This window comes from Bradyrhizobium sp. USDA 4541, assembly GCF_024171085.1.
In the GTDB taxonomy this organism is placed as follows: domain Bacteria; phylum Pseudomonadota; class Alphaproteobacteria; order Rhizobiales; family Xanthobacteraceae; genus Bradyrhizobium; species Bradyrhizobium australafricanum.
The window spans coordinates 5,495,328-5,946,454 of record NZ_JALJZF010000001.1 but is presented as its reverse complement, the minus strand read 5'-3'; the positions used below and the strand labels follow the sequence as shown (position 1 = coordinate 5,946,454).

Below are 451,127 nucleotides of genomic sequence, written 5' to 3'. Positions count from 1 at the left end.
TGATGTTCGCGCTGGTCAACCTCGCCCGTCACGTCGACGCCGATCCGGAAGCGGCGCTGCGTGCGACCAACGCCAAGTTCGAGCGGCGCTTTGCCTATATCGAGAAGGCGCTGGCGGCGAAGGGGCGTTCGCTCGATGGTGCGTCGCTGGAGGAGATGGACGCGTTGTGGAATGAAGCCAAAACCGCCGTCGTCCCGGCGAACGCCGGGACCCATACCGCGTGATCTAACGGATAGTCGACGGTATCAATCCCACGCATCGCCAGAGATTCAGCGAGGCGAGCAAGATGCAGAACTTCCGCTGCACTCAACAACGATGGCCGGTGGTCATGGGTCCCTGCTTTCGCAGGGACGACACCGAGGTTGAGGGCGCAGGCTCAGCCTACAACAGCGTCCCGCGCAGGATCACCGCGGCGACGCCGAAATAGATCACGAGACCGGTGACGTCGACCAGTGTCGCGACGAACGGCGCGGAGGCGCTGGCCGGGTCGAAGCCGATGCGCTTGAGGATGAAGGGCAGCATCGAGCCGCACAGCGATCCGAACGTGACGATGCCGATCAGCGCGGTGCCGACGGTCGCAGCGACGAGCACCCAGTGCGGGCCGTAGTCGAACAGGCCGAGCGTCTGCCACAGCGTGATCCTGATGACGCCGATCAGGCCGAGAATGGCGCCGAGCACGATGCCGGTCGGCACCTCGCGCACGGCGACACGCCACCAGTCGCGCAGCCGCACCTCGTGCAGCGCCAGCGAGCGGATCAACAGCGAGGTTGCCTGCGAGCCGGAATTGCCGCCCGAGCTCATGATCAACGGGATGAAGAGCGTCAGGACGATCGCCCTCTCGAGCTCGCTCTGGTACGACTGCATTGCGGTCGCGGTCAGCATTTCCGACAGGAACAGTGCGCACAGCCAGCCGGCGCGTTTCTTGATCATCTCGCCGAAACTGATCCGCAAATACGGCTCGTCGATCGCTTCCATGCCGCCGAACTTCTGGGCGTCCTCGGTCGATTCCTCGACGATGGCGTCGATGACGTCGTCGACCGTGACGATGCCGAGGATATGGCCGGGGCCGTCGACGACGGCGACGGCGAGCAGGTCGTAGCGCGAGATCAGCCGCGCCGCCTCCATGCGGTCGGCCTCCGGCGAGATCATCAGCGGCTTCCGCGCCGGCGCCGCGGTCAGCACATTGGCGTGCGGATCGCCCGAGATCAGGCGGCGCAGCGGCACGGCCTGGATCAGCGTCTTCTTGACCGGGTCGATCACGAAGATCGAGTAGACGGTCTCGCGGGTGCGCTCGACCATCCGGATGTGATGCAGGACCTCGGCGATGGTCCAGCTCGAGGGCACGCTGACGAACTCGGTCGTCATGATGCTGCCGGCGCTGCGCTCGGGATAGGCCAACAGCCCCGAGATGACGTTGCGGGTCTCCGGATTGAGCCCGTTCAGCAGCGTGGTGCGCAGCGGCTCGACCAGCTCCTTGAAGATATCGGCGGCACGGTCGTCGGAGACGCCCGACAGCAGCGAGACCGCGGTATCTTTCGGCAGCTCGGCCAGGATCTCGCAGGTGTTGTCGAGTCCGGGCAGGTCAAGCACCTCGATCGCCTTCTCGGCCGGCAGCGATCGCAGCAGCTTCGCGGCATCCGCGGGCTCCCGGGCATTGAGCGCCTCGACGATTTCGGGCGCCCGCTCCTGGGCAAGATCACCGCTCTGGCCGGCGAGCGTCTCTTTCGTGATGGTTTCGCTGGTGTCCTGCATCGATCCGCCTCGGCTTCGCGTTCTGCAGCGCAATGAACCAAGGCGGCGCGGATTTCAAACAGAAAGTGCGACGCCGCGTCGCAGGCGCATCGGCGCCCTGCAACGTCACGGCATCGTCATATTTCGGAAGATTGCAGGGCCCGTATTCGAGGGCTTACGCCTCGTAGGGGACAGCGGCGAACCGGCTCATCACGATGTCGCGCTTGGTCTCGTCGACGCGCACCGTCATGTCGAAGCGCTCGCCATGCAGCTCCTTGTTCAGAACCTCGGCATTGCGGTGCAGCCAGCTGATGCCGGCGCCATCGGAGGCGTCGATCGAAAGATTGAGCGTCGAGCGCTTGGCCGCGAGGCGATCCTCGATCGCGGCGAGCAGCGCATCGATCCCCTCGCCTGTTGCGGCCGAAACCAGGAAGCATGGCCGCTCCGGCGGACGGCGCGCGGCGATATTGCGCAAATTGTCCCGCTCCTCGGGATCGAAGCGGTCGATCTTGTTCCAGACCTCGATGATGCGCTGGCCACCGTCGGCATCGGGATCGATGCCGAGCTGGCGCAACACCGCCTCGACGTCGCGCTCCTGCGCCTCCGCGTCCTCATGGGAGATGTCGCGGACATGCAGGATGATGTCGGCTTCCAGCACCTCTTCCAGCGTGGCGCGGAACGCGGCCACCAGCTGGGTCGGCAAATTGGAGATGAAGCCGACCGTGTCCGACAGCATCGCCTTGCCGCCATGCGGCAGGTTGAGCGCGCGCAGGGTCGGGTCGAGCGTCGCAAACAGCATGTCCGCGGCCTGCACATCGGCGCGGGTCAGGCGGTTGAACAGCGTCGATTTGCCGGCATTGGTGTAGCCGACCAGCGCCACCACGCGATACGGCACGCGCTGGCGGCCGGCCCGATGCAGCCGCCGCGTCGCCTGCACCTTCTTCAACTCGCCTTCGAGCTTGGTGATGCGCTCGCTGATCAGGCGGCGGTCGGCCTCGATCTGGGTTTCGCCGGGGCCGCCCATGAAGCCGAAGCCGCCACGCTGGCGCTCGAGATGGGTCCAGGACCGCACCAGACGGCTGCGCTGATAGTTGAGATGGGCGAGCTCGACCTGCAGCGCGCCTTCCTTGGTCTTGGCGCGGCGGCCGAAGATTTCCAGGATCAGGCCGGTGCGGTCGAGCACCTTGGTGCTCCAGGCCTTCTCGAGATTGCGCTGCTGGATCGGCGACAGCGCGCAATCCATCACCACGAGCTCGACCTGGTTGCTGGCGACGAGGCCGTTGATCTCCTCGACCTTGCCCTTGCCGAGGTAGGTTGCGGGCCGGATCTGGCTGATCGGCGCGATCACGGAGTCCACCACCGTGAGGTCGATCGCACCAGCGAGGCCGGCGGCTTCCTCGATCCGCGCTTCATAGTCGCGGACAGACGAATCTGTTTGCGCATCGCCGTCGCCACGGCGCGTGCGCAGGTACGGGCCGATGACGATCACCCGCCCGGTGCTGCCGTCCCCCGCCGACCGGGCACGGTCGGCGCCCCCTTCACGATTGAAGGGTTCCAATCAGTTCACTCTCAAGCCGGTGCGTCCTCACCACCTTCGAACAACTGAATCGGAGCTCCGGGCATGATGGTCGAGATCGCGTGCTTGTAGACCAGCTGCGAGTGACCATCGCGCCGCAGCAGCAAGCAGAAATTGTCGAACCATGTGACAATGCCCTGCAGCTTTACTCCGTTGACCAGAAATATCGTCAGTGGCGTCTTGGTTTTACGAACGTGATTAAGGAAGGTGTCTTGTAGATTTTGTGCGCGGTCTGCCGCCATTGTTTTTGTCCCGCAAGCTTGTGCTTCTTTTTATTGAACCGGTTGTTGCTCTCTGACGGAGCCTCCTCCGGCTGCCCACCTGCCACGAGATCCCCCTCCGGCAGGCATAGCGGTAGGATTAGAGGCTACGCGCGGTTTTTAGGCAAGCCAGTTCGCGGTGCAGTCGGTAGGAACACGGTGGCAATTCTAAGAAAGTGCGGGGAAAGAGACGAATATTCTCGTGGAGCGTGGATAAATCCCCGGTTGTACCGGCCCCGCCCTCGCCCCGCCGATCGATCCAAACCGCCCCGAGAGCCGCCTGTCGGCTCCCCGGCGGGTGACCGCCGGGGCTTCGCTTCGAGCCGCCAGCGGACTGCCGGCCTGCCGCGCCGGGGTCAGCCGACCCCGAGCGCCTTCAGCTTGCGATGCAGCGCCGAGCGCTCCATGCCGACGAACTCCGCGGTGCGCGAGATATTGCCGGAGAAGCGGCTGATCTGGGCGATCAGATAGTCGCGCTCGAACACCTCGCGCGCCTCGCGCAACGGCAGGCCCATGATGTGCTCGCCATTGTTGGAGGTCGGCATCGCCGGCACCATCGAGCCGACGTCCTGCGGCAGCATGTCGGCGGTGATGATCGCCTCCGGACCGCCGCCGGCCAGGATCATCACGCGCTCGACATTGTTGCGGAGCTGGCGGACGTTGCCCGGCCAGACGTGCGACTGCAGGACCGCCATCGCGTCCTGCCCGATCTGCCGCTTCGGCAGGCCGGTGGCGGCCGAGATCTGGTCCATGAAATAGTCGATCAGCTCGGGGATGTCCTCGCGTCGCTCCGACAGCGGCGGCACCCGGATCGGCACCACCGAGAGGCGATGATAGAGGTCCTCGCGGAAGCGGCCTGCGGCGATCTCCTCCTCGAGATTGCGCGCGGTCGAGGAGATGATGCGGACGTCGACATGGACTTTGCCGGTGCCGCCCTGGCGCTGGAAGGTCTGATCGACCAGTACACGCAGAATCTTGTTCTGGGTCTCGCGCGGCATGTCCGCGATCTCGTCGATGAACAGCGTGCCGCCATGCGCCTCCTCGAGCGCGCCGGCCTTGCGCTGCTGCTCGCCGTTCGATCCCTCGATGCCGAACAGCTCGATCTCCATGCGCTCCGGCGTGATCGCGGCCGCATTGATCACCACGAACGGCCCCTCGGCGCGCCCGGAGGCATGGTGCAGCGTGCGCGCGGCAAGCTCCTTGCCGGCGCCGGAAGGACCGACGATCAGGATGCGGCTGTTGGCCTTGGCGGCGCGGTCGATGGTCTGGCGCAGCTGGTTCATGCAGGCCGAACGGCCGGTCAGGACGCTCGCCGCCGGAGCCAGCTGCTTGAGCTCCTTCACCTCGCGCTTGAGCCGCGAGGTTTCCAGCGCCCGGGTCGCGACCAGGATCAGCCGGTCCGACTTGAACGGCTTCTCGATGAAGTCGTAGGCACCGCGCTTGATCGCGGCGACCGCGGTCTCGATGTTGCCGTGGCCCGAGATCATCACGACGGGCAGATCGGCATTGTCCTTCTTGATCTGCTCGAGCAGCTGCAGGCCGTCGAGCTTGGAGCCCTGCAGCCAGATGTCGAGGAAGACCAGATTGGGCCGGCGATTGGCGATCTCGGCGAGCGCCGAGTCGCTGTCGCGCGCGGTGCGCGTGGAAAAGCCCTCATCGTCCAGAATACCCGCAACGAGGTCGCGAATGTCAGCTTCGTCGTCGACAATCAGAATGTCACTTGCCATGGGTTACACCTGCCTTGTCAGTCGCTCGTCGCGGCTTTGAATTTTGGCTTTTGCGCATTTGGCTCTTGATTGTTTGGCCCCTGATCAGCGGGATCTCGGATAGGTTCTTGGATTGGTTCTTGGGTCGGTTCTTGGATTTTTGGTTCATTGTTGGTCGCTTGCGCCGGGCCGTTGGTCGGCTCCTCCGGCGGATTTTTTTCACTTTCCGGTTCGGCCTTGTCCGGTTTGACGTCCGGTTTTTGGTCCTTGCTTTCGGGCTTGTTCTCCGGCTTGGCCGCGTGTCCCGTGACGGCAAAGCGCAGCCGCATCCAGGCACCGCGCTGGCCGTCGCGGAAATCGGAGGCATCCTTGAGCTCGATGCGGCCGCCATGGTCCTCCAGAACGCGGCCGACGATCGCCAGGCCGAGGCCGGTGCCCTTCGCCCGGGTCGTGACATAGGGCTCGAGCAGGCGCGCGCGGGCGACCTTGGGCAGGCCGATGCCGTTGTCGACCACGTCGATCAGGATGTCGTCGTTCTCGCGCTGCGCCACGACGTCGATGCGGCCCTTGCCGAGTTCCTCGCGCGGCACCTGCTCGATCGCCTCGGTGGCGTTCTTGATGATGTTGGTCAGCGCCTGCGAGATCAGCCGGCGGTCGAACTGCGCGGGCAGCGGCGACTGCTTGATGTCGGCCTCGATGTCGAGATCGGGATGCGCGACCTTCATCAGGAACACCGCCTGGCGCACCACGTCGGCGACGTCCTCCCCTTCCATCACCGGCTTCGGCATCCGCGCAAAGCGCGAGAACTCGTCGACCATCCGCCTGATGTCGTCGACCTGGCGCACGATGGTATCGGTGCACTGCTCGAAGATCGACTTGTCCTTCTCCTCGGTGATGGTCTTGCCGAACTTGCGGCGGATGCGCTCGGCGGAGAGCTGGATCGGGGTCAGCGGGTTCTTGATCTCGTGGGCGATGCGGCGGGCGACGTCGCCCCAGGCCGAGGTGCGCTGCGCCGACACCAGCTCGGTGATGTCGTCGAGTGTGATGATGTAGCTGTCGCGCGACTGGCTGGTCTGCTCGGCCGAGACGCGGACCGACAGATTGCGCTCATGGCCGTCGCGCAGGATCGTGACCTGCCCCTGCACCAGGCGCTGCGTTCCCTCGCGCGCGGTTTTCATCATCTCGTCGAGCTCGGGCAGCACGTCCGAGAGCGGATGGCCGAGCGTCTCCGATTCGGCGTGCCCGATCAGCTTCTCCGCCGAGCGGTTGAGGACGCCGATGGTGCCTGAGGCGTCGACCCCGATGATGCCGGCAGAGGCCGACGACAGCACCGCTTCGATGAAGCGGCGGCGGCTGTCGATGGTCTCGCTGGCGTCGACCAGCTCGTTGCGCTGGGTGCGCAGCTCCTGGGTCATCTTGTTGAAGATTTCGCCGAGCAGCGCGAGGTCGCTTTCCGACTTGTTGACCGGCACCTGGACATTGAGATTGCCGGTCGAGACCTCGCTCGCCGCGCCCATCAGCTGGCGGATCGGCGACACCAGCCCGTTGGCGAAGTTCAGCCCGATCAGCACCGAGGCCATCAGGATGGTCAGCGCGATCACCGCGAACATCAGCGCGAACGCGACCTGGATGCCGAGCCTGCGGGTCTCGAGCTGGGCATATTCGGCCGCGCTGGTCTGGGTCTGCTTGAGCTGGGCAACCACCGCCGGATCGAGCAGCCGCGCCACATACAGGAACATGTCGTCATAGGCCCGCAGGCGGACCACGGAGGCGACGTAGTTTTCCGGAAAGACCGAGATCTTCGGCTCGGTCTCGTTGATGTCCTTCAGGATGTCGGGCGGCGGCGCCTCGTAGTTCAGGCGAACGCCGGTCTCGGCGCTGGCGACGATCTTGCCGTCCTTGTCCATCAGCACCGCGACCGGAAGATTGCGCGACTCGGCGCCGGCCGTCATCAGCTGCAGGAACGTCATGCGATCCTGGTCGTAGAGCGGCCGGGCATGGGCGAGGTCATTGGCCATCGCCAGCGTGTCGCCGTTGATGAGCTGGGCGTGCTCCTGCATGTAGGCACTGGCGATGGTCAGCGAATTCTGGATCACCTGCTTGGTGGGACCCGAGAACAGCCGGTCGAGGCCGCGCTCGATGGTGACGTTGGCGACGATCGACACCAGCACGGCGGGCAGCACCGCGATCACCGAGAACAGGCCGACAATCTGCACATGCAGCCGCGCCGCGGCCCGGCCGCGCCGCCTCGCCTGCACCATCTGCCAGACTTCCCGGACGATGATGCCGACCAGCAGCAGGATGGTGCCGGCATTGATCATCAGGAAGGAGCGGACCACCTCGGACGTGGGCTCGATCGGGGTCAGCCCGGTCAGCACCACGAAGGTCAGGAAGGCGGACAGCAGCGCGATGGCCACGGCAAACGGCGCCAGCCAGCGCCGCAGCGGGAAGCCCCGCGCCTCTGCATTGGGCTCGGCCGACGGGGCGCGTAATGTTGAAGCGGTGGTCTCTGCGCTGGTCATACCGGCAATTGAGCTGAGAGCGATCGCCCGCGGGAATTGCGAACTGATGCAATCATATCACAATGTTGCCGAATTGCGACATTTCCGCGGCGCAAACCCCTGGTGCGGCGCCGTGTCCCCAAAACCATTTGTGACTACTCAATAACGGTAGCGAGCTTGAAGCGAGGCTCGCGCCCCGCCCTGGCAGCCCTAGCCGCCACTCCGGTAGACCTGGATGTCGAGGTCGCGGATCTTCTTGCGCAGCGTATTGCGGTTCAACCCGAGCAGGTCGGCGGCCCGGATCTGGTTGCCGCGAGTCGCCGCCAGCGCGGCGGTCAGCAGCGGGATCTCGATCTCCTTGAGGATACGGTGGTAGAGGCCCGGCGGCGGCACGCCGTTCGGGAAGCCGGAGAAGTGCGAGGACAGATAGGCCTCGACCGCGCCGCCGAGATTGTCGACGCCGACGGTCGCCGTGCTGCCCGAGGTGACCGCCGGCGGCGCCAGCTCGCCGTCGATGACGGAAGACGTGATGACGTCCTGCGGATAGAGGGCGGCGAGCCGCCGCGCGAGGTTTTCCAGCTCGCGGACGTTGCCCGGCCAGCGGTGCTGCTTGAGCCGCTCGAGCGCCTGGGCGTCGAGCTTCTTCGGCGGCAGGCCGTCCTTCTCGGCGAGCGAGAAGAAGTGTCTGATCAGGTCGGGCAGATCCTCGATGCGCTCGCGCAGCGGCGGCAGCCGCAGCGGCACCACGTTGAGGCGGAAGAACAGGTCCTCGCGGAACAGGCCCTGCTGGATCAGGATGCGCAGGTCCTTGTTGGAGGCGGCGACGATGCGGACGTCGGTCTTGATCGGGGTGCGGCCGCCGACCGTGGTGTACTCGCCCTGCTGCAGCACGCGGAGCAGCCGGGTCTGCGCCTCCATCGGCATGTCGCCGATCTCGTCGAGGAACAGCGTGCCGCCCTCGGCCTGCTCGAAGCGGCCGGAGGCGCGGGTGTTGGCGCCGGTGAAGGCGCCGCGCTCATGGCCGAACAGCTCCGATTCGATCAGGTCGCGCGGGATCGCCGCCATGTTGACCGCGACGAACGGGCCGTTGCGGCGCCGTCCGTAGTCGTGCAGCGCGCGCGCGACCAGCTCCTTGCCGGTGCCCGATTCGCCCGAGATCATCACGGTAAGGTCGGTCTGCATCAGCCGCGCCAGCACGCGGTAGATTTCCTGCATCGCCGGCGAACGGCCGACCAGCGGGATCGAGTCGAACTCGCCGTCATCGGCGGGACTGGAGACCCGCTCCTTCGGCTCGGCCAGCGCGCGGCCGACGATGGTGATCAGCTCCTTCAGGTCGAACGGCTTCGGCAGATATTCGTAGGCGCCGCGCTCGGAGGCCCGGATCGCGGTCATGAAGGTGTTCTGCGCGCTCATCACGATGACCGGCAAATTCGGCCGCATCTTCTTGATCCGCGGCAAGAGATCGAATGCGTTCTCGTCGGGCATCACCACGTCGGTGATGACAAGATCGCCCTCGCCTTGGCTGACCCAGCGCCACAGAGTGGCGGCGTTGCCGGTCAGGCGCACCTCATAGCCGGCGCGCGACAGCGCCTGGTTCAGGACGGTCCGGATGGCGGTGTCGTCGTCAGCGACAAGTATGCTACCTGCAGGCATTGGTGTTCCTCATCGTGCATCCTGAGAGGCAGGCGAGGACGTACCCGGAACGTCATCGCGGTTGCTTTGGTCGAGTTGCTTGGCGGCGCTGTACATCGGCATCAGCACGCGGAAAGTGGTTTTGCGCGGCTGCGACTCGCATTCGATGATGCCGCCGTGATCGCCGACGATCTTGGCGACCAGCGCGAGGCCGAGCCCGCTGCCGGTCTGCTTGGTGGTGACGAAGGGATCGAACAGGTTCGGCAGCAGGTCTTCCGGCACGCCAGAGCCGTTGTCCTTGACGCAGAATTCCAGCGGCAGCGAGACCCGCGATTTCTTGCCGGGCACCGACAGCCGCACGCCTGGCCGGAACGCAGTGGTGAGTTGGATCTCGGCATCGGTGCCGAGATCGGCCACCGCTTCGGCCGCGTTCTTCACGAGGTTGAGGAACACCTGGATCAGCTGGTCCTGGTTGGCCAGCACCGGCGGCAACGACGGATCGTAGTCCTCGATGAAGCGGACATTGCGGGCAAAGCCGGACTGCGCCAGGCGCTTCACATGATCGAGCACGGAATGGATGTTGACCGGACCGCGCGCCACCGGGCGGTCGTCGCCGAACACCTCCATGCGGTCGACCAGCGTCACGATGCGGTCCGCCTCGTCGCAGATCAGTCGTGTCAGCAGCCGGTCCTCGGAGGACGCCTGCTGCTCCAAAAGCTGCGCCGCGCCGCGGATGCCCGACAGCGGGTTCTTGATCTCGTGGGCGAGCATCGCCGCCAGCGCGATCACCGAGCGCGCCGCGCTGCGATGGGTGAGCTGGCGATCCATCTTGTCGGCGATGGTACGCTCCTGCAGCATCACCACGATATGCCCGGGCCGCTCGGTCAGCGGCGCGACGTGCAGATCGACCTGGCGATCGCCGCCGATCCGCGGCGTGCCGAGATCGACCTTGTATTCGTTGACCGGCGAGCCGCTCGTCCGCACCTGCTCGATCAGCGCCAGCAGCGGGCTGCCGAACGGCACCAGTTCCTTCAGCGACTGCCGGCGCAGGAACTGGGTCGATATCTCGAAGAATGATTCGGCTGCGATATTGGCGTCGACGATCCGCCCGTCGGGTGCGACCAGCAGCACCGGATTGGGCAGCGCATTGAGGATGGCCTCCCCGTCAGTCGGCACCGGCCGGCGGAATTCCATGGCTGACGTCATGCGGCAGCACTCCAGGCAAAATCGTCGTAGGCGTCGGCGAGCGAGCGATGCACGCTGGACGGCTCTTCCGCGGTCAGGATCGCCTGCCGCCAGGTCTTCAAGGTCGCGGCCGGCGCGCAGCTATAGGCCGCAGCAGCCTCCAGCGCCCAGCCCAGATGCTTGCGTGCATGCTTGAGCCCGATGCGCAGGCCATAGTGGCTGCAAACCTCGTCATAGAGCGCGCGAACGTGCTTGAGCTGCTCGGCGAGCGACGGCGCGGCCTCGGCGATCCCGGTCTCGAGGCGACGGCCGATCTGTCCCGGCAGCCAGGGCTGCCCCTGCGCGCCGCGGCCGATCATGACGGCGTCGGCGCCCGACATCTCGAGCGCACTGACAGCCTTGTCGAACGAGGTGATATCGCCGTTGACCACGACCGGGACGGTGACGGCGTCCTTGACCGCGCGCACCGCGTTCCAGTTCGCCTCGCCCTTGTAGAACTGGCAGCGGGTCCGGCCATGCACGGTGATCATCTGCACGCCGGCGGCCTCGGCGCGGCGCGCCAGTTCCGGTGCATTGAGCGAGCGGTCATCCCAGCCGAGCCGCATCTTCAGCGTGACCGGCACCCTGACCGCCGACAGCGTCGCCTCGATCAGCGTGACCGCGTGGTCGAGGTCGCGCATCAGGGCCGAGCCGGACTGGCCCCCGGTCACGTGGCGTGCCGGACAGCCCATGTTGATGTCGATGACGTCGGCGCCGGCGCCTTCGGCGATCCGTGCGCCCTCCGCCATCCAGTGGGTCTCGCAGCCCGCGAGCTGGACCACATGCGGTCCGACCCCGGCTGCCTCGCAACGCAGCTTCGACATCGGCTTGCCGTTCACCAGATCGTTGCTGGCGGTCATCTCGGAGACCACCAGGCCGGCGCCCAAAGTGGCAGCGAGTCGCCGGAAGGGCGCATCGGTAATGCCGGACATGGGCGCGAGGAGAACCCGGTTGGCGACAGCAATATCGCCGATCTTCAATGGGTTACGAGGAGTACTTTGCACGCCGGTCACAGCCGTCTCGTCGTTCTGTCAGCCACGCCATTGCAGCTGACGTCGCCTATTCTGCGCACAATTCTTGTGCAGTCAAGGCTCATGCCTACGGTTTAGACATTCCTATCATCAGTGCAGGTGCACTGCAACAAAATCTGCTTTTCCCACAGTCATCGGCAAACGCTCTGTTTTTGCGCAGCGGTCATGCTAAGGGCTGTGCGCGGCGATCCTCGTCGTCCCCCTCATCCCCGATTCGTCTGTCACTGGTTCAAAATGCCGAAGCCTGAGCGTACCGCAGCCATCCTTGTCGCAGCCGGCCGTGGACTGCGCGCCGGCGCAGGCGGGCCGAAGCAATACCGGACGATCGGCGGACAGACGGTGATCTACCGCGCCATGGAGGCGTTCTCCGGACATCCGGACGTGTTTGCGGTGCAGCCTGTGGTCAATCCTGACGACACCGCGCTGTTCGATGAAGCAGTCGCAGGCCTCCGCCATCGGCCGCCGACGCCGGGCGGCGCGACCCGGCAGGCCTCGGTCCATGCCGGGCTCGAGGCGCTCGCAAGCGAAAAGCCGGATATCGTGCTGATCCACGATGCCGCGCGCCCCTTCGTCACTGCAGCCGTGATCTCGCGCGCGATCGCCGCAGCCGGCCGGACCGGCGCTGCGATCCCCGTGATTCCCGTCACCGACACCATCAAGCTCACCGGCGATGCCGGCGACGTCGAGGCGACGCCGGAGCGCGCGCGCCTGCGGATCGCGCAGACGCCACAGGCTTTTCGTTTCGACGTAATATTGGAGGCGCATCGTCGCGCAGCGCGCGATGGCCGCTCCGATTTCACCGACGATGCGGCGCTTGCCGAGTGGGCGGGATTGACGGTTGCGACGTTTGAAGGTGATGCTGCCAACATGAAACTCACCACACCCGAGGACTTCGTGCGCGAGGAAGCGCGGCTCGCAAGCCAGCTCGGCGACATCAGAACCGGCACCGGCTACGACGTGCATGCCTTTGGCGACGGTGACCATGTCATGATCTGCGGCGTGCGCGTGCCGCACACGAAGGGATTCCTGGCCCATTCCGACGGCGATGTCGGGCTGCATGCGCTGGTCGACGCGATCCTCGGCGCGCTGGCCGACGGCGATATCGGCTCGCATTTCCCGCCGAGCGAGGCCAAGTGGAAAGGCGCCTCCTCCGACCAGTTCCTGAAATACGCGGTCGAGCGCGTCACCGCGCGTGGCGGACGGATTGCCAATCTCGAGGTGACGCTGATCTGCGAGCGGCCGAAGATCGGGCCGTTGCGCGACACCATGCGGGCGAAGATCGCGGAGATCTCCGGCGTCCACGTCTCGCGCGTGGCGGTCAAGGCCACCACCAGCGAGCGGCTCGGCTTCACCGGCCGCGAGGAAGGCATCGCGGCAACCGCGAGCGCCACGGTCCGTCTCCCTTGGGACGATAAAGGCTGGGACGATAAAGGCCGGAGTGCCTGACATGGGCGGCAGCGACGCTCGTGCCCTCTCCCGCTCGCTGCTCGACCTGTGCCGGATGCGCAAGCTGACCATCGCGACCGCCGAATCCTGCACCGGCGGCCTGGTCGCGGGTGCGCTCACCGACATCCCCGGCTCTTCCGACGTGATCGACCGCGGCTTCGTGACCTATTCGAACGAGGCCAAGCGGGTCATGCTCGGCGTCAAGGCGGCCACGCTCGAAACGTTCGGCGCGGTGAGCAAGGAAACCGCGACTGCGATGGCGATCGGCGCGCTGGAAAAGGCCGGCGTCGACCTTGCGGTCTCGATCACCGGCATCGCGGGCCCGGGCGGTGCGACACCGGGCAAGCCGGTCGGCCTAGTGCATTTCGCCGTCGCCGCGCGCGACGGCCGCATCATTCATCGTGAGCAGCGATTTGGCGCGATCGGCCGCAGCACGGTGCGGCAGCGCTCCGTGGTCGAAGCATTGCGCATGCTGATGGAGCTTGCGCGCCCGCCGCAGGCCGCCAAGCCGCGTCGCGAGGCGGCCAGCCGGTTGCGGCCAAGGGTGGCCCGGTCGCCGCGGAGCCACGCTGCGAAACGCCGCCGGCCGCCGCGCGGATAGGCCCAACGCAAAGTCAAGTCGCGCCACGGCCCACCTTACACGGGCTTGTGTCAACTGCGGCCCGGTGACGCTTACCTGAAATGGAACTTTGACGCGGCTTCGCCGCTTTATGTTGTTCCAACTCTGCTGTTTCGATTGTTCGTCCAACAGCAAAATCCCACAACAAGGAGAAAATGATGAAGTTGGGAACTTTTGTCGTGGCCGCCATCAGCGCTGGCGCCATGACGCTGTCGACTGTTGTGCCTTCGTCCGCCGCACCACTCGCTCCCGCGCAATTGCAGGATCAGCCTACCTCCGTCGAGCATGTGCAGTATCGTCACTGGCACGGTGGTCCGCGTTACGGCTATCGCGGCGGATACGGCTACCGCGGTGGTTACTATCGCGATGGCGGCAGTAACGGCGCGGCGATCATCGGCGGGCTGGCGGCCGGCGCGATCATCGGCGGCGCGATCGCGGCGAGCCAGGCCAAGGCCAACAACGACGCCTATTGCTCCCAGCGTTTCCGTACCTACGACCCCGCTTCGGGCACCTACATCGCATCCGGCGGCGTGCGGCGATCCTGCCCGTAAGTCGGCGAACGCTCTCCCGCACCATCCGTCGTGCCCGGCCTCGTGCCGGGCATTTGCGTTCCAGAGATGTAGACGAGACGGCTTCGCTACGTCGACAGCTGCGGCTTGCCGTAGACCTGATCCGCGCGCTTCTCGAACGCCGCGGCAAAGCGTGAGAATGCGGCGTCGAACATCGAGCCCATCAGCATCGCCAGCATCCGGCTCTTGAATTCGTAGTTCAGGAAGAAGCCGACATCGCATTCGGTTTCCGACTTCGGCTCAAAACTCCAGCGGTTCTCCAGATTGCTGAACGGGCCGCGCAGATATTCGACCAGGATATTCAGATTGGCCCGGTCGAGCGTCACCTTGCTGGTGAAGGTTTCCCGCACCAGCTTGAAGGACACCGTCATGTCCGCCACCACGACCTCGGTGCCGTCGTCCTTGGGCGTGCGCTGGCGGATCTTGAGCGACTGGCATAGCGGCACGAATTCGGGATAGCGCTCGACGTCGGCGACCAGATCGAACATTTGAGGTGCGGTGTGCCGGACCCGCCGCTTGCTTGAGAATCGTGGCATCAGTGGATACTCGCACGGTTTTGCCCGAGTGCGAGGCGCTTCAGATAATCATCCGCCTGCGCCCGATCGGTGAAACAGACCAGCGATTGATCGGGCCGCAAGCCGGCAAAATACTCGATCAGCTTCGGCCGCTGCTGCCGGCGATAGATCCAGACGTAGCGGAAGAATTCGAGATCGATCTTCTCAGGGCAGCCTTCCGCCATCTCCGGGCGGACCTCGCCATAGCTCCCGGCTATCCGCCTGAAGATACCGAGCATACAGGTCGACCGCGGCAGGTCGAACCAGATGATCGTGTCGGAGAGCTCCCGGCGCAATTCCCCTGCACCATGCCTCATGTAGTTCCCATCCATGATCCAGCGCGGCTCCTGGGCTGCTTCGGTCACGCGGCGCTCGAATTCGTCCCTGCCCGACTCGACCCAGCCCGGCTTCCAGAACAGCGCATCGATCGACACGGTCGGAATCCCTGTCATGGCGGACAGCCGCCGCGCAAAGGTCGACTTGCCGGATCCCGACGATCCCATCACCAGAACGCGCTGCATTGGTCCAGTCCAAGATTCGGCCAAGGTTCGGTCAAGGCCCGATCAAGCAACGGCGCGTGACGGCGCCGGCCTACCGCCGTTTGCAAAAATCTAGCGGCCGCGGGCCGTGCGCGCCGCCTGCAGTTTGGCGAAATCCTCGCCGGCGTGATGCGACGAGCGCGTCAACGGGCTCGCCGACACCATCAAAAAGCCCTTGGTATAGGCGACGCGCTCGTAGCCTGCGAACTCGTCCGGCGTCACGTAGCGCATCACGGCGTGATGCTTGCGGGTCGGCTGCAAATACTGGCCGATGGTCAGGAAATCGACGTCGGCCGAGCGCAGATCGTCCATCACCTGCAGCACCTCGTGCCGCTCCTCGCCGAGTCCGACCATGATGCCTGATTTGGTGAAGATGGTCGGATCCATCTCCTTGACCCGCTGCAGCAGCCGGATGGAATGGAAATAACGGGCGCCGGGACGGACCGTCAGATAGCGCGACGGCACGGTTTCCAGATTGTGGTTGAAGACGTCGGGCTTGGCCACGACCACGCGCTCCAGCGCGCCGTCCTTGCGCAGGAAGTCCGGTGTCAGGATCTCGATCGTGGTGCTCGGGCAGCGCGCGCGGATGGCGCGGATGGTCTCGGCAAAATGCTCGGCACCGCCGTCGGCGAGATCGTCGCGGTCGACCGAGGTGACCACGACATGACTGAGCCCGAGCTTGGCGGTGGCCTCCGCGACGTATTCCGGCTCGCTCGCCTCGAGCGCGCCGGGCATGCCGGTCTTGACGTTGCAGAACGCGCAGGCGCGCGTGCAGGTGTCGCCCATGATCATGAAGGTGGCGTGCTTCTTGTCCCAGCACTCACCGATATTGGGGCAGCCCGCCTCCTCGCACACCGTGACGAGGCCATTCTCCTTCACGATCCGGCGCGTATCTGCATAGCCGCGCGTATTCGGCGCACGAACCCGGATCCAGTCCGGCTTCGGCGGCGACACGGCATCCGGCCGGTTCACCTTTTCGGGGTGCCGTGGGCGGAGCTGAGTGGTGGAGATGGTGTCGACGATGGTGACCATGGATGCCTGCAAGTCGCGGGAGCATGATCCAAGCAGATCATGCTCCGAACCAAGGGCTTAGCTAATCGGTGTTGACGCGGCTCGCAACCCGCCCCGCGACCCTAGCAGACCTGCCCATATATTGGCAGTCTTGCGGTCCGTTCCATGCCGATTCCCACCTCAAAATGGCTCAAAAACCCCGATCCATCCGCGCGACCGCGCCGCGCCTCGGCAAGGCGCTGAAACGCTCCTTCTTCGATCGCAGCGTCCACGAGGTCGCCCCCGACCTGATCGGCGCGACCTTCCTGGTCGGCGGCGCCGGCGGCATCATCACCGAGGTCGAGGCCTATCATCACACCGACCCGGCGGCGCATTCCTACCGCGGGCCGACCCCGCGCAACCAGGTGATGTTCGGCCCGCCGGGCTTCTCCTACGTCTACCGCTCCTACGGCATCCATTGGTGCGTCAACTTCGTCTGCGAGGAAGCGGGCTCGGCCAGCGCCGTGCTGATCCGCGCGATCGAGCCGACCCATGGGCTCGCGGCGATGCGCAGGCGGCGCGGGCTGGAAGACGAGCGCGCGCTGTGCTCGGGGCCCGGCAAGCTCTGCGAGGCGCTCGGCATCACCATCGCGCACAGCGAATTGCCGCTCGACCGCGCCCCGATCGCGCTCCATGCGCGGATCGAAGCACCCGAAATCATCACCGGGGTGCGGATCGGCATCACCAAGGCCGTCGACCTGCCCTGGCGCTACGGGCTGAAGGGATCAAAATTCCTCAGCAAGCGGTTTTGATCGCCACGGCGTTATCAGCTATGACGCCTTCTTCAACCGCTCGATCGCCTCGAGAATCTTGGCGCGGCGCTCCGCTGCTGCCGCGCGCTTTTCCTTCTCTTCCTCGACGAGCTCTTCCGGCGCGTTGGCGACGAACTTGTCGTTGGCGAGCTTGGCATCGACCCGCTTGATGTCGGCGTCGGCCTTGCCGAGCTCCTTCTCCAGCCGCGTGCGTTCAGCCGCGAGATCGATCACGCCCTTCAGCGGCAGCGCGACCGCCTCGCCGCGGACAAGGAGCTGTACCGCGCCTTCCGGCGGGTGATCGGCAAACGAGATATCCGACAATCGTGCGAGCCGCTTGATGGTGTCGTTCCAGCGCCGCGCGCGGTCCCGCGTCTCGTCGGAGGCGCCCGCGATCACCAGCGGCGTCAGTGTCGACGGCGGGATGTTCATTTCCGCCTTCACCGACCGCATCGCAGTGACGAGATCGACCACCCAGCCGATCTCGGCCTCGGCCGCGGGATCGCTGAACTCGTCGGCGTCGAGCGCGGCAATCACCGGCGGAATGATCGGATCGACCACCGGACCGGCGGTCGCGATCGCGGCCAGCTGCTCGCCGGTCACGCCCGACTTGCGCGGCCAGGACGCCAGCACCAACAGGCCGTCGCGCTTTGCGGTCACCGCCCACAGCTCCTCGGTGATGAAGGGCATGAACGGATGCAGCAGCTTGAGGATCTCGTCGCGGGTCCAGGCGACCATGGCGCGGGTCTCGGCCTTGGCCGCGCCCTCCTCGCCCATCAGCACGGGTTTCGCGAGCTCAAGATACCAGTCGCAGAACACGTTCCAGACGAAGCGGTAGATCGCGCCCGCGGCATCGTTGAAGCGATGATCCTCGATCGTCTCGGTGACCTCGCGGGTGACGCGCGAGGTTTCGTGCGCGATCCAGCGGTTCAACGTCTCCTTTGCGCCCTTCGGATCGAAACCGTCCGGCTTGACGCACTCGTTCATCTCGGCGAACCGGCAGGCGTTCCAGAACTTGGTCGCGAAATTGCGGTTGGTCTCGACCAGATGCGGCGACAGGCGGATGTCATGGCCTTGCGCCGCCTCGCGGGTCAGCGCGAAGCGCAGCGCGTCGGCGCCGTATTCGTCGATCACGCCGAGCGGGTCGATGACGTTGCCCTTCGACTTCGACATCTTGGCGCCCTTCTCGTCGCGGACGAGGCGGTGGATGTAGACGGTCGAGAACGGCGCCTCCTTCATGAAATGGAGGCCCATCATCATCATGCGGGCGACCCAGAAGAAGATGATGTCGAAGCCGGTAACCAGCGTATTGGTCGGGTAGTAGCGCGCGACCTCCGGCGTGTCGTCCGGCCAGCCCAGCGTCGAGAACGGCCACAGGGCCGACGAGAACCAGGTGTCGAGCACGTCCTCGTCACGCGTGATGAAGCCCTCGCGCTTGGCGGGGTCGACCGCCATGTCGTGGCCCTGCTCCGGCGTGATGACTTCCTGCTCGACGTAATAGCCGAGCGCGTGGCCGACCGCCTCTTCCTCGGTCTCGGCGACGAACACCTTGCCGTCGGGTCCGTACCACGCCGGGATCTGATGGCCCCACCAGAGCTGGCGCGAGATGCACCAGGGCTGGATGTTCTCCATCCACTCGAAATAGGTCTTTTCCCAGTTCTTCGGCACGAACGTGGTTTCGCCGGAGCGCACCGCCGCGATCGCCGGCTGCGCCAGCGTCTTGGCGTCGACATACCACTGGTCGGTCAGATACGGCTCGATCACGACACCGGAGCGGTCGCCATGCGGCACCATGTGGGTGTTGGGCTCGATCCGCTCGAGGAAGCCGAACTCCTCCAGCCTTGCGACGATCTTCTTGCGCGCCGCGAAGCGCTCGATCTTGTCAAACTCGGCGGCGAACTCGTCGGCGCCCATCGGCAGGCCGCGCAGATAATCCTCGTTGCCCACCAGGCTGAGGCTGCCTTCCTGGTCGAGCACGCTGATCTGCGGCAGGCCGTGACGCTTGCCGATCTCGAAGTCGTTGAAGTCGTGCGCAGGCGTCACCTTGACAGCGCCCGAGCCCTTCTCCGGATCGGAATAGTCGTCGGCGACGATCGGAATCCTGCGGCCGACCAGCGGCAGGATGACGTGCTGGCCGACCAGATCGGCGTAGCGCTCGTCGTCCGGATGCACCGCGACCGCGGTGTCGCCGAGCATCGTCTCGGGGCGCGTCGTCGCGACCACGATGAACGATTTCGGATCCTCGGGGCTGAAGCTGCGGCCCTCGATCGGGTAGCGCAGGTACCAGAGATGGCCCCTGACCTCGACCTGCTGCACTTCGAGATCGGAGATCGCGGTGAGCAGCTTCGGGTCCCAATTGACCAGGCGCTTGTCCTTGTAGATCAGGCCATCGCGGTGCAGCTCGACGAACACCTTGACGACGGCGCGCGACAGGCCCTCGTCCATGGTGAAGCGCTCGCGCGACCAGTCGCAGGAGGCGCCGAGACGCTTGAGCTGGTTGACGATGGTGCCGCCGCTCTCGGCCTTCCACTGCCAGACTCGCTCGAGGAACTTGGCGCGGCCCATGTCGCGCCGGCCCGGCTCCTGCCGTTCCATCAGCTGACGCTCGACCACCATCTGGGTGGCGATGCCGGCGTGATCAGTGCCGGGCTGCCACAGCACGTCGCGGCCGCGCATCCGCTCGAAGCGGCACAGGATGTCCTGCAGCGTATTGTTGAGCGCGTGGCCCATGTGCAGCGAGCCGGTCACGTTCGGCGGCGGGATCACAATGGTGAAAGGCGCGGCGTCCTTGCGTTCAGGCCGGCCGGCCTTGAACGCACCGCTCTCCTCCCAGATCCGGGCCATCCGGTGCTCGATATCGGCGGGCTGGTAGTTTTTCTCGATCATGACAATGCGCTGTGGACCATGGAAAGCGTTAGAAAGCCGCCGGAGCGCACCAAGTCAACCGGACCGGTACGTCAAATCGACGTTTAGGGCATTTGGGGAGCTGATTGAGGGCCGCCAGGCCCAACGGCGGGAGCCAGCCTCGCGCCAGCTGCGCTGCTAACGCCGCGCGCAGCTAGCGCCCGCGGGATACCCGCTCGATCTCGGCCTTGACGATCCGCTCGACCAGCCCGGGCAGATTGTCGTCCAGCCAGGACTTCAGCATCGGCCGCAGCATCTCCTTGACCAGATCCTCGAGCGTCCGCGCATTGTTGCTCAGCACGGTGTTGGCCAAAGAGTTGAAGGCCGACTCGACGGCCCGCATCGTGGTTCCCGAGATGATCTGCTGCATGGGCGCGGTCTCGATCGCCGGCGGCTCCCGGGCCGGTTCCGGCGCCCGGCTCCGCGCTTCCGTGAACTCGAGGTCGTCCTGCGGCTCGACCTTGCGGAACGACGGCGCGGCGGCCGGGTCCGGCAGCGCCATCTCGTCGGTGAGTTCGAACACGTCGGCTTCGGGCTGGGCCGCGGGCTGCGGCGACGGCCTGATCTCGGCTGCGGGCGTCGCCTCATCGAGGCTGGCGAGCAGCGAGTCGATATCGTCCTGACTGTTGCTGGCCGCCGGTGCCGGCGCCGCAGGCGGCGGTGATTTCGGCGCCGGCGCGGCGGCCTTCGCGGCGGGTGGCGCTGCGGACGGCGGGCTCTTCATCGCGGGCTTGGCTGCTGGTGCTGGCTCGACCTTCGGCGCCGGGGCTGCAGCGGCGGCCGCAGGCTTCTCAGCCGCGGCCGGCTTCGCCTCGTCGTCGGCAATGATGCGACGGATCGACGCCAGGATCTCCTCCATCGAGGGCTCTTGGACCTTCGCAGGTTGCGTCATCTCCGACTCCACATCGAAACGATTTTACATCAAGCCCGAGAGGATTCGCCGGTTCCGATGATGCGGGCGGAGATTTTGACTGCTCCCGCCCGACTTGTCCCCAGATCAAGCCCGCCCGAGGCTTTGTGCAAGCTTCGTGTCGCCCAATGCAGCGTGATCACAGGTGGCGTCGCACCTGTCATCACGCTACGCCGGCGCGCCGCGAATCGCCTTGCTGCCCGACAAAACGGTATGTCAGGCCAATTATCGAATGCAAGCAAACGCGCCTGTTTGTGGTCCTGATTAACTCAGAACCACAAACATGACGCGACAAGCGATGATGATGCGAAGGTGTTTAGCGGCCGTCGGGCGTGCGTACGCCGGCCCAGTTGTCACGAACCTGCTGGTAATGCACGCTCGGATCGTAGACGTTGGTCGAAAGGCCGAGCACCTGCGGCGACAAGCGGCCAACCGCGCTCAGCACGTTATAGGACGCGACGACGCGGTCGTGCTGCGCGGTGACCAGCGCGTTGCGCGCGTTGACGAGCGCCTGCTGCGCGTTGAGCACGTCAAGCGTGGTGCGTTGACCGGCCTTGGCCTCTTCGCGCACGCCGTTCAGGGCGATCTCCGACGCGGTCACCTGCGCCTGTGCCGATGCCACCTGCGACTTGCCGGCGACCAGCTGGCCCCACGCGGTGACGACGTTGGCGCGCGCCTGATCGCGGGTCTGTTCGAGCACGAGGCGCTGCTGCGCCAGCGATTCCTTGGACTGGCGGATCAGCGAGTATTCCGCACCACCCTGGTAGAGCGGCACCGACAGCTGCACCGCCGTTCCCGCGCTGAATGTGCGCTGGCTGATCAGGGTCTGTTCGTATTGCTGCTGCACCGACGTTTGCAGGTTGACCGACGGGAACAGCGCACCCTCGCTGACCTTGACCTGCAGGAAGTTGACGTCGACGCCGTACATCGCCGAGGTGACGTTCGGATTCTGGGTCAGGCTGAGATCGACGGCGGCCGCAAGTGTCGTCGGCAGGAAGCGGTCGACCGGCGAGCCCGGCGCGAGATTCTGCGGCTCGTTGCCGATGATGCGGCGGAAATTCGATCGCGTCGTCGTCAGGTTCGATTCGGCGGTGAGCTGCTGGGTTTTACCTGCCGCGAGCTGCGCTTCGGATTGCGCGACGTCGGTCCGCGTCACTTCGCCGACATTGAAGCGGTCCTGGGTCTGCTTCAGCGTCTGTTCCAGCACGCGCGTGTTGCTGCGCTGAACTTCGACGATGGCGGAGTCGCGGAGATAGTCCATGTAGATCGTGGCCGCGCTCAGGATCACGGTTTGCTCGAGCACACGCAGGCCCTCGCGCGCCGCCGAGACCTGGCTTTCGGCCGCGCGCACCCTGGGCGCGGTCTGCGCGTTGAACAGCGATTGGTTGACCGTGAGGCCTGCGCTGCGCGGCGCGTTGGCGCCATGGATTTGGGTGCGGACAAGATTGTTCGCGTCGCCGCCCTGTGTCGTCAGCGTATCGGTGTATTGGTACCCCGCGCTTGCCGTCAGTGCGACTTTCGGGCGGTAGCCCGACAGTGCCTGCGGAACGTTCTCGTCAGTTGACCGCACCTGCGCGCGTTGCGCGTTCAGCTGGGGATTGTTTTGGTAGGACCGCACCAGCGCGGCCTCGATTGTATCGGCGAGTGCGGGCACAGGGCCCATCTCCGCCAACAGAAGGACGGCAGTCGCAGCCGCGGTGACAACCTTCACCCCACGCATCCCCGGAAATCCAATCATTGTAGTCGCCGTCTCCCACACGCAAATCAGTCCGGCGGTCGCTTCAGTCGAAGTGAGTCCCGCCTCACCTTAGTCCGCAGCTAGGGCCAACGGAACTACCCCGCAACGGAACACGGTCGAAACTCTTCACATGGGGCAAACGGGCCACACTTCTGATTCGGAACGGGATTTTATCAGCCCGTGCGCCGCAGGAGAGGGTCAGAAGACGAAGGCGGGAACTCGCTCGAATCCGGGTAAAACGGGGGCCGAGGCGTCGAACAGCTCGCGATGGCCGAAATCCCCGTGGGAGTGCGTCACCAGGGTGGCGCGCGGCGGCGGCAACAGGCCGAACACCCCGACCAGCCGGCCCCCCTCCTTGAGTTGGCCGAACAGCCCGGTCGGGACGATTTCCGTCGCACCATTGAGGATAATGACGTCAAACGGGGCGCCCGCGGCATCGCCATCGGCGGCCGCGGCCGCTTTGACCGTGATATTCTGGATCCCGAGTTCGGCGAACGCCGTGGTCGCCTTTGCGGCAAGGGCCGGATCGCTTTCGGTCGCGCTGACCTCTGCGGCAAAGCGCGCCACGACGGCGGCGGCGTAGCCGGTCGCGCAGCCGACCACGAGGACGCGGTCGGTGGCCTTGATCTCGGCGGCTTGGAGCATCCGGGCGAGCAGCGCCGGCGTGATCAGGCAGCGCCTCGTCGCACCGCCCTCGGCGACATCGAGGTCGAGGTCGAGATAGGCCAGCGCCTGCTTGCTGGCCGGCACGAAGACCTCGCGCGGCACGGTCAGCATGGCATCGAGAATGCGATCATCGGTCACGTCGCTCGGACGCACCTGACCATCGACCATATACTGGCGCGCGGTCGAAAAACCGGTCATTGGCGGAGACCCTGCAAGTCGCGGCATTGCCGCTGGAGAAGCTAGAACAGGGCCATCTTTTGGAACAAGCTCCGCCAAAACGCAACACGCCGCTGGCGGGCAAAACGCGCTCCCAAAACGCGCTCCAAGGCGCAGTCTATTCGATCGTGACGGCGAGCCGGCCGATCAGGCGGGCCACTTCATCGAGATGCTCGGAATCATGCTCCTCGACGGCCCTCGCGAGCCGGCGGACGCACTCGTCGTCACTGATGTCGGGGGCATCGCTCGGAACGAGCGTCGGCTGCGGCATCGACAGGTCGATCAGGTTAATGGCCATCAAAATCACCTCTCAAGACCCGGCGAGAACAAGTGTCGACGGCTATTGAGTCGATTTGACGACGTTTTCGGCCTGTCCGCTGCGGACCACGGGCTTGTGATTGGCGATTTGGGGGATCGATGGGGCCAGACCAAACTGGCTCCCCGGGCTGGATTCGAACCAGCGACCATTCGATTAACAGTCGAATGCTCTACCGCTGAGCTACCGAGGAATAGGCGAACAGCTGTTCGCGAGCGGGCAGCGTATAACAAAGCCTTTCGGCCTTGCAAAGAACCAAATCGCCCCTCCGGCGAAACTTTAGCGCGCACGGTAAGCCTCTGCGATACAAGGGCTTACCTATCGCCCGGTGTGCGACATGCCCAGCCCGCCGGCCCGGCCGCGCTCCCGCGGGCGCCTGGAAACACCGCCAGCGCGGCGGTCGCACCGCGCCCGTGATTCTGTCAGGGGCGCGACGGCCCAGCTCCTCGCGCAAACGGGGTTGGCTACCGCCCGGCGATGGCAACGATGAACAGCGCGGTCGCGGCCAGCGAGGCGATGGTCCGCACGTGGTTCCAGAAGGTCCAGTCGGTCAGATAGCGCGCCCAGACCGATGCCGCCGACCTGCCCGCAGGACCAGAGGCCGCAAGCTGATCGTTCAGCGGCACACTGAAGACGACGGTCACGACGAACATGCCGACCACGTAGAGGCCGCCGCCGCAAATCATCGCAATCGCGCCCGGCTCCTGCCATCTGAGCCCGCCGAGCAAGACGAGCACGGCGCAGGACAGCGTGGTGCCGAGGAACACCGGCATGAACGGCGAACGGACAATATCGACATTGATCGCGTTCATCGCCGAGATGCCGGCGGCCTGATCGATGCGGCCGAGCGCGGTCATGACAAAAGCCGAGAACGCAAAATAGAGCCCGGCGAGCAGGCCGCAGCCGAGCGCGGAAAACCACAGCAAGGCCGAGGTTAGGATCTGGCGCATCGTTCCGCCTCCAAATGCGAGATATACTCGTATTTGTGAAATGCGATAAACTCTCGTATTAGAGCCGTCAACCCCGATCGCAGGGAAGCGAAAGATGTCGAGACGAAAGGCCGCATCCGTGGAAGTCCCCCTGCCCGGGCTGGCGCGGCTTGCCCCGACCCAGCAGCGCAGCCGCGAGCGCTTCGAGCGCATCCTCGCATGTGCGACCGAGATCATGGCGGAAAAGGGCAGCGAGGCTTTCCGCATGAGCGACGTCGTCGCGCGCAGCGGCGTCGCATTCGGCTCGCTCTATCAATATTTCCCGGACAAGGCCGCGATCATCGGCACCCTGGCCGAACGCCATAACGCGGTCGGGCGCGATTGCGTCAGGCGCGATCTGGCCGCGGTGACGACCGCGCGCGACCTGCACCCGGCGCTGTGCAGGATCGTCGACAGCTACTACGAGATGTTCATGCGCGAGCCTGTCATGCGCGACATCTGGCAGGCGACGCAAGCCGACCGCGCCCTGCAGAAGCTCGATGCGGACGACATGGCCGTGCTCTCCGGCCTGTTGTCCGACGCGGTCAGGCGGATTGCGCCCGACATGCCGACTGCCGCCCTCGCCACCTTTTCCGCCCTGACCATGACACTGATCGCAGCCGCCGTGCGTCACGCGATCACGCTGCCACCGAGGAAGGCGCGGCAAGCGCTGACGCAGTTCAAGACCATGCTGCCGCACGACCTCACCGGGCTGGCATGACGGCTCCGGCACGAGCGTTGGGAATATTCCCTGTACAAAAACGATAGATACAGGCGCATACGGCTTACGCCGTTCGCGTCAGCAGGAGCCGAGGATCGTGCGGCATGCGACTGGTCCCCACCGTGCGATACTTGCCTCCATTGTCACGTCTCCCTAAAATTCCTGCGATATTTGACGGCTATGAATACCGCCGGGAATCCCGGGAAGAGTTTTTAGAAAGTTGTGATTTGTTTCACACGAGGTGCGGCCATGCCGACCTAGGTTCCCGAAGGGATCACCAACGATTCATTAACCAAAGCGGGCGCCATCGTTCTTTTCATAAAATTCGAACGAATCGCTCAATCCGGACCGAAGACTGTTTTGCGACCATGGCGCTCTCGAACCTCGGAGAGCGTGATGAGCGAAGTCGAATTTGATCTGCTGCTGGACGCCGTGCGAACGGCGATCGCGCCCATTGCTCAGGAGGATTTCGTGGCTCAGCCCTCGCCCCGCATTCAGCCGCCACCGCGCGCGGCCAATGACAACCAGGCGCCGTGGCCGCTGATTCCGTTTCCTGAAGGTTGGTACGCCGCGAGCTAATGCGGCTTCTCATTGACTGGCTGCAAGCCATTGATGAGATGAGTGGAGGCCACGACCAGAATTGAACTGGTGTACACGGTTTTGCAGACCGTTGCGTAACCACTCCGCCACGTGGCCCCTTGCGGCGCACTTCATATACGCCCTCTCCGAGATAGGCAACCAAGCCGGACGGCTAACGCCGACGTCTGCGAAAGTCCCGCTTCTTCGGTTTTGGCGCCAATTCCGGCATTTTGGCCTGCACTTCGCGGAATCTCGCCAGCATCCGCTCGAAACTATTAGTTAACGTTGCGGCAATGTCCGGCCGCTTCTCCAGCCCCGCCAGCAGGATCGCGGCCGCCTCAATGGTGGACAGGCCGTCGCGGCGCGGTTCCCGCCGCAGTCTGCCGTAGAGCGAGGGCCGTTTCGGCCCGAGAATCACCCGCTGACACTTCAGCATCCAGGCATTGCGCCACCACAGCGCCTTGGCCTGGCTCCAGGTGCCGTCGAGCAGCACGATGCCCTCGATGTCGGAGAGGATGGCGCGCTGATGCGGCTCGAGCTCGCCCTTGCGGTTGATCGCAACGATCTCGGCGTCGGTCTCGAGGTCTTCGACCTTGGCGGAGCCGAGATAGAGCGCCGCCCAGCGTGACGGATCGGGTACCGGCCGGCCGAGCGCCTTGGCCAGGCTCGGCCAGGACAGCCCGATCCGCACCACGGCGTTTTCGAAATGCTGTGCCAACAGCCGCGCGGTGCCGAGCGCCCTGTCCTGCTCCTGCGGATGAATCAGGATCAGGAGCTGGATGCGGCTCTCGATCGGCGTGACGCTGTCGCAGATGCACAGCGGCAACGGCTTGCCGCAATGCGCGCACTCCTCGATCTCGGCGACAATATCGGTTTTTGCTTCGGTCGGTTCGGACATCGCTCCGCTATACGCTTGCAATCGTGCAATTCAAACTATTCCGCGGGTGCGTGCACGCCTGACGGCTCGCGGCGCTGGCGCAGCCGGTCGATCAAGAGATAGATCACCGGTGTCGTGTAGAGCGTCAGGATCTGCGACACGAACAGGCCGCCGATGATGGTGATGCCGAGCGGCCGGCGCAGCTCGGTGCCCGGGCCGGTCGCAATGACCAGCGGAATGCCGGCGAACAGCGCGGCCATCGTCGTCATCAGGATGGGACGGAAGCGCGCGCGGCAGGCCTCGAAGATCGCGTCCCGCGACGACAGGCCCTGATGCCGCTCGGCCTCGAGCGCGAAATCGACCATCATGATGCCGTTCTTCTTGACGATGCCGATCAACAGGATGATGCCGACGAAGGCGATCACCGTCAGCGGCGTGTTCGTCACCTGCAATGCGAGCAAGGCGCCGAGGCCGGCCGACGGCAGCGTCGAGATGATCGTGATCGGATGCGCCAGGCTCTCATAGAGCACGCCGAGCACGATATACATCGCGACCAGCGCGCCGAGGATCAGGAGCGGCTGCCGCCCGCTGGTCTTGTTGAAGTCGCCGGCATTGCCGTCGAAGCTGCCGCGAATGCCCTCGGGCATGTGCAGCTCGTCGACCGCCTGCTGGATGTTCGTCGTCGCGACCTCCAGCGGCACGTCCGGCAGCAGGTTGAACGACACCGTGGTCGAGGGGAAGCCGCCGGAGTGATAGACCGCGAGCGCCGACAATCCACGCTGGTAGTGCACCAGCGCCGACAGCGGCACCTGCACGTCGTTGGCGCCGGCAACGTAGATGCGCTCGAGGTTCGACGGATCGCTCTGGAATTTCGGATCGATCTCGAGCACTACCATGTACTGGTTGCGCTGGGTGTAGATGTACGAGATCTGCCGCTGCGAGAAGGCGTTGTTGAGCGCGTTGTCGATGTCCTGCACGCGGACGCCGAGGCTGGAGGCGGTCTTGCGGTTGATCACGAGGTTGAGCTGTAGCCCGCCGGGATCGCGGTCGGAGGAGACGTCCGTGATGCCCTCCACCGTTTCCATGCGCTTGGCGATGATCGGCGCCCATTTCTGCAGCAGCTCGAGATCGGTCGAGGCGAGCGTGTACTGGTAGTCTGAATCGCTCTGCCGGCCGCCGGTGCGAATGTCCTGTGCGGCGAACATGAACAGGCGGATGCCCGGCACCATGAACAGGTTGCGGCGCAGCCGGTCGATCACCTGCGCGGTCGACAGGCCTCCCCGCTCCTCCGGCGGCTTCAGACTGATATACATGATGCCGCGGTTGGAGGTGGCGCCGCCCGGGCCGCCGCCGGAACCGACTGACGAGCCGATGCCGGCGACAGCGGGGTCGGCCATCACGATGTCGGCGAGCCGCTGCTGCAGCTGAAGCATCGCCTGGAACGAGATATCCGCCGACGCCCGCGTCGAGCCGATCACGAAGCCGCTGTCGTCGGTCGGAAAATAGCCCTTCGGCGTCTTGATGTAGAGCGTCACCGTCAGCGCGACGGTGGCGAAGAACACCACCAGGGTCAGGAAGGGATAGCCGAGCACGATTCGCAGCGTCGCTGCGTAGAACGCCACGACACGGGACAGCGTGCCCTCGATGACGCGATCGTACCAGGTGGCATGATCGGAGGTCGCCTCCCTGATGTAATGCGCGCAGATCATCGGTGTGATGGTCAGCGACACCACGGTCGAAACCGCGATCGCGAACACCAGCGTCAGCGAGAATTCGCGCAGCAGGCGCCCGACGATGCCATCCATGAAGATCAGCGGCGTGAAGGCCGCGATCAGCGACAGCGAGATCGACAGCACCGTGAAGCCGATCTGCTTGGCGCCTTCGACCGCGGCCGGATACGGCGCCATGCGCTGCTCGAGATTGCGGTACATGTTCTCGATCATCACGATGGCGTCGTCGACCACGAAGCCGACGGAGATCGCCAGCGCCATCAGCGACAGATTGTCGATCGAGAAGCCGGCGAGCCACATCCCGGCGCAGGTGCCCGCCAGCGCCAGCGGCACCGACACGCCGGCGGCGATCGTCGGCACCACCCGGCGCAGGAACACGAACACCACAATCATCACAAGCACGGCGGTCGCCAGCAGCGTGAACTGCATGTCCTCGACGCTGGCGCGGATCGTTCCGGTACGATCGACCAGGGTGGAGATCTCGACGCCCGCCGGAATCCATTTCCTCAATTCCGGCAGCATCCTGCGAACGCCGTCGACGGTGTCGATGACGTTGGCGTCGCCCTGCTTGGTGATCTGGATCAGCACCGCCGGCTGCTTGTTGAACCAGGCGATCGAGCGCGAGTTGCGCACGGAATCCTCGACCTCGGCGACGTCGGCGAGGCGGACGTAATTGCCGTTCGAGCTTTTGATGACAATGTCGCGGAATTCGGCGGCGGTGCGCATCTGCTTGTTGATTGAGAGCGTCTCGCTCAGCCGGCCGCCATTGAAGATGCCGACCGGCCCCAGCGGGTTGGCATTGATGATCGCGAGCCGGACGTCGTCGGTCGCGATCCCGGCGTTCGCCAGGGACACCGGGTTGAGCGCGATGCGCACCGCTGGCTGGTCGGCCCCGCTGACGGTCACTTCGCCCACTCCCGGCACCTGCGAGATGCGCTGCGCCAGCACCGTGTCGGCGACGTCGTACATCGCGCTAGTCGAGATCGTCTTCGAGGTCAGCGCCAGCGCGAATACCGGCGACGCGGCCGGGTTGGCCTTGCGGAACCTGGGCAGCGACGGCAGGTCGCTCGGCAGATCGGCGAGCGAGGCGTTGATCGCGGCCTGCACGTCGCGCGCGGCGCGGTCGATATTGCGGCCGATCGAGAACTGCACCTGGATGCTGGTGGTGCCGAGTGAGCTCGTCGAGGTGATCTGGTCGACGCCCGAAATGGTGCCGAGCTTGCGCTCCAACGGTGCGGCGACGGTCGCGGCCATTACGGAGGGATCGGCCCCTGGCCTGGACGCCGACACCCGAATGGTCGGGAAATCGACATTCGGAACCGACGACACCGGCAGGAACTGGTAGGCGACGATCCCGACCAGGAACAGCCCGATCGCAAGCAGTGTGGTGCCCACCGGCCTACGGATGAAGGGCTCCGAGATCGAGATCACTGCATGCCCTCGGTGGCGCCCGCTATCGGCGGGCCGCTGGGACCCGGCTCAGGCACGGCCCGCTCGATCCGGTGGTTGAGGCGGTCGAGCGCCAGATAGATCACCGGCGTGGTGTAGAGCGTCAGCAGCTGGCTCAACAGCAGGCCGCCGATGATCGAGATACCGAGCGGGAAGCGCAGTTCCGCGCCGGTGCCGCTTTCGATCGCGAGCGGCAGCGCGCCGAACAGCGCCGCCAGCGTCGTCATCATGATCGGGCGGAAGCGCAGCAGGCAGGCCTGCACGATGGCGTCATAGGACGACATGCCCTGGTGACGCTCGGCCTCCAGCGCGAAGTCGATCATCATGATCGCGTTCTTCTTGACGATGCCCATCAACAGGATGATGCCGATCAGGCCGATCACCGAGAGATCCTGCCCGCACAGCATCAAGGCGAGGATGGCGCCGACGCCGGCCGAGGGCAGCGTCGAGAGGATGGTGATCGGATGGATATAGCTCTCATAGAGCACGCCGAGCACGATGTAGATCGTGATGATCGCCGCCAGGATCAGCCAGGGCTGGCCGGCGAGCGAGCGCGAGAATTCGGCGGCGTCGCCGGAATAGATCCCGACGATGCTGCCGGGCATTCCGATCCTGCTCTCGATCGCCTTCACGGCCGCGACCGCGTCGCCCAGCGCCTCGCCCGGCGCCAGGTTGAAGCTGAGCGAGACTGACGGGAATTGCGCCTGGTGCGAGATCGCGAGCGGCGCCGTTGTCCGGACCAGCGTCGCCACCGCCGACAGCGGCACCTGCGCGCCGTTGGCTCCGGGCAGATAGAGCTTGTCGAGGATCGACGGGTCGCGCTGATACATCGGCAGCGCTTCGAGCACGACGCGGTACTGGTTGGCCTGGCCGTAGATCGTCGAGATCTGCCGCTGTGCGAAGGCGTCGTTCAGCGTATCGGTGACGCCCTGCAGACTGACACCGAGCTGGCCGGCACGCTGGCGGTTGACGTCGAGCGCCGCGCGCAGGCCCCCCTCCTGCGCCTCAGAGGAGACATCGCGGAAGATCGGGTCGCGCCGCATCTCGGCGACGAGCTTTTGCGCCCATTGCGAGACCTCGGCGGCGTCGGTCGCGGTCAGCGTGTACTGGTATTGCGAGCGGCTCGACTGGGTCGAGATCTGCACGTCCTGCACCGGCTGGAAGTACACCGTCATGCCGGGCACCGTCGCGATCTTCTCCTTCAGCCGCTCGATCACCTTGACGACGCCCTCGCGCCGCTGGTCGAGCGGCTTCAGCGTCATCACCAGCCGGCCGACATTGGTGGTCGGATTGACCGAACCCGAACCGATCACCGAGACAACGCCAACCACATCAGGATCGGCCTTGATGATGTTTGAGACCGCGCTCTGCCGCCGCTGCATCTCGGCGAACGAGACGTCGGGCCCGGCCTCGGTCACCGCCGTGATCGATGAGGTGTCCTGCAGCGGCAGAAAACCCTTCGGCGCCAGCACGTACATGATCAGCGTCAGCGCGATGGTCGCGAACGTCACCAGCAGCGTCGCGCGCTGGCGCCGCAGCACCCAGAGCAGCGTCCGATGGTAGAACTCCACCATGCGGTCGATGAAACGGCTGACCGCGGCGAGGCCCGGGACCGCCATCTCCTCATGGATGTTCTTGAGCAGCCGCGAGCACATCATCGGCGTCAATGTCAGCGAGACGATCGCCGAGGTTACGACCGCGATCGTCAAGGTGAGCGCGAATTCGCGGAACATGCGGCCAACCAGGCCGGACATGAACAGCAGCGGGATGAACACCGCGATCAGCGACACCGTCAGCGAGATCACGGTGAAGCCGATCTCGCTGGCCCCCTTCAGCGAGGCCTCCATCACCGTTTCGCCGTCTTCCATGTGGCGGACGATGTTCTCGATCATGACGATGGCGTCGTCGACCACAAACCCGGTTCCGATGGTCAGCGCCATCAGCGACAGATTGTCGAGGCTGAAGCCCGCGAAATACATGATGCCGAAGCTCGTGATCAGCGACAGCGGCAGCGCGACGCCGGCGATCAGGGTCGCGCGCAGCGACCGCAGGAACAGGAGCACCACCAGCGTCACCAGCACGACGCTCAGGATCAGCGTGAACTGAACGTCGCGCACCGAGGCGCGGATCGTCACGGTACGGTCGGAGACGATGGTCAGCTTGACGCCGGCCGGGACCGCCCGCTGCAGCCGCGGGATTTCGGCGCGGATCTGCTTGACGACGTCGATGACATTGGCGCCCGGCTGGCGCTGGATGTCGATGATGACGGCCGGCGTGCCCTGGTACCAGCCGCCGGTGCGGTCGTTCTCCAGGCCATCGACGATCTGGGCGACGTCGCCGATCGTGACCGGCGAGCCGTTGCGATAGGCGATGATGATCGGCCGGTAGGCGTCGGCGGCGGCGATCTGATCGTTGGCGGCGATGGTGTAGGACTGCTGGGCACCGTCGAGCGATCCCTTCGGCCCCGACACGTTGGCACCGGCGATCGCGTTGCGGAGATCCTCCATCGCGATGCCGTAGGCCGCGAGCCGGGCCAGATCGGCCTGCACGCGCACCGCCGGCTTCAATCCACCGAGGATCGAGACCCGGCCGACGCCGGAAATCTGACTCAGCCGTTGACCCAGGATGGTGTCGGCGAGATCGCTCATCGCCCGCAGCGAGATCGTCTCCGAGGTCAGCGCCAGCGTCATCACCGGCGCGTCGGCCGGGTTCACCTTGGCGTAGACAGGCGGATACGGCAGCGTCTTCGGCAAAATGCCGGCGGCAGCGTTGATCGCGGCCTGCACATCCTGCGTGGCGCCGTCGATGTCGCGGTTGAGGTCGAACTGCAACGAGATCTGGCTGACGCCGAACGAGCTCGTCGAGTTCATCGACGACAGCGACGGGATCTGCCCGAGCTGCCGCTCCAGCGGCGCCGTGATCAGCGAGGCCACCACGTCGGGGCTGGCGCCGGGCAGTTGCGTCGTCACCTGCACGGTCGGGAAGTCGACCTGCGGCAGCGCCGAGACCGGCAGCGCCCAATAGCCGAGCGCACCGCCGATCATCAGGGCGATGCCGAGCAGCGAGGTGGCGATCGGCCGGCGGATGAACGGTTCGGAGACGCTCATGGCTGCGTGCTCGCTGTAAGATCGGCCATTACGAAGTCAGGATGCCGGTCATGGCTGCGCCTTCGGCGCGCCGCCCGACTGTTCGCCCCCTGCTGCCGGCGCGGGCGCCGGTCCGGTCTGCCCCTTCTGATCGCCTTCGCTATGCTCGTGCCGGCCGCGATGCTCGCCGTCCTTGCCCTGCCAGTCTTTCTTGCCGTCCTTGCCTTGACCTTCGCCTTGCGCCCCGCGCTTGCCGTCAGGGTTGCGGCTGCGCTTGCGCGGCGCGAGATCGGCGGCCGGCGGCCCGTCGTCCTTGCCGACCACGACCTTCGCGCCATCGGCGAGATTGGCAAAGCCGGTCGTCACGACGCGGTCCGACGTGGTCAGGCCGCTGGCGATGACGGCCTCATGCTCGTTCTGCTGCGTGACCGTGACCGGCTTGGCGGTGACGATATCGCCCTCACCGATCACGTAGCTGAAGGTGCCGGCCGGACCGCGCTGCACCGCGGAGGTCGGCACCACGATCGCCTGCGGCAGCGTCTCGACCTTAAGCCGCACATTGACGAACTGGCCGGGCCAGAGCTGGTAGCTGGCATTGGGGAATTCCGCCTTCAGCTTCAGCGTGCCGGTGGTCGGATCGACCTGGTTGTCGATGCCGGTCAGCTTGCCGGTATCGATCACGGTGACGCCGTCATTGCCGAACACGTCGACCGCGAGTTGGCCCTTCGCGGCCGCGGCGTTGACCCGCATGATCTGCTGCTGCGGCAGGCTGAACCATACTGCGATCGGCTGCAGCTGGGTCAGGATGACGAGCCCCGTGGTATCGGCGGCGTGGATGATGTTGCCCTGGTCGACCTGGCGAAGGCCGGCGCGCCCCGCGATCGGCGCGACGATCTTGGTATAGCCGAGCGTGGCGCGCGCATTGTCGATCTGGGCCTGGTCGGCCTTGATGATGGCCTGCTGCTGCGCGACCAGCGCTCGCTGCGTATCGGCCTGCTGCTTCGAGCCCGCGTTGGTGGCAGCGAGCTGCTCATAGCGGGCAAGATCGATCTTCTGATTGGCGAGCAGCGCTTCGTCCTTGGCCTTCGTGGCCACCGCCTGGTCGTATTGCGCCTGATAGATCGCCGGATCGATCTCGCCCAGAACGTCGTCCTTCTTGACGTCCTGGCCCTCGACGAAATTCACCTTGAGCAGCTTGCCGTCGACCTGCGAGCGCACGGTCACGGTATTCAGCGCCCTCACCGAACCGACGCCGTCGAGATAGACCGGCACGTCATGCACCTGCGGTGTGGCCGCCAGCACCGGCACCGGCAGGTCAGGCCGCCCGCCCGCGCCGCGCCCGCCGCCGCCATTTTGCTTGGGCTGGAAGGCGAGCCAGCCGAGATAGCCGAGCCCGCCGAGGATCACGAGCGTGATGAGCAAGGACACCATGCGCCCCAGCACGCGCGAGAGAGGGCTCCGCTTGCGCGGCGCCGTGCGTTTCTCGTCGTCCGTCGAGTCGGGCTTAAAGAGCATCGACCGGTCTTTCCATCTTCGGTTCCCAGCCGCCCCCTAATGCTTGATATAGGCTCACGATCGCCAATAGCCGGGCCAGTTGGGCCTGCGAATAGGCATCTTCCGCCTGGAACAGGGTCAGCTGCGTGTTTAGCACAGTTACGATATCGGCGGTGCCGGCCTTGAGCTGCTGCTCGGCGAGGTCGAAGGCCCGCCGCGACGACGACAGCACGTCGCGCTGCAGCTGCAGCCGGCGCGTGGTCTCGCGGATCGCGACCAGCGCATTGTCGACGTCGGTGAACGACTGCACCACCGTCTTGCGGTAGGTCTGCAGCAACTCGTCCTGCTTGGCCTTGGTGTATTCGAAATTGCCGAGGATCCGGCCGCCGTCGAAGATCGGCTGGGTCATGCTGCCGACCAGGTTGAAGAAGGCGGCATGCGGCTGGAACAGCGAGACCAGCGCCTGGCTCTGGTAGCCGCCCGTACCGGTCAGCTGGATGCTCGGGAAGAACTGCGCCCGCGCGCTGCCGACATTGGCGGTGGCGGATGCAAGCTGCGCCTCCTGCCGGCGGATGTCGGGACGCTGGGTCAGCAATTCGGACGGCAGGCCCGGCCTGACGCGCGGGATCGCAACGGCGTTGAGCGAGCCGCCGGAGACGCGCACGCTTTCCGGCGGCCGCGACACCAGCACCGCGAGCGCGTTGATACTCTGGTCGAGCGTCTGCCGCAGCGGCGGCACCAGCGCGCGCTGGTTGGCGAGCACGGTCTCCTGCTGCGCGACGTCGAGATCGGAGCCGGTGCCGGCCTTGAAGCGCTCCTTGATCGCATTGAGGATGCGCTCGGCGCTGGCGATGTTGCGCTGCGCGGTGCGCAGCCGGTCCTGCGTCGCGAGCACGCTGAAATAAGCATTGGCGACGCTCGCCAGCGTGGTCAGCGCCACCACCTCGCGGTCGAACCGGTTGGCAACGGCGGTCTCCTCCGCCGCCTGCGCGGCGTCGCGGTTCTGGCCCCAGAAGTCGAGCTGATAGCTGGCGCTCAGCGAGGCGTTGTAGTTCACCACCTCGCGCCCGCCATTGGTGAGGCCGCTGGCGCTGGAGCCGGAGGTGCGCGAGTAGGTTTCCGATCCGTTGAGATTGAGGGTCGGCAGCAGCGCCGCGCCGGCCTGCCGCGCCAGCGCGTCGGCCTGGCGGAAGCGCGCAACCGCAGCTGCGATGTCGAGGTTGACGGTCTGCGCCTCTTCCATCAGCTGCGTCAGCTCCCTGGAGCGGAAGCCCCGCCACCAATCGAGCGTCGGAAGCGCGTCGCCCGGGCGGCCGAGACGCGCGGCCTTGTAGCCCTGCGGCACGTCGAGCGCAGGATCCGGGATGTCCTGGGTCAGAATGCAGCCGGCGCAGCCGGCGGCCAGGCCGAGCGCAACAAGCGAGCGTGCCGCGAGCCGGCGCGCGCGGACGGCGAGGCCGAACCGGCCTCCAGGCACCATCACGGACACGGGCTGGGTCACACCCGTTCTCCGCCGAAGCCAAACTTCGCCCGTGGCGCACGAATGACGCGTTCAGCGATGGTCTGGGTGACGTTCACGGGGTATTGCTTCAAATGGAACCTGCCTGTCCCATCCTACCCTTGGGACCATGGGGCGGACAGCCCCGTCACAATTGCGCGGCGTCGCATCGCAAGCGATTCGTGGCTACCTTGAATGCCGACTTTTCCCTATTTTTTACGGCATTTCCGCGCTTTTCGGCCCGGTGCCGGAAGTCACGATTCTTACAAAGATTTCATGGGGATTTCTCGGCTCCTGTTGCATTGAATCCGCAAGATGTGCCGGCGCGGCGCCAGACTCGCGCCACTGCGCACCGCGCCGTCAGGTCTTGATTGGCCGAGAGCGCGCAACTCATGCAAAACCGCGGACCACAGGATGATTCTGCTGGCCGACCCGACCGCCGCAAAACGGCGTTCTCCCCAAGCTCGAGACATCCGCGCGTGCGAGGTCAAGCGTGTTGAACCCGTCTTTTGCCGCAGTGCAAAAGCCCTTCCCTTTTTCGATCAGCACACTAGGTTCGCCAAGCAAGACCCAGACCGGCAAGAAATTCCCCGACATGATATTCAACAAAGACGTCATCGAAGCGATCGGCAACACCCCCCTCATCAAGCTGAAACGCGCGTCCGAACTGACCGGCTGCACCATTCTCGGCAAGGCCGAATTCATGAACCCGGGCCAGTCGGTGAAGGATCGTGCCGGCAAATGGATGATCCTGGAGGCCGAGAGGCGCGGCACGCTGAAGCCCGGCGGACTCGTGGTCGAGTCGACCGCGGGCAATACCGGGATCGGGCTTGCTGTCGTGGCGAGTGCGCGCGGCTACCGCACCCTGATCGTCATTCCGGAGACGCAGAGCCAGGAAAAGAAGGACATGCTGCGGCTGTGCGGTGCCGAACTGGTCGAGGCGCCGGCGCTGCCCTTCGCCAATCCGAACAACTATCAGCATCTCGGCAGGCGTCTCGCGGAGCAGCTGCGCAAGACCGAACCGAACGGCGTGCTGTTTGCCGACCAGTGGAACAACCTCGACAATCCCAAGGCGCATTACGACTCGACCGGACCGGAAATCTGGCAGCAGACCGACGGCAAGGTCGACGGCTTCATCTGCTCGGTCGGCACCGGCGGCACGCTCGCCGGCATCAGCCGCTACCTGAAGGAAAAGAACCCGGCCATCGTCACCGCCTGCGCCGATCCGCACGGCTTCGGGATGTACGAACTGTTCAAGAATGGGCAGGTCAAATCGACGCCGGGCGATTCGATCACAGAAGGCATCGGGCTCGGACGCGTCACGCCTGTGGTCGAGACGGCGAAGGTCGACACTGCGTTCCTGATCTCCGACGAGGAAGCCGTGACCATCATCTATGAGCTTTTGGAGCACGAAGGCCTGTGCCTCGGCGGCTCGACCGGCGTCAACATCGCGGGCGCGATCCAGCTCGCCAAGCAGCTCGGCCCCGGCAAGACCATCGTCACCATCCTCTGCGACTCCGGCAACCGCTATCAGTCCAAGCTGTTCAACCCGGCCTTCATGCGCTCGAAGAACCTGCCGGTCCCGGAATGGCTGGAAAAGCGCAGCAAGATCGAGCTGCCGCTGGTCTAGGGAGCGAATGCGTCCCCGCAGACGTCATTGCGAGGAGCTATTGCGACGAAGCAATCCATGCTTCCGATGCGGAGGATTGGATTGCTTCGCGGAGCCTGTCATCCGGCGGCGCTTTGCGCCGACCGGGTGGCTCGCAATGACGGCAGAAATCACCGCAGAATCTGGCTCAGGAACAGCTTCGACCGCGCATGCTGCGGGTTGGCGAAGAATTCCTGCGGCGTGTTCGATTCGATGATCTGGCCCGCGTCCATGAAGACGACGCGGTTGGCGACCTCGCGGGCAAAGCCCATTTCGTGGGTCACGACCAGCATGGTCATGCCCTCCTTGGCAAGATCGACCATGGTGTCGAGCACTTCCTTGACCATCTCCGGGTCGAGCGCCGAGGTCGGCTCGTCGAACAGCATCACCTTCGGGTTCATGGTCAGCGCGCGGGCGATCGCAACGCGCTGCTGCTGACCGCCCGACATCTGGCCGGGAAACTTGTTGGCCTGATGCGGGATCTTGACCCGCTCGAGGAACTTCATCGCGGTGGCCTCGGCATCCTTCTTCGGGATGTTGCGCACCCAGATCGGCGCCAGCGTGCAATTGTCGAGCACGGTGAGATGCGGGAACAGGTTGAAGCTCTGGAAAACCATGCCGACCTCGCGGCGGACTTCGTCGACACGGCGAAGGTTCGGGCCGAGGTCGATGCCGTCGACCACGATCTCGCCCTCCTGGAATTCCTCCAGCGCGTTGATGCAGCGGATCAGGGTCGACTTGCCCGAACCGGATGGGCCGCAGATCACGATGCGCTCGCCCTTGCCGACCTCCAGGTTGATGTCGCGCAGCACGTGGAAGTCGCCGTACCATTTGTTGAGAGCGGAAATGTTGACGATCGGGGTTGTGGACATGATGACCTTGTTCAGTGGCGGCGGTGAGCGTTGAGCCGGTTTTCGACGAACAGCGAGTAGCGCGACATTCCAAAGCAGAACACGAAGTAGATCATTCCAGCGAAGGCGAAGCCGGTAAAGGCCGTGGTCGGCGTCGACCAGGTCGGATCGGAGAACGTCGCGTGCAACGATCCCAAGAGGTCGAACAGTGCGACGATCGAAACCAGCGAGGTGTCCTTGAACAGGGCGATGAAGCTGTTGACGAGACCCGGAATGACGTGGCGCAGCGCCTGCGGCATCACGATCAGCGACGTGGTCTTCCACCAGGACAGGCCGAGCGCGCTCGCCGCCTCGCCCTGCCCGCGCGGGATTGCGGCAAGGCCGCCGCGCACCACCTCGGCCTGATAGGCGCCGGCAAACAGCGCAATGCCGATCAGCGCGCGGACCAGCCCGTCGACGTTGAAGTTGCCCGGCAGGAACAGCGGCAGCATGTAGGTTGCGAAGAACAGCACGGTGATCAGCGGCACGCCGCGCCAGAACTCGATGAAGGCGATCGAGAAGATCCGGATCAGCGGAATGGTCGAGCGGCGACCCAGCGCCAGCGCGATCCCGATCGGCATCGAGGTGACGATGCCGGTGACCGACACCACCAGCGTCACCAGGAGGCCGCCCCACAGCCTGGTGTCGACGATGGGCAGTCCGCCGCGGTCGAGCCCCATCAGCTTGATCACGATCGCGATGCCGGCGAAGCTCGCCAGGCTCCCGAGCAGCGCCCGTTGTCCGGTTCGCATGCCGCCGCCGAGGAAAAACAGGATCAGCGAGACGATCGCCGTGGTCAGCAGGAAGTCGAACCACAGCGGCTGGCTCGACATCTGGAGCTGCTCGCGCAGCCAGGTCAACGGAAAGATCAGCCAGCCGATCAGGCTACCGGCGAGCACGATGATGTTGCCGACGGCCCACAGCAGCGGCCCGATCGCCGAACTCCGGCCGAGATTGACCAGCGCCTGACCGGCATTGACGATGCTGTCGTCGAACAGCTGCAAGAGGCTCGCGACCCAGCTGACGCCGAAACCAGATAGTCCGCCGCCGCGCAGCAGGAAGAAGGCGACCGCCGGGAACGCGAAGAAGAACAGACCCGCATTCAGGCCCTTCGCCGGCAGGCGCGGAATAAGGAGTGGCAGCAACAGGACGGCCGCGAGGACGAAGGTCAGGTTGACGCGCCAGCGTTCGGCTTCCGGATAGAAGCCATAGATCAGCTGGGTGAGCTTGGCCTGGATGTAGGGCCAGCAGGCGCCGACCTGACGGCCGGCGGTCTCGGCGAGACACGCATTGCGGTCCTTGCCGCTCCAGACCGCATCGACCAGCAGGAACTTGAACGCGGGAACGATCGTGTACCAGAGCAGCCCCAGCGCCAGGATCGTCAGCAGGATGTTGGTCGGCGAATTCAACAGCCGCGTGCGGATGAAACCGACGAGGCCGGTGGTCTTCACCGGCGCCCGGCGTTCAGGCACCAGGTCCTGCCGGACGAAGGATGACGCGGTGGCGTCGGTCATGCCCCAAGGCTCCGGTTGATGCGCCAGCCATAGACGCTCATGATCGCGCTGGTGACCAGCGAGATCAGGAGGTACACGCCCATGGTGATGGCGATGATCTCGATCGCCTGGCCGGTCTGGCTCAGCGTCGTTCCGGCAAATACCGAGACCAGGTCGGGATAGCCGATCGCGACCGCCAGCGACGAATTCTTGGTCAGGTTGAGGTACTGGTTGGTCAGCGGCGGAACGATGACGCGCATCGCCTGCGGCACGACGATCAGCCGCAAGGTGGTGCCGCGCGACAGGCCGAGCGACGAGCCGGCTTCCATCTGTCCCCTATGGACCGACAGAATACCGGCGCGAACGATCTCGGCGATGAACGCCGCCGTATAGGTCGACAGCGCAACCGCCAGCGCAACCAGCTCCGGAATCACCCGCGCGCCGCCGGCGAAGTTGAAGCCCTTGAGTTGCGGCAGCTCGAAGGTCACCGGCAGCCCGAACACCAGCATCGTCACCAGTGGCAAGCCAGCCAGCAGGCCGAGTACATAGGGCCAGATCCGGATCGCCTGCCCGCGTTGAAACAGCGCCCGCCTCGCATAGCCGCGCAGCGCCAGCGCGCCTGCGACGCCAATCGCGAGCGCGATCAGAAGCGGATCGAGCCCGGGCTCGCCGATCGGCCGCGGGATCACCAGCCCGCGATTGGAGAGGAAGAAGGCGTTGAACAGCGAGATGCTCTGGCGCGGCCCCGGCAGCGCCGCCAGCACCGCGAGGTACCAGAATAACAGCTGGAACAGCAGTGGCAGATTGCGGACGATCTCGACATAGATCTCGCCGAGCCGCGCCAACAGCCAGTTCGGCGACAGCCGGCACAGCGCAATGATGAAGCCGATGATGGTGGCGAAGACGATGCCAATGCCCGCAACCAGCAGCGTGTTGAGCAGGCCGACGAAGAACACCCGCGTATAGGTGTCCGACCCCGAATACGGGATCAGGTTCAGGCTGACATCAAAGCCCGCATTGTTTTTGAGAAACCCGAACCCGGAGGCAATGCGCTGCGTCTCCAGGTTGGCGCGGGCATTGGCCACGATCTCATAGGCGACCCAGGCCAACACCGCCGCGAACACGATCTGCACGGCAAGGCCAGTCCAGCCGGACTGGCCGCCGAGCACGCGCTTCAGGCGGAAGATGAACTGAGGCGGTGGTTTTCGGGGCTCGGTCGTCATCGCCGCAGCCGCCTCGTCGCCGATCAGCGGATCGGAGGCGCGTACTGGATGCCGCCCTTGTTCCAGAGATTGTTGAGCCCGCGTGCGATCTGCAGCTTCGATCCGACGCCGACGTTGCGATCGTACATCTCGCCGTAATTGCCGACGGCCTTGATGATGCGGGAGAACCAGTCCTTGGTCAGGCCGAGCTGCTCACCGAGATTGCCGTCGGTGCCGAAGGCGCGCTTGAGGTCGGGCTTGTCCGACTTGGCCATCTCGTCGACGTTCTTCTGGGTGACACCGAGTTCCTCGGCATTGATCTGGGCGAACAGCGCCCACTTCACGATGTCGAACCACTGGTCGTCGCCATGGCGAACCATCGGGCCGAGCGGCTCCTTGGAGATGATCTCGGGAAGCACGACGTGGTCGGCCGGGTTGGCGAGCTTCAGTCGCTGCGCATAGAGCTGGGACACGTCGGAGGTGAACACGTCGCAGCGGCCGGTCTCGTAGGCCTTCACGGTCTCGTCGGCACCGGCGAACGCGATCACCTCGTACTTCATGTTGTTGCCCTTGAAGTAGTCGGCGAGGTTCTGCTCGGTCGTGGTGCCGGTCTGCACGCAGACCGACGCGCTGTTCAGCTCCAGCGCCGAGTTCACCTTCAGCGACTTCTTCACCAGAAAGCCCTGCCCGTCATAATAGGTCACGCCGGTGAAGTTGGCGCCGAGCGAGGTATCGCGCGACAGCGTCCAGGTGGTGTTGCGCGACAGCACGTCGATCTCGCCCGACTGCAGCGCGGTGAAGCGGTCCTTGGCCGACAGCGGCACGAACTTGACCTTGGACGGATCGTCGAAGATCGCCGCCGCGATGCCACGGCAGATGTCGACGTCGATGCCGGTCCAGTTCCCCTTGTCGTCCGGCGACGAGAAGCCCGGCAGGCCGCCGCTGACGCCGCAGGACAGCTGGCCTCGGTCCTTGACCGTCTTGAGGGTTTGCGCCGAGGCGGCCTGGACCGACAGGGCGGCGGCAGCGGAGAGGGTGACAGCCAGGGATACGCGTTTCATGGGCGGGGCCTTTCAGGGTCGTCCGGTGGACGTTTGCATTGTGATCGCCTCGCGTTCACGGGCCATCCCAATGATCCCTTGCAGCAAAAATGCCGATTTGACCGGCAGTTTGACCTGCAAACCGGTCAGGCAACGGATCGTAGGTCGCGGCAGGCCCCTCAACGTGCGGCGACTGGTAGTTGCGCCGCATCACATAGCGACTGACGAGCCGGGTCAAGGGGTTGACGCATGTCTTCTACCTCTTGTTAGTAACACCTCCCGGCCCGGCCCCGTCTTCCCGACGCGGTACGGCTGCGGCAAAAAGTCTAAAGTCTAACGGCAGCGCTCCATGACCTCTTCCGACGGCTCCACGCCCTCCCACCCGCAACAGGCCGCCACCCGCCTGGTCACGGCCGGCCGCGACACCAAGGCCCAGAAGGGCTTTGTCAATCCGCCGGTGTTTCACGGCTCGACCGTGCTCTATCCGACCGCGGAGGACCTCCACGCCCATCGCGCCGAATTTACCTACGGCCGCCACGGCAGCCCGACCACGCGGGCGCTGCAGGACGTGCTGATGGCGCTGGAAGGCCCGCAATGCGCCGGCGTCGGCCTTGCCCCGTCGGGACTGGCGGCGATCAGCACCACGCTGCTCGCCGTACTCAAAACCGGCGATCATCTCCTGGTGTGCGACAATGCCTATCGGCCGACCCGCAATTTCTGCGACAACATGCTCAAGCGCTACGGCATCGAGACCAGCTATTTCGATCCGCTGATCGGCGCCGGCATCGAGACGCTGTTCAAGCCGAACACCCGCGCGGTGCTGATCGAATCGCCCGGCTCGCAGACGTTCGAGATGCCGGACGTGCGGGCGATATCGGCCGTGGCGCACGCCCGCGGCGCGCTCATGATCGACGACAACACCTGGGCGACGCCGCTCTATCACCGCTCGCTCGAACAGGGCGTCGACATCAGCATGCAGGCCGGCACCAAATATATCGGCGGCCACTCCGACATCATGTTCGGCACCATCGCAGCCAATGCGAAAGCCTGGCCGCTGATCCAGGAGGCGATCCGCCTGCTCGGCGTCTGCGCCGGCCCCGACGACGTCTATCTCGCGCTGCGCGGGGTTCGCACGCTATCGGTGCGGCTTGCGCAGCACCACCGCTCCGGACTCGAGATCGCGCGCTGGCTCGGCGCGCGGCCCGAGGTCGATCGCGTGCTGCACCCTGCCCTCGACACCGATCCCGGGCACGCGATCTGGAAACGCGACTTCACCGGCGCCTCCGGGCTGTTCAGCATCGTGCTGAAGCCGGTGCCACAGACCGCGGTCGATGCAATGCTGAACGCGCTCACTTTGTTCGGCATGGGCTTTTCCTGGGGCGGCTTCGAAAGCCTCGCCATCCCGTTCGACTGCAGCGACTATCGCACCGCGACCAAATGGTCGCCGGGCGGGCCGACGCTGCGGCTGCATATCGGGCTCGAGAATCTCGACGACCTCAAGGCCGATCTCGACCGTGGATTTGCGGCGTTGAAGGCCGCGCTCTGATCCTCGCGCCCTGCCACGTTAGACGACATTAACCACGCTCCACCGGCGCTGACGCCGCGTTGCGACCAACGTCGTACGCCTTAACCACGCGCGATCTCCGGGATTCTGCGGAGATGCAACAGCGCCGATAACTCGCCGTTCACCATCCCCACCAATCCCTTAATTGTCCGGACCTTCCATCAAGTTCCCTTATACTTTTGCGGCCGTAGTGATGCCTCGGGAAGGGCTGTCAGTGCCGCAAGGACGCGATTGCCCTGTGTGAAGGGCATTCAGACAATCGCATGAAAACGGCACGCATCGTGGTCCTCGGCATCGCCGGCGTCGCAGGCCTCGCGGCCATGTATCTCGCGAGCGTTGGCGATCGCAAACCGGCGCCGGTCGCGCCGCCCGTCGCGCAACTGCCGACCGTCGAAGTGCTGGTCGCTAAGTCCGACATCGGGCTCGGTCAATCGGTCAAGGCCGAAGACATCCAGTGGCAGCGCTGGCCGGCTGAAACTGCAAGCAGCGCGTTCATCCGTCACGACGCCAACGCCAATGCCATGAACGACATCATCGGTTCGATCGCACGCGCGCCCTTCATCGTCGGCGAACCGATCCGCGAGCAAAAGCTGGTCAAGGCCAACGGAAGCGGCTTCATGGCCGCGATCCTGCCCTCCGGCATGCGCGCGATTTCCACCGAAATCTCGCCGGAGACGGGCGCCGGCGGCTTCATTCTGCCGAACGACCGCGTCGATGTGATCCTGTCGCGTCGCGACAAGAATCCCGATCAGCAAGGCGGCCGCGATATCGTCACCACTGAAATCCTGCTGTCCAACGTCCGCGTGCTGGCGATCGACCAGGCGCCGAAGGAGAAGGACGGCAACAACTCCCTCGTCGGCAAGACCGTGACCCTCGAGCTCAAGCCCGAACAGGCCGAGACGCTGGCGCGCGCCCGGCAGAGCGGAACGCTGGCGCTGGCGCTGCGCAGCATCGCCGACGTCAACGAGCAGACCGACGAGACCAGAGACCATGCCCCGAAGCGGGGCGAGAGCATCAAGGTGGTGCGCTTCGGCATCCCGAGCTCTCTGACGACACAGAAGTGATGGGGGCTTCGATATGACGACGGGTGCGAAACAAATGGCGACGTCGACCACGCTGGTCCGCGCGCTGTCATTGTCGGCGATCACTGCGCTGATGCTGATCCCTGCCCTTGCCAGCGCGACCGATCCCGACAAGAACGCGGATGTCGCGGTGACGAGCAGCATCGCCGCCAAGACGCGCTCCGTCTCGCTCGGCGTTGGCAAGTCGGTCGTGGTCGATCTGCCGCGCGAGGCCAAGGACGTTCTGGTCGCCGATCCCAAGATCGCCAACGCCGTGATCCGCTCGGCGCAGCGCGCCTATATCATCGGCGCGGCAGTCGGCCAGACCAACGTGGTGTTCTTCGATGCCGACGGCAACCAGGTCGCCTCCTACGACATCGCGATCAAGCGCGACCTTAACGGAATGCGCGCCGCGCTGAAGCAGATGCTGCCCGGCGTCCAGATCGAGGGCGTCGGCGACAGCGTCGTCCTGACCGGCACGGTGGCAAGCCCGGTCGAGGCCCAGCAGGCCGGCGACATCGCCGCCAAACTGGTCGGCAGCGCCGACAAGGTCGTCAATTCCATCGTGGTCCGCGGCCGCGACCAGGTGATGCTGAAAGTCACCGTCGCCGAAGTCCGCCGGGACGTCGTCAAGCAGCTCGGCGTCGACCTCAGCGCCAACATGAACTACGGCACCGCCGCGGTGGTCTTCAACAACGCCAACGCCTTCACCGCCAATAACGGTGCGCTCGCCCCCAACAACGGGCTGACGGGCGCAGCCCTGAACAAGCTCGGCGTGCCGACCGTCACGGCGACGCTGCGCGCCATGGAGAGCGCGGGCGTGGTCAAGACGCTGGCCGAGCCCAACCTCACCGCGATCTCCGGCGAGTCGGCGACCTTCATCTCGGGCGGCGAGTTTCCGATTCCGACCGGCGTCACCTGCCAGACGACGACGTCGGGCACGATCGGCAATTGCGTGCAGACCGTCAGCTTCAAGAAGTTCGGCATCTCGCTCAACTTCACGCCGGTGGTGCTGACCGAGGGACGGATCAGCCTGAAGGTGATGACCGAGGTCTCCGAAGTCTCGATGGAGAACGCCCTGACCGGCGGCCAGAACGGCACGACCATTCCCTCGATCAAGACCCGCCGCGCCGACACCACGCTGGAGGTGCCCTCCGGCGGCTCGATCGCGATGGCCGGTTTGATCCAGGAGCAGACCAAGCAGGCCATCAACGGCATGCCCGGCGTCGATCAGATCCCGATCCTCGGCCAGCTCTTCCGGAGCCAGGACTTCGTCAACAACGAGACCGAGCTCATGGTCATCGTGACGCCCTACGTGGTGCGCGCCGTTGCGCAGAAGGAGCTGTCCCGTCCCGACGACGGATTTGCCCCGGCTTCCGACGCGCAGTCGGCACTGCTGGCGCGCGTCAATCGCATCTACGGCGTCGCCGCCCGCAGCGAGCCGATCGGCGCCACGCCGGTCAATTTCGGCTTCATCATCGACTGAGGCGCGGACCTGAAGGGGTTGGGGGATCCTATGATGACACGCAACACACAAGCCGGTCGTGCCAGGACGCTGTCGCTGTTGGGCGCCCTCGTCGTCAGCGCGATCGCGCTCGGCGGCTGCAATCTGACGGGCGACAATCTTGCCACCGGCACCGTGGGCGACGACTACCGGCAGCGGCATCCGATCGCGGTGACCGAGGGCGAACAGTCGATCGTCGTCTTCGTCGGCCGCGCCCGCGGCAACCTCACCGAAGCGCAGCGCGACGACGTCATGGGGCTGGCGCGCACCTGGCGCCGCGAAGGCACCGGCGCGATTGCGATCGACGTGCCGGCCGACAGCTCGAACTCGCGCTCGGCACAGGCGGTGTATCAGGAGATCCGCGGCCTGCTGGCGTCGATGGGCGTACCCGCCCATGCCATCACCAAGCGCTCCTACCATCTCGATGATCCGCGCGCGCTTCCGACCATTCGGCTGAGCTATCCGAAGATGGCCGCCGTCGCCGGTCCCTGCGGAGTGTGGCCGAGCGACCTCGGTCCCTCGATCTACAATCCGAACTACAACCAGAACAAGCAGTACGACAATTTCGGCTGCGCCACGCAGCGTAACCTTGCCGCGATGGTCGCCAATCCGTCCGACCTCGAACAGCCGCGAACCGAGACCGCAGCCTATACGCCGCGCCGTACGATCGCGTTCGATAAATACCGCAAGGGTGAGTCGACCGCGACCGCCTACCCCGAAGCCGAGAAAGCCAAGCTGAGCGACGCCGCGAAATGACCGAACAACAAGACGAGCCGCAGCACGCCAACGATTACATCGCGCCGGCGCCGCGGATTTCCGTGCAGGCGTTCTGCGCCAGCGTCGCGACCGCCGCGAACGCACGCGCGGCTGCCGACGACCGCCGGCTAGCCAAGGCTCATCTCTCGGTCCATATGGGCGGCATCGCCGCGGCGATCGACGCCTACCACAAGGCGCCGACGCCCAACGTCATCATGCTCGAGACCGAGCCGGATCATGATTTCCTCGCCGGTCTCGACGAGCTCGCCACGGTCTGCGATCCCGGCACCCGCGTCGTGGTGCTCGGCACGGCCGGCGAGACTGCGCCGTATCGCGAACTGGTCCGGCGCGGCGTCAACGACTACGTCATCGGGCCGGTCAAGGTGCTCGACATCGTGCGCTCGATCTGCAGCCTGTTCTCGGCCTCCGAAGCGGTCTCGGTCGGCCGCCTGATCGCGGTCGCGGGCGCCAAGGGCGGCGTCGGCGCCTCGACCATTGCCCACAATGTCGCCTGGACCATCGCACGCGACCTCGGGCTGGATTCGGTCGTCGTCGATCTCGACCTCGCCTTCGGTACCGCCGGGCTGGACTACAATCAGGACCCGGTGCAGGGCATCGCCAACGCCGTGTTCTCGCCCGAGCGTCCGGACTCTGCCTTCATGGAACGCCTGCTCGCAAAGTGCGGCGATCATCTCAGCCTGCTGGCGGCGCCGGCCACCCTCGACCAGGTCTACGATTTCGGCGCCGAGGCGTTCGATGCCATCTTCGATACGATGCGCATGACGACGTCCTGCATCGTGCTCGACGTGCCGCATCAATGGACCGCCTGGACCAAACGCGTGCTGGTCGGTGCCGACGATATCCTGATCGTGGCCGAGCCCGACCTCGCCAACATGCGCAACACCAAGAACATGATGAACCTGTTGAGGACCGCGCGTCCGAACGACCGTCCGCCGCTCTACTGCCTGAACCAGGTCGGCATGTCGAAGCGCCCCGAGATCGAGGTCAAGGATTTCGCCAAGACCATCGAGAGCCAGCCGATCGCGGCGATCCCGTTCGACTGCAGGCTGTTCGGTGAAGCCGCCAACAACGGCCAGATGATCGCGGAAGTCTCCGCGCGTCACCGCACCACAAGGACTTTCCTGCAGATTGCGCAACGCCTCACCGGCCGTCCCGATCTCGCCGAAGCCCGCGAGTCGTTCCTGTCGCCCATCCTCAGGAAGCTGCAGTCGCGCCGAAATGACGGGCGCCGGGCCGCCGGCTAGCGTCCCGCTAGCGCTCTAGTCGCGGCGACTGGCTGCGACCGGGATCTTCTCGGCGTCGGCGCGGCTCGCATCCCTGCGCGCCAACAGTCGCTTCAGCGCGGCGACGTTGGCTGAGCCCTGCTCCGCCGGCAAATCGGCCTTCATGATGGTTTCCGCCTCGGACTGGCGGCCCTGCAAGCCAACCACGACGGCGAGATTGGTTCGCACCCGCATGTCGCCGGGGGCGCGCTCCCGCGCGCGGCGCAGCGTCTCCTCGGCCTTCGGCAGGTCCTTCGACAGCAGATAGGACAGCCCGATATTGGAGAGCACTGACGGATCGTCAGGCACGATCTTCAGCGCACTCGCATAATACTGCCGCGCCTCGTCGTGGCGATCGAGTTGGTCGAGCACGGCGCCCTGCGCCGACAGGATGCGCCAGTCCGGATCTTCCGGGGTATGCGCGCGCCCGAGCACGTCGAATGCCTGCTGGAAATTGCCGTTGTCGGCGAGCGCCCGTCCGTAACCCGCGAGCAGCGCCTTGTTGCTGGGCTGCGCCAGCACCGCCTGCTCCATGACGGCGACCGCCTGGGCCCGCTGGCCGGTGGCGCGCAGCGCCCGGGCGTATTTCAGCGCGGCGTCGGTGTCTTTCGGGTTGGCGCGGACGCGCTCGTGGTAGGTCGCGATGTCGCGCCGCGGATCGGCCGGGGCCGGCGTGGCCTCCGCCGTGTCGCCCAATGAGCCGGTGATGTCAGACGGGCCGGAGGTTTGACAGGCAGACAACCCGATCAGCAGGATCGCGGCAGATACCGTGCCCGCGAGACGGCGCACGCGGCCTGAGGGTCGGGGGAATTTCTCAAACATAAAGCGAGACTCGGAACGGCGAAGGTTCCGGGATGCTCACAGCTTAACCCTAAGGTCCGGTTAAGGATGCCATCATGTCGCCGTCATCCGGCCCAGATGCGGTGCCGGACGCCTGGCGAGACAGCAGCCAAATGGCAGCTTCAGTCGACTTCAGTCGACGAACTGGGCGCCGAACTCGTGCCCGATTTGCCAGGCCAGCCGGCACTGACGCGGACTGCCGCTCGACAGGATGATGGTGAATTCCGGCGGGATCTCCAGATATTCGGCGATCACCTTGACGCCGCCGGCCGAAATATCGGTGATCATGCAGTCGCGTGGCAGCGACCCTGTGCCCAGCTGAATTTTGGCGACGCTCCGGCACGGGCGGCGTTCGCTCTTGCGGCGATTCATAAACATTCTGATCCCCAAGCCTTTCTGGGCAACTTCCTGGCCTATCGTCATAGCGGGGAAAGATTGGAAACTGCCTAGCGGAACCCATCGCAATTGAGCGGTCGCGTTCGAGATTCGTTTACCGGGGGGCGCCCTCGCCGGGAGACACGAGCTTTGATCAATCAAAGATTGAATAGTTGAATGATATGTGCTGCAGGTCGAATGACGTCTACCCGATAGGCCGCCTCACTCGATAGCGTGCGTCGCTCCCGCCGTGGTCGCATGAGAACAAAAAGGGGTTGATCGCCAGTCGATAGACGATACCTATGTTCATTCGACTCGAATTCGCCGGGATGCCAGGAAGCATGGGAAGCATTGTTCTGCTCGATCTGATGGGGGGCGTGGCGCTCCTGCTGTGGGGCCTGCACATGGTCCATAGCGGGATTCTGCGCGCCTTCGGACCGGATTTGCGGCTGCTGCTCGCCCGGGCGCTACGCAATCGCTTTACCGCCCTTGGCGCCGGCCTCGGCCTGACCGCCCTGCTCCAGAGTTCGACCGCGACTGCCCTGATCACCAGTTCCTTCGCCGCCGAAGAGATCGTCAGCCTGGTGCCGGCGCTCGCGATCATGCTCGGCGCCAATATCGGCACCACGCTGATCGTGCAGGTGCTGTCGTTCAACGTCGCCGCCATCGCGCCGGTCCTGTTCATCGTCGGCCTCGTTGCGTTCCGCAGCGGGCCGCGCTCCCGGATCAAGGATCTCGGCCGCGTCTCGATCGGCCTCGGCCTGATGCTTCTGGCGCTGCACATCCTGCTCGATACGATGGCGCCCGCCGAGAATGCTCCGGGCGTGCGCGTGTTCCTGGGCGCGATCACCGGCGATCCCGTGCTCTGCATCCTGATCGGCGCCGTCGTCACCTGGCTGGTCCATTCCAGTGTCGCCAGCGTGCTGCTGGTGATGTCGCTGGCCTTTTCCCAGTTCATCTCGCCCTATGCCGCATTTGCGCTGGTGCTCGGCGCCAACCTCGGCAGTGCCATCAATCCGCTACTGGAGGGCGCGCGGCGCGACAATCCGGCGAGCTACCGGCTGCCGGTCGGCAATCTCGTCAACCGCGTCGTCGGCATCCTGCTGGTGGCGCCGTTCCTGCGCCCGATCACCGAGATCATCTACGCCTGGCAACCCGATCTCGCCAAGGCGACTGCGCTGTTCCACATCGCCTTCAACGTTGCGACCGCGCTGCTGTTCATCGGCGTGCTCGACCACATGGCGCGGCTGCTCGAGCGTCTGCTGCCGAAGCGAGCGCAGGAGACCGATCCATCACGGCCGCGCTATCTCGACGAGAGTGCGCTGGAGACGCCTTCACTGGCGCTGGCCGATGCGGCGCGCGAGGTGCTGCATATGGGCGATCACACCGAGGCCATGCTGCGCAAGGTGATGGCGGCGATGCTGACCAACGATCGCGCCCTGGTTGACCAGGTGTCGAAGATGGACAACACCGTCGACCGGCTGAACGAGGCGATCAAGCTTTACGTCACGAAACTCACCCGCGGCAGCCTGGACGAGCGCGAGGGCCAGCGCGCGATGGAGATCGTCGCGTTCGCGATCAATCTCGAGCATATCGGCGACATCATCGACAAGAACCTGAGCGAGCTCGCGACCAAGAAGATCAAGCATCGCCTGCAATTCTCCACCGAAGGCGCGGAGGAATTGTCGGCGTTCCACAAGCGCACGATCGACTCGCTGCGGATCGCGTTCGGCGTGTTCATGTCGGGCGATGCCAACGAGGCGCGCAAGCTGCTCACCGAGAAGGCGGCGCTGCGCGCGGCCGAATTGGCCGCCGTCGAGCGCCATCTGGAGCGCCTGCGCGAAGGCCGGCCCGAAACCATCGAGACCACTTCGCTGCATCTCGACGTGCTGCGCGACCTTCGCCGCATCCATTCGCACATCTGCTCGGTCGCCTATCCCGTGCTCGACGCCGCCGGCGAGACCGCCGCCGATCGCGAGAGCACCACCATGGAAGCGACCGACGTTGCGGCGCCCGTGCCTTCGAGCTCTCCGGGCTCCTGACCCCGGCAAGGCCCGCCGCGCCGGCATGGCGTGATGCGATCTGCGCTCGCTATGTCGGCGGCCGATGTTTAGAGCCGAAACGCCGCGGCGGAAGCGCGGAGATGGCAGCGAGTTGGTCGATGCTGTCACGCTGGCGATCGAAAGCCCCGAGCAGATCGCCTTGCAGCAGCCGGCCGCCCGACAGCTTCATCCGAAGCGGATCGACGTTGCGGCCGTTGATCCGTACCTCGTAATAGAGGTGCGGTCCGGTCGAGAGCCCGGTCGATCCGACAAAGGCGATCGTCTCGCCCTGACGAACGCGGTCTCCGATCTTCAGCCCGGGCGGGAAGCTTGCGACGTGGGCATAGGTCGTCTCATAACCGCGGTCGTGCCGCACGCGGATATATTTCCCGTACCCGCGTTCGTACCCTTCGGTCTCGACGACGCCGGCGCCCGCGGCCGCGATGGGCGACCCATAGGGCGCCGCATAATCGACGCCCTCATGGAAACGGCGGTCGCCAAGGATCGGATGAATCCGCCAACCAAAGCCGTCGCCAAGGCGGCCGGTCACGACCGGCTTGCGCAACAGGAATTTGGTGATGGACTGGCCGGTCTCATCATAGAAATCGGAGCTGCCATCGTCCGGCGCCGTGAAGCGATAGTACCGGCGGGACTGTCCGCCCGCCGTCAAATCGATGAAGACCAACTCCGGCTGACCGATGTCGTTCGGCGCGTAGATGATCTCGGCCACATCGGCGTCGCCGAGCGGCTCGTCGAGATCGAAATCGCGGCCACAGAGCCGCATCAGTTCAGCAACGATCCCCTGGTCGACGTGGTTGGAGCGCGCAAGCGCGTCAAGGCCGTCACGCAGTGTTTCGCCCGGAATGGAATGCGTATCGATCGACTCACGCAGCGGGCTCTCGCTGCGCGCGGCGATGTCGGGCTGTTCGGGCGCGATCGGCTGGTATTGGCCGCCATCGGTGCGACCGACGGCGGACACATCGGAGCCGGCGCGTTCGATCGACACCTTCGCGACATGGCCGCGCGGCGAACCGGCGTCTTCGCCTTGTTCGATGACCGTGATTTTCTCGCCACCGGACAGCGTCTCCAGAGCGCCAGGCGACGGGAAAGCGGCCAGGATCGCCGGCGCGTCCTCCGCGGCCGCCGCCAGCGCCCGCAGAATGGCGGCCAGCGTGTCGCCGCTTCTCGCGATAATGACATGTCGGCGGTGACGCGACGACGTAGGCGACTTCGGAAGGTTGGTGACGTTGACAGCCTCGCCGATCGGAGCCGGCGGACGCGGCACGTCTTCACCGTCAGCATAGGCGCTGGTGCCGCCCGGCAGTGGGCGCCGCGCTGGACCTGTCCGTATGATGGCTGGCAGCTCCGACAGCAGGTCGCGTTGCGAGCCCGCTCGCGCGTCGTCCTTTTCGTCTCCCCGCGCTTCCTGGTGTGGCTCGAGATCGATCTCCGCGAGCCGCGCTGACACGCGGGTAAATCGACGGACCGCGCCGGCATCGCTCAGCTGCTCAATCTTGAGCGCAGCGGAATTGCCCTGCGGGCCGAGCCTCCGGTCGAGACGATCGCCGCGTCGCGCCTCGTCAACTACCTGCCCTGCGAAGCGCGGAAGTGACACGACCGGCGCGGCTGCGAATCGCGCGTGATCGCCAAACGCCCCGCGAAGCGCGCCGGCAAGAAGAGCGACGGCGGCGGATCCGATCAGAATCGTCCCCGCCATCCAGCGGAGGCTGACGGCGCGCCGGTCAGGCAATTTGCGCTCGCCGGTCAGCGGGGGCTCGTCAAGCGACGGAATATCGCGGACGCTCGATAGATAACCACCCGCTTTCGTCGCTTCGTCACGGCTGGTCATCAACGCCCCTCATCCCCTGGGGCACGGTCTCGAGATGCCGCCACGCCCACGGCAAGCCGTAGATGCCATGCGGCTTGGGGCGAATGTTTGACCTTGGTTCAGATTCGGTCGCAATTGATGCCGGGCTGAGCCCGATGCTGGAATCTATCGAGATTCCCGAACAAGGCCTACCGCTCGCCGCTCCGACGATGACGGCAATCAGCTATCGAGCGTCTTCGACCCGCGGCCGCGGTTCTTCACGATCAGCATGATGTTGCGGATGTAGATCAGCGTGGCCAGCCCCTGCCCGATGATGATGACGGGCTCACGCTTGGCAAGCCCGTAGATCAGCGTCATCAGGCCGCCGCCCATCGAAAAGAACCAGAACGCCATCGGTACCACGCTCTGGCCGGCGCGCTCGCTGGAAATCCACTGCACGAGGAAGCGCGCGGTGAAGAACAGTTGCGCGATCAGTCCGAACGCCAGCCAGAAGTCGAACTTGGCGATGAACACGTCGTAGAGATAGGCGCTCAGCGCCTGACCGTACTGAATCAGCATCACTTCACCTCGGTCACGCCCGGCACACCAGTGACACCGGGCACTTCAGCGACCACTTCAGTGACGACCGGCGTCGGCTTCTTGCGGCGGATCAGCCACCACACGCCGGCGAGATCCATGATCCCGATCCATAGCCGGTCGAAAAATCCATAGTTCGACACGCCGGAATGGCGCGGCCGATCGACGACGTCGACATAGGCAATCGCCAGCCCCTCGCGGCGGACCAGTGCCGGGAGAAAACGATGCAGCCCGTCGAAGTAAGGCATCGCCAGAAACACCTCGCGCGGAAACGCCTTCAGGCCGCATCCGGTGTCGCGGGTGCCGTCGCGCAGGATGATGCCGCGCACCGTGTTGGCGATGCGCGATTGCAGCTTCTTGAAGCCGGTGTCCTTGCGCCCGACGCGCTGGCCCGCGGCGAGGCCGACGCGGCCGTTGCCGCTTTCGACCGCCGCGATCAGGTCCGGCAGGAAGGCGGGATTGTTCTGCCCGTCACCGTCGAGCGTCGCCACGATCGCGCCGCGCGCGGCGCGCACGCCGCTGCGCACGGCCGCCGACTGGCCCGACGAGACCGCGTGGCGGAGCTGCCGGAGATTGCGCCGCCCGGCCATGACCGCGCTCAGCCGCTCGCCGGTGACATCGGTCGAGCCGTCATTGACGTAGACGATCTCGTAGGCCCAGCGTCCGTCGAGCGCGGCCGCGATCTCGGCGATCAACGGCGCGATATTGTCCGCCTCGTTGCGCACGGGCACGACGATGGAAACGGCGACCGGCATCTGGTCGGGAGCAGGCAAATCGGCACTCGTGGTTGGTGTTGTCGGCGATGGAACCAGCCCGATCCGGCCGTCGGGCGACCGCTTTTATGGGGCGAAGGCGCTCCTCGCAACCCTTTTGAGACGCCCGTCCGACGGTCCTGACAGCGCCACCACGGTGCCGTCGCGATGAATGGCAAAACCAAGGCGGCGGGCGGCGAACCAGTAGCGCACGACCATTGCGCCGATCACCCCGACCAGCGCGCCGGCCACCACGTCGCTCGGATGATGCGCCAGCAGCACGAGCCGGGTCGCGGCGATGACCAGCGCGTAGACCAGCATCGCGAACCGCGCGCCCGGCCACACCGCGGACACCGCAAAGGCAAGCGCGAACGCCGTGATCGAATGTCCCGACGGAAAGCTCGAATAGGCCTCGGTACCGGCGAAATGCTGGAAGTTGAAGGCATTGGCCTTGCCGCCGACAAAGGGCCGCCCGCGGCCGACGATCCACTTGATCAATTCGCCGACAGCGACCGAGAGCACGACCGACAGAAACAGGTATTGCAGCCTTGTCCCGAAGCCAAGCAAGGTGGCGCGCGGCACGCCGCGCAGCGCAGGCGCCGCCAGCGCGACCACGATCAGCAGCAGGCCAAGCGCGCACAGCACATACTCGTCCTTGCCGAAATCGGTGAGCGTCTTCACCCACCACAGACCCGGCGTGCCGCGTGGCGGCATCAGACTGATCTCGGTGACATCGAACGCATACATCAGCGTGATGATCACGGCGCCGACGATGACGACGAGCAAAAGTCCGTGGCGCGCGGAGCGGCGCGCCGCCTCGGCGCGGCGCGAATGCGACGGCGCCCGCACGAGCTGGGCAAGGGACAGCCAAACCAGCGTCAGCAATCGTCCGAAATAATTGGCAGAATCCGGGATGGCTGGCGGCGCCGGCATGTCATTCCGTCCCTTCGGAACGGAAGATCGCGATCGAGACCGCCTTGCCCTGCGAGATGTTGTAGCCCTCGACGCGCACCGGCGCGTTGTAGCGCAGGCCAATCGCCTCGGCGCGCTGCACGAAGGCGCGCTCCGAGCGCTGTTCGACCAGCGCGAAGCGGCAGGAGCCCTGCCCGAGGAAATCCGCGGCGCCCGATCCGTCGGTGAGCAGCGTCGAGGTATCGGTCATGAACACGAGGCTCGGCTCGTGGAAGCCGGCGGCTGCCGCCTTCGGGCCGACGCAGGTCACGTTGCGCAAGGCGCGTGCGACCTCCTGGCTCGGAAATACGGTGGTAAGCCGCGGCAGCACCACACCATAGGTGCCGGCTGCCATCAGCGCCGCGGCAATCACCGCATTGAGCAGCGAGCGCTCGGCGCGGCTGTCCTCGAACAACCACCACGCGATCAGGCCGAACACCATCGCGACGGCGAACAACGGCCAGGCCGGAAACACCGGTTGATGGATCGCCTTGATGGCGCCGACGATCACCAGCACCGCGCCGAAGGCGGGGATCGCGAACCACCAGGCGGCGCCCCGCAAGAGCCACGGCGAGCGCGACAGCACGCGCCGCTCCAGCGCGCCGACGGTCAGGATCGCGATCGCCGGATAGAGCGGCAGCACGTAATGCGGCAGCTTGGTCAGCACGGCCTCGAACACGATCCAGGACGGGATCAGCCAGGCCAGCAGGAACTGCGCACCGGGCTCGCGCCGCGCCCGCCAAACCGCAGGCGCCGCCATGCCGGCGAGCGGCGCACCGGGCCAGAACGTGATCCAGAACAGCAGCAGATAGAGTCCAGGCGGCGCGCCATGGGATTCCTGCGCACCGAGCTTGCTCAGCATGTCGCCGCCGACCGAGTCGGCAAAGAAGGTCTCGCCGGCGCGCAGGAAGATCAGCACGAACCACGGCAGCACCAGCACGAGGGTCCACATCAGCCCCCAGACCGGGCGCATGCGCCAGAACCAGGCCGCCGATCGATCGAGAATCGCAAGCCCCGCCATCGCAAGGCCGACGAACATCAGGATCAGCGGCCCCTTGAGCAGGATGCCGACCGCCAGTGCCGTCCAGAAGACCGCGGGCGGACCCCATGAAGGGTGTGCGGGATCCTCGCCGCGCTGCCACGACAGATAGACTCGCGCCATCGCGCCCATCGCCGCGGTGACGGTCAGCAGCAGCATCGCGTCGGTCTTGGCGAGCCGCGCTTCGACCCCGAGCAGCACGCAGCTTGCCATCATCAGGGCGGCCAGCAACGCCCCCTGCCGCGTCACGAAGGCCAGCGCCGTCCAATAGGTCAGCAAAACGGCGCCGATGGCGCCGATCAGGGACGGCAGGCGGTACACCCAGATGCGGACCTGGGCGCGCGGCACCCCGAGCGCGGAGACGGTCTTCAGCGCAGCCGCCTGCATCCAGTAGATGCCAACCGGTTTCTTGTAACGGACGTCGTCCTGGAAGCGGATGTCGACGAAATCGCCACTCTCGACCATCTGCTTGGTCGCCTGGGCAAAGCGGACCTCGTCACGGTCGATCGGCGGGATGGTGAAGAAGCCCGGCAGGAACAGCACGAGGCAGGTCAGCGTCAGGAACAGGATCGAACGCCATTGGCTGGCCGTTGCGAACTCGAACGCCATGAACAGCCTGCGGCTCGAATGCGCAGGTTTTACAAACTGTTGCCCTGCTCCGAAGCGCCGGGGTTGGAGGCCATCCACCATGGGTTTCGCATACGATGAAACCGCAGCGCAAACAACCGTGCTGTTCCGCTTTCCGGCCGTGCCGCTCCGCTTTCCCGTGCGATCATTGCACGCGGATCACAACGGTATCCGCGGCCCCCGTGGCGTCGATCACGGTGAGCCGCGCAAAGCCCGGCCCGGGCGGCTCGATCAGGCGCTGGCGCCGGCTGTCGATGTCCCCGGCTGAGACACCATTCACGAGGACCGTCAGCGGCAGCACCCCGCCGGCAACCTTGACCGGCAGCGCGGCATTGCGGCCGCCCTCGGATTGATCGACATCGATGCGCGAGCCGTTCAGCGGAAACTGGATGTGCGGAGCCTGGTCGTTGCCGCTACGGACCAGTTCGCCGAGCGGCCGGAAGCGGCGCAGCGGCGGCGGCAGTTTCGCGTTGGATGCGACCAGCACGCCGCGTGGCGGCTTCGGCAATGCCGCCGGGATTTTGCCGGTGCGTGCAAAGGCGTCGAACAGGATCGGCGCCGCGGCGGTGCGGCCCACCAGACCCGGCACCGGCGCGCCGTCGGGACGGCCGACCCAGACGCCGATCGTGACGCGGCCGTCGAAGCCGACCGACCAGGCATCGCGATAGCCATAGCTAGTGCCGGTCTTGAACGCGATCCGGTTGTGCACGCCGTTCTCCGGCGGCGGCGTGCCGAGCAGGACGTTGCCGACCTGCCAGGCCGCAGCCTGATCCATCAGCCGCATCGTGTCGCGGCTGTCATTCTCCTGCATGATCTCGCGCAACGGTTTAGTCGCGCCGAGCCGTGCCAGGCCGGAATAGAGCTGAGCGAGATCCTGCAACGTGATGCCGACACCGCCAAGACCCATCGCAAGGCCCGGCGCCTCGTCCTTCGGCAGCACGAGACTGGTGCCGGCCTGCTTCAGCCGCGACGACAGCCGGCTGGCACCGACCCGGTCGAGCAGCGCGATCGCCGGCACGTTGAGCGACAATTGCAGCGCCTTGCGGATCGGCACCGTGCCCTGGAACGTCATGTCGAAATTTTCCGGCGCGTAGGTGCCGAAGCGGATCGGCCGGTCCTCGATCAGGCTGTCGGGATGGACAAAGCCATCCTCGAAGGCAAGGCCATAGATGAACGGCTTCAAGGTCGAGCCCGGCGAGCGCACCGCGCGCGTCATGTCGACCTGCCCGGCCCGCCGCTCATCGAAATAATCCGCCGAGCCGACGCGCGCGAGCACGTCGCCCGTCTCATTGTCGACCACGACGATCGCAACCGAGACGTCAGGCCCCTGCGCGATGGCGCGGTCGCGCGCCAGCGCCTCCAGGTTCCGTTGTAGCGCGGCGTCGAGCGTCAGCTTGATGACGGGCGCATCCTTCATCGTCGCGATCGCCTGATCGGACGAATGCGGCGCCAGGATCGGAATCTGCTTGCGCATCTTCGGCACCGCCGTCGCCGTGGCCTGCGCGGCATCGTCCTTCGACACCACGCCATCCTCGACCATGCGCTCAAGCACGCGGTCGCGGGCGGCGTGGGCGGCGTCCGGGTAACGATCGAGCCGCCGCCGCTCCGGCGATTGCGGCAGCGCCACCAGCAGCGCGGCTTCGGCGAGCGACAGCCGCTTCGGCTCCTTGCCGAAATAGGCGATCGAGGCGGCACGGATGCCCTCGAGATTGCCGCCGAACGGCGCCAGCGCAAGATAGAGATCGAGGATCTGGTCCTTCGAGAGCTGCCGCTCCAGTTCGACCGCCCGCACCATCTGCCGCAGCTTTGCGTAGACCGAGCGCTGGTGGCGCGGCTCGATCAGCCGCGCCAGCTGCATCGTGATCGTCGAACCGCCCGAGACGATATGACCGCTGGTGAGAAGCTGGAATGCGGCGCGCGACAGCGCCAGCGGATCGATGCCGTGATGCTCATAGAAGCGCTTGTCCTCATAGGCGAACAAGAGCTTCAGATAGGTGGGATCGACTGACGTCTTCGCATCGACCGGCAGCCGCCAGCGCCCGTCCGTCATCGCATAGGCGCGGAGCAGCTTGCCGTTGCGATCGATCACCGTGGTCGAGACCTGCTGCGCCTTGTCGAGCGGCAACGGCCCGAGCGAAACGATCCAGGCGGCGAAGGCGCCGGTGATCGCAATAAGGACGACGGCCATTGCGGCCGCGACGCGGAGCGCCAGCCGCCCGCTGCTATGCCCGGGCTTGACCCGGGCATCCACATCCTTCGTTCGCATGGACGCGCCTATGAATGGCCGGGTCAAGCCCGGCCATGACGAGAAGAGTTTGCGCCGCGCGTCCTTGTTCATTTCGCCGGCTTCACCTCAACCGCACCGGTTCCGCTGCGGCCATAGCGCGAGGGATTGTACATGTCCTCGACATAGGCCTGCGGCAGCACATATTTGCCCGGCGACACCGCGCGCACGACATAGGCGACCGTAAACACCGCTTTGTCGTTGGCGCCCCGATCGATCGCCGCCGTGAAGCGGTCATCGCGGAACTCGGTGTTCTTCGGCTCGACGCCGTCCTCGATCCACGCGAGCGTGCCGGAATCCCCCGATGACACCAAGTTCGGGTTGTCGATCTCGAGCCCGGCCGGCAGATAGTCGGCCACCATGATGTGACCGAACTCCGGTTTGGCTTCCGTCACCTTCAGGACAACCGCGAAGCGGTCATTCTGTTTCGCCTTGGTGACATCGGCCGGCTTGCCGTCGAGCGTGAAATAGCTGCGCTCGATCTTGAAGCCGTTGGAGGCCGCCGGCTCCGGCGTGACCGGCGAGCCCGACACCGAGATCACCGCCTGCACCGGCGCATCGCCGGTATTGGTGATCCTGAGCGGCTGGCCGGTCATCTCCTCGGCCTTGTAGCTGCGATAGACCGCGGTCTTGACCGGCTGGCCGTTGATGTCGAGCGCCAGCGTCTCCTTGGCGAGCGCCCGCGCCGCCAGCACCATCCACGCATTTTCCTGCGTCGAGGTGTAGGGCGACAGTCCCCGCGCCGCCTCGACCCGCAGCACGGCTTGGGTCAGCGTGGTGCGCGGTGCATTGCCTTCGCCAGCGAGCGAGACCAGCGCAGCAGCATCGCGCAGCGCCGAGCCGTAGTCGACCCGGCCGAACTCGATCACGGGTTTCGGGTTCAGCGCATCGAGCGCGGCACCATAGACCCGCTCGGCCCTCGCCTTGTCGCCGACCAGCGCCAGCGCCGCCGCAAGCTGGGCCTTGGAGATCGGGGTCGCCAGATTGTTCAGCTTGGTGTCGGCGAGATAGCGCAGATCACCGATCGGCGCCGCGCCGTTGCGCGCGAGCACATAGAGGCCGTAGGCCAGATCGCGGCCGCCGTCCTTCTCCGGCTCGTTGGCATTGACCACCGAGTTCCTGACGCGGTCGAGCGCGTTCTTGAACAGCACGTCCGGCACCGCAAAGCCCTTTTCGCGGGCCCGGGTCAGGAAGTCTGTGACGTAGGCATCGAGCCAGGCGTCGTCGCCGCCCGCCGACCACAGGCCAAACGAGCCGTTGGACCCCTGTCGAGCGAGGAGCCGCTCGATCGCGTCGCGGATGCGCTGGTCGACCGCGGTGTCCATCGCAAGATGGGCACCGGCGGCGAGATCATTGACATAGAGCAACGGCAACGCGCGGCTCGTGATCTGCTCGGAGCAGCCATACGGGTAGCGGTCGAGCGCCTTCAGAATGCTCGCGGCATCGAGCGCGGTCGACAGGCTCGCCGAGACCGAAACGCTGCCGGTACCCGGCACAAGATCGGAGAACATGTCCGAGGTCAGCGTCAGGCTTTCGCCCTTCGCCAGCGTGCGGATCGAACGGCGCGCCAGAACCTGGGTCGCCGGCTTGACGTCGAGCGCATAATGCCGCGCCAGCGTCAGCCCGTTCGGCCCGGAGATGTCGACGTCGAACTCGGCACGTCCGGCGCCGCCGGCCTCGAGGCCCAGCGACAGCGAGGAGCGCTGCTTGGCGGCGAGCTTCACCGTCGTGGTCGAATTGCCGGAAGCCTTGATCGGGCCGCTCGCCTTGACGCTGATGGCATAGTTGCCGGCGGCACCTTCGACATTGTCGATATCCATGCTGATGGTGCCCTTGTCACCGGTCAGCAGGAAGCGCGGCAAGGTCGCGGTCACCACCACGGGATCGCGCACGATCACGTCGACATTGGCGCGGCCGACCTTGGTTGCGCTCCACGCCACCGCCATCACCCGCGCGGTGCCGGCAAATTCCGGGATATCAAAGCTCACCTCGGCCGTCCCGTCAGGCCCGACCGTGAGGATGCCGGAATAGAGCGCGAGCGGCTTCTGCGTTGGCGGCGAGCCCTGCAGCTCGGCGCCGGCAGAGTCGCCGCCGCTGCGGATCTGGCCGCGGGTACCTTGCATGCCGTCGATCAGCTGGCCGTAGAGGTCGCGGATCTCGGCGGTCAGGCGGCGCTGGCCAAGGTAGTAGTCGTCCGGCGCCGGCGGCTTGTAATTGGTCAAATTGAGAATGCCGACATCGACCGCGGCGAGCACCACCTTGGCATCCTCGCCGGGATTGAGCCCGCCGAGCTTGACCGGGATCTTCAGTGTCGAGCCCGGCCGCACCAACGCGGGCGGCGACAGTTCGACGGCAAGCGTGCGCGCTTTCTTGTCGATGCCGAACCATTTCAGTCCGATCGCGCGGCCGGGCATGCGCCCGGCGGCGGCATCGAGCGGACGGCGCAACGTCGTCATGACATACGCGCCGGTGCCCCAGTCCTTGCCGACGGGGATCTTGACCTGCCGGGTGCCCTCCGTGACGTCGACGCTTTGGGTGGTCAGCAGGCGGTCGCCAAGCACATAGACCGTCAGCTTGCCTGACGTGCGCGCATTGACCGACACGGTCATCGTGTCGCCCGAGGCATATTCCGGCTTGTCGATCGAGGTTTCCAATAGATCGGGCGTGTCGGCGCTGCCGTCGGAATACCAGCCGACGTCGAACTGCACCGAGGTGACGGGGCCGTCGGCGTCGGTCGATTTCACGTCGAGCCGGTAGCGGCCGGGCTGCGGCTGGAAGGCCAGGCGCATCGGCTTGTCGGCCGCGAGGTTGACGTCGCCATCGGCGACGCGGCGGGTCGACTTGACCGGCTCATACTGCCAGGACGAATTCTGCCGGTACCACTGGTAACGCGACTCCAGCTTCAACAGCTCGTAGCGCAGCCCGTTGCGCGGCAGCTGCTTGCCGTCGGGCGCGACGAACACGACGTCGAACTCGGCCTTGTCGCCCTCGGTAACGCTCTTGTCGCCGAACAGCGGCTTGACGCCGATCAGCGAGGCGCTAGGCGCCACCGGCAGCACGATCTTGCGTTCCACCGAGCGGCCGCCGGTCTCCGCCATGCGGATGTAGATCTGGGCCTCCTGTGGCCGCGTCGAGGTCGGCACCTTCTCGAGCTTCACCGGAAAGGTCGCCGCGCCGTTGGCATCGGCCTCCGGCAGGTCCTCGATCGGGGTCCGCTCGTTGCTCGCGGTCTGCTCGTCGTCGACGCCGAACTGATAGCCGGCATAACCGGGCCGGCCGTTCGCCGCGGGCGCTACCAGCATGTCGCCCTCGAGCTGCAGGCCCGAGGCCGGCGCGCCGTAGAGGAAATGGCCGGAGACCTGAAGCTCCACTGGAACTTCAGCTTTGATCACCTTCTCCTTGCTGGTCAGATCGAATTCGACCCGTTCGGGAATGTAATCCTCGACCATGAAGGTGGTCTCGCCGACCGACGAGCCCTTCGGGTCGGTAAAGACACGGGCGCGCCAGGTGCCGGTCGACACCGCCGAATTGAGCGCCACCGCCAGCATCCGGCCGCCGGCGCCCTGGTCGGGCAGCACGGCGCGGCGGAATTCGACGCCGTCGGGGCGCTCGATCACCATGGTCAGCGGCGTCCCGGTCAGGGCGTTGCCCTGCCCGTCGCGCAGCAGGGCGGTCAGATAGACGGTCTCGTTGGAGCGGTAGACACCACGCTCGGCGTAGACGAAGGCGTCCGCGCCGGCCGGGATCGCCCGGCCCGCGACGCCGCGGTCGGTGAGGTCGAACGCATTGGTTTTCAGGCTCAGGAAGGCGTAGTCGGCCTTCTCGCCCATGACAGTCAGCAGCGCCGGCGACAACCCGCCCTCGCCGCGGGCCAGGCCTTGCTCGAACAGCACGTGGCCTGCGGCATCGGTCTTGCGCGTGGCCAGGATCTCATTGTTGCGGGCGACCAGCTTCACGTCGGCGTTGGCGACCGGTTCGGTCGAAGCCAGCGAGTTGACGAAGACGTGGATACCGTCATTGCCGGAAAAGGCCGACAGGCCCATGTCCGAGACGATGAACCATTGCGTCGCCAGCGTGCCGTCGTCGTCGGTGCCCGGCCCCTTGGCGGCGGCGGTCATGACATAGACACCGGGTTGCAGGTCGCCGAGCGCCTGGTCGACCGGAAACGCCGTGACGACGTCCTGGTTCAGCGTGGTCGCTGTCGCAAGCTCGCCGGACCACACCTTGACGCCGCGCTGGTCGCCGAGATCGGAGAGCTGATAGCGGCTCAGCGTGCTCTGGAAGTCGCTGTCGATCACCGTGTTGATCAGGTTGCGGTCGCCGATCCGGAAGACGTCGACCTTGACCGCCGGCGTGTTGACGCTGACCACCGGGATACCGCGCTGTCCGGTCCGCGGCAGCACATAGGCCCGCCCGGTGAACCGCACGAACGGCTTGCGGTCGCGGACATAGATGTTGAACTCGGCCGATTTCGGCAGGGTCTCCTTGACAGTCGACGGCAGGCCGGCGCGCAGATTGATGTTGTAGCGCTCGCCATGCTTGAGCCCGTCGACGCAGAGCTGCTGGCCCTCCGCCGACAAGGCCGGCTTGTCGGTGCCGGCGAGCGCGAGATACGGCGCGAAGTCGACGCGCTTGGCGAGTTCCTCCGAGAACTGGAAGCAGGCCCGCGGCGAGGCGGCGTCGGAATCGACGGTATAATCGAGCAGCCGGAAACCGTGCTCGTCGCGCATCTTCTCGTACTGGCCGCGGACATCGGCGACCTCGCGCATGTCGAGCGACAGCCGCAAGCTGTCCAGCGCGGGGCGCCACAGCTTGCGTTCGGCAAGCGCTTTGCCGAGCACGGCCAGCGCGTCAGCCTCCTCGCCCGCATTGCCGGCGCGCTGATAGGCGATGTAGGCGGCAGTGGAAGCGCGCTCCATCAGGAACGTCTGTTCGCTTGAGCTCGCCGACCGGATCTGGAAGATCGTCCTGGCGAGGCGCAGCCAGTTGGCGCCGTCCTCTGGCGTGGTCGCCGCGATCTGGCCGAGGATCTGCAGCCCGCCGCGGAAATCATTGCGCTTGAAGGCGGCGTCGGCGTCGGTGCGCAGAGTCGCGGCCGACTTGTTGACCGCGCCGGCCTCGTTCTTGATCTGGGCTTCCAACTTGATCGCGGAATCGGCGAGATCGTCGCGCTTGAAGGCCTTGTCCGCGGCCTGGGCGCCCACCAGGGCGAGCAGCAGCGTGGCGCATATCGTGGCGGCACGAACCAATCCGATCATGATGGAGCTCCTGAACGCCCCGCGGTCGAACGCCGCGTTGGGGCCAAAAGTGCGCGAAAAGGTGACGGAGTGAAGGCGCGGACATGAACGGACGAAAACGTCGCAGATCGCATTGCCGACATTCCTTTGACCACCCCGGCGGCAGCGTCGTGCGGCTCGGCAGGCTGGACAGGCCAACGCAGGGCGGGCGCCCTGCTCGCCTTTGTCGTTCGACCACAAAAATCGGTTCGGACGGACTTGGCGGAAAGGCGGATTTTTCATATTGGCGGTGCTACAAGGCCGCCACGGTCCCGTAGCTCAACTGGATAGAGTAGCGGATTTCTACTCCGCGGGTTGCAGGTTCGAATCCTGCCGGGATCGCCACCCTACTCCCCCTCAATGAAACCATTTTTCGCAAGCCGCGAAGCCGGCCGGAAACAAACCCGGCGTAGTGTCCCTGGGATTGGACCAAGGGGCTTCGGTCATGTGGGATTTCATCAACGAATTGTATCGGGATTTCTGCCTGGCTCGCCTGCAGGAGATGCGCAAGCTCGAGCATCATATCTGACCGGGCGGAGCATCGGTGGCGATCAGCCGTTCTCGCGCCGCGGCTTGGATCACCCCAGACAATCGGACCTTTGCCAGCGCACAAGCAGCCAACACCAATCCATCGCGGGACGCCCAGTCCCCGTATGATTACGGGGGCGCTCGAACCTTGGCGCCGGTTTTGCAGACACAAACATGACTGGGATTGCGGGCCCAGATTGGAACAGGCGCCGCCGGGACAATGCATTTCGAGCCCGGCGGCGTAATTTTTCGGGACGGGCTCACCGCCATGATCCGAACGGTCCGGCGTCAGTGCCGGGACCATTCCCTTGCTTCGCCCGCGGCCTCTCCTGCCTGGAAATCAAGCACGCTCGTTCGACGTCGATAGCTCCACCATCGAGGTGTCAGCCGGCACGGCGATGAAAAGGATCGCCGCTGGTTGATCGTCGTCCTCCTGGCCGGTCGCTCGCGAACGTCGACCGTCGGCAGCAATCAAACCAATCTCTAAGGCTCTCTTAACCACAAGCGAAGGCCGCACGCGGGGTCATGGGCCGATTGCGCGCCGATCCGCGTTGTCCAGCACCATGCGTGTGACAAGCCGTCCGATCGCCTCTGCTCTGTGTGGTGCGGCGGTTCTCGCTGCGCCGCTCGCAGCCGCCAATGCGCAGCAGGTGCAGGCCGGAACGCTTGAGTGTCGTGGCGGACCCGATACCGGGTTCGTGGTGGGTCCGGTGACCAACCTCAATTGCGTGCTGCACGTCGATAGCACGCCGGACAGGCGTTATGTCGCGGCCATCCGCAACCTCGGCGTTTTGATCGGAGATCAAGAAGTCGCCATGACCTGGAAGGTGATGGCGCCCGTGCCGTGGCTTGGAAGCGACGATCTCGCCGGCGGCTACGCCCATGCCGACGGCGCCGGCGTCAACGTTCTCGCCGGCGGCACGAATACGCCGATCACGCTGCATCCGTTGAACGAGCGGAACGTCCCCTCAACGCCGCCCCTGAAAATCGAGAACCTCGAGATTCGGCCGGTGGACCGCTGACCCTGAGCGCAGCTAGGCGATGGCCGGCGCGGCCGCCGGAATGCACAACGCCGTCCGCTTGAAATAGATGCGGACGGCGCTGGCCCTAGCCCCAGGAAGGTGATGCAAAATCCTGACAGCTCCAAGTCTGCACACTTTGTGCCAGCGGCGCATGTCCCAAATTGGCTATCACGCGGCATGGCCCAAATGGGCCATTTGGAAACACAGAAACAAAGATAGGTTAGGCATCGAGGCGCCGGCGACGGTGCCTCACGACCAAAGTGTCTACTTGGCCTCAGCGTGGCCCACGCGCTGAGGCCTTTCTTTTTCGATGTTCGCCGTGTGCCGTGAAATCACTCGCGTCTTTATCATTCAGCGCACGAAACGATTCCGTAGTTCTCCGTGCGTGAACAAAGTTCCGGCGGCGATTGAGGGACTGATCGCTTTCCGTTCGTGCGATTGCAGGTTCCACTTGCCGTGAGCTCCGGCAGCGCGCTTCGCAATTTCTTAATCCAAGAATGTTTCTCTAGAGGATTGTGAGTGCGCGCATCGGTCGTCGATATTTTTCAGGACCGCGATGGACGATTCCCAGATCGTCCTTTTTGTTCGATGAGGATTCGCACGACCAAAACATCACGCGAGCGATGCGAACGCACAGCGCGCTCGGTCACGCCGCGAGAGTCTCACTTTGGTTTGCTCGGCCGATGCGCCATTCCCATATACACCCCACCGGCCTTCAATTCCGCCAGCATCTGGTCGATCCGCTTGCGCTGTGTTGCAGTTCGCACGCTGCGGCCGATCAAGTGCAGATAGTCGTTGCGCTGATACGGCGGGCGCGCCTTGAACGCCTGCATCGGTCCAGTCGCATCGAGCTCGCGGCGAATGCTCGCCGGCATCGCCGCGCGCGGTCGCTTCAACGTCACGCCGCCCTCCGATCGCCGGATCAGGACCGCCGCTTGGCTTCGACGTAACGTTTGAAGTTATCCAGGATCGCCTGCCAACCGCCGCGTTGCTGCTCGACCGAATGAGTATCCTCGCTGTCGAAGCTGACCTGCACCTTGACGCCGCCGGTCTCCGGCGTGAATGCGACCTGCGCGCTGCGATCGCCGAACGAATATTCGAGCAGCCGGGGCTCCTCGACCCTGGTGTAGGTGCCGGCGAAATCGAACCCCATGCTGCCGTCCTTTGCTTCCATTCGCGACGAGAAGGCGCCGCCGGTGCGCAGGTCGACGGTCGCGGCGGTCGTGTGCCAATCGTCGGAAGCCGCGTTCCACTGCTTGATGTCGTCAGGCGTCGTATAGGCGCGCCAGACATCCGCGATCGGCGCGGCAACGGTCGTTTCGACGGCAATCCTCATATCAATTCCCTCGTTGCGATGGGGTGAAGCCGACGCGCCTCCCGGGCGGCGCCGGACCGCGGCCATTCTATTAGGGCCATTGATGCCTTCGTCAAATGGCAATGCCCGGGCCACCGGGAACATGAGGAGATCCGAGATGCCATTCGACCAACCAGATGGTGCGTGGTCGCCACAAGAATTTCGTCAGGAATGACCGTGTATGGAAGACGGGTCCAATGCCCGGAGAGCGCGTCATGCGGAACCTGAACACCGTCCTGAGCAAGCTGAACGACCGCCTGCTGCGGCTGGAGGGCGAACTGTTCGTGCTGCGATCGATCGCGCGCGCCGCCCTCACCGCGGGCGACGAGTCCGCCGTCCGCACCCGCAAGCTGCTCGAAGGCGCAAGGCTCGCGCTGTCAGACGAAGCCGAACGGCCGCTGGACGCCGCGACCGGGAAATACGTCGCGGCCGCGATCGCCATGGTCGAAGAGCTGCTTGAGAATCCCCGCGAGGCGGCCCCGCTGTTCAGGGTGATCGACGGCGGCAGGCGGGACGATTAGCGCGCTTGCGCCGAGCCTAGCCGGTACCCTGCACGGCCTTGTCATAGGCCTCGATCGTCAGCCTTGCCCTGACCGCAATATCCGCGGCCGTCATGCCCGGCTTGTAAAGGCTGCTGCCGAGACCGAAGGCGCGAATGCCTGCCTTCACATACTCGGCGAAATTCTGGTCCGAGACGCCGCCGACCGCGGCGATCATCACGTCCGGCGGCAGCACGGCGCGGATCGCGGTGATGCCGGCGGCGCCGAGCACGCTGGCCGGAAAGAATTTCAGGCTCGATGCCCCCGCGCGCGCGGCGAGCAGCGCTTCCGTCGGCGAGAACACGCCGGGCATCGTGATCATCGCGTGGTCTCTTGCACGCGCCAGCACCTCGACATCGACATTCGGCGACACCATGAGGCGGCCGCCGACGTCGTGCAGGCGATCGACGTCGGCTGCAGTCAGCACCGTGCCGGCGCCGATCAGAACATCGGCCGGCGCGCGCTTCGCCGCGATCTCGATCGAGCGGAACGGCTCGGGCGAGTTCAGCGGAATCTCGATCGCGGTCATGCCGGCGTCGAGCAGCGCGCTGACGATGCCCAGCACCTCGTCCGGCTTGACGCCGCGCAGGATCGCGACCAGCGGCCGCTTCATCGGCGGAAACGGAATACTCATGCGTTGATCCCTCACTTCTTCCAGATCGCCGCCGCTGCGCCGGCGAGGCCACGGCGAACCGCCTCCTCCGCATCCATGACATTGAGCGGAATCGAAAGGGCTTCGAGCGCCATCTGATAGAGCCGCTGCAACCGGCCCGAGGCAATCAGCGTAACCGGCGCTCCCTGCTCCCGCTCCGCAAGGCCCGCTGCGAGTTCGACGCCGATCAACGTGCCCGAGATCGTCTCGCGCGCGGCCTGTGCGTTGCCGCCGAACAGCAGCTGCCGCGATCGCACGCGAAACAGCAGATTGGCCGCTAGCGCCGGCGCCGCGAATGCCGCCGCGACCGCCGCGCGGAACGCATCGCCGTCAACCGCTTCCTCGGCGCCGGCGACGGCGTGCGACAGGATGGTGTCGCGCGCGACCGCGCTGAACAGCTCTCCGGTCATGAAGGTCGCAAAGCGTTCGACCGTTCCGCCGCGGCCCCTCACCCATTTGGAATGCGTTCCCGGCATACAGACGAGCGCCTCGCCCGGTGCATTCAAGCCGAGCGCCCCCAGCAGCTGGGTCTCCTCGCCGCGCATGACGTCCGGCGCGGCGGCATCACGCTGCGCAATTCCAGGCAGGATACGGATCTCGCGCGTCTGCCCGCTGACCACGACAGCGCCCTTGAGGATGTCCGACAGATGCGCCGGCGTATCGATATAGCCGGCCTCGACCCAGCCCTGCCGCGCGCCCGCCATGCCGCAGATCACGACCGGCAGGTCGGCCGGCACACCCAGCGCATCGAGATGCGATTGCAGCACGGCCGCAAAGCCGGTCCTGGCTGCCGCGGTCATGCCTTCATCGCTGCGGCGCTCACCGAGCACCTTGCCACCGGCGCCCGTCAGCCAGAGCCGGAAGCTGCTGGTGCCCCAGTCGACCGCGACATAGGAAAGCCCGCTCATCGCGCCCTGTTCCACGCTCTCAGTGTCCCGCGCGCCGACGGCGCCGCTGCCAGACGCGATAAAGGCGATCATCGCGCCACGCAAGGCGGCTCGGTGGCGTGACGCCACGAGGCCCGCTGGCATCGGACGCGCGGATCGATTACCGCGCGCCCTTCAGCGTGCAGGAGGTCGTGCAGGTCGTAACGTTGCCGCGGTCACATTTGATGCAGGCGTTGACGCACTGATCCATGACCTTGGGATTGTACTGACTGTAAAGATTAGCCGCACAGCTGTTGGTCGATCCCGTAACCTCCGGGTCGGACCAGCAACCGGACAGTAAAAATGCTGCGGCACTCAAAATGGCGACCTTGCGCATAAGGCCTCCTGCCACGCCGTATCCGAGTAATGTTGCAAGTAACCTTGATGGGTTAGGTTAAATTCCGGTTTCAATTGCGGCCTTATTCGGAAGCAGTATTGCTTATCCACCGGACATTTCCCCAAGGTCCGGGCCCACACCGGCAAGGCCGTCAGGCGACCCCGCCTGGCGGCTTTGTTGCCCAGCAATGCACAAGGAAACCAACAAGATGGCCCGAAAGCCGCGGTGGTCGTTCAAGGAGGACCGACGACTGATGGAACTGGCACGCTCCTCGAAGTCGCTGGAGGAGGTCGTGAAGGCGACCGGCCGCTCGCCGGAGCGGATCAAGAAGATGGCGATGCGCCTCGGCCTGTCGATCAAGCCGCGCAGTACCACCAAGAAATGACTTGAAATACGGCCGCTAGAGTTCTGGCGGACAATCGTCCTTCGCCCGCACCGGGATCGCCTTGACCTCGCCTTCCGGCTTGGCCTCAGCCTCGCGTTCCGCCTCGGTCCCCCTGGTGCAGGTGGTCAGCACGAAAGCAACCCGGCTGCATTGCCATTCCGGCCCGAGCGCCGCATTGGACACCGGCTCGGGCGACGCCAGTGTCAGGGATAGATACGCCACCAAAACGGCACCCGCCGCGCCTGCGGCAGCCAGCGCCGCGCCCTTTCCGGACCACAGCTTGGACATCATGGCCTTGGTTCCCGCCGATCTCCAGGAGACGAGGCAGCCCGCCTGTCCGCGTGTGATCGGAATCACAACCGGGATCAAACAGTTCAGCCCGAGTCTTTGGGTTTGATGTGGGATCGATATTGCACTGCCGCAAGACGGGGTTAGCGCGCCGGCTCGATCACATTACAGTTGGTCCGGCCCGACATCAGGCAGTCCTGCATCTTGCTCGCCGCCGTCAGGTCATGCGCGAGCCAGAGGCCGACCGCGAGCATGACCGCTGCGACCAGCAGTCCGATCAGCGCGCCCCTTCTGCTGCCTCCGTCGTCGGATTCGCTCATGCCCGCTTCGGTTCCCGGTTGCCACGATCCGCATCATGACCCTTTGCACGGTTGCGTGCGATCAATTCTGCAACAGTCGCACAACGAAATGCACGGCCGCGGCCGTTGGCACCGCAATTCCGTTGCGCGCCAGGGGCGACTCGCGAAAGACTACTCGCTGAAGTGGAGCGCGTGTGCGGGGCGTGCCGATGAGCGAACAAGAAGCAACGACGTACGACTATCAGCGTTACAGGCAGTTGCTCTCGGAGGCTGTCGACGATCAGGAGGCTGATCAGCCGCTGCCTGCTGCCGCGACAGGCTGGAAGCCCAGCGCGCCTCGGACCGGAGCGCGATGACCGCCGAGACGGTCGCCAAAGTCCTGGGTAACGGACGACGCGAGCACCTCCAGCGCGGCTGAACTTTTCAACAGCCCTTGTTCAACAGCCCTTGGTGACCAGCCACTCACCACGCGCCCGCGGGGCGAACGATGGCTGCTTGACGCTGGCTCATATCTCCCTTGCTCCACAGCCCTCCGTTCACCACTGGCAATTTCGTCGCCATTCACTTATTGAAACGCCGAACCAACCCCATCCATCACCCGAACAGAAAGCAGCAAGGCTTCCTCTATGAGTGGCTTCAAGGAACCGGGTTTTGCCGACCGCCAGAAAGCGGCCCTGCAGGCGCGGCAAAACCTCCTCAACAAGTTTCGCGCCCAGCCGGGAGCTGACGATCCCGCTGTGAAGGCACGTGCCGAGGAGCGCGCGGCGATCGCCGAACGCCGCACCAAGGCCAAGGAAGCCCGCGAGGCCGAAAAGGCCGAGCAGAAGCGCCGCGAGGAAGAGGCCGCCGCCGCCGAGGCCGCCCGCATTGCGCGCGAGAAGGAAGAGGAAGCCGCCCGCGAGGAGGCGCTGCTCGCCGAGCAGAAGGCCAAGCGCGATGCCCGCTACGCGGCACGCAAGGAGCGCGGCAAGAAGAAGCGCTAAGGCGCAACCAGGCCCGCCAGCGGCGGGCCTGCGGACAGCGGGCGATGACGGCAGTCAGTTCTTCTTCATGCCGTCGTCTTTCTTCATCATCGCGCCGCCGTCCTTCTTCATGGCGTCGTCCTTCTTCATCATGCCACCGTCCTTCTTCATGGCATCCTTGGACATCGAGTCTTCCTTTTTCATCGCGTCATCCTTGCCCATCTTGTCCTGAGCGAAGGCGGCGGGCGCCAGCGCCAGGCTGAACGAGAGCAGCGCGGCGGAAAGGCCGAGGCGGGTCTTGGTGGTCATGGTGATGATCCCTTGTGTGGTCGAATGTGAGCGCGACGACTTGCCGCTCTCTACTCGACGCACTTGCGCCGGCCGTCGTTACCTCCAATAACGAATTCTTGAAGCAGCACGGCTGCGGTCGCCCGGCGGCTGGTCGCGCGACGGTTGCGTGACGACGCGGCGTCACCGCGCATCAGTGTGCATCGCAACAACGGCAAGGCTTGAACGTCAGGACTTGAATGTCAGGACTTGAACGTCAGGACTTGCAGCCCCGTATCGGCTCGCACTATCAGGGCGCCTCGAACTATCAGACTAGAGAATATTCACGCGAAGACCGGCTAAGCTAAAGCTCCGCGCCGGCCTAACAGCCACTCAAGAAGCTCTCAGGGGAGAACAATGCTTACACGCCGCCACGTCCTCGCTTCCGCCCTCGCCGCACCCGCCGTCCTGCGGATGGGCATCGGGACCGCGCATGCCGCGACCACGCTGAAGATCTCGCACCAGTTCCCCGGCGGCACCATCGACAAGGGCGACTTCCGCGACCGGCTGTGCAGGATGTTCGCGGCCGAGGTCGCCAAGCGCTCGGGCGGTGAGCTGACCGCCGAGGTCTATCCGAACTCGTCGCTGATCAAGACCAACGCGCAGTTCTCGGCGATGCGCAAGGGCGCGCTCGACCTCAGCCTGTATCCGATGCCCTATGCCGGCGGCGAATTGCCGGAGACCAATATCGGCCTGATGCCGGGCCTCGTCACCACCTACGACCAGGGCCTGCGCTGGAAGAAGGAGCCGGTCGGCAAGGCCTTGAGCGACTTCCTCGCCGACAAGGGCATTCTACTGATCTCCTGGGTCTGGCAGGCCGGCGGCGTCGCCAGCCGCTCCAGGGCGATCGTGGCGCCTGAAGATGCCAAGGGCCTCAAGGTGCGCGGCGGCTCGCGCGAGATGGACATGGTGCTGCAGACCGCCGGCGCCGCCGTGCTCTCGGTGCCGTCCAACGAGCTCTACGCCGCGATGCAGACCGGCGCCTGCGACGCCGGCATCACCTCCTCCACCAGCCTGATCTCGTTCCGCCTCGAGGAGGTCGCGAAGTCGCTGACCTCGGGCGCCGGCGCCTCCTACTGGTTCATGCTGGAGCCGTTGATGATGTCGAAGGCGATCTTCGACAAGCTGCCGAAAAACCAGCAGGACATCATCCTTGCCGTCGGCACCGAGCTCGAGGCGTTTGGCCGCAAGGGGGCGCAGGACGACGATACCGAAGTCGCCAAGGTCTATGAGAAGGCCGGCGCCAAGGTCAGCGCGCTCGATGCAACCATTGTCGGCAAGTGGCGCGACATCGCGCGCGATACCGCGTGGAAGGACTATGGCGCCAAGACCGCCACCGCCGCCAACCTGCTGAAGCTCGCTAGCGACGTCGCCGCATGATCCATGGTCCGGTCGCGGATCAGGCCGAAACCGCAAGCATCGCCGCGGGCAACACGCCCGTGGCCGTGCTTGGGCGCGCGCTGTCCATCTGCAACAACATCATCGTGGTGTTCGCCGCGCTCGCCCTGGTCGCGGCCTGCGTGATCCTGAGCTACAGCGTGCTCGGCCGCGCCCTGTTCCACAGCCCGAACTACTGGCAGGACGAGGCGGCCGTCTTCCTCCTGGTCGGCGCCACCTTCATGACCTCGGCCTATGTGCAGAGCCAGCGCGGCCATGTCAGCATCGAGGCGTTCGTCGGGCTGCTCTCGGCGCGCGCCAACGCCATCCGGCTGTGGCTGGTCGACGTCGCGAGCTTCGCGTTCTGCGCCTTCTTCGCCTGGAAATCCTGGACCCTGGCGCATGAAGCCTATGTCGACGGCCAGGTGTCCAACTCGATGTGGTCGCCGCCGCTCGCCATCCCCTACGTGCTGATGGCGCTGGGCATGACGCTGCTCTGCGTGCAGATCCTCCTGCAAATCATCATTCCGCTGACGGGTGGCGCGCGCCGATGACCGTGTTTGGTATTGGTATCTCCTACGGACTTGCCACCCTGTTTGCGATGTTCTCCGGCATGCCGATCGCGTTCGCGCTCGGTGCGGTCGCGGTCGTGTTCATGGCGATCTTCATGCCGGCGGCCTCGCTCGATACGGTGACGCAGAACGTCTACGAGGAGATGGCCTCGATCACGCTGCTGTCGATCCCGCTGTTCATCCTGAAGGGCGCGGCGATCGGCAAATCGCGAGCCGGCCAGGACCTCTATTCGGCGCTGCACGCCTGGCTGCACCGCGTGCCCGGCGGCCTCGGCGTCGCCAACGTATTCGCCTGCGCCCTGTTCGCGGCGATGGCCGGCTCCTCGCCGGCGACCTGCTCGGCGATCGGTTCGGCCGGCATCCCGGAGATGCGCAAGCGCGGCTATTCCGGCGGCTTTGCCGCGGGCATCATCGCCGCCGGCGGCACGCTCGGCATCCTGCTGCCGCCCTCGATCACGATGATCCTGTTCGCCGTCGCAGCCGAGAAATCGCTGGGACGGCTGTTTCTCGCCGGCATCGGCCCCGGCCTGCTGCTGGTGACGCTGTTCGGTTTCTACGCGGTGTTCCGCTTCCGCAAGGAATACGCCATGGCCCGCGCCGTCTATGACGCGACCGGCAAGGACGCGGCGATCCTGCAGCATGACGAATTCACCATGGCCGAGCGCTTCAGCGCGCTGCCGCGCGTGATCCCGTTCGTGCTGCTGCTGACCGGCGTGATGATCGCGCTCTATGGCGGCTACGCCACGCCATCGGAAACCGCCGGCCTCGGCGGCCTCCTGGCGCTCGGGCTGATCGCCGTGATCTACAGCGTGTGGACACCCAACGACCTGTCGCCGATCCTGAAATCGACCATCCGCGAGTCCACCATGCTGATGCTGATCATCGGCATGTCACTGCTCTATTCCTATGTGATGAGCTACCTGCACATCTCGCAGTCGGCGGCGGAGGCGATCGTCGCCATGCACCTGCCGCGCTGGGAGCTCTTGTTTGCGATCCTCGTGATGGTGATCGTGCTCGGCTTCTTCCTGCCGCCGGTCTCGATCATCCTGATGACCGCGCCGATCATCCTGCCGCCGCTGCGCGCGGCCGAGTTCGACATCATCTGGTTCGGCGTCGTCATGACCATCGTGATGGAGATGGGCCTGATCCATCCGCCGGTCGGCCTCAACATCTTCGTGATCCGCAACGTCGCGCCCGACATCCCCTTGAGCGAGGTGATCTGGGGCACGCTGCCATTCGTGCTGCTGATGATGTTCGCAGTGCTGTTGCTCTGCTTCTTTCCGGAGATCTCGACCTGGCTGCCGAATCTGATCATGGGGCCGGACGGCGGGCGCTAGACCGTTGTCGCGCAGAGGAACGCGGCAGACCGTAGTTTCAGGCGGCCTCCTGCTCGCGTTCCGCGAGCGCCTTCTCGATCCGGCGGACCAGCAACGCCGTCGGACGTCCCTCGCGCTGCAGCCGGCGGAGCTCGTTCCACAGCCTGATGATTTCGCGGTCTCGCTCGGCGTCCATGGCAGCACTCCCCCGGAGCGCGCCAATATGAACGAAACAAGAACAAAACTCAAGGCCGCGAGATGGCTTCAAGCCGCCGTCGCGCGTGCAGGAACCAGAGCGACGCGGCGCGATTGGTTCCTTCATGAAAATGGCCAAGGCAATTCGCAGGCAGGCGCAGACCGCGGAGCGGGTTGCGTTGACGACGGCCGACGCACTTGTCGCCAACCAGATGCGCTCCCTCGCCCGTGCTTTCAGGAGCCAGGCCGATATCCTGAAGAAGAAAGAGAAGAAAAAGAAGAGGTGAGACTTGCCTGCGGCCAGGGCTCACGGATAGCCATCACCCGGCGTGTCGACCTCGATCACATCGATCCGCGATGTGGACGTGCCCTTGCGGAGCTCCTCGTAGGACGTCTCCGCGCTCAGGCAGAACAGCGTCCTGCGGTCCGCGCCACCGAGCGCGCAGGCAAGTGCGCGGCGGCCAGACACCGTGATGCGCTCGCGCTCCACACCGGTGCGATCGATCCGGACAAAAGCATCTTCCGTGAAAGACGCGACCCAGGTCGCCCCGTCGGCATCGAGGCAGATGCCGTCGGGATCGTTGATGCTGCCGAACCGCCCGCGCAGGCTCAGGCCGCCGTCCGGCGCGATGTCGTATTCGGCGAGACCGGCGCCATCCATTTCGGCAACGACGAGTCGGCGATGGTCGGAGGAGACGGCAATGCCGTTGGGAAACCGCAAGCCTTCAGCAACGACGCGCGCACTGCCATCGGCCGTCACGAGGATGATCCGGCCGACCGCACCGCGGCGCTCCGGCGGCGGCAGGTTGAAGCCGAGATCGCCGACATAGGCGCGTCCCTGCCCGTCGATGATCATGTCGTCGATCGTGCCGGTCGCGACCTCGGAGAGATCGGCATAGAGCGACAGCGCTCCATCGGAAAACCGCAGCAGCCGCTTCCTGAACATCGTCAGCACGACGATGTCGCCATCAGGCAGTACGCCGAGACCACAAGGCGTGTCGTCGGTCAGCGCAGCATGCTCCTGCAACTCGCCCGACGAGCTGATGCTCAGAAGCGCCCGCGCCATGCAATCGACGAACCAGAGCCGCCCGCGATGCCAGCGCGGGCCTTCGAAATAGCGGCCGCCGTCGAGGATCGTTCTGAGGCGAGCCGTCATGACGCACCGGCTCGAGAAAAGTGATGTGGCAGTGACATCGGCAGCCCCCACGTGCGCTCGCTACGACGATACAACTCACGCGGAACCGGTCAAAGCACGGTGCTGCCTGTCCGTTTTCACCCGTAATAATCCCGGTTCCAGCGGGTTCCGCACGCCATATTCCATATTTCGCCGCGTTTTCCCTGTTGAGTTGCAGCTGCATTAAGACTCGAGAATCGAGGGTAGTGATAATCTGCGGCGGTTGTGACGCCGTATGACGCGTTCTGTTGTGCCTCATGGTTTCTCAGGGGGGACCAGGGAATGAACCGTTGCCTACGTCCGCTGGCGTGCTTCGCCACCGCCGCCGCGCTCGCGCTGCTTCCGGTCCAGGCGACCGCCAAGCCGCATCACCAGCACCAGGCCAAAAGCGGCCACGGGGACAAGAAGGCGCATGGCGGCAAGGCCGCGCGCGAGAGTGCCTCCGGCAAGCGGCGGCACGCCAGACACGGCGCCGACAAACGTAAATCCGCGAAGGCCAAATCCGATCCTTCCAAATCCGCTGAGAAGGCGCCCGAGCCGGAGAAACCCGCCGAGCCGCAATTGTTGGGCGATCTCGCCACGATCAGGGACGCGATCCTCGCCGCGCGCAGAGGCAAGACCAGCGACGCGACCGATATCCAGGCCAGGATCACCGACCCGGTCGGGCGAAAACTCGTCGAGTGGTATCTGCTGCGCCACTCGGAATCGAGCGCGCCGTTCAGCCGTTATGCGGCATTCGTGACGGCCAATCCGGATTGGCCTAGCGTCACGCTGTTGCGCAAGCGCGCCGAAGCGCGGATCTGGCAGGAGCGCAGCGATCCGGCCACGGTGCACGGCTTCACCCTCGATCAGCCGATCAGCGCCAAGGGCAAGTTCGCGCTCGCCCGCACGCTGCTGGCCGAAGGCGACCGCGACGGCGCCACCCGGCTGGTGCGCGAAGCCTGGCGCTCGGAGGAGCTGTCCGATCGCTCCGAGAGCGACGCCTATGATGCGTTCAAGGACCTGCTGACGCGCGACGACCATCGCGCGCGCATGGACAAGCGGATCGGCGCCAAGGATCTCGCCGGCGCGAGGCGCGCGGCGCAGCGGCTCGGCAGCGACGATCTGGCGATCGTGAAAGCCTGCAGCGCGGTCCGCGGACAATCCAGCAAGGCAGAGGACACGCTCAACGATGTGCCGGCCGATGCCCGCCGCGATCTCGGTTACACGCTGTGCCGAATTCAGTGGCTGCTTGCGAAGAACAAGGTCGACGAAGCCGCGCGCGTGACGATCGCGGCTGAGCCCGAGACGATGGCGCAGCAGGACACCGACCAGTGGTGGCGCGAGCGCCGCATCCTCTCCCGCAAGCTGCTCGACCAGGGCGAGTACCAGGCGGCCTATGACGTGATCCGGCCCGCGGCGGCGCCGGACAATCCTTATTACCGCTCCGACATGCACTTCATGCGCGGCTGGATCGCGCTGCGTTATCTCAACGACGCCAAGACCGCCGCGGCGCACTTCGCGCATATCGACGAGGGCCAGACCAACCCGACCGTGCTGGCGCGCGCCGCCTATTGGCGCGGCCGCGCCGCAGAGGCACTCGGCAATTCCGCGGCGATGCGGGCCGACTACCAGGCCGCCGCGCGCTACCCGACGGCCTATTACGGTCAGCTCGCGCTGGCCAAGCTCGGCCGTGATGGTGGCGTCGAGCTGCGCGCGCCCTCGCCGGCCGCCAGCGCCGGCAGCATGGCTGCCGACGAGCGGGTCCGCGCCGCCGATATGCTCTATGCGATCGGCGAGCCCGACATCGTGCTCTATTTCGCCGCCGACCTCGCCGAGGAAAGCACCGATGTCGGGATGCTCGAGGCGCTCGGCGAGCTCACTGGCCGCCGCAACGATGCCCGGGCCATGCTGCAGATCGGCAAGATCGCGCTCGCGCGCGGCTTTGCCTTCGACCACTACGCCTTCCCGGTGATCGGTATTCCCAAGCACACGCCGATCGCGCCCGATATCGGGCGCAGCATGACCTACTCGATCGCGCGTACCGAAAGCGCGTTCGACCAGCGCGACAAGTCGGCGGCCAACGCCGTCGGCCTGATGCAGGTGACGCCGGAAGCCGGCCGTGACACCGCCAAGCGCTTCGGCGTCAGCTATGACTGGAGCCGGATGGTGTCCGATCCCGTCTACAACACCCAGATGGGCGCAGCCGAGCTCAGCGCGTTGCTGTCGGAATATCGCAACTGCCACATCATGACCTTTGCCGGCTACAACGCCGGCCGCGGCCGCGTCCGCGACTGGATCAAGGCCTACGGCGACCCGCGCGATCCCAAGGTCGATCCGGTCGACTGGGTGGAGCGGATCCCGATCTCCGAGACGCGCAACTACGTGCAGCGCGTGATGGAGAATTTCGCGGTCTACCAGGCGCGGTTCGAGGATGCCGACACGGCAGTGGCCAAGAACGGCGAACGCGTCGTAACGCAGGAGAGCAACGCGGCGCCGGCTGAGGCAATGCCGTCGCAATAACGTCGTCCCGGCCTAGCGCGCAATTGCGCGCGGCCGGGATGACAAGTTTCAATCCACCTTCACGTTGGCGGCCTTGATCATCGGCCACCATTTGGCGATTTCCGCCTTCTGCCAGGCACCGAGCGCATCCGGCGTGAGCTGATCCTTCGGCGGCATCTGCAAGCCCAAATTCTCGAGCTGCTTCTGCACGGCCGGATCGGCCATCGCCTCGACCGCAGCGGCGTTGAGCTTGGCCACGATCTCCTTCGGGGTACCCTTCGGCACCCAGAGGCCGGACCACAGCGTCATGTGGAAGCCCGGCAGGCCGGCCTCGTCGACCGTCGGAACGTCAGGCGCATTCGCGACCCGCTTGGAATCGGTGACCGCATAGGCGCGGATATTGCCGGCACGGATCTGGTTGATCGAGTTCGAGGTCTGGTCGACGATGATGTCGATCTGGCCGGCGACGAGGTCGTTCAGCGCTGGGCCGGTGCCGCGATACGGTACATATTGCAGCTTGATGCCGGAGACGTTCTCGAAATAGAGCCCGGCGATATGGCTGCCGCTGCCGGCGCCGGCGGTGCCCGCGGTCGGCGGCGCCGGCCGCGACTTCAGCCACTCCAGCAACTCCTTCAGCGATTTCGCCGGCACGGCGTTCTTGCTGACGATGATCATCGGGTTGCTCGGCAGCAGCGCCACCGGCTCGAGATCGGTGACGAGGTCGTAGCCGAGCTTGTAGATCGCGCCGTTGGCGACATGGGTGCCGAGATGGCCGAACGAGATGGTGTAGCCGTCGGGCGCCGAGCGCACCGCGCGGCCAACGCCGATCGAGCCGCCCGCTCCAGTCACGTTCTCGATCAGCAGCACCTCACCGAGCGACTGCTTCATTCGTTCGCCGAGGATGCGCGCCATCGCATCCGAGGGGCCGCCGGCAGCAAACGGCACCACGATGGTGATCGGGTGCGCGGGATAGGTTTCCGCGGAAACGGTCCCCGTCAACGCGAACATCGCCAATACGGCCAGAACCAGCTTCCGCATCACGCTCTCCCTCAATTTTCTTGTTTCCAATTATTTTTGAAGGGCCACCTTTCGACAAGATGGCCCTTCGGATGAGGCGTCAGAACTGCGAGAAGTCGATCGGCTTGTGCCGGTCGAGCGTGCGGGTGATCGGCGGCAGCGGGTATTTCAGGCCGCTGGCGCAGTTGAACAGCATCACGCGGTCGGTCTTGCTGACACGGCCGTCGGCGAGGCTCTCCTTGTAGGCGGCGTAGGTCGCGGCGCCCTCGGGGCACAGCAACAGCCCCTCCTCGCGCGCGACCTCATTGAGGGCGGCGCTGATCTTGTCGTCATCGACGGCGATCGCAAAGCCCTTGCTCTCGCGCACCGCGCGCAGGATGAGGAAGTCGCCGATCGCCTGGGGCACGCGGATGCCCGAGGCGATGGTGTGGGCGTCCTCCCAGCGCGCGGCGTGCTCGGTGCCGGCCTCATAGGCCCGCACCATCGGCGCGCAGCCGGAGGCCTGCACCGCGACCATGCGCGGGCGCTTGCTTCCGATGAAGCCGATCTTCTCGAGCTCGTCGAACGCCTTCCACATGCCGATCAGGCCGGTGCCGCCGCCGGTCGGGTAGAAGATCACGTCGGGCACGTCCCAGCCGAGCTGCTCGGCAAGTTCAAGCCCCATCGTCTTCTTGCCCTCGATCCGGTACGGCTCCTTCAGGGTCGAGGTATCGAACCAGCCGACCTTCGCCTTGCCCTCGCCGACGATCTTGCCGCAGTCATCGATATAGCCGTTGACGCGATAGACGGTGGCGCCCTGCAGCTCGATCTCGCTGACATTCACCTCCGGCGTATCGGCCGGGCAGAAGATCGTGGTCTTGATGCCGCAGGAGGTCGCATAGGCCGCCAGCGCCGCGCCGGCATTGCCGTTGGTCGGCATCGCCATGTGCTTGATGCCGAGCGCCTTGCCCATCGACACCGCCATCACCAGGCCGCGTGCCTTGAACGAGCCGGTCGGCAGCCGGCCTTCATCTTTCACAATGATCTCGCCGCCGCCATGCCTGGCGCCGAGCCGCGGCAGCCGGATCAGCGGCGTCGTGACCTCGCCGAGGCTGACGATATCCTTGCATTTGCGCACCGGCAGCAGCTCGCGGTAGCGCCACAAATCGGCGGGACGCTGCGCCAGGGCGTCCTTCGTCAGCGCCTTCTTCACCCCGGCAAGGTCATAGCGCACCAGCAGCGGCTTGCCGGCCTTGGAGAGGTTGTGCACCTGGTCGGCGGGATAATGATCGCCCTCCATCGCGCATTCGAGATGGGTGACGAAAGTCGGGCGTTCGATGGTGAGGTTGTCGTTGTCTTTCACTGGCTCTGTTCTTTCTCCGGCTTCTTGCGTCAACGGCTCTTTCCGCTTGTCATCGCCGGGCTTGACCCGGCGATCCATCTTGCAAAAAAGCTTTCGCTTGATGGATGCGCGGGTCAAGCCCGCGCATGACGAGCTGAATTCGGCCACTCAAATATTCAGCACCCGCCCGTAGGCTTCGAGCACCGCTTCCTTCATCATTTCCGACAAGGTCGGATGCGGGAACACGGTGTGCATCAGTTCCTCTTCCGTGGTCTCCAGATTCATCGCCACGACGTAGCCCTGGATCAGCTCGGTGACCTCGGCGCCGATCATGTGGGCGCCGAGCAGCTGGCCGGTCTTCTTGTCGAAGATCACCTTGACGAGGCCCTGGTCCTCGCCGAGCGCGATCGCCTTGCCGTTGCCGACGAACGGGAAGCGGCCGACCCGGATCTCGCGGCCGTCTTCCTTGGCCTTGGCCTCGGTGAGGCCGACGGAGGCGACCTGCGGGTTGCAGTAGGTGCAGCCCGGGATCATCAGCTTGTCCATCGAATGCGGATGCAGGCCCTTGATCGCCTCGATGCAGATCACGCCCTCATGCTCGGCCTTGTGCGCGAGCATCGGCGGTCCCGCGACGTCGCCGATCGCATAGATGCCGGGAACGTTGGTCTTGCCGAGGCCGTCGATCACGATGCAGCCGCGATCGGTTTTGACGCCAAGCTTCTCCAGCCCGAGATTCTCGATATTGCCGACCACGCCGACCGCCGAAATCACGCGCTCGAACTCCACCGCTTGCGGCTTCTCCTTGCCGTCGTCGATGGTCGCAACCACGCTGTCGGCCTTCTTCTCGAGCTTTGTCACCTTGGTCGAGGTGAGTATCTTGATCCCCATCTTCTCAAACCGCTTGCGGGCGAGCCCTGCGATTTCCGCATCCTCGACCGGGAGAATCTGCGGCAGCACCTCGACCACAGTGACGTCGGCGCCCATGGTGTGGAAGAACGAGGCGAACTCGATGCCGATCGCGCCGGAGCCGACCACCAGCAGCGATTTGGGCATCCGCTCCGGCACCATCGCCTCGAAATAGGTCCAGATCAGCTTCTTGTCGGGCTCGAGCCCGGGCAGCACGCGCGGCCGCGCGCCGGTCGCCACGATGATGTGCTTGGCCTGATAGGTGCCCTCGCCGCTGGCGCCCTTCGGCGCCTCGACCGCCGACTTCTTCACCGTGATCTTGCCGGGGGCATCGATCGTGGCCTCGCCCCAGATCACCGTGACCTTGTTCTTCTTCATCAGGAAGCCGACGCCGTCATTGAGGCGCTTCGAGACGCCGCGCGAGCGCTGCACCACCGCCTTCGGATCGAACGAGACATTGTCGGCCGACAACCCGTAATCCTTGGCGTGCTGCATGTAGTGATAGATCTCGGCGGAGCGCAGCAGCGCTTTGGTCGGAATGCAGCCCCAGTTCAGGCAGATGCCGCCGAGATAGGATTTCTCGACGATCGCGGTCTTGAAACCGAGCTGCGCGGCACGGATCGCGGTCACGTAGCCGCCGGGGCCGGAGCCGATGATGATGACGTCAAAGGATGTGTCGGCCATGGCGGCTCCCGTTCAACTCAACGTGTGACGCCGCGGGCGCGGCTTCTTGCGATCAATGACCTGACCAGCCATTCGAGTCCGATCACCAGGGCCATGATGGCCAGGGCCGTCAGCACGATCGGCTGGGCGATGTTCCGCGCCAGCTGCTCGCCGGCGAAGAACGCGGAGTGTAGAAAATCCAATCCGACCGGATTGAGCACCAGTGCGGCCGACAGCAACAGCGAGATCCAGGGCCAGCGCGTGCGAGCCATGCTGGCCATTCATCCGTACTCCCGCCATACCGCACCGAGGAACACGGACCACGCCAGCGCCAGCACCGCGGCGCCGATCATCATGATCCTGAACTGGATCGTCGATATCAGGTCGCGGTTGACCGCGACGAGCAACGCGACGGCGATAGCGGCGAGCAGGACGTACGGACCGACGATCGCGTACATGGCGGATGCCCGTCACACCATCATCATCACAGGGTTTTCGATCAGCTGCTTGAAGGCACCGATCAGCTCGGCGCCGAGCGCGCCGTCGATCGCACGGTGATCGCACGACAACGTCACGCTCATCATGTGCGCGATCTCGATCTTGCCGCCGCGCACCACCGGACGTTCCTCCGAGGTGCCAACCGCGAGGATCGAGGCATGCGGCGGGTTGATCACGGCGGTGAAGTGGTTGATGCCGTACATGCCGAGGTTGGAGACCGCGGTGGTGCCGCCCTGATATTCCTCCGGCTTCAGCTTGCGGGCGCGGGCGCGGGCGGCGAAATCCTTCATCTCGTTGGAGATGGTCGAGAGTGTCTTGGTCTCGGCCTTGCGGATGATCGGCGTGATCAGGCCGCCCGGCATCGCCACCGCGACGCCGACGTCGGAATGCTTGTGCTTGAGCATGCCGCCTTCGGTCCAGCTGACGTTGCAGTTCGGAATCTTCTGCAGCGCGACCGCCATCGCCTTGATAACGAAGTCGTTGACCGAGATCTTGTAGAGCGGCTTCTTCTCCTTGTCCTTCGGCGCTGCGGCGTTGATCTCCTCGCGCGCGGCGAGCAGCTTGCCGATGTCGCAGTCGATGGTGAGGTAGAAGTGCGGGACGTTCTGCACCGAGGCGGTGAGACGCTGCGCGATGGTGCGGCGCATGCCGTCATGCGGCACCACCTCGTAGGAGCCCGGCTCGAACAGCGCGAGGATCTGCTTGTCCGACATTGACGGCGCGATGCTCGGTCCCGCGGCGGGCGCTGCCGCCGGCGCCTTCAGGCCCTTGCCGGACTTGGCCTCGTCGACGTCGCGCGCGATGACCCGGCCATGCGGGCCGGTGCCGGTGATGCGGGTAAGATCGATGCCGGCTTCCTTTGCCAGCCGGCGCGCCAGGGGCGATGAGAACACCCGGGCGTGGCCGTTAGCCTGCGCGGCCGGTGCAGCAGCCTGAGGCGCCGCTGCCGGCGCTGGCGCTGCGGCCGGCTTCGGCGCAGGCGCCGCCGCCGGTGCGGGAGCCGCCGCAGGCGCGGCCTGGGCGGCGGGCTTCGGCGCCTCGGCGGGTTTAGCGGCCGGTACGGCACCCGCTCCGGCGCTGGCTGCCGCCTTCACATCCTCGCCGTCGCCGGCCATGACGGCGATGACGTCGTTGACCGGCACGTCCTGGGTGCCCTCCGGCACCAGGATCTTGGCGATCGTGCCTTCATCGACCGCCTCGACTTCCATCGTCGCCTTGTCGGTCTCGATCTCCGCGATCACGTCGCCGGACTTGACCTTGTCGCCCTCTTTCTTGAGCCACTTGGCGAGGTTGCCCTTTTCCATCGTCGGCGACAGCGCGGGCATGAGAATATTGATCGGCATTGTCAGTGACCTTGTTGCGACCGCGGTTTGGTTTGGCCCATGTCGGTCGGCCGGGCGATTTCGGCTTCGAACATCTCGACGATGCGCGCGAGCGCCTCGTCCTCGGTGTATTCACTCTCGCGCGCATAGGCGCGCGCCGCGTGGCGGGCGATGTCGACCAGCATCAGCCCCCACATGTCCGGCTCCTCGAAAGCGCGCTGGAACGCGATCGACAGGCCGCCATCGACGACGAAGGCGCGCAGCACCTCGATGGCGTCGTCGCGGCCCATCACGTCAGGCGGCAGCGGCTGCTCCTTGGGACCGGCCATCGGCGTTACCGGTAGGATACGGCCTTGGCGGCGGCGACCACCTCGGCGACGGAGGGCAGAGCGAGCTTTTCGAGGTTGGCGGCATAGGGCATCGGCACGTCCTTGCCGGAGACGCGCGCCACCGGCGCGTCGAGATAGTCGAAGGCGTGCTCCATGATGCGCGCGGCGACCTCAGAGCCGACGCCGCTCTGCTGCCAGCCCTCCTCGACCGTCACCGCGCGGCCGGTCTTCTTCACCGAGTTGATGATGGTCTCGGTGTCCATCGGACGGATGGTGCGGAGATCGACGACCTCGGCCTCGATACCTTCCTTGGCGAGCTCGTCGGCAGCCTTCAGCGCATAGGACATGCCCATCGCCCAGGAGATGATGGTGACGTCCTTGCCGGCGCGGGCAATCCGCGCCTTGCCGATCGGCACCACGAAATCAGCCAGCTTCGGCACCTCACCGGTGTGGCCGTACAGCACCTCGTTCTCGAGGAAGATCACCGGATTGGGATCGCGGATCGCGGCCTTGAGCAGGCCCTTGTAATCGGCGGCCGAATACGGCGCGATCACCTTGAGGCCCGGGATCTGCGAGTACCACGCCGCATAGTCCTGGCTGTGCTGCGCGGCGACGCGCGCGGCGGCGCCGTTCGGGCCGCGGAACACGATCGAGCATCCCATCTGGCCGCCGGACATATAGAGCGTCTTGGCGGCGGAGTTGATGATCTGGTCGATCGCCTGCATGGCGAAGTTGAAGGTCATGAACTCGACGATCGGCTTCAAGCCCGCCATCGCCGCGCCGACGCCGACGCCGGCAAAGCCGTGCTCGGTGATCGGCGTGTCGATCACGCGGCGGGCGCCGAATTCCTGCAACAGGCCCTGCGTCACCTTGTAGGCGCCCTGATATTCCGCGACCTCCTCGCCCATGATGAAGACGTCGCCGTCGCGGCGCATCTCCTCGGCCATCGCATCGCGCAGCGCCTCGCGAATGGTCTGCGTGACCATCTCGGTCCCCGCGGGGATTTCCGGATCTGGCAGCGGCTCGGGCGCGGGCGCGGGCGCGGCCGGTGCCTTCGCCGCGGGCTGCGGCGTTTCCGCCTTGGCTTCGGCAGGCGCGGCTTCGGCGGCCTTCGGCTGCGGCGCTGGAGCCGCCGGCGCCTTGGCGAGGTCGGCGGCGCTTTCGCCGTCGACGAGAATGGTGGCGATCGGCGTGTTCACCGCAACGTCCGCGGTGCCTTCCGGAATCAGGATCTTGCCGAGCGTGCCCTCGTCGGTTGCCTCGACCTCCATCGTCGCCTTGTCGGTCTCGATCTCGGCGATGACGTCACCGGACTTGATGGTCTCGCCTTCCTTTTTCAGCCATTTGGCGAGGTTGCCCTTCTCCATGGTGGGCGACAGCGCAGGCATCAGCACTTGAATGGGCATATCGGCTCCCGAAATCGGTCTTGAAATTCGTCTGCGCGGGTGGGTCAGCGGTAGATGTCGGTGTAGAGCTCGGCCGGATCCGGCTCCGGATCGTGCTGCGCGAAGTCTGCGGCCTCGTTGACGATCTCGCGCACCTGGGCGTCGATCGCCTTCAGGTCCTGCTCGCTGGCGCCCGAGGCCAGCAAGCGGTTGCGCACCTGCTCGATCGGGTCCTGGTCGTGACGCACCTTCTCGACCTCCTCGCGCGTGCGGTACTTCGCCGGATCGGACATCGAGTGGCCGCGGTAGCGGTAGGTCTGCATCTCCAGAATCATCGGACCGTTGCCGCCGCGGCACCAGGCCACGGCCTCATCGGCGGCGGCCTTGACGGCGCGCACGTCCATGCCGTCGACCTGCCTGCCCGGAATGTTGAAGGAGGCGCCGCGCTTGGAGAAATCCTGCTGGGCCGATGCGCGCGACACCGAGGTGCCCATCGCATAGCGATTGTTTTCGATCACGTAGATCACCGGCAGCTTCCACAGCTCCGCCATGTTGAAGCTCTCGTAGACCTGGCCCTGGTTGGCCGCGCCGTCGCCGAAATAGGTCACGCTGACGTTATCGTTGCCGCGATAGCGGTTGGCGAACGCAAGGCCGGTGCCGAGCGAGACCTGCGCGCCCACGATCCCGTGACCACCGTAGAAATGCTTCTCCTTGCTGAACATGTGCATGGAGCCGCCCTTGCCGCGGGAATAGCCGCCGCGGCGTCCGGTCAATTCGGCCATCACGCCCTTGGCTTCCATGTCGCAGGCCAGCATGTGGCCGTGGTCCCGGTAGCCGGTTATGACCTCGTCGCCCGGCTTCAGCGCCATCTGCATGCCGACCACGACCGCTTCCTGGCCGATATAGAGATGGCAGAAACCGCCGATCGCACCCATGCCGTAGAGTTGACCGGCCTTCTCCTCGAAGCGCCGGATCAGGAGCATGTCCCGCAGTGCCTTGAGCTCCTGCTCCTTGGTGAATTCGGGGGGAGAGCCGGCCTTCTCCTGCCCTGATTCTTTTGCGACGCTTTTCTTGGGTGCGGCCATGGCAATTCCGGGTGAGAGAAGTCGGAGAACCCTCTCTAACCCAACTCAAATCGCCTTGGAAGGATTGCGTTCGCCCGATGGAATTTTGCTATGCCGCACTGCAGCGCAGCGCGACATTTTTGTGATAGCGCGCGAGTGATTTTGAAATTTGAGAACGCGTCAGTTCTTGTTGATCCGAACGAGATCACGCGGGTTGGCGTAGTCGAGCTGGAAGCGCGCACGCTCGTCCAGCATGTCGGGATCGACCCGGTCCGACCGCAGCAGCGACACCCGCTGCTCGCCCTCGGCCCGCTCCTTCTTCAGCCGCGCCAGCTCGGAGGTCAGCGCGATGATCTCCTGATCGAGCTCCTGCCGCGCGTTCAAGCCGTATTTGCCGGTGTAGGCGTTGACGCCGAAATAGCCGACCATCAGCGCCGCCAGCGTATAGAGGGCGAGCCCGGTCAGAATCGATTTGAGGCGTGTGCGGGAAACCATGGCCGCGAGCATGCGGCCATGGGGTTAACGAACGCTGAACCAGAGCGTTTTCGAGCGAAGTGGATACCGGTTCGCGTGAGGAAAACGCGTCAAAACATGTTCAGAGCCCCTTCCGATTCATTCGGAACGGGACTCTTGCTCAGCGGTTCTGCTTTTCGATAAAGGCCGCGAAGGCGTCGAGATACTGCTGCAGCACACCCTTGAGCGAGTCCTTGGTCAGTTCGCCGTTGTCGTCGAAGGCATCGCCGACGCCGTTGAGATAGGCTTCCGGCTGACCGAGGATCGGGCCGGAAATGCCCGGCAGGATGTTCTGCAGGTGCTTCACCGCGCTGACGCCGCCGAGCGGTCCGGGCGAATTGCCGACGATGCCGATCGGCTTGCCGATGAACGAGCTCTTGCCGTAGGGCCGCGAGGCGACGTCGATGGCGTTCTTCAGCACGCCCGGGATCGAGCGGTTGTATTCGGGGGTCACGAACAGCACGCCGTTCGACTTCTGCAGCTTCTCGCGGAAGGCGAGCCAGTCCGCCGGCGGCGCAGCCTCGAGGTCCTGGTTGAAGAAGGAAATTTCCTGAAGCGTCGTCACATCGAGCTTCAGCGACGCCGGTGCAAGCTTGGCCAGCGCATTGGCGATCTTGAGCGAGAAGCTCTGTTTGCGGATGCTGCCGACGATGGTGACGATGTTATAGGCCATAGCAAATTCCCCTCGGATTGCGCGTGAAACTGGTGCCCCTCACCTACCGGCGCACCAAGAAAGATGCAAGTGCATGGATCGTCCAATTCCGGAAACGCAGCGTTTCGCGGAATTGGTCTATGCAAAGCAAAAAGGCCGCCCCCATCGGAACGGCCCCTGCGTTTCGATCCTCAGCCCTTGTTCGGGTTGATCAGGAATTTCTCGCCGGTCGAGCGCTTGTTGTAGACGGCGATGTTGTTGAGCTGCAGGGTCTCCTGCAACGAGACCACCTTGGTGTAGTGACTGGCGAAAGTCGTCTTCAGTTCGGCCACCACGCGCTGGCGCAGCTTGTTGCCGGCCTCCGGACCGATCTTCATCAGGAACGGGAACAGCAGCCAGCCGCCGACGCCCCAGGCCATGCCGAAGCCGCGCGGCAATTCGATCGAGCGGGTGTCGAGGCTGCCATAGACATAGACCTGCTTGTGCACATTCGAGCCGTAGCGGCTGTAGGCCTTGGCGGTCTTGTTGATCGCGGTCTCCATCGCGACCAGGATCTGGCCCGCGAGCTTGCCGCCGCCGATCGCATCGAAGGCGATGGTGGCGCCGGTTTCGACCAGCGCGCCGGTGAGCTTGTCCATGAAATCGGGCGCGGAGGAATCGACGACATGTTTGGCGCCGATCTTGTGCAGGATGTCGGCCTGCTCCTTGTTGCGCACGATGTTGACGAGGCCGATGCCGTCCTTGAGACAGATCTTGTTGAGCATCTGGCCGAGATTGGACGCTGCCGCGGTGTGCACCAGCGCCTTGTGCCCCTCGCGCCGCATCGTCTCGGTCATGCCGAGCGCGGTCAGCGGATTGACGAAGCAGGACGCGCCTTCCGCCGGCGTGGTGCCGTCGGGCAGCGGCAGGCATTCGTTGACGCGCAGCGTGCGGTATTGCGCATACATCGCGCCACCGATCATCGCGACCGTGCGGCCCATCAGCGCTTTCGCCGCATCCGATGAACCGGTCCTGATCACGACGCCGGCACCTTCATTGCCGACCGGCATGGACTCATCGAGCCGTGCGGCGAGGCCCGGCAATGCGGCTTCCGGCACGCGCGCAGTCACCACAGGCAATTCCTTGCTGCCGGAGACCTTGGCGGCCGACATGTCGGCCGGGCCGATCAACAGACCGAGATCGGACGGATTGATCGGGGTCGCCTCGACCCGGACCACGACCTCGTCGGGGCCGGGCTCGGGGGTCGGGACATTGACCAGCGATATCTCGAGCTCGCCATTCTTCTTGAGCAGCGAACGCAGCTGCAGACCGCTCTTGCCGTCGCTCATCCCGACCTCCCTTTGCGTTTTGTTGGATCCCGTTCAAGCTGGGGCGCTACGCCAGCGCCTTCAAGGCCGCCCTGCCCGCGTATTTCGCCTGGGTGCCGAGCTGTTGCTCGATGCGCAGCAGCTGGTTGTACTTGGCGGTACGGTCGGAGCGCGCCAGCGAGCCGGTCTTGATCTGCCCGCAATTGGTGGCGACCGCAAGATCGGCGATCGTGGAGTCCTCGGTCTCGCCGGAGCGATGCGACATCACGGCGGTGTAGCCGGCCTTGTAGGCCATCTCGATCGCCGCAAGCGTCTCGGTCAGCGTGCCGATCTGGTTGACCTTGACCAGGATCGAATTGGCGCGGCCGTTCTTGATGCCGTCGGCAAGCCGGGTGACGTTGGTGACGAATAGATCGTCACCGACCAGCTGACACTTCTTGCCGATCGCATCCGTCAGTTCCTTCCAGCCGTCCATGTCGTCCTCCGACATGCCGTCCTCGATGGTGACGATCGGATAGCGGCCGACGAGATCGGCGAGATACTTCACCTGCTCGGAGCGCGAGCGGGTCTTGTTCTCGCCGCCATAGACGTAGGAGCCTTCCTTGAAGAATTCGGTCGAGGCGCAGTCGAGGCCGAGCACGACGTCGTCGCCCGCCTTGTAGCCGGCCTTGCCGATCGCATTCATCACGAACTCGAGCGCGGCGTCGGCCGACGGCAGGTTCGGCGCGAAGCCGCCCTCGTCGCCGACATTGGTGTTGTGGCCGGCCTTCTTCAGTTCGCCGCGCAGCGTGTGGAAAATTTCCGAACCGCAACGTAGCGCCTCGGCGAACGACGTGGCGCCGACCGGCAGGATCATGAACTCCTGGAAGTCGATCGGGTTGTCGGCATGCACGCCGCCATTGATGATGTTCATCATCGGCACCGGCAGCGTCCGCGCCGAGGTGCCGCCGACATAACGATACAGCGGCATATCGAAGGATTCGGCGGCGGCCTTGGCGCAGGCCAGCGAGACGCCGAGGATGGCGTTGGCCCCGAGCCGGCTCTTGTTCGGCGTGCCGTCGAGCTCGATCATGATCTGGTCGATCGCGACCTGCTCCTCGACCGCCTGGTCGCTGAGCGCCTCGAAGATCTCACCGTTGATGGCGGCGACCGCCTTCTCGACGCCCTTGCCGAGATAGCGCGCCTTGTTGCCGTCGCGCAGTTCCACCGCCTCATGCGCGCCGGTGGAGGCGCCCGACGGCACCGCCGCGCGACCGATTGACCCATCCTCCAGCACCACATCGACCTCGACCGTGGGGTTGCCGCGGCTATCAAGGATTTCGCGGCCGATGATGTCGACGATGTCAGTCATGACGTGCTCTTTCTCGATATGGGGTTGGCTGATGCGCCGCGTCATACACGGCGCGCAAGCAAATGTGAACGGCCCGCCCGCCCGGCCCGTCTGACGGTGCAATGTGGTGGGTTTATGCTGTCGGGGATTACCTTCGCGTGCTGGCCCATTGTTTCACGAAGCCGGGATAACGCAATGAACCGTCGCCAGTTTCTCGCCTCCACCACTGCCGCGATTTTGACCACGAGAGCGCAGGCGCAGGATGCCCAGACGCCGTTCCGGGTGAAATATTTCAACGTCGACGCCGGGACCGGCCTGCACGATGTCACGCCGGCGCCCGATGGCACCGTCTGGTTCACGGGCCAGCGCAGCGGTGCGCTGGGCCGGCTCAATCCGCGCGACAGTGCGTTCAAGCTGGTCAGCCTCGGCAAGGGTGCGGCCCCCCACGGCGTCACGATCGGCCCCGACGGCGCGCCATGGGTAACCGAGGGCGGGCAGAATGCGATCGCCCGCGTCGACCCCGGCGACCACAAGGTGACGCTGTTCCGCCTGCCTGAGAAAGCCGCTGACGCCAATCTCAATACCGGCGTGTTCGACAAGCGCGGCGTCTACTGGTTCACCGGCCAGTCCGGCTTCTACGGCCGGCTCGATCCGAAATCCGGTGAGATGAAGGTGTTCGAGGCACCGCGCGGCGTCGGCCCCTACGGCATCACCGTGACCCCAAACGGCGACATCTGGTACGCCTCGCTTGCCGGCAGCTATATCGCACGGATTGACCTTGCGACCGGCAACGCCAGCGTGGTCCAGCCGCCGACGCCGAAACAGGGCGCGCGACGGGTGTGGTCGGATTCGCGGGGGCGGATCTGGGTCAGCGAATGGAACAGCGGCAACGTGTCGGTGCACGATCCCGCCGACGGGACGTGGAGGGCCTGGAAGCTGCCCGGCAGCAATCCACGGACCTATGCCGTCTATGTCGACGACAAGGACAAGGTCTGGCTCACCGATTTCTCGGCCAACGCGATCATGCGCTTCGATCCGGTGGGCGCGACCTTCAACGCCTTTCCGAGCGACCGCGCCGGCGCGAATGTCCGGCAACTCGATGGCCGGCCCGGCGAGGTCTGGGGCTGTGAATCCGGCCAAGACCGCTTGGTCCTGATCCAAACTGCCGCGCCCGCGTAGCACCCTGCCCCCGCACGCGGACGGTTGACGAACCGCCCGCTTCCGTTCATTTCGGCCGCTCCCACAAGGATGAGGCCCATGGCGAAGAAAACCCTGCAACTCGGCCGTGCCGTCGCGTGGCCGGATAGCCCGGACAAGGCGGTGCTCGACCGCGTCCCCAATCCGCAGGCCGGCACGGATTATCTGGTGCGCTTCGCTATCCCGGAATTCACCTCGGTCTGCCCGATCACCGGCCAGCCGGACTTCGCCCATCTGGTGCTCGACTTTGTGCCGGGCCGGTGGCTCCTGGAATCTAAGTCGCTGAAACTCTATGCGGCAAGCTTCCGCAATCACGGCGCCTTCCACGAGGATTGCACCGTCATGATCGGGAAGCGTATCGTCGGGGAAATCAAGCCGAAATGGCTGCGGATCGGCGGTTACTGGTATCCGCGCGGCGGCATCCCGATCGACGTGTTCTTCCAGACCGGCCGGCTGCCGAAGGGCGTCTGGGTTCCCGATCAGGGCGTCGCGCCCTATCGAGGCCGGGGCTGATCCGGCGTCTCAATAGGCGCTCAGCAGATCGACCTTGGCATTGGCGAGGATCAGGCGGCGCGCCAGCAGTGCGGAAAGATTGCGCATGATCTTCATCGAAATCTGCGGGTGGAGCTGACGATAGTCGGCAAAGCTGTCGATCGGTAGCTCGAGGCATTTGACCGGGGTGTCCGCCCAGACGTCGGCGCTGCGGTGGCTCTCGATGATCGCCATCTCGCCGAACTCCATGCCCGGCCCGAGCGAGGCAAGCCGCACGCCGCTCGGCAGCTTCACGCTCACCATCCCGCTTTGCAGGAAGAACAACGAATTGGCCGGCTCGCCGGCCACGACGATGCGCTGGCCGGCGTCGTAGCGGCGCGGCGTCGAGAGTTCGGCGAGCGCGGCGATCTCCTCGGGCGCGAGATCGGCCAACAGCGCCTGCTCGCCGAGATGGGCGGTCTCCTTGGTCTCGGTGAAGCCGCCATAGCGGTAGATCAGTTGATCCTCGGCCCATTCAACGGCGTCGTCGAGCAGCGGAAAATGCCGCAACCGCTTCGGCTCTTCGATCTGCGCGCGGATCGTGGCCCAGACCGGCGACGTCGTCTCGACACCGGAGATGATCGTGGTGACACCGGAATTTCCGAGCGTGGCGATTTTCTCAGCCAGCAGCTGGGCGCCGGCTGCCGTGATGTCGGGCACGCGGTGGAAATCTAGGATCAGCAGCGGCGCGCCGGGCGGCTCGCTGGACAGCCGGCGAGTGACGTAGTCGATCGACGCGAAGTTGAGCGCCCCCACCAGCTCGATGACGCGGGTGTCGCTGTGGCGGTCATCGAGGATCTGCTGTTCGTGCGGCTGGCGGCTGCGGCGGGAGGTGATGCCGAAGATGTCGTAGTCGGCGATGATGCAGGTGCGGACGTCGCCGCTGCGGTTGAGCATATGCAGATCAAATCGCGCCGACAGCGCCTCGCAAACCTTCAGGCCTCGCACGCTGTTGAAGTGCCCATCGAGCAGCGGCGAAAAGGTGCCGAGCCCCAATTGCGACGGGAGCGCTGCGACGATGCCGCCGCCGACCCCACTCTTGGCGGGCATTCCGACGCGATAGATCCACTCGCCGGCATAGTCGTACATGCCCGAGCTCGTCATCACCGACAGCGTGCGCGCGACGACATGCGGCGTCACCACCTGGACGCCGGTGACCGGATTGACGCCGCGATTGGCGAGCGTTGCGGCCATCACCGCGAGGTCGCGCGCGGTGACGAGAATTGCGCATTGCCGGAAATAGATATCGAGCACGGCATCGACGCCGTCCTGTAGCACGAGGTAGTTGCGCAGCAGCCAGGCGATCGCGCGATTGCGGTTGCCGGTCGCCGTCTCCGACGCATGGACCGCGTCGTCGACGTCGAGTTCGCGGCCGGCAAACTGGCCGAGCTTGTCCCGGATGCGCTCGAATGCGGCGCGGCCATCGACCTCGTGGATCAGCCCGGAGCAGGCAATCGCGCCGGCGTTGACCATCGGATTGAACGGCTTGTTGTCGTTGGTCAGCCGGATCGAGTTGAATGCCTCACCGCTCGGCTCGACGCCGATCGCCGACGCGACGCGCGCTTCGCCGACGAGATCGAGGGCCAGCGCAAACACGAACGCCTTCGAAACGGACTGGATGGTGAAAGGAGCGGCGCTGTCGCCGACTTCGTAGACATGGCCATCGATGGTGACGAGGCTGATGCCGAAATGCGCCGGGTTGGCCCGTTTCAGCTCCGGAATGTAGTCGGCGAGCGCGCCGGAATTGTCCGATTTGAATTCTTGGTGGCAGGAGGCCAGAAAACGCTGAAGTGGAGGCTCGGTGCCATATCCCGTTGTCCTGACGTCCGCATTCCCTCGAATAGGCCAGCCAGTCTGGACGTCCACGCTCTCACCTCAAATGGCGAGAAATAAGCAATCCTCATGCCATGCGCGGTCGTCCGAACGCTGCTGCGAATGCGTCATCCTGACGCTGCACCCCGCTTCCCTGCATGTTGTGTCTGCCACCGCCGGTGGGCCCGTGGACGCCTAGGTTGTCTGCGCATCGGCGGGCCTGGTCTGCCGCAGAAACCGCGCGCAGATAAAGCCGAGCACGACCATCACGGCGGCAGCTGACACCAACGTCGCGGTCTTGCCGACGTGTTGCAGGCCGAAGCCATAGGCGATCGGGCCGACGGTCTGGCCCATGAAAAAGAAGAACGAGTGCAGCGACAGCGCGGTGGCGCGCGCCTCGACCGACAGCTCGCTGGCGAACACCTGCAGGCAGCCGTGGATCATGTAGAAGCCGAGGCCCATCACCAGGAGGCCCGCCATCTGCAGCTTCCAGTGCGGCCCGAACGCGACGCCGACCAGTTGAATCGCAACCAGCGTCGCGCCGACGACCATCATGCCCCTCACCCCGATCCACGGCAGCAGGCGCGACACCGTCAGCGTGTAGAGCAATCCGCCGATCGCAAAGCCCGCGATCACGATGCCGGCGATCGACAGCGAGGTCTCGCCGAGCTCGAACAGGAACGAGGCGATGAAGGGAAACAGCCCGAGCACGCAGCAGCCTTCGATGAAGACTGCCGAATAGCAGATGCGGGCGTTCGGATTGGTGAAGATGGTGCGATAGCCGTGGCGCAGCGCCTTCAGGCTGGTGCGCGGCGGACGGTTCAGCGCAGCGCCGCGGAAGCCGGCTGCAACCGCCAGCGCGACGATAATCACGAGGCCGCCGAGCACCGCGAGCACGCCGCGCCAGCCGAGGAAGTCGCCGATCAGGCCGGATGCCGTCGCACCGAGCAAATTGCCGGTCATCGAGCCCGCCAGCGTTCGTCCGATCGCGAGCTGCCGCTTGTCCGGGCCAACCAGATCGCTGGTCAGCGACAGCGCCACCGGAAACACGCCGCCCGAGCCGATGCCGGCGAGGATGCGGGTCACGAACAGCATCGGAAACGAGGTCGAGAGCGCACCGAGGATGTTGGCAACGCCGAGCAGTCCGAGGCAGATCGTCATCAGCCGCGCCTTGCCGAACAAATCGGCGGCGGCGCCGATCGCCGGCTGCACCGCGGCAAAGGTGAAGGCGAACACCGCGGCAAAGCTCGCCGCGGTCGCGATGCTGACGCCGAAATCCTCAGCGACATGCGGCAGCACCGGATCCAGCGCGCGCACCGACAGGCTCGCCGCGAAGGTCGCCAGCGTGATCACGTTGAGGGCCGGCGGCATGCCGCTGGTTGCGGTCATGTCGTTGTCCGCCGGTCAGGCCGCCGTCTTCGCCAGCGCGTCGAACTGCATCAGCCGCTTGACGAGGGACTCGAAGTCACGGAGCGGCACCATGTTGGGGCCGTCCGACGGAGCGTGATCCGGATCGGGATGGGTCTCGATGAACACGCCGGCGACGCCGACCGCGACCGCGGCACGCGCCAGCACCGGCACGAATTCACGCTCGCCGCCCGACGACGTACCCTTGCCGCCCGGCTGCTGCACCGAATGGGTGGCGTCGAAGACGACAGGCGCGCCGGTGGTGCGCGACAAGATCGGCAGCGCGCGCATGTCCGAGACCAGCGTGTTGTAGCCGAACGACGCGCCGCGCTCGGTGACCAGCACATTGGCGTTGCCGGCGCCGGTGATCTTGCTGACCACATTGGCCATGTCCCACGGCGCCAGGAACTGGCCCTTCTTGACGTTGACGACCTTGCCGGTCGCGGCCGCGGCCAGCAACAGATCGGTCTGCCGGCACAGGAAGGCCGGAATCTGCAGCACGTCGACCGCCTGCGCCACGTCGGCGCACTGGGTCGCCTCATGCACGTCGGTCAGCACCGGCAGCCCGAGCGAAGACCGGATCTCGGCGAAGATCGGCAGCGCCTGCGCCAATCCGATGCCGCGCGCCGCGGTCGCGCTGGTGCGGTTCGCCTTGTCGAACGAGGTCTTGTACACCAGACCGACCTTGAGCCGGACCGCGATCTCCTTCAGCGCGGACGCCACCTCAAGCGCATGCGCGCGGCTCTCGAGCTGGCACGGACCGGCGATGATCGAAATCGGCAAGGCATTGCCGAATTTGGCCGATCCGACGGCAACGATCGGCGCGGCGGCTTGCGCGGAAACCTGATTGGTCAAAATGCTGCATCCTTTTGCCGGCGACCATGCAGTCCCGCGCGGGACGGATCAAGCCATCCCGCACGATGAGGGGGTTGCGCTGACGCCGTGGGTGCGCCGTGCTAACACAATCCCGCCCAAACAGCGCCTATAAACTGGCGCGGAACAGATTCCCATGAGGAAGCCATGCGCATCCCGCTGATGATCGGAGCCGTCGCCGCCCTGTCGGCGATGTCGGGCCTCGCCTATGGCCAGACCAGCACCCAGCCCGGGGTCGTCACCAGCGGAGCCACCGGCGTCACCGTCAATGGCAAGCCGGCGGCGCGCAACGGCGATACCACCAGCAATGGCGGCCCGCTCGTCGAGGGCGTGCCCAACGTCCTGATCAACGGCAAGCCGGCGGTGGTCATGGGCGATCGCACGCATTGCGGCGGCAAGACGACCTCCGGCAGCCACGGCGTCTTCATCAACGGCAAGCCGATGGTGACCCAGGGCGATCAGACCTCGGGCTGCCCGCAATAGCGTCGCTACAACTTTCCCTCCCCAAGGGACCGAGAAAAGATGCCTTCCCGTCATTGCGAGGAGCTCGCGACAAAATTGCGAAGCAATCCATCGCTCCGCATATGCAGTACGAATGGATTGCTTCGCTTCGCTCGCAATGACGGGAACATGGCCGCAGCGGGCGTCATTTGACCGACGAAAACGCCGTCGGCACCAGAAGCTGGTTGACGATGTTGAGGACGATCTGGCCGTCCTCCTCGGTCTTGGCGCGCGCGGTGATCCACTCCGGATCGGTCTGGAACGCGGTCCACTTCTTCTCGCGCTCGGCGAGCGATTCCCAGGCCAGCAGATAGGTCAGCTCCTGGTTGGATTCCCCGACCAGCGTCGTGAAGAAGCCAGCCTGCCTGATGCCATGCTTGTCCCAGAGCTTCAGCGTGATGGTCTCGAAGCGCTTGAGCAGCGCCGGCAGCCGTCCCGGCAGGCAGCGATAGACGCGGGTCTCGTAGATCATTGGCAGTCCTCCCAGATTTGTGTGCGGGCGGTTATAGCCAGCGCCTTCCGGACTGTCTTGAGGGGGTGACAACATGGCACCCCTGCTCGCGACAGGCAGCCATTTCCGCAATGTTGTTGCAATGTTACTTGCCCTAAAACCTGCCTTCAGGAGCTGGACCCACAAGGACATGCGGATACTGCTGGTTGAGGATGAGGCCGAAATGGCGGCGGCGCTGTCACAGGCGCTGAAGGGCTACGACATGGTGGTCGACCACGTGCCGAACCTTGCCGAGGCCGAGGAAGCGATCTGCGCCGACGTGCATGGCGCGGTCCTGCTCGACCGCCAGCTTCCGGACGGCGACGGCCTCACCCTGATCCCGAAGCTGCGCGCCAAGGCCGACGGCGTCCCGATCATCGTGCTGACCGCGCGCGGCGATCTCACCGACCGCATCACCGGCCTCGACAGCGGCGCCGACGACTATCTGGCCAAGCCGTTCGCGGTCGAGGAGCTGATGGCGCGGCTGCGCGCCGTGCTGCGCCGCCCCGCCGGCCTGCAGCTCGAGATCATCAGGGCCGGCCGCGTGGCGTTCGATTGCGGCCATCGCGAGGCCAGTGTCGACGGCCGTCCGCTCGAGCTGCCGCGGCGCGAGCTGCTGGTGCTGGAGACGCTGCTGCGCCGCATGGGCCGCACCGTGCTGCGCGCGACGCTGGAGGAAGCGGTCTACAATTTCGAGGACGAGATCCAGTCCAACGCGCTCGACGCGCACGTCTCGCGGTTGCGCCGCAAACTCGCGGACGCCAACGCCGGCGTCGAGATCCACAGCATCCGCGGCGTCGGCTATCTCTTGAAGCAAACGTCATGAGCGAACAGGCCGAGCACTATTGCCTGCGCTCGCAACTGAGCTGGCGGCTGGTGACGCTCCAGGCGCTGCTGCTTGCCATGCTGATCGTTTGCCTGATCAGCGCGTTGTGTGCCACCGGCTTCCTGATCGTTCCGCGCGATGAGGATCATGTGATTTCCATCGTGCAGGGCGCGGTCGCACGCGACGGCAAGGGCGAGTTGATTTTGCGCCCGACGGCCGAACTGCAAAAGCTTCGTGACGACACGCCGGACCTCTGGTTCCTGGTGCGCGACCGGCAAGGCCGTTCGCTGACGGAAGGCGCGGTGCCGCCGGAATTCGCCAGGATCGGCGACGCGCTCGACCAGATCAGCCAGGCGCGGCTCGGCTGGCAGATGTTCGAGGATGATCCGCGCAAGCCGCCGGCGCGGCTGAAGCGCGTCAATTCCGACGCCGGCCCCGTGCAGGTGCTCACAGCGACGCAAGGGCCAATGTCGAGCGTCAAGACCGCGCTCGCCACGACGCTGGCATTCCTCGCCATTGCCCTGCCCGGCCTTTTCCTGATGGCATGCGCCACCTTCATCGCGACGCCGATGGTGGTGAAGCGCGCCTTCGCCGGTCTCGATACCACCGCCGACGAAGCGCGCCGGATCGATTTCCGCCAGCGCGGCAGCCGGCTGTCGGCGGACCATCTGCCGCTCGAGGTGGCGCCGCTGGTGACCGCCATCAACGATGCGCTGAAGCGGCTCGACGACGGCTATTCCCGGCACCAGCGCTTCGTCGCCGACGCGGCGCATGAATTGCGCACGCCGATCGCGATCCTCAACACGCGGCTGGAGTCGCTGCCGCCAGGCCCGGAGAAAACCCGCCTGCTCGAGGATTCGGCGCGGCTTGCGACATTGGCCGAGCAACTGCTCGACATCCAGCGCTTCGACCAGTGCCGCAATCCGTTCGTCCGCGTCGATCTCGTCGCGGTCGCCCGCAATGTCGCGGCCGACCTCGCGCCGCTCGCGATCGCGGCCGGCTACGAGCTGTCGCTCGATACCGCAACCGATCGCGTCGAGATCTTGGGCGATCGCGCCGCGCTGGAGCGCGCGCTCACCAATCTGGTGCAGAACGCCATCCAGCATGGCGGCCGCCGCGGCACCATCACCATCCATGTCGGCAGCGCCGCGACCATCGACGTATCGGATGAAGGCGACGGCATTCCCCAGGACCAGCGCACCCGGATATTCGATCCGTTCTATCGGCTCGCGCCGCTCGACCGCGGCGCCGGCCTCGGCCTCAACATGGTGCGCGAGATCGCAAGGCTGCACGGCGGTCACGTCTCCGTGCTCGACGGTCCGAAGGGCGGCGCGTGCTTTCGCCTCACCTTACCGCCGGCGCCGTTCGCGTCGTGACTGCCAAAGCGTTTTCGAGCGAAGCCTGTCCCGCACTCGATGCGGGATGGGCACCGGTTCGCGTGAAGGAAGCGCGTCAAAGCTAGAGTCGAGAGCCCCGTTCCGATTCAATCGGAATGGGGCTCTCGCGCAATGTTGTCGCAATGCAGCTCCCGCAAACAAGGCGTCACGCTTCGCATCTGAGTCGAAGCGCCGCGACACTTTGCTGGGAATCCCAATGTCACATGATCTGCTGTCTTTCTTCACGGCGTGGATGGCGGCCCCCGGCCGCGTCGGCGCCATCGCGCCGTCGGGCGCCGCGCTCGCCGAACTGATCACGCGCGACATCAGCGCCGACACCGGCCCGGTGCTCGAGCTCGGACCGGGCACGGGCGCGTTCACCTATCAGCTGTTGAAGCGCGGCGTGCGCCAGCAGGATCTGACGCTGATCGAATACGGCTCGGATTTCATGCGGCTGTTGCAGCTGCGCTTTCCCGGTGCGCGGGTGCTGTGGATGGACGCGGCGCGCCTCGCCTCGGAGCGGCTCTACGATGGCGCGCCGGTCGGCGCCGTCGTCAGCGGACTGCCGCTGCTCAACATGTCGCCGCGCAAGGTCATCTCGATCGTCGGCGGCGCGTTCAGCTATCTACGTCCCGGCGGCGCGTTCTATCAATTCACCTACGGCATGCGCTGTCCGGTGCCGCGGCCGATCCTCGACAGACTCGGTCTGCGCGCCACGCTGGTCGATCGCGCCATCCTCAACGTGCCGCCGGCCGCGGTCTACCGGCTGACGCGACGCCCGCAATACAAGCTGATGACGCGCGACGGCACGCCGGCGGCTGGTGCAAACGTTTCACCGATCAAGAAAGAACGCCGGACCAGCGAGGACTGCGCCGTGTAACGGCGCAGCTGACGGCCGCTCAGTTAAACCAGCCGGCTCTGCTTCGCTGCCGCCTCGATGAACGACGCGAAGAGGGGATGCGGTTCAAAGGGCCGCGATTTCAGCTCGGGATGGAACTGGACGCCGATGAACCAGGGATGGTCCTCGTACTCCACGATCTCCGGCAGTACGCCGTCGGGCGACATGCCGGAGAAGCGCAGGCCGTGCTGCTCGAGGCGGTCCTTGTAGGCGGTGTTGACCTCGTAGCGATGGCGGTGCCGCTCGGAGATCTCGGTCGCGCCGCCATAGACCTGCGAGACGCGGCTGCCGCGGTTCAGCGCCGCGGGATAGGCCCCTAGCCGCATCGTGCCGCCGAGATCGCCGCTCTGCGAGCGCTTCTCGAGCTCGTTGCCGCGCAGCCATTCCGTCATCAGGCCGACCAGCGGCTCCTTGGTCGGGCCGAACTCGGTCGAGTTGGCGTCCTCGATGCCGACCAGATTGCGCGCCGCCTCGATCACCGCCATCTGCATGCCGAAGCAGATGCCGAAATACGGCACGTCACGCTCGCGCGCGAACTGCGCCGCGCGGATCTTGCCCTCGGCGCCGCGCTGGCCGAAGCCGCCGGGCACCAGGATGCCGTTGACGTGCTCGAGGAACGGCGCCGGGTCCTCGTTCTCGAACACCTCGCTCTCGATCCAGTCGAGATTGACCTTCACCTTGTTGGCGATGCCACCGTGCGACAGCGCCTCGATCAGCGATTTGTAGGCGTCCTTCATGCCGGTGTATTTGCCGACGATGGCGATCGTCACAGCACCTTCCGGATTGCGGACGCGTTCGTTGATCACGTGCCAGCTCTGCAGCGCCGGCGGAATCTTCGCGGTGATGCCGAATGCGGCCAGCACCTCATCGTCGAGGCCGGCGGCGTGATAGGCCTCCGGCACGGCGTAAATGTTGTCGACGTCGCGCGCCTCGATCACGGCGCTCTCGCGCACGTTGCAGAACAGGCCGAGCTTGCGCCGCTCCTCCTTGGGAATCTCGCGGTCGGTGCGGCACAGCAGGATGTCCGGCTGGATGCCGATCGAGCGCAGCTCCTTCACCGAGTGCTGCGTCGGCTTTGTCTTGAGTTCGCCGGCACTTGGAATGTACGGCAGAAGCGTCAGGTGAATGTAGACCGCGTGATCGCGCGGCAGCTCGTTCTTGAGCTGGCGGATCGCCTCGAAGAACGGCAGGCCCTCGATGTCGCCGACGGTACCGCCGATCTCGACCAGCACGAAATCGAACTCGTCGTTACCCGACAGCACGAATTCCTTGATCGCATTGGTGACGTGCGGAACCACCTGGATAGTGGCGCCGAGATAATCGCCGCGGCGCTCCTTGGTGATGATGTCCTGGTAGATTCGCCCGGTCGTGATGTTGTCGGCCTTGGTGGCCGGACGACCGGTGAAGCGCTCGTAATGGCCGAGATCGAGATCGGTCTCGGCGCCGTCGTCGGTCACGAACACTTCGCCGTGCTGATACGGCGACATCGTTCCGGGATCGAGGTTGAGATAGGGATCGAGCTTGCGAAGGCGGACTTTGTAGCCCCTGGCCTGCAGCAGAGCGCCGAGCGCCGCTGAAGCCAGACCCTTGCCGAGCGAGGAGACCACGCCGCCGGTGATGAATATGTACCGCGCCATGGGACTTTACCTTTAATCCGACTCCGGCGATTCGCAAAACGAATCGGCTGTTCCCGGCAAACAATTCGCCGGGCTGTGGGTTGCATCAAACTGGAAGCGATTTCAGAGCATTGATGGGGGTTTCTGATGCAGGATGCCAGCGGGGCATCCTGCATGGCCACCCCGCTTTATTGCGACCGTGGCGCCTGCGGGCCGCTCGGGGCCTGCTGCCCCTGCTGCTCGTCGGCCTTCTTCAGCGAATCGAGGATGCCGCCCGAGGTCGGCGCGTTCATCGGCGTGCCGCCGGCCGGCTGCGTCTGCGCCGGCGCGCCGGTGCCGACGATCGAGCTGGGCTTGCGGTCGTAGCCTGCGTACCAGGACAGGAACAGGCTGGTGATGAAGAAGCCCACCGCGAGGATCGCCGTAGTCCGCGTCAGCAAATTGGCGGTGCCGCGGCTCGACATGAAGCCGGCGCCGCCACCCATGCCAAGGCCACCGCCTTCGGATTTCTGCAACAGCACGGCGCCGATCATGACGGCGACAATCATGAGGTGGACAATGATAACGACAGTCTGCATCGCAAGCCTTCGTCACAAGCCGCCAAGCGGCCAGACAAACGGCGCTATCGGCTTTACGGTTTTCGTGAAGTCGCGCCCTGTTACACGATTGCACCGGGCATTGTCACCCCCGAGATAGTCGCACTGTCGACGATCACAAGCGGCGCCGATGGCGGCCCGGCCGGGCCTTGCCGGGAACCGGCAATTTCTACTATAGTAGACAAATGGATACTTTGGTAGACGATCTGAGTCAGCGCCTGGCGCAGCGGATCAGGCTCGAGCGCGATGGCCGGGGCTGGTCGCTGGCCGACCTCGCCGAACGCGCTGGCGTCTCGAAGGCCACGATCAGCAAGATCGAGCGCGCCGAGGTCAGCCCCACTGCGGTCGTGCTGGTGCGCCTCGCCTCGGCTTTCGATCTCACCCTGGCCGGCCTGATGTTGCGCGCCGAAGGCCAGGGCGAACGGCTGTCGCGAGCCGCCGCGCAACCGGCCTGGCGTGATCCGGAAACCGGCTATCTGCGCCGCCAGGTGTTCAGCCGTCCCGACCATCCGGTCGAGCTGGTGCGGGTCGAGCTGCCGCCGAAGCAGACCGTGACCCTGCCCGCCTCCTCCTACGCGCATATCCGCCAACTGGTCTGGGTGCTCAGCGGCAGCCTCGTCATCACCGAAGGCGGCGCGCGCCATTTGCTCGCCGCCGGCGATTGCCTCGGTTTTGGCCCGCCGGCAGAGACGACATTCGCCAACGAGACCAACGCCTCCTGCACCTATGTGGTCGCCCTGGCCCGGAGCTGATGCATGCCGCAGTTTGCCATCAAGCCGCTCGAGGATGCGCCCGGGATTCGCAGCGCGCTCAGCGAATTGTTGGTCGAGACCGTCGCCGGCGGCGGCTCGGTGAGCTTCATGCATCCGTTGTCGCCGGACGACGCCGATGCATTCTGGCAGGACTCGCTCGGCGCCGCCGCGCGCGGCGAGCGCATCGTGCTCGGCGCATTCACCGGCAATGATCTGATCGGCACCGTGACGCTTCTGCTCAACCTGCCGCCCAACCAGCCGCATCGGGCGGAAATTGCAAAGATGATGACACGCGTCGCCCATCGCCATCGCGGCGTCGCGACGGAATTGATGCGCACGGCCGAGCAGCTTGCGATCGCGCACGGCCGCACGCTGCTGGTGCTCGACACCGCCGCAGAGGATGGCGCTGCGCCACTCTATGAAAGACTGGGATTTCAGCTCACCGGCATCATCCCGGACTACGCGCTGAAGCCGCATGGCGGCCTCACCGGCACGATGATCTACTGGAAGCGGATCGGCGCGGCGGCGGCCTGAATCCGTAGCCAAGCAGAGATGCCGATGGCAACTGTCTGCGCAAAACTGCCAATCCCGTCACCCTGAGGAGCGCCAACGGGTCCGCGCAAAGCGCGGCCCGATGACAGGCTCCGCGCGTCTCGAGGGGGCGACGGCCACCAGCTGGGCCGTCGATCCTTCGAGACGGCCGCGTTGCGGCCTCCTCAGGATGACGGTGTGAGAGCTCGGTGCGAAAGGGGCAGCCCTAACACCCCGCAGCGATCGCCAAAAAGTCCGACGCCTTCAGGCTGGCGCCGCCGACCAGGGCGCCGTTGACATTGGCGACGGCCATCAGTTCGGCCGCGTTCGACGGCTTGACCGAGCCGCCGTAGAGGATCCTGATCCTGTTTCCCTCGCCCTTGAAGCGATCGGTGAGCTGACCTCGGATAAACCTGTGAACTTCCTCGACATCCTTGGCGGTCGGGGTCAGGCCGGTGCCGATCGCCCAGACCGGCTCATAGGCCACCACCAGATTGGCCGCGGTCGAGCCGTCGGGCAGCGAGCCCGCAAGCTGGGTGCCGCAGACATCGAGCGTCTTGCCGGCGTCGCGCTGCTCGCGTGTCTCGCCGATGCAGACGATCGCGGTCAGCCCGGCGCGCCACACGGCCTCCGCCTTCTGCCGAATCAAGGCATCGGTCTCGCCGTGGTCGGCGCGCCGCTCGGAATGGCCGACGATGATCGCGACCGCGCCGAGATCTTTGAACATCTCCGCCGAGAGATCGCCGGTGTGGGCGCCCGATGCCTTGGGATGGCAATCCTGGGCGCCGACCGCGACCTTCGAGCCGCGCGCCTTGTCAGCGAACGCCCCGACCAATGTCGCGGGCGGACAGACCAGGAGATCAGCCTTCCCGGCGACATCGCCGGCGCCCGCCAGCATCGCGTCGAACTCGGCAAAAGAGGATTTCAGGCCGTTCATTTTCCAGTTGCCGGCGATCAGCGGCCGGATGGCGTCGGTCATGTCGGATTTCCCATCATTCAAGCGTGTCCCTGCGCTACCAGAGCCGGGCGGCGACTTCCAGAGCTCGGCTTCGCGCACACCGTGCGACGCTTCCGCCCGCGCGGCCAAGGTTGCGGGGGCGCTTCGGCCACTTTATGATGGGTTTTCAACCCGGTGACGCCCTGCTGCGGGACAAAAGCCTCGACTTTCGGCTCCCCATTGGGCACGACCCGGTTCCCCTCCTGTAAAACAAGTTGGACCCATGCTTCGAGGAATGCGGAAAGCCTCATCAAACTGGCTCGGCAAGACGATTATGGCCGTGGTGATGGGCGTTTTGATCGTCAGTTTCGGAATTTGGGGCATTGCCGACATTTTCAAGGGGTTTGGCCAGTCGACCTTCGCCAAGGTGGGCGGGACCGAGATTTCGGCCGAGCAGTTCCGCCAGATCTATACCGACCGCCTGCAGCAGCTTGGCCGTCAGTTCGGCCGCCCGCTGACGCCGGACCAGGCGCGCGCCTTCGGCATCGACCGCCAGGTGCTGCAGCAGACGCTTGCGGAAGCCGCAATGGACGAGGAAGCGCGCCGCATGGGCCTCAACGTGTCCGACGCCGAGGTGCTGCGCGCGATCTACAACGATCCGAACTTCAAGGGCCTCAACAACCAGTTCGACCCGCAGCGCTTCCAGGCCGTGATCCGCAACTATGGCTATACCGAAGGTCGCTACATCGCCGAGCAGCGCCGCGTTGGCCTCAGGCGCCAGATCGCCGGCACCATCTCGTCCGGGATCGAGCCGTCGAAATCGCTGGTCGAGGCGCTGACCCGGTTCCAGAACGAGCAGCGTTCGATCGACTATATCACGCTCGGCGCAGCGCAGGCCGGAACCATCGATCCGCCCTCGCCCGAGGCGCTCGCCGCCTATTTCGAGGACCACAAGGCCCAGTTCCGCGCGCCCGAATACCGCAAGATCTCCTTCGTCGCCATCACGCCCGAGGAAATCGGCAAGTGGGAAACGGTGTCGGACGAGGACGCCAGGAAGATCTTCGAGGAGCGCAAGGACCGGCTCAGCACGCCGGAGAAGCGCGAGGTCTCGCAGATCGTGTTTCCGGACGCCGGCGAGGCGCAGGCCGCGCGCGGGCGGATCGCGTCGGGCACGTCGTTCGACGACATCGCCAAGGAGCGCAACCTCAATCTGGCCGACGTCAATCTCGGCCTGGTCGCGAAGTCGGCGATCCTCGATCCGGCCGTCGCCGATGCCGCCTTCTCCCTGGCCGCCGGCGAAGTCAGCCAGCCGGTGCAGGGCCGCTTCGGCGTCGCGCTGGTCAAGGTCGGCAAGGTCGAGCCCGGCGTGACCCCGAGCTATGAGAGCCTCGCCCAGCAGGTGAAGAACGAGATCGCCTCTGAGCGCGCCCGCACCAAGGTCGCCGACCTGCGCGACAAGATGGAAGACGAGCGCGGCGGCGGCGCCAGCGTCGTCGAAGCCGCGCAGAAGCTGAAGCTGACGCCCGTCACCATCGACGCGGTCGATCGCTCCGGACGGCTGCCGAACGGCCAGGTCGCGACCAACATCCCGCGCGGCCTCGACGTGGTGTCGCAGGCCTTCAACAGCGACGTTGGCGTCGACAACGACCCGATCCAGTTCAACGGCGGCTATGTCTGGTACGACGTGCTCGGCATCACGCCGTCGCGCGAGCGCAGCCTCGACGAGGTTCGCGATCAGGTCGAGGCCAAGTGGCGCGAAGACCAGATCTCCACCAAGCTGCGCGCCAAGGCGACCGAGATCGTCCAGAAGCTCGACAGCGGCGCCAAGCTCGCCGACGAAGCCGCCGCTGCCGGCGTCAAGGTCGAAACCGCGGCGAATTTCAACCGCGAGGCCTCGCTGCCTGCCGTGCCGGCCGGCGTGATTGCGGCGGCATTCCGGACCGCCAAGGACGGCGACGGAGAGACCTCCGTCGCCGGCGGCAGCCAGTGGGTGGTCTTCCGCGTCACCAACGTGACGGTGCCGCCGGTCGACTTCGCGTCCGACGCGGCCAAGCAGCTCACCGAGGCGCTGCGGCGGTCGCTGAGCGACGAGCAGGTCGCGCAATATGTCACGAAGATCGAGTCCGATATCGGTGTGACCATCAACCAGGCAGCCTTCGCACAGGTGACAGGCGCAAATAATTGAGCATGATCGGGACAGCGCGACGACGCGCTGCGCGGCGATCAAGCTCCAACAACAGACCCTGAGCCAGCGAATGGACGACCTGAAATCGATCATCGGAAAAGTCGCCACCGGCGCTACGCTGACGCGTGAAGAGGCGGCGTCCGCCTTCGACAGCATGATGTCGGGCGAAGCCACGCCCTCGCAGATGGGCGGGCTATTGATGGCACTGCGGGTGCGCGGCGAGACCGTCGAGGAGATCACCGGCGCCGTCACGGCGATGCGCGGCAAGATGCTGCCGGTCACGGCGCCGGCGGAGGCCGTCGACATCGTCGGCACCGGCGGCGACGGCTCCGGCTCGGTCAACGTCTCGACCTGCGCGGCCTTCATCGTGGCCGGCGCTGGCGTGCCCGTGGCGAAGCACGGCAACCGCGCATTGTCGTCGCGCTCGGGCGCCGCCGACGTGCTGGCCTCGCTCGGCGTCAAGCTCGATTTGACGCCCGAACAGGTCGGGCGCTGCGTCAAGGAAGCCGGCATCGGCTTCATGTTCGCGCCCGCGCATCATCCGGCGATGAAGAATGTCGGTCCGACCCGGGTCGAACTCGCCACCCGCACCATCTTCAACCTGCTCGGCCCGCTATCGAATCCCGCCGGCGTCAAGCGGCAGATGGTCGGCGTGTTCTCGCGGCAATGGGTGCAGCCGCTGGCGCAGGTGCTGAAGAACCTCGGCTCCGACAAGGTCTGGGTCGTGCACGGCTCCGATGGCCTCGACGAGATCACCCTCACCGGCCCGACCTTCGTTGCGACGCTCGAGAACGGCGAGATCACGACATCAGAGGTCACGCCCGAGGATGCCGGCCTTGGCCGCGTCGGCGGCGAGGCGCTGAAGGGCGGTGACGCCGATGCCAACGCGATCGCGCTCTCCAGCGTGCTGCAGGGCAAGCCGAGCGCCTATCGCGACGTCGCCCTGCTCAACGCCGCCGCCGCGCTGATCGTGGCCGGCCGCGCCAAGGACCTCAAGGAAGGCGTCGCGATCGGTGCCCAGTCGCTCGACAGCGGCGCTGCCGCCGCGCGGCTGAAGCATCTGGTCGCGGTTTCGAACGGCTGAGAGCGCGAAACATGTCCGATATCCTGACCAAGATCGAGGCTTACAAGCGCGAGGAGATATCAGCCGCGAAGCGCGCCCATCCGCTCGCCGAGGTCGAGGCGCAGGCCAGATCGGCCTCGGCCCCGCGCGGCTTCGTCCGCGCCCTCAAGGACAAGCATGCGCGCGGCGACTACGCGCTGATCGCGGAAGTGAAGAAGGCCTCGCCCTCGAAGGGCTTGATCCGGGCCGACTTCGATCCGCCCGTGCTCGCAAAGGCCTACGAGGCCGGCGGCGCGGCGTGCCTGTCGGTGCTGACCGACGCGCCCTCGTTCCAGGGCCATCTCGACTTCATGGTTGCGGCCCGCGCGGCGACCAGCCTGCCGGTGCTGCGCAAGGATTTCATGTTCGACACCTACCAGGCGGCGGAGGCGCGCGCCCATGGCGCCGACTGCATCCTGATCATCATGGCCGCGCTCGACGACGCGGCGGCCAGGGAGATCGAGGACGCCGCGCTCGGCTACGGCATGGACGTACTGGTCGAGATTCACGACCGCACCGAGCTTGACCGTGCCTTGAAACTTCGCTCGCCGATGATCGGCGTCAACAACCGCAATCTGCGCACCTTCGAGACCACGCTCGCGACCAGCGAGGCGCTGGCACCGCTGATCCCGCCCGACCGCCTGATGGTCGGCGAGAGCGGCATCTTCACGCCCGGCGATCTCGCCCGGCTCGAACGGGTCGGGATGTCGACCTTCCTGGTCGGTGAAAGCCTGATGCGCCAGCAGGACGTCACCGTGGCGACCCGCGCCTTGCTGACGCGGCAGGCCGCCCCGCGCGCCACCGCAACGCGCTGACGCAATGGCGCGGAACAGCAAGGGCAAGACCAAGGCCGAGCCTTCCGGCTCCGGCACCGCCCTCACCCATATCGACGCCAAGGGCGAGGCTCGGATGGTCGACGTCTCGGCCAAGCCCGCGACCGAGCGGACCGCGGTCGCCGAAGGCCGCGTCGTGATGAGCAAGGCGACGCTGGCGCTGATCGAAACCGGCCAGGCCAAGAAGGGCGACGTGCTGGCGACGGCGCGGATCGCCGGCATCATGGCGGCGAAGCGGACCTCGGAATTGATCCCGCTCTGCCATCCGCTGGCGCTGACCAAGGTCACGATCGACATCACACCCGACCGCAAGCTGCCCGGCTGCATCGTCCGCGCCAGCGTCAAGGTGACGGGGCCGACCGGCGTCGAGATGGAGGCGCTGACCGCAGTCTCGGTCGCATGCCTGACGATCTACGACATGGTCAAGGCGGTCGACCGCGGCATCCGCATCGAGGGCATCCACCTCGTCGAGAAGATCGGCGGCAAATCGGGGCACTATCGCGCCGGCGCGTGATCGCCGGTACGCACGCGACGGCCTGTCGCCAATGCCCGCAAGGTTTCATTAACCAATCTCGCTAACCCGCGCTCCATTTCGATTGGATACGACTTTCGCGGGCCGGGGGTGCACGAGACCTACTTCCGGGTGAAACACCTGGAAGCGATTGCGGCAAATGACTCCAAACGGCAGCGCCACGTTCAACATCAAATCGGTGATCGGCAGCGGTCCGATCCGCTGGCTGATCCTCGGCGGCGCCGTGCTGATGGCCGCGATCGCGATCGGCGCTACGCTGATGGCGGAGAATTTCCGCGATCGCGCCCTGCACAACAGCGAGCGTGAGCTCGAGAACACCGTACTGCTGCTGGCGCGGCATTTCGACCAGCAGCTCGACGATCTCGAAGTCGTCCAGCGCGACCTGATCACGTTCATGCGCGACAATGCAATCGCGACGCCGGAGAACTACAGGCGCCGGATGTCGGCCGCCGACATCCATGCGATGCTCAAATCCAAGATGGACGCGCTGTCCAATGTCGGCAGCCTCAACGTGTTCGACGCCGACGGCGTTCTGATCAACAGCTCGGGCGCCTGGCCGCTGCCGCAGGCCAGCATTGCCGACCGCCCCTACTTCCAGATCTTCAAGTCGAGCCCCTATTCGCCCGACATGCAGGTCGCGCCGGTGGTGAGCCGCATCACCGGAAACTGGACCACCGTTATCGTCCGCAAGGTCACCGGTCCGCATGGCGAATTCCTCGGCGTGGTCGGCCGCGGCATCGAGCCGGCGGCCTTCGAGAAGTTCTTCTCCACCGTGGCGCTCGGCGACGGCGCCGCGATCTCGATGCATCATCGCGACGGCACGCTGCTGGCACGCTATCCCCATGTCGAAGAGCTGATCGGGAGGAATTTCCGCAACGGTCCAGTCAATCAGCAGCAGGTTTTCGAGCTGCCGCAGAGCACGACGCGGCTCGCCAGCCCGGTCGACGGCAAGGACCGCCTGGTGTCGTCGCGGGCACTGACCAAATTCCCGATCGTCGTCGTCGCGACGAGCACCACCGAGGCGGCGCTCGCCAACTGGCGCGAGCAGATCGGCATCCTGATCGCGGTGACCAGCATCTCGGTGCTGGCGATCGCGATCCTGCTGACGCTGGTGGTGCGCAAGCTGGTGCAGCAGCATCGCGCCCAGCAGCAGCGCCTGACGCTGGAGAAGCTGCGGCTCGACACCGCCGTCAACAACATGACGCAGGGCCTGTTGCTGTTCGACGCCGCGCAGTGCCTGGTGATCTGCAACAGGCGCTATATCGAGATGTACGGGTTGTCGGCCGACATCATCAAGCCCGGCTGCAGCTTCCGCGACGTCATCGTGCATCGTCACCGGACCGGCTCGTTCCAGGGCGACGTCGAGCGCTACGTCAATCTCGTGCTGCGCGACGTCGGCATCCGCAACACCATGGTGATCACGACGCCCGACGGGCGCTCGATCCAGGTCGTCAACGAGCCGCTGGCCGACGGCGGCTGGCTTGCGACCCATGAGGACGTCACCGAGCGCCGCCGCGCCGAGGAGCGCATCACGCATCTCGCCCACTACGATGCGCTCACCGACCTGCCGAACCGCGCGCTGTTCCACGAGGAGATCAGGCGCGAGCTGCCGCATGTCACGCCCGACAGCCAGCTTGCGGTGCTCTATATCGACATCGACGAATTCAAGGGCGTCAACGACTCGCTCGGCCACATGGTCGGCGACGAGCTTCTCAAGTCCGTGGCGCGGACGCTGAGCGGCGTGATCGGCGACGGCGATTTCGTCGCTCGCCTCGGCGGCGACGAGTTCGCGATCGTGCAGACCGGGGTGAGGAGCGAGGCCGAGGTCGCCGACCTCGTCGCGCGCATCTACGAGGTGATCCGCGCGCCCTATCAATGCCTCGGCCACCAGGTCACGACCGACGCCAGCATCGGCATCGCACTGGCGCCGAAGGACGGCACCGATCTCGACCAGATCATGAAGAACGCCGATCTTGCGATGTATGCGGCGAAGTCGGCCGGCCGGCGCGTCTTCCGCTTCTTCGAGCCGGCGATGGATGCCGACGCCCGCGCCCGCCGCGAGCTCGAGATGGAGTTGCGGCAGACGATCGCCGCAGGCAGCGGGCTCGAAGTGCATTACCAGCCCTGCGTCGACCTGCGCAGCAACGAGATCACCGGCTGCGAGGCGCTGGTGCGCTGGCGTCATCCACAGCGCGGCATGATCTCGCCGGCCGAATTCGTGCCGATTGCGGAAGAGACCGGCCTGATCAACCAGCTCGGCGAGTGGGTGCTGATGACGGCCTGCAAGGAAGCCGTGAACTGGCCCGACCACGTCAGGCTCGCCGTCAACGTCTCGCCGGTGCAGTTCCGCAGCGGCACGCTGGCGCTCAAGGTGATCGCGGCGCTTGCATCGTCGGGGCTGTCAGCGAGCCGGCTCGAGCTCGAGATCACCGAGGCGGTGCTGATCCGCGACGACGAGAGCGCGTTGGCCGCGCTGCACCAGCTGCGCGCCATCGGGATCAGGATCGCGCTCGACGATTTCGGCACCGGCTATTCGTCGCTGAGCTACCTGAAGCGATTCCCGTTCGACAAGATCAAGATCGACCGCTGCTTCGTCACCGACATCGCCGATCCGCAAGGCTCGGCCGGCATCGTCGAGGCCGTCGTCAACATCGCCGCCGAGCGCAGCATGACGACGACGGCGGAAGGCGTCGAGACCGCGCAGCAACAGCAATTGCTGCGCGAGCTCGGCTGCTCGGAGATGCAGGGCTATCTGTTCAGCCCGCCAAAGCCCGCTGCCCAGATCCGCGAGCTGCTGGCCGGGCATCGCCGCGGCCCCGCTGCGGGCGCGAGCACGGCGCGGCGACGCAAGCCGGTCGCCGGCGCGGCGTAAGGCTGCTCGGAAGTCGGAGCCCGAGGGACGCGCCCGCACGATTTCGGAATTTTGGAAATTTACCCTGTAATTGCCCGACGTGTCAAATTGCCTGGTCGAGCGCCAGCCCCCACCGGCTCCTTTGCATGGGGTTGTTTTCGATATTTTGGCAGCTGCGTAGCCCGGATGGAGCTATCCGGGCTACAGGTTCTAGTTCGGCACCGGCCGCTTCTGCGCGGCCTTGGTGTCGGCGTTCTTGGCATCGGCGTTGACGGTGACGCCGCGCAGCTGGTTGAACGCCGCGGCCAGCGCCTTGTCGTTCTTCTCGTCCGGCGGGACGTAGGATTGCGAGCCGGTCTGCTCGGCGCCCTCGGCGGAGAGATGGCCGCGCATCGAGGCCTCGCCCTTGATCTCCGAGCGGGTCTTGAATTCGTCCGGCACGTCCTGCAGCACCTCGATGTCGGGCTTGATGCCGAGTGCCTGGATCGAATGGCCCGACGGCGTGAAATAGCGCGCCGTGGTCAGCGCCAGCGCGCCATTGCCGGTGCCGAGCGGAATGATGGTCTGCACCGAGCCCTTGCCGAACGAGCGGGTGCCGATCAGGGTCGCGCGCTTGTGGTCATGCAGCGCGCCGGCGACGATCTCGGAGGCCGAGGCCGAACCGCCGTTGATCAAGACGACGAGCGGCTTGCCCTTGGTCATGTCGCCGCCATGCGCGGTGAAGCGCTGGGTTTCCTCGGGATTGCGGCCGCGGGTCGAGACCACCTCGCCGCGCTGCATCAAGGTCGAGGTCACCGAGACCGCCTGGTCGAGCAGGCCGCCGGGATTGTTGCGGAGGTCGACGACGTAGCCTGTGAGCTTGTCCTGCGGGATCTGCTTCTGGATATCGCCGATCGCCTTGCGCAGACCCTCGGTGGTCTGCTCGTTGAACGAGGTGATCCTGATATAGCCGATGTCGCCGCCCTCGACGTGATACTTCACCGGGCGGACGCGGATGATCTCGCGCATAATCGAGACCTCGATCGGCTTGTCGGCGTCCTTGCGGATGATCTTCAGCCGGATCGAGCTGTTGGGGGCGCCCTTCATCTTGTTGACGGCCTGGTCGAGCGTCATGCCCTGGATCTGGTCGTCGTCGATCGACGTGATCACGTCGCCCGACATGATGCCGGCGCGCGAGGCCGGCGTGTCGTCGATCGGCGCCACCACCTTGACGAAGCCGTCCTCCATGGTGACCTCGATGCCGAGCCCGCCGAACTCGCCATGCGTGGTCTCCTGCATCTCCGCCCAGCCCTTCTCGTTCATGTAGCGGGAGTGCGGATCGAGCGAGGAGATCATGCCGTTGATCGCGCCCTCGACGAGCTTGGCGTCCTCGGGCTTCTCGACGTAGTCGGTCTTGACCTTCTCGAACACCTCGCCGAACAGATTGAGCTGCGAATAGGTGTTGCTGTTGTCGGAATGCGCGGCGGCGTTGGCGACGGCGAACAGATGCGCGCCCTGCGGCGAGGCCACGAGCAAGGTGAGACACGCGCCCGCCACCGTCCCGAGCAAGAAGCCAACATGTTTGCGCATTATCCGTGATCCCTTCGCTAACGGCCGGCAACGTTTCGCAACATTCGGCCCCACCCCGACGCGGGGCACCACACAACGGCTTTTTGGTCGGATCAAGGCCGCCTTGTCACCGGACCATTACGGTCCTGTCACGGTGCCCGGATCGGCCTCTTGTCAGCCCCCTGCCAGCCTTTCGTCGGCCTTTGGCCCAGTCTCCCGCAACCCGTTCTGCCAGGTCGACGGCTGGGTGCCGAATCCGCGCTTGGCCCGCGTGCCCAGCCAGTAGCCGAACTGCGGAGGAACATTGCGGAACGGCCCCTCGACGCCGAGCTTGAGCGCGGCGTCCATCGGCCAGTTCGGGTTATTGAGGATTTCCCGGCCGACCGCGATCAAATCTGCTTGTTTATCACGCAGGATTTGTTCGGCCTGGTCTCCATGGATGATCAGGCCGACCGCCATGGTCATGATATCGGCATGGGCGCGGACATATTCCGCGAGCGGCACCTGATAATTGTATTTGATCTCCTTGCCCAGGATCGGCGCCATCTCGCTGATTCCGCCCGATGAGCAATCGATCACGTCGACCCCCTTCGCTTTCAGGATCCTGGCGAGCCGCGCGCTCTGCTCCGGGCCCCAGCCGGCGTTGTCCTCGACCGACAGCCGCACGAACAGCGGCTTGTGATCCGGCCAGTGCGCCCGCACCGCCTCGGTGACCTCGATCAGGAAGCGCATCCGGTTGGCTTCCGAGCCGCCATATTCGTCGCTGCGCTGGTTGGAGCGCCCGGAGAGGAATTCGTGCACGAGATAGCCATGGGCGCCGTGCAGTTCCAGCACCTCGAACCCTGCCGCATGGGCGCGTCGTGCCGCCTGCCCCCAGGCTGCGACGAGGTCCTTCACCTCGTGCGTATCCAGCGCGCGCGGCACCGGCCAGCGCTCGCTATGGGCGATCGCGCTCGGCGCCACCGGCGTCCAGGCATCCCAGTCCTCGATCTCGGCGGTGCGTTCGAGCGGACGATCCCCCTCCCAGGGCCGGCTTGCGCGCGCCTTGCGGCCGGAATGACCGAGCTGGATGCCGGCGACCGCGTTCTGCTGCTTGATGAAGCCGACGAGGCGACTGAGCGGCGCGATGAACTTGTCGTCCCAGATGCCGAGATCGCCGATCGTGCCGCAGCCGCGCCGCTCGACCTTGGTCGATTCGACGATCACGAGACCGGCGCCGCCGGCGGCGAACTTGCCGGCATTCATCAGATGCCAGTCGGTCGGAAAGCCCTTCTCGGCGGAATATTGGTGCATCGGCGGCACCACGATGCGGTTCTTCAGCGTGACGCCGCGGATGGTCATTGGCGAAAACAGCAGCATGTCGGACATCGCTTCCTCATTATGCGTCGTTACCCGGCGTGCCGGGACCGATCTTGTGTTTGGCGCGGACGATATACGCGCCGCGCGATGGCCGATAGAGGCGCGGTGCGACCACTCAAACGGATCGCTGTAGCCGGCCGCGGCACGTTCGCGATGCTTGTTCCCTCGCGGCGATTTTTCGCGCGCATAGGAAATGATGATCGCGATACGTGTTGTCCCCGGCAACCCAGAGGAGGGACACTCATGAGAACCCGCACAATCGCACTGCTCATCGCCGGTGCCATGGCAACCAGCCCGATACTGGCGCAACACGCGGTTGCCCAGAACCTGCAAAACGAGGCCGACAAGGGTGCCAAGACCCGCAACTCCGGTGAATCCGGCTATGTCGGCGATCAGGACAGGCCCGGCGCGGCCGCAACGCCTCCGGGGCGCCCCGACACGGCCGCCGGTTCCCCAAACGCCACGACGTCCCCGAGCGCTCAAAGTTCCGGAACCGGAATCGCCGGCGCGCCGGGCAACAAGAGCGGGCCGCCCGCCAAGCAAGGCACGGTCGGCTCGAACTCGCAGAACCTGCATGTCCAGGAACAGGATTCGTCGAACATCAAGGGACAACCAGGCAACAAGAGCGGCCCACCCGCAAAGCGCTAGGCTACGCGCCATGCTGACCAGGCGGCCGTGAACCGGGATCGAGTCGCTCAGATATTATTGGGCGGCCTTCCGGCTCGCAGAGAGGTCGGTTGGGCAATTTGCGCCGCATTCAATCGACTTCTTCTGGTCGGCAACGCGCCATACCAGCAACGCGACCAGGACAATGATGGTGACGGTGAGCTTGGCCAATGCATCGTGGTTCAATGTCGGCTCCGCAGAACAATCGGCATAACGGAAAAAATTAGCTGCAAACGGAATGTGACCCCGGCACCCTTTGGGGCCGAAGGCCGACGCTGGAGACGTCCACCAGGCCCGCATTCGATTCGGGCCGGCCGACGTCATGATGGTACGGTCCTGGCGCGGTCTGCAAGCTTCTCAGTCTGCATGGCAGCATGGCACGGCCGGCCGCAGCCTGTTGGAACATTGTCATCGATGTGCGGTTCAGTGGTTGTCCTCTGATTCATTGCCCCAGAGGCACACACCACCTCCTGCGGCCCCAGCCGTCACGCTGGGGCCATAAATCATTGGAGGTGCACCCGGACTGCCGCTCGGCGCGGGGGTGAGCGCAGCGGCTTCCGAGAACCACAATCGATTTGCGCTGGCACACCCGCAAGTGACGCTACTTGCCGACCTCGTACACGTCGGGATCGAAGCTCGAACTCGGATGGGCGAACGCGTGGCGCAGCGCCGGCGACATCGGGACGTTGTAATTGATACCTTTCGGCGGGGTCGGCGCTTCCAGCCACTTCCTGTACATGACCTCGATCTCGGGGCTCTTGTAGAGTTCCGCCGTGGCGCGGTCGGCGAGCACCTTGAACGGGGTGTCCTCCCTGCGCAGCATGATGCCGAACGGCTCTGCCTTCGAGAACGCCTCCTCGCTGATCATGTAGAGCGAAGGCTGCTTCGACCGCGCGATCGCAACCGCAAGCTGGACATCGTCGAGCGCGTAGGCCTGGGCGCGATCGGTCTCCAGCATCAAAAACGCCTCGGCCTGGTCCTTGGCCGGGAGAACGTTGATGCCGAGCTTGCGTTCGGTGTTGACCTTGATGAGCTGCGTGAGGTTCACCGAGCCCGCAACGGCGGTGACGGACTTGCCCTTGAGGTCGTCGATCGTGTTGATGCCAGCGGATTTCTTGGCGGCAAACCGTGTCGCGCTGAGAAAGTGCGTGTTGGTGAAGGTCACCTGCTTCTGGCGGTCCGCGCTGTTGGTGGTCGCCGAGCAATGCAGATCGATCGTGCCGTTGACCATCAGCGGAATGCGGTTCGACGAGGTCACCGGGAGGTAGTCGACGGCGATGTCAGATACGCCGAGCTCCTTCTTCACGGCATCGACGATCTTCAGGCAGATGTCGAGCGCAAAGCCGATCGGCCGCTGATTGTCGTCGAGATAGCTGAAGGGAACGGAAGCCTCCTGAAAGCCGAGCGTGACCTTCTTCGTCTCCTTGATCTTCTGCAGCGTGCCCGACAGCTCCTCGGCCGCCGCGGGGCTTGCGGCGAGCGTGAGGGCGAAGAAGATGGCGGGCAAACGCATCGGCGGCTCCTGTGCGGTGATCAGGCGGCGGTGATAGCGCACGCATGAGCCCGGAGCCAGATGACGGTGTGTCTAGCAGCTATCGCACTTTGCTATGGTCCGCCTGCCAGAGTTGCAGCCGCAGCCGCGAAGCATCCCTAGCGCTGCGCCCCACCTTCGAGCAGGCGATCGCCGACCAGGCGGACCGCGCCACGGGTCCAGGAATAATCGGCGCCCATCCGCAGGCCGCTGTCGCCGCGTGAGACGACCGCGCCGCTGCGGGCCTCGCGCAGCTGGAAGCCGATCGTGTATTCGGTCCGGCTGACCCGCCTGATCACGCCGATCAGCGATTGATCTGCGCCGAGCTGTTGCGCGATCGCGGCCTCGCAGCCGTCGCAGTCGCGCAGCGCACGCGCCTTGACGGGCTCGGCGGTCGCGCCGCCGGTATCGACCAGGCGGTAGCGGCCCGACTGCGCAAGCCGGTCACGCACGCCCTTGGTCACATCGGCGAGGTAGGCCGCATCGGCGTCGGCAAGGCCGGATGCCGGCGCCGCGGAGGTGTCCTCAAGCTCGAACTCGAACACCGCAAGCCCGATCGGCGCAGCCGTGGCGGTCTGTGCCGGCGGCAACACGGCCGCGAGCACGCCGAGCACCTCGCGCGACACGAACATCCGCGCATGGTCCCATGCGTCGTCATTGTCGCCGCGAAACGTGTAGAGCTTTTCGTACAGCACGCGGCTCCCTTCGACATCGACGACCGCCACCTTGGCCCACTGCACCAGCGTGCTCATCTTCTGCACGCCGCCGACCACCTTGATCCGGGCCTCGCCTGCGGACGCCGCTGCTGGCACCAGGCGATAGCGCGGCTCCGCGGCGACGTCGGCGCGCAGCGCGCGCATGAACGCGTCGAGCCGCTTCTGGTGCACGGCGGTCTGGTCGATCACCTCGCCCGAGGTGTCGACGTAGCTGAAATCATCGATGCTGACGCCAAGGTGAGATGCCGGCACCGTGCCGGTCTCGGCGCGCGGCGGACAAGGTCTGGCCAGAAGGCCGGTCAACGCGAGGGCGAGCAAGACGAGGCGCGACTGGTGCATGATTGGGCCTTTCAGCTGCTGGCGCGGGCGGGTCGGTCGCATCCTGGGCCAACTGGCCTCCGCGCCGCAGCGGAGTGCCTCCCGCCCGGTGCCGGGAAAATTTCACGACGATGGTCCGCGCCCGAAGAACGGCTATGGCAGCGCTTCTCGGCGCCTCCGTTCTGCCGTTTAATGTGCGTGACGACCCTGCCCGCGATCGCGCGCCGAAGCCCGCCTTCGATCTTGAGGATACGCCAATGTGGAATTGGTCCGGAAGCGATCTGAAACTGCGGTTGACGTTGCGCGTGGCGATCGTCTCGACGCTCTGCTTTGCCGTCATCTCCGGCTATTTCCTGATCGAGGCCGACCGCTCGGTGCGCGGGCGGATCGCGGCCGTTGCCGATGTCGCCGCCAAGACGCTGGAGCTGCAGCAGAGCAAGATCCAGTGGCTGAACAATGCGCGCTCCGAATTTCCCGATCTCGACGGCGTTGCCGCCTCGGTCATGACGCCGGGACTGTGCCTCGCCTTTCGCAGCAATAGCGGCGAGATCAGCCAGCGCTTCTGCGGCGGCTCGCAGACTGACACGGCCGCGCCGCCGCTGGCCTTCGCGGCGCTCTATCGCCGCCTGTTCGATCCCTGCCGCGAGGTGGTGCGGCAGGTGGTTTCGCGCGGCAATGCCATCGGCGAGGCCGTGGCCTGGATCGATCCGGCGGTGCCGACCGCCGAGGCCTGGCACGATGCCGGCCGGCTGATGGCGGTGTTCATGATCGCGCTGCCGCTGCTCTGCGCCCTGGTCTATGCGGCGCTGGCGCGCGCGCTGCGTCCGACGCGGCAGATCCGCGACGGGCTCGAGCGGATCGCCGCAGGCGACCTCGCCGCGCGCCTGCCGCCGTTCGATCTCGCCGAACTGTCGGCGATCGGCGATGTCTTCAACCAGCTCGCCGAGCGCCTCGCCGCCGCGCTCTCCGACCGCAACGCGCTGACGCAGAAACTGATCCTGGTGCAGGACGAGGAGCGCCGGCACCTCGCGCGTGAGCTGCATGACGAGTTCGGGCAGTCGCTGGCCGCAATCCGTGCGCTCGCCGCCTCGGCGCGCCAAACCGCGGCCGCGGATTGCCCGCCTTTGCTCGCCGAATGCGACGGCATCGCGCGGACCGCGACCGACATGATGGAGACGTTGCGCGGCGCCCTCTTCCGGCTCCGCCCGCCCGATGTCGACGAACTCGGACTTGCGGCCAGCCTCGAGGGCCTGGTCGCCGGCTGGAACGGCCGCAGCCGCGGACAGCCACGGTTCGAGATCACCATATCGGGATCGTTCGAGCGCCTTGTCGCCTCCGTCAGCGCCAATCTCTACCGCATCGTGCAGGAGGCGCTCACCAACGCCGCCAAGCATGCCGGCGCCACGCGCGTCATGCTGCGGCTTGAGATGCGCGAGGCGCCGCCTGGCGGCGGCGACAGCGCGATCGTGCTCGCGATCGACGATGACGGCCAGCCCGGCGATCCGCAAGGCGATCCCCAGCTCAGGTCCGGCCTCGGCCTGCTCGGCATGCGCGAACGGGTCGCCGCGCTGGGCGGGCGGCTCAGCTTCGAGACCGGACAGCCCAGCGGCTCCTCGCTCCGCGTCATCGTTCCCGTCGCGGCCAGCCGAGAGGCCGCACCGGTGGAGCGCGCGGCATGAGCCACGCGGCGCGCACCATCATGCTGGTCGACGACCACGCCGTCGTCCGGGAGGGCTACCGGGCGATGCTGCAGAAGCAGCCGGGCCTCTGCGTCGTCGCCGAAGCCTCCGACGGTGTCGAGGCCTACCGCCTCTACAAGGAGACCGGGCCCGACCTCGTCATCATGGACCTGTCGATGCCCGGCATCGGCGGCATCGAGGCCATTCGCCGCCTCCGGCAGTGGGACAGGCGCGCAAAAATCCTGGTGTTCACCATGCACCAGAACGCGGCCTTTGCCGTGCAGGCGATCCGCGCCGGCGCGAGCGGCTATGTCACCAAGACCAGCCCGCCGGAGACGCTGGTGCACGCCGTGATGGATGCGCTGTCGGGCAAGATCGCGATCAGCCCGGATATCGACCACGAGCTCGCGCTCAGCCACCTTGCCGGCGAGACCAAGGCGGCCGACCTCCTGACCGCGCGGGAATTCGAGGTGCTGCGGATGCTGCTCGCGGAAAACACCACCGAGGAGATCGCCGAGGCACTGCACCTCAGCCCCAAGACGGTCGCGAACCTGCATTCCCTAATCAAGGACAAGCTCGGCGTCGGCACCGATATCGAGTTGGTCCGCCTCGCGCTGCGGCAAGGCATCCTCACGCAGATCGATCTCGGCGAACGCTGAGCCCACGGTGGCACCAGCCAGGCCGCGTACTGGCAAATCGAGCCGCATCTGCCTCCGGGCAAACCGAACATCGAGCCGGCATCGTCGAATGGCCGAGTCTCGAGAAAATCGCGTAACAGACCTCCAGGACAGCCTCGATGCTGGCTCGTCTGGGACATAGTTCAGAACCTGGACTACCTTGGTGGCCCTCGTGATGCTAAAGTTCTCGTCATGAAAGGCTATGGATCATTTTGCCCCGTAGCCAAAGCTGCGGAAATTCTCACGGAGCGGTGGACCCCGCTCCTGCTCCGCGAACTGTTGCTGGGGTCCCACCACTTCAACCAGCTTCGCCGCGGCATCCCGCAGATGTCGCCGACCCTCCTCTCCAAGCGCCTGCAAACGCTAGAAGAAGCCGGGCTAATCTCACGCAGATCAGGCGATAACGGGCATTGGGAGTACCATCCAACCCAGGCAGCCAGGGAAGCCAGGCCAATTATCGATGCAATGGGCTATTGGGGCCACAAATGGGCTCGCAGCCAGCTCACACCCAACGAACTTCACGCGGGCCGGCTCATGTGGAATATGCGCCGTTCGTTCGATCTAAGGCACATTCCATGCGACTTCGTTCTGTACATCGAGATTGCGGACGCTCGGCCAAAGCGCTGGTGGTTTGTTGTGAAGAAGGAGGAAGCCGATCTTTGCTGGGATGACCCCGGCTTCAAGGTCGATATCAGCCTCTATGCGAGTCTGCTGACGCTCGTGCAGATTTTCGTAGACGAGATGCCGCTGCTACGGGCGTGTGAGCTCGGCAAAATCGAGATCGACGGTCCCAGGCATCTTGTGAACAGCATGCGGACTTGGTTCCCACGCAGCAAATATGCCGATGAGGCGCCGGCGGCCGCAGATCGAGTCTCAGCCAGTTGAGGATATCCAGTCCACTTTCTGGACTAGTGGTTCTGCTTGCCTCGGCTATAGCGTTTGCGAATGCGCTCCCGCGCTAAGCATCTCAGCTAAAGGAGGCAAAGATGAGCCGCCCTTCTCTTCTTTCTTGCACCCTGTTGTTGATCTTTACTTGTACTTGCGTCAGTCCCGCAGGGGCAGCCCCACCTGCCGACGAACTTTCCTCGGCGGCTGCCAAATGGGATGCCGCCATCAACAACGCAGACTTCGATGCCCTGTTACCGTTGTATGCCGCTGACGCCAGATTGATGCCGCCTGGTGCGCAGCCAGTCACCGGCCCTTTGGCAATCCGTAATTTCTTTGCCGAGCGGGGAAGAAGCGTCAGAGATCACAAGGTTGAGCTGCTCGATGTGTTGCCCATGGGAAAATACGCCTACACCACCTCGCATTTCACGGCCACGCTAGTAATAAATGAGAAGGCGGCGCCAATTTCTGGCAGCACCGTGAGACTGCTTGAACGCCAACCCGACGGGCAGTGGAAGATAAAGTCTCATATCTTCGTCAAGGAATAGATTCGCGGGTGCCACAGCCACACGGTCAGCCACCCCGCAAGCCTGACGGCCCGCAAGTGACGGATGGTCATGCACCTTATTGGCCCTCAGCCGAAGACGGCATTGATCATCGGGACATCGGTTCATTGGGTAAGCCGGACGTCCCTCGGTTTGGTCGCCATTGCCGTGGCTGTCGCCAGATGTTCGATCTCGCCCAACGCTGGGCCCGCGGCGGCGCCAGCAACCAACCCTTGCGAGCCCGCCGGGGATTGGATAGCCTTCTGCTCGCGATGAGCCTCGCAGGCTCATTCGTCCCTCGCGCGACTGGCGAGCTTACGTGGAATTGACCACGGTGAAGCGCGAAGGGTTTCAACGCCGTTCGCCTGGGCAACCCGTTCAGCTGATGATCCAGCGTCTTAGGGAGCCCGGACCATGCCGTCATTCCGCAATGAACTCCATCTCAACGATTCGGAAGTTGCCCTTGCGCTCGAGGGCGAAGAGCGCCGCCAGCAAGACGGCGTCGAGCTGATTCCGTCGGAGAACTACACCTATCCCGAGGTGCTCGAGCTGCTCGGATCGGTGTTCACCAACAAGTATTCCGAGGGCTATCCGGGACGTCGCTATTACGGCGGCCAGGAATTCACCGACCAGATAGAGAACCTTGCCCGCCAGCGCGCTTGCGCGCTGTTCCGCGCCGAACATGCCAACGTTCAGCCTCTGTCCGGGTCGCCAATGAACCAGGCCGTGTATCTCGGCCTGCTGCAGCCCGGCGATACGATCTTGGCGATGGACCTTTCACACGGCGGCCATCTCACTCATGGCGCGCCGGTGTCGCACATGGGGCGGCTCTTCAACTTCGCCCGCTACAAGACGCAGCCGTCAAACGGCGGCGCCATCGATTTCGATGAGCTCCGCGCCATGGCCCGGCACGTCCGCCCGAAGCTGGTGCTGTGCGGCTACAGCTCTTATCCGCGCGATCTGGATTATGCGTCCTTCAAGAGCATCGCCGATGAAGTGGGTGCACTGACCATGGCCGACGTCAGCCATTACGGCGGCCTGATCGCCGGCAACGCCTTGCGCAATCCGCTCGATGCGGGTTTCGACGTGATGACGACGACATCGCACAAGACGCTTCGCGGGCCGCGTGGCGGCATCGTTCTTTGTCGCCGGGAGTTCGCCGGCAAGATAGACGCGTCGGTGTTCCCGGGATTGCAGGGAGGTCCGCACATGAACGTTGTGGCCGGAACCGCGGTCACGCTGAAGAAGGCTTCGACGTCCGATTTTCATGCCTATGCAAGGCTGGTCATGCGCAACGCGAAGGTCCTGGCCGAAGCGTTGATGGAACGCGGCATGACGTTGATCACCGGCGGAACCGACAATCACATGATGGTCGTGGATACCGTGGCCAGCGTCGGCGTGGACGGCAGCGCGGCCGAGAACATCCTCGACGCCGTTGGGATCACCGCAAACAAGCAGATCATTCCCGACGATCCGCATCCGCCGCTCAAGCCGAGCGGCATTCGCCTCGGGACGCCGGCGGCGACCACGCGCGGCATGGGCGAGCCCGAAATGCGCCTGATCGCCGAACTCATTGCGGAGTCCCTCCGGTCGAAGGGAGATGCAGCGGTCGTCAAGCGACTGAGGTCGATCAGCGTCGAGATGTGCCGCGCTTTCCCCGTTCCGGGGATCGCGCCGCCCTCGTAGGCGGCCGACCTGCGTTCCTGTTCCGCGCCCGTCGCGTCACTCGGCAGGTCGTGAAGGTTCCCGGGGGAAGGACCGGAACGGAAATCGTTGCTGTTCGTTGGACCGCATGATCTCGAAGACGGAGCGTCCAACGCCGTGACCCGGAAAACCTTGCAAGCACGCTCGGAACAGGCGCTCGTCGTCATCATTCTCAGCACCGGTGCGCTGATCGGTTACCTCGGCTTGGCGCTGTCCAGGCTGTGAGAGCGACGCCGGCGGGCACCAAGCCGCCGGCAGGTATCAAGTCGCTTGGTACCCTGAAAGCGCGCGCGCGTGCCACTGAGTTGCCCGACGCGGCAAGCCAAGCCCCGTAGCAAAAATATAGGGTGAAACGAAGAGCAAGGCTCGGACAGATCATGTCGCGAGAATGCGGATGTTTGACGCACAAGCGACGACACCCGCCGTCGTCCCGGCGAAGGCCGGGACCCCTTACCCCAAATCTCAATTGTTGCGCGACGCTGGGGCCACGATCCCGTTCCTGATCAAATGCGGTGGTTATGGGTCCCGGCCTTCGCCGGGACGACGGTGGTGTGCGCGGGAACAGTCTCGCGATGGATGCAACGCCACGTACAATCCACACACCGGTCACTGAAATCGAGGACATTGCCGCCTGCCCGCAATTCTCGTACACGGTTTCATGCAATGACCTCGCAATTCACTCCCAACTCCGTCGACGTGCTGCTGTTCGATATCGGCCGCGTCGTGCTCGACATCAACTTTGACAAGGTGATGGCGCACTGGGCGCAGCATGCCGGGTGTGCGCCCGCCGAGCTCGCCACGCGCTTTGTCGTCGACGACAGTTTCAAGCATCATGAGATCGGCCGGATCGACGACGCGGCATTCTTCGAGAATCTGCGCCGGACGCTCGGCATCAACATCACGGACGCCCAGTTCCTCGAAGGCTGGAATGCGATCTTCACCGGCGAGATGCCGGGCATCGCCCCGCTGCTCGCGGCGGCCGCCAAGCGGATGCCGCTCTACGCCTTCTCCAACACCAATCCGGCCCATGTCGCGCATTTCTCGGTCACCCATGCCGAGCTGCTCAGCCATTTCCGCAACGTCTTCCTGTCCTCGAGCATCGGCTTCCGCAAACCCGACGCCGAGGCCTATGATCATGTGGTAAAAGCCATCGGCGTGCCGGCGTCGCGGATCCTGTTTTTCGACGACCTGGCCGCCAATATCGAAGGTGCGCGGGCCCGCGGCCTTTATGCTATCCACGTGACATCGACGGATGACGTGGCAAGGGCTTTGACCGCACTTGGAATTTGAAGATTAGGAATTGAGGAACTCTGAGCGTGGCCCTGATGCCGGTTGCCGATGCCCTGTCCGCCGTCCTCGCCGGCGCCGAACCGCTGCCGGAGGAGATGGTCGCGCTCGATGCCGCCTACCACCGCACGCTTGCGCACGACCTCGCGGCGCTCCGCACCCAGCCGCCGCAGCCGATGTCGGCGATGGACGGCTATGCGGTGCGCGCCGCCGATGCGGCTGATCTAAAGGCCCGGCTCAAGGTGATCGGCGAAGTCGCCGCCGGCCGGCCGTTCGACCGGACGGTCGGCGCCGGCGAGGCGGTGCGGATCTTCACCGGCGGCGTGATCCCCAATGGCGCCGACGCGGTGATCATCCAGGAGGACACCGCCGTCGACGGCGACCACATCACGATCACGGAGGCCGCCAGCGTCGGGCGGCACATCCGCCCGGCTGGGGTCGACTTCCGTGAGGGCGAGGTGCTGCTCGCCGGCGGCAGCCGCCTGTCCGACCGCGCGCTGTCGCTGGCGGCCGCCATGAACTATCCGGGACTTGCGGTGCGCCGCCGCCCGAAGGTCGCGGTGCTGGCGACCGGCGACGAGCTGGTGATGCCGGGCTCGCAGCCCGGCCCCGGCCAGATCGTCTATTCCAACGGCTACGCGCTGCGGGCGCTGGCGCGCGCCGAGGGCGCCGAGACCGTCGACCTCGGCGTTGCCGCCGACACGGTGGAGGCGACCACGGCGGGCATCCGCCGGGCGCGCGAGGCCGGTGCCGATGTCCTGATCACGACAGGCGGCGCCTCGGTCGGCGACCACGATCTCGTCAAGCGGTCGCTGGAAGCCGAGGGCGTCGACATGACGTTCTGGCGGATTGCGATGCGGCCCGGCAAGCCGATGATGCATGGCCGGCTCGGCGCGATGAGGGTGATCGGCCTGCCCGGCAATCCGGTGTCGTCCTATGTCTGCGCCTTCCTGTTCCTGGTGCCGTTGATTCGGGCGCTGAGCGGCCGGAAAGTGATTCATCATCGCCGCACGAGCGCCCTGCTCGGCCGCGACCTCGCCGCCAACGACCAACGCGAGGACTATCTGCGTGCACGGCTCGAAGCGCGCGAGGACGGCACGTTGATCGCAACGCCGGTGACGCAGCAGGACTCGTCGTTGCTCGGGAATCTCGCTGCGGCACGGGCACTTCTCGTGCGCCCGCCGTTCGCGGCGGCGGCCGTCGAAGGCAGCGAATGCGAGATCCTGACACTGCCCGAATAGGGTTTTCGCGCCCCGCCGATTGTGCGTTGCCCGACACGTTCACCGGAAATTAAGTGGTTGCGGAACACATATCGAACATATAGTGTCCGTTCATGATTTGTTTCGAGTGCTGGTGTCTACATTCGGGAAGCTGCATGGAAGCAGGTGCATCGAGCACATGCTCCTGAGGTCAGGCCCGGCCTGCAGGCCCCACCAGAAGAGTCTCGGAATCGAACGACGCTATCAACCGGGGGAATACTCGAGATGCTCACGCGCAAACAGTACGAACTACTGCGTTTCATCAATGAACGTCTGAAAGAGGCCGGCGTACCGCCCTCCTTCGACGAGATGAAGGATGCGCTCGACCTGCGCTCGAAGTCCGGTATCCACCGCCTGATCACTGCGCTGGAGGAGCGCGGCTTCATCCGCCGTCTGCCGAACCGCGCCCGCGCCATCGAGGTCATCAAGCTGCCCGAACTCTCGGCCGGCGGCGGCAACGGTCGCCGCGGCTTCACGCCCAGCGTCATCGAAGGCACCCTCGGCCGGCGCGCCAGCACGCCGCCGATTGCCGAGGACGACGGCAACCGTCCGGTCGCGGTCCCCGTGATGGGCCGGATCGCCGCCGGTACGCCGATCGAGGCGCTGCAGACCCGCAGCCACACCATCAGCGTGCCGCCCGACATGCTCGGCGCCGGCGAGCACTACGCGCTCGAGGTACGCGGCGACTCGATGGTCGATGCCGGCATCCTCGACGGCGACATGGCGCTGATCCAGCGCAACGACGTCGCCAATACCGGCGACATCGTGGTGGCGCTGATCGACGAGGAGGAAGCGACCCTGAAGCGCTTCCGCCGCCGCGGCGCATCGATCGCGCTCGAGCCGGCCAACACCGCCTATGAAGTGCGCATCCTGCCGCCGAACCGGGTCCGCATCCAGGGCAAGCTGATCGGCCTTTATCGCAAATACTGAATTGCAAATACTTGCGGCGGCCGGGAACGAGCAACACGTCGGATCGTTCCTTGCATGATAGTGTAGCGTACGGCCTGCCCGATGCGCTCCGATACCTCTCGCGCAGCGTCGCGTGTTTGTGATCGGAGCGATCTCGGACCAGTCGTACAATCGCCCAGAAACGAGCAGACGCTCGTTCGCTATCGTCCACTCTGGTAGAGGCCCTAATGCCTCAAGGAGAGGCACGGGTCGCTACCTCGAAATGAGGAGCCATCCGATGTGTGACTATAGTCTGCACGCCGTGGCATCGCGCCCCGCCATTGTCGGAGAGACGCTGATCACGACGACGTTCCGCGGCACGTCGACCCGCGGCTTTGCTTCGGAGAATGACCCCACTGTCGCGGTCTGCATGCTGCCGGGCACCGAGCTCGCTTTCGCCGAGAACGTTCGCTACGACAGCCGCTGGATCTGGACCAAGACGCTGAACTATCGCGTCGGCGTATTCAACGAAGTCGAGCCCGACGTGCCCGATCGGCATCATGATGCGGTCGAATTCCCCGACGGCAGCCATGTGCTGGTGACCCAGCTGGTCGAGGGACAGCGCGTCAGCGTGCTGCAATTGCCGGCGCTGCATCCGCCGGTCGAGCAGAAGCCGAAGGTTGTGGAGCGGCGGCCTTCCGCATTCGCAACGCTGTTTTTGGGTTGAGCGCATCGTCGCCGTGGAATGAGCTGTTCGGCGGCGGATGACCTAAGCAATTTCGGGCGACCCCGGACTCCCGCTTCCGGGGCGCAGAAGGAGATTTGCGTCGGCCGGCACCTTGGCGCATCATCGGGTACGGAGGACGTGCGCGGTGGTCGATAAGGTCACATGGCAAAAGGCTGGACGCGTCACGGAACCGGGCCGCTACATGTTCCGGTTCGGTTGGCTGACGGTAACGGCCGACGACCTGAAAGTCTGGGAGCAATTTCCCGAGGCTTCCTTCACTCTCGTCAAGAAGCCCGACGCCGGCCCCGACTCCGACGAATACCATCTCGGCCTGTTCGAGCTGCCGAGCGCGCCCTTGCCGGACCACGGCTAATCATCGCCCTGCAGATCGGTCTCGGCCGGCGTCGCATCCACCGCAGGCCGCGGCGCGGGGGCGCGTAGCGTCGTCTCGCTCTCGCCGTCGCCGGGAACCGCCGGCGACCACGGCCGGTCGATCCCGCCGGGCTTGACCGCATCGACGACGTAGCCGTCCCTGCTCCGTCGCAGCACCAGCGCGCCGTGGCGGCGCAGCCGCTCGGCATCGATCACCGATGCCGCGCAGCCCTGCGGCGCCGGCCGCGCCGTCACGATCAGGCCTGCGCGCTCGCAGTCGTCCACTAGGTGGTGTGGACTCTAAGGATTCCCTTTTGAGAGCAAATCAGATTCAAGGCTTCTTTTTGGGAGGCGGCCTTGGGTGTGATGGAGCGTTTGGTGTTGAGCGACGCGGCCTGGGAGCGCATGGCGCCGCTGATCATAGGCCGGCCCGATCAGAAGGGCTCGACCGGGCGGGACAACCGGATGTTCGTGGAAGGTGTGCTTTGGATCGTGCGTACGGGCTCTCCTTGGCGTGATCTTCCGGAGGCTTTTGGAGATTGGAACAGCGTGTTCCGGCGGTTCAGTCGATGGAGCCGCAAGGGTGTCTGGTGCCGCATCTTCGAGGCGATGTCCGAGGATCCGGACTTCGAATATCTGATCGTCGATTCCACCATTGTCCGGGCGCATCAGCACGCCGCCGGGGCGAAAAAAGGGGGTCTGAAGATCAAGCGATCGGGCGCTCGCGCGGCGGCCTGAGCACGAAGATACATATGGCCGTACGCGGCTTGGGATGCCCCGTGCGGTTCACGCTCACCGCGGGCCAGAAGGGCGATGCACCACAAGCCGCTGCATTAATCGAGGGGCTGCCCGCCGAGGTCGTCATCGCCGATACGGCTTATGACGCCGATCGTTTGCGCCAAGACATCGCCGCCAAAAAGGCGCTCGCCGTCATCCCCAACAACCCCTCGCGAGCCCTCAAATATCCGCTCGACAAACATCTCTATGCCCAGCGCCATCTCGTGGAATGCTGCTTCAGCAAGCTCAAGCAGTTCCGACGCGTCGCAACCCGCTTCGAAAAGACCGCCCGGAATTACCGGGCCGTCGTCACTCTCGCTGCCATCGTCCTATGGCTGCGATAAGTGTCCACACCACCTAGGGCCTCCGGCCGGGTCGCCGGCGCGACGAAGGCGCCGCCGGGTCCCTGGGTCACGCAGCCGCTGGCATCGCAGGAGACGCCCTCGCCGAGCGACGCATCGGTGGCGGTGCGCGCGTCGGCGTCCGCCGCCAGCCACTCCTTGACCAAAAATGCATCCTTGGCGCTGTGCATTAGATGCAGCCGTCCATCACCGCCACGCACCGCGACATTGCGGCCGTCGCCCGAGATCAGCACGTCCGGCTGCGGCACCCTGAGCGCCCAGACCGAGGCCACCAGCAGCAGCACCGCACCTGACCAGCGCAGCGGCGTGCGCAGCAGCCCGAGCAGGATGATGCCGGCGCTCGCTGCGATCAGCGGCCCGATGCCGAACGCCGCCATGCGGCCGACCGCGCCCGGGAGTGCGGCGCCCCATTGCGTCACCAGGATCATCCAGTCGATGCCAAGACCCATGATCGCCCAGAACACGCCGTCGAAGCCGAACGGCATGGCGACGAGCCCCAGCAGGCCGGCCGGCATCACGACCGCCGAGACCACCGGCATCGCCGCGAGGTTGGCGAGCAGCCCGTAGGGCGTCACGCGGTGGAAATGGAATGCGGCATAGGGCGTCGTCGCCAGCCCCGCCACCAGCGAGGCCAGCATCAGCATCGTGAGCTCGCGCCCGCCCCACAGCGCGACGCGCGCGGTCGCCGAATGGTCGGGCGACGCCAGCAGGTTCGGCAGCCCGATCTGCACCAGCGCCACCAGCCCGAGCGTCGCGGCGAACGACATCTGGAAACTGGAATGCACCAGCGCCTCCGGCGCGATCGCGAGCACGATCAGCGCTGCCACCGCCAGCGTGCGAAAGGTGATGGCCCGGCGGTCGACGATCACGGCGAGCAGCACCACGGCGGTCATGAAGAATGACCGCTGGGTCGCGACCTCCGCGCCCGACAGCAGAAGATAGAATGCGGCGGCGACCAGCGCGGCCGCCGCCGCCCATTTCTTGATCGGATGCGCCGCCGTCAGCGCCGGAAACAGCGCGAGCAGCGCGCGCACCGCGAAAAACACGACGCCGGCGACCACGGCCATGTGGTAGCCGGAGATCGACAGCACGTGGCCGAGTCCCGAGATGAACATCGCATCGTTGACCGGCGACGAGATCGCATCGCGCCGGCCGGTGAGCAAGGCGGTCGCGATCGCGCGCTGGTCGCCGTCGAGCGTGGTGCGAATCCGCGCGTCGATGGTGTCGCGCAGGCCCTGCATGAAGGCGGCGTAGCGCAGCGCAAAGCCGCCGGTCGCAGGCGGCTCCCTGGTCTTGACGGCGCCCATCACGAAGCCGGAGGCGCCGATGCCCTGGAAATACAGGTCGCGGCCGAAATCATAGGAGCCCGGGCGCTGTGGCCCGAGCGGCGGCATCAGCCGTGCCTTCAATTCAACGAAGCTGCCGACATCGGGCGCGGTGCCCTTCTTCACCGAGAGCCGGACCCGATCGAGCTTCGTCATGTCGCGCGGGCTCTCCATCGAAACCACACGCAGCACGAAACGATCGGTCTTCTCGCGGATGTCGCGCGTCTCGACGAAGCCGGTCAGCGCCACCGAGAACATCGGCCGCGCCAGCACCGTGTGAGCGACGCGCGCCGTCTTCCAGGTCGCCGTCGCAAAGCCCGCGGCGACCGCGGCCAGCATCACGATGACGGGAAACACGCTGCGCCGCCGCAGCAGCAGCGCCAGCAGGCAGAGCAGGATTGCGGCGGTGGCCGCGACCGACAGCACCGGCTCGTGCTCGGCCGCGAAATAGAACGCGATGCCGGTGCCGAACGCCACCGGCACCCAGGGCAACAGGCGGCCCGCCCCCGCCTCCGCGCGCGCCCATTGCCGCAATGTCTCGACGAGAGGCTTCCAGATCCCGGCGCGCGCCCGGGAGAAAGCCGCCGACCGGCGCAGCCGTGCGCGGCGGCCACGTCCCCGCGTAGCCGCGTTTGCCGCCCGGCGTCGTGCCCTGCTCCGCCATTCCGCCTGCGATCCCTGCCGGGCGGCAGGCTAGCGGATGGCCCCGTCGCCCAGCGGAACGGATGCAGAATACGGACCGGGAACGCCCGGGGTACCTGGATCGTCCTGCGCCTTGCCTAGCTCGCGCCGGGCCACAGCTGCCGCCTGCGTCAAATCGATCGAGCCGAAAGTCTCACTAAGATACCGATCACATTAGGAATAGACTGTCCTGATGCCTCCACTCCCAAATAGACAGGGATGAGGCAGTGACGGCTCGCGGCACTTGAAGGCCGCTGGAGCTCCTCTCAGGTGGCCACAACTCCCCTGAGATCAGGCGTTGCGGACGAACGCGCAAATCTCGCCTGTAACGCCGTGCACCACGCGCACTCCGCGAGCGGATAGATCGCTGAAAAACGCGAGGAGTAGCGTTTGCTTTTGAGAGGAGCAGCACATGGCAATTCAAGTACCAAGCGATTTTCGCCGCGTGATTGTCGCTGCGTCAGTGGGAAACATCATTGAATGGTACGACTTTTATATTTTTGGCAGCCTGGCCGCCGTTCTGTCGGTCAAGTTCTTTGAGCAATCCCACCCCGTCGCAGCCCTGCTGAGCACGATCGCGCTGTTCACTGCGGGATTCCTGATCCGCCCGCTGGGGGCCTTCCTGTTCGGATGGATGGGCGATCGGGTCGGCCGCAAATATACATTCCTCATTACGCTGAGCGGAATGGGCCTGGGAACGGGAGCGATCGGACTGATCCCAACTTATCAGTCGATCGGCCTGACGGCCGCATTCGTTCTGTTCGGCTTGCGGATGATCCAGGGTCTCTGCCTGGGCGGCGAATATGGCGGCGCCATCACCTACGTCGCCGAGCATGTTCCGGACGACAGCCGCGGCTACTACACGGGCTGGCTACAAACCTCGCCGACGCTCGGGATCGTGGTGTCGCTGGCGGTGATCGTTCTGACCCGAACCTGGGCCGGCAATCAGGCCTTTGACGAATGGGCGTGGCGCGTACCGTTCCTGGTCTCGTTCGTGCTGGTGGCCATCGCCATCTACATCCGCCTGCAACTCCAGGAGACGCCGATTTTCCAGGAGATCAAGGCACAGGGACAGATGACCAGGAATCCCTGGCGGGAAGCCTTCCTCAGCGCCAACATCAAGTACATCCTGATCGCTATCGTCGTCCTGATTGGACAGGGCGTGGTCTGGTACAGTGGTCAATTCTGGGCACTGTACTTCCTGCAGCAGGTCTCCAAGGTCGATGCGGTTACCTCGGCCTACATCGTGGGAGCCGCATTGTTGATCGCAACGCCGAGCCTGATCTTCTTTGGTTGGCTGTCGGATCAGATCGGCCGCAAGTCCGTGATCCTCGGAGGAATGCTGCTTGCCGCGATCACCTACTATCCGCTGTATCTGTGGCTCGGCATGGTCACGCAACCGGGACACATCAACTATCCGGTCGCCGTCTTCATCATCTTCATCCTCGTCTGCTACGTCGGGATGGTGTACGGGCCGGTCGGCGCGTTCCTGGCGGAGTTTTTCCCGGCCAGGATCAGGTACACCTCGGTCTCGGTGCCGTATCATATCGGCAATGGTTGGGGCGGCGGATTGGTGCCGTTCATCACATCAGCCGCCTTCGCGGCGACCGGCAGCATCGGCTATGCGCTGATCTACCCGATTGTCGTTCCCGCGGTGTGCTTCGTGATCGCCGTTTTCATCATGCCCGAAACACGCAAGACCAGAATTTGGGAGCAGATCGAGGCGAAAGCCGCATCGTGACGGAGTCGCCTTGCTGACGGGCGACTACAGCTCCGTTCCGACGGGATCGGAACGGGACTCTCGAAGCTTGTCTCGACGCGTTTTCCTTACGCGAGCCGCTATCCACGTCGCTCGAAAGCGCTCTCACCCTGCAGCAGGCGCCATGGCCGCCGTCCAGCGAGTGCGGGACGACGCTTCTGAATCGTCCCACACCCGCCGTCTCTGGCGAGATGTCTCTGCAGAACCTGCATCCGTGTTACGTCGGAGCGGCATGGAGGGGATCCCGCGCCACGCAAATCCCCGCTCCGGCCGCCTTTGGTTGGCGGTCAGGCCAGCGTCTCAGTCAGCTTCCTCTCAGCCAGCTCGGTGATGCCAGCGATCGTGCCACCAGGTGGCGAAATCACGATCCATCGTCAGCTCCCAGCACGCGAGCACGATCACCACGACCCCGGCGAGCACGCTGCTCGTCGTGACCGATCCCTGCTGGTAGCCGAACGTCCAGGGTGCCACCACCAGAGCCAACCCCATCAGCATCTCGCCCCATTCCTCCAGATAGGACGGAATGATGAATGCCTCCAGGGCGAACAGCACGACGCCCAATCCGAGCGCGATGGATATCCAGAGAGCTGCCCCGGAAAAGCCCAGTGCAAACGGCGATGCGACCAGCCAGGCGCCTACCAACAGGCTGGCAGCATCCTGCCAGTGTTGAATGCGCATGATCCTCACCTCCTTCTTCCGAAGACATGGTGCGGCGCGGACAAAAAAGCATCTGTCCGACCTGCGATGTGTTGCCGCTGCTGATCCGCGAGCCGACGACCTTGCTGCCGTCCGGGCGCCCGGAAGCCGCGTTCCGCAGCCTACGACCTTGGTCCCTCCTCGCAATGCAGCGCGATCCGGATAGCCTGCGAGTTGGGTGCAGCCGCGAGGCGCCCGGCCCCGCGCACTCTCCCTGACTACGAGGGCCCGCCGGCCCTCGACTTTTTCGTCAGCTCCAGCGCTGAGCCTAGATCAGCGGCGTCTGCGACGAGACGTGGTGGCAGACGATCTTCCAGTCGCCGTCCTCGCGCGCGATCACCCAGGTGATCTTGACGGCGAGCGAGGGCGCATCGCCGTCGAGGACGAATGACGCGATGCCCGCCATGTTGACGAGATCGGCGTTGACCCGTTCTGCCCTGACATCGCTGAACTGAACGCGCGGCGCGTGCCAGCGCGGCAGACCGTCAAAGTAGGCTTTGACGCCGTCGCGGCCGCGATACAGCGTCGGGTTCGAGCCGAAGAAGAACGCGCTCTTCGAATAGAGCGCGCTTAACGCATTCGCATCGAGCCTGCTGAAACCCGCCGACCATCTGGCGATGATGGCGGAGGCAATCTCGTCGGATTCATCAGGCATCGATCCCCCCGTCCGCTTGTCCGCTCGGGACGCGCTTCCTCTCGGCTAGCCCTTGCCGCCGACTTCCTTGGCGAAGGTGTCGCGCAGGCCGATGGTGCGGTTGAACACCAGCCGGTCCGGCGTCGAATCCGCGTCGCGCACGAAATAGCCCTGCCGCTCGAACTGCACCGGATCGGGCGAATTGCTCTCGGCGATCGCCGGCTCGACGCGCGCATCCTTCAGCACTTCGAGCGACTGCGGATTGAGGTCGGCGGCGAAATCGGCCGCGTTCGGGCTCGGATTGGCGAACAGCTGGTTGTAGATACGGATCTCCGCAGGCTTCGACTGCGCCGCCGGCAACCAGTGCATCGTCGCCTTGACCTTGCGGCCGTCGGGCGCATTGCCGCCCTTGGTTAGGGGATCGTAGGTCGCGCGGAGTTCGACGATCTCGCCGGCGTCGTTCTTCACCACGCCGGTGCACTTGATGAAGTAGGCATAGCGCAGCCGCACCTCGTTGCCGGGCGAGAGGCGGTAGAACTTCTTCGGCGGATTCTCCATGAAGTCGTCGCGCTCGATATAGAGCTCGCGGCCGAACGCGATCTTGCGGGTGCCGGCTTCCGGATTGTCGGGATGGTTGATCGCCTCGATCTCCTCGACCTGCCCTTCCGGATAATTCTCGATCACCACCTTGAGCGGCCGCAGCACCGCCATCCGGCGCAGCGCCGTGCGGTTCAGCTCCTCGCGGATGCAGAATTCGAGCATCCCGACATCGACCACGCTGTTGGCCTTGGCGACGCCGATGCGCTTGATGAATTCGCGCACCGCGGCCGGCGGCACGCCGCGCCGCTTCAAGCCGGCAATGGTCGGCATGCGCGGATCGTCCCAGCCCGAGACGTGGCCGTCACGGACGAGCTGGGTCAGCACGCGCTTGGACAGCAGCGTATAGGTCAGGTTGAGCCGTGCCATTTCGTACTGGCGCGGCTTCGAAGGCACCGGCAGCTTGTCGAGCAGCCACTCATAGAGCGGGCGGTGATCCTCGAACTCCAGCGTACAGATCGAATGGGTGATGCCCTCGATCGCGTCCGACTGGCCGTGCGCGTAGTCGTAGCTCGGATAGATCGACCATTTGTCGCCGGTACGCGGATGATGGGCGTGCAGAATGCGGTAGAGCACCGGATCGCGCAGGTTGATGTTGCCGGCGGCCATGTCGATCTTGGCGCGCAGCACGCGGGCGCCGTTCGAGAACTCACCGGCCTTCATGCGGCGGAACAGATCGAGGTTCTCCTCGACCGAGCGGTCGCGGAACGGCGAGTTCTTGCCGGGCTCGGTCAGCGTGCCGCGAGACAGCCGGATTTCCTCCTGGGACTGATCGTCGACATAGGCATAGCCGGCCTTGATCAGACCCTCGGCCCAATCGTACAGGCGCTCGAAATAGTCCGACGCATAGAACAGGTTGGCTCCCCAGTCATAGCCGAGCCAATGGACGTCGGCCTGGATGGAGTCGATGTACTCCTGCTCCTCCTTGGTCGGATTGGTGTCGTCGAAGCGCAAATTGCACTGGCCGCCGAACTCCTGCGCGATGCCGAAATTCAGGGCGATCGACTTGGCGTGGCCGATATGCAGGTAGCCGTTCGGCTCCGGCGGGAAACGGGTCACGATCCGGTTGTGCTTGTGGGAGGAGAGATCGGCCTGGACGATGTCGCGGATGAAGTCGCGCCCTGCCTCTGCCGTCGTGTCAGTCGTCATCAAAGGGTTCCCTGGAGGAGTCAGCTCAACCTTCTGCCAAATTCGTGCCGTCCGGCCAAGTCTGGTTTCAAGTCTGGTTTCAAGCCTGGTTTCAAGTCTGGTTTGAGGCCTGGTTTGGTGGGCAAAAGGTCAGCCGGGGGTTTAGTTATGTCCGGTTCCTGATATACACCACCGCCGTCTCAGCATACGTCTCGCTCGATCATGACCAAACCCGTCGTTACCCGCTTCGCCCCCTCTCCGACCGGCTTCCTCCATATCGGAGGTGCCCGCACCGCGCTGTTCAACTGGCTCTATGCCAGGAAGCTCGGCGGCAAGATGCTGCTCCGGATCGAGGACACCGACCGCGAACGCTCGACCAAGGAGGCGATCGACGCCATCCTGGACGGCCTGAAGTGGCTCGAGCTCGATTGGGACGGCGAGGTCATCTACCAGTTCAGCCGCGCTGCCCGCCATCGCGAGGTCGCCGAGAGCCTGCTCGCCGCCGGGCGCGCCTATTACTGCTATGCCTCGCCGGAAGAGCTCACCGCGATGCGCGAGAAGGCGCGCGCCGAGGGCCGCACCCGCCTCTATGACGGCATGTGGCGCGACCGCGATCCGGCCACCGCGCCCGACGGCATCAAGCCGACCATCCGCCTCAAGGCGCCGCAGACCGGCGAAACCGTGATCGAGGACCAGGTGCAGGGCCGCGTGGTCTGGCAGAACGAGAACCTCGACGACCTCGTCCTGCTGCGCGGCGACGGCACCCCGACCTACATGCTCGCGGTCGTGGTCGACGACCACGATATGGGCGTCACTCACATCATCCGTGGCGACGACCACCTGATCAACGCCGCGCGTCAGAAGCAGATCTACGACGCGCTGGAGTGGGAACTGCCGAGCATGTCCCACATTCCGCTGATCCACGGTCCCGACGGCTCGAAACTGTCGAAGCGCCATGGCGCGCTCGGCGTCGACGCCTACCGCGCGCTCGGCTACCTGCCGGCCGCCTTGCGCAACTACCTGGTCCGGCTCGGCTGGAGCCATGGCGATCAGGAGATCTTCTCGACCCAGGAGATGATCGACGCGTTCGACCTCTCGGGCATCGGCCGCTCTGCGGCGCGGTTTGATTTCGCCAAGCTGGAGAACCTCAACGGCCACTATATCCGGCAGAGCGACGATCAATCCCTCGTGACCCAGTTCGAGAGCGTGCTGGATTATGTTCCCGAGGGTGCCGCGCTGAAGGCCAAGCTCAACGACACCACCCGCGCGCAATTGCTGCGGGCGATGCCGAGCCTGAAGGAGCGCGCCAAGACGCTGATCGAGCTGATCGCCGGCGCCTATTTCATCTTCGCCGATCGTCCGCTCGCGCTCGATCCGAAAGCTGTGGCGCTGCTGACGCCGGAAACGCGCGCGTTGATCGGCCGCCTGCGCACCGCGCTGGAAGCCGTCAACGACTGGACGGCGGAAACCACCGAGACCGCGATGCGGAATTTCGCCGAGCAGAACAACCTGAAACTCGGCGCCGTCGCCCAGCCGCTGCGGGTAGCACTGACGGGACGCACGACGTCGCCGGGCATATTCGACGTGCTGGCCGTGCTGGGACGCCAGGAGTGCCTTGCCCGCCTCGCCGATCAGGCGGCGTGATCCTGCATGGACCCCCTCCAGGGTCCATCTTGCAGCGCACATGGCAATGAGCTACCCAATCCCGGACGCTTTCTCCACAAGCCGTTCCGCCCCGCCATGGGCCGCAATTTAGCGACTGGGCAAGGTCGGTTTTCGCAACGAATTCATCGGGGATATCACGATGGACGCAAAATCCAGCAAGACAGCCACACTCACCATCGGCAACAAGAACTACGATTTCCCGATCCTGAGCGGCACGGTTGGGCCTGATGTCATCGACATCGCCAAGCTCTACGGCCAGGCCGGGGTGTTCACCTACGACCCCGGCTTCACCTCGACCGGCAGCTGCCAGTCGAAGATCACCTACATCGACGGCGACGCCGGCGTGCTCGAGTACCGTGGCTATCCGATCGAGCAGCTCGCCGAGCACGGCGACTTCCTCGAGACCTGCTACCTGCTGCTGTACGGGGATCTTCCGACCCCGGCGCAGAAGAAGGACTTCGACCATCGCGTGATCCATCACACGATGGTGCATGAGCAGATGGCGCGGTTCTTCCAGGGCTTCCGCCGCGACGCTCATCCGATGGCGATCATGGTCGCCGCCGTCGGCGCGCTCGCCGCGTTCTATCACGACTCCACCGACATCAACGATCCGCGTCAGCGCATGATCGCCTCGATGCGGATGATCGCGAAGGTGCCGACGCTGGCGGCGATGGCCTACAAGTACACGGTCGGCCAGCCCTTCGTGTATCCGAAGAACTCGCTCTCGTTTGCCGAGAACTTCCTCAACATGTGCTTCGCGGTCCCCTGCGAGGACTACAAGATCAACCCGGTGCTCGCCGACGCGCTCGACAAGATCTTCATCCTGCACGCCGACCACGAGCAGAACGCCTCGACCTCGACGGTACGTATCGCCGGCTCGTCGGGCGCCAACCCGTTCGCCTGCATCGCGGCAGGCATCGCCTGCCTGTGGGGCCCGGCGCATGGCGGCGCCAACGAGGCCGCGCTCAACATGCTCTACGGCATCGGCAAGGTCGAAAACATTCCGGACTTCATCGCCAAGGTGAAGGACAAGAACAGCGAAGTTCGCCTGATGGGCTTCGGCCACCGCGTCTACAAGAACTACGATCCGCGCGCCAAGATCATGCAGAAGATGTGTCACGCGGTGCTGAAGGAGACCGGCCACGGCGACGATCCGATGCTCAAGGTCGCGATGGAGCTCGAGAAGATCGCGCTTAGCGATCCCTACTTCATCGATCGCAAGCTCTATCCGAACGTCGACTTCTATTCGGGCATCACGCTGAAGGCGATGGGCTTCCCGGTCTCGATGTTCACCGTGCTGTTCGCGGTCGCCCGCACCGTCGGCTGGATCAGCCAGTGGAGCGAGATGATCGAGGATCCGCAGCAGAAGATCGGCCGTCCGCGCCAGCTCTACACCGGCGTCGCACGCCGCGACTATGTGCAGATCGACAAGCGCAAGTAAGCTGCATCGCTGAAGAGAATCCGGGACGGCGCCATCATTCCTGATGGCGCCGTTTTCGTTTGCCCCGCGCAACTTCGGTCGCGATCGCGTCAAGGCGCGGCAGCCAGAACGCCCTGAACCGGTCGAGCCAGTCGTCGACCTCGCGCAGCCGCGCCGGCTCGACCGCATAGATGCGGCGCGTGCCCTCGGCACGCACCGACGCGAAACCGGCGTCCCGCAAGATCCGCAGCTGCTGCGACACCGCCGACTGGGTGATGCCGAACTCGCGCTGCACGACCGCAACGACGTCGCCCGAACTGTGCTCGCCGGTCGCAAGCAGTTCCACGATGCGCCGGCGGACGGGATCGCCGAGGATGTCGAAGGCGTGCAAGGTCGCTAAAGCGCGATGAGACTGCATCGTCATCCCGCTTTAGCTCTTCGTTTGAGCATGATCTCCGCGCAAACGCTTCGCGTTTGTCGCGAGGGAAAACCGCTTCACACTTTTCCGGATCATGCTCTAGCCTCCGCTCCCCGGCTCCGGCTCGCCGCAATAGGCCGCCGTGGTGTTTGCGGCCGATCTGCGCGCCGCAGCCTCCTCGGTGCCCGCCGCGATCGAGGCCCTGCACCAGTCCTCGCTGGCGCGGCGGATGAATTCCTTGCCGTCGCCGGTGGCTGGCCAGGCGGACGCGGCGGCGCGGTCGAATTCCTCGCCGGGCGGCATGGCCAGATAGAGCGCGAGCCCTAGCAGCGCGAGATCCCAGCCGACGCCGACCGCACCGGCCCCGTAGCGGTCCCAGAAGTCGCCCTCGATCACCGAGAGGTGTTCCAATTCCAGGCGCGTGGCGTCCGGGCCATTCTCGGCCAGCGTGACGCTAACCCAGCTGACCGTGCCCATGGACTCCCACGTGACGGCAAGCCGGCGCGGTGGCTCACACGTCGTGATCTCGCCGCCCGCATGGCCCTGGAACTGATAGCGGCCGCCAAGCCTCAGGTCGCCCGAGATCGGCAGGAACCAGCGCGGAATGCGTTCGGGGTTGGTCAGCACATCCCAGAGATCGGCAATGTCGGTGTCGTAGCTGCGGGTCGCGATCACCGCCCGGGCCGGCTTGCCGTCGCGTTCCCGGAAGGCGACTTCGCGAATGACGGCTCCGAGATAGGCGACCGGGTCGATCTTCATGGCATGCTCCGTCCTAATATTAGCTATTGCTAATATTAGGACGGTCTAAATATTCAGCGCAAGCGAGATCGTTGCGGCGGGATGTCGCCACTGAACTGAACGAGGACACGATCGATTGGCTAGGCCGAACGGCGGCCCATTTCCGCCAGCACGATGTCGGCGGCGCGGACGCTCGGCGGCTGGTCGCCGGTCGACATCTTCCCGTCCATCGTCGCGAACCCCACGAGCTGCCGCAGACGATCGGGCGAATCCGCAAGCACGTCGCCCAGCGCCGCCGCGAGCTCGTCCGGCGTGCAGTCCTCCTGCAGGAACTCGGGAATGATATCGCTGCCGATCACGAGATTGGCGAGGATCACCGAGGACACCCGGATCGCGCGGCGCAGGATGAACGCCTCGGCGGCGCCGACGCGATAGGCCGTCACCATGGGAATCCCTGACAGCGCGAGCTCCAGCGTCACCGTGCCCGACTTCGCGAGCGCAGCGCGGGCGACACGGAACGCGGCGCGCTTCTCGGTCTCGCCGATCGCGAGCCGCGGCACCACCGGCCACGACGCGACGCCCTCGCGCACCATCGCCTCGAGATGCGGCATGGTGGGAAGCACGAGCTCGAACGGCGTTTGCTTGTTGAGCTGGCCGAGCGCGGTGCCGAACAGCGCCAGATGATGCCTGATCTCGCTGCGCCGGCTTCCGGGCAATACCAGCAGCACCGGAGGCTGCGCATCGCGCCGCTTCTGCTCGTCCTCGTTCGGGCGCAGCGTGGCGAGCTGCTCGGTCAGGGGGTGGCCGACATAGCTGCACGGCGGTCCCTGCAGCTTGCGATATTCCTCCGGCTCGAACGGCAGCAGCGCGAGCACGTGGTCGACATAGCCCCGCATCGCGCGCGCCCTGCCCGGCCGCCAGGCCCAGACCGACGGGGATACGTAATCGACGATCGGAATGTTCGGGTTGCGGGCGCGGACGCGACGGGCGACGCGGTGGGTGAAATCGGGGCTGTCGATGATGACGAGCATGTCAGGCGCGTCGGCGAGCACGGCATCGGCGGTGCGCCGGATCAATCGCAGGATTTTCGGCAACTGCTTCACGACGGCGGCAAAGCCCATGATCGAGAGCTCTTCGATCGGAAACAGCGGGGCGATTCCCTGAGCAGTCATCGCCCGACCGCCGACGCCGGAAAACTGCACGGCATCGCCGAGCCGCTGGCGCAGCACCTGCATCAGCGCCGCGCCGAGGCGGTCGCCGGATTCCTCGGTCGCGATGAGGAAGATCTTGCGAGCGGTGCTGGGGCTGCGCAGCTGCATCAGCCCGCCAGCCCGATGACAAACAGCCCCCTGGCGTCGGCGGCCTCGACCAGGGCCTGCGGCTCGGCGGCCAGCGTATTGCCGGCGATCACGGCGATGCCGGCGATACCGGCTGCTGCCGCGCCCTCGACCGTCCGCGGGCCGATGGTCGGCAGATCGAAGCGCAGATCCTGCCGGCTCTTCGGAGCCTTCACCAGCACGCCGCGGCCGGCCTTGGCGCGAACGCGACCCTCGGCGCGCAGCCGCGCGACGCGCGCGAGCAGCCCGTCGGTACCCTCGATATCCTCGACCGCTACCACATGACCGTCGATCACCACGGCCGCCTGACCGATGTCGAACGGGCCGAGCGCGTCAAGCACGCCGCGTCCGCGCGCGATGTCGGCGAGCGCCGTGCTGTCGGGCGCCGCGCGCGTCACGGCGCCCTCCGGCATCAACAGATCGGGCGCGACATCCTTGATCCCGACCATGCGGAAGCCCTGCTGCTCGAGGATGCGGCCAACGCTCGACAGCAAATGATCGTCTCCGCCGCGAAATGCGCGCACGACGTGGCCGAGCAGGCGCAGCGTGCCCCAGTCGAGCCGAATTTCCGACAGCGCGGGCCGCACCAAGGTGCCGATGAAGATCAGATCGCGGCAGCCTTCGTCGCGGAACAGCCGGGTCGCCCGCCCGAGCTGGCCGACCGAGATCCAGCGGTGACGGAACCGCTGCGCGCGCGCCGGATCGCAGGCGCCGCGCAGCGCGAACAGCACCGGCGTGATGCCGCGCGCAACCAGGGAGTCGGCGACCGCGAACGGCATGGCGCCGCCGCCGGCGATGACGCCGACCGGCGAGGAAAGCGAGGGAGCCGCTGACGTCATGCTGGCGGCCATCCCCTGCTCAATTGGTATCGGCGGGAAGGCAGAGCGGGCGCAGCTTGCCGCCCTCGATGAAGGCCAGGATTTCCGCAATCGCCGGATCCTCGCCCGCCAGCGGCTGCACCGAGGCGAGCCGCTCGGCGAAGATGCCGGGGCCGTGGAACAGCTTTTGATAGAACGCGCGCACCGTCGCCAGCCGCGCCTTGGTGAACTGGCGGCGCCGCATGCCGATGATGTTGAGTCCTTCGAGAACCGCGTACTGACCGTTGGCGAGGCCGAACGGGATGATGTCGCCGCGCACGCCGCAGACGCCGCCGATCATCACCTGCGAGCCGACGCGGGTGAACTGGTGCACAGCCGACAGGCCGCCGATATAGACGAAGTCGCCGATCTCGCAGTGGCCGCCGAGCGTCGCCGACGTCGCGAAGATCACGCCATTGCCGACCATGCAGTCATGGCCGACATGGCTGTTGTTCATGAAGAAGCCGCGATCGCCGACGCGCGTGAGCCCGCCGCCCTTGACCGTGCCGACATTCATCGTCACGCCCTCGCGGATCGTGCAGGCTTCGCCGACTTCGAGGCGGGTCGGCTCGCCGCGATAGCTGAGATCCTGCGGCGGCCCGCCGAGCGCGGCGAACGGCGAGATGATGCAGCCGGCGCCGATCCTGGTATGCCCGCTGATCGTGACATGCGCGATCAGCTTGCAGTTCTCACCGAGCACGACGTTGGGGCCGACGATGCAGTACGGACCGATCTCGGTGCCGGCCCCGATCACAGCGCCATCGGCAATCCGCGCAGTCGGGTCGATCATGCTCATGAAATTTCGGTCCGGAATTCGTTAATGGCGCCAAGATGCTATCGAGGCGCCAGCCTATCGATTTGGGCGGTCGTTAGCGCGACTTTGCCCGCCCTGTCCAGTGACGTATCATGACCGCCTGTTGCAAGAGAAGGTCGCAACCGATCCATGGTCCGGGCCGCCGCGCTGATCCTCAGCCTGCTCTCTGCGCCAATCGGCCCGGAGACGGTCGATCTCGGCAACAGCACGGCGGTCGACCTCTCGAGCTTCGAATGCCGCGACATCAACCGCAGCACGATCGTCCAGCGGGTCTGCTACAGCACGGATCAACACGCGCTGCTGGTCGCGGTCAGAGGCAGCTACCAGCATTATTGCGGCGTCCCTGCCGAAACCTACGACGCGCTGATGAACGCGCCATCGATGGGCATCTTCCTCAATCGCGTCCTGCGGATCGCGGGCGCGGACGGCCGCTACACCTGCACCACGTCGTGAGACCGGCGCGGCCTAATCCGTCAGCATCGCACCGACATCGGCTTCGGCGACGACCTGACCGTTGACCTTGGCATCGCCGTGAAACCACCACATCGTCTTGCGCCGGCCGAGCGAGCGCATGTGATACTCGATGGTGTCGCCGGGCATCACCGGCTTCCTGAACTTGCACTTGTCGATGGTGAGGAAATACACCGCGCGCGGCTTCTCGGTGCCCTCGACCGACTTGATGCCGATGACGCCGGCGGTCTGGGCCATCGCCTCGATCATCATCACGCCGGGGTAGACCGGGCGGTCCGGGAAGTGGCCCTGGAACGGCGGCTCGTTGAAGGTGACGTTCTTGATGCCGATGCCGCTGTAGTCGGTGCGGATCTTGATCACCCGGTCGATCAGCAACATCGGAAAGCGATGCGGAAGCGTCTTCAGGATATCGTTGATATCCACCAGCTCGAATTTGACCGGTGCCTCCTCCATCACTCCTGCCCCTCACCTTTGGCTTCGTTGTCGCGCACCAGACGCTCCACTGCGATAATTTCCCTGAACCACTGCTTGGTCGGCTTGGCGAAATGCCCGCCCCACCGACCGTTGGCCGGGATGTCGTCCTTGACCGCGCTCATCGCCGTCACCTGGGCGCCGTCGCCGATCTTGAGGTGGTTGTTGATGCCCACCTTGGCGCCGAGCGCGACATTGTCGCCGATGGTCAGGCTGCCGGCGAGCCCGATCTGGGCCGCCAGCAGGCAGTGCCGGCCGATCGTCACATTGTGGCCGATCTGGACCTGATTGTCGATTTTGGTGCCCTCGCCGATCACGGTGTCGCGCAGGGAACCGCGGTCGATGGTCGAGGCGGCGCCGACCTCGACATTGTTCTGGATCACCACGCGGCCGGTCTGCGGCACCTTCACATGGCCGGCCGGCCCGAAGAAGATGAAGCCGTAGCCGTCCTGGCCGATATTGCAGCCGGGATGGATCAGGACGTTGTTGCCGATCAGCGCGAACTGAATGGTGGTCTTGGCGCCGACATTGCAGTCGCGGCCGATCTTGACATCGGCCCCGATCACCGCGCCGGCGCCGATGATGGTGCCCGAGCCGATCTCGACCCGCGGGCCGATCACGACCAGCGGATCGACGATGACGCCGTCCTCGAGGCGCGCGGTGGGATCGATGATCGCCGACGGCGCGATCCCCTCGGTGTCGAACCAGGATTGCGGCCGCAGGGCATCGGCGTGCCATTCGCGGGCGAGCTCGACGAACGCCTGGAACGGCTTCGCCGCCCGCAGCACGGCCGTGCCCTTCGGCACCTGCGCCTCGAAGCGCGGGCTGACCAGACACGCCCCGGCCTTGGTCGCGGCAAGCTGGTCGGCGTATTTCAGATTGTCGAAAAAGGCGAGATGCATCGGACCGGCCTCGTCGAGCGAGGCCAGCCCCCTGATCTGAAGCGCGCCCCTTTCGGGGTCGACCAGTTGCGCCTTCGTCAGCGCGGCTATTTCAGCCAGCGATGACGAAGGAGGACTCTTGTAGAAGATCGGCTGCGCCATTCCATCCGTCGCAGTCCGGTTGGCAATCGGTCTTAGAACGTCGTACCGCCGCCAAACCGGAATTCTTGCGTGCGGTCAAACGCACCCTTGGTCAGCGGCACCGCGTAGTCGAAGCGCAGCGGGCCGAACGGTGACTGCCAGATCAGGCCGACACCGACCGAGGTGCGGACAACCTTGCTGTCGTCGTAGCTCAGGCCAAGGCACGTACCCGGAGACGGCGGATTGTTCGTCGGCCTGACACAGCCAGGCACGTTGACTTCGCCGGTCGCCGCCCACGAGGTCGGGCCCTGGTAGTCGTACAGCCCGCCGGCGTCGGCATAGACCGCGCCCTTGAGCCCGACTTCCTTCGGCAGGAACCAGAACGGCATCTGCAGTTCCGCCGACACGCCCCAGTACTTGGTGCCGCCGATGGCATCCATGGTGCCGTACGGGTTGATGTCACGCGGACCGATACCGTTCGGCGCGAAGCCGCGGACCAGGTTCGGGCCCATCTGGAAGTGGTCGAGCATGCGCAGATCCGAGGTCCCGAGCTTGTTCAGGATGCCGCCCTGGGCGTGGATCACGCCGACAATGTCGGAGACCAGCGGGGTGTAGTACTTCGCGTCGATCGCGGTCTTGATGTAGCTGACGTCACCGCCAACACCGGCGAAGTCCTGCTTGAAGTCGACGATCAGACCGTCGGTCGGGTTCTTGTTGTTGTCGAGCGTGTTGTAGTTGAGCGTGTAACCCAGCGCCGATGTGAGGGTCTTGCCGCCCGCCAGCTCCTTGCGGACCGGCAGCGAGGCTTCGCCGTCAAAGAAGCAGCCGAGACCATTGGTCGACACCAAGCTGATCCCGTTCAGGTTCGCATAGGCCGGGCTCGGATTGAACGCGGGGTTGGGCGTTCCATCCGGCAGGGTCGGCACGTTGTTGCAGTTGTTCAGCGTCGACGGCAGGGTGATTTCCTGCTGGTAGATCGAGTAGCGCAGCTGCAGCGACAGATCTTCCCGCAGGCTGAAGCCGAGCCGCGGGCTGAACCCCAGCGTCTTGGTCCCGTAGGCGATGTAGCTGTTGGACAGCTGCTGGCGCTGATAGAGGTCGAGGCCGAGCGCGACGCGGTAGTCGAGCAGATAGGGCTCGACGAACGACAGCGAGTAGCCGCGGGCATACTGGCCGTAGGTCACCGACGCCTTCGCGTACAGGCCGCGGCCGAGCAGGTTGCGCTCGGAGACGCTGACTTCGGCCAGCGCGCCGTCGGTGGTCGAGTAACCGCCCGACACCGAGAAGTCGCCGGTCGATTTCTCCTCGAGATCGACGATCAGGATGACGCGATCGCTGGAGGAGCCCGGCTCGGTGGTGATCTTCACCGTCTTGAAGAAGTCGAGGTTCTTCAGCCGGCGCTCGGCGCGGTCGACCAGCGCACGGTTGTAGGCGTCGCCTTCCGAGATATCGAACTCGCGGCGGATCACGTAGTCGCGGGTACGGCTGTTGCCGCGGATGTTGATGCGCTCGATATAGGTGCGCGGACCTTCGTCGATAGCGAAGGTGATCGACACCGTGTGATTGTCGAAGTTGCGATCACCGCGCGGCCGGACCACCGCGAAGGCGTAGCCGCGGCGCGATGCCTCGATCTGCATCTCCTCGACCGACTTCTCCAGCGCCTCGGCGTTGTAGAGCGAGCCGACATTGACGCGCGAGTAGGTGCGCAGCGCGTTCGGGTCGAGCGTTGCGATCGACGACGTATAGTTGACCGACGCGACGCGGTACTGCTGGCCTTCCTCGATCTTGAAGGTAACCAGGAAGCCCTTCTTCTCGGGATCGTATTCGGTCAGCGCGGCCACGACCTGGACGTCGGCATAGCCGTTCTTGAGATAGAAGCGACGCAGCAGGTCGCGATCGGCCTCGACCCGGTCGGGATCGTAGACGTCGTTGCCGCCGAGGAAGCTCAGGATGTTCGATTCGCGGGTCTTGATGACGTCGCGCAGACGGGACGCCGAATAGGCGCTGTTCCCGATGAATTCGATCGACCGGACGCCGGTCTTCACGCCTTCATTGACCTCGAAGATCAGGTCGACGCGGTTGTTCGGCTGCTCGATGATCTGCGGATTGACCCGCACGTCATAGCGGCCGGACCGACGGTAGATTTCGGCGATGCGCAGGGCGTCCGACTGGACCATCGGGCGCGAGAACGTGCCGCGCGGCTTGGACTGCACTTCAGCGGTGAGCTGTTCGTCCTTGATCTTCTTGTTGCCCTCGAAGGCAACGCGGCCGATCACCGGGTTCTCGACCACGACCACGACGAGGCGCCCGCCCCGCTGGTCGATATGGACGTCCTGAAACAGGCCGGTCTCGATCAGCGCCTTCAGACCGTCGTCGATCTGGGCCTGGGCCAGCCGACCGCCCGGTCCGGGATGGAAGTAGGAGCGGATGGTTTCAAGCTCGACACGGCGGTTCCCCTCCACCGTGATCGAATCGACGGTCTGCGCCGACGCAGGCACAGACACAGCTACGGTCGCCAAGGTGGCAACCACCGGCGCGGCGAACATGACCAAGGCGGCGAACAGCCCCCCCCTCACTCGCATTCCAAACATCATGCGCAATGCGCCCTTATCTTAACGATGCCAGATCGTTCCCCAACGACCCGACAGATTCCCAACCTGCCGCTCAGCTTGTAACCAAATTTGCCGGGGGGGCAAACTTACTAGAGCCGAACATTTCCATTTTCGTTCCAAGACGTTGCCCATTGGCAACGCCACAAAAAAGCCCGTTTCAGGACCCGGCGATCCTGAGGATGTCGTTATACGTCGCAAACACCATCAGCATCAGGACCAGACCCAGCCCGATTCGGAAACCCACCTCCTGCGTCCGCTCCGACAGCGGGCGCCCGCGCAGCGCCTCCGCGCTGTAGAAAAGCAGGTGTCCGCCATCCAAAAGCGGGATCGGAAACAGGTTCAGCAGGCCGATCGAGACCGACAGGATGGCGCAAAGATTGATCACGAACTGGAACCCGGCGCTCGCGGCCTGCCCCGACAGCTTCGCGATTCCAATGACGCCGCTCACCTCGGCCGGATTGCCGGTTCCAACGAACAGCGAGCCCAGGAACTTGAACGTGCTGGAAATGATGTACCAAACCTGCTCGACGCCGATCTTCAGGGCCTCCAGCACGCCGACCGAGGCGCTGGTCGCTTCGCCGACCTGAGCCTTGTGCTCAATTCCGAGCACGCCGATTCGGTGGGCATTGCCGAAGGGGTCCTTGACCTCCCGGAGCGCCGGCGTCGCCTTGAGCACGACAATCGCACCATCGCGCTTCACCTTGAATCCAAGCTCTGAACCAGCATTCGAAGCTACAATCCGCTGCATGTCGGCGAAGCTCTGGATCGCGCTGCCGTCGATATCCACGACGACATCGCCGACCTTGAAGCCGGCGTTCGCGGCGACGCTTTCGGCCACTAAGCCGTCGACCCGGGCAATCGTGCTCGGCTTGCCGTAGTAGAGCGCCATGCCCGCGAAAATCAGGGCGCCGAGAATGAAGTTCGCCACCGGGCCGGCCGCAACGATGGCGGTGCGCTTTCCGACCGATTTGTGATGGAAGCTGCCTTCACGCTCTTCCGCCGTCATGGCGGCGAGCGTCTCGGTGGACGGCGTCGAAGCCTCGCTGTCGTCGCCGAAGAATTTGACGTAGCCGCCGAGCGGAATCGCCGAGATCTTCCAGCGCGTGCCATGCCGGTCGTTGAAGCCGGCGAGCTCCGGGCCGAAGCCCAGCGAGAACGTCAACACCTTCACGCCGGCCCAGCGCGCGACCAGGAAGTGGCCGAGCTCATGGAAGAAGACGACGATGGTCAGGACGAAGAGGAAGGGAACGATGGTACCGAGAAGCCCATGACTCAACGCATTGATACTATGAATAAAATACTCGGGCATTCGATTTTCCCTCGACAAGAGCCAAAGGCTCCGTCCCCAACCCTCTAGATTGCCTTTAAGGCAATTTGAGGCAATAGGGCGGCAGCTTTATTTCGCGCGATATGGTCAACGGAAATCGCATCATCCGCCGAGTGCAGTGGTGGCTGATTCCCTGACTTGATCCAATCGTTCATCGTCGCTTCGACCAGCCGGGCGATCGCGCCGAACTTGATCTTGCCGGCGATAAACGCGGCGACCGCGATCTCGTTCGCAGCGTTGTAGACCGTCGTCGCGCCGTGCCCCATCCGCAACGCCTCGTAGGCCAGCCGCAGCCCCGGGAAGCGCTCAAAATCCGGCGCCTCAAAGGTGAGCTGTCCGATCTTGGCGAGGTCGAGCTTGGCGGACGGGCCGACGACGCGGTCGGGCCAGCCGAGGCAATGCGCGATCGGGATCCGCATATCGGGCGTGCCGAGCTGGGCGACCACCGAGCGATCGGAGAACTCGACCATGCCGTGGATGATCGACTGCGGGTGCACCAGCACGTCGATTTCGTCGGGCGTCAAAGCGAACAGATAGGACGCCTCGATCACCTCGAGACCCTTGTTCATCATCGAGGCGGAATCGATCGTGATCTTCTGCCCCATGCTCCAATTCGGATGCTTCAGCGCCTGTTCCAGCGTCGCCTGCTCGATGTCGGCGGGCGCCCAGGTACGGAACGGGCCGCCGGACGCGGTGATGATCACCCGCGTCAGTTCCTCGCGGTTGCCGGAAGCCAGCGCCTGGAACAGCGCATTGTGCTCGGAGTCCGCCGGCAGGATGCAGGCGCCGGCCTTCCTCGCCCGCTCCATGAAGATATCGCCGGCACAGACCAAGCATTCCTTGTTGGCCAGCGCGACGGTGGCGCCACGATCGACCGCGGCAAGCGCAGGCTTCAGCCCGGCCGCGCCGCTGACCGCCGCCATCACCCAATCGGCCGGCCGCGCGGCCGCTTCGATGATCGCGCTCTCCCCGGCCCCGCATTCGGTCCGGGTTCCGGTCAGCGCGTCCTTCAGCTCCGAAAGCTTCGCCGGATCGGCAATGGCGGCGAACCGCGCGCCGAATTCCTTGGCCAGCTTGGCGAGGCCCTCGACATTGCTGTTCGCGGTCAGCGCCTCGACCCGGTAGCGGTCGCGCGCGCCACGCAGCAGGTCCATAGTGCTGTCGCCGATCGAGCCGGTGGCACCGAGGACGGTTACAGTCCGCAGGGCGGATGCCGCCGCGGCCTTGTTGTTACGCAACGGAACTGCGCTCATCTCATCACCAAACCACAAGACCGCGCCCGACGCCATCGGCGCCACCACGGAGAAAGCCGAAAATCGCCGCCACAATGACGGCCGCGACAAAACCGTCCAGGCGGTCCAGGAGGCCGCCGTGACCGGGAATGATGTGACTCGAATCCTTCACGCCGAACCGCCGCTTCACCGCGGATTCGAAGAGATCGCCAAGTTGCGAGACCACCGACAACACGGCGCCGAGCATCAAGAGCGGACCGGTCGAGCCGATCTCAAGGGCGGCAAAGCCGGCAGCGACCAGCAGGCTCGCCCCGAAGCCGCCAACCGCGCCCGCCCATGTCTTCTTCGGGCTGACCCGCACCCAGAGCTTCGGCCCGCCGATACTGCGGCCCGCGAAGTAGCCGCCGATATCGGTGACCCACACGATCAGCAACACGAACATCAGCGCGGCAAAGCCCTTCGCCGTGTCGAGGCGCAGCAGGACCGATGCGATCTCGGCCCCTGCCGCATAGAGCAATCCCGCAATGGCCCAGTTGCGCCGCGCGCCGGACGTCAGCGCCACAACAACCGCACCGGCGGCGAGTACGATCAGGGCCGCATCGATACGGCCGGCCATCAGGCATAGTCCGGCGAGCAGCAACGCGACCACGCCGGGCACCACGACACGGAGCTCGCGTCCGAGTCCGGTGACAACAAGCCATTCCGCGAACAATCCGGCCGCCGCCAATGTCACGAGGAGCGACCAGGCGACGCCGCCCATATAGGCCAGCGCGATCGCAACCGGCGCCAGCACCAGCGCCGCAATCACGCGCATCGCGAGATTGCGCGACCCCTGCTCGTTTGCTGCCGCCGGCGCGGCCTCGCCCTCGGTCACGATCCGGTTTTCGCAGCGAGCCCGCCGAACCGGCGCTCGCGCTTGCCGTATTCCGCAATCGCGCCTTCGAGCGCCGCCTTGTCGAAATCCGGCCAGTGAATCGGCACGAACACGAGTTCGCTATAGGCGGCCTGCCACATCAGGAAGTTGGACAGACGCTGCTCGCCGCTGGTGCGGATAATCAGATCCGGATCCGGAATGTCGGGCGCATCGAGATATTGCCCGAGCGTGTCGGCATCGATGGAGTTGGCGTCGCGCTTGCCTTCGGCAACCTCGCGCGCGAGGCGCCGCGCCGCGGCGGCGATCTCCGCCCGCGAACCATAGTTGAAGGCGACCACAAGGCTGAGCTTGACGTTGTTCTTCGTCAGCTCCTCTGCCTCGTTGAGCAGCGCGCAGATGTCGGCGTCAAGCCCGTCACGCTCGCCGATTACGCGCACCCGCACCCCGTCACGATGCAGCGTCGCCAGATCGTTGCGGATGAAGCGGCGCAACAGGCCGAACAGATCGCCGATCTCGCTCGCGGGCCGCGACCAGTTTTCCGAGCTGAAAGAAAAAATGGTGAGATAGACGATGCCGAGTTCATGGGCCGCACGCACCACGCGGCGCAGCGCTTCGACGCCGCGGCGATGGCCCTCGACGCGCGGCAAGCCGCGCGAAGCGGCCCAGCGCCCGTTGCCGTCCATGATGATGGCCACATGCAACGGACTGCCGGAGCGATCCGGTCCGTCAGCTGCTGGGGCGGCGGCGTTCGACATCGGCTCGTTCCCGTAGCGCCTTCAGACCGTCAGGATTTCCTTTTCCTTGGCGGCAAGCAGCTGATCGACTTCGGCGATCACGCCGTCGGTCGCCTTCTGCACCTCGTTCGACAGGCGCTCCTGATCGTCCTCGGAGATCTCGTGATTCTTCTCGAGCTTCTTGATCACGTCGAGGCCGTCGCGGCGCACGTGGCGTACCGCGACCTTGGCCGCTTCCGCGTATTTGTGCGCGACCTTGACGAGCTCCTTGCGGCGCTCCTCGTTGAGTTCGGGAATCCGCAAGCGCAGCACCTGTCCTTCGGTCGCCGGCGACAGGCCGAGGTTGGAGTCGACGATTGCCTTCTCCACGGCCTTGACCATCGTCTTGTCCCAGACCTGCACCGAGAGCAGGCGCGGCTCGGGCACGCTGATGGTGGCAACCTGGTTGAGCGGCATATGCGAGCCGTAAGCCTCGACCTGGACCGGCTCCAACATAGAGGCCGCGGCACGGCCGGTGCGCAGGCCGCCGAGCTCGTGCTTGAGCGATTGGGTGGCGCCCTGCATGCGGCGCTTCACGTCGTTGATGTCAAAACCAGCTGCGGCCATGACGTTTCTCCCTTTCACTAGAAACCGGCTGTCGACGCCCTCGGGCCCAAAATCTGGACCCGGAGGCGCGGCAATCAGCCGGCGACGACGGTGCCGTGTCCGGTACCGCGCAGAATCGCACCGATCGAACCGGGCTCCGCGATAGAGAACACGATGATAGGCAGCGACGTCTCGCGGGCAAGTGCGAAAGCGGTCGCGTCCATGACCTTGTAGCCGCCCTCGATCGCCTGCGAATGGGTTAGGCGGTCGAAGCGCTTGGCTTTGGGGTCCTTCTTCGGATCGGCGCTGTAGACGCCGTCGACATTGGTGGCCTTCAGCACCGCCTGCGCACCGATTTCGGCCGCGCGGAGCACGGCGGTGGTGTCGGTCGTGAAGAACGGGTTGCCGGTTCCACCGCCGAGCAGGACGATGCGTCCCTCGGCGAGATATTTGTGCGTTGCACTACGGGTGAACAGCTCGGAAATCTCCGGCATCACGAATGCCGACAAGGTCCGCGCCGGGGTTCCCTTGCGCTCGATCGCCGCCTCCAGCGCGAGGCAGTTCATCATGGTGGCAAGCATACCCATGGTGTCGCCGGTCGGCCGGGAGACGCCGCGCGAGGACACCTCGACGCCACGGACGATGTTGCCGCCGCCGATCACGACGGCGACCTCGATACCGAGCTTGCGGGCTGCGATCAGGTCGTCGGCGATGCGATCGACCGTCGGTTGATCGATACCGAACCCGTGGGAGCCGGCCAGATATTCGCCGGACAGCTTGATCACCACGCGACGATAGATCGGCTCAGCCATGATGCGATCGCTTTCTTATCCCGCGCAGGCAGGCCTCCGGCGCGGAGCGCCGGACGCCTTGGTGTCAGCGGTTACTTCTTGCCGCTGGCGGCCGCGACTTCGGCGGCGAAGTCACTTTCCTGCTTCTCGATTCCCTCACCGAGAGCATAGTTCACAAAGCCAGCGATTTTGATCGGCCCGCCGACCTTACCCTCAGCTTCCTTCACCGCCTGGGCAACCGACTTGCCGCTATCGTGGATGAAGGCCTGATCGAGCAGGCAGACCTCCTTGTAGTAGGTCTTCAGGCCGGAATCGACGATCTTCTCGATGACGTTCTCCGGCTTGCCCTGCTGGCGGTACTTGTCGGCCAGCACGTCCTTCTCGCGCTTGACGGTCTCCGGATCGAGCCCGGCCGGGTCGAGCGCCAGCGGCTTCGCCGCCGCGACGTGCATGGCGAGCTGGCGGCCGAGCACCGCGAGCTCGTCGGTCTTGCCGGCGGACTCCAGCGCCACGATCACGCCGATCTTGCCGGCGCCCTCGACGACCGCGTTGTGGACATAGCTCGACACCACGCCCTTGCTCACCTCGAGCGAGGCGGCGCGGCGCAGCGTCATGTTCTCGCCGATGGTCGCGATCGCGTCGGAGATCGCGGTCTCGACGGTGACGTCGCCGACCTTGGCCGCCTTGATCTTCTCGACGTCAGCGCCGTTGTGCAGCGCGACCTGGGCGATCATCTTGACCAGGCCCTGGAACTGCTCATTGCGCGCAACGAAGTCGGTCTCCGAGTTGACCTCGACCAGCACGCCCTTGGTGCCGGAAGTCAGCGCGCCGATCAGGCCCTCGGCCGCGACGCGGCCGGCCTTCTTGGCGGCCTTGGAGAGGCCCTTCTTGCGCAGCCAATCCTGCGCTTCCTGCATGTCGCCGTTGTTCTCGGTCAGCGCCGCCTTGCAATCCATCATGCCCGCGCCAGTCGACTCGCGGAGCTCCTTGACCATCGCTGCTGTGATCGTTGCCATCGTTCAATGTCCTTCTTGCCTGTACAGAAACCGCGGCGCCCGATGGCGCCGCTATCTGCGACAGGGAGATCGTTGTTCGTGGAATAGAAGCGGCGGCCGGGCGAGACCCGGCCACGCCGCGTAGCCTTTATTCCGCTTCGGCGAGCGTCTTGGCCTGGGCGACCCAGGCGTCGGCACGGCTCGGCAGACCGACTTCTTCGCCAATCTTGTGCGCGGTGTCGTGGTCGAGCTCGGCGAGCTGCCAGTAGTGGAAGATGCCGAGGTCGTTGAGCTTCTTCTCGATCGCACCGGACACGCCGGTGAGCTTCTTGAGGTTGTCGGCGGTGCCGCGCGGGCCGGCGAGGCCCTGGAAGCCGGACGGCGCGGCCGCCGGAAGGTCTTCCTGCACGGGCGTCGCCGACGCGCCGATGTCGATTCCGGAATCGCCCTGAGCGCGCGAGATGCCGTCGATGGCGGCGCGCGCCACGAGATCGCAATACAGCGAGATCGCGCGGCCGGCGTCGTCATTGCCCGGCACCACATAGGTGATGCCCTTCGGGTCCGAATTGGTGTCGACGATCGCCGCGACCGGGATGTTGAGCCGCTGGGCTTCCTGGATCGCGATGTCTTCCTTGTTGGTGTCGATCACGAAGATCATGTCGGGAAGGCCGCCCATGTCCTTGATGCCGCCGAGCGAACGGTCGAGCTTGTCGCGCTCGCGCTGCAGCGTCAGCCGCTCCTTCTTGGTGTAGGAGTTGGCTTCGCCCGACGACAGCACGTCGTCGAGATGACGCAGGCGCTTGATCGAGGCCGAGATCGTCTTCCAGTTGGTCAGCGTGCCGCCGAGCCAGCGCGAGTTGACGAAGTACTGCGCCGAACGCTTGGCAGCGTCGGCAACACCGTCCTGGGCCGAGCGTTTGGTGCCGACGAACAGGATGCGGCCGCCCTTGGCGACGGTATCGCTGACCGCCTGCAGGGCACGGTGCAGCATCGGCACGGTCTGCGCGAGGTCGATGATGTGGATGTTGTTGCGGGCGCCGAAGATGTAATCCTGCATCTTCGGATTCCAGCGGTGGGCCTGGTGGCCAAAGTGAACGCCAGCTTCAAGCAACTGACGCATAGAAAAATCGGGTAGCGACATAGTGATAATTCTCCGGTTGGTTCCTCCGGAAACGTGTGAGCAAACGCGCCTGAATGGCCCGGTTGCCACCGGACGGCCTTGAGAGCCATGTTTCCGTGTGAGATGGCGCGCTATATAGCGCGATTTGCGCCAGAAGCAAGGAAATACGGCCGGTTACACCGGCCGGCCGGGCCCAAATCGTGCCGAAACGGCCCTGTTTGGCGCCCGGAGTCCCCAGTTTACAGGGTCTGCACGTCGACCACGCCGGCAACCGCCTTGATCGCGCCGGCGATCTGCGGCGAGACCTTGTAGCGGCCGGGCAGCTTCATCTCCACCTCGGTTTCGAGGTCCAGCATCATCACCAGCGAGACGTCGCCATCGGCCCCCGCCGCCGGTGGCGGCGCGGCGGCCGGCTTCACGGCCGGTGCCTTTGCGGCGCCGCCCGGGGCAGGCGCGGCTTCCGGCATGTTGAGCCGGCGGGCGATCGACTCCAGCGGCTTGGTGTCGCGCACGAAGATCCGCAGGCCCTTCTGCGTCTTGGCCGCGGCGTGATCCAGCGGCTCGGCGTGCAGCACCCTCGCCCGCACGTCCTCGCCCTGCAGCTCGGCGCCGAGCTGCAACAGCACGGCCGCTCCCGGTTCGAGCACGTCGCGGTATTGCGCAAGGCCTTCCGAGAAGAGCACCGCTTCGAAATGGCCGGTCGGGTCCGACAGGCCCATGATGCCCATCTTGTTGCCGGTCTTGGTGCGGCGCTCCATGCGGGACACGACGGTTGCCGCGACCTTGCCGGCGGTGGCGCCGGTCTTCACCGCGCGCGAGAACTCCGCCCAGGACTGCACGCGCAGCCGCTTCAGCGCGGTGGCGTAGTCGTCGAGCGGATGGCCCGACAGGAAAAAGCCGATGGCGTCGTATTCGCGCCGCAGCCGGTCGGCGGGCAGCCACGGCTCGATCTGCGGCAGCATGATGCTCGGCGCATCCGCCGCGCCGCCGAACATGTCGTTCTGGCCCGAGGTCGCCGCCTCATGGCTGCGCTGGCAGGCGGCGAGGATCGCATCGGCGCCGGCGAAGACGCGCGCGCGGTTCGGCTCCAGCGTGTCGAAGGCGCCGGCCGCCGCAAGGCTCTCGATGATCCGCTTGTTGACGGCGCGCGGGCTCACCCGCGCGGCGAAATCGGCGAGCGAGGTGAAGGCGCCCTTCTTGTTGCGCTCCTCGATGATCTGCTCGACCGCCTGGATGCCGACGCCCTTCAGCGCCGCCAGCGCGTAGTAGATCGTGTTGTCGCTGACCTCGAAGGTCGCGCCGGAGCGATTGATGTTGGGCGCCTCGACCTTGATGCCGAGCCGCTGCGCCTCGGAGCGGAATTCGGACAGCTTGTCGGTGTTGTTGAGTTCGAGCGTCATCGACGCCGCCAAAAACTCGACCGGGTAGTGCGCCTTCATATAGGCGGTGTGGTACGACACCAGCGCATAGGCCGCCGCGTGGCTCTTGTTGAAGCCGTAGTCGGCGAACTTGGCGAGCAGCTCGAAGATCGTCTCGGCCTGGCCCTTCGCCACGCCGTTCTTCATCGCACCGTCGACGAAGATGTCGCGCTGCTTGTCCATCTCGGCGCGGATCTTCTTGCCCATCGCGCGGCGCAGCAGGTCGGCCTGGCCGAGCGAGTAGCCCGCCATCTGCTGCGCGATCTGCATCACCTGTTCCTGATAGATGATGACGCCGAAGGTCTCCTTCAGGATCGGCTCCAGGATCGGATGCAGATATTCCGATTCCTCGTCGCCGTGCTTGCGCGCGCAATAGGTCGGGATGTTCGCCATCGGGCCCGGGCGATACAGCGCCACCAGCGCGATGATGTCCTCGAAGCGGTCCGGCCGCATGTCGATCAGCGCGCGCCGCATGCCCTGGCTTTCCACCTGGAACACGCCGACGACATCGCCCCGCGCCAGCATCTGATAGCTCGGCGCATCGTCGATCGGCAGCGTCGCGAGATCGACATGGACGTTGCGCTGCTTGAGCAGCTTCACCGCGACGTCCAGCACGGTCAGCGTCTTCAGGCCGAGGAAGTCGAATTTCACGAGGCCCGCCGGCTCGACCCATTTCATGTTGAATTGGGTGACCGGCATGTCGGATTTCGGATCGCGGTAGAGCGGCACCAGCTCGCTCAGCGGCCGGTCGCCGATCACGATACCGGCGGCATGCGTCGAGGCATGGCGCGTCAGGCCTTCGAGGCGCTGCGCGATATCGAACGCACGCGCCACCACCGGATCCTCGTCGCGGAACGCCTGCAGCTTGGGCTCGCCCTCGATCGCCTGCGCCAGCGTCACCGGCGCTGCGGGATTCTGCGGCACCAGCTTGGTCAGCTTGTCCACCTGCCCATAGGGCATCTGCAGCACGCGCCCGACGTCGCGCAGCACGCCGCGCGCCTGCAGCGTACCGAAGGTGATGATCTGCGCCACCTGGTCGCGGCCGTAGCGCTCCTGCACGTACTGAATCACCTCGCCGCGGCGGTCCTGGCAGAAGTCGATGTCGAAGTCCGGCATCGAGACGCGTTCGGGATTGAGGAAGCGCTCGAACAGCAGCGCAAACCGCATCGGATCGAGGTCGGTGATGGTCAGCACCCAGGCGACCAGCGAGCCGGCGCCGGAGCCGCGGCCCGGCCCGACCGGAATGCCCTGCGCCTTCGCCCATTTGATGAAGTCGGAGACGATCAGGAAGTAGCCCGCGTATTTCATGCGGGTGATGACGTCGAGCTCGAAGGCAAGCCGCTTGCTGTAGTCCTCTTCGGTCATTCCCGGCGAGAGACCGTGCACCCGCAGGCGATTCGCGAGCCCCTCCTCGGCCTGGCGCTTCAGCTCGGCGGCCTCGTCGGCGGCGGCATCGGCGCTGGCGGCGGCACCCACCGTGAAGAACGGCAGGATCGGCTTGCGGGTCTTCGGCCGGAACGAGCAGCGCTCGGCGATCTCCACCGTCGAGGCCAGCGCCTCCGGGATGTCGGCGAACAGCACCGCCATTTCCGCGCGGGTCTTGAAGCGGTGATCCGGGGTCAGTTGCTCGCGGTTGGTCTCGGCAATCAGATGGCCGCCGGCGATGCAGAGCAGCGCGTCATGCGATTCGTAGTCGTCATTGCTGGCAAAATACGGCTCGTTGGTCGCCACCAGCGGCAGGCCCTTGCTGTAGGCGAGATCGATCAGGCCGCCTTCGGTGCGGCGTTCCTTGTCGGCGCCGTGGCGCTGCAATTCGATGTAGAGGCGATCGCCGAACAGGCCGGCCAGGCGTTCGCAGCGGGTGATCGCCAGCGCCGCCTGCTCGGCCCGGAGCGCCAGCGCGATCGGGCCGTCGGGGCCGCCGGTCAGCGCGATCAGGTCCTCGGCGTCGTCGATGAGCCAATCGAACTTGATGTGCGGGGTCTGGTTGACCGGCGTCTCCAGGAACGCCCGCGAGTTCAGCCGCATCAGGCTGCGGTAGCCGCGCTCGCGCGCCGCCAGCAGCACGATTCGCGCCGGGCCCGTCGTCGCAAGGATGCTCCGCGTATTCGGATCGACGTCGCCGAAATCCACCGCCAGCTCGCAGCCGACGATCGGCTGGATGCCGTAGCCGGCCATCTTGTCCGAGAATTCCAGTGCGCCGAACATGTTGTCGGTATCGGTCAGCGCCAGCGCCGGCTGGCGGTCGGCCTTCGCGAGCTCGCCCAGCTTGGCGATCTTGATCGAGCCCTTCAGCAGCGAATAAGCGGAATGAACGTGAAGGTGAACGAATCCGGCATTCGGCATGACTGCTTACGGAATCTCTTGAGTCAGGGATGGAGCGAGCGCCAGGGCCGGAACTCGAAAGTGTCAGACCCGACTCGCAATCCCATGGTGGGGCCTGACCCCTGCCAAGTCCACGCCGAACGCGGCGTGGCGGCAAGTCCTCCTGCTTTTCCCCAGGGGCAGACCATGCCGCCGGCGATGCCCCTGTCCCCGCGGGCGCATTTTCAGAATTGGGTGATCAGCTGGGCCCACACCGCGATCATCCCGACGAACAGCGTGATCGATGCCAGCGCTGCAGCTTCTTGCACGAAAATCTTCAACATGGCCGCTCTCCCTGAACCGGAACGTATGCAGAACATTGTTCCTTTTTTGTTCTAGGAGTCAAGCGATGCCGGCGACCCAGTTCGAGAAGTGACCCCTGTGGTTAATTCCTGAGCGGCCGACGTCTCGCCGCCGACAGTGATCCGGATGGCGAACTCGTCTTGAGCCTCCGGGGAGCTAGTTACCGCAGCAATTCCCAGCCTGCCTGGGAGGGCAACCGTATGAGCAAAACACGCAGCAATCTCCTGCTTTCGGTTTCAGGCGAGTGCCGCAGCCCTTGCAATCATAGAAGAACTGGCAGGCGTCGGTCGGCATCGTCTCGATGGAGACATGGCCGCAGGACGGGCACGTCAGTTGGGAAGTCAGCTGCAGGTCCGTCATGCCGCGAATATGCGGCGTTGACCGTTCGGTCGGAAGGCCTCGTCCAATCAAATCCGACCCGAATCCCGAAGCGGACGGGCAAAGCCCGTCCCCTGCTCCTGGCCGACGGGCCGGCGCCGCCAGGCCAACAAAAAACCCCGGGCCGAAGAAGCCCGGGGTTTTCGATGCCGCTTGAATTAAGCGAGCGATCAGTACTTCGCGATGACCGGGCCACCGAACTTGTAGTTCAGACGGCCCAGAACCATGTCGGTGTCGCCACCGGTGTGGAAGCCGGTCACGGCAACACCAGCCGGGGTCACGAAGGTCGCGCCATGGGTGTCTTCGAAGATGTGGTTGTACTCGACGCCGAGCGACCAGCCCTGCGAGAAGGCGAATTCGAGGCCAACACCGACCGTCGGGCTCCAACGGGTGTCGAAGCCGGTCTCGGACGCCAGATTGCCGGCCGCGTTGAGGAACTGGAAGTTGCGATCGGTGACCGCAGCACCGCCCTTGGCGTACAGCAGGACGTTGTTCCAGGCGTAGCCGATCTGACCGGTGAACAGGCCGAACGCATCAGTCTTCGAGCGAACGATGCCGCCCGGGACGACCAGATTGCCGGTGCTGCCGGAGAAGTCAGCCCAGTTGCCCTGAGCTTCCAGACCGAACACCCAGCCGCCGGCCTGCCAGCGGTAGCCGATCTGGCCACCGACGGTGCCGCCGTTGGCGTCGTAGCTTCCGACGCCGCCGAAGCCGTCGACCGAACGGTTGTCGTGGCTCTGGCCCCAACCACCGTTGATACCGATGTAGAAGCCAGTCCAATCATAAACAGCGGCAACCATGGGCGGCGGAGCCTTGGTGTAAGGGCGAGCCGCGAGGTCAGCCGCGGAGGCAGCAGTCGCGCTGAGCGCGAGCATGCTGGCGGTGACAAGCAAAATCTTTTTCATTTTCCCGTTCCAACTTTTTCTACAGGCCCCCAAGGCCGCGAGACACCGTCATAGCAGCCCCCGGCGGAATTGCTGTAACTTCGCGGCAACAGGCAGGGCCAAACGACTTCGCTCAAATTTGAAGTTAATACTGTATTACGGGCACTTCCTGGAGTTTTTGCCACATAGTTGCCGCACAATCTTCACAATTCGGATCTGCGTGCGCAGCTGGGCGCAAGATCGTTGACCGGAACCGGCTTGTCCGATTTGGATCGTCGCCAGGGTCGAATCTTCGCAGCAAAAGGAATGCAGATGCGGACGATGATTCTTGCTGCTGTGGCATCGGTGGCTGCACTTGCAACGCTGGGGACTGCGCCCGCGCATGCCGTCGGCGTGCGTTACCCGTTCTGCATTCAAGGCGACCGCTATCCCGGCCTGAGCAACTGCTCCTATCCATCGTATGAGGCGTGCTTGGCCACCGCTTCGGGCATCGGGCAGAACTGCATCGCCAACCCCTATTATGCCGGCGACAACGACCCGCGCTCGTATCTTCACGTGTCCCCGCGGGACCGCCGTGAGGGCAATTTCTTCGACCTGTTCATCCACTGATACGCTCGGTCCGGCAACCCCGGCGCGGGAATGTGAGTTGATCCGGCGCTGCGCACAGGTGCCTATTCGCGCGCGCTCGGCATCAGCATTGCCGGCGCCGACGAGGAGATTTCTGATGCGCAGTCTGATTCTGGCACTCTTGCCGACACTCCTGGCCTTGGCAGCCGCGCCGGCCAGCGCCCAGAAATACGATTCGACCTCGCCGGTCTGCAAAACCAACTACCGATGGGGCGGTGAGGATACCGACTGCGGCTACACTTCGATCGCGCAGTGCCAGGCTTCGGCGTCCGGCCTCGCGGCGATCTGCATCAACAACCCCTATTATGCCGGGCCGCCGATCGACAGGCAGCCGAGAGCATCCGGCAGACGGCCTCGCCCCGCTTATTGAGCCAGAAGCATTTCGTTCCGATCGAAGCGACACGGAAAAAGGCTCCGGATTCTCTCGTCTTAGCGCGGCTTCTTCACGCACACCGCTAGCCAGTTCACGCGACGGCGCACTATTCGAGCTCGACAACCTGTCCGTTCGACAGCGACACCCGGCGATCCATTCGCGCGGCGAGATCCAGATTGTGAGTCGCGATCAGCATCGCGACCCGGGTCGCCTTCACGAGTTGCATCAGCGCGTTGAAGACGTGGTCGGCCGTGCCGGGATCGAGATTGCCGGTCGGCTCGTCCGCGAACAGTACCCGGGGCGCGTTGGCAACCGCGCGCGCGATCGCGACACGCTGCTGCTCGCCGCCCGAGAGCTCGGCTGGGCGATGGGTGATGCGATCGCCGAGCCCGAGATAGGAGAGAATCTCGGTCGACCGTTTCACGGTTTCGGAGCGTTTGAGGCCGCGAATCATCTGCGGCAGCATGACGTTCTCGAGCGCCGAGAACTCCGGCAGCAACCGGTGCGATTGATAGACGAAGCCGATATCGGAACGGCGAATCTGGGTGCGGTCGACGTCGGACATCTGCGAGGTCGGCGTGCCCGCGACATAGACTTCGCCGTCATCGGGGGTCTCCAGCAGGCCCGCGATGTGCAGCAATGTCGACTTGCCGGATCCCGACGGCGCCACCAGCGCCACCGATTGACCGGGCCACAGCGCGAGATTGGCGCCGTTCAGGACGGTCAGCGTCGCTTCGCCCTGCCGGTATTCCCGCTTGATGTCATGAAGATAGACGACCGGTGTGTCTTCCGCCCCCTCCGCCATGTGCGCTCCTTATTCGTACCGGAGCGCGTCGACCGGATCGAGGCGCGCGGCGCGCCACGACGGGTAGAGCGTCGCAAGGAAGGACAGCGTCAGCGCCATGATCACGACGGCGAGCGTCTCGCCAAAATCGATTTCAGCAGGCAGCTTCGACAGGAAATACAGCGTCGGATCGAACAATTCCGTGTTGGTGAGCCACGACAGGAATTGCCTGATGGTTTCGATGTTGAAGCAGATCAGCAAGCCGACCAGCAGACCGACCAGCGTGCCGACGACGCCGATCGATGCGCCGGTGATCAGGAATATCCGCATGATCGAGCCCTGCGAGGCGCCCATGGTCCGCAGAATCGCGATGTCCTGGCCCTTGTCCTTCACCAGCATGATCAGTCCCGAGACGATGTTGAGCGCCGCGACCAGCACGATCATGGTCAGGATCAGGAACATCACGTTGCGTTCGACCTGAAGCGCGTTGAAGAAGGTCGAATTGCGCTGCCGCCAGTCGACCAGGAAGACCGGCCGGCCGGCCGCCTCGGTCACCAGCTTGCGATAGGTCTCGATCTTGTCCGGATTGGTGGTGAACACCTCGATCGAGGACACGTCGTTGTTGCGGTTGAAATAGGCCTGCGCCTCGGTCAGCGGCATGAACACGAAGGTCGAATCATATTCCGACATCCCGATCTCGAACACCGCAGTGATCTTGTAGGGCTTGATGCGCGGCGTGGTGCCCATCGGCGTCACCGCGCCCTTCGGCGAGACCAGCGTGATCATGTCGCCGGCATGGAGCGAAAGCTGGTCAGCGAGGCGGCGACCGATCGCGACGCCCTGCCCCTCATCAAAGCCCTCGAGCGAGCCTTGCTTGATGTTCTTGGCGATCGAGGTGAGGTTGTTGAGATCGTCGGCGCGGATGCCGCGGATGAAGACGCCGGCGGCGTTGAACGGCGATGAGCCGAGCCCCTGCCCGTCGACCACCGGTGCGGCGAGGCGGATGCCCTGCACCTGGCTGATGCGGTCGGCGACATCCTTCCAGTCGGTCAGCGGCGATTCCAGCGGCTGCACCAGAATGTGTCCGTTGAGGCCGAGGATCTTGTCCAGCAATTCCTTGCGGAAGCCGTTCATGACCGCCATCACCACGATCAGCGTGGCGACGCCGAGCATGATGCCGAGGAACGAAAAGCCGGCGATGACCGAAATGAACCCTTCCTTGCGGCGCGCGCGCAGATAGCGTCCGGACAGCAGCCATTCGAATGGCGCAAAGGGCGGGGTACGGACTGGCTCGCTCATGGTCTCATCCATCTGTCGATAATCCCATGATTCGGGCCAAATGTGGCCGGATTACCCCGCCGATCAGCACGGCGTGAATAAACTTTAACCCGCGAGCTTCGCGACCACGTCGGCGGGGCTCATATTGTCGCGTGAGCCGTCGCTGCGACGCTTCACTTCGACCTTGCCGTCCGCAAGCCCCTTGGGTCCGACCAGAATCTGCCACGGGATGCCGATCAGATCGGCCGCGGCGAACTTGGCGCCGGCACGCTGGTCGGTGTCGTCGTAGAGCACGTCGACGCCCTTCGCCGAGAGCTCGCGATAAAGCTGCTCGCAGGCGCCATCGACCGCGGCATCGCCCTGCTTGAGATTGAGGATCGCGGCGCGGAACGGCGCGACGGCCTCGGGCCATTTGATGCCGGCGTCATCGTGACACGCTTCGATGATCGCGCCGACCAGACGCGACACGCCGACGCCGTAGGAGCCGCCATGGATCGGCACGTCGACGCCGTCGGGACCGGCCACCATCGCCTTCATGGTCTCGGAATATTTGGTGCCGAAATAGAAGATCTGGCCGACCTCGATGCCGCGCGTGTTCAGCCGCTTTGCCTCAGGCACTTCCTGTTCGAAGCGCGCAGCCTCGTGGACGTCCTCGGTCGCGGCGTAGACCGAAGTCCACTGCTTGATGATCGGCGTCAGATCACCGTCATAATCGACGTCCGCGCCCGGCACCGGCAGGTCCAGCACATCGCGGTTGATGTAGACGCCGGACTCGCCGGTCTCCGCGAGCACGATGAATTCGTGGCTGAGGTCGCCGCCGATCGGGCCGGTCTCGGCCCGCATCGGGATCGCCTTGAGGCCCATCCGCGCAAAGGTGCGCAAATAGGCCACGAACATCTTGTTGTAGGAGCGCCGCGCGCCGGCCTCGTCGAGGTCGAACGAATAGGCGTCCTTCATCAGGAACTCGCGGCCGCGCATCACGCCGAAGCGCGGACGCTGCTCATCGCGGAATTTCCACTGGATGTGGTAGAGGTTGAGCGGCAGGTTCTTGTAGGACTTGATGTAGGAGCGGAAAATCTCCGTGATCATTTCCTCGTTGGTCGGCCCGTACAACAGCTCGCGCTTGTGACGATCCAGGATGCGCAGCATCTCCGGGCCATAGGCGTCGTAGCGGCCGCTTTCGCGCCAGAGATCGGCGAGCTGCAGCGTCGGCATCAAGAGCTCGAGCGCGCCGGCGCGGTCCTGTTCCTCGCGAACGATCTGCTCGATCTTCTTCAGCACCCGGAAACCGAGCGGCAGCCAGGCATAAATGCCGGCAGCCTCCTGCCGCATCATGCCCGCGCGCAGCATCAGCCGATGCGAGACGATCTCCGCCTCTTTCGGGTTTTCTTTCAGGATGGGCAGGAAAAACCGCGACAATCGCATGGCGTTACTCGGGAATCAGGAAAGCGTGGGAAGAGCTGAAGTGAAACCGGATCGGCTGTGAAAACACAAGGCCGCCAAATAAGAAAAACCCTTCAAATCAGGCGATTTTCGGCCATTTGAACGAATTGCGTACCATCGAAGTGCCCAGCGCGCCGACCGCGGCTTTACCTGACCTCGAAATCGTCTTCCAGCGTCACTTTCTTGAAATCGGTCACCAAGGCGTCGATCTGCATGTGCCAGCGGCCCGGCACCGGCAACGGCACCTTGCGCACGTGCCAATAGCCATCGGCACCGCGCGCGGCGGCGCGTTCCATCGGTTCGATGCCGCGCTCGGGCAAGCTCAGCGTCAGCGTCGCCTCCTTGGCCGTGAACGGGCTGGCATCGCCGTTCATCAGCTGCAGCACGAAGTCATTTTGCCCGACCTTGCCCGGCGCGATCAGCACCTGGAACATCGCGGCATCGGTGTGAATGTGGACCGCGAGCGGAACATCGGCCGACATCGCCAGCACGCGCGGCGGCGGCGTGAAGCGCCAGAGTGCAACGAGGCCGAGAATGGCGATCATCAGCACGAATTCCAGCGCGATCGAGCGCTGCAGCGGCCGTGTCCGATGAAACTCGCGCGCGATGGCCGGCGTGAACACCAACCGGTTCAGCGCAGCGAGCCCGAGCAACAACACCACCAGCACCAGCTTCGCAACCAGGATGTTGCCGTACCCGGTGTCGATCAGCGCGTGAAAACTGTCGAGCTGGACGATCGCGAGCGCCAGGCCCGACAAGGCGATCAACGCGACGACCGGCACCGCGATCGTCGAAAAATGCCGCAGCACCCGCAGCAGCGAATCCTTGCGCTGCCAGGCAAGCACCGCCAGCGGCGCGAGCGCGCCCATCCAGAACGCCACGCCCACGCCATGGATGAACAGCGCGGCTCGCGTCAGCCATTGCGGCGAAGCGGTGGCGGCGTGGCCGCTGACCGCAAACGACAGCCCGACACAGAGCATTGCGATCGCGGTGCGGGTGAAAGCTGCACCGAACGACGGGCTGCGCCAGGCGATCGCCGCGATTAGCATCGCGGCGATCGCGAGCAGCAGCGCGGGAAACAGGCTGGTAGCGGCGGCGCTGGCCCATGCCGCCCACGTCACGATGCCCGAGAGCGGCAGGTTCAAGAGGTCGACACCCTGCAAGCCAAGCGACGCGATCGCGCCGACAAGGCCGATCTTCAGCGACCACATGATCAGCCGTTCGCCGGCCGGGCCCTGCCCGATCCAGGCCGCAAAGAACACGCCGCCGACGCCGGCAAACAGGCCCAGATAGAGCCCGAGCCGCGCCAGCCAGATCAACACATCGAGCACGCCGTCGCTTGACGGCGCCGCCGAGCCGGTGACGACGCCGATCGAAAACAGCAGCGAGCCCGCGACCGGATGGCCATCCTGCGACACCACGCGATAGCTGACCACCTGCGTGCCCTGCGGCAGGCCCGCCGGCAGCGTCACCATCACCGACTGGTCGACGGCGCGGATCGCGACGTCGCGCGGCTTGCCCGCGGCGTCGAGCAGGCTGACCGCCGTCGGCGCCACCGCTTCGTTGAAGCGGAGCACCACCGTCCTGGGTGCTTCAGCCACCACGCTGCCGTCGGCCGGTTCGGCGCCGATCAGGACGGCATGCGCATGGGCTGAGGTCGCAAGACACAGCGCCACGAGCAGCGCTGCGAGGTTTGCGACCAGCCGCATCACTTACGACTTCGGCAGCAGCTTGACGCCGGGCGCCGGTGTCTTGCTGCCATGGTCGTGCCCGCCGCCCTGCCCGTCGGCTGGGGTATCGATCCAGCGGCTGACGCCCTGCTCGCACTCCTGCACGACCGGAAAGTACAACGTGGTGTTGGGCTTCAAGGTGTCGGTGAGAAACGTCTGCATCACGAACTCGTCGTAGTTCTGGTCCGCAAGCTTGCCACCGCTCCAGGCGACTTCCTTGACGCCCTCGGAAAGCTTGGCGCCGTGATAGTCGTATTGGGCGGCGTATTTGCCGGTGACCGCATCGAGAGTCCAGCCCGCCTTCGGCATCGGCTTAACTCCGATCACGCCCTCCGGAATCTGCACCCGGATCTTGATTGTCGCCGAGCCCGCGCAGCCATGCGGCACGGCGAACACCGCCTTGTAATACGATCCGACCGCCGCCTGCTTTCCTTCGAGTGTGATATGCGCGATCGCCGGCTGCGCTGCGAGCAGCGCCGCCGTGGCAATGAGGAGCGTCTGTGATCGCATGGCTGCCTCACATCTTCTTCATGTCCATGTGACCGGAATGGTCGCCATGGCCGGAATGACCGCCGCCCGGCCCCTGCGCGCCGACGGCCTGCACGTCCAGCGAGACCGAGACCTTGCCGGCCTTTTCGAACTCGAGCGTGACCGGCACCTTGTCGCCCTGCTTCAGCGGATTCTTCAGATCGAACATCATCAGGTGATAGCCGCCCGGCGCGAGCTTCACGGTCTTGCCGGGCTCGATGGTGAGGCCCTTGTCGAGCGCACGCATCTTCATCACGCCATTGTCCATCGACATCTCGTGGACTTCGATCTTGCCGGCAACATCGCCGGTGCCTGACACCAGCCGGTCGGGCGTCGTCCCCTTGTTCTCGATCGTCAGGTAGCCGCCGCCGATCTTGGCACCGTTCGGCGTTGCGCGCGTCCAGGCCTGCGTGATCACGAGATCGCCGGCCTTGACGTCCTCCGCGCGCGCGGACGTCGACGCGAGTGCAGCGGTCAGCGCTGCGAGGGCAAGGATGCGGGAGAGCGTCTTCATGGCGACGGATTTCCTTTCAAGTTGAAATTCAAGTGTCATCGGGTTGCTGCCGACTGGGCGATGGACCATTTGTTCAGATCGGCGATTTCGGCCGACCCTTCGATCGTCGTGATCGTTCCATCCCGGGAAATCAGCATGGTTCGCGGGATATCGCCTTGCCAGGCCGGATCGATCTCAAATCTCAACCGCTCGGCAAAGCCGTCGTCGAAGATCCAGTTTTCGGCCGCGCCGAGGCCGGCGCGATCCAGCATCGATCGCGTCGCTTCCGGAAGGTTGGGAACCAGATCCGCGCTGATCGTGACGATATCGATTCCGGGATGATCCTTCATGAACTGGCCGAGCTCCGGCAGCTCGACCTTGCATGGTCCGCAGGTCACTCCCCAGAAATGCACCAGGGTCGGATGACCGGCATGCGCATGCAGCAGCTTTTGCCAGCTGCCGCGTTCGAACGGCTTTGGCGCGCCCTCTCCCGCCGCCAGTGCGGACGGCAGCGTCGCGAGCAGGATCAGCGCAGCCAGCAGATGACGCTTCATGGTTCGCCCTCGATCGCTTGAAAATGGTAGCCGTCGGCCTTCGTCATCCACGACAGATAGGTCTGCCGACTGTCCGAGACGAGCAGCGGATGGTCGGAACTGTCGGCGGTGTCCGCGATCACCGTCGGCTTCGACCATGTCGCCCCATCGTCGTGCGACGTCATGAGGTCGATTGTCGTCTTCTGCCCGTCGAATTCCTTCCAGGCCATGACAAGCCCCTGCGGCCCCGCGATAATCTGCGGCCGGGATGGGCTGCGGTTCGGCTGACCGACCGAAAGCGGATCGGAGAAGGTTTTGCCGCCGTCGCGCGAGCGCGCATAGAACAATCCCTTGCGCGCCTTGCCGTTGGTGTACCACGTCACATGGTAGGTTCCTTCGCGCGATATCGTCAGGCTCGGACCGTGATGCGGACAGGCCGCGATCTGCCAGTCGTCGCGGCTCACCCGATGGATCTCGCCGCGCGTAGCCAGGTCGGAGAACGTCACGATCGCATGGTCGCGCACGCCACCCTCAAAGATGTTCCGGAACACGACCACCGGACGGCCCGCGCCATCGAATGCCAGCGCAAGGCGGCAGCACTCGCAGGTGTTGTCGGCGACGAGCCGCGCGTCGGAATAGGTTGCTCCGCCATCTCCGGATGACGCGAAAAACAATCCGGCACCATCATATTTCTGGCCGCGCTGCTGCGCCGGCACGCGGTTACGCTTGTCGAGCCACGCGGCAAACACCGCCCCCGCAGGATCGAAGCCAATCGCCTCGAAACGTTGGCTCTCATTGCTCGCGGTGATCGGCTTCGGCGCTTCGAAGCTGCGCCCGCCATCGGTCGATCGCGTGGTCAGCACCTGACCGTTGAAATTCTGATCGCGGAAGATCGAGAAGGCCACAGCGATGTTGCCCTTGGCATCGATCGCAAGCTTCGGCCGCGCATCCGGTCCCCAATCGAGATTGAGCCGCTCCCGGCTGACCTGCACCGGTGTGGAAAAGCTCTTGCCCTGGTCTTTTGAGCTCGCGACGGAGATCTGACCTCCGGCCATCCACGCCAGCCACAATGTCCCATCCCGCCCAAAGGCGGGCGTGACCTTGGTCGCGCAGCGCAGGGCCGTCTCTTCGCAGGCCGCTTCGGAGGCGTGCTGATGGCTCATCTGTGCGACGGCAAGGCTCGGCAAGGCCGCGAGCATGAGCGATGCAAGCAGCGTCAGGGCGACCGGTTTGCGATAGGTCATCGATGCGCTCCTCATTTGAACGCAATCTTCATGCCCGCCACGAAGGCGCGCGGCGATCCGGCATAGATCGAGTTGGTCGAGTTCGCCAGTACGCTCGCGGGATTTTGAATGCCTGCCGCGGTCACCGAATTTGAGATGTTGTTCGCCGACGCCACGTACGTCCGGTCGAAGACGTTCCTCACCTCGATGTAGAGGTTCAGCGCCTTGAAATAATCGGAGACGAGATCGGTCTTGTAGTGCAGATTGAGGTTGACCAGCTCATAGCCCGGCGCCTTCAAGAGGTTGGCGTTGTCCATGTAGAAGCTGTCCTTCCACTGCACTTCGACGAACCCGCCAAATCCCTGAAACTGACCCGACAGCTGGTCGTAGCCCAACCGCGCCGTGAGCTCGTTCGGCGAAATGCCGGGAATCTTGTTGCCGGCGCGATTGAAGCTGAACACCGCGCCGTTCGTGATGTTCTCGACGTATTCCGTGTAGACCTCGTCGAGATAAGTGTAGGCCGCCGAGAGCCGCCAGCCCGGCAGGAATTTCCAGTTGGCGGCCAGCTCGACGCCGCGATGCTCCGATCGCGGCGCGTTGAACGTGTAGGAGATGCCCGCAAGCGGCGTGGCCTGAGAAACGAGCTCGTCCTTGAAGAACTCGTAGAAGCCCGTGACGCTGAGCTTGAGCGCGTTGTTCGGTGTCCAGTCGGCACCGACATCGTAACCGAGATTCTTTTGCGTCCGCAGCTGGGTGTTGTTGCCCGAGGCGCCACTCGGCAGGACGAACAAATTGCTGACCTGCGGCGTGCCGTATCCGGTTGCCACTCGTCCACGGACTTGCCACTCGCTGCTCAGCCGGTACAGCAATGCGAGCTCGGGCGCGGTATTCTGGAATTGCCGGTCCGCGGTCGTGATCGCCGTGGTCGTGGTTCCGGCCGCGCCGGCGTAGCTGTAGGCGGTGTTCCGGCCCGTCAGACTGGTGGCCTCCCAGCCAATGCCGGCAACGGCCGTCAGCGCAGACGTGAGCTTCAATTCCTCGCGTGCGCGAACACCGTAATTTGTCGTCGTGCTGAACAAATTGCTCGACAGGCTTCCGAGCGTCGCATTTCCGCCCGGCATTACATTGCGCGTGTCGCTCGACGCGGTGAGCGTATTGTAGAAGCCGCCGAAATAGGTCGTCGAATCCAGCCCAAAAATATCGCCGCGTCTGACGACGTCGCTCATGTAGTTGTAGGACGGGAAGTCGCCGATCGCGCTCGTCGATCCCGTCGGTTGATTGATATTGCGGTCGTCGAAGACGAACTGGTTGCGCCAGGTGGTCTGGTTGTCGAAGTCGTGCTCCCAGCGGCCGCCGACGATGGTACGGCGGTCGTCGCGCCCGAGACCGGCCTGAACCGCGGTCTCCCTGTCGGTCCCGGCCGCCGCGTTGAATCCGTTGTTGAACAACGTCACGGTGGCGCATCCCGGCGCGGCCGTCGCGCCGGTCGTGCAGCCCTGCTGGAACGGGTTCTGGTAGAACTGGTTGAGCGAGGAGCGGATCGGCAGGCGCGTCGTCAGGTCGTTGTTGATCAGCTTCACCGTGAAGCGGTCGTCCGGCGTGACCTGCAGCGTGCCGAGGAAATTAACGGTCTGTGTGTTGAACCAGCTGTTGCCGATGTAGCCGTCGCCGCGCGCGTCGCTCGCGAACAGCGAGGCCTCGAAATTGCCGACCTTCTTGCCCGCCGCGAGATAGTTGTTGAGGTAACCGAAGCTGCCGCCGTCGACGCCATACTCGACGCCGTCGATCTTGCCGCCCGGCCGGGTCCTGAAATTCAGCGCGCCGCCGGTCGCATAATTGCCGTAGAGCGCCGATGACGGCCCGCGGACCACGTCGATGGCGCCATAGGCATGCGGATCGATCAGGTCGCTGCGCGACAGGCCGTCCGGCTGGGTCACCGGGAAACCGTCGTCGAAGATGACGAGGTTGCGGATGCCGAAGCCGTTCCGCGCATTCGACCCGCGGATCGAGATGCCGAAATCACGCGGGCCGTTGCCCTGCTTGATCGAGATGCCCGGACTGTCGCGCAGCACATCGGCGACGGAGAACGCCGGTCGGTTGTCGAACTGGCTGCGGTCGATGGTCGTCTGCGTTTGGCCTGTCGGCGCCCGGTTCAAACCGTCGCGGGTCGCGGCAAGCGTCTCCCCCGGCCTCGCGCCGTCCGCTGGGGCCGCCGTCACGGCTGGCGCTGTCGCCGGCTTCGGCGGCCGCCGCACGGACGCGGCACGAACGCGCGGCTTCTGCGCCGCCGGCTTGGCGCGCACCGCCGTCCGGGGCGCCTCGACGGTGACGGAGGGTAGCTCTGTGCTGGGCGCCTGGGCTTCGGCAGCGGACGGCAATGCGCAAAGCGTCGCGCCCAGCGCGAGCACGCTTGCCGCCTCCAGCGGATGATAGCGAAACATGCATGAATCCTGACACCGGCGCTCCGGCCGGCTTGCTCAAGGGCACTTGCTGGCGCGGGACGCACCGGCAGCGACAAGGTCGTCAGGAAAACAGAGGCGGCGCGCGGGCTTGCGCCGAGAGGCCGGCGCGCGAACGATCGAGCTCGGAGGCGAAATCAAGCCAGGCGATCGGGTTCGGCAGGCGTTCGACGGCCTGGGCCACAACTTGCGGGCTATCAACCGGCGCACCGGTCTGCAGCACGCTGCAGGCCGAGCAGCAGCCGTCATGGGCGTCGTGACTGGTCTGGTCACCCTGCCCCGCTCCGGAGCCGGCATCGCCGTGGCAGATGGTGGCGGCCGCGAGCGGATCGGACGCGGCAAGGCTCGCCGCCCAGCAGGCCCCGATCGGTGCAAGAATCTGCACCAGCAGGGCAACCAAGACGATGGGCAGAAAATTCTTCAGCCGCCGGCGCATCGCAAATCCATCCGCCACGGAACTAACCACCATGGGCGCCGGAAGTCGAGATCGCCGATGCGTCCGGTTTCTTCCAGCCGACGGAAATAACCGAGCGTGGCACTTGCGTCACGGCAACTCCGAAATCAGTCGTATCCCCTTACCCTGCCACGTGTTTTATATCGCCCGTCACGACCGCCGGTGGCGCCATCCCAATCATTTCGCAAATTGCTCGAAAATTGAACAATCGTTGCCGAAAATGATGACAAGCCTGGAAAGATAGTCTACCAATTCGGGCTCAGGCCAGCCGCGAGGTGTGTCCTGGTGGTCCAAGTCTCGGGAGGAGCCCGACGCGCACAAGCAGCGTCACCCCATCAATCAAGATCAAATCGAATTTTTGGGGCAAATAGGGTCGACACAATTTTTGGAGCAGGGCTTTGAGCCCTGCTCTTTTTTTATGTGATGATCGCAATCCGCTATGACTCCATCATCGAATCCGATCGAACGCAGCTTTGAACTCGCAGCCGCGGCTTGCGATGATCTGACACCGTCAGTCTATCGCCGCCTGTTTCGCGAACATCCCGAGACGCAGGCGATGTTTCGCACCGAAGGCAGCGAGCCGGTGAAAGGCTCGATGCTGGCGCTGACGATCGAAGCCATCCTCGATTTCGCGACGGAGCGCTGCGGACATTTTCGCCTGATCGAATCGGAAGTGTTCTCACACGACGCCTACGGAACGCCGCGCGAACTGTTCGTCGCGTTCTTCGCCGTGATTGCCGACAGCTTGCGTGAAATTCTCGGCGAGCAGTGGACTGCGGAGATCGATGCTGCGTGGCACAAGCTGCTCGGCGACATCGAAGCCATCGTGCTGCAGCAGAAACATCTCGTGGACGAGAGGCCGTAGCATCACCGTTCCGATTGTGACACACTCGCTTTATCCGCGGCGCGTGCAATTGACGCCGACGGTCAGAAAAACGAAGAGGGAGCAAGCAATGCCAGGGACCGACAAGGGGATGGACAAGGCGTCGACGACGCGGCGCGACCTTCTGCAGATGGCGGCGGCAGGTGGAGCTGCGGCCGGCCTGCTCGGCGGAATGGGCATGACGACGTCCGCGCTCGCCGCCGAAATGGGACGCTCGGAAAAGCCATTGAAGGCGGCATTCTCCAACGCCGGACTGCAGGCGACATGGTGTGCGCAAGGCAAGCAGGCCGCCGAGTTCTGGGGCAAGCTGTTCAACGTCGAAGTGACCTGGTTCGACGGCCAGCTCGATGCCGTCAAGCAGCGCGCCGCGATCGACAACATGGCGTCGCAGAAATGGGATTTCGTCGCGATCCAGGCGTTCGGCATCGGCACGCTGACCCAGCCGGTGCAGAAGATGATCGACGCCGGGACCCCCGTGATCGACATGGACACGCTTATTGCTCCTCTCGATCAAATTAACGTCCACTCGTTCCTCGCACCTGACAACGAGTTCATGGGCGCCTCCGTAACGCAGGCGCTGTGCAACGCGATCGGCGGCAAGGGCAAGGTCATCATGACCCAGGGCGCGCTCGGCCATACCGGCGCGCAGGGCCGCGCCAAGGGCTTCAACTCGGTCATCAAGCAGTTCCCGAACATCGAGGTGCTGGATACCCAGCCCGCCGACTGGGACGTCTCGAAGACCGCCCGGCTCTGGGAAACCTATCTGACCAAATACTCGCAGATCGACGCCGCCTTCTTCCACAATGACGACATGGCGCTCGCCGCCTACAACATCATGAAGGCGCGCAACCGCACCAACATCCTGATCGGCGGTGTCGACGCCATGCCGCCGGCGATTCAGGCGGTCAGCGAAGGCCGCATGTTCGCGACCGTCCGCAATCCGTCCTGCCGCATCCATGGCGGCGCGATCGTCGCGGGCGTCGCCGCCGTGGTCGGCGGCGAAAAGAGCGGCCAGGGCATTCCGAAGAATGTCGTGACCGACGGTCCCGTCGTGACCAAGGCCAACGCCGCCGGCATGCAATGGATGGAGGATCATTTCCTGATCTGAGCGGGCCTCATGACGCAGGGACGCTCGGCGATCCTCGAATTGCACCAGATCACGAAGGCCTTCGGCGGCGTCGAAGCCCTTCGTGGGATCGACTTCGCGCTGCACGCCGGCGAGATCCATGGTCTCGTCGGCGAGAACGGCGCCGGAAAAAGTACGCTGATGAAGATCATCGCCGGCGTGCATCCGGAGTTCTCCGGCCGCTTCATGCTGGACGGCAAGGAGACCCGCTTCCGCTCCACCCGTGACGCGCACGCCGCCGGCATCGGCATGGTGCATCAGGAGCTCAGCGTCGCGCCTGACCTCACGGTCGCTGAGAATGTGTTCCTCGGCAACCAGCCGACCAACCGCCTCGGCTTCGTGCAATGGCGGCGGATGGCGCGCGAGGCCGGCGAGCAGCTGGCCCGGTTTGGCATCGACGTCAACCCGATGACGCGGCTCGGCGATTTGCCGATCGGCCTGCAGCAGCTGATCGAGATCGCTCGCGTGCTGTTTTCCGGCGCACGCATCATCATCCTGGACGAGCCGACCTCCGCCCTCTCTCCGCCCGAGGTCGAACGCCTCTTTGCGACGCTGCACAGGCTGCGCGACGAAGGCACCAGCATCGTCTTCATCTCGCACTTCATCGAGGACATTTTGCGGGTCTCCGACGTGGTGACGGTGTTCCGCAACGGGCGGAAGATCGCGGAGACCGCGTCCGCGGACACCACCAAGGGCGCCCTGATCGAGGCCATGATCGGCCGCGGCGGCGAGGCGCTGGAACACAGCTACACCGATGACCTGATGCTCCCGCAATCGAGCGGAGGCGCGGCGGTGCTGAAGGTCGATCAGCTCTCGCTGCGCCGCAGCCTGCAGGACGTCTCGTTCGAGGCCCGCTCCGGCGAAGTGCTCGGTATCTACGGCTTCATGGGCTGCGGGCAGCTGGAGCTGTCGCGCATCCTGTTCGGCAAGCTGCGACCCGACGGCGGAACGCTTGCGGTCGACGGCGCCACGAAGACGTTTCGCAGCACCGCGGCGGCGCGACGGGCCGGCGTCGCCCTGGTGCCGGAAAGCCGGCGCGCCATGCTGTTCCACCAGGAACCGGTCTACAAGAACATCTCGATCAGCATCCTCGAACGGATCTCGGCGCTGCTGCTCAAGCCGGTGCGCGAGCGTGCGATCGCCCAGCGCCAGGTCGAGCAACTGCAGATCCGGCCGCCGGTGGTCGGCCTCGATCTCGGCATGCTGTCCGGCGGCAATCAGCAGAAGGTGGCGCTGGCGAAATGGCTAGCCTATCCGCCGCGCGTCCTGGTGCTGTGCGAGCCGACCCGCGGCATGGATGTCGGCGCCAAGAACGACGTGATCAACATCGTGCGCGATCTCCGCGCCAAGGGGCTGGCGATCATCGTGCTGTCGACCGAGCCGGAGACGGTGCTGTCGCTGGCCGACCGGATCCTGGTGCTGAAGCGCGGCGCGGTGGTGCGCGAATTCGCGGGCGAAGCGGTCAGCAAGGACCGGCTGCTGGAGGCGGCCTAGAGCATGATCCGGAAAAGTGCGAAGCGGTTTTCCGATGCTCAAACAAACAGAGAAAGCGCGATGACCACCTCATCGCGCTTGATGGAGAGACATGATGGCAAGCAGTGACGGCGCTACGGCGCGAGCGGATCACCAGCGGTCGCGCGGGCTGGCGCCCTTCCTGCGCTCGCAGATGCGCAACATTGCGCCGTTCCTGACGCTGATCTTCCTCAGCGCCTTCTTCGCGATCGCGAGCCCGTCGTTTGCCACCATCGACAATGTCGGCAACATCCTCACGCAAGTGTCGGTCACCGGCATCATCGCCGTCGGCCTCACCTTCGTGATCCTGTGCGCCGAGATCGACCTGTCGATCGCCAGCATCGCCAACGTCACCGGCATTGCGGTGGCGTACTTCACGCTGCAGGAATCCTACGTCAACATCGCCAATGTCCCGATGCCGGGCATCGTCGCGATCCTGCTGGCGCTGGCGCTGTGCGCGCTGCTCGGCCTCGTCAACGCGCTGGGGTTGACCATGATCGGCATCCCCTCCTTCATCATGACGCTCGCCATGATGCAGATTGCGGCCGGCGTCTCGGCGCTGCTGGTGCGCGGCCAGATCGCCTACAAGGTGCCGGACCTGATCACGACGCTCGGCTCCGGCTCGATCGGCGGCATCCCCTGGATTGTGATCGTCGCCGCGGTGATGCTGCTCGGCGGCCACCTGGTGCTGACCTACACACGGTTCGGCCGCTACGTCTACATGGTCGGCGGCAACCGCGAGGCCGCGGAATTTGCCGGCCTCAACGTCAAGCTCATCCTCGGCAGTGTGATGGTGATCTCGGCGGTGTGCTCGGGGATCGGCGGCATGCTCGGCGTCGCCCATTTCGGCAGCGCCCAGCAGAACGAGTTCGATACCTATCTGCTGGATTCGATCGCGGCCGTGGTGGTCGGCGGCACCAGCCTGTTCGGCGGCCGCGGCGGCATCGGCAACACCATCGTCGGCCTGTTCGTGCTCGGCGTTCTCAACAACGGCCTCGACCACGTCAATATCGACAGCTTCCTGAAGATCCTGATCCGCGGGTTGATCCTGCTCGCGGCGCTGATCATCAACGTGTACGCGCAGCGGCTGCGGGAACAGGCGGCGGATTAAGGATGAAGGAGCTGAGCACACAGCTCTCTCCATTCGTCGTCCCTGCGAAAGCAGGGACCCATACGCCGCGGCGGGTATTGTTGAAGGAACTCGTCATTCCAGCGTCGCTCAACAATGATCGTTGGTGGTTATGGGTCCCGGCCTTCGCCGGGACGACGCCGAGTGTGTATCGCTTGTGAGTCAAACATCCGCATTCTCGCGACATGATTTGTCCGAGCTTGCTGTTCGTTCCGCCCTCGCGTTGAAGAGGGCGCAGGGAAAGCCGCGCTGCGTAGGACGAGTAGAGCGAAGCGAAACCCATCAACTCTTATCGCGCTGTCAGAATGATGGGTACCGCTTCGCTCCACCCATCCTACGCTTCCCGGCTACCTCGCAAAATCCGGCTGCCAGTTGCGCAGCTCGCGGGCGGCGTAGGTGACCGCGCCGATCGTCGTGTAGGACGGCGCCTCCAGCATCATATTGCGGGCGAGCTTGAGGGCCCGCGCCTCGCAGATCGCGCGCTGCTTCTCGTCGGCGATCCACTCGAAGTCGATGTTGTGCGCGAGACCAAGGATGCGCCGGATGGTCTTGGCCGCGGCGAAGCCGACGGTGTCCTCGAACAGCCGCGCCATGTACGCCTGCCGTTCTGCCTCCAACCGCGCGGCACCTGCCTCGCCGGTAAACAGCGACACCGGATAGCCGTCGCCGTTCGCCTCGCTGCGCCACAGCGCCAGGAACTTTCGGGAAAACTCGCTCCAGACGCCCTCCATGGTCGCGAGTAGCCAGGCCTCGAACGAGGCGCGCTCGCCCGGCGTGCGCTCGTGGCCGGCGGAGGCCAGATAGGCCATCAGGAGGTTGCCGATGACGGCGCCGATGTCGAAGCCCATCGGGCCGTAGAAGGCGAACTCGGGATCGATTACCCTGGTCTCGCTGTCTGTAACCATGATCGAGCCGGTATGCAGATCGCCGTGCAGCAGCGCCTGCGGGCTCGCCATGAATTTCAGCTTCAGCCTGGAGATCGCGACATGCAGGTCGAGGTCCTCGCGGAACGCCGCCGCCGTGGCGTCGAGATAGGGCGCAGTCCAGCGGTTCTGCTCGGCGATGCGGTAGGGATCGGTGAAGATCAGGTCTTCTGTGATCTTGCAGAGCGCGTGGTTGCCGGCGAAATCGGCGATGCCCTGCTTCTTCTCCGCGGCCGACAACGCAAGGTCGGACGTGAAGAACAGCGTTTGCGCCAGGAAGGTTGAGATATCCTCGACAAAGCGCGGGTACGACGTGGCCTCGATCAGGCCCTTGCGCATGATGATGTGCGGCTCGAGTAGCTCCATCGCGGTGAGCGCGAGCGGCGCATCATGATGCAGCACCGCCGGCACGAGCATCGGCGCCAGCCGCGCCTGATGCACCAGCGCCATGTGCTCGTAATGCGCCCGCGACAGCGGCAGCGGCCAGCTCTCGCCGACGAGGCGCACATACGGCAGCGCCTGCTTGACCGCGAGGCCGCCGCTTCCGCCCTTGACGATGAAGACGAGATTGAGATTGCCGTCGCCGACCTCGCTGATCGACCAGTCCGCCGGCGCGCCGCCGAGCTGCGCGACGATGGCGGGCAGCCCCGCGAGATAATCCCGCAGATCGGCTTCCCGCAGGATTCGATATGCGCTCGGCCCGGAGCCCGGCTGGGACTGCAGGTTCATCGTGGTCGCCTCCTCCGCATTGCCAGGGCGAGGTTGATCCCCACTCCATTGGCATCAGTTTCTAAAACAGCATCCCCATCGGTTCGTAGCCCGGGTGAGCCAACGGGTCGCGCGAACGCGCGCCCGATGACAGGCTCCGCGATACCCGGGAAAGTGATCCCGCATGTCGCTTCGCTCATGCGGGCTACTTCTGCGTATCAGAACGGCATTCCCATCAGCTTCGACAGCCGCTCGATCGAGAGATAGCCGGAATGATAGGCCCACATCGCGATCGCGAAGATCACGGCGGAAATCAGCGTGGTCCACAGCAGCTTGCGGCCCATCCGCGCCAGGATCGGCGCGCCGGGGTCGGTGCCGGGCGCGCCGACATTGTCCTCGTGCTGGCTGCGCACGCCGAACGGCAGCGTCAGGAACAGCACGAGCCACCAAAGCACGAAGTAGATCGCAAGTCCGGTGGAGATCTGGTAAGCCATGCGGCCTCAGTCCTGTTCGATCTCGACCAGGGCGCCGGAAAAGTCCTTCGGGTGGAAGAACAGCACCGGCTTGCCATGCGCGCCGATCTTCGGCTGGCCGTCGCCCAGCACCCGCGCACCCTCGGCGATCATGCGGTCACGGGCCGCGATGATGTCGGGCACGTCGTAGCAGACATGGTGGATGCCGCCGTCGGCATTGCGCTCGACGAATTTCGCGATCGGCGAGGTCTCGCCCAGCGGCTCGATGAACTCGATCTTGGTGTTCGGCAGCGTCACGAACACGGTAATCACGCCGTGTTCCGGCAGCGGCACCGCATCGGAAATCTCGGCATTGAAGGCAGTGCCGTAGATCTTCGCGGCCTGCTTGGCGTCCTTGACCGCGATCGCGACGTGATTGAGCCGGCCCAGCATCTCTCTCTCCCTTTAGTTGAGCATGATCTTTTCGGAAAATCGCTTCACACTCTTCCGGATCATGCTTAGGCTCAAACCGTCAGAACGTGCACGACGCAGATCGGCTTCTTGCCCCATTGCTCGTTCAGCGCCGCCCGCACCGCGCGCCGCACCGATTCCCCCAGCGCGTCCGGATCGCGCCGCCGCGGCTTCGGCAGGCCCTCGATCGTCGATACCACCACATCGAACACGATGTCGTCGAGCAGTTCGCCCGCCGCATTGTTCTCCGGCATGCCGACCAGATCAACCTCGGGATCGTCGACGAGCTCGCCCTGCTCGGTCATGGCGATGGCGACGAAGGCGCAGCCGGCAAAGCCCATCCGCCGCCGCTCCACCACAGCGCGCGACTTGGCGTCCTCCAGGATGGTTCCGTCCTTGTAGAGCCGCCCCGCCGGCACCTCGCCGATGATGCCGGGCTCGCCGGGCCCGAGCTTGACGAGGTCGCCGTTGCGGCAGGTCAGGACCTTGGGCACGCCGGCGGCGCGCGCCAGCTTGGCGTGTTCGGCGAGATGCAGCGCCTCGCCATGGACGGGGATCAGCAGTTGCGGCCGCACCCAGGAGATCATGTCGCGCAGCTCGTCGCGGCGCGGGTGGCCGGAGACGTGCACCAGATGCTCGCGGTCGGTGATGATCTCGACGCCCTGCATGACGAGGTTGTTGATGATCGAGCCGACCGCCTTCTCGTTGCCGGGAATGGTGCGGGAGGAGAAGATCACGGTGTCGCCCTTGTTCAGGGTGACCTGCGGATGGTCGTCATTGGCGATCCGCGCCAGCGCCGCACGCGGCTCGCCCTGGCTGCCGGTGCACAGCGCCAGCACCTTGTCGGCCGGGAAATGGCCGTAATAGTCGGCGCTGCGGAATTTATGCGAGCCATCGAGATAGCCGCATTCGCGCGCCACCTGCACCACGCGCTCCATGGCACGGCCGACCACGACGACCTCGCGGTCGGCGGCGTTGGCGGCGTCCGCCACCGCCCGCACCCGGGCGACATTGGAGGCGAAGGTCGTGACCGCGACCCGGCCCTTGGCCGCCTTGACCAGCTTCTTGATTGTGGCGGCGACCTCGGTCTCCGACGGCGAGCGCCCGTCGCGCACCGCATTGGTGGAATCGCCGACCAGCGCCAGCACGCCTTCATCGCCGAGCTCGCGCAGCCGCCGCTCGTCGGTCGGCTGGCCGATGATCGGGGTCGGATCGATCTTCCAGTCGCCGGTATGCAGCACGGTGCCGAGATCGGTCTTGATCGCCAGCGCGTGCGATTCCGGAATCGAATGCGCGACCGGGATGAACTCGACATTGAACGGACCGATATCGACTCGCCCGCCCGACGGGATCACCGTGACCGGGATTTTTGGCGGGTTGCGCTCGGCGGCGCATTTGGCCTCGAACAGCGCCGCGCTGAATTGCGTCGCGTAGATCTTGCAGCCGAGCTTCGGCCAAAGATCGATGATGGCACCGAAATGATCCTCATGGGCGTGCGTCAGCACGAGGCCCACCAGATTGTTGCGCTCCTTCTCGAGGAAGCGGACGTCGGGCATGATCAGGTCGATGCCCGGCAGATGCTCCTCGTCGCCGAAGGAGACGCCGAGATCGACCGCGAGGAAGGACCGCTGGTGGCGGTTGCCGAGGCCGTAGATCGACAGGTTCATGCCGATCTCGCCGACGCCGCCGAGCGGCGCAAAGCTGAGCTCGTCCGGACGCGCCATCAGTTCGCCCTCACCGAGGCTGCGGTGCCGAAATAGACCTCGCCCGCCGTCACGGACAGGCGCTCGCCATCAGCGGTGCGGACGATCAGGCAGCCGGTGTCGTCGATGGTGTCGAACGTGCCCTCAAGGGTCGCCGAGCCGGTCTGGACCGCGACCTTCTCGCCGAGCCCGGCAGCGCGCTCCAGCCACAGCCTGCGGATCTCGGGGAAGCCGCGGCCGTCGTCCCAGATGCCGCGAAACTCGACCCAGGCGTCCGACAGCGCGGCAAACAGCTCCTCCGCCCCGATCTGGATGCCGAGCGCCGCGAGCGATACGGCCGGCGTCGGCGTCCCCTCTGGTGCTGCGACGACATTGGTGCCGATGCCGACGACGACCGCCAGCCGGCTCCCGATGGCTTCGGCCTCAAGCAGGATGCCCGAGAGCTTCCTGCCGTTGGCCAGCACGTCGTTCGGCCATTTCAGGGTGAACCTCGGGCTGTCCGGCCCGAGCCGCAGCGCCGCCTCGATGCTGACCTTCCGCAGCGCGGCTTCGAGCGACAGCCCGGCGGCAAAGCCGAGGGTGGCGGCGACTGCCGGCTGCACGTCCGTCACCTCAAGGATCGTGCTGGCGAGATTGCCGCGCGGCGCGACCCAGACCCGCTGCCGCCGCCCGCGGCCCGCGGTCTGTTCGGGCGTCACGAACCACATCGGCCCCTGCTCGCCGCCGCGGGCGCGCAGCATCGCCTCGGCATTGGTCGAGCCGATCTGATCGAAGGCGGCGAGCCGGTAGCCCGCCGCTATGGCCCCGGGCCCGAGCGTGAAGGTCATGTCAGCGTTATGCGCATGATTGGTTCCGAAAGCCAGCATCCCGATTTCGGAACCGCACGCGTCAAAATAGTGATTTGGCCGCCGCCGTGGCCACGCTCACCAGCGGGCCCGGATAGGCGAAGTAGAAGATATTGAAGATGCCGGCGACCGCCAGCACGGTGCGCAGCTCGACGCGGACCGGGTCGAGCTTGCCGAGCGGCTGGTCGAAATACATCACCTTGACGATCGACAGATAGTAGAACGCACCCACCACGCTGGTCAGCACGCCGATCACGGCGAGCGTAAACAGATTGGCCTTGATCGCGGCGACGAACACGTACCATTTGCCGAAGAACCCGGCGAGCGGCGGCACGCCGGCCAGCGAGAACAGCAGCATCGCGAAGATGAAGGCGAGCAACGGGTTGGTGCGGGACAGCCCGGCGAAATCGCTGATCTGCTCCAGCGCCTGGCCGTTGCGCTTCATCGCCAGGATGATGCTGAAGGAACCGAGCGTCATCGCGACGTAGATCGTGATGTAGATCAGGACGCCCTGGGCGCCCTCGACCGTGCCGGAGGCGAGGCCGACCAGCGCAAAGCCCATATGGCCGATCGAGGAATAGGCCATCAGCCGCTTGATGTTGGTCTGGCCGATCGCCGCGAATGAGCCCAGCGCCATCGAGGCGATCGCCACGAACACCAGGACCTGCTGCCACTGGGTGACGATGCCCGGGAACGCGGTCAGCGTCGCGCGGGTGAACACCGCGAGCGCCGCGACCTTCGGGGCGGACGCGAAGAACGCCGTCACCGGCGTCGGCGCGCCCTCATAGACGTCGGGCGTCCACATGTGGAACGGCACCGCCGACACCTTGAAGCAGAGGCCGGCGAGCAGGAACACCAGGCCGAACACGATGCCGATGCTGCCGGTCGTCGCGGCGGCCGCGATGCCGGCGAAGCTGACGGTGCCGGTGAAGCCGTAGATCAGCGAGGCGCCGTAGAGCAGCATGCCCGACGACAGCGCCCCGAGCACGAAATACTTCAGGCCCGCCTCGCTCGACTTGGCATTGTCGCGCTGGCTGGCGGCGACGACGTAGAGCGCAAGGCTCATCAGCTCGAGGCCGAGATAGAGCGAGATCAAATCCCCGGCCGATATCAGCACCATCATGCCGAGCGTCGACAGCAGCACCAGGATCGAGAACTCGAAGTTGCGGCTCGACGGCTGGGACAGGTACTCGGTCGACAGGATCAGGGTTGCCGCCGAGGCGATCAGCGCGAGGACCTTCAGGAAGCGGGCGAAATCATCGACGATGAAGCTGCCGCCGAAGGTCACGAGCTTGCCGGCCGGCAGCCAGAGTTCCAGCACGCCGGTCAGCACCAGGAGACAGATCGCCAGCGCCGTGACGAGCCGCGTCGTCCCCTGCCCGCGATAGGCTCCGATCATCAACAGCACCATGGCGCCGACCGCGAGCACCAGCTCCGGCAGCACCGGCTGCAACTGATAACCTGCACTGGAAAAGCTCATGACGAGGGCCTTACTGGACGGTCAGCGCGGCTGCCTTCACGGCAGTCACGGCGGTTTGGTAATTGTTGACGAGCTGCTGCACCGAGGCCGCCGACATGTCGAGCACCGGCTTCGGATAGACGCCGAACAGGATGGTCAGTGCGATCAGCGGGAACAGCGTCACGCATTCGCGGAAGGTGAGATCCTTGATCGACATCAGCGACGGCTTGACCAGCGCCCCGAACACCACCTTGCGGTAGAGCCAGAGCGCGTAGCAGGCCGACAGGATCACGCCGGTGGTGGCGAAGAACGCCGTCGGCAGCGAGATCTTGAAGGTGCCGAGCAGCGTCATGAACTCGCCGACGAATCCGCTGGTGCCCGGCAGACCGACATTGGCCATGGTGAAGACCATGAAGGTCAGCGCGTAGAGCGGCATCCGGTTGACGAGACCGCCATAGGCCGCGATCTCGCGGGTGTGCATGCGGTCGTAGACGACGCCGACGCAAAGGAACAGCGCGCCGGAGACGATGCCGTGCGAGACCATCTGGAACATGCCGCCGGCGACGCCCTGCGTCGTCACCGCGAAGATGCCCATGGTGACGAAGCCCATATGCGCGACGGACGAATACGCGATCAGCTTCTTCATGTCCTCCTGCATCATCGCCACCAGCGAGGTGTAGATGATGGCGATGACCGACAGCACGAACACGAACGGCGCGAAGTCGTGCGAGGCCAGCGGGAACATCGGCAGCGAGAAGCGCAGGAAGCCGTAGCCGCCCATCTTCAGCAGGATCGCGGCCAGGATCACCGAGCCCGCCGTCGGCGCCTCGACGTGCGCGTCGGGCAGCCAGGTGTGCACCGGCCACATCGGCATCTTCACCGCGAACGAGGCGAAGAAGGCCAGCCATGCCCAGGTCTGCATCGACCGCGGCACCGCGGTGTGCATCAGGGTCGGGATGTCGGTCGTGCCGGCGTTCCAGTACAGCGCCATGATGGCGAGCAGCATCAGGACCGAGCCGAGGAAGGTGTAGAGGAAGAACTTGAACGACGCATAGACCCGGCGCGGGCCGCCCCAGACGCCGATGATCAGGAACATCGGGATCAGGCCGCCCTCGAAGAACAAATAGAACAGCACGAGGTCGAGCGCCGAGAAGGTGCCGACCATCAGCGTTTCCAGGATCAGGAACGCCATCATGTATTCGCCGACCCGCTGCGTCACCGACTTCCAGCTCGCGATGATGCAGAGCGGCATGATCGCGGTGGTCAGGATGATCAGCGGCAGCGAGATGCCGTCGACGCCCATGTGATAGGTGATGCCGGTGGCGAGCCAGGACGCCTTCTCGACGAACTGGAAGTCGGTCGAGGCCGGATCGAAGCGCGCCACCAGGATCAGCGAGATCGCGAAGGTGATCAGCGTGGTCCACAGCGCGATCCAGCGCGCCGTGCGGCTCGCGGTCTCGTCACCGCCCCGCGCCAGCAGATAGACCAGGATCGCACCGACCGCCGGCAGGAAGGTCGTGACCGAAAGGATGGGCCAGGTTGTCATTTACTGGCCTCCCAAGCCGAACATGAACCAGGTGATCAATCCGGCGGCCCCGATCAGCATCGCGAATGCGTAGTGATAGAGGTAGCCGGTCTGCAATTTCACGACGTTGCGGGTGACGTCGAGCACGCGGGCGGAGACGCCATCGGGACCGAAGCCGTCGATGATGAAGCCGTCGCCCTTCTTCCACAGCGTGTAGCCGAGCCACTTCGCCGGGCGCACGAAGATCCAGTCGTACAGCTCGTCGAAGTACCATTTGTTGAGCAGGAACTGGTACAGCATCGGCTGCTGCTGCGCGAGCTCGACCGGTAGGTACGGCCTGCGGATGTAGAACAGATACGAGATGAACAGGCCGAGCGCCATCATCACGGTGGGCAGCGGCGCAAGCCAGCCCGGCATGTGCTCCATGTCCTCGAGGATGTGCGGGTTCATCTTCACGGATTCGCGGAAGAACTCTTCCACGCCGTGCGGGTTGACGAACAGCTCCTTGAACGGCAGGCCGGCGAGGATCGAGCCGGCGGCGAGCACGCCGATCGGCACCAGCATCCAGACCGGGCTCTCATGCGCCGCCTCGTAGTGCTTCTGGTCGTGCGGCTCGCCGAAGAACGTCTTGAAGATCAGACGCCAGGAGTAGAACGAGGTCAGGCCGGCGGCCACGATGGTCAAGAGATAGGCGTAGGTCGCGAACGGATTATGCGCCGCATAGGCCGCCTCGATGATCGCGTCCTTGGAGAAGTAGCCGGCGAACAGCGGGAAGCCGGTCAGCGCCAGGGTGCCGATGCACATCACCGCGAAAGTGTACGGAATCTTGCGCCACAGGCCGCCCATGCTGCGGATGTCCTGCTCGTGATGCATCGCGTAGATCACCGAACCGGAGCCCAAGAACAGCAGCGCCTTGAAGAAGGCGTGCGTGAACAGATGGAACATGCCGACCGAATAGGCCCCCGCTCCCATCGCCACGAACATGTAGCCGAGCTGCGAACAGGTCGAATACGCGACGATGCGCTTGATGTCGTTCTGCACGAGGCCGATCGTGGCGGCGAAGAACGCCGTGGTCGCGCCGAAGAACATCACCACCGCCTGCGCGGTCGGCGACAGCTCGAACAGCGGCGACAGCCGCGCCACCATGAACACGCCGGCGGTGACCATGGTCGCGGCATGGATCAGTGCCGACACCGGGGTCGGGCCTTCCATCGCGTCCGGCAACCAGGTGTGCAGCAGGAACTGGGCCGACTTGCCCATCGCGCCCATGAACAGCAACAGGCAGGTCAAGGTCAGCGCGTCGGCCTGCCAGCCGAAGAAGTTGATGGTCTTGCCGGTCAGCCCGGGCGCGGCATGGAAGATGGTCTCGAAATCGGTCGAGCCGACCAGTGCGAAGATCGCGAAGATGCCGAGCGCGAAGCCGAAGTCGCCGACGCGGTTGACCACGAAGGCCTTGATCGCCGCGGCGTTGGCCGACGGCTTCTGGTACCAGAAGCCGATCAGGAGGTAGCTCGCGAGGCCGACGCCCTCCCAGCCGAAGAACAGCTGCACGAGGTTGTCGGAGGTCACCAGCATCAGCATCGCGAAGGTGAACAGCGAGAGATAGCCGAAGAAGCGCGGCCGGTTCGGATCCTCGTCCATGTAGCCGATGGAGTAGAGGTGGACGAGCGCCGACACCGTGTTGACCACGACCAGCATCACCGCGGTCAGGGTGTCGACCCGCAGCGTCCAGGCCACCTGCAGGTCGCCCGAGTTGATCCAGGGCAGCAGCACGACGCGCGCGTCATGGTGCATGAAGCCGACATCGACCAGCGTGAACCACGACAGCGCCGCCGACACGAACAAGAGGCCCGTGGTGATCAGCTCGGCAAGGCGCGAGCCGGCGGCCGCCGGCTCGGAGACATGGTGATCGTCATGGCCATGGTCATCATGGCCGTGATCGTCATGGGCCGCGGAGGCATGGGCGTCGCCATGCGCATCGTCGTGATGGTCGACGGTATCGCCGCTCGGGCAGCGCGCATGGGCACCGACCAGCGAGATAATGCCTGCGAGGATGGCGCCCAGCAGAGGCAGGAATACGATTGCCTGAACCATAACTGCGCCTAGCCCTTCATCAGATTGACGTCTTCAACCGCGATCGAACCGCGATTGCGGAAATACACCACCAGCACGGCGAGACCGATCGCAGCCTCGGCGGCGGCCACTGTCAGCACCAAGAGCGCGAACACCTGGCCGACGATGTCGCCGAGGAAGGTCGAGAACGCCACAAGGTTGATGTTGACCGACAGCAGGATCAACTCGATCGACATCAGGATGACGATGATGTTCTTGCGGTTGAGGAAGATGCCGAGGATCCCGAGCGTGAACAGGATCGCGGCGACCGCGAGATAGTGTCCGAGCCCGATCGTCATTTCACCCACTCCGCCGCGTCGGCATCCTGCAGGCCCTGCCCCGACGCCACCTTGCGCATCGCCATCGCCATCTCGGGCGTGCGCGCGTTCTGCACGTTGATGTTCTGCCGCTTGACCTTGGCCTTGTGGCGCAGCGTCAGCACGATGGCGCCGATCATCGCGACCAGCAGCACCATGCCGGCGAGCTGGAAGTAATGGATGTACTTCGTATAGAGCACGAGGCCGAGCGCCTCGGTGTTGCTGACATTGGTCGGGATCGCCGCGGTGATCGTCTTGGTCACGGCCGGGTTGATCACCCAGGCGCCGACGACGAGCAGCAGCTCGAACATGAAGATGCCGCCGATCACGATGCCAATCGGCAGATACTGGATGAAGCCCTCGCGCAGCTCGACGAAGTCGACGTCGAGCATCATGATCACGAACAGGAACAGCACCGCGACCGCGCCGACATAGACCACGATCAGCATCATCCCGAGGAACTCGGCGCCCATCAGGATGAACAGCCCGGCCGCGTTGACGAAGGCCAGGATCAGGAACAGCACGGAGTGCACGGGATTGCGCGAGACAATCACCATGACCGCCGAGGCCACGCAGGCCGCAGCAAACAGGTAGAAGAACAGCGCCGGAAGGATCATGCCCTCACCTCACCGGTACGGCGCGTCGAGCGCGATCGACTTCGCGATCTCGCGCTCCCAGCGGTCGCCATTGGCGAGCAGCTTGGCCTTGTCATAGTACAGTTCCTCGCGGGTCTCGGTCGCGAATTCGAAATTCGGTCCCTCGACGATGGCGTCCACCGGGCATGCCTCCTGGCACAGGCCGCAATAGATGCACTTCACCATGTCGATGTCGTAACGCACCGTGCGGCGGGTGCCGTCGTTGCGGCGCGGGCCGGCCTCGATCGTGATCGCCTGCGCCGGGCAGATCGCCTCGCACAGCTTGCAGGCGATGCAGCGTTCCTCGCCGTTCGGATAGCGGCGCAGCGCGTGCTCGCCGCGGAAGCGCGGCGAGATCGGGCCCTTCTCGAAGGGATAGTTCAGCGTCGGCTTCGGCTGGAAGAAATAGCGCATCGCCAGGAAGAACGCCGAGACGAATTCCGACAGCAGAAGCGAGCGGGCTGTTGCGTTGACATTGACACTCATGACGGCCTCACTTCGGCGCGATGCCGGCGAACTGCAGCACGCCGGCCACGATCACCACCATCGCCAGCGACAGCGGCAGGAACACCTTCCAGCCGAGCCGCATCAGTTGATCGTAGCGGTAGCGCGGCACGATCGCCTTCGCCATCGCGAACATGAAGAACATGAAGAACACCTTCAGGGCGAACCAGACGATGCCCGGAATCCAGGTGAACGGCGGCAGATTGACCGGCGGCAGCCAGCCGCCCAGGAACAGAATCGACGCCAGCGCGCACATCGTGGTGATCGCGACATACTCGCCGAGCATGAACAAAAGATACGGGGTCGAGCCGTATTCGGTCATGAAGCCGGCGACCAGCTCGGATTCGGCTTCGACCAGGTCGAACGGCGGACGATTGGTTTCCGCGAGCGCCGAGACGTAGAACACCACGAACATCGGGAACAGCGGCCACACATACCAGTTCAGGATGGTGAGCTGCGGCAGGCCGATCAGGTGCGCAAGCCCGCGGGTGTTCTGCGCCTCGACCACAGCCGACAGGTTCAGCGAGCCGACGCAGAGCAGCACGGTGATGATGACGAAGCCGATCGAGACCTCGTAGGACACCATCTGCGCCGCCGAGCGCAGGGCGGCCAGGAACGGATACTTCGAGTTCGACGACCAGCCGGCCATGATGATGCCGTAGATCGACAGCGACGAGATCGCGAAGATGTAGAGAACGCCGACATTGATGTCGGAGATCACCCAGCCGAGATCGAACGGGATCACCGCCCAGGCGGCCAGCGCCAGGATGCACGACACCAGCGGCGCCAGCAGGAACACGCCCTTGTTGGAGCCGGACGGAATCACCGGCTCCTTCAGCACGAATTTCAGGAGGTCGGCGAAGGATTGCAGCAATCCGAACGGCCCGACCACGTTGGGGCCGCGGCGGATCTGCACCGCCGCCCAGATCTTGCGGTCGGCGAGCAGAATGTAGGCGATCGCGATCAGGAGCACGACCAGCAGCAACAGGCTCTCCGCGACCATGATGATCAGCGGCCAGAGGAAGCCGGTCCAGAACGAGCTTGCGAAGAATTCAGCCATCAGGTCACGCTCACTCCGCTGCCGTCAGCATTCGGCCCGACGCCAGCCGCGAGCACTCCGCCATCACGGCAGAGGCCCGCGCGATCGGGTTGGTCAGATAGAAGTCCTCGACGGTCGGCTTGAATGCCGCCTTGTCGACGCTGCCGCCCTTGCCTGCCAGCGCCTTGACGTCGTCGGGCTTGCCGGCCTCGATCTGGTCGAGCCGCATCAGATGCGGGTAGGCCTTGAACATAGCCTGACGCAGCGCCTGCAGCGAGTCGAACGGCAGCTTCTTGCCGAGCACGTCGGACAGCGCGCGGATGATCGCCCAGTCCTCGCGGGCCTCGCCCGGCGGGAATGCGGCGCGGTTGGCGATCTGCGCCCGGCCTTCGGTGTTGACGTAGATGCCGGACTTCTCGGTATAGGCCGCGCCCGGCAGGATGACGTCGGCGCGATGCGCGCCCTGGTCGCCATGGGTGCCGATATAGACCACGAAGGTGCCGTCCGGCACCTTGATCTCGTCGGCGCCAAGCAGGAACAGCACGTCGAGCGTGCCGAAGGTCGTCATCTGCGCTGAGGTCAGGCCACCAGCCGCCGGCGAGAAGCCGATATCGAGCGCGCCGGCGCGCGAGGCGGTATCCTGCAACACTGCAAAGCCGTTCCAGCCGTCCTTCAGCGCGCCGACGTCGACTGCGAGCTTGGCGGCCTGCGCCAGCACGGCCGCCCCGTCATGCCTGGTGTAGGCGCCGGCGCCGACCAGGATGATTGGGTGCTGCGCCTTCTTCAAGACGTCGGCAAAGGAGTGCTTGCCCGCCGCGAGATCGGCCAGCGTATCGGTGCCCGCGCCGAGATAGTCGTGGTCATAGGTGAAATCGGCCTTGGCGCCGATCATGCCGACCTTGAGGCCGCCGGTGCGCCAGCGCTTGCGGATCCGCGCGTTCAGCACGGCGGCTTCCTTGCGCGGATGCGAGCCGATGATCAGGATCGCGTCGGCCTGGTCGATGCCGGCAATGGTCGGATTGAAGATGTAGGAGCCGCGGCCGGCCTTGGCGTCGAACGCATCGCCGCCCTGCACGGCGAGATTGACCGAGCCGAACTTCGCGAGCATTTCCTTCAGCGCATACATTTCGTCGACCGCGGCCAGATCGCCGGCGATCGCGCCGATCCGCTTGCCGTCGCTGCGGCTGGCCTTGGCGGCAATGGCGGCGAAGGCTTCCTGCCAGGTCGCCGGCCGGAGCTGGCCGTTCTCGCGCACATAGGGCCGGTCGAGGCGCTGCGTACGCAGGCCGTCGACGATGTGGCGGGTCTTGTCGGAGATCCACTCCTCGTTCACCGCCTCGTTGATGCGCGGCAGGATGCGCATCACCTCGCGGCCGCGGGTGTCGACGCGGATCGCAGATCCCACGCCGTCCATGACGTCGACCGACTGGGTCTTGCCGAGCTCCCAGGGCCGCGCCGCGAAGGCGTAAGGCTTCGAGGTCAGAGCGCCGACCGGGCAGATGTCGACCAGGTTGCCTTGCAGCTCCGAGCTCAGCGCCTGCTCCAGATAGGTGGTGATCTCCATGTCCTCGCCGCGGCCGGTCGCGCCCATTTCCGGCGCGCCGCAGACTTCGGCGGAGAAGCGGACGCAGCGCGTGCACTGGATGCAGCGGTTCATCGAGGTCTTGACCAGCGCGCCGAGATACTTGTCCTCGACCGCGCGCTTGTTCTCGGCGAAACGGCTGGTGTCGACGCCGTAGCCCATCGCCTGGTCCTGCAGGTCGCACTCGCCGCCCTGGTCGCAGATCGGGCAGTCGAGCGGATGGTTGATCAGCAGGAACTCCATCACGCCTTCCCGCGCCTTCTTCACCATCGGCGAGCGGGTCGAGATCTCCGGCGGCTCGCCCTTCGGGCCCGGACGGCAGTCGCGCACGGCCCAGGCGCAGCTCGCGACCGGCTTCGGGCCGCCCTTCACCTCGACCAGGCACATCCGGCAATTGCCGGCGATCGACAGCCGCTCGTGATAGCAGAAGCGCGGAATCTCTGCGCCGGCCGCCTCGCATGCCTGCAGCAGCGTGTACTCCGGCGGCACATCGATCTCTTTGCCATCGACGATGATCTTGCTCATGTCTGTCTCAAGTCTTTCCGAGCTTGCAGTCGGGCGGTGCGACGCTCGCGGTTTTCAATGAGGTCTTCACCCATTGCTGGGTGTCGGCGCCGTAGGTCGCGAGATAGGCAGGCTGCGCCTGGTTCTTCTCGCAGAGGAACGGCAGATGCGGTTTCAGGTCGTAGTCACACGATGCCTGCCATTCGCGCTTATCCGCGAAGGCGGCAAAGGTCTCCTCGCAGGCATAGAGGAAATACGAGACAAAACTCTCATATTGGGACCGCTCTTCGCGACCGGCGGCCTTGATGGTCTCGTAGTCCGGCTGAGCGAATTTCGGATTCTGGAATGCGAGATCGGTGTAGCCGAGAAACGCCGAACGCGCGCTGGAAGCACGGTTCGAGGTACGGATTTCGTTGATCTGCAGCAGGATTGCAACAAAGCCGAGCAGCGCCACGGTCGCCTGCGCCATCTGCGCAAGCGTCCCGTACTTCTGCCACCATGCGGCCTGTTGCGTCATCACCAACATTACTCCGCGGCTACCATGTGCATGGGATCGCGAATGCCCTGGTCGTCGAGATCGGCCTTGTGCGAATATTGGTCGATGCGCTCTTCGATCTCGTGACGGAAATGCGCGATCAGGCCCTGGATCGGCCATGCCGCGGCGTCGCCGAGCGCGCAGATGGTGTGACCCTCGACCTGCTTGGTAACCTCGAGCAGCATGTCGATCTCGCGCTTGTGGGCACGGCCGTCGGCCATCCGGGTCAGGACGCGCCACATCCACCCCGTGCCCTCGCGGCACGGCGTGCACTGGCCGCAGCTCTCATGCTTGTAGAAATAGGAGATGCGCGCGATCGCCCGGATCAGGTCGGTCGACTTGTCCATCACGATCACCGCCGCGGTGCCGAGGCCCGAGCGCAGCTTGCTCAGGCTGTCGAAATCCATCGGCGTGTCGATGATCTGCTCGGCCGGCACCATGCGCACCGACGAACCGCCGGGGATCACGGCCTTCAGATTGCCCCAGCCGCCGCGGATGCCGCCGCAATGCTTCTCGATCAGCTCGCGGAACGGAATCCCCATCGCCTCTTCGACGTTGCAGGGCCGCTCGACGTGGCCGGAGATGCAGAACAGCTTGGTGCCGACATTGTTCGGCCGGCCGATGCCGGCGAACCAGGCGGCGCCGCGGCGCAGGATGTCCGGTGCGACCGCGATCGACTCGACGTTGTTGACGGTGGTCGGGCAGCCATAGAGGCCGACATTGGCCGGGAACGGCGGCTTCAGCCGCGGCTGCCCCTTCTTGCCCTCAAGGCTCTCGAGCAGCGCGGTCTCCTCGCCGCAGATATAGGCGCCGGCGCCATGCGCGACAAAGATGTCGAACGGCCAGCCGTTGATATTGTCCTTGCCGACCAGCTTGGCCTCATAGGCCTGGTCGATCGCCGCCTGCAGCCGCTCGCGTTCGCGGATGAACTCGCCGCGGATATAGACGTAGCAGGCATGCGCGCCCATCGCGAAGCTCGCGAGCAGGCAGCCCTCGACCAAAAGATGCGGATCGTGCCGCATGATCTCGCGGTCCTTGCAGGTGCCGGGCTCCGACTCGTCGGCGTTGACGACGAGATAGCTCGGACGGCCGTCCTTGGATTCCTTCGGCATGAAGGACCACTTCATGCCGGTCGGGAAGCCGGCGCCGCCGCGGCCGCGCAGACCCGACGCCTTCATCTCGTTGATGATCCAGTCGCGACCCTTGTCGATGATCCCCTTGGTGCCATCCCAGGCGCCTCTGCGGCGCGCGCCCTCGAGGCCCCAATCATGCAGGCCGTAGAGGTTCTTGAAGATGCGGTCCTTGTCGTCGAGCATGCTCAAAACTTTCCGAACATCACCGATTGGCTTGCGAATAAGCGAGCCCGGCAGCGCAGCCGCCGAACACGATGGCCCACAACAGGCTGGATTCCAGCGTGGCGCTCAGGCCGTAGCGTTGCAGCAGGAACATGAAGCCCGCCGCGACAACGGTATGCAGGGCGATCGTGCGCCAGGCCTTCATCGCAGCGCCCCTTCCCGTCTCATCTGCTAGCACCTGAAAGCTCCGCATCAGGTGGTTTCCTTCAGCGTCGTCGGCCCGCCCGCGGGCGCCGAGAACTGACGGTCGACCTGCGGGCCCGGCTTCGGCGGATTGCCGGCGGCAAAGCCGTCGAGCACCTTGCCGAAGCTTTCCTTGGTCAGGTCCTCATAGGTGTCCTTCCAGATCAGCACCATCGGCGCGTTCACGCAGGCCCCTAAGCACTCGACTTCTTCCCAGGAGAAGTTGCCGTCCTTCGACAGCTGGAAGGGATCGTGATGGATGCGGTGCTGGCAGACCTCGATCAGGTCGGCGGCGCCGCGCAGCCGGCACGGCGTGGTGCCGCACACCTGCACATGCGCCTTCTTGCCGACCGGCGAGAGCTGGAACATGGTGTAGAACGTCGCGATCTCAAGCATGCGGATATGCGGCATCTCGAGCAGGTCGGCGACAGCGCGGATCGCGGCTTCCGAGACCCAGCCGTCATGCTGCTCCTGCACGCGCCACAGGATCGCGATCGCGGCCGAAGCCTGCCGTCCCGGCGGATATTTCTCGATCTGCTTCTTGGCCCAGGCAAGATTCTCGTCCGTGAACGTGAAGCTCGCGGGCTGCAATTCCTTCGGGGCAAGGCGGCGGACAGACATCGATCAAACTCTCATTGCGCGCGGTTCGGATGCGGACATCGTCACCGGTCGACTTCGCCGAACACGATGTCCAGCGAGCCCAGGATGGCGGAAACGTCGGCCAGCAGATGGCCCCTGCAGATGTGATCCATCGCCTGCAGATGGGCGAAGCCCGGCGCGCGGATCTTGCACTTGTAGGGCTTGTTGGAGCCGTCGGCGACGAGGTAGACGCCGAACTCGCCCTTCGGCGCCTCGACCGCGGCATAGATTTCGCCGGCCGGCACGTGCACGCCTTCGGTGTAGAGCTTGAAGTGATGGATCAGCGCTTCCATCGAGCGCTTCATCTCACCGCGGCGCGGCGGCGCGATCTTGTTGTCCTCGACCACGACCGGGCCCTGCCCGTCGGGTGCCTTGAGCTTCTGGATGCACTGCTTCATGATGCGCACCGACTGGCGCATCTCTTCCATGCGGATCAGATAGCGGTCGTAGCAGTCGCCGTTCTTTCCGATCGGAATGTCGAAATCCATCTCGGCGTAGCACTCGTAGGGCTGCGACTTGCGCAGGTCCCAGGCCGCGCCCGAGCCGCGCACCATCACGCCGGAGAAGCCCCACTCCCAGGCTTCCTTGAGCGGCACCACGCCGATATCGACGTTGCGCTGCTTGAAGATGCGGTTGCCGGTGAGCAGCCGATCGAGGTCGTCGACGACCTTGAGGAACGGATCGCACCACGCCTCGATGTCGTCGATCAGCTTCGGCGGCAGGTCCTGATGCACGCCGCCGACGCGGAAGAACGCCGCGTGCATGCGCGAGCCCGAGGCGCGCTCATAGAACACCATCAGCTTCTCGCGCTCTTCGAAGCCCCATAGCGGCGGGGTCAGCGCGCCGACGTCCATCGCCTGGGTGGTGACGTTGAGCAGATGCGACAGGATGCGGCCGATCTCGCAATAGAGCACGCGGATCAACTGGCCGCGGCGCGGCACCGTAATGCCGAGCAGCTTTTCCGCCGCGAGGCAGAACGCATGCTCCTGGTTCATCGGCGCGACATAGTCGAGCCGGTCGAAATAGGGAATCGCCTGCAGATAGGTCTTGTGCTCGATCAGCTTCTCGGTGCCGCGGTGAAGCAGGCCGATATGCGGATCGACGCGTTCGACGACTTCGCCGTCAAGCTCCAACACAAGACGAAGCACGCCGTGCGCCGCCGGATGCTGCGGCCCAAAGTTGATGGTGAAGTTACGAAGGTTTTGCGGTTGTTCATTCATGGCTTCGGCTCCGCCTTGACCTTCTCATCGCCGGGCAGCGGATAGTCCGCGCCTTCCCAGGGCGAAAGGAAATCGAACTTGCGGAATTCCTGGTTGAGCCGGACCGGCTCATACAGCACCCGCTTCTCCTGGTCGTCGTAGCGGACCTCGACGAAGCCGGTGAGCGGGAAATCCTTGCGCAGCGGATGGCCGTCGAAGCCGTAGTCCGTCAGCAGGCGGCGCATGTCGGGATGGCCGGTGAAGATCACGCCATAGAGGTCGTAGGTCTCGCGCTCGAACCAGTCGGCGCCCGGGAAGACGCCGATGATCGACGGCACCTGCGTGGTCTCGTCGGCCTGCCCGCGCAAACGGACGCGCGCGTTCAGCGTCGGCGACAGCAGATGGTAGACGACGTCGAAGCGCTTCTCGCGGCTCGGATAGTCGACCGCGGTCACGTCGGTGACGTTGACGAAACGGCAGCCGGGATCGTCACGCAGAAACCTGGCGACCTCCACGATTCTGCCAATCTCGACGTCGATAGTGAGCTGATTGAACGCGACCGAGTGCGCCGTGGCCGCGCCCGGAAGCGCGCTCACGATCGTCTGCCCAAGGGCGTCGAGCTTGCCGTCGTCCATACCTGAAACCTTAGCGTTCAATAGTGCCGATACGGCGGATCTTCTTCTGCAGCAGCAGCACACCGTAGAGCAGCGCTTCCGCCGTGGGCGGGCAGCCGGGCACGTAGATGTCGATCGGCACGATGCGATCGCAGCCACGCACCACCGAATAGGAGTAGTGATAGTAGCCGCCGCCATTGGCGCAGGAGCCCATCGAGATCACGTAGCGCGGCTCCGGCATCTGGTCGTAGACCTTGCGCAGCGCGGGCGCCATCTTGTTGGTCAGGGTGCCCGCAACGATCATCACGTCGGACTGCCGCGGCGAGGCGCGCGGTGCGAAGCCGAAGCGTTCGACGTCATAGCGCGGCATCGAGACCTGCATCATCTCGACCGCACAGCAGGCGAGACCGAAGGTCATCCACATCAGGGAGCCGGTGCGCGCCCAGGTGATGAGGTCATCGGCTGCAGCGACGAAGAAGCCCTTGTCGGACAGCTCGTGATTGACCTCGAGGAAAAACGGATCATTGGCGCCGACCGGCTTACCGGTCGACGGATCAAGGATACCCCTCGGAGCCATGGCGATCTCAGATTTGGCAATCGCCGGCTGGGAGGTTGCGGCGGTGGGGCTCAATCCCATTCGAGCGCGCCTTTCTTCCATTCATACGCAAATCCGACCGTCAGCACGGCCAGGAACACCATCATCGACCAGAACCCGGTGGCGCCGAGCTTTCCGAACGCCACGGCCCAGGGGAACAGGAACGCCACTTCGAGGTCGAAGATGATGAAGAGGATCGCCACCAGATAGAACCGGACGTCGAACTTCATGCGGGCGTCGTCAAAAGCGTTGAATCCGCATTCATAGGCGGACAGCTTTTCCGGGTCCGGCGATTGGAACGCGACCAGGAACGGCGCGATCAGGAGTGCCAGACCGATCAGGCTCGCGACTCCGATAAAGACCACAAGTGGGAGATAATTCTGCAGGATGCCGGTCATCGGCGAGGCCTTCTTGCTGCGGTTTCGGACATGCCGCAGATTCGTTGATTGGAATTGTTCTTGAGGCTTTAGCGCAGCGCAACAGGGGGCGCAAGACAAGCTATTTTGACGCTTTTACCGTCCTTCCCGCGGGCTCTTGGCCTCATCAGGCGGATGCGCTTGCCTCCATGGGCAACGCCGCGGCGGCCATCCGGTGCCCTGCGCTCTCCCCATATCAGCCCAGCCCCCGCTCGGCAGCGAGCATCTCGGCGGCGGTCAGGGTGAGCCGATCGATGTGTCCGAGCAGCAGCTCAAGATCCCCCGGCGCAAGCTGTTCCAGCAGGTGCCGGTTTCGCTCCTGCGCGCCGGCCACGATGGCATCATGGGCTGCCAGGCCGGCCTTGGTGAGAGAGACCAGGGTCTCCCGGTTGTCGCGCGGATTGGCCGCCTTCGCCACCAGCTTGCGCGCCACGAGCTCGGCGAGCGCCCGGCTGATCTGCCCCTTGTCCATGCCGACGGCCTGGGCAAGCCGCACCACACTCATCGGCGGCCGCCGACCGAGCGAGGCGACCAGACCGAACTCGACCGAGGACAGGCCGGTCAGGCGCTTGTAGCGCAGCATCGCGCCGCGCCTGAGCAGGTTCGCCAGCACCATCAGCCGCGACGACATCATCGCGGTGATCGGCGCCAGTTCGGAATCGACAACGGCCTCCGGCGGCAAGGCCCTCTCAGTCCTGAGCTTCTCGGTCATCACCAACCTCTGCCAACAAAGCCGCGCGCTGCCAAGCTCAACGATATCGTTGACATTGTCATCTATCTATCGTTGACTTGGTCAACGATAGATCAGCCGCCGGCCCCCGACCAGCGGCGGGGAGGACAACATGACGATCACCCACCGGGACCGCGATCTCGGCACGGCCTATGCGATGAAGCCGTCGAGCACCCGGACCGAGCTCACCTCGGTCGGCCGCGGCACGCCGATGGGCGAGCTGTTGCGCCGGTATTGGCACCCGGTCGGCCTCACCGGTGACGCCTCCGATATCCCCAGAAAAGTCCGCGCACTTGGCGAAGACCTGATCCTGTTCCGCGACCGGCATGGCCGGGCCGGCCTGCTACATGCGCGCTGCTGCCACCGCGGCACCACGCTCTATTACGGCAAGGTCGAGGAAGACGGTATCCGCTGCTGCTATCACGGCTGGAAATTCGACACCGAGGGCCGCTGCCTCGAACAACCCTGCGAGCCCGACGGCGGCCTGTTCAAGGACAAGGTGCGCCAGCCCTGGTATCCGGTGCAGGAACGCTACGGCCTGATCTTCGCCTATATGGGGCCGGCCGAGAAAAGGCCGGTGCTGCCGCGCTACGAGTGCCTGGAAAACATGGACGACGGCGAGTTCGTCGAGGCCGACGATTCCTCGATCGGCGGCGGCGGCCCTGCCGTGATCCCCTGCAACTGGCTGCAGCATTTCGAGAACGTCGCCGACCCCTACCATGTGCCGGTGCTGCACGGCTCGTTCTCAGGGCCGCAGTTCACCAACATGATGGCCTCGATGCCCGACGTGAAGTTCGAGATGTCGCCGCGCGGCATCACGGTGCGTTCGATCCGCAGGCAGGACGACGGCAAGGTGTTCTATCGCGTCACCGAGGCCGCCCTCCCCACACTCCGCGTCGTGCCCAATCCGCGCGTCGCGCAGTTCGCGCGCGTCGAATCGATCGGCTGGACCTTGCCGATCGACGACACCTCGTTCCGCATCTACGTCGCCGGCCGGGTCAAGAACGCGGGCGATATCGGGCGGATGCGCTCGAAGTTCAACGGCAAGTTCTGGTGGGACATGACCGAGGCCGAGCACCAGCAATTTCCCGGCGACTACGAGGCCCAGGTCGGCCAGGGAGCGGTGACGATCCATTCCGAAGAGCATTTTGGCCAGAGCGACCGCGGCATCCTGATGATCCGCCGGATGCTCGCTGACCAGCTCGAGGCCATGGCCACCGGCCGCGACCCGATCGGGGTGTCGTTCGACGCCGACACGAGGCCGGTCGAATTCGAGGCAGGGAATTACATCCGCGAGGCGTAAGGCCCGCGCGCAAGCAACAACAACAAAGAAGATCGGGGGAGGAAGTGATGGTCGATGTCGCACCGCAGGCGGCCGCGCCAACGCAAGCTGCGGCCGCGCCTCGGCGCGCCGCTACTACGTCCTCGCCTTGCTCACGATCATCTACGCCCTCAACTTCCTCGACCGCACCATCTTCAACGTGCTGATCGAACCGATCAAGAAGGAGTTCACGCTCAGCGACACCACGATGGGCCTGCTCGCCGGGTTCGGTTTCGTGCTGTTCTATTCGCTGCTCGGCATTCCGATCGCGCGGATGGCCGATCGCCTCAACCGCCGCAACATCGTCGCGGTCGCCTTCGCGTTCTGGAGCGCGATGACCTATCTCTGCGGCCTCGCCTCCAGCGTCACGACGCTGGCATTGGCCCGGGTCGGCGTCGGCATCGGGGAGTCGGCGGGCACGCCGGCCTCGCAATCGATGATCGCCGATCTCTTCGACAAGAACGAACGACCGCGCGCGCTCGGCATCTACGCGATCGGCACCTATCTCGGCGTCTTCCTCGGATATTTCATCGGCGGCTATGTCAACCAGCACTATGGCTGGCGGATGGCGTTCTTCACCGCCGGCCTGCCCGGCATCGCGCTCGCCGCCGTCTTGTGGCTGACGATCGCCGAGCCGAAGCGCGGCGCGATGGCCGAGACCTTCAAGGCCGAGCCGCTGGGGCCGACGCTGCGTTTCCTGGTATCGCAGCCGAGCTTCGTCTTCGTGCTAATCGGCTCTTGTCTGACGACCTACACCAACTACGCCACCGCGGTGTGGATCCCGCCGTTCCTGGCGCGGATCCATCACCTCACCAGCGCCGAGATCGGCACCTATGCCGGCACCTTCAAGGGTCTCGCCGGCATGGCGGGCACGCTGATCGGTGGCCTCGTGGTGGCGCAGATCGGCCGTCGCGACGACCGCTGGAAGCTGTGGGCGCCCGCGATCATGTCCGGTCTCGCCGGCCCGGTGTTCGCGCTGTGCATGCTGACGCAAAGCTTCACGCTGATGGTCGCGACGCTGGCGCTGACCTCGTTCATGGTCGGCTTTCACCTCGGCCCGATCTTCGCGATTGCGCAGACGGTGGCAAAACCCAGCATGCGCGCGCTGGCCTCGGCGATCGTGCTGCTGACCGCGACCTGCTTCGGCCAGGGCGTCGGCCCCCTCGCCGTCGGCATGATCAATGACGCGCTGAAAGGCACCTACGGCGTCGATGCGGTTCGCTACTCGCTGCTGTCGGCCGCGCTCACGACGACGCTCGGTGCCCTGCTGTTCGTGTTGGCGGCACGCGCGATCCGCGCCGACATCGCGCGCGCGAGCTAGCACCCGTCTCAGCCGAGCCGGCGCGTGATGTCAGGCTGCGCTCACGTCAGCTTTCCCGTATATTTCTCCAACGCCGCCCAGGCGTCCGCGCCGTAGGTCTTCTGCCACTGCGTGTAGAAGCCGGCCTTCACCAACGCGGCCCTGAACTGCACCGGATCGGGCTTGTTGAAGGTCATGCCCTTCTCGGTCAGCTCGGCCTGCAGCGAGCGATCCATCTCGACCAGATCGGTGCGCTCCTTCACCGCCGCGGCGTCGAACGCGGCATTGATAAGCTCGAGCAGATCGGGCGGCACGCCGGCCATCGCGCGGCGGTTGCCGAGAATCCAGTAACCGCTCCAGCAATGGTTCGAGAGCGCGCAGAATTTCTGCACCTCGTAGAGCTTGCCGGTCGAGACCTGCGCCAGCGGATTCTCCTGCCCCTCGACAATGTGGGTCTGCAGCGCCGAATAGAGTTCGCTGTAGGAGATGCTCGACGGCAGCGCGCCAAGCCCTGAGAACAGCGACGTCAGCAATGCCGTCACCGGCACGCGGATCTTGAAACCCTTGAGATCGTCGACGCTGTTGAGCTGCCGGCTCGATGACGAGGTGATCTGACGGAAGCCGTTGTCCCAGACCTTCTTCAGCGGCACGACGCCGGTCTTCGTGATCGCCTCGCGCACGAGGTCGCCGACGCCGCCGTCCATCGCCGCCCAGACCTGGTCGTAGGACTGAAAGGCGAAACCGATGCTGGGCAGCCCCGATAGCGGCACCAGCGTCGACAGCGTCATGCTGGGCGCGGCCAGCAGCTCGATCCCGCCGGCGCGGACCTGCGACAGCATCTCCGGATCGCCTCCGAGCTGGCTGTTGGCGAACACCGTGATGTTGACCCGGCCGGACGACTGCGCGCCGACCGCCTTGGCGGCCTCAGTCAGGCGGATTGTTAGCGGATGGGTTTCCGGAGTGTTGACGCCGAGCTTGAAGTCGAACTCGGCCGCCGCAACGGCGCGCTTACCAAACATCGTGGCGGCGAGTGCCGCGGAGCCGGTTCCAAGGACCCGGCGCCGGGTTAGTCTCATTGTTTTCATTATTGTTTTTCTCCCAAGCGCATTTCCGCGCCTGGGGCAGTTTTAGCCGGCCGGCAGTGTGACGCAAGGCACGGTGAAACCAATCCGCCCCTGGCACGAAACCATTTCCCGGAACTCACGAAACGATCCGGAAACAGATGGGCCTTACCAGTACCTGCCATAGACGGCGCACAGACGCCCGGAGGCGACCATGAACCACTCGATCCATTCAGCTGACCGCGCGACCCATCTCAAGATTGTGGTGGTTGCCCTTGTTGCGGGGATCGGGATCGCGGCGCTTGGCATTTCGGCCCGGAACAACGCGGATTTCACCCAGACTGCCCAGTCCACGCAGGTCATCAAGGCTGGCAAGCCGGTGGCGATCACCTCGTCGGGCACCTCCACGGTCCGCTAAGACGCTTTCAAGCCTCGGCAGACACAACGGCCGCCCCTGGGCGGCCTTTCTTGTTGGTCCTGATCGTCTCAAGCTCGGACCAGGACGGTGTGGCCTTTGCGAGCAGGTTCGGCTACGGCGATTGTGGACCACCGAGACCGGAGTGCGCGCGATCGACGTGTGCAAGGTCGCAACCCGGCTGAGCGCCTCGAATGACTGAACCTCGCCTCGCCGGCGACAACATTGCGAAGCCGCAGCATGCTTCCCGCACCGACGGGTCGCCCCCTTTGCTCGGCCTCCCGGCATCGCTGCCGCTGGTGCTCGACCTCGACGGCACGCTGATCACGGGCGACCTGCTCTATCTGAGCTTCGTCTCGATCCTGCGCCGCAATCCGCTGATCGTCGTGTCATGCGCCGCCTGGCTGACGCGCGGCCGCGCGGCGCTGAAGCGCCGGCTCGCACAGCGCCAGCGCATCGACTGGAGCCGGATCGAACTGCACCAGGACGTCGTCGCATTGGCCGAGCGCGAGAACGCGGCCGGCCGCCGCATCGTGCTGGCAACCGCGGCCGACGCGCTGCTCGCTCAGAAGCTGGCGTCGCGTCTGCCTTGGATCGACCAGGTGCTTGCCTCCGACGGCGAACATAATCTCAAGGGCGCCAACAAGGCCGACCTGTTGCAAAGGACATTTCCCGGGGGCTTCATCTACGCCGGCGACAGCGCCTCCGACCTCGCGGTCTGGGCCCACGCCGCCGGCATCATCACCGTCAATGCCCGCGATGCCGTGCGCGCCGCCGCGGCCGGGCTCGGCAGGCCGACGCTGCATTTGCAGGGCCGCGCGGCCGCAGCGAAATCTTAACCGCGCCCTAACGCGGTTGTTCGATTGCAATCCGCTCCGCGACCCCAGTCTTAAAAGTTGTTCGGTTAAGGTCGGCGTCAACAAAGGCGCAGGCCACAATGAATTTGCAGCAGCAAGTAATTTCAACCGGCTTCAAGATCATCTGCACGGATTGCGGCAGCCTGGCGATCAAGGTCGCCGATCCGGCGCATGCATCCGGCGACACCATCATCGAATGCCGCCGCTGCAACGCGGTGCGCGGCACGGTGGCGGACCTGCACAATTTGGCGCGGCGCGGCCGCGACCTGTTCGAATTCTAACCGCGGCCCCGCCAATGCTGTCAGACCCGAAGGCGACCACGCAGAGCGACGTTCCCTTGGACACGGTCTGGTCGATCCTCGAGGCCGCCAACGAATTGGGCGACACCCACACGGTTGACGCCTGCCGCCGCATCATCGACGCCAATTTGCGCGGCGATGCACCGGGACAATCCGACCTCAACGCGGTCGCCGCATTCTTTGCCTGATCAAGGCAGGGCGTTGCCGTTGTGTGAATTCGTAGGGCATCGCGGAGACGAATGGCCAGGCAGAAACATAACAACACAGACCGGGATATTGCTTAACTTGCTTCGTCCAGGGCCGACCGGCTAGCTGCCTGGCAGCTTTCGGATGCGGACGGACCGATGACATTGACGCGCGGTGACCTGGTTGTCGGGGTCACGATCCCCGGGTTCTTCGTCCTCAGCGTCGCCTCGATGATCGCCTGTGGGCACGCATTCCCGGCGATGCATGTCTGGCGATCCGGCATCACCGCGCAGGCCGTCCTCGGCATCACCATCATGGTCGCGTTCGTCCCGGCGTTCGTCGCGGCACGATTCAGCTTCGGTTATCTGGTCGGCTTCTCGCTGCTGTCAGCCGTGTTCGGCTTCGTCTGGCTCAGCTTCTTCAGCGCCTTCGACTATCCGCACGCCATCGCCCGCTGGGCCATGATCGCCGCGCTGGCCGCCGCGATGATCCCTCTGATGTTACAGAATATCCCGGTTTGGCGGCCCGATTTGTCCGAGGCGGCCGTCAAGCGCATCGCGATTCTGCTGCTGGCGTCGTGCTTCGCCGTGCTGGTGGCCGACATCTCCTACGGGGCCAATCTTGGCAATCCCTATGGCGCAGCCCGCACCGCCGTCGTGCGCCCGGCGCTGTTGAACTATCTCACCGGAATCATGACCGGCGCGGTCCTGCCCTATTTGTTCGCGCATTTCGCATCGCGCAGCCGATGGATGCCGGCAGCCGGGGTGCTGCTGCTTGCGCTTTGCTTCTATCCCGTCGTCAACAACAAGACCGTCCTGTTGCTGCCGATCTGGCTGCCGTTTCTGTTCTGGCTGTACGGCCGGTTCGACCCGCGGCTGGCCACGGTGCTCGCATTTCTGATCCCGATGATCGTCGGCCTTTCGGCTTTCGTCATTCTCGCCGTCGACAAGACCTACGTCGTGTTCAGCACCATCAATCTGCGATTCGTCGCGATCCCGTCACTCGCGCTCGATCAATACGCCGACTTCTTTGCGCACCGCGAGCTCACCCGGTTCTGCCAGATCACCGTCCTGCGATACATGGCCGCCTGCCCGTACGGCGAGCTCGGCCCGACCCTCGGAGCGATTTATCAGGACGGCAATTTCAACGCGTCCTTCCTCGCCACCGAGGGCATCGCATCGGTCGGTCTTGCGCTCGCTCCGGTGTCGGCTTTCGTCTGCGGCCTGATCCTGTCGGTGGGATCGATGGTCTCAAAGCACCTGTCGCCGCGCTTCATCGCGGTTTCGTCCGGCATCGCAGTTCAGGCGATCATGAACGTGCCGCTCACGACAGGCCTGCTGTCGAACGGGATAGCACTGCTGTTCCTGCTGTGGTGGCTGACGCCCGAACAGCGCGTGGCATTATCGGTCAGGCTCGAGCAGGCCGCTCAACCCGTCAGCGTTGTCGGCCTCGCGGCGTCCTGAGCTGTCGCGGCAGTTCGCCAGGTGCAGTGAACAGGAGGGTAGGCAACTCGTTATGGCACCGGTCCAGAGGGACCAATGGTTTCGGGCCAAACACGCTGCTAAGTCATTGAAATAAATGGCGCGAGAGACGGGACTCGAACCCGCGGCCTCCGCCGTGACAGGGCGGCGCTCTAACCAACTGAGCTACTCCCGCGGATGCCGATCGTCGGATTGATCCGCGCAGGACCGAGGGCATAAAGGCCCGCATCCGGTTAGTCAAGGACGTTGCGGATCCCTGCACAGCATCGGCATTTTCGCGGCGCGTACGCGGGTTGTCGCCTGTTTTCAGGGGAAACGGCGTAGTCAGCGAAGCCCCGAATCAAATAAGGCCTGATACGTCTGGGTTTCCTGTGGCCGGCCCGGCGCTGCCCGTTCCCGGAACCGGCGGTTTTCAGGACTTTTCCGGACGCATTTTCCCGACGCGAACGGCGCGCCATTCGCGTGAAAAGCAGCAATCCAGCCATTCAGCAACGAGGAGGGCCAGACATGGCGAAGAAAGCAGCGACACCGGCGACGATCACGCTGAAGCATTTGGCGGCGGCCATCGCCGAGGAGCAGGAGCTGTCCAAGAAGCAGGCCGAGGCGATTCTGACCGACATGGTCACCAGGATCACCAAGCACCTCAAGAAGGGCGAGCGCATCAGGATCGTCGGCCTCGGCATCCTCCAGGTCCGCAAGCGCGCCGCCCGCATGGGCCGCAACCCGGCGACCGGCGAACAGATCCACATCAAGGCCAGCAAGAAGGTCGCCTTCCGCGCCGCCAAGGAGCTGAAGGAAGCCGTCTAGCGCCTACTCTCTCCGTTAAGGCAAAGCGCCATTCCGGCTCGTGACGCGGCCCCGGGTGGCGCTTTTCTGTTATAGGATTGTCCTTCGAAACTCGCCTTGACGCGGTTTGCTCGCGCGAACCAACTTCGCCAAAGCGCATTGTTCCTTTCTCCAGTTTTTTGCGCGGTTTTCATGCTGGCACCGGCTCTCGACTTCAAGCACACCGTCACCGAGCGCTTCCTGCGCTATGTCGTGATCGACACCCAGTCCGATCCGGATTCACCCACCACGCCTTCCACCGAGAAGCAGAAGAATCTCGGGCGCCTGCTGGTCGCCGAGCTGCAGGCGATGGGGATATCCGACGCGCATCTTGACCCGCACGGATACGTCTACGCGACGATCCCGGCCAACACCGACAAGACAGTGCCGGTGATCTGCTTCTGCTCGCACATGGACACCTCTCCCGACTGCACCGGCAAGAACGTCAAGCCGCAGGTCGTGAAGAACTACCGCGGCGGCGATATCGTGCTGCCCGCCGATGCCTCGCAGGTGATCCGCGCCGCCGAGCACGAAGCGCTGGCCGACCAGATCGGCAACGACATCATCACCACCGACGGCACGACCCTGCTCGGCGCCGACAACAAGGCGGGCCTTGCCGAGATCATGGATGCCGCGCATTTCCTGATCACCAATCCGCAGGTGAAGCACGGCACCGTCAAGATCCTGTTCACGCCGGACGAGGAGATCGGCCGCGGCGTCGACAAGGTCGACATCAAGAAGCTTGGCGCCGATTTCGGCTACACCATGGATGGCGAGACCGCTGGCCATATCGAGGACGAGACCTTCTCGGCCGACGGCGCCAGCATCATCATCGAAGGCGTCGCGACCCATCCGGGATTCGCCAAGGGCAAGATGGAGCACGCGATCAAGATCGCCGCCGCGATCGTCGATCGCCTGCCGAAGGACTCCTGCTCGCCCGAGACCACCGAGGGCAAGGAAGGCTTCCTGCATCCGGTCGCGATCTCCGGCGCGCTGGAGAACGCGCGGATCGACTTCATCGTGCGCGATTTCACCGAGGCCGGCCTGAAGCAGAAGGAATCGCTGCTGGAAGACATCGTGAAGGACGTCATGAAGGGCTATCCGCGCTCGACCTACCGCATGGAGGTCAAGCAGCAGTACCGCAACATGAAGGATGTGATCGATCGCCACCCGCAGATCGTGGCCTATGCGATCGAGGCGATCGAGCGCGCCGGTCTCACGCCGGTGAAGACCTCGATCCGCGGCGGCACTGACGGCTCGCGGCTGTCCTTCATGGGACTGCCCTGCCCGAACATCTTCGCCGGCGAGCACGCGTTCCATTCGCGGCTCGAATGGGTCAGCCGGCAGGACATGGAGAAAGCCGTGCAGACCATCGTGCACCTGGCGATGATCTGGGAAGAGCGGGCGTAGGAGTCGCAGCTCCTTTTTCTTCCGTCATTGCGAGGAGCTCGGCGACAAAATTGCGAAGCAATTTTGCACTGAAGCGACGAAGCAATCCATGTTGGCACATATGCGGCGCGATGGATTGCTTGCTCGCGCGCACAATGACGGAGTGCTTGGTCCCGAGAGTTCTATGCCCGCGCGGTCACGATCCAGATCGCGCCGGGCAGCAGCACCGCATCGCCCTTCAAGAAAGGCGCCAGCGCCTCGCGCATCGAGGCGATCGCCGCAGCGCGCACCTCATCAGGGTGCCCTTCCAGCGCGCGGCTGGCCGGCCCGATCTCGAGCGCGCCCTGTATCGCGGCATCGATGCCGCGCCCGGTCGCGACATCAAGCTCAACCCGGCACGGCTCCATGGCAATGCCGGAGAAGCCGGCTTCGCCCAGGATCCGCTTCACCCGGGCCTCGGAGGCGAACGCGAACGGGCCGGGATCCTCGGGCCCTAGCGGCGGCAGTTTCGGCACGTGCTTGTAGACGGCAGCAAGCGGCGTCATGAAGAACGGATTTTCGCGCGGCTCCTGCCAGCAGACGAAGGCGAGACGGCCGGTCGGCTTCATCGCCTTGCGCAGATTGGCGAACGACGTCACGGGATCGGCAAAGAACATCACGCCAAAGCGCGAGGCCAACAGATCGAAGCTCTCGCTGACAAACGGATAGATGGTCGCGTCGGCCAGCGCGAACTCGACCGGCAAACCCTGCGGCGCGCTCTGCCGCGCCCGCGTCAGCATCGGCTCCGAGACATCGACGCCGAGCACGTGACCTGTGGGCGCGACCTTGGCCGCCAGCGCGAAGCTCGAGGCGCCGCTGCCACAGCCGACATCGACGACGCGTTCGCCGGCTTTCGGCGCGGCACGATCGATCAGGAGGTCGAGCACCGGCTGCAGCACGATATCCTGCGCGGCCTGCCGTGTGGCCCAGCGCTGACCGCCCGGCCCGTTCCAATAAGCAATCTGGTCGGCGTTCTGCGGATGGCCAGCGTTCATGCGATCCAAACCTCGTTAGGAAGCTTCTGTCGTCTCATGCTTGGGCATGATCCTTTTCGGAATACCGCTTCGCACTTTTCCGGATCATGCCCTAGCAAGTCTCGCGCGTCGCGGCGCGCAGCATCGGCATCAGCTCATAAGTGAATCCGGCATCGGCCTTGGTGACGGGATCGTTGGCGACGATCTCCTGCGGATCGGCATCGTCAGGCAATTGCAGCACGCCGAGTCCCCAGACCCCGGCGGGATCGGCGACCGGTCCGAACACCAGCGCCTTGCCAGCCTGCAGCAGTTCGCCGCAATAGGCGACGTGCGCCTGCATGATGGCGGCTTCCTGCGGCGTCATATCCTGAGGAAAGGTCGGGCGCGGTCCGGTCAATTTGCAGACGTAGTATTTCATCGACCTGATCCGCGCTCGGAGCTCTATTTGGCGGCTGCGCTCGTGGGCTTGGCCGGTTTCGGCTTCGCGGCATTCGCCTTGGGCGCGCCCTGCCCGTCGCTGCGCGCGATGCCCCAGGGATCGGTCGGCTTCTGATCCGGCACACCACTGAGCGCACGCTGATAGGCGCGCTGCTGGCGCGCCTCGTTGGCCGCATCGGCCGGCGACTTCTCGACCTCTTCGCGATAGCGCTGAACGTGATCCGACTGTGCGAATGCGGGTCCGGCAATCATGGTGAGAAGAAAAATCGCGGCGAGTTTGCGCATGCATCAAGTTCCCGGTTAGGCGGACAGAATAGCATCGCTGCAGCGTCGGCATCAAATCTGAGCGCGTGACTTTCGGCACCTTTCGCACCATCGGGGATCGAATGACATTCGGCACGCCAGCGCGGAGCAAGCGCGGTCCCGGCCACCCCATGAGACTAACTACCCCACGGCCGGGATCGCGCCCTCTCCGCGCGTTCACCGAGAGCCGTGCAATGGCCTTACTCCGTAGGGCTCATCAACCAGAGGCCGCTTTGCAGCTCGTGAAACACCGCGCCACCGTCATCCTGCGCGAGCATGTGCAAGCGGAGGCCGAGCTGGTCGGACGAGCCGCGGTTCTCACCGATGGAACCGCAGGGACCGTCGAGGGCGTGTTTCTGGACGAATCTCACGGGTTGCGCATCTCGATCACGGGCCACATCGGGAAGCGGCCGATCGCGACCATTAGGATGCTTCAGCCATAGGGCTGGATCCAAAACGGGGAAGCACGCCCGCACATTCAGGCAGCCGGTCCGCCTGCGCTCTTCGAGCTTCGGTGCGACAGCCTTCGCCCTGCGAACCGAACAAGCGGATGAATTCGTGCTCAAAGGCTGGCTTGCCCAGCCGTAGCCCGTGAGGTGCGAAGGCTGGTAGGCGGCGAGAGATTCGAACTCCCGACCCTCTCGGTGTAAACGAGATGCTCTAACCAGCTGAGCTAGCCGCCCTTACCTGCGCGCCTCTTTAGCCTCGCCTGCCCCCGAGGCGCAAGGCCGCAACACCTCAATCCGTCAGCTCCAGTCCTTGGGGTGCGCTGGCAATTCCTTGAGATCATTGATCCATGGCGCAGCGGAGCGGCACCAGACCTGGCGTCGCGGGGTCAATTGGCCGCGCTGGCGAATGCTGCCCCAGCGGATGCCCCAGTCGTCGGGCCCGCCGTCCTCGCCGCTCGTAAACAGCGGCGAACCGCAATCGCCGCAAAAGTGCTGGAAGCGGATTCGGCCGTTATCGCCCCGCTTGCCGTAGACCTTCGGCGCACCTCCGGTCAGCCGCACCTGTTCGGCGTCGCAGATCACCGTGACGCGGTAGGGCGAGCCGGTCAGCGCCTGGCAGTCCGTGCAATGACAGATCGAGACCCGTTCCGGGTCGATCTCGGCCTGATAGGTGATAGCCCCGCAATGGCATTGCCCGTCGATACGCATGTAGCGCTCTCCAATTCCGTCAAACAAAGCAACCGCCGTGGGCGCGGTTCCATCGTCCAGGGCCTGGCTCTCGGCCCACCTCCCTTGCGGAGCAACGTGGTATCCCATAGGCGCCTTGTTTGGGATACCAAATCGGGATACGAAAGCCGCCTGATGTAGATTCCGCGCCGCCAACGAGCGGCCAAAGGACGGCGCCATGTCGCAGATGCTTCAGATTCATGACCAGCTCCGGGAGATGATCCTGTCGCTCGACCTGGGGCCCGGCGAGCGACTGACCGAGCGCTGGCTGGAGAGCCGGTTCGAGGGGTCGCGCACGCCGATCCGTGCCGCGCTGGTCCGGCTCGAAGGCGAAGAGCTGGTGCGCCGCGACGGCCGCAACTGGATCGTCGCACCGATCGACCTCGGTGAGCTGGAGGCGCTGGCCGAGTTCCGGATTCCGCTGGAGACGACGGCGGTGCGCCTCGCCTGCGCGCGGGCGAGCGCAGCCGATATCGCCGGCGTCGAGGAGATGCTGGATGCCTGCCAGTCCGGCGCACCGCGCGAGGAATGGCATCGGGTCGGCACCGATTTCCATGTCGAGATCGCGCGGCTCTCCGGCAATCCCTTCATCGTCAAGGCGATCGCCGGCGCCATGACGAGGCTGTCGCGGGCGCGCTGGCTGGAAGTGTGGACCGAGCCCTCGCGTGAGCAGGCCTGGCGCGAGCACCGGCGCATCCTCGGCTTCATCAAGGCCAACGATCCGGAGGCCGCCGCGCGCGAGGCCGCCGACCACATCACCGATACCCGTGATCGCCTGCTGCGTTCGCTGAACGAGGATCGCCGCGGCCTGCGAGCGCGCGGCTTCGCCGTGATCGGGCTGCGCTGACATGAACATCGAAGTCGATCGCGAAGCCCTGCTCGACGCGGGCCCCTGGAAACGCAATTTGATCGTCTGCGTGTTCGGCTCCTTCACGACAATCGTGGGGATGACACTGCTGCTGCCGTTCCTGCCGCTCTATGTCGAGCAGCTCGGAGTGACCGATCATGCCGCGATCGTGCAATGGTCGGGCGTCGCCTATGGCGCAACCTTCTTCAGCGCGGCGCTGACGGCGCCGCTGTGGGGACGGCTCGCCGATCGCTACGGCCGCAAGCTGATGCTGATCCGCGCCAGCCTCGGCATGGCGATCGCGATGTCGCTGATCGGCATGGCGCACAACGTCTATGAGCTGGTCGGCCTGCGGCTGCTGACCGGCCTGCTCGGCGGCTACGCGTCGGGTTCGACCGTGCTGGTCGCGGCGCAGACGCCGAAAGCGCGGTCCGGCTGGGCGATCGGCGTGCTGTCGGCCGGCATCATGGCCGGCAGCCTGGTCGGTCCCTTGATCGGCGGCGTGCTGCCGGGCCTGATCGGCATCCGCGCGACATTCTTCCTGATCGGCGGCGTCATCTTCTTCACCTTCCTCGGCACGACCTTTTTGATCCGCGAGGAAGCACGCCCGAAGACCGCGAAAGGCGGCAAGGCGCGTGGCGGCTGGTCGCTGGTCCCGGACAAGCGCCCCGTCGTCGCGATGTGGGGAACCGGCCTGCTGCTGATGGCCGCCAACATGTCGATCGAGCCGATCATCACGGTCTATGTCGCGCAATTGGTCGAAGCACCGCAGGTGACGTTCGTCGCCGGCCTCGTGATGTCGGCGACGGCGTTCGGCAGCCTGCTGTCGTCCTCGCATCTCGGCAAGCTGGCCGATCGGGTCGGCCACTGGCGGATCATCACCATCTGCCTTGCTGTCTCCGCGCTGCTGTTGATCCCGCAGGCCTTCGTGGTCAGCGGCTGGCAGTTGATCCTGCTGCGCTTCCTGATGGGGCTCGCGCTCGGCGGCCTCCTGCCCTGCATCGCGAGCGTGATCCGGCACAACGTGCCCGATGCGGTCACCGGCAGCATGCTCGGCTATTCGATCTCGGCGCAATATGCCGGCCAGGTTATCGGCCCGCTCGGCGGCGGCTTCATCGGCGGCCATATAGGCATGCCCGCAGTGTTCCTCGGCACCAGCGTGCTGATGGCACTCGGCGCGATCGGCAATTTCGTCGTCGAGAGGAAAGACTAGTTCCGGCGCCGGCGTACCCACGTCGGCAACTCGATCGTTCCGTACCGCAACGACGAAAAAGCCCGTCGGGGTGTCGGAACGCGCGCCATTCGTTCGTCCTTTTGCCTGTGAAGCCAGCAAATGGAGATCCCCAATGGCCGACCTGACCCTGACCACCTTCGATTGGGTTCCGGAGATGCCGCGGGGATTTGTGCGCGACCTCCGGGTGCGCTGGGCACTGGAAGTGGCGCGCTTGCCGTATCGCGTCGTGAGCGTGCCATTTCGCGATCGGAGCGCCGAGCACTTCGCGCACCAGCCGTTCGGCCAGGTGCCGTGGCTGACCGACGGCGACATCTCGATCTTCGAGAGCGGCGCGATCCTGCTGCATCTCGGCGAGCGCAGCGACGCGCTGCTGCCGACCGATCCGCACCAACGCAACGAGGCTTTGAAATGGCTGTTCGCAGCGCTCAACTCGGTCGAGATGGCGAGCCTGCCCTGGTCGCTCCTGGTATTCTCGGGCGAGAGCGGCGGCACGTCGGCATGGACACGCTTCGACGGCTTCCTGCAATCCCGGCTCAGGCACATGGAGCCGGTGCTCGCGGGCCGCAAATGGCTGGCCGGGCCATTCTCCGTCGCCGACATTCTCATGGCGGATGTGCTGCGCCTGGTCGACCGCTTCGACGGACTGGCGGAATATCCCGCGTGTCGCGACTACGTTGCGCGCGCCACGGCCCGGCCGGCTTTCGCAAAAGCGCATGCCGATCAGATGGCGCACTTTGCCGCCGCGGACAGAGCCGCAGCCTTCCCGACCTGATCGCGAACAGCGAAAACAAAAACGGCGCCCGAAGGCGCCGTTTTCTTATGTCGATCTGAGCTCGCTCAGTGCGCCGTCAGGCCGCCGGACGCTTCATCGGAAGCATCGGGCTTGACGTCGACCTTGCTGGTCTCCTCTTCCCAGACGATCGGCGCGGGCACGCGGACCAGCGCCTTGGCGACGACCTCATCCAGCCGCGAGACCGGAATAATGTCCATGCCGCCCTTGATCGCATCGGAAATCTCCGTGAGATCCTTGGCGTTGTCCTCCGGGATCAGCACCGTCTTGATGCCGCCGCGGGCGGCGGCCAGGAGCTTCTCCTTCAGACCGCCGATCGGCAGCACGCGACCACGCAGCGTGATCTCGCCGGTCATCGCGACATCGTGGCGGACCGGAATGCCGGTCATGACCGAGATGATCGCGGTGGCCATCGCAACGCCGGCAGACGGACCGTCCTTCGGCGTCGCGCCCTCCGGCACGTGAACGTGGATGTCGCGGCGGTCGAACATCGGCGGTTCGATGCCGTAGACGATCGCACGCGAGCGGACGTAGGACGCCGCCGCCGAGATCGACTCCTTCATCACATCGCGCAGATTGCCCGTGACGGTCATCTTGCCCTTGCCGGGCATCATGACGCCTTCAATGGTGAGCAACTCGCCGCCGACATCGGTCCAGGCCAGACCGGTGACGATACCGACCTGATCCTCGTCGTCGATCTCGCCGAAGCGATACTTCGGAACGCCGAGGAACTCTTCGATGTTCGCCTCGGTGACCTTCACCGACTTCTTCTTGGAGATCATCAGCTCCTTCACCGCCTTGCGGGCGAGTGTGGAGAGCTCACGCTCCAGGTTACGCACGCCCGCTTCGCGGGTGTAGCGGCGGATCATCAAGAGCAAGGCCGCGTCGTCGATCGACCATTCCTTGGAGTCCAGACCGTGCTTGGAGAGCGCGCTCGGGATCAGATGCTTGCGCGCGATCTCGACCTTCTCGTTCTCCGTGTAGCCGGCGATCCGGATGATCTCCATGCGGTCCATCAGCGGGCCCGGAATATTCAGCGTATTCGCGGTCGTGATGAACATCACGTTGGACAGGTCGTAGTCGACCTCCAGGTAGTGGTCGTTGAAGGTCGAGTTCTGCTCGGGGTCCAAGACCTCAAGCAGCGCCGACGACGGATCGCCGCGGAAATCGGCGCCCATCTTGTCGATCTCGTCCAGCAGGAACAGCGGGTTCGAGGTCTTCGCCTTGCGCATCGACTGGATGATCTTGCCGGGCATCGAGCCGATATAGGTGCGGCGGTGACCGCGGATCTCGGCCTCGTCACGCACGCCGCCGAGCGACACGCGCACGAATTCGCGCCCCGTGGCCTTCGCGATCGACTTGCCGAGCGAGGTCTTGCCGACGCCGGGAGGCCCGACCAGGCACAGGATCGGTCCGGTCAGCTTGTTGGCGCGCGACTGCACCGCGAGATACTCGACGATACGGTCCTTGACCTTCTCGAGTCCGTAGTGATCGGAGTCCAGCACCGCCTGCGCGGCCTCGAGGTCCTTCTTGACCTTGGACTTCTTGCCCCACGGGATCGACAGCAGCCAATCCAGATAGTTGCGCACGACGGTCGCTTCCGCGGACATCGGCGACATCTGGCGCAGCTTCTTCAGCTCGTGCTGGGCCTTCTCGCGCGCTTCCTTGGACAGCTTGGTCTTGGAGATCTTCTCCTCCAGATCGGCCAGCTCGTCGCGACCTTCGTCGTCGCCGAGCTCCTTCTGGATCGCCTTCATCTGCTCGTTCAGGTAATACTCGCGCTGGGTCTTCTCCATCTGGCGCTTGACGCGCGAGCGGATGCGCTTCTCGACCTGCAACACCGAGATCTCGCTCTCCATCAGGCCCAGCACCTTCTCCAGGCGCTGCGTGACGGACAACGTCTCCAGGATCGCTTGCCGATCGGCAATCTTGACCGCGAGATGCGAGGCAACGGTATCGCCGAGCTTGGCGAAATCGGTGATCGCCTGAACCACGCCGACGACTTCGGCGGAGATCTTCTTGTTCAGCTTCACATAGCTTTCGAAGTCGGACACGACCGACCGCGCCAGCGCCTCGGCTTCGACCGAGTTGGCGTCAGTGTCGGCGAGCGCGACCGCGGTCGCCTCATAATATTCGCTGCGGTCGGAATACTTCTCGACGCGCGCGCGCTCGAGGCCCTCGACCAGCACCTTGACGGTGCCGTCGGGCAGTTTCAGGAGCTGCAGGACGCTGGCGAGCGTACCGGTCTCGTAAATTGAATCGGGTGCCGGATCGTCATCGGACGCGTTCTTCTGCGTCGCGAGCATGATCAGCGCGTCGTTCTTCATCACCTCTTCGAGCGCGCGGATCGATTTCTCGCGGCCGACGAAGAGCGGCACGATCATGTGCGGGAAGACGACGATGTCGCGGAGCGGCAGCACCGGATAGGAGTGGCTTTCGCCGTGGACGATCGTTGGCCGGGGTTTTGAGGTCGTCATGGCCTAATCCTTTTGTTGTGCCCCCTTGCACGCAGTCCGCCTGCTTGCGCAACCGCCACAAGGTGCCTTGGTGATGCGGAATGAGAATGCCGTCGGCAGCCGCTTATTCCGCATCGTGAAGCGACGAATCTCAACGGATGAGATCCCTCACCGATAGCATTAGGTGGCTATCAGGCGGGGGGGTGTCAAGTCTCAGAAGTGTCGGGAAATATAGGCTAAACAAGCATTTGCTGCTACGCCGTAAGGGCGCCGCTGCTGCGCCACGGCGGCCGCCGGAGCATCCGGCAGCCGTGCATTTTTGGCGGGTCGAGACGAGCGCCGTTTAGGCGCTCGCGCTGCTCTCGACGGCACGGTCGGAACGATCCGCGTAGATGTAGAGTGGACGCGCCGTTCCCTCGACGACCTCGCGCGAGATCACGACTTCCTCGACGCCTTCCAGGCCCGGGAGATCGAACATGGTTTCGAGCAGGATGCTCTCCAGGATCGACCGCAGGCCGCGCGCGCCGGTCTTGCGCTCGATCGCCTTGCGGGCGACCGCGCCAAGCGCCTCGTCGGCGAAGGTCAGCTCGATGTTCTCCATCTCGAACAGCCGCTGGTACTGCTTCACCAGCGCGTTCTTCGGATCGGTCAGGATCTTCTTCAGCGAGGTCTCGTCGAGGTCCTCCAGCGTCGCAACGACGGGCAGACGGCCGACGAATTCCGGGATCAGGCCGTACTTCAGCAGATCTTCCGGCTCGACGTGACGGAAGATCTCGCCGGTGCGGCGGTCCTCCGGCGCGAGCACCTGCGCCGCGAAGCCGATCGAGGTCGAGCGGCCGCGCGCGGAGATGATCTTCTCGAGGCCCGAGAACGCACCGCCGCAGATGAACAGGATATTGGTGGTATCTACCTGCAGGAACTCCTGCTGCGGATGCTTGCGGCCGCCCTGCGGCGGGACCGAGGCCACAGTGCCTTCCATGATCTTCAGCAGCGCCTGCTGGACGCCCTCGCCCGACACATCGCGGGTGATCGAGGGGTTGTCCGATTTGCGGCTGATCTTGTCGATTTCGTCGATATAGACGATGCCGCGCTGCGCACGCTCGACGTTGTAGTCGGCGGCCTGCAGCAGCTTCAGGATGATGTTCTCGACGTCCTCGCCGACATAGCCGGCTTCAGTCAGCGTCGTCGCGTCAGCCATGGTGAAGGGCACGTCGAGGATGCGGGCCAGCGTCTGCGCGAGCAGCGTCTTGCCCGAACCGGTCGGACCGATCAGCAGGATGTTCGACTTCGCCAGTTCGACGTCGTTGTGCTTGGTCTGATGGTTGAGCCGCTTGTAGTGGTTGTGGACGGCGACCGACAGCACCTTCTTGGCATGGCTCTGGCCGATCACGTAGTCGTCCAGGACCTTGCAGATTTCCTTCGGCGTCGGGATGCCGTCGCGCGACTTCACCAGCGAGGACTTGTTCTCCTCGCGAATGATGTCCATGCACAGTTCGACACACTCGTCGCAAATGAAGACAGTCGGTCCGGCAATCAGCTTGCGAACTTCATGCTGGCTCTTGCCGCAGAACGAGCAATATAGCGTGTTCTTGGCGTCGCTCGTGCCGACCTTACTCATTCATTATCTCCGTCCGCCGTTCGATCTTGTTTGCCAGATCGACCCAATCCGGCACACAACCGGGCTGTTGGGTAGATAGAGCAAATTCCGTACCAAAAAAGACCCTTACGCAATACTGACCGTGTGGATCACGGTTTATTCGAATCTCCGCGATCATAGCCGATGCATCACAGCCAACCATGCTGGCACCCGACTATCAAGAATTCGCTAATCGGATGGCCGGCCCAAGACCGTGACAATACCGTGATTTTCAACGATCGCACGTGGAATACGCGTCGAAATCCACGGAACGTTGCGGGATTACCACGTCGGTATATGAGCACGAAACCGGAACTTTCCGCTGTGCGCATGCACCCGCCCGCGGGTCCAGCACCCTGCTTTTGCCGGTTATGTGAGGCGTCAATGTGGAGATCACACCGACGCCTCGAGATGCCTGCCCAGATCAGGCCGCCTTCGCGGCGGCCGGATCGTCCGGACGCTTGTCGATGACCTTGTCGACGAGGCCGAACGCCTTGGCGTCCTCGGCGGTGAGGAACTTGTCGCGCTCCAGCGCGTCCTCGATCGCCTTGTAGGTCTGACCGGTATGCTTCACGTAGATTTCGTTGAGGCGCTTCTTGAGATTCAGGATCTCCTGCGCGTGCAGCATGATGTCGGTGGCCTGACCCTGGAAGCCGCCGGAGGGTTGGTGCACCATGATGCGGGAATTCGGCAGCGTGAAGCGCATGTCCTTCTCGCCCGCAGCCAGCAGCAGCGAGCCCATCGAGGCCGCCTGCCCGGTGCACAGCGTCGATACCGGCGGACGGATGAACTGCATCGTGTCGTAGATCGCAAGACCCGACGTCACCACGCCACCCGGCGAGTTGATGTACATCGAGATTTCCTTCTTCGGATTCTCGGCCTCGAGGAACAATAGCTGCGCGACGATCAGCGTCGACATGCCGTCTTCCACCGGACCGGTGACGAAGATGATGCGCTCTTTCAGCAGGCGCGAGAAAATGTCGTAGGCGCGTTCGCCGCGATTGGTCTGCTCGACGACCATCGGCACGAGGTTCATGTAGGTTTCAACGGGATCGCGCATGAAAGAACCCAAGGGTTAGGGGTGATGCAGAACTTTGCTCAAGACTACTTGGCTCAAGACTACTGCCTCAAGGCTTAACCCAGATATGGGCCAATTTCCGGCCGACAAGGCCGTCAACTCGCCGCACTAGCCACCTGGGCAGGTCGCAGACCTTCAAGCTGATTCGCGTCTTCGCGCCTAGCGACGGGACCCGTCGCGAGGCGCGCTTTCGCGGTTCATCATTAACGCGAGGTGCCGAAATTAAGCGGCAGTTTTCTCGGCGTCTTCATCCTTGAACAGCTCCTCTTTGGTGACCTTCTTCTCGGTCACGTTGGCGAGCTCCAGGACGAAGTCGACAACCTTGTCCTCGTAAATCGGGGCGCGGAGCTGGGCCAACGCCTGGGCGTTGCTGCGGTAGTAGTCCCAGACTTCCTTCTCGCGGCCGGGCATCTGGCGCGCGCGCTCGATCACGGCGCGCGACACCTCGTCGTCGGTCACGGTAATCTTGTTCTTCTCGCCGATCTCCGACAGCACGAGGCCGAGGCGGACGCGGCGGTCGGCGATCTTGTGGTACTCCTCCTTTGCCGCTTCCTCGGTGGTGTTCTCGTCGGCGAAGGTCTTGCCGGACGAGTCCATCTCGGCCTTGATCGAGTTCCACATCAGATTGAACTCTTCGGTGACAAGCGACGGCGGCGCCTCGAATTTGTGGCTCTCGTCGAGCCGGTCGAGCAGCGCGCGCTTGACCTTCTGGCGGGTGGCGCCGGCGAACTCGGCCGTCAGACGCTCGCGGGCGGCTTCCTTCAGCTTGTCGAGCGACTCCAGACCAAGCGTCTTGGCGAACTCGTCGTCGATCGTGGTCTCACCGGGCGCCTCGATCAGCGTCGCGGTGGTCTCGAACTCGGCCGGCTGGCCGGCGAGCTTCTCGTTCAGATAGTTCTTCGGGAACGAGACCTTCAGCGTGCGAGTCTCATTGGTGCCGATGCCGATCAGCTGCTCCTCGAAGCCCGGGATGAACTGGCCGGCGCCGATCACGACCTGGATGCCCTCGCCGGTGCCGCCCTCGAAGGCTTCACCGTTGATGGTGCCCTTGAAGCTGATGGTGACGCGGTCGCCCTTCTCCGCCCCGCCCTCGGTCTTGGCATTGTACGGGCGGCTGCCTTCCGCGATCCGCTTGATGGCATCGTCGACATCGGCGTCGGAGACGTCGACCACCGGCTTCTCGACCGAGAACGACTTGAAATCGGCGAGCTGGATCGGCGGCACGACCTCGATCGCGACGGTGTAGGTCAGGTCGGTCTTGCCCGACAGCAATTCCTCGATCTGGTCCTTCTCGGTCGGCATCGTGATCTTCGGCTCGCCGGCGAGACGGAAGCCGCGATCCTCGAAGATCTGCCGGTTGGTGTCGCTGATGGTCTGGTCGATGGTCTCGGCCATCACCGAGCGGCCGTAGATCTTCTTGAGATGCGCCACCGGCACCTTGCCGGGACGGAAGCCGTTGAGACGGACCTTGTCCTTGAGGTCGACCAGCTTGGCGTCCGCCTTGGCATCGAGATCGGATGCCGGGACGCTGATCTTGAATTCGTGCTTCAATCCCTCGTTGAGGGTCTCGGTGACCTGCATGGTATCAATCTTCTTCCGCTTTTGCCGCGGCCCGAGCGGCCGTGGCAGTGTTCAATCTGTTCGACGATGGGCCTTGCGGCCTAACGTCTGTGGGTTCGGCGAACCCTCACCCCATCGGGGCCAAAGGTTCTCCAAGAATTCGTCATGCAAACGCTGTAAGCGCTTGGTGCGGGCGGAGGGACTCGAACCCCCACAACTTTCGTCACTGGAACCTAAATCCAGCGCGTCTACCAGTTCCGCCACGCCCGCGCGAAAAGCATCCCAGTCCGGCCGCGATGCCGCGGGCGGCCGGGCTTATAACATGCGCCCACCGGTTCGCAGCAAAAAAATGGCCGCTGTTGAGCCCGCCCTGCGACCGATCGCGACTGGACAGGTACTCTTGAAAATGGTCCGCATCGGCCGGATGGCAAGTCCTCCCGCAAGTCCCGAATTTTCCCTCACCCGGCGCGATCTGATCGCCGCCCTCGGCGCCGCGGCGCTTTGCCCCGCTCTGCCGGCCACCGTCGCGGCGCAGGGCCGGATCGCGGTCGCGCTCCAGGCCAAACCTGACCGCATCTCGCTTCGTCCGGACGGACCGGGTCCTGGCGGACCGGAGATACCGGTCTGGTCGCTCGGCAGCGGCGACCTCCGCTTCAAGCGCGGCGAGGTCCTCGACGTGACCTTTGGCAATGAACTGCCGGTCGCGGCCGCGCTGGATTGCCGCGGGCTCGACGGCGTCGCGGCGGCGGAGCCACTGGCCTCCCGGGCGCGGCTTGCCGCCGGGGCAAAGGATAGCTTCCAGCTGCCGCTTCGGCATGCCGGCACCTTCCTGTGCGAGCCGCTGATCGGCGATGGCAGCACGGCGCCGGCACGGCCGCGGCCGCTGATCGTGACCGGCACCTCGCCGGTTGCGGTCGATCGCGACGAGGTCTTGCTGATCGAGGAGTGGCGCCTGCGACCGGACGGAAGCGCAATCCCGGCCGGCAATGATCCAAAAGATTCGACGCAAATTCATACGATTAACGGCAAAACCTCATACGACATCTCGGCACCGGCCAATGCCCGCCTCAGACTCCGCTTCATCAATGGCAGCCAACGCAGCGTGCTGGCGATCAAGCTGGAGAACCTCGATGTCCGTGTGATGGCCATCGACGGCCAGCCGGCCGAACCGTTTCCGGCCCGCAACGGTGCGCTGGTACTGGCTCCCGGCGGCCGCACCGATGTGTTCGTCGACGCGGCCGGACCGGCCGGAACCAGCTTTCCGATCCTGCTGCACGACGGCACGCAGGCCCGCCCGGTCGGCAAGCTGGCCATCTCGAACGACCCGCCGCTCCGGCCGGCGCCGTTCCCGCCGGCTCCGCCGCTGCCCGGCAACGACATGCCCGCCCAGCTCGATCTCAAGAGCGCCGCAAGGTTCGAGCTAACCCTCGGCACGCCGACCGAATGGTTCCGCACGGCGGACTTCAAGCCATCGGCCGCGCCGGCCTTTCAGGCCAAAGCCGGCCGGCCGGTGGTGCTGGCGCTGACCAACCGCGGCCCGATCGCCAGCGTCTTTCATCTGCACGGCCATCACTTCCGTCTGCTCGACCGGCTCGACGACGGCTGGAAGCCGTTCTGGCTCGACACGCTCGCGATCGAGCCAGGCCAGACCCAGCGCATCGCCTTCCTCGCCGAATATCCGGGCCGCTATCTGATCGAGCAGGTCGCGACCGACTGGGCCGCGCCGCGGCTCGTCCGATGGTACAGTGTCCAATAACAAGAAGAGGAAACGTCCATGAGCCAGACAGTTGCAGCGATCCGCGCAGTCAAGGCGCGAAGCGTCGTGGTGCCGCTCAAGCGCCCTGTGAAGAACGCCTTCGGCGTGATCGATTCCGGCCCGCTGGTTCTGATCGATGTCGAGACTGACCAAGGCGTTACCGGCCGCACCTACATCTTCGCCTACAGCGAGCTCACGCTTAAACCTCTTGCCTATCTGATCGAGGAGATCGGCCGCGAGCTCATCGGCAAGCCGGTCGCGCCGTTCGACCTGATCAAGGCAATGGACGCCAAGTTTCGGCTGCTCGGCTGGCAGGGCCTGGTCGGCATGGCGGTATCCGGACTCGACATGGCCTATTGGGATGTGCTCGGCCAGCTCGCCGGCCGGCCGCTGGTCGAACTGCTTGGCGGCTCGGCGAAGCCGATCAAGGCCTATGACAGCTACGGCGTGGTCGATCCCGTCGCCGATGAGCGCGCGCTGCGCTGCTCGCTCGACCAGGGTTTTCGCGGTATAAAAATCAAAGGCGGCGACGGTGATGCCGCCAATGACGAGCGCGTCGTGAAGGGCGTGCGCGCCCTGCTCGGCCCCGACATCGCGTTGATGATCGACTTCAACCAGTCGCTCGATCCGGCGGAGGCGACCCGCCGCATCGCCCGCCTTGCGCCCTACGATTTGCACTGGATCGAGGAGCCGGTGCCGCAGGAGAGCCTGTCCGGCCACGCAAAAGTCCGCGAGACCTCGCCGACGCCGATCCAGGCCGGCGAGAACTGGTGGTTTCCGCGCGGCTTTGCCGAAGCGATCGCGGCCGGCGCATCCGACTTCATCATGCCCGACGTGATGAAGGTCGGCGGCGTCACCGGCTGGATGCAAGTCGCGGGACAAGCCGACGCCGCCTCGATCCCGATGTCGAGCCATTTGTTCGCGGAAGTCAGCGCGCATCTGCTCGCGGTGACGCCGACCGCGCACTGGCTCGAGTTCCTCGACTTCGCCGGCGCGATCCTCACAAGGCCCGCCGAAATCGTCGACGGCGCGGTGACCGCCAAGGGTCCCGGGCTCGGCATCGAATGGAACGAGCCGGCGGTCGCGAAGTATCTCGTCAGCTAGCGGCGATCCTGGCCGGTGAGCGCACGCTTCACCTTTGCGACGCATTCATGTAGGTCGATCCGAAATCGGAGCGCCCAATGTCGACCAATAGCAAGCTGACGCTCAAATTCCGTTGCCCGACGGAGCTTGACGGACTGATACCGGCCCCCATACCGGCGGCGCAGGGCGTTCCCGACTGGCTCAGGGCGATGCCGGCAACGGCCTTCTCCTCGATCAACCTGCACGACGAGGACACCATCAAGCGCTGCCCGCCGTTCGTGGATGCGATGACCTGCGGGTTCTTGCTGCCGCTGGTTTGCGATCTCAAGGTCGAGGACGGCGAAATCACCTGGGACCAGGACCTGCCGCCGGGAGGCACGCCGGAATTCCCACGCTCACCGATCGGCTTCCACGACCCGGGTCAGGTCACCGGCACTCCGCTGTTTGAAGAGGGCCGCTTCTTTCTCAAATTCCACAATTTGTGGACCGTCGAAGCCCCGGAAGGCTACGCGATCTACTTCACCCATCCCGTCAACCGCTTCGATCTGCCATTCACCACACTCAGCGGCCTGGTCAATTCCGACCTCTATGCCGACAATTGGGTGCACTTTCCGGCGTACTGGCACGACAGGAATTTCAGAGGCGTCCTCCCCAAGGGGACTCCGATCGCGCAATGTATTCCCGTCAAGCGAGACGACTGGACCGCGCAGGCATCGCCGTTCACCGCGGAAGACGCCAAGCGGGTCGGCGAACTCCGCACCGAGCTCAGACGGCAGCCGAACCTCTACCGGAGAAACTTCAGGGCGTAAGGCATGGCGGAATGCCGTCCGCCGCGGGCAATCTCAGTCCCCGCCGAGGAACTTCGCAGCGGCGCTCTGGGAGAAGAAGAAGCGGCCATGAGATCCCGAGGCCATGACGAATGCCGCGCGTCCAAACAGCTGGGGCTGACCGCGCATCACCGAGCGCAGCGCTGCCTCGGCAGCATCGCGCTCCCCCTGCTCGAAAAGGCAGGTGGCGAGGTGGGCGCGGGTTGAGCGATCATCCGGGTATTGCGCGAGCACGCCGCGGAACGCATCCGCGGCTGCGGCGTAGTCGCCACGGAGGATCAGGACCCGCCCGAGCTGGTTGAGAATGTCGGGGCGTCCCGGCGCAGCATCACGTGCCGCCGTCAGGACGCTTGCAGCCCGCGCGACGTCATTGGTCTCCTGCAACAGGCGCCCGAGAGCGAGCTTCAGGTCGACGCTCTCAGGGGCCAGCGCGAGACCGGCCTCGATCGTGCTGATCGCTTCGTCGTGTTGACCGGCCTTGGCAAGCTGCCCGGCGAGTTCCTGAAAGGACGGAAAATATGGCGGGCGGCGTGCCGCCGTGCGCCGAAGCTGTGCGATGCCGCCGGCGACGCGGCCCGCGCCGCACATCAGCGCGCCGAGCAAAGTCTCGACCTCTCCATCGTCGGTGCGACGCGCAACCCGCTCGAGCGTTGCGATCGCCTCGCCGCCCCGGTTCTGCCCCATCAGGGCATGCGCCAGAAGAAGCGCGGCGTGTCTGTCCGTGCGGTTTGATTTCAGGAGGTTCGTCGCAATCTGCTCGGCCTGAGCAAACTGCTGCGCCCGCAACGCCAAGGCGCCTTGTTGCAGCGCCTGAGCGAGGAAATTGTTCTGCCTGCCACTCACGAGAGGTTTCTGGAGGATCCGAGAGAATGTTGAGGGCCCTAGCCCCGCCATCGCGGGGCGTCCAGCAACAGTCTCGTTAAAACGCGACATGAGGTCAACAGCAGCGCCCCGCCCACCTTCTGGCCTACCCAACGGCCTGATGTCGTCGAGCCCATGGCGATCACATCAATTCGCATCGAAATCGCGAAACGGAACCCGTCAATTCGGGACAAGCGTCGGATAAATCCTGTAGTGTCGGAGTTGATCGGCGTGCCGCCGAGCGAATCTGGCACCATGTGGCTCAGATCGGAGAACAGGGATGGCACAGTGTATCGTCGTCGTTCAATTCGACCTTCCGAAACGAACTGAAGAACAGGCCATCAGGGGTGGCATGGGCACCGCCCCCATTTACCGAAAGCTCGCAACAAAGGGGCTGATCCGCAAAGACTATCTCAATGGAGAGGCCGGTACCGGCGGCGTCTATCTCTGGGAGAGCCGAGAGGCGGCCGAGGCATGGTTTACCGAGGCCAAGATCGTCGAGCTCACCGGACGGTTCGGAGTCCGGCCGCGGCTGACCTGGTACGACACACACGTCACCGTCGACAATCTCAAGGGCGAGACGCGGGTGAGCCAAACCGCGCTGATTTCAGCAGCGGAATGAAATCGACCTGAGGTCAGCGTCGAGCGCCCGCATCTGAGCACAGTGCGGGCGCTGTAACGCGGCCGTTTTCGACCGGGGCCTTTGGCCCGACGCCTACTCCCCGCCTCCGGCAATCCCGCCGGTGCTCGGTTGCAGCTTGCCGCGCGCCTGCGCCGATGACGCTTCGCTGTCCATCGCCTCCGGCCGCAATGCCTCCAGCGGACGCTTGCGGGTCTCGATGCCGAGCACCGCAACCGCGATCGCCTGCACCACCAGGAGCCCGGCCACCACAGAGACGACGCCGGTGACGCCGAACCTGGTGAACAGCTCGACCACGATGAACGGCGTCACGATCGACATCAGGCGACCGGCGGTGTTGCAGATGCCGGATCCGCGCATCCTGAGCTCGGTCGGGAACAGTTCGGGGATGTAAAGCCCCCAGGCCAGCGCCAGCATCACCGCCACCGTGAACACGAGCAGGAAGCCGATCACGACGAAGGCGACCGGGTTGATGAACATCGGATAGATCAGCCCGAGCCCGGCCGCGGCGAGCGACAGCACGATCAGCGACGGCTTGCGGTCGATCTTCTCGCCGATCCACATGCCCGACAGCGTGCCGAGCGGGCTGCCGAGCGTCATCAGCATGGTGTAGCCGAGCGATGACGACAGGTTGATGCCCTGCTTGACGAAGAAGGTCGGGATCCAGGCGATGAAGCCGTAGACCGCGGTGTTGAGCCCGATCAGGATCAGGCAGCCGACGATGGTCCGCGCGATCAGTGCGCGCGAGAACAGGCGCGTAAAGCGAACGTCCGGCTGTACCGGCGCCGGCTGATAGGCCGGGGTCGGCAGGGTCCTGCCCTTGCCGACCTCCTGCTCGATCGCCGCCAGCACCGCCTCCGCCTCGGCGCTCTTGCCCTGCGTCTCGAGCCAACGTGGCGATTCCGGCAGCGAGCGCCGCAGGAACCAGACGATCATCGCGCCAATGCCGCACAGCGCAAACATCCAGCGCCAGCCGAGGTGCGGAATGACGACCCAGCCGACCAGCGTCGCGACGAACAGCGCACCATTGGTGCAGGTCGCGAGCGCCGCGCCCCAGCGGCCGCGCTGCTGCGGCGGGATGAATTCGCTGAGCACGACATAGCCGACGACGATCTCGGCGCCGAGCCCGAGGCCCATCACGAAGCGGGCCCCGATCAGCCAGCTCATCGACGGCGCGAGCGTTGCCGCCAGCGCGCTGAGGCCGAAGATCAGGAGGTTGGCCTGATAGGCGAACTTGCGGCCGAAGCGGTCGCCGGCGACGCCCGCCAGCCAGGCACCGATCAGCATCCCTACAAAGGTCGCCGAGATGAAGCGCGCATTCTGCGCGAGGTCCGAATAGCCGGACTGAACCAGTGCGCCGAGAATGCTGCCGGCGAGGAAGATCTCGAAGCCGTCGACGAACAGCCCGGCTCCGATCAGCGCGAAGATCCGGTAGTGAAACCTTGAGATCGGCAATCTGTCGAGCCGGCCCCCCGCGTTAACGCCCTTGGTCACTTCAGCCTCCCTGATTTTGATTTTGTTTTGATCGTTGTCCGCGCCGATTTTTGTGCCCGCGCTATCTGGTCGAGACGCGCGCCTCCTCGTCTGCGCTCGCATGCATGGCTTGCGGCCGCGGCAGGCCGAGGTTCTCGCGCAACGTGTCGCCCTGATACTCGCGCTGGAACAGGCCGCGCCGTTGCAGCTCGGGCACGACGAGGCGCACGAAGTCCTGGTAGGTTCCGGGCACATGGGTGGCGGCGACGACAAAGCCGTCGCAGCCGCCTTCGCAGAACCAGCGCTCCATCTGATCGGCGACCGCCTTGGGCGAGCCGACGAAGGTCGGTAGTTCAGCGAGCGTCCCGCGCCCGCTGAACTGCACGAAGTCCCGCGGTGTCGGATTGGGCTTGCCGCTGAGATTCATCACGCGGTCGCGGATTGCTTGCAGCCCGCTGATCGAGGCCAGCTCATCCGACGTGAACGGCTCGTCCATCGGCTTGGCCGCGAAATCGTAGTTCAACACCTCCGACAACAGCGTCAGCGCATCGATCGGCTTGGCGAGCCGGCTGATCGCCGCGAACTTGTCCTCGGCCTCGGCCTGGGTCTCGGCGACAACAGGATAGACCGCCGGCGCGATGCTGATGTCCCTGCCCGTCTTGGCCAGCGTTCCCTTGAGGTCCGCATACTGCTTCTTCGCAATGTCGAGATTGGGATAGATCACGAAGATCAATTCGCCCCAGCGCGCCGCAAAGGTCTTGCCGCGGCCGCTCTGGCCGGCCTGAATGATCACCGGATGGCCCTGCGGCGAGCGCGGCACCGTGAACGGGCCGCGCGAGCGGAAGAACTGCCCGTGATGGTCGAGCCGGTGCACCTTGGCCGGGTCGGCGAACAGCCCGCTCTCGCGGTCGAAGCTGACCGCGCCGTCCTCCCAGCTGTTCCAGTGGCCGAGCACGACCTCCATGAACTCGTCCGCGCGGTCGTAGCGCAAATCGTGGCTGAGATGCTGCGAGGCGCCGAAATTCGCCGCCTCGGAGTCGTTCAGCGAGGTCACCACGTTCCAGGCGGCGCGGCCGTTCAGCAGCAGGTCCATCGTCGCGAACACCCGCGCGACGTGGAACGGCTCGTAATAGGTGGTCGAATAGGTCACGCCGATGCCAAGCCGCTCGGTCGCCAATCCCATCGTGAGCGCAACCGAGATCGGATCGAGCTTCGCCGCGCGCACGCCGTGGCGGATGGTCTCGCGGAAATCGTCGCCGAAGCGATCGGGGATCGCGAGCCGGTCGTCGAAGAAGGCGAGATGGAACTTGCCGTGCTCCAGCGTGCGCCCGATCTCCTGGTAATAGTCGCGCGAGAACCAGTTCGGCTTCGAGTCGGGATGGCGCCAGGAGGCGGGATAGTTCGAGCAATTCTGGGCCTGCAGGAAGCCGATCAATTTCATCTGCCTGGTCATGGCGTGGTTCCTTCGTGGCCGCGGGAGAATTGGGGCATGTCAGATCACCCCGTCGCTGCGCAGCGCGGCGAGCGCCGCCGCGGTTGCGCCGGCAAGTGAGGTCAGGACTTCGTCGGTGTGCGCGCCGAGCGCGACGCCGGCATGCTTGAACTGCGGCGGCGTGCGCGACATTTTTGGGATCGCGCTCGGCACCGCAATCGGCCCGGCGCGCGAGGGCACCTCGGCGATGTTGCCGCGGGCGCGGTACTGCGGGTCGGCGAAGATGTCACTGATGCTGTAGATCGGCCCGCAGGGCACGTCGTAGCGCTCGCACTCGGCAAGCGCCGTCTCCAGCGGCTTGGAGCCGATCCAGTCGGCGACCATCCCGTTAACCTCCTCGCGCCGCGCCAGGCGGCCGGCCATGGCCGCATAGCGCGGGTCGGTCGCGAGTTCGGGGCGCTGCATCGCCTGCGCCAGGCGCTCGAACATCTTGTCGCTCGAACAGGCCAGCGCCACCCATTTGCCGTCGGCGGTCTGGTAATGGCTGTGCGGCACGACATTGACGGTGTCGGCACCGAGGCGTTCGCGGACGAAACCGGTCTTGGCGAACACAGTCGCCATCTCGTCGAGCAGCCGAAACACCGATTCATAGAGCCCGATATCGACCACCTGCCCGTGTCCGGTGGCTTCGGCATGGCGCAGCGCCAGCAGCACGCCGAGGGCGCCCCATAGCCCGGAAATGTAATCGGCGAGCGAGGTCGATCCCGGCATCACCGGCGCCCGTCCCGCCTCGCCGGCAAGATAAGCGAGCCCGCTGAAGCCGTGCGCGATCCGGGCAAAGCCCGGCTTGTCACGCAAGGGGCCGTCCTGCCCATAGGCGCTGATGCGCAGCATCACGAGTTTTGGGTTGATCTCGCGTAGCGCCTCGAAGCCGAGCCCCCATTTCTCCAGCGTGCCAGGCCGGAAGTTCTCCAGCACCACGTCGGATTGGCGGACCAGCTCGCGAAACAGCGCGGCGCCACGCTCGCTGCGCAGATCGAGCGTCACCGACTTCTTGTTGCGGGCCTCGCTGAGCCAGACATAGGTGTCGCCGCATTCGCTCGGCGTGCCGAACCGGCGCAAGGGATCGCCTGTGCCCGGCTGCTCGATCTTGATCACCTCGGCGCCGAAGTCGGACAGCACTGTCCCGCAGAACGGCGCCGCCACGAAGGTCGCGATGTCGAGCACGCGAATTCCGGCCAGCGGTGGCTCATGCGACATCGCGCGCTCCCTGCCTGCCCGCCGCCAGAATTGCGTCATGGCGGTCGATGATCGCCTGCGCGCGCTTGAGCACCGCAAGATCGATCAGCACGCCGTCCTGCCCGAAAGCGCCGTCGCCGCCGGCGCTGGCGGACTGGATCTTGGCCGTGATCTCGCGCGCCCAGCCGATCTCACGTGCGGTCGGCGAGAACACCTCGTTGGCGGTCTCGAGCTGCGAGGGATGGATCGCCCATTTGCCCTCGAAGCCGAGCGCGGCCGCTCGCGCCGCGCTGGCGCGAAAACCTGCGGCATCGCCGAAATTGGCAAAGGGGCCGTCGATCGCACGCAGGCCGTGGGCGCGGCAGGCATTGGCGATGCGGGCGAGCGCGAAGTGCCACTGGTCGTTCCAGTGCATCCGGCGCGCACCGCCCTCGTCCGCATCGGTGAGCACGGCATAGCGCGGATCGGAGGCGCCGATGATCTCGCCGCAGGTGCGTAGATCAATCGAGTAATCGCCGATGCCAAAGATGACCGCTTCCAACCGCTCCGACGCCTGCACGATGTCCTCGACATTGGCGAGCCCGAGCGTGGTCTCGATCAGGATCTCGATGCCCAGCGGCCTTGCGCGCGGGAACTCGCGCTCGAGCCCCGTCAGCAGCGCCTCGACGAAACGGACGTCGAATGCGGTGCCGACCTTCGGCACCATGACGAGGTCGAGGCGCGGCGCGCGGCTGACGATCTCGATGATGTCGCGATGCGCCCATTCGGTGTCGAGGCCATTGATGCGCACCGCCAGCGTCTTGTTGCCCCAGTCGATCCGGTTCAGCGCCTCGATCGCGATCTCGCGCGCCTCGGGCTTTCGCGGCGGCGCAACCGCGTCCTCCAGATCCAGGAAGATGAAATCGGCCGCGCTACTCGCTGCGCGTTCGAAGAAATGGGTCGAGGTCGCGGGAACCGCGAGTTCGGAACGCTGGACGCGGCGCGTGCGCGGCTTGGTGACGGTGAAGGACATCGGAGCGTCTTTTCTGGAGCATCTTTTCTGCATCGCGCCGCAGGATCGTCTCCCGGGGCCAATGCAATCATGCTAGATGTCCGACACTGATCTTTCTAACGAGATTATCTTAAGAACTGTTCAGTTCTCCGGAACAATCGTCTGCAGGGCAAAACGATGTCGCAGATCAATTTCAAGCTGCTGCACATGTTCATCGCGGTCGCCGAGAACAAGAGCTTTCGCCAGGCCTCCGAGCAGCTCAACCGCTCGCAATCCGCGGTCAGCATGCAGATCAAGCTGCTGGAGGACCAGGTCGGCGCCGCGCTGTTTCATCGCACGACGCGGCGCGTCGAGCTGACCGCGGAGGGACTGCAACTGCTGACGCATGCGCGGCGCGCGCTCGGCGAATGGGAGAACGGCCTGCGCGAGATCCGTGAGGTCATCGACATCCAGCGCGGCACGCTGTCGCTGGCCTGCGTCCCGACCATTGCCGCGACCATTCTGCCGCAGGCGCTGCATGCCTTCCAGGCGAGCTATCCCGGCATCAACATCAATCTGCGCGAGCTTGCGGCCGAGGACATGCTGGACTGCCTGCGCCGGCGCGAGGCGGATTTCGGCATCGGACCGGAGACGGAGGGCTCGACCGAGTTTCAGTTCGCGCCGCTGTTCAACGACCCGATCTATGCGCTGGCGACAAGAGCGTTTCCGTTTCGCAAGCGCAGCGCTGTCGACCTCACCGAACTGTCCGCCTATCCGATCCTGCTCAACTCAAAATCGGCGGCGCTGCGCTCGATGCTGGAGCGCGCGCTCGCCACGCGCAATCTGCAGATGAAGATCAAGTTCGAGGTCGAGCACAGCTACACGCTGGCCGCGCTGGCCGGCGCCGGTCTCGGCGTCGGCATCCTGCCGAAGGTCGCCTTGCCGCGGCCGGTCAGGAAGACGATGCAGGCGCTACCGATCGTCAATCCGACGCTGGAGCGCACCGTCTGCATCGTCTCGTTGCGCGGACAATCGTTCTCGCCGGCTGCCGGCGCGCTGACATCGGTGATTCACAAATTCCTCAAGCCGCGCCCTTAGGTCCGCCGGGCCAACCCGCAGAACGCGCCACCAAAATAGATCAGCGGCGTCTCCCCCTCACGCAGATGCATCGCGCGGACCGCGCCGACGAAGATCGAATGCGTGTCGTGCGCATGCTCGTCGATCAGCTCGCAGTCGAGCCCGATCAGCGCATCCTTAAGGATCGGCGCGCCCGTGGCCAGCGACAGCCAGCCGTCGGCGCCGGAAAAGCGATCGTCCCGCTCGATGCCGCGGCGGCCGGCGAACACATTGGCCAGCTCGGCCTGGTCGGCGTGCAGCATGTTGACGCCGAACGCAGCGGTGCGCCGGATCAGGCCATGCGCGCTCGCCGAGCGGTTGACGCAGGCGATCAGCCGCGGCGGCGCGTCCGACAGCGAACAGACCGACGTCGCCGTCATCCCCGTCCTGTCGCCCGGCCCGCCCGCCGACAGGATCGTCACCGCGCCGGCGTGGTGGCGCATCGCCGCGCGATAGGACGCGGGGTCGACGCTCCCGTGAGCCGGAGCGGCGGCGGTCCGTGAAGCGGTCGAAAGCAGGCTGGTCGGTGCGTTCATCTGACTGTTCCGGGCGAGAGGCGACGGTTTCGAATCGTATAGGCCAGCTCGACCGATCGCAGAAACGCAAATATCTAACCAGTTGTTCAGATCATCCGATCAATGCCGTCGGGCGTGTGCAGGCCGGCGAGCCACGGCAGCGCCTGATCGAATGCCGCGCGATGCGCGCGCGCGGCGACATCCATGTCGGCCAGCACCAGCCGCCTAATACTCAATCCCGAACTCGTCATAAAGGCGGCGGAACACGGCGGGCAGCACTTCGGTGAGATCTTCGGCGATCAGGCCGGGGCCCGCCTCGCTCGCGCTCTCGCCGTGCATCCAGACGCCGATGCTGGCGGCCTCGAAGGCCGCGGCGCCCTGCGCCAGGAAACCCGCGATGATGCCCGACAGCACGTCGCCGGCGCCGGCGGTGGCGAGCCAGGGCGGCGCATTGGCGGCGACGGTGGCGCGGCCGTCGGGAGACGCGATCACCGTGTCGGCGCCTTTCAGCAGCACCACCGCGCCGGAGCGCTCGGCCGCCGCGCGCACGCGCTCGAGCTTGGAGCGGCCGGGATGCTTGTTGGAAATATCGCTGAACAGCCGCGGAAACTCGCCCTCATGCGGCGTCAGCACCACCTGCTGACCGTCGCTAGCCTTGATCGCCTCGAACAGCCGGTCCGGCGCGCCGGCAAAGCTGGTCAGCGCGTCGGCGTCGAGCACCAGATGCCGCTGCGCCGACAGCGCGGTGTGGACGAAGTCACGGGTCCGCGCGCTGACCCCGGCGCCCGGACCGATCACGCAGGCATTGAGGCGCTTGTCGCCAAGCAGCTCGGCGAACTGGATCGGGTTGTCGACCGCGCGCACCATCACCGCGGTCAGCGCCGCAGCGTTGACGGCAAGCGCGTCACGCGGCGAGGCCAGCGTCACGAGGCCGGCGCCGGCGCGCAGCGCCGCGCGCGCGGCGAGCCGTGCCGCCCCGGTCGAGGCGAGATCGCCCGACACCACGACGGCGTGCCCCCGCGCGTATTTGTGGCCGTCGATCCGCGGTACCGGAAACGACCATCGCCAGGCCTCCGGCGCATTCTCCGCGGTCAGCGGCTTGATCTCGTCGAGCACCTGCGCGGCGATACCGATGTCGGCGACGCGCACCCGGCCGCAATACATCCGGCCCGGCAGCAACAGATGCGCGGGCTTCTTGCGGAAGAAGGTGACGGTCTCGGTGGCCTGCACGGCCGCGCCCATCACCGCGCCCGATGTGCCGTTGATGCCGCTCGGCAGGTCGACCGCCAGCACCGGCGTACCGTTGGCATTGATCGCGGCGATCATCTCCAGCGGATCGCCCTTTACCGGCCGGTTGAGGCCGGCACCGAACAGCGCGTCGACGATCAGCGCCGGCTTGCCGAGCGCCTGCGGGTTAAACGGCAGCACCGGATATTTCCAGCCCTTCGCCGCCAGCGCCGCGTCGCCTTGCAGGCTGTCGCGCTCGCAGAGCAGGATCACCGAGACCTCGCGGCCGCGCGCGGCAAGCTCGGCGGCAGCGACAAAGCCGTCGCCGCCATTGTTGCCGCGGCCGGCGACCACCACGATCGGCCCCTCCTCGACCAGGTCCATCGCGGCTTCCGCGACGGCCTGGCCCGCGCTCATCATCAGCGCGAAGCCCGGCGTTCCGGCTGCGATGGTCAGCCGGTCAGCGCGCTCCATCTCGGTCGTGGTCAGAACGTCCATGCCGAATCCTCAATCGCTTCGCCTTTTCGAGAGGCAATTCCTGTGACGTTCGCGGGGTTTCTACTGGCCGACTGCATACGGATTGATCTATTTGCCTATTTGTTAGGCTTGGATATCATAGCCCATGTGGTTCGATATCAGCCGATTGCCTGTTAAAAGGCTGATAACATTCTGAAATCGGGGACCTTAACAACTTGGCATAGACCCTGCTTTTGAGGAAGCCGCGCGCAAGGCCGCTTCATGCGACCATTGCGCGTGTTTCCGGCCACCGGCCGGAAGCCTTAAGACCAACCAGACTGCGCCCCACGCGCATCGAACTCGACCCTGCAATCTGCAATGCCCGGGAGGCGCTCAGTGAAGAAGATTGAAGCCATCATCAAGCCCTTCAAGCTCGACGAGGTGAAAGAAGCGCTCCAGGAAGTCGGACTGCAAGGCATCACCGTCACCGAGGCCAAGGGATTTGGCCGCCAGAAGGGCCATGCCGAACTCTATCGCGGTGCGGAATACATCGTCGACTTCCTGCCCAAGGTGAAGATCGAGATCGTGATCGGCGACGACCTGGTCGAGAAGGCGATCGACGCGATCCGCCGCGCGGCGCAGACCGGCCGGATCGGTGACGGCAAGATCTTCGTCTCCAACATCGAGGAAGCCATCCGCATCCGGACCGGAGAATCCGGGCTGGACGCTATTTAAGGGCGGTGCTATCCGGATTTTCCGACGACCAAAGAGAAAAAAGGCTGCTTCGGCAGCCTGATTTCGTTTGTGTAGTCACACGAACTCGCCAAAAGCGGGAATAACGTCGCTCTCCGCTGGAAACCGACCCGCACATCCATAAGGGGTATTCATGAAGACCGCCAAAGACGTCCTGAAATCGATCAAGGACAACGACGTCAAATACGTCGACCTGCGCTTCACCGATCCGCGCGGCAAGTGGCAGCACGTCACCTTCGACGTCAGCATGATCGACGATGACATCTTCGCCGAGGGAACGATGTTCGACGGCTCGTCGATCGCCGGCTGGAAGGCGATCAATGAATCCGACATGTGCCTGATGCCCGACCCGGTCACCGCGACGATCGACCCGTTCTTCGCCGAGACCACCATGGTCATCACGTGCGACGTGCTCGAGCCGACCACCGGCGAGCCCTACAACCGCGACCCCCGCGGCATCGCCAAGAAGGCCGAGGCGATGGTGAAGTCGATGGGCGTGGGCGACACCGTGTTCGTCGGCCCCGAGGCCGAGTTCTTCGTGTTCGACGACGTGCGCTATTCGGCCGAACCATACAACACCGGCTTCCGCCTCGACTCCTCCGAGCTGCCGATCAACTCGGCGACCGAATATGAGGGCGGCAACCTCGGCCACCGCATCCGCACCAAGGCCGGCTACTTCCCGGTGCCGCCGCAGGACTCGGTGCAGGACATGCGCTCCGAGATGCTCGGCGCGATGGCCAAGATGGGCGTCAAGGTCGAAAAGCATCACCACGAGGTGGCCTCGGCTCAGCACGAGCTCGGCATGAAGTTCGACACGCTGACGCTGATGGCCGACCATATGCAGATCTACAAGTACTGCATCCACCAGGTCGCCCACATCTACGGCAAGACCGCCACCTTCATGCCAAAGCCGGTCTACGGCGACAACGGCTCGGGCATGCATGTGCATCAGTCCATCTGGAAGGACGGCAAGCCGACCTTCGCCGGCAACAAATACGCCGACCTGTCGGAGACCTGCCTGCACTACATCGGCGGCGTCATCAAGCACGCCAAGGCGATCAACGCCTTCACCAACCCGTCGACCAACTCCTACAAGCGTCTGGTGCCGGGCTATGAAGCCCCCGTGCTGCTCGCCTATTCCGCGCGCAACCGCTCGGCGGCCTGCCGCATCCCCTACACCGCGAACCCGAAGGCCAAGCGCGTCGAGGTGCGTTTCCCCGACCCGATGGCCAACCCCTATCTCGGCTTCGCCGCGATGCTGATGGCCGGTCTTGACGGCATCAAGAACAAGATCGATCCGGGTCCGGCGATGGACAAGGACCTCTACGATCTGCCGAAGGAAGAGCTGAAGCAGATCCCGACCGTCTGCGGCTCGCTCCGCGAGGCGCTCGAGAGCCTCGACAAGGACCGCGCGTTCCTCAAGAACGGCGGCGTGTTCGACGACGACTTCATCGACGCCTATATCGAGCTGAAGATGACCGAGGTCGCGCGTTTCGAAATGACCCCGCACCCGGTGGAATTCGAGATGTACTACTCGCTGTAAATCTTACGGCACCGACGACAAGCGAAAGGCGCTTCCACCGGAAGCGCCTTTTGTTTTTGGGTGAGAACGGTGCGTAGGATGGGTAGAGCGAAGCGAAACCCATCGCACCGGTGCAAGCCTTGAAATGATGGGTTTCGCTTCGCTCTACCCATCCTACGCAGGGCAGTTACACCTTCGCCTTGGCGAGCCGCCGTCCGCCGGCGTCGAGCGCGCCGAAGGTGCCGGCGATCATGTCCGGCGTCGGAATCATGCCGCCGAGCGACCAGCTCGCCGGCTCGCCCTCCTCGATCTTGACCCAGACGTTGCGGCGGAAGTCCGGGTTACCCTGCCCCTCGATCTCGACTATGAGATCGGTGACGCGCTCCAGCAGCGCCTGCTTCTGCGCGACATCGAAGATGCCGCGGACGGTGGAAATGGTGACGTAAGGCATGGTCTCTCTCCATTGCTGAGGGTGTGACAACGCAGCGAAGATGGACCGGCACGGCCAAATCAGGCAGTGGCCGATCGGACAGAGATCGGGCAATATCTGCCACCGCCCGATTGCGCTGATCGGCTAGCATGACGGCAAATTCCGGAGGTCCCATGAAGCTTGCGATCCTCGCGCTGGAAGGATGCATGCAATCGGCGGTCGCCGGCATCGCCGACATCCTCACCCTCGCCAACCACGTGATGCAGCTGCACGGCGGCAAGGCGCGCTTCAGCTGGCAGACGCTCTCGCTCGACGGCAAGGCGGTGCGCGCCGGCGGCGGCAAGTTGCTCGCCGTCGATGGTGCGGTGGGCAGGCGGACGGCGTGCGACGCGATCATCGTGCCGGGCAGCCTGGTCGATCATCTCAGCGCCGAGCGCCTGCAACCGCAATATGACCGTGCCGGCGCCTGGCTGCGCCAGCAGCATGCCAGCGGCCGGCTGATCGGCGCATTCTGCAGCGGCGTGCTGCTGCTCGCCAATGCCGGCCTGCTCGACGGTCGCCGCGCCACCATCACGTGGTGGCTGCAGAGCGAGCTGCGTCGCCGCCATCCCAAGGTTGATCTCGCCGGTGATGCCGTGATCACGCAGGCCGATCGCCTGGTCTGCGCCGCTGGCCCGATGTCGTGGGTCGATCTGTTGCTGCGGCTGATCGAGCTCGTCGAAGGCGCGGAGGTCGCAAAGGTTTGCGCCGACTATGCGGTGATCGACACCGCGCAGCGCACCCAGGCGATCTTCATGCCGCTCGGCTACATGCTCGGCCAGGACCCGCTGCTGATCAAGGCGGACATGCTGGTGCGCCGCACCGGCAAGACCCCGATCACGGTGCGCGGCCTCGCGCATGCGCTCGGCCTCAGCGAACGCACACTGAACCGCCGCTTCCGCGAACTGACCCACGAGCCGCCGCAGGCCTTCATCATGCGCCGCCGCGTCGAGCACGCCCGCACGCTATTGGAAACAACGGCGCAGCCGATCAAGGCGATCGCCCGCGCCACCGGCTATGAGGACGAGAGCAGCTTTCGAAAGGCCTTCCGCAAGCTCACGCTGACATCGCCGCAGGCCTATCGCGCGCAACGATCGATGCGCGCGGCCTGATCGCGGGAAGCCCCGGAAGACTACGGTCAGCAACGCTGACGAACCTGATGACGTGATGCGAACCGCACACAAGGTTGTGTTTCCGGGATCGACAACGCCTGGGCTCGGGTGTTCACTGCCGGCAAGGACCCGAAAGCGGCTTCCGATAAAACACACATTCATTTTTCTGCATGGGGAGAAACGAGATGTCTTTCGTCGCTCGACGAATGGCGGCGCTTTCGACCGCCATCACCATTCTCGCTGTCTGTGCTGGCAGCGCATTCGCCCAGAAGAAATACGACACCGGCGTAACCGATACCGAAATCAAGATCGGCAACATCATGCCCTATAGCGGGCCGGCATCCGCCTACGGCACCAGCGGCCGGGCCCAGGCGGCCTATTTCCGCAAGATCAACGCCGAGGGCGGCATCAATGGCCGCAAGATCAACTTCATCTCCTACGACGACAGCTACAGTCCGCCGAAGACGGTCGAGCAGGCGCGCAAGCTGGTCGAAGGCGACGAGGTCTTGCTGATCTTTGCCTCTCTCGGCACGGCATCCAACGGCGCGATTCAGAAATACATGAACGTGAAGAAGGTGCCGCAGCTGTTCATTCAGACCGGTGCCACCAAGTGGAACGATCCGCAAAGCTTCCCATGGACCATGGGCTGGCAGCCCAGTTATCAGAGCGAGGGACGGATCTACGCCAAGCACATCCTGAAGGAAAAGCCGGGCGGCAGGATCGCGGTCCTCTACCAGAACGACGATTATGGAAAGGACTATCTCAAGGGCCTGAAGGACGGCCTCGGCGACAAGGCGGCGTCGATGATCGTGATCGAGGATGCGTATGAGGTGGCCGAGCCGACGATCGACACGCACATCGTCAAGATGAAATCGATGAATGCCGACGTATTCGTCGACATCGCCACACCGAAATTCGCGGCGCAGGCCATCAAGAAGGCGGCCGAGATCGGTTGGAAACCGCTGCACATCCTCAACTCGGTAGGTTCCTCGCTCGGCGCCGTGATCCAGCCTGCCGGCTTCGAGAACGCACAAGGCATCATTTCGGTGGCCTACCTGATGGATCCGCTCGATCCGCAATGGAAGGACGATCCCGGCATGAAGGCGTTCGACGAATATCTCTCCAAATATTTCCCCGAAGGCAATCGGGCCGACAGCCTGATTATGACAGGGTACAATGCGGCTCAGACGCTGGTTCAGGTGCTTAAGCAGTGCGGCGACGATCTCACGCGCGCCAACGTCATGAAGCAGGCTGCCAACCTGAAGGCCTTCCGCACCACCAACCTGCTGCCCGGCATCGCAATGAACACCAGCCCGATCGATTTCGCGCCGATCAAGCAGATGCAGCTCAGACGACTCAAGGGCGAGCGATGGGAGCTGTTCGGGCCGATGCTCAGCGCGGAAGTGGGAGGTTAGCCGACCGCAGCCCCTCACTGCGCCGCCCGGCGGTCCGAGCGTTATCCGCGTCATTGCGAGGAGTTCGCGACAAAATTGCAAAGCAATTTTGCGCTGAAGCGGCGAAGCAATCCACCTCTCCGCGTATCCGGAAAGATGGATTGCTTCGCTTCGCTCGCAATGACGCTAGTAGCCTTGGATCTGTAGGATGGGTAGAGCGCAGCGAAACCCATCATCTCGCCCCCTGCACAAGCGATGGGTTTCGCTTCGCTCTACCCATCCTACGGAGCTTGACCTACACCCGGAACAGCTTCGCGTACCTCGCCTTGATCTCCTCCGACTGCACCTGCACCTGGGCCGGATCGGCCTTGAGCATTTTCAGTTTGTCGAGCGGCACGTGACCGGCCTTCTCCTTCACCTTGGCGTGGAACGAGCGGTGCGCGAATTCGTCGGCCAGCATCTGCTGCGTCTCGGCGCTGAAGAAGTAGCTCTGGAACAGCCGCGCCGCATTCGGGTTCGGCGCGTTCTTGAAGATGCCGCTCGGGACGATGATCAGCGGCGCGCCCTCGGCCGGATAGACCACCTCGACCGGCTTGCCCTGATCCTTGGCCAGCACGAGGTTGTAGTCGTTGCCGTCGGCCATCACCGCGCGCTCGCCGAGCAGAATCTTCTTCGGCGGATCGGCCGCCGACTGCACCTGCATCACGCGCTGCTGCGACAGCTTCTCCAGATACGGCCAGCCGAGGTCGCGTGCCAGCACGAAGGTCGCGGTCATGATCGCGCCGGAATAGCTCGGGTGGCCCTTGACGATTTTGCCGCGCCACTTGGGATCGAGCAGGTCGGCGTAGCTCTTCGGCGCCTCCTCGCGCTTCACCTGCTCGGTGTTGTAGCCGATTACCTCGAACCAGGCGCAGGATGTCGCCGAGGTGCCGTCGGGATCGATCTGGTCGGCCGGAAAATGCCTGGCGACGTCCTCCGGCACATAGGCCGCGAGCCAGTCGTTCTTCTTCCAGTCGAGGTAATGCGCGGGATCGGTGGAATTGGCGACGTCGACGGCGTTGATGCCGCTGCCCTGCTCCTGTGCGATGCGCTGGAAGATACGCTCCGCGCCCGAGCGCTCGACGCGGACGCTGATCCCGGGATATTTCTGCTCGAAGTCACGCGCGAGACGCTCGGCCGTGTTCAGCTCCAGCGCGCTGTAGAACGAGATCTTGCCTTCCTTCTTGGCGGCTGCGATCAGCTCCGGCGTCACGGCTTCCGCCGGCGGCGCCGCCGCGCGCAGCGGCTCCGCGAATACCATGCCGGCGGCGGTGGCCGCCGTCACCTTGAGCCAGTCGCGCCTCGACCATTTGCGGTCCTGCATTCCATACTCCCTGAAATCGGGCCGTTGACCGGCCGCGCCTTTGTCGCGGGAGCTTAACGCGTAGGAGGGGTAGAGCGAAGCGAAACCCATCAAATAGCGGCCACATCAGGGATGATGGGTTTCGCGCAGTTTATCATCGGGCCACGCGTTGCGGACCCGTTGGCATCCAGGTCACGCCGCGGCTACGTTTTCGCGGGCGGATTCTCGCGCAGGAAGCGTTCGAGATCGGGCTGCACGGAATAAGGCTGCGGCACCGGATCGCCCTGAAAGTCGACCTGAAGATCAAGGCAGCGCCGCAGCATCCGCGCCAGCTCGCCGCGCCGATAGGGCTTGGTCAGCAGCGGAATGCCGTGGCCGCCACGCCCCTGCTGCGCGGGCAGCACGCCGTCACTGTAGCCCGAGGTGAACAGCACCCGCAGTGCCGGGCGCCCGGCCATCAGCGTCTCCGCCAATTGCCGGCCGTTCATGCTGCCGGGCATCACGATATCGGTGAACAGAAGGTCGAACGCGGTGCCGCGTTTGACGATCTCGAGCGCGGCGTCCGCGTTCGCCGCAACCAGAACGTGGTAGCCGAGGCTTTCGAGCTGGCCCGTGACATAGTCCCGGATCGTAGGATCGTCCTCGACGCACAGGATCGTCTCGTCACCGCCCCTGACGGCCAGATCGTCCTCCTCCGCCGCGCGCTGTGCGGTGCCGTCGGCCTTCGGCAGATAGATCCTGAAGATGGCGCCGCGCCCCTGCTCGCTCTTGACCTCGATACCGCCGCCGCTTTGCTTGACGAAGCCGAACACCATGCTGAGCCCAAGCCCGGCGCCCTGCCCGACCTCCTTGGTGGAAAAGAACGGATCGAAGATCTTCTCTAGATGCGTCGGCGAAATGCCGGTGCCGGTATCGGTCACCTCGATCACGAGATGATCGCCGGCGCGCTCGACGCCGCACGCCACGGCGTCGGGAATCCCGAGCTGGATGTTGCGGGTCGCAAAGCTCAGCGTGCCGCCGTCAGGCATGGCATCGCGCGCATTGATGGCGAGATTGACCAGCGCAGCACCAAGCTGGCTGCGGTCGACGAAGGCGAGCCAGGCGTTGCGGCTGAGCTCCGTCCTGATCTCGGTCTGCGAGCCGAGCGTCTGCGACAGCAGCCGGGCCACCTCGCCGACCAGGTCGTTGACGTCGGTCTCGCCGGGCTGCAGCGGTTGCTTGCGCGCGAATGCCAGGAGGCTCGAGGTGAGCTGCGCGCCGCGATCGGCGGCATCGCTGATCAGCTTGGCGATTGCGGCGAGTTGCGGGTTGTCCTTGACGCCGTCGGCGAGGATCTCGATCGTGCCGGTGATCACGGTCAGCATGTTGTTGAAGTCGTGCGCGATGCCGCCAGTCAGCCGCCCCAGCGATTCCGACTTCTGCGCCTGGATCAACTGCTCCTCGGCGATCCGGCGCTGGCTGACGTCCCTGACAAAGGAATTGATGATCCAGCCGTCACCGCGGCGCAGCGCGTTGAGGGACACCTCGACATAGAACCGGTGACCGTCGCGGTGCAGGCACGCCGTTTCATAGCGCATGCCCATGCCGCCGGCCGCGGTCTCCTGCAGGAAGCGGGTGATCCGCTGCCGGTGCGCGAGGCGCAGCTCCTCCGGAAACACCAGTTCGACCACCCGATAACCAACCGCCTCGGAGCGCGTCCAGCCGGTCAGCACCTCGGCCTGCGGGCTCCAGTCGAGAATGACGCCGTCCTGGTCGGTCTGGACGAAGGCGTCGAGCGCGGTCCTGACGATGGCTTGCGCCATCTGCTCGCTCTCGACCAGCGCCTGGTATGCCCGACGCTGCGCGGTGACGTCGTGCAGTACGGCGACCGCGCCCCGCAGATTGCCGGTATCGTCGCGCAGCGGCCGCGCGTTGACGACAAGGAAGACGGCCGGTTGCGGCGGTTGCGGTTTGACGATCAGCTCGAAATCGTCGACGTCATCGCCGCGCAGCGCACGCGCCATCGGCGTGTCCGGGATCGGCATCACGGTGGTGCCGTCGGCATAATAGTTCTGGAAGGTGCGAACGCCGGTCAGGGTATCAAAACCGGGTTCGACACTGTACAGCCGTCGCGCCGCGGCGTTGACGATCACGATCATCCCGTGCTCGTCGGCGACCACCACCGGATCGCGGATGCTCTCGACGGTCTTCTCCAGCAGGTGCTGCCTGCTGCCCAGCTGCGCCGACAATTCGGCAAGCGTCGCCGCGAGCTGAGCGGTCTCGCCGTCATCGCTTGAGCCGAGCGAGACCTGCTGGCCGCGCGACAACGCCTCCGCCGCCCGCACCAGCTGGGCGGGCGTCCTGGACAGCGATCTCGCAATCACCTCAGCCGTCATCAATACCACCGCAACCGCGCCACCCGCGAGCAGAACGCTCGGCCAGGTTACGCCATGGATGAAGCCCAGCGCGAGCAGGAGCGCGGCGACGGGAAACAACATCCCCATCGCCAGACGGCCCGACAAATTCATCCCGACCAACCCCTCGTGTCGGCTGCACCCGAAAATGGAAAAGGAAAAGCAGTATTCGGAAAGGGTCGTCGGCGCCGGAGCAAATATCCCTGTTGCTTAGCCGAGTCCGGCGCCGCAATCCGCCACTTTCGTATCCGTATTAGTACGGAGGAAGGCCGATTCCGGCGCACGCGCAATACCGGAAGAATAGCTGCGACCTGTCGACCAGCGGTACATCTCGCCGGCAGCACAACTCAACATACCGAGAATTTGCAGGAGGGCCCCGGAGTGCATGTTTGGCGCCGTGGTCAGCCGTCGGCCGAACGCGCCAGGCGGGATGCCGACATGGTCGCTCGCCAAACATGGACCACTCCCACGTTTCTGGGTCCAGCCCAGCCCTCGCCGGCGCTTGGCGACGCTCTCAACGCCGACTTACGACACCTCGAAGTAACGTGCCTCGGCTGCGAGACGCATCGTGAGGCGGCCGAGCAGGACCTCGATCCACGAGCTCGAGCGCCCCGTGGCAAGCGGTGTTCCCGATTGCGGACGAACAATATCTCGGCCAAAATCGTCGGGACAGTTCAGGAAGGATGAGCTTACAAAAGAGAGACGATGTGATGTGCAGGCCGCATCCTCATCCCTCGTAGGCTTAAGCTGCAAATACCGATCTGGGTCCCGTTGAATGTTAGCGCGCCGAAGAGCGGATCTGCTCTCAAGGCGGGTGACTTTGCATTTGCTACGGAGCACAAAATGGATTCCATGCTGAAGGACAGGGTCGCGGAAGGGCGGCTCGTGAGCTTGGAAGAGCAGCTTTCGAACCTCGCGCGCGAAGCAGGAGTCAGCCCTTCCGGCCCGCCGACCGGCAAGAAAGCGTTTCACGCGCCGCTAGAAGCGGTTCATCGATCGGCGGATTGGCGCCACCTGGCCATTGTCGGTTCCGTGCTGGCAGCATGCATAGGTGGCGCTGCTTGGTGGTGGTCGTCACCCAGCGATACGGCGATGGTGGCCTCCCCTGGCCACTCCTCACCTCCTGCGCAAACCCCGCCGAAAGACGTTGCGCCGACTGCCGCCGCACTTTCTTCCGACTTGGCGCAGCAGCTTCAACCGATGGCGCGCGATCTCGCGGCCTTGAGGCAGGCGGTCGAACAGCTTGAGGTGAGGCAAGAACAATTGGTCCGCGACCATAAAAATGTCGCAAGCCAACTCGAGGCGAGCCAAGCAGAAATGGCACGCAGCAAAGATATCATCGACCAGATCAAGGCGACCCAGGATCAGATGGCGCGCGAGAGCGAGACGGTCACCGAGCGGCTCAACGCAAGCCAGGACCAGCTGGCCGGTGTCATTGCCAACGCCGCAGAGCCGAAGGTGAGCCCCGAACAGCCAAAGGTAAGCCCCGAACAGCCAACGGTAGCCCCAGAAATACCACTGCCGCGTCCGCGGCCGTCGACCGATGTTGCCCAGGCGCGCAAACCGGCGCCAACCCCGACGCGGCCGCACGCCACCAGCAAACCGCAACCGCCGGCATGGCCATGGTCAGTGCGCTAATGCCGTGACGTGCTGCTTCCTGCGTGCCGTCGACGCGGCAACGGCCGATACCTGCACTTTGCGATCAATGAAGCAACACGAAGAGGCCGCTGGCGCTGGTCAGCGGCCTCTTGAACCTGATCTTAAATGAACGTCTTGGTGGTAAAATCTTTGCCTCAGGTCCGCCTTTATTAAACGCGGAATTTGCCACACAGTGAAGTCCCAACAGGTGCGATGCTCAACGGAACTCTTGTGACGTTGCGGGGACAACACACTTTGCGTTCGTGACGTCCTGAGTTCTAGGAACGATCTACTCGCCTGCCGCTCGGCTCCCATCGATTGGCCAAGGAAAGCCCCGCGTCTTTCATGGCTTCCCGAACCGAGGTTCGACAAACCGACCCGACGGACAGGCGACGCCACACCTTTGGTGTCGTCCCTGCGAAGGCAGGGACCCATAACCACCGACGGTCCTTGTTGAGCAGTGCCGCAACGACGAGTCCCCCTCCACAACAACCGCTCCGGAGCATCCCTGCTTTCGTAGGGACGACAGCGCGTTTTTCGGAGACGACGTCGTGATTAACGCGCAGGGACGGTGGCGGTGAAACCGTCCTACGCCGCCCGCCGCCGTTCGCGCAGCGCGTCGCCGAAGGCTTCGAACAGGGCGCGGTTGATCGGATTGCGCTGCGGATCGTATTCGGCGTGCCACTGCACACCCAGCGCAAAACCCGGCGCATCGGCGATGCGGATCGCCTCGATGGTGCCGTCCTCGGCGATGCCCTCGATCACGACGCGCTTGCCGGGCTCGAGGATGCCCTGGCCGTGCAGCGAATTGACTCGAATGGTCTCCCGGCCGAGGATTTTTGCGAACGCGCCGCCCGGTGTCAGCGCGACGTCATGACGGTCGGCGAACACAACGGTCGGGTCAGGATGGATCTCGCCGTTCTCCAGCCGCGGCATCCGGTGGTTCATGCGACCCGGAATCTCGCGGATCTCCGGATGCAGCGAGCCGCCGAAGGCGACGTTCATCTCCTGCAGGCCGCGGCAGATGCCGAAGATCGGCACGCCGCGCGCGACGCAGGCTTCCGACAGCGCCAGCGCAACGTCGTCGCGGTGGATGTCGTAGGGCTCGTGGGCGGCGCAAGGTTCGGTATTGAAGCGGGTCGGATGAACATTGGCGCGGGCCCCGGTCAGCACCACGCCGTCGACCACGTCGAGCAAGGCACTGACCTCGGTGATTTCGGGGCTGCCGGCGAACATCAGCGGCACCGCGCCCGACACCTCGGCAACCGCGCGAAGGTTGCGCTCCCCGACCATCTGGACTGTGAAACGATTTTCGATGCGATGGGCGTTTCCGATCACGCCGACCACGGGCCGTCTCATTATTGAAGTCTCGCGCAATGATTCTTCTAAGTTTGCGACGTTGCGGAGACGATCATGCCTTCGAGTTCCCGCCGGATCAACTATCTATATCTGCACAGGGGGGCTTGCAGTCCTGCACAGATTCGCGCCCCTCGGGACCCAAAGCCGGCCAGATGCCCACCGATCGCGCCCGGCCCCGCACCCCGTCAGCGGCGAACCGGCACGGCCCCGCCAGCTTGATCCCGGCGGGGTTTTCGCCAAAGACTGCTCGAAACACCGTCGCGAAGGGGGAATCACCCGTGACAGACTCGGCTGACAATCGCCTGCAGGCCCGCAACGACTTGGCATGGGCGATCGCCGTCGGCGGCATCGGCGTGGTACTGTTCGCTGCCCTGCTGACCTTCGCCTGGCATTTTGCCGCGACCCTGTTCCTGCTGTTCGCCGGCATGCTGCTCGGAGTCGCCCTCAATGCCATGACCACCCTGCTCGGCCGGCTGACCAAGCTGCCCCACGCGTTGCGGCTTGCGATCGTCTGCCTGGCGATGGCCGGGCTGCTGTCCGGCATCGTGTTCCTCGGCGGCACCACGATCGCGCAGCAGGCCACGGTGCTGAGCAACACGATCAAATCGCAGCTCGGCAGCGTCAAGGACTTCCTCGAACAGCACGGGGTCGACACCAGCTATCTCGATTTCACCAATGCCGCGGGCGAGGCAAAGGGCGAAGGCACCGCCGTGACGACGACGACAACGACGCCCCCATCGTCGCAGTCCCATGGCATCCCCGGCGCCGGCGCGCTGGCCTCAAGCGGCGGCGCCATCATCAGCCAGACGCTGAAGGTGCTACTCGGCACCGTCAGCGTCGTCGGCAACTTCTTCATCGTGCTGTTTCTCGGGCTCGCCTTCGCGGCCCAGCCAAGCATCTACCGCGCCGGGCTGTTGTTCATCGCGCCGGTCAAGTACCGCGCGCAGGCGACCATCATCGTCGACCACATCGGCGAGACACTAGAGCGCTGGCTGATCGCGCAGATCATCACGATGACGGCGGTATTCCTCGTCACCTGGATCGGGCTTGCCATCATCGGCATTCCGAGCTCGTTCATCCTCGGCATCCAGGCCGGCCTGCTCGCCTTCATTCCGACGGTCGGCGCGATCCTCGGCGGGCTGATCGTGGTGCTCGCGAGCCTTGCGACCGGATGGATCGCGGCGCTGTCGGCCTTCATCCTGTTCCTCGGCGTCCACGCGCTGGAAAGCTACGTGCTGACGCCGATCATCCAGCGCCAGGCGCTCGACATCCCGCCGGCCACGCTGTTCGCGTTCCAGATCCTGCTCGGCGTCGTGTTCGGCATCTGGGGGCTGGCGCTGGCGCTGCCGCTGATGGCGATCGCCAAGGTGATGATCGACCACTTCAAGACGGAGGATCCGGCGCGGGCCGCGTGACCGCACGTCAGGAGAGCAGCAGCACCGTTCCCGCGACCATCAGCATCACGCCGGCCAGCATCACCATCGGCCAGCGACTCTTCGGCGGCTGGTATCGCCCCTGCGCGCGCCGTTCGGCGATCAGCGCGGTCTCGTATTCATGCGAGTCCGAGAACAGGCAGGCGAAACCGCTGCGCGCCGAAACCGCGTCGGCTTCGAGCGACATCAGGGCTGACTGCGGATTGCGGGTGCGGATCGACTCCATGCCCGAAAGCATGGGATCGAATGGTTAACCACTCGTTACCGCACTCATGCCCGGACGCTCGCCGGCTTTTGCCGCGCCGAAGCCGGCAGGCCCGCGGTCTTGCGCCGCCAGTTCTCCAGCGAGAGCGGCAATTCCTCCGCTGCCTCGACGCGGTTGCGGCCGCCGCGCTTGGCCTGGTAGAGCGCGGTGTCGGCCGAGGCCAACAGCACCTCGAGCTCGGTGCCGGCGGGACCGCCTGCGACGCCGATGCTGACCGTGGTGTCGACCGCGCCTTCCTCGCAGGTGATGTTGCTGTTCTCGAAGGCTTCGCGCACGCGCTCGGCGACCAGCACACCCTCCTCCAGCGAGCACGGCAGCAGCGCCGCGAATTCCTCGCCGCCGATCCGGCCCGACAGATCGCTGATCCTGAGGCTGTTGACCACGACAGCGGAGAACAGCTTCAGGATCTCGTCACCCGCGGGATGGCCGAAGCGGTCGTTGATTGACTTGAAGTGATCGATGTCGAAGATCATCACGGTGACCGGCCGGCCGGCAATGGACTCGCGCTCGATCACCCGCGCGCAGGCCTCGGTGAAGCCGCGGCGGTTGAGCATGCCGCTCAGGGGGTCGATCGACGCGGCCGTCTTGTGCACGGCCACCGCGCGGTCCGACACCATCATGAAGATCACGAACACCGTGCCGATCGCGTACAGCACGAGTTCGATCGAAAACAGCGTGACCCAAAAGCTGGAGACGAAATTCTGGCCGTTCAATCGCAGCAGGTCGCCGACCAGGATCGGCAGCATCAGGACGCAACCGTGCGCGACCGGGATGACGATCGCAAGCCAGCGCCGTTGCATCGCGCGGCGGCGCTCGCTCCACAGTTCTGATGCGGTCAGCGCGGCGTAGATCGCGACGATCCCGGCACCGATCGTCAGGCGCATCGCGGGATCCTCAACCGTCGTCACCGCCCCGATCCATGCGATCGGGCCGAGCACGAGGCCCAGCAAATTGGCCTTGCGGCCGTGGAAAATGCGCGCGGCATTCCAGACCAGGCCGCAGGCGGCGAAGCCGATCGCATTGAGGCCCAGCAGAACCATCGGATCGAGCGTCGAACTGCCGACCGTCCAGACCGCGACCGAGGCCGCGCCGAGCAGATAGGCGGTGCCCCACCATTTCAGCGCGGAAATGTTCTCCTGCCTGCCGAACAACCACAGCATGGCGCCGAGCATGCCCGCGACCATGGTGGCGAACAAATAAAGTGTCGATGGATCGAACGACATAAACTCACCCCAGCCCGGTGTGATGCAACGTTCGCAGGCGCAAATAAATACGGTGATGCAGCGCCATTGCGAGCCCGCAAGCTAGAAGGTGCGAGTTCCAATTTCGTTTGCACGCACACGCAAGTTTTCATGAAAAACTGCGCTAATTCGCGCAGAAGCATCGCCGGTCGGACGCAGCAAAAAGGGCGCCTCGCGGCGCCCTCTGCAACTCGATGCCCGCGGCAATTGCCGCGAATTTTAGAACTCGAATTAGCGCTTCGAGAACTGGAAGGACTTGCGGGCCTTCGCCTTGCCGTACTTCTTGCGCTCGACCGAGCGGCTGTCGCGGGTCAAGAAGCCGCCCTTCTTGAGGACGCCGCGCAGCTCGGGCTCGAAGTTGGTGAGCGCCTTCGAGATGCCGTGGCGAACAGCACCGGCCTGGCCGGAGAGACCGCCGCCGGCGACGGTGCAGATCACGTCATACTGGCCGTTACGGGCGGCAGCGACCAGCGGCTGCTGGATCATCATGCGCAGCACCGGGCGGGCGAAGTAGACTTCGAACTCGCGGGTGTTGACCGAGATCTTGCCGGAGCCCGGCTTGACCCAGACGCGGGCGACCGCGTCCTTGCGCTTGCCGGTGGCGTAGGCGCGGTTGTACTTGTCGACCTTCTTGACGTATTTCGGCGCGTCGGGAGCGGCCGGCTTGACCTGCGAGAGCTGGTCGAGGGACTGCAACGTATCGGACATTATGCGGCCCTCGTGTTCTTGCGATTCAGGGAAGCGATATCGACCTTCTCGGGGCTCTGCGCTTCATGCGGATGATCGGCACCCGGATAGACGCGCAGATTGCCCATCTGCATACGGCCGAGCGGACCGCGCGGGATCATGCGCTCGATCGCCTTCTCGACGACGCGCTCCGGGAAGCGGCCCTCGAGGATCTGCTTCGCGGTGCGCTCCTTGATGCCACCGATGAAGCCGGTGTGCTTGTAGTAAGTCTTCTGGTCGCGCTTGCGACCGGTCAGCACCACATGCGCGGCGTTGACGATGATGACGTTGTCGCCGCAATCGACATGCGGGGTGTAGGTGGGCAGGTGTTTGCCGCGCAGGCGCATCGCGACGAGCGTGGCGAGACGACCGACGACCAGACCCTTGGCGTCGATCACGACCCACTTCTTCGTCACTTCGGCGGGCTTGGCCGAGAACGTGCTCATGTGTGAAATCCGTGAAAAAGAAATCGGCGCCGTATGCGCCGAACTGGCAGCTTTCTAGAGAAGCCGCGATCGCGCGTCAACGCCCACGCGCTCAAATTACATCAGAAAAAACAATGGCTTGCAATTATGGTGCAATAATACCGTAGAAAAGCCTATTGATTTGGAATGGAATAGGTCGCCGTGACATGGGCGATGGGATCGGGAGACGAGCCGGACAGCAGGTTGACCTCGCCGACCGCGAGCCGCTTGCCGAGCTTGAGCAGCCTCGCCACCGCAAGTACGTCCTGCCCCGGCTGACCCTTGCGCAGGAAGTTGATGTTGAGGTTGGTGGTCACGGCAAGGCCAACCGGCCCGATCGCCGACAGCAGCACCACGTACATCGCGAAATCCGCCAGGCCCATCAGGGTCGGCCCGGACACCGTACCGCCAGGCCGCAGCATGCGCTCGCTGAAGCGCTGGCGCAGCAGGGCCGTCTCGCCGTCGGCGCTTTCGATCCGGACATCGTCGTAGACGAACGCCTGCGGGAATTCCCTCCGCAGGAACTCCTCCACGTCAGCCACGCTCATTTTCGCAGTCGCCATGCCGTCCCTGCCCTCGCTTCAGCCTGCCTGTTACATTAAGTTGTCACAGAGACCAAAGTGGAATTTCAGCATGTCCGCCCAAGCCGCCCGCGCCGAAGCGCCGCAACACCAGCCGATCCTGCTGCGCGAGACCGTCGGCAGTATCGCGCTACTGACGCTCAATCGCCCCGGAGCGCGCAACAGCCTCTCCGAGGGCCTGATCGCCGAGCTGCACGCCGCCCTGAACGATGTCGGCGGCGACAAGCGCATCCGCGCCGTCGTGCTCGCCGCCAAAGGCCCGGCGTTCTGCGCCGGCCACGACCTCAAGGAGCTTACCGCGCGCCGTAGCGATGCCGACCGCGGCCGCGCCTATTTCGCGCAAATCATGAACGCCTGCAGCGCGATGATGCAGGCCATCGTGCGCCTGCCGAAGCCGGTGGTCGCATCCATCCAGGGCATCGCCACCGCGGCCGGCTGCCAGCTCGTCGCAAGTTGCGACCTCGCGGTCGCCTCCGAAGCGGCGGCGTTCGCGACGCCGGGCGTCGACATCGGGCTGTTCTGCTCGACGCCGATGGTGGCGCTGTCGCGCAACGTGCCGCGCAAACAGGCCATGGAGATGCTGCTGACCGGAGAGCCGGTCTCGGCGGCAACGGCGCAGAGCATCGGCCTCGTCAACCGCGTGGTATCCGCTGGCACCGAACGCGACGCCGCGATCGCGCTGGCCGAGAAGGTCGCGCTGAAATCGGCCTACACCGTCAAGCTCGGCAAGGAAGCGTTCTATCGCCAGGCCGAGATGAACCTCGCCGATGCCTATCGCTTCGCCGCCGAGGTGATGACCGAAAACATGATGGCGCGCGACGCCGAGGAAGGCATCGGTGCCTTCATCGAGAAGCGCGATCCGAAGTGGCAGGACAAGTGACGACCTGAGGTCGTCATTCCGGGATGGTGCATTAGCACCAGCCCCGGAATGACAAACCCGGAAGAAAAATGAATCACGACGCCTACGACGACAATTACATCCGCAGCATTCTGAACAACGTCAAGACCATCGCGATGGTCGGCGCCTCGCCGGTCAATGTGCGGCCGAGCTATTTCGCGTTCAAATATCTGGCGCAGCGCGGCTACGACATGATCCCGGTCAACCCCGGCCATGTCGGCAAGACGCTGATGGGCAAGCCGTTCGTCGCCTCGCTTGCGGACATCGATCGGCCGATCGACATGATCGACATCTTCCGCAATTCAAGCCACATCATGCCCGTGGTCGAGGAGGCGCTGAAATTGTCGACGCCGCCGAAGGTGATCTGGATGCAGCTTGGCGCACGCGACGACGCCGCGGCCGAGAAGGCGGAAGCCGCGAGCCTCAAAGTGGTGATGAACCGCTGCCCGAAGATCGAGTATGGCCGGCTGTCGTCGGAGATCTCGTGGATGGGCGTCAACTCGCGCACGCTGAGTTCCAAGCGTGCGCCGATCCCGACGCAGGGCATGCGGCTGTCGCTCAATCGCACGAGCTTCGGCGGCGGACAGACCGCGGCGTCCGACCGCGCGGCAAAGAACAAGACCGAGACGACCTGACATCGCGGCGGAATAATCGCTGCGATCATCCGGTATAGCGCGGGATGCCCCTCCAAAAACTGGCGATGCGCCCAACTCGCTTGACGGCGGGCGCCGTCGCCATCAGCATGCCGCGCGTTTCGACCAGGCCACAACAGGATACTAAAGGATGACCGATCGCCTTCCGGGATTTTCCACCCTCGCCGTGCACGCCGGCGCGCAGCCTGATCCCACCACCGGCGCGCGGGCGACACCGATCTACCAGACCACGTCATTCGTCTTCAACGATGCCGACCACGCGGCCTCGCTGTTCGGCCTGCAGGCTTTCGGCAACATCTATACCCGCATCGGCAACCCGACCAATGCCGTGCTCGAGGAACGTGTCGCAGCCCTCGAAGGCGGCACCGCGGCGCTCGCCGTCGCTTCCGGTCACGCGGCGCAGGTCGTCGTGCTGCAGCAGCTGTTGAAGCCCGGCGATGAGATCATCGCGGCACGCAAGCTCTATGGCGGCTCGATCAACCAGTTCACCCACGCCTTCAAGGCGTTTGGCTGGAATGTGGCCTGGGCCGACCCCGATGAGATCGAAAGCTTCGAGCGCGCGGTGACGCCGCACACCAAGGCGATCTTCATCGAGTCGATCGCCAACCCGGCCGGCAGCATCACCGATATCGAGGCGATCGCGGCCGTTGCGCGCAAGGCCGGCGTGCCGCTGATCGTCGACAACACGCTGGCCTCGCCCTATCTGATCAAGCCGATCGACCACGGCGCCGACATCGTCGTGCACTCCCTGACCAAGTTCCTCGGCGGTCACGGCAACTCACTCGGCGGCATCATCGTCGATGCCGGCACCTTCGACTGGTCGAAGGACAACAAATATCCGATGCTGAGCGAGCCGCGCCCGGAATATCACGGCATCCGGATCCAGGAGACCTTCGGCAACTTCGCCTTCGCGATCGCCTGCCGCGTGCTCGGTCTGCGCGACCTCGGCCCCGCGCTGTCGCCGTTCAACGCCTTCATGATCCTGACCGGCATCGAGACGCTGCCGCTGCGCATGCAGAAGCACTGCGACAACGCCAAGGCGGTGGCGGAATTCCTCTCCACCCACCCCGCGGTCTCAGCAGTGAACTATGCCGGCCTGCCCGGCGACAGGTACAACGCCTTGCAGCGCAAATATGCGCCGAAGGGAGCCGGGGCGGTGTTCACGTTTAGCCTTAAGGGCGGCTATGACGCCGGCGTCAATCTGGTGTCGAACCTGAAGCTGTTTTCGCATCTCGCCAATGTCGGCGACACCCGCTCGCTGGTGATCCATCCGGCCTCCACCACCCACAGCCAGCTCGACGACGCCGCCAAGGTGAGGTCGGGCGCGGCGCCCGAGGTGGTGCGGCTTTCGATCGGCATCGAGGATAAGGAGGACCTGATCGCCGACCTCGACCAGGCCCTGCGCGCCTGATCCCGCAATTGTTCCGGAGCGGTGCGCCGCATCACTCCGGAAGCTTGCCCAAGGAGACGGACATCCCGTTAACGCTTAATACCGACGGGCCTCTCGTTAACGTTCAATCCGGCTTAAAGTGGCAGTGATAGGCTCCGGATGATTCGGGAGACCATTGATGCTGCGCTGGACATTGCCGCTCGCGATCGCATTGTTTGCGATCCCGCCTGCTGACGCCGCCGACGGCCCGGCCGTCGCCAAGAGCGCGACCGTCAAGGCCGCGCGCCAGCTGCCGGCGGGCCTACCGCACCGGCATTACGCCTACCGCACCACCATCACATCGCCGACCTATGTCCGGCGCGGACGCCAGCTCGTAGTCGTCGAGCAGCCCGTGGTGATCCCGCTCAATTCCGAGCCGTATATCCCGTTCGTGCCCGGCGAACCGCTGCTGCCGGGGTCGTCGTCGCTGCCCGGCTATTACGGCAACTGGCACTCCTACAACTATTTCGGCCCGTACTACGGCGGTGCCTATGTGACCTATTGGGACCGCCTGCCCTACGCCTGTGGCGTCTACGGCTACTGCTAGCGCGGACCGATCCGGTGGCCAGATCGCCGCAGAAATCCAGCGCACCGGCTTCGGGGAACGCGGTGACCGCCGATCTCGTCGCGGTGCTGGTCGCCGTCACCGAGGGCACGCCGAAGATCATGACCATCGCCGGCGGCTCCGCGCTGCCGAGCGGCCCGTTCGAGTTCACCCATCGCTCGCTGCAGACCGCACTGCGGGCCTGGGTCGAAGCGCAGACCGGCCACCCGCTCGGCTATGTCGAGCAACTCTACACCTTTGCCGACCGCGGCCGCTCCGGCGATGCCAAGGGACCGCATAGCGTCTCGATCAGCTATCTCGGCTTGACCCGCGAGGATCGGGTCGGCGAAGGCTTCGAGGCGCACTGGTCCGGCTGGTACGACTACTTCCCCTGGGAGGATCATCGCGCCGGCGCGCCGGCCTTCCTGGCGAAGACGATCGCGCCGAAGCTGAAAACGTGGGCGAAGGCGGCGCCGTCACCGACGCTGCAGCGCGAGCGCTGGCAGCGTTGCGCCATCACTTTTGGACTCGACGATCGCGACTGGAACGAAGAGCTGGTGCTGCAACGCTATGAGCTGCTCTACGAGGCCGCGCTGATCCCGGAAGCCGGACGTGGGCATGCCCGCGAGGCGCCGGTCGTGCCGGGCAAGCCGATGACGGCGGATCATCGCCGCATTCTCGCGACCGGGATCGCGCGGCTGCGCGCCAAGATCAAATACCGTCCGGTGGTATTCGAGCTGATGCCGGCCGAGTTCACTCTGCTGCAACTGCAACGCAGTGTTGAGGCTCTCGCAGGCCGGCTGGTCCACAAGCAGAACTTCCGCCGGCTGATCGAGCAGCAGGAACTCGTTGAAGAGACTGGCGCAATGGCCGCCGATACCGTCGGCCGGCCGGCCAAGCTGTTCCGCTTCCGCCATGCCGTGCTGGCCGAGCGGGCCGTCGCCGGCACCAAGCTCCCGCTTTCGCGCACTTGACACGCCTTATGCTCAGGATAAGTATAAGCCATCTTATGCTCACGGAGAGTATAAATGGTTGCACTCGATACCGATCTGCTCACCCGCACCGCGCCGCTCTATGAGCGCGTCAAGCGCGTCATCCCGCCGTTCGAATGGGCCACATTCGCCGAGGACGTCGATGCGATCCTCGCGCTGAAACGCCGCCGCAACGCGGTGGTGCTGGCGCATAATTACCAGACGCCGGAGATCTTCCACGGCGTCGCCGATATCGTCGGCGACAGTCTGTTGCTCGCGCGCGAAGCAACCAAGGTCGATGCCGATGTCATCGTGCTCGCGGGCGTGCATTTCATGGCCGAGACCGCGAAGCTGCTCAATCCGGCCAAGACCGTGCTGATCCCCGACCTCAAGGCCGGCTGCTCGCTGGCGGATTCCATCACGGCGCAGGACGTGCGGCTGATGCGCGCGCGCTACCCAGACGCACCGGTCGTCGCCTATGTCAACACCTCGACCGCGGTGAAGGCCGAGTCCGACATCTGCTGCACCTCGGGCAATGCGCTGAAGGTGGTGGAATCGCTCGGCGCCGAGCGCGTCATCATGCTCCCGGATGAATATCTGGCGCAGAACATCGCCAAGCAGACCAGCAAGAAGATCATCGCCTGGAAGGGCCACTGCGAGGTGCACGAGCTGTTCACCGCCGATGACGTGCGCCAGCTGCGCGAAGATCACCCTGACATCACCATCCTGGCGCATCCGGAATGCCCGCCCGAGGTGGTCGCCGAAGCGGACTTTGCCGGGTCGACGGCTGCGATGCAGTCGTTCGTCGAGACCAAACGTCCGCCGCGCGTCGTGCTGCTGACGGAATGCTCGATGAGCGACAACATCGCCGCACTAAATCCCGGTGTCGACTTCATCCGCCCCTGCAATCTCTGTCCGCACATGAAGCGGATCACGCTGAAGAACATCCGTCACGCGCTGGAGACCAACCAGCACGAGGTCACCATCGACCCTGCGATCGCCGAACGCGCGCGCAAGAGCGTCGAAAGGATGCTGGCGATATGAGCACCGATATCTCCGATCTCAACGGCCGCCCGGTGATCATCGGCGGCGGTGCCGCCGGGCTGATGACCGCGCTTCAGCTCGCCCCCGAGCCGGTCGTGCTGCTGTCGAAGTCGCCGCTCGGCGCGGAAGCTTCCAGCATGTGGGCTCAGGGCGGCCTTGCGGCGCCGGTCGGCGCAGATGACAGCCCTGCCCTGCATCTCGCCGATACGCTCGCGGCCGGCGCCGGCCTTTGCGACGCGGCCGCCGCGAGCCGGATCGTCCACGCCGCGCCCGCCGCCGTCGAGCAGCTGGCGAGGCTCGGCGTCGCCTTCGACCGCCACGCCGACGGCAGCTGGCGCCTCGGGCTCGAGGCCGCACACCGCCGCAACCGCATCGTGCACGCCACCGGCGACGGTACCGGACGCGAGATCATGCGCGCGCTGATCGCGGCGGTCCGGCGCACACCATCGATCACGCTGCTGGAAGGCGTCGAGGCGCGCCGGCTGATCGTCGAGGACAATGCGGTCAGGGGCGTGCTTGCAGCCAACGCAAGCGGCGCGCTGACGATCACGACCAATCGCGTGGTGATCGCGACCGGCGGCATCGGTGGGCTGTTCGCCGACAGCACCAATCCCGGCGGGTGTTTCGGCCAGGGGCTCGCACTTGCCGCACAGGCCGGCGCGAAACTGTCGGACATCGAGTTCGTCCAGTTTCATCCGACCGCGTTCGACGGGCCGTCGCGCCCGATGCCGCTGCTGACCGAGGCGATCCGTGGCGATGGCGCGGTGTTGATCGACGAGACCGGCGAGCGCTTCATGGCCGATCAGCCCGGCGCCGAGCTTGCGCCACGCGACATCGTCGCGCGCGCCGTGTGGGGCCACCGCGCCGCGGGGCATCGCACCTTCCTCGACGCGCGCCAACATCCGGGCGCGGAGTTTGCGCAGCGGTATCCCGTGATCAGCGCGTTCTGCAAGATGGCCGGCATCGATCCCGCCCATGATCCGATCCCGATCCGGCCGGCGGTTCACTACCACATGGGCGGCATCACGGTTGACGGTTTTGGCCGCAGCACGGTGCAGGGCCTGTGGGCCTGCGGCGAGGCCGCGCGCACCGGGTTGCACGGCGCCAACCGGCTCGCCAGCAATTCGCTGATGGAAGCGATCGTCTGCGCGCGCTGGGTCGCCGAGAGCATCGAAAGCGTGAGTGCGGGCCCGCGCGCCATGCTGCGCGACGACGCGATGCCACAGGCTTCCGATCCCTCCGCCGTGCGACCGATCCTCACCCAGGGCCTCGGCGTCCTGCGCGACCGCGACGGGATCGCCCGCGCGATCCGCAGCCTCTATCCACTCGCATGCGGTCACAGTGCGGCGTCCGACGCAGCATTGGTCGGATTGATGGTCGCGGTTGCCGCCATCCGGCGTGAGGAAAGCCGCGGCGGCCACTTCCGCAGCGATTTCCCGCACATTGCTGCGTCGGCCGTTCCGTCGTCCCTTACCCGCGCCGATGCACTCGCCGCCGCGCGCGACATCGTCGAATCCACGCCATTTGCCAGGAGTGCCCTGTCATGACCCTCACCCCCCTGCTGCCGCTGATCTATGAGCCGATCGTGCAGACCGCCTTGCGCGAGGATCTCGGCCGCGCCGGCGATATCACCGCAGACGCCATCGTGCTGCCCGGCCAGCAGGCGCGGCTGGTGATGCGGGCGCGGCAGCCCGGCGTGATCGCCGGGCTCGATGTCGCGCGGTCAGCCTTCCAGACGGTGTCGCCGGCCATCACGCTGCGCGCCGAACGGCCCGACGGCAGCGCGGTCGAACCCGACCAGGTCATCGCGATCATCGACGGCCCGGCCCGCAGCCTGCTCACCGCCGAGCGGACCGCGCTCAACTTCCTCTGCCATCTGAGCGGTGTCGCCACCGCAACGGCTACGCTGGTCAAGGCCGTGGCGGGCACCCGCGCGCAGATCGTCTGCACCCGCAAGACCACGCCGGGACTGCGTGCGCTGGAGAAATATGCGGTGCGCGCCGGCGGCGGCGGCAATCATCGCTTCGGCCTCGACGATGCCGTGCTCATCAAGGACAACCACATCGCGCTCGCCGGCGGCATCCGCACCGCGATCGAGCGCGCCAAGGCCAATGCCGGCCATCTCGTCAAGATCGAGGTCGAGGTCGACACGCTGTCGCAGCTCGAAGAGGCGCTGACGCTCGGCGTCGACGCGGTGCTGCTCGACAACATGACGACCGAGCAGCTCAGCCAGGCGGTCGACATGGCGCGCGGCAAGGCGATCACCGAAGCCTCCGGCCGCATCACCGCGGCGACGGCCGCAGCGATTGCCGCAACCGGCGTCGACCTGATCTCGGTCGGCTGGGTGACCCACAGCTCGGCCGCGCTCGATATCGGGCTCGACTATCTGTCCTGATCGATCAAAGAGGTTGATCGATCAACCGGGCTGGCCGACCGCAACGAGGGTCGGCTGATCCCGCTCGGTCCGGCGCGCGGCGAAGCGCTCGGCCTGCAGCACCGCTAGTGTCAGCACGACGATGGCGACGGCCTGGTGCGTCAGCGCCAGATCGATCGGCACCCGATGCAGCAGCGTCAGAATGCCGAGCGTCGCCTGCAGCGTGATCGCAGCCACCAGCCACCAGGCCCCCGCGATCACAGCGCCGCCGGCGCGCGCGCGCATGGCATCGATCGCATGTGCGATCGCCAGCGCGAACAGCAGATAGGCGGTCATGCGATGTTCGAACTGCACCGTCAGCGTGTTGTCGAACAGATTGCGCCACCACGGTGTCTCGAACCAAAGCCGGTCAGCCGACGGAATGAAGCCGCCGTCGATGTCGGGCCAGGTATTATAAACCCTGCCCGCGCGCAGCCCCGCGACCAGCGCGCCGAAATAGAGCTGCACGAAGGTCAGCACGAGCAGCACCGCGCTCGTGATCTTCAGCCTGAGCGGCGCGATCACGCTTGGGCGGTCGGTCAGGCGCCGCAGCGTCCAGACGATCGCCGCGAAGATCAGGAGCGCCAGCACCAGATGCGTCGCCAGCCGATACTGCGATACCTCGATGCGTTCCGAGAGGCCGGACGCGACCATCCACCAGCCGACGCCGCCCTGCAGCGCGCCGAGGCCGAAAATCACCCACAATCGCCGGCCGAGTTCGCCGCTCACCGCGCCGCGCCACAGGAAATACAGGAACGGCAGCAGATAGGCCGCGCCGATCACGCGGCCAAGCAGCCGGTGGCTCCACTCCCACCAGAATATCGTCTTGAATTGCTCGAGCGTCATCCCGGCGTTGAGCTCGCGATATTGCGGGATCCTCTTATAGCCCTCGAAGGCCTGGGTCCACTGCGCCTCGGTCAGCGGCGGCAGCGTACCGGTCACCGGCTTCCATTCGACAATCGACAGGCCGGACTCGGTCAGCCGCGTGGCGCCGCCGACCAAGACCATCAGGGCGATCAGGGCGGCCACCGCGACCAGCCATACCCTGACGGCGCGGAGCTGCGATGTCTTTGCGGAAATACCGGCCATTTCGCCCTGACTTGATTGGATTTTCGGGCCCCTTATAGTCCGCCGCGCCAGCGGCGCAAGCGCCGCCCGGAGCCTCGTTCCGATCAAGTCGGAAGGAAGCTCCAGAATGTTGTTTTGACGCGTTTTCTTTGCGCGAACCGGTGCCCGCTTCGCACGAAAACGCCCTGGATCACGAGTCGTACATATCCGCCATGGCCATACGCACCCGCAAACTGCTCGGTACCATCTTCCTGCTGATCCTGGTGGTGGTGTGGTCGCTGCTTGGCATGACGGTCGCGCAGACGCCTTGGCTTGCCAATTCGGGGCTGCTGCAGGCGATCTTCTACGTCGTCGCTGGCCTCGGCTGGGTGCTGCCGGCGATGCCGATCGTCGCCTGGATGTCGCGGCCCGATCGCGCCTAAGTAACGTCCTGGTCGCGCGCGCTACGCGTCGGCCGCACCGGCGCGAACATCACGCCCGACAGCAGCACCCGCATCATCCGCAGCGAGCGCACGCGGCCGTCCCATGCGATGCGCGGCAGCGCGTGAAGGTTGGTGCGCCCCTGCGCCTCGACGACCCCTGGTATGGTCGACACCGCGCTGGCAAAGCCGGCCTCTTCGGCCATCACGACATGCGGACGGCCGAACGCATCGCGGTCCCCGAACGGGAATGCGAAATGTCTGACCTGCCGCCCAAGCGCGCTCTCGGCCACCGCCTTGCCCATCGCCATCTCGCGCTGCGCGTCGGCATCCCTGAGGCTCGACAGCGCCGGATAGTTCACGGTCGCGCTGCCGAACGTCACGTTTGGATCGGCGGCAAGCTTCGCCAGATCCTGCCAGTCGAGTGACGCATTGCGTGACAATTGGGTTGCGTCGGCCGAATAGCGCCTGGCGAGATCGTTCAGCGCGTAGGACAGGTCCGACGGCGGCAGCTTGCGCAGCCAGCCGGACAGGAAATCGAACAGCTCGTATTTGTCCGAGAGATTTGAAATCGCGAAGTGCCGCTCCCGGCCGTCGATCATCATGCTGATGCGGTTTTCGCGCGCGATGATTTCCTCCAGCACCAGCCACCACGCCACGCCGACGCCATCGGGAAAGGCCGTCGGCAGATACAGCGCGAAGGGAACGCCGTGCCTGGCGAGCACCGGCCAGGCATGGGTGACGATGTCCTTGCTGGCGCCGTCAAAGGTCAGGCAGGCAAAGCGCCGGCGCTCCGGCAAGGTCACCGCGCGGCGGCAAGCCTCATCGATCCTGACGATGTCATACCGCCAGCGCTTCAACCCACGGATCGTGCGATCGAGGAAAGCCGGCGTGATCTCCTGGGACTTCAGCGGCTGAAACCGGCCGCGTCGCGCGGGACGAACGCGGGCGAAGCGCAGGATCACCCCGGCGCCGCCGCTCTCGCGTTCCCGCAGCTTGAAGGCGCCACTGAAATACGCGAGCTCCATTCCGGCCCGTCGTAAAATCCCGCTGTCCGGCGCCAAGATCCCCGTCCTTGTCAGGCGGTTCCCGCACACCGCCGCGGCATTGTTCTTACTCTTTGTTGACATTTCCCTGCGAAGGTCGGCCCCAGCCGAGAACTGTAAATTAATACCCTAAAATTTCGGGTTCCGAGATGACCATGGCGGCGGCAATCGAAGGCCAGACGGCCGAGACGCGGGCGTGGCCGAACGCGATCCGCGTCGCCGGCGTCGACATCTTTCATGATCTCACCGCGGCCGAAGCGACCTGGCGCGGCTTCGAGACGTCGCAGCACAGCTACACGCCCTATCAGCGGTTCGATTTCCTCGCCAGCTGGCAACGCCAGGTCGGTGAGCGCGAGGGCCTGCGGCCCTTCATCGTCGTCGCTCATGACAGCGAACGCCGGCCGCTGCTGCTGCTGCCGCTCGCAATCGAATCCCGCCTCGGCGCGAACTGCGCGAGCTTCATGGGCGGCAGGCATGCGACCTTCAACATGGCCCTGTGCGCGAAGGATTTCGCCGCCGATGCGACGGAAGCCGACATCGCGGCCCTGATCCGATCGATCGCCGAACGCTCCCGCGCCGATGCGCTCGCGCTCTGCCAGCAGCCGCTGCGCTGGCGGGATCTGCCGAATCCGCTGGCGCTGCTGCCGCATCAGGCTTCGGTCAACGACTGCCCGGTGCTGGCGATCGAGCCCGGCGCGGCACCGGCGGCGCTGGTCAGCAACTCGTTCCGCCGCCGCCTCAAGGGCAAGGAGCGCAAGCTGCAGGCGCTGCCCGGCTATCGCTATTATGTCGCGAGCGAGAGCGCCGATGTCTGCCGCCTGCTCGACTGGTTCTTCCGCGTCAAGCCGCAGCGCATGGCCGAGCAGAAGCTGCCGAACGTGTTCGCCGAGCCGGGCATCGAGCAGTTCATTCGTGCCGCCTGCCTCGCGCCGCGCGCCGACGGCAACGGCTACGCGATCGACATCCACGCGCTGGAGTGCGACGAGGAAGTGATCGCGATCTTCGCCGGCGTGTCCGACGGTCATCGCTTCTCGATGATGTTCAACACCTACACGATGTCGGCCAATTCCAAGTTCAGCCCCGGCCTGATCCTGATGCGCGATATCATCGATCGCCATGCCGGCCTGAACTACCGCGCTCTGGATCTCGGCATCGGCTCGGACGAGTACAAGCGGCTGTTCTGCAAGGACGATGAAGCCGTCGTCGACAGCTTCGTTCCGCTCAGCTTGCGCGGCAAGCCGGCGGCCAGCGCGCTGTCGGCCATCAATCGCGCCAAGCGCGCTGTGAAGCAAAATCCGGCGCTGTTCGAGATTGCCCAGAACCTGCGCAGCATGTTCCGCTGAGTGTTCAGCGCGCCGCGTCGCCCTGCTCTGCGCCGCCATTCGGTACGCCGAGCCGTTTCATCGCGTCGAACAAGAGTGCCGCAGCGGGTGACAGCGCACGCTTGCGCAACTTGATCAGGCCGTAATTCTCCAACAACAGCCTGTCGCGCAGGCGCAGCACCTTGAACCGCTGCGGATCGACCAGATCGAACACCAGCATGGGGACCGGCACGATCGCGTCGATGCCCGCGGCAATTCCGACCGATGCGAAAAACGACTCGGTGTTGATGACCCGGCGCGGCGGCGTCACGCCGCGGCTCATGAACAGCCTCTCGAGTGCCTGGCGCATGAAGGATTCGCGCGGCTGGCAGATCCATTGCTGGTCGGCCATGTCCTCCAGCTCGACCGTCTCGCGGCCGGCCAACGGATGCTCCGCGCGAACGAGCAGCACCGCCTCCTCCGCGCCGATCTCGTAATAGTCGAATTGCCGGGGGTCGATGCCGGCGGGAATCCTGGCGATGACGAAATCGAACTCGAGCGCCAGCAGTCGCGTGATCAATGGCGGGCTGGTGCTGACATCGAGCGAGATGTTCACCCGATTCAGCTTTTCGCCGAGATACTGGATCACGTCGACGACGAGGTCGATGCTCGGCTTGGCGACTGTTCCAACGGAGACGGTGCCGAGCTCACCGGATTTGTAGCCCGCGAACTCGTCGGTGACCTGGTCGAGATCGGCCAGCACGCTCTTGCCGCCACGGATCAGGATCGATCCATAGGCCGTCGGTTCGACGCCGCGCGCCGTGCGCTCGAACAAGGGAACCCGCGCCAGCGCCTCGATTTCGGCAAGCATCTTCGATGCCGCCGATTGGGTGATGTTCAACCGCTCGGCGGCGAGCTGCAACTTGCGCTCATTGTCGAGAGCGACCAGCAAGCGCAGCTGGCGCAGTTTCAGATTACTGATCACGGCCCGCCACCATCCTGCCCGGCAAGGGCCCTTTCCGTTCCGATTAAGCCGGAACGGGGCTCCAGATTCTGCTTTGAGGCGTTTTCTTGACGCGAGCGAGCAGCCACTTCGCCGGAAAACGCTCCAGGGTTCCCGCGTTTATACCGCAGCGCATCATGACAGTTTCGCCGTGGCTCCATTCCCAAATGCCATTAGTCACGCGGCAGTCGATTACACAACAATGAAGAAGACTTGCAAGAGCAACGCGACGAACCGCTGCGGGTGCGCCAGGTGCCGCCCCGAACAGCGCAGTGATCGTCTGCCGAATCGAAAAACAGGAAGGGATGGGAACGATGAGCGACGATGTCGAGAAGCGCGCGATCGGAAAGATGATGCGGCGGCTGATTCCGTTCCTCATCCTGTGTTACTTCGTGGCCTATCTCGATCGCGTCAATGTCGGCTTCGCCAAGCTGCATATGAACGCGGCGCTCGGCCTCAGCGAGGCCGCCTACGGGCTCGGCGCCGGGCTGTTCTTCATCGGCTACTTCTTCTTCGAGGTGCCCTCCAACATCCTGCTGGAGCGGTTCGGTGCGCGGCGGTGGATCGCCCGCATCATGATCAGCTGGGGCATCGTCTCGGCCGCATTTGCCTTCATCCCGCAGATGTCCGCGGCGAGCGGCCTGTCGAGCGAATGGATCTTCTACTTCCTGCGCCTCCTGCTCGGCGCCTGCGAAGCCGGCTTCTTCCCGGGCATCATCTTCTATTTGACGCTCTGGTTCCCGTCGGTGTACCGCGCGCGCGTCATCAGCCTGTTCATGCTGGCGATCCCGATCTCGAGCATCATCGGGGCGCCGATCTCGGGATTGCTGCTCAACCTGTCGGGCGCCGGCCTGACCGGATGGCAGTGGCTGTTCGTCTGCGAGGCATTGCCGTCGGTCCTGGTCGGCTTCGCTGTCCTGACCTTCCTGCCGGATTTTCCGCGCCAGGCAAGCTGGCTGCAGCCCGACGAGGTCAAGTGGATTCAGACCACGCTTGAGCGCGAGCGGCAGCAAACCGAGGCCGTGGAGCATATTTCCGTCCTGCAGTCGCTCACCGACTCGCGGGTCCTTGCCTGCGCCTTCGTGTATTTCTGCCTCAACGCGGCAAGCTACGGCGTCGCATTCTTCCTGCCCACCATCATCAAGGCGTTTGGCGTCACCGACACCCAGACCGGCTTGATCGCGGCCCTGCCCTTCGTGTTCGGCGCGGTCGGCATGGTGCTGCTCGGCCGCCATTCCGACAAGACCGGCGAGCGGCGATACCATGTCGCCGGCGCGCTGACGCTCGCCGCCGTCGGTATCGGCCTTGCCGGGCTGGTGTCGAATCCGGTGCTGATCGTCGCCCTGCTCTGCCTTGCGCAGATCGGCGTGTCGGCGGTGCCGCCGATGTTCTGGCCGATGCCGGCAGGTATCCTGACCGGCGCCTCGGCGGCGGCAGGCATTGCCGCGATCAACTCGCTCGGCAACCTGTCAGGCTTCGCCGGCCCATTCGCCGTCGGCTATCTGAAGGACCTGACGGGCAGCTTTACGGCAGGGCTGCTGCTGCTCGCCGTGATGGGACTGATCGGCGCGCTGGTCACGATCAGGCTGCGGATCGATCCGGTGCTCGAGCGAACCGCGCGCGAGCCGATGATGGCGCACTAGGCATCGGGCGCCTCCACCGGATGGGATGGGAACGGCGCCGGTAATGCCTGTCACCTGCCGGCGGCCGCCTTGCTTGCGGCCGCCTTGGCGATCTCACGGATGCACGCGATGAAGATCTCGGCGGTCGGGCCCAAGGTGCGGCCTTTCAACGTGACGATCGCGGCCGAGACGGCGGCCGCTCGCGGAAGCTGAACCGGAAGCTCCTTCAGCCCGAGATCACCGCCGGCAAACCGCGCGACCGAGCCCGGCAGCACGGTGATGAAGCGGCCGGTCGCGGCGAGCCGGCAGCACAAATGAAGCGACAGCGTCGTGATCGGCGCGCTTGGCATCTGCATTCCGAATTCGCGAAACGTCTCCGCCACCGCGGCGCCCGGAAAGGTGTCCGGCGGAGGCAGCACCCAGCGCTCGTGTGCGAGGTCGGCCAATTCGAGCCTGGACGCGCGCGCCCATTTGCTTCGCCTTCCCGCGACCACGACGCGCCGATCATCGAGCAAGGGCTCGACCGCCAGGTCCGTCTCGTCAAACGGCGTCGGCGTCCATCCAAGCAACAGATCGATGTTGCGCTCGCGCAGTTCGCGGTAGCGCAGATCGCTGAGAACGGTCTGCGCGACATTGATGCGGATGCCGGGATGCTGCCGCGTGAAGCGGTCGATCGCCACCGGAAGCAAGCCCGCTGCGATGCTCTCCGTGCTGCCGATGCGCAACTCTCCGATGCTCGGATCGGCCAGAAACTCGAGCTCCTGCAAGCCCTGGGTAAGCTCGTCGAAGATCGAGACCCCGCGTCGCACCAGAGCATGGCCATAGGCCGTCAGTTCGATGCCGTTACGGCAACGATCGAATAGCCGAAGGCCGAGCGCGTGCTCCATGTCGCTGACCGCCCGCGAAATCGCCGGCTGCGACACCGCGAGCTCCGCGGCAGCCTTCGCCATGCTGCCGCGCTGCGCGATAACGAGCAGGATGTGCAGGTCGCGCAGCTTGATCCGGCGTCGGGCACGCTCGATGTCCTGCATCAGCGATCCTTACCAAAACGGTTATGGACGCCTCAGACACTAGCATTGGACGTTTATCCCCGCCTCACGCATCCTCCGCGTGCGATGACGCAGATCGTCGCGCCCCGAACGGCGCGGCTCGACGACCATGGAGGCATGCATGTTGACCCGTCGCGACGTCCTGACCGCGTCAGCGGCCGGTGCCGCGCTCGCCGCCGCAGGCCTGGTCCGGCCAGTCGGCGCGCAGCCCCGCCTGAAGACCGCCCATATCCTGACCGGCTACACGCCCGGATTGCCCGACGCCGTCGCAAGGCTCGTTGCCGGGCAGATGAAGGACTATGCCGACTCCATCGTCGTTGAGACCCGGCCCGGCGCGAGCGGCCGGATTGCGATCGAGGCGGTAAAGAACGCCGAGGCCGATGGATCGGTCATGCTGCTCGCGCCGCTTGGGTTCATCGCGCTGTTTCCACACACCTACAATGCGCTCGCATACACACCGCAGGACTTCACGCCGGTATCGACCGTCGGCTCATTCGCGACGCTGCTGGCGATCGGCCCGAAAGTCCCGAACGATGTCAGGAGCCTCGCCGACTTCGTCGCCTGGTGCCGCGCCAACCCGACACAGGCGACCTACGGCACGCCGGGCGTTGGCACCACCCTGCATTTCATCGGTGCGATGCTCGGCCGAACCGCGGGCTTCGACTATCTCCACGTGCCCTATCAAGGCAGAGGGGCGGTCCAGGATCTCCTGAAGGGCGAGATCGCGTCGGCGGTGATGCCGATTGACAGCCTGCTGGGTCAGGTCCAGTCCGGACAGCTTCGCGCTCTGGCGACGACCGGTCCCAGCCGTCTCAAATCCCTCCCCGATGTGCCGACGGTGGCGGAAGCCGGTTACCCCGGGCTTCAGGACGTGACCTGGTTCGGCATCTTCCTGCCGGCGAAGACGCCCGCGGCAATCGTCGCGCAACTCAACGGCGCGATCCAGGCGTCATTGCGCAGCGACGAGGTCAAGTCCGGCATGGCCAAACTGTCGGTCGACGTCGACGCAATCGCGATGAATGACTTTGCGCAACTGCTCGCCACCGAATCCGATCGCTGGAAAGGGATCGTGCGGGCGACCGGATTTACCCCGACGGGCTGACGGTGGCGCTCAGGCAGCCACCACCCGCGGGCCCCTCACAGCCGCTTCCGACGCCGCGCAGGGCTTGCTCAGCATCGTCACTTCGGCGAAGCCGACCGCCCTGAGTTGCTCGACCATCGAGTGGCGGGCATCCTGCGCCATGGTGGCGTCGGGCACGACGACCGCCTGCGCCTTCGCGGTCAGCAGTTCGGCCGGCAGGTCGAGGGCCGAACCGGCGTCGAGCAGCACGTGGTCGTAGACCCTGAGCAGCGCATCGATCGCAAGGGCGAGCCGCGGCGATTGCAGATGCGAGCGATCGAAGCCCGGACGCCCGGCGCTGACGATCTGAACACGCGACTGCCGGTCCTTGGTGATGATCTGCGCGAAGGTCGCCTCGCCCTGCATCAGCTCGGCAAGGCCGGGCGCCGCCGGATCGACGGTCGCCGACGTCAGCACCGGCGAGGACGCGACGAGATCGACGACGACAACCTTGGCCTGGCGCGCCATCAGACGCGCCAGCGTCAGGGCGGTCAACGTAACGCTATCAGCCGCGGCCGGGCCGAGCACGGTGACCTTGTGGGCGGCGGGACCGGCGGCGACAAGGCGCTCGGCGAGCTCATCGATCTCGTCGGCACTCTGGGCGGACTCAGGCTGCGGCGGAGGTTCATAGGCAGCCGCAGGCTCCAGCGGCAGTTCGGGCTCCACGGCCGGCTTCGGCGCGACCGGCGATGCGAGCGCGGGTTCAGGGGGCAGCGCCGGCGCGGGCTGGTCCACGGTTGCGGCATCCATGACCGGCTCGCGGCGCCTGATCACGGCAGCCGCCGGCGCGAAGGCGCGGCCAACCGCACCGGGCGCGGAGATGCGCAGCAGCTCGCCGGTGATGATGATGCCGGATGACAGCAGCAGCGTCGCCAGCGTCGCGATCAGCACGATCGGCAGCTTCTTCGGATAGGCCGGCGTATTCGAAACCGAGGCGCGCGAGATGATGCGACCGTCGGTCGGCGCGGCCTCGATGTTCTCGCGCGCCGTCGCCTCGCGGTACTTGGCGAGATAGGCCTCCAGCAGGTCGCGCTGCGCCTTGGCTTCGCGCTCCAGCCCGCGCAGTTGCACGTCCTGGCTATTGCTAGACGACGCCTGCCTCTTCGACTGGTCCAGGCTCGCCTGCAACGCCATGACTCGGCCATCGGCGACGCGGGCGTCATTGTCCAGCGAGCGCGAAACCTTGCCGGCTTCTTCGCGCAATTGCCGGTCGAGATCGGCGATCTGCGCCTTCAATTCCTTGATGCGCGGATGGTTGTCGAGCAGCGTCGACGACTGCTCGGCAAGCTGCGCGCGCAGCGTGCCGCGCTGTTCGGCCAGCCGGCGGATCAGCTCGGAATTGAGCACCTCCGACGCCTCGATCGGCTTGCCGACCTGAAGCATCTCCCGGATCAGCCGTGCCTTGGTCTCGGCATCCGCCTTCAGCGCGCGGGCATTGTTGAGCTGCGTGTTCAGCTCACCCATCTGCTGGTTCGACAGCGGGATGTTGTTGGTGCCGACGAACAGGCTCGACTTCGAGCGGAATTCCTCGACGCGCGAATCCGCGTCCGCGACCTTGGTGCGCAGCTTGTCGATCTCGCCGAGCAGCCATGTGCTGGCGGATTTGGCCTGGTCCTGCCGCGCGGCCTGCTGCAGCACGAGATAGCCGTCCGCGATCGAGTTGGCGACGCGCGCCGCAAGCTCGGGATCCTCGGACTGGAACTCGATCACCATGACGCGCGATTTGTCGACCGCAAAAGCCTGGAAGCGCTCGTAATAAGAATCAAGCACCCGCTCTTCCGGCGTCAGGCTGAACGGGTCACGGCCGATGCCGAACAGCGCCAGCAGCGACTTCAGCGGCGAAAAGCCCCGCAGCACCGGATCGAACTCCGGACGTTCGGCCAGCTTGTTCTTCTTGATGATGTCGCGCGCGAGATCGCGCGACAGCAACAGCTGCACCTGGCTCGTCACCGCCTCGGCGTCGAGCGAGGTGCGCTCCAGGTCGCGCTCGCCGTTCGGACGCAGGAAGGCGTTCTCGCGATTGTCGATCAGGATTCGCGCTTCCGACTTGTAGCGCGGCGTCACGACGTTGACCGCGGCAAGCGACAACGCGAACACCAGCACCGTCGGCACGATGATCCAGCCGCGCTTGCGCGCCAGCGCGCGGCCGAGCACGTGCAGGTCAAGATCGGCCGCCTCCGCCGGACGGGCCGGCTTGTCAGGAGCAGGCTTGTCGGGATCAGGCTTGGGCGCAGCCGGCTTCACGACAGCTTCGTCGGCAACGGGCGCAGACTTCGGCAACGCCCGTTGCACGACGGCCTTATCCTTGCCTCTACGCCAGAATGCAAAACGCATAACGAACCCCCGCGGACACCGCGACTCCATCTCAATGGGGCGATTACAGTCCATTAAGGTTGCCGCTGGGTTAATCGGTGGGGTTGACGGGCATGGCCGCCACCACCCGCCCCGTCATTCTTTGTTAACCATGGGTGCCGTTAATCGGAGCCGATATTGTCGCGGGATTCCTTGCATGCGCGATCTGCGCGCTCCCCTTATTTGTCTGGTCGCTGCGCTCGCGCTGTCGGGCTGCATTGGCCGAACGTCGCCGCTTGCCGGTGACCCCGGTCTCGAACCGATGGCGTATGCTGCGCCCGTGGCCTATGCCGATCCCGCACCGACGCGCGAGGGCTATAATCTCGGCCCCGGCGACAAGCTCCGCGTTGTGGTCTATGGCCAGGAAGGGCTGACCAACGCCTATGCGATCGACGCCGCGGGCGCGATCACCATGCCGCTGATCGGCTCGGTGCCGGCGCGCGGCCGGACGCCCGCCGGGCTTGCCGCCGAGATCACCGCGCGGCTGCGCAACGGCTTCATCCGCGAGCCGTCGGTCGCAGTCGAGATCGAGGCCTACCGGCCGTTCTTCATCCTCGGCGAAGTCCAGGCCCCCGGCCAATATCCCTATGTGCCCAACATGACGGTCGAAAGCGCGATCGCGATCGCCGGCGGCTTCTCGCCGCGCGCCAGGCGCGACGAGGTTACCGTCACCCACACCAATGCATCCGGCGCCGGCCGCTTCGTCGCTCCCCTGGGCACGCCGATCGGCCCCGGCGACACCGTGTTCGTCGGCGAGCGCTGGTTCTGATCGATGGCGCAGGATCAAAATCAGCAACCGCCCCTCCGCATCCTGCACGTGGTGCGTGCCCCGGTCGGCGGCATCATTCGTCACATCCTCGACGTCGCCAACGGCCAGATCGAACGCGGCCATCATGTCGGCATCGTCGCCGACAGTTTGACCGGCGGCGCGCGGGCCGACGCGGCGCTTGCCGAGATCGAGCCGCGGCTCAAGCTCGGCGTCCACCGCGTCGCGATACGCCGTGAGCCGCGCTTCGCCGACTTCATGGTCTGGGCCCACATCGCCGGCCTGATCCGCAAGCTGAAACCCGATGTCGTCCACGGGCATGGCGCCAAGGCCGGCGCCTATGTCCGGCTGCGGCGGCGGTCGGGCAAGGTGATCCGGGTCTACACGCCGCATGGCGGCTCGCTGCACTACCCGCTCGACACCTGGAAGGGCCGCTTCTACAGCCAGCTCGAGCGCACCCTGATGAACAGCACCGACCTGTTCCTGTTCGAGAGCGCGTTTGCCCGCGACACCTATCAGCGCACCGTCGGCAAGCCGGCAGGCCTCGTGCGCTGCGTGTTCAACGGCGTCACCGCGGAGGAGTTCGAACCGGTCCCCCGCGCCGACGATGCCACCGACGTGGCCTATGTCGGCGAGTTCCGGCGCATCAAGGGCGCCGATCTGCTGATCGACGCGGTGGCGAAGCTGCGCGCCGAGGGCAAGCCGGTGACGTTGACGCTCGGCGGCGACGGCGAGGAATTCGAGCGCCTCAAGGAGCAGGTGACGCGGCTGTCGCTCGGCGAGGCCGTCCGCTTCATCGGTCACGTCAAGGCGCGCTATGGCTTTTCGAAGGGCAGCCTGCTCGTGGTGCCCTCGCGCGGCGATTCGATGCCCTATGTAGTGATCGAGGCGGGCGCGGCCGGCGTTCCGATGATCGCCGCCGATGTCGGCGGCATCCCGGAGATCTTCGATACCCACACCGATGCCCTGTTCGCGCCGAGCAATGCTGGAGCGATGGCCGACGCGATCAAAGCCGCGCTCGACGATCCCGCCGCGACCGCGGCGCGCGCCGAGCGATTGCGCGAGCGGATTTCGGAACATTTCTCGCAAAGCGCGATGGTCGAGGGGGTACTGGCCGGCTATCGCGACGCATTTGCCAAACGTTAACCACTTCTTGCACACGTAACCGTTTCTTCCGATTTGTCCCCTTAAGTCACGCCCGGGGGAATTTTCGTGCTGCGCGCGGATGCCCATCTGCATGCGCAGGAATGGACGTGGACTCGTGGAACCGTTTAACGCACGCTCGATGCTGGATGCCGCTGCGTCTGCGACGGCCGCTCAGCCGCAGATCGAACGGCGCCGGCGCCTCTCGCCGGCCGCGCTCGCCGTTACCAACCAGAAGGTTCGCGGCGCCTACTCGCCGGTTGTGATCGCCGGCGTGGTTCGCCTCGCCGACTTCGTGCTGCTCAGCCTGGTCGGCGTCGGGCTCTATCTCGCCTATGTCAGGCCGCTCGCCGGCGGCAGTATTCACTGGGGGTACATCGCATCGATCCTCGGCATGTCGGCTGCCGCCGTGGTCTGCTTCCAGGCCGCCGATATCTACCAGGTGCAGATCTTCCGCGGCCAGCTTCGCCAGATGACGCGCATGATCTCGTCGTGGGCCGTCGTGTTCCTGCTGTTCATCGGCATCTCCTTCCTGGTCAAGCTCGGCGGCGAGGTCTCGCGGGTCTGGCTGTCGTCGTTCTTCTGCGTCGGCCTTGCGGTGCTGATCGCCGAACGGCTGCTGCTGCGATCGATGGTGCGCGCCTGGGCGCATGACGGCCGGCTCGACCGCCGCACCATCATCGTCGGAGCAGACCACAATGGCGAGCAGCTGATCGAGGCGCTGAACGCCGAGGATGATTCCGACATCCATCTGCTCGGCGTGTTCGACGACCGCAATGACGATCGCGCCACCAACACCTGCGCCGGCGCACCGAAACTCGGCAAGATCGATGACATCGTCGAATTCGCCCGCCGCACCCGCGTCGACCTCGTGCTGTTCGCGCTGCCGATCTCGGCGGAGACCCGCATCCTGGAAATGCTGAAGAAGCTGTGGGTGCTGCCGGTCGACATCCGCCTGTCGGCCCATACCAACAAGCTGCGCTTCCACCCCCGTTCCTATTCCTATATCGGCAAGGTGCCGACGCTCGATATGTTCGAGGCGCCGATCACCGACTGGGATCTGGTGCTGAAATGGCTGTTCGACCGCGTGGTCGGCGGTCTGGCCTTGGTTGCGGCGCTGCCGGTGTTGGGACTGGTGGCGCTCGCGGTGAAACTCGACAGCCCCGGCCCGGTGCTGTTCCGCCAGAAGCGCTTCGGCTTCAACAATGAGCGGATCGACGTCTACAAATTCCGCTCGCTCTACCACCATCAGGCCGACCCCACCGCCTCCAAGGTGGTGACCAAGAACGATCCGCGCGTGACCCGCGTCGGCCGCTTCATCCGCAAAACCTCGCTCGACGAATTGCCGCAACTGTTCAACGTTGTGCTGAAGGGCAATCTCTCGCTGGTCGGCCCGCGCCCGCACGCCGTGCAGAGCAAGCTGGAGAACCGCCTGTTCGACGAGGCGGTCGACGGCTACTTCGCCCGCCACCGCGTCAAGCCCGGCATCACCGGCTGGGCGCAGATCAACGGCTGGCGCGGCGAGGTCGACACTGACGAGAAGATCCAGAAGCGCGTCGAATACGACCTCTATTACATCGAGAACTGGTCGGTGCTGTTCGACCTCTACATCCTGCTCAAGACCCCGTTCTCGCTGCTAACGAAAAGCGAGAACGCGTACTGATCGAGGCGGGTTCAAACCGCACGTCATTGCGAGCGCAGCGAAGCAATCCACGCTGCCGCTAGGGGATAGGTGGATTGCGTCGTCGCTGACGCTCCTCGCAATAACGGGTGTCAGGTTCTGTGTCCGTTGCGTTGCGTGAGTATCCGATGGCCTATGCGGCGACAGCCGGGACGACCCATTCGCTGACATCAGCACCAACGGGCGTGCTGGCGCTGCAGCGGGCGCTGGTGTGGCTGGCCGGCGCGTCCGGCGCCATCGTGTTCATCGAGCCGAGCCCGTATGAGCTCGTCACGCTGACTGCCTGCGTGCTGTTCTTCGCCACGGGCCTGCGCATGCGGCTCGTGTTCATGCCGCTGCTGTTCACATTGATCGTGCTCAATGTCGGCTACAGCATCGGTGCGGTGCCGTTCCTCGACAAGCCGGAGGTGGTGAACTGGATCCTGACCTCCTGGTACATGGCCATCACCGTCATCTTCTTCGCGATGGTGATGTCGGAGGATACCGAAGCCCGCCTCGACATGCTGCGCCGCGGCCTGATCGTCGGCGCGATGATCGCTTCGCTCGCCGGCATCGCCGGCTACTTCCGTCTGGTGCCCGGCGGCTACGACCTGCTGACGCTGTATGACCGCGCCCGCGGAACCTTCAAGGACCCGAACGTGCTCGGCGCCTTCCTGATCCTGCCGGCGCTGTTCACGCTGCAGAGCGTGGTCTCCGACCGCTTCGGCAAGGCGCTCCGCAACGCCATCGCCTTCGGCATCATCTCGCTCGCGATCCTGCTGTCGTTCTCGCGCGCCGCCTGGGGCGGCCTCGTGATCACCGCGGCCTTCATGCTGGCGCTGATGGTGTTCACCAGCCGCTCGCAGGCGCAGCGCTCGCGCATCATCGTGATGACCTTGATCGCCGCGATCCTGGCCGTGGCGCTGATCGCTGTGCTGCTCTCGATCGGCTCGGTCGCGGACATGTTCAAGCAGCGCGCGAGCTTCGACCAGAGCTATGACGAAGGCCGCTTCGGCCGGTTCGGCCGCCACATCCTCGGCGCCCAGATGGCGCTCGAGCTGCCGTTCGGCATCGGGCCGCTGCAATTCCACACCTACTTCCCCGAGGACACCCACAATTCCTATCTCAACGCCTTCATGTCGGGCGGCTGGATCTCGGGGATTTGCTATCCGGCGCTGGTGTTCGTCACCGCGATCATCGGCTTCCGCTACATCTACATGCGGGTGCCGTGGCAGCGCGGCTATCTCGCGGTCTTCTCGGCGTTCCTCGGCTTCGTCGGCGAGAGCTTCATCATCGATACCGACCACTGGCGGCACTTCTGGATGATGCTGGGCACGATGTGGGGCATGTATGCGGCAGCCGAGCACTACCGCGCGACGTCGGCACGGATCATCGACGAGTCTTCGGCGGCATCTTGAGACTGGCGCGCTGCTCCGGCGGCATGTCGATCACCGCCTTCAATGCTCCGGTCGCTTCCAGCACGCCCTTGTAGCCGTCATTGGCGAAGCGCAGCAGCAAGCGCAGCTCGTCGTCGGTGTAGCTGCTCCACAGCTTGAGCATCGCCTCCTGCATCGGCACGTAGAACTTGCCGATCTCCGCCGCTTTTTCCTCCACCACCGAGATGAAGACCTTGCGGCGGTCGCTCTCGTCCCGCTCGCGGCGCACGTAACCCGCCTTCTCCAGACGATCGACCACGCCGGTGATCGCGCCGGTGGTCAGCCCGGTGACCTCGGCGAGGCGCCCCGCGGTCACACGCCCCTCAAGGTGCAGGATGTCCATGCATTCCATGTCGGAGTTGGAGATTCCGGCCATGTTTGCAACGGCTTGGCCGTACATCACGCCCTGCGCGGATGACCGGCGCATCGCCTCCTCGAGTTCCTGCATCAGCGCTTCGCGCGACGTCGTGCTTGACAAATCGGCTCCTATATCTTACTCGCCTAATATCTTATAAACTAAGATAATTAGCAACTGACCTTTCCTATCCCACACGGATGCTGGAGCAAGGCATGACCTCACGTCCCCGTAAAGCTCTGATCATCGGCGCCGGCATCGCAGGCCCTGTCACCGCGATGTTCCTGACCCGCGCCGGAATCGAGACCGAGCTCTATGAAGCCTGGCCCTACTCCACCGGGATCGGCGGCGGGCTGCAGATCGCGCCGAACGGCATGCACGTGCTGGCGGAGCTCGGCCTCGCCGACGAGTTGATCCGCAACGGCTCGATCGCGGAGTCCTTCGACTTCTATTCGCAGGGCGGCAAGAAGCTCGGCTCGCTCAACCAGAACATGCAGCAGCGCTTCGGCCAGCCCGCGGTGAACATGTGCCGCGCGACGTTGAACGAGACGCTGATCGACAAGGCCTGGGCCTCCAACGTCTCGGTGTTCTTCGAGAGGAAACTGGTGAAGATCGAGGACCGCGGCGATCAGCCCGTGATCGCCTATTTCAACGACGGCACCACCGCCGAGGGTGATTTCGTGATCGGCGCCGACGGCGTGCACTCTGCGGTGCGGCACCATGTGATCCCTGACGGCCCGACGCCGTTCGACACCGGGCTGATCGGCTTCGGCGGATTCGTGCCCCGCGCGGTGATCGAGAAGCTGCCGATCGGCCAGAGGGTGGCGACCACGTTCGGGCAGAGCGGCTTCTTCGGCTTTGGGATGTGCAGCCCCGATCCGGACACGGGCGCGATGTGGTGGAGCACGCAGCCGTCGCACGGCATGACCGCGGCGGCCTACCGGTTGCAGAGCCAGGCCGCGATCAGGCAGCATCTGCGCGATTTCCACGCCGGCTGGCACGCGCCGATCCCCGAGATCATCGAAGCCGCCGAGAATATCGTGGTCACCGACACGCTCGACGTCGCGACGCTGCCGACTTGGTCGCGCAAGCGCACCCTGTTGATCGGCGACGCCGCGCACGCGACGAGCCCGCATGCCGGCCAGGGCGCATCGCTGGCGCTGGAAGACGCGCTGCGGCTCGGCATCCTGATGCGCGACGGCCAGGAGCTCGGCATGACGTTCCAGGCTTTCGAGCACGAGCGGCGCCCGCGCGCCGAGAAGATCGTGGCGATCGCCCGCCGCAACGGCAACAGCAAGCGCGAGTTCAGCCCGACCGGCGCCTGGCTCCGCGATCACATGTTGAAGCTGCTGCTGCCGGTGTCGTCCAAGGGCATGGACTTCATGTACGCTTATAATCCGCGCGCGGCGGCGTAGCGCCTCTCCCTCTCCCCGTCCTTCACGGGGTCGAGACGAGCGAAGCTCGCTCTTAGAGGGTTGGGGTGAGCGGCTCTCTCCACGAGCAATGCGATCGGACGGACCTGTACCCCTCACCCGGATCGCATCTGACGATGCGATCCGACCTCTCCCCGCAAGCGGGGCGAGGTAAGCGAAGCTACTTCTCGACCTCGAACGTCAGCCCGGCGTGATCGATCAGGCGCTTGATCAGCTTGTGCTGCATCGCCGCTCCCGGCGTCCAGAAGCCGGCGGCGACGTCGGGTGTATCGCGCAGCAGGCAGATCGCGCATTCGGAGATCATCTTCGAGGTCGAGCCGTAGCCGGGATCGCGATCGCCCTTGATGCCGGCGCGGACCATGCGGCCGTCGGGCGCGACCGCGAGATAAAGCAGATCGTAGCGGCCGTTCTCGCGCTCCTCCTTTGACGGCCCCTCGCCCGGCTTCGGCGCGCTTGGGCCGGTCTTCTCGGAATTCAACGCCATCACCTTCTTGGCGTTGGCCTCGCCCTTCTCGCCCGGGCCGGTCAGGACCATCTCGTCGTAAACGAAGTCCCGTCCGTAGGGAAAGCCCATCAGCATGTTGGAGCGGTGCACGTTGCGCGTGTTGATCAGCGCCATCATGAACGGCGCGGTCCAGGAGTGCAAATCCTCCTCATAGGCCGGCTTGCTGCCGCGTGGCTGCTTCGGGCCCTCGAAGCCCGGCGTCAGCGCGAAAGGGTTGTTGAGGATCGCAACCAGGCTGAGGTCCTTGGCGACCGCATCGAAGGTCGCCTTGGCGCTCGCCGCGGTGCCGCCGGACAGCGTGCCGCGCATGTCGCGCACGCGGCCCTTGATGCGCGGCGCCGGCGCGCCGAACACGCGCCTCGCTTCCTCCTGCACGAAGAACGCGCCGAGTTCGAACGGCACCGAGTCGAAACCGCAGGAGAACACGATGCGCGCGCCGCTGGCCTTCGCGGCGGCTTCGTATTTGTCGATCATCTGCCGCATCCAGATCGGCTCGCCGCAGAGATCGAAATAGTCCGTGCCGCTTTCCACGCAGGCCGCGATCAGCTCGTTGCCATAGAGCTGATACGGTCCGACCGTCGAGATGACAGACCTGGTTTGCGCAAGCATCGCCTTCAGCGAGGCGGCATCGCCGGCATCGGCGACGATCAGCGGCGTGTCGGCGGGCGCGCCGATCGCGTCGCGTACCGAGGCGAGCTTGTCCTTGCTGCGCCCGGCCATCGCCCATTTCAGGCTGCCGACGCGATAATGCGCCGCGAGATATTCGACGACGAGCTGGCCGGTGAAGCCGGTCGCGCCGTAGACGACGATGTCGAGTTTCGACGAGGACATGGATCAGGCTCCCTGCGCAGCGAATTGGGCGCCCTTTTGTCATCGCGGGCGCGGCGACGCAATCGGCTATTTCTTGTACGAGACGCCCATGCCGGCGCGCACGTCGGCCTGGATGCCGTAGGGCGCGATCGGGTAGCGCAAACCGTTCTTGGCGAGCTGCTTCATGCCGGCGATCGCCTTCACCAGATAGGCCGGCGGCAGCGCCATCAGCATCTCCTCGTCGGGCACGCCGCCATAGCGGCGCTCGGCGAAGCACGGCAGCGACAGGCTCGGCTCGCCGGTCTTCAGCGCCCGCCCCCACGAATCCGCGCAGGCGGTTTCGCCGACCACGCCCCACTCGAACTTCTTGTAGCCGGTGTATTGCAGCCCGTTGATCAGGATGATCATCTGTCCCGGCGTCGCATAGACGAGGCAGATGTCGGGCGGGTTGAGCCGTCCGCTGGTCAGCGGGCTCACCGCCATCGCCTGGTACTGGCCGTAAGGCACCACGTCGAGCGCCTCCTGGCGCTTGCGCGCGTCTTCGGCGGTGCCGTGCCAGACGCCGACATAATTCTCGCCGGCAAGCCATTTCTCATCCTGCGGCGCGAGCCCGATCACGGCGCGGCATTGCGCGCCGACCAGATCGTCGCCGGTGATGCCGACGGTCCAGCCGAGCCGCGAGGCCATGCTGACGATCTGGTCCGTGGTGTGGACCGCCGACGGACGGCGAATCTTCGGGATCGCCTCCATCTCCTCGGCGCGCGCGAACATCTTGATGCCGATCACCGTGGTCTTCAGCCGCAGCAGATTGTTCAGATCGGTGACGATTGCGCCGAGGTCGAACTTTTCCGGCGGTGTCTGCTGTTGCATGGCGAAAACTCCCGTGATCGGCGGCTTGGCGCCGCCTGTTGATTTGATGTTAGGATTGGCCGTTGGAGGCGACAAGTGCCTACGCCTCAACGTGCAGCCGGTCCCGGCAACAAATCGTCGGTCTTGCCGGCCAGATGATAGGCCAGAAGCCCGACCCACTCCCGCGTGCCGAGATCAGTGCGCGACAGGCCGTCGATCGCAAGCGTCGCGAAGCTGAAGACATCGCCGACGCGCCAATCGACCGGATAGGCCTCGACATTGAATCCCGCCTTGCGGAACAGCCCGACCGAGCGCGGCATATGGTAGGCCGAGGTGACGAGCAGCCAACGCTCGCCCGGCTTGGGATCGACCAGCGCCCTGGAGAATTCGGCGTTCTCCACCGTGTTGCGCGAGCGGCGCTCGATGATCAATCGCGACCTGGCAATGCCGAGCCCCTCGAACATCTCGGCGGCATAGTCGGCTTCGCGCGCATCGTTCGAGATCAGGTTCGCGCTGCCGCCGGTGAACACAAGGCGCGCATTCGGATATCTGCGCGCGAGCGTCGCCGCCGCGATGACGCGATCGGCGGCGCTGCGCACCACCGGCGTGCCATGTGCAACCGACAGATCGGCATCGATCGAGCCGCCGAGCACGATGATGCCGTCCGGCGCGCCGCGCGAGGCATCCCATGGCGGGAAGCGCTGCTCCAATGTGGAGATCAGGACATTGCCGAGCGGTGAGAAGCCGCAGATCGCGAGCAGCAGCAGCGCGGCCACCATCAACCTGCGGCCGAGGCGCGCAAACCGCGTCAACAGCAGCACGGTGCCGATCACGCCGATACCGATCAGGAAGTTGATCGGCAACAGCATGATGCCGAGCGTCTTGGAGAGCACAAAAAACAAGAGAAGCCCCTGCGAAGTTCTGCTACAGCGTCATACGCTGCTGGGAAACCAATCAAAAGCCGTCACATGACCTATCATCATCTGAAGTCGAGCCCTGAAACCTGCCATTGGGGCTTCTTTGAAGCCAAGCTGAAACCGGTTCTGACCGTTGCGAGCGGCGACGAGATCACGATCGAAACCGTCAGCGGCGGCCCGGACGTGGTGCCCGACCGCGGCAAATTCTTCGTTCCGCCGGAGCTCGACGAGATCCATGCGAAGTGCGAGCGGATGGTACCCGGACACATTCTGACCGGCCCGATCGCGGTTGCCGGCGCCGAACCCGGCGACGTGCTCGAGGTCGATATTCTCGACGTTCAGCTGCGACAGGACTGGGGTTACAATCTGATCAAGCCATTGTCCGGCACCCTGCCCGACGATTTCCACGAAACACGCGTCCTCAACATCCCGCTCGATCGCGGGCGCATGGTCGGCCGTATGCCCTGGGGGCTCGATCTGCCGCTCAAGCCGTTCTTCGGCGTGATGGGCGTGTCGCCGCCGCCGGCCTGGGGCCGGATCTCCTCGCTGATCCCGCGCGCGATGGGCGGCAATCTCGACAACAAGGAGCTCGGCGCCGGCGCCAAGCTCTATCTGCCGGTGTTCGTTCCGGGCGCGCTGTTCTCCTGCGGCGACGGCCATGGCGTGCAGGGCGACGGCGAGGTCTGCGTCACCGCGATCGAGACCGCGCTGACCGGCCGCTTCCGCCTCACATTGCGCAAGGATATCAAGCTCGCCTATCCGCGCGCAGAGACCGCGGATCATTACATGACCATGGCGATGGATCCCGATCTCGACCAGTGCGTGGTGCGGGCGCTGCGCGACATGATCGTGCTGCTCGGCGAGAAGCGCAATCTGTCGCGCGAGGACGCCTACACGCTGTGCAGCCTGGCCGCCGACCTGCGCGTGACGCAGACGGTCAACGGCTCCAAGGGCATCCACTGCATGATCGCCAAATCGGTGGTCCACGGGTAACCACGCACGTCATTCCGGAGCGATGCGCAGCATCGAATCCGGAATCTCGAGACTCCCCGGTGCGCAATTCGCGCACCTGAGGTTCGGCTCGGCGAGCCGCCCCGGAATGACTGAGTGCTATGGCCGCACTTGTGTTCCGCGAGCACGGCTCGATACAATCCCCGTCCCAACGAACAAGAATGGACGGGGACGGATATGCTGAAGGACAGGCTTTCGCCGGCCGACGAGGCTGCGCGCGACAGGGAAATGCAGGAGACGCTCGCGGCATGCCCGCGCATCCTCGACCTCATTGCCCGCGGCCCGCAGGGCGCTCCGGACGCTGAAGCCGCGATCTATCTGCGCTCGCCGCTCGATCCCAACCCGGTCGTGATCTCGAACGATCACTTGATGGGCTGCATCAAGGCCGCTGAAACCTATTTCCGTAAGCACGGCATCGGCAAGGACGACGCGGTGGCTGTCCTGCTCCCGGCGTGCCCCGCGACCGTCGTCGCGATCTTCGGCGCAGCCGCCTGCGGCGTCGCCGAGCCGCTCAATTTGCTGTTCACGCGCGAAGCGATCGTCGCCCAGCTCAATGCGATCAATGCGAAGCTATTGCTGGCGCCGCCGCCGGGCATGCCAGGCGGGCTCTATGAGAGGGTCGAGGGCCTGCAGCGCGAGGTGCCGTCCCTGAAGCACATTGTGATCGTGCCGCTCGACGGCAGCATCGCCTTCGACGGTGAGGTGCTGCGGCCTGATCCCGCCTGGCGCGACGACTACGGCATGTCCAAGGACATGAGCGAGGCCGACCGCGTCGCCGTGATGCTCCCGACCGGCGGCACTACCGGCCATCCCAAGGTGGCGCGGCTCACCAACCGCGCGATGGTCGCCTCCACCGTATCCTCGCGGATGGCGCTCGATTTCCATCGCGGCGAGCGCGCGATGATCACGATGCCGCTGTTCCATGTCGGCGGCCTTTTCTGCACCACGGCCAATTCCCTGGCGGCCGGCACGACGATGGTCATCCCCGGTCCCGCCGGCGCGCGCGATCCGGCGCTGGTCCGGCACTTCTGGCAGATCATCGAGAAGTACCGCATCAACATCGCCGGCAACGTGCCGACGATACTTGGCGCCCTCGCCGATATCCCGGTCGCGGACAGCGACATCTCGACCCTGCGCGTCACCGCCACCGGCGCCTCGATCTGCCCGCCGGAGATCGAGCGGCGTTATCTTGCGACCTGGGGCGGCTCCTGCATCCAGCAGCTCTACGGCATGACCGAGCTCGCCGGCGCCATCACTCACGATGTGCACGGCGTGAAGCCGCGCGCCGAGAGCGTCGGCACCCGCAATCCGCTGGTCGAGCTTGCGATCCTCGACGGCGGCAAGCTCCACACCGGACCGTGGCCCTCGCCGGTCGGCGAACTGCTGACCAGGGGCCCGCAGGTGTTCGCCGGCTATGTCGACAAGAAGCAGACCGAGGAGGCGTTCCGCGACGGTTGGCTGCGCACCGGCGACATCTGCCGGATCGATGCCGACGGCTTCGTCTACATCATGGGCCGCGCCAAGGACGTCATCATCCGCGGCGGCCACAACATCGATCCGCGCGCGATCGAGGACGCCGCGCTGGCCTTTCCGGGCGTGGCGCTTGCCGCAGCCGTCGGACGTCCCGACGCCTACGCCGGCGAAGTGCCGATGCTGTTCGTCTCGGCGCAGCCCGGCTCCCATATCGATCCGAACGCGCTCGCCGCCTTCGTGCAGGACAACATCCTGGAGCCGCCAGCGCGCCCGCGCGTGGTGTCGGTGATTCCGGAGATGCCGGTGACTCCGGTCGGCAAGATCTTCAAGCCGAAGCTGCGCGAGATCGCCGCCGGCGAGGCCGCGCGCGAGCTGCTGGCGCTGGAAGGATTGTCCGGCGAGGTCAGTGTCGACGCGATCACCGATCCGTCCCGCGGGCTGTACCTGAGCGTGAGCGCGCCTCCGGACAAGGCCGAGAAGGCTGAGCGGCTTCTCAAGAAGTTCCCGGTCAAGGTCGAGTTACGGCCCTAACACGTTCATCTATCTTAATAATTCGATGCCCAAGCGCGCTGGAACTCGCTTCCAGCGCGCTTGAGCGCGGCTGGCTGTTTCTTGCCGCCCACGGCTTGACGAACTGCCGCATTCCTAAATAGACTCTAAATAGATACTTTTCAGTACCGGCGTTCAGGGTTAAGCGTTTCACCATGGCTACGGAAAAGGCCGAAACCGACCGCGTCCCGGTCACGCTGGCGCTCTCGACCATCGGATACCTCGAGAAGCTGGTGAGGCAGGGCACCCACGGCACGAGCGTCCCGGGCGTCGCACGGACATTGATCGAGGAAGGCATTCGGCTCGCCATCAAGGACGGGTTGCTTGCAATCCGCGACAACGGCCGCACGCCCTGAGAGCATGATCGGAAAAGTGGAAACCGGTTTTCCGAACAGATCATGCTCAAGAACTAAGGGCGCGTGTGCCGGCGCGGCGGTTCAACACAGAACGTGGAACCGTCAGATGATTGCCATCCAAGAGACCTGGACGCCGGAGCGCGTCGACCAACTCAAGATCTACTTTGAAGCCGGCCTCTCCTGCCGCGACATCGCCGTCAATATCGGCGTCAGCCGCAATGCGGTGATCGGCAAGCTGTCGCGGCTGAACCTCACACGCACGACGCCGGACGAACGCCGGGCGCGGCGCAAGAAATCCGCCGCCCACGCCGCGCAACGGGCGACTGCCAAGCAGCAGCTCCGGTTGCTCCAGGCGGTCTACGAGCAGGAGCCCGACGACGCCCCGATCGTCAGCGCCAACAGCTGCTCGCTGTTCGAGCTGAGCGAGCAGCGCTGCCGCTGGCCGATCAGCACCCCGGGCGCCGATGATTTCTGCTTCTGCGGCAACACACCGCTCGGCGGCATGCCCTATTGCTCAGGGCATTACCGCCTCGCCTATCAAGCGGGATCGCGCCAACGCGCGATGCGCGGATAGCGCTTGAGTGAATCCGTCCCGCACGCGATGCGGGACGGCCGTTCAGCCGACCTTCCACCCGGTCGCTGCCACGAGGTCCTGATAAAACTCCGGCGAGTAGGCCTGTTCCGGCGCCTTGCGCACGCGCTCGTCGAGAAGATGCGCGTCGTCGCCGACCAGGATGCGCCAGCGTTCGGCCTTCACACCGTCGAGGATGACCTTGGCGGCGGCCGCCGCCGAGGTCGGCGCTTCATCGTGGAAGATGCGGGCACGGTCGAGCGCGAGCTGCTGGATGTCGGCGTCCGACATCTTGGCGACGTCGATCCCCTGCCCCTGCAGACGCTGACGGGCCTGCTTGAGCTCGTCGGCGTTGAGCTGGTCGGAGCCGTTCTGCACCTTGCGCGAGTTCGACACGATCGAGGTGCCGATGTGGCCGGGCATCACGACCGAGCACTTCACATGCGGCGCGTTGAGCCGGAGATCGTTGATCATCGCCTCGGTGAATCCCTTCACGGCAAATTTCGCGGCGCTGTAGGCGGTGTGCGATACGCCCATGCCGACCGAGGCCCAGAAGCCGTTGACGCTCGAGGTGTTGACGATGTGCGCCTCGTCGGCCTTCACCAACAGCGGCAGGAAGGTGCGGACGCCGAGATAGACGCCGCCCCAGCAGATGTTGAAGGTGCGCTCCCACTGCTCGCGCGTGTTGGAGAACAGGCTGCCGCCGCCACCGATTCCGGCGTTGTTGAACAGCAGGTGGATCTTGTCGGTCGCCTGCTGCTCGATCAGCTCGTCGCGGAAGCGCTTGTAGTGATCCTCGATCGAGACGTCGGCAACGTGGGTCGTGATGCGCAGGCCCTGCGGCAGCTTCTCGACCTCGCACAGCCGCTTGGTCTCGGCCATCGCCTCGGCCGAGACGTCGCACATCGCGACATTGCAGCCCTCGGCAACGAGCTGCTGTGCCAGCTCGCGCCCCATGCCCGTGCCGCCACCGGTGATGACGGCAATCTTTCCGGCGAAATCCTTCATGTGAGATCCGTTCCTTCCCTTATTTTTCTTGCCCTGTTCTTCTTTGTTTCGGCCGGAGCGCGGATCGCAGCCCCACGCTTGGCTGCGGCACCTTACATCACCGAATTGTCGCCCAGCAACGGCGCCGCCTCACGCGCAAGTGAGCCGCCTGCAGCGGGTTGAGACGGTGGCCGCGTAACGAAATCATTCCGCGTTGCGAACAATCCGACATCGACACAATCGGAGACCATGATCGTGCACATCCTGAACAGATTGGTCGCGACAACGCTGATGGCGATCGCGGCCGAAATTTCCACCGCGGCCGCAGCTGCCGAGGTAAAACCAGCGAAGCAGCGCGACAGCACCTGCACAGATGAACTACGTTGATCGCAATCGGCGCACAGCGCAGCGCGCGGCGTGGCACAGCGTGCGATCGTCATGGGCGAAGCTCTGACAATGTTGCGATCACGTCGTCCGAACTCGAACACTTGTTTGCGAAGCGCGTGAGCCTCACGCGATGATCTCGCGCATCCTGGCCGCAGGCCACGCCGCGTCATGACGCGGCCCCGCGCTATTCGGCTGTCTCGATGCGCACGGACGCGCGCCGCCGCAGGACGCCGGCACCCGCGCTCAGGGCCAGCTTGAGCAGGCCGCGCCAGGAGAAATCGATGATTACCTCATGGTGCCGCAATCCCTTGCCGCCCTTCACCAGCCCGAGATCCCGGATCAGGCAATAGTGGCCGCTGCTCATGCGCGCCAGGCGGCTGTTCTTGAAGCGTCCCATCAATGGCGAGAATGCACTGCGGATCGATTCCGTCAAATCTTGACGGCATCGAATCGGCAAGGCGACGGCAACCCGCGCCACCATCGTCGCCGCCGGCTGGGCCTTGAATCAAAAACCTCCGGCAGGGCATTGCCGGAGGTTTGGGAGGCTTAGCAGCTAGCTAAGAGCCATCATTCAATGTGTTGGCCGTGGCGTATATAGTTTAGTAGATCAGGTAAGTAAATAAGTCTGCGGCGAATGAATCGCATGGCTCGTCTTCGTCGTTCGCGTGGACCGAATTGACGCAGCGCAGCTCTCCTTAGAATCTTTCGCAATCGGGATAGGGGGGAGCCTCGCAGCCCCTCCCCTCCCACACCACCGTACATACGGGTCCGTATACGGCGGTTCGCTGGATTAAGCGGCAAGAGTTGTTCTGTTGCCGCCGTAGTTTGGGTGTCAGCAATCGTCGCGCCAGCTTCGACTCCTCTGATCAGCGTCAGTCAGGGTTTCACCCCTTCCCGCCGTTCCGAGGCCAGTTGCCCGGAATTCAGTCGCATGGCCGATGCGATATCGCTGCATCTACTCGTCACTTCCAGCGTTCAGGCCTTCGGCGAAACTCGTTCCGCCTACTATGCCCTCTGCTGACTTCTGCACTGCGGTCAGATCGCCTTACGACGACCTCAGTCTCGTTGCCGAGACGCAGCGCAGATCTCCCGAGGTAAGATCGACCGCCTTCGCCGCACGCCCGCCGGATTTACCACCCCGGCCCTTGATGACCGTGGACTTCGCGATCACGTGCTCGCTCGTCCGGCCGGGTAGGCCTCGTTATCCGGTTTTTGTCCATCGGGCCGCGGCTTTGCTCCACGCTTCCTTCAGACCCCACCTCGCGATGACGCCCTTGCACTTCGCTAATCCTTCACCGTCATCAGGCTGGATAGAGGACTTCCACCTCCAAGCTGCCGGTCATGCTCGGCACAATCGGGATAGGGGGAGTCTCGCGACTCTCCCCTCCCACACCACCGTACATACGGGTCCGTATACGGCGGTTCACCGGATTAAGCGCGAACGGTTTGTTTTGCGTCCGCGCCAGAGGCTCAGATAGTGGTCTCCGTCGTGTCGGCTTCGGCCCCTTGGAGCGGCGCCGTCCGGGCTTCACCCTTTCCCGCCGCTCCAAAGGCCAGTGACCTGGATTTCAGCCGCATGGCCGGCTCGAGGCTTCCACATCCAAACGTCTTTCCAGCGTTCGGGCCTTCAGCGAAACTCGTTCCGCCTACTATGCCGTCTGCTGACTTCTCCGTCGCGATCACGGACCTTGCGGCCCGCTCAGTCCGGTCGCCCGGACACGCCGAAGATCTCCCGAGGTAAGTTCGACCGCCTTCCCTGCACGCCCGCCGGATTTACCACTCCAACCCTTGATGACTGTGGACTTTGCGATCATTGGCTCGCTCGTCCGGTTGGGTAGGCCTCGTTATCCGGTTTTTGTCCATCGGGCCGCAGGTTTGCTCCACGCTTCCTTCAGACCCCACCTCGCGATGACGCCCTTGCGCTTCGCTAACCCTTCGCCGCCATCAGGCTGGGTAAAGGACTTCCACCTCCAAGCTGTGAACATGCTCGGCACACCAAGAAAAACCCCGGCAGTTGCCTGCCGGGGTTCTGTTCGATCGTGATCAGATCAACCGGTATTACCAGTTGCGCTGAGCGCGGAAGAGCATCTGGACAGTGTCCTGATCCTTCAGCTCGTAGGTCGCGGTCGGCTTGCCGATAGCAGTCGACGACGTCGTGATGATACCGGCATACTTCTGATCGAGGTGCGAGTAGGTCACGTCGGCCGAGAAGGTCAGGTTCTTGACCGGGGTCCAACGGGTGATCACGCCGATCTGCGCGATGTTGTAGTCGGGGTTGCAGGCGGTCACGCCAGCGCCGCCAGCGAATGCGGCACGGAACGAACCACCGACGCCACCAACGCCGCAGATGAGCGACTTAGCCGCGTCGTTGTACGAAACAGCGGCGAACGCACCGTACAAGCTGGTGTTCCAGTAGGGATCCCAGTTGTGGGTGTACGCACCGCGCATACCCCAGGTCTTGATGGACTGCTGCTGACCGCCGGGGCCGAACACCGTGTCGGGTGCCGTACCGAAGCCAACGCTGCCATAGACGCCCGGCAGGCTCGAACCGCCGAAGATGGCGATCGCGCCGGCCTGGCTGGCCAGTTCCTGGATGTTGTAACGGGTCGCACCGTCGGTGTAGACGCCCTGGATGTTGATGGTGTCACCGGGTCCGGTCGGGATGTTCTTGATCGACAGGGCCAACGCACCAGCCCAACCCCACTTGTCGTCGGGATGACCGGTCAACTCGGTGCCGCCATAGTAGGCAGCGTGGTTGTCATGCGCGGCGACCGACGCCTGGAAGATACCCCAAGCCTGGTCGACCTTGAGCGAAGCGACGAAGTCCGGAGCGATCGTGCCGGCGTAGTCGCTGGAGCCGTAGGCACCACCGACGCCGAGGTTGTTCACGCCAGCCTGCATGTAGGCAACCTGGTCCTGCGCCGACAGAGCCAGCGACACGCCGTTGCCGAACTGCGCGGTGTAGGTGAACTGGTTGATGCCGTTGGTGGTGTTCACGCCACCGACGAGTGCGTCGTAGTTGTTGCCCGGATAACCGTTCCAGGGGGCAGCGAACTGCGAAACGGCCTTACCCATCGTGAAGCCGGCGAACTGGATGAAGGCGTAGTAGACGCCGACCGTACCGGCAGCCACGTTGCCCGAACCGGCGTTGTTCGGCGCGGAAGACGAGCCGATCGCCGAGTACACGGTCGAGCCGTTGCCCTGGCCGGCATAGGTGTCGGAGGTCCAGGTGAACACCGCATCGAAATAGGTGCGGACCACGCCGTATTCGGTCGCGGTGCGCGTATCGATGTTGAAGTCTTCACGCGAACGCCAGGTGTAGCCGTTCGTGAAACGGTTGTTGGCACCGCTGGCGCCGTTGTAGTTCGCGCCGTACACGCTGTTGCCGTTCACCACGACGTCAGCACGCACATAGCCGCCCAGCTTGATGCAGGTGTCGGTGCCGGGGATGTAGTAGAAGCCCGGACCGTAAAGCGAGCAAACCTTCACGTACTCGACCGCTTTGGCCTTGACGGGAAGATCGGCCGCCTGTGCCCCGCCGACCGCGACCAGCGCAGCCGTCGAGCCCAGGATAAGGCTCTTCAAATTCATATTAAACCTCCAAGTTGCTCATATGCGGAGAGTCCGAGGCCGCGAGCGCCCCGTGATCCTCCCGCATTGTCCAAGACCGTTTTCCCCAAACCCCGCACCCTCAGATCAATCTGTGGTGTGCGACGGACTTGAACGATCACCGCAACGGGACGATCGAGATTCCCCTACCGCCGGGTTCAATATGCATTGGCGAGTTCGCCAATCAAAATAGTTTATAAAGTCAGGAATGCGAATGCGGCCACACTGTGTCTCGTCGGCAACGCTGCCTGTAAGCCCTTTGCTTACCTGAGAAAACTTGTCACACCCCAAATAGTCCAACCGTCACACGACCATCATAATTACTTTACGTTCACTTGCGTTCGTTGGCGGCTTGCGGGAAAAAACCTACTGCAGCGCAGAAAACAAGAAATAAATCAGCACAAAGCTGAGTCGGCGCCCGAGGGAAGAGGAAGCTGTGTCAGTGACAAGGAAGGATTCGACGCGCCAGCGCGCCATCGAACATCTCGACATCATCAAGCGGTTCACGCTCGAGATTTCGGCCATCAACTCGCATCTGGAGCGCGTCCGTCAGTTCTGGGGCAAGTCGCTTGGCGTCAGCGGTCCGCAATGGATGATTCTCATCGCGATCTCGGATCTCGACAAGGATGACGGCGTACCGATCAACGTGGTGTCGAAGCTGCTGCACGTCGATCCGTCGTTCGTGACCACGCAGTCCAAGCTGCTCGAGCAGAAGGAGCTGCTGCGGCGCGCGCCCTCCCCGGCCGATGCGCGAGTGGTCCGGCTGTCGCTGACCGACAAGACCAAAAAGCACCTCGCGGGCCTCGCCGAACAGCACAAGGCGTTCAAGAAAACCGTTTTCGAGGAGTTCAGCGAGGCTGAGCTGGCCGAGTTCACGGCCAAGCTTTCGATGCTCACCAACCGCCTCGAAAAGGCCTGCCTGATTGTTGCGATGGAAGCCGAGGCCTGAGGCGACCGGCTCTGCAGCGGACGGGACGACTGGCAACCGGCACGATCGCGCCGCTCACCTCGCGAAGCGTTGGAAGCGGAGACTTATCGGTGGCCGCGCCCCGGCGACTGGAACGCCAGGAAGGCGAGAACGCTCAGCAGCGCACCCCAGACCAGAAAGTGTTCAGCAATCATGTTGGCCCCCCATTTGCCCCTCAATGGAAAGCATGAAACGGGCCAAGCCGCGGTCGATCCGTGAACGGGCCATGAAAAAGGAGCCCCGGCGCTGACGGCCGGGGCCCCGATAAACCAACCTTGCAGTGTAACTATCTGGACTTGGTCGAGCCGCCTCCGGTCATCCCGCTGCCCGACCCCGTCGTCTGACCAGGGGCGTAGCCAGAGGCCCCTGGGCTCCCGGCTTTCGATCCTCGTGCCTGCATCTCGCGCCCGGGTGCATAGCCCGAAGCGCCGGGACTGCCCTTCTTGGAGCCCTTTTTTTGCATCTCGTGTCCAGGTGATTTGCTCGAAACGCCCTGTGCAAAAGCAACCGGGGTGGAAGCCATCAGGCATGCCGCGGAAAGGACGATGATTGCGTGCTTCATTTTGTCCTCCAAAATGCGCCCCGCAACTAACCGCCTGAAATCAGTGACGTTCCATGAACGCTTGTTCATCGACAACGACAGCCGCCGATGCGATCGGCTTGGTGCTGCCTCATCAACGAGCGTTTGCTCGATATTAACGACAGCGTGTTGGCTTCCGCGCACAGCTTTCCGCGACTGGCGAACAGCATTGGCAACCAATCGCAAGCCGACGGCGAGCGATGCGCCCGCTTCAAACCACACCGAACGAATTTTGAGAAAAATGGTCGGAGCGAGAGGATTTGAACCTCCGACCCCTAGTCTCCCAGACTAGTGCGCTAACCGGGCTGCGCCACGCTCCGATGCCGTTCCATTAGCTGCGATCCTGCGTTCGCGCAAGGCGGGGCAGGCTCTCAAAGACTGTATTCCGAGGCCGGTTCCCTTGGCAGGTTTCCTCGGCAGGCTTCCTTGCCTCAGCCGTCCTTCATCGCCGCGTCGATCATCTGTCGGCAGGCGACCAGCTCCTGCAGCACGCGTTCGAGCCGCTCCCGATCGACTGACGGAACGGAGGGACGAACCGGCGGCGCGGCGGGCGCCTTGCCCGGCTGGGCGTGCGCCTTGTAGGTCGACAGGATCGGATCCTCGTCGGGATCGACGAATCGGTAGTCGATCCCCTTCTCGTCGCCATCACTCTCCTCGCCGTCGAAATCGAGGCCGTCGCCGCTCTCGAGATCGTCGGGCTCGGCCATGCTGTTGCCGACGGCTTCCTCGACCGCGCCGAACGAGACCGCCGCGGTCTGGTCGGCGATGCCCTGCACCGATTTGATGCCGTGCTCCTTCAGGATCCGCTGCACACCGCGGATGGTGTAGCCCTCGCCGTACAGCAGCCGGCGGATGCCCTTGAGCAGGTCGACGTCGTCGGGGCGATAATAGCGGCGTCCGCCGCTGCGCTTCATCGGCTTGATCTGCGCGAAGCGCGTTTCCCAGAATCTCAGCACATGCTGGGGAATATCGAGTTCATCAGCGACCTCGCTGATGGTACGGAACGCATCCGGCGCCTTGTCCAAATGCCCGCTCCTTTGAGCTCAATGCCTGGAGCCTTTCCGTTCCGATTGAATCGGAACGGGGCTCCGGATTCTAGGTTTGCCGCGCTTTCTTCACGCGAACCGGGTATCCACTTCGCTTGAAAACGCTCTAGTCGGCCTTGCTGCCGTCGCCATTGGTGACGACATGGCCATTGATCCGCTGCTTCAGGATCGCCGACGGCTTGAACACCATCACCCGCCGCGGCGAAATCGGCACCTCGGTGCCGGTCTTCGGATTACGGCCGATACGCTGGCCCTTCTTGCGCACCATGAAGGAGCCGAATGAGGACAGCTTCACTGTCTCGCCCTTTTCCAGGCAATCGGTGATCTCCTTCAGCACCAACTCGACAAATGCCGACGATTCCGTGCGCGACAGACCCACCTTTTGGTAGACCGCCTCACACAAATCGACGCGCGTAACTGTTTTTCCGGTTCCCGTGGTCATCGCCTGCCCCGCACTCTCGGCGAACAATTTCTTGACTGAAATTAAAAGCTTAGCGCGCAATGGTCAACAGTGACCAGCGCCCAGGCGCAGGAAAGATACCGGCAACCTGTCGATACTGTTTGGCGATACGCTACCAGCGCACGAGCGCCGAGCCCCAGGTGAAGCCGCCGCCCATCGCCTCGAACAGCACCAGATCGCCCTTCTTGACGCGCCCATCCTTCACGGCGACCGACAGCGCGAGCGGGATCGAGGCCGCCGACGTGTTGCCGTGCTTGTCGACCGTCAGGACCACCTTCTGCGGCGCAATATGGAGCTTGTGCGCCGACGCATCGATGATTCGCTTGTTGGCCTGGTGCGGGATGAACCAGGTGATGTCCTCGGCGGTAAAGCCGGTGGCGTTGAAGGCGTCGACGATCACGTCGGTGATCATGCCGACGGCGTGCTTGAACACCTCGCGGCCCTCCATCCGGAGATACCCGACCGTCCTGGTCGAGCCGGGCCCGCCATCGACGAACAGCTTCGCCTTGTGGCGGCCGTCGGAGCGCAGATGCGTCGTCAACACGCCGGGGTCGCTGGTGGTGCCGGAATGCTGCTGCGCCTCCAGCACGACCGCGCCGGCGCCGTCGCCGAACAGCACGCAGGTGCCGCGGTCGTTCCAGTCGAGGATGCGTGAGAAGGTCTCGGCACCGATCACCAGCGCCCGCTTGTGGGTGCCGGCGCGCAGGAAATTATCGGCGGTGGCCAGCGCGAAGACGAAGCCGGAGCAGACCGCCTGCAGGTCGAAGGCGACGCCATGGTTGATGCCGAGCCCGTGCTGGACGGCGACCGCGGTGGCGGGAAAGGTGTTGTCGGGCGTCGAGGTCGCGAGCACGATCAGGTCGATCGACTGCGCATCGACTTGCGCGTGGGCGAGCGCGGCCTGCGCCGCCTTGATCGCCAGATGCGAGGTGAATTCGTCGTCGGCCGCGATGTGGCGCTCGCTGATGCCGGTGCGCTGCACGATCCAGTCATCCGACGTGTCGATCCGGGTGGCCAGTTCGGCATTGGTCAAAACCCGCTCCGGCAAATATGAGCCGCAGCCGAGCACTACCGAACGTATAGCAGTCACGAGACAGCCTCCTGCGCGGTCTGCGCCTGCACCAGCGCACTGCCGTCGCGATTAAGCATCTGATTGATCTTGGTGAGGAGATCGAAGTGGGCCATCTCATAGCCAACATCCACCGCATAGGCAAAGCCTTCCGCGTTGGTGCCGCCATGGCTCTTGACCACGACGCCCTTCAGGCCGAGCAGCAGGCCGCCATTCGACTTGTTGGGATCGAGCTTGTCGCGCAGCTTCTGGAACGCGCCGCGGGCCAGCAAATAGCCGATCCGCGCTAGCCAGCTAGATGACATGGCCTCGCGCAGCAGCGTGAACATCTGGCGCGCGGTTCCTTCGGCGGCCTTGAGCGCAATGTTGCCGCTGAAACCTTCCGACACGATGACGTCGGCGAGGCCCTTGCCGATCGCGTCGCCCTCGACGAAGCCGATATAGTTGAACTGCGGCGAGTTCATCGCACGCAGCATCTCCGCCGCCTCGCGGATTTCCCCGTGCCCCTTCATCTCCTCGGACCCGATGTTGAGCAGGCCGACGGTCGGCCGTTCGAGGTTGAACAGCACGCTCGCCATGGCGCTGCCCATCACCGCCAGCGTCGCCAGATGGCGGGCGTCGCCGCCGATCGTGGCGCCGAGGTCGAGCACGACAGAGTCGCCGCGCAGCGTCGGCCACACCGCCGCAAGCGCCGGGCGGTCGACACCGGGGAGCGTCCGCAGATTGAGGCTGCCCATCGCCATCAGCGCGCCGCTGTTGCCGGCGGAGACCGCAACGTCGGCCTCGCCATGCTTCACGGCGTCGATCGCGAGCCACATCGAGGACGCCCTTCGGGTCCGCCGCAGCGCCTGGCTCGGCTTCTCATCGTTCTTCACGGCGACGTCGGTATGGATCACTTTCGATACCGCCTTCAGTGCCGGATGCTTGGCGAGCTCCGGCTCGATCTGGGCCCGGTCCCCGACCAGCAGGAATTCGCTGTCGGGATGACGGCTTAACGAGATCGCGGCGCCGGGAATGACGACGGAAGCGCCGACATCGCCCCCCATGGCGTCAAGCGCTATTCGAACCTTTTGAGGCATGAACGTCCCGGAAGCCTGCTTTCCCGCAGCCTTCAGACGAAGACCGCGAGCTTGAAGTCACCGCCGTCAACGGCGCGCGGCGAAACACCAACTCGCGTCCCGGCCGGGCCGCGACAATAGCGTGTCCTCGGTCCGACACAACCTCTTGACCGCAAATGAGGCAGCTGCCGAACCGTCACGCAACACATCGGGAGCATACCAGAAATACATTGTATTTCAATGTATTGTGACACGTATTTGAAGTAACTAGGAACACCGCTCGCGCAAGCTTGCAGGCAAGCCATCCCCGCAAATGTGGCGCCAGGCGCCCTCAACTTCCCTTGGGCTTCTTGCCGTCCGGCTTTTCCTTCAACGCCTTCAGCGCCGCGAAAGGATGATTTTCCGGGTCAGGCGCTTCAGCCTTCTGTTCAAAGACCGCATCCACCTTGCGCGGATACGGGTCTATGCCGAGAAACAGCGCATCGGTGGCAAGCCGGCCGATATCGATGAAGCCGCCGACGATCGGCTCCGGCGGGTCCGGCGTTTCCTCATCGCTGTCGTCGGCGTCGTCGACCAGGTCGGCCATTTGCGGGATCTGCTCGGGCGGCGCGAACACCACATCGATCGGCTCATCGATCTCGTTCTCGATCGGATCGAGCGTCACCACGCAGGTCTGCCCGACCCTGGCCTTAACTCTGCCGGTGACGTGGTAGCTGCCGTCGCGTTTGGGCTGCAGGTCAAACTCTGCACGCGCGGAGACGACCTCCCTCAACTCGGCAACTTCGGCCATCGCCTTGCGCGCCGCCTCGTCGGCTGCGATCTCGCGATGCAGGCCGGTCTCCGGAATCTGCGCGATGTTGACCAGGACCCGCCAGGGGTCGCGGTCGCGCCGTGCATCGGGCTGCCCTGTGCTGCCGCCGCTCATGCCGCCGTCCCCGCAGGCTGTGGTGCCGGAAAACGCCAGGTACCCTTGGCCAACGCCGCGAGATCGGCGCGCGCCAGCTCTTTGATCGCCTCCTTGGCGTAGGCGGCGAGCTCGCGGGCCTTGTCGATGTTCTGACCGTTGAGGATGTTCTTGCAGAACGACTCGGCCAAGGCTGCCTCGCTGTCGGTCAGCGCCAGATCATAGGCCGCGGTGCGGCCGTAGAAGGCTTCACCGAACGCCTGCATGCGCTTCGGCACCGTGAGGTCGCCGACGCCCATTTCGCGCAGATTGTCGTCCATATCGATGCAGAAATGATCAAACAGGGCCTGGGACAGCGCGACGCCGCCCTCGACGGATTTCAGTCGCCGCAGCACCAGCCACAGATGCATCAGAAGCAGGTCAAAACGGCCATTAACCGTGTCTGGAACGCCCAAGTCACGGTAAAACAACGGTTCTCGCGCCTGCGTCACGATCATGCCATAGATGGTCTCAATGGTGCTGCGCGCGGGCACCCGGGGTCTTCTGAAGTGATTGAACGGCCAAAGCATGACGGGTTCCGGCTGCCGGTCCCCAAAGGGTCGCCTGTTGAGAGGTCGCCCATTGGAGCTCGGCATGATTGCAATCCATTGAGCTGCCCGGTACGTCAATGCCTCGGCCGATGCAAGGGGACGGATCAGTTCCGCCGATGAACCACATTCTTTCACGACAGTCTCGCGCCGCTTCCGCGCGCGGGTTCTTTTCGCGTCTCCGCGCCGTCGCGGCGATTGGCCTCGTCTGCGCCGCACTCGGCGGCTGCGCCGGGGAACAATTCCAGAAGGGCTACATCCTGCCCGAGGGGGCGCTCGAGCAGATCCCGATCGGCGCGAGCCAGGACCAGGTGCTCATCGTGCTCGGCACGCCCTCGACGGTCGCAACGCTGGACGGCGAGGTGTTTTATTACATCTCGCAACGGACCTCCCGCCCGGTCGCCTTCATGAATCAGCGGGTGATCGACCAGCGCGTGATCGCGGTCTATTTCGACAAGAACCGGCAGGTGCGCCGACTGGCCAATTACGGCCTGAAGGACGGCAAGATCTTCGACTTCGTCAGCCGGTCCACGCCGACGTCGGGCCAGGAAATGTCCTACCTGACACCGCTCTTCAAGCTGCTGAGCTTCAACTAGAGCGTTTTCGAGCGAAGTGGGCTCCGGTTCGCGTGAGACAACGCGTCAAGCCGGAGTCCAGAGCATAAGCCGCTGCGCCAAGTTGTCGCTTGCCCGAGGGGCAAGCGGTCCCCTAGTTTGCTCGCAAACAAGAGCCTGAGCAGGGGGTAAACGCATGACAGCCAAGAGATTTTCCCGTCGTACGGTATTGTCGGGCACGGCCGCATTGACGGCCGCGGCGATCCTGCCGCGCGCGAGCCTCGGCGCCGGTGACTGGCGGCCGACCGAGACCGTCCGCATCATCGTGCCGGCGGCGGCCGGCGGCTCGACCGACGTGATGGGGCGGCTGCTCGCGGCGCATTTGCAGCCGCTCTGGGGCCAGTCGGTGGTGGTGGAGAATCGCTCCGGCGCCGGCGGCACCATCGGCACATCCGAGGTCACACGCGCCAAGGGCGACGGCCACACCATCCTGATAGGCAATCCCGGCCCCAACGCGATCGCCTACAGCATCTTCCGCAACCTGACCTACAAGGCCGACCAGTTGCAGCCGGTCTCCAACATGATCCGGATTCCGAACATCGTGTCGGCGCATCCGTCGACCGGTCTCAAGTCGATCCCCGAATTGATCGCCTTTCTGAAGAAGAATCCGGACAAGCTCACCTACGGCTCGTCCGGCACCGGACAAAGCCCTCACCTCACCGGTGCCTGGTTCCTGCAGCTCACCGGGTTGAAGATGACGCACGTGCCGTTCCGCGGCGCCGGTCCCGCATTGCAGGCCGGGCTCGCCGGCGACATCCAGATCCTGTTCGACAATCTCTATCCGTCGCTGCCGCAGGTGCAGGACGGCAAGCTCAACGGCCTCTGTGTCACCACGCCGGAGCGTAGCGATTCCGCACCGAACCTGCCGACGATGCGCGAGGGCGCGCCGGAACTGGCAAAGTTCGACGTCTCGTCCTGGTTCGGCGTGTTCCTGCCGAAGACCGCGCCCGCCCCGGTGCTCGACGAGTTGAACCGCCAAGTCAAGGCGATGCTGGAGCGCGACGACGTCAAGAAGAACATCGCCGGCATGGGCGCGCGCGCCGACTACGGCACGCCCCAGCAATTCTCCGATTTCGTCGATGCCGAGACGAAGAAGTTCGCGGCGATCATCGAGAAGGAAGGCTTGCAGATGGAGGTCAAGTAACAGCCGCCGTCACGACGTTTCCTGAGCACGTTGCGGCCAACGCTACGAAGACTTGTTGATCTTCTTGACCTTGGCGTCGGTCGCTTCAATCGACATCGCCAGTTCCATGATCGCCTTCGAGAGCAGCTCGATGGCCTCCTTCTGATCCTGCGATTTGGAGGCGCGGAGCGCGTAGTTCCGTGCGGATGAGAGCGACATCGATTGATCTCCGTGTTGTTCGCGTCTGGTTCAAAAATAAAACCCCGCGGCTTTCACCGCGGGGCCTCGTTTCAGTCGTGTCCGCCGCTCAGTGCGCCAGGATCGCCAGCAGCAGCAGCGCCACGATGTTGGTGATCTTGATCATCGGGTTCACCGCCGGGCCCGCCGTATCCTTGTAGGGATCGCCGACGGTATCGCCGGTCACCGCGGACTTGTGGGCGTCAGAGCCCTTGCCGCCGTAGTGGCCGTCCTCGATGTACTTCTTGGCGTTGTCCCACGCGCCGCCGCCCGAGGTCATCGAGATCGCGACGAACAGGCCGGTGACGATGACGCCGAGCAACATGGCGCCGACCGCGGAGAAAGCGGCCGACTTACCGGCTGCGCCACCGCCCGCGATCGCGTAGATCAGGAAGTAGACCACGATCGGCGACAGCACCGGCAGCAGCGACGGGATGATCATCTCCTTGATCGCCGCCCGCGTCAGCAGGTCGACCGCCTTGCCGTAGTCCGGCTTGTCGGTACCCTGCATGATGCCGGGCTTCTCGCGGAACTGACGGCGCACTTCCTCGACGATCGCGCCGGCGGCGCGACCGACCGCGGTCATACCCATCGCACCGAACAGATACGGCAGCAGGCCGCCGAACAGCAGGCCGACCACGACGTAAGGATTGTTCAGGGAGAAGTCCGGGTTGACGCCCTTGAAGTAGGCATGGGCATTGGAGTCGCTGATGAAGAATTTGAGGTCCTGATTATAGGCCGCAAACAGCACCAGCGCACCGAGACCGGCGGAGCCGATCGCGTAGCCTTTGGTCACCGCCTTGGTGGTGTTGCCGACAGCGTCGAGCGCGTCGGTCGACTTGCGCACCTCCTTGGGCAGCCCCGCCATCTCGGCGATGCCGCCGGCGTTGTCGGTAACCGGGCCGAAGGCGTCGAGCGCGACGATCATGCCGGCCAGCGCCAGCATGGTGGCGGTCGCGATCGCGATGCCGAACAGGCCGGCAAGGCTGTAGGTGACGAGGATGCCGGCGATGATCACGATCGCGGGCAGCGCGGTCGCTTCCATCGAGACCGCGAGGCCCTGGATCACGTTGGTGCCGTGACCGGTGACCGAGGCCGAGGCGATCGACTTCACCGGGCGATAGTCGGTGCCGGTGTAGTATTCGGTGATCCAGATGATCAGGCCGGTGACGACGAGACCGACCACGCCACACCAGAACAGCGCCATGCCGGTATAGTCGACGCCGTCGAGCTTGCCGAAGCCGACCAGCCAATTGATCACGAGCGCGACGCCGACCAGCGACAGGATGCCGGTGGCGATCAGGCCCTTGTAGAGGGCGCCCATGATGGACTGGCTGGCACCGAGCTTGACGAAGAAGGTGCCGATGATCGAGGTGATGATGCAGATGCCGCCGATCGCGAGCGGCAGCGTCATCATGTTCACCAGGATCGGCGTCTTGGCGAAGAAGATCGCCGCGAGCACCATGGTGGCGACCGCAGTCACCGCATAGGTCTCGAACAGGTCCGCCGCCATGCCGGCGCAGTCGCCGACATTGTCGCCGACATTGTCGGCGATGGTGGCCGGGTTACGCGGATCGTCCTCGGGGATACCGGCCTCGACCTTGCCGACGAGGTCGCCGCCGACGTCCGCACCCTTGGTGAAGATGCCGCCGCCGAGACGGGCGAAGATCGAGATCAGCGAGGCGCCGAAGCCGAGCGCCACCATGGCGTCGACCACGGTGCGGCTGCCCGCTTCCAGACCCATGAACTTGACCAGGATCATGAAATAGATGGTGACGCCGAGCAGCGCGAGCCCCGCAACCAGCATGCCGGTGATCGCGCCCGCCTTGAAGGCGAGTTCGAGGCCGCCGGCGAGCGAGGTGGTTGCCGCCTGCGCGGTGCGGACGTTGGCGCGCACCGAGACGTTCATGCCGATGAAGCCGGCAGCCCCCGACAGGATGGCGCCGATCGCAAAGCCGATCGCCACCGGCAGGCCCAGGAAGTAGGCCAGCACCACGAAGATCACGATACCGACCATGCCGATCGTGGTGTACTGCCGCCGCAGATAGGCCTGTGCGCCCTCGCGCACCGCGGCCGCGATTTCCTGCATGCGCGGATTACCCGCATCCGCGTTCAAGACCGACTGCGTCGCCCAGATCGCGTAGACGATGGAAAGCGCCCCGCAGAGCACAATCAACCATAAAGCTGTCATGTTGCCTCAGATCCTTGATGTAACCCCCGCGCCTTCTTGTGCCGCTAGGGGGCGGCAGGCGCTTATTTTGCGAGGACAATCCTCCCCAAAAACGGATTGCCTCAAATCGGGCGCGACCTTGCCAAAATCGTTACCGCTGTGCAACGCCACCCGTGGCCGAAAACGCCGATATCGGCAGCTATTTAGAAGGAAAATCGGCGCGATCAGGCGCGGGAAGTCCAGAGCTGCTTCCGTTCCGACGCGTTTTCTTAACGCGGACCGGTGCCCGCTTCGCTCGAAAACGCTCTAGAAATGGCTGTAGGACAGCCGCCTCAGCTTCAGTTCCCGCCCCTGCCCGTCGAGGAAGCTTGGTGGCGACAAGCCTGCGATCAGGCCGCCGATTGCGGTCACCGCGACCTTGGCCTGCCGTGCGTCGCGCAGAAACGCGTCGACATGATCGCTCGGGACCGCGCACAAGAGCTCGTAATCATCACCGCCGGCCACCAAGGTCTCGATACCGATCGCCCTGCGCGCGAGCAGCCCTGCGGCTGCAGACGACAACGGGATGCTCGGCACGTTGATCACGCCCGCCACACCACTGGCTGCGCAAAGCTTGGTCAGATCGCCGGCAAGACCGTCGGACACATCCATCGCGGCGCTGGCGTGGGTGCGGACGGCCGTGGCCAAGGCGTCCCGCGGCTGCGGAACACGGTAACGGGCGGCAAGAAAATCCCGCCCGACGACATCGTCCGCCAGAGCCGCGGCGACCGGGCCACCCCGGAGCACATCGAGGCCGAGCGCGGCGTCTCCGATCGTGCCGGTGACGAACACACGGTCGCCCGCCTGTGCTCCCGCGCGATGCACCATCGTGCCCTGCGGCACCCGGCCGAACGCAGTGATCGAGATCATCAGCGGCCCCGGTGTCGAGACCGTGTCGCCGCCGAGCAGCGGGCAGCCGAAATGCGCGGCGTCCTCGCCGAGCGCCCGGGCAAACGGCTTCAGCCAGGCCTCCTCGGCGCCGCGCAGCGCCAGCGTCAGCACGAAGCCCGCCGGCACCGCGCCCTTGGCGGCGATGTCGGAGAGGTTCACCCGCAGCGCCTTGCGCGCCAGCGTGTCGGGCGGATCATCGCCGAGGAAATGCACGCCCTCGACGATGGCGTCCGTGGTGACCACGATGTCCTCGCCGGCCGCCCTCAGCGCGGCGGCGTCGTCGTCGAGCCCGAACGCACCCGGATCGGTCGCGAGCGGCTTGAAATAGCGCGCGATTAGGGAGTCTTCGCCGGAGGTATGTTTGCTTGCTTGGGTCATCAACCCGTCATCCTGAGGTGCGAGCAAAGCGAGCCTCGAAGGATGCACGGCCCCGATGCGACCGTAGCGCCACGCCGTCGCCCTTCGAGGCCTCCGCTTCGCTACGGCACCTCAGGGTGACGGCTACGGAGGTGGGCGGCATCGCGGCACCTAGCTCCGCACAAACTCGTCGCCGCGGAACTGGCGCGCGATCTGGTCGAGCACGGCGTTGACCATGCCGGTTTCGTCCTTCTCAACGAAGGCATGCGCGACGTCGACATATTCGGAGACCACCACGCGGCCCGGCACGTCTTTGCGGTGCTCGAGCTCGTAGGAGCCTGCCCGCAGCACCGCGCGCAGGATAGCGTCGATCCGCTTCAGCGGCCAGCCCTTCGACAGCGCCTCGTCGATCAAAGGATCGAGCCGGGCCTGGTCGCGCACCACGCCGGAGACCACGTCGCGGAAGAACGCGGCTTCCGCCGGCAAATATTTCTCGCCCTCGACCTCGTTGCCGAGCCAGTGGCTCTCGAACTCGGCGAAGATGTCGTTGATGCCGGCGCCGCCAATGTCCATCTGATAGAGCGCCTGTACCGCCGCGAGCCGTGCCGCGCCGCGGCGGTTGGCTTTTCTGTCGGGGGCTTTCGCGGGCTTCTTGTTGTCTGCCATGGTCAGGCCTTTGCCAGGCGGCGTTTGATCCGCAGCATCGCCAGCGCCGCACGCGCCGCGTCGCCGCCCTTGTTGAGTTCGCTGGCGCGCGCCCGCGCCCAGGCCTGCGCCTCGGTGTTGACGGTGAGGATGCCGTTGCCGAGCGGGAATTTCCGGCTGATGGCCAAATCCATCAATCCGCGCGAGGACTCCTGCGAGACGATCTCGAAATGGATGGTGTCGCCGCGCACCACGCAGCCGAGCGCGATCGCCGCGTCATACGGCTTGCCGTTCGCTTCAGCCGCATCGATCGCGATCGCAATCGCCGCCGGAATCTCCAGCGCGCCCGGCACCGTGATCACGTCGTGCGTCGCACCCGCGGCCTTGATCTCGGCCAACGCGCCTTCCAGCAGCGCGTCCTGGATGTCGTCATAGAACCGCGCCTCGACGATCAGCACGCGTGCGCCGGTAATGTCGGTCTGGTCCTTCAGGGGTGCGCGCCGCGCGTCAGCCATCTACGTATCCATTTCATATTGTTGACATTTACCGATAACGTTGGATGTCAACGTTTCGCGAGTTTGTAGTCGCCCCGACGACTGAAGCCAAGCACGAATGCCTCAGGCACTGTCATTCCGGGATGGTCCGAAGGACCAGACCGCAGGTGCACAATAGTGCACCGGGGAATCTCGAGATTCCGGGTTCGATGCTTGCGCATCGCCCCGGAATGACCGCTATGCCGTCATTTCATCTCCGACAGCCGCGCCGCGTAGCGGGCCATCAGATCGACCTCGATATTGACCTCGCTGCCGGCCTTCCAGCCGCTCAGGGTCGTCACGGAAAGCGTGTGCGGGATGATCAGCACCGAAAAGCTGACGTGGTCGACCGTGTTCACGGTCAGCGACACGCCGTCCAGTGTGACCGATCCCTTCGCCGCGATGAAACGCGCCAGTTCGCGGCTGGTTCGCAGCTCGAAGCGCGCCATGTCGGGCAGATCGTCGCGCTTGACGATGGTGGCGATGCCGTCGGCATGCCCGGCCACGATGTGACCGCCGAGTTCGTCGCCGATCTTGAGCGCGCGCTCGAGATTGAGCCGGCTGCCCTGTCCCCAATGCTTGGCGGTGGTCATGCCGAGCGTCTCGGCCGCGGCATCGACATCGAACCAGGTCTTGCCATCGGCGGTGCCGGAGGCGACGACGGTGAGGCAGACGCCATTGCAGGCGATCGAGGCGCCGTCGGCGATCGTGGTCTGGTCGTAGTCGCAGGCAATCCGCATCCGGTGCAGCTGCCCCTGCGCCACCTGCTTCAGGCTGGTGATCTCACCGATATCGGTGACAATTCCCGTGAACACAACAAACCTCTTACTCTTCGTCATGGCCGGGCTTGACCCGGCCATCCACGACTTACTTCACTGCTGGCGACCAAGACGTGGATGCCCGGGTCAAGCCCGGGCATGACGACCTAGGATCGATCGTAGATAGTCAAAACATCTTTGGCCAAGGCTTCGCTAGCACGAAGCCGGAAGGCGGGCGACTGCGTGATTGCGTCGAGCGGCATTGCGTCCAGCGCGGGAACGCCGTCGGCACCGATCGCATCAGGCCCGCGCAACAGCCAGATCTCGTCGACAAGGCCGGCTGCCACGAAAGAATTTGCCACGCGCGATCCGCCCTCGACCAGCAGCCGCGAGATCCCCTTCTCCGCCAGCATATGCAGGACGGACGGCAGATCGAGCCCTTGGGACGCGCCGGCGGCGACGCGGATCACCTGCGCGCCGGCGGCACCTAGCTTCACCGCGGCAGGCGCCTCCGCCATATCCGAGCTCAGCACCCAGAGCGGCGTCTCGCGCGCCGAATGCACCAGGCGGCTGTCGCCAGAGATCCGCAGCGCGCGGTCCAGCACCAGGCGCACCGGCGAGCGCGCCGCCATGCCGGGCAGCCGGCAGGTCAAGAGCGGATCGTCGGCCTTGACCGTGCCGATGCCGACCAGGATCGCATCGCTCTGCGCGCGCAGCAGATGCACGCGCGTCCGCGCGGCCTCTCCGGTGATCGTAACCGGCTTACGGCCGCTGGCAGCGATCTTGTCGTCGGCGGACACCGCGAGCTTGAGGATCACATGCGGGCGCTTGTCGCGGATGCGGCGGAAGTGCCCGGCATGGTCGCGCGCGGCCTCTTCCGCGCACAGCCCGACATCGACCGCGATGCCCGCGGCACGCAGCTTGGAGTGCCCCTGCCCCGCGACTTCCGGATTGGGATCCTCGATCGCCGAGACGACGCGGGCGAGCCCGGCCGCCACAACGGCGTCCGCACAGGGCGGCGAGCGGCCGAAATGCGAGCAGGGTTCGAGCGTCACGTAGAGCGTGGCGCCGCGCGCGGCATCGCCGGCGCGTCTGAGTGCCTCGACCTCGGCATGCGGCCGGCCGCCTGCTTGCGTCCAGCCGCGGCCGACGATCACGCCGTCCTTGACGATGACGGCGCCGACCGCCGGATTGGGCCAGGTGCGCCCGAGCCCGCGCCGGCCAAGCGCCAGCGCCAGCTGCATGAAGCGCAGATCGGCCGCCTTTGCCGCTTCCTTGGCCTCTTTGGCCTTCTGCGCGAACTGGTCTTCCAGAATGCGGAAGATCATTTGCGTAGCGTCGCGAGCCGCGGGTCCTCTTCGCCGGTCAATTCGTCGAGCACGGCCTCGAAGTCCTTGGCCTCGCGGAAATTGCGGTAGACCGAGGCGAAGCGCACATAGGCGACGTCGTCGAGCTGGCGCAGATGCTCCATCACGATCTCGCCGATCGCCTCAGAGGAGACCTCGGCCTCGCCGCCGCTTTCGAGCTCGCGCACGATGGTGGACACCATCTTCTCCACCCGCTCGGATTCCACCGGGCGCTTGCGCAAGGAGATCTGCAGCGAGCGCACCAGCTTGTCGCGGTCGAACGGCACGCGGCGGCCGTTGCGCTTGATCACGGTCAGTTCGCGCAGCTGCACCCGCTCGAAGGTCGTGAAGCGGAAGTTGCAGGCCATGCAGACGCGACGCCTGCGAATGACCGCGGAGTCCTCGGTCGGACGCGAGTCCTTGACCTGCGTGTCGAGAGAATTGCAGCTCGGGCAGCGCATCCGACGGGACCTCTAGCAACGACCTTTTACTGATAGATCGGGAAGCGATCGGTCAGCGCCTTGACGCGCTCCTTGATCGCGGCCTCGACCAGCGGCGCCTTGCCGTCCGGCGACTGCGCCAGCGCATTCAGCACTTCCGCGATCATGCCGCCGACCTGCTTGAACTCGGCGACGCCGAAGCCGCGCGTGGTCGCCGCCGGCGTACCGAGCCGCAGGCCGGAGGTGACGAACGGCTTTTCGGGATCGAACGGGATACCGTTCTTGTTGCAGGTGATGGCGGCGCGCACCAGCGCCTTCTCGGAGATGTTGCCCTTCAGGCCCTTCGGCCTGAGGTCGACCAGCATCAGATGGTTGTCGGTGCCGCCCGAGACGATGTCGAGGCCATGGCCGCGCAGCGTCTCCGCCAGCGCCTTGGCGTTCTCGACCACGTTCTTGGCATAGACCTTGAAGTCCGGCCGCAGCGCTTCTGCGAACGCCACCGCCTTGGCGGCGATGACGTGCATCAGCGGACCGCCCTGCAGGCCCGGGAAGATCGCCGAGTTCAGCTTCTTGGCCAGCGTCTCGTCATTGGTGAGGATCAGGCCGCCGCGCGGGCCGCGCAGCGACTTGTGCGTCGTGGTGGTGGTGACGTGGGCGTGCGGCACCGGCGAGGCATGCACGCCGCCGGCCACGAGGCCCGCGAAATGCGCCATGTCGACCAGCAGATACGCGCCGACGGAATCCGCGATCTCGCGGAAGCGCTTGAAGTCCCAGGCGCGCGAATAGGCCGAGCCGCCGGCGATGATCAGCTTCGGCTTGACCTGCTCGGCCAGCTTCTGCACCTCGTCCATGTCGATGATCTGGTCCTCGCGGCGCACGGTGTAGTGCGCGGCCTTGAACCACTTGCCTGACATGTTGACCGGCGAACCATGGGTGAGATGGCCGCCGGCCGCGAGGTCGAGGCCCATGAAGGTGTCGCCGGGTTGCAGCAGCGCCAGAAACGCCGCCTGGTTCATCTGGCTGCCAGAGTTCGGCTGGACGTTGGCGAAGCCGGCGCCGAACAGCTTCTTGGCGCGCTCGATCGCCAGCGTCTCGGCGACGTCGACCCACTCGCAACCGCCGTAGTAGCGCGCGCCCGGATAACCCTCCGCATATTTGTTAGTCATCACCGAGCCCTGCGCCTCCAGCACGGCGCGGCTGACGATGTTTTCGGAGGCGATCAGCTCGATCTCATGACGCTGCCGGCCGAGCTCGCCCTTGATCGCGGCGGCGATCTCGGGATCGGCCTGGGCGAGGGTCGCGGTGAAGAAGGAATCGGGCGCGGAAGCGGTCTTGCTGGACGAGGTCATCGGCGAAATATCTCCACCGCCGCAAGCCTTTAGGCAGGATGCGGACGGTCACGAGTGGCGGTCGAAGCTGGTTTCAGAGCGTTATCACATCGCCCCAAAATGGCCAAGCGGTTGCGGTCCCTGCCGGTCAATTATGCCAGATATGGTGGGGATGGCGGGGATTGCTAGCCGGCCGGACGGCCGCCCCGCCGCGCGGCCAGCACGGCTGTGGCAGCCGCCGAGTGGAACGTGACTCCCCTTCCCGACCGCGCGGGGACCGCGGACGAGACAACTATCGCCTCGAGGTTTCAACGCGTTGCTCGCGCAACCGCCGACACCGCGAACACCGCACGCGTCCCGGGGGTCGTGCTTGGCAACCTCGCCTTGCATTACGAATGGGACAACAACTGGCGCGCGGCGCTCAACGTCGTGAACGTCACTGACAAGATTTATGTCGCGAGCTGCGCGACCATCAGCTCCTGCTACTACGGCGATCGCCGCCGCATCACGGCGAGCCTCGCCTACAAATGGTGAGCTGAACTTTCAGTTCACGGAAAATCATGTGACCGAGAGGCGGCATTCGGCCGCCTCTCTTTTTTCGCTGTCGTCAGGGTGGTGTCAGCTTGTCACGCTAGGTTTCGCGTCGCGGCGATATTTGCCGTGCCCAGACTGGCCCGCTCCGAAATGCGAGCCCCGGAGCGGGCCTTTTACGGTCTGGTCGCGTCCTAATCCTCGTTCGCCTTGAATCGCCCCAATCCCTTGAGCACGAACGGCGCCAGCAGCGCGATCAGCGCTATGCCAAGCAGCGTCGCCGACATCGGGCTTTGCAGCAGCACCATGGGATCGCCGAGGCTGATCGCCAGCGCGCGGCGCAACTGGCTTTCGGCGATCGGCCCGAGGATCAGCCCGATCACGACGGGCGCGATCGGGAAGTCGAACCGGCGCATCAGAAAGCCCATGACGCCGAACGCCGCCAGCATCGACAGCTCGACGACCGACGGCTTCGCAGCGATCGTGCCCATGGTGGCGAACACCAGGATGCCGGCATAGAGCCAGGGCTGCGGGATCGCCAGCAGCCGCACCCAAAGGCCGACCAGCGGCAGATTGAGCACCAGCAGCATGCCGTTGGCGATGAACAGGCTCGCGATCAGGCCCCACACCAGGTCGGGCCGCTCCGCGAACAACAGCGGCCCCGGGTTGAGGCCGTATTGCTGGAAGCCCGCCAGCATCATCGCCGCGGTCGCCGAGGTCGGCAGCCCCAGCGTCAGCAGCGGCACCAGCGTGCCGGCGGCGGACGCGTTGTTCGCCGCTTCCGGCCCTGCGACGCCTTCGATCGCTCCCTTGCCGAACTCCTCCGGATGTTTGGTCAGCCGCCGCTCGGTGGAATAGGACAGGAATGTCGGGATCTCCGCCCCGCCGGCCGGCAGCGCCCCGATCGGAAAACCGAACAGCGTGCCACGCAGCCACGGCTTCCACGACCGCCGCCAGTCCTCCCGCGTCATCCACAGCGAGCCGCGCACCGGCTCGAGCTTCTCCTCGGCGTGATGCCGGCGCGAGGCGACATAGAGCGCCTCGCCGACCGCGAACAGGCCGACCGCGAGCGTCGTCACCTCGACGCCGTCGAGCAGTTCGGGGATGCCGAAGGCAAGCCGCGCCTGACCGGTCAGCTTGTCGATGCCGACCAGCCCGAGCGTGAGGCCGATGAACAGGCTGGTGAGGCCGCGGACCGGCGAGTCGCCGAAGGTCGCCGACACCGTGACGAAGGCGACGCACATCAGCGCGAAGTAATCCTCCGGCCCGAAGCGCACGGCGAAATCGACCAGCCATGGCGCGAGGAATGCGAGGCCGATGGTGGCGATGGTGCCGGCCACGAACGAGCCGATCGCCGAGGTCGCCAGCGCCGGGCCGCCGCGGCCGGCCTTGGCCATCTTGTTGCCCTCGAGCGCGGTCGCCATCGACGCGCTCTCGCCCGGCGTATTGATCAGGATCGCGGTGGTCGATCCGCCATACATGCCGCCATAATAGATGCCGGCGAACATGATCAGCGAGCCGCCGGGATCGAGCTTGTAGGTCACCGGCAGCAGCAGCGCGACCGTCAGCGCCGGTCCGATGCCCGGCAACACGCCGACCGCGGTGCCCAGGAACACGCCGATCAGGGCGTAGAGCAGGTTCATCGGCTGCATGGCGACCGCCATGCCGTGCGCCAGCGCGGCGAAAGTGTCCATCACAGCAGTCGCTCCAGCGGGCCGGCGGGAAGGCTCAGCGTCAACAGCTTGTCGAACGCGAGATAAATCAGCGTCGTGATCACCAGCGCGATGGCGGTGTCGGCCAGGACGGCGCGGCGGCCAAACGCCGCCGACGTGGTGACGAACAGCGCCGAGGTGGCGAGGATGAAGCCGCCGCCAAAGCCGATGATGGCGATCAGGAGCGTCAGGCCCCCGATGATCAGCCACACCGGTTTCGGATCCATGCTCTCGCGCGGCGGCAGCTTGCCGCGCAGCGCGTCGATCAGATTGCCGACCGCGAGGATGACAAGGCCGATCGCGATGACGACCGGCATCGCCTCCGGCCCCATGCCGTACATCGTGGTCGACGGCAGCTTGCTGGCGTCCCACACCAGCACCGCAGCAAGCCCGGCAAGCGCGGCCGCGATGACCACGCCGGCGCGATCGACGCGGCGCGCCGGCGCCGGCCGGAGGTTTTCAGACGCCGCGTCCGGCGTCATGACTTCACGAGGCCGACGGACTTCAGCACCTCGGTCACGCGCGTGATCTCCTTCTTCAGGAAATCCGCGAAGGCGTCGCCGCCGAGATAGGCGTCATCCCAGCCCTTCTGCTTCAGGATCTCCTTCCAGGAATCGGACTTCACCATCTTCTCGACCGCATCGCTCAGCACCTTGCGCTGCTCCGGCGTGATGCCGGGCGGAGCGACCACCGAGCGCCAATTGGCCAGCACGAGATCGATGCCCTGCTCTTTGAAGGTCGGGATATCGACGCCCGGCAGTCGCTTCGCCGACGTCACGCCGAGCGCGCGCAACTTGCCGGCCTTGATCTGGCCTTCATATTCGCTGAGGCCGGAAATGCCAGCCGTGACCTTGCCGCCGAGAATGGCTGCAAGCGACTCGCCGCCACCCGAGAACGGAATGTAGTTGATCTTCTTGGCGTCGGCGCTGACCGTGCCGGCGAACAGCGCCGCCATCACGTGGTCGACACCGCCGGCCGAGCCGCCGGCAAAGGTCACCTTGGCGATATCGGCCTTCACCGCGGCGGCGAGATCCTGCGCCGTCTTGATCGGCGAGTTCGCCGGCACCACGATGACCTGGGTCTCCTCGGTGAGGCGCGCAATCGGCGTCACCTGATCCAGCGTCACCGGCGACTTGTTCATGGCGAGTGCGCCCACCATGACGAAGCCGTTCACCATCATCTGGTTGCCGTCGCCCTTGGCGCCGTTGACGAACTGCGCGATGCCGACGCTGCCGCCGGCGCCGGGAACGTTGGTGACTTGGACGCTGCGCGCGATGCCGGCCGCGACCAGCGCCTGCTGCATCGAACGCGCGGTCTGATCCCAGCCGCCGCCCGGCGCCGCCGGCGCCATCAGCTTGAGCTCGAGCTGCTGCGCGGGCGCCGGACCGCTCGCCCCGAGCAACAGCGCGACGACCGCGCCGAACAGGCGCATGTGGGACGAGATCATGGGGCTTCCTCCTGAATTTTCGGAAAGCAGCCTGCGGATCGCCGGCTGCATCCGGTCACGTGATCGCATCGCCACTCGGACAGCGCGGTCCCTTCGGGTCAGGAATCGCTCGCCGGTCTCGCGTCTGCGTGTCCCTAGCGACCATTCGCCACAGCCTTCGGCAAGCCGGAGGGCGCAGCTAGCCAGTGCTGCAAATCGCCGCACCATCTCCGGTCATTTTTCGCTTGCTTTGATTCGGCACGGCTCGCCAACGCAAGTTCGGTTCTAGGAACCTTCGCCATTTTCTCCCGTTCCACCTCCGCCGATTGGTACGGCTATTGGAGGAGAGAACATGAAGTTTAAGACCATTGTCGCGGCATCTTTGCTTGCCGCTTTCGTCTCGCCGGCATTCGCAGCGGATGAATTCTACGTCGTCCAGGATGTGAAGACGAAGAAGTGCACGATCGTCGACAAGAAGCCCGTCGACACGACGACCACCGTCGTCAGCCCGTCAGGCACTGTCTACAAGACGCGCTCCGAGGCCGAGACTGGCATGAAGAGCGTCAAGGTCTGTACCTCGGACTAGGAGGCGATCGCATGCCAGTCATCATTCTTTGGGCCGTGCCGGCGATCATCGTCATCGGCGGCGGTATCTACCTGTTCGGCCATCTTCACTGAAGGCGAGGAGTTTCACTTATGAAGTACTTAGCTATCGGCTGCATCATGGCCGCAGCGTTCGCTACCGCCGCGCATGCCGCAACCACCATGCCCGCCGCTCCGGCGGACAGTTCGACCATCACCAATTACTACAAGCAGAATGTCTACGACCCGAAGGAATCCAAGATCGGGACGATCGACGACGTGCTTGTCGACAAGTCCGGCAAGGTGACCGGTCTCGTCGTCGGTGTCGGCGGCTTCCTCGGCGCCGGCGAAAAGGACGTGATCGTGCCGTTCACGGCCGTCAAGTCTCAAAAGAAAGAAGACAAGTGGTGGCTTACGCTCGACGAGACCAAGGACAGCCTGAAGGCCGCACCTGGTTTCAAATACGATCGCGCCAGCACGACTTGGAAGCCGGAGAATAAGTAGCATCGACGCCCCGTCTGCTCGCTCAGAGCAGACGGGGCGCTATTCACGCAAGTGATGGCGGCCCTATCCAAGCTCGCCGGAACGGACCAGGGTCGCGCAACGAAACGGCCCCAGCACCTTTGGGGGGGCCCGGAGGCCGGTGCTGGGGCCGGTTGCCTGATCCGGGGCTGAGCTGTTGGAGCCAGGCAGTCCAATCGATCAACGCCCCCGCGGTTCCGGCATTAGCCTATGTAAATCGGCGACCTAATTTTCCACCGGCATGTCTTGTCTGCAACAGGCCTCCCTCGAGCGGCGCTGATCCGCCGCCGCTTCAGCCGCGGTTCTGACGCGGAGAATCAACCGCAAAAATTTTTCGGTCGGGTTCTTGACACGATATCTCCGGTTTTTATTTTCTTTCGCGCCAGCCCCCAACGCGGAGGCTGGGGCCTGGTCGCCCCTCGGGGCCAGGCGAGACGGGCACCGGTCGTGTCCGGTGCCGTTCATATCCATCTTGCTCTATGGAGGATTTGGCTATGCGCACATACGACTTCTCTCCCCTGTTCCGGTCGACCATCGGATTCGACCGGCTCTTTGATCTTGCCGAAGCAGCCCACCGGGCCGGCGAAGATCACTACCCGCCCTACAACATCGAACGGCTGTCCGAAGACAGCTATCAGATCGTGCTCGCGATCGCCGGTTTTGCGCCGGATGAGATTTCCGTCACGGCAGAGCAGAACGTTCTGACTGTCGAAGGCGTCAAGGTCGAGAAGGCCGAGCGCGAATACATCTATCAGGGCATCTCGACGCGCAGATTCAAGCGCCAGTTCAGCTTGGCCGACTACGTCGAGGTCAAGAGCGCGGCGTTCGACAACGGGCTTCTCAGGATCGAGCTGGCGCGCGAAGTGCCGGAGGCGATGAAGCCGCGACGCATCGCGATCAACGCGGCATCGAACACGGCGCCCCGACAGCTCGAAAACGTCGCCGCCTGAGATTGAACCGGCGAAGCCGCGTCCGACGAACAGGTCGCGGCTTCGTCTTCTCACTCTTCTCAGCAACTCGTCTTTCGAACGGAGGTATCCATGCGGCCGACGACCGCGCCTGCTCATAACGTTATTGGCTTTCATCTGCCGATTGGCGATCACCACCAATATGGGGTCCCGCACGATGTGGTGCGGGATTCTCGCCTGAGCCTGGCCGAGAAACGCGCTCTCCTGGCATCCTGGGCCTCGGACGCCCGCGCTGTAGCGTCCAATCCCGCTTTGCGCGCACCCAAGGGGCTCAAAGCGCCCGTTCCTGTCAGCGACATCCTCGAAGCGCTTCGCGCGCTCGACAGCGATCCGCACCATCCGCCAGGCGGCCGGCCTGCCCGCCTGCGCTCCGTCGACCGCTGCCTGGCTGCATAGGAGCGCGAGATGACAGTACCGAAGCAGGTCATCGACCGCCTCGAGGGACGCTGGCGGTCAAGATTTGGACAGGCAAGGCGCCGGAGCTCAGAACTGTTCGACCACCGGCTTGAACAGTTGCGCGCTCATCGCAACAATATTCATCGGTATCGGCGATTGCTGCAGACCCAGCTCTCCGACCTCGAGCGCGAATTCATCGAAAGACGGCTGTCCGAAGAAACCACGGCAATGCAAGGCCTCGCGGCCGACATTCCATCCCTTCCCTCCTCGTTCGATCGCGCAGCTTGCGAGGAGATCACGCCATGAATGGGCTGCAACAACTGCTGATAAGAGGCAGCGAAAAAGTCATCGGTCACTATCAATTCCTGCTGGATAGCGCGACCTCGGAACAAGAGCGCGAACGCTATCGACGGAGGATCGAGGAAGAACGCCGGATACTAGGCCGGTTGCTCGACGATTCCGATCGGTCGTCACGCGCGGCGTGAGCGATTCATGGCGGCGGGAGAGCAAATCCGCTCGTGATGCCCGCCGCTCGCCTCGCGCGAAGGTCGCAAAGCCACCCCGCGTGCCTTCGAACCATCAAAGGACGCGTCCGTTATCCGGAGGCTTGGTACGCATCCGGGAGAGGTTGCCTTATGTATCGGATCTACTATTTCGCTGTCTTCCTCGCTGTGACCGGCGCAGTCTTTGGCTCATTGGTCACGCTGGAGATCTTTCATTCCATGGGTTCCGCCTAACGATCCCGATCGAAGGTCTCGGATCGGAGCCCTGGTTCGGAATTTCACCCTAGCAAAAGCCAGGCCATGGAGGCGATGAGAGCCACAAGCGACACGGTCGCAGCGCTGACAAAGGCAATCTCCACACCGTCGATATGGTGGTGGTTTGTATGCATTGAGCGTCCTCCTAGATGGGTGCCCGCGGACCTTGAGACAGTAGCCACGCCGCCAAATTGGCGGTGGTTTCGTCATGCCGCGCCTGCCTCAACAGGGTCTCTCGCTCTCGACAGGGAGGAAGGTTCTTGGCCCGTTGACGTAGCCGTTCGGCTTCTTGGGCAAGGCGTTTTTCAAGAGGGAAAATCTGCCTAACCCGGCGTCGTCGCTTCATGGCTCCTCTCTCCAACGCTGACGTTTGGCTGCCCCGAAAGCAAAATCAAAAAGCCCGGGAAGCCTAAAAAGTTCCTGCCAGCTTCGCGTCAATGAGATCAGACGGATGGAACTGGCGAAACGGCATGGACGTTACAGGGCATGGGCATGGCCAAGGACCTGAAGAAACAGGCCAAGACCGCCGAGCAGGCGGCGGTGCGGACGGCTGACGAATTCGCGGCCGAGCAAATGAAGAGCCTCGCCCAAGCGTTCCGGGCTCAGGCCGAGGTCGTCAAACGAAACAAGAAAAAGAAGAAAGATGAGCTTCACCGTAAAAGCTAGGTGCAAGTTTGGAGAGATCGTGCACCGTCGTGGCACGGCCGAAGCGGCTCTACGCAAGGCAAAAGAGCTTTCACGGTCGCAGTGTTACGACATCCACATCGTGACACCTGAAGGCCGAGACTACGACTCGTCCGAGTTTGGGGATCTTCCCCGCACGCCACTGGCTGTGCGCGTTGCTCAGAAAGGCCACACCTATCCATAGGGCAGGAGAGATTCCATAGGGCAGGAGAGGTTTCAAAAACGGCAGGCTCAAAAAGCGGCCCCGGCTAACCGCATCACCCTTAGGGTGCGCCCTTCCCCAACCGCCTCGCGCGCGCCATAGGCGCGACAATCAATAGCGGTCGCGATATCCCCGCCGCTGCTGCCCATATGCGGCACGAGGATTGATCCCGCAGGTCACGTTCCTTCCGGAAGCTGACGCGAGACACTGGGCGCGGGTTTGGTACATGCAATCGCCGGGATAGCCGACGCCGCGCCCCTGCACGCACCAGCGATAATCCCGGGCGCTGGCTGGGCTCACACTTGCCAGTCCTGCAACGCCGAACGCCAGGACGAACGCCAGGACAGCGAATAGGACGGTTGCGCGCATGATCGGGTCCTCGCAAGCAATCGAGGACCAACGGAGCGGCAAGATTAGCGTTCCCTTCGATAGTGGCCGGCCGGTTAGCAAGATCGCAAGCCGCAGCCGGAGCGGCCGCGCCGAGCGCGAGCGCAGGAACCATGCTCCGTTGGGTCGGTTGTCGGAAACCATCCATCCCACACAAGTCAATCGGCATGCCGTCACGACTGCTTTGGTTTTTAGGGTTTCCGGTTCTGGTTGTTCTGGGTGGTTGCGGCGATCAACTCGAGTGCGATTCAATCGAAACCCGGAAGGCCGTGCTCCAGACCATCTCCAACGATCACCGCAATCCGCTTGTCAATTTCGCCGCCAGGGAATCGACGGCGAAGCCCACCGCGGAAAACGCAAATCCACAATACCTCCTCGGTGAAAAGATCGTCACGACCTCGGCAAGTGAGGACAAGCGAACATTGCAATGCAGCGGCGGCATCTCGGTTTCCGTGGGCGACATCAAGGCTTCCAAGGAAGTCGAATTCACCGTGCAGAAATCGAGCGACGGAAAGTTGGCGGTTTCGGTTGCTCCATTTCAGTTTTGAGTTGCGACAAACTCAGTGTCGTCCTGGCGAAAGCCAGGACCCATTACCCCAAATCACTATTGTTGCGCGACGCTGGGGCCGCGATCCCGCTCATCGCCAAATGCGGTGGTTATAGGTCCTGCTTTCAGGACGACGATCGTGCGCGAGGAACCTGCACCGTCATCGCGTCGTTGCGAGCAAAGCAAATCGCCGCCGAGGAAGCCTTGCCGACGACGCGGAATCAGACCGCGAAGCCAGGCGCGCCGCTACAGCCCGGTATAGCCGGCCTTCACGTGGTCGGTACTACCGTCGAGCTGGCGCAGATAGGTCAGCCCGCACACCGTCAACCGATGCGGATCGCGCTCGCCGGCGTCGAACAGCGTCTGCACGTACTCTGTCACCTTCGCCCGCGCTTCCTCGCTCGCAGCGGGCGTGCGGTTGAGCAGCAGATCATACGTCTGCATGATCCGATCGATAGCGGCTTCCATTGAAGTCTCCGGGTTGACGCTCAGGCGACCACCAGCGTCTCGGCCTCGAACTTCGCGATCGCCTTGTTGGCGAGGCGGAGGCGATTCATCTCACCACGCTGGAACAGCTTCACGATGATGCCGAGCAGGCGCTCATTGGTGGCGAAATTGTCGGGGATGGCGCCGGATTTGCGCAGATAGTTCGAGGCGATCGCGTAGGCGTCACCGACGACCTCGACATTCAGCACCTCAATCCCGCGTTCGAGCAACATATCCCTGCCTCTCCGTTGGCTAACGGATAAGCCGCAGGGAACGCCTTGGTTCCTCGCCGGGGCCCATTTATTTTCGCAGGTGCAGCATGAAAAACGCATCGGCCGGGCATGACCGATGCGTTGACTGGAGCAAGGTTGGACCGGAGCAAGGCTGGACTGAAGGAAGGCTGCCGGTCTTCTCGCGCGGCCGGCTTGGCCATCAGGCGAAAACGGGAAGGCTCAGAGGCGATACAGGATCTGGTCGGTCCAGAACCGCTCGAGGCGATGCAGCGACTTGTTGAGGCTCGCGAACTCCTCGTTCGAGATGCCGCCGACCTGCTCCACCGTCTTGACGTGCTTCTGATAGAGTGCGTCGACGATCTTGCGGACCTCCTGGCCCTGCGGGGTCAGCCGGATGCGGACCGAGCGGCGATCGACGCGCGAGCGCTGATGATCGAGGAAGCCGAGCTCGACGAGCTTCTTCAGATTGTAGGAGACGTTGGAGCCGAGATAGTAGCCGCGGGTGCGCAGCTCGCCGGCGGTCAACTCCTTGTCGCCGATGTTGTACAGGAGCAGCGCCTGCACCGAGTTGATGTCGGCGCGGCCACGACGATCGAATTCGTCCTTGATGACGTCGAGGAGCCGGCGATGCAGCCGCTCCACCAAAGTCAGGGCTTCGAGATAGAGCGGCTGCACCGGAGCTTGACCGGTAGCGCGATCAGCGGCATCCGCCGCCGTTGTCGCAACGGCTTTCATCATGACACTTCCCCTGTTTGTCGTTTTTATCGACTTTATTCGACGAAACTTGTGTCCCGCCTGATAGGTCCAACGTAAGGGGGCCGTTTGAATATCCGCTTAAATAAGAGAATAAAGAGATCATGAATTTAAGACAGTGAATCGTGGATTAAGCCCATGGATCAAAGGCTTTTCGCAACTTTTCATTGACGGTGGCGGACCCTTGTTCACGCTTCGTCTGCCTGCCCTGTCACATTCGGAAACAGCATCGTCTGAATTCGAAACGGTGGCGTAACGGGTATGAGGGAACCCTTTACGGTGACCGATCGGTTACCGGAAAATTCTTTGAAAATTTTATCGGAGTGCAGCGGCGGGACGTGCACGCGATGCGCGCAGCGGTGCCGATCTGTTGTGGGGGCCAGACCGGTTCCGCCGTCGGCCCGCGCAAAGCCGGCCGGCACACGCGCCGAGGTCCGGTGAAATGGGCCCCGACGGCAGGTCCCGTAGAGACGGTCCCGCAAGGGAGTGTCTCAAACGGATGCGATCTGTCGGCACCCACCTATCAGAACCAGCAGAGCTGTCTTCTCGTTGCGCGCACGGCTGGCAAATATTGCCGGCCGCGGCCGGCTATTCGTGGCGCTGTCGCCACGGGGCAACAGTGCATCAGGCCATCGCTGCACGCCGGCCTATGGCGGGCGTTCGCGCGCCGACATCCAGGCCAGCGCGAGATAGGCGGCGAGCATCAGCGCCTCGAGCCCGACCACGGTGAGACTGCCGCCATAGATGCCGGGAAACATCAGCTCGATGACCGCCATCGACACCACGGTGGTCAGCCACACCACGGCGCCCCAGGGCGTCGCGAGCCAGAGCCCGACGGCGGCGACGAGCTCGATGACGGCGAAATAGATCGTGGCGGTCTGCCAGGCCATCGACTGGTTCTCGAAGGCCTCCTCCTCGCCGCCGACGAAGCCGGTCACCTGGGCCCAGTGATAGAGGCCCTTGGCGACCGAGACGACGGCCATGATGCGCAGGAAGATGACGAGGCGCCGCGTCCACGCATTGTCGTCCGGCTCGATCCGGTCGGACGAGATCGCGCTCACCGAGATGGCATTGTCCCGCGCCTGATCGCGTGCAGAGGTGTCAGACATCCGAATCGCCGCAGAGCGGCTGCAAAATGGGGTTCATGGGCGCAGTCTTGGCCCGCCGGGGACGCAAAATCAATTGCCGTTGCGGCAAATCAAGGGCGCCACGGATGCAATAGCGGCGCAATGACGGCGGCCCTGACAGGTGCTAGAAACGGACTTATATCAGGTCCAGACCTTATCAGGTCCAGAATGCCGTCCGTCGAGGAGAAGAAGACATGGCGATCAAATTCGGGCGCCCGATTGAACTGCGTGATGCGCCCCGGCGGCAGAGCGATGCCCTCGCCTCCCCCTCGCTCGACCTCACGATCCGGATGCGGCGCAACCGCAAGTCGGAATGGGCCCGACGCCTGGTGCGCGAGAACGTGCTGACCAGCAATGACCTGATCTGGCCGATGTTCGTGGTCGATGGCCACAACACCCGCACGCCGGTGGCCTCGATGCCCGGCGTCGACCGGCTCACCGTCGACCAGATCGTCCGCGACGCCGAGCGCGCGGCAAGGCTCAACATTCCCTGCATCGCGCTTTTCCCGTTCACCGAGCCGTCGCTGCGCGACGAGCAGGGCTCGGAGGCGCTCAACCCCGACAATCTGGTCTGCCAGGCGGTGCGCGCGATCAAGAAGGAGTTTCCCGACATCGGCGTGCTCTGCGACGTCGCGCTCGATCCCTTCACCAGCCATGGCCATGACGGGCTGATCGAGGACGGCAGGATCCTCAACGACGAGACAGTCGCGGTGCTGGTGAAGCAGGCGCTGACCCAGGCCGAGGCCGGCTGCGACGTGATCGCGCCGTCGGACATGATGGACGGCCGGATCGGCGCGATCCGCGAGGCGCTCGACGACAACGGCTTCGGCGACGTGCAGATCATGTCCTATGCGGCGAAATACGCCTCCGCCTTCTACGGCCCGTTCCGCGACGCGATCGGCTCGGCCAAGACGCTGACCGGCGACAAGCGCACCTACCAGATGGACAGCGCCAATTCCGACGAGGCGCTGCGCGAGGTCGAGCTCGACATCGCCGAGGGCGCCGACATGGTGATGGTGAAGCCGGGCATGCCCTATCTCGACATCGTCCGCCGCGTGAAGGACCATTTCGCGATGCCGACCTTCGTGTACCAGGTGTCCGGCGAGTACGCGATGATCGCGGGCGCCGCCGCCAATGGCTGGATCGACGGCGAGCGCGCGATGATGGAGAGCCTGGTCGGCTTCAAGCGCGCCGGCGCCGACGGCATCCTCACCTATTTCGCGCCGAAGGCCGCCGAAAAGATCAAGGCGGAGAGCTGACGGCCGCCGCCCGTTATTGCGACAAGTGGATCGCTTCGCTCCGCTCGCAATGACGGCGTGAAGGTAGAACCGCTCAATCCAGCCCCCGAATCGCCGGATTATTTCGGCTAGTTAATGTTCGCGCAGGCTTGGCGAATGCGCCTCCTGTTCCCATGTCCTGCGCGGGACTTTCATCGGAGGTTGGTCATGTCTTACGGCAATGACGGCGGCACCTGGCGCAACGAGGCCTGGCGCAACGACGGCGGCGTTCCTCCGCATGCGTTCGACCCAATGATGCAGCCGGACCTGTTCCGCGGCGTGCTGACGCGACGTGTCTTTGCGTTCCTGATCGACCTGTTCGTGCTGTCGGTGCCGGTGATCCTGGCGGTGATTTTCATCGCGGTGTTCGGCCTCGTCACGCTCGGTCTCGGCTGGGCGCTGTTCTGGCTGGTCTCGCCGGCCTCGATCGTCTGGGCGATCGTCTACTACGGCGCCTCGATCGGCGGGCAGCACTCGGCCACCATCGGCATGCGCATGATGGATCTGGAACTGCGGACCTGGTACGGTGCGCGCGGCTATTTCGTGCTCGGCGCCACCCATGCGGTGCTGTTCTGGGTGACGATCTCGTTCCTGTCGCCGCTAGTGCTCCTGATCGGGCTGCTCAACGGCCGCCGCCGGCTGCTGCACGACATCGTCCTCGGAACCGTCATTATCAACAGCTCGGTCCGGACCCCCGTCGCCCCGGCCGCGCGGACCTCCTATTAGGCCCGCCTAAACCAATTGACCGTTAGCCTCAGGGGGGCGATGCTCACTCGGCTGCCTGTATTGTTTGTGGAGCCCGACGATCTGACGTGACCCAGCATTCGCGTGATACTCCCCAGTTCTATTTGACGGCGCCCTCGCCTTGCCCGTATTTGCCGGGCCGACATGAGCGGAAGGTTTTCACGCACCTGGTCGGCGACAAAGCGGGCGATCTCAACGACTTGCTGACCCATGGCGGCTTCCGCCGCAGCCAGTCGATCGCCTACCGCCCAGCCTGCGACCAGTGCCGGGCCTGCGTCTCGGTCCGGGTGATCGCCAACGAATTCCGCCCCTCCCGCAACTTCCGCAAGGTGCTGGCCCGCAACGCCGACATCATCGGCGAGCAGCGCACCGCGGTGCCGACCTCGGAGCAATATTCGGTCTTCCGCGCCTATCTCGACCGCCGCCACCGCAATGGCGGGATGGCCGACATGACCGTGCTCGACTACGCCATGATGGTCGAGGACAGCCATGTCGAGACCCGGATCATCGAGTACCGCAAGCGCAATGGCGACAGCGCCATCACCGGCCGCGGCGACGAGCTGATGGCGGTGGCGCTGACCGACGTGCTCAGCGACGGGCTGTCGATGGTTTATTCGTTCTTCGAGCCCGGGCTGGAGGCCCGCTCGCTCGGTACCTTCATGATCCTCGACCACATCGCCCGCGCCCGCCGGCAGGGCCTTCCTTACGTCTATCTCGGGTACTGGATCGAGGGCTCCAAGAAGATGGACTACAAGGGCCGCTTCCTGCCGCAGCAGCGGCTCGCGCCGTCGGGCTGGCTGCGCGTCGACGCATCAGGCGAGGTGCTCGCCGAGCCGCAGGACTAGCTGCCGAAGAACGTATCGATCAGCAGCTTCACGTTCAGGATCACGATCAACCCTGCGACGATCCACGCCGCCACCGCGACGGGGCGTGAGATCGCGAACGCGCCCATCTTGCGTTTGTCGGACACGAACCGCACCAGCGGGATCACCGCGAACGGCAGCTGCATCGACAGCACGACCTGGCTGAACACCAGCAGCTGCGCCGTGCCGCTCTCGCCATAGAGCGCGGCGACCACGATGACAGGGACGATCGCGATGCCGCGGGTCACCAGCCGCTGCAGCCAGTCGGGCAGCTTGAGGTCGAGGAAGCCCTGCATCACGATCTGGCCGGCCAGCGTCGCCGTCACCGTCGAGTTGAGGCCGGAGGCGAGCAGCGCCACGGCAAACAGCGTCGAGGCGATGCCGAGGCCGAGCAGCGGCGACAGCAGTTCGAACGCCTGGTCGATCTCGGCGACATCGGAATGGCCGCTCTTGTGAAAGGTCGCGGCCGCCAGCACCAGGATCGCGGCATTGACGAACAGCGCCAGCATCAGCGCGATGGTGGAATCGGTGGTCGCCCATTTGATCGCGTCGCGCCGTCCCTCCTCGGTGCGCGGGTAGGCGCGGGTCTGCACGATCGAGGAGTGCAGATAGAGATTATGCGGCATCACGGTGGCGCCGATGATGCCGATCGCGATGTACAGCATCTCCGGATTGGTGACGATCTCGCGCGACGGGATGAAGCCGCCGAGCACGGCGGCCACCGGCGGCGCGGCGGCCGCGATCTGGACGACGAAGCAGACCGCGATGACGATCAAGAGCGCGATGACGAAGGCCTCGAGGAAGCGGAAGCCGCGATTCATCAGGAGCAGCAGCAGGAACGCATCCAGCGCCGCCAGCAGCGCGCCGCCGATCAGGGGAATGCCGAACAGCAGCTTGAGCGCGATCGCGGTGCCGATCACCTCGGCGAGGTCGCAGGCGATGATCGCGGCCTCGCAGGCGAGCCACAGCAGCAAATTCACCGGGCGCGAGTAGGTCGCGCGGCAGGCCTGCGCCAGGTCGCGGTCGGTGGCGATGCCAAGCCGCGCGGCAAGCGCCTGCAGCAGGATCGCCATCAGGTTGGAGAGCAGGATGACCGACAGCAACGTGTAGCCAAACTTCGATCCGCCCGCGAGGTCGGTGGCCCAGTTGCCGGGGTCCATATAGCCGACCGAAACCAGATAGCCCGGCCCGGCGAAGGCCAGCAGCCGCCGCCACCACAGGCCGCCTGACGGCACCGCGACGGTCGCGTTCACCTCAGGCAGGCTGCGCACATGTCCGGCATCGCCCCGCCAGCCACTTGGCACGGCATTGGGAACCGAAACGGAAGACAGTTCAGGGGTCCGAGCATCCATCCGACAAGGATGGCCGATCTGTCCCGTTATTGCAACTCATTTGCAACTGCATCTAGGCTCACGAAAATGATACCAACCGCCCTTCTTGTAAAGCACTGAGGAAGTGCTTTACGTTAGATGCATGATTAAGCTGCCCGTCGAGACGCCCACCGCAACCCTGCGTTACGCCCTCGCCCCTGACCCTTCAGGCATCGAGGCGATCGAGGCGACCTTTGCGGCCTATGACCGGATGATGGCGATCCTCGCCGAGGTCGCCCCCGTCGGCGCCAACCTCGTCTCGCTGCACGCCCAGGCCTACGAGAAGATCCGCAAGGAGACCGGCCTCCCCGCACGGCTGGTGACGCTCGGCCTGCGCGACCGTGCCAATTACATCGCAGGCGCCGCCGTCCGCCGGATACCGCTCGACGACAAGTTGTTTGCGATCAAGGGCCCAACTTCACTGACCATTAGCACTGTTAGCGGACGCGTCTTGGTGCCGTTCGATGTGCCGGGATATGTCTCAGGCTGGGAAAGCCCCTTCCCGGCGCATTTGATCTCGGATGGACGCGGCTACGAAATCCACATCGCCGTCAAATCGAAATCAGCACAACCGGAGGAGAAGACCATGCTTCACGAAGGCATCCTTGCGCGCATGGGCCGGCTTCTTGCCGCCATCGCGAGCCAGACCATCGACAATGTCGAGAACAACAACAAGGTCGCGCTGGTCAAACAGGCGATCCGCGAGATCGACGCCGGCGCCGACGAAGCGCGCTACGCGCTCGGCAAGTCGCGCGCCGAAGAATTCCGCCTGAAGAAGCGGCGCGAAGAACTGGATACCGAAACGACCAATCTGAACGAAAAGATTCGTCTCGCACTTGCGGAAAATCGCGAGGATCTCGCGCGCGCCGGCGTTGCACGGCAAATTGATCTGGAGTCGCAGGTGATCGCGCTGGAACGCGCGATGGATTTCATCGAACTCGAAATCGACGAGCAGACCAAGGCGCTGCAGGCCATGCTCGGCGCGCGCCGCGAGGCGGAGACGCGCTTGGCCGATCTCGAACAAAGCCTGATCCGCGAGGCCCAGGACGAAACCAGCCGGGGCCCATCGACGACCAATACATGGAGTGCTGAGCGCGCCATGGCGGCGATCGCCCGGGTCACCGGTGTTCCCGCCTCCAGCGTGCTCGGCGACAAGGAGCTTGACGAACTCGATCGCCTGCATCGCGAAAAGGAAATCGCGGCGCGGCTTGAAAGGATCAAGTCAGAAAAATGAGTGCAGTTGGCGACATTCTGCTCGCCCCCGACGTGCGGCCCTTCGCGGTCGCGGCCGCGATCATGGTGGCACTTGGCGGTATCGAACTGCTCAGCACCATGATCGGACTTTCGATCAGCGAATTGATCGGCAAGGATTTCGCGGTCGAGGCCGAGAGCCACAATGCTCTCAGTGGCCTGTTTCTCTGGATCAACGCCGGACGGCTTCCCCTCCTGATCCTGATCATCCTGATCCTCGGCATCTTCTCGATCGGAGGCTTCCTGCTTCAGGGACTGGCGCATGCCGCAGGCACCGCCATCCCGGTCTCGCTTGCCGCGGTGGTTGCTGCCGCAGGCAGCATCCCCGTGATCAGAAATACCAGCCGCGGCCTCGCCCGCGTCATTCCGCGCGACGAGAGCTATGCGGTCAACGACAGCGACTTTGTCGGCAAGGTCGCAACCGTGTCGGTCGGCCCGCTCGATCAGGGCCTGCCCGGCCGGGTCCGTCTCAAGGATGTCTTCGGCAACTGGCACACCGTGTCGGCGCGTGCCAGCGCGGAGTCCGAGGCATTGCCGGTCGGCGCCAGCGTGCTGCTGGTCGATCGCGATGCCAAGGGCTTCATCGCGATTGCCGCTCCAGCCGACCTCGTCGAACAACAACGATCTTCCAACAGGGCATAACACATGTGGGAACTTGCTGTACCCGTCGTTATTGGCGTCATCGTCATCCTCGTTATCGGTCTCCTGTTCGCAAAGCTCTACAAGCGCTCGACGCGCGATGAGGCCTATGTCCGCACCGGCCTCGGCGGCCAGAAGGTGGTGCTCGACGGCGGCTCGCTCGTGCTGCCGATCTTCCACTCCACCGCCGCGGTGAACTTGAAAACGCTACGGCTCGAGTCGCGCGCGGCGGCCCGGACTCGCTGATCACCAAGGACCGCATGCGCGTCGATATCGGCGCCGAGTTCTATCTGCGCGTCAAACCCGACGCGTCGTCGATCGCGCTCGCGGCGCAGACCCTCGGCAACCGCACCAATGACGCGGCCGAGCTGCGCGAGCTGGTCGAGGCCAAGTTCGTCGACGGCCTGCGCTCGGTCGCCGCGACCATGAACCTCGAGGAATTGCAGGAGCAGCGCGCCACCTTCGTCAAGGCGGTGCAGGACGCGGTCGGCGCCGACATCCAGAACAACGGTCTCGAGCTTGAATCGGTGTCGCTGACGAAGCTCGACCAGAGCGACATCAAGCACTTCAACCCGAGCAATTTCTTCGATGCGCATGGTCTCACCACGCTGACCAAGATCACCAAGGAGCGTGAGCAGGAGCGCAACCAGATCGTCCGCACCACCGAGGTCAACATCGCCCAGCAGGATCTGGTGGCGCGGCAGACCACGCTGACGATCGAAAGCACCAAGCGCGAGGCCGAGCTCGCCCAGCAGCGCGACATCGCCAACAAGACCGCCGCGATGCGCGCGCAGACGGCGCAGGTCGAACAGACCGCGCTGCAGAACGAGGCCGAATACCGCATCCAGCAGGAGCTCGCGGTCGCCAACAAGCAGACCGAGGCCAACCAGGCCCGCGACACGCGCAAGATCGAGGCCGATCTCGCGGTCAAGCGCCGCAACACCGAGATGGAGCGCGACCTTCAGATCGTCGCGCAGGAAAGCGCGATCGCGGTCGCGGCCAAGAGCAAGGAGCAGTCGGAGGCCCAGACCATCGCCGAGACCGCGCGTGCCGTTGCGATCGCCGCCGAGGAAAAGGTCACCACCGCCCGCGCCACCGAGATCGCCGAGCGCGACAAGATCATCAACGTGATCGCGGCGCGCAAGGCGGCCGAGACTGACGCGATGCCGATCACGGTGATGGCCGAGGCGGAACGCCAGGCCGCCGCCAACAAGGCGGAAGCCACCAACGTGCTCGCCAAGGCCGATGCGGCGGCTGCCACCACCCGCGCTGCCGGCGTCAAGGCGCTCGGCCAGGCCGAAGCCGAGGTCGCGACGATGAAGGCGGAGGCGCGCAACAAGCTGAGCGCCGACATGATCGCCTACGATCTCAACCTCGCGCGGATCAACGTGATCCCGAGCGCGCTCGCCGAGGCGGTGAAGCCGATCGAGAAGATTTCCGACATCCGGATCTTCGACACCGGCAGCATGCTCGGTCGCGGCGGCGCCAACGGCCACGCCAACGGCAATGGCGGCCTCGGGCTCGGCGACGGGCTCGCCGCGCAGCTGCTGTCGGTCTCCGCATTCAAGCCGATGATCGACAAGATCCTCTCGGAGGCCGGCTTCCCCGCCGGCTCCGACGCACTCACCAGCCTGACCAGCGCGCTGGCGCAGCGCAAGGCCGAGGTCGCCGAAACACCGACGGTGGGCATCGAAAGCGCGCCAACCGCGCTGGTCGGCACCATTACGGGCCAACTGGCGCCTGCTCCCAAACCGCAGTGACAGCTTTCAGCCAAGTCTGACTCTGGAAGAGCCCGCCGATCCCCTTCGGCGGGCTTCTGCTTTTGGCGTTATCGGGAAACGGGTGGGATCGGGCCTCTTCCAACCACACACTACCGGGCAGTCGAATGATCAAGGATTCCGTCATGTCCGCCGATACGCCTCGCCTGCCGGCCACCTTCAACCGCCTGGCCTGGTCCAATCTCGCCGCGCAATCCGCCGAACAGGTTGCGCTTGCGGCTGCGCCCATCGTCGCCGTGCTGCTGCTCGGCGTCGGCGAAGGCCAGACCGGCCTGTTGCAGACCGCACTGACGCTGCCCTTCATCCTGTTTGCGATTCCCGCCGGCCTGCTCGCCGACCGCGTGTCGCGGCGCTGGGTGATGGCGGGCTCCGAAGCGCTGCGCGCGGCCGCGCTTGCCGCGATCCTGCTGTTGCTGTGGCTGGGCGCGATGACGCTGCCGCTGCTCGCTTTGCTCGGCTTCATCGCGGTCTGCGGCACGGTCGCCTATAGCGTCGCTGCGCCGGCGCTGGTCCCCTCGCTGGTGACGTCACAGCAATTGCCGGCGGCGAACGCCCGCATCGAGCTCGCGCGTACCGTCGCGTTCGCCAGCGGCCCCGCGCTCGGCGGCGTGCTGGTCGGCTGGGTCGGTGCCGCGCCCGCATTCGGCTTCGCCGCGGCATTGTCGGCCATCGCGGTCGTGCTGCTCGCCGGCATCTACGAGCCGGCGCGGCAGCCTGCCCCGCGGCGCCATCCGTTGCAGGACATCAAGGAAGGCGCCGCCTTCGTAATGCACCACGCCTTGCTGCGGCCGGTGTTCATCACCCAGTTCATCTTCAACACCGCGTCGTTCCTGCTGCTCGCCGTGTTCGTGCCCTATGCGGTGCGCCATCTCGGGCTCAGCGCCACCGGCGTCGGCACCACGCTTGCGATGTACGGCGTCGGCATGGTGGTCGGTGCGCTGTTCGCGACCCGCGTGATGAAGCGGCTGGCGTTCGGCACCGTGATCGGGCTCGGCCCGGTTACCGGCTTCGTCGCCGCGGCCGTGATGGCGCTGACGACCTGGTTTGCGACGCCGCTGCTCGCCGGCCTCAGCTTCTTCCTGCTCGGCGTCGGGCCGATCCTGTGGGTGATCTCGACCACCACGCTGCGGCAGTCGGTGACGCCGCCCTCGCTGCTCGGGCGCGTCTCGGCGATCAACATCATGAGTTACGGCGCGCGCCCGCTCGGCTCCGCGCTCGGCGCCATCGTCGGCGGCCTCTACGGCGCCGAAGCCTGCCTCTATCTCGCGGCCGCGATCTTCGCCGCCCAGGCGCTGGTGATCCTGATGTCGCCCGCGGTGGCGCTGACGCGGCAGCCCGACATGGTCGGCGAACCCGCGCGGTGCTGATCCCGGGTCTTCTCAGCCGTCATTGCGAGCGCAGCGAAGCAATCCATGTCGCCACCTGTGGAGGAATGGATTGCTTCGCTGCGCTCGCAACGACGGTGGAGAGACCCTAGCTCGCCAAGTACCGCTCGTATTTGCCGCCGACGACCTCGTCGGCGGCAATCGCCGGATCCAGCGTGTAGAGATCCTGCGCATGGCCGATGCCGCGCAGCACGAAGCGGCCGGTGGAGACCAGATAGTTGCGGCCGGCGGCGTCGAGCCCGGTGCGGAAATCGGTCGAGGTCAACAGCTCCCGATCGACCGAGGCGCACATCGAGGCGATCCGGCTGACCTCGTTGACGGCCGGTCCGACCACCGTGAAATCCAGCCGGTCCTCGCTGCCGATATTGCCGTAGAAGACCTGGCCGACATGGAGCCCGACATAGGCCGTGGTGGTCGGCCGGCCCTCGTTCTCGCGGCGGTCGTTCAGCACGCGGATGTTATGCCGGAATCTGTGCTCGGCCCGCAGCGCGGCCCGCTTGGCGCCTGCCACGTTCTCGCCGGTGAACATCGCCAGCACGCCGTCGCCGATCAGCTTCAGCACCTCGCCGCCTGCGTCGTGGATCGCATCGATCGAGGCCTGCGCATAATCGTTGAGGAACGGAATGATCTCGTCCGGGCCGATCCGCTCGCTGATCGCGGTCGAGCCGCGCACGTCGGAGTACCACAGCACGGCCTTGATCTTCTCGGTAATGCCGCGCTGCATGCGTCCACGCAGCACCTGCTCCGCGGTGTCCCGGCCGAGATAGACCCGCCCCAGCGTGCGGGCGATCTCGACCTGGGCAGCCGATTTGATCGCGAGCCCGAGCACCGGCACCAGGTCGCGCAGCGCCGCCATATGGTTCTCGTCGAACCCGTCCGAGCGGCGGGTGGTGTAGTAGGAGTAGAAGCAGTCCATCTCGCCGATCGTGCCGGCCTCGCCGAAGCGATGCACGAAGGCGGCGAAATGCTTGTGGCCCTTCTCCGCCAGCTCGCCGATCATCGAGAAATCGTGCGAGGTGTCGGCGAGATCGATCACTATCTCGTCATGGCCGTTTTCGAGCATGTGATAGAAGGCCGACCGCCGCCAGGTCTGGCTGGCCTCGCCGGTGCTGGTCGAGCCGTATTCGAAGATGTCGGCCTCGTTGCTCTCGCCGTCGTTCCAGCGGAAACCGCGTCCCTCGAAGATCGGATGCAGCGTATCGATGAAGACGATCGCCCGCGACAGCGGCATGCCCGCGGCCCGGCAGCGCTCGCAGAAACCGCGCAGCAGGTCGTTTTCCGGCAGGCCCGTCAAACCCTGGCGGACCAGCCAATTCATGAGGCGCAAACGGGGCGTCAGTTCCATAAGCTGGATTATGCCGGGCAATTGGTGCGGGAGGAAGGGTTGGTCGTCGCGTGACAGATGCGAACGCCAATGCGGCATTGCAAGGCCGCCCGCCTCACCATTTCGCGCGGAACACGGCCGCCGAATGGCGCCGATTCCGCTTCCTTTTGTCCGGGCCTTCGCGCACAACAGCGCATGGACAACGACGCTGGCCCGCCAAACCCGATCCGACGCCTCATGCAATGGGCGATCACCCCGCCGCAATCCTATGGGGTCTATCTTGTCGGCCTTATCCTGGTGTTCGTCCTGTCGTTCTACGCCGGCACGCTGAAGCCGACGCACTCGCCTGCCCCGCCGGCGGCCGCGCCTGCCGCGCCGCGCGGCTGATCAGACCGATTTGGTTTCCGACGTCGCGATCCAGATCCCGGCGAAGACCGCGATCAGGCCGACGACCAGATTGGCCGTGATCGGCTCGCCGACCAATTGCTTCGCAAGCAGCGCGGCGGCGATCGGATTGACCGTCATGGTGTTGGCGACGCGGGTCGGCGAGGCCCGCTCGAGCGCCAGCACCCACAGGATGAAAGCCAGCGCGCCGCCGGCTATGCCGAGATAGAGCCCCGCGATCCATTGCGACGTGCCGAACTCGCGCAGCGTCGCCAGGCTGCCGGTGAACGATCCCACCGCCACCAGCGCGGCCGCGCCGGCGCCCATGCCGACGGCAAGGAAGCCGAGCGCGCTGGAGCGGCGGATGAACGGCCGCGACAGCACGTTGTAGAAGGCCATGCAGAGCACTGCGGCGGCCATGATCAGTTCGCCGCGCCATGCGCCCACTGGCGCCGCCGCCAGCCCGGATGCCAGCGCCGCCGCCGCGCCGAGCACCGCGATCGAGACCCCGATCGATTTGCGCATCGTCAGCGGCTCGAAGCCGAGCAAGGCGCCGACCACCATCGTCGAGAGCGGCAAGGTCGCCAGCGCCAGGCTGGCGCGCGCCGCCGTCGTGTAGGACATCGCGAGATTATAAAGCACGAAGAACACGCCGAAGAAGGCGACGCCGAGCGCCGCGACCGCCGGCAAGTCGTCACGCCGCGGCCACTTCGCCCCGAGCAGGACCGCGGCGGGCAGCACACAGAGAAAGCCGATCACCCAGCGCAGGATCGCCAGCGTGATCGGGTCGGCATTGCCCGCCAGGTAACGGGTGATCGCCGCGGCGGTGCCGCCGAGGCAGCTCGAGACCAGTGCAATCGCAACGCCGATCCACTCGCCCATCCCGATCCCCATGCGTTTTCGGTTCGCTTGTGGCATCTTGCCCGGCGAGATCATTCCGGCAACTACTTCACAGGTATTCATGTCGCAGCAGCGCGATTTTTCGGCCAGCCTGCGCTGGTGGCGGCAGCGCAAGGGGCACTCGCAACTCGAGCTCGCCGGGCGCGCGGATATCTCCCAGCGCCATCTCAGCTTTCTCGAGCTCGGCCGCGCCGCGCCGAGCCGCGACATGGTGATCCGGCTTGCCGCGGCGCTCGACGTGCCGTTGCGCCAGCAGAACGCGCTCTTGGTGGCGGCCGGCTTCGCGCCGGTCTGGCGGCAAACCGACCTCGCCGCGCCGGAGCTCGCCCAGATCCGCTACGCGCTCGATTTCATCCTGGCACAGCAGGAGCCCTTCCCGGCGGTCGTGGTCGACCGGCACTGGAATCTGCTGCTCGCCAATGCAGGCGCAAGCCAACTGGTGGAATTCCTGGTCGGGCCGCTGGCGCCAGGCACGGCGGTCAACCTCGCCGATGCGCTGGTCGCGCCCGGTGTGTTGCGCCCCTATCTCACCAACTGGACCGAGGTTGCCGGCTACTTCGTCCGCAGCGTCGAGGCCGATGCCGCCGCCGACGGCACCACTGCGACGGCGGAATTGCTCAAGCGCCTGCTGGCCTATGACGGTGTCGAGGCCGCGTTGGCCGCGCCGGCAAGTCCCGCATCCGGACCGGTGCTGCCGATGCTGTTCCGCAAGGGCGACGTCAGCCTGCAGCTGTTCACCACGATCGCGACGCTGGGGACGCCGCAGGACGTCACGCTGCAGGAGCTGCGCATCGAGAGCTTCTTTCCGATGGACGAGGAGACCGCGCAGATTTTTCGAAACTGGTCGAAAGCGAACACCGCCACGGCGGCTCAGTCGTAGAATTCCGGCGACAGCTTCAGCCCGTCGCGCTGCGCCTTGTCGTGGTTGATCCAGAGCTGCGCCTTCTCTTTCGTCAGCGTATCGGCGATCTTCTGCATCGAGGCCAGCGTCTGCTCCTTGCTGGCGTTCATGCTCGGCGCGCGCCGATTGTCCCAATTATCCCTGAAGTGAACGGCATCGCCGGTCAGCACGATCGCACCTGTGTTCGGCAGCTTCACCAGCAGCGACTGGTGGCCGGGCGTATGGCCCGGCGTCGACAGGATGGTGACGCTGCCGTCGCCGAATACGTCGCGGTCGCCTTCCAGCTTCGTCACGGGATGCTCGGGCTTGAAGCGCGGCGCGTTGTTGGTGCCGGGCCATTCATATTCCGCCTTCTGCACATACAGCATCGCCGCCGGGAACAGCTCGACATTGCCGATGTGATCGGGATGGGTGTGCGACACGGCGATCGCCTTGATGTCCGTCGGATTGACGCCGAGCTGGTCGAGCTGCGCGGCGAGCGTCTTCGGCCGCCGCCAGGTGATCGCCTTCGGATCAGCCGGCGCAAGGCCGTCCGGCATCGCCGCCACCGCGTCGGGAATCCCGGTGTCCCACAGGAACCAGCCCTGGGCATGCTTGATCAGGTAGCAATTGTCGACGAAGTCCATCGACTTGCCTTCGTTGACGCCGGGCGACCAGCGTGAAATGTCACCTGCAACGCCTTCACCGCAGTTGAGGATGTAGAGCTTCTCGACGCCTGCTTTCGCCGGCTCGGCATGCGCATGCGGCAGCGCGCCCACGGCGAAGAACAACATTGCAAGACCGATTGCCTTCTTCACGTCGCCCTCCGTTGATTACGCCAGCCATTCGCGCGGTCGCAATGTGCCGTGTCGTCGCCGCCCGTGGAAGCCGTGGACATGGGTCGATCGATCAATTGAATGCGAGTGCGTGGCGGCCGCGTCGGCTAGACCATTTCCGCCGGCGCCAGCCGGCAGGTCTCGCTGCTGATCTCGACCTGCAGTGTCGCGTGGTGGATGCTGAACCGCTCCGAGAGCTCGGCGCAGACGTGATGCAGGAAGACATCGTCGTGTCCGCCGGGCCGCACCAGATGCGCGGTCAGCGCGGTCTCGCTGGTGCTCATCGCCCAGATGTGCAGGTCGTGCACCTCGGTGACGCCTTCGAGCGCGATGAGATAATCCCGCACCTGCTTGAGATCGATCCCCCTCGGCACCGCGTCGAGCGCGAGGTTGACGCTGTCGTGGGCGAGCTCCCAGCCACTCAGCAGCACCATCACGGCGATCACCAGGCTGATCGCCGGATCGAGCCACTGCCAGCCGGTCGCCATGATCAGGAGCGCGGCGATCACGACGCCGAGCGAGACACCGGCATCCGCCGCCATGTGCAGATAGGCGCCGCGGACATTGAGGTCGCTGTCGCGGCCGCGCATGAACAGCAGCGCGGTGCCGCCATTGATCAGGATGCCGAGCGCCGCGACCCAGACCACGGTCCAGCTTGCGACCTCCGCCGGCTCGCGCAAGCGATTGATCGCCTCGACCGCGATGCCGCCGACCGCGATCAGGAGCAACCCGGCATTGAACAGCGCCGCCAGGATCGAGGCGCGACGGTAGCCATAGGTGTGAGTATCGGTCGGCCGCCTGCCGGCGAGCCATGCCCCGCCCCAGGCCAACAGCAGCGCGATGACGTCGGAGAGATTGTGAACCGCGTCGGAGACCAGCGCCAACGAGTTGGCGGAATAGCCGAAGATCAGCTCCGCGACGACGAAAGCGGTGTTCAGCGACGCGCCGACCGCAAAGGCCGTGCCGAAACTGTCGGGCGCGTGGCTGTGCCCGGCATGGGAATGCCCGGCATGTCCGTGAGAATGACCGCTGTGGTCGTGGTCGTGATTGTGCGCCATGGCAACCGTCGCCCGATGTCGTCGGCGACGGTTATAGCGCGGTGAAATGTGGATACTATCACACCGCGCACTGAGCCCCCGTAGCCCGGATGGAGCGCAGCGCAATCCGGGATCACTGGTGATCCGGCGCGAGCTCCCGGATTTCGCTTCGCTTCATCCGGGCTACAACACCGTTACTCCACGCCGCGATTGAACTTATTCGACTTCGGCAGGCCGTGGGCGAGCCGGCCGGCGTCGGCGCGGTTGCCGCGCCAGTCGGCCAGTTCCTTCATGGTCATGCTGTGCTCGCGGCCGGCGGAATCCTTCCAGCTCAAGCCGGCCTTGGCGTCGAACACCGCAACGTCAGACAGCGACGCGCTGGTGTATTTCTGCAGGCGCACGCCGCGGCCGCGCGCCATCTCCGGCACCTGGTCGAGGCCGAACAGCACCATCTTGTGGTTGGTGCCGATCACCGCAACGGTGTCGCCGTTCACGGTCGTGATCGCGCGGGCCTCGTTCGGCATCTCGACATTGAGCACCTGCTTGCCCTTGCGGGTGTTGCCGACGCAGTCCTCTTCCTTGACGACAAAACCCTGCCCCTCGCTGCTCGCGATCAGGAACTTGCGCTCGCCCTTGTTGACGAACAGCGAGATGATCGCGGCGTCCTGCTCGAGGTCGATGAACATGCGGATCGGCTCGCCATGGCCGCGGCCGCCCGGCAGCTTTGCCACGTCGAGCGAGTAGAACTTGCCGTTGGTCGCGAACAGCAACAGCTTCGAGGTGGTCTCGGCAAAGAACGAGTGCTCGAGCTTGTCGTCGGTCTTGAAGGCAAGCCCCGAGAGGTCCTCGACATGGCCCTTCAGCGTCCGTACCCAGCCCTTCTCTGAGATCACGACGGTGCACGGCTCGCGCTCGACCAGCGCTTCCTCGATCGCGGCGAGGTCATGCTCGGGCGCATCGGCGAAGGTGGTGCGGCGCTTGCCGAGCGGCGTCTTCGGCCCGAAGATATCGCGGACCTTGCGCACCTGATCGCTGACCTTGGCCCATTGCTCCGTCTCGGAACCGAGCAGGCCCTCGATGCCCTTCAGCTCCTTGCGAAGATCTTTGTCCTCGGTGCGGATCTCCATCTCCTCCAGGCGGCGCAGATTGCGCAGGCGCATGTTGAGGATGGCATCGGCCTGGATCTCCGTGAGCTTGAAGGTCTTCATCAAGACCGGCTTCGGCTCGTCCTCGGTCCGGATGATCTTGATCACCTTGTCGAGGTTCAGATAGGCGACGAGGTGGCCGCCCAGCACTTCCAGGCGGTGCTCGATCTGGGTCTTGCGGAATTTGGTCCGCCGGACCAGCACGTCGCGCAGGTGGTCGAGCCATTCACGCAGGCACTCGGCAAGGCCGACCACCTTGGGGATGCGGCCCTTGATCAGCACGTTGAGGTTCAGCGAGATCTTGCTTTCCAGCTCGGTCAGCCGGAACAGCGACTCCATCATCAGCGCCGGATCGACGGTGCGCGATTTCGGCTCGATCACGAGCCGGACGTCCTCGGCCGACTCGTCGCGGACGTCGGCGACCAGTGGCAGCTTCTTCTCGTTGATGAGCTCGGCGATCTTCTCGACGATCCGCGACTTCTGCACCAGCCACGGGATCTCGGTGACGACGACCACCCAGGTGCCGCGGGCGCCTTCCTCCTGGGTCCAGCGCGAACGGGTGCGGAACGAGCCGCGCCCCGTGGTGTAGGCCTCGACGATCGCTTCCTTGGAATCGACCACGATGCCGCCGGTCGGGAAGTCCGGGCCCTTGACCCATTTCAGCAGCGCCTTCGACTTGGCGTCGGGCTTCTCGATCAGATGCAGCGCGGCGTCGCAGAGCTCGGCGGCGTTGTGCGGCGGAATCGAGGTCGCCATGCCGACCGCGATGCCCTGCGCGCCGTTGGCGAGCAGGTTCGGGAAGCCGCCCGGCAGCACCACCGGCTCTTTCGACTGGCCGTCATAGTTGAGACGAAACTCGACGCCGTCCTCGTCGATGCCTTCGAGCAAGAGGCGCGCGACCTCGGTCATGCGCGCTTCGGTGTAGCGGTAGGCGGCCGGGTTGTCGCCGTCGATATTGCCGAAATTGCCCTGGCCGTCGACCAGCGGGTAGCGCGAGGAGAAATCCTGCGCCAGGCGCACCATGGCGTCGTAGATCGCCTGGTCGCCGTGAGGATGGAACGAGCCCATCACGTCGCCGACGATCTTGGCCGACTTCTTGAACGCGGCGCGCGGGTCGAGCCCGAGCAGGTCCATGCCGTAGAGGATGCGCCGATGCACCGGCTTCAACCCGTCGCGGGCGTCCGGCAGCGCGCGATGCATGATGGTCGAGAGCGCATAGGCGAGATAGCGCTCCTCGAGCGCATCACGCAGCGGCACCTCGTGAATTTCGGCCGGCTCTTCCGGCGGTATCTGTCGTTTTCCCATGGGGAGGCGTTAAACCTTAGCGCTGAATCGGGCAAGCCGCGAATCAGCGGGAATTTAAGGCCCGAATCGGCCTTACGGAACCGCGCTCCGGCCCCGCCGCCGCGTCACGGCGTTGATAAATCCGTCGCGGGCGTCGGAATGGCCCTGGCCGCGGGGCTCCAGCACGTGGCGGAGCAGGAACAGGCCGGTGATCTGGAAGCCGTCGAGCAGGTCCTGGTCCGACCAGCTGTTGGCGCCGCCCTCGCCTTCGCGCAGGAACGCCGGCAGCGGCAACAGCCGGTCGCGCCATGGCTCGCCGGCGGCGCGCGACACCGCGCCGCCGGATTTCGGCGACACGTAGATCAGGTCGGTGGTCTCCCCGGTGGCCGCGCAGTTTTCCAGGTCGAGCCCGAAGCCGAGCTCGGTCAGCATCGCGAGCTCGAACCGGATCAGGTGCACGGCGGCAACGCCTGCGTCCTCGAAATCGTCGAGCGTCCCCTCCAGCATCTCGTAGATGTCCTCATGCGGATCGCGCTCGGGCAGCAGCCGGGCCAGCGCCGCCAGATGCGTGACACCATAGACCGCATGCGACGAGCCGAGCAGCGTCGCAGCGCGCAGTCGCGTGCCTTCCAGCGCATACATGCCGAGATGCTCGTCGAGCCGCGCCCGCCACACCGCGGTGACGCTGTTGCCGGGCTGCAGCAGCGGCCGCATCCGCGAGCTGGCGCCGCCGCGCACCAGGCCGAGATGGCGGCCGTGCTCGCGCGTCAACAGCTCGACGATGGCGGAGGATTCGCCATGCCGCCGCACGCCCAGCACGATGCCTTCGTCGGTCCATTCCATGTGCGGAGTCTAGCAGGATTCCGCGGATGAACGCAGCTTTCCGCACGCGTCATTCGCTACGCGTTGAACCAGCCCCGCGCGTCGCCGGTGAAGGAATAATACAGCCCGGCCGTGGTCAGAATGCATGACACCACCTCGATGGCGCTGTCGATCTCCATGCCCCTTGCGCCGATGACCTGCACCAGGGACATCAACGACAAGACGAGCACCGCGAGCAGCGCCCAGCGCGGCCAGTTCTTGCGGTGCTGCGCGGCAAGCCGGACGAAATACATCAGGAGCAGGATCATGCAGCCGGCCGTCAGGGTCTCACCCATGATCACCTGCTCGGTCTTCAGGACGGTCGGCGTGCGGTCCTGAAACGCCACCGACAGCGCATCCAGCGTCAGCGACAGATAGAGCAGAACCTCAAACCACAGCACATTTCTGGGCACGTTCATGCAAGCGTCGACTCTTATTCCTTGGGGAATTCCAGTCCCATTTCCTTGTAGCGGTCGGGATCGTCACCCCAGTTCTCGCGCACCTTGACGAACAGGAACAGATGCACGGGGACGCCCATGATCTCGGCGATCTCGGCACGCGCCTGCGCGCCGATCGACTTGATGGTGGCGCCGCCCTTGCCGAGCACGATCTTGCGCTGGCTCTCGCGCTCGACAAAAATCGTCTGCTCGATGCGGATCGACTTGTCCTTGCGGTCGGTCCAGCTGTCGGTCTCGACCGTCGACTGGTACGGCAGTTCCTGATGCAGATGGCTGTAGATCTTCTCGCGCGTGATCTCGGCCGCCAGGTGCCGCATCGGCGCATCCGACATCTGGTCCTCGGGATAGAGGAAGGGCCCCGCGGGCACCAGCTTGGCGAGCGTCTGGCGCAAATCGGCAACGCCGTCGCCGGACAGCGCCGAAATCATGAAGGTGTGCTCGAAGCGCATCCGCTCGTTGGCGGCCTGCGCCAGCGCCAGCAGCTTTTCGCGCTGCACGAGATCGACCTTGTTCAGCACCAGGATCTTCGGATGCGCGACGGTTTCGAGCTTGGCCAGGATCGCGTTGGCCTCTTCGTCGAGGCCCGACTTCGCATCGAGCAGCACGCAGACGAGATCGGCGTCGTGCGCGCCGCTCCAGGCGGTCGATACCATGGCGCGGTCAAGCCGGCGCCGCGGCGCGAAGATGCCGGGCGTGTCGACCAGGATGATCTGCGCGTTGCCTTCGATCACGATGCCGCGGATCAGCGCGCGCGTGGTCTGCACCTTGCGCGAGACGATCGTGACCTTAGAGCCCACCAGCGCGTTGACCAGCGTCGACTTGCCGACATTGGGCGCACCGATCAGCGCGACGAAGCCACAGCGCGTCGCGTCCCCTTGCCCTTTGGCCTCGTCAGTCATTGGTGCCGACGCCTTCGCGCTCGATCATCGCGGATGCCGCCGCCTTCTCGGCCGCGCGCTTGTTGCCACCGAGGCCCTCGGCGGAGGCCAGGCCCGGCAGGTCGACCGCAACGCGGAATTGTGGATCGTGATGCGGACCGGTGCGTTCGACCTCGCGATAGACCGGCGTCGGCAGCCCCTTGCCCTGGGCCCATTCCTGCAACACGGTCTTGGGATCGCGCAGCGGCCGGCGCAGCTTGTGCATCCGTTCGGTCCAGTTGCGCTCGACGAACTGGCGCGCAGCCTCGTAGCCGCCGTCGAGGAAGATCGCCCCGATCACCGCTTCGCAGATATCGCCGAGCACGGACTTGCGCAGCCGGGCGCCCTCGACCGCCTTCACCATGCCGAGCTTGATGTCCTCGAGCAGCCCGAGCGCCTTGGCGACGTCGGCGCAGCTCTCCTTGCGCACGAGGTCGGCGAGCCGCTTCGACAATTCGCCCTCGTCGGCCTTGGGGAACGACCGGAACAGCATGTCCGACACGATCAGCCCGAGCACGTGGTCGCCGAGGAACTCCAGCCGCTGGTAGCTGTCGGCGCGGTTGCGGGTGGCGGGCTTCAGCGCGGAGACGTGGGTGAACGCGGTGGTCAGCAGCGCGGGATCCTGGAACGTGTACCCGATCCGCGCCTCGGTGCCGGCGATCGCGGCCTTCTCCTCAGCGGCCTTGGCCGCCTTGCTGCGCCGCTTCTTCGGCGCGGCTGTGCCGTCGGCGGCAGGCGTCTGGCTCGGCTCGCCGGTCGGCGCTGGATCGTTGATGGATGCGGTATCGTCGTTCATCGCACGATAGAGAATAGGCGATTCCACCGCACGGCAAGCGGCCAGCGCCAGATCATCCAGGCCTGCTCGCCCTCGGCGATCGAGAAGAAGATCATCTGGGCTCGCCCGATGATGTTCTCGAACGGCACGTAGCCGACCTGCGACAGGAAGCGGCTGTCGGTGGAGTTGTCGCGGTTGTCGCCCATCATGAAGAAATGCCCGGGCGGAACGGTGTAGACGATGGTGTTGTCCATGTAGCTGTTGTCGGTGCAGTCCAGCGTCTCATAGCTGACGCCGTTCGGCAGCGTCTCCTTCCAGCGCTTGACGCGGGCGGTCGCATCCGCCGAGCCGCAGGGATCCTCGCCGACGAAATCGCTCAGCCGCTCCCGCTTGATCGGCTCATCGTTGATGTAGAGCAGCCCGCTCTTCACCTCGATGCGGTCGCCGGGCAGCCCGATGACGCGCTTGATGTAGTCGGTGGAGTCATCCCGCGGCAGGCGAAACACCACGATGTCGCCGCGGTTCGGCTCCGAGCCGAAGATGCGGCCCGAGAAAATGTTCGGCGAGAACGGGATCGAATAGTGGCTGTAGCCATAGGAATATTTCGAGACGAACAGGTAGTCGCCGACCAGGAGCGTCGCCTTCATCGACCCGGAGGGGATGTTGAACGGCTGGAACAGGAAGGTGCGGATGACGAGCGCGATCAGAAGAGCATGGATGACGACGCGGATGGTCTCGCCCAAGCCGCTTTCAGATTTGGTCCCGGTGGTCACGCTCATTGCTTTCTCAATTCCCGTGGACTGATGTCCACGCGGTGGCAGAACGTTCTCTTCGCGCGAAGCGTTCGGCCTTCGCGTGAGGAAAATGGCCTTGATTCTGATCTTGAGGGCAAATTCCGGCCTAAACCCGGAATCAGCGTCTCGCTCGATATAACCCTGCGGCGTTTTAGACGGTTGTTCGCAGGGGCGCAATCAATCGCCGCCTCAAAACTTCGCAATTCATTGAAATATCAATGATTTTTTAGTTTGCTGAAGTTTTCCGGCAGAATCCGGCACCGCGGGATCATCTGGCGGGGGCAACCGCCGAAATTATGACGAAGGCCTGGGCCAACGGCCAATCGTCGGTGATCGAAAGGTCGATCTGCGCCTGCATGCCCTCGGGCGTCAGTTCCTGCAGCCGGGCCAGCGCCCCGCCGGTCAGCCGCATCGACGGCCGCCCGCCCGGCAGGTTCACGACGCCCATGTCCTTCCACCACACCCCGCGCCGGATACCGGTGCCGAGCGCCTTGGAGCAAGCTTCCTTGGCGGCAAAGCGCTTGGCGTAGGTTGCGACCACCATCTTCTCGTTGTTGGCACGGCGCATCGCCTTGGCGCGCTCGGCGTCGGTGAAGATGCGATCGAGGAATCGCTCGCCATGGCGCTCGATCACCTTGGCCACCCGGGTGATGTCGATCAGGTCGGAGCCGATGCCGATGATCATGCGCTGACGCCACCCTGCGCCCTGGCGCGGCCGCGGTCCATCGCCGCACGCATCTCACGCACCGTCCCGGCGATGCCGACGAACAGTGCCTCGCCCATCATGAAATAACCGATGTTCAACTCCCGGATTTCGGGCAGCGCGGAAATCGTCTCCGCGGTGTCATAGTCGAGCCCGTGGCCGGCATGGACCTCGAGCCCGGCCGCCTGCGCCAGCCTGGCACCGGCGACGATGCGCTTCCATTCGGCCTCCGCCTTGTCCTGGTGGCCGTCGACCACAGCGTCGCACCAGCCGCCGGTGTGGATCTCGATCACGGGCGCCTTCAGCTTCGCGGCCATCTCGATCTGCCTGGGATCGGCGGCAATGAACAGCGAGACGCGGATGCCGGCGTCACCCAGCCGCGCGATGAACGGCGCCAGTGCGTTGTGCTGGCCGACCACGTCGAGGCCGCCTTCGGTGGTGAGCTCCTGGCGCCGTTCCGGCACCAGGCAAACCGCGTGCGGCTTGGTGGCGAGCGAGATCCGCAGCATGTCGTCGGTCGCCGCCATCTCGAAATTCAGCGGCTTGGAGATCTCGGCCTTGAGCCGCGCCATGTCCTCATCGCGGATGTGGCGGCGATCCTCGCGCAAATGCGCGGTGATGCCGTCGGCGCCGGCCGCGATCGCGGCAAGCGCCAGCCGCACCGGATCGGGCCGCGCTCCGCCCCGGGCGTTGCGAAGGGTGGCGACGTGATCAACATTGATACCGAGACGCAGCGGCGGAGTTTTGGACATCTCTTTGACCTGCAATCTAGCCCGTCATGTGCGGGCTTGACCGCGCATCCATCCTTTTGGAAAGATGGGTTGCCGGGTCAAGCCCGGCAACGACGAGACGTTACCCATTGACGCGCTCGACCCGAGCGACGACGGCCTTGGCGCGCAACTGGGCGATGATAGCGCTGAGATGCTTGAGGTCATAGACCTCAAGATCGATGGTCAGCTCCGTGAAATCGGGCGATTGGCGCGACATGTGGATGTTGTCGATATTGCCGTCGTGCTCGGCGATCACGGTCGCGATCTGGGCGAGGCTGCCGGGCTCGTTGACATTGTGGACCAGGATACGGGCCGGGAAGCGCTGCGGCATGGTCTCGTCGATATCCCAGCGCACGTCGAGCCAGCGCTCCGGCTCCTCCTCGAAATCTTTCAGCGCCGGCGACTGGATCGGATAGATCGTGATCCCCTCGCCCGGCGTGACGATGCCGACGATCCGGTCGCCCGGCACCGCACCGCCGTTCGGCGCGAACTTCACCGGCAGGTCGGAATTGATGCCGCGCACCGGGATCACCGAGGTTGCGCGCGCCGGGTGCGGCGGGTTCTGCGTCTTCAGCTTGGCGGCGAGACCCTTCTTGGCACCGTAGCGCACCAGCCGCTCTTCCTTGTAATCGGGATACATCGCGCGTGCGACGTCGGAGGCCTTGATCTCGCCGCGCCCGACCGAAGCCATTACGTCCTCGATCGAGCCGCGCGCGAGCCGCGGCAACGCACCCTTCAGCTTGTCGTCGGCGTATTCGATCTTGGCACGGGCAAACAGGCGGTCGACGATGCGGCGGCCGAGGCCGGCATACTGGTCGCGCACCGCGTCGCGGGTGGCACGGCGGATCGCAGCCCGCGCCTTGCCGGTGCGGGCGAGCGCCTCCCAGGCCGACGGCGGCGCCGACTGTGCCTTCGAGGTCAGCACCTCGACCTCGTCGCCGTTCTGCAGCTCGGAGGACAGCGGCGCGAACTTGCCGTTGATCTTGCAGCCGACCGCGCTGTTGCCGACACCGGTGTGAACGGCATAGGCGAAATCGATCACGTTGGCGTTGCGCGGCAGCGCGATCAGCTTGCCCTTCGGCGTGAAGCAGAACACCTGGTCGTGGAACAGCTCGAGCTTGGTGTGCTCGAGGAATTCTTCCGGATTGGCGCTTTCCGAGAGGATGCCGATGGTGTGGCGCAGCCAGGCGAAGGCGTTGGACTCGTGCTTCAGCCGCTCGTGCGGCGAGCCCGCGCCCTCCTTGTAGAAGGCATGCGCGGCGATACCGAACTCGGCGATCTGGTTCATGTCCTCGGTGCGGATCTGCAGCTCGACGCGCTGCTTGCCCGGCCCGATCACCGTGGTGTGGATCGAGCGGTAGTCGTTCTGCTTCGGGGTCGAGATGTAGTCCTTGAAGCGGCCCGGCACCACCGGCCAGGTGGTGTGGACGATGCCGAGCGCGCGGTAGCAGGCGCCGACATCGTCGAGGATGATGCGGAAGCCGTAGATATCGGACAGCTGCTCGAAGCCGACCGACTTGCGCTCCATCTTGGTCCAGATCGAAAACGGCTGCTTGCGGCGGCCGAATACCCGCGCGGTGATGCCGTTCTTCTGCAGGTTCTTGGAGAGCTGGGTTTCGATCTCGCCGATCAAATTGCGGTTGCGCTCGGCCAGCGAGTCGAGCCGCTGCTTGACCACCGCATAGGCCTCTGGATCGAGCACGAAGAACGAAAGGTCCTCGAGTTCCTCGCGCATCTCGTGCATACCCATGCGACCGGCCAGCGGCGCATAGATATCCAGCGTCTCCTCGGCGATGCGGCGGCGCGAGGCCGGCGGCACGAATTCCAGCGTGCGCATGTTGTGCAGCCGGTCGGCGAGCTTGATCAGCAGCACGCGGACGTCGTCGGCGATCGCAAGCAGCAGCTTGCGCAAATTCTCGGCCTGCTTGGCCTCGCGCGATACCAGTTCCAGCCGCTTCAGCTTGGTCAGGCCTTCGACCAGTGCGCCAATCTCGTGGCCGAACACATTGTCGATCTCGGCCCGCGTCGCCTCGGTGTCCTCGATCGTGTCGTGCAGCAGCGCCGCCACGATCGTGGCGTCGTCGAGCTTGAGGTTGGTGAGGATCGCGGCGACCTCGAGCGGATGCGAGAAATAGGGATCGCCGGAAGCACGGGTCTGCGTGCCGTGCGCCTTCATGGCGTAGACATAGGCGCGGTTGAGCAGGTCTTCGTTGGTGTCGGGGTTGTAGGAGCGGACGCGCTCGACAAGGTCATATTGTCGCATCATTCGCGTCCGCGGCTTGGCCGGCCTCTCCGCCGTGGACGACGTCGGCGCCACCGCGACCGTTTCGGTTGCAGCTTGCATCTGGATGGAACTGCGGCGTCGATACGCCATGAACTCGCTGCCTCTCGCGCGGGACCGGAACGTCCCACCTTTCCTCAATCTAGTGCGCTTTCCAATGAAGCAGCACCCCGCGCGGGCCCTGGAACCATTCAATTTCCCGCGTCCGCGTAGGACGCACCGTAACAGCAAAATTGTCAACAAAAGCAAAGGCCCGGAGCAATGTCCGGGCCTTCGGCAAATCTGTTCGAAACGACGGCGAGCTTACTCGTCTTCCTCGGGCTGCTCCTCCGGGGGCGCCAGACCCTCGAGGCCCTTCAGCAGCTCTTCCTCGGTCATCCGCTCGACCGCCACCTCGGTGTCGTCGGCGTCGACGCTGGCACCGGCGGAACCGATCAGCGGCACGGTGTCGGGCTCGGGCTCGTCGACCTCGACGAACTTCTGCAGGGAGTGAACGAGTTCCTCTTTCAGGTCTTCCGGCGAGATCGTCGAATCGGCAATCTCGCGCAGCGAGACGACCGGATTCTTGTCGTTGTCGCGATCAACCGTGAGTTGCGACCCCGAGGAGATCATCCGGGCGCGATGCGCGGCCAACAGGACGAGGTCGAAACGATTGTCGACCTTGTCAATGCAATCTTCGACGGTGACGCGAGCCATCTCGAGGCGCTCCGTGGTAAAAGGGACCGAACATGTAGGTTATGAGGGTTAGTTATAGGCCTAGCCCCGGTTTCGCAAGGTAAAATTTGTGATTTGCCTTCCGAACAGGCTCTGATAACCCGGTCTGACGGGGGCCAGAAGGGCCGGAGCGTCTGACGACATGGCCAGGTTGCTGTCCCAGGCGAGTAAATCTCTTCATTGCAATGTCAAGGGTCTAGGCTTTTTGCCCTCGCCTCACCATAATTGCGGTGGTGACTGTCGTGGGGAAAGATTCACAGAACTTTAGGCAGCAACGCCGGAAATTGCGCGCGGTTGATCACCGCCGCGCTAAGAACACTAACAACCACGCGAGAACACTTTGATGTCGTCACCTGTTTCCAACAAGATCGCGCTCTTCATCGACGGAGCGAATCTTTACGCCACCGCAAAGACGCTGGGCTTCGACATCGACTACAAGCGCCTCCTCAAGGAGTTCCAGAGTCGCGGCACCCTGCTCCGTGCGTTCTACTACACGGCGATCATCGAGGATCAGGAGTATTCGTCGATCCGCCCGTTGATCGACTGGCTCGATTACAACGGCTACACCGTCGTCACCAAGGCGACCAAGGAATTCATCGACGCCAGCGGCCGCCGCAAGGTGAAGGGCAACATGGACATCGAGCTCGCCGTCGATGCCATGGAACTCGCCGAGCACATCGACCAGATGATTCTGTTTTCCGGCGATGGCGACTTCCGTTCGCTGGTGGAAGCAGTGCAGCGCCGCGGCGTTCGCGTCACGGTCATCTCCACCATCGCCAGCCAGCCGCCGATGATCGCTGACGAGCTGCGCCGCCAGGCCGACGTCTTCACCGACCTCGTCGAGTTGCAATCCAAGCTTGGCCGTGATCCGTCCGAACGCCCGGCCCCGCGCGAACCGCGCCACCACTCCCCGCAATTCCTGCAGCGCGCGACCACCATGGCCCCACGGGGAGCCGATGACGATTTCGACGAGTAATCTCGTCGCTGCTGCTACGCGCCCCGACAGCAACTGTCAGCTTTGTGTCAGGCTGGCCGACTTCCGCGCGCAGGCGCGCGCACTGCATCCGGACTGGTTCAACTCGCCGGTGGAATCGTTCGGCGATCCGAATGCGCGGTTGTTGATCGTGGGGCTCGCGCCGGGCCTGCAGGGCGCCAACCGCACCGGCCGTCCCTTCACCGGCGACTACGCCGGTGATCTGCTCTACGCGACCTTGCTCGAATATGGTTTTGCCAGCGGCGTCTATCAGGCGCGGCCGGACGACGGCCTGAAGCTGGTCGACGCCCGGATCAGCAATGCGGTGCGCTGCGTGCCGCCGCAGAACAAGCCGCTGCCGGCCGAGATCAACACCTGCCGGCAATTCCTCCGCGCCACCATCGCCGCGATGCCGAAGCTGCGCGCGATCGTGCTGCTCGGGCGAATCGCCCACGAATCGACTCTCAAGGCACTGGATGTTCGTTTGGCTGCCGCGCCCTTTGTGCACGGTGCCGTGCATAGTGCGGGCAAATTCAAGCTCTACGACAGCTACCACTGCTCGCGCTACAACACGAACACGGGCGTGTTGACGACCGATATGTTCCGCAAGGTCTTCGCGACCGTGCGCAAGGAGCTCGGCTAGCGCCCCTTCCGGTATCCGCTTTGCGAACCGCTATCCAAAGCATGCAAATGCTGGACGCTCGCGCGACTTCGGAATAATAGAAAATACCCCTGAATTGCCCGACGTGTCAAGTTGCCTGGGTGAACGCCGGCCGCCGCCGGCTACTTTGCATGGGGTTGTTTTCGATATTCTGGCAGCGCGACCTGCGACGGCCCCATAACTTCGTATTGCTCTAGTCTAGAGCATTTTCCACATGATGTGGATCATCTGGTGTATCCAGCATGCCTAAAGTAGTTGGCACACATCTGCGGCGCAAACGACTTGACGAGTTTGCCGATGAGTTTGAGCAGGGCTTGGACCGTGCGGGTGGCGCCTTTGCGCAGCGCAGCTTTCAACCGGGAGAAGGCCTGTTCGATTGGATTGAGGTCGGGCGAGTAGGCCGGCAGATAACGCACGCGGGCGCCGACAGCCTCGATCGCCTCGCGGACACCGGCGATCTTGTGAGTGCGCAAGTTGTCCATGAAGACGATGTCGCCCTTGCGCAAGGTCGGCGCCAGGACTTGCTCGACATAAGCCAGGAACGAGGGCCCATCCATTGCACCGTCGATGACATAGGGCGCCGTGAGGCCATCGATGCGCAGCGCGGCGACAAGCGTCAGCGTCTTCCAGTGACCATGGGGCACGCCAGAGACGAGGCGCTCACCGCGAGGAGAGCGCCCATAGTGCCGGACCATCTTCGTCGTGACCGCAGTCTCGTCGATAAAGATGAGGCGCGGTGCACGCAGCTTGGGCTGCTCGGCTTTCAGCGCGGCACGCTCGGCAGCGACGTCAGGTCGATCCTGCTCGGCGGCGTGCAGTGTTTTTTTTGAAGGTGATGCTGTGACGGTCGAAGAAACGCCAGATCGAACCGATGCCGGCCTTTTGCTTTCTCTGAGAGCGCAGACGCGCGCGGATCTCCTCGAGCGTCAGGTCCGGCTCCGCGGCGATCAGCTCGATCAGCCACTGCTTGTGCTGCTCCAACGGCGAGCGGCTGTGCCCGGTGCCGGGCTTGGCCTCAACGTTTCCGGTCTTCCTCCAACGATCCATCCATCGGATCGTAGTCGAAGCGCCGAGATTGAGAATGCGCGCAGCCTCACGTGCGCTTTCGCCGGACTCAACAAGCTCAACCGCACGCACCCTGAGGTCCTTGGAGTATCCCTTCGCCATCGCATGCCCCGCATGTTGTCGCGGGCAACACCGAATCTGATTTGCGTGCCCGTGGGAATCCCCTTTGACTGTTCCGATTCACCTCAACTGGAAACCGCTCTAGCTAGTCCGACCGCGGATTGGCCTTCAGCCATTCCAGCACATCTCCGGCGTTCCGGTCGGGCGGGAACACCGGATAGAACACATGCGTGATGCGCGCGTCGTCGATCACCAGCGCGAGCCGCTTGATCAGCGTCAGGCCCGCCACCGACATCGTCGGCAACTTCAACGTGTGCGTCAGTTCCAGCGCTTCGTCGGACAGCACCGGGAACGGCAGATGCAGGCGCGAGGCCATCTCGGTCTGGTAAGCGTTGCTTTGCGTCGACAGCCCGAACACCTGGGCGGCACCGGCCGCCTTCAGCTCGGCGAACAGATCACGGAATGCGCAGGTCTGCGGGGTGCAGCCGCGGGCGCCGGGGATCATATCCCAATCGTCGACCAGCCCGATCTTGCCGGGCTCGCCGGTTCGCGGATAGGCGAACACCACGGTGCGGCCCTTGAGCGCCGACAGCGCCACCGCGGTGTCGTCGGTGGCACGCAGCCTGACCGGCGGGATCGTCATGCCGGTCAGATGCCCCGCGCCGCCGTCATCCGTCGGCGCCGGAATCTTGCTCCAGTCGACGTCAGTAAGGCTCGATTGGCTCATGACCCAAATCTCCCTCGGTCGTCATTGCGAGCGAAGCGAAGCAATCCATAGAGACGCGCACTGGACAGATGGATTGCTTCGTCGCTTCGCTCCTCGCAATGACGACTTGAACGCTATCCACGCGCCCGCATCAGGCGGCCCTTCTCGCGGCTCCAGTCGCGCTTCTTCTCGGTCTCGCGCTTGTCGTGCAGCTTCTTGCCCTTGGCGACCGCAAGCAGCAGTTTGGCACGGCCGCGCTCGTTGAAATACAGCTTCAGCGGAATGAGCGTCATGCCCTCGCGGTCGACCGCTCCGAGCAGCTTGTTGATCTGCTTGCGATGCAGCAGCAGCTTCCGCGGCCGCTTCGGCTCGTGGTTGAAGCGGTTGGCCTGCAGATATTCAGGAATATTGGCGTTGATCAGCCAGATCTCGCCGTTCTTGGAATCCGCATAGGATTCCGCGATCGTGCTCTTGCCGTTGCGGATTGATTTCACCTCGGTGCCGGTCAGCGAAATGCCGGCCTCGATCGTGTCCTCGATTGCGTAGTTGAAGCGGGCCTTTCGGTTTTCGGCAACAACCTTGATCGGGCGTTCGTTCTTCTCGGCCACTTTAGCTCTTCTTGAGGAGGTCGCGGATTTCCGTCAGTAGCACGACTTCGTCGGACGGCTTCGGCGGTTCGGCGGGCTTGGCCTCATCCTTGCGTTTGAACTGATTCATGAAGCGGACGACCATGAACAGCACGAAAGCGACGATCAGGAAATTGAGCGTCAGCGTCAGGAAGCTGCCCCAGGCCAGCACCGCGCCCTGCTTCTTGGCGTCGGCGAGGTTGGTCGCGTTCACGGCCTTGGAAAGCCCGGTGAAATAGTTGGAGAAGTCGAGTCCGCCCGTGATCGCGCCGATGATCGGCATGATGATGTCGCCGACCAGCGAGGTGACGATCGCGCCGAAGGCTGCACCGATGATGACGGCGACGGCGAGGTCGACGACATTGCCCTTCATGGCGAATTCGCGGAATTCCTTCAGCATGCCCATCCCCTTCTGCTCGACATTGCGCACGGCACTGTTCACGGCGGTCGCGGTCCGGCTCAGTTGATCAGGCCGGCATGGACCATGGCGCTGCGGACCGCCTGGCGGGTCGCTTCGGTGACCGGCACCATCGGCAGGCGCAGCTTCTCGTCGAGCTTGCCGAGCAGCGACATCGCGTATTTCACCGGCGCCGGATTGCTCTCGATGAACAGGTTGGTGTGCAGCGGCATCAGCTTGTCATGGATCTTCAGTGCCGTGGTGACGTCGCCCTTCTGCCAGGCGGTCTGGAACTCCGAGCACAGCCGCGGCGCGACGTTCGAGGTCACCGAGATGCAGCCGTGGCCGCCATGGGCCATGTAGCCGATGATGGTGGCGTCCTCGCCGGAGAGCTGGTTGAAATCCTCGCCCATCGCGGCGCGCTGCTGCGAGACCCGCACCATGCTCGCGGTGGCGTCCTTGACGCCGGCGATGTTCTTCAGCTCGAACAGCCGCTTCATGGTGTCGACCGACATGTCGATCACCGAGCGCGGCGGGATGTTGTAGATGATGATCGGAATGCCGATCGCATCGTTGATCGCCTTGAAGTGCTGATACATGCCTTCCTGCGTCGGCTTGTTGTAGTACGGCGTCACGACCAGCACCGCGGTGGCGCCGGCCTTCTCGGCGTGCTCGGCGAGTTCGATCGCCTCCTTGGTCGAATTCGAACCGGCGCCGGCGATCACGGGCACCCGGCCCTTGGCCTCCTCGATGCACCACTCGACCACCCGCTTGTGCTCGTCGTGGCTCAGCGTCGGGCTCTCGCCGGTGGTGCCGACCGGCACCAGGCCGTGGGTGCCCTCGGCGATCTGCCAGTTCACAAGGCCGCGGAAGGCGGCTTCGTCCACCGAGCCGTTTTTGAAGGGCGTCACCAAGGCAGTGAATGATCCCCGGAATTTTGTCTTGGCTGCCATGGACTTCCTCCAAACGCTTCAGGCTAAAGGCTAGGTCGACGGACCTTTGTTGTTGGCGCGCTTCACGTCCGTGCGACCGGCACCCGGTTGTTGCGAAACGCCATGAAAGGCAATTCATATCGGGTCTGGCGGACAGGCGAAAGGGCCGTACCGTACCTATTCCCAGCGGTAATCTGCGGCGCGCGAAATCGTTTCCAGCCGCGATTTTGCCGTTGTGCTGGCGCAAACAGCCGCACCGGCAGGCTTCTTAGTATTTTGTGTACGTTTTCAATCAAATAAGAACCCATGGCCCAAACGACCAGATGATTCGGGGCCGCAGAGGACTTCTGTGATCCGTTCCGTTCGTGCAGGCACATTGCGGTCGACGGCGCTGGCGACGAGCCTGGCGCTCGTTGTCGGCCTTGCCGCCATCACGGCCGATGCCTGGGCCGCCGAGGATGCTCCAACCGCGAAGCCGGCTGCCCAAGACGCGGCTTCCAAGGGCGCCGCCTCCAAGACCACGCCGAAGTCCACGGCTCCGAAGGCGGCGGCTTCAAAGCCAGCGGCAATCAAACCCGGCGCCGCCAAGACTGACGCTGCCAAGACCAACGCTGAAAAGACTGACACTCACAAGACCGAGGCTCACAAGACAACGTCGTCCAAGTCCGGCGCGGTCAAGACAGACGGAGCCAAGGCCGCTCCCGCCAAGACCGAAGCTCACAAGGCAACGGCTCCGAAGCCCACGGAATCCAAGGGCACCACGTCCAAGACCAACACATCCAAGACCACCGCGGCCAAGCCCGCCGCTCCGGCTGCAACGGGAACTGTATCGAACAGGTCGGTGCCCGCGCCCGCACTGGTTCCGGCAACCCGCCAGCATGCCGCGCCGATCGCGCGCAAGCCGGTGCTGCCTGCGGCCGTGGCCGCGACATCCTCGACGTCGCAGTCGGACAAGGAAGCGCTTGCAAGCGTCGTCGAGCTGCTGCGCAAGCGCAAGCCGGCGGACGCCACCGAGGCCGAGGCCTCGATCTCAGATCCGGTCGCGCGCAAGCTTGCCGAATGGCTGATCCTGCGCAGCGAGGACAACGGCGCCTCGGTCGAGCGCTACCGCGCCTTCCTCGATGCCAATCCGAGCTGGCCGTCGCAGATCTTCCTGCGTCGTCGCATCGAGGCCTCGTTGTGGGACGACCGCCGCGACGACTCCGCGGTCTGGGCCTGGTTCCAGAATGAATCGCCGGTCTCGGCCAAGGGCCGGCTCGCGCTCGCCAAGGTGATGATCGGACGCGGGGACCGCGGCAATGCCGAGCGCCTGGTCCGCGAGGCCTGGCGCAACGACGGGATGAGCGAGGACACCGAAAACACCGCGCTCGAGCTGTTCGGCTCCTTCCTGACTGCCGGCGACCACAAGGCACGCATGGACACCATGCTGTACGGCACCGACAACGAGGCCGCCGGCATGCGCGAAGCCAAACGCCTTGGCTCCGGCTACGTGGCGCTCGCGAAGGCACGCATCGCCGCCACCCGCAAGGGTTCGAACCTGCGCGCGCTGCTGGAAGCCGTGCCGAGCGAACTCTCCGGCGACACCGGCTACTTGTTCGCCAGGATCCAGTTGCTCCGCCGCGAGGAGAAATTCTCCGAGGCCGCGCGGCTGATGCTGAGCGCACCGAAGGAAGCTTCCCGCCTGTACAATGTCGACGAATGGTGGATCGAGCGCCGGCTGCTGGCGCGCAAGATGATCGACACCAACGAGTTTCGTACCGCCTATCTGATCGCGCGCGACGCGGCGCTGCCGGCCCGCGACATCTACAAGACCGAGCAGGAATTCACCTCGGGCTGGATCGCGCTGCGCTTCCTCAACGATCCCGCCCTCGCCGCCCAGCATTTCGCGCGGATCGGCGTCGGCAGCGTTAATCCGACCGCGCTGGCGCGTGCCGGCTATTGGCAGGGCCGCGCCGCGGAAGCCGCCGGCCGCGGCCAGGAGGCGCGCGCCGCCTACGGACGCGCGGCCGAGCAGTCCACCAGCTATTACGGCCAGCTCGCGCGCGCCAAGCTCGGCCTGCCGCAGATCGAGCTGAACAGCGCGCCGCGCGGCCGCGGCGCCGAGCGGCTGGAGATCGTACGCGCGGTGGCGCTGCTCTACGAAATCGACGCGCGCGAGCTCGCGATCCCGATCTTCGGCGACATGGGCGACAATGGCGATCCGGAAGCCCTTGCCGGCCTCGGCGAGCTCACCGCGCGCCACGGCGATGCCCGCGGGATGCTGCTGATGGGCAAGGCCGCGCTCAACCGCGGACTGCCGTTCGACCATTACGCCTATCCGGTGAACGGCATCCCCTCGTTCCGCCAGGTCGGGCCGGAGGTCGAGCAAAGCGTCGTCTACGCGATCGCGCGCCAGGAGAGCGCGTTCAATCCTGCGGTGGTGTCACCGGCCCAGGCCTACGGCCTGATGCAGGTGACGCCGGACGCCGGACGTTACGTCTGCAAGCGCGCCGGCATCGGCTTCGACCTCAACCGGATGAAGACCGATCCGGTCTACAACGCGATGCTCGGCGCCGCCGAGCTCGGCGGCCTGCTCGAGGACTATCGCGGCTCCTACATCCTGACCTTCGCCGCCTACAATGCCGGCCGCGGCAGCGTGCGGAAGTGGATCGAGCGCTATGGCGATCCGCGCGATCCCAAGGTCGACGCGGTCGACTGGGTCGAGCTGATTCCGTTCTCGGAGACGCGGAACTACGTCCAGCGGATCATGGAAAACCTGCAGGTCTATCGCGCCCGGTTCGGCGGCGGCACCAAATTGCAGATCGAGGCCGATTTGCGACGCGGCGCCAGCGTGGAATGAGCCGGCGCAACCGGTTTTCAACAGGCTGGGCGACCGCAGCTTCCAGCCTCGACCAAAGATCCAGCTAATCTATTGTTATATCTTGCATTTTAAGCAACCGCGCGCTCCGATACGAGCCGATCGGCGCGGTTTATAAAGGCTTGGGGACGGCCGGCGGCCGAGCTGCCCTCAAATCACCTTGGCGCAATCTGAATCTGCCGCTTGCGGCTCAGCGCCCTCTCGGGCATATCGGCGCCATTGGAGACGTGGCCGAGTGGCTGAAGGCGGCGGTTTGCTAAACCGTTATAGGCTTGTAAAGGCCTATCGAGGGTTCGAATCCCTCCGTCTCCGCCAGCCAACTATTTGTCCAGCCCGGAGACATGGGTAACAGGTCGTGCCTAAGACATGGTGACAACCTCGTGCGAGAGCATGGTCAAATTCATCTCTCAGAATCGCGCCCATTTTCCGAAACTTGAGACGGCGATCAGTTCGACCGTTACTGCAAATATGACCAAGGCTGGATAAAGAAGCGCCGCCGGGACAATGCCATTTCGAGCCCGGCGACGTACTTTTGGCGTGCTGAACGGCGCTCCCTTAAAGTTCAATCTCGATTGCCATGTTCGCGCGCACAAGGGTGGTCAAGCCCGCTTTCAATCTCTTCGCTTGCCAGGTCTGGAAAGCTGGATCGGCGTTCAGCTTGTCAACCGCCGCGCCATAAGCCGAAAACGTCTCAAAATTTACTGAGAAAACGAAATTGCCGGCTTCACCGACGGCGACAGACCAGAACCTTGGTTTGCCACCATGCTTGCGCCAAAGCCCGGCACTCTCCTTTGCCAATTCGAGTATTCCTGCGAGGTCACCGCCTGGATTCGGCTTGACCACGTACTGCACGACTACTGCCATGCTACCCTCCATTGAAATTACAGGAGGAGCGCATGCGAGGCTGTTTTTCGGTCGTGGGGTTTGATCTAGGTCAAGCAATCCAGCGACGCGACATGGGTACTTAGCTGCCCCGGCGCGAACCGCGATGGCATAGTGCCTGCACTCTGGACCGTGCTGGGGATTTCAGTGTCCCAGTTCAGGAAGGAAACGCCGCCGGGCGTGTATTTTTGAGACCGGCGGCGTACTTTTTGGGGATTCGATCAGATCCAGTCGGTTGCCCAGCCGGGCAGACGACGCGGAAGCGGCCTATCGAGCAGGCCAGCGAACAACACGGCGAGCGCCGCACCTTTGATGGCGCCTTCGCCGTTGCTCCATCCGAAATGGGGGACCGCCGAGGCAATCGCCCATATCCAAAACGGTGTTGGCGTGCGACCGCTGACTGTGACTTCGAAAGTATTTTCCAGTTCTCTTGTTCGCCCGGTATTGTCCATAAGCCGCAGAAAAAGCAGCCCTTTACTCACTCTTGAGCGGCGGTCCTAAGAGGGTCGTCCTGGAGGAATGCCGGCATCGGCCCCTGGCCTGGACCGGTTGTCACCTCCGCGTGAATGAAACATCATTCCCGGCTCCGCGAAGCGAGCACGCAACAAACCGCGCCCACCATCCCCGCATTGTTTATTTCACCTGAACATTTCCGGGGTAAAGCCATGCAGCAAGACAGTGGCATCCACTTCCAGGATACCGACCAGGTTCTCCGTAACGCCCAGCTTCGCCGATCCGCCGACTTGGGTCCCTGGTTACGGCAGCGCTTCTCATCCAAGGCAGGCAGGCTCGTGGTCGCAACTTCGCTGGCTTGCATGGTTGTTGTGCTGGCGATCGCTGCTGCCCCGCGGCCGGTCTCGAGCGCTGCGCTTGGCAGCGAGTGGCAATGTAGCAAGGCAGCGTTTGTCCTGACGACCTGCCGTCAAGCCGACCCCGCCCGTTCATAGCAAGCAGCCGCATTGGGACGTACGGTAGCGACGTCAATTGGCTCTGGTGAAACCATTTGTCCGGCGACTCCGTAACTGGAGCGCCGGCCTATTTCTTCCATTTTGGCACTACGGGCCGGCTGGGGCCGTTCGGTCTTTCCCAGTCACGAACGGCCCCACTTTTAGGCCCATCCATGAACCGCGTCAGCTTTCCCTCGGCTTGATTATTTGGCATCAAATGATCAAGGCGCCCGCGCGAAGAATCCGTCGGCCGGTCGAGATCGAGCTGAAGGCGAAGAAATAGATGGATGGCCCAAGTCGCGGTCTCAGGTTAGCGATCTGTTTCGCGCTGGTTCTCGTTCTGCCTGCTGCGCAGACGCCGCCGACGCTGCATTCGCGGGACGAGTGGCGTGTGGTTGACAAGGAATGTCGCGACGTCTTGCCTGCGCAGGCAAAGATACGGGCGTGTCTCAACCTGCTGAGCGATCGACGCCTCTCGACCGCTTATCTTGCGTCGATCACCGGCGAAATATCGAGCACCTTCCAAGGCTTGCGGGACTACGTCAACGCCATCAAGTACAAGAAGATCGAAATTGAACGCACCTCGGCGAGGCAACCTTCTTCGTCGGGTGACGCACTTCCTGCCAGTTTCGGCGCGATGTCTCTGCGTTACACGGAGCTCGGGACACTCCAGGCGCTCAATCGCCAAACCAATTTCGGCAGTCAGTCGGATGAAGCACGCCGAGGCGCCACTGAGGAGCAAAACAGCTACAACCTTGCGCTTCGGTACAACCCGATGAACTACAGGGCATATCGATACCGGGCTGAAATTCGCAGCCAATTCTGCGACAGCGCGTCCGCCGCTCAAGACATGGAAGCAGCGGTCAGGTTTGCCGAACAGGCAGGAGATCAGGACGCCGCGCGAGACTACAAGCGCGTCACGCTAGGTGCTTGCGTTCCGGCGTGGCGGCGAGAATAGTCCGAGCCATCAGACTGTCGCCAGCCGGCGGCACACGCCGCGCCGCACCGCCCCGACAGTATTCTTACGGACCCCCAACTGGCAGGGAACTTGCGATGTATCCGTGAATAGTTCGGCGCCAGCTGTTCTCGGTGTGCCGAACTCAGACATTCGGAGCAGGTAAATGAACATGCATCATCGTTTTGAGACAGCTGGCGGACGTAGCGGACGCGAGTCGACGGTCAGCAAGATGCTGTCCGATCTCGTCCTGGCCTGCCGGCAGATCGAAGCCGACATCGCGACCGAAGAAGCGCGCGTGGGAATTTATGACCGATCGGACGCGAGGTATCCGATTTTGGCAAGGTCGCTCAATGAGCGGCACGCCAATCTCAAGGGAACGATTGCCACGCTCGAAAAGCGTATCGCCGAGAGATCTCAGCACAAGCTGGTGACCGACGCAGCATAGCTCGGTCTTTGACCAGCTCCTTGCACGCGGGCAGAGCGATCGATGCGATGAAGCATCAGTGCGGCGGCGACGACGTCAGCCGCTGCCGCGGGTGGATGGATCGAGGTTTCGGTTCTCGCCGGGCGGGATCGGGCCAAAGCCCGGATATACGTACCGGTCCGGAGACACGACCTGTTCACTTGGACGGATGATGAGGTGCTGTCGCACGCGACGATGATGCGCCGTTGCGGCGCCGGCAACCGAGCTCCACAGCATCGCAGGCGGCAACGCCAAGGCCAAGGAAATAGGCAAGCAAACACGCAAGGCAACACGCATCGCGATCACTCCGTTTCACCGAACAGGTGATCGCCGAGCGTAGCGCTGTATTCTGCCCTGGCTTCTCACATGCGATCAAAACAGCGAGATCGGCGATCCGTCACTTCGTTATCGCGCACCGATCGCGGTCTTTAGCGGCCGCGGCAAGGCCTGCGCGCAGGCAACACCGAGCAGCGCGAGGCCGCCGCCGACGACGTGGAATGGCCTGACCGGCTCGCCGAGCATCATGACCGCGGCCACAGAGGTCAGCACCGGCAAGAGATTCATGAAGATCGCGCAGCGGTTCGGGCCGAGCTGCGCGACACCGCGGATCCAGAGGAACGGCAGCACCACCGAGGCCATCGCGCCGGCATAGACGATCAGCGGCAAAGTCTCGGCGTTGACCTGACGCAGCGGCGCCGGCGTCGCGAGGAACGCGGGAAACATCACGGCCAGCGCGCACAGCGCCTGCATGTAGGTGGATTGCCATCCAGTGATCGGCAGATTCCAGCGTTTCAGCAGCACGCCGTACAGCGCATAGGCGATCGCGGCCAGCAGCATCAGCGCGTCGCCCGCATGCACGCCGTTCTGCAACAGCGACGACAAGTCGCCGCCGCTGACGAGATAGACGAGGCCCGCAAACGACAGCGGCGCGCCCCAGATCATGCCAAGCGTCGGCGGTTCGCCGAGCAGCGCGGCACTGAGGGCGACCGTCAAGAGCGGCGTCAGCGCGGTGAACACCGCCATGTTGGTCGCGGTGGTGGTCTCGGCCGCCAGATACGACAGGCTCTGGAACAGACACATCGCAAGAAAGCCGAGGATCGCGAGCTGACCAAGATGCGGCCAGATCGCACGGCGATTGCGCCAGGCGCCGCGCGCCACGAACGGAGACATCAAGAGCACCGCGACCAGCAGGCGATAGAAGGTGATCGCCTGCGGACCGATCGTGTGCGCCGAGAGGCGAGAAACGATGACGTTGCCTGCCCACAGCACGATGGCAACGAAGGGATAGAGAGGTGCAGCTTTTGACTTGAACATGACCCGGCAGCTTGTTGGTGGAGGACGCACCAGCAACTACCTGTCGCGCCGAAGTCCGTCTCACGCTAGACTGACCTCACCTAGCGAGATTGGGACATGCGAGATGAAGACGTGTTGGACGAGCTGACCACACGGCACCTCTACTATCACGCCACGGCGCGGCCGATGGCGGCGATGGAGATCGACTATCCGAGCGGCGCGTCGACCGGCCTGCACGCGCATCCGCGCGGCCAGCTGCTCTATGCGATCGAGGGCGTGATGGTCGTGCGCTGCGCTGAAGGCACCTGGGTGGTGCCGCCCAACCGGGCGGTGTGGCTCGTGGCCGATCTCGCGCACGAGGTCCGGATGTGCGGCGCGGTCAAGATCCGCACCGTGTTCGTGGACGCCGACGCGGCTCCCAATCTGCCGCGGGCCAGCTGCGTGTTCGCGGTCTCGCCGCTGCTGCGCGAATTGTTCGTCGCCGCGATGCGCGTCCCGCTGGACTATGCGCCCGCGACCTCCGACGAGCGCCTGATGCGCGTGCTGCTCGACCAGCTGCGCGAAGTCGATGTGCTGCCGCTGCACCTGCCGATGCCGCGCGACGAAAGGCTCGCGCGGATCTGCGCCGCGCTGGTGGCCCACCCGAACGATGGCTCCACGGCGGAGCAATGGGCGCGCCGGCTGAAGCTGACGTCGAAGACCATCCATCGTCTGTTCGCCCGGGAAACCGGCATGACGTTCGGCGAATGGCGTCAGCAGGCCCGCCTGCTGTTCGCGCTCGAACGCCTCGCGCGCGGCGCCCGCGTGGTCGATGTCGCGCTCGATGCCGGCTATGCCAGCCAGAGCGCCTTCACCGCGATGTTCCGCAAGCATTTTGGCGTGCCGCCCAACGCGTTCTATCGGTGAGCCGTCCACTGCCGCTGTGCTCCCTCTCCCGTTCTTACGGGGAGAGGGTTGGGGTGAGGGGCTGCATCCGCAAAACAACTTCGAGTTAGACTCGCGGAGATTCCCCCTCACCCGGATCACATTGCGCTTCGCTCCATGCGATCCGGCCTCTCCCCGCACACGGGGCGAGGTGAAACAGAGTCCGTTGCTCGACCTGGCATAATCTCGTCGCGTTTAGTGCTCCGCCGCCGACTGAGCCTCCGGTCCCAGGATCCATTTCCTGAACGCGGCGATCTTCGGAAGCGACTGCCGGTTGTCGGGACAGACGAGATAGTACGCGAACTCCTCCAGATGCGCGGTCTCGAGCAGCTGGACCAGTTCACCGCTCGCGATCTCATGTGCCACCATCGCGGCCGGCAGCAGGCCCGCGCCCTGCCCCGTCAGCATGGCCTTCAGCAGAAGGCCGCTGTCATCGAACGAGGGTCCGCGCGGCGTGCGAACCTCCGCGATGCCGTTGGCCTGAAACCACAGGCTCCACCCCTTGCGATCGGCGTCATGCACCTGCGGCCAGCTTGCGAGCTCGCCCGGAGATGCCGGCCGGCCGAGTCGCGCCACCAGCGACGGCGATGCGACCGCCACCATCTCCACGGTGACGACGCGGTCGCTGCGCAGCCCCGGATAACGGCCAAGGCCGTGGCGCACCGCGACGTCGACGCCGCTGCGCGAGAAATCGACCACTGTGTTGCTGGTGACGATCTGCAGATCGATCTCGGGATGCGCATCCTGGAACGAGGCCATGCGGGGCACCAGCCAGGCCGACGCAAAGAACGGCGTGACGCTCACCGTGAGCGTACCGGCATCGACCGATGCCGCGACGCGGCGCGAGGCATCCGCGATCTGGCGAAACGCGTTGCGGATCGACGGCAGATAGTCGCGGCCGGCGTCGGTGAGATAGATGCCGCGCGGAACCCGCTCGAACAGCTTCACGCCGAGATCGGCTTCGAGCGTCTTGAGCATCTGGCTGACCGCGCCCGGCGTCACGCATAGCTCCTCGGCCGCGAGCTTCACCGAGAGATGGCGAGCAGCGGATTCAAACGCCTTGAGCGCGTTCAGGGGTGGAAGCCGGCTTTCCATGATTTAGATTTTCTAATCTCAATTGCCCAGCAAATCTGGTTTGCCAACTCGGCGTTACGGGCGCCTTATCAGCCTAATCCGATGCTGAAAGCCGCGTCAACGCAGAGAAAGTCGAACCATGGAACTTAGATTTTCTAACCTTCTTTGCCGCTCCCGACGGCTCCGTCTTCTTGATGGAGCCAAGCCATGACCGAGGTCGCAAGCAAGCTCGCCCTCCGCGAGATCGCTGCCGGCGGCCGGACCGGCCCGCTCGTCGAGCGCATCAACGCGTCGCAAGCCGGCAGCCTGCCCGGCCAGCTGGATTTTCAATGGCTCGAAGCCGGATGCGGCCACATCCGCGGCCGCTTCGAGATTGCCGCAAAACACTTCTCGCCGCACGGGCTGCTGCACGGCGCAAGCATCGTCGCATTGGCCGATACCGCATGCGGATTCGGCTGCCTCGCGTCGTTGCCGGATGGCGCCATCGGCTTCGCCACCGGAGAGTTGAAAACCAACTTCATCGGCGCCGCGCGCGAAGGCGGCGTGAGCTGTGAGGCGCGCCTCGTTCACGCCGGGCGCACCACCCAGGTGTGGGACGCCGAGATCCGCACCGAGGCGACAGGCAAGACCATCGCGCTGTTTCGCTGCACGCAGTTGCTGCTCTACCCGCCGAGCAAGGCCGGTGGTCATGCGGCACAGGGAGAACGATCATGAGGAATGCCGTCATGCACGCCGGTTATCAACGCGCCAAGCCGTTCTACGGCTGGTACGTCGTCGCAGCAGCCTTCGTCGTGACGCTGATCGGCTTCGGCAGCGCCTACACATTCTCGTCCTTCGTCGAGTCCCTGCAGCGGGAGTTCGGCGCCTCGCGCGGCTCGGTGTCGCTGGTGTTCTCCTTCGCTGGCTTCCTGTATTTCGGCCTGGGGATGATCTCCGGTCCGCTTGCCGATCGCTGGGGCGCACGCGGGCTCGCTGGCCTCGGAATGGCGCTGGTCGGTCTCGGCATGGTGCTGGCGGGACAGGCCCAGACCATCCTCCAGGTCTATGCCGCCTACAGCATCGGGATCGGCGCCGGCGTCGGTTGCGCTTACGTCCCGACCTTGGGCGCGGTGCAACGCTGGTTCGTCAGGCGGCGCGGTTTTGCGTCGGGCCTCGCCGTCAGCGGGATCGGCGTCGGCACACTGGTGATGCCGCCGCTCGCGACCTGGCTGATCACGAGCCTCGGCTGGCGCGATGCCTATGTCGTGCTGGGCGTTGTCGCCGCCGTCGCCGGGATCGGTGCATCGCTGCTGATCGCGGACGATCCGCGCCGGTACGGCACCGGACCGGACGGCGATCCGCTCGAGACGGTTTCGGGCGCGCCGCTCCGCCAGGGCGTCTCGATCCGCGGCGCGGTGCGGACCGCCCGCTTCGCCGGGCTCTATGCCGCCTGCCTGATCAGCGCGTTCGGGGTGTTCGTGCCGTTCGTGCACCTCGTGCCGCTTGCGGTCGATCATCAGGTGGCGCCGACGCTGGCCGTACTGTTGCTCGGGATGATCGGGGTCGGCAGCACGGCCGGACGGTTCTTCCTCGGCGGCATCGCCGACCGCGTCGGCCGCGATGCATTCCTGGTCGCGATGTATCTCGGCATGGCCGTCTCGCTGGCGATCTGGGCGATCGCCGGCACCTTCTGGTCGCTCACGGTCTTCGCGCTGCTGTTCGGCCTGTTCTATGGCGGCTGGGTCGCGATCCTGCCCGCTGTCGTCACCGACCATTTCGGCGGCCGCAATGTCGGCGGCATCATCGGCATCCTCTACACCAGCGTCGCGGTTGGCACGCTGCTGGGCCCGAGCGCCGCCGGCTTCGCCTACGACATCAGCCACAGCTACTTCATTCCGGTGGCGATCAGCGCGGCCGCCAACCTCGTCGCCGCCCTCATTGCAATGGCGACCATGCGAACGGCCTCGCCGATCGCCTCGGTTGAGCAGGCGTGAGGCCCTCATGACGGTTGGTGACCCCCGTGCTACGCTCGGAGATCACCGCCCCATCGTTTCGAGACCTCCGTGATCGCTCGCCTCGCCATGACCAATGCCTGGACTTATCGGCGAGCCGACAGGGAAGACATCGTTGAGCTGGCATCGTGGCGCGGCGCCGGCTCGCTTGGCCTCAAGCCGCACTTCCATGACGAGAACCAGATCGTGCTGGTGCTGTCAGGGTCGCGCGCCTTTCGCATCGGCGGCGCGACCGTCACCGTGCCCGCCGGCCATGCCGCGCTGATTCCGGCCGGAATGCTGCATGCGCCGATGACGATGTCGGACGAGGAAACGGCCTGCCTGAACGCCTACGTTCCTGCCGGCCGCGTCTGCTCATCGGTGCGGATCATCCGGTTCGGGCAGCGTTGGCGGAACGTCGACGAGATCTCGCCTGGGCACGTCAGCGAGATCGCCGACGACATCCTGTCGTGCGCGCCGTCCCACCCCGCCGGGTGCACCGACAAGACGAAGCTCGGCATCACGCTGACCGAGAGCGTCGCGCCGATCGGAGCGATTGCCGCCGGCTTCGGGCGAAGCCGCGAAGGCTTCAGCCGCATGGTCAGCCGCGAGCTCGGCATCCCGCCGCATACCTTCCGCCGGCTGGCCCGCCTCAATCTTGCCCGGCAATTGCTGCGCGCCGGCGAGCCGATCGCAGCAGCCGCGGCCGATGCGGGCTTTTCTGACCAGAGCCACCTCACCCGGCTGTTCCGCCGCACCTTTGGCACGACGCCGGGCGTCTACTGGCGCGGCTGAAGTGACGTCACAGACGTTCCAGACCGATTGGCGCGCCGCCCGCTAGCCTGCTCACCCTCAAGAGGGTGAAGGATGGATACCCAGACAAGTCTTCTGCTGCTGGCGGCCGGGGTCGCCGGAGGGATCATCAATGCACTGGCGGGCGGCGCCACACTCATCACCTTTCCGGCGATGCTCGCGGCGGGCCTGCCGGCCGTCATCGCCAACGCGTCGAATGCGGTGGCGATCTCGCCGGGGCATTTGATCGCGGCGCTCGCCGATCGCGGCAAGCTGCCGCCGCCGACGCGGCGCACGATCAGCTTCGTCGTGATCGCCACGGTGGGCGGCGCGGTCGGCGCCGGCGTGCTGTTGCTGCTTCCCGAGCGGCTGTTCCTGCTGCCGGTGCCGGCCTTGATCGCATTTGCAACGCTGTTGTTCGGCTTCGCGCCGCAGATCCAGGGATGGACCGTCGAGCGCCACAAGGCCGCGGCCTTGCCCTCGACCAGCGCGAGCGGTGCTGTCCTGGGATTGTCGTGCATCTATGGAGGCTTCTTCGGCGCCGGTCTCGGCGTCATCCTGACCGCGGTGCTGTCGATCACCGAGCCCGGCGACATCAGGGCGATCAAGGCGTTGAAGAACCTGCTCGCGACGTGCGTGTCGCTCGCTGCCACATTGATCTTTATCTTGCAGGGAGCGGTGCGATGGCCAGAGACCTTGGCGATGCTGCTCGGCGCCATGATCGGCGGCTATGCCGGAGGCTTCCTGATCCGGATCCTTCCCGGCCACATCGTCCGGCAGTTCGTCATCGTGGCCGGAGCGCTGATGACGGTGGTCTACGCGGCGCGATACTGGTTCTAGGTGGAGCGAGGGAGCCGAGGCTCCCATCGACATCGGTTGGCTTAGTGCGTCGTCATCCAGGCGCGGGCTTCACGCTGGGCGGCCGCGATCTCGACATCGGACATCTGCTCGGCGACTTCGCGGCGGTGCGCGATCGCGTCAGTACGTCCCTTGAGCGCCGCCAGGTTGAACCATTTGTGCGCCGCGACGAGGTTGACCACACCGGAGCGGCCGCTCGCCCAATACATGCCACGTTCGAACAGCACGTCCTGGATCGCCGTTGCGGCAACCGGGACAGCGCTTTCCTGATCGATGACCCCCTGAAACATTCTCATTCCCCTTTTTGTTGTTGGCCGCCCTCCCCCGAGCGCGGCCCCCGTCCACTGTTAAAACTACCCTGTCATTCCCTGGCTGATCTTTGATCATGCCCGGGCTGATCTCTTGATCATGCCTCGCGCTGATCCTCGGGATCACCGCGTGCCGTTTGCCGGCTTGTTGGGATGATCATGGCCCATCAAATTTGAAGAGCGGTTTAAGTATCGCGATGAACGGGATGTAAATCGGCGTCGCCGAGGGCGCATCGAGGAATCGCAGAAGTGCCTGTGCCGCAGGCACTTCCTTGCATTCGTGAACGCCGGTTTACCCTGGTGTTTGGGACAACGATAACCATGGCGGACATTGGCCGCGGGCGCCGGCGGGTCCCACCAGGTAATCAGTTCGAAATTGACGGAGGGACGGCGCGACCATGGACGAGCCGCGGAGCGGCGTGCGGTCGGGTGCACAGAGAAAAGCAACGCGAGGCCGTCAGGCCCAACGTCGATCCGGAACGGGGATGGATGGGGAAAGTGGCTGCCGGGCGCGGACTGCGCGGGCCGCCGGAACGAGGGGGTCGGCGAACACGTCAGGACCAGATTTCAGCTCGGCATTCTCGCCGGTGAAATTGCGGAACCAAGCGGGCTCCGCACCGAACGAAGAAATCTCTGTTTCTTCTGCCGGACCGGTTTTGGGAAGGTTGCCCTCTCCGAAATTCGATCCAGCCGTTTGACCTGATGTCTCGCCGACACCCTCTTTCGTCAGCCAGAGCCTTGGGGGTGGGATGTGCCTCTCAGCAGTCCGTCCGCTGGCTCTCGCGACGTGCCGGCGTCAAGCCGCCGGCAATCCTCTCGAGGCGAGAGGCTTACTTCTTCTTGGCGACCTTGCGGGTCTTCTTCGCAGTCTTCTTCACTGCGCTCTTCGCCTTCTTCGCCTTCTTCGCCTTCTTTGCCTTCTTAGCCATGTTGCCCTCCAGTATGTGAGATGGCTCTACTTCGCTGCGTGCACTCGGGAATCGATATGCACTACTTCCCGAATACACCAACAGACCGAAAAAAACAGTGTCCCGCTTAAGGAAGTGTTGACGCAGCGGTGGCAACGCGCACCGCGCGCGCCGCCGTTCAAATCGACACTTCATTCACGCGACGATGCAAGAAGTGCAACAGCCGCCGACATCGGCATTTGTCAACGTTGCAGGAAATGCCTTCTGTTGTAGGCTTTTCTTGAATTCGCATTGAAGCGATCGACGCGAGATCGTCGTTGCGCTGAGTCGCGAGCGAAGACGAAAAGCGGCACGTCGCCGACGCCGAGTCGTAATTTTTGGCAACGAAAAAATTTTCGTGGGAAAGACGGCTTTTGCCTCGTTTGAGGTCATCCGAACCGGATTTGCGAACGAATCGCGGCTTCTGCGATTCGGCACCGGTGGCGCCGGCGCGCCACGAACGGAGGGTGTGAGGCAGGATCACGCCACGTTCACGCGCGCGCGACGACACCGAAGGTGACGGCAAAGGAGCATGCAAGGGAGCATGATCCGGCTGGATCATGCGCCAAGGACAACATCATTGTCCTGTTGTTCAGATGCCGAGCTTCGACTTCAAGAGGTCGTTGACCGCCTGCGGGTTCGCCTTGCCGCCCGACGACTTCATCACCTGACCGACGAACCAGCCGACCAATTGCGGCTTCGCCTTCGCTTGCTCGACCTTGTCGGGATTGGCCGCGATGATGTCGTCGACCACCTTCTCGATCGCGCCGAGGTCGGTGACCTGCTTCATGCCGCGCGCCTCGACAAGCGCGCGCGGATCGCCGCCTTCCTGCCAGACGATCTCGAACAAGTCCTTGGCGATCTTGCCGGAAATCGTTCCCTCGCCGATCAGGTCGACGATCGCGGCGAGCTGCTCCGCCGACACCGGCGAGGCTGCGATCTCGACGCCTTCCTTGTTGAGACGACCGAACAATTCGTTGATCACCCAGTTGGCGGCGAGCTTGCCGTCGCGCGCCTTGTCGGCAAGACCCGACAGCACCGTCTCGTAGAACTCCGCGCTCTCGCGCTCGGCAACCAGCACGCTCGCATCATAGGGCGACAGGCCGAAGCCCGTAATAAAACGGGACTTCTTCTCGTCCGGCAGTTCCGGGAGCTGCGCCTTGAGGTCGTCGACGAAGGCCTGGCTGAACTCGAGCGGCAACAGATCGGGATCGGGGAAGTAACGGTAGTCGTGCGCCTCTTCCTTGGAGCGCATCGAGCGGGTCTCGCCCTTGTTCGGGTCGAACAGCCGGGTTTCCTGGTCGATCGAGCCGCCGTCCTCGATGATCTCGATCTGACGCCGCGCCTCGTACTCGATCGCCTGGCCGATGAAGTTGACCGAGTTCATGTTCTTGATTTCGCAGCGGGTGCCGAGCGCGGTTTCGCCGTGACGGCGTACCGAGACGTTGACGTCGGCGCGCAAATTGCCCTTCTCCATGTCGCCGTCGCAGGTGCCGAGGTAGCGCAGGATCGAGCGCAGCTTGGTGACGTAGGCCTTGGCCTGCTCGGCGTCGCGGATGTCGGGCTTGGAGACGATCTCCATCAGCGCAACGCCGCAACGGTTGAGGTCGACATAGGACATCGTCGGCGACTGATCGTGCAGCAACTTGCCGGCGTCCTGTTCCAGGTGCAGCCGCTCGATCCCGATCGTGACGCTGCGGCCGCCGTCGAGCTCGAGCGACACCTCGCCCTCGCCCACGATCGGCGACTTGTACTGGCTGATCTGGTAGCCCTGCGGCGAGTCCGGATAGAAATAGTTCTTGCGGTCGAACACCGAGCGCAGGTTGATCTGCGCATTCAGCCCGAGACCGGTGCGCACCGCCTGGCGGACGCATTCCTCATTGATCACGGGCAACATGCCCGGCATCGCGGCATCGACCAGCGAGACATGTGAATTGGGCTCGCCGCCGAACGCGGTCGATGCGCCGGAGAACAGCTTCGCGTTCGAGGTGACCTGGGCATGGATCTCCATGCCGATCACGACCTCCCAATCGCCGGTGGCGCTCTTGATCAGTTTGTGCGGGGCGGCAGATGCGGTCATGGATCTCGGTTTCCGGATAAAGGATATCTGGGATGGATTGGGCTTCGCGCAACCGATCGCGCCAGTCAAGCCGCCTTACAGTCCCCTTGCAGCCCGCCGCCGTCGCCTGCGGCGGATCAGAGCCCGCGCCGGAACTGCTGGTAGGCCTTGCTCGAGCGCAGCGCGTCGGCGCCGCCCGCGATCAGTTGGTCGACCTGCTCCGGCGGCAGCGACAACCGCGTCGGGATGGCGTTCAGGATGCCGGCGCGGTCCGGTCCGAGCCGGTCGAAGCCGAGCCGCTCGACATAGATCGCGACGTCGCCGCATTTCCAGCCGGCGCCGACGCCGAGCCGGCTGCGCTCCGCCGCCGACAGCCCGCAGCGCCAGCGCTTCAGCTTGCCGGACCAGTCCTCGGCGAGCGCCGTGAAGGCGGCGTAGCTGGAGCGCACGCTGGCATCGATCGCGGTGTCGGCGGCCGCGGACACCAGTTCGACGCCGCTCGGCCCTTCGAGCGTCTGCACGAAGTCGCCGGAGATGCCGCGGCCGGCGTCGACCACCAGGAACAGGATGCGCTTCAGCTTGGCTGCCTGCCGCTCGTTCAGCGGCTCGTAGGGACGCTGCGCGGCGAGCAAGCCGATGCTCAGCCCCGACAGGCCGTAATTGTCGACAAGGCCGCCATCGAGCAGCTTGACGTAGCGCATCGAGCCGTCGCGGTAATGCGCCTGGGCCTCGGCGTAGGCGCGCAGCAACGGCTGTGCGTTCGGATCGTTGCGCACCCGCTCGAGCCAGGCCGGCAGCGGCGCGGCGCATCCACCGGGATAGGTTTGCAGCACGATCGGGGCGAATGCCAGCGGCACCGCGGCGGATGCCGCCACCGCTTCGGCGACACGATATGATCTGATGTCGCTGCACAAGGCATCGAACGACGTCTTGCCGAACACGAACGGCGTGCGGTTGTAGATATCAGACGCGTTGATCCAGACCCGCGGCCGGCGATCGTCGGCCAGTGCGTCGAACCGCGCGCCGTCGAACAAATTCTGATCGAGCCAGTCGGTGAACTGGCTGTCGTTGACGCCGCCGCCGAGCGCGCGCCCGATATTGCCGAGCGAGATCCGGGTCTTCAGTCCCTCCTCGGCGTTGCGCAGCAGGAAGCGCTGGCGGAAATCGTCGAGCGCCGCGCGGCGCTTCAATCCGAAATAGGCGGCGGTGACCGATCCGCCGGAGACGCCGGAGACGAAGTCGACGCGGTCGAGCAGCGTCTTGGTGCCCGCCGCACTCGAACGCGTGTGGTCAAGCTCCTCCAGCACGCCGAAGGAAAACGCCGCCGCGCGGGTGCCGCCGCCGGAGAACGACAGCGCGAGCAGCAGATCATCTTCGTAGGCCGGAATGTCGCGAGCGCTGCTGTTGTCGGCGAGCGCGGCGCCGAGCGGCACATTGCCGGGCAGATTGTAGACGGAGGCGCAGCCGGCAAGGCCGACCGCCACCACGGCCACCAGCATTGCTGACAGCCATCCCCCTATGCCCGACCCACGCACGAATACTCTCTTTTGCCGCTGGCCCCGCCCGGTTCCACTAGCCTATCACGGCCAATCTGGGCGGCGGCATGGCGGCCGAAACAGGGTTAATGCTCGCGGTGCCTCCGCACCGGCGTCCTTTAGCCGCGCTGCGCCAGCAGCGTGGCTACGATCCGCTCCCACTCGGCCTCGAGCGTGTCCTTTGCGACCGGCTGGCCGGCCTGGCGGTACCAGTAGCCGGCATTGCCGAGATCGCCCTCGACGCGATGCAGATGGGCATGCACCCAGGCCGAATTGGCGTCGGCCTCATCCTGCACGATGCGGTGCGCCTGGTCCCAATCGCCCTTCTTCGCCCACCATAACGCGGCGAGCGGCGGCGACAGCGCCGCATCGGGCGCGGTGTCAGCGAGACTGGCGCGGAAATCCGCCATCGCTCACCACCATCTGGGCGCCGTGAACCGGCCGGCCGCCTGCTCGATCACCTCGCCGAGCGAGAACAGCGTCTCCTCGTCGAACGGACGGCCGATCAGTTGCAGGCCGAGCGGCAGGCCTTGCGAGTCCTTGCCGGCGGGCACGGCGATGCCCGGCAGGCCCGCCATGTTCACGGTCACCGTGAAGATGTCGTTGAGATACATCTCGACCGGATCGGCGCCGCCCTTCTCGCCGATGCCGAACGCCGCCGACGGCGTCGCCGGCGTCAGGATCGCGTTGACACTCTTGGCGAAGCAGTCCTCGAAGTCCTTCTTGATCAGCGTCCGGACCTTTTGCGCGCGCAGATAATAGGCGTCGTAGTAGCCGGCCGACAGCACATAGGTGCCGATCAGCACGCGGCGGCGCACCTCGTCGCCAAAACCATCGGCGCGGGTGTTCTCGTACATCTCGATGATGTTCCTGCCCGGTTCGCGCAGCCCGTAGCGCACGCCGTCGTAGCGCGCGAGGTTCGACGAGGCCTCCGCCGGTGCCACGATGTAATAGGCAGGCAGTGCGTATTTGGTGTGCGGCAGCGACACCTCGACGAGCTCGGCGCCGGCGGCCTTCAGCCACTGCGCGCCCTCGCTCCAGAGCTTTTCGATCTCGGCCGGCATGCCGTCGAGCCGATATTCCCTGGGGATGCCGATCTTCATGCCCTTCACGGACTTGCCGATCGCGGCCTCGTAGTCCGGCACGGCGATGTCGACCGACGTGGTGTCCTTGGGATCGTGCCCCGCCATCGAGCGCATCAGGATCGCGGCATCGCGCGTCGAGCGCGCGATCGGGCCGGCCTGGTCGAGCGAGGATGCAAACGCGACGATGCCCCAGCGCGAGCAGCGGCCATAGGTCGGCTTGATGCCGACGGTTGCGGTGAACGCGGCGGGCTGGCGGATCGAGCCGCCGGTGTCGGTCGCGGTCGCGCCCATGCAGAGAGCAGCCGCCACCGCCGAAGCCGAGCCGCCGGACGAGCCGCCCGGCACCAGCGTGGTGTTGGAGCCCTCGCGCCGCCACGGGTTGGTGACCGGGCCGAAGCACGAGGTCTCGTTCGACGAGCCCATCGCGAATTCGTCATTGTTGAGTTTGCCGAGCAGCACTGCACCGTCGCGCCACAACTGCGAGGTCACCGTCGACTCGTAGGGCGGAATGAAATTGCCGAGGATATTCGAGCACGCAGTGGTCCTGATGTCGCGGGTCGCGAACAGGTCCTTGATGCCGAGCGGGATGCCGGCGAGCGGTCCGCCCTCGCCTTTTGCAATTTTCGCGTCGGCGGCCTTGGCCATCTCGCGGGCGCGGTCGGGCGTCTCGAGCACATAGGCATTGAGCACGCGCGCGGCTTCGATCGCGGCGAGATGTGCGTCGGTCAGCTCAACGGCGGTGAAAGACTTGCTCGCCAGGCCCTCGCGGGCCTCGGCGATCGTCAGCGATGTCAAATCAGTCATTTATTGATCGGGCTGCAGAAGAACGGAGACAGGGTCTTGTCGTTGGCGGGGTCGTCATGCCGGGCTTTGGCATTTTCCTTGGCGCGGGCGGCGTCAAGCGCCTCGAGATGGTCGAGCACGGCGTCCATCGCCGTGTTGGGATCGGCGACCTTCCCCTTGCGCTCCATGGCATCGAGGAAGTCCATATAGGCCTTGTAGGCCTTCTCATCGTCGCACAGCAGACACATTGAACTTTGTCGCTTTTGTTTGACGCGTTTTCTTCACGCGAACCGGTATCCACTTCGCTCGAAAACGCGATGCTTGCGTTACTCGACCACCTTCGGCACCAGGAAGAAGTCGTTCACGCTGTCGGGCGCGTTGCGGACAATGACGTCGGCGATCTCGCCGTCATTGACCACGTCGGCGCGCTTCTTCATCTCCATCGGCGTCACCGAGGTCATCGGCTCGACGCCGTCGATATTCACTTCCGACAGCTGCTCCACAAAGGCCAGCATCGCGTTCAGCTCGCCCTGGAGATGGGGAACTTCGGCGTCGCTGACCGCGATCCGCGCCAGATGCGCGATGCGGCGGACGGTCGTGGCGTCTACGGACATTATATAGGGCCTCGGGGCTGAAAGGTCAGCCTGCCGTATAGCAGAGGCCGGTTTTGCGCCGCAACCGCGCGAATTTGCCCGCCCAACGGGGCTTTGCGCCCATCCGGCGACCGGGCAAGACACCCTGCCACGCATTCCGGCTGCGAAACGCACGACGAAACCAGTTCGCGGCCACCGCGACGTCGTCCCGAAACATTCACGGCGCCTACTCCACCAAACAGAAAAGTTCGGAGCGCGTCATGTCAATGCTCAACGGCAGCCCCCGCCCGGAGGGCTGGGACCCCGCCCTCTGGTCGATCGGCACGGCGCTGGGGGTCGCGATCCTCTACGTGGCCTGCCTGGTCTGAACGAGGCCGCGCGTCAGGCCTGAGACAGAGCCGCCATCCGCGCCAGCGCGGCGCCGGCGAGCGCGCGGGTCAATTCGGCCGCCGGCATTTCCTTGCCCATCCGCACCGCCTGCCCGGCCCACAGATTGGTGAAATCGACCTTGCCCTGTTTTTCGGCAGCCGCCTTCAGCGGTCCGAGGGCGGTTGCTGCGTGCGGGAACGCCGGCGCGTCGGCGAGATCGGCCCGACCTCGCGCATCACGCGGTTGGCGACGCCGCGCGCCGGGCGTCCGGTCATCACATTGGTGATGACGGTCGATTCGTCGCTCGCTTGCGCCAGCGCGACACGGCCCTGCGGGGTTACCTTGGATTCCGGGCAGCGCAGATAGGCCGAGCCGATCTGAACGGCCGCGGCGCCGAGCGCGAATGCCGCCGCGATCCCGCGCCCGTCAGCGATACCGCCGGCCGCGACCACCGGCACCTTCACCGCATCGACCACCTGCGGCAACAGCGAGAACGTCCCGGGCTGCTCGGAAATATTCTCGGTCAGGAACATGGCGCGATGGCCGCCGGCGTCGGCGCCCTGCGCGATGACGACATCGGCGCCGTTCTCTTCCAGCCAGATCGCCTCCTTCACCGTGGTCGCCGACGACATCACGATCGCACCGGCCGCCTTCACCCGCTGCAACAGCTTCGGCTCCGGCAGGCCGAAATGGAAGCTGACCACCTCGGGCTTCAGCTCCTCGACCACAGCGCAAAACGCCGCGTCGAACGGCGCGCGGTTCGCCGCGTTGATCGGCGCATCCGGATCGAGGCCGAGCTCGTGATAGTAAGGCGCGAGCAGCTGCCGCCATGTCGCTTCATGCGCGCGATCGGTCTCGACCGGCGTGTGGCAGAAGAAGTTCATGTTGACGGGCGCCGAAATGCGCTGACGGATGATATTGACCTGCTCGCGTGTCTTCTCGGCCGATAGCATCGCGCATGGCAATGAGCCGAGTGCGCCACCCTCTGCGGCTGCGATGACAAGCTCCGCATCCATCACGCCCGCCATCGGCGCCAGTACGATCGGGAATTCGGTTTTGAAGAGATCAGTTAGACGTCGATCAGGCCACATTCTTCTTGCTCTTGAACTGGTTGTTGTTGGTTTTGAACCCTCTCCGCAAAAAGGAGAGGGTCGGTTCGATAAGAAAGCCAGCGAGCGGAACTATCACCGATCGCTACGGATTCAAGTCTCTTATGCGATGCGCGTTCCGATTCACGCCTTTTCAGGCAGGAGCCGGCGCCTGCGCAGGGTTGAGCACGGAGTTGCGACGTCCACGCAGAATCTGTTCGGCCTCCAACGTGATCCTGTCGACAATCTCGGCCGCCGGCGGAACGTCGTGGATCAGCCCAACCGCTTCGCCCGCGATGACGGCGGCGACGTCGAAATCGCCGCGCGCCTTGGCCTCCGCATAGTCGGCGGCAACCTTCTTCACATTCTGGAGCAATTCGACCTCACGTCCCGTCCAGCGCTGGACATGATCGTTGACGAGACAGCGCCCGTTGAACGGAGCCGGCCAGACATTGTTGCGTGACAGATCGAAGACGATGCCACGCACCGTCTCACCGCTCTTGGCGGCACAGACCCGCCGCTTCGCTTCGTCAGCGATCTCGGCTTCCTGGCTCGCGTAGAATCGTGTGCCGAGCAGCACACCGGAGGCGCCGAGCATCAGCATGGCGGCAAGACCGCGGCCGTCCGCGATGCCGCCGGCGGCAACCACCGGGACACGCCCCGCGGCGAGATCAACGATCGCCGGCACGACATCAAGAGTGGTTCGCGACGCGCCATGACCGCCGGCCTCGGTCCCCTGCGCGACGAGGACGTCGGCGCCGGCATCCAGTGCGTCCTGCGCCATCTCTTCGTCCTGCACCTGGCAAATGAGGCGCGCACCGGCTTGCTTGATCCGCGGTCCGAACGGCTTCGGATCACCGAACGACAGCATGATCGCGCGCGGTTGTGCTGCAAGCGCGACGTCCAACACCTCCGGCTGCTTCGCCATGCTCCAGGTGATGAAGCCGATGCCGAACGGGGTCGTCGATTTCCGGAGCTTCGCCGTCTCCTGCTCGAGCCAAGGCCGGTCGCCATAGCCCCCGCCGAGAATGCCAAGGCCGCCGGCGGCGCTGACCGCAGTCACGAGCCTCGCGCCCGCGACCACATCCATCGGTGCGAGCAAGATCGGTTGCCGGATTCCCAAAAGCGCAGTCAGCGGCGTGTCGATCGACATGGCGTCCCTCCGGGGTTTGTGGACAACCAGACTAGGTCGGGCTAACATTCTGTGAAAATGAATACTAGAGAACGCTACCATCTCTAAATCAGAACGGTGATCCCAGATGGAATTGACCGACCTGCTCACCTTTTCCACGGTCGCGCGGCTTGGCGGCATCACCCGGGCCGCCGACGAGCTGAACACGGTGCAGTCGAACGTCACTCAGCGCATCAAGGCGCTGGAGGCCGAGATCGGCACCGCGCTGTTCGAGCGCCACAGCCGCGGCATGTCGCTGACCGGCGCCGGCCGCCGCCTGTTGCCCTATGCGCAGCGCATGGCGGCGCTGTCGCGCGAAGCCGTGCTCGCCGCGCGCGACGATGGCGAGCCGAAGGGTCCGCTGTCGATCGGCTCGATGGAAACCACCGCCGCGGTGCGGCTGCCGACGCTACTCGCCGAGTTTCATCGCCGCTATCCGGCGGTGCGCCTGACCTTGCGCACCGCGCCGACCGCCGACCTCGTTGCCGCCGTGCTCGACGGCTCGCTCGACGGCGCCTTTGTTGCCGGCCCGATCGAGCATGCCGAACTGTCAGCAACATCAGCCTTCACCGAGGAACTGGTGTTGGTCACCGCGCAGCGCTGGAAATCGCTGGCCGCCTTGCGCGCCGGCACGCCGGAGTCGGGCCCGACCGCGCTGGTGTTCCGCACCGGCTGCACTTACCGGCAGCGTCTCGAACAGGTGTTTACCGAGTTCGGCTGGCCGTCGGCCGTCCGGTTCGAGTTCGGCACGCTCGACGGCATGGTCGGCTGCGTCGCCGCCGACATGGGCGTCACCCTGCTGCCGCGCGCCGTCGTCGAGCGCGACCATGTCCAGCGCGACATCAACATCCACAAGCTCAATCCGCAGCATGCGCATGTCGAGACGCTGTTCATCCAGCGCCGCACCGCGCATCAGTACAGCGCGTTGCAGGGGTTGGCCGCGTGCCTCGGTGGCGACGAGCGGGTGATCGCCGCCTGACCGGCTTTTTCGCATGGACGCCACGGCAGTGCCGGGCTTTGCCTCGGCGCGCGGGCGCGTGCTAAGCGCTAGCGCCATGCCCGCCCCCATCCTTCCCCTGATCGAAGCTGCGCCGCACTGGCCCGAGCGCGGCGCGCTTGTCGGCCTCGACCTCGGCACCAAGACCATCGGGGTTGCCGCCTCCGATCCGGACCGGCGGCTGGCGACCGGCGTCGAGACCATCCAGCGCAAGCAGTTCAAGGTCGACGCGGCACGGCTGCTCGCGATCGCCGCCGAACGCAACGCCGTCGGTTTCGTGCTCGGGCTGCCGATCAACATGGACGGCAGCGAAGGCCCGCGCGCGCAATCGACCCGGGCGTTTGCCCGCAACCTCGCCGGCCTCACCGCGCTTGCGATCGGGCTGTGGGACGAGCGGCTCTCGACCGCGGCGGTCGAGCGCGAGCTGATCGGGATGGACGTCAGCCGCGCCCGGCGCGCCGAGGTGATCGACGAGCACGCCGCGATCTTCATCCTGCAGGGTGCGCTGGACCGGCTCGCGAAGCTGCGCGGGGAGCGCTGATCATGGCCGTGGTGATCGCGGCGCTGCTGCCGGTGTTCCTCTTGATCGTGCTCGGCTTCGTCCTCAAGCGCACGCTGATGCCGCTCGATACGCAATGGCACGGGCTGGAGCGGCTGACCTATTACGTGCTGTTCCCGGTGCTCCTGGTGCAGACCCTGGTGAAGGCCGACCTGACCACGGTGCCGGTCGCGGGCGTCGGCGGCGCGCTGCTGCTCGCGGCGCTGGTGATGTCGCTGTTCTGCCTCGCGCTGCGCGGCCCGCTGGCGCGCGCTGGCGTCGACGGCCCCGCCTTCACCTCGATCTTCCAGGGCGCGACCCGTTGGCAGACCTATGTCGCGCTTTCGGTGTCGCGCAATCTCTATGGCAGCACAGGCCTTGCCCTGGCTTCGGTCGCGATGGTCGCGATCATCCCGCTGGTCAATGTGTTCAGCGTCGCCGTGCTGGCGAAATATGCCTCGTCCGAGAAGCGTTCGACCGGCGCCATCGTGATGACTGTCGTGCAGAACCCGCTGATCTGGGCCTGCGTCATCGGGCTCGTCATCAATGTCGCGCACATCCCGCTGCCACAGATCTGGTATGACGTCGCCGACGCGCTCGGCGGCTCGTCGCTGGCGATCGGCCTGCTCGTCACCGGGGCCGGGCTGCATCTGGAAGGCATCTTCCGGCCCAGCCTCGCTGCCAGCGCGGCATTGGTCCTGAAACTCGTGCTGATGCCGGCGCTGACCGTCGCGCTCGCGGTGTGGTTCGGCGTCACCGGGTCCAACCTCGCCATCGTCGCGGCCTGCGCCGCGGTGCCGACCTCGCCGTCAGCCTATGTGCTGGCGCGCCAGATGGGCGGCGACGCGCCGCTGCTCGCCCAGATCATCACGCTGCAGACAATTCTGGCCGCGATCACGATGCCGATCGTGATTGCCGCGGTGGGGCTTTAGAAGGCGTACCCGATCGGCCTTGAATATCGCCGCGCAATCGGCCGCTACCAGACTTCGCGATAGTTCGCGAATTTGCGCAAGGTCTTGTCATAGCGGGCCGGTACGATCCAGGGCAACAGGAGCCTGAAGATCGCGTTCGGAAGCGGGGAGCGAAGCCGCACATAGAGGTCGAGCGGATCGAGGTCATGCCGCATCCGGAATTTCGGTTCGTAGGTGAGACCCGTGCTTCGGAGCCACCTGTAACCGTTGGCGATCGCCCAATTCATCATGTCGCGAATGGTGTAGTAATAAAGATGAAGGTCGAGTGCGACAGCATAGTCGAGTCCGACATACTCCCAGAACAGACTGTCGCCTTCGACCATGCAAAGGCTGAAGGCGATCACCTTCCCGCCACGGCGCCAGATGAAGAAGCGGACCTTGTCCTTCATGTCACTGCCGAGCCGGCGGAGATAGTCGGCTGTCAGTTTCTCGAAACGGAATTTCGAGCGATCGAAGACCTGCAGGTAGAGCGGATAGATCTCGTCGACGGCATCCCTTGCGTCGTCGGTGACGGTAAGAGCTATGGTTTCACCGTCGGTTGCCTTGAATTTCTTGCGGAGCTGCCAGCGTGCCGATCGCGGCAGCGCATTTTGCATGTAGGCATCGAAGTCGTCGTGCTCGATATTGAGGGCCGTCATCGGCATGCTCGGCGCACGGGCGAAGCCGCGCCGGACAAAGCAATCCAGCACCGGCCGGTAGCGCGCAGGAAATTCCTTCAGGACGATGAGTTGCGTCCCGCACGATCGGGCGAGCGTGACGATTTCGCCGCAAAGAATCTCGGCGATCTTGCCGGACGGCACCGTGCTTGATCCGGCAAGATGCCCTTCACCGGCGAAGCATCCGACCATCAGGGTTCGCATCTTGAGAAACCCGGGAACGAAGCCTCGGATGCGCGCCAGCAGCGGCTGCCATTGCGCTCCAAGTCCTTCGAGAACGTCCTGGTCGAGAAGAAAAAACGGCTGGACGGCATGGAGACAGCCTGCCCGGTCGATGATCGCGAAGTACCGGTACTCGACACGCTCACGGAGCGTATCCTCCAGTATCTCGTAGTAGCGGTGATCCTTGCGCAGGTCGGCGAAACTGGCCTCCCAAGCGGGACAACCGGCGATTTCGTCGCGCGTCACGATCTTTACGCGAAACGGCGCTGTAGCAGCCGCCCCGTCCGCTACGCTTGTTGTATCAGCCAGACTGACTGCGTCTGACGCCAACGCAATGCTCCGGGTGATGAAAAGTCTTTCAATACAGTATCAATGTACCTGATTTGGCCGCGGCCTCCTGTGCCATTCGCGCAACAAGTCATTACTTTCGAAGTTGCGTCTCTTTCGAGGCCCCGTCGGCGCCGCGCGGCGCGCGCCCTCCCGCAATAGACCGGCCCGCCGGTCCCAGCGACGTAGCACCACAACTCGCCCTTGCGCTTCAGCAAGAGCGAAGGCCCGCAACAATTGCGCGCGGCTCGTAGGCTTATGTTGATCGCCGCTATTTCCCGGTCGAACCGGCGAACGCCGTATCGAGCACATCCCCGATCGGCTGCCAGCTACGGCCATCGAACTGAAGCAACCGCAATTGCTCGACCGGTCGGAACTGAGCGGTGTTGATCTTGATGCCGGGGAGCAAGGCGGACGCCTGATAATCCCTGAGCGCCGCAGCCTGCTTCATGACGTTCTCGCGCGACAGGTCGTTGCCGCATTGCCTGAGCACCTCGACCATCGTTTCGGCGGCGGCATAGCCGTAGACTGCGGCCGCGTCATCCTTGCCGCCGGCTTTGGTGTACTTGTCCAGGAAGCTGTACCAGGCGCCCTGCTCCGCTCTCCAGGCCGGATCGCTCGCATCCTTCAGGAACGCGGCGGTGATGACGCCGGTCGCATTCTCCGTGCCGGCCCGCTTGAGCACCGTCTCGATCGATGACGCCATCTGGTTCACGACGAACACCGGCCGCCAGCCGTGGTCGGCCGCCGCGCGGATCACCTTGGCGGCATTTTCCGGTACTCCGGCAAACACGAAGACCTCGGCGCCAGATTGCTTCAGGATCGAGACGTGGCCGTCCAGGTGCTGATCGTCGACATCGTAGGCGATGTCGACCCTGATGTTGTGGGCGACGTCGCCCAGCCCTTGCACCAGTCCCTTGAACAATTCGCGCCCGAACTGGTCATTCTCCCAAAGCGCCACGATTTTCTTGCCGGGATAGAAAGCCTGGATGTAGTTCGCGTAGATGCGTCCCTCCTCGCGATACGAAGGCTGCCAGCCCATGGTCCACGGATAGGAGGCCGGCTCACTGAGCTCGTGATCGCCGGAAGCAACGAAAAGCTGGGGGATCTTGCGTTCGTTGAGATACTTCCGCACCGCGAGATTCCCCGGCGTGCCGAACGAACCGAACATCAAGAGCACATTGTCGGTCTCGACCAGAATTCGCGTGAGATCCATGGCGTTGGAGGGATCCGACAGATCGTCATAGGACATGAAGCGGATCTTGCGGCCATTGATGCCGCCGCGTTCGTTGATCATCTCGAAATAGGCGGCTTCCGCCTTGCCGATCTGGCCGAAAATCTCCAGCGCGCCGCTATACGGCATGACATTGCCGATCCGGATTTCGGTGTCGGTAACGCCCTGGTCGCGCACGTGCTGCGTGATGGCGCCGAGAGAGGCCAGCGCGACGACGCCGGCCAGGATTGCTCGGATCAAGATAGCCATGAGAAGAGCTCGCACGACGGCAGCCGCCGCTGCCTGGTTTCAGTCCGGCCCGCGCTCATTCATTGATCCAGATCATAGCACTCGGACGGGATGCTGGCATCCCCTTCGTCACCCCTTCGTCAACCTTCCGATGGGCGGCGATGCGCCACTGCTTGTTCCGGATCATCGCGCTGCAGACGGCTCCGGCGGCCATCACGTTGCCGATCGTGTCGTCGCGATGGGGCGTTAAGCGTAAGGGCCTATCATGAAGCAGCTGACTATGTTCAAGGCCGAGTGAACGATCACAGTCAGCCAGGTCGAATTACTGCGCCAACGAAAGTAGCCCAGAGCGAGGCCGAAAATGAATAGACAAAAACGATAGGACCAATCGTACTGCGTGTGGTTGAGAGCCCAAACCAGTGATGTCAAGACGATGGCACCGACTGTTCCGAGGAAGGACTGCGACCATCCTCGAAACAAAAAGCCGCGGAAGACAAACTCCTCCATGATCGGCGCGGCCAAGCAGCAGCCGATCAGGAGGGTGAGCAAGCCAACCCGCCCGTGCACGTTCAGATTGGGAGCGGCCCAACTCGTGTCTGCTCCTACGAAAGCTAGAAAACAGCTCTCCACAATCAGCAGAACTGCCGCGATGGCCAATGCGAGAAAAAGCTCTCTTGAACTGGGCCAATTGAGCGCAAGGTACTCGGAAAAGCCCCGATCGAGCTTGCGGACGGCGACCCAAAGCACCGCAACAGCGGCTGGACTTCCGAGCACCAGACCTGCACCTGCCAGCGTCCCTCGAGCCCGACCTGAGCAATCGGGATTGTCCCATACTGCGCGTGCATAAGGACAAGAACACCAAGCCCTCCCGTCAGAAGAAACGCGCCGTAGGCGAGAAGGCCAACAAGCGTCGTCTCCAGGAAATCCCATACCCGCGGCGATTTCGCCGAAGCCGGGACCGGCGCGTTGGCATTCTCGAAGTTCGACATATGGGATTCTTCTGCAACAACGTTGCAGCGAAGGTGGGCCTAGCTTCAACCTAGCATAGGGAACTCTCAGCCAGCCAGCCACCAGGTCTGGATCGTCGCCGCAAAATTGTTCAGCCCGTGCAGCAGGATGGTCAGCCAGGTCGAGCCGGTGCGGAAGCGCAAATAGCCGAACAGGAGGCCGATCGTCAGCACCTGGCAGAGGAAGAACCAGTCGTACTGCAGGTGCATCACCGTCCAGACGATCGACGACAGCAGGATCGCGCCATAGGGTCCGAGCGCGGATTCCGACCAGCCGCGGTAGAGCCAGCCGCGTGCGAACAGTTCCTCCCAGAGCGGCGCGGCCACGGCGAAGGCGATCACCAGGAGCCACAGTGCACTGTGCTCCTGCGCCGATTTCAGCACGTCGCCCATGAAGCCCGGCGATACCTCGCGGCCGGCGGCGCGGGACACCATGTCCCAGGCTCCGACCAGCACGACGAGCGCGACGATGCCGATGATCACGTTCTTCCACGACGTCCCGCGCAGCCCGAGGTAATCGGCGAACGGGATCCGGGTCCGGCGGATCGCGAACCACAGCACCAGCAGCACCATCGGCAGGCCGGCGAGGACCGAGAGCGAGATCGTCAGGCCGTCGGCGACCACATGAGTGATGCCGGCCGTCGACACCTCGCCGCCCTGCGCGACGATGCGCCAGACGATGACCGTGACCTGGCCGACGAACATCGCGGCGAAGATCAACAGGCCCCACAGCGCGGTGCCCCAGAATTTCCAGACCCGCGGGGGGAGCGGCGGCGGTTCGATCGCGGCAGTCGCGGCTTGCGGCGTGAGAGAATCCATCAGCGAACCTCGGCTCTATCAATTCGTCATGGCCGGGCTTGTCCCGGCCATCCACGTCTTTCCTTGCCCTGTCGAAGCAAAGACGTGGATGCCCGGCACAAGGCCGGGCATGACGGTGGTCAATGTGGTCATGGCAGCGCCCGCGCCAGCAGCGCGCGCTGATTGGCATCGGATAAGTCCACCGCGCCGTACATGCCGGCGTGGCGTTCGGCAAGCCGTGTCACCGCGAACAGTTCGGCGTTTTTCGGCGAGACCTGGTTGAGCGCCGCGGTTGCCGCCAGGAGCGCCAGCTGTTCGACCGCAAGCCGCGCGACGCGCTCGCTGTCCGGCCGCCGGAACGACTGCCCGATCGAGGCAACAGCCTCGGCGGCGCCGGGCAGGCCCCTGGTCTCCTCGGCGAGCGCGCGCAGCACCGCGAGCGCGGCATCGGCCTCGCGGCCGAGCGCGCGCAGCACGTCGAGGCACATCACGTTGCCGGACCCCTCCCAGATCGCGTTGACCGGCGCCTCCCGGTAATGGCGCGCCAAAATGCCTTCCTCGACATAGCCATTGCCGCCGAGGCACTCCATCGCCTCATAGAGGAAGCCGGGCGCGCTCTTGCAGGTCCAGTATTTGATCGCCGGCGTCAGCAGCCGCATATAGGCGGCCTCGCCCGCATCGGCCGGCGCGCGATCGAAGGCACGGCAGAGCCTCATCACCAGCGCGATCGACGCCTCGACATGCAGCGCCATGTCCGACAGCACTGCCTGCATCAGCGGCTGGTCGGCGAGATGCTTCTGGAACACGCTGCGGTGCCGCGCGTGATGGAGCGCATGCGCCAGCCCCGAGCGCATCAGCCCGGCGGATGCGATCGCGCAATCCTGCCGCGTCAGCTGCACCATCTGGATGATGGTGCGGATGCCCTTGCCCTCCTCGCCGATCAGCTCGGCATAAGCGCCGCGGAATTCGACCTCCGACGAGGCATTGGAGCGGTTGCCGAGCTTGTCCTTCAGGCGCTGGAAGTGGATCGCGTTGACCGTGCCGTCGGACGCAAAGCGCGGCATGAAGAAGCAGCTCAGCCCATTCATGGTCTGCGCCAGCACCAGGAAGGCGTCGCACATCGGCGCCGACATGAACCATTTGTGCCCGGTGATGCGCCAGGCCCCGCCGTCGTGCTCGGCGCGCGTCATGTTGGCGCGCACATCCGTGCCGCCCTGCTTTTCCGTCATGCCCATGCCGAGGGTCATGCCGCGCTTGGTCCACCACGGCGCAAAGGTGGGATCGTAGGCGCGCGTTCCGATCACCGGCATCGTCTTCGCCAGAATGTCCAGCTGCGAGGCCAGCGCCGCGACCGAGGCGCGCGTCATCGTGATCGGGCAGAGATGGCCGGTCTCGACCTGGGAAGCGATGTAGAACTTTGCCGCACGCACCACCTCGGCCGCTCCGCCGGCCGGCTTGCCGTCGGCGCTCCAGGTCGAGTTGTGCACGCCGGCATGCGCGGAGTGCGCCATCAGCTCGTGATAGGCCGGGTGAAACTCGACCTCGTCGCGGCGATTGCCCCTGGCATCGAACAGCCGCAGCTTCGGCGTGTTCTCGTTGGCGATGCGGCCGCGCTCCGCCATGGCAGCGGATCCCCAATGCTTGCCGAAATCGGACAGCTCAGCCGTTGCCCCCGCCCCGCCATTGGCAGCGACCGCCGCGGCGAGCGGCGCATCCACCGTGAACAGGTCGACATTTTCGAACGGCGGCGATTGGTTGAAGACGTCGTGGGTGGCAAACGGAGCCTGCGTCATGGTCTCCTCGGCAACTGGTCTGCACGCATGCGGCCTGGACAACCGGCCTCTTCCGGCCGGGATCACGGGCCAGCCGCGGCGCAATGGAATCGGAGGATCATAAGCCCGTGAGCCGGTGCCGGGCAGCGAAAAATGCGCATTCGGCCGCGTGCTGGTGAATCGGGGGTTATCGGGGTCCGCGCAGCCGATGTCCGCTCCGATCGCGGGGCGATATCGCAGCAGGGCCCATCGCCCCTTGGGCTGTCCGCTATCATCAGCCGCCGCCGTACGGCCGGAACCGGCGATCCGGGCTGCCGTTCACCCGTTCCTCCGTGCGTCCGCCGCTCCTGCTGCAGGTTTTCCGCTCGGTTTCTGCAGCAACCAAATGCACTCTGCGTTGTTGCAGTCCTAGCCATGCGCAGGGAAAAACAGGCAACCAATCACCAAGACGCGCTCTTTTAGGCCCTCCCAACCGAGAGAGAACTGATGATTGATAGATCTGAAACGCGCGGTACTGTGCGGAAACATCCCGGAATACTGAGAATATCCGCCATCGGCGTCGCCGGATTGCTCTCTGTCCTGATGCTCACCGCGGTGACGCCGCCGATCGTTGCGGATCAATCCGATCGTGCCGTGGTCAACGCCCCCGTTACGCTTTTGACCGCGCCGATCAGCGGCGAAGTCGGCCTGTTGACGGTGCTTCCGGGCCGGGACGTCCGCGATGGCGAAACGCTGGCGCGGATCAGCAATCCAAGGATCGATCGCGGGACGCTGATCGCGTTGCAGGAAAAGGCGTCCGACGCACGGCAGAAGCTCGATGCGACGCGCGCAAAGCACGAATCGGACTTCAACTATGTTTCGTCCCTCGATGGCGAGATTGCTGACCAGACCAGCCAGCTCAAGGGTCAGTTACAGTCGCGGATCGAGGAGCTTCGCGCCCGTGTTGCTCAATCCAACGCCGCGAGCGGTGAAAAGAAGGCCCTGGTCGACCGCCAGACCAATATGGTGACACGCAATGCCGCGAGTAACGACATGCTCCGGCCGACAACTCAGCAATATGCCGCGACCATACATGGTGCGGACGCAGAGGCCGCCAAGCTGAATCAGAAGATGGCACAGCTCAACGCCCTGAGCAGGGGTATCTATGTCGGCGAGGAACTGGTTGCTCTCAACAATCTGGCCCAGAAGCGCAGGGACATCGATCTCGACGCCACGCGGATGAAAATCGAGCAAAAGCAGCAAGCCGCAGTGCTTGCCGATCTCGAGCACCTGATCGACGCCGAAACGCGCAGGCTGGCGACGCTGGCGGATGCCGATGTCGTCGCGCGCGGCCAGGGCAAGGTCTCGAGCGTCGGCGCCGCGATGGGGCGGCATGTCAGCGCCGGTGATACTATCAGCTCCGTCATCGACTGCGACAAGCGCTTTGTCGTCGCCATCTTTTCCTACCGGCAGGGCCAGAGCATGATGCCCGGCACCCGCGTTCGCATCGACGGGAGTTCGTTGCGGTCCGGCGTCGTCACTGCGGTCGTACCGAAGACCAGCGACAAAGCCGATGAGCGCTTTGCCGTTCCGTTCCCGCAAACCGAGCGGCGCGAACTCTACGCCATCATCACGCCGGACCAGGCAGGCGACGGCGGACCGGTGCAGCAAACGGGGACCGCCGACGCGTCCGCCTGTCCGGTCGGCCAATGGGTGACGGTGACGCGCGAGAATGGTGTGGTCCCCTCGATGTCGGTCACTTGGCACCGGCTCGGCCACTACGTTGCGTCGTGGATCGGCGGCGACGCAGGCACCGCCGATACCGCGCAGAAGACGCCGCCGGATGCGGATGCCCGGCGCGCCGGTATCGCTCGTCTGCATGACGCTTTCCATGCCTCGGAGCCGCCGCAGCCGAAGGCCGACGACAACGAACCACCACCCGGAACTCGTGCCCTCGTATCGCAATGAAATCGGCCATCGCGATGATGCTGTGCGCGGCGATCGTGGGCGCGCCGGCGGCAGGCCACACGGCGCAAACCGCAAGCACGTTCTGCGCCGGGCTGAAAAAGGCGGTCGCGCCGCACAGCAGCGCGGCCGACGCGGTCTTCGTCCGCAGCTATGAGCCCGGCGAGGATGAAGCGGCCCTTCCCGCGGGTCTCGCCACGACGGCGTTCGTCTACGACAATGCGCTCGCCGTCATTGCGCTTGTTGCCTGCGGCAACGTGTCGGATGCAAGGCCAATCAGCAACGCGCTCAGCCGCGCCGCAGGCAACGACCGGAGCTTCGATGACGGCCGTGTGCGCAATGCCTATCGTGCCGGCGCGGTGAACCAGCCTATTCCCGATCTACCGGGCTGGTGGGACGGACATGCCAGGGTCTGGGCGGAGGATCCGGCGCAGGACGGCACCTCGACCGGAAACGTCGCCTGGGCTGCCTTGGCACTGCTGACGCTGCATCAGGCAACCCACGATCCTCGATATCTCGCCGACGCGGAGCGCCTGGTCGATTGGATGATCGGCGCAACCGCTTCCGAAAATGGCTTTTACGGCGGCTTTCACGGCTACGATCCGAAGCAGGTCAGGCTCACCTGGATGTCGACCGAGCACAACGCCGACGTTCACGCCGCCGCTCGCTGGCTGTTCCGCCTGACTGGCGAACGGAAATACGACAGCGCGGCAGGACAGGCGCGGCGGCTGCTCGATCGCGCCTTTCGCGGCGATCACTTCCTGCTTGGGACGAAGCCTGACGGCAGCCTCGCGGACGAGGGCCTGCTCGCGCTCGACGCGCAGCTTTGGCCGTGGATGGCGATGCCTGAATCGCCCGCAGCATGGAAGAGCGCGCTCGGCTTCGCAAAAGCGCGGCTCGGGGTCGACGGCGGTTTCGATTTCAACGGCGATCGCGACGGCCTCTGGGTGGAGGGCACCGCGCAGGCGGCCTTGGCCTACCGGATCAGCGGCGACCTACACGAGAGCGATCGACTGCTGGCAGACCTGAAGGCGGACCAGACGTCGTCCGGCCTGCTCAATGCGTCACGGCCGGCGCGGCTGACGACGGGATTATCGATCGATCCGACCAGCGGCGGCGATCCCGACTTTTTCTACTACCGCCGCCCGCATCTCGGCGCGACGGCGTGGGCCGCGCTGGCCGAAACCGGCTGGAATCCGTTCACCGGCAAAAGGATACGCTAATGTTCCCATCCGCCGCGGATATCGTGTCAGTCCTGACCATCGACGTCGGCATTTTGCTCGGGCTTCTGGTCATGGCTCGGCTGTTGGAGCCGTCGCATGCCAGCCACCGTACGCTGTTCGGGACGACCACGGCGGCCCTTCTCGTCATGTATGCGCTGTGGCGATGGAGCGATACGCTGCCGCCGTTCGAGTTATCGGCGCAAAGTCTTTGGCCGCGGCTCTTCATTGCGTTCGAGTTGCTCGCGATCCTCTACACGCTGATCTCGATCGTCATCCTGTTCCGCAGCACCGACCGCACCGCGCAGGCCGACGCCGCCCAGCAGCTTTTGGCCGCGGACAATCGCGATCCCGCCGTCGACGTCTTCATCTGCACCTATGACGAGCCGTTCGAAATCCTCCAGCGCTCGATCCTGGGCGCGCTGGCGCTCGACTATGCCAATGTGACGGTGTGGGTTCTCGATGACACGCGACGCGACTGGCTGCGGGACTATTGCGAGCGGGTCGGCGCACGCCATCTGACACGGCCTGACAACAGGGGTGCCAAGGCCGGCAACCTCAACAACGGGTTGGCCGCGGCTGGCCGTGCGACCGCCGCGCCGGTCATTCTGGTGCTCGATGCGGATTTCGCGCCGCGGCGTGACTTCTTGAAACGCACGGTCGGCCTGCTGCTGTCCGATCCGGAGGTTGCGATCGTGCAGACCCCGCAGTTTTACTACAACGCCGATCCGATCCAGCATAATCTCCTGGCTGAGAAGAGCTGGGTCGACGATCAACGCTTCTTCTTCGACGTCTTTCAACCCGCCAAGGATGCGTGGGGCTGCGCGTTCTGCGTCGGCACCTCCTTCGTTGTTCGCCGCGACCGGCTCGACGAGATCGGCGGCTTTCCCGAACAGGCGATCTCGGAGGATATCAACCTCACTTACACCATGCTGGCGCGCGGCTATCGCACGGTCTGGCTGAACGAGCCGCTCAGTTTCGGACTTTCGGCCGAAGGCATCCCGGAATATGTCACTCAGCGCGCTCGCTGGTGCCTTGGCACCATACAGGTTGCCCTGCTGCGCAACGGACCGCTGTTCGGCCGCGGCTTCAGCTTCACCGAGCGCTGGCACTATGTGCACGGCGTGCTGAACTGGCTCTCCAAACCCTTCATGGTGCTGCTATTGATCGCACCGACGATCTATTGGTTCGGCGGGCTGCCCGCGTTCGAAGCCGATTATCATTCCTTCCTGCGCTATGGCATGCCGGCGCTGCTCGGACAGATTATCTACATGAGCTGGATATCGCGCGCGCGGACGCTGCCCTTGTTCATGGAGGCCACCCACGCCGTCACCTGCTTTGCGGTGACCGCAACGCTGCTCAGCGCCATCGTCAAGCCGTTCGGACGTCCCTTCAAGATCACCGACAAGGGAGGTGATCGATCGGCGCCGCGCATCCACTGGAAACTCGCCGCCATTTTCGGATTGATCGCGGCAAGCTCCGCCGCAAGCATCGTGTGGGCGTACGTCTCCCCGTACGGCGCCAGCGAGATTTCCTCGCTCGATTTCTTCAACATGCTGTGGGCGGCGATCGCGATGCTGATCGCCTTCATCGCGTTCCTGGTCTGCTTCGAGCTGCCTCGCTCCGGTCACATGTTCGAGACGGACGAACTGGTCTGGCTCTTCGGCGAAGGAAAAATCCTGTCGTGCCGCCTGCTCGCGATATCACCGGACTCGGTGCGGCTCTCGGGTCGGTCGGGCGAGGCGCTTGAGCTTGCCGGCTGGCGCTACAGAATTCACCTGGAGGAGCTGGGGTGGACCGACATTTCCATGGTCTCGCGATCCCGCCAAACCGTGCTGGCGCGGCTTGAGCCGAGCGCCGAACAGTATCAGCGTCTGGTGGTGTGGCTGTTCAGCGCGTCGCACGGCAACATCGCCGCCGTCGCCAGTCTTCGCGGTGTGCTGGGCGGATTGCTGCGCCGCGGGTTTATCGGCGCGTAGGACCAGCCTGCGCCCAAGCTCATCGCGTTCAGATGCTGCCATGCTTGGGCGCATGGCGGCCGAGCCAGCGGTCGACCCGGTCATTGACGCGGGTCCGGTTCGCCTCCTTCCTGGAAGCCTGGACAGGAAAAATGTCGCCGCTGCTCAATTGCCGGTTATCGGGATAGGCCGCCAACTGCAGGTTGGACTCATGCGCGGCGCCGTCCACCGGCGAGATGTAGGCAAACCGGATCTCGATCTTGTGCTTGATGTCGGCGCCCTGCCATTTCGGATGATGGCGTGCCAGCAGCTCGGTAAGCTCGCACGGCAACAGATCGGAGGTCGAGCTCCGCGACCCCTCGGTCTTCTCCATGTAGCATTGTTCCTTGACGCTGCTGACGCGCGCGTCGATCGGCCGGAAGTTCAGCCGCTTGTCGAGCTCGCTATAGACATAGAAGCTCGCGACGGCGACAGCGATCATAGCGTAGAGGCCAAGGCGCATGGTTGTGCTTCCGTCCTGTCGAACCGCGTCGGTCAGATCGAACGCGTCTTGTCCGCCTTGGTCTTGGAGGCGAGGACAGGAAACACGTCCCCGGCGCGCAGCGGCTTGCCATTGGGGAAATAGAACATCTGCAGGCTCGACTGGTGGGTGGCCCCGTCGACCGGCGAGACATAGACGACCTTCACCTCGATCTTGTGCTTCACGTCATAGCCCTGCCACTTGGGATGCTCCTTGCGCAGCAGCTCGGCAATCTCGAAGCGGGTCAGATCGGAGGTCGATGTCGTCTTGGTGATGACCCCGCGCTCGACCTTTTCCAGATAGCATTGCTCGCTGACGCCGCTGATGCGGGCATCGACGCGCTGATAATTCGCGCTCTTGTCGTGTCGATCATAGATCAAGACGCCGACGACAACAATTGCAATGGCTGCGAAACGCATGCTGCATGCTCCCGTGTTGCCGGCACTTCATACGGCCACAATTAAGGAGTGTTGAAAGGTCGCTCAGCTACTTTTGCAATGGCAAGCGTCGTCTTGCGAAAATACTTCGGATTTGAGGAAAATCCTGCCCTAGAGTTTCGGCTCTGATTGAAACAGAATCGAAGCTCCAGTCTCTTGTTCTGAGGCGTTTTCTTCACGCGAACCGGCGTCCACTTCTCGAAAACGCGCTACCGCGCCCGGACGATCGGGAAGTCGTAGGCCGGCCGGCCTGCCCCCGGCAGCGAAAAGTGCCACCATTCCTTGGCATAGTTCGCGAACCCCTGCCGGGCCATCGCCGCGACCAGCATGGCGCGCCAGCGCCTCTGCGCAGGCGTGATCGAGCCCGTCGCGGTGTGGGCCTTCAGGTCGGAACAATCGTAACCGGTGCCCATGTCGACGCTGCCCTCCGGAGCGCGCGTGGCGGCCGGCGCGGTGCAGTCGGCATAGTCCCTGGCCGGATCGAACTTGCGCGAATTGTCGGCGCCAAGATCGACCAGCGTGAGATCGACCGCGGCCCCGGTCGAATGGCCCGAATGGGTGGCGATGTAGCCGAGGCGGAACAGGTCCGTCTTCGAAAAGGCCGGGTTGTAGCGCCGCTCGGCGGCGGTCTCGGTGCCGTTCTTCGACCACGCCACCATGTCGGCGACAGCGCGGGCCGGCCGGTAGCAATCGAACATCTTCAGCGACAGTCTTTGCCGGGCCAGTTCCTGTTGCACGGCCTTGAGCCTGAGCCCGACCTCCCGCTTCACCACGCATTCCGCCGCGCCATAGCCCGCGATCGGCCGCCCCATGAAATTGTTCGCGCCGGCGTAGCGGATGTCCTGGATGATGGTCGGATCGATGTCGCGAAGGAACGCGAAGTCGCCGGGCAAGTTCTGAGCGAAGGCAGGCGAGATCGCCCCCGGGATCCATGCGATGGCCATCCATGCGATCACGACAATTTTCACGAGGTCTCGCTCCGGCGTCACGGCCGGGTATAGCCCGTCAGGAGGACGGCGTCGCTGCCGCTCCGCCTGTGCCCCGCCATCCACGTCTTGTTCCGGAAACCCCCGCAAAAGCAAGGCGCGGATGTCCCGCGGCGAGCCCCGGCAGGACCGCCGGGAAGGCGGCGATATCTTACTCGGGGAAAACTCCCGCGAGCCCTCTTCGCGCTTGCCCCACCGGCCATCCGCGCCTATAGCTCTCGCTTTAATGACCCCATCATTGAAATCGACTTTTGTCCTCGGTCACCGGCATCTGCTGGGCATCGAGGGCCTTTCCGCTGACGACATCACGGGCCTGCTCGACCTCTCCGAGGAGTATGTCGAGCTCAACCGCCAGGTCGACAAGAAGCGCGCCAGCCTGCGCGGCCGTACCCAGGTCAATCTGTTCTTCGAGGCCTCGACCCGGACCCAGTCCTCGTTCGAGATCGCCGGAAAACGCCTGGGCGCCGACGTCATGAACATGTCGGTGTCATCGATGTCGACCCGCAAGGGCGAGACCTTGATGGACACCGCGGTGACACTGAACGCGATGCACCCGGACATTCTCGTGGTACGCCACCACGCCTCCGGCGCGGTCGAGCTTCTTGCGCGCAAGGTTGACGGTTCCGTGATCAACGCCGGCGACGGCAGCCACGAGCACCCGACCCAGGCGCTGCTCGACGCCCTGACGATCCGCCGCAACAAGGGCCGGCTCGAGGGGCTGACGATCGCGATCTGCGGCGACGTGCTGCATTCGCGCGTGGCGCGCTCCAACATCTTCCTGCTCAACACCATGGGCGCGCGCGTCCGCGTGGTGGCCCCCTCCACGCTGCTGCCGCCCGGCATCGAGCGGATGGGCGTCGAGGTCGCGCGCGACATGCGCGAGGGGCTGAACGGCGCCGACATCGTGATGATGCTGCGGCTGCAGCGTGAGCGCATGAACGGCTCCTTCGTGCCGTCGTCGGGCGAGTATTTCCACTATTTCGGCCTCGACCAGAAGAAGCTCGGCTATGCCAAGCCGGATGCGCTGGTGATGCATCCCGGTCCGATGAACCGCGGTGTCGAGATCGACACCTTCGTCGCCGACGGCGCGCAGTCGCTGATCCGTGAACAAGTTGAAATGGGTGTGGCAGTGCGCATGGCGGTGCTGGAAGCGCTCGCCCGCAACCTGCCGAACGCGTGAGACCGATGCTGACCGACCGCCGCCCCATCCTGCTCGCCAACGCCCGCGTCATCGATCCGTCGCGCGATTTCGACGGTCCGGGCGATGTCCTGATTGCCGACGGCGTGATCCGTGACGCCAAGCGCGGCATCGGCGCCGCCGGCGTCCCCGAAGGCACCGACATCGTCAATTGCGCCGGCAAGATCGTGGCCCCCGGCCTGATCGACATGCGCGCCTTTGTCGGCGAGCCCGGCGCCAGCCACCGCGAGACTTTCGCCTCCGCCAGCCAGGCCGCCGCGGCCGGCGGCATCACCACCATCATCTGCCAGCCCGACACCTCGCCGGTGATCGACAATTCGGCGACCGTCGACTTCGTGCTGCGCCGGGCCCGCGACACCGCGATCGTCAACATCCATCCGATGGCGGCGCTGACCAAGGGCATGCAGGGCCAGGAGATGACCGAGATCGGCCTGCTCAAGGCCGCCGGCGCCGTCGCCTTCACCGACGGCGACCGCAGCGTCACCAACGCGCAGGTGATGCGGCGCGCGCTGACCTATGCCCGCGATTTCGACGCGCTGATCGTGCATCACACCGAGGATCCGAATCTGGTGGGCGAAGGCGTGATGAACGAGGGCGAATTCGCCACAAGGCTCGGCCTCGCCGGCATTCCCACCGCGGCCGAGTCGATCATGCTCGAACGCGACATGCGGCTCGCAGGCTTGACCGGCGGGCGCTATCACGCAGCCTCGCTGACCTCGATCGAGTCGCTGGAGATCCTCAAGCGCGCCCGCGACGCCGGCCACAATGTCTCGGCCTCGGTCTCGATCAATCACGTGACGCTGAACGAGAACGACATCGGCCCCTACCGCACCTTCCTCAAGCTGGCCCCGCCGCTGCGCACCGAGGAGGACCGCAAGGCGCTGGTCGCGGCGCTGGCCTCCGGGCTGATCGACGTCGTGATGAGCGACCACAATCCGCAGGACGTCGAGGTCAAGCGGCTGCCGTTCGCGGAAGCGGCGAGCGGCGCAGTCGGCCTGCAGACCATGCTGCCGGCGGCGCTGCGGCTGATCCACAATGGCGAGATGGACTTCAAGACGCTGATCCGGGCGATGTCGACACGGCCGGCGGAGCTGCTCGGCCTGCCCGGCGGCACGCTGCGCGCGGGCGCGCCGGCCGACGTCATCGTGATCGACGCCGACACGCCCTGGGTCCTCGACCGCGACGATCTCAAATCACTGTGCAAGAACACGCCGTTCGACGACGCCCGCTTCTCGGGCCGCGTGACGCGGACGATCGTCGGCGGACGGACCGTTTACGAGCACGTCTGAAACTGGGGTGGAACTTAGCGCGACGCGAGTTGCGACATCGCTTCCATCGTTGTGCCAACGACGATGGCCGCGACGTAAACGACAAAGAAAAACTGCTCCAGCCGCCTGCGAACAGAAGCCATGATAAGCTCCCTCATTACCAAGGCCATGGTGCGGATTTATGGTTAATATTTCATTGACGGCACTGCCCCGTTCGGGCCGGACCGCTCCAGGGAACCACTGCGATGTCTGCTGATGGGCTGCTGCCGCTCGCCTTCCTGATCGGCTACCTGCTGGGCTCGATCCCGTTCGGCATGGTGCTGACCAGGATGGCCGGCACGCAGGATCTGCGCACGGTCGGCTCGGGCAATATCGGCGCCACCAATGTGCTGCGCACCGGCCGCAAGGGCCTCGCCGCGGCGACGCTGCTCGGCGACATGTTGAAGGGCACCGTCGCCGTCATCATCGCCGGCACCATCGACGGCCCGAACGCGGCGATGCTGGCGGCGCTGGGGGCTTTCCTCGGCCACCTCTTCCCGGTCTGGCTCAAGTTTCGCGGCGGCAAGGGTGTCGCGACCTATCTCGGCGTGCTGCTCGGCCTGTTCTGGCCGGCGGCGCTGATCTTCGCCGTGATCTGGCTCGGCACCGCCTACACCACGCGCTACTCGTCGCTGTCGGCGCTGATCGCCGCGTTCGTGACGCCGCTGTTCCTGTGGTGGTTCGGCCATAACGCGCTCGCCTCGCTGTTCGCCGTGCTGACGCTGCTGCTGCTCTACATGCACCGCGAGAACATCCAGCGCCTGCAGGCCGGTACCGAGGGCAAGATCGGCGAGCGGAAGTGACGTATGTCATTCCGGGGCATCGCGCAACGATGAACCTCAGGTGCGCAATTGCGCACCGGGGAATCCAGAAGTTGTGGGGCGAGATTCCGGGTTGATGCGGCGCATCGCCCCGGAATGACCAAGCCTACCGCTTCAGCGCGTCCTCGACAAAGCTCGCGGCCGCCAGCGCTTTGGCATCATTGCCAAAACCCGCGATCACGGTCACGCCGACCGGCAATCCGCCCTCGGCGGTCAGCGTCGGCACGTTGACGCAGGGCACGCCCAACAAGGTCCAGAGCCGGTTGTAACGGGGATCGCCGGTCGACGCCAAACCCTCGGGTGCCGCGCCCGGTGCCGACAGCGTCACGAGCACGTCGACCTCGGTGAGAACAGCAGCCAGCGCCTGCCGTGCGCGCAGCGTGACGTCCATCGCCGCGTCGTATTCCGCCGGCGTGCCACCCTTGCTCTCGTCGAGCCGGCCGCGCAGCAGCGGCGGCATCGCATCGTAGTTCTGGCCGTATTCCCAGGCGAACGACTGATGCGCCTCGAACTCCTGCACCACCGGATGGATCCGCCACGCCTCCGCGACGACCTCGGGCATCGCGAGTTCGCGCACGGTCGCACCGGCCTGCTCCGCCGCACGCGCGGCCTTCTGCAACGCCTCCGCGCCGGAAGGTTCAGGCGCGCCGGCGAAGGCCTGCGTGACAACGCCGATGCGCGGCGCGGAAACCTTCGACGGCACCACCAGCTCGGGCCGCTTCGTCATCGCAGCGAGCCCCAGCGCGACGTCGCGCACGCCGGCGCCGAACAGCCCGACGGTATCGAGCGTCCAGGAGAAGCATTTCACGCCGACGGTCGGCAGCAGCCGGTAGCTCGGCTTGATCGCGGCGACGCCGCAGAACGAGGCCGGCCGGATCACCGAGCCGCCGGTCTGCGTGCCGAGCGCCAGCGGGATCATCCCGGCGGCGACCGCGGCGGCCGAGCCCGACGACGAGCCGCCCGGCGTGTGCGCGTGATTGTGCGGATTGAGCGTTGCGGTCGGATCGTTCGCCGCGAATGCCGTCGTCGTGGTCTTGCCGATGATGGTGGCGCCGGCCTGCTTCAGCGCCATCACGACCGGAGCGTCGGCGCGCGGCCGATGCCCGCGATAGATCGCGGCGCCCATCTCGGTCGGGAGGTCAGCGGTATCGATGATGTCCTTGATGCCGACTGCAATTCCACGCAGCGGCCCGGCCTGTTGCCCACGCGCCGTCTCGTCGAGGCGGACGAAGGCGCCGATAGTCTTGTCCTGCGCCGCGATCGCGTCTCGCGTCTGCGTGATGGCGACATCGGTGGACAATTCGCCGGAGGCGATGCGGCGTTGGAGATCGGCAAGCGAAATCATCGGCGGACTTCCTGTTTCTTGACGGTTTTTGGCGGCTTCTTGCCAAGCGCTTTTAGCGCGTCGCGCGCGGCTGCGCCAATGTCGCAGGTGATCACAATCTCAGGTTGGGCGAAGCTGGGCCCCGTATGCATGACCGCTCGCCCAGCCCTCCAAAACTCACCGACACCGAACGGCTCAACCGCCTGCGGCTGATCCGCTCCGACAATGTCGGCCCGCGCGGTATTATGGCGCAAACGCCACAAGCCGAATTCGAGGCCGGTTCCTAGATCACGGAGGCATCCGTGACTAGGAGAAGCGCCGTGTGGCGGCGCGCGGCTTGGGCCGCAATCCTTTTAGGTGGCGTTGTTGCCAGTCTGGTACTGCTCCGGGATCATGGTCCGCGTCTCTGGTCCGGAATACGCGAACACGAAATCTGTGTGCCACTCGTACCCGAAAATGTCCTTGTAATAGACCCGTCCCCCCACACAGACGCGACTTCGGTCGGCGAGAACATCGTCTATCTCGTTCTGATCAAATGGCCGAAGAGCATCTTTTTTGGTGTGAATGATTTGGTCGCCACCGAAGTAAGCACTCCTAGCGTTTTTCTCGGCACGAAGGATTGTGGAGGGAGGGGCTGGAAATGTTGGGATATAGCCGCGAGGGACAATTACTACCCCCGTTGCCATTACGACCTCGTGCGCTGGCGTCTGTCCGACGTCGCGGATATTGAAGCGACCGCACGTAATCTTTCCGGCCTCGAAATTTTCAAGAGTATCTGCCTCGACAACCAAATAGGCCCGCAATTGCCGTCTTGCAGTAGCCTCTGCGCCGGTCACCAACTCTCTAGTTTGGTCCACCAAAGCCTTAGTTACGAGAACCAGCCATACAGTAACAAAGGCCAACAGGGCCTCCCCCAGCTTCAGGGAGAGAAACGTTACCTCTGGAGCTTCGTGGCCTCCGTCGCCTGCCTTTGGCTCGGGTGGGTGATTTGGCGCCGGGGACACGTCACCGGAATGTGCTTGGTGCTGTACGCCATATTCGGCCTTATTGGCCGCTTCGACCTTTTTTCGATATTCCTGATGCTCCGTTGAGCGCCCGACTTGATAGACGAATCCGGCAAGCCACAGAGCGAAACAGGCGAGGACAATCTGATCGATATACGACCGAATCCAGCGGATCATAAAAACTCATGGTTCTGCAATATCTTGAAATACTACCTCCTCGGGTCTCAGGTCGGCAATACACCTGAGAGCTAATTTTGTGCTCCATCTAACGAATTCGTGACCTAACGAAAACGATAGATTTCTTGACCTAAAGCCAAACCTATCATATTCGTTACCTATCGTATTCGTTAGGTAGCGGCTGTGTCCCAACACTTCCTCCTCAGCAAAGCGGCAAAGACCCTCAGCTTAGCTCAGGTCTTCCGCATGACTGACGCGGAAGCCGAGACGGCCTTCAAGGCCATCCGTTGGGCTTCTACCGAGGGCGCTCCCGTGTGCCCCTCCTGCGGCTCTGTAGAGGCTTACGAAGCCCGCCGTCCGAACGGCTCCCTGCGCTTCCGCTGCAAGGGCTGCAAGAAGGACTTCACCATCACCAGCGGCACGCTGTTCGCCAGCCACAAGCTTCCCCTGCGCGGCTATCTGGCTGCCATTGCAGTGTTCTGCAACGAGGTGAAGGGCAAGTCCGCGCTGGTGCTCAGCCGGGACCTGGGCCTGTCCTACAAGTCCGCTTTCGTCCTGCTACACAAACTGCGCGAGGCAATGGCGGATGAGTTGAAGGGCCGCGTCATCGGCGGCGAGGGCAAAACGGCTGAGGTGGATGGCGGTTATTTTGGCGGTTACGTAAAGCCAGCAAACCAGAAAGAACACCGCCGCGACCGCCGATATGCCCGCAATCAGAATGGGAAACGGAAGGTTGTCGTCGTCGTCCGCGAGCGCGGCGGCAATTCTGTGCCAGCAGTGTTTGGCTCTGAAAGCCAAGCCGCCGCTTTCATCCGTGCCCGCATTGCGAAGGGGACTGTCGTTCATGCCGACGAAGCCGCTTCTTGGGATGGATTACACGAACGTTTTGAAATGAAACGAATCAACCACCAAGAAGCTTACTCCTTGGATGGTGCCTGCACTAATCAGGCTGAGGAGTATTTCAGCCGTTTGCGGCGTGCGGAGATCGGTATCCACCATCATATTGCTGGCGCGTACCTGCTTCGCTACGCGCAGGAGTCCTCATGGCGTGAGGACAACCGCCGCGTCTCAAATGTGGATCAGGTGAACCGCATCACGGCTCTGGCCTTGAAGCGCGGCAAGTCGGCGGACTTCACTGGCTACTGGCAGCGTCATATCGCCGACTAGTCGAATCAGCTAATCAATCGTCGCCATCTTCGCCCACAGCGCCGAAATCGGCGACATCCCTAGGTGCTATGACCTTGGCTTCCAAGGCAGCCCTAATGCCGTTCTCAATGAACCGGCGCATGACCCCGGATTTTCCCGATCCATAGGGGCCGAGCTTGGCAAGATCATCGAGATAGGCGTGGTTGATCGGTGACAGGCGGCATTCCGCCTTTGGATTTGTCGGCATGACCGCCGAACTATATCACTTTGTCCGACACCTGTACCGCCGATTGTCGGACAAAATCATTGAATCCGATCTCGAATCATGAGAGAGTCGACTTCAGCAAGCGCATGGCGCTTAAATGGCGAAAGCCAGCCTCTTGCGAAGGCTGGCTTTCAGGTAGTTCTGGCGGCGGGGTATCGGTAGACAACCGGCCCCGCTGCACTCCCCCCAAGGCCTCGCGAGACCCTGAAGCTTATGAGCCGCATCCTCTCAGAGCGGCGAATCAGTGCGGACCAAGATACCCGGAATCGGATGTTTCTCAAACCGTCTCCCGCCTATCTGTGAACAATCGCCAGCGCGCCGGACTAGTTTCACCGACCCGCTCTACGGCCTTCCACTCGTGGTTTTTGAGGCTGTGCTGGATACCCAGCGCGATGCCCTGCACGTCGTCGCCGGAAGCGTCCTGTACGCCACGGGCAGCTAGAACGGCCTTCGCCAGCTCGGTGGTGGTCATCGGCTCCGTGGCCGTCCTGAGCACGTCCAGAGCCCGCCTGTAGAGGGTACCGCGCTTGAACCACGGGTTTGGCTTCCGGCGCTTCACCGCGATCCGCCCCAGGTTGTAGCTGGGGTCCAACATCTTGATGACGGCCTCGACGTGCCGCATCTGCTCAGCCAAGGCGTCGTGCTGTTGCCGGTTGGCGAGTATCTGCCCGCCTAGCTCCATATGGAGCCGTTCAAGGGTGTTGATCGCCGGTCGGGTGTGAGGGTCTTTCGTCGGTCTGCCGCGCATCGCCGCATCCTATCGAATATGATAGCTAACGGATATGAAGGGTTTGACCGGAAGTCAAGGCCGGTCTATCATATTTGTTAGCTCACGGAATCGATAGGAGATGCCATGGTCCTACCCAAGGCGGAAGAGGAATGGGGCCAGCGAGCCAGTGCCTTCCTCAAGGCGGAAATGAAGAAAGCTGACGTGACCTACGCCGAGTTGGTCAAGCGGTTGAAGAAGCATGGCCTCAAGGATGAAACCGAAGCCGGGATCACCATGAAGCTCAAGCGCGGATCGTTTACGGCGATCTTCTTTCTTGCGTGCGTTGCAGCGCTAGAGCTTGAACAGGTGGTTTTGGAAGAGATTTAGACTGGCACAAACTGCGCATATCAAACTTCTTGATGAGAACACTAAGTTGTTCTCGTCCGGAGAACTCCGGATGCAGTTTGTGCCAGAAGCTATTCGTTAATTCGCTTGTGGCGTTTGCGCCATAATACCGAGCCCGCGCACCTTTGCATCGCTGCTCCGCCATTTTGGCGATGCGGCGCACGCGCTGGAGCGCCTGCCTGACCTCGCGCGCCGCGGCGGCGCCTCCGGCCCCGGGCGGATCTGCAGCGAGGCCGACGCCGCCGCCGAGCTCGCGGCCTGCCGCAAATTCGGCATCGATCTCGTCGCGCCGGAGGAAGCGCACTATCCGGCGCGGCTTGCCACCATCGACGACGCGCCGCCGCTGCTTGCCGTGCGCGGCGCGCGCGATACCCTGACGCGGCCGATGATCGCGATCGTCGGCTCCCGCAATGCCTCCGGCGCCGGGTTGAAATTTGCAGGCACCCTGGCGCGCGATCTTGGCGATGCCGGCTTTGTCGTGATCTCGGGCCTCGCCCGCGGCATCGATCAGGCAGCGCACCGCGCCACCGTTGCCAGCAGCACGGTCGCCGTGCTCGCCGGCGGCCACGACAGGATCTATCCGCCGGAGCACGAGGATCTGCTGGCCGCCCTGCTCGAGCGCGGCGCGGCGATCTCGGAGATGCCGCTCGGCCATGTGCCGCGGGCGCGCGACTTTCCCCGTCGCAACCGTTTGATCTCGGGCGCCTCGCTCGGCGTCGTGATCGTCGAGGCCGCGCATCGCTCGGGCTCGCTGATCACGGCGCGGATGGCGGCCGAACGTAAGCGGCAAGCTGAGGCCGTCAGGCTGCGTGGTTCCATGGCATAAGCGCGTCGATTTGGCTGCTCGGCCAGCCGTTGGCGATACGCTGAAGTGTTAAGGCGAGCCAGGCGAACGGATCGACGTTGTTCATTTTCGCCGTCTGCAGCAGCGTTGCGATGGTCGCCCAGGTTCGTCCGCCGCCGTCGCTGCCAGCGAAGAGGCTATTCTTTCTCGTGATTGTTAGTGGCCTGATGGCGCGTTCGACGACGTTGGAGTCGAGCTCGATGCGACCATCGGTCAGGAAGCGTTCGAAGATGGCACGGCGCGAGACGGCATAGCGGATCGCCTCAGCCAGTTTTGATTTGCCGGAGATCCGCCGCAAGGTCTGCTGCCAGAGATCGAAGAGATCTGCGACGATCGCCGCGGAGGCTTGCCGGCGCGCGGCAACGCGAGCGTCGGGGCTTTGACCGCGCACGGTCTTCTCGACCTGCCAGAGCCTTGCCATCCGCTCGACCGTCGCCGTTGCCACTTCCGAGCTCCCTGCAACATGCAGCTCGTAGAACTTGCGTCTGCAGTGTGACCAGCAGCCAGCCAATGTGATGCCATCATTGCCGCGATCGGATCGCGCGAGCTTGTTATAGGCGGCATAGCCATCCACTTGCAGGATGCCGCGATAACCATTGAGATGGCGGACCGCGCATTCGCCGGAGCGGCTGTCTTCGAAGCGATAAGCCACCATCGGGGGACCGCTGCGGCCAAAGGTTCGGTCATCCCGGGCATAGGCCCATAAGTAGGCCGTCTTTGTCGATCCGGAGCCCGGAGCGAGCGTCGGCAAAGTGGTTTCGTCGGCAAAGACCCGTTCGGCCTTCTTGACCTCGCTGAAGATGTAGTCGGCCACGATCTCGAGCTCGAAGCCGAGCTTGCCCATCCATTGCGCCATCAGCTGGCGGTCGAGCTCGACATGATCGCGGGCGTAGATAGCCTCCTGCCGGTAGAGCGGCAGGCCATCGGCATATTTGGCGACGGCTATCTGGGCCAGAAGCGCTTCCGTCGGAATGCCTCCTTCAATGATATGGGCCGGGGCCGGCGCCTGGATGACGCCGTCCGCGTTCTTGAAGGCATACCTGGGACGGCGCGTGACGATCACCCGGAACTTCGCCGGCACCACATCCAGGCGCTCCGACACGTCCTCGCCGATCAGCACCTTCTGCTTGCCGGCATGCTCAGCCAGCTCTTCCGGCTCAATGACGGTTTCGATCCGTTCCAGATGGGGCGCAAAGCCCTTGCGCCGACGCGGTGCACGCTTGCCATCCGCCTGCGCACGGCCCTTGCTGACCTGGGCCTTGATCGCGGCGATGCCGGTCTCGATCTCCTCGAAGACGAGGGCCTGCTGTTCATCGTCGCCGTTCGCCGAGCCGAGCTTCTCCGATCGTCGGCCGAACCGGGCGCGGTCGAAGGCCTTCAGGATTTGCGTCAGCCGCTCGATGCGCGCATCGGCATCGGCGTTGCGGGCCTTGAGATCGGCGACTTCGCTCTCCAGAGCATCGGCGCGGGCCGCTTTCTCGGCCATGGCAAGCACCATGGCTTTCAGCGTCTCTACGTCATTCGGGAGGCTGAGATCGGGCGGCGTCATTGACCCGACCAGAGCACATTTTGCCCCGGTTCTCTTGCCCTTTCAGGCCGCTGATTCACTTCGCCGCAGTGCTTTTACCCAACAATCTCCGGCGGCTTGACCGCCGCGGTCCGGACCCGCTTCCAGTCCATCCCATCCACCAGTGCCATCAACTGCGCAGCATTCAGCTGCACCCGATGATGCCCGATCCGCGGCCAGCAGAACCTCGCCTTCTCAAGCCGTTTTAAATAGAGGCACACGCCGGAGCCATCCCACCATACGATCTTTATTCGGTCGGCTCTTTTGGCGCGGAACACATAAAGCGCACCGTCGAACGGATCTGAGCCGGCATCGCGCACCAGCGCAACAAGGCCATCGATACCCTTGCGGAAGTCGACTGGATGGCTCGCCAGGAACACCTTCACGCCGGAGGGGATCATGCCGAACGGACCGCCCGGATCACCCGCTGCAACTGCGCCTCGTCGACGTCCACGCCGGCGCGCACGATCACCTCGCCAATGGCAATCTCGATCACCGCGCCTGCCACAGGCGCCACCACACCCTCGCAACTCGAGTGCCGTGAGCGATAACGCCGCCGCTCGGCCCGAGCGTCACGGCGCCAGGCGAACAGCTGCGACGGGTGAATGCCGATCCGGCGGGCGATCGCCGAGACGCTCGCGCCAGGCTCCAGCGCCTCCATCACGACTTGGGCCTTAAACTCGTCCGACCAGCGTCGGCGAAGCTGCCGCGGCGCTCCCTCAAGACGGTCGGCGACCGCTTCGATCATATGGAAGGTTCTAGTTCCAGAACTAGGCGCAGACATAGAAGCTCACATCGGCTCACAAACTTAGCAGCCGATAGCCGATCGTTCACCCCCTCCGCCAGACGGGGTCTCCTTGCCGCTTACGGCCGAACAGGGCCGCGAGGTGTTCGCCGTGCCGGGTTCGCCGATCGATCCGCGCGCCGCCGGCGCCAACGACCTGATCAAGCAAGGCGCCACCTTGGTCACCGAAGCCGCCGACGTCATCAGCGCGGTGACGCCGATCATGGAGCGGCCGGTGATGCTTGGCGCGCGCGAGGACGACGAGCCGCTGGACTTTGCCACTGATAGCGGCGATCGCGCCCGCATCATCGATCTGCTCGGGCCGAGCCCGATCAGCCCCGACGATCTGATCCGGATGGCCGACGTGTCGCCGGCCGTTGTCCGCGCCGTGCTGCTCGAGCTCGAGCTCGCCGGCAGGCTCGAACGCCACGGCGGCGGGCTGGTGTCGATGATTTGACGAGCTGAATATCTCGCTCGCGCAAACGCCTGTCCGTCATCCTGAGGAGCGCGCAGCGCGTCTCGAAGGATCGACGGCCCGACTGGTGGCCGTGCATCATTCGAGACGCCTGCTACGCAGGCTCTCAGGATGACGGGTCTGCTTGTCCGAACGCGAAGGCTCCGAACTCAGCCTTCGCCATTCCGCGCGTCGAAATCGTTCCGCGCGCCCTCGATCTCCGGCAGATGCGCGAACGCCCATTCGCCGAGCGCCATCACAGGCACCGCGAGTCCGCGCCCGAGATCGGTCAGCTCGTAGTCGACCCGCGGCGGAATGGTCGGAAACACCGTGCGCGTCACCAGGCCATCGCGCTCCAAGCCGCGCAGCGTCAAGGTCAGCATGCGCTGCGAGATGCCGTTGATCATCCTCTTCAGCTCGTTGAAGCGGCGCGGTCCATCGCGCAGCAGCATGATGACCAGCACGCTCCATTTGTCGCCGACCCGCGACAGCACCGAGGCCACGCCGCGGCAGTCCTGATGCGTCCCGGGACCACGCGGCAGGCCGGCTTCGGCGGTTACATCGATGTGCTCGGGTTCCATTGGTGTGCTCGGGTTTCAAAAATGTGCGTTCTTGCGGAGATTTAAGACGGTCACTCATATAGCGCCAGTTACAAACCTATACCAAAGGTGGCCTCAGCCATGAAACTTCTGCACATCGATTCCTCAGTCCTCGGCCCCCACTCTGTCAGCCGCCAGGTCTCCGCCGCCGCCGTCGAGCGGTTGCGCCAGGCCAATCCGGGCCTCGTCGTCAGCTACCGCGACCTCAGCCAGACCCCGCTCGCCCACCTCTCCGGCCTGCACCTCGCCGCCAGCCAAGGCGCGGCGCCGGATCCGTCGGTGCGCGACGACATCGCGACCGGCCAAGCGGTGCTGGACGAGTTCCTCGCCACCGACATCGTCGTGATCGGCGCGCCAATGTACAATTTCACGATTCCGAGCCAGCTCAAGGCCTGGATCGACCGCATCCTGGTCGCGGGCAAGACCTTCAAGTATGGCACCGGCGGCGTCGAGGGATTGGCCGGCAACAAGCGCGTCATCATCGCGATCTCGCGCGGCGGCTATTACGGCGCCGACACGCCGATGGCCGCGCTCGAGCACCTCGAGACCTACCTGCGCGGCGTGTTCGGCTTCATCGGCGTCAGGAATGTCGAGTTCATCCCCGCCGACGGCATCCAGGTCGGCCCCGAGCATCGCGAAAAGGCTGTGGCGGGCGCGCTGCAGGCCGCCGGCAGCCTGAACGCAGCCTGATGTGATTCAAAGCGCCTGCCGTCGCTTGGCGGCGGCAGGCCGTTCAGGTGGAGGAACTCAGAACCAGACGCCCTGTATGCCGAGGATGACGGCGACCAGCGAAATCAACAGGCCGATGCCGGAGAACAGCGCGACCGTCACGAACTGCGTCGTATCTGAACTTTCGGATGCGGGCGAAACCGGGATCGACGTCGAAATGCGGGCTGCTTTCGGCATGGCGGCACTCCAAATGATTCCGTGGTGAAAAACTCCCCGCCCAATCAGGAGTCCGGGCAGTACGTCAAAGGTTCAATCCGCGCGATGATAGTCGCAAGCCAAACCGGCCGGTATGAAACGCTTCACACCGGCCGTTCGATACAATGAGAAACAAACCAGAGCGTTTTCGAGCGAAGTGGATACCGGTTCGCGTGAAGAAAACGCGTCAGAATAAAACCAGAGCCCCGGCCCGATTTAATCGGAACGGAAAGGCTCTATCCGCGATAGATCGGCGCGCCCGCCGGTGATGCCGTTGCACCGCCATCGATGAACAGCTCCTGCCCCTGCACATGCGCGGCGTCGTCGGACGCCAGGAACAGCACGGTCTTTGAAATGTGATCGGGCTCGCCGATCCGACCGAGCGGCGTGGTCTTGCCGATCCGCTGCTCGAAGATCTTCTCGGCCTCGGGCGTTGCGATCGCCGCGCCCCAGATCGGCGTGCGCACCGCACCCGGCGCCACCACGTTGACGCGGATGTTGCGCGGCGAGAATTCTGACGCCATCACCCGCGCCATCGCGCGCACGCCGGCCTTGCTCGCGGCATAGGCCGAGTAGCCGGGATTGCCGAGCACGGAGATCACCGAGCCGTTGAGAATGATCGACGCGCCGTCGTTGAGATACGGCGCGACCGCCTGCACCGTGAAGAACACGCCGGTGAGATTGGTCCGGATCACATTCTCGAATGCGGCCAGCGTGGTGCCGCCCACTGGCGTCTGGCCGGGAATGCCGGCATTGGCGAACAGAACGTCATACTTGCCGAACTTCTCGGCGCCCTGCTTCACCGCGGCTTCCAGCGCCGCGACGTCGGTGGCATCAGCCGCCACCGCGAGCGCGTTCGGCCCGAGTTCCCTGGATGCCGCCGCAAGCGTCTCCTTGTTGCGCCCGGTGATGACGACCTTGGCGCCCTCCGCCACGAACAGCTTTGCTGTCGCGAGCCCGATGCCGCTGTTGCCGCCGGTGATCAACGCCGTCTTGTTCGCCAGTCTCATGTCCGCCTCCAGTTGGTTGCATTATTAAACTTCATTGCCTAGCTATGGCATACGGTTTAATATTGCAACCACACAAGGTCGTGATGGCCCAAATTCCTGGAGACGGTCGGTGAAACGAACCAGCCTTGCAGGCGACAGCTGTCCCGTCGCACGCGCGCTCGACGTGTTCGGCGACTGGTGGTCGCTCCTGATCATCCGCGACGCCAGCCTCGGCCGGCGCCGCTTCGGCGAATTCCAGGCGAGCCTCGGGCTTGCCAAGAACATCCTTGCCACACGGCTGCGCACGCTGGTCGAACGCGGCATCCTGAAGACGGTCCCCGCCTCCGACGGCAGCGCCTATCAGGAATATGTCCTGACGCCGAAGGGCCACGGCATCTTTCCGATCCTGGTCGCGCTGCGGCAATGGACCGAGGAATTCGACGAGCATCCGGACGAGATTGCGACCATCCTGGTCGACCGCGACAAGGGCAAGCCGGTGAAGAAGCTCGCGCTCTATTCGCAGGATGGACGCGTGCTGGGTGCCGCGGATACGACGCTGAAGCCGCGGCCTGCAGCGAAGCGCGCGCGGCGCCTCGTGAGTGCGTAGGACGGGTGTTGCTGGTACGACACGACGGGCAACTCACCAAAAACTTGTCAATCCTCGCCCGCGAAAATATTTCGCTTTATCCGAATGCGCCTCGCGTCGCGAGGATGCGGATGTATGACTCACATACGACGACCCATATTGGGTGTCGTCCCTGCGAAAGCACTAGGGCATTTACACATCTCTTCGAGGCTAGAAAACCGACTCATCATCAAGGGGTTAGCTACTAGGCGAGAGCCGAAATCGGCGGGCGCAACCCTAGTGCAGATGAGTAAGCTCTCTGCGGTTTTCGGCCAACTCTTTGAGAAGACTCCGGAAAGACTGCGGAGGATATGTATATACGCTAGTGCGAAAGCAGGGACCATAACCACAAATGCGGATTGTTGAACGATGCTGGGACGACGAGTCCCGTTCTCAACACCCGCCGCGGCGTATGGGTCCCGGCCTTCGCCGGGACGACGGCGGTGGATGTGGCGCGAGCTAGCGTTCTTCCTTTCTCCAGGAAGGGTCGCAAATCACGACTTCTGTTTCGCCGCACCGCGCTGTTTGACATCTTGAATTGCGGTCCATCCCCACCGTCGTCCTGGCGAAAGCCAGGACACGACCCTGCTTCCCGTAACGCCCCTCACGACCGCTTCCTTCGGCTGCGCGAGCGCAGCTGCTCGTCGGCCTCCAGGCGGGCCATCGCGAACAGGCGGTCGAGAACTTCGAGTTTGTGGCGCCGGGCGAGTTTGGCGAGTTAGGTCGCGGCGCCTGCGATCAGGACCAGGGCGTCGTCGGGGCCGCCTTCCCCAGCCGTCTCGTCGCCCGCCGGTCGCCGCCCGCCGGACGCCTTGCGCTTCCGGCCGCCCCCTGTGCTGCTCAAAAGGCCTAATCCGATTCCTACGCTATATATAAAGAGATAAGCCCTTGCCGGCCGCAACTCTAGGACGCATTTTGCAACCCTTGGGATAGAAACTCCACAGCTTGGCGCCTCCCTTCAATATCTGGCGATTTGACAGGGACCGCCCCAGCACCCATGTTCGCCCCGACACGGCGGGCCGCGAGTCTAGCGGAACCCACCTTCAAGTTTTCCCGTAAGCTATTGGAATGACATGAATATCGTCATTGTGGAGTCGCCGGCCAAGGCCAAGACGATCAACAAATATCTGGGGTCCTCCTACGAGGTCCTGGCGTCGTTCGGCCATGTTCGCGACCTCCCGGCCAAGAATGGTTCCGTCGATCCCGACGCCAATTTCCAGATGATCTGGGAGGTCGATGCCAAGGCCGCGAGCCGGCTCAACGACATCGCCAAGGCGCTCAAAGGTGCCGACCGTCTGATCCTCGCAACCGACCCCGATCGCGAGGGCGAGGCAATCTCCTGGCACGTGCTGGAGGTGATGAAGGAGAAGCGCGCGCTGAAGGACCAGAAGGTCGAGCGCGTGGTGTTCAACGCCATCACCAAGCAGGCCGTCTCCGAGGCGATGAAGGCGCCGCGCCAGATCGATGGCGCGCTGGTCGACGCCTATATGGCGCGCCGCGCGCTGGACTATCTGGTGGGCTTCACCCTCTCCCCCGTGCTGTGGCGCAAGCTGCCCGGCGCCCGCTCCGCCGGCCGCGTACAATCGGTCGCGCTGCGGCTGGTCTGCGACCGCGAGCTCGAGATCGAGAAGTTCGTGCCGAAGGAGTACTGGTCGCTGGTCGCGACGTTGCTGACGCCGCGCGGCGATGCCTTCGAGGCGCGGCTGGTCGGCGCCGACGGCAAGAAGATCGCACGGCTCGACATCGGCTCCGGCGCGGAAGCCGAGGATTTCAAGAAGGCGATCGAGGCGGCCCTGTTCAAGGTTGCGACCGTCGAGGCCAAGCCGGCGCGGCGCAATCCGCAGGCGCCTTTCACCACCTCGACCCTGCAGCAGGAAGCGAGCCGCAAGCTCGGTTTCGCGCCGGCGCACACCATGCGCATCGCGCAGCGGCTCTATGAGGGCATCGACATCGGCGGCGAGACCACCGGCCTCATCACCTATATGCGAACCGACGGCGTGCAGATCGCACCCGAAGCGATCACGCAGGCGCGCAAGGTGATCGGCGAGGACTATGGCAACGCCTACGTGCCGGACGCCCCGCGCCAGTACCAGGCCAAGGCCAAGAACGCGCAGGAAGCGCACGAAGCGATCCGCCCGACCGATCTGTCGCGTCGCCCGGCCACCATCGGCCGACGGCTCGATGCCGATCAGGCGCGGCTTTATGAATTGATCTGGAAGCGCACCATTGCGAGCCAGATGGAGTCGGCCGAGCTCGAGCGCACCACCGTCGACATCGAGGCCAAGGCCGGCTCCCGCGTGCTGGAATTGCGCGCCTCCGGCCAGGTCATCAAGTTCGATGGTTTCCTCGCGCTCTATCAGGAAAGCCGCGACGACGAGGAGGACGAGGATTCGCGCCGCCTGCCCGCGATGAGTGAGGGCGAGGCCGTGAAGCGCCAGAGCCTCGCCGTCACCCAGCATTTCACCGAGCCGCCGCCGCGCTTCTCGGAAGCATCATTGGTGAAGCGGATGGAAGAGCTCGGCATCGGCCGCCCCTCGACCTACGCCTCGATCCTGCAGGTCCTGAAGGACCGCGGCTATGTCAAGCTCGAGAAGAAGCGGCTGCACGGCGAAGACAAGGGCCGCGTCGTGGTCGCGTTCCTGGAGAACTTCTTCTCGCGCTACGTCGAATACGACTTCACCGCCGATCTCGAGGAGCAGCTCGACCGCATCTCCAACAATGAGATCGCCTGGCAGCAGGTGTTGCAGGACTTCTGGCGCGGCTTCATCGGCGCGGTCAACGACATCAAGGACCTGCGCGTCGCCGAGGTGCTCGACGCGCTCGACGAGATGCTCGGCCCGCATATCTATCCGCCGCGCGCGGATGGCGGCGACGTCAGGCAATGCCCGACCTGCGGCACCGGCCGGCTCAACCTCAAGGCCGGCAAGTTCGGCGCCTTCGTCGGCTGCTCGAATTATCCGGAATGCCGCTACACCCGTCCGCTCGCGGCCGACAGCGCCGAGAGCGCCGACCGCGTGCTCGGCACCGATCCCGACACCGGCTTCGATGTCACGGTGAAGGCCGGCCGCTTCGGCCCCTACATCCAGCTCGGCGAGCAGAAGGATTACGCCGAAGGCGAGAAGCCGAAGCGCGCGGGCATTCCAAAGGGCACCTCACCGGCTGATGTCGATCTCGAACTGGCACTGAAACTGCTGTCGCTGCCGCGCGAGATCGGGAAGCATCCGGAAACCGGACAGCCGATCACCGCCGGCCTCGGCCGGTTCGGGCCGTTCGTCAAGCACGAGAAGACTTATGCGAGCCTCGAGGCCGGCGACGAGGTCTTCGACATCGGGTTGAACCGTGCCGTCACGCTGATCGCGGAGAAGATCGCGAAGGGCCCGAGCGGCCGCCGCTTCGGTGCCGATCCCGGCAAGCCGCTCGGCGATCATCCGACGCTCGGCGCGGTCGCGCTGAAGAACGGCCGCTACGGCGCCTATGTCGCGGCGGGCGGCGTCAACGCGACGATCCCGAGCGACCGCACCCCCGACCAGATCACGCTCGCGGAGGCGATCGCGCTGATCGACGAGCGCGCGGCCAAGGGCGGCGGCAAGAAGGCCAAGAAGGCCAAGGCGGAAAAGCCCGCCAAGGCCACGAAGGCCAAGGCAGCAAAGGCTGAAGATGCCGACGGTGACGCCGACGCCAAGCCCGCCAAGAAGGCTGCGTCGAAGAAAGCCGCGGCGAAGCCGAAAACGGATGCGACCAGCAAGGCGCGCGCGCCGGTCGCCTCCGGTGCCAAGACGTCGCCTGCAAAATCATCGGCACCAGCGAAAGCGCCCGCGAAGAAAAGCGCCGGCAAGGCACGAGGATAAGTGAAACGAAAACCCGACCATGGCTTTCCGGGCCGGGACGCCATCGTCGCCTTCATCCGCGCCAATCCAGGCAAGGTCGGCACCCGCGAGATCGCGCGCGAGTTCGGCCTGAAGAACGCCGACCGCGTCGAGCTGAAGCGGATCCTCCGTGAGCTCGCCGACGACGGCACGATTGCCAAGCGCGGCCGCAAGATCCACGAGCCGGCGGCGCTGCCACCGACCCTGCTCGCCGACATCACCGGCCGCGACAGCGACGGCGAGCTGATCGCCACGCCCGCCGAGTGGGACTCGGACGAGAACGGCACCGCCCCGAAAATCCGTATCGAGACGCCGCGGCGGCCGAAGCCCGGCACCACCGCCGGCGTCGGCGACCGCGCGCTGCTGCGCGTCGAAGTCACGGATGAGCAAGACGGCACACCCTATCGCGGCCGCGTCATCAAGGTGATCGATCACGGGCGCACCCGGATCCTCGGCATCTTCCGTGGCAATCCCGATGGCGGCGGGCGCCTGATCCCGGTCGACAAGAAGCAGGCCGGCCGCGAGCTCAACATCGCCAAGGCCGACAGCGGCGGCGCCGAAGACGGCGATCTCATCAGCGTCGACCTGATCCGCACCCGCGGCTACGGCCTCGCCTCCGCCCGCGTCAAGGAGCGGCTCGGTTCGATCGCCAGTGAGAAGGCGATCAGCCTGATCGCGATCAACACCCACGATATCCCGCAGGTGTTCTCCACTTCTGCGCTGCGCGAAGCTGAAGACGCCAAGCCCGCAACCTTGCAGGGCCGCGAGGACTGGCGTGACGTGCCGCTCGTCACCATCGATCCGCCGGATGCCAAGGATCACGACGACGCGGTGCATGCGGAAGTCGATCCCGATCCGAACAACAAGGGCGGCTTCATCGTCCATGTCGCGATCGCCGACGTCGCCTTCTATGTGCGGCCCGGCTCGGCGCTCGACCGCGACGCGCTGCAGCGCGGCAACTCGGTGTATTTCCCTGATCGCGTCGTGCCGATGCTGCCCGAGCGGATCTCCAACGATCTCTGCTCGCTGGTGCCGGGCGAGCCGCGCGGCGCGCTCGCGGTGCGCATGGTGATCGGCGCCGACGGCCGCAAGCGCTCGCATACCTTCCACCGCGTGCTGATGCGCTCGGCTGCGAAGCTCCATTACGCGCAGGCACAGGCTGCTATCGACGGACGGCCCGACGACATCACCGGCCCCATCCTCGATCCGGTCCTCAAACCGCTGTGGTCGGCCTACGAGCTGGTCAAGCTTGCACGCAACGAGCGCGACCCGCTCGATCTCGATCTGCCCGAGCGCAAGATCCTGCTGAAAGCCGACGGCACCGTCGATCGCGTGATCGTGCCGCAGCGGCTCGACGCGCACCGGCTGATCGAGGAGTTCATGATCCTCGCCAACGTCGCCGCGGCCGAGATGCTGGAGAAGAAGGCGCTGCCGCTGATCTACCGCGTGCACGACGAGCCGAGCCAGGAGAAGGTGCACAACCTGCAGGAATTCCTGAAGACGCTCGACCTGCCCTTCACCAAGCAGGGCGCGCTGCGTCCCACGCAATTCAACCGCGTGCTGGCGCAGGTTGCCGGCGAGGACTACGAGCCGCTGGTCAACGAGGTGGTGCTGCGTTCGCAGGCGCAGGCGGAATACTCCGCCGAGAACTACGGCCATTTCGGCTTGAACCTGCGCCGCTACGCGCACTTCACCTCGCCGATCCGCCGCTATGCCGATCTGATCGTGCATCGCGCGCTGATCCGCGCGCTCGGGCTTGGCGAAGGCGCGTTGCCGACCGATGAAACCGTGGAGACGCTCGCCGAGATCGCCGCGCAGATTTCCGTCACCGAGCGCCGCGCGATGAAGGCGGAGCGTGAGACCACCGACCGCCTGATCGCGCATTTCCTTGCCGATAAGGTCGGCGCCTCGTTCCAGGGCCGCATTTCCGGCGTGACGCGATCCGGCCTGTTCGTGAAGCTCGACGACACCGGCGCCGACGGTCTGATCCCGATCCGCACCATCGGCAGCGAATATTTCAACTACGACGAAACTCGCCACGCGCTGATCGGCACGCGCAGCGGCACCATGTATCGGCTCGGCGACGTCGTCGATGTGCGTCTGGTGGAAGCCGCGCCGATAGCCGGCGCGCTGCGATTTGAGTTATTATCCGATGGTCAAGCAATTCCGCGCGGCAGAAAACGCGACAGCGTAAGGGCCGAGCGCCGTGCCGCCGGATTTGACAAGGGACCAAAACGATCAGGCAAGAAGGCGCACAACGAGCGGAAATCGCGCAAGAAGGATCGCAAGCCGGCGCAGCAGAAGTCCGGCAAATCAAAGCGAGGCAAGTCATGGAAGTGACACCACCGACAGTGGTCTGGACTCGCGAGGCGGCCGAGCCCGAGAAGCGCGACGTGTGGAGCGCGATGAAGCGCGGGTTCCGCTGCCGCTGTCCGCGCTGCGGAAAAGGCAGACTGTTCCGCAAGTTTCTCAAATGCGACGGCCATTGCCCGGTCTGCGACCTCGACTTCACGCCGCATCGCGCGGACGATCTGCCTGCCTATCTCGTCATCGTTATCGTCGGCCATATCGTGGTACCGATGGCGCTGTGGATCGAGACCAATTATTCTCCGCCGGTGTGGCTGCAACTTGCGATCTATCTGCCGTTCACGCTGTTCGCATCGCTGGCGCTGTTGCAGCCGGTGAAGGGAGCCGTGATCGGCTTGCAATGGGCCCTGCGCATGCATGGCTTTGACGAGAATCCCCCTAGCGACATCCCGCCGGTCTAGCTAAACCGGGCCGCAAGAAGAAATGAAAGGGATGAAATGACTGAAGCTGCCGCGCCCGCCGCTGTCGTCCACCAGGGCGAAAAAGAAGCCGACCATCATGCGTATTTCCGGCCGAAGGATGCGGCGACGCTGATCCTGATCGATCGCTCCGGCGCCAAGCCGAAGGTGCTGGTCGGCAAGCGTCACGACAAGGTCGTGTTCATGCCCGGCAAATTCGTTTTCCCCGGCGGCCGCGTCGACAAGGCCGACAACCGCGTGCCGGTCGCAGCGCCGATCACGCCGGAGCTCGAAGCCAATCTGTTGAAGGGCAGCCCGAAGATCACGCCCGGCCGCGCGCGTGCGCTTGCCAACGCCGCGATCCGCGAGGCCTGCGAAGAGACCGGGCTCTGCCTCGGCCGCAAGGTCGAGAAGCGGCACAAGCTCGACGGGCCCTGGGCACCGTTCGCCGACGCGGGTCTCTTGCCCGATCCGTCCGGCCTGTTCCTGATCGCGCGCGCGATCACCCCGCCCGGCCGCGTCCGCCGCTTCGACACGCGCTTCTTCACTGCCGACGCGTCGACCATCGCACATCGTGTCGAGGGCGTGGTGCATGCCGACGCCGAGCTGGTCGAGCTGGTCTGGGTCGAGATCGGCTCCGAGCCGCTCGCCGACGCGCATGCCATGACCAAGAACGTGCTCGCCGAGCTCGACCGCCGTCTCGCCACCGGCCCGCTCCACCACGACGCGCCGGTGCCGTTCTTCCATTTCTACGGCGGCAAGATGCAGAAGGACGTGCTGGGGGTGTAGTATGATCCTCGTCATTCCGAGGCGATGCGCAGCATCGAACCCGGAATCCCGAGATTGCGGCGCGAGATTCCGGGTTCATCGCTGCGCGATGCCCCGGAATGACACTGTCGAGAGAGCGGCCAAAAACAAAATAATCTTCCCGATGGCGCGCCGCGAATCGCCTCCCTATCTGTTCCGCTAACGACATCAAGGACGGAACGGGGCAATGGCGAAGCGTCAACTCAAGCTCGGCGCGTTCATGCGGCCGATCAGCATTCACACCGGTGCCTGGCGCTATCCCGGGGCCTGGCCCGACGCCAATTTCAACTTCGACCACATCAAGACGCTGATCCGCAAGCTCGAGGCCGGCAAATTCGACGCCTTCTTCATGGCCGACCATCTTGCCGTGCTGAACATGCCGATCAACGCGCTGAAGCGCAGCCACACCGTGACCTCGTTCGAGCCGTTCACGCTGCTATCGGCGCTCGCCGCCGTGACGGAGAATATCGGCCTGATCGCGACCGGCTCGACCACCTTCGACGAGCCCTATCACGTCGCGCGGCGCTTCGCCTCGCTCGACCACATCTCGGGCGGCCGCGCCGGCTGGAATATCGTCACCACGTCCAATCCGGACGCGGCGCTGAATTTCGGCCTCGACGATCACATGGAGCACGCCGAGCGCTACAGGCGCGCCCGCGAGTTCTACGACGTCGTCACCGGCCTGTGGGATTCCTTCGCCGATGACGCGTTCGTGCGCGACGTCGAGTCCGGACTGTTCGTCGATCCCGACAAGATGCATGTGCTCAATCACAAGGGCAAATATCTCTCGGTGCGCGGCCCGCTGAACATCGCCCGCCCCGTGCAGGGCTGGCCTGTCATCGTGCAGGCCGGCGCTTCCGATGACGGCAGGCAGCTTGCGGCCGAGACCGCGGAAGCCGTGTTCACCGGCGGCGGCAGCCTGGCCGACGGACAGAAGCTCTATGCCGACATCAAGGGCCGCATGGAGAAGATCGGCCGCGATCCCGAGCATCTGAAGATCTTGCCCGGCGCCTTCGTCGTGGTCGGTGACAGCGTCGAAGAAGCAAAAGAGAAGCGCGCGCTGCTCGACAGCCGCGTGCATTACGACAGCGCGATCGCCTCGCTGTCGGTGATCCTCGGCACCGATGCGTCCGGCTTCGATCCCGACGGACAGTTGCCGCCGATCCCCGAAACCAATGCAAGCAAAAGCGGCCGGCAGCGCCTCGTCGATGTCGCGGCGCGCGACAAGCTCACCGTGCGCCAGCTCGCGCAGCGCGTCGGCGGCTATGGCGGGCTCGCCTTCGTCGGCACGCCGCAGACCATCGCCGACCAGATGGAGGAATGGCTGACCGGCCGGGGCAGCGACGGCTTCAACATCATGTTCCCCTATCTGCCGCAGGGCCTGTTCGAGTTCGTCGACAAGGTGGTGCCGGAACTGCAAAAGCGCGGGATTTTCCGCACTGAGTACGAAGGTCGGACCCTGCGCGAGAATTTGGGCCTGCCGCGGCCGAAAAATCAGTTCTTCGAGGTAATAGGCCCGGAATCGGGGTGATCTTGGCTCAGAAATCCTTGACTTTGGGCTGTTTCTGGCTAGTTTCCCGGCCAAACGCGGGCCGATTTGGCCGGCTCCCGAATTCCCCCGATTTTCGAGGTTTTGCACATGGCCAAGGCGGTCACCATCAAGGTCAAGCTCGTGTCGACGGCCGACACCGGCTTCTATTACGTTGCCAAGAAGAATTCGCGCACCATGACCGACAAGCTGGTCAAGAAGAAGTACGACCCGGTCGCGCGCAAGCACGTCGAGTTCAAGGAAGCCAAGATCAAGTAAGATCGGCTGCTTCCGACGTTTCAAACGGGGCCCTCGCGGCCCCGTTTTTGCTTTCTAGGCTTGCGTCATCCCTCATGATTCCCGGAGCAGTCCCGGGCGCAGGGCTCAGATGATCGCAACCTTGGACGAGGGAAACGTCGGCGGCTACTCGGTCGCTTACGGCCGCGAGGACATCTACTTTCCGGTCTATGTCACGGCAGCCCTCGCCGCGATCTTCCTGACCGCGACCTGGATCACGGGCGCGATCTATTGGCTGGCGCCGGCAGCGGCAGCGGGCGGCTTCACCTATTACAACATCCCCCTGCTGGAGGCTGGTCGTCCGACGATCGGGGCCAACCAGTACGGCATCTTCATCCAGGCCTTCGGGCTGATCCGCTGGCGCGCCATCACGCGCATCGACCTCGTCGAGATCGCTGAGCGCGCGATGACGGTTCACGAGTTGCAGATCGCGCTTAACGGACCGCTCGGCAGCGCGCTGGTGGCCGATTGGCGCAAGCGGCCGGCCTACCGGCTGTTGATGCGCCTGCCGTGGCGCATGGACCATCGTGGCGTAGTCCGCGTCAATCTGGAGCCATTCGACCGGACGCCCGACGAGATCCACCGGACGTTCCTCAGGATGTGGCGTTACTACCGGAGCTAACCCTTGAACGCCTCGTCACGCAGATGCGCGTCTGCGATCTCTGCATCCGGATTGTGTGTGATCGTCATGAACCAAATGAGGCTGAAGAACAGCGACCACGCTGTGTTCCAATAGAACCAGTTCATCGGATCACCTCGAACAGCTTAAATCCGCGCCAGCGGGCGAAGATCGCCGGCTGCGCGGAATGCCGCCAAAGTCTACTGCACGACCTCGCCGTGCAGTGCCAGATCCAACCCTTCGCGCTCGATGTCCCGCGTCACTCGAAGCCCGACGAAGAGATTGATCACGAACAGGATGATCAGGCTCACCACGGCATCATACACGAAAACCGTCGCGACGCCGATGCATTGATTGAGGAACTGCCCGGGATTTCCTTCCAGAACACCTGCCGTTCCACCATACTGCTCGACCGCGAACACCCCGGTCAGCAGCGCTCCGACGATGCCGCCAAGGGCATGGACACCGAAGCAGTCCAGCGCATCATCGTAGCTGAACATGCGCTTCAAGCCGGTGCATCCCCAGTAGCAGCAGACGCCGGCGGCGATGCCGATCGCGAAAGCGCCGACCGGCCCGACGAAACCGGAGGCCGGCGTGATCGCGACGAGGCCCGCCACGGCACCCGAGCAGATTCCGACGACGGTCGGCTTGCCCTTCAACGCCCATTCCACCAGCATCCAGGTGAAGCCCGCCACCGCCGTGGCGATCTGAGTCACCAGCATGGCCATGCCCGCCTGCATTCCGGCCGTGACAGCGGAGCCGGCGTTGAACCCGAACCAGCCGACCCACAACAGCGAGGCGCCAATGAAGGTCAGCACCATATTGTGCGCCGGCCCCGTCTCGACGCGCTTGCCGAGCATGATGGCGCACATCAGGCCCGCGACGCCGGCGTTGATGTGCACAACGGTGCCGCCGGCGAAATCGAGAACCTTGACATACGCAGCGTCGTTGCCGGCCGAGAATATGCCGTCAGGGCCCCAGACCCAGTGCGCGATCGGCGCATAGACGAAGATCGCCCACAGCCCGATGAACCAGAGCATCGCGGAGAACTTCATTCGCTCGGCAAACGCGCCGGCAATCAGCGCCGGCGTGATGATGGCGAACGTCATCTGGAAGCAGATGTAAACGGACTCGGGGATCGTCGCAGCGAGCGGATTGGGATTGCCGATGCCTCCCTTGCCGATGTCGCTCAGGATGTCCTTGAGGAACAGGCGATCGAGGCCGCCGATGAACGGCGTGCCGGCACGAAACGCCAGACTGTAGGTAAGGACGGCAAACAGGATCGTGACCAGGCAGGTGACCGCGAAGCTGGTCATCACGGTATCGCCGACATTCTTCTTGCGCACCATGCCGCCATAGAACAGGCCGAGCCCCGGGATCGTCATCATCAGGACGAGCGCGACTGACGTGAGCATCCAGGCGGTGTCGCCGGAATTCGGCGTGCACTTCTCGAGAATCTTGCCGCCACAGGCAGGCAGCGCCGCCGCATCCTCGGCCAGCGCGAGATCGTTGAACAGCAGGCAAAGGAACGCCACGCCCAACAAGGCAACCACGATTCTCACGAGCTTCTGGCGCGTGTGTGTCGCAGACTCCATCATCGACCTCCCATCACAAGAGAAATGCTGGCGTTCGGAATGGGCGCGGCGCGTTCGCAGCGTGAGCGCCGAAGGACAGCGCGCGTCCGGTTATCGGGATGTCTCGAAGTGCCGCGGTGCGGGTGGCGGGATGCAGCGAAGTCGCAGCGGCATCAGGCCCGACGCAGGGCACAAGGGCCTCCTTCTCGGCGGCGCGGCAAAGGCCGTGGTGCGCGGATGGCCGGAGAATGACGGCGACTAGCCCCATCGCGGCCAGCCCTTCCCAAAGTCCCCAAGCCGGAACCCTCAGCGAGGGTTTCCGGCACGATTTCTAGCCATATTGAAACAAGATTCGTGCCACCACTGCGCGCCGCGTAACACGTTGAAAACGCTATCGCTTCGATCCGCGGCCGGAACAGCATCGCGCTTCATTGCACGCTCTTGCGGCAAGTGGCCGGTCAAAAACTAGGCAGCACCTGGCGACTGCCCTCGCAAGGAGCAGCCGCCAGCTTCGCAGGGATTCTGCTAAGCGGCCTTCAGCAGCGGCGGCTGCGCCGGCCGGATCAACGCGAAGGCGAGCTGGATGATGCCGCCGGCGAGGCCCAGCGCGACGCCGATGCGCCAGGCCATGGTGTAGGAGCCGAGCGAATCGTAGATCAGCCCTCCTCCGTAAGCGCCGAGGAAGCTGCCGACCTGGTGGCTCATGAAGGCGAGGCCCTGGATCATCGCCTGCCAGCGCAAGCCGAACATCTCGGCCACCGCGCCCGCGACCAGCGGACCGACACCCATCCAGAGGAAGCCCATGATCGCGCCGAACAGCAGCGTCGAGCCGGGCGTTGCCGGCAGCATGAAGTACCAGGCGAGCGCCAGCGAGCGCAGGATGTAGATCGCGCCGAGCAGCGCCAGCTTGTTCCAGCGCTGGCCGGCCCAGCCGAAGAACAGCGAGCCCAGCACATTGAAGCCGCCGATCATGCCGAGCGTCTGCGCGCTCAGCATCGGATCGAGCCCGCAGATCGCGAGATACGACGGCAGATGCGTGGTGAGGAAGACGAGCTGCATGCCGCAGACCATGTAGGCGCAGGTCATCACCACGAAGGCTGCGTTGCCGAACGCGGTCTTCGCCGCCGTCGCCGCGGTGGCGTTGCCGATGTCGTCGCCAGCGGGCTTCGGCAGCGGAATCTTGTCGACGCGCCCGGCGTACAACGCCGCCGGGATCATGAAGATCGAGAGAATGACAAAGCCGGCAAGTCCGACGCGCCAACCGAAACCCTCATTGAGCATCTGGCCGATCGGCGCCGACAGCAGCGCGCCGAGCGAGCCCGCGGCGGAGACCATGCCGAGCACTGTCGAGCGTACCGTCTCCGGCACCGCGCGCGCCGAGACCGACATTGCGATCGCATTCGCGGTGCAGGCGAGCGAAAGGCCGATCAGGACACCGGCGCCGATCATGATGGCAACGAGCCCATGCGCCGTCGTCATCAGCACGAGGCCCGCGATGTAGGCCAGCGCGCCGACCACCATGATCGGGCGAAAGCCGTAACGCACCGTCATCGCGCCGGCAACCGGCTGCAGAAAACCCCAGGCGAGGTTCTGCACCGCGAGCGCCAGCGTGAAGTGGGATATCGAGATGCCGATGTCGTGCGTCAGCGGCTGCATGAAGATGCCGAGGCTCTGCCGCAGCCCCATGCTCAGCGTGAGCATGATGGAGGCGCCGATCAGGATGGGAAGGGTGGGACGCAGGACCTGCAACAGGGGCATTGTTCTTATTCTCCCATAACGGCACGGCACGCGTGCCATGGCCTGCGATTCATGCATGTTTTGGTTACACAGACCTGTGTACTTAGGCTATACAGGAGGCTGACTGTCAAGCGAAGAGGATCACGGCTGGCGCATGGCTTACCCGCCTCCCAAACAGACCATGAAGGAGCGGATCCTCGAGACCGCCGACAGACTGTTCTACCTGCAAGGCATTCGCGCCATCGGCGTCGACACCATCGCGGCCGAGATCGGCATCAGCAAGCGCACGCTCTACAACCACTTCCCGTCGAAGGACGCGCTGATAGAAGCCTATCTGCAACGCCGCTTCGTGCAGCCGCGTCCCTCCGACAAGCCGCCGGCCGAGCAGATTCTCGCAACCTTCGATTCGCTGGAGCGGCGCTTCTCGGCGAAGGACTTTCGCGGCTGCCCGTTCGTGAACGCGGTGGCCGAGCTCGGGCCGGAGGACGAGGATCGCACCTTCAGGAACATCGCAATCGCCTTCAAGGAAAGCCGCCGGCTCTGGTTTCGCGATCTGCTGCGGCGGCTCGGCGTCGCCGATGCCGAGGGACTTGCGACCCAGCTCACGCTGCTGGTCGATGGCTCGATCGCGCAGGATCTGGTGCGCGACGATCCGGCGATGGCGCGCGCGGCCAAGGAAGCCGCACGCGTGTTGCTGGCAAATGCAGGCGTCAAGGTCGGCAGCCCCGCCCCCGCCGGCAAGAAACGCGCCGGATAAATCCGGTTGCGTGCGGAAGTCAGGTTTGGTTGTTAACACCGACCGCAGGCCACGGCATTCCCGGCTGGATATTCCGTCCCGCGAGATTGGCCGCGATCGCGCGAAGACCTGCTACTTAGAAGACTTGCGGCACAACAGGGGAAACGACCATGGAAGATCTGAAGGTGACGGCCATCGGCTATGATTTCGCGCCGGCGCGCGCGGCCATGCAGCGCTACATCGACAACGATCTCCTGTCCGGCATCTCCTGGACGGTTCTGGTCGGGCGCGACATCGCTGACACGGGCTGCGTCGGATGGGCCGACAAGGAAGCGCAGATTCCGTTGCGCACCGATCACATCTTCCGCGTCTTCTCCAACACCAAGCTGATCACCTCCTGCGCGGCGCTGCTGCTGGTCGAGGAAGGCCGCTTCCGGCTCGACGATCCGATCGAGACCTTCATCCCGCAACTCAGAAACCGCAAGGTGCTGCGGCCGGGCGCGACGTCGATCGACGACACCGAACCGGCGCAGCGGTCGATCACCATTCGCCATCTGCTGAGCCACTCGGCCGGCCTCAGCTACGGCCTGTTCGATCCGGGCACACCGATCTTCAAGGCCTACAACGAGCGCAAGATCCTCAATCCGATGACGACGCTCGCCGACATGGTCGACGGTCTGTCCGATCTGCCGCTGGTGTTCCATCCCGGCTCGTCGTGGGAATATTCCGTTGCCATCGACGTGGTCGCACGGCTGGTCGAGGTGGTGAGCGGCCAGCCGTTCGACAAGTTCGTCAAGGCGCGGATCCTCGATCCGCTCGGCATGGTCGACACCGGCTTCCATGTTCCGGAGAAGGATCACAACCGGCTCGTCGCCTATTACGCCGGCGCCGATCTGATGGACCCGATGAAGCCCGGGCTGACGCGCACCGACAACGCGCCCTATCCTGGCGCCTATCTGCGCCCGGTGCCGCGCTTCAATGGCGGCGGCGGCCTCGTCTCGACGCTGCATGACATGGTCGCGCTGATCCGCAGCCTCTTGCCCGGCGGGCCGACGCTGCTGAAGCCGGAGACGATCGCAGAGGCGATGACCAACCAGCTCACGCCGGGCCAATGGATCCGCTTCGCGATGATGGGCGAGCAGCCCGGCAAGACCTATGGTCTTACCGGCGGACTGATCCTCAACCCCTCCTCGATCGATCATCCCGACGCCGCCGGCGAACTCTATTGGGGCGGTGTCGCAGGCACGCAGTGGTGGATTTCGCCCAAAACGGGCATCGCCGGCGTCATGATGGCGCAGCGCCAGATGGCGTTCGTCCATCCGTTCTCGTTCGAGTTCAAGCGGATGGCCTATGACGCGGTGAGACGCGGCCGCTAAGGGCACTTCGTAGCCCGGATGGAGCGCAGCGAAATCCGGGAAGCTGGTGCAAGCGGCGCGATACCCCGGATTGCGCTTCGCTGCATCCGGGCTGCGAGATCGCGCTACGCTGCCGCAGACACCACGCGGTTGCGGCCGTCGTGCTTGGCGCGATAGAGCGCGGTGTCGGCGCGCTTGAGCACATCGGTGACCTGCTCGCCCTTGCGCTCCAGCGTGGTGAGACCGATCGAGATCGTGACGGTGATCCGCTTGCCGCCCTTGTCGACGGTGAAGGGCTCGCCCGCGATCGAGCGGCGCAGCCGCTCGGCGACCATGCCGGCGACATGCAGGTCGGTCTCGGGCATCACGATGACGAACTCCTCGCCGCCATAGCGGCAGGCCAGATCAATGCCGCGGATCGACTTGCGGATGCGGACGGCGAATTCGCGCAGCACGTCGTCGCCGGCATCGTGGCCGTAGGTGTCGTTGATCGCCTTGAAGTAGTCGATGTCGAGGATCATCAGCGCCAGCGGCTTGCCGCGGATCGAGGCCTGCTCCGCCAGCGTCGCGAGGTGGCTTTCCATGTAGCGTCGGTTATTGAGACCGGTCAGCGCATCCGTGATCGCCATCTCGATCGAGTTCTGCACATTGTCGCGCAGATGATCGGTGTAGCGGCGGCGGCGGATCTGCGTGCGCGCACGCGCCAAGAGCTCGTTCTTGTCGACCGGACGTAGCAGATAGTCGTTGACGCCGATCTCGAGCCCGCGCATGAGCCGCGTGTTGTTGTCGGCATCCGAGATGGCGAGGATCGGGACCTGGCGCGTGCGCTCCAGCGAGCGGGCCTGGCTGCACAGCCGCAGGCCGTCATAATTGTCGAGGCTGAGCGACACGATCAGCAAGTCGTAATTGCCCTCGGCGGCGTGGAACAAGGCTTCCGACGGATTGATCTCGACGTCGACGGTGTGTTCGGCCGAGAGGATCGGCGCCAGCTTCTCGTAGGACGACGGCCGGTCGTCGACGAGGAGAATGCGGCCGCCGGTGCCCTTGTCGGCGATCGCGCTGCGCTCGGGCGCCTGCATGCCGATCTCGAGCGAGGTGATGGCGCGCATGCGCAATTCGTCGGTCATCATCTTCAGCCGCGTCAGCGAGCGCACGCGCGCGATCAGCACGACGTCGGACACCGGCTTGGTCAGGAAGTCATCGGCGCCGGCTTCAAGGCCGCGCACGCGATCGGCCGGGCTGTCGAGCGCGGTGACGATGACGACCGGAATGAAATGGGTCGCCGGATTCGACTTCAGCCGGCGGCAGACCTCGAAGCCGTCCATGTCGGGCATCATGACATCGAGCAGGATGATGTCGCATTCGGCGCGTGCGCAAATTTCCAGTGCCTCGGTCCCGTTGGAGGCAGTCAACACATCGAAATATTCGGCTGACAGACGGGCTTCCAACAACTTGACGTTCGCCGGAACGTCATCGACCACGAGGATACGCGCGGACATTGCACCACAACTCCCCTATCCGATAAAGCGTCGGACAGTCTCAATAAATTTGCCGACCGAGATCGGCTTGGACAAATAGGCTTCGCAGCCGCCCTCGCGGATACGTTCTTCGTCGCCCTTCATGGCGAAGGCGGTGACCGCGACCACCGGAATTGCGCGCAGATCGGGATCGTCCTTGATCCAGCGCGTGACCTCCAGGCCGGAAACCTGGGGTAGCTGGATGTCCATCAGGATGAGGTCGGGGCGCAGCTTGCGGACGAGGTCGAGCGCTTCGAAGCCATTGCTGGTGCCCGAAGTCTGATAGCCGTGCGCTTCCAACAGATCGCGAAAGAGCTTCATGTTGAGCTCGTTGTCCTCCACGATCAGGACGGTTTTGGCCATCCCGTCCCTCCCAAACCCAGGAGACGGGCCCGGCTGCGGTACCTCACGCACCGCGCTCGGGGCGCGTCGAAAATGTGAATTCAAACTAGCGCCAGAATCGCTCTAACCCGTTAACCCGAAGTCCAACTTCCGCAGCGTGGTTTCCGTTGCTTGAACACATGAGGAAGACTCGGGCATGATGGGCCTCTCAATAGAGACCATAAGTTAACGGAAAGGCAAACCGGCGCGTTGAAAAAGCCTGTTCACAACCCCCGGGAAGTTGCTGAAATCGTTGCGATTCAGGCGCTCGGCTTCATTGCCGGCGATGCCGAACGGCTGGGCCTGTTCCTGGCTGAAACCGGAATCGGTCCAGAGACGCTGCGGAACGCCGCGTCCAACCCTCAATTTCTTGCGAGCGTGCTCGATTTCGTGATGCGCGACGACGCCACCGTGAAGGCGTTTGCCAGGGCCTCGGAACTGCACCCGACCAATATCGCCGCCGCCCATCAGGCGCTGGGCGACCCGAAATGGGAGCGCGACGTGCCGTGACGACGGCAGCGGCAGCTTCCGACGGCCCCCTCAGTTTCTGCCGAGACTGCCTCGGCGACCTCGATATCAAGGTGAAGCGATGCAGCCATTGCGGCTCGCCGCGGCTGGTGCGTCATCGCGCCCTGCCCGCGCTGGCGCTGGCGCACATCGACTGCGACGCGTTCTATGCCACCGTCGAGAAGCGCGACAATCCCGAGATCGCCGACCGCCCGGTCATCATCGGCGGCGGCAAGCGCGGCGTCGTGTCGGCCGCCTGTTACATCGCCCGCACCTATGGCGTCCGCTCGGCGATGCCGATGTTCAAGGCGCTGGAACTCTGCCCGGATGCGACCGTGATTCCGCCGGACATGGCGAAGTATGTCCGGGTCGGGCGCGAGGTGCGGCAGGCGATGCAGGCGCTGACGCCGCTGGTCGAGCCGCTGTCGATCGACGAAGCCTTCCTCGATCTCGCCGGCACGCAGCGCGTCCACGGCATGATCCCGGCCAAGGTGCTCGCCAAATTCGCCCGCGATGTCGAGCGCGACATCGGCATCACGGTGTCGGTCGGGCTGTCCTGCAACAAGTTCCTCGCCAAGATCGCTTCCGACCTCGACAAGCCGAGGGGCTTTGCCGCGCTCGACCAGGACGAGGCGCGCGAGATGCTGGCGAGCAAGCCGGTCGGGTTCATCTACGGCGTCGGCCCTGCGACCCAGGAGAAGCTGGTGCAGCGCGGTTTCCGCGTCATCGCCGACCTGCAGCGCGCCGACGAGAACGAATTGATGAAGCAGTTCGCGAGCGAAGGCCGTAGGCTGTGGCGGCTGGCGCGCGGCATCGACGACCGGAGCGTGATGGCCGATCGCGGCGCCAAGACGATCTCGAGCGAGACCACCTTCGAGATCGACATCCGCGACTTCGCAACGCTGGAGAAACTGCTCTGGAAACTGTCCGAGAAGGTCTCGGCGCGGCTGAAGACCAGCGAACTCTCAGGCTGCACCATCACGCTGAAGCTGAAGACCGCGGACTTCCGCCAGCGCACCCGTTCGCAATCGATCCAGACCCCGACCCAGCTTGCCGCCAAGATCTTTGCGGTGTCGCGCGAGATGCTCGCGAAGGAAATCGACGGCACCGCCTTCCGCCTGATGGGCACCGGCGTCAGCGCGCTGCGCCCGGGCGCGCAGGCCAACGATTCCGACATGCTCGACCGCCGCTCGGCGCACGCCGAGCGCGCGATGGACAATCTGCGCAAGAAGTTCGGCAATGCCGCCGTGATCAGGGGCATTGCCTATGAGGGGCCGCAGAAGAGCGCGGAAGAGTAATCGGTCGTCATGGCCGGGCTTGACCCGGCCATCCATCAACGAGGACTCTTTGAAAAGCGATGGATGCGCGGGTCGAGCCCGCGCACGACGACTGCGCAGCCCTTCAATCCGCGACCGCAACCGCCTCGATCTCAATCAGCCATTCCGGCGCCGCGAGCGCGGTGACACCGACCAGCGTAGAGGCCGGCGGCTCCATGCCCTCAAAGAACGCCGAACGTGCCTTGCCGATGATGGGACGGAGCTCCGGCTTGTAGCCGACGACGAAGGTCGTGATCTTCACGATATTGGAATAGCTGGCTCCGGCGGCCTTCAGCGCCATGCCGAGGTTCTGCATCACCTGCGTCGTCTGCGCGGCGAGATCGCCGGCGCCGACCACGCGGCCCTCCTCGTCGACGGAGACCTGTCCCGAAATGTAGATCGTGCGCGCGCCGGAGGCGACGACGACGTGGGAGTAAGCCGGATTGTGATGCAGGCCGCTGGGGCGAAGGTGGTTGAGCTCGCTCATGAGGTGCCTCCCTGACACGCGTGTATGTGGGAAGCCTACTCGTGCCGGACGGTTCCGGCCAGTGCGGTGTCGTGGAGTGCTCGGGCTTGCTCCGCCGTCGTCCCGACGAAAGCCGGGACCCATCCACCGAAGGTGATTGTTGTGCGACGCTGGGGCCACAGCCCCCTTCAACAACTCACCCCTGTGGTGATGGGTCCCGCTTCGCTTGCCCGGGACGACGCTGAGTGGGTGGCAATAGCCAGCCCTCACTTGCAGGGCTTGGAATCCCTGACGTCGAACTTGTCCAGCGCGCCCGAGATCACGAAATCGTTGTAGTCCAGCACCAGCGCACGGGAGACGCCGTTCTCGTACAGCTCGAACGACATCGCGTAGACCGGCGTCTGCTCGCCGTCCTTCGCGCGCGCGTCGCTGTCGTAATAGCTCACCGTCACCGGCCAGCGCGTCATGGCCTTCATCGCATTGCTCGCCGTCGACGGATCGGGCGATGACGGCGCGCGGTCGCCTGCGATCGGCCGGCCGATCACGGTCAGTGTGTTGTAGATTTTCTCGCCGTTGTCGGAGCCGTCATAGACGGTCTGGTCGAGCACCGACTTGCCGTCGCGGGCGGCAGCGATGATGTGCTGGATCTGCTCGGTCGGGAACACGATCTTGCCGTCGATATTGAACGTCTTCTTCACCGGCTGGGTCAGCTTCACGGTGATATGATCGCCGACCCGCTCGGCGATGCCGTCGACCGGCGACGATTCGCTGTCGTTCATCCGCGTGTCGATCTTGAAGCGGTAGCTTTTGCCCGACGCGTCCTCCCAGGACGTGGAGCGAAGATCGGACAGCGTCACCTTGCCCTCGCCGCTGTCGAGCTCGGACACCTGGCGGAATTCGGAGGTGTAGCCTTCGCAGGAGTTGCCGGAGAAATTGTAGAGGATGCGCCCGCGCGCATCGCTGACCGAGTTGGAGCCGCGCGATTTCACCAGGCTGAGGTCGTAGAGCGCCTGATGCGCGAGAAACGGCCCGCTTGCCGCAGCGACCGCGGGCCCCTGAACCAGGCCGGATCCTGCGGCAACGGCGATCGCAAACACGAGGGCACGCGACGGAGTCCGGAACGGCAGGGTCATGTGGTTTCCTCAAGGAGGCAGGGATTCGCCACAATAGTGACGGTGGTATTGCGCCGCAACTGGGGCAAGTCTGACAAAATGGCAATGTATGCAGCGAAATTGCCGTCATTTTCGGCAGCTTTCCGTGCGATTCGGCACGTCATGGCCGCGTTGTCCTCACCTTACCGTCGCTTGCAACCGGCGGCACGATGCGCGAAACAATCGAAACAAACTTGGCCCTGACCGCGTTTCAGGCTTCGTGCAATCCAATTGGGGGACCAAAAATGGCGGGTACCGTCGAACAAAAACTGGCGTCACAGGGCATCACACTTCCCGAGCCGACCTCCCCGGTCGCAAACTATGTCCCCTTCGTCCGCAGCGGAAACCTGCTGTTCGTGTCCGGCCAGGTCTGCTTCAACGCCGAGGGCAAGCTGATCGCCAAGGGCAAGCTCGGCGCCGGCGTCACGCTCGAACAGGGCGCCGCTGCCGCGCGCGGCTGCGCAATCAATCTGCTGGCCCAGATCAAGGCCGCGCTCGGCGACCTCGACAAGGTCGTGCGCGTGGTGCGGCTCGGCGGATTCATCAATTCGGCGCCCGACTTCTTTGACGGGCCGAAGGTGCTGAACGGCGCCTCCGACCTGATGGTCGAGGCGTTCGGCGACAAGGGCCGCCATGCCCGTACCACCGTCGGCGTCGCCTCGCTGCCCGCGGACGCCGCGGTCGAAGTCGAAGGCGTGTTCGAAGTCGCCTGATCGATGCGAGCTCCTGATTGGCTGACGAAACGGCCGGTTGCCCATCGCGGCCTGCACGATGCCGCACGCGGCATCATCGAGAACATGCCGGCCGCGGCCACCGCCGCGGTAGCCGGCAACTTCGCCATCGAGTGCGATATCCAGCTCACCGCCGACGGCGAGGCCATGGTGCATCACGACGATGCGCTCGGCCGCCTCACCGAGGGGGCGGGGCTGCTGGCAACCAGGACGGCGGCCGAACTGAAGGCCGTCAAGTTCAAGGACACCGCCGAGCAGATGATGACGCTCGGCGATCTCTGCGCGCTGGTCGCCGGCCGCGTGCCGCTGGTGGTCGAGGTGAAGAGCCATTTCGACGGCGACCGCAAGCTGGTGCGGCGGATGGCCGAGGTGCTGGCGTCCTATTCCGGCCCGGTGGTCGGCATGTCCTTCGATCCCGACCAGGTGCTGGCGCTGCGCGAGATCATGCCGAACCTGCCGCGCGGCATCACCGCCCAGCGCACCTATGACGACGGCCACTGGGACAAGCTGACGCCGGCACAGCGCGACAGCATGCTATACCTGCGGCACGGCTTTACGACCGAGCCGCATTTCGTCGCCTATTGGGTCAACCAGCTGCCGGCACCGGAGCCGTGGATCGCCCGCAACGTGTTCGGCTGTGCGCTGCTGGCCTGGACCGTGCGGACGGTGGAACAGCGCGAGCGCGCGGCGCGCTACGCCGACCAGATGATCTTCGAGGGGTTCGTGCCGGGAACCTGACATGTCCGAGACATGCCCTTGTAGTCTTGAACTCGTCGCTGCGACGCACGATGTTGGCGAGGGTTGGTCGTCATCGGCGATGGCGCAATGCGGGTCATGATCCGGAAGTGGAGCCAGCTGTTCCGGAAAGATCATGCTCAAACGAGGCACCGGTCTTCATTCTCGATGGCGTCTTCTGAAATCACCCTAGAAGCTGTAGCTGACATCGGCGGCATTCCGGCCGCCGAATGGGACGCCTGCGCCAATCCCAAGGCGGATGCGGACGGCATCCATCACCTCGACACGCTTGCCTCGCCCGGTTCCGCAAACGATTGCCAGACCGCCGCAAGTTCGAGCTATAACCCATTCGTTTCCCACGCCTTTTTTGCCGCCGCCGAAGCCTCCAAGTCGGCCTGCCCGCGGACCGGCTGGGGCCCGCGGCATCTGATCGCGAAGCTCGATGGCCGGATCGTCGGCGTCGTGCCCTGCTATCTGAAATCGCACTCGCAGGGCGAATACGTGTTCGACCGCGGCTGGGCCGAGGCCTACCACCGCGCCGGCGGCAGCTATTACCCGAAGCTTCAGGTGTCGGTCCCCTTCACGCCCGCGACCGGGCCGCGGCTGTTGATCCGCGACGGCGTCGACCGCGAGGTGATCGGCTCGGCGCTGGCGCGGGGCCTGCGGGCGCTCTGCAACGCCACCGAGGCGTCCTCCGTGCATGTGACGTTCGCCCGCGAGGACGAGGCCAGGTTCCTCGGCGCCCACGGTTTCCTGCAGCGGACCGACCAGCAGTTCCACTGGCACAATCAGGGCTACAAGACCTTCGACGACTTTCTCGGTTCGCTGAACTCCCGCCATCGCAAGGGCATCAAGCGCGAGCGCCGCGAGGCGGTCGCCGCCGGGATCACCATCCACTGGCTGACCGGCTCAGACATCACCGAGGACGCCTGGGATGCGTTCTTCGAATTTTACATGGAGACCGGCTCGCGCAAATGGGGCCGGCCGTATCTGACCCGAGAATTCTTCTCGCTGATCGGCGAGACCATGAGCCGGGACGTGCTGCTGGTGATGGCCAAGCGCAACGGCCGCTGGATCGCAGGCGCGATCAACTTCATCGGCTCGGACACGCTGTTCGGCCGCAACTGGGGCGCCATCGAGCACCACCCGTTTCTGCATTTCGAGGTCTGCTACTACCAGGCGATCGATTTCGCGGTTCAGCGCGGGCTCAAGGTGGTCGAGGCCGGCGCGCAGGGCGAGCACAAGCTGGCGCGCGGCTACCTGCCGCAGACCACCTATTCGGCGCATTTCATCGCCGATCCCGGGCTGCGCCGTGCGATCGCCGATTACCTCAAGCGCGAGCGCGACTATGTCGCCGAGGTCGGCCGCGAGCTCACCGAGGCCGGCCCGTTCCGCAAGACGGTCGACGACGACGCTTGACGTCTCCGCCGCCAGCTAGGCAATAAATCAGCATCATCGAGGAGCCGCCGCCATGCCCGCCGCCTACGACAACAACAACATCTTCGCGAAGATCCTGCGCGGCGAGCTGCCCTGCTACAAGGTCTATGAGGACGAGCACGTGTTCGCGTTCCTCGACATCATGCCGCGCTCGCCGGGGCACACGCTCGTGATCCCGAAGGCCCCTGCCCGCAACATCCTCGACATCAAGCCCGACGACTACGCCCATGTCGCGCGCGCCTCGCACAAGATCGCCGCCGCCGCGATGAAGGCGTTCGAAGCCGACGGCATCACGGTGCAGCAATTCAACGAGCCGGCCGGTGGCCAGGTCGTCTTCCATCTGCACATGCACGTCATGCCACGCAAGGACGGCGTCGCACTGCTGCCGCCTGCGAGCCACAAGGAAGATGGCAAGGTGCTGGAGGCGAGCGCGGCGAAGCTGAGCGCAGCGTTGAAGTAATCCCACCGCTGTCATTCCGGGGCGTGCGGAGCGCGAACTCGGAATCTCGAGATTCCGGGTTCGATGCTTCGCATCGCCCCGGAGACGGTTGAGAGATTCTACTCCGTCTCGAAGTCCCCGGCCTGCGGCGGGGCGAGCGGGGTGAACTCGCAACGGTCGGGCTTGACGTCGATCAGCGGCGTTTCGTCGAGGCAGTCGAGGCCGCGCACCAAAATGACGTTGCGCTCGACGCCGACCAGCTTGACGATCGCGGTGCCGATCGGATTGGGGCGCACCGGCGAGCGCAGCGAGAAGGTGCCGCGGGTGTTGCCGTTGTTCTTCGGGCTTTGCAGCACGATGTCGCGGCGCGACTGGTGCAGCCAGTACAGCACCTCGAGATTTGAATAGAAATCGACGCCCTTGATCGCGGCGACCCAGGGCTCGAAAATCTCGAGCCGGCACACCGGGCCGTCATGGCGCCCCTGCCGGGGCGTCGCCAGCCGCGAGGTCCAGGGCGTGCGGATGCGGCCGATGAAGACCAGCCCGGCATCGCGCGCCGTCGGCATGTCGACGGCCACCTCGCCCTGGCGCAGTTCCATTTCACGTACCATGTCTCAATCCAGCGATATGTTCAGCGCCTTGATCACGCCCGCCCATCGCGCGCGATCGGTATTCAAGAACTCGTCGATCTCGGCCTGGCTCTTCGCGCGCAGCGGCGGGAAACCGATCTTGAGCAGCGAAGCGCGGAACGCTTCGTCGTTCAAGGCCCGGTCGAGGCTCGCCTTGATCTTGTCGGCGATGTCGTCAGGCACCCTCGACGGCGCTGCGATACCATACCAGACGCTGACCGCATAATCGGGATAGCCGCTCTCGGCGATCGTCGGCAGATCGGGCAAATCGGGGATGCGCTCCGTCGAGCTGACGCCGAGCGGCCGCAGCATGCCCGATTTGACCGGCGGCAGCGCGGTGCCGAGCGTGTCGAACATCAGCTGGATGTTGCCGGACAGCAGATCGGTCAGCGCGGGTCCTGCGCCCTTGTACGGCACGTGGGTCATCTCGACGCCGGCCATCTGCTTGAACATCTCGCCGGCGAGATGAACCGTGCCGCCGGTGCCCGCCGATCCGAAATTGAGTTTTCCGGGATTCTTCTTCGCGTAAGCGACGAACTCCGCGATCGTCCTCGCCGGCACCGACGGGTGCACCTCCATGATCATCGGCGCGTCCGTGATGACGGACAGCAGGCGAAAATCCCTGGCCGGATCGTAGGGCAGCTTCTTGTAGAGCATCGGATTGAGCACGAAGATCGAGGCGGCCGTCACGAACAGCGTGTAGCCGTCGGGATCGGAGCGCGCCACGGCCTCGGCGCCGATCGCGCCCTGCGCACCGGCCTTGTTCTCGACCACGACCACCTGTTTGAGATCGCGCCCGAGATATTCGCCGACGATGCGGCCGAGCACGTCGGTCGGCCCGCCCGCGGCATAGGGCACCACGAGCTTGATCGGTCGCGTCGGATAATCCGCGGCACGCGCCGGCAGCGTCGCCGCCAGCAACGCCGTCAGAGCAACAATGAATAGCGATGATGCGCGCCGCTGCATGCCGTTTCCCCGTTGTCTTGTTCTTGGGGAGCGAGACTAGCGGATAATGCGGACGCCGCAATCAGCCGAGCCAGTATTTGCCCGCGATCATGACGACTTCGCCCGCGATCACGCCCGCGAAGATCGATTTCCTCGCCAGCATGAACACGACAAAGCCCGCGGCGACGGCGCCGTAACGCAGCCAGTCCGGCACGCTGGCGAGCGCGCCCGGCGGCTGCACCACGATCTGCGCGATGATTCCGGCGAGGATCGCGGTGGCGACCGCCCTCACCCAGACCAAGAGCTCGGAATTCTCGTCGATGCCGCCGCCGAACCACAGGCCGAGCATGCGCCAGATCTGGTTGGGGATGACGCCCGCGACGAACAGGATCGCCAGCGCGTGCCATTCGCCGATGAAACCGCTCATGCGCGCGCCCCGACGATGCCTGCCCTCGCGCGGTGCACGGCATAGGCGATGGTGCCGGCGACGACGCCGCTGACCAGGATGTCGACGCCGCTGTTCAGCATCGCCGCCAGCGGGAACAGCAATAGGCCGAGCACCAGCGCGATGACATCGGCGAGCTCGCGGCAGTTGCGCGCCGTGGAGAACAGGAAGGCGAGCGGCGTCAGCATCAGCATGCCGGCGGCGAACAGCGGCGTGAGGTTGGCCGCGAGCATGTAGCCGATCGTGTTGGCGATCAGGCAGACCGTGACCAGCCCGCAGCCGAGCCCGTGGATGAAGGCGATCCGCCGGTTGCGCGGCACCTGCGGCAGGAAGCGGAAGCATTCGACCCACAGCGTCACGGCGGTGAGATGCGCCACCAGGATCAGATGCCGGCGCTTGGTCTGTTCGGTCCGCATCATCGGCAACACCGACACCACCATCGGAAACAGGCGGATCGCGCTGACGGTGACCGCGATCGCCGATTGCAGCACGGTGGCGCCGGAGCCGAGTGTCGTGATCACGATGATCTGCGCAGGGCCAGCCCAGACGAACGCCGTGCTCGCCAGGGTCCAGCCCAGCGAGAAGCCGGAATCATGCGCCAGCGCGCCGATGCCGAGATAGGTCGCAAACAGCACCAGGGTCAGCACGGTCGCGCCGATCGACCGTGCGCCCCACAGGAAGGCGCGGAACGAGGTGTGCCATTGCGGAGAATCGAGCGGAGGAAGCGCCACGGGGAACCGGATGGTTTGCAATCGCGGCGGCTTAGGGCGCTGACAACGCAGGGTCAAGCAAGAGACGGCACAGGGCGGGTATGCGCCTTGGTAGCCCGGATGAAGCGCCAGCGAAATCCGGGGCCGCTCTTGCAACCGGCGAGAGCTGTCCCGGATTGCGCTTCGCTTCATCCGGGCTACCGATCCACGCAATCACGCCCTGTTCTTCAGCACGAAGCACGCCCCGCCCGCCTTGCGGATGCGGTTGCACAGGCCGTCGGCCTCGGGACGCGTGTCGGCGCCGATGCGCACCTGGTAGAAGGTCGCGCTGCCGCGGGTGCGAAGCCGTGAGCTCAGCAAACTCGGATCCTGATCGCCGATCACGTTGGCAAGGCGCTTGATGGCGCGGGCATACATCGCGAGCGCCTTGTCGCGGCTGAAGCCGGCGGCAAGCTGCACGCCCCAGACCTTGGCGGCCGACAGCGTGATGTGCTGCTCGAGCCCAGCGACGAACGGATTCGGCGCGCGCTTGAGCAGCGCCATCAGCTCGCGGCAGCTCGTGGTCGGCGCGCGCTGCGGCATCTTGCCGTTGCGCCCGGCAGCGGCCCAGTCGTCGACGCTGGAGCCGGTGATCGCGGAGACGTAATTGCGCGTCTCCTGCGGCATGTAGCCGGAGCCGGCGAGCCAATCCTGGATCCGGCGCGGGCCGGCATTGTAGGCCGCGGCCGCGAGGCCGAGATTGCCGAACTGGTTGCGCAGCTCGCTGAGGAATTCGGCCGACTTCGGCAGCGCCTGCACCGGATTGAACGGATCGAGCAACCCGCGCTCGTTTGCCGTGCCCGGCATGAATTGCGCGATGCCCTGCGCGCGCTGGCCGTTGCGCGTCATCGGACCAACCGCATCGGCCTGGAAGCGGCTCTCCTGCCAGATCACGCGCGCGAAGAATTCGAGCGGCAGATCGTTGGCCCGCGCCGCCGACTCGATCATCAGGCACATCGCCTCGCGGGTGTCGCTCTCGCGCACATCGTCAGCGGGCTTGTCGGTCGCCGCCGCGGGCTTCTCGGCCGGCGCTGCGGGCGTATCCGCCGGGGACGCGGCAGGTTTGTCGGCCGATGGTGCGGCCTGCTCTCCCGGCGGTGGCGCAGGCGGCTCCGCCGGCGCGGCCGCGGGCTGCTCAGCGGGCTTGTCCGGGGGCGGCGCTGCCGGCTGCTCGGCGCCAGGCGGCGGCGCCGGGGCCGCGGCCGGAGCGTCCTCCGCGCCGACGCGGGCCGGCGGCACCAGCAGCACAAGCATGACCAATGCGGCGCAACGACCGGTTCGCATGGCAATTCTGTTCCCGTGCGGGCGCGGCTTGACACCGCAAGCTCGTGGTCTAGCTATGGACTGAAATGATGGCGCGCAAAAGGGAGCGCAAATGGCCGCAGCATCCGACGATCAACTCGGCTTTGCCCCCGATGACGACGCCCCGATCGGCTATATGAAGCGAACCCGCGATTATTACGCGGCTATCGGCTACACCACCCCCTACCGCTGGGCGCATTACACCTCCGCCCCGTTCCAGCCCCTGAAGAAGCCGCTGAACCAGTCCCGGGTCGCCATCATCACGACCGCGGCGCCGTTCGATCCGGCACGGGGCGACCAGGGTCCCGGCGCGAAATACAACGGCGGGGCCAAGTTCTATGCGGTCTATGACGGCGACACGTCAAAGCAGCACGATCTGCGGATTTCGCACATCGCCTATGACCGCACCCACACCACGGCGACCGACAACGGCACCTGGTTCCCGCTGGCACAACTGAAGCGCCTCGCCGCGGCCGGCACGATCGGCGACGTCGCGCCGCGCTTCTTCGGCGCCCCGACCAACCGCAGCCACCGCGTCACCATCGAGACCGACGCGCCCGAAATCCTCAAGCGTTGCCGTGACGACAAGGTCGACGCCGCGGTGCTGGTGCCGAACTGCCCGGTCTGCCACCAGACCGTCAGCCTGGTGGCGCGGCATCTCGAGGCCAACGGGATTTCCACGGTCGTGATGGGCTGCGCCAAGGATATCGTCGAGCATGCCGCGGTGCCGCGTTTCCTGTTCTCCGATTTCCCGCTCGGCAATTCCGCCGGCAAGCCGCAGGACGTCGCCTCGCAGGCGTTCACGCTGGAGCTGGCGCTGCGCGTGCTTGAGCAGGCGCCCGGTCCGCAGACCACCGTGCAGTCACCGCTGCGCTGGAGCGAGGATGCTTCCTGGAAGCGCGACTACAGCAACGCCGATGCGCTCAGCGCCGAGGAGCTGGCCCGCCTGCGCCGCGAGTTCGACGCGCAGAAGGAAGTCGCCAAGGGCCTGCGCGAGCGCGTTGCGTAAGGCTCGGCGCTAGATACGAGCACTTTGCCAACTCAAGGTGTCGTCGCTCGGGCGACCTGTACGGCGGTGAGCATGCCGGTCCGTTCATGGCAGCCGAGATATTCGAAGAACTGCTCGTCGGCGCCTGCCACCGTGACCTCGTGATACAGCCTGAGCTTGGCGTTCGGCCCCAAGGTCGAGAGATACTTCATCGCCGCGCCAAAAATCCTGACATGGGTCGGGTGCGATTCCGCCCAGCGCTCGAGTGCCGCAAGGCTCTTCCACCAGCTCTGGCCGTAGGACTTTTCGGTCGGCCTGCCCTCCGCATCGACAACGCGCATATAGCGGTTGGCATAGCAGCCGATCGGCACACCGTCGTCGCGCAGGAAATCCATGCCCTCGCGCAGCACCGGCTCGACATCGTCGAGATACATCTTGCGTTCCGCTGCCTCGGTATCGCTCCAATCCTGTCCGGAACGGATCAGGCAGAGATTGTCATGCGCGACCACACGGATGCGTGCGCCGTCGCGGATCACGCGCGGCTCGCCGCCCGGCGTCATCGCGTCGGTCTGCGACAGCGGGATACGGTCGCGCATGCCGCCCCAATAAGCATGCTCCTGCACCTCTCCGCTCATGCCGTCGGCGAGCACCGCGACACCCTCCGGACGGCCCAGCGACGAGAACAGCGTCTCGTAGCGCGCAACATGCGGCCGCAGCACCTCGATGAAGCGGCCGACGCCGTCGCTGGCGCCGCTGCCGGTCCAGGCCTCGCGCGCGCCGTCGAACCAGGCGTCGAAACGCCCGGCGTCGTCCCAATAGGCGACCGAGACGACGTTGGTGAAGCCGGCCTGGTCGACATATTGCGCGCGGTCCCAATGCGTCGGACTGTTTTCTCTGGCAAAGCGCGTGGCGATCTGCGCCAGCGCGTCGGTCGCCGCCGCGCTCCGCTCACCGCGATATTGCACGCCGAAATAGGCCATGATCACGCGCGTGACCGCAGGCTTGTGGCGCGCGACGAAGGATGGATAAGGCGGCGCGTAATCGTCGGGCACACGCCGATGACGCGATCGGACTGTCTGCAAATGGGATGGAATGGCGGATTCCATGGCAGTCGCCTCCCGTTGGATGTCGTGCTTTCAGCTCGCGGCCGCGTCGATCTCCTCAAGGCTGTCGAGCGGCAGCGCGAAATGCTCGACGCGCTTCGAGGGCTTCTTGTTCAGCAGCAGACGCGTGACATCGGGGCGCGAATAGTGCCCGGCCGGATCGGCGGCGTTCTTGGCGATCCCGATCGCGCCGAGATCGATATCGGCGAGCAGCAGGCCCTCCTGCTCGGGCGGCAGCTTCTCGGCGATCGAGCTGCCGTCCGGCCCGTAGATCGCGGCATGTCCGCCGCCGACATGCAGCAGCGCGTGCTTGTCGTCGCGGTCGCACATCTCGTCGACCATCGCCTGCGAGACCGTGGCGCAGGGCGCCAGCACGAAGCACGAGCCTTCGACCGCATAGACCCGCGAGGCCGCGTTGTTGACCTCCCAGCCGAGCGCCGGCGCGAACGGATCATACAGCGAGAAGCTCGGCCAGGCCGCGACATGGACCTGCTCGTTCTGGGCGTACATCGCGTATTTCGACAGCGGCTGCAGATGCTCCCAGCAGCACAGCGCGCCGAGCCGGCCGATGCCGGGACGGTCATGCACCGCAAGATCGCTGCCGTCGCCTTCGCCATAGACGGTGCGCTCGGCATGGGTCGGCCGCAGCTTGCGCCGCTTCGCGATGGTCTCGCCGTCGGGTCCGATCAGCCATTGCGCGAGGTAGAGGCTGCCGCCGTCGCGCTCGGACAGGCCGAGCACCGCGGTCATGCCGGCCTTCTTGACCGCGAGCCGCAGCTTCTCGGCCTGCGGGCTGTCGTAGCTCAGCGAGTTGTCGAAATAGCGCTGCACGAAGCCGCGCCCGATCGCCCAAGCCGGCGAGTCCAGCCAGATGTACCAGGGATAGCCGGGGATGAAGGCCTCGGGAAACGCGATCAGCTTCGCCCCTTTGGCGGCGGCCTCCTCGATCAGCGCGATGGACTTGGCGATGGAGGCGTCGAGGTCGAGCCAGGCAGGTGCGGCCTGCACCACCGCAACGCGGTATTTCGGATGTTCGATGCCCATGATGTCCTCCTCGCGGCCGACGCTTGCGGCCGGTTCGTGCTTGATCGGCCATGGCGGCCTCTGACATCATGCTGCCCCGGGACCGGGCACGCCGTTCGACCAGGACGGAAGGAAAATTCGACTGCGGAGGAGATTCCCCGGCCGTCCCAGGTATGAAGCTTGCTTTGTTTGCGTGGCCAGCGTTTGCACTCGTGAAGGGAGGAGATCATGCCGGCCCTGTTCACCACGGAAGACGCGCCCACCCATCGGCGCCTTGCGCTCTGGCAGGACATCGTCTGCGACGTGTTCGTGCAGCTCGACTGCAAGTCCGATCTCGGCACCGCCTTCCACGGCGCCATCACCAGCGCGCAGCTGGGCGCGGTGAAATGCTCCCTTGTCTCGTCGAGCCGGCAACGGGTGCTGCGTACGCCGTCGCGGATCGCACGCGCCAGCGAGGATTTTGTTCTGTTCGCCCTCGGCCGGAGTGGCGCGGGCGCCGTGCTGCAGGACGGCCGCGAGACCGTGATCCAACCGGGCGAGTTCGCATTCTACGATACCACCCGGCCCTATGAATTGCGCTTCAACGCCGACTTCACGCAGACCATCTTCCAGGTGCCGCGCGCCATCCTGCACCGGCGCTTCGCCGGCACCCAGGGCTTAACTGCGACCACGTTCACATCGGATCGTCCCGTGCAGCGGCTCGCCTGGCAGTTCATCGCGGGGCTCTCCGAGATCGCCGACAAGCTCGATCCTGACAACGCGATCCGCCTCGCCGACCAGGCCGCCGACCTGCTCGCGATGGCAATAAGCGAGCGGCTCGGCGGCGCCGCGCTGCCCGCCTCGACCCACCGCTCCGCGCTGCTCTACCGGCTGAAGGCGCATGTGCTTGCGCATCTGCCGAACCCCGAGCTCAACCTCGCCGAGACCGCCGCCGCGCTCGGCATCTCGCCGCGCTACGTCAACAGCCTTTTGGCCGACGAGGACACCTCGTTCCAGCGCTTCGTGCTGGCGCAGCGGCTGGAGCGCTGCAAGCGCGACCTCGCCTCGCAGGCGCACGCGCATCGCCACATCGGCGAGATTGCATTCGCCTGGGGCTTTAACGATCTCTCGCATTTCGGCCGCGTGTTCCGTGACCATTACGGCCTGTCGCCGCGCGACTGGCGGCAAAGCCGGCTGCCGAACTAAAGCTTTTTCGAGGGAAGCCATAGGTCTCTTGCGGCGCAAAATAGCCGGGAATCCACGCCCTCACGGATGCAAATATTTACACTAACTGCAACGGGTTCCCCGGCGCCCTTCTTTTCGCTGGGGCGGACCGGTACAGTCGTGCCGTTCATTTGGAGGATTTCCCATGCAGGACCGGCGCCAGAACGTACGCGAGAAGGTGTTCTATGGTGCGGTTGCGGAGATCAATGAACGCGGCTCGACGATGGATTGCGTCGTCCGCAACATCAGCGAAGGCGGTGCCTGCGTTGAATTTAGCGATGCCGCGCACTTGCCCGAAGAGATGAATCTCAGCGTCGCACGCAAGGGCCGCTCGTTCCTGGCCCGCCTGATCTGGCGCCAGGCCAACAAGGTCGGCCTCGCCTTCCGGATCATGACCTCCGACACGCCGGTCAGCGATCTCGACGAGCGGGTCCGCCGCAGCGAGATCAAGAAGCGGCAGCTACAGCGGCGCATCAACGAATTGCTCGGCCAGGGCTGAGCCGCCTCGGCTCGGAGCCTTCGTTTCCGTCGCGGCCGGCATCCGGCATTCGGGGTTGCAAAGGCCGGGCTAATCCAGCATGCGGTAATCCCCGCAACGCCGGAACCGAGAGCCCCTCCACGACATGTCGTCCGCGATGACAGAGCATCCCGACGGGCTGCCGCAGCCGCAGCGCAATTGGGCCGTTCTCACGATCGCGCTCGGCCTCGTGATGGCCGTCGTCGACGGCTCGATCGCCAACGTTGCGCTGCCGACCATTGCCCGGGATCTGAACGCCAGCCCCGCGTTCTCGATCTGGATCGTCAACGGCTATCAATTGGCGATCACGATCTCGCTGCTGCCGCTGGCCTCACTCGGCGAAATCATCGGCTATCGCCGCGTCTATCTGGCGGGGCTGTTGCTGTTCACGCTGGCCTCGCTGTTCTGCGCGCTGTCGCACACGCTGCCGCTGCTGACAGTCGCCCGCATCCTGCAGGGGTTTGGCGCTGCCGGAATCCTCAGCGTCAACACCGCGCTGGTCCGCTTCATCTATCCGCATTCGCTGCTCGGCCGCGGCATCGGCGTCAACGCGCTGGTGGTCGCGATCTCGGCCGCGGTCGGTCCCACCATCGCCTCGTTCATCCTGGCGGTCGGGACCTGGCCGTATCTGTTCGCCATCAACGTCCCGCTCGGCATCGTCACGCTGGCGCTGGGCTGGCGCTTCCTGCCGCACACCAGGCCGGCGGTTCACGCCTTCGACTGGCAGAGCGCCGCGATGAGCGCCATCGCGTTCGGGTTCGGCATCAGCGCGATCGATAGCGCCGGCCATGGCGGGTCGCTGTATCTCTGCGCATTGGAGTTCGCGGTCGCCGCGGTCGCCTCGCATTTGCTGTACCGGCGGCAGCAGCATCTGCCCTCGCCGCTGCTGCCCGTCGACCTGCTGCGGATTCCGATCTTCGCGCTCTCGATCGGCACCTCGATCGCCTCGTTCTGCGGCCAGATGCTGGCCTTTGTCGCGATGCCGTTCTATCTGGAAAATCATTTCGGATATTCGGCGGTTCAGATCGGCCTGTTGATCACGCCTTGGCCGATCGCGGTCGCGTTCGCCGCCCCGCTCGCGGGCTGGCTGGTGGAACGCTATCCGGCCGGCCTGCTCGGCGGCATCGGCCTGCTGCTGTTCGCGACGGGATTGGGCACGCTGGCCCTGATGCCGGCCAACGCGACGCCGGTCGACGTGATCTGGCGCATGGCGCTGGCCGGCGCCGGCTTCGGCCTGTTCCAGACCCCGAACAACCGCACCATGATCGCCGCCGCCCCGCGCGAGCGCTCGGGCGGCGCCAGCGGCATGTTAGGGACCGCGCGCCTGCTCGGACAGACCATCGGCGCCGCTTTGGTGGCGCTGCTGCTGGCTCGCTATCCGGCTGACGGCACCCGGATCTCGCTGATGGTCGGCGTCGGCTTTGCCGTCGTGGGAGCTGTGCTCAGCACACTCCGGCTGTCCTCGGCCGGCAGCCGCGGCGCCGACCGGGTGCGGGTCCAGGAGGGCCAGCGGCTGAAGGGCGAGTGACGGCGCGGAGACGCGCCTCCCACCGCCAGAAACAAAAAGGCCGGCTGTTCAGCCGGCCTTTTCGTTTGGTTGTTCGCTCGCGCCTCAGACCTTGACCATCGGTCCCTTTGAGGCCGGCCCCTTGGTGCCGCCTCCGCCGCCGTTGGGACCGCCCTTCGGCGGCTTGCGCTTGCGCGGCGGCAGGTTCTCGGGCTTCGGCGTGACCGGGCCCTCGACATATTCGAAGCCGATCTTGTCCTTGGCGGTCGCCTCGTCCTTGACCAGGATGACGCGGACGTGTCCGCCGCCCTTGAGCTGACCGAACAGCACCTCATCCGCGAGCGGCTTCTTGATGTGCTCCTGGATGATGCGCGCCATCGGACGTGCGCCCATCTGCTCGTCATAGCCGTGCTCGATCAGCCAGGCCTTTGCAGGCTCGGACAGCTCGATCGTGACGTCGCGGTCGGCGAGTTGCGCCTCGAGCTGCAGCACGAACTTCTCGACCACCATGCCGATCACCTCGGCATTGAGGTGCGAGAACGAGACGATCGCATCCAGCCGGTTGCGGAACTCCGGCGCGAACTGGCGATTGATCGCTTCGTGATCGTCGCCTTCCCGCTTCGAGCGGGTGAAGCCGAAGGCCTGCCGCGCAAGATCGGCCGCGCCGGCATTCGTGGTCATGATCAGGATCACGTTGCGGAAGTTGACCTGCTTGCCGTTGTGGTCGGTGAGCCGGCCATGATCCATGATCTGCAGCAGCACGTTGTAGAGATCCGGGTGCGCCTTCTCGATTTCGTCGAGCAGCACGACGCAATGCGGATGCTGGTCCACGCCATCGGTGAGCAGGCCGCCCTGGTCGAAACCGACATAGCCGGGAGGTGCGCCGATCAGGCGCGACACGGTGTGCCGCTCCATGTATTCGGACATGTCGAAGCGCAGCAGCTCGACACCGAGCGACGCCGCCAGTTGCTTGGCCACCTCGGTCTTGCCGACGCCGGTCGGACCCGAGAACAAGTAGCTGCCGATCGGCTTCTCCGGCTCGCGCAGGCCGGCTCGCGCCAGCTTGATCGACGCCGCCAGCGACTCGATCGCCTTGTCCTGGCCGAACACCGTGCGCTTCAGGGTCTGCTCGAGATGCTTCAGCACCTCGGCATCGTCCTTCGACACGCTCTTCGGCGGGATCCGCGCCATGGTCGCGATCGTGGTCTCGATCTCCTTAATGCCGATCGTCTTCTTGCGCTTGCTCTCGGCGACCAGCATCTGCGCCGCGCCGGACTCGTCGATCACATCGATCGCCTTGTCGGGCAGCTTGCGGTCGTGGATGTAGCGCGACGACAGCTGCACCGCCGCCTCGATCGCCTCGTTGGTGTATTTCAGCCGATGGTAATCCTCGAAATAGGGCTTCAGGCCCTTGAGGATCGCGATTGCGTCTTCCACCGTCGGCTCGTTGACGTCGATCTTCTGGAAGCGCCGCACCAGCGCGCGGTCCTTCTCGAAGTGCTGACGGTATTCCTTGTAGGTGGTCGAGCCCATGCAGCGGATCGTGCCCGAAGCCAGCGCGGGCTTCAGCAGATTGGACGCATCCATCGCGCCGCCGGAGGTGGCGCCGGCGCCGATCACGGTGTGGATCTCGTCGATGAACAGGATGGCGTTCGGATGCGCCTCCAGCTCCTTCAGGACCTGCTTGAGCCGCTCCTCGAAATCACCGCGATAGCGCGTGCCCGCAAGCAGCGTGCCCATGTCGAGCGAGAACACGGTCGCGGCCGCCAGCACTTCCGGCACATCGCTGTCGACGATGCGCTTGGCGAGGCCTTCGGCAATCGCGGTCTTGCCGACGCCGGCTTCGCCGACGAACAGCGGGTTGTTCTTCTGGCGGCGGCACAGCACCTGGATCGCACGATTGATCTCGGCATTGCGGCCGATCACCGGATCGATCTTGCCGTCGCGCGCCTTCTTGTTGAGGTTGACGCAATAGGTCTCGAGCGCCTCGCCCTTCTTCTTGGCGTCCTCGTTGCCCTTGGTCTCGGTTTCCTCGTCGACGCCGCGCACCGGCCGCGCCTCGGACACGCCGGGCCGCTTGGCGATGCCGTGGCTGATGTAGTTGACGGCGTCGTAGCGCGTCATGTCCTGCTCCTGCAGGAAGTACGCGGCGTGGCTCTCGCGCTCGGCGAAGATCGCGATCAGGACGTTGGCGCCGGTCACTTCCTCGCGACCGGACGACTGGACGTGAATCACCGCGCGCTGGATCACGCGCTGGAACCCGGCGGTCGGCTTCGCGTCATCGGCGCCGTCAGTCACCAGGTTTTCGAATTCGGTCTCGAGATAATTAACGAGGCTGGTCCTGAGCTTGTCGAGATCGACGCTGCAGGCCCGCATCACAGCCGCCGCATCCGAGTCATCGATCAGCGACAGCAGCAGATGTTCGAGCGTCGCGTATTGATGGTGACGCTCGTTTGCGATCGCCAATGCACGGTGCAGCGACTGTTCAAGGCTTTGGGAAAAAGTTGGCATTCGCGTCCTCTATGGCCCCCTGCCATCATGATCGCCATTACCGGGTCAGGCAATAACAACCTTCGTGATCGCCTTTGATATAGTTACGACGGATCGTGGCGAAAGACCGGTCCCGCGATGATGGTTTTCTTCTAAATTCGGGGCATCGGGGCGTCGCGCGGCGACGCCCGTGATCGTACGGGAACGCCGTTCACCATCAAAATCCGCGATGCAAGACCCGTTCCGCGCCTCGCGGCGGGTCAGTCGTTCCAGCGACCTATTTCTTTTCCATCACGCACTGCAGTGGATGCTGGTGCTTGCGCGCGAAGTCCATGACTTGCGTCACCTTGGTCTCGGCGATCTCGTAGGTAAAAACGCCGCACTCGCCGATCCCGTGATGATGAACGTGCAGCATGATCTTGGTCGCCGCCTCGGCGTCCTTGTTGAAGAATCGTTCCAGCACGTGAACGACGAACTCCATCGGCGTGTAGTCGTCGTTCAGGATCAGGACTCGGTACAGGTTCGGACGCTTGGTCTTCGGCTTGACCTTGGTGATGACCGAGGTCGACGGGCCGTTGCCCGTCCCATTGCGGTTGTCATCATTGTTCATTTTCGGCGCCGGCGCGGCGGCCACCGCCGGCATCGACGAAACCGGCTCGGAAATCGGGACTGTCAACGTGGATCGCAACATGGCTCAGGCGTTCGAATTCCCCAAGGGAAACCGGATGGCGGGAAACCGGATGGCAATTGGATGGTGGTCGCGATTGCCGCAAGACTGATCGCGGAACCCCCAGCAATGCTTTCCAGATTGCCGCTCCCGGTCCGATCCGGCGGCCGGATCGACTTCCCGAATATGGGCCTCGCGAGGCCCAGCCGCAAGCGCAGACCCGGCGCGGCCCACCGGTCCGATTCCGGGCGCGGCAACCCTCGGAAGGTTAATCATTTCTGCCCGATTTGACAAAGGAGTCGGGCGGCCAATTTAGACGCCATTGAGGATAGCGAGCGCTTTTGCCCGGCTTTTGAGCCTCCCCCGCGCCGCCCTGCCGGGTTTCCCGCGCCCGATTCACCATCTGTTTAGCGGCGCCGGTCGAGATGCCACCGCAATCCATTTCGACGAGAGTGCCATGCTTGGTTCAGCCATTTCCGATCGCGTCTGCGCGGTTGCTCGCCGGTTTTCCAGGGCAAATAACGGCAATGTCGCGGTGATCTTCACCTTCGCAATGCTGCCGCTCCTCGCTTTCGTGGGAGCCGCGATCGACTATACCCGCGCCAACAACGCCCGCTCCGCGATGCAGGCAGCCCTCGATTCGACCGCGCTGATGCTGTCCAAGGATCTGACCATGGGCAACATCACGGCTGCGGATATCCCGAGCAAGGCGCAGACCTATTTCACCGCGCTTTACACCAATAAGGACGGCCAGGGCATTTCCGTCACGGCGAACTACACCACCCCGACCTCGAGCGCGGCGGCCACCATCCTGCTGGGCGGATCCGGCCACATCAAATCCGATTTCATGCAGCTGGCCGGTTTTCCGACGCTGGGGTTCAAGAGCTCGACGACCACCACCTGGGGCAACGTCAAGATGCGCGTCGCCCTCGCCCTCGACAACACGGGATCGATGTCGGACGACAACAAGATCACCGCGCTGCGCAACGCGGTGGCCGGAACCGGCGGGTTGATCGACCAGCTCAGCGCGCTGAGCAAGAACAATGGTGACGTCTATATCTCCGTCATTCCGTTCGAGAAGGTCGTCAATGTCGGCACCAGCAATGTCGGTCAGAGCTGGATCGACTGGACCGACTGGCTCAATCCCCCGACCACGCAGCCCGCCAACGGCACCATGCAGGCAAGCCTGCCGATGAACTGGCACGCGGTCGGACCCGGTGCGCGATGCCCGTGGACCAACAACAACGGCGGCTTCACCTGCCAGAAGAGCCCGACAAATACGGGCAGCGCGAACTACATCCCCTCGAGCGGGACCTATTCAGGCTACATCTGCCCCAGCGTCGATGCGAACTCCTACACGCGCTACAATGGCTGCTGGGTGAGCACGCAGGTCGGCACCGGCGTGTTCTGCAGCGGCTCGACGTCGTGCAGCTGTCCGAAGAATTCGTCGGGTAACGATGTCTCCGGCTGCAGTTGCGGCACCTCCGGCGGCGTCTATCAATGCACCGGCAAGCTGTATACCCACGACTGGACGCAGCCCGGCCCCAACGACACGGCCGACAATCAGGGCCAGCCCCGGGTCAGCGCCGTCGTCGGATGGACCAACAATCAATGGACCTCGACCAACCAGATCCCCACCGTGAAAAACGACTGGCGGCAAGCGTCCACCAACCCGATCGGCAACTGGACGGGCTGCATCGCCGACCGCACCCAGCCGAATGATGCGACCGGCGTGCTGCCGGCGTCATCCGACGTCACCACGCTTTTCCCGGCCAACGAGCTCTTTGAGAACGGCTACTCCTACTGCAGCAGCAACTCCTCGCCGCAGCTCGAGCCGATCATTCCGTTGAGCTACAACTGGACCGCGCTCAAAAATGCGGTCAACGCGATGCAGCCGACCGGCGGCACCAACCAGGCGGTCGGCCTGGCGTGGGCATGGCAGTCGCTACTGGTGGGCGGCCCGTTGAACACGCCGGCGGAGGACTCCAACACCACCTACAACCGGGTCATCATTCTCTTGTCCGACGGTCTGAACACCGAGGACCGCTGGCCCGAATACGGCGACGGCCGCACGCAGGCCTCCGGCAACCCGATCGACGCCAGGCAGGCCCTGCTGTGCCAGAATCTGCAGGCCGCGAAGGACTCCAGCGGCCAGCCGCTGTACACGATCTACACGATCCAAGTGAACACGCACTCGCCCGCCGATCCGACCTCGACCGTCCTGAAGAATTGCGCCAGCACGCCCGACAAATTCTTCATGCTGACCAGCTCGACCCAGATCCTGACGACGTTCAACACGATCGGAACCGCCCTCAGCAAGCTGCGGCTGGCCAAATAGTCCCCGCTTCAGGCACAGCAAAAAAGCCCGGCCAAACAGCCGGGCTTTTCGCTTGTCTTGGTCCGCTGCGCTTACTGAGCAGCGGGCGCGAACTTGGAGACCAGACCCTCATAGGGCTTGAAGGTCTGCTTGGCGCAGTCGCTGTACAGGCCGGCGATCTTCTGCGATTCCGCAACGAAGGTCTCGTAGGACGAGCGCAGGTACTCGGTCTGCGCCTCGAGCGCCTTGTCCAGCGACTTCACGCCCGACAGCTTCTCGACGAACGACTTGGTGTCCTCAAAGGACTTCTTGGCATAGTCGCCATAGGCGGTGGCGATGGCCTGAACGCCGCTCTGCAGGTTGTTCGCCGACGCGGTGACCGACTCGAAATGCTCTTTGCCGTAGTTCTGAATGTCTTCGATCTTGACCATGGATGGAATTCCTTTTCCCAGACTTGAAGGCGCAAATTCCCATTGCCGGGAAGCTCCCGGCCCCCTGACGCCGATAGCCATATCGCATCGCACAATAGAGTCAACGAATATTGTGCATCGCACAATCCCACAACCCCGAATCTCCGGCATTCGCGATAAACCCCGGAGGACTACGCAACGGTTGCTTAATCTTTTGGAAACTCGGTCCGCCTAACCTGATTCCCGGACTTTGTTCGCCTTCCGACAGACAGCCTCGAAAGCTGTTTGTGAACAACACCTTAGCTAGAAGAGCGACCTGAGCCGCCACCTCGGCCGATGGTTCTGCCCGAAGTGGTTTGTTGCGCAGGCAAGGATCGATGGCCGCCGGGCACAATTTCGCCTCACGAGCCAGTGATCTAGATAGAAATTGGGACGGGGAAGTAGATGCTTCGAACAACCTTGGCCTCCTCGCGGGCGCTGCGAGTTGGCGTTCTTGGGCTCGTTACCGTCACGACGGCGATCCTGATCACGAGTGATAGCGCCGAGGCGCGCCGTCACCGGCGCCACTACGCCCGTCACCACCACAGCCAGGAAGCGCGCGAGAGCTACAGCCCGCAATTCGCGTCGATCATCGTCGACGGCAACACCGGTTCGGTGCTCACCGCCACCAGTCCCGACGGCTTGCGCCACCCGGCCTCGCTGACCAAGATCATGACGCTCTATCTGCTGTTCGAGCGCCTCGATTCCGGGAAGATGAAGCTCGACACCGAAATGCCGGTGTCCGAGCACGCCTCCGAACAGGACCCGACCAAGCTCGGCCTGCGGCCCGGCTCGACCATCAAGGTCGAAGACGCCATCAAGGGCCTGGTCACCCGCTCGGCCAATGACGCCGCGGTCGTGATCGCCGAGGCGATCGGCGGCAGCGAAGACGATTTCGCCCGGATGATGACCCGCAAGGCCCGTGCGCTCGGCATGAGCCGGACCGTCTATCGCAACGCCTCCGGCCTGCCCAACGATGAGCAGGTGACGACGGCGCGCGATCAATCGACTCTCGGCCGCGCGATCCAGGACCGCTTCCCGCGCTACTACCGCTACTTCTCGACCTCGGTGTTTAACTTCCGCGGCCAATCGATCCGCAACCACAACCATCTGCTCGGCAACGTCGAGGGCGTTGACGGTATCAAGACCGGCTACACCCGCGCGTCCGGCTTCAACCTCGTGACCTCGATGCGCCGCGGCAATCGCTTCCTGGTCGGCGTGGTGCTTGGCGGCCGCAGCGGCGGCTCGCGTGACGCCATCATGCGCAACCTGCTCGCCGAGAACGTCGGGAAGGCCGCGACCACCCGCACTGCCGCAGCGATCACCGAACGCAATCCGGCCGACGCCAATGTGGAGGTCGCCGACGCGGATAATGCGCGCGCGCCGGACACCTCGCCCGTCGCGGCATCGGAGCCCGCCGCTGCAGCTGCCGCGATCCAGGCGCCGCGCCCGGCCAGCAAGCCCTCGCTGATGGCGGCGGCCGCCGCCGCGCTGCCGCCGCTTCCGGCCAAGCCGGAGCCGCAGGCCAAGCCCGAGCCGGCGCCGCTGACCTCAGGCGTGATCCAGACCCAGCCGATCGCCGCGATCCCCGGCTCGGCTGAACCGATGAAGCCGGTCAAGGTGAAGACGGTGCAGGTCAAAGCCGGCCAGATCAAGCTCGCCGCGGCCGGCCCGGCGCAGTCCGCGCCTCCGATCACCAACACGATCCCCTCGCGCGGCGAGGTCCCCGAGACCTCCAATGCGATGATGGCGCGGGCCGCCGAGACCTCGAGGCCGGAAATGCCGCCGCAGCCGGCCAATTTCGGCACCGGCAACGGCATCCTCGGCGTGCTGCCGGCCTCGGCCGTCCATGCACCCGCTACCCCGGCGCCACAGGCCGTTGCGTCGATCGAACCCGCAACCCGCAGCGTGCAGGCCGCTCCGCCGACCAGCTCAGCAAAGCCGAGCACCGCGCATACCGGCTGGATCATCCAGGTTGGCGCGCTGGAGTCCGAGGGCGAAGCCAACAAGCGCATCGACCTGGCGCGCAGCTCGGCCCGCGGCCTACTCAGCAAGGCGGACCCGTTTACCGAGGTCGTCGCCAAGGATAATCGCAAGCTCTATCGCGCCCGTTTTGCCGGCCTCGAGCGCGATCAGGCCGAGGCGGCTTGCAAGACGCTGAAGCGCGCTGAGATCTCCTGCATCACCGTTCGCAACTGATCGTCAGCATCTGCTGATTTCGAACGGCCGGCGCCGCAAGCGCCGGCCGTTTTGCTTTTGCCGCCGCGAAAACAGCCGGCCGTCCGCGAGCGGCGCAACCATGAAACTTCTCGTCAAGATTTTACGGTTAAGTTTTCCCGAAAGAGCGATCGGCCACGCCGGACAGCGGCGGGCCAACGGGGCATCAATCAGAAACGGAAGGCAGCTCTCGGCTGTGGCGTTGGTGGCGTAGCCGGAGTTAGAGATGCGTGCGAAGCAGAGTGTCCTTGGCCTCGTTCACACGGGCCGCGAGGTACGTCGAGCCCCCCTGGTCGGGATGGAGTTTCTTCATCAGGGTACGGTGAGCCCGGCTGATGTCGTCGCGCGTCGCTCCCGGCTGCAGGCCAAGGATCTGATAGGCCTCCTCGTTCGTCATTTTGCCGCCCGACGCCGCACGGCCCTGCCCCCGTGCCCGGTCGCCCTGTGCGTCCTGACGCCAGGCGGGAAAGCGGCGGTCCAGATAGCTTTCAAGTAGCGCGACGCTCTCGGCGTCGAAGCTCGGGACCATCGCCAATAACTGCGACAGGTCGAACTCGTCGAGCATGCGGCCGGCCTGCGGTCCGGCCACGATCTGGCCTCTGAGCACGCCGCTGCCGTGATCGAGGGTCATATCGAGATATTGCGAGCGCACCCGCGAGCTTTGTCCCTGGCTGCGCGAACCGCCGAACATGCCGCCGAGATTGGGAAATCCGGTGCTTCCGAACGGCGACCAGCCGAGCAGTCCGGCGCCGAAAATGCCGAGCGGAATCGCCACCGCCAGTTCGCCCCGTACGCCGGTAAAGGCCGCGACCGCCAGCGCGAGCACCCCGCCACCGATCTTGATCGCGCGCGCAAGCACGGCCGGATTGGCCGCACGAAACATCTGCAGCGCGGAATAAAGGACGACAACGGCGACGACGCCGGCGATCAGGGTTGGCATATCCGGAATATAGGCGGCCCGGCGGCAAAAAGCATGCGAAGCTTCGTCTCACCGGCGTCAGGCGGAGCCTGACGCGACGCGGCGCTATTTCATCTGGCCGATCAGCTTCGCCGCACCGCTCGCGGTCTTGGCCAGCTGCAGCAGCGCCTCGCGGCCGCCGGCGGCATAGGCTGCGGCGGCACGCAGCAATTCGCGGAGCTGCGCGGCCGCGCCGGGATCGAACCTGCACCATGCCCCGCCGGTCAGCCGCGCGATCTCGCGAAACGTCAGCTCGGCGGTCGCATCCCTGCCCTCCTGGAACATGAAGACCGGCACCTTGAGCAGGCCGAGCTCGCCGGCTTTGGCGCAGAGATCGTCGGCACTCTCCTCCATCGCGTCGCCGACGAACACCAGCGCGCGCACCCCGGCCTCGACTGCTTCGCGACGCGTCTCGGACAGCACCTTGCCGATCTGGGTGTTGCCGCCCTGGCAATCGATCTTGCTCATCAGCCGCGCGAGCTGCGCGCTGTCAGAGATCCAGCCCGACGCACGGCATTCATTGAAGCCGCGATAATAGACGAGGCGGATATCGAGACTGCCGAGCGCGCCGGCCTCGCGGAACATGTCCGCCTGCAGCGTGCACGCCATGTCCCATGTCGGCCGCCGGCTCATCGTGGCGTCGAGCGCGAACACCAGCCTGCCGTGGGCGCCGGCGCGATGCGGCGACATCGCCCGCGCCTTGGCGACGAATGCCGCGATGTCGTTCGCGCTTGCCGGCACGCCAGGCGCATGGGCCGGGCGTACATCGCTTCCGGATGTCGGTTTGATCGTCTTGCCGGCCATCAGCGCTTGCCTCGTACAGCAAACACTATGTGGGCCGCGGCAGTGGATTGGTCAACGTGAGAGGCCAGCCTGGACCGCGAGCCGCCCGGTCAATTCGTGACCGACGGATCCTTCTTCGTCTCGGTCTTGGTCAGCGAGAGCGACTTCTTGAGCTTATCGGTCAAGGTCTGAGGTTTCTCGACCGGCACGTAAAGCGAGACGGGACCGGGCTCCAGAATCTTCGGCGGCGCATTCCTGGTGTCGACCGGCGCGACAGCGCTGTCGGTATCGGCGAGGAATTTATCGAGCATGGCCTGGATCGAGTCCTTGGCCTTCTCGGGCCCGGTGTCACGCATGTCGTTGTGCTGGAAGTTGGTGTTCACCACGGTGATGCCGGCCTTCTCGCATTCGTCGGCATCGGGAACGACGCCCGGATCCGGCTTGAACTGCGAGTCATGCGAACGGAACGACAGGATCTTGAACTTGCCGTCGGTCATGAACGGCACGCGCAGATTGTCCAGCGTCACCACCTTCTTGATCTCGTCCGGATATTGCTTGGCGAAATACATCGCGATATCGCCGCCATTGGAATGGCCGACCATCGTCAGCTTGCTGTAGTCCGCGTTCGGCTTGCGCTTCTTCATCTCCTCGATCGCGAACTTGATGTTGGTGATGCCGCGCTGGTACTGCGGCAGGCGGCCGACATAGAGCTCACCGACCTTGGTCACCATCGGTCCGTCCGACGGCAGGTCGTTCTGAATGCTGATGGTCAGATAGCCGCGCGCCGCGAACACGTTCGCGAGGAAGGAATATTCGGTGAATTTGACGGTATTGCCATGATTGAGGATCGCAACCGGCAGCGTGATCATGCCAGCGTCGGCCTGCATCTCCTTGTCGAAGCGCACGGCAACGTCGACCGCGACCGGCCGCTCATCGCGCGTCGGGTCCTTAAACATGAGAGTTTCATGACGGATCGCCCACTTGCTCGCGGTGAAATAGGCCGCCGTGATCACCACGGAGAGAGAAAGCAGAACGAGAATTCCACGCTTCATGACGTCCTCGAGGTGCCCGCCTTTTCAGGGCTATTCTTGGCCGGAGACTCTTCGGCCTCCTTTTGAGAATATATGTCACAGCGCTGTGACAGGAAGTCTAAAAGTTGGGACTTCGCAGCACGTTCATTGTGCGGTGCACACAACCTTTGTGCATTCGCTTCTGGCGCCATGGCTCTGCGGCACGATAATACCTCAAGACCAACCGACGGGGAGCGGAAACGCGGCTGGCTTGGGAAAACCGGATCTCGCCAGCTTTGTTCCGGCATATTGGCGACGGAGTGGCCGAAAACCCCGCAAGACTACCGTGCTTCTGGACGGGCCAGGAAGTGACGATAGTCACTTCCTGGACGCCCGACGCCCTGGAACCTGCCAGAAGGAGTGCCCGGCGGTCTAGCCGCCGATGATGTCGTCGACTTCCAGCGGCTTGTCGACCTGGCTGAACCATTCGGCCCGGTTGGCGGCCCTGCGGCGGCCGCGCTCGTCGAGCGGCAGCTTGAGCTGGCGCAGCAGGCTCATCACCTCCTCGCGGGCGGTGACGTGACCGAGGCTCGGGCGGGTGCCGAGCGTCGCCTCGTCGATGTCGTCGAGCGCCGTCAGCCCGCGCGGGAAGAATTCGCGATAGACCACCCGCTCGGCAAAGCCGTCGACCGCACGGAACCCGAGCCGCAGCGACAGCTGTTTCAAGCCGTCGGCCACCAGCTGCTTGTTGCGCGAGCCGAGCATCGACAGCCGGTTGCGCACCACGATCCAGTCGGTCGAGGCGCCATCGAGGCGGCGGCGCTTGCGTCTGGTGTCGCGCACCATCTCCGCATAATGGCTCTCGCCGGTCACCGCGTAAGTCGCGGGATCGACGGTGCCGAGCACGTCGAAATCGAGGAAGCTGTCGTTGATCGGGGTTACCAAAGTGTCGGCCATCGAATGCGCGAGCCGCATCAGGTAGCTGTCCGCGCCCGGGGTATCGATGACGATGAAATCACAGGCGCGTTCCACCGCGCTCACAGCGGCCATGAACTGCTGGAATTCCGCGTTCTCGTTCTCCTCGATCTGCATCGTCTCGCCGTACTTGATGCAGTGGTGTGCCGGGAGCTCGAGGTCGAGCCCGGTGCGTCGCGCCCAGGCCTGGCGATTGCTGATGTAGCGGGTGAAGCTCTGCTGGCGGCAGTCGAGATCGATGCTGGCGACGCGTTGCCCGGCCTTCAGCAGCGCGACGGCGATATGCAGGGCGGTGGTCGACTTTCCCGATCCACCCTTCTCGTTGCCCAGCACGATGACATGTGCGGAGCCGGATTGACCCTGACGAGCCTGCACCAACATGATTCAAATCCCCGCAATGATCTTCAAAGCGAGCGCCGCTGCGGTCAAGTGAAATGCATCGCTGCGACAGGAAATCGAGTGCGGCCGTGCTGATGAATCGATCAAGCAAGACTGCTGCGTCGATCGGCGGCTTTGATCCGCGCACGTTCGAGATCGTGTAAGGCTTATCGGCCGGTTTGCCGATCGTGGTTCGGACTTGGTAAGCTGCGTGACCTGCCGAACGCCAACCCGTCCCGCCCAGATTCGTTCCCACCCGGATTGCCCCACGAGCCGAGACCAGATGCCGAGAAATCCCACCGTCGTCCGTACCGTCCCCGCCCTTCGTCGCGCCGTCGACACGCTGCGCGTCAAGAAGGCAACCGTCGCGCTGGTCCCAACCATGGGAGCGCTCCATGATGGCCATGTGTCGCTGGTGCGGCTCGCCAAGCGCCGCGCCAAGCGGGTCGTCGTCTCGATCTTCGTCAACCCGACCCAGTTCGCGCCGACCGAAGATTTCGGCTCCTATCCGCGCACCTGGAAAGCCGACGTCGCCAAGCTCGCCGCCGAGGGCGTCGACCTGATCTGGCATCCCGAGGTGAAGGCGATGTACCCGGACGGCTTCGCCACCAGGATCGTGCCGGAGGGGCCGGCCACCGCCGGGCTCGAGGATCGCTTCCGGCCGCATTTCTTCGGCGGCGTCGCCACCGTGGTCGGCAAGCTGTTCACCCAGGTCCGGCCCGACGTCGCGATCTTTGGCGAGAAGGACTTTCAGCAGCTCCGGGTCGTCACCCAGATGGCCGCGGACCTCGACCTCGGGGTCAAGGTGA

430 protein-coding genes, 8 tRNA genes, 6 pseudogenes and 1 riboswitch (2 of these 445 cut by a window edge) are annotated in these 451,127 nt (G+C 64.9%); of the genes and pseudogenes, 177 read left to right on the top strand and 267 right to left on the bottom strand.

All coding sequences use genetic code 11. The features are described 5' to 3' along the window. Positions 1 to 224, top strand: the 3' portion of a protein-coding gene (gene mazG, locus J2R80_RS28240) for a nucleoside triphosphate pyrophosphohydrolase (protein ID WP_253639798.1). 622 nt of this gene lie to the left of the window's left edge; the window shows 224 of its 846 coding nt (coding positions 623-846); its start codon lies off the left edge, out of view; its stop codon occupies positions 222 to 224. A 157-nt stretch (positions 225 to 381) separates the two neighbouring features. Here mazG and mgtE read toward each other — a convergent pair whose 3' ends face one another. The 8 genes from mgtE to dusB form a co-directional block, all read right to left on the bottom strand. Continuing rightward, a complete protein-coding gene (gene mgtE / locus J2R80_RS28235; RefSeq protein WP_253639797.1) occupies positions 382 to 1,752 on the bottom strand; it encodes a magnesium transporter in 1,371 nt (456 codons plus the stop codon). A 154-nt stretch (positions 1,753 to 1,906) separates the two neighbouring features. Further along, positions 1,907 to 3,289: a GTPase HflX gene (hflX, locus tag J2R80_RS28230; protein WP_253623863.1), complete on the bottom strand. Its 1,383-nt coding sequence runs from the start codon at positions 3,287 to 3,289 to the stop codon at positions 1,907 to 1,909. 11 nt (positions 3,290 to 3,300) lie between these two features. Further along, positions 3,301 to 3,549 carry an RNA chaperone Hfq gene (gene hfq, locus J2R80_RS28225; RefSeq protein ID WP_006020546.1) on the bottom strand — a complete coding sequence of 83 codons (249 nt, stop codon included), beginning with the start codon at positions 3,547 to 3,549 and terminating at the stop codon, positions 3,301 to 3,303. 374 nt (positions 3,550 to 3,923) lie between these two features. Further along, positions 3,924 to 5,294 carry a sigma-54 dependent transcriptional regulator gene (locus J2R80_RS28220; protein WP_028331957.1) on the bottom strand — a complete coding sequence of 457 codons (1,371 nt, stop codon included), beginning with the start codon at positions 5,292 to 5,294 and terminating at the stop codon, positions 3,924 to 3,926. A gap of 17 nt (positions 5,295 to 5,311) precedes the next feature. After that, entirely contained in the window at positions 5,312 to 7,795 is a 2,484-nt protein-coding gene (locus tag J2R80_RS28215) for an ATP-binding protein (RefSeq protein ID WP_229191860.1), read from the bottom strand. A gap of 189 nt (positions 7,796 to 7,984) precedes the next feature. After that, positions 7,985 to 9,427, bottom strand: a complete 1,443-nt coding sequence (gene ntrC / locus J2R80_RS28210; RefSeq protein ID WP_050419700.1) for a nitrogen regulation protein NR(I) — start codon at positions 9,425 to 9,427, stop codon at positions 7,985 to 7,987. 9 nt (positions 9,428 to 9,436) lie between these two features. Then, positions 9,437 to 10,612, bottom strand: coding sequence for a nitrogen regulation protein NR(II) (locus tag J2R80_RS28205; protein WP_026192783.1), 1,176 nt, complete (start codon positions 10,610 to 10,612; stop codon positions 9,437 to 9,439). Further along, complete coding sequence (gene dusB / locus J2R80_RS28200; RefSeq protein WP_233475472.1) at positions 10,609 to 11,562, bottom strand: tRNA dihydrouridine synthase DusB; 954 nt, start codon at positions 11,560 to 11,562, stop codon at positions 10,609 to 10,611. Before dusB ends, J2R80_RS28205 begins: the two co-directional genes overlap by 4 nt. A 333-nt stretch (positions 11,563 to 11,895) precedes the next feature. Between dusB and J2R80_RS28195 the strand changes: the two genes are divergently transcribed. From J2R80_RS28195 to J2R80_RS28185, 3 genes are all read left to right on the top strand, one after another. After that, entirely contained in the window at positions 11,896 to 13,107 is a 1,212-nt protein-coding gene (locus J2R80_RS28195) for a bifunctional 2-C-methyl-D-erythritol 4-phosphate cytidylyltransferase/2-C-methyl-D-erythritol 2,4-cyclodiphosphate synthase (RefSeq protein ID WP_253590211.1), read from the top strand. A gap of 1 nt (position 13,108) precedes the next feature. Further along, the gene (locus J2R80_RS28190) at positions 13,109 to 13,708 is read left to right on the top strand and encodes a CinA family protein (protein WP_038386736.1); all 600 of its coding nucleotides are present in this window, start codon (positions 13,109 to 13,111) and stop codon (positions 13,706 to 13,708) included. A gap of 173 nt (positions 13,709 to 13,881) precedes the next feature. After that, entirely contained in the window at positions 13,882 to 14,277 is a 396-nt protein-coding gene (locus J2R80_RS28185) for a BA14K family protein (protein WP_253623862.1), read from the top strand. An 86-nt stretch (positions 14,278 to 14,363) separates the two neighbouring features. Here the strand turns inward: J2R80_RS28185 and J2R80_RS28180 are convergent, their stop codons facing one another. The 3 genes from J2R80_RS28180 to lipA all read right to left on the bottom strand — a co-directional run bounded on the left by J2R80_RS28180 (position 14,364) and on the right by lipA (position 16,420). Further along, entirely contained in the window at positions 14,364 to 14,831 is a 468-nt protein-coding gene (locus J2R80_RS28180; RefSeq protein ID WP_076828775.1) for a type II toxin-antitoxin system RatA family toxin, read from the bottom strand. Further along, positions 14,831 to 15,370: a DNA topology modulation protein gene (locus J2R80_RS28175; RefSeq protein WP_253639796.1), complete on the bottom strand. Its 540-nt coding sequence runs from the start codon at positions 15,368 to 15,370 to the stop codon at positions 14,831 to 14,833. Before J2R80_RS28175 ends, J2R80_RS28180 begins: the two co-directional genes overlap by 1 nt. A gap of 90 nt (positions 15,371 to 15,460) precedes the next feature. Beyond that, positions 15,461 to 16,420, bottom strand: a complete 960-nt coding sequence (gene lipA / locus J2R80_RS28170; RefSeq protein WP_076828772.1) for a lipoyl synthase — start codon at positions 16,418 to 16,420, stop codon at positions 15,461 to 15,463. 164 nt (positions 16,421 to 16,584) lie between these two features. On the opposite strand from lipA, the gene J2R80_RS28165 reads away from it, so the two are divergent. Further along, the gene (locus J2R80_RS28165; RefSeq protein WP_253639795.1) at positions 16,585 to 17,190 is read left to right on the top strand and encodes a DNA-3-methyladenine glycosylase; all 606 of its coding nucleotides are present in this window, start codon (positions 16,585 to 16,587) and stop codon (positions 17,188 to 17,190) included. An 18-nt stretch (positions 17,191 to 17,208) separates the two neighbouring features. Here J2R80_RS28165 and J2R80_RS28160 read toward each other — a convergent pair whose 3' ends face one another. The 7 genes from J2R80_RS28160 to J2R80_RS28130 all read right to left on the bottom strand — a co-directional run bounded on the left by J2R80_RS28160 (position 17,209) and on the right by J2R80_RS28130 (position 24,890). Further along, complete coding sequence (locus J2R80_RS28160) at positions 17,209 to 20,076, bottom strand: valine--tRNA ligase (protein WP_253639794.1); 2,868 nt, start codon at positions 20,074 to 20,076, stop codon at positions 17,209 to 17,211. Positions 20,077 to 20,248: 172 nt separating this feature from the next. Then, complete coding sequence (locus J2R80_RS28155; RefSeq protein WP_168856413.1) at positions 20,249 to 20,986, bottom strand: PopZ family protein; 738 nt, start codon at positions 20,984 to 20,986, stop codon at positions 20,249 to 20,251. 334 nt (positions 20,987 to 21,320) lie between these two features. Continuing rightward, positions 21,321 to 22,724 (bottom strand): TolC family outer membrane protein, encoded by a 1,404-nt coding sequence (locus tag J2R80_RS28150; RefSeq protein WP_057016567.1) that lies wholly within the window; start codon positions 22,722 to 22,724, stop codon positions 21,321 to 21,323. Positions 22,725 to 22,940: 216 nt separating this feature from the next. Beyond that, positions 22,941 to 23,606, bottom strand: coding sequence for a protein-L-isoaspartate O-methyltransferase (locus J2R80_RS28145; RefSeq protein WP_076828767.1), 666 nt, complete (start codon positions 23,604 to 23,606; stop codon positions 22,941 to 22,943). Positions 23,607 to 23,742: 136 nt separating this feature from the next. Continuing rightward, a complete protein-coding gene (locus J2R80_RS28140; protein ID WP_050404540.1) occupies positions 23,743 to 23,922 on the bottom strand; it encodes a hypothetical protein in 180 nt (59 codons plus the stop codon). Positions 23,923 to 24,058: 136 nt separating this feature from the next. Beyond that, positions 24,059 to 24,133: transfer RNA gene (locus tag J2R80_RS28135), tRNA-Asn, on the bottom strand. 271 nt (positions 24,134 to 24,404) lie between these two features. After that, a complete protein-coding gene (locus tag J2R80_RS28130) occupies positions 24,405 to 24,890 on the bottom strand; it encodes a DUF1772 domain-containing protein (RefSeq protein ID WP_253639793.1) in 486 nt (161 codons plus the stop codon). Between the two features lie 94 nt (positions 24,891 to 24,984). Between J2R80_RS28130 and J2R80_RS28125 the strand changes: the two genes are divergently transcribed. Together J2R80_RS28125 and J2R80_RS28120 are read left to right on the top strand one after the other, a co-directional pair. Continuing rightward, entirely contained in the window at positions 24,985 to 25,629 is a 645-nt protein-coding gene (locus tag J2R80_RS28125) for a TetR family transcriptional regulator (RefSeq protein ID WP_141340591.1), read from the top strand. A gap of 396 nt (positions 25,630 to 26,025) precedes the next feature. Next, a complete protein-coding gene (locus J2R80_RS28120; protein ID WP_024584196.1) occupies positions 26,026 to 26,208 on the top strand; it encodes a hypothetical protein in 183 nt (60 codons plus the stop codon). Positions 26,209 to 26,251: 43 nt separating this feature from the next. On the opposite strand, the gene J2R80_RS28115 is transcribed toward J2R80_RS28120, so the two are convergent. From J2R80_RS28115 to J2R80_RS28090, 6 genes are all read right to left on the bottom strand, one after another. Beyond that, positions 26,252 to 26,325, bottom strand: a tRNA-Cys gene (locus tag J2R80_RS28115). Between the two features lie 55 nt (positions 26,326 to 26,380). Continuing rightward, positions 26,381 to 27,106, bottom strand: coding sequence for a tRNA-uridine aminocarboxypropyltransferase (locus J2R80_RS28110; protein ID WP_141340592.1), 726 nt, complete (start codon positions 27,104 to 27,106; stop codon positions 26,381 to 26,383). A 35-nt stretch (positions 27,107 to 27,141) separates the two neighbouring features. Then, positions 27,142 to 30,246 carry an efflux RND transporter permease subunit gene (locus J2R80_RS28105; RefSeq protein ID WP_253639792.1) on the bottom strand — a complete coding sequence of 1,035 codons (3,105 nt, stop codon included), beginning with the start codon at positions 30,244 to 30,246 and terminating at the stop codon, positions 27,142 to 27,144. Continuing rightward, positions 30,243 to 33,371 carry an efflux RND transporter permease subunit gene (locus J2R80_RS28100; RefSeq protein ID WP_253639791.1) on the bottom strand — a complete coding sequence of 1,043 codons (3,129 nt, stop codon included), beginning with the start codon at positions 33,369 to 33,371 and terminating at the stop codon, positions 30,243 to 30,245. Before J2R80_RS28100 ends, J2R80_RS28105 begins: the two co-directional genes overlap by 4 nt. 48 nt (positions 33,372 to 33,419) lie before the next feature. Continuing rightward, positions 33,420 to 34,865 (bottom strand): efflux RND transporter periplasmic adaptor subunit, encoded by a 1,446-nt coding sequence (locus J2R80_RS28095; protein ID WP_253639790.1) that lies wholly within the window; start codon positions 34,863 to 34,865, stop codon positions 33,420 to 33,422. Further along, a complete protein-coding gene (locus J2R80_RS28090) occupies positions 34,855 to 36,324 on the bottom strand; it encodes an efflux transporter outer membrane subunit (protein WP_253641042.1) in 1,470 nt (489 codons plus the stop codon). The genes J2R80_RS28095 and J2R80_RS28090 overlap by 11 nt, the downstream gene beginning before the upstream one ends. 613 nt (positions 36,325 to 36,937) lie before the next feature. Between J2R80_RS28090 and J2R80_RS28085 the strand changes: the two genes are divergently transcribed. Beyond that, entirely contained in the window at positions 36,938 to 37,972 is a 1,035-nt protein-coding gene (locus J2R80_RS28085) for a cysteine synthase A (RefSeq protein ID WP_076828754.1), read from the top strand. A 149-nt stretch (positions 37,973 to 38,121) separates the two neighbouring features. On the opposite strand, the gene J2R80_RS28080 is transcribed toward J2R80_RS28085, so the two are convergent. From J2R80_RS28080 to J2R80_RS28065, 4 genes are read right to left on the bottom strand one after another with little or no spacing between them, the layout of a single operon-like run. Further along, positions 38,122 to 38,862, bottom strand: a complete 741-nt coding sequence (locus tag J2R80_RS28080; protein WP_028331915.1) for an amino acid ABC transporter ATP-binding protein — start codon at positions 38,860 to 38,862, stop codon at positions 38,122 to 38,124. Between the two features lie 11 nt (positions 38,863 to 38,873). Further along, the gene (locus J2R80_RS28075; RefSeq protein WP_253639789.1) at positions 38,874 to 40,394 is read right to left on the bottom strand and encodes an amino acid ABC transporter permease; all 1,521 of its coding nucleotides are present in this window, start codon (positions 40,392 to 40,394) and stop codon (positions 38,874 to 38,876) included. Beyond that, positions 40,391 to 41,596: an amino acid ABC transporter permease gene (locus tag J2R80_RS28070; RefSeq protein WP_253639788.1), complete on the bottom strand. Its 1,206-nt coding sequence runs from the start codon at positions 41,594 to 41,596 to the stop codon at positions 40,391 to 40,393. The genes J2R80_RS28075 and J2R80_RS28070 overlap by 4 nt, the downstream gene beginning before the upstream one ends. 23 nt (positions 41,597 to 41,619) lie before the next feature. Further along, positions 41,620 to 42,636, bottom strand: a complete 1,017-nt coding sequence (locus J2R80_RS28065; RefSeq protein WP_253639787.1) for an amino acid ABC transporter substrate-binding protein — start codon at positions 42,634 to 42,636, stop codon at positions 41,620 to 41,622. A 328-nt stretch (positions 42,637 to 42,964) separates the two neighbouring features. On the opposite strand from J2R80_RS28065, the gene metC reads away from it, so the two are divergent. The 5 genes from metC to J2R80_RS28040 all read left to right on the top strand — a co-directional run bounded on the left by metC (position 42,965) and on the right by J2R80_RS28040 (position 48,765). Further along, positions 42,965 to 44,161 (top strand): cystathionine beta-lyase, encoded by a 1,197-nt coding sequence (gene metC, locus J2R80_RS28060; RefSeq protein WP_076828751.1) that lies wholly within the window; start codon positions 42,965 to 42,967, stop codon positions 44,159 to 44,161. Positions 44,162 to 44,442: 281 nt separating this feature from the next. Beyond that, a complete protein-coding gene (cpaB, locus tag J2R80_RS28055) occupies positions 44,443 to 45,243 on the top strand; it encodes a Flp pilus assembly protein CpaB (protein ID WP_057016555.1) in 801 nt (266 codons plus the stop codon). A gap of 34 nt (positions 45,244 to 45,277) precedes the next feature. Further along, positions 45,278 to 46,726, top strand: a complete 1,449-nt coding sequence (locus J2R80_RS28050; protein WP_038377148.1) for a type II and III secretion system protein family protein — start codon at positions 45,278 to 45,280, stop codon at positions 46,724 to 46,726. A gap of 33 nt (positions 46,727 to 46,759) precedes the next feature. Next, positions 46,760 to 47,500, top strand: coding sequence for a CpaD family pilus assembly protein (locus tag J2R80_RS28045; protein ID WP_253590199.1), 741 nt, complete (start codon positions 46,760 to 46,762; stop codon positions 47,498 to 47,500). After that, complete coding sequence (locus J2R80_RS28040) at positions 47,497 to 48,765, top strand: AAA family ATPase (protein ID WP_057016553.1); 1,269 nt, start codon at positions 47,497 to 47,499, stop codon at positions 48,763 to 48,765. The genes J2R80_RS28045 and J2R80_RS28040 overlap by 4 nt, the downstream gene beginning before the upstream one ends. 15 nt (positions 48,766 to 48,780) lie before the next feature. Here the strand turns inward: J2R80_RS28040 and J2R80_RS28035 are convergent, their stop codons facing one another. Further along, entirely contained in the window at positions 48,781 to 49,605 is an 825-nt protein-coding gene (locus J2R80_RS28035; protein WP_076828747.1) for a tetratricopeptide repeat protein, read from the bottom strand. A gap of 150 nt (positions 49,606 to 49,755) precedes the next feature. Next, a complete protein-coding gene (locus tag J2R80_RS28030) occupies positions 49,756 to 50,001 on the bottom strand; it encodes a PilZ domain-containing protein (RefSeq protein ID WP_076828746.1) in 246 nt (81 codons plus the stop codon). A 338-nt stretch (positions 50,002 to 50,339) separates the two neighbouring features. Between J2R80_RS28030 and J2R80_RS28025 the strand changes: the two genes are divergently transcribed. Further along, the gene (locus tag J2R80_RS28025; RefSeq protein ID WP_057016602.1) at positions 50,340 to 52,040 is read left to right on the top strand and encodes a Na/Pi cotransporter family protein; all 1,701 of its coding nucleotides are present in this window, start codon (positions 50,340 to 50,342) and stop codon (positions 52,038 to 52,040) included. A gap of 49 nt (positions 52,041 to 52,089) precedes the next feature. Here the strand turns inward: J2R80_RS28025 and J2R80_RS28020 are convergent, their stop codons facing one another. From J2R80_RS28020 to J2R80_RS27990, 7 genes are all read right to left on the bottom strand, one after another. Continuing rightward, positions 52,090 to 53,889 carry a M23 family metallopeptidase gene (locus J2R80_RS28020; protein WP_253639786.1) on the bottom strand — a complete coding sequence of 600 codons (1,800 nt, stop codon included), beginning with the start codon at positions 53,887 to 53,889 and terminating at the stop codon, positions 52,090 to 52,092. Between the two features lie 198 nt (positions 53,890 to 54,087). Beyond that, a complete protein-coding gene (locus J2R80_RS28015; protein ID WP_016845896.1) occupies positions 54,088 to 54,426 on the bottom strand; it encodes a lipid-A-disaccharide synthase N-terminal domain-containing protein in 339 nt (112 codons plus the stop codon). After that, entirely contained in the window at positions 54,426 to 55,199 is a 774-nt protein-coding gene (locus tag J2R80_RS28010) for a glycosyltransferase family 2 protein (RefSeq protein ID WP_253641041.1), read from the bottom strand. The genes J2R80_RS28015 and J2R80_RS28010 overlap by 1 nt, the downstream gene beginning before the upstream one ends. 84 nt (positions 55,200 to 55,283) lie before the next feature. Continuing rightward, positions 55,284 to 56,129, bottom strand: coding sequence for a phosphatase PAP2 family protein (locus J2R80_RS28005; protein WP_253590195.1), 846 nt, complete (start codon positions 56,127 to 56,129; stop codon positions 55,284 to 55,286). A 1-nt stretch (position 56,130) separates the two neighbouring features. Continuing rightward, positions 56,131 to 57,876, bottom strand: a complete 1,746-nt coding sequence (locus tag J2R80_RS28000; RefSeq protein WP_375162611.1) for an ArnT family glycosyltransferase — start codon at positions 57,874 to 57,876, stop codon at positions 56,131 to 56,133. Positions 57,877 to 57,958: 82 nt separating this feature from the next. Further along, a complete protein-coding gene (gene pbpC, locus J2R80_RS27995; RefSeq protein ID WP_253639785.1) occupies positions 57,959 to 60,079 on the bottom strand; it encodes a penicillin-binding protein 1C in 2,121 nt (706 codons plus the stop codon). A 68-nt stretch (positions 60,080 to 60,147) separates the two neighbouring features. Continuing rightward, complete coding sequence (locus tag J2R80_RS27990) at positions 60,148 to 65,355, bottom strand: alpha-2-macroglobulin (protein WP_253639784.1); 5,208 nt, start codon at positions 65,353 to 65,355, stop codon at positions 60,148 to 60,150. 286 nt (positions 65,356 to 65,641) lie between these two features. Here J2R80_RS27990 and J2R80_RS27985 point away from each other — a divergent pair. Both J2R80_RS27985 and J2R80_RS27980 read left to right on the top strand, forming a co-directional pair. After that, positions 65,642 to 65,718, top strand: a tRNA-Arg gene (locus J2R80_RS27985). Positions 65,719 to 66,464: 746 nt separating this feature from the next. Next, positions 66,465 to 66,923, top strand: coding sequence for a DUF992 domain-containing protein (locus tag J2R80_RS27980; RefSeq protein ID WP_141340606.1), 459 nt, complete (start codon positions 66,465 to 66,467; stop codon positions 66,921 to 66,923). Positions 66,924 to 67,585: 662 nt separating this feature from the next. On the opposite strand, the gene J2R80_RS27975 is transcribed toward J2R80_RS27980, so the two are convergent. Beyond that, positions 67,586 to 67,825: a YdeI/OmpD-associated family protein gene (locus J2R80_RS27975; RefSeq protein ID WP_141340607.1), complete on the bottom strand. Its 240-nt coding sequence runs from the start codon at positions 67,823 to 67,825 to the stop codon at positions 67,586 to 67,588. Positions 67,826 to 67,845: 20 nt separating this feature from the next. Then, positions 67,846 to 68,259: an SRPBCC family protein gene (locus J2R80_RS27970; RefSeq protein ID WP_016842508.1), complete on the bottom strand. Its 414-nt coding sequence runs from the start codon at positions 68,257 to 68,259 to the stop codon at positions 67,846 to 67,848. A 233-nt stretch (positions 68,260 to 68,492) separates the two neighbouring features. Here J2R80_RS27970 and J2R80_RS27965 point away from each other — a divergent pair, with 233 nt between their 5' ends. Further along, the gene (locus tag J2R80_RS27965) at positions 68,493 to 68,798 is read left to right on the top strand and encodes a hypothetical protein (RefSeq protein WP_057016599.1); all 306 of its coding nucleotides are present in this window, start codon (positions 68,493 to 68,495) and stop codon (positions 68,796 to 68,798) included. A 16-nt stretch (positions 68,799 to 68,814) separates the two neighbouring features. On the opposite strand, the gene J2R80_RS27960 is transcribed toward J2R80_RS27965, so the two are convergent. From J2R80_RS27960 to J2R80_RS27950, 3 genes are all read right to left on the bottom strand, one after another. Further along, the gene (locus J2R80_RS27960) at positions 68,815 to 69,450 is read right to left on the bottom strand and encodes a 2-dehydro-3-deoxy-6-phosphogalactonate aldolase (RefSeq protein ID WP_253639782.1); all 636 of its coding nucleotides are present in this window, start codon (positions 69,448 to 69,450) and stop codon (positions 68,815 to 68,817) included. A gap of 11 nt (positions 69,451 to 69,461) precedes the next feature. Next, on the bottom strand, positions 69,462 to 70,376 hold the full coding sequence (locus J2R80_RS27955; RefSeq protein WP_253641040.1) for a 2-dehydro-3-deoxygalactonokinase: 915 nt from the start codon (positions 70,374 to 70,376) through the stop codon (positions 69,462 to 69,464). Positions 70,377 to 70,515: 139 nt separating this feature from the next. Further along, positions 70,516 to 70,731, bottom strand: a complete 216-nt coding sequence (locus J2R80_RS27950) for a hypothetical protein (RefSeq protein ID WP_026192800.1) — start codon at positions 70,729 to 70,731, stop codon at positions 70,516 to 70,518. A gap of 208 nt (positions 70,732 to 70,939) precedes the next feature. Here J2R80_RS27950 and J2R80_RS27945 point away from each other — a divergent pair, with 208 nt between their 5' ends. Next, positions 70,940 to 71,116 carry a hypothetical protein gene (locus J2R80_RS27945; protein ID WP_166205288.1) on the top strand — a complete coding sequence of 59 codons (177 nt, stop codon included), beginning with the start codon at positions 70,940 to 70,942 and terminating at the stop codon, positions 71,114 to 71,116. Between the two features lie 15 nt (positions 71,117 to 71,131). Here the strand turns inward: J2R80_RS27945 and J2R80_RS27940 are convergent, their stop codons facing one another. Together J2R80_RS27940 and J2R80_RS27935 are read right to left on the bottom strand one after the other, a co-directional pair. Beyond that, positions 71,132 to 71,407, bottom strand: a complete 276-nt coding sequence (locus tag J2R80_RS27940) for a hypothetical protein (RefSeq protein WP_050384538.1) — start codon at positions 71,405 to 71,407, stop codon at positions 71,132 to 71,134. A 140-nt stretch (positions 71,408 to 71,547) separates the two neighbouring features. Next, entirely contained in the window at positions 71,548 to 71,724 is a 177-nt protein-coding gene (locus tag J2R80_RS27935) for a hypothetical protein (protein ID WP_162832424.1), read from the bottom strand. Between the two features lie 605 nt (positions 71,725 to 72,329). Between J2R80_RS27935 and J2R80_RS27930 the strand changes: the two genes are divergently transcribed. Beyond that, the gene (locus tag J2R80_RS27930) at positions 72,330 to 72,686 is read left to right on the top strand and encodes a DUF6481 family protein (RefSeq protein ID WP_057016541.1); all 357 of its coding nucleotides are present in this window, start codon (positions 72,330 to 72,332) and stop codon (positions 72,684 to 72,686) included. Positions 72,687 to 72,740: 54 nt separating this feature from the next. Here the strand turns inward: J2R80_RS27930 and J2R80_RS27925 are convergent, their stop codons facing one another. Next, a complete protein-coding gene (locus J2R80_RS27925) occupies positions 72,741 to 72,974 on the bottom strand; it encodes a pentapeptide MXKDX repeat protein (RefSeq protein ID WP_092083897.1) in 234 nt (77 codons plus the stop codon). Positions 72,975 to 73,349: 375 nt separating this feature from the next. Between J2R80_RS27925 and dctP the strand changes: the two genes are divergently transcribed. From dctP to J2R80_RS27910, 3 genes are read left to right on the top strand one after another with little or no spacing between them, the layout of a single operon-like run. Continuing rightward, the gene (gene dctP / locus J2R80_RS27920) at positions 73,350 to 74,372 is read left to right on the top strand and encodes a TRAP transporter substrate-binding protein DctP (protein WP_057016540.1); all 1,023 of its coding nucleotides are present in this window, start codon (positions 73,350 to 73,352) and stop codon (positions 74,370 to 74,372) included. Then, a complete protein-coding gene (locus J2R80_RS27915) occupies positions 74,369 to 74,923 on the top strand; it encodes a TRAP transporter small permease (RefSeq protein ID WP_194295317.1) in 555 nt (184 codons plus the stop codon). Before dctP ends, J2R80_RS27915 begins: the two co-directional genes overlap by 4 nt. Beyond that, on the top strand, positions 74,920 to 76,278 hold the full coding sequence (locus J2R80_RS27910; protein WP_168858563.1) for a TRAP transporter large permease: 1,359 nt from the start codon (positions 74,920 to 74,922) through the stop codon (positions 76,276 to 76,278). The genes J2R80_RS27915 and J2R80_RS27910 overlap by 4 nt, the downstream gene beginning before the upstream one ends. 37 nt (positions 76,279 to 76,315) lie before the next feature. Here J2R80_RS27910 and J2R80_RS27905 read toward each other — a convergent pair whose 3' ends face one another. Beyond that, the gene (locus J2R80_RS27905; RefSeq protein ID WP_155258394.1) at positions 76,316 to 76,453 is read right to left on the bottom strand and encodes a hypothetical protein; all 138 of its coding nucleotides are present in this window, start codon (positions 76,451 to 76,453) and stop codon (positions 76,316 to 76,318) included. 124 nt (positions 76,454 to 76,577) lie between these two features. Here J2R80_RS27905 and J2R80_RS27900 point away from each other — a divergent pair, with 124 nt between their 5' ends. After that, entirely contained in the window at positions 76,578 to 76,739 is a 162-nt protein-coding gene (locus tag J2R80_RS27900) for a hypothetical protein (protein ID WP_156436144.1), read from the top strand. Between the two features lie 20 nt (positions 76,740 to 76,759). Here J2R80_RS27900 and J2R80_RS27895 read toward each other — a convergent pair whose 3' ends face one another. After that, positions 76,760 to 77,608 (bottom strand): SMP-30/gluconolactonase/LRE family protein, encoded by an 849-nt coding sequence (locus J2R80_RS27895; RefSeq protein WP_253623846.1) that lies wholly within the window; start codon positions 77,606 to 77,608, stop codon positions 76,760 to 76,762. 300 nt (positions 77,609 to 77,908) lie between these two features. Here J2R80_RS27895 and J2R80_RS27890 point away from each other — a divergent pair, with 300 nt between their 5' ends. Continuing rightward, positions 77,909 to 80,128, top strand: a complete 2,220-nt coding sequence (locus tag J2R80_RS27890) for a lytic transglycosylase domain-containing protein (RefSeq protein ID WP_253639781.1) — start codon at positions 77,909 to 77,911, stop codon at positions 80,126 to 80,128. Positions 80,129 to 80,176: 48 nt separating this feature from the next. Here J2R80_RS27890 and J2R80_RS27885 read toward each other — a convergent pair whose 3' ends face one another. From J2R80_RS27885 to eno, 13 genes are all read right to left on the bottom strand, one after another. After that, positions 80,177 to 81,145, bottom strand: coding sequence for a tripartite tricarboxylate transporter substrate binding protein BugD (locus tag J2R80_RS27885; RefSeq protein WP_253639780.1), 969 nt, complete (start codon positions 81,143 to 81,145; stop codon positions 80,177 to 80,179). A 79-nt stretch (positions 81,146 to 81,224) separates the two neighbouring features. Further along, positions 81,225 to 82,466, bottom strand: a complete 1,242-nt coding sequence (locus tag J2R80_RS27880; protein ID WP_253639779.1) for a threonine synthase — start codon at positions 82,464 to 82,466, stop codon at positions 81,225 to 81,227. 147 nt (positions 82,467 to 82,613) lie between these two features. Next, positions 82,614 to 84,035, bottom strand: a complete 1,422-nt coding sequence (gene lpdA / locus J2R80_RS27875; RefSeq protein ID WP_253639778.1) for a dihydrolipoyl dehydrogenase — start codon at positions 84,033 to 84,035, stop codon at positions 82,614 to 82,616. A gap of 17 nt (positions 84,036 to 84,052) precedes the next feature. Beyond that, positions 84,053 to 84,295 (bottom strand): hypothetical protein, encoded by a 243-nt coding sequence (locus J2R80_RS27870; protein ID WP_057016535.1) that lies wholly within the window; start codon positions 84,293 to 84,295, stop codon positions 84,053 to 84,055. After that, the gene (locus tag J2R80_RS27865) at positions 84,296 to 84,472 is read right to left on the bottom strand and encodes a hypothetical protein (protein ID WP_168858567.1); all 177 of its coding nucleotides are present in this window, start codon (positions 84,470 to 84,472) and stop codon (positions 84,296 to 84,298) included. A 12-nt stretch (positions 84,473 to 84,484) separates the two neighbouring features. After that, entirely contained in the window at positions 84,485 to 85,855 is a 1,371-nt protein-coding gene (locus J2R80_RS27860; protein ID WP_253639777.1) for a pyruvate dehydrogenase complex dihydrolipoamide acetyltransferase, read from the bottom strand. Positions 85,856 to 85,857: 2 nt separating this feature from the next. Then, entirely contained in the window at positions 85,858 to 86,163 is a 306-nt protein-coding gene (locus tag J2R80_RS27855; RefSeq protein WP_018271806.1) for a DUF5076 domain-containing protein, read from the bottom strand. Between the two features lie 5 nt (positions 86,164 to 86,168). Beyond that, positions 86,169 to 87,569, bottom strand: a complete 1,401-nt coding sequence (locus tag J2R80_RS27850) for a pyruvate dehydrogenase complex E1 component subunit beta (RefSeq protein WP_253639776.1) — start codon at positions 87,567 to 87,569, stop codon at positions 86,169 to 86,171. A 44-nt stretch (positions 87,570 to 87,613) separates the two neighbouring features. After that, positions 87,614 to 88,633, bottom strand: coding sequence for a pyruvate dehydrogenase (acetyl-transferring) E1 component subunit alpha (gene pdhA, locus J2R80_RS27845; RefSeq protein WP_092083877.1), 1,020 nt, complete (start codon positions 88,631 to 88,633; stop codon positions 87,614 to 87,616). Between the two features lie 159 nt (positions 88,634 to 88,792). Then, the gene (locus J2R80_RS27840) at positions 88,793 to 89,107 is read right to left on the bottom strand and encodes a septum formation initiator family protein (RefSeq protein WP_028339710.1); all 315 of its coding nucleotides are present in this window, start codon (positions 89,105 to 89,107) and stop codon (positions 88,793 to 88,795) included. A gap of 139 nt (positions 89,108 to 89,246) precedes the next feature. Continuing rightward, on the bottom strand, positions 89,247 to 89,798 hold the full coding sequence (locus J2R80_RS27835) for an NADPH-dependent FMN reductase (RefSeq protein ID WP_253639775.1): 552 nt from the start codon (positions 89,796 to 89,798) through the stop codon (positions 89,247 to 89,249). Positions 89,799 to 89,968: 170 nt separating this feature from the next. Continuing rightward, entirely contained in the window at positions 89,969 to 91,105 is a 1,137-nt protein-coding gene (locus J2R80_RS27830) for a zinc-binding dehydrogenase (RefSeq protein ID WP_168858572.1), read from the bottom strand. Positions 91,106 to 91,151: 46 nt separating this feature from the next. Continuing rightward, entirely contained in the window at positions 91,152 to 92,435 is a 1,284-nt protein-coding gene (gene eno / locus J2R80_RS27825; RefSeq protein ID WP_057016595.1) for a phosphopyruvate hydratase, read from the bottom strand. A 174-nt stretch (positions 92,436 to 92,609) separates the two neighbouring features. Between eno and J2R80_RS27820 the strand changes: the two genes are divergently transcribed. Continuing rightward, complete coding sequence (locus J2R80_RS27820) at positions 92,610 to 93,593, top strand: lyase (protein ID WP_028339706.1); 984 nt, start codon at positions 92,610 to 92,612, stop codon at positions 93,591 to 93,593. A 69-nt stretch (positions 93,594 to 93,662) separates the two neighbouring features. Next, a complete protein-coding gene (gene queF / locus J2R80_RS27815; RefSeq protein WP_141342685.1) occupies positions 93,663 to 94,124 on the top strand; it encodes a preQ(1) synthase in 462 nt (153 codons plus the stop codon). A gap of 9 nt (positions 94,125 to 94,133) precedes the next feature. On the opposite strand, the gene glsA is transcribed toward queF, so the two are convergent. The 3 genes from glsA to kdsA all read right to left on the bottom strand — a co-directional run bounded on the left by glsA (position 94,134) and on the right by kdsA (position 98,216). After that, positions 94,134 to 95,984 (bottom strand): glutaminase A, encoded by a 1,851-nt coding sequence (gene glsA / locus J2R80_RS27810; RefSeq protein WP_057016594.1) that lies wholly within the window; start codon positions 95,982 to 95,984, stop codon positions 94,134 to 94,136. A gap of 165 nt (positions 95,985 to 96,149) precedes the next feature. Continuing rightward, entirely contained in the window at positions 96,150 to 97,343 is a 1,194-nt protein-coding gene (locus tag J2R80_RS27805; RefSeq protein WP_253623842.1) for an MFS transporter, read from the bottom strand. 15 nt (positions 97,344 to 97,358) lie between these two features. Beyond that, positions 97,359 to 98,216, bottom strand: a complete 858-nt coding sequence (gene kdsA / locus J2R80_RS27800; RefSeq protein ID WP_057016530.1) for a 3-deoxy-8-phosphooctulonate synthase — start codon at positions 98,214 to 98,216, stop codon at positions 97,359 to 97,361. A gap of 165 nt (positions 98,217 to 98,381) precedes the next feature. On the opposite strand from kdsA, the gene J2R80_RS27795 reads away from it, so the two are divergent. Further along, positions 98,382 to 98,717 (top strand): PAAR domain-containing protein, encoded by a 336-nt coding sequence (locus J2R80_RS27795; protein WP_168855865.1) that lies wholly within the window; start codon positions 98,382 to 98,384, stop codon positions 98,715 to 98,717. A 163-nt stretch (positions 98,718 to 98,880) separates the two neighbouring features. Here J2R80_RS27795 and J2R80_RS27790 read toward each other — a convergent pair whose 3' ends face one another. Further along, positions 98,881 to 99,207: an NIPSNAP family protein gene (locus J2R80_RS27790; RefSeq protein WP_018271819.1), complete on the bottom strand. Its 327-nt coding sequence runs from the start codon at positions 99,205 to 99,207 to the stop codon at positions 98,881 to 98,883. 169 nt (positions 99,208 to 99,376) lie between these two features. Between J2R80_RS27790 and J2R80_RS27785 the strand changes: the two genes are divergently transcribed. The 3 genes from J2R80_RS27785 (at position 99,377) to J2R80_RS27775 (ending at position 102,307) form a co-directional block, all read left to right on the top strand. Continuing rightward, the gene (locus tag J2R80_RS27785) at positions 99,377 to 100,051 is read left to right on the top strand and encodes a response regulator transcription factor (RefSeq protein WP_141342680.1); all 675 of its coding nucleotides are present in this window, start codon (positions 99,377 to 99,379) and stop codon (positions 100,049 to 100,051) included. After that, positions 100,048 to 101,427, top strand: a complete 1,380-nt coding sequence (locus J2R80_RS27780; RefSeq protein ID WP_141342679.1) for a HAMP domain-containing sensor histidine kinase — start codon at positions 100,048 to 100,050, stop codon at positions 101,425 to 101,427. Before J2R80_RS27785 ends, J2R80_RS27780 begins: the two co-directional genes overlap by 4 nt. A gap of 217 nt (positions 101,428 to 101,644) precedes the next feature. Further along, positions 101,645 to 102,307, top strand: a complete 663-nt coding sequence (locus J2R80_RS27775) for a class I SAM-dependent methyltransferase (RefSeq protein WP_057016525.1) — start codon at positions 101,645 to 101,647, stop codon at positions 102,305 to 102,307. 23 nt (positions 102,308 to 102,330) lie between these two features. On the opposite strand, the gene J2R80_RS27770 is transcribed toward J2R80_RS27775, so the two are convergent. Both J2R80_RS27770 and secG read right to left on the bottom strand, forming a co-directional pair. Further along, on the bottom strand, positions 102,331 to 103,962 hold the full coding sequence (locus J2R80_RS27770; RefSeq protein ID WP_057016524.1) for a CTP synthase: 1,632 nt from the start codon (positions 103,960 to 103,962) through the stop codon (positions 102,331 to 102,333). A 167-nt stretch (positions 103,963 to 104,129) separates the two neighbouring features. Further along, positions 104,130 to 104,519: a preprotein translocase subunit SecG gene (gene secG / locus J2R80_RS27765; protein ID WP_028334048.1), complete on the bottom strand. Its 390-nt coding sequence runs from the start codon at positions 104,517 to 104,519 to the stop codon at positions 104,130 to 104,132. A gap of 203 nt (positions 104,520 to 104,722) precedes the next feature. Here secG and J2R80_RS27760 point away from each other — a divergent pair, with 203 nt between their 5' ends. Both J2R80_RS27760 and J2R80_RS27755 read left to right on the top strand, forming a co-directional pair. Then, positions 104,723 to 105,289, top strand: a complete 567-nt coding sequence (locus tag J2R80_RS27760) for an XRE family transcriptional regulator (RefSeq protein ID WP_253639774.1) — start codon at positions 104,723 to 104,725, stop codon at positions 105,287 to 105,289. A 3-nt stretch (positions 105,290 to 105,292) separates the two neighbouring features. After that, positions 105,293 to 105,823, top strand: a complete 531-nt coding sequence (locus J2R80_RS27755; RefSeq protein WP_168855867.1) for an N-acetyltransferase — start codon at positions 105,293 to 105,295, stop codon at positions 105,821 to 105,823. 223 nt (positions 105,824 to 106,046) lie between these two features. On the opposite strand, the gene tpiA is transcribed toward J2R80_RS27755, so the two are convergent. After that, on the bottom strand, positions 106,047 to 106,799 hold the full coding sequence (tpiA, locus tag J2R80_RS27750) for a triose-phosphate isomerase (RefSeq protein ID WP_168855868.1): 753 nt from the start codon (positions 106,797 to 106,799) through the stop codon (positions 106,047 to 106,049). 241 nt (positions 106,800 to 107,040) lie between these two features. Between tpiA and J2R80_RS27745 the strand changes: the two genes are divergently transcribed. The 5 genes from J2R80_RS27745 (at position 107,041) to J2R80_RS27725 (ending at position 114,281) form a co-directional block, all read left to right on the top strand. Then, the gene (locus J2R80_RS27745; protein WP_168855869.1) at positions 107,041 to 108,942 is read left to right on the top strand and encodes a peptidylprolyl isomerase; all 1,902 of its coding nucleotides are present in this window, start codon (positions 107,041 to 107,043) and stop codon (positions 108,940 to 108,942) included. A gap of 70 nt (positions 108,943 to 109,012) precedes the next feature. Further along, positions 109,013 to 110,026 carry an anthranilate phosphoribosyltransferase gene (gene trpD, locus J2R80_RS27740; protein WP_057016518.1) on the top strand — a complete coding sequence of 338 codons (1,014 nt, stop codon included), beginning with the start codon at positions 109,013 to 109,015 and terminating at the stop codon, positions 110,024 to 110,026. 11 nt (positions 110,027 to 110,037) lie between these two features. Beyond that, positions 110,038 to 110,859, top strand: coding sequence for an indole-3-glycerol phosphate synthase TrpC (gene trpC / locus J2R80_RS27735; RefSeq protein ID WP_253639773.1), 822 nt, complete (start codon positions 110,038 to 110,040; stop codon positions 110,857 to 110,859). A 4-nt stretch (positions 110,860 to 110,863) separates the two neighbouring features. Then, positions 110,864 to 111,391, top strand: a complete 528-nt coding sequence (moaC, locus tag J2R80_RS27730) for a cyclic pyranopterin monophosphate synthase MoaC (RefSeq protein WP_050384518.1) — start codon at positions 110,864 to 110,866, stop codon at positions 111,389 to 111,391. 157 nt (positions 111,392 to 111,548) lie between these two features. Next, positions 111,549 to 114,281 (top strand): EAL domain-containing protein, encoded by a 2,733-nt coding sequence (locus J2R80_RS27725; RefSeq protein WP_253639772.1) that lies wholly within the window; start codon positions 111,549 to 111,551, stop codon positions 114,279 to 114,281. A gap of 189 nt (positions 114,282 to 114,470) precedes the next feature. On the opposite strand, the gene J2R80_RS27720 is transcribed toward J2R80_RS27725, so the two are convergent. Beyond that, entirely contained in the window at positions 114,471 to 115,829 is a 1,359-nt protein-coding gene (locus J2R80_RS27720) for a S41 family peptidase (protein ID WP_076825437.1), read from the bottom strand. A 153-nt stretch (positions 115,830 to 115,982) separates the two neighbouring features. Next, positions 115,983 to 117,176 (bottom strand): NADH:flavin oxidoreductase/NADH oxidase, encoded by a 1,194-nt coding sequence (locus J2R80_RS27715; protein WP_253639771.1) that lies wholly within the window; start codon positions 117,174 to 117,176, stop codon positions 115,983 to 115,985. A 234-nt stretch (positions 117,177 to 117,410) separates the two neighbouring features. On the opposite strand from J2R80_RS27715, the gene J2R80_RS43785 reads away from it, so the two are divergent. Further along, positions 117,411 to 117,815 (top strand): hypothetical protein, encoded by a 405-nt coding sequence (locus tag J2R80_RS43785; protein ID WP_076825434.1) that lies wholly within the window; start codon positions 117,411 to 117,413, stop codon positions 117,813 to 117,815. A gap of 54 nt (positions 117,816 to 117,869) precedes the next feature. Here J2R80_RS43785 and J2R80_RS27705 read toward each other — a convergent pair whose 3' ends face one another. The 3 genes from J2R80_RS27705 to J2R80_RS27695 all read right to left on the bottom strand — a co-directional run bounded on the left by J2R80_RS27705 (position 117,870) and on the right by J2R80_RS27695 (position 120,419). Next, complete coding sequence (locus tag J2R80_RS27705) at positions 117,870 to 118,157, bottom strand: hypothetical protein (RefSeq protein WP_143270718.1); 288 nt, start codon at positions 118,155 to 118,157, stop codon at positions 117,870 to 117,872. Between the two features lie 277 nt (positions 118,158 to 118,434). Further along, a complete protein-coding gene (locus J2R80_RS27700) occupies positions 118,435 to 119,346 on the bottom strand; it encodes an amino acid ABC transporter substrate-binding protein (protein ID WP_076825432.1) in 912 nt (303 codons plus the stop codon). Positions 119,347 to 119,483: 137 nt separating this feature from the next. After that, the gene (locus J2R80_RS27695) at positions 119,484 to 120,419 is read right to left on the bottom strand and encodes a DUF3280 domain-containing protein (protein ID WP_253639770.1); all 936 of its coding nucleotides are present in this window, start codon (positions 120,417 to 120,419) and stop codon (positions 119,484 to 119,486) included. 236 nt (positions 120,420 to 120,655) lie between these two features. Between J2R80_RS27695 and J2R80_RS27690 the strand changes: the two genes are divergently transcribed. From J2R80_RS27690 to J2R80_RS27640, 11 genes are all read left to right on the top strand, one after another. After that, a complete protein-coding gene (locus tag J2R80_RS27690; RefSeq protein WP_253641039.1) occupies positions 120,656 to 122,077 on the top strand; it encodes a sensor histidine kinase in 1,422 nt (473 codons plus the stop codon). Next, entirely contained in the window at positions 122,074 to 122,736 is a 663-nt protein-coding gene (locus J2R80_RS27685; protein ID WP_028334034.1) for a response regulator transcription factor, read from the top strand. Before J2R80_RS27690 ends, J2R80_RS27685 begins: the two co-directional genes overlap by 4 nt. Before the next feature lie 210 nt (positions 122,737 to 122,946). After that, positions 122,947 to 123,639, top strand: coding sequence for a helix-turn-helix domain-containing protein (locus tag J2R80_RS27680; RefSeq protein ID WP_076825429.1), 693 nt, complete (start codon positions 122,947 to 122,949; stop codon positions 123,637 to 123,639). A 101-nt stretch (positions 123,640 to 123,740) separates the two neighbouring features. Next, positions 123,741 to 124,187 carry a DUF4440 domain-containing protein gene (locus J2R80_RS27675; protein WP_253639769.1) on the top strand — a complete coding sequence of 149 codons (447 nt, stop codon included), beginning with the start codon at positions 123,741 to 123,743 and terminating at the stop codon, positions 124,185 to 124,187. 289 nt (positions 124,188 to 124,476) lie between these two features. Next, positions 124,477 to 124,562: riboswitch (ZMP/ZTP riboswitch) on the top strand. A 36-nt stretch (positions 124,563 to 124,598) separates the two neighbouring features. Next, on the top strand, positions 124,599 to 125,870 hold the full coding sequence (gene glyA / locus J2R80_RS27670; protein WP_253639768.1) for a serine hydroxymethyltransferase: 1,272 nt from the start codon (positions 124,599 to 124,601) through the stop codon (positions 125,868 to 125,870). A gap of 87 nt (positions 125,871 to 125,957) precedes the next feature. Beyond that, positions 125,958 to 126,113 (top strand): hypothetical protein, encoded by a 156-nt coding sequence (locus J2R80_RS27665; protein WP_168855882.1) that lies wholly within the window; start codon positions 125,958 to 125,960, stop codon positions 126,111 to 126,113. 438 nt (positions 126,114 to 126,551) lie between these two features. Then, positions 126,552 to 127,178 carry an HAD family phosphatase gene (locus tag J2R80_RS27660; RefSeq protein WP_076825423.1) on the top strand — a complete coding sequence of 209 codons (627 nt, stop codon included), beginning with the start codon at positions 126,552 to 126,554 and terminating at the stop codon, positions 127,176 to 127,178. A 26-nt stretch (positions 127,179 to 127,204) separates the two neighbouring features. Continuing rightward, the gene (glp, locus tag J2R80_RS27655) at positions 127,205 to 128,416 is read left to right on the top strand and encodes a gephyrin-like molybdotransferase Glp (RefSeq protein ID WP_076825422.1); all 1,212 of its coding nucleotides are present in this window, start codon (positions 127,205 to 127,207) and stop codon (positions 128,414 to 128,416) included. A 243-nt stretch (positions 128,417 to 128,659) separates the two neighbouring features. Next, positions 128,660 to 129,364, top strand: coding sequence for a transcriptional repressor LexA (lexA, locus tag J2R80_RS27650; protein WP_016841600.1), 705 nt, complete (start codon positions 128,660 to 128,662; stop codon positions 129,362 to 129,364). A 256-nt stretch (positions 129,365 to 129,620) separates the two neighbouring features. Continuing rightward, positions 129,621 to 130,049 carry a hypothetical protein gene (locus J2R80_RS27645; protein WP_026192810.1) on the top strand — a complete coding sequence of 143 codons (429 nt, stop codon included), beginning with the start codon at positions 129,621 to 129,623 and terminating at the stop codon, positions 130,047 to 130,049. A 145-nt stretch (positions 130,050 to 130,194) separates the two neighbouring features. Then, positions 130,195 to 130,422 (top strand): hypothetical protein, encoded by a 228-nt coding sequence (locus J2R80_RS27640; protein WP_076825420.1) that lies wholly within the window; start codon positions 130,195 to 130,197, stop codon positions 130,420 to 130,422. On the opposite strand, the gene J2R80_RS27635 is transcribed toward J2R80_RS27640, so the two are convergent. Continuing rightward, the gene (locus tag J2R80_RS27635) at positions 130,419 to 130,706 is read right to left on the bottom strand and encodes a hypothetical protein (protein WP_076825419.1); all 288 of its coding nucleotides are present in this window, start codon (positions 130,704 to 130,706) and stop codon (positions 130,419 to 130,421) included. The two genes, J2R80_RS27640 and J2R80_RS27635, sit on opposite strands and share 4 nt — an antisense overlap. A 72-nt stretch (positions 130,707 to 130,778) precedes the next feature. Here J2R80_RS27635 and J2R80_RS27630 point away from each other — a divergent pair. Next, positions 130,779 to 131,542, top strand: a protein-coding gene (locus J2R80_RS27630) for an IS5 family transposase (RefSeq protein WP_141343516.1) whose coding sequence is annotated in 2 segments (ribosomal slippage) — positions 130,779 to 131,114 and positions 131,117 to 131,542 — 762 coding nt in all. Because the reading frame shifts where the segments join, the coding sequence is not laid out codon by codon here. Here the strand turns inward: J2R80_RS27630 and J2R80_RS27625 are convergent. Further along, positions 131,506 to 133,549, bottom strand: a pseudogene (locus J2R80_RS27625) (ComEC/Rec2 family competence protein); the annotation flags it as partial. The gene J2R80_RS27630 and the pseudogene J2R80_RS27625 sit on opposite strands and share 37 nt — an antisense overlap. A gap of 429 nt (positions 133,550 to 133,978) precedes the next feature. On the opposite strand from J2R80_RS27625, the gene J2R80_RS27620 reads away from it, so the two are divergent. Next, complete coding sequence (locus tag J2R80_RS27620) at positions 133,979 to 135,307, top strand: MFS transporter (protein ID WP_057016507.1); 1,329 nt, start codon at positions 133,979 to 133,981, stop codon at positions 135,305 to 135,307. 333 nt (positions 135,308 to 135,640) lie between these two features. On the opposite strand, the gene J2R80_RS27615 is transcribed toward J2R80_RS27620, so the two are convergent. From J2R80_RS27615 to J2R80_RS27605, 3 genes are all read right to left on the bottom strand, one after another. Beyond that, positions 135,641 to 136,003 carry an SPW repeat protein gene (locus tag J2R80_RS27615; RefSeq protein WP_076825399.1) on the bottom strand — a complete coding sequence of 121 codons (363 nt, stop codon included), beginning with the start codon at positions 136,001 to 136,003 and terminating at the stop codon, positions 135,641 to 135,643. A gap of 286 nt (positions 136,004 to 136,289) precedes the next feature. Beyond that, positions 136,290 to 136,676, bottom strand: coding sequence for a nuclear transport factor 2 family protein (locus J2R80_RS27610; protein ID WP_076825397.1), 387 nt, complete (start codon positions 136,674 to 136,676; stop codon positions 136,290 to 136,292). A gap of 45 nt (positions 136,677 to 136,721) precedes the next feature. Further along, complete coding sequence (locus tag J2R80_RS27605) at positions 136,722 to 138,401, bottom strand: glutamine--tRNA ligase/YqeY domain fusion protein (protein ID WP_076825395.1); 1,680 nt, start codon at positions 138,399 to 138,401, stop codon at positions 136,722 to 136,724. 201 nt (positions 138,402 to 138,602) lie between these two features. Here J2R80_RS27605 and gltX point away from each other — a divergent pair, with 201 nt between their 5' ends. Next, positions 138,603 to 140,024: a glutamate--tRNA ligase gene (gene gltX / locus J2R80_RS27600; protein WP_028334021.1), complete on the top strand. Its 1,422-nt coding sequence runs from the start codon at positions 138,603 to 138,605 to the stop codon at positions 140,022 to 140,024. A gap of 160 nt (positions 140,025 to 140,184) precedes the next feature. Then, complete coding sequence (gltA, locus tag J2R80_RS27595) at positions 140,185 to 141,486, top strand: citrate synthase (protein ID WP_028339667.1); 1,302 nt, start codon at positions 140,185 to 140,187, stop codon at positions 141,484 to 141,486. Positions 141,487 to 141,520: 34 nt separating this feature from the next. On the opposite strand, the gene J2R80_RS27590 is transcribed toward gltA, so the two are convergent. The 5 genes from J2R80_RS27590 to lpxA form a co-directional block, all read right to left on the bottom strand. After that, complete coding sequence (locus J2R80_RS27590) at positions 141,521 to 141,889, bottom strand: helix-turn-helix transcriptional regulator (RefSeq protein WP_244558682.1); 369 nt, start codon at positions 141,887 to 141,889, stop codon at positions 141,521 to 141,523. A gap of 93 nt (positions 141,890 to 141,982) precedes the next feature. Then, on the bottom strand, positions 141,983 to 142,642 hold the full coding sequence (locus tag J2R80_RS27585; protein ID WP_076825392.1) for an SRPBCC family protein: 660 nt from the start codon (positions 142,640 to 142,642) through the stop codon (positions 141,983 to 141,985). A 119-nt stretch (positions 142,643 to 142,761) separates the two neighbouring features. Next, positions 142,762 to 143,940, bottom strand: coding sequence for a lipid-A-disaccharide synthase (gene lpxB / locus J2R80_RS27580; protein WP_076825390.1), 1,179 nt, complete (start codon positions 143,938 to 143,940; stop codon positions 142,762 to 142,764). After that, positions 143,940 to 144,797, bottom strand: a complete 858-nt coding sequence (locus tag J2R80_RS27575) for an LpxI family protein (protein ID WP_076825416.1) — start codon at positions 144,795 to 144,797, stop codon at positions 143,940 to 143,942. Before J2R80_RS27575 ends, lpxB begins: the two co-directional genes overlap by 1 nt. 19 nt (positions 144,798 to 144,816) lie before the next feature. Further along, positions 144,817 to 145,611, bottom strand: coding sequence for an acyl-ACP--UDP-N-acetylglucosamine O-acyltransferase (gene lpxA / locus J2R80_RS27570; RefSeq protein ID WP_028334015.1), 795 nt, complete (start codon positions 145,609 to 145,611; stop codon positions 144,817 to 144,819). Between the two features lie 147 nt (positions 145,612 to 145,758). On the opposite strand from lpxA, the gene J2R80_RS27565 reads away from it, so the two are divergent. Next, positions 145,759 to 146,082 carry a KTSC domain-containing protein gene (locus J2R80_RS27565; RefSeq protein ID WP_253639766.1) on the top strand — a complete coding sequence of 108 codons (324 nt, stop codon included), beginning with the start codon at positions 145,759 to 145,761 and terminating at the stop codon, positions 146,080 to 146,082. Between the two features lie 12 nt (positions 146,083 to 146,094). Here J2R80_RS27565 and fabZ read toward each other — a convergent pair whose 3' ends face one another. The 14 genes from fabZ to J2R80_RS27495 all read right to left on the bottom strand — a co-directional run bounded on the left by fabZ (position 146,095) and on the right by J2R80_RS27495 (position 163,231). After that, positions 146,095 to 146,553 (bottom strand): 3-hydroxyacyl-ACP dehydratase FabZ, encoded by a 459-nt coding sequence (gene fabZ / locus J2R80_RS27560; protein ID WP_016841580.1) that lies wholly within the window; start codon positions 146,551 to 146,553, stop codon positions 146,095 to 146,097. Further along, positions 146,553 to 147,614 (bottom strand): UDP-3-O-(3-hydroxymyristoyl)glucosamine N-acyltransferase, encoded by a 1,062-nt coding sequence (gene lpxD / locus J2R80_RS27555; RefSeq protein ID WP_225159014.1) that lies wholly within the window; start codon positions 147,612 to 147,614, stop codon positions 146,553 to 146,555. The genes fabZ and lpxD overlap by 1 nt, the downstream gene beginning before the upstream one ends. A 32-nt stretch (positions 147,615 to 147,646) precedes the next feature. Beyond that, positions 147,647 to 150,187, bottom strand: coding sequence for an outer membrane protein assembly factor BamA (bamA, locus tag J2R80_RS27550; protein ID WP_057016498.1), 2,541 nt, complete (start codon positions 150,185 to 150,187; stop codon positions 147,647 to 147,649). A gap of 175 nt (positions 150,188 to 150,362) precedes the next feature. Further along, positions 150,363 to 151,514, bottom strand: a complete 1,152-nt coding sequence (gene rseP / locus J2R80_RS27545) for an RIP metalloprotease RseP (protein ID WP_076825385.1) — start codon at positions 151,512 to 151,514, stop codon at positions 150,363 to 150,365. A gap of 44 nt (positions 151,515 to 151,558) precedes the next feature. After that, on the bottom strand, positions 151,559 to 152,785 hold the full coding sequence (gene dxr, locus J2R80_RS27540; protein WP_076825415.1) for a 1-deoxy-D-xylulose-5-phosphate reductoisomerase: 1,227 nt from the start codon (positions 152,783 to 152,785) through the stop codon (positions 151,559 to 151,561). A 4-nt stretch (positions 152,786 to 152,789) separates the two neighbouring features. Continuing rightward, a complete protein-coding gene (locus J2R80_RS27535; protein WP_076825383.1) occupies positions 152,790 to 153,638 on the bottom strand; it encodes a phosphatidate cytidylyltransferase in 849 nt (282 codons plus the stop codon). Beyond that, a complete protein-coding gene (locus J2R80_RS27530) occupies positions 153,635 to 154,393 on the bottom strand; it encodes an isoprenyl transferase (RefSeq protein ID WP_057016496.1) in 759 nt (252 codons plus the stop codon). The genes J2R80_RS27535 and J2R80_RS27530 overlap by 4 nt, the downstream gene beginning before the upstream one ends. Positions 154,394 to 154,414: 21 nt before the next feature. Continuing rightward, a complete protein-coding gene (gene frr / locus J2R80_RS27525; protein WP_028334007.1) occupies positions 154,415 to 154,978 on the bottom strand; it encodes a ribosome recycling factor in 564 nt (187 codons plus the stop codon). A gap of 74 nt (positions 154,979 to 155,052) precedes the next feature. Further along, positions 155,053 to 155,769 carry a UMP kinase gene (pyrH, locus tag J2R80_RS27520; protein WP_028334006.1) on the bottom strand — a complete coding sequence of 239 codons (717 nt, stop codon included), beginning with the start codon at positions 155,767 to 155,769 and terminating at the stop codon, positions 155,053 to 155,055. Between the two features lie 71 nt (positions 155,770 to 155,840). Then, complete coding sequence (gene tsf, locus J2R80_RS27515) at positions 155,841 to 156,764, bottom strand: translation elongation factor Ts (protein WP_057016494.1); 924 nt, start codon at positions 156,762 to 156,764, stop codon at positions 155,841 to 155,843. Between the two features lie 127 nt (positions 156,765 to 156,891). Continuing rightward, the gene (locus tag J2R80_RS27510; protein ID WP_057016493.1) at positions 156,892 to 157,884 is read right to left on the bottom strand and encodes a 30S ribosomal protein S2; all 993 of its coding nucleotides are present in this window, start codon (positions 157,882 to 157,884) and stop codon (positions 156,892 to 156,894) included. 218 nt (positions 157,885 to 158,102) lie between these two features. Continuing rightward, entirely contained in the window at positions 158,103 to 161,627 is a 3,525-nt protein-coding gene (gene dnaE / locus J2R80_RS27505) for a DNA polymerase III subunit alpha (protein ID WP_253639765.1), read from the bottom strand. A gap of 477 nt (positions 161,628 to 162,104) precedes the next feature. Further along, positions 162,105 to 162,308, bottom strand: coding sequence for a GDCCVxC domain-containing (seleno)protein (locus J2R80_RS27500; RefSeq protein ID WP_375162610.1), 204 nt, complete (start codon positions 162,306 to 162,308; stop codon positions 162,105 to 162,107). 188 nt (positions 162,309 to 162,496) lie between these two features. Further along, positions 162,497 to 163,231 carry an outer membrane protein gene (locus J2R80_RS27495; RefSeq protein WP_057016491.1) on the bottom strand — a complete coding sequence of 245 codons (735 nt, stop codon included), beginning with the start codon at positions 163,229 to 163,231 and terminating at the stop codon, positions 162,497 to 162,499. Between the two features lie 222 nt (positions 163,232 to 163,453). Here J2R80_RS27495 and J2R80_RS27490 point away from each other — a divergent pair, with 222 nt between their 5' ends. Together J2R80_RS27490 and J2R80_RS27485 are read left to right on the top strand one after the other, a co-directional pair. Next, positions 163,454 to 163,819: a DUF3551 domain-containing protein gene (locus J2R80_RS27490; RefSeq protein WP_253639764.1), complete on the top strand. Its 366-nt coding sequence runs from the start codon at positions 163,454 to 163,456 to the stop codon at positions 163,817 to 163,819. A gap of 115 nt (positions 163,820 to 163,934) precedes the next feature. Then, the gene (locus tag J2R80_RS27485) at positions 163,935 to 164,207 is read left to right on the top strand and encodes a DUF3551 domain-containing protein (protein WP_057016489.1); all 273 of its coding nucleotides are present in this window, start codon (positions 163,935 to 163,937) and stop codon (positions 164,205 to 164,207) included. Positions 164,208 to 164,316: 109 nt separating this feature from the next. Here J2R80_RS27485 and J2R80_RS27480 read toward each other — a convergent pair whose 3' ends face one another. The 10 genes from J2R80_RS27480 to J2R80_RS27435 all read right to left on the bottom strand — a co-directional run bounded on the left by J2R80_RS27480 (position 164,317) and on the right by J2R80_RS27435 (position 175,135). Continuing rightward, positions 164,317 to 165,015: an ABC transporter ATP-binding protein gene (locus J2R80_RS27480; RefSeq protein WP_016840545.1), complete on the bottom strand. Its 699-nt coding sequence runs from the start codon at positions 165,013 to 165,015 to the stop codon at positions 164,317 to 164,319. A gap of 9 nt (positions 165,016 to 165,024) precedes the next feature. After that, entirely contained in the window at positions 165,025 to 166,305 is a 1,281-nt protein-coding gene (locus J2R80_RS27475; protein WP_028339647.1) for a lipoprotein-releasing ABC transporter permease subunit, read from the bottom strand. Between the two features lie 72 nt (positions 166,306 to 166,377). Beyond that, positions 166,378 to 167,697: a proline--tRNA ligase gene (proS, locus tag J2R80_RS27470; RefSeq protein ID WP_038380332.1), complete on the bottom strand. Its 1,320-nt coding sequence runs from the start codon at positions 167,695 to 167,697 to the stop codon at positions 166,378 to 166,380. A gap of 164 nt (positions 167,698 to 167,861) precedes the next feature. Continuing rightward, positions 167,862 to 169,424, bottom strand: a complete 1,563-nt coding sequence (locus J2R80_RS27465) for a copper resistance CopC/CopD family protein (RefSeq protein WP_253639763.1) — start codon at positions 169,422 to 169,424, stop codon at positions 167,862 to 167,864. Between the two features lie 3 nt (positions 169,425 to 169,427). Then, positions 169,428 to 169,955 carry a YcnI family protein gene (locus J2R80_RS27460; protein WP_253623827.1) on the bottom strand — a complete coding sequence of 176 codons (528 nt, stop codon included), beginning with the start codon at positions 169,953 to 169,955 and terminating at the stop codon, positions 169,428 to 169,430. A 7-nt stretch (positions 169,956 to 169,962) separates the two neighbouring features. Then, a complete protein-coding gene (locus tag J2R80_RS27455; RefSeq protein ID WP_057016486.1) occupies positions 169,963 to 170,487 on the bottom strand; it encodes a copper chaperone PCu(A)C in 525 nt (174 codons plus the stop codon). Between the two features lie 35 nt (positions 170,488 to 170,522). After that, complete coding sequence (locus J2R80_RS27450; protein ID WP_057016485.1) at positions 170,523 to 171,020, bottom strand: TlpA disulfide reductase family protein; 498 nt, start codon at positions 171,018 to 171,020, stop codon at positions 170,523 to 170,525. Further along, entirely contained in the window at positions 171,017 to 172,243 is a 1,227-nt protein-coding gene (locus tag J2R80_RS27445) for a sialidase family protein (protein ID WP_253639762.1), read from the bottom strand. Before J2R80_RS27445 ends, J2R80_RS27450 begins: the two co-directional genes overlap by 4 nt. Positions 172,244 to 172,254: 11 nt before the next feature. Further along, positions 172,255 to 174,663, bottom strand: coding sequence for a TonB-dependent receptor (locus tag J2R80_RS27440; protein WP_253639761.1), 2,409 nt, complete (start codon positions 174,661 to 174,663; stop codon positions 172,255 to 172,257). Between the two features lie 82 nt (positions 174,664 to 174,745). Continuing rightward, positions 174,746 to 175,135: a DUF2946 family protein gene (locus tag J2R80_RS27435; RefSeq protein WP_253623823.1), complete on the bottom strand. Its 390-nt coding sequence runs from the start codon at positions 175,133 to 175,135 to the stop codon at positions 174,746 to 174,748. Between the two features lie 439 nt (positions 175,136 to 175,574). On the opposite strand from J2R80_RS27435, the gene J2R80_RS27430 reads away from it, so the two are divergent. The 4 genes from J2R80_RS27430 to J2R80_RS27415 all read left to right on the top strand — a co-directional run bounded on the left by J2R80_RS27430 (position 175,575) and on the right by J2R80_RS27415 (position 179,767). Continuing rightward, positions 175,575 to 176,000, top strand: coding sequence for a globin (locus J2R80_RS27430; protein WP_253639760.1), 426 nt, complete (start codon positions 175,575 to 175,577; stop codon positions 175,998 to 176,000). 88 nt (positions 176,001 to 176,088) lie between these two features. After that, positions 176,089 to 177,126 (top strand): sugar ABC transporter substrate-binding protein, encoded by a 1,038-nt coding sequence (locus tag J2R80_RS27425; RefSeq protein ID WP_253590132.1) that lies wholly within the window; start codon positions 176,089 to 176,091, stop codon positions 177,124 to 177,126. Positions 177,127 to 177,135: 9 nt separating this feature from the next. Next, a complete protein-coding gene (locus J2R80_RS27420; protein ID WP_253639759.1) occupies positions 177,136 to 178,638 on the top strand; it encodes a sugar ABC transporter ATP-binding protein in 1,503 nt (500 codons plus the stop codon). A 94-nt stretch (positions 178,639 to 178,732) separates the two neighbouring features. Further along, positions 178,733 to 179,767, top strand: a complete 1,035-nt coding sequence (locus J2R80_RS27415) for an ABC transporter permease (protein ID WP_038385101.1) — start codon at positions 178,733 to 178,735, stop codon at positions 179,765 to 179,767. A 365-nt stretch (positions 179,768 to 180,132) separates the two neighbouring features. Here the strand turns inward: J2R80_RS27415 and mtnK are convergent, their stop codons facing one another. The 22 genes from mtnK to J2R80_RS27305 all read right to left on the bottom strand — a co-directional run bounded on the left by mtnK (position 180,133) and on the right by J2R80_RS27305 (position 200,812). Beyond that, positions 180,133 to 181,437, bottom strand: coding sequence for an S-methyl-5-thioribose kinase (mtnK, locus tag J2R80_RS27410; RefSeq protein ID WP_253639758.1), 1,305 nt, complete (start codon positions 181,435 to 181,437; stop codon positions 180,133 to 180,135). A gap of 197 nt (positions 181,438 to 181,634) precedes the next feature. Further along, entirely contained in the window at positions 181,635 to 181,910 is a 276-nt protein-coding gene (locus J2R80_RS27405; RefSeq protein ID WP_057016477.1) for a DUF1467 family protein, read from the bottom strand. A 6-nt stretch (positions 181,911 to 181,916) separates the two neighbouring features. Continuing rightward, positions 181,917 to 182,321 (bottom strand): methylmalonyl-CoA epimerase, encoded by a 405-nt coding sequence (gene mce, locus J2R80_RS27400; RefSeq protein ID WP_253639757.1) that lies wholly within the window; start codon positions 182,319 to 182,321, stop codon positions 181,917 to 181,919. Positions 182,322 to 182,392: 71 nt separating this feature from the next. Next, positions 182,393 to 184,063 carry a ribonuclease J gene (locus J2R80_RS27395; RefSeq protein ID WP_253608460.1) on the bottom strand — a complete coding sequence of 557 codons (1,671 nt, stop codon included), beginning with the start codon at positions 184,061 to 184,063 and terminating at the stop codon, positions 182,393 to 182,395. Next, positions 184,063 to 184,869: a biotin--[acetyl-CoA-carboxylase] ligase gene (locus J2R80_RS27390; protein WP_229191417.1), complete on the bottom strand. Its 807-nt coding sequence runs from the start codon at positions 184,867 to 184,869 to the stop codon at positions 184,063 to 184,065. The genes J2R80_RS27395 and J2R80_RS27390 overlap by 1 nt, the downstream gene beginning before the upstream one ends. A gap of 61 nt (positions 184,870 to 184,930) precedes the next feature. Next, a complete protein-coding gene (gene nuoN, locus J2R80_RS27385; protein WP_253639756.1) occupies positions 184,931 to 186,367 on the bottom strand; it encodes an NADH-quinone oxidoreductase subunit NuoN in 1,437 nt (478 codons plus the stop codon). A 10-nt stretch (positions 186,368 to 186,377) separates the two neighbouring features. Beyond that, positions 186,378 to 187,892, bottom strand: a complete 1,515-nt coding sequence (locus J2R80_RS27380; protein ID WP_016841819.1) for an NADH-quinone oxidoreductase subunit M — start codon at positions 187,890 to 187,892, stop codon at positions 186,378 to 186,380. Continuing rightward, on the bottom strand, positions 187,893 to 189,965 hold the full coding sequence (nuoL, locus tag J2R80_RS27375; RefSeq protein WP_253639755.1) for an NADH-quinone oxidoreductase subunit L: 2,073 nt from the start codon (positions 189,963 to 189,965) through the stop codon (positions 187,893 to 187,895). A gap of 8 nt (positions 189,966 to 189,973) precedes the next feature. Further along, on the bottom strand, positions 189,974 to 190,282 hold the full coding sequence (nuoK, locus tag J2R80_RS27370; RefSeq protein WP_016841823.1) for an NADH-quinone oxidoreductase subunit NuoK: 309 nt from the start codon (positions 190,280 to 190,282) through the stop codon (positions 189,974 to 189,976). Continuing rightward, positions 190,279 to 190,917, bottom strand: coding sequence for an NADH-quinone oxidoreductase subunit J (locus tag J2R80_RS27365; RefSeq protein ID WP_028333975.1), 639 nt, complete (start codon positions 190,915 to 190,917; stop codon positions 190,279 to 190,281). The genes nuoK and J2R80_RS27365 overlap by 4 nt, the downstream gene beginning before the upstream one ends. A gap of 9 nt (positions 190,918 to 190,926) precedes the next feature. Then, the gene (gene nuoI / locus J2R80_RS27360) at positions 190,927 to 191,421 is read right to left on the bottom strand and encodes an NADH-quinone oxidoreductase subunit NuoI (RefSeq protein ID WP_018271854.1); all 495 of its coding nucleotides are present in this window, start codon (positions 191,419 to 191,421) and stop codon (positions 190,927 to 190,929) included. Positions 191,422 to 191,428: 7 nt separating this feature from the next. Continuing rightward, positions 191,429 to 192,499, bottom strand: a complete 1,071-nt coding sequence (gene nuoH, locus J2R80_RS27355; RefSeq protein ID WP_018271855.1) for an NADH-quinone oxidoreductase subunit NuoH — start codon at positions 192,497 to 192,499, stop codon at positions 191,429 to 191,431. A 10-nt stretch (positions 192,500 to 192,509) separates the two neighbouring features. Continuing rightward, a complete protein-coding gene (gene nuoG / locus J2R80_RS27350; protein WP_253639754.1) occupies positions 192,510 to 194,585 on the bottom strand; it encodes an NADH-quinone oxidoreductase subunit NuoG in 2,076 nt (691 codons plus the stop codon). 7 nt (positions 194,586 to 194,592) lie between these two features. Then, positions 194,593 to 195,084: a hypothetical protein gene (locus J2R80_RS27345; protein ID WP_143270708.1), complete on the bottom strand. Its 492-nt coding sequence runs from the start codon at positions 195,082 to 195,084 to the stop codon at positions 194,593 to 194,595. 5 nt (positions 195,085 to 195,089) lie between these two features. Beyond that, positions 195,090 to 196,415, bottom strand: a complete 1,326-nt coding sequence (gene nuoF, locus J2R80_RS27340) for an NADH-quinone oxidoreductase subunit NuoF (RefSeq protein ID WP_253639753.1) — start codon at positions 196,413 to 196,415, stop codon at positions 195,090 to 195,092. A 19-nt stretch (positions 196,416 to 196,434) separates the two neighbouring features. Continuing rightward, the gene (locus J2R80_RS27335) at positions 196,435 to 196,647 is read right to left on the bottom strand and encodes a hypothetical protein (protein WP_035631350.1); all 213 of its coding nucleotides are present in this window, start codon (positions 196,645 to 196,647) and stop codon (positions 196,435 to 196,437) included. Next, positions 196,647 to 197,258: an NADH-quinone oxidoreductase subunit NuoE gene (nuoE, locus tag J2R80_RS27330; protein ID WP_029080758.1), complete on the bottom strand. Its 612-nt coding sequence runs from the start codon at positions 197,256 to 197,258 to the stop codon at positions 196,647 to 196,649. Before nuoE ends, J2R80_RS27335 begins: the two co-directional genes overlap by 1 nt. Before the next feature lie 41 nt (positions 197,259 to 197,299). Next, positions 197,300 to 198,496: an NADH-quinone oxidoreductase subunit D gene (locus J2R80_RS27325; RefSeq protein ID WP_076825356.1), complete on the bottom strand. Its 1,197-nt coding sequence runs from the start codon at positions 198,494 to 198,496 to the stop codon at positions 197,300 to 197,302. Beyond that, positions 198,493 to 199,110 (bottom strand): NADH-quinone oxidoreductase subunit C, encoded by a 618-nt coding sequence (locus J2R80_RS27320; RefSeq protein WP_253639752.1) that lies wholly within the window; start codon positions 199,108 to 199,110, stop codon positions 198,493 to 198,495. The genes J2R80_RS27325 and J2R80_RS27320 overlap by 4 nt, the downstream gene beginning before the upstream one ends. Positions 199,111 to 199,120: 10 nt before the next feature. Beyond that, positions 199,121 to 199,666: an NADH-quinone oxidoreductase subunit B family protein gene (locus J2R80_RS27315; protein ID WP_176936700.1), complete on the bottom strand. Its 546-nt coding sequence runs from the start codon at positions 199,664 to 199,666 to the stop codon at positions 199,121 to 199,123. Between the two features lie 50 nt (positions 199,667 to 199,716). Continuing rightward, on the bottom strand, positions 199,717 to 200,082 hold the full coding sequence (locus J2R80_RS27310; RefSeq protein WP_018271860.1) for an NADH-quinone oxidoreductase subunit A: 366 nt from the start codon (positions 200,080 to 200,082) through the stop codon (positions 199,717 to 199,719). A 214-nt stretch (positions 200,083 to 200,296) separates the two neighbouring features. Beyond that, complete coding sequence (locus J2R80_RS27305) at positions 200,297 to 200,812, bottom strand: MarR family winged helix-turn-helix transcriptional regulator (protein ID WP_253639751.1); 516 nt, start codon at positions 200,810 to 200,812, stop codon at positions 200,297 to 200,299. A gap of 130 nt (positions 200,813 to 200,942) precedes the next feature. On the opposite strand from J2R80_RS27305, the gene J2R80_RS27300 reads away from it, so the two are divergent. Next, complete coding sequence (locus J2R80_RS27300) at positions 200,943 to 202,133, top strand: aromatic ring-hydroxylating dioxygenase subunit alpha (RefSeq protein WP_253639750.1); 1,191 nt, start codon at positions 200,943 to 200,945, stop codon at positions 202,131 to 202,133. Between the two features lie 127 nt (positions 202,134 to 202,260). Continuing rightward, on the top strand, positions 202,261 to 203,472 hold the full coding sequence (locus tag J2R80_RS27295) for an MFS transporter (protein WP_253639749.1): 1,212 nt from the start codon (positions 202,261 to 202,263) through the stop codon (positions 203,470 to 203,472). Positions 203,473 to 203,513: 41 nt separating this feature from the next. Here J2R80_RS27295 and J2R80_RS27290 read toward each other — a convergent pair whose 3' ends face one another. Beyond that, positions 203,514 to 204,527, bottom strand: a complete 1,014-nt coding sequence (locus tag J2R80_RS27290) for a TRAP transporter substrate-binding protein (RefSeq protein ID WP_253641037.1) — start codon at positions 204,525 to 204,527, stop codon at positions 203,514 to 203,516. Positions 204,528 to 204,726: 199 nt separating this feature from the next. Here J2R80_RS27290 and J2R80_RS27285 point away from each other — a divergent pair, with 199 nt between their 5' ends. The 5 genes from J2R80_RS27285 to J2R80_RS27265 all read left to right on the top strand — a co-directional run bounded on the left by J2R80_RS27285 (position 204,727) and on the right by J2R80_RS27265 (position 207,732). Then, positions 204,727 to 204,930, top strand: a complete 204-nt coding sequence (locus J2R80_RS27285; RefSeq protein WP_253639748.1) for a hypothetical protein — start codon at positions 204,727 to 204,729, stop codon at positions 204,928 to 204,930. Between the two features lie 191 nt (positions 204,931 to 205,121). After that, positions 205,122 to 205,766, top strand: a complete 645-nt coding sequence (locus tag J2R80_RS27280; RefSeq protein WP_076825346.1) for a haloacid dehalogenase-like hydrolase — start codon at positions 205,122 to 205,124, stop codon at positions 205,764 to 205,766. Positions 205,767 to 205,864: 98 nt separating this feature from the next. After that, positions 205,865 to 206,065, top strand: a complete 201-nt coding sequence (locus J2R80_RS27275) for a hypothetical protein (protein ID WP_028333962.1) — start codon at positions 205,865 to 205,867, stop codon at positions 206,063 to 206,065. A 14-nt stretch (positions 206,066 to 206,079) separates the two neighbouring features. Beyond that, positions 206,080 to 206,271: a hypothetical protein gene (locus tag J2R80_RS27270; RefSeq protein ID WP_076825345.1), complete on the top strand. Its 192-nt coding sequence runs from the start codon at positions 206,080 to 206,082 to the stop codon at positions 206,269 to 206,271. 156 nt (positions 206,272 to 206,427) lie between these two features. Further along, positions 206,428 to 207,732 carry a hypothetical protein gene (locus J2R80_RS27265; RefSeq protein ID WP_229191151.1) on the top strand — a complete coding sequence of 435 codons (1,305 nt, stop codon included), beginning with the start codon at positions 206,428 to 206,430 and terminating at the stop codon, positions 207,730 to 207,732. 116 nt (positions 207,733 to 207,848) lie between these two features. On the opposite strand, the gene J2R80_RS27260 is transcribed toward J2R80_RS27265, so the two are convergent. Next, positions 207,849 to 207,925 (bottom strand) — tRNA-Asp (locus J2R80_RS27260). Between the two features lie 308 nt (positions 207,926 to 208,233). Between J2R80_RS27260 and J2R80_RS27255 the strand changes: the two genes are divergently transcribed. Beyond that, the gene (locus J2R80_RS27255) at positions 208,234 to 208,557 is read left to right on the top strand and encodes an HU family DNA-binding protein (RefSeq protein WP_259171327.1); all 324 of its coding nucleotides are present in this window, start codon (positions 208,234 to 208,236) and stop codon (positions 208,555 to 208,557) included. Between the two features lie 171 nt (positions 208,558 to 208,728). After that, entirely contained in the window at positions 208,729 to 209,985 is a 1,257-nt protein-coding gene (pepT, locus tag J2R80_RS27250; protein ID WP_253639747.1) for a peptidase T, read from the top strand. Between the two features lie 161 nt (positions 209,986 to 210,146). Here the strand turns inward: pepT and J2R80_RS27245 are convergent, their stop codons facing one another. From J2R80_RS27245 to J2R80_RS27235, 3 genes are all read right to left on the bottom strand, one after another. Then, positions 210,147 to 210,998, bottom strand: coding sequence for a class I SAM-dependent methyltransferase (locus J2R80_RS27245; protein ID WP_141341001.1), 852 nt, complete (start codon positions 210,996 to 210,998; stop codon positions 210,147 to 210,149). A gap of 91 nt (positions 210,999 to 211,089) precedes the next feature. After that, positions 211,090 to 211,395 (bottom strand): YciI family protein, encoded by a 306-nt coding sequence (locus J2R80_RS27240; protein WP_076825338.1) that lies wholly within the window; start codon positions 211,393 to 211,395, stop codon positions 211,090 to 211,092. Positions 211,396 to 211,418: 23 nt separating this feature from the next. After that, on the bottom strand, positions 211,419 to 211,700 hold the full coding sequence (locus J2R80_RS27235) for a hypothetical protein (protein ID WP_038385060.1): 282 nt from the start codon (positions 211,698 to 211,700) through the stop codon (positions 211,419 to 211,421). Positions 211,701 to 211,951: 251 nt separating this feature from the next. Here J2R80_RS27235 and J2R80_RS27230 point away from each other — a divergent pair, with 251 nt between their 5' ends. Continuing rightward, on the top strand, positions 211,952 to 212,161 hold the full coding sequence (locus J2R80_RS27230; protein ID WP_076825411.1) for a photosystem reaction center subunit H: 210 nt from the start codon (positions 211,952 to 211,954) through the stop codon (positions 212,159 to 212,161). Between the two features lie 163 nt (positions 212,162 to 212,324). Here J2R80_RS27230 and J2R80_RS27225 read toward each other — a convergent pair. Beyond that, positions 212,325 to 212,401: transfer RNA gene (locus J2R80_RS27225), tRNA-Val, on the bottom strand. Positions 212,402 to 212,464: 63 nt separating this feature from the next. Beyond that, a complete protein-coding gene (locus J2R80_RS27220; RefSeq protein ID WP_076825336.1) occupies positions 212,465 to 212,875 on the bottom strand; it encodes a GFA family protein in 411 nt (136 codons plus the stop codon). 196 nt (positions 212,876 to 213,071) lie between these two features. On the opposite strand from J2R80_RS27220, the gene J2R80_RS27215 reads away from it, so the two are divergent. The 3 genes from J2R80_RS27215 (at position 213,072) to J2R80_RS27205 (ending at position 215,746) form a co-directional block, all read left to right on the top strand. Continuing rightward, positions 213,072 to 213,740, top strand: a complete 669-nt coding sequence (locus tag J2R80_RS27215) for a GntR family transcriptional regulator (RefSeq protein ID WP_028340149.1) — start codon at positions 213,072 to 213,074, stop codon at positions 213,738 to 213,740. A gap of 1 nt (position 213,741) precedes the next feature. After that, a complete protein-coding gene (locus tag J2R80_RS27210) occupies positions 213,742 to 214,953 on the top strand; it encodes an MFS transporter (RefSeq protein WP_076825334.1) in 1,212 nt (403 codons plus the stop codon). Between the two features lie 133 nt (positions 214,954 to 215,086). Then, a complete protein-coding gene (locus J2R80_RS27205) occupies positions 215,087 to 215,746 on the top strand; it encodes a glutathione S-transferase family protein (RefSeq protein WP_076825333.1) in 660 nt (219 codons plus the stop codon). A 65-nt stretch (positions 215,747 to 215,811) separates the two neighbouring features. Here the strand turns inward: J2R80_RS27205 and lon are convergent, their stop codons facing one another. The 5 genes from lon to J2R80_RS27180 all read right to left on the bottom strand — a co-directional run bounded on the left by lon (position 215,812) and on the right by J2R80_RS27180 (position 222,764). Further along, entirely contained in the window at positions 215,812 to 218,241 is a 2,430-nt protein-coding gene (lon, locus tag J2R80_RS27200) for an endopeptidase La (RefSeq protein WP_028333951.1), read from the bottom strand. Positions 218,242 to 218,563: 322 nt separating this feature from the next. Then, on the bottom strand, positions 218,564 to 219,838 hold the full coding sequence (clpX, locus tag J2R80_RS27195) for an ATP-dependent Clp protease ATP-binding subunit ClpX (protein ID WP_018271869.1): 1,275 nt from the start codon (positions 219,836 to 219,838) through the stop codon (positions 218,564 to 218,566). Between the two features lie 442 nt (positions 219,839 to 220,280). Next, on the bottom strand, positions 220,281 to 220,916 hold the full coding sequence (locus J2R80_RS27190; RefSeq protein ID WP_016847729.1) for an ATP-dependent Clp protease proteolytic subunit: 636 nt from the start codon (positions 220,914 to 220,916) through the stop codon (positions 220,281 to 220,283). A gap of 240 nt (positions 220,917 to 221,156) precedes the next feature. After that, on the bottom strand, positions 221,157 to 222,515 hold the full coding sequence (gene tig, locus J2R80_RS27185; protein WP_076825332.1) for a trigger factor: 1,359 nt from the start codon (positions 222,513 to 222,515) through the stop codon (positions 221,157 to 221,159). A gap of 164 nt (positions 222,516 to 222,679) precedes the next feature. Next, positions 222,680 to 222,764 (bottom strand) — tRNA-Leu (locus tag J2R80_RS27180). 136 nt (positions 222,765 to 222,900) lie between these two features. Here J2R80_RS27180 and J2R80_RS27175 point away from each other — a divergent pair. The 3 genes from J2R80_RS27175 to J2R80_RS27165 all read left to right on the top strand — a co-directional run bounded on the left by J2R80_RS27175 (position 222,901) and on the right by J2R80_RS27165 (position 226,142). Beyond that, positions 222,901 to 224,250, top strand: coding sequence for a multicopper oxidase domain-containing protein (locus tag J2R80_RS27175; protein ID WP_076825331.1), 1,350 nt, complete (start codon positions 222,901 to 222,903; stop codon positions 224,248 to 224,250). 18 nt (positions 224,251 to 224,268) lie between these two features. Next, positions 224,269 to 225,354: an enolase C-terminal domain-like protein gene (locus tag J2R80_RS27170; protein ID WP_076825330.1), complete on the top strand. Its 1,086-nt coding sequence runs from the start codon at positions 224,269 to 224,271 to the stop codon at positions 225,352 to 225,354. Between the two features lie 77 nt (positions 225,355 to 225,431). Further along, complete coding sequence (locus J2R80_RS27165) at positions 225,432 to 226,142, top strand: hypothetical protein (RefSeq protein WP_057016449.1); 711 nt, start codon at positions 225,432 to 225,434, stop codon at positions 226,140 to 226,142. Between the two features lie 33 nt (positions 226,143 to 226,175). Here the strand turns inward: J2R80_RS27165 and J2R80_RS27160 are convergent, their stop codons facing one another. Beyond that, positions 226,176 to 226,952 (bottom strand): tetratricopeptide repeat protein, encoded by a 777-nt coding sequence (locus J2R80_RS27160; RefSeq protein WP_076825409.1) that lies wholly within the window; start codon positions 226,950 to 226,952, stop codon positions 226,176 to 226,178. Between the two features lie 349 nt (positions 226,953 to 227,301). Here J2R80_RS27160 and J2R80_RS27155 point away from each other — a divergent pair, with 349 nt between their 5' ends. After that, positions 227,302 to 227,643: a hypothetical protein gene (locus J2R80_RS27155; protein WP_063790074.1), complete on the top strand. Its 342-nt coding sequence runs from the start codon at positions 227,302 to 227,304 to the stop codon at positions 227,641 to 227,643. 93 nt (positions 227,644 to 227,736) lie between these two features. Here J2R80_RS27155 and J2R80_RS27150 read toward each other — a convergent pair whose 3' ends face one another. From J2R80_RS27150 to J2R80_RS27135, 4 genes are all read right to left on the bottom strand, one after another. Further along, the gene (locus J2R80_RS27150) at positions 227,737 to 229,155 is read right to left on the bottom strand and encodes an MFS transporter (protein WP_253639746.1); all 1,419 of its coding nucleotides are present in this window, start codon (positions 229,153 to 229,155) and stop codon (positions 227,737 to 227,739) included. 61 nt (positions 229,156 to 229,216) lie between these two features. Further along, a complete protein-coding gene (locus J2R80_RS27145) occupies positions 229,217 to 230,587 on the bottom strand; it encodes an LLM class flavin-dependent oxidoreductase (protein WP_076825329.1) in 1,371 nt (456 codons plus the stop codon). Positions 230,588 to 230,626: 39 nt separating this feature from the next. Beyond that, on the bottom strand, positions 230,627 to 231,826 hold the full coding sequence (locus J2R80_RS27140; RefSeq protein WP_076825327.1) for a CaiB/BaiF CoA-transferase family protein: 1,200 nt from the start codon (positions 231,824 to 231,826) through the stop codon (positions 230,627 to 230,629). Continuing rightward, positions 231,816 to 232,817: a CoA ester lyase gene (locus J2R80_RS27135; protein WP_076825325.1), complete on the bottom strand. Its 1,002-nt coding sequence runs from the start codon at positions 232,815 to 232,817 to the stop codon at positions 231,816 to 231,818. Before J2R80_RS27135 ends, J2R80_RS27140 begins: the two co-directional genes overlap by 11 nt. A gap of 156 nt (positions 232,818 to 232,973) precedes the next feature. On the opposite strand from J2R80_RS27135, the gene J2R80_RS27130 reads away from it, so the two are divergent. Next, complete coding sequence (locus J2R80_RS27130; protein WP_076825324.1) at positions 232,974 to 233,873, top strand: LysR family transcriptional regulator; 900 nt, start codon at positions 232,974 to 232,976, stop codon at positions 233,871 to 233,873. On the opposite strand, the gene J2R80_RS27125 is transcribed toward J2R80_RS27130, so the two are convergent. The 3 genes from J2R80_RS27125 to J2R80_RS27120 all read right to left on the bottom strand — a co-directional run bounded on the left by J2R80_RS27125 (position 233,870) and on the right by J2R80_RS27120 (position 236,131). Then, a complete protein-coding gene (locus tag J2R80_RS27125) occupies positions 233,870 to 234,427 on the bottom strand; it encodes a flavin reductase family protein (RefSeq protein ID WP_076825322.1) in 558 nt (185 codons plus the stop codon). The genes J2R80_RS27130 and J2R80_RS27125 overlap by 4 nt on opposite strands. Before the next feature lie 86 nt (positions 234,428 to 234,513). Then, entirely contained in the window at positions 234,514 to 234,642 is a 129-nt protein-coding gene (locus J2R80_RS43310) for a hypothetical protein (RefSeq protein WP_256520413.1), read from the bottom strand. Beyond that, entirely contained in the window at positions 234,632 to 236,131 is a 1,500-nt protein-coding gene (locus J2R80_RS27120; RefSeq protein WP_253590109.1) for an NAD(P)H-hydrate dehydratase, read from the bottom strand. The genes J2R80_RS43310 and J2R80_RS27120 overlap by 11 nt, the downstream gene beginning before the upstream one ends. 354 nt (positions 236,132 to 236,485) lie before the next feature. Here J2R80_RS27120 and J2R80_RS27115 point away from each other — a divergent pair, with 354 nt between their 5' ends. Then, positions 236,486 to 236,824, top strand: a complete 339-nt coding sequence (locus J2R80_RS27115) for a P-II family nitrogen regulator (protein WP_011441447.1) — start codon at positions 236,486 to 236,488, stop codon at positions 236,822 to 236,824. A 151-nt stretch (positions 236,825 to 236,975) separates the two neighbouring features. Beyond that, positions 236,976 to 238,385 carry a type I glutamate--ammonia ligase gene (glnA, locus tag J2R80_RS27110; RefSeq protein WP_028333940.1) on the top strand — a complete coding sequence of 470 codons (1,410 nt, stop codon included), beginning with the start codon at positions 236,976 to 236,978 and terminating at the stop codon, positions 238,383 to 238,385. 166 nt (positions 238,386 to 238,551) lie between these two features. Here glnA and J2R80_RS27105 read toward each other — a convergent pair whose 3' ends face one another. Beyond that, on the bottom strand, positions 238,552 to 238,815 hold the full coding sequence (locus tag J2R80_RS27105) for a tautomerase family protein (protein WP_076825319.1): 264 nt from the start codon (positions 238,813 to 238,815) through the stop codon (positions 238,552 to 238,554). A 152-nt stretch (positions 238,816 to 238,967) separates the two neighbouring features. On the opposite strand from J2R80_RS27105, the gene J2R80_RS27100 reads away from it, so the two are divergent. Then, the gene (locus J2R80_RS27100) at positions 238,968 to 239,945 is read left to right on the top strand and encodes a GlxA family transcriptional regulator (protein ID WP_253639745.1); all 978 of its coding nucleotides are present in this window, start codon (positions 238,968 to 238,970) and stop codon (positions 239,943 to 239,945) included. Positions 239,946 to 240,130: 185 nt separating this feature from the next. Continuing rightward, the gene (locus J2R80_RS27095; RefSeq protein ID WP_141342875.1) at positions 240,131 to 241,360 is read left to right on the top strand and encodes an ABC transporter substrate-binding protein; all 1,230 of its coding nucleotides are present in this window, start codon (positions 240,131 to 240,133) and stop codon (positions 241,358 to 241,360) included. 274 nt (positions 241,361 to 241,634) lie between these two features. Here the strand turns inward: J2R80_RS27095 and J2R80_RS27090 are convergent, their stop codons facing one another. Both J2R80_RS27090 and J2R80_RS27085 read right to left on the bottom strand, forming a co-directional pair. Beyond that, complete coding sequence (locus J2R80_RS27090; RefSeq protein ID WP_076825313.1) at positions 241,635 to 242,702, bottom strand: ABC transporter substrate-binding protein; 1,068 nt, start codon at positions 242,700 to 242,702, stop codon at positions 241,635 to 241,637. Between the two features lie 182 nt (positions 242,703 to 242,884). Beyond that, complete coding sequence (locus tag J2R80_RS27085; protein ID WP_253639744.1) at positions 242,885 to 245,158, bottom strand: PAS domain S-box protein; 2,274 nt, start codon at positions 245,156 to 245,158, stop codon at positions 242,885 to 242,887. 759 nt (positions 245,159 to 245,917) lie between these two features. Here J2R80_RS27085 and J2R80_RS27075 point away from each other — a divergent pair. Further along, on the top strand, positions 245,918 to 246,712 hold the full coding sequence (locus J2R80_RS27075) for a hypothetical protein (protein ID WP_253639743.1): 795 nt from the start codon (positions 245,918 to 245,920) through the stop codon (positions 246,710 to 246,712). Positions 246,713 to 247,300: 588 nt separating this feature from the next. On the opposite strand, the gene J2R80_RS27070 is transcribed toward J2R80_RS27075, so the two are convergent. Beyond that, complete coding sequence (locus tag J2R80_RS27070; protein WP_057020651.1) at positions 247,301 to 248,071, bottom strand: gamma-glutamyl-gamma-aminobutyrate hydrolase family protein; 771 nt, start codon at positions 248,069 to 248,071, stop codon at positions 247,301 to 247,303. A gap of 278 nt (positions 248,072 to 248,349) precedes the next feature. Between J2R80_RS27070 and J2R80_RS27065 the strand changes: the two genes are divergently transcribed. Continuing rightward, complete coding sequence (locus tag J2R80_RS27065) at positions 248,350 to 249,486, top strand: AI-2E family transporter (RefSeq protein WP_076825310.1); 1,137 nt, start codon at positions 248,350 to 248,352, stop codon at positions 249,484 to 249,486. A 7-nt stretch (positions 249,487 to 249,493) separates the two neighbouring features. Here J2R80_RS27065 and J2R80_RS27060 read toward each other — a convergent pair whose 3' ends face one another. The 5 genes from J2R80_RS27060 to J2R80_RS27040 all read right to left on the bottom strand — a co-directional run bounded on the left by J2R80_RS27060 (position 249,494) and on the right by J2R80_RS27040 (position 252,763). Further along, a complete protein-coding gene (locus J2R80_RS27060; RefSeq protein ID WP_028333932.1) occupies positions 249,494 to 249,730 on the bottom strand; it encodes a hypothetical protein in 237 nt (78 codons plus the stop codon). Positions 249,731 to 249,774: 44 nt separating this feature from the next. After that, positions 249,775 to 250,992, bottom strand: a complete 1,218-nt coding sequence (locus J2R80_RS27055) for a GGDEF domain-containing protein (protein WP_057020653.1) — start codon at positions 250,990 to 250,992, stop codon at positions 249,775 to 249,777. A 249-nt stretch (positions 250,993 to 251,241) separates the two neighbouring features. Next, positions 251,242 to 251,718: a 30S ribosomal protein S9 gene (gene rpsI, locus J2R80_RS27050; protein ID WP_028333930.1), complete on the bottom strand. Its 477-nt coding sequence runs from the start codon at positions 251,716 to 251,718 to the stop codon at positions 251,242 to 251,244. After that, complete coding sequence (gene rplM, locus J2R80_RS27045; protein ID WP_016840522.1) at positions 251,718 to 252,182, bottom strand: 50S ribosomal protein L13; 465 nt, start codon at positions 252,180 to 252,182, stop codon at positions 251,718 to 251,720. The genes rpsI and rplM overlap by 1 nt, the downstream gene beginning before the upstream one ends. A gap of 152 nt (positions 252,183 to 252,334) precedes the next feature. Then, a complete protein-coding gene (locus J2R80_RS27040; RefSeq protein ID WP_057020654.1) occupies positions 252,335 to 252,763 on the bottom strand; it encodes a PaaI family thioesterase in 429 nt (142 codons plus the stop codon). A 70-nt stretch (positions 252,764 to 252,833) separates the two neighbouring features. Here J2R80_RS27040 and J2R80_RS27035 point away from each other — a divergent pair, with 70 nt between their 5' ends. The 8 genes from J2R80_RS27035 to nadC all read left to right on the top strand — a co-directional run bounded on the left by J2R80_RS27035 (position 252,834) and on the right by nadC (position 260,715). After that, positions 252,834 to 253,661, top strand: a complete 828-nt coding sequence (locus tag J2R80_RS27035) for an enoyl-CoA hydratase (RefSeq protein WP_057020655.1) — start codon at positions 252,834 to 252,836, stop codon at positions 253,659 to 253,661. A 68-nt stretch (positions 253,662 to 253,729) separates the two neighbouring features. Next, positions 253,730 to 254,314 (top strand): CoA-binding protein, encoded by a 585-nt coding sequence (locus J2R80_RS27030; RefSeq protein ID WP_076825308.1) that lies wholly within the window; start codon positions 253,730 to 253,732, stop codon positions 254,312 to 254,314. A 148-nt stretch (positions 254,315 to 254,462) separates the two neighbouring features. Next, positions 254,463 to 255,743, top strand: a complete 1,281-nt coding sequence (locus tag J2R80_RS27025; protein ID WP_076825306.1) for an O-acetylhomoserine aminocarboxypropyltransferase — start codon at positions 254,463 to 254,465, stop codon at positions 255,741 to 255,743. Between the two features lie 157 nt (positions 255,744 to 255,900). Beyond that, positions 255,901 to 256,308 carry a hypothetical protein gene (locus tag J2R80_RS27020; protein ID WP_018271884.1) on the top strand — a complete coding sequence of 136 codons (408 nt, stop codon included), beginning with the start codon at positions 255,901 to 255,903 and terminating at the stop codon, positions 256,306 to 256,308. Positions 256,309 to 256,427: 119 nt separating this feature from the next. Next, a complete protein-coding gene (locus tag J2R80_RS27015; RefSeq protein ID WP_233475385.1) occupies positions 256,428 to 257,279 on the top strand; it encodes a hypothetical protein in 852 nt (283 codons plus the stop codon). A 54-nt stretch (positions 257,280 to 257,333) separates the two neighbouring features. Further along, positions 257,334 to 258,320, top strand: a complete 987-nt coding sequence (nadA, locus tag J2R80_RS27010; protein WP_076825302.1) for a quinolinate synthase NadA — start codon at positions 257,334 to 257,336, stop codon at positions 258,318 to 258,320. Further along, positions 258,317 to 259,867, top strand: a complete 1,551-nt coding sequence (locus J2R80_RS27005) for an L-aspartate oxidase (protein ID WP_253639742.1) — start codon at positions 258,317 to 258,319, stop codon at positions 259,865 to 259,867. Before nadA ends, J2R80_RS27005 begins: the two co-directional genes overlap by 4 nt. Continuing rightward, positions 259,864 to 260,715 carry a carboxylating nicotinate-nucleotide diphosphorylase gene (gene nadC / locus J2R80_RS27000; protein ID WP_076825298.1) on the top strand — a complete coding sequence of 284 codons (852 nt, stop codon included), beginning with the start codon at positions 259,864 to 259,866 and terminating at the stop codon, positions 260,713 to 260,715. The genes J2R80_RS27005 and nadC overlap by 4 nt, the downstream gene beginning before the upstream one ends. 21 nt (positions 260,716 to 260,736) lie before the next feature. Here nadC and J2R80_RS26995 read toward each other — a convergent pair whose 3' ends face one another. Next, the gene (locus J2R80_RS26995) at positions 260,737 to 261,822 is read right to left on the bottom strand and encodes a COX15/CtaA family protein (protein WP_076825297.1); all 1,086 of its coding nucleotides are present in this window, start codon (positions 261,820 to 261,822) and stop codon (positions 260,737 to 260,739) included. Between the two features lie 191 nt (positions 261,823 to 262,013). Between J2R80_RS26995 and J2R80_RS26990 the strand changes: the two genes are divergently transcribed. Further along, a complete protein-coding gene (locus tag J2R80_RS26990) occupies positions 262,014 to 262,223 on the top strand; it encodes a DUF2842 domain-containing protein (RefSeq protein WP_016844954.1) in 210 nt (69 codons plus the stop codon). Here J2R80_RS26990 and J2R80_RS26985 read toward each other — a convergent pair. After that, positions 262,220 to 263,248: a polysaccharide deacetylase family protein gene (locus J2R80_RS26985; RefSeq protein ID WP_253639741.1), complete on the bottom strand. Its 1,029-nt coding sequence runs from the start codon at positions 263,246 to 263,248 to the stop codon at positions 262,220 to 262,222. The genes J2R80_RS26990 and J2R80_RS26985 overlap by 4 nt on opposite strands. A 167-nt stretch (positions 263,249 to 263,415) precedes the next feature. On the opposite strand from J2R80_RS26985, the gene J2R80_RS26980 reads away from it, so the two are divergent. Further along, complete coding sequence (locus J2R80_RS26980; protein WP_076825293.1) at positions 263,416 to 264,609, top strand: GNAT family N-acetyltransferase; 1,194 nt, start codon at positions 263,416 to 263,418, stop codon at positions 264,607 to 264,609. Positions 264,610 to 264,613: 4 nt separating this feature from the next. Here J2R80_RS26980 and J2R80_RS26975 read toward each other — a convergent pair whose 3' ends face one another. Further along, positions 264,614 to 265,552 carry a LysR family transcriptional regulator gene (locus J2R80_RS26975; protein WP_076825290.1) on the bottom strand — a complete coding sequence of 313 codons (939 nt, stop codon included), beginning with the start codon at positions 265,550 to 265,552 and terminating at the stop codon, positions 264,614 to 264,616. Positions 265,553 to 265,875: 323 nt separating this feature from the next. Between J2R80_RS26975 and J2R80_RS26970 the strand changes: the two genes are divergently transcribed. Next, positions 265,876 to 267,213 carry an MFS transporter gene (locus J2R80_RS26970; protein WP_016844958.1) on the top strand — a complete coding sequence of 446 codons (1,338 nt, stop codon included), beginning with the start codon at positions 265,876 to 265,878 and terminating at the stop codon, positions 267,211 to 267,213. Positions 267,214 to 267,263: 50 nt separating this feature from the next. On the opposite strand, the gene J2R80_RS26965 is transcribed toward J2R80_RS26970, so the two are convergent. Beyond that, positions 267,264 to 268,223 carry a LysR family transcriptional regulator gene (locus J2R80_RS26965; protein WP_076825288.1) on the bottom strand — a complete coding sequence of 320 codons (960 nt, stop codon included), beginning with the start codon at positions 268,221 to 268,223 and terminating at the stop codon, positions 267,264 to 267,266. Between the two features lie 139 nt (positions 268,224 to 268,362). Here J2R80_RS26965 and J2R80_RS26960 point away from each other — a divergent pair, with 139 nt between their 5' ends. Next, positions 268,363 to 269,343 (top strand): tripartite tricarboxylate transporter substrate binding protein, encoded by a 981-nt coding sequence (locus tag J2R80_RS26960; protein WP_076825404.1) that lies wholly within the window; start codon positions 268,363 to 268,365, stop codon positions 269,341 to 269,343. 9 nt (positions 269,344 to 269,352) lie between these two features. Here J2R80_RS26960 and J2R80_RS26955 read toward each other — a convergent pair whose 3' ends face one another. Further along, positions 269,353 to 271,695: an exopolysaccharide transport family protein gene (locus J2R80_RS26955; protein WP_076825286.1), complete on the bottom strand. Its 2,343-nt coding sequence runs from the start codon at positions 271,693 to 271,695 to the stop codon at positions 269,353 to 269,355. 175 nt (positions 271,696 to 271,870) lie between these two features. Between J2R80_RS26955 and J2R80_RS26950 the strand changes: the two genes are divergently transcribed. The 4 genes from J2R80_RS26950 to J2R80_RS26935 all read left to right on the top strand — a co-directional run bounded on the left by J2R80_RS26950 (position 271,871) and on the right by J2R80_RS26935 (position 276,700). After that, positions 271,871 to 272,482 (top strand): polysaccharide biosynthesis/export family protein, encoded by a 612-nt coding sequence (locus tag J2R80_RS26950; protein ID WP_076825284.1) that lies wholly within the window; start codon positions 271,871 to 271,873, stop codon positions 272,480 to 272,482. 3 nt (positions 272,483 to 272,485) lie between these two features. Continuing rightward, positions 272,486 to 273,625, top strand: coding sequence for a glycosyltransferase family 4 protein (locus J2R80_RS26945; RefSeq protein WP_076825282.1), 1,140 nt, complete (start codon positions 272,486 to 272,488; stop codon positions 273,623 to 273,625). A gap of 115 nt (positions 273,626 to 273,740) precedes the next feature. After that, complete coding sequence (locus tag J2R80_RS26940; RefSeq protein WP_057020669.1) at positions 273,741 to 275,285, top strand: undecaprenyl-phosphate glucose phosphotransferase; 1,545 nt, start codon at positions 273,741 to 273,743, stop codon at positions 275,283 to 275,285. Between the two features lie 146 nt (positions 275,286 to 275,431). Beyond that, positions 275,432 to 276,700 carry an O-antigen ligase gene (locus J2R80_RS26935; protein ID WP_076825280.1) on the top strand — a complete coding sequence of 423 codons (1,269 nt, stop codon included), beginning with the start codon at positions 275,432 to 275,434 and terminating at the stop codon, positions 276,698 to 276,700. On the opposite strand, the gene J2R80_RS26930 is transcribed toward J2R80_RS26935, so the two are convergent. Then, positions 276,672 to 277,166, bottom strand: a complete 495-nt coding sequence (locus J2R80_RS26930; RefSeq protein ID WP_141341084.1) for a MarR family transcriptional regulator — start codon at positions 277,164 to 277,166, stop codon at positions 276,672 to 276,674. The two genes, J2R80_RS26935 and J2R80_RS26930, sit on opposite strands and share 29 nt — an antisense overlap. A gap of 122 nt (positions 277,167 to 277,288) precedes the next feature. Here J2R80_RS26930 and J2R80_RS26925 point away from each other — a divergent pair, with 122 nt between their 5' ends. After that, the gene (locus J2R80_RS26925) at positions 277,289 to 278,488 is read left to right on the top strand and encodes an NAD(P)/FAD-dependent oxidoreductase (RefSeq protein WP_076825402.1); all 1,200 of its coding nucleotides are present in this window, start codon (positions 277,289 to 277,291) and stop codon (positions 278,486 to 278,488) included. Positions 278,489 to 278,666: 178 nt separating this feature from the next. Here J2R80_RS26925 and J2R80_RS26920 read toward each other — a convergent pair whose 3' ends face one another. From J2R80_RS26920 to J2R80_RS26910, 3 genes are all read right to left on the bottom strand, one after another. Next, entirely contained in the window at positions 278,667 to 279,842 is a 1,176-nt protein-coding gene (locus J2R80_RS26920) for a trans-acting enoyl reductase family protein (RefSeq protein ID WP_076825278.1), read from the bottom strand. 66 nt (positions 279,843 to 279,908) lie between these two features. Next, positions 279,909 to 280,691: a DUF169 domain-containing protein gene (locus J2R80_RS26915; protein ID WP_076825277.1), complete on the bottom strand. Its 783-nt coding sequence runs from the start codon at positions 280,689 to 280,691 to the stop codon at positions 279,909 to 279,911. A gap of 86 nt (positions 280,692 to 280,777) precedes the next feature. Continuing rightward, positions 280,778 to 281,572, bottom strand: coding sequence for a YdcF family protein (locus J2R80_RS26910; RefSeq protein WP_083714900.1), 795 nt, complete (start codon positions 281,570 to 281,572; stop codon positions 280,778 to 280,780). Between the two features lie 66 nt (positions 281,573 to 281,638). Between J2R80_RS26910 and J2R80_RS26905 the strand changes: the two genes are divergently transcribed. From J2R80_RS26905 to J2R80_RS26890, 4 genes are all read left to right on the top strand, one after another. Further along, the gene (locus tag J2R80_RS26905; RefSeq protein WP_076825275.1) at positions 281,639 to 282,580 is read left to right on the top strand and encodes an acetamidase/formamidase family protein; all 942 of its coding nucleotides are present in this window, start codon (positions 281,639 to 281,641) and stop codon (positions 282,578 to 282,580) included. Between the two features lie 195 nt (positions 282,581 to 282,775). Then, positions 282,776 to 284,602, top strand: coding sequence for an AMP-binding protein (locus J2R80_RS26900; protein ID WP_076825273.1), 1,827 nt, complete (start codon positions 282,776 to 282,778; stop codon positions 284,600 to 284,602). Positions 284,603 to 284,775: 173 nt separating this feature from the next. Further along, positions 284,776 to 284,976: a hypothetical protein gene (locus tag J2R80_RS26895; protein WP_016844973.1), complete on the top strand. Its 201-nt coding sequence runs from the start codon at positions 284,776 to 284,778 to the stop codon at positions 284,974 to 284,976. Positions 284,977 to 285,082: 106 nt separating this feature from the next. Next, on the top strand, positions 285,083 to 285,550 hold the full coding sequence (locus J2R80_RS26890) for a GcrA family cell cycle regulator (RefSeq protein WP_076825272.1): 468 nt from the start codon (positions 285,083 to 285,085) through the stop codon (positions 285,548 to 285,550). Positions 285,551 to 285,592: 42 nt separating this feature from the next. Here J2R80_RS26890 and J2R80_RS26885 read toward each other — a convergent pair whose 3' ends face one another. Further along, positions 285,593 to 286,555, bottom strand: coding sequence for an SDR family oxidoreductase (locus J2R80_RS26885; RefSeq protein WP_076825270.1), 963 nt, complete (start codon positions 286,553 to 286,555; stop codon positions 285,593 to 285,595). 228 nt (positions 286,556 to 286,783) lie between these two features. On the opposite strand from J2R80_RS26885, the gene J2R80_RS26880 reads away from it, so the two are divergent. Beyond that, complete coding sequence (locus J2R80_RS26880; protein ID WP_158074162.1) at positions 286,784 to 286,921, top strand: hypothetical protein; 138 nt, start codon at positions 286,784 to 286,786, stop codon at positions 286,919 to 286,921. Between the two features lie 184 nt (positions 286,922 to 287,105). On the opposite strand, the gene J2R80_RS43780 is transcribed toward J2R80_RS26880, so the two are convergent. Both J2R80_RS43780 and J2R80_RS26870 read right to left on the bottom strand, forming a co-directional pair. Beyond that, positions 287,106 to 287,402 (bottom strand): hypothetical protein, encoded by a 297-nt coding sequence (locus J2R80_RS43780; RefSeq protein ID WP_141341069.1) that lies wholly within the window; start codon positions 287,400 to 287,402, stop codon positions 287,106 to 287,108. 1,577 nt (positions 287,403 to 288,979) lie between these two features. Next, positions 288,980 to 290,512, bottom strand: a complete 1,533-nt coding sequence (locus J2R80_RS26870; RefSeq protein WP_057020678.1) for a porin — start codon at positions 290,510 to 290,512, stop codon at positions 288,980 to 288,982. Between the two features lie 454 nt (positions 290,513 to 290,966). Here J2R80_RS26870 and J2R80_RS26865 point away from each other — a divergent pair, with 454 nt between their 5' ends. Beyond that, positions 290,967 to 291,479, top strand: a complete 513-nt coding sequence (locus tag J2R80_RS26865) for a MarR family winged helix-turn-helix transcriptional regulator (protein ID WP_076834347.1) — start codon at positions 290,967 to 290,969, stop codon at positions 291,477 to 291,479. A 304-nt stretch (positions 291,480 to 291,783) separates the two neighbouring features. On the opposite strand, the gene J2R80_RS26860 is transcribed toward J2R80_RS26865, so the two are convergent. The 8 genes from J2R80_RS26860 to J2R80_RS26825 all read right to left on the bottom strand — a co-directional run bounded on the left by J2R80_RS26860 (position 291,784) and on the right by J2R80_RS26825 (position 297,183). Beyond that, on the bottom strand, positions 291,784 to 292,299 hold the full coding sequence (locus J2R80_RS26860; RefSeq protein WP_244559002.1) for a hypothetical protein: 516 nt from the start codon (positions 292,297 to 292,299) through the stop codon (positions 291,784 to 291,786). 20 nt (positions 292,300 to 292,319) lie between these two features. Beyond that, positions 292,320 to 292,397 (bottom strand) — tRNA-Pro (locus tag J2R80_RS26855). A 111-nt stretch (positions 292,398 to 292,508) separates the two neighbouring features. After that, positions 292,509 to 293,102: a MerR family transcriptional regulator gene (locus tag J2R80_RS26850; RefSeq protein ID WP_076834351.1), complete on the bottom strand. Its 594-nt coding sequence runs from the start codon at positions 293,100 to 293,102 to the stop codon at positions 292,509 to 292,511. A 127-nt stretch (positions 293,103 to 293,229) separates the two neighbouring features. Beyond that, positions 293,230 to 293,565, bottom strand: coding sequence for an integration host factor subunit alpha (locus J2R80_RS26845; protein ID WP_035631661.1), 336 nt, complete (start codon positions 293,563 to 293,565; stop codon positions 293,230 to 293,232). 130 nt (positions 293,566 to 293,695) lie between these two features. Further along, the gene (locus tag J2R80_RS26840) at positions 293,696 to 294,673 is read right to left on the bottom strand and encodes a beta-ketoacyl-ACP synthase III (RefSeq protein ID WP_057020717.1); all 978 of its coding nucleotides are present in this window, start codon (positions 294,671 to 294,673) and stop codon (positions 293,696 to 293,698) included. Then, complete coding sequence (gene plsX / locus J2R80_RS26835; protein WP_253639740.1) at positions 294,670 to 295,731, bottom strand: phosphate acyltransferase PlsX; 1,062 nt, start codon at positions 295,729 to 295,731, stop codon at positions 294,670 to 294,672. The genes J2R80_RS26840 and plsX overlap by 4 nt, the downstream gene beginning before the upstream one ends. A 310-nt stretch (positions 295,732 to 296,041) precedes the next feature. Next, entirely contained in the window at positions 296,042 to 296,635 is a 594-nt protein-coding gene (locus tag J2R80_RS26830; protein ID WP_076834355.1) for a DUF177 domain-containing protein, read from the bottom strand. Continuing rightward, positions 296,632 to 297,183, bottom strand: a complete 552-nt coding sequence (locus J2R80_RS26825) for a ubiquinol-cytochrome C chaperone family protein (RefSeq protein ID WP_076834357.1) — start codon at positions 297,181 to 297,183, stop codon at positions 296,632 to 296,634. Before J2R80_RS26825 ends, J2R80_RS26830 begins: the two co-directional genes overlap by 4 nt. Before the next feature lie 137 nt (positions 297,184 to 297,320). Between J2R80_RS26825 and J2R80_RS26820 the strand changes: the two genes are divergently transcribed. Both J2R80_RS26820 and J2R80_RS26815 read left to right on the top strand, forming a co-directional pair. Beyond that, positions 297,321 to 297,797 (top strand): outer membrane protein assembly factor BamE, encoded by a 477-nt coding sequence (locus J2R80_RS26820; RefSeq protein WP_076834359.1) that lies wholly within the window; start codon positions 297,321 to 297,323, stop codon positions 297,795 to 297,797. Positions 297,798 to 297,951: 154 nt separating this feature from the next. Beyond that, entirely contained in the window at positions 297,952 to 298,959 is a 1,008-nt protein-coding gene (locus tag J2R80_RS26815; RefSeq protein WP_057020720.1) for a tripartite tricarboxylate transporter substrate binding protein, read from the top strand. Between the two features lie 42 nt (positions 298,960 to 299,001). On the opposite strand, the gene J2R80_RS26810 is transcribed toward J2R80_RS26815, so the two are convergent. From J2R80_RS26810 to glyA (J2R80_RS26770), 9 genes are all read right to left on the bottom strand, one after another. After that, on the bottom strand, positions 299,002 to 299,157 hold the full coding sequence (locus J2R80_RS26810) for a hypothetical protein (protein ID WP_167350400.1): 156 nt from the start codon (positions 299,155 to 299,157) through the stop codon (positions 299,002 to 299,004). 88 nt (positions 299,158 to 299,245) lie between these two features. Beyond that, positions 299,246 to 301,366: a sodium-translocating pyrophosphatase gene (locus J2R80_RS26805; RefSeq protein ID WP_076834360.1), complete on the bottom strand. Its 2,121-nt coding sequence runs from the start codon at positions 301,364 to 301,366 to the stop codon at positions 299,246 to 299,248. A 285-nt stretch (positions 301,367 to 301,651) separates the two neighbouring features. Further along, positions 301,652 to 302,653, bottom strand: coding sequence for a thiamine-phosphate kinase (gene thiL, locus J2R80_RS26800; RefSeq protein ID WP_076834361.1), 1,002 nt, complete (start codon positions 302,651 to 302,653; stop codon positions 301,652 to 301,654). 150 nt (positions 302,654 to 302,803) lie between these two features. Beyond that, positions 302,804 to 303,298, bottom strand: coding sequence for a transcription antitermination factor NusB (gene nusB / locus J2R80_RS26795; protein ID WP_016844994.1), 495 nt, complete (start codon positions 303,296 to 303,298; stop codon positions 302,804 to 302,806). A gap of 2 nt (positions 303,299 to 303,300) precedes the next feature. Beyond that, positions 303,301 to 303,792, bottom strand: coding sequence for a 6,7-dimethyl-8-ribityllumazine synthase (ribH, locus tag J2R80_RS26790; protein WP_076834363.1), 492 nt, complete (start codon positions 303,790 to 303,792; stop codon positions 303,301 to 303,303). Positions 303,793 to 304,016: 224 nt separating this feature from the next. After that, a complete protein-coding gene (locus tag J2R80_RS26785) occupies positions 304,017 to 304,625 on the bottom strand; it encodes a riboflavin synthase (protein ID WP_076834365.1) in 609 nt (202 codons plus the stop codon). Between the two features lie 110 nt (positions 304,626 to 304,735). After that, positions 304,736 to 305,896, bottom strand: a complete 1,161-nt coding sequence (gene ribD / locus J2R80_RS26780) for a bifunctional diaminohydroxyphosphoribosylaminopyrimidine deaminase/5-amino-6-(5-phosphoribosylamino)uracil reductase RibD (protein WP_076834367.1) — start codon at positions 305,894 to 305,896, stop codon at positions 304,736 to 304,738. Continuing rightward, positions 305,893 to 306,375: a transcriptional regulator NrdR gene (gene nrdR / locus J2R80_RS26775; RefSeq protein WP_016844999.1), complete on the bottom strand. Its 483-nt coding sequence runs from the start codon at positions 306,373 to 306,375 to the stop codon at positions 305,893 to 305,895. The genes ribD and nrdR overlap by 4 nt, the downstream gene beginning before the upstream one ends. 26 nt (positions 306,376 to 306,401) lie before the next feature. Further along, positions 306,402 to 307,703, bottom strand: a complete 1,302-nt coding sequence (gene glyA, locus J2R80_RS26770) for a serine hydroxymethyltransferase (RefSeq protein WP_057020726.1) — start codon at positions 307,701 to 307,703, stop codon at positions 306,402 to 306,404. A 306-nt stretch (positions 307,704 to 308,009) separates the two neighbouring features. Here glyA (J2R80_RS26770) and J2R80_RS26765 point away from each other — a divergent pair. Next, positions 308,010 to 308,216, top strand: a pseudogene (locus J2R80_RS26765) (hypothetical protein); the annotation flags it as partial. A gap of 191 nt (positions 308,217 to 308,407) precedes the next feature. Here the strand turns inward: J2R80_RS26765 and J2R80_RS26760 are convergent. From J2R80_RS26760 to J2R80_RS26750, 3 genes are read right to left on the bottom strand one after another with little or no spacing between them, the layout of a single operon-like run. Then, a complete protein-coding gene (locus J2R80_RS26760; RefSeq protein ID WP_057020728.1) occupies positions 308,408 to 309,907 on the bottom strand; it encodes a tripartite tricarboxylate transporter permease in 1,500 nt (499 codons plus the stop codon). Then, entirely contained in the window at positions 309,907 to 310,407 is a 501-nt protein-coding gene (locus J2R80_RS26755) for a tripartite tricarboxylate transporter TctB family protein (protein WP_076834369.1), read from the bottom strand. Before J2R80_RS26755 ends, J2R80_RS26760 begins: the two co-directional genes overlap by 1 nt. Further along, positions 310,404 to 311,372 (bottom strand): tripartite tricarboxylate transporter substrate binding protein, encoded by a 969-nt coding sequence (locus J2R80_RS26750; RefSeq protein ID WP_076834371.1) that lies wholly within the window; start codon positions 311,370 to 311,372, stop codon positions 310,404 to 310,406. Before J2R80_RS26750 ends, J2R80_RS26755 begins: the two co-directional genes overlap by 4 nt. Positions 311,373 to 311,703: 331 nt before the next feature. On the opposite strand from J2R80_RS26750, the gene J2R80_RS26745 reads away from it, so the two are divergent. The 7 genes from J2R80_RS26745 (at position 311,704) to J2R80_RS26710 (ending at position 315,243) form a co-directional block, all read left to right on the top strand. Beyond that, positions 311,704 to 311,937, top strand: a complete 234-nt coding sequence (locus tag J2R80_RS26745; protein ID WP_057020731.1) for a hypothetical protein — start codon at positions 311,704 to 311,706, stop codon at positions 311,935 to 311,937. 110 nt (positions 311,938 to 312,047) lie between these two features. After that, positions 312,048 to 312,437: a PRC-barrel domain-containing protein gene (locus J2R80_RS26740; RefSeq protein WP_076834372.1), complete on the top strand. Its 390-nt coding sequence runs from the start codon at positions 312,048 to 312,050 to the stop codon at positions 312,435 to 312,437. Positions 312,438 to 312,949: 512 nt separating this feature from the next. Then, complete coding sequence (locus tag J2R80_RS26735; protein ID WP_057020733.1) at positions 312,950 to 313,405, top strand: Hsp20 family protein; 456 nt, start codon at positions 312,950 to 312,952, stop codon at positions 313,403 to 313,405. A gap of 90 nt (positions 313,406 to 313,495) precedes the next feature. Further along, positions 313,496 to 313,819 carry a hypothetical protein gene (locus J2R80_RS26730; RefSeq protein ID WP_076834374.1) on the top strand — a complete coding sequence of 108 codons (324 nt, stop codon included), beginning with the start codon at positions 313,496 to 313,498 and terminating at the stop codon, positions 313,817 to 313,819. Between the two features lie 9 nt (positions 313,820 to 313,828). After that, on the top strand, positions 313,829 to 314,125 hold the full coding sequence (locus J2R80_RS26725) for a hypothetical protein (protein WP_253639739.1): 297 nt from the start codon (positions 313,829 to 313,831) through the stop codon (positions 314,123 to 314,125). After that, positions 314,122 to 314,304 (top strand): hypothetical protein, encoded by a 183-nt coding sequence (locus J2R80_RS26720; protein ID WP_057020734.1) that lies wholly within the window; start codon positions 314,122 to 314,124, stop codon positions 314,302 to 314,304. Before J2R80_RS26725 ends, J2R80_RS26720 begins: the two co-directional genes overlap by 4 nt. A 765-nt stretch (positions 314,305 to 315,069) precedes the next feature. After that, positions 315,070 to 315,243, top strand: a complete 174-nt coding sequence (locus J2R80_RS26710) for a hypothetical protein (RefSeq protein WP_225158918.1) — start codon at positions 315,070 to 315,072, stop codon at positions 315,241 to 315,243. A 331-nt stretch (positions 315,244 to 315,574) separates the two neighbouring features. Here the strand turns inward: J2R80_RS26710 and J2R80_RS26705 are convergent, their stop codons facing one another. Further along, positions 315,575 to 315,832: a DUF3551 domain-containing protein gene (locus tag J2R80_RS26705; RefSeq protein WP_076834407.1), complete on the bottom strand. Its 258-nt coding sequence runs from the start codon at positions 315,830 to 315,832 to the stop codon at positions 315,575 to 315,577. Between the two features lie 185 nt (positions 315,833 to 316,017). Between J2R80_RS26705 and J2R80_RS26700 the strand changes: the two genes are divergently transcribed. Further along, positions 316,018 to 316,398 carry a hypothetical protein gene (locus tag J2R80_RS26700; protein ID WP_141341081.1) on the top strand — a complete coding sequence of 127 codons (381 nt, stop codon included), beginning with the start codon at positions 316,018 to 316,020 and terminating at the stop codon, positions 316,396 to 316,398. A 245-nt stretch (positions 316,399 to 316,643) separates the two neighbouring features. Here the strand turns inward: J2R80_RS26700 and J2R80_RS26695 are convergent, their stop codons facing one another. The 4 genes from J2R80_RS26695 to J2R80_RS26680 all read right to left on the bottom strand — a co-directional run bounded on the left by J2R80_RS26695 (position 316,644) and on the right by J2R80_RS26680 (position 318,978). After that, entirely contained in the window at positions 316,644 to 316,865 is a 222-nt protein-coding gene (locus J2R80_RS26695; RefSeq protein ID WP_050384934.1) for a hypothetical protein, read from the bottom strand. A 20-nt stretch (positions 316,866 to 316,885) separates the two neighbouring features. After that, entirely contained in the window at positions 316,886 to 317,116 is a 231-nt protein-coding gene (locus J2R80_RS26690) for a hypothetical protein (RefSeq protein ID WP_016845011.1), read from the bottom strand. Between the two features lie 219 nt (positions 317,117 to 317,335). After that, positions 317,336 to 317,854 (bottom strand): transcriptional regulator LdtR, encoded by a 519-nt coding sequence (ldtR, locus tag J2R80_RS26685; protein WP_018271925.1) that lies wholly within the window; start codon positions 317,852 to 317,854, stop codon positions 317,336 to 317,338. Between the two features lie 662 nt (positions 317,855 to 318,516). Beyond that, positions 318,517 to 318,978, bottom strand: coding sequence for a DUF6163 family protein (locus J2R80_RS26680; RefSeq protein ID WP_016845013.1), 462 nt, complete (start codon positions 318,976 to 318,978; stop codon positions 318,517 to 318,519). 212 nt (positions 318,979 to 319,190) lie between these two features. Here J2R80_RS26680 and hemB point away from each other — a divergent pair, with 212 nt between their 5' ends. From hemB to J2R80_RS26665, 3 genes are all read left to right on the top strand, one after another. Further along, a complete protein-coding gene (gene hemB, locus J2R80_RS26675; protein ID WP_076834380.1) occupies positions 319,191 to 320,255 on the top strand; it encodes a porphobilinogen synthase in 1,065 nt (354 codons plus the stop codon). Between the two features lie 186 nt (positions 320,256 to 320,441). Then, a complete protein-coding gene (locus tag J2R80_RS26670; RefSeq protein ID WP_057020739.1) occupies positions 320,442 to 320,999 on the top strand; it encodes an RDD family protein in 558 nt (185 codons plus the stop codon). 86 nt (positions 321,000 to 321,085) lie between these two features. Continuing rightward, positions 321,086 to 321,862, top strand: coding sequence for an arginyltransferase (locus J2R80_RS26665; protein WP_076834382.1), 777 nt, complete (start codon positions 321,086 to 321,088; stop codon positions 321,860 to 321,862). Here J2R80_RS26665 and J2R80_RS26660 read toward each other — a convergent pair. Then, positions 321,859 to 323,232 carry an Nramp family divalent metal transporter gene (locus J2R80_RS26660; RefSeq protein ID WP_076834384.1) on the bottom strand — a complete coding sequence of 458 codons (1,374 nt, stop codon included), beginning with the start codon at positions 323,230 to 323,232 and terminating at the stop codon, positions 321,859 to 321,861. The genes J2R80_RS26665 and J2R80_RS26660 overlap by 4 nt on opposite strands. 121 nt (positions 323,233 to 323,353) lie before the next feature. Here J2R80_RS26660 and J2R80_RS26655 point away from each other — a divergent pair, with 121 nt between their 5' ends. From J2R80_RS26655 to J2R80_RS26640, 4 genes and pseudogenes are all read left to right on the top strand, one after another. Then, on the top strand, positions 323,354 to 324,484 hold the full coding sequence (locus J2R80_RS26655) for a PspA/IM30 family protein (RefSeq protein ID WP_253623801.1): 1,131 nt from the start codon (positions 323,354 to 323,356) through the stop codon (positions 324,482 to 324,484). Then, on the top strand, positions 324,481 to 325,143 hold the full coding sequence (locus J2R80_RS26650) for an OB-fold-containig protein (protein WP_076834388.1): 663 nt from the start codon (positions 324,481 to 324,483) through the stop codon (positions 325,141 to 325,143). The genes J2R80_RS26655 and J2R80_RS26650 overlap by 4 nt, the downstream gene beginning before the upstream one ends. 3 nt (positions 325,144 to 325,146) lie before the next feature. Beyond that, positions 325,147 to 326,900 (top strand): annotated as a pseudogene (locus J2R80_RS26645) (flotillin family protein). Between the two features lie 143 nt (positions 326,901 to 327,043). Continuing rightward, positions 327,044 to 328,285, top strand: coding sequence for an MFS transporter (locus J2R80_RS26640; protein WP_076834409.1), 1,242 nt, complete (start codon positions 327,044 to 327,046; stop codon positions 328,283 to 328,285). 106 nt (positions 328,286 to 328,391) lie between these two features. On the opposite strand, the gene J2R80_RS26635 is transcribed toward J2R80_RS26640, so the two are convergent. Beyond that, on the bottom strand, positions 328,392 to 329,648 hold the full coding sequence (locus J2R80_RS26635; RefSeq protein ID WP_076834391.1) for an adenylate/guanylate cyclase domain-containing protein: 1,257 nt from the start codon (positions 329,646 to 329,648) through the stop codon (positions 328,392 to 328,394). A gap of 174 nt (positions 329,649 to 329,822) precedes the next feature. On the opposite strand from J2R80_RS26635, the gene J2R80_RS26630 reads away from it, so the two are divergent. Next, entirely contained in the window at positions 329,823 to 330,014 is a 192-nt protein-coding gene (locus tag J2R80_RS26630; protein ID WP_057020744.1) for a hypothetical protein, read from the top strand. Here J2R80_RS26630 and J2R80_RS26625 read toward each other — a convergent pair whose 3' ends face one another. After that, positions 330,015 to 330,893: a DMT family transporter gene (locus J2R80_RS26625; protein ID WP_076834393.1), complete on the bottom strand. Its 879-nt coding sequence runs from the start codon at positions 330,891 to 330,893 to the stop codon at positions 330,015 to 330,017. A 79-nt stretch (positions 330,894 to 330,972) separates the two neighbouring features. Between J2R80_RS26625 and J2R80_RS26620 the strand changes: the two genes are divergently transcribed. Continuing rightward, a complete protein-coding gene (locus J2R80_RS26620) occupies positions 330,973 to 331,791 on the top strand; it encodes a helix-turn-helix domain-containing protein (RefSeq protein WP_076834395.1) in 819 nt (272 codons plus the stop codon). On the opposite strand, the gene J2R80_RS26615 is transcribed toward J2R80_RS26620, so the two are convergent. The 12 genes from J2R80_RS26615 to rpoZ form a co-directional block, all read right to left on the bottom strand. After that, the gene (locus tag J2R80_RS26615; RefSeq protein ID WP_253641036.1) at positions 331,782 to 332,585 is read right to left on the bottom strand and encodes an N-acyl homoserine lactonase family protein; all 804 of its coding nucleotides are present in this window, start codon (positions 332,583 to 332,585) and stop codon (positions 331,782 to 331,784) included. The two genes, J2R80_RS26620 and J2R80_RS26615, sit on opposite strands and share 10 nt — an antisense overlap. Before the next feature lie 149 nt (positions 332,586 to 332,734). Further along, the gene (locus J2R80_RS26610) at positions 332,735 to 333,685 is read right to left on the bottom strand and encodes a cation diffusion facilitator family transporter (RefSeq protein ID WP_076834397.1); all 951 of its coding nucleotides are present in this window, start codon (positions 333,683 to 333,685) and stop codon (positions 332,735 to 332,737) included. A 173-nt stretch (positions 333,686 to 333,858) separates the two neighbouring features. Beyond that, the gene (gene parC, locus J2R80_RS26605) at positions 333,859 to 336,114 is read right to left on the bottom strand and encodes a DNA topoisomerase IV subunit A (RefSeq protein WP_076834399.1); all 2,256 of its coding nucleotides are present in this window, start codon (positions 336,112 to 336,114) and stop codon (positions 333,859 to 333,861) included. Positions 336,115 to 336,186: 72 nt separating this feature from the next. Then, positions 336,187 to 336,936, bottom strand: coding sequence for a DNA repair protein RecO (gene recO, locus J2R80_RS26600; protein ID WP_057020749.1), 750 nt, complete (start codon positions 336,934 to 336,936; stop codon positions 336,187 to 336,189). A gap of 56 nt (positions 336,937 to 336,992) precedes the next feature. After that, positions 336,993 to 337,373 carry a hypothetical protein gene (locus tag J2R80_RS26595; protein WP_057020750.1) on the bottom strand — a complete coding sequence of 127 codons (381 nt, stop codon included), beginning with the start codon at positions 337,371 to 337,373 and terminating at the stop codon, positions 336,993 to 336,995. Between the two features lie 14 nt (positions 337,374 to 337,387). Continuing rightward, positions 337,388 to 338,311 carry a GTPase Era gene (era, locus tag J2R80_RS26590; protein WP_016844010.1) on the bottom strand — a complete coding sequence of 308 codons (924 nt, stop codon included), beginning with the start codon at positions 338,309 to 338,311 and terminating at the stop codon, positions 337,388 to 337,390. Then, on the bottom strand, positions 338,304 to 339,125 hold the full coding sequence (rnc, locus tag J2R80_RS26585; protein WP_057020752.1) for a ribonuclease III: 822 nt from the start codon (positions 339,123 to 339,125) through the stop codon (positions 338,304 to 338,306). The genes era and rnc overlap by 8 nt, the downstream gene beginning before the upstream one ends. Continuing rightward, positions 339,122 to 339,883 (bottom strand): signal peptidase I, encoded by a 762-nt coding sequence (lepB, locus tag J2R80_RS26580; RefSeq protein ID WP_028333840.1) that lies wholly within the window; start codon positions 339,881 to 339,883, stop codon positions 339,122 to 339,124. Before lepB ends, rnc begins: the two co-directional genes overlap by 4 nt. Before the next feature lie 283 nt (positions 339,884 to 340,166). Next, complete coding sequence (acpS, locus tag J2R80_RS26575; protein WP_021078359.1) at positions 340,167 to 340,583, bottom strand: holo-ACP synthase; 417 nt, start codon at positions 340,581 to 340,583, stop codon at positions 340,167 to 340,169. Next, a complete protein-coding gene (locus J2R80_RS26570) occupies positions 340,580 to 341,353 on the bottom strand; it encodes a pyridoxine 5'-phosphate synthase (RefSeq protein ID WP_057020753.1) in 774 nt (257 codons plus the stop codon). Before J2R80_RS26570 ends, acpS begins: the two co-directional genes overlap by 4 nt. Before the next feature lie 100 nt (positions 341,354 to 341,453). Further along, entirely contained in the window at positions 341,454 to 343,745 is a 2,292-nt protein-coding gene (locus J2R80_RS26565) for a bifunctional (p)ppGpp synthetase/guanosine-3',5'-bis(diphosphate) 3'-pyrophosphohydrolase (RefSeq protein ID WP_057020754.1), read from the bottom strand. A gap of 210 nt (positions 343,746 to 343,955) precedes the next feature. Beyond that, positions 343,956 to 344,348, bottom strand: a complete 393-nt coding sequence (rpoZ, locus tag J2R80_RS26560) for a DNA-directed RNA polymerase subunit omega (RefSeq protein WP_016844003.1) — start codon at positions 344,346 to 344,348, stop codon at positions 343,956 to 343,958. 361 nt (positions 344,349 to 344,709) lie between these two features. On the opposite strand from rpoZ, the gene J2R80_RS26555 reads away from it, so the two are divergent. Both J2R80_RS26555 and J2R80_RS26550 read left to right on the top strand, forming a co-directional pair. After that, the gene (locus J2R80_RS26555; RefSeq protein ID WP_016844002.1) at positions 344,710 to 345,342 is read left to right on the top strand and encodes an NYN domain-containing protein; all 633 of its coding nucleotides are present in this window, start codon (positions 344,710 to 344,712) and stop codon (positions 345,340 to 345,342) included. Next, positions 345,323 to 345,982 carry a uracil-DNA glycosylase gene (locus tag J2R80_RS26550; protein WP_076834401.1) on the top strand — a complete coding sequence of 220 codons (660 nt, stop codon included), beginning with the start codon at positions 345,323 to 345,325 and terminating at the stop codon, positions 345,980 to 345,982. Before J2R80_RS26555 ends, J2R80_RS26550 begins: the two co-directional genes overlap by 20 nt. A gap of 242 nt (positions 345,983 to 346,224) precedes the next feature. On the opposite strand, the gene J2R80_RS26545 is transcribed toward J2R80_RS26550, so the two are convergent. From J2R80_RS26545 to dapA, 5 genes are all read right to left on the bottom strand, one after another. Further along, positions 346,225 to 347,167, bottom strand: a protein-coding gene (locus J2R80_RS26545; RefSeq protein ID WP_141343507.1) for an IS630 family transposase whose coding sequence is annotated in 2 segments (ribosomal slippage) — positions 346,225 to 346,827 and positions 346,829 to 347,167 — 942 coding nt in all. Because the reading frame shifts where the segments join, the coding sequence is not laid out codon by codon here. 103 nt (positions 347,168 to 347,270) lie between these two features. Next, entirely contained in the window at positions 347,271 to 347,852 is a 582-nt protein-coding gene (locus J2R80_RS26540) for a peroxiredoxin (protein WP_076834413.1), read from the bottom strand. A 113-nt stretch (positions 347,853 to 347,965) separates the two neighbouring features. Continuing rightward, positions 347,966 to 348,439 carry an SsrA-binding protein SmpB gene (gene smpB / locus J2R80_RS26535; RefSeq protein WP_076834415.1) on the bottom strand — a complete coding sequence of 158 codons (474 nt, stop codon included), beginning with the start codon at positions 348,437 to 348,439 and terminating at the stop codon, positions 347,966 to 347,968. Position 348,440: 1 nt separating this feature from the next. Next, positions 348,441 to 348,857: a large conductance mechanosensitive channel protein MscL gene (gene mscL, locus J2R80_RS26530; RefSeq protein ID WP_057020874.1), complete on the bottom strand. Its 417-nt coding sequence runs from the start codon at positions 348,855 to 348,857 to the stop codon at positions 348,441 to 348,443. A gap of 59 nt (positions 348,858 to 348,916) precedes the next feature. After that, entirely contained in the window at positions 348,917 to 349,807 is an 891-nt protein-coding gene (dapA, locus tag J2R80_RS26525) for a 4-hydroxy-tetrahydrodipicolinate synthase (protein WP_076834417.1), read from the bottom strand. A 331-nt stretch (positions 349,808 to 350,138) separates the two neighbouring features. Here dapA and J2R80_RS26520 point away from each other — a divergent pair, with 331 nt between their 5' ends. Both J2R80_RS26520 and J2R80_RS26515 read left to right on the top strand, forming a co-directional pair. Continuing rightward, on the top strand, positions 350,139 to 352,625 hold the full coding sequence (locus tag J2R80_RS26520; protein WP_375162663.1) for a transglycosylase SLT domain-containing protein: 2,487 nt from the start codon (positions 350,139 to 350,141) through the stop codon (positions 352,623 to 352,625). Positions 352,626 to 352,864: 239 nt separating this feature from the next. Continuing rightward, positions 352,865 to 352,958 (top strand) — tRNA-Ser (locus tag J2R80_RS26515). 240 nt (positions 352,959 to 353,198) lie between these two features. On the opposite strand, the gene J2R80_RS26510 is transcribed toward J2R80_RS26515, so the two are convergent. Beyond that, entirely contained in the window at positions 353,199 to 353,507 is a 309-nt protein-coding gene (locus tag J2R80_RS26510) for a hypothetical protein (RefSeq protein ID WP_157340985.1), read from the bottom strand. A 239-nt stretch (positions 353,508 to 353,746) separates the two neighbouring features. Then, positions 353,747 to 354,007: a hypothetical protein gene (locus J2R80_RS26505; protein WP_253639738.1), complete on the bottom strand. Its 261-nt coding sequence runs from the start codon at positions 354,005 to 354,007 to the stop codon at positions 353,747 to 353,749. Between the two features lie 748 nt (positions 354,008 to 354,755). Here J2R80_RS26505 and J2R80_RS26500 point away from each other — a divergent pair. After that, positions 354,756 to 355,430 (top strand): hypothetical protein, encoded by a 675-nt coding sequence (locus J2R80_RS26500; protein WP_253639737.1) that lies wholly within the window; start codon positions 354,756 to 354,758, stop codon positions 355,428 to 355,430. 163 nt (positions 355,431 to 355,593) lie between these two features. Beyond that, positions 355,594 to 355,875: a hypothetical protein gene (locus J2R80_RS26495; protein WP_253639736.1), complete on the top strand. Its 282-nt coding sequence runs from the start codon at positions 355,594 to 355,596 to the stop codon at positions 355,873 to 355,875. Positions 355,876 to 356,298: 423 nt separating this feature from the next. Here J2R80_RS26495 and J2R80_RS26490 read toward each other — a convergent pair whose 3' ends face one another. Continuing rightward, positions 356,299 to 357,207, bottom strand: coding sequence for a DMT family transporter (locus J2R80_RS26490; protein WP_253639735.1), 909 nt, complete (start codon positions 357,205 to 357,207; stop codon positions 356,299 to 356,301). A 96-nt stretch (positions 357,208 to 357,303) separates the two neighbouring features. Between J2R80_RS26490 and J2R80_RS26485 the strand changes: the two genes are divergently transcribed. Then, on the top strand, positions 357,304 to 358,092 hold the full coding sequence (locus J2R80_RS26485) for a helix-turn-helix domain-containing protein (protein ID WP_076834424.1): 789 nt from the start codon (positions 357,304 to 357,306) through the stop codon (positions 358,090 to 358,092). A gap of 213 nt (positions 358,093 to 358,305) precedes the next feature. Here the strand turns inward: J2R80_RS26485 and gcvA are convergent, their stop codons facing one another. Further along, positions 358,306 to 359,205, bottom strand: coding sequence for a transcriptional regulator GcvA (gene gcvA, locus J2R80_RS26480; protein WP_076834426.1), 900 nt, complete (start codon positions 359,203 to 359,205; stop codon positions 358,306 to 358,308). 186 nt (positions 359,206 to 359,391) lie between these two features. On the opposite strand from gcvA, the gene J2R80_RS26475 reads away from it, so the two are divergent. The 4 genes from J2R80_RS26475 to J2R80_RS26460 all read left to right on the top strand — a co-directional run bounded on the left by J2R80_RS26475 (position 359,392) and on the right by J2R80_RS26460 (position 362,786). Then, the gene (locus tag J2R80_RS26475) at positions 359,392 to 359,898 is read left to right on the top strand and encodes a PaaI family thioesterase (protein ID WP_253639734.1); all 507 of its coding nucleotides are present in this window, start codon (positions 359,392 to 359,394) and stop codon (positions 359,896 to 359,898) included. Next, on the top strand, positions 359,895 to 361,157 hold the full coding sequence (locus J2R80_RS26470) for an MFS transporter (RefSeq protein WP_253639733.1): 1,263 nt from the start codon (positions 359,895 to 359,897) through the stop codon (positions 361,155 to 361,157). Before J2R80_RS26475 ends, J2R80_RS26470 begins: the two co-directional genes overlap by 4 nt. A gap of 69 nt (positions 361,158 to 361,226) precedes the next feature. Further along, a complete protein-coding gene (locus J2R80_RS26465) occupies positions 361,227 to 361,949 on the top strand; it encodes an AraC family transcriptional regulator (protein WP_141341865.1) in 723 nt (240 codons plus the stop codon). 72 nt (positions 361,950 to 362,021) lie between these two features. Further along, entirely contained in the window at positions 362,022 to 362,786 is a 765-nt protein-coding gene (locus J2R80_RS26460) for a sulfite exporter TauE/SafE family protein (RefSeq protein ID WP_076834430.1), read from the top strand. 41 nt (positions 362,787 to 362,827) lie between these two features. Here J2R80_RS26460 and J2R80_RS26455 read toward each other — a convergent pair whose 3' ends face one another. The 10 genes and pseudogenes from J2R80_RS26455 to J2R80_RS26410 all read right to left on the bottom strand — a co-directional run bounded on the left by J2R80_RS26455 (position 362,828) and on the right by J2R80_RS26410 (position 372,862). Beyond that, a complete protein-coding gene (locus J2R80_RS26455; protein ID WP_021078341.1) occupies positions 362,828 to 363,094 on the bottom strand; it encodes a hypothetical protein in 267 nt (88 codons plus the stop codon). A 1,104-nt stretch (positions 363,095 to 364,198) separates the two neighbouring features. After that, positions 364,199 to 364,621, bottom strand: coding sequence for a hypothetical protein (locus tag J2R80_RS26450; RefSeq protein ID WP_141341872.1), 423 nt, complete (start codon positions 364,619 to 364,621; stop codon positions 364,199 to 364,201). A 30-nt stretch (positions 364,622 to 364,651) separates the two neighbouring features. Next, a complete protein-coding gene (gene gatB / locus J2R80_RS26445) occupies positions 364,652 to 366,139 on the bottom strand; it encodes an Asp-tRNA(Asn)/Glu-tRNA(Gln) amidotransferase subunit GatB (protein ID WP_253639732.1) in 1,488 nt (495 codons plus the stop codon). Positions 366,140 to 366,255: 116 nt separating this feature from the next. Beyond that, on the bottom strand, positions 366,256 to 367,617 hold the full coding sequence (locus J2R80_RS26440) for a patatin-like phospholipase family protein (protein ID WP_253639731.1): 1,362 nt from the start codon (positions 367,615 to 367,617) through the stop codon (positions 366,256 to 366,258). 155 nt (positions 367,618 to 367,772) lie between these two features. Continuing rightward, the gene (locus J2R80_RS26435) at positions 367,773 to 368,063 is read right to left on the bottom strand and encodes a hypothetical protein (RefSeq protein ID WP_253639730.1); all 291 of its coding nucleotides are present in this window, start codon (positions 368,061 to 368,063) and stop codon (positions 367,773 to 367,775) included. A gap of 3 nt (positions 368,064 to 368,066) precedes the next feature. Beyond that, positions 368,067 to 369,542: an Asp-tRNA(Asn)/Glu-tRNA(Gln) amidotransferase subunit GatA gene (gene gatA, locus J2R80_RS26430; protein WP_253639729.1), complete on the bottom strand. Its 1,476-nt coding sequence runs from the start codon at positions 369,540 to 369,542 to the stop codon at positions 368,067 to 368,069. Next, positions 369,539 to 369,769, bottom strand: a complete 231-nt coding sequence (locus tag J2R80_RS26425) for a hypothetical protein (RefSeq protein WP_253639728.1) — start codon at positions 369,767 to 369,769, stop codon at positions 369,539 to 369,541. Before J2R80_RS26425 ends, gatA begins: the two co-directional genes overlap by 4 nt. A 78-nt stretch (positions 369,770 to 369,847) precedes the next feature. Beyond that, positions 369,848 to 370,135 carry an Asp-tRNA(Asn)/Glu-tRNA(Gln) amidotransferase subunit GatC gene (gatC, locus tag J2R80_RS26420; protein ID WP_168858153.1) on the bottom strand — a complete coding sequence of 96 codons (288 nt, stop codon included), beginning with the start codon at positions 370,133 to 370,135 and terminating at the stop codon, positions 369,848 to 369,850. A gap of 360 nt (positions 370,136 to 370,495) precedes the next feature. Further along, positions 370,496 to 371,574 (bottom strand): annotated as a pseudogene (locus J2R80_RS26415) (NAD(P)H-dependent flavin oxidoreductase). 151 nt (positions 371,575 to 371,725) lie between these two features. After that, positions 371,726 to 372,862, bottom strand: a complete 1,137-nt coding sequence (locus J2R80_RS26410) for a nitronate monooxygenase (protein ID WP_309143774.1) — start codon at positions 372,860 to 372,862, stop codon at positions 371,726 to 371,728. Between J2R80_RS26410 and J2R80_RS26405 the strand changes: the two genes are divergently transcribed. The 3 genes from J2R80_RS26405 (at position 372,831) to J2R80_RS26395 (ending at position 375,209) form a co-directional block, all read left to right on the top strand. Continuing rightward, complete coding sequence (locus J2R80_RS26405) at positions 372,831 to 373,721, top strand: LysR family transcriptional regulator (protein WP_028333815.1); 891 nt, start codon at positions 372,831 to 372,833, stop codon at positions 373,719 to 373,721. The two genes, J2R80_RS26410 and J2R80_RS26405, sit on opposite strands and share 32 nt — an antisense overlap. A 76-nt stretch (positions 373,722 to 373,797) precedes the next feature. Then, a complete protein-coding gene (gene ruvX / locus J2R80_RS26400) occupies positions 373,798 to 374,280 on the top strand; it encodes a Holliday junction resolvase RuvX (RefSeq protein WP_028341005.1) in 483 nt (160 codons plus the stop codon). Positions 374,281 to 374,282: 2 nt separating this feature from the next. Continuing rightward, positions 374,283 to 375,209, top strand: coding sequence for an AEC family transporter (locus J2R80_RS26395; protein ID WP_253639727.1), 927 nt, complete (start codon positions 374,283 to 374,285; stop codon positions 375,207 to 375,209). Positions 375,210 to 375,253: 44 nt separating this feature from the next. On the opposite strand, the gene J2R80_RS26390 is transcribed toward J2R80_RS26395, so the two are convergent. From J2R80_RS26390 to J2R80_RS26370, 5 genes are all read right to left on the bottom strand, one after another. Next, positions 375,254 to 376,372, bottom strand: a complete 1,119-nt coding sequence (locus J2R80_RS26390; RefSeq protein ID WP_253639726.1) for a GNAT family N-acetyltransferase — start codon at positions 376,370 to 376,372, stop codon at positions 375,254 to 375,256. 352 nt (positions 376,373 to 376,724) lie between these two features. Further along, on the bottom strand, positions 376,725 to 377,936 hold the full coding sequence (locus J2R80_RS26385) for an ABC transporter substrate-binding protein (protein WP_253639725.1): 1,212 nt from the start codon (positions 377,934 to 377,936) through the stop codon (positions 376,725 to 376,727). Positions 377,937 to 378,161: 225 nt separating this feature from the next. Then, positions 378,162 to 378,689, bottom strand: a complete 528-nt coding sequence (locus J2R80_RS26380; RefSeq protein WP_253639724.1) for a CPBP family intramembrane glutamic endopeptidase — start codon at positions 378,687 to 378,689, stop codon at positions 378,162 to 378,164. A gap of 281 nt (positions 378,690 to 378,970) precedes the next feature. After that, positions 378,971 to 379,741, bottom strand: coding sequence for a CPBP family intramembrane glutamic endopeptidase (locus J2R80_RS26375; protein ID WP_253639723.1), 771 nt, complete (start codon positions 379,739 to 379,741; stop codon positions 378,971 to 378,973). A 128-nt stretch (positions 379,742 to 379,869) separates the two neighbouring features. Next, entirely contained in the window at positions 379,870 to 381,513 is a 1,644-nt protein-coding gene (locus J2R80_RS26370) for an acyl-CoA dehydrogenase family protein (RefSeq protein WP_253639722.1), read from the bottom strand. Positions 381,514 to 381,978: 465 nt separating this feature from the next. Here J2R80_RS26370 and J2R80_RS26365 point away from each other — a divergent pair, with 465 nt between their 5' ends. Genes J2R80_RS26365 through J2R80_RS26355 form a run of 3 tightly spaced genes read left to right on the top strand, consistent with a single transcriptional unit; the run spans position 381,979 to position 386,635 of the window. Beyond that, entirely contained in the window at positions 381,979 to 383,439 is a 1,461-nt protein-coding gene (locus J2R80_RS26365) for an HlyD family efflux transporter periplasmic adaptor subunit (RefSeq protein WP_253639721.1), read from the top strand. Then, the gene (locus J2R80_RS26360) at positions 383,436 to 384,659 is read left to right on the top strand and encodes a hypothetical protein (RefSeq protein WP_233475702.1); all 1,224 of its coding nucleotides are present in this window, start codon (positions 383,436 to 383,438) and stop codon (positions 384,657 to 384,659) included. The genes J2R80_RS26365 and J2R80_RS26360 overlap by 4 nt, the downstream gene beginning before the upstream one ends. Beyond that, a complete protein-coding gene (locus J2R80_RS26355) occupies positions 384,659 to 386,635 on the top strand; it encodes a glycosyltransferase family 2 protein (protein ID WP_253639720.1) in 1,977 nt (658 codons plus the stop codon). Before J2R80_RS26360 ends, J2R80_RS26355 begins: the two co-directional genes overlap by 1 nt. A gap of 28 nt (positions 386,636 to 386,663) precedes the next feature. Here the strand turns inward: J2R80_RS26355 and J2R80_RS26350 are convergent, their stop codons facing one another. From J2R80_RS26350 to J2R80_RS26340, 3 genes are all read right to left on the bottom strand, one after another. Then, a complete protein-coding gene (locus tag J2R80_RS26350) occupies positions 386,664 to 387,116 on the bottom strand; it encodes a hypothetical protein (protein WP_253639719.1) in 453 nt (150 codons plus the stop codon). A 32-nt stretch (positions 387,117 to 387,148) separates the two neighbouring features. Continuing rightward, positions 387,149 to 387,553: a hypothetical protein gene (locus tag J2R80_RS26345; RefSeq protein WP_253639718.1), complete on the bottom strand. Its 405-nt coding sequence runs from the start codon at positions 387,551 to 387,553 to the stop codon at positions 387,149 to 387,151. Positions 387,554 to 387,780: 227 nt separating this feature from the next. After that, the gene (locus J2R80_RS26340; RefSeq protein WP_253639717.1) at positions 387,781 to 388,515 is read right to left on the bottom strand and encodes a M15 family metallopeptidase; all 735 of its coding nucleotides are present in this window, start codon (positions 388,513 to 388,515) and stop codon (positions 387,781 to 387,783) included. Positions 388,516 to 388,783: 268 nt separating this feature from the next. On the opposite strand from J2R80_RS26340, the gene J2R80_RS26335 reads away from it, so the two are divergent. From J2R80_RS26335 to plsY, 3 genes are all read left to right on the top strand, one after another. Further along, on the top strand, positions 388,784 to 389,737 hold the full coding sequence (locus tag J2R80_RS26335) for an aspartate carbamoyltransferase catalytic subunit (protein ID WP_026192854.1): 954 nt from the start codon (positions 388,784 to 388,786) through the stop codon (positions 389,735 to 389,737). A gap of 5 nt (positions 389,738 to 389,742) precedes the next feature. Next, positions 389,743 to 391,044, top strand: a complete 1,302-nt coding sequence (locus J2R80_RS26330) for a dihydroorotase (protein ID WP_141341912.1) — start codon at positions 389,743 to 389,745, stop codon at positions 391,042 to 391,044. 224 nt (positions 391,045 to 391,268) lie between these two features. Then, positions 391,269 to 391,865: a glycerol-3-phosphate 1-O-acyltransferase PlsY gene (gene plsY, locus J2R80_RS26325; RefSeq protein WP_253639716.1), complete on the top strand. Its 597-nt coding sequence runs from the start codon at positions 391,269 to 391,271 to the stop codon at positions 391,863 to 391,865. Between the two features lie 124 nt (positions 391,866 to 391,989). On the opposite strand, the gene J2R80_RS26320 is transcribed toward plsY, so the two are convergent. Next, positions 391,990 to 393,228 (bottom strand): amidase, encoded by a 1,239-nt coding sequence (locus J2R80_RS26320; protein WP_253639715.1) that lies wholly within the window; start codon positions 393,226 to 393,228, stop codon positions 391,990 to 391,992. A gap of 125 nt (positions 393,229 to 393,353) precedes the next feature. Here J2R80_RS26320 and J2R80_RS26315 point away from each other — a divergent pair, with 125 nt between their 5' ends. After that, a complete protein-coding gene (locus tag J2R80_RS26315) occupies positions 393,354 to 393,494 on the top strand; it encodes a hypothetical protein (RefSeq protein ID WP_253639714.1) in 141 nt (46 codons plus the stop codon). A 66-nt stretch (positions 393,495 to 393,560) separates the two neighbouring features. On the opposite strand, the gene J2R80_RS26310 is transcribed toward J2R80_RS26315, so the two are convergent. Further along, positions 393,561 to 394,388 carry a hypothetical protein gene (locus J2R80_RS26310; protein WP_253639713.1) on the bottom strand — a complete coding sequence of 276 codons (828 nt, stop codon included), beginning with the start codon at positions 394,386 to 394,388 and terminating at the stop codon, positions 393,561 to 393,563. Between the two features lie 183 nt (positions 394,389 to 394,571). Here J2R80_RS26310 and J2R80_RS26305 point away from each other — a divergent pair, with 183 nt between their 5' ends. Next, a complete protein-coding gene (locus J2R80_RS26305) occupies positions 394,572 to 395,555 on the top strand; it encodes an IS1595 family transposase (RefSeq protein WP_253639712.1) in 984 nt (327 codons plus the stop codon). Positions 395,556 to 395,568: 13 nt separating this feature from the next. Here J2R80_RS26305 and J2R80_RS26300 read toward each other — a convergent pair whose 3' ends face one another. After that, positions 395,569 to 395,781: a hypothetical protein gene (locus J2R80_RS26300; RefSeq protein WP_229162662.1), complete on the bottom strand. Its 213-nt coding sequence runs from the start codon at positions 395,779 to 395,781 to the stop codon at positions 395,569 to 395,571. A gap of 295 nt (positions 395,782 to 396,076) precedes the next feature. Continuing rightward, on the bottom strand, positions 396,077 to 396,547 hold the full coding sequence (locus tag J2R80_RS26295; RefSeq protein WP_253639711.1) for a hypothetical protein: 471 nt from the start codon (positions 396,545 to 396,547) through the stop codon (positions 396,077 to 396,079). A 105-nt stretch (positions 396,548 to 396,652) separates the two neighbouring features. Between J2R80_RS26295 and J2R80_RS26290 the strand changes: the two genes are divergently transcribed. Together J2R80_RS26290 and J2R80_RS26285 are read left to right on the top strand one after the other, a co-directional pair. Further along, on the top strand, positions 396,653 to 396,895 hold the full coding sequence (locus tag J2R80_RS26290) for a DUF6471 domain-containing protein (protein WP_224497342.1): 243 nt from the start codon (positions 396,653 to 396,655) through the stop codon (positions 396,893 to 396,895). A 133-nt stretch (positions 396,896 to 397,028) separates the two neighbouring features. Then, positions 397,029 to 397,715, top strand: a pseudogene (locus tag J2R80_RS26285) (DNA-processing protein DprA); the annotation flags it as partial. Here the strand turns inward: J2R80_RS26285 and J2R80_RS26280 are convergent. The 3 genes from J2R80_RS26280 to J2R80_RS26270 all read right to left on the bottom strand — a co-directional run bounded on the left by J2R80_RS26280 (position 397,714) and on the right by J2R80_RS26270 (position 400,072). Next, positions 397,714 to 399,306 carry an IS66 family transposase gene (locus J2R80_RS26280; RefSeq protein ID WP_253604517.1) on the bottom strand — a complete coding sequence of 531 codons (1,593 nt, stop codon included), beginning with the start codon at positions 399,304 to 399,306 and terminating at the stop codon, positions 397,714 to 397,716. The pseudogene J2R80_RS26285 and the gene J2R80_RS26280 sit on opposite strands and share 2 nt — an antisense overlap. A gap of 74 nt (positions 399,307 to 399,380) precedes the next feature. Further along, complete coding sequence (gene tnpB / locus J2R80_RS26275) at positions 399,381 to 399,725, bottom strand: IS66 family insertion sequence element accessory protein TnpB (protein ID WP_027583889.1); 345 nt, start codon at positions 399,723 to 399,725, stop codon at positions 399,381 to 399,383. Then, a complete protein-coding gene (locus J2R80_RS26270; RefSeq protein WP_253606702.1) occupies positions 399,722 to 400,072 on the bottom strand; it encodes a transposase in 351 nt (116 codons plus the stop codon). The genes tnpB and J2R80_RS26270 overlap by 4 nt, the downstream gene beginning before the upstream one ends. A gap of 118 nt (positions 400,073 to 400,190) precedes the next feature. On the opposite strand from J2R80_RS26270, the pseudogene J2R80_RS26265 reads away from it, so the two are divergent. Continuing rightward, a pseudogene (locus J2R80_RS26265) lies at positions 400,191 to 400,565 on the top strand (DNA-protecting protein DprA); the annotation flags it as partial. A gap of 167 nt (positions 400,566 to 400,732) precedes the next feature. Here J2R80_RS26265 and J2R80_RS26260 read toward each other — a convergent pair. Further along, complete coding sequence (locus J2R80_RS26260; protein ID WP_253639710.1) at positions 400,733 to 401,143, bottom strand: helix-turn-helix domain-containing protein; 411 nt, start codon at positions 401,141 to 401,143, stop codon at positions 400,733 to 400,735. A 99-nt stretch (positions 401,144 to 401,242) separates the two neighbouring features. Here J2R80_RS26260 and J2R80_RS26255 point away from each other — a divergent pair, with 99 nt between their 5' ends. Next, positions 401,243 to 401,851: an FMN-dependent NADH-azoreductase gene (locus J2R80_RS26255; protein ID WP_253639709.1), complete on the top strand. Its 609-nt coding sequence runs from the start codon at positions 401,243 to 401,245 to the stop codon at positions 401,849 to 401,851. Between the two features lie 57 nt (positions 401,852 to 401,908). Here the strand turns inward: J2R80_RS26255 and J2R80_RS26250 are convergent, their stop codons facing one another. Together J2R80_RS26250 and J2R80_RS26245 are read right to left on the bottom strand one after the other, a co-directional pair. Further along, the gene (locus J2R80_RS26250; RefSeq protein WP_092078167.1) at positions 401,909 to 402,067 is read right to left on the bottom strand and encodes a hypothetical protein; all 159 of its coding nucleotides are present in this window, start codon (positions 402,065 to 402,067) and stop codon (positions 401,909 to 401,911) included. A 254-nt stretch (positions 402,068 to 402,321) separates the two neighbouring features. Further along, positions 402,322 to 403,095: an SDR family NAD(P)-dependent oxidoreductase gene (locus J2R80_RS26245; protein WP_057020793.1), complete on the bottom strand. Its 774-nt coding sequence runs from the start codon at positions 403,093 to 403,095 to the stop codon at positions 402,322 to 402,324. 109 nt (positions 403,096 to 403,204) lie between these two features. On the opposite strand from J2R80_RS26245, the gene J2R80_RS26240 reads away from it, so the two are divergent. From J2R80_RS26240 to J2R80_RS26205, 8 genes are all read left to right on the top strand, one after another. After that, positions 403,205 to 403,681 (top strand): helix-turn-helix domain-containing protein, encoded by a 477-nt coding sequence (locus J2R80_RS26240; RefSeq protein ID WP_057020794.1) that lies wholly within the window; start codon positions 403,205 to 403,207, stop codon positions 403,679 to 403,681. Positions 403,682 to 404,772: 1,091 nt separating this feature from the next. Beyond that, complete coding sequence (topA, locus tag J2R80_RS26235; RefSeq protein ID WP_076834474.1) at positions 404,773 to 407,547, top strand: type I DNA topoisomerase; 2,775 nt, start codon at positions 404,773 to 404,775, stop codon at positions 407,545 to 407,547. After that, positions 407,548 to 409,905, top strand: a complete 2,358-nt coding sequence (gene rnr, locus J2R80_RS26230) for a ribonuclease R (RefSeq protein WP_253639708.1) — start codon at positions 407,548 to 407,550, stop codon at positions 409,903 to 409,905. It begins immediately after the preceding gene. After that, positions 409,896 to 410,333 (top strand): DUF983 domain-containing protein, encoded by a 438-nt coding sequence (locus tag J2R80_RS26225; protein WP_018271985.1) that lies wholly within the window; start codon positions 409,896 to 409,898, stop codon positions 410,331 to 410,333. The genes rnr and J2R80_RS26225 overlap by 10 nt, the downstream gene beginning before the upstream one ends. A 36-nt stretch (positions 410,334 to 410,369) precedes the next feature. After that, a complete protein-coding gene (locus J2R80_RS26220) occupies positions 410,370 to 411,119 on the top strand; it encodes an NUDIX domain-containing protein (protein WP_076834478.1) in 750 nt (249 codons plus the stop codon). A gap of 205 nt (positions 411,120 to 411,324) precedes the next feature. Further along, positions 411,325 to 412,668, top strand: coding sequence for an LLM class flavin-dependent oxidoreductase (locus J2R80_RS26215; protein WP_253639707.1), 1,344 nt, complete (start codon positions 411,325 to 411,327; stop codon positions 412,666 to 412,668). 108 nt (positions 412,669 to 412,776) lie between these two features. Beyond that, positions 412,777 to 412,944, top strand: coding sequence for a 50S ribosomal protein L33 (gene rpmG, locus J2R80_RS26210; protein ID WP_018271988.1), 168 nt, complete (start codon positions 412,777 to 412,779; stop codon positions 412,942 to 412,944). Between the two features lie 109 nt (positions 412,945 to 413,053). Continuing rightward, a complete protein-coding gene (locus J2R80_RS26205; protein WP_076834482.1) occupies positions 413,054 to 413,584 on the top strand; it encodes a hypothetical protein in 531 nt (176 codons plus the stop codon). Here J2R80_RS26205 and J2R80_RS43305 read toward each other — a convergent pair. The 3 genes from J2R80_RS43305 to J2R80_RS26195 all read right to left on the bottom strand — a co-directional run bounded on the left by J2R80_RS43305 (position 413,581) and on the right by J2R80_RS26195 (position 416,913). Next, on the bottom strand, positions 413,581 to 413,709 hold the full coding sequence (locus J2R80_RS43305) for a hypothetical protein (RefSeq protein WP_256527872.1): 129 nt from the start codon (positions 413,707 to 413,709) through the stop codon (positions 413,581 to 413,583). The genes J2R80_RS26205 and J2R80_RS43305 overlap by 4 nt on opposite strands. 72 nt (positions 413,710 to 413,781) lie before the next feature. Next, the gene (locus tag J2R80_RS26200; protein ID WP_305884551.1) at positions 413,782 to 415,179 is read right to left on the bottom strand and encodes an ammonium transporter; all 1,398 of its coding nucleotides are present in this window, start codon (positions 415,177 to 415,179) and stop codon (positions 413,782 to 413,784) included. A gap of 501 nt (positions 415,180 to 415,680) precedes the next feature. Further along, entirely contained in the window at positions 415,681 to 416,913 is a 1,233-nt protein-coding gene (locus J2R80_RS26195; protein WP_057020799.1) for an MFS transporter, read from the bottom strand. A 133-nt stretch (positions 416,914 to 417,046) separates the two neighbouring features. On the opposite strand from J2R80_RS26195, the gene J2R80_RS26190 reads away from it, so the two are divergent. Both J2R80_RS26190 and J2R80_RS26185 read left to right on the top strand, forming a co-directional pair. Beyond that, positions 417,047 to 417,649: a TetR/AcrR family transcriptional regulator gene (locus J2R80_RS26190; protein ID WP_253639706.1), complete on the top strand. Its 603-nt coding sequence runs from the start codon at positions 417,047 to 417,049 to the stop codon at positions 417,647 to 417,649. 149 nt (positions 417,650 to 417,798) lie between these two features. Beyond that, the gene (locus J2R80_RS26185) at positions 417,799 to 419,004 is read left to right on the top strand and encodes a serine hydrolase (protein WP_253639705.1); all 1,206 of its coding nucleotides are present in this window, start codon (positions 417,799 to 417,801) and stop codon (positions 419,002 to 419,004) included. Positions 419,005 to 419,108: 104 nt separating this feature from the next. On the opposite strand, the gene J2R80_RS26180 is transcribed toward J2R80_RS26185, so the two are convergent. Beyond that, on the bottom strand, positions 419,109 to 420,482 hold the full coding sequence (locus J2R80_RS26180; protein ID WP_028336389.1) for a PleD family two-component system response regulator: 1,374 nt from the start codon (positions 420,480 to 420,482) through the stop codon (positions 419,109 to 419,111). Between the two features lie 15 nt (positions 420,483 to 420,497). Next, positions 420,498 to 420,863: a response regulator gene (locus J2R80_RS26175; RefSeq protein WP_028336390.1), complete on the bottom strand. Its 366-nt coding sequence runs from the start codon at positions 420,861 to 420,863 to the stop codon at positions 420,498 to 420,500. Positions 420,864 to 421,091: 228 nt separating this feature from the next. Here J2R80_RS26175 and J2R80_RS26170 point away from each other — a divergent pair, with 228 nt between their 5' ends. Both J2R80_RS26170 and J2R80_RS26165 read left to right on the top strand, forming a co-directional pair. Then, a complete protein-coding gene (locus J2R80_RS26170; protein ID WP_057020801.1) occupies positions 421,092 to 421,391 on the top strand; it encodes a DUF3572 domain-containing protein in 300 nt (99 codons plus the stop codon). Continuing rightward, positions 421,370 to 422,686, top strand: coding sequence for a DNA polymerase IV (locus J2R80_RS26165; protein ID WP_253639704.1), 1,317 nt, complete (start codon positions 421,370 to 421,372; stop codon positions 422,684 to 422,686). Before J2R80_RS26170 ends, J2R80_RS26165 begins: the two co-directional genes overlap by 22 nt. A 103-nt stretch (positions 422,687 to 422,789) precedes the next feature. Here the strand turns inward: J2R80_RS26165 and J2R80_RS26160 are convergent, their stop codons facing one another. Together J2R80_RS26160 and J2R80_RS26155 are read right to left on the bottom strand one after the other, a co-directional pair. Continuing rightward, positions 422,790 to 423,191, bottom strand: coding sequence for a RidA family protein (locus tag J2R80_RS26160; RefSeq protein ID WP_038388572.1), 402 nt, complete (start codon positions 423,189 to 423,191; stop codon positions 422,790 to 422,792). A 245-nt stretch (positions 423,192 to 423,436) separates the two neighbouring features. Next, positions 423,437 to 424,303 carry a cell envelope integrity EipB family protein gene (locus J2R80_RS26155; RefSeq protein WP_253639703.1) on the bottom strand — a complete coding sequence of 289 codons (867 nt, stop codon included), beginning with the start codon at positions 424,301 to 424,303 and terminating at the stop codon, positions 423,437 to 423,439. 263 nt (positions 424,304 to 424,566) lie between these two features. On the opposite strand from J2R80_RS26155, the gene J2R80_RS26150 reads away from it, so the two are divergent. From J2R80_RS26150 to J2R80_RS26135, 4 genes are all read left to right on the top strand, one after another. Continuing rightward, on the top strand, positions 424,567 to 425,034 hold the full coding sequence (locus tag J2R80_RS26150; protein WP_016845428.1) for a RidA family protein: 468 nt from the start codon (positions 424,567 to 424,569) through the stop codon (positions 425,032 to 425,034). Positions 425,035 to 425,037: 3 nt separating this feature from the next. Further along, positions 425,038 to 425,790 carry a glycerophosphodiester phosphodiesterase gene (locus J2R80_RS26145; RefSeq protein WP_076834494.1) on the top strand — a complete coding sequence of 251 codons (753 nt, stop codon included), beginning with the start codon at positions 425,038 to 425,040 and terminating at the stop codon, positions 425,788 to 425,790. 165 nt (positions 425,791 to 425,955) lie between these two features. Then, positions 425,956 to 427,206 carry a GNAT family N-acetyltransferase gene (locus J2R80_RS26140; RefSeq protein ID WP_253639702.1) on the top strand — a complete coding sequence of 417 codons (1,251 nt, stop codon included), beginning with the start codon at positions 425,956 to 425,958 and terminating at the stop codon, positions 427,204 to 427,206. A 52-nt stretch (positions 427,207 to 427,258) separates the two neighbouring features. Further along, a complete protein-coding gene (locus J2R80_RS26135; protein WP_253639701.1) occupies positions 427,259 to 427,684 on the top strand; it encodes an HIT family protein in 426 nt (141 codons plus the stop codon). A gap of 98 nt (positions 427,685 to 427,782) precedes the next feature. Here the strand turns inward: J2R80_RS26135 and tsaA are convergent, their stop codons facing one another. The 5 genes from tsaA to J2R80_RS26110 all read right to left on the bottom strand — a co-directional run bounded on the left by tsaA (position 427,783) and on the right by J2R80_RS26110 (position 431,715). Next, the gene (tsaA, locus tag J2R80_RS26130) at positions 427,783 to 428,274 is read right to left on the bottom strand and encodes a tRNA (N6-threonylcarbamoyladenosine(37)-N6)-methyltransferase TrmO (RefSeq protein ID WP_076834498.1); all 492 of its coding nucleotides are present in this window, start codon (positions 428,272 to 428,274) and stop codon (positions 427,783 to 427,785) included. Between the two features lie 3 nt (positions 428,275 to 428,277). After that, positions 428,278 to 429,258, bottom strand: coding sequence for a tripartite tricarboxylate transporter substrate binding protein (locus tag J2R80_RS26125; protein WP_253639700.1), 981 nt, complete (start codon positions 429,256 to 429,258; stop codon positions 428,278 to 428,280). 61 nt (positions 429,259 to 429,319) lie between these two features. Continuing rightward, positions 429,320 to 429,664, bottom strand: coding sequence for an AzlD domain-containing protein (locus tag J2R80_RS26120; RefSeq protein ID WP_141342748.1), 345 nt, complete (start codon positions 429,662 to 429,664; stop codon positions 429,320 to 429,322). Then, complete coding sequence (locus tag J2R80_RS26115; protein WP_028336401.1) at positions 429,661 to 430,413, bottom strand: AzlC family ABC transporter permease; 753 nt, start codon at positions 430,411 to 430,413, stop codon at positions 429,661 to 429,663. The genes J2R80_RS26120 and J2R80_RS26115 overlap by 4 nt, the downstream gene beginning before the upstream one ends. 192 nt (positions 430,414 to 430,605) lie before the next feature. Beyond that, positions 430,606 to 431,715, bottom strand: coding sequence for a lytic transglycosylase domain-containing protein (locus J2R80_RS26110; RefSeq protein WP_253639699.1), 1,110 nt, complete (start codon positions 431,713 to 431,715; stop codon positions 430,606 to 430,608). Positions 431,716 to 431,806: 91 nt separating this feature from the next. Between J2R80_RS26110 and J2R80_RS26105 the strand changes: the two genes are divergently transcribed. Next, positions 431,807 to 432,742, top strand: a complete 936-nt coding sequence (locus J2R80_RS26105) for a glycine/sarcosine/betaine reductase selenoprotein B family protein (RefSeq protein WP_038385790.1) — start codon at positions 431,807 to 431,809, stop codon at positions 432,740 to 432,742. Between the two features lie 32 nt (positions 432,743 to 432,774). Here the strand turns inward: J2R80_RS26105 and J2R80_RS26100 are convergent, their stop codons facing one another. Beyond that, a complete protein-coding gene (locus tag J2R80_RS26100) occupies positions 432,775 to 433,827 on the bottom strand; it encodes a phenylacetaldoxime dehydratase family protein (RefSeq protein ID WP_253639698.1) in 1,053 nt (350 codons plus the stop codon). A gap of 30 nt (positions 433,828 to 433,857) precedes the next feature. Beyond that, positions 433,858 to 434,868 (bottom strand): carbon-nitrogen hydrolase family protein, encoded by a 1,011-nt coding sequence (locus J2R80_RS26095; protein WP_076834510.1) that lies wholly within the window; start codon positions 434,866 to 434,868, stop codon positions 433,858 to 433,860. 207 nt (positions 434,869 to 435,075) lie between these two features. Between J2R80_RS26095 and J2R80_RS26090 the strand changes: the two genes are divergently transcribed. The 3 genes from J2R80_RS26090 (at position 435,076) to J2R80_RS26080 (ending at position 438,095) form a co-directional block, all read left to right on the top strand. Next, positions 435,076 to 436,032 carry a helix-turn-helix domain-containing protein gene (locus J2R80_RS26090; protein WP_253639697.1) on the top strand — a complete coding sequence of 319 codons (957 nt, stop codon included), beginning with the start codon at positions 435,076 to 435,078 and terminating at the stop codon, positions 436,030 to 436,032. A gap of 163 nt (positions 436,033 to 436,195) precedes the next feature. Beyond that, entirely contained in the window at positions 436,196 to 436,549 is a 354-nt protein-coding gene (locus J2R80_RS26085; RefSeq protein WP_076834516.1) for a PilZ domain-containing protein, read from the top strand. A 124-nt stretch (positions 436,550 to 436,673) separates the two neighbouring features. Further along, positions 436,674 to 438,095 (top strand): MFS transporter, encoded by a 1,422-nt coding sequence (locus J2R80_RS26080; RefSeq protein WP_253639696.1) that lies wholly within the window; start codon positions 436,674 to 436,676, stop codon positions 438,093 to 438,095. An 84-nt stretch (positions 438,096 to 438,179) separates the two neighbouring features. On the opposite strand, the gene clpA is transcribed toward J2R80_RS26080, so the two are convergent. Together clpA and clpS are read right to left on the bottom strand one after the other, a co-directional pair. After that, a complete protein-coding gene (gene clpA / locus J2R80_RS26075) occupies positions 438,180 to 440,585 on the bottom strand; it encodes an ATP-dependent Clp protease ATP-binding subunit ClpA (RefSeq protein ID WP_076834521.1) in 2,406 nt (801 codons plus the stop codon). A gap of 256 nt (positions 440,586 to 440,841) precedes the next feature. Further along, positions 440,842 to 441,174, bottom strand: coding sequence for an ATP-dependent Clp protease adapter ClpS (clpS, locus tag J2R80_RS26070; protein ID WP_038385792.1), 333 nt, complete (start codon positions 441,172 to 441,174; stop codon positions 440,842 to 440,844). Between clpS and J2R80_RS26065 the strand changes: the two genes are divergently transcribed. Both J2R80_RS26065 and J2R80_RS26060 read left to right on the top strand, forming a co-directional pair. Beyond that, complete coding sequence (locus J2R80_RS26065) at positions 441,167 to 441,343, top strand: hypothetical protein (protein ID WP_156436563.1); 177 nt, start codon at positions 441,167 to 441,169, stop codon at positions 441,341 to 441,343. The two genes, clpS and J2R80_RS26065, sit on opposite strands and share 8 nt — an antisense overlap. A 345-nt stretch (positions 441,344 to 441,688) precedes the next feature. Continuing rightward, positions 441,689 to 443,569, top strand: coding sequence for a pilus assembly protein (locus tag J2R80_RS26060; protein WP_057020815.1), 1,881 nt, complete (start codon positions 441,689 to 441,691; stop codon positions 443,567 to 443,569). A gap of 71 nt (positions 443,570 to 443,640) precedes the next feature. Here the strand turns inward: J2R80_RS26060 and J2R80_RS26055 are convergent, their stop codons facing one another. Further along, a complete protein-coding gene (locus tag J2R80_RS26055; RefSeq protein WP_016844841.1) occupies positions 443,641 to 443,979 on the bottom strand; it encodes a phasin family protein in 339 nt (112 codons plus the stop codon). 423 nt (positions 443,980 to 444,402) lie between these two features. Here J2R80_RS26055 and J2R80_RS26050 point away from each other — a divergent pair, with 423 nt between their 5' ends. Continuing rightward, positions 444,403 to 446,196 (top strand): serine hydrolase, encoded by a 1,794-nt coding sequence (locus tag J2R80_RS26050; protein WP_253639695.1) that lies wholly within the window; start codon positions 444,403 to 444,405, stop codon positions 446,194 to 446,196. Between the two features lie 238 nt (positions 446,197 to 446,434). Here the strand turns inward: J2R80_RS26050 and J2R80_RS26045 are convergent, their stop codons facing one another. The 4 genes from J2R80_RS26045 to J2R80_RS26030 all read right to left on the bottom strand — a co-directional run bounded on the left by J2R80_RS26045 (position 446,435) and on the right by J2R80_RS26030 (position 450,321). Next, positions 446,435 to 447,154, bottom strand: coding sequence for a DnaJ domain-containing protein (locus tag J2R80_RS26045; RefSeq protein ID WP_141342909.1), 720 nt, complete (start codon positions 447,152 to 447,154; stop codon positions 446,435 to 446,437). Between the two features lie 84 nt (positions 447,155 to 447,238). Continuing rightward, positions 447,239 to 447,976 carry a VWA domain-containing protein gene (locus J2R80_RS26040; protein WP_253639694.1) on the bottom strand — a complete coding sequence of 246 codons (738 nt, stop codon included), beginning with the start codon at positions 447,974 to 447,976 and terminating at the stop codon, positions 447,239 to 447,241. A gap of 89 nt (positions 447,977 to 448,065) precedes the next feature. Next, the gene (locus J2R80_RS26035) at positions 448,066 to 449,007 is read right to left on the bottom strand and encodes an alpha/beta hydrolase (RefSeq protein WP_057020818.1); all 942 of its coding nucleotides are present in this window, start codon (positions 449,005 to 449,007) and stop codon (positions 448,066 to 448,068) included. 390 nt (positions 449,008 to 449,397) lie between these two features. Then, a complete protein-coding gene (locus J2R80_RS26030) occupies positions 449,398 to 450,321 on the bottom strand; it encodes a division plane positioning ATPase MipZ (protein WP_253639693.1) in 924 nt (307 codons plus the stop codon). Positions 450,322 to 450,601: 280 nt separating this feature from the next. Between J2R80_RS26030 and panC the strand changes: the two genes are divergently transcribed. Further along, on the top strand, positions 450,602 to 451,127 hold the 5' portion of the coding sequence (gene panC / locus J2R80_RS26025; RefSeq protein ID WP_076834533.1) for a pantoate--beta-alanine ligase. The gene runs 326 nt beyond the window's last position; the window shows 526 of its 852 coding nt (coding positions 1-526); it begins with the start codon at positions 450,602 to 450,604; the stop codon falls past the right edge of the window.

Bases quoted from the DNA above. Each gene is read 5' to 3' on its own strand.
- J2R80_RS26435 (WP_253639730.1), bottom strand. From the start codon at position 368,063: ATGGCGGATTTCCGCGCCAGTCTCGCTGACACCGCGCCCGATGCGGCG.
- J2R80_RS26150 (WP_016845428.1), top strand. From the start codon at position 424,567: ATGGCGGGTACCGTCGAACAAAAACTGGCGTCACAGGGCATCACACTT.
- J2R80_RS27215 (WP_028340149.1), top strand. From the start codon at position 213,072: ATGTCGCAGATGCTTCAGATTCATGACCAGCTCCGGGAGATGATCCTG.
- J2R80_RS27770 (WP_057016524.1), bottom strand. From the start codon at position 103,962: ATGGCGCGGTACATATTCATCACCGGCGGCGTGGTCTCCTCGCTCGGC.
- J2R80_RS27890 (WP_253639781.1), top strand. From the start codon at position 77,909: ATGAACCGTTGCCTACGTCCGCTGGCGTGCTTCGCCACCGCCGCCGCG.
- J2R80_RS27900 (WP_156436144.1), top strand. From the start codon at position 76,578: ATGAAAATGGCCAAGGCAATTCGCAGGCAGGCGCAGACCGCGGAGCGG.
- glnA (WP_028333940.1), top strand. From the start codon at position 236,976: ATGAAGACCGCCAAAGACGTCCTGAAATCGATCAAGGACAACGACGTC.
- J2R80_RS27025 (WP_076825306.1), top strand. From the start codon at position 254,463: ATGACCGATCGCCTTCCGGGATTTTCCACCCTCGCCGTGCACGCCGGC.
- J2R80_RS26930 (WP_141341084.1), bottom strand. From the start codon at position 277,166: ATGCAGGAACTCGAGGAGGCGATGCGCCGGTCATCCGCGCAGGGCGTG.
- J2R80_RS28080 (WP_028331915.1), bottom strand. From the start codon at position 38,862: ATGTCCACAACCCCGATCGTCAACATTTCCGCTCTCAACAAATGGTAC.
- J2R80_RS27840 (WP_028339710.1), bottom strand. From the start codon at position 89,107: ATGGTTTCCCGCACACGCCTCAAATCGATTCTGACCGGGCTCGCCCTC.
- J2R80_RS26990 (WP_016844954.1), top strand. From the start codon at position 262,014: ATGGCCATACGCACCCGCAAACTGCTCGGTACCATCTTCCTGCTGATC.
- J2R80_RS26340 (WP_253639717.1), bottom strand. From the start codon at position 388,515: ATGGCCATCGCATGGATCCCGGGGGCGATCTCGCCTGCCTTCGCTCAG.
- J2R80_RS26900 (WP_076825273.1), top strand. From the start codon at position 282,776: ATGCTGAAGGACAGGCTTTCGCCGGCCGACGAGGCTGCGCGCGACAGG.
- J2R80_RS27100 (WP_253639745.1), top strand. From the start codon at position 238,968: ATGAAGCTTGCGATCCTCGCGCTGGAAGGATGCATGCAATCGGCGGTC.
- J2R80_RS26215 (WP_253639707.1), top strand. From the start codon at position 411,325: ATGGCGAAGCGTCAACTCAAGCTCGGCGCGTTCATGCGGCCGATCAGC.
- J2R80_RS26550 (WP_076834401.1), top strand. From the start codon at position 345,323: ATGACGATTTCGACGAGTAATCTCGTCGCTGCTGCTACGCGCCCCGAC.
- J2R80_RS27905 (WP_155258394.1), bottom strand. From the start codon at position 76,453: ATGGACGCCGAGCGAGACCGCGAAATCATCAGGCTGTGGAACGAGCTC.
- J2R80_RS28050 (WP_038377148.1), top strand. From the start codon at position 45,278: ATGGCGACGTCGACCACGCTGGTCCGCGCGCTGTCATTGTCGGCGATC.
- J2R80_RS26490 (WP_253639735.1), bottom strand. From the start codon at position 357,207: ATGTTCAAGTCAAAAGCTGCACCTCTCTATCCCTTCGTTGCCATCGTG.
- J2R80_RS26260 (WP_253639710.1), bottom strand. From the start codon at position 401,143: ATGGAACCCGAGCACATCGATGTAACCGCCGAAGCCGGCCTGCCGCGT.
- J2R80_RS26725 (WP_253639739.1), top strand. From the start codon at position 313,829: ATGACAGTACCGAAGCAGGTCATCGACCGCCTCGAGGGACGCTGGCGG.
- J2R80_RS26120 (WP_141342748.1), bottom strand. From the start codon at position 429,664: ATGAGCGGTTTCATCGGCGAATGGCACGCGCTGGCGATCCTGTTCGTC.
- J2R80_RS26695 (WP_050384934.1), bottom strand. From the start codon at position 316,865: ATGGAAGCCGCTATCGATCGGATCATGCAGACGTATGATCTGCTGCTC.
- J2R80_RS27305 (WP_253639751.1), bottom strand. From the start codon at position 200,812: ATGACCGAGAAGCTCAGGACTGAGAGGGCCTTGCCGCCGGAGGCCGTT.
- thiL (WP_076834361.1), bottom strand. From the start codon at position 302,653: ATGACCCAAGCAAGCAAACATACCTCCGGCGAAGACTCCCTAATCGCG.
- J2R80_RS27685 (WP_028334034.1), top strand. From the start codon at position 122,074: ATGAGCCACGCGGCGCGCACCATCATGCTGGTCGACGACCACGCCGTC.
- J2R80_RS27620 (WP_057016507.1), top strand. From the start codon at position 133,979: ATGGCAATTCAAGTACCAAGCGATTTTCGCCGCGTGATTGTCGCTGCG.
- J2R80_RS27945 (WP_166205288.1), top strand. From the start codon at position 70,940: ATGGCCCGAAAGCCGCGGTGGTCGTTCAAGGAGGACCGACGACTGATG.
- tnpB (WP_027583889.1), bottom strand. From the start codon at position 399,725: ATGATCCCCTCCGGCGTGAAGGTGTTCCTGGCGAGCCATCCAGTCGAC.
- J2R80_RS27925 (WP_092083897.1), bottom strand. From the start codon at position 72,974: ATGACCACCAAGACCCGCCTCGGCCTTTCCGCCGCGCTGCTCTCGTTC.
- J2R80_RS26960 (WP_076825404.1), top strand. From the start codon at position 268,363: ATGTTGACCCGTCGCGACGTCCTGACCGCGTCAGCGGCCGGTGCCGCG.
- J2R80_RS26500 (WP_253639737.1), top strand. From the start codon at position 354,756: ATGGATGGCCCAAGTCGCGGTCTCAGGTTAGCGATCTGTTTCGCGCTG.
- J2R80_RS26680 (WP_016845013.1), bottom strand. From the start codon at position 318,978: ATGTCTGACACCTCTGCACGCGATCAGGCGCGGGACAATGCCATCTCG.
- J2R80_RS26880 (WP_158074162.1), top strand. From the start codon at position 286,784: ATGATCGTGCACATCCTGAACAGATTGGTCGCGACAACGCTGATGGCG.
- J2R80_RS26125 (WP_253639700.1), bottom strand. From the start codon at position 429,258: ATGCAGCGGCGCGCATCATCGCTATTCATTGTTGCTCTGACGGCGTTG.
- lexA (WP_016841600.1), top strand. From the start codon at position 128,660: ATGCTCACGCGCAAACAGTACGAACTACTGCGTTTCATCAATGAACGT.
- J2R80_RS26395 (WP_253639727.1), top strand. From the start codon at position 374,283: ATGGCCGTGGTGATCGCGGCGCTGCTGCCGGTGTTCCTCTTGATCGTG.
- J2R80_RS26810 (WP_167350400.1), bottom strand. From the start codon at position 299,157: ATGTCGCTCTCATCCGCACGGAACTACGCGCTCCGCGCCTCCAAATCG.
- J2R80_RS27300 (WP_253639750.1), top strand. From the start codon at position 200,943: ATGACGATCACCCACCGGGACCGCGATCTCGGCACGGCCTATGCGATG.
- J2R80_RS26345 (WP_253639718.1), bottom strand. From the start codon at position 387,553: ATGCGTTTCGCAGCCATTGCAATTGTTGTCGTCGGCGTCTTGATCTAT.
- recO (WP_057020749.1), bottom strand. From the start codon at position 336,936: ATGGAATGGACCGACGAAGGCATCGTGCTGGGCGTGCGGCGGCATGGC.
- J2R80_RS26925 (WP_076825402.1), top strand. From the start codon at position 277,289: ATGACCTCACGTCCCCGTAAAGCTCTGATCATCGGCGCCGGCATCGCA.
- J2R80_RS26750 (WP_076834371.1), bottom strand. From the start codon at position 311,372: ATGATCTCGTCCCACATGCGCCTGTTCGGCGCGGTCGTCGCGCTGTTG.
- J2R80_RS27105 (WP_076825319.1), bottom strand. From the start codon at position 238,815: ATGCCTTACGTCACCATTTCCACCGTCCGCGGCATCTTCGATGTCGCG.
- J2R80_RS27575 (WP_076825416.1), bottom strand. From the start codon at position 144,797: ATGACGTCAGCGGCTCCCTCGCTTTCCTCGCCGGTCGGCGTCATCGCC.
- J2R80_RS26655 (WP_253623801.1), top strand. From the start codon at position 323,354: ATGATTAAGCTGCCCGTCGAGACGCCCACCGCAACCCTGCGTTACGCC.
- J2R80_RS28215 (WP_229191860.1), bottom strand. From the start codon at position 7,795: ATGACCAGCGCAGAGACCACCGCTTCAACATTACGCGCCCCGTCGGCC.
- J2R80_RS27420 (WP_253639759.1), top strand. From the start codon at position 177,136: ATGACGCAGGGACGCTCGGCGATCCTCGAATTGCACCAGATCACGAAG.
- plsX (WP_253639740.1), bottom strand. From the start codon at position 295,731: ATGCCTCAAAAGGTTCGAATAGCGCTTGACGCCATGGGGGGCGATGTC.
- gcvA (WP_076834426.1), bottom strand. From the start codon at position 359,205: ATGGAAAGCCGGCTTCCACCCCTGAACGCGCTCAAGGCGTTTGAATCC.
- J2R80_RS27980 (WP_141340606.1), top strand. From the start codon at position 66,465: ATGCGTGTGACAAGCCGTCCGATCGCCTCTGCTCTGTGTGGTGCGGCG.
- J2R80_RS27320 (WP_253639752.1), bottom strand. From the start codon at position 199,110: ATGGACGACGGCAAGCTCGACGCCCTTGGGCAGACGATCGTGAGCGCG.
- J2R80_RS26980 (WP_076825293.1), top strand. From the start codon at position 263,416: ATGACCATGGCGGCGGCAATCGAAGGCCAGACGGCCGAGACGCGGGCG.
- J2R80_RS28140 (WP_050404540.1), bottom strand. From the start codon at position 23,922: ATGGCCATTAACCTGATCGACCTGTCGATGCCGCAGCCGACGCTCGTT.
- J2R80_RS27455 (WP_057016486.1), bottom strand. From the start codon at position 170,487: ATGAAGACGCTCTCCCGCATCCTTGCCCTCGCAGCGCTGACCGCTGCA.
- J2R80_RS26330 (WP_141341912.1), top strand. From the start codon at position 389,743: ATGCTGACCGACCGCCGCCCCATCCTGCTCGCCAACGCCCGCGTCATC.
- J2R80_RS27855 (WP_018271806.1), bottom strand. From the start codon at position 86,163: ATGGCCGGTCCCAAGGAGCAGCCGCTGCCGCCTGACGTGATGGGCCGC.
- J2R80_RS26220 (WP_076834478.1), top strand. From the start codon at position 410,370: ATGACTGAAGCTGCCGCGCCCGCCGCTGTCGTCCACCAGGGCGAAAAA.
- J2R80_RS28205 (WP_026192783.1), bottom strand. From the start codon at position 10,612: ATGACGTCAGCCATGGAATTCCGCCGGCCGGTGCCGACTGACGGGGAG.
- clpA (WP_076834521.1), bottom strand. From the start codon at position 440,585: ATGCCAACTTTTTCCCAAAGCCTTGAACAGTCGCTGCACCGTGCATTG.
- rseP (WP_076825385.1), bottom strand. From the start codon at position 151,514: ATGCCCGAGTATTTTATTCATAGTATCAATGCGTTGAGTCATGGGCTT.
- tsaA (WP_076834498.1), bottom strand. From the start codon at position 428,274: ATGGTACGTGAAATGGAACTGCGCCAGGGCGAGGTGGCCGTCGACATG.
- J2R80_RS27645 (WP_026192810.1), top strand. From the start codon at position 129,621: ATGTGTGACTATAGTCTGCACGCCGTGGCATCGCGCCCCGCCATTGTC.
- J2R80_RS28045 (WP_253590199.1), top strand. From the start codon at position 46,760: ATGACACGCAACACACAAGCCGGTCGTGCCAGGACGCTGTCGCTGTTG.
- gatB (WP_253639732.1), bottom strand. From the start codon at position 366,139: ATGACCGCATCTGCCGCCCCGCACAAACTGATCAAGAGCGCCACCGGC.
- J2R80_RS26035 (WP_057020818.1), bottom strand. From the start codon at position 449,007: ATGAAGCGTGGAATTCTCGTTCTGCTTTCTCTCTCCGTGGTGATCACG.
- J2R80_RS26705 (WP_076834407.1), bottom strand. From the start codon at position 315,832: ATGCGCGCAACCGTCCTATTCGCTGTCCTGGCGTTCGTCCTGGCGTTC.
- J2R80_RS27395 (WP_253608460.1), bottom strand. From the start codon at position 184,063: ATGGCGCGTCCGGACGAGCTCAGCTTTGCGCCGCTCGGCGGCGTCGGC.
- hemB (WP_076834380.1), top strand. From the start codon at position 319,191: ATGGCGATCAAATTCGGGCGCCCGATTGAACTGCGTGATGCGCCCCGG.
- J2R80_RS26165 (WP_253639704.1), top strand. From the start codon at position 421,370: ATGGGAGCGCGACGTGCCGTGACGACGGCAGCGGCAGCTTCCGACGGC.
- J2R80_RS26440 (WP_253639731.1), bottom strand. From the start codon at position 367,617: ATGCTGGTGGCCGTGGTGGCGGTCGGCCTTGCCGGCTGCGCCTCCGTC.
- pyrH (WP_028334006.1), bottom strand. From the start codon at position 155,769: ATGGCTGAGCCGATCTATCGTCGCGTGGTGATCAAGCTGTCCGGCGAA.
- nuoK (WP_016841823.1), bottom strand. From the start codon at position 190,282: ATGACGATCGGGCTCGGACACTATCTCGCGGTCGCCGCGATCCTGTTC.
- nuoN (WP_253639756.1), bottom strand. From the start codon at position 186,367: ATGAGCTTTTCCAGTGCAGGTTATCAGTTGCAGCCGGTGCTGCCGGAG.
- J2R80_RS28160 (WP_253639794.1), bottom strand. From the start codon at position 20,076: ATGATCGAGAAAAACTACCAGCCCGCCGATATCGAGCACCGGATGGCC.
- J2R80_RS26815 (WP_057020720.1), top strand. From the start codon at position 297,952: ATGACAGCCAAGAGATTTTCCCGTCGTACGGTATTGTCGGGCACGGCC.
- mtnK (WP_253639758.1), bottom strand. From the start codon at position 181,437: ATGAACCTGCAGTCCCAGCCGGGCTCCGGGCCGAGCGCATATCGAATC.
- parC (WP_076834399.1), bottom strand. From the start codon at position 336,114: ATGGGAAAACGACAGATACCGCCGGAAGAGCCGGCCGAAATTCACGAG.
- J2R80_RS26080 (WP_253639696.1), top strand. From the start codon at position 436,674: ATGTCGTCCGCGATGACAGAGCATCCCGACGGGCTGCCGCAGCCGCAG.
- J2R80_RS26455 (WP_021078341.1), bottom strand. From the start codon at position 363,094: ATGTTTCAGGGGGTCATCGATCAGGAAAGCGCTGTCCCGGTTGCCGCA.
- J2R80_RS27190 (WP_016847729.1), bottom strand. From the start codon at position 220,916: ATGCGCGATCCCGTTGAAACCTACATGAACCTCGTGCCGATGGTCGTC.
- dapA (WP_076834417.1), bottom strand. From the start codon at position 349,807: ATGGCAGCCAAGACAAAATTCCGGGGATCATTCACTGCCTTGGTGACG.
- J2R80_RS27090 (WP_076825313.1), bottom strand. From the start codon at position 242,702: ATGCAGGACCGCAAATGGTCGAGGCGCGACTGGCTCAAGGTGACGGCG.
- J2R80_RS28040 (WP_057016553.1), top strand. From the start codon at position 47,497: ATGACCGAACAACAAGACGAGCCGCAGCACGCCAACGATTACATCGCG.
- ruvX (WP_028341005.1), top strand. From the start codon at position 373,798: ATGCCCGCCCCCATCCTTCCCCTGATCGAAGCTGCGCCGCACTGGCCC.
- J2R80_RS26985 (WP_253639741.1), bottom strand. From the start codon at position 263,248: ATGGAGCTCGCGTATTTCAGTGGCGCCTTCAAGCTGCGGGAACGCGAG.
- J2R80_RS27415 (WP_038385101.1), top strand. From the start codon at position 178,733: ATGGCAAGCAGTGACGGCGCTACGGCGCGAGCGGATCACCAGCGGTCG.
- rpmG (WP_018271988.1), top strand. From the start codon at position 412,777: ATGGCCAAGGCGGTCACCATCAAGGTCAAGCTCGTGTCGACGGCCGAC.
- J2R80_RS28155 (WP_168856413.1), bottom strand. From the start codon at position 20,986: ATGACGCAACCTGCGAAGGTCCAAGAGCCCTCGATGGAGGAGATCCTG.
- J2R80_RS27725 (WP_253639772.1), top strand. From the start codon at position 111,549: ATGACTCCAAACGGCAGCGCCACGTTCAACATCAAATCGGTGATCGGC.
- J2R80_RS26955 (WP_076825286.1), bottom strand. From the start codon at position 271,695: ATGCGTTTTGCATTCTGGCGTAGAGGCAAGGATAAGGCCGTCGTGCAA.
- J2R80_RS26820 (WP_076834359.1), top strand. From the start codon at position 297,321: ATGAACCACATTCTTTCACGACAGTCTCGCGCCGCTTCCGCGCGCGGG.
- J2R80_RS26355 (WP_253639720.1), top strand. From the start codon at position 384,659: ATGTTCCCATCCGCCGCGGATATCGTGTCAGTCCTGACCATCGACGTC.
- J2R80_RS28015 (WP_016845896.1), bottom strand. From the start codon at position 54,426: ATGCTGATTCAGTACGGTCAGGCGCTGAGCGCCTATCTCTACGACGTG.
- J2R80_RS26175 (WP_028336390.1), bottom strand. From the start codon at position 420,863: ATGGCCAAAACCGTCCTGATCGTGGAGGACAACGAGCTCAACATGAAG.
- J2R80_RS28120 (WP_024584196.1), top strand. From the start codon at position 26,026: ATGAGCGAAGTCGAATTTGATCTGCTGCTGGACGCCGTGCGAACGGCG.
- J2R80_RS26335 (WP_026192854.1), top strand. From the start codon at position 388,784: ATGACCCCATCATTGAAATCGACTTTTGTCCTCGGTCACCGGCATCTG.
- lon (WP_028333951.1), bottom strand. From the start codon at position 218,241: ATGACGACCTCAAAACCCCGGCCAACGATCGTCCACGGCGAAAGCCAC.
- nuoF (WP_253639753.1), bottom strand. From the start codon at position 196,415: ATGCTCGACGACAAGGACCGCATCTTCAAGAACCTCTACGGCCTGCAT.
- nadA (WP_076825302.1), top strand. From the start codon at position 257,334: ATGGTTGCACTCGATACCGATCTGCTCACCCGCACCGCGCCGCTCTAT.
- rpsI (WP_028333930.1), bottom strand. From the start codon at position 251,718: ATGTCCGATACGTTGCAGTCCCTCGACCAGCTCTCGCAGGTCAAGCCG.
- J2R80_RS27390 (WP_229191417.1), bottom strand. From the start codon at position 184,869: ATGACCTTCACGCTCGGGCCCGGGGCCATAGCGGCGGGCTACCGGCTC.
- J2R80_RS27780 (WP_141342679.1), top strand. From the start codon at position 100,048: ATGAGCGAACAGGCCGAGCACTATTGCCTGCGCTCGCAACTGAGCTGG.
- lpdA (WP_253639778.1), bottom strand. From the start codon at position 84,035: ATGGCCGACACATCCTTTGACGTCATCATCATCGGCTCCGGCCCCGGC.
- J2R80_RS43305 (WP_256527872.1), bottom strand. From the start codon at position 413,709: ATGAACTGGTTCTATTGGAACACAGCGTGGTCGCTGTTCTTCAGCCTC.
- J2R80_RS26870 (WP_057020678.1), bottom strand. From the start codon at position 290,512: ATGAATTTGAAGAGCCTTATCCTGGGCTCGACGGCTGCGCTGGTCGCG.
- J2R80_RS26730 (WP_076834374.1), top strand. From the start codon at position 313,496: ATGCGGCCGACGACCGCGCCTGCTCATAACGTTATTGGCTTTCATCTG.
- J2R80_RS27585 (WP_076825392.1), bottom strand. From the start codon at position 142,642: ATGAAGATCGACCCGGTCGCCTATCTCGGAGCCGTCATTCGCGAAGTC.
- J2R80_RS27165 (WP_057016449.1), top strand. From the start codon at position 225,432: ATGTCGACCAATAGCAAGCTGACGCTCAAATTCCGTTGCCCGACGGAG.
- J2R80_RS27705 (WP_143270718.1), bottom strand. From the start codon at position 118,157: ATGACGTCGGCCGGCCCGAATCGAATGCGGGCCTGGTGGACGTCTCCA.
- J2R80_RS27235 (WP_038385060.1), bottom strand. From the start codon at position 211,700: ATGCGCAAACTCGCCGCGATTTTTCTTCTCACCATGATTGCCGGACCC.
- J2R80_RS26620 (WP_076834395.1), top strand. From the start codon at position 330,973: ATGTCGCAGCAGCGCGATTTTTCGGCCAGCCTGCGCTGGTGGCGGCAG.
- J2R80_RS26905 (WP_076825275.1), top strand. From the start codon at position 281,639: ATGACCTATCATCATCTGAAGTCGAGCCCTGAAACCTGCCATTGGGGC.
- J2R80_RS27005 (WP_253639742.1), top strand. From the start codon at position 258,317: ATGAGCACCGATATCTCCGATCTCAACGGCCGCCCGGTGATCATCGGC.
- cpaB (WP_057016555.1), top strand. From the start codon at position 44,443: ATGAAAACGGCACGCATCGTGGTCCTCGGCATCGCCGGCGTCGCAGGC.
- lpxD (WP_225159014.1), bottom strand. From the start codon at position 147,614: ATGGCGCAGCCGATCTTCTACAAGAGTCCTCCTTCGTCATCGCTGGCT.
- J2R80_RS27530 (WP_057016496.1), bottom strand. From the start codon at position 154,393: ATGTCGAACGCCGCCGCCCCAGCAGCTGACGGACCGGATCGCTCCGGC.
- lepB (WP_028333840.1), bottom strand. From the start codon at position 339,883: ATGAGCGTGACCACCGGGACCAAATCTGAAAGCGGCTTGGGCGAGACC.
- J2R80_RS26950 (WP_076825284.1), top strand. From the start codon at position 271,871: ATGCGCGATCTGCGCGCTCCCCTTATTTGTCTGGTCGCTGCGCTCGCG.
- J2R80_RS28025 (WP_057016602.1), top strand. From the start codon at position 50,340: ATGGGAAGCATTGTTCTGCTCGATCTGATGGGGGGCGTGGCGCTCCTG.
- J2R80_RS28035 (WP_076828747.1), bottom strand. From the start codon at position 49,605: ATGTTTGAGAAATTCCCCCGACCCTCAGGCCGCGTGCGCCGTCTCGCG.
- J2R80_RS27270 (WP_076825345.1), top strand. From the start codon at position 206,080: ATGCTGTCAGACCCGAAGGCGACCACGCAGAGCGACGTTCCCTTGGAC.
- J2R80_RS26745 (WP_057020731.1), top strand. From the start codon at position 311,704: ATGAAGTTTAAGACCATTGTCGCGGCATCTTTGCTTGCCGCTTTCGTC.
- J2R80_RS27380 (WP_016841819.1), bottom strand. From the start codon at position 187,892: ATGACAACCTGGCCCATCCTTTCGGTCACGACCTTCCTGCCGGCGGTC.
- J2R80_RS26385 (WP_253639725.1), bottom strand. From the start codon at position 377,936: ATGGCTATCTTGATCCGAGCAATCCTGGCCGGCGTCGTCGCGCTGGCC.
- J2R80_RS27310 (WP_018271860.1), bottom strand. From the start codon at position 200,082: ATGACCGGCATCCTGCAGAATTATCTCCCACTTGTGGTCTTTATCGGA.
- J2R80_RS26095 (WP_076834510.1), bottom strand. From the start codon at position 434,868: ATGGGCATCGAACATCCGAAATACCGCGTTGCGGTGGTGCAGGCCGCA.
- nuoI (WP_018271854.1), bottom strand. From the start codon at position 191,421: ATGAGTGTCAATGTCAACGCAACAGCCCGCTCGCTTCTGCTGTCGGAA.
- J2R80_RS27680 (WP_076825429.1), top strand. From the start codon at position 122,947: ATGAAAGGCTATGGATCATTTTGCCCCGTAGCCAAAGCTGCGGAAATT.
- J2R80_RS27775 (WP_057016525.1), top strand. From the start codon at position 101,645: ATGTCACATGATCTGCTGTCTTTCTTCACGGCGTGGATGGCGGCCCCC.
- clpX (WP_018271869.1), bottom strand. From the start codon at position 219,838: ATGAGTAAGGTCGGCACGAGCGACGCCAAGAACACGCTATATTGCTCG.
- J2R80_RS27480 (WP_016840545.1), bottom strand. From the start codon at position 165,015: ATGGCGGAGGGGGCGGAAGACACACCGGTCGTCTATCTTCATGACATC.
- J2R80_RS26755 (WP_076834369.1), bottom strand. From the start codon at position 310,407: ATGACGCCGGACGCGGCGTCTGAAAACCTCCGGCCGGCGCCGGCGCGC.
- nuoL (WP_253639755.1), bottom strand. From the start codon at position 189,965: ATGGTTCAGGCAATCGTATTCCTGCCTCTGCTGGGCGCCATCCTCGCA.
- J2R80_RS27040 (WP_057020654.1), bottom strand. From the start codon at position 252,763: ATGGCGACTGCGAAAATGAGCGTGGCTGACGTGGAGGAGTTCCTGCGG.
- ribD (WP_076834367.1), bottom strand. From the start codon at position 305,896: ATGATCTTCCGCATTCTGGAAGACCAGTTCGCGCAGAAGGCCAAAGAG.
- J2R80_RS27445 (WP_253639762.1), bottom strand. From the start codon at position 172,243: ATGACCTATCGCAAACCGGTCGCCCTGACGCTGCTTGCATCGCTCATG.
- J2R80_RS26360 (WP_233475702.1), top strand. From the start codon at position 383,436: ATGAAATCGGCCATCGCGATGATGCTGTGCGCGGCGATCGTGGGCGCG.
- J2R80_RS26830 (WP_076834355.1), bottom strand. From the start codon at position 296,635: ATGAGCGGCGGCAGCACAGGGCAGCCCGATGCACGGCGCGACCGCGAC.
- J2R80_RS26710 (WP_225158918.1), top strand. From the start codon at position 315,070: ATGGCCAAGGACCTGAAGAAACAGGCCAAGACCGCCGAGCAGGCGGCG.
- J2R80_RS26300 (WP_229162662.1), bottom strand. From the start codon at position 395,781: ATGCCGACAAATCCAAAGGCGGAATGCCGCCTGTCACCGATCAACCAC.
- J2R80_RS26425 (WP_253639728.1), bottom strand. From the start codon at position 369,769: ATGTGTCTGCTGTGCGACGATGAGAAGGCCTACAAGGCCTATATGGAC.
- J2R80_RS28020 (WP_253639786.1), bottom strand. From the start codon at position 53,889: ATGACCAGCCGTGACGAAGCGACGAAAGCGGGTGGTTATCTATCGAGC.
- fabZ (WP_016841580.1), bottom strand. From the start codon at position 146,553: ATGGAGGAGGCACCGGTCAAATTCGAGCTGGTGGATATCAACGATATC.
- J2R80_RS26310 (WP_253639713.1), bottom strand. From the start codon at position 394,388: ATGATCCGCTGGATTCGGTCGTATATCGATCAGATTGTCCTCGCCTGT.
- J2R80_RS26625 (WP_076834393.1), bottom strand. From the start codon at position 330,893: ATGGGCGAGTGGATCGGCGTTGCGATTGCACTGGTCTCGAGCTGCCTC.
- lpxB (WP_076825390.1), bottom strand. From the start codon at position 143,940: ATGCAGCTGCGCAGCCCCAGCACCGCTCGCAAGATCTTCCTCATCGCG.
- J2R80_RS26970 (WP_016844958.1), top strand. From the start codon at position 265,876: ATGGGAACGATGAGCGACGATGTCGAGAAGCGCGCGATCGGAAAGATG.
- J2R80_RS26485 (WP_076834424.1), top strand. From the start codon at position 357,304: ATGCGAGATGAAGACGTGTTGGACGAGCTGACCACACGGCACCTCTAC.
- J2R80_RS26145 (WP_076834494.1), top strand. From the start codon at position 425,038: ATGCGAGCTCCTGATTGGCTGACGAAACGGCCGGTTGCCCATCGCGGC.
- J2R80_RS26895 (WP_016844973.1), top strand. From the start codon at position 284,776: ATGGCTACGGAAAAGGCCGAAACCGACCGCGTCCCGGTCACGCTGGCG.
- J2R80_RS27930 (WP_057016541.1), top strand. From the start codon at position 72,330: ATGAGTGGCTTCAAGGAACCGGGTTTTGCCGACCGCCAGAAAGCGGCC.
- tsf (WP_057016494.1), bottom strand. From the start codon at position 156,764: ATGGCAACGATCACAGCAGCGATGGTCAAGGAGCTCCGCGAGTCGACT.
- J2R80_RS27015 (WP_233475385.1), top strand. From the start codon at position 256,428: ATGACCATCGCCGGCGGCTCCGCGCTGCCGAGCGGCCCGTTCGAGTTC.
- J2R80_RS27510 (WP_057016493.1), bottom strand. From the start codon at position 157,884: ATGTCGCTACCCGATTTTTCTATGCGTCAGTTGCTTGAAGCTGGCGTT.
- J2R80_RS27450 (WP_057016485.1), bottom strand. From the start codon at position 171,020: ATGAAGCGTCATCTGCTGGCTGCGCTGATCCTGCTCGCGACGCTGCCG.
- J2R80_RS26185 (WP_253639705.1), top strand. From the start codon at position 417,799: ATGGAAGATCTGAAGGTGACGGCCATCGGCTATGATTTCGCGCCGGCG.
- J2R80_RS27175 (WP_076825331.1), top strand. From the start codon at position 222,901: ATGGTCCGCATCGGCCGGATGGCAAGTCCTCCCGCAAGTCCCGAATTT.
- metC (WP_076828751.1), top strand. From the start codon at position 42,965: ATGACCTCTTCCGACGGCTCCACGCCCTCCCACCCGCAACAGGCCGCC.
- nuoG (WP_253639754.1), bottom strand. From the start codon at position 194,585: ATGAGCAAGATCATCGTCGATGGCAAAGAGATCGATGTGCCGCCGGAG.
- J2R80_RS27120 (WP_253590109.1), bottom strand. From the start codon at position 236,131: ATGGACGTTCTGACCACGACCGAGATGGAGCGCGCTGACCGGCTGACC.
- J2R80_RS26225 (WP_018271985.1), top strand. From the start codon at position 409,896: ATGGAAGTGACACCACCGACAGTGGTCTGGACTCGCGAGGCGGCCGAG.
- mscL (WP_057020874.1), bottom strand. From the start codon at position 348,857: ATGCTGAAGGAATTCCGCGAATTCGCCATGAAGGGCAATGTCGTCGAC.
- J2R80_RS27870 (WP_057016535.1), bottom strand. From the start codon at position 84,295: ATGGCCAGCATGGCTCGCACGCGCTGGCCCTGGATCTCGCTGTTGCTG.
- J2R80_RS26140 (WP_253639702.1), top strand. From the start codon at position 425,956: ATGGCGTCTTCTGAAATCACCCTAGAAGCTGTAGCTGACATCGGCGGC.
- J2R80_RS27865 (WP_168858567.1), bottom strand. From the start codon at position 84,472: ATGTACGCGATCGTCGGTCCGTACGTCCTGCTCGCCGCTATCGCCGTC.
- J2R80_RS27465 (WP_253639763.1), bottom strand. From the start codon at position 169,424: ATGCGGCTGGTCGCAAACCTCGCAGCGCTGCTCGTGGCGCTGTGTCTT.
- J2R80_RS27720 (WP_076825437.1), bottom strand. From the start codon at position 115,829: ATGCGCAAACATGTTGGCTTCTTGCTCGGGACGGTGGCGGGCGCGTGT.
- J2R80_RS26200 (WP_305884551.1), bottom strand. From the start codon at position 415,179: ATGATGGAGTCTGCGACACACACGCGCCAGAAGCTCGTGAGAATCGTG.
- J2R80_RS27285 (WP_253639748.1), top strand. From the start codon at position 204,727: ATGAACCACTCGATCCATTCAGCTGACCGCGCGACCCATCTCAAGATT.
- proS (WP_038380332.1), bottom strand. From the start codon at position 167,697: ATGCGATTGTCGCGGTTTTTCCTGCCCATCCTGAAAGAAAACCCGAAA.
- J2R80_RS26630 (WP_057020744.1), top strand. From the start codon at position 329,823: ATGGACAACGACGCTGGCCCGCCAAACCCGATCCGACGCCTCATGCAA.
- J2R80_RS27615 (WP_076825399.1), bottom strand. From the start codon at position 136,003: ATGCGCATTCAACACTGGCAGGATGCTGCCAGCCTGTTGGTAGGCGCC.
- J2R80_RS26450 (WP_141341872.1), bottom strand. From the start codon at position 364,621: ATGATCCAGCCGGATCATGCTCCCTTGCATGCTCCTTTGCCGTCACCT.
- glyA (WP_057020726.1), bottom strand. From the start codon at position 307,703: ATGACCTCGTCCAGCAAGACCGCTTCCGCGCCCGATTCCTTCTTCACC.
- bamA (WP_057016498.1), bottom strand. From the start codon at position 150,187: ATGATGTTTGGAATGCGAGTGAGGGGGGGGCTGTTCGCCGCCTTGGTC.
- J2R80_RS26135 (WP_253639701.1), top strand. From the start codon at position 427,259: ATGCCCGCCGCCTACGACAACAACAACATCTTCGCGAAGATCCTGCGC.
- J2R80_RS27605 (WP_076825395.1), bottom strand. From the start codon at position 138,401: ATGACGACTGACACGACGGCAGAGGCAGGGCGCGACTTCATCCGCGAC.
- J2R80_RS26110 (WP_253639699.1), bottom strand. From the start codon at position 431,715: ATGCGAACCGGTCGTTGCGCCGCATTGGTCATGCTTGTGCTGCTGGTG.
- lpxA (WP_028334015.1), bottom strand. From the start codon at position 145,611: ATGAGCATGATCGACCCGACTGCGCGGATTGCCGATGGCGCTGTGATC.
- J2R80_RS28030 (WP_076828746.1), bottom strand. From the start codon at position 50,001: ATGTTTATGAATCGCCGCAAGAGCGAACGCCGCCCGTGCCGGAGCGTC.
- J2R80_RS27590 (WP_244558682.1), bottom strand. From the start codon at position 141,889: ATGACGATGCAGTCTCATCGCGCTTTAGCGACCTTGCACGCCTTCGAC.
- J2R80_RS26090 (WP_253639697.1), top strand. From the start codon at position 435,076: ATGCCGGCCCTGTTCACCACGGAAGACGCGCCCACCCATCGGCGCCTT.
- nuoE (WP_029080758.1), bottom strand. From the start codon at position 197,258: ATGTCTGTCCGCCGCCTTGCCCCGAAGGAATTGCAGCCCGCGAGCTTC.
- J2R80_RS26995 (WP_076825297.1), bottom strand. From the start codon at position 261,822: ATGGCCGGTATTTCCGCAAAGACATCGCAGCTCCGCGCCGTCAGGGTA.
- J2R80_RS28070 (WP_253639788.1), bottom strand. From the start codon at position 41,596: ATGACGACCGAGCCCCGAAAACCACCGCCTCAGTTCATCTTCCGCCTG.
- J2R80_RS28220 (WP_028331957.1), bottom strand. From the start codon at position 5,294: ATGGCAAGTGACATTCTGATTGTCGACGACGAAGCTGACATTCGCGAC.
- J2R80_RS28165 (WP_253639795.1), top strand. From the start codon at position 16,585: ATGGCTCAAAAACCCCGATCCATCCGCGCGACCGCGCCGCGCCTCGGC.
- topA (WP_076834474.1), top strand. From the start codon at position 404,773: ATGAATATCGTCATTGTGGAGTCGCCGGCCAAGGCCAAGACGATCAAC.
- rnc (WP_057020752.1), bottom strand. From the start codon at position 339,125: ATGAACGACGATACCGCATCCATCAACGATCCAGCGCCGACCGGCGAG.
- J2R80_RS28130 (WP_253639793.1), bottom strand. From the start codon at position 24,890: ATGCGCCAGATCCTAACCTCGGCCTTGCTGTGGTTTTCCGCGCTCGGC.
- J2R80_RS27660 (WP_076825423.1), top strand. From the start codon at position 126,552: ATGACCTCGCAATTCACTCCCAACTCCGTCGACGTGCTGCTGTTCGAT.
- nadC (WP_076825298.1), top strand. From the start codon at position 259,864: ATGACCCTCACCCCCCTGCTGCCGCTGATCTATGAGCCGATCGTGCAG.
- J2R80_RS26640 (WP_076834409.1), top strand. From the start codon at position 327,044: ATGTCCGCCGATACGCCTCGCCTGCCGGCCACCTTCAACCGCCTGGCC.
- J2R80_RS27965 (WP_057016599.1), top strand. From the start codon at position 68,493: ATGCGGAACCTGAACACCGTCCTGAGCAAGCTGAACGACCGCCTGCTG.
- J2R80_RS27500 (WP_375162610.1), bottom strand. From the start codon at position 162,308: ATGACGGACCTGCAGCTGACTTCCCAACTGACGTGCCCGTCCTGCGGC.
- J2R80_RS26315 (WP_253639714.1), top strand. From the start codon at position 393,354: ATGCATGACCGCTCGCCCAGCCCTCCAAAACTCACCGACACCGAACGG.
- J2R80_RS27885 (WP_253639780.1), bottom strand. From the start codon at position 81,145: ATGCGGAAGCTGGTTCTGGCCGTATTGGCGATGTTCGCGTTGACGGGG.
- J2R80_RS27240 (WP_076825338.1), bottom strand. From the start codon at position 211,395: ATGAAATACTACGTCTGCAAATTGACCGGACCGCGCCCGACCTTTCCT.
- J2R80_RS26350 (WP_253639719.1), bottom strand. From the start codon at position 387,116: ATGCGCCTTGGCCTCTACGCTATGATCGCTGTCGCCGTCGCGAGCTTC.
- J2R80_RS27075 (WP_253639743.1), top strand. From the start codon at position 245,918: ATGGATTCCATGCTGAAGGACAGGGTCGCGGAAGGGCGGCTCGTGAGC.
- J2R80_RS27070 (WP_057020651.1), bottom strand. From the start codon at position 248,071: ATGAGACGGCCCGTGGTCGGCGTGATCGGAAACGCCCATCGCATCGAA.
- mgtE (WP_253639797.1), bottom strand. From the start codon at position 1,752: ATGCAGGACACCAGCGAAACCATCACGAAAGAGACGCTCGCCGGCCAG.
- J2R80_RS27335 (WP_035631350.1), bottom strand. From the start codon at position 196,647: ATGCGGAGCTTTCAGGTGCTAGCAGATGAGACGGGAAGGGGCGCTGCG.
- gatA (WP_253639729.1), bottom strand. From the start codon at position 369,542: ATGACTGATTTGACATCGCTGACGATCGCCGAGGCCCGCGAGGGCCTG.
- queF (WP_141342685.1), top strand. From the start codon at position 93,663: ATGAGGCCCATGGCGAAGAAAACCCTGCAACTCGGCCGTGCCGTCGCG.
- J2R80_RS28195 (WP_253590211.1), top strand. From the start codon at position 11,896: ATGCCGAAGCCTGAGCGTACCGCAGCCATCCTTGTCGCAGCCGGCCGT.
- J2R80_RS26825 (WP_076834357.1), bottom strand. From the start codon at position 297,183: ATGCTTTGGCCGTTCAATCACTTCAGAAGACCCCGGGTGCCCGCGCGC.
- J2R80_RS26555 (WP_016844002.1), top strand. From the start codon at position 344,710: ATGTCGTCACCTGTTTCCAACAAGATCGCGCTCTTCATCGACGGAGCG.
- J2R80_RS27970 (WP_016842508.1), bottom strand. From the start codon at position 68,259: ATGAGGATTGCCGTCGAAACGACCGTTGCCGCGCCGATCGCGGATGTC.
- J2R80_RS27095 (WP_141342875.1), top strand. From the start codon at position 240,131: ATGTCTTTCGTCGCTCGACGAATGGCGGCGCTTTCGACCGCCATCACC.
- gatC (WP_168858153.1), bottom strand. From the start codon at position 370,135: ATGTCCGTAGACGCCACGACCGTCCGCCGCATCGCGCATCTGGCGCGG.
- J2R80_RS26245 (WP_057020793.1), bottom strand. From the start codon at position 403,095: ATGAGACTGGCGAACAAGACGGCGTTGATCACCGGCGGCAACAGCGGC.
- J2R80_RS27700 (WP_076825432.1), bottom strand. From the start codon at position 119,346: ATGCGTTTGCCCGCCATCTTCTTCGCCCTCACGCTCGCCGCAAGCCCC.
- mce (WP_253639757.1), bottom strand. From the start codon at position 182,321: ATGCTGGGCCGGCTCAATCACGTCGCGATCGCGGTCAAGGACGCCAAG.
- J2R80_RS26250 (WP_092078167.1), bottom strand. From the start codon at position 402,067: ATGCCGAAAGCAGCCCGCATTTCGACGTCGATCCCGGTTTCGCCCGCA.
- J2R80_RS27715 (WP_253639771.1), bottom strand. From the start codon at position 117,176: ATGTCCGACATGCTGCTGTTTTCGCCAATGACCATCCGCGGCGTCACG.
- hfq (WP_006020546.1), bottom strand. From the start codon at position 3,549: ATGGCGGCAGACCGCGCACAAAATCTACAAGACACCTTCCTTAATCAC.
- eno (WP_057016595.1), bottom strand. From the start codon at position 92,435: ATGACTGACATCGTCGACATCATCGGCCGCGAAATCCTTGATAGCCGC.
- J2R80_RS26045 (WP_141342909.1), bottom strand. From the start codon at position 447,154: ATGCCAACCCTGATCGCCGGCGTCGTCGCCGTTGTCGTCCTTTATTCC.
- dnaE (WP_253639765.1), bottom strand. From the start codon at position 161,627: ATGCCGAATGCCGGATTCGTTCACCTTCACGTTCATTCCGCTTATTCG.
- J2R80_RS26370 (WP_253639722.1), bottom strand. From the start codon at position 381,513: ATGACGCAGGCTCCGTTTGCCACCCACGACGTCTTCAACCAATCGCCG.
- J2R80_RS27220 (WP_076825336.1), bottom strand. From the start codon at position 212,875: ATGCGTATCGACGGGCAATGCCATTGCGGGGCTATCACCTATCAGGCC.
- nuoH (WP_018271855.1), bottom strand. From the start codon at position 192,499: ATGGCTGAATTCTTCGCAAGCTCGTTCTGGACCGGCTTCCTCTGGCCG.
- J2R80_RS26060 (WP_057020815.1), top strand. From the start codon at position 441,689: ATGCTTGGTTCAGCCATTTCCGATCGCGTCTGCGCGGTTGCTCGCCGG.
- J2R80_RS26290 (WP_224497342.1), top strand. From the start codon at position 396,653: ATGGTCCTACCCAAGGCGGAAGAGGAATGGGGCCAGCGAGCCAGTGCC.
- lipA (WP_076828772.1), bottom strand. From the start codon at position 16,420: ATGGTCACCATCGTCGACACCATCTCCACCACTCAGCTCCGCCCACGG.
- J2R80_RS26085 (WP_076834516.1), top strand. From the start codon at position 436,196: ATGCAGGACCGGCGCCAGAACGTACGCGAGAAGGTGTTCTATGGTGCG.
- J2R80_RS27485 (WP_057016489.1), top strand. From the start codon at position 163,935: ATGCGCAGTCTGATTCTGGCACTCTTGCCGACACTCCTGGCCTTGGCA.
- pdhA (WP_092083877.1), bottom strand. From the start codon at position 88,633: ATGGCCGCACCCAAGAAAAGCGTCGCAAAAGAATCAGGGCAGGAGAAG.
- J2R80_RS27960 (WP_253639782.1), bottom strand. From the start codon at position 69,450: ATGAGTATTCCGTTTCCGCCGATGAAGCGGCCGCTGGTCGCGATCCTG.
- ntrC (WP_050419700.1), bottom strand. From the start codon at position 9,427: ATGCCTGCAGGTAGCATACTTGTCGCTGACGACGACACCGCCATCCGG.
- J2R80_RS26935 (WP_076825280.1), top strand. From the start codon at position 275,432: ATGGCCTATGCGGCGACAGCCGGGACGACCCATTCGCTGACATCAGCA.
- J2R80_RS26205 (WP_076834482.1), top strand. From the start codon at position 413,054: ATGATCGCAACCTTGGACGAGGGAAACGTCGGCGGCTACTCGGTCGCT.
- era (WP_016844010.1), bottom strand. From the start codon at position 338,311: ATGACTGACGAGGCCAAAGGGCAAGGGGACGCGACGCGCTGTGGCTTC.
- J2R80_RS28125 (WP_141340591.1), top strand. From the start codon at position 24,985: ATGTCGAGACGAAAGGCCGCATCCGTGGAAGTCCCCCTGCCCGGGCTG.
- J2R80_RS27140 (WP_076825327.1), bottom strand. From the start codon at position 231,826: ATGTCGCATGAGCCACCGCTGGCCGGAATTCGCGTGCTCGACATCGCG.
- J2R80_RS27280 (WP_076825346.1), top strand. From the start codon at position 205,122: ATGACTGAACCTCGCCTCGCCGGCGACAACATTGCGAAGCCGCAGCAT.
- J2R80_RS26690 (WP_016845011.1), bottom strand. From the start codon at position 317,116: ATGTTGCTCGAACGCGGGATTGAGGTGCTGAATGTCGAGGTCGTCGGT.
- J2R80_RS27265 (WP_229191151.1), top strand. From the start codon at position 206,428: ATGACATTGACGCGCGGTGACCTGGTTGTCGGGGTCACGATCCCCGGG.
- frr (WP_028334007.1), bottom strand. From the start codon at position 154,978: ATGGCCGCAGCTGGTTTTGACATCAACGACGTGAAGCGCCGCATGCAG.
- J2R80_RS43785 (WP_076825434.1), top strand. From the start codon at position 117,411: ATGAGAACCCGCACAATCGCACTGCTCATCGCCGGTGCCATGGCAACC.
- J2R80_RS26470 (WP_253639733.1), top strand. From the start codon at position 359,895: ATGAGGAATGCCGTCATGCACGCCGGTTATCAACGCGCCAAGCCGTTC.
- rpoZ (WP_016844003.1), bottom strand. From the start codon at position 344,348: ATGGCTCGCGTCACCGTCGAAGATTGCATTGACAAGGTCGACAATCGT.
- J2R80_RS26320 (WP_253639715.1), bottom strand. From the start codon at position 393,228: ATGATTTCGCTTGCCGATCTCCAACGCCGCATCGCCTCCGGCGAATTG.
- J2R80_RS27020 (WP_018271884.1), top strand. From the start codon at position 255,901: ATGCTGCGCTGGACATTGCCGCTCGCGATCGCATTGTTTGCGATCCCG.
- J2R80_RS26255 (WP_253639709.1), top strand. From the start codon at position 401,243: ATGAAACTTCTGCACATCGATTCCTCAGTCCTCGGCCCCCACTCTGTC.
- J2R80_RS26180 (WP_028336389.1), bottom strand. From the start codon at position 420,482: ATGTCCGCGCGTATCCTCGTGGTCGATGACGTTCCGGCGAACGTCAAG.
- pbpC (WP_253639785.1), bottom strand. From the start codon at position 60,079: ATGCGAACGAAGGATGTGGATGCCCGGGTCAAGCCCGGGCATAGCAGC.
- J2R80_RS27695 (WP_253639770.1), bottom strand. From the start codon at position 120,419: ATGCACCAGTCGCGCCTCGTCTTGCTCGCCCTCGCGTTGACCGGCCTT.
- J2R80_RS27155 (WP_063790074.1), top strand. From the start codon at position 227,302: ATGGCACAGTGTATCGTCGTCGTTCAATTCGACCTTCCGAAACGAACT.
- moaC (WP_050384518.1), top strand. From the start codon at position 110,864: ATGGCGCGGAACAGCAAGGGCAAGACCAAGGCCGAGCCTTCCGGCTCC.
- J2R80_RS28010 (WP_253641041.1), bottom strand. From the start codon at position 55,199: ATGCCGGTCGCCGTTTCCATCGTCGTGCCCGTGCGCAACGAGGCGGAC.
- J2R80_RS28110 (WP_141340592.1), bottom strand. From the start codon at position 27,106: ATGTCCGAACCGACCGAAGCAAAAACCGATATTGTCGCCGAGATCGAG.
- trpD (WP_057016518.1), top strand. From the start codon at position 109,013: ATGGACGACCTGAAATCGATCATCGGAAAAGTCGCCACCGGCGCTACG.
- J2R80_RS27130 (WP_076825324.1), top strand. From the start codon at position 232,974: ATGTCGCAGATCAATTTCAAGCTGCTGCACATGTTCATCGCGGTCGCC.
- J2R80_RS26475 (WP_253639734.1), top strand. From the start codon at position 359,392: ATGACCGAGGTCGCAAGCAAGCTCGCCCTCCGCGAGATCGCTGCCGGC.
- J2R80_RS26700 (WP_141341081.1), top strand. From the start codon at position 316,018: ATGCCGTCACGACTGCTTTGGTTTTTAGGGTTTCCGGTTCTGGTTGTT.
- J2R80_RS26570 (WP_057020753.1), bottom strand. From the start codon at position 341,353: ATGTCCAAAACTCCGCCGCTGCGTCTCGGTATCAATGTTGATCACGTC.
- clpS (WP_038385792.1), bottom strand. From the start codon at position 441,174: ATGAACAATGATGACAACCGCAATGGGACGGGCAACGGCCCGTCGACC.
- J2R80_RS26635 (WP_076834391.1), bottom strand. From the start codon at position 329,648: ATGGAACTGACGCCCCGTTTGCGCCTCATGAATTGGCTGGTCCGCCAG.
- J2R80_RS27935 (WP_162832424.1), bottom strand. From the start codon at position 71,724: ATGAGCGAATCCGACGACGGAGGCAGCAGAAGGGGCGCGCTGATCGGA.
- dctP (WP_057016540.1), top strand. From the start codon at position 73,350: ATGCTTACACGCCGCCACGTCCTCGCTTCCGCCCTCGCCGCACCCGCC.
- J2R80_RS27365 (WP_028333975.1), bottom strand. From the start codon at position 190,917: ATGATCCTTCCGGCGCTGTTCTTCTACCTGTTTGCTGCGGCCTGCGTG.
- J2R80_RS28000 (WP_375162611.1), bottom strand. From the start codon at position 57,876: ATGGTGGATGGCCTCCAACCCCGGCGCTTCGGAGCAGGGCAACAGTTT.
- J2R80_RS26030 (WP_253639693.1), bottom strand. From the start codon at position 450,321: ATGTTGGTGCAGGCTCGTCAGGGTCAATCCGGCTCCGCACATGTCATC.
- J2R80_RS27910 (WP_168858563.1), top strand. From the start codon at position 74,920: ATGACCGTGTTTGGTATTGGTATCTCCTACGGACTTGCCACCCTGTTT.
- J2R80_RS28005 (WP_253590195.1), bottom strand. From the start codon at position 56,129: ATGCCGGCGCCGCCAGCCATCCCGGATTCTGCCAATTATTTCGGACGA.
- nusB (WP_016844994.1), bottom strand. From the start codon at position 303,298: ATGGCAGACAACAAGAAGCCCGCGAAAGCCCCCGACAGAAAAGCCAAC.
- J2R80_RS27950 (WP_026192800.1), bottom strand. From the start codon at position 70,731: ATGCGCAAGGTCGCCATTTTGAGTGCCGCAGCATTTTTACTGTCCGGT.
- J2R80_RS27955 (WP_253641040.1), bottom strand. From the start codon at position 70,376: ATGAGCGGGCTTTCCTATGTCGCGGTCGACTGGGGCACCAGCAGCTTC.
- J2R80_RS26670 (WP_057020739.1), top strand. From the start codon at position 320,442: ATGTCTTACGGCAATGACGGCGGCACCTGGCGCAACGAGGCCTGGCGC.
- J2R80_RS27125 (WP_076825322.1), bottom strand. From the start codon at position 234,427: ATGAACGCACCGACCAGCCTGCTTTCGACCGCTTCACGGACCGCCGCC.
- J2R80_RS26720 (WP_057020734.1), top strand. From the start codon at position 314,122: ATGAATGGGCTGCAACAACTGCTGATAAGAGGCAGCGAAAAAGTCATC.
- J2R80_RS28090 (WP_253641042.1), bottom strand. From the start codon at position 36,324: ATGGTGCCTGGAGGCCGGTTCGGCCTCGCCGTCCGCGCGCGCCGGCTC.
- J2R80_RS26740 (WP_076834372.1), top strand. From the start codon at position 312,048: ATGAAGTACTTAGCTATCGGCTGCATCATGGCCGCAGCGTTCGCTACC.
- gltA (WP_028339667.1), top strand. From the start codon at position 140,185: ATGGACGCAAAATCCAGCAAGACAGCCACACTCACCATCGGCAACAAG.
- J2R80_RS27275 (WP_028333962.1), top strand. From the start codon at position 205,865: ATGAATTTGCAGCAGCAAGTAATTTCAACCGGCTTCAAGATCATCTGC.
- J2R80_RS26845 (WP_035631661.1), bottom strand. From the start codon at position 293,565: ATGACCACGGGAACCGGAAAAACAGTTACGCGCGTCGATTTGTGTGAG.
- J2R80_RS26595 (WP_057020750.1), bottom strand. From the start codon at position 337,373: ATGAACGTGCCCAGAAATGTGCTGTGGTTTGAGGTTCTGCTCTATCTG.
- J2R80_RS27820 (WP_028339706.1), top strand. From the start codon at position 92,610: ATGAACCGTCGCCAGTTTCTCGCCTCCACCACTGCCGCGATTTTGACC.
- J2R80_RS26050 (WP_253639695.1), top strand. From the start codon at position 444,403: ATGCTTCGAACAACCTTGGCCTCCTCGCGGGCGCTGCGAGTTGGCGTT.
- J2R80_RS27915 (WP_194295317.1), top strand. From the start codon at position 74,369: ATGATCCATGGTCCGGTCGCGGATCAGGCCGAAACCGCAAGCATCGCC.
- tpiA (WP_168855868.1), bottom strand. From the start codon at position 106,799: ATGACCGACGCCATCCGGCCGCTGATCGCCGGCAACTGGAAAATGAAC.
- J2R80_RS27850 (WP_253639776.1), bottom strand. From the start codon at position 87,569: ATGCCCATTCAAGTGCTGATGCCTGCGCTGTCGCCCACCATGGAGAAG.
- plsY (WP_253639716.1), top strand. From the start codon at position 391,269: ATGTCTGCTGATGGGCTGCTGCCGCTCGCCTTCCTGATCGGCTACCTG.
- J2R80_RS27755 (WP_168855867.1), top strand. From the start codon at position 105,293: ATGCCGCAGTTTGCCATCAAGCCGCTCGAGGATGCGCCCGGGATTCGC.
- J2R80_RS26270 (WP_253606702.1), bottom strand. From the start codon at position 400,072: ATGATCGAAGCGGTCGCCGACCGTCTTGAGGGAGCGCCGCGGCAGCTT.
- J2R80_RS26735 (WP_057020733.1), top strand. From the start codon at position 312,950: ATGCGCACATACGACTTCTCTCCCCTGTTCCGGTCGACCATCGGATTC.
- J2R80_RS27460 (WP_253623827.1), bottom strand. From the start codon at position 169,955: ATGCGATCACAGACGCTCCTCATTGCCACGGCGGCGCTGCTCGCAGCG.
- J2R80_RS27055 (WP_057020653.1), bottom strand. From the start codon at position 250,992: ATGTCGTTCGATCCATCGACACTTTATTTGTTCGCCACCATGGTCGCG.
- J2R80_RS27830 (WP_168858572.1), bottom strand. From the start codon at position 91,105: ATGAGCGACGGCAAGAGCGGTCTGCAGCTGCGTTCGCTGCTCAAGAAG.
- J2R80_RS27895 (WP_253623846.1), bottom strand. From the start codon at position 77,608: ATGACGGCTCGCCTCAGAACGATCCTCGACGGCGGCCGCTATTTCGAA.
- J2R80_RS28175 (WP_253639796.1), bottom strand. From the start codon at position 15,370: ATGCAGCGCGTTCTGGTGATGGGATCGTCGGGATCCGGCAAGTCGACC.
- J2R80_RS27475 (WP_028339647.1), bottom strand. From the start codon at position 166,305: ATGGATGAGACCATGAGCGAGCCAGTCCGTACCCCGCCCTTTGCGCCA.
- J2R80_RS27795 (WP_168855865.1), top strand. From the start codon at position 98,382: ATGCGCATCCCGCTGATGATCGGAGCCGTCGCCGCCCTGTCGGCGATG.
- dusB (WP_233475472.1), bottom strand. From the start codon at position 11,562: ATGTCCGGCATTACCGATGCGCCCTTCCGGCGACTCGCTGCCACTTTG.
- J2R80_RS28085 (WP_076828754.1), top strand. From the start codon at position 36,938: ATGATATTCAACAAAGACGTCATCGAAGCGATCGGCAACACCCCCCTC.
- J2R80_RS27245 (WP_141341001.1), bottom strand. From the start codon at position 210,998: ATGAACGCTGGCCATCCGCAGAACGCCGACCAGATTGCTTATTGGAAC.
- J2R80_RS26190 (WP_253639706.1), top strand. From the start codon at position 417,047: ATGGCTTACCCGCCTCCCAAACAGACCATGAAGGAGCGGATCCTCGAG.
- J2R80_RS27440 (WP_253639761.1), bottom strand. From the start codon at position 174,663: ATGTTTCGCTATCATCCGCTGGAGGCGGCAAGCGTGCTCGCGCTGGGC.
- J2R80_RS26610 (WP_076834397.1), bottom strand. From the start codon at position 333,685: ATGGCGCACAATCACGACCACGACCACAGCGGTCATTCTCACGGACAT.
- J2R80_RS27565 (WP_253639766.1), top strand. From the start codon at position 145,759: ATGGTCCGGGCCGCCGCGCTGATCCTCAGCCTGCTCTCTGCGCCAATC.
- J2R80_RS28095 (WP_253639790.1), bottom strand. From the start codon at position 34,865: ATGCTCTTTAAGCCCGACTCGACGGACGACGAGAAACGCACGGCGCCG.
- J2R80_RS27135 (WP_076825325.1), bottom strand. From the start codon at position 232,817: ATGTCCTTCACCGTCACCAAGCCGCGCACGCGCCGCGTCCAGCGTTCC.
- ldtR (WP_018271925.1), bottom strand. From the start codon at position 317,854: ATGATGAAAGCCGTTGCGACAACGGCGGCGGATGCCGCTGATCGCGCT.
- J2R80_RS27405 (WP_057016477.1), bottom strand. From the start codon at position 181,910: ATGGCTTACCAGATCTCCACCGGACTTGCGATCTACTTCGTGCTTTGG.
- secG (WP_028334048.1), bottom strand. From the start codon at position 104,519: ATGCAGACTGTCGTTATCATTGTCCACCTCATGATTGTCGCCGTCATG.
- J2R80_RS27760 (WP_253639774.1), top strand. From the start codon at position 104,723: ATGGATACTTTGGTAGACGATCTGAGTCAGCGCCTGGCGCAGCGGATC.
- J2R80_RS27835 (WP_253639775.1), bottom strand. From the start codon at position 89,798: ATGGCCTATAACATCGTCACCATCGTCGGCAGCATCCGCAAACAGAGC.
- J2R80_RS26805 (WP_076834360.1), bottom strand. From the start codon at position 301,366: ATGACAGCTTTATGGTTGATTGTGCTCTGCGGGGCGCTTTCCATCGTC.
- J2R80_RS26885 (WP_076825270.1), bottom strand. From the start codon at position 286,555: ATGAAGGATTTCGCCGGAAAGATTGCCGTCATCACCGGTGGCGGCACG.
- J2R80_RS26460 (WP_076834430.1), top strand. From the start codon at position 362,022: ATGGATACCCAGACAAGTCTTCTGCTGCTGGCGGCCGGGGTCGCCGGA.
- J2R80_RS26760 (WP_057020728.1), bottom strand. From the start codon at position 309,907: ATGGACACTTTCGCCGCGCTGGCGCACGGCATGGCGGTCGCCATGCAG.
- J2R80_RS26510 (WP_157340985.1), bottom strand. From the start codon at position 353,507: ATGGCAGTAGTCGTGCAGTACGTGGTCAAGCCGAATCCAGGCGGTGAC.
- trpC (WP_253639773.1), top strand. From the start codon at position 110,038: ATGTCCGATATCCTGACCAAGATCGAGGCTTACAAGCGCGAGGAGATA.
- J2R80_RS27790 (WP_018271819.1), bottom strand. From the start codon at position 99,207: ATGATCTACGAGACCCGCGTCTATCGCTGCCTGCCGGGACGGCTGCCG.
- J2R80_RS26100 (WP_253639698.1), bottom strand. From the start codon at position 433,827: ATGGAATCCGCCATTCCATCCCATTTGCAGACAGTCCGATCGCGTCAT.
- J2R80_RS27170 (WP_076825330.1), top strand. From the start codon at position 224,269: ATGAGCCAGACAGTTGCAGCGATCCGCGCAGTCAAGGCGCGAAGCGTC.
- J2R80_RS26890 (WP_076825272.1), top strand. From the start codon at position 285,083: ATGATTGCCATCCAAGAGACCTGGACGCCGGAGCGCGTCGACCAACTC.
- J2R80_RS28150 (WP_057016567.1), bottom strand. From the start codon at position 22,724: ATGCGTGGGGTGAAGGTTGTCACCGCGGCTGCGACTGCCGTCCTTCTG.
- dxr (WP_076825415.1), bottom strand. From the start codon at position 152,785: ATGAGCGCAGTTCCGTTGCGTAACAACAAGGCCGCGGCGGCATCCGCC.
- J2R80_RS27860 (WP_253639777.1), bottom strand. From the start codon at position 85,855: ATGCCGATCAATATTCTCATGCCCGCGCTGTCGCCGACGATGGAAAAG.
- J2R80_RS27325 (WP_076825356.1), bottom strand. From the start codon at position 198,496: ATGAATGAACAACCGCAAAACCTTCGTAACTTCACCATCAACTTTGGG.
- J2R80_RS26920 (WP_076825278.1), bottom strand. From the start codon at position 279,842: ATGTCCTCGTCGAAACTCGACATCGTCGTCTACGGCGCGACCGGCTTC.
- J2R80_RS27495 (WP_057016491.1), bottom strand. From the start codon at position 163,231: ATGAAAAAGATTTTGCTTGTCACCGCCAGCATGCTCGCGCTCAGCGCG.
- J2R80_RS26915 (WP_076825277.1), bottom strand. From the start codon at position 280,691: ATGCAACAGCAGACACCGCCGGAAAAGTTCGACCTCGGCGCAATCGTC.
- J2R80_RS26160 (WP_038388572.1), bottom strand. From the start codon at position 423,191: ATGAGCGAGCTCAACCACCTTCGCCCCAGCGGCCTGCATCACAATCCG.
- J2R80_RS26280 (WP_253604517.1), bottom strand. From the start codon at position 399,306: ATGACGCCGCCCGATCTCAGCCTCCCGAATGACGTAGAGACGCTGAAA.
- J2R80_RS26565 (WP_057020754.1), bottom strand. From the start codon at position 343,745: ATGGCGTATCGACGCCGCAGTTCCATCCAGATGCAAGCTGCAACCGAA.
- J2R80_RS26295 (WP_253639711.1), bottom strand. From the start codon at position 396,547: ATGCGCGGCAGACCGACGAAAGACCCTCACACCCGACCGGCGATCAAC.
- J2R80_RS26650 (WP_076834388.1), top strand. From the start codon at position 324,481: ATGAGTGCAGTTGGCGACATTCTGCTCGCCCCCGACGTGCGGCCCTTC.
- J2R80_RS27690 (WP_253641039.1), top strand. From the start codon at position 120,656: ATGTGGAATTGGTCCGGAAGCGATCTGAAACTGCGGTTGACGTTGCGC.
- ribH (WP_076834363.1), bottom strand. From the start codon at position 303,792: ATGGCTGACGCGCGGCGCGCACCCCTGAAGGACCAGACCGACATTACC.
- J2R80_RS28180 (WP_076828775.1), bottom strand. From the start codon at position 14,831: ATGCCACGATTCTCAAGCAAGCGGCGGGTCCGGCACACCGCACCTCAA.
- J2R80_RS27290 (WP_253641037.1), bottom strand. From the start codon at position 204,527: ATGAGACTAACCCGGCGCCGGGTCCTTGGAACCGGCTCCGCGGCACTC.
- J2R80_RS26375 (WP_253639723.1), bottom strand. From the start codon at position 379,741: ATGGATTCTCTCACGCCGCAAGCCGCGACTGCCGCGATCGAACCGCCG.
- J2R80_RS28145 (WP_076828767.1), bottom strand. From the start codon at position 23,606: ATGACCGGTTTTTCGACCGCGCGCCAGTATATGGTCGATGGTCAGGTG.
- J2R80_RS27035 (WP_057020655.1), top strand. From the start codon at position 252,834: ATGTCCGCCCAAGCCGCCCGCGCCGAAGCGCCGCAACACCAGCCGATC.
- J2R80_RS27940 (WP_050384538.1), bottom strand. From the start codon at position 71,407: ATGATGTCCAAGCTGTGGTCCGGAAAGGGCGCGGCGCTGGCTGCCGCA.
- J2R80_RS43780 (WP_141341069.1), bottom strand. From the start codon at position 287,402: ATGGTGGCGCGGGTTGCCGTCGCCTTGCCGATTCGATGCCGTCAAGAT.
- J2R80_RS26405 (WP_028333815.1), top strand. From the start codon at position 372,831: ATGGAATTGACCGACCTGCTCACCTTTTCCACGGTCGCGCGGCTTGGC.
- J2R80_RS26365 (WP_253639721.1), top strand. From the start codon at position 381,979: ATGATTGATAGATCTGAAACGCGCGGTACTGTGCGGAAACATCCCGGA.
- J2R80_RS28100 (WP_253639791.1), bottom strand. From the start codon at position 33,371: ATGAGCGTCTCCGAACCGTTCATCCGCCGGCCGATCGCCACCTCGCTG.
- pepT (WP_253639747.1), top strand. From the start codon at position 208,729: ATGCTGGCACCGGCTCTCGACTTCAAGCACACCGTCACCGAGCGCTTC.
- J2R80_RS26055 (WP_016844841.1), bottom strand. From the start codon at position 443,979: ATGGTCAAGATCGAAGACATTCAGAACTACGGCAAAGAGCATTTCGAG.
- J2R80_RS26195 (WP_057020799.1), bottom strand. From the start codon at position 416,913: ATGCCCCTGTTGCAGGTCCTGCGTCCCACCCTTCCCATCCTGATCGGC.
- J2R80_RS27145 (WP_076825329.1), bottom strand. From the start codon at position 230,587: ATGACCAGGCAGATGAAATTGATCGGCTTCCTGCAGGCCCAGAATTGC.
- J2R80_RS26540 (WP_076834413.1), bottom strand. From the start codon at position 347,852: ATGAGCCAATCGAGCCTTACTGACGTCGACTGGAGCAAGATTCCGGCG.
- nrdR (WP_016844999.1), bottom strand. From the start codon at position 306,375: ATGCGCTGCCCGAGCTGCAATTCTCTCGACACGCAGGTCAAGGACTCG.
- J2R80_RS27315 (WP_176936700.1), bottom strand. From the start codon at position 199,666: ATGGCTCCGAGGGGTATCCTTGATCCGTCGACCGGTAAGCCGGTCGGC.
- J2R80_RS26660 (WP_076834384.1), bottom strand. From the start codon at position 323,232: ATGGATGCTCGGACCCCTGAACTGTCTTCCGTTTCGGTTCCCAATGCC.
- J2R80_RS28075 (WP_253639789.1), bottom strand. From the start codon at position 40,394: ATGACCGACGCCACCGCGTCATCCTTCGTCCGGCAGGACCTGGTGCCT.
- J2R80_RS27085 (WP_253639744.1), bottom strand. From the start codon at position 245,158: ATGTTGTTTCCCGTCGCCGCGCTCCTGCTCGCGCTGGGCTTCATCCAT.
- J2R80_RS26155 (WP_253639703.1), bottom strand. From the start codon at position 424,303: ATGACCCTGCCGTTCCGGACTCCGTCGCGTGCCCTCGTGTTTGCGATC.
- J2R80_RS27745 (WP_168855869.1), top strand. From the start codon at position 107,041: ATGCTTCGAGGAATGCGGAAAGCCTCATCAAACTGGCTCGGCAAGACG.
- gltX (WP_028334021.1), top strand. From the start codon at position 138,603: ATGACCAAACCCGTCGTTACCCGCTTCGCCCCCTCTCCGACCGGCTTC.
- J2R80_RS27675 (WP_253639769.1), top strand. From the start codon at position 123,741: ATGAGCCGCCCTTCTCTTCTTTCTTGCACCCTGTTGTTGATCTTTACT.
- J2R80_RS27430 (WP_253639760.1), top strand. From the start codon at position 175,575: ATGACTCCATCATCGAATCCGATCGAACGCAGCTTTGAACTCGCAGCC.
- J2R80_RS27030 (WP_076825308.1), top strand. From the start codon at position 253,730: ATGAATCACGACGCCTACGACGACAATTACATCCGCAGCATTCTGAAC.
- J2R80_RS28185 (WP_253623862.1), top strand. From the start codon at position 13,882: ATGATGAAGTTGGGAACTTTTGTCGTGGCCGCCATCAGCGCTGGCGCC.
- J2R80_RS27610 (WP_076825397.1), bottom strand. From the start codon at position 136,676: ATGCCTGATGAATCCGACGAGATTGCCTCCGCCATCATCGCCAGATGG.
- J2R80_RS26945 (WP_076825282.1), top strand. From the start codon at position 272,486: ATGGCGCAGGATCAAAATCAGCAACCGCCCCTCCGCATCCTGCACGTG.
- J2R80_RS26965 (WP_076825288.1), bottom strand. From the start codon at position 268,223: ATGCAGGACATCGAGCGTGCCCGACGCCGGATCAAGCTGCGCGACCTG.
- glyA (WP_253639768.1), top strand. From the start codon at position 124,599: ATGCCGTCATTCCGCAATGAACTCCATCTCAACGATTCGGAAGTTGCC.
- J2R80_RS26040 (WP_253639694.1), bottom strand. From the start codon at position 447,976: ATGGCCGGCAAGACGATCAAACCGACATCCGGAAGCGATGTACGCCCG.
- J2R80_RS26495 (WP_253639736.1), top strand. From the start codon at position 355,594: ATGAACATGCATCATCGTTTTGAGACAGCTGGCGGACGTAGCGGACGC.
- J2R80_RS28065 (WP_253639787.1), bottom strand. From the start codon at position 42,636: ATGAAACGCGTATCCCTGGCTGTCACCCTCTCCGCTGCCGCCGCCCTG.
- J2R80_RS27205 (WP_076825333.1), top strand. From the start codon at position 215,087: ATGGCCGACCTGACCCTGACCACCTTCGATTGGGTTCCGGAGATGCCG.
- J2R80_RS27805 (WP_253623842.1), bottom strand. From the start codon at position 97,343: ATGACCGCAACCAGCGGCATGCCGCCGGCCCTCAACGTGATCACGCTG.
- J2R80_RS26105 (WP_038385790.1), top strand. From the start codon at position 431,807: ATGGCCGCAGCATCCGACGATCAACTCGGCTTTGCCCCCGATGACGAC.
- acpS (WP_021078359.1), bottom strand. From the start codon at position 340,583: ATGATCATCGGCATCGGCTCCGACCTGATCGACATCACCCGGGTGGCC.
- tig (WP_076825332.1), bottom strand. From the start codon at position 222,515: ATGCAGGTCACCGAGACCCTCAACGAGGGATTGAAGCACGAATTCAAG.
- J2R80_RS27785 (WP_141342680.1), top strand. From the start codon at position 99,377: ATGCGGATACTGCTGGTTGAGGATGAGGCCGAAATGGCGGCGGCGCTG.
- J2R80_RS26615 (WP_253641036.1), bottom strand. From the start codon at position 332,585: ATGTTGTTCTTCGCCGTGGGCGCGCTGCCGCATGCGCATGCCGAGCCG.
- J2R80_RS27425 (WP_253590132.1), top strand. From the start codon at position 176,089: ATGCCAGGGACCGACAAGGGGATGGACAAGGCGTCGACGACGCGGCGC.
- J2R80_RS27060 (WP_028333932.1), bottom strand. From the start codon at position 249,730: ATGGAGTCGATCCGCACCCGCAATCCGCAGTCAGCCCTGATGTCGCTC.
- rplM (WP_016840522.1), bottom strand. From the start codon at position 252,182: ATGAGCACGTTCTCGGCCAAGCCCGCCGAAGTGACGAAGAAGTGGGTC.
- J2R80_RS28190 (WP_038386736.1), top strand. From the start codon at position 13,109: ATGGGCGGCAGCGACGCTCGTGCCCTCTCCCGCTCGCTGCTCGACCTG.
- J2R80_RS27210 (WP_076825334.1), top strand. From the start codon at position 213,742: ATGAACATCGAAGTCGATCGCGAAGCCCTGCTCGACGCGGGCCCCTGG.
- J2R80_RS27990 (WP_253639784.1), bottom strand. From the start codon at position 65,355: ATGATCGGATTGGTTCGTGCCGCCACGATATGCGCCACGCTGCTGCTC.